At 63.5% G+C, this 461,373-nt stretch carries 405 protein-coding genes, 6 tRNA genes, 1 other RNA gene and 3 pseudogenes (1 of these 415 only partly in view); 133 read left to right on the forward strand and 282 right to left on the reverse strand.

All coding sequences use genetic code 11. The annotated features are described in order from the left end of the window. Nucleotides 1-4,790: calcium-binding protein (locus tag AC3WUF_RS06250; RefSeq protein ID WP_492423593.1), on the reverse strand; the 4,790-nt coding region annotated here is incomplete at its 3' end. Nucleotides 4,791-4,857: 67 nt separating this feature from the next. Beyond that, the gene (locus tag AC3WUF_RS06255) at nt 4,858-5,313 is read right to left on the reverse strand and encodes a hypothetical protein (protein WP_492423595.1); all 456 of its coding nucleotides are present in this window, start codon (nt 5,311-5,313) and stop codon (nt 4,858-4,860) included. A 339-nt stretch (nt 5,314-5,652) separates the two neighbouring features. Here AC3WUF_RS06255 and AC3WUF_RS06260 point away from each other — a divergent pair, with 339 nt between their 5' ends. The 6 genes from AC3WUF_RS06260 (at nt 5,653) to AC3WUF_RS06285 (ending at nt 11,694) form a co-directional block, all read left to right on the forward strand. Continuing rightward, entirely contained in the window at nt 5,653-8,118 is a 2,466-nt protein-coding gene (locus AC3WUF_RS06260; RefSeq protein ID WP_492423597.1) for a trypsin-like serine peptidase, read from the forward strand. 139 nt (nt 8,119-8,257) lie between these two features. Beyond that, on the forward strand, nt 8,258-9,418 hold the full coding sequence (gene thcB4, locus AC3WUF_RS06265) for a Thoeris type III anti-phage system protein ThcB4 (RefSeq protein ID WP_492423599.1): 1,161 nt from the start codon (nt 8,258-8,260) through the stop codon (nt 9,416-9,418). Then, a complete protein-coding gene (thcA, locus tag AC3WUF_RS06270; protein ID WP_492423601.1) occupies nt 9,415-10,023 on the forward strand; it encodes a Thoeris type III anti-phage system protein ThcA in 609 nt (202 codons plus the stop codon). The genes thcB4 and thcA overlap by 4 nt, the downstream gene beginning before the upstream one ends. Further along, nucleotides 10,020-10,520, forward strand: a complete 501-nt coding sequence (locus AC3WUF_RS06275) for a TIR domain-containing protein (RefSeq protein ID WP_492423603.1) — start codon at nt 10,020-10,022, stop codon at nt 10,518-10,520. The genes thcA and AC3WUF_RS06275 overlap by 4 nt, the downstream gene beginning before the upstream one ends. A gap of 40 nt (nt 10,521-10,560) precedes the next feature. Further along, nucleotides 10,561-11,073: a toll/interleukin-1 receptor domain-containing protein gene (locus tag AC3WUF_RS06280; RefSeq protein ID WP_492423605.1), complete on the forward strand. Its 513-nt coding sequence runs from the start codon at nt 10,561-10,563 to the stop codon at nt 11,071-11,073. A 36-nt stretch (nt 11,074-11,109) separates the two neighbouring features. Then, nucleotides 11,110-11,694, forward strand: coding sequence for a TIR domain-containing protein (locus AC3WUF_RS06285; RefSeq protein WP_492423607.1), 585 nt, complete (start codon nt 11,110-11,112; stop codon nt 11,692-11,694). 310 nt (nt 11,695-12,004) lie between these two features. On the opposite strand, the gene AC3WUF_RS06290 is transcribed toward AC3WUF_RS06285, so the two are convergent. Then, nucleotides 12,005-12,631 (reverse strand): DUF6036 family nucleotidyltransferase, encoded by a 627-nt coding sequence (locus tag AC3WUF_RS06290; RefSeq protein WP_492423609.1) that lies wholly within the window; start codon nt 12,629-12,631, stop codon nt 12,005-12,007. Between the two features lie 1,284 nt (nt 12,632-13,915). Between AC3WUF_RS06290 and AC3WUF_RS06295 the strand changes: the two genes are divergently transcribed. Continuing rightward, entirely contained in the window at nt 13,916-14,389 is a 474-nt protein-coding gene (locus AC3WUF_RS06295; protein WP_492423611.1) for a helix-turn-helix domain-containing protein, read from the forward strand. A gap of 850 nt (nt 14,390-15,239) precedes the next feature. Next, nucleotides 15,240-17,393 (forward strand): LVIVD repeat-containing protein, encoded by a 2,154-nt coding sequence (locus tag AC3WUF_RS06300; protein WP_492423613.1) that lies wholly within the window; start codon nt 15,240-15,242, stop codon nt 17,391-17,393. On the opposite strand, the gene AC3WUF_RS06305 is transcribed toward AC3WUF_RS06300, so the two are convergent. Next, nucleotides 17,366-17,812 (reverse strand): hypothetical protein, encoded by a 447-nt coding sequence (locus AC3WUF_RS06305; protein ID WP_492423615.1) that lies wholly within the window; start codon nt 17,810-17,812, stop codon nt 17,366-17,368. The genes AC3WUF_RS06300 and AC3WUF_RS06305 overlap by 28 nt on opposite strands. Nucleotides 17,813-17,900: 88 nt before the next feature. Here AC3WUF_RS06305 and AC3WUF_RS06310 point away from each other — a divergent pair, with 88 nt between their 5' ends. The 5 genes from AC3WUF_RS06310 to AC3WUF_RS06330 all read left to right on the forward strand — a co-directional run bounded on the left by AC3WUF_RS06310 (nt 17,901) and on the right by AC3WUF_RS06330 (nt 21,739). Further along, nucleotides 17,901-18,500: a hypothetical protein gene (locus AC3WUF_RS06310; protein ID WP_492423617.1), complete on the forward strand. Its 600-nt coding sequence runs from the start codon at nt 17,901-17,903 to the stop codon at nt 18,498-18,500. Between the two features lie 12 nt (nt 18,501-18,512). Beyond that, nucleotides 18,513-19,667 (forward strand): helix-turn-helix domain-containing protein, encoded by a 1,155-nt coding sequence (locus AC3WUF_RS06315; protein WP_492423619.1) that lies wholly within the window; start codon nt 18,513-18,515, stop codon nt 19,665-19,667. 594 nt (nt 19,668-20,261) lie between these two features. Continuing rightward, nucleotides 20,262-20,495, forward strand: a complete 234-nt coding sequence (locus AC3WUF_RS06320; protein WP_492423621.1) for a DUF2188 domain-containing protein — start codon at nt 20,262-20,264, stop codon at nt 20,493-20,495. A gap of 343 nt (nt 20,496-20,838) precedes the next feature. Then, nucleotides 20,839-21,027 (forward strand): hypothetical protein, encoded by a 189-nt coding sequence (locus AC3WUF_RS06325; RefSeq protein WP_492423623.1) that lies wholly within the window; start codon nt 20,839-20,841, stop codon nt 21,025-21,027. A 190-nt stretch (nt 21,028-21,217) separates the two neighbouring features. Next, nucleotides 21,218-21,739 (forward strand): hypothetical protein, encoded by a 522-nt coding sequence (locus AC3WUF_RS06330; protein ID WP_492423625.1) that lies wholly within the window; start codon nt 21,218-21,220, stop codon nt 21,737-21,739. Between the two features lie 763 nt (nt 21,740-22,502). Here AC3WUF_RS06330 and AC3WUF_RS06335 read toward each other — a convergent pair. From AC3WUF_RS06335 to AC3WUF_RS06385, 11 genes are all read right to left on the reverse strand, one after another. Beyond that, on the reverse strand, nt 22,503-23,939 hold the full coding sequence (locus tag AC3WUF_RS06335; protein WP_492423627.1) for a BNR-4 repeat-containing protein: 1,437 nt from the start codon (nt 23,937-23,939) through the stop codon (nt 22,503-22,505). A 55-nt stretch (nt 23,940-23,994) separates the two neighbouring features. Next, on the reverse strand, nt 23,995-25,410 hold the full coding sequence (locus AC3WUF_RS06340) for a BNR-4 repeat-containing protein (protein WP_492423629.1): 1,416 nt from the start codon (nt 25,408-25,410) through the stop codon (nt 23,995-23,997). A gap of 569 nt (nt 25,411-25,979) precedes the next feature. After that, nucleotides 25,980-27,425 (reverse strand): Fic family protein, encoded by a 1,446-nt coding sequence (locus AC3WUF_RS06345; protein ID WP_492423631.1) that lies wholly within the window; start codon nt 27,423-27,425, stop codon nt 25,980-25,982. 708 nt (nt 27,426-28,133) lie between these two features. Beyond that, entirely contained in the window at nt 28,134-28,412 is a 279-nt protein-coding gene (locus AC3WUF_RS06350) for a hypothetical protein (protein ID WP_492423633.1), read from the reverse strand. A gap of 409 nt (nt 28,413-28,821) precedes the next feature. Further along, on the reverse strand, nt 28,822-29,802 hold the full coding sequence (locus AC3WUF_RS06355; RefSeq protein WP_492423635.1) for an alpha/beta hydrolase: 981 nt from the start codon (nt 29,800-29,802) through the stop codon (nt 28,822-28,824). Next, nucleotides 29,717-30,799 (reverse strand): alkane 1-monooxygenase, encoded by a 1,083-nt coding sequence (locus AC3WUF_RS06360; protein ID WP_492423637.1) that lies wholly within the window; start codon nt 30,797-30,799, stop codon nt 29,717-29,719. Before AC3WUF_RS06360 ends, AC3WUF_RS06355 begins: the two co-directional genes overlap by 86 nt. After that, the gene (locus AC3WUF_RS06365) at nt 30,796-31,371 is read right to left on the reverse strand and encodes a hypothetical protein (RefSeq protein WP_492423639.1); all 576 of its coding nucleotides are present in this window, start codon (nt 31,369-31,371) and stop codon (nt 30,796-30,798) included. Before AC3WUF_RS06365 ends, AC3WUF_RS06360 begins: the two co-directional genes overlap by 4 nt. Nucleotides 31,372-31,537: 166 nt before the next feature. Continuing rightward, nucleotides 31,538-32,227, reverse strand: a complete 690-nt coding sequence (locus AC3WUF_RS06370) for an iron-containing redox enzyme family protein (RefSeq protein WP_492423641.1) — start codon at nt 32,225-32,227, stop codon at nt 31,538-31,540. A 131-nt stretch (nt 32,228-32,358) separates the two neighbouring features. Further along, a complete protein-coding gene (locus AC3WUF_RS06375; RefSeq protein ID WP_492423643.1) occupies nt 32,359-33,126 on the reverse strand; it encodes a helix-turn-helix transcriptional regulator in 768 nt (255 codons plus the stop codon). A 519-nt stretch (nt 33,127-33,645) separates the two neighbouring features. Further along, nucleotides 33,646-34,494, reverse strand: a complete 849-nt coding sequence (locus AC3WUF_RS06380; protein ID WP_492423645.1) for a metallophosphoesterase — start codon at nt 34,492-34,494, stop codon at nt 33,646-33,648. 49 nt (nt 34,495-34,543) lie between these two features. Then, nucleotides 34,544-35,362: a metallophosphoesterase gene (locus tag AC3WUF_RS06385; protein ID WP_492423647.1), complete on the reverse strand. Its 819-nt coding sequence runs from the start codon at nt 35,360-35,362 to the stop codon at nt 34,544-34,546. A gap of 740 nt (nt 35,363-36,102) precedes the next feature. On the opposite strand from AC3WUF_RS06385, the gene AC3WUF_RS06390 reads away from it, so the two are divergent. Next, nucleotides 36,103-36,378, forward strand: coding sequence for a SinR family protein (locus tag AC3WUF_RS06390; RefSeq protein ID WP_492423649.1), 276 nt, complete (start codon nt 36,103-36,105; stop codon nt 36,376-36,378). Between the two features lie 211 nt (nt 36,379-36,589). Here AC3WUF_RS06390 and AC3WUF_RS06395 read toward each other — a convergent pair whose 3' ends face one another. Continuing rightward, a complete protein-coding gene (locus AC3WUF_RS06395) occupies nt 36,590-36,862 on the reverse strand; it encodes a helix-turn-helix domain-containing protein (RefSeq protein WP_492423651.1) in 273 nt (90 codons plus the stop codon). Nucleotides 36,863-37,106: 244 nt separating this feature from the next. Here AC3WUF_RS06395 and AC3WUF_RS06400 point away from each other — a divergent pair, with 244 nt between their 5' ends. Then, the gene (locus tag AC3WUF_RS06400) at nt 37,107-37,475 is read left to right on the forward strand and encodes a hypothetical protein (RefSeq protein ID WP_492423653.1); all 369 of its coding nucleotides are present in this window, start codon (nt 37,107-37,109) and stop codon (nt 37,473-37,475) included. A 156-nt stretch (nt 37,476-37,631) separates the two neighbouring features. Further along, nucleotides 37,632-37,862: a hypothetical protein gene (locus AC3WUF_RS06405; RefSeq protein ID WP_492423655.1), complete on the forward strand. Its 231-nt coding sequence runs from the start codon at nt 37,632-37,634 to the stop codon at nt 37,860-37,862. Here AC3WUF_RS06405 and AC3WUF_RS06410 read toward each other — a convergent pair. From AC3WUF_RS06410 to AC3WUF_RS06420, 3 genes are read right to left on the reverse strand one after another with little or no spacing between them, the layout of a single operon-like run. Then, complete coding sequence (locus AC3WUF_RS06410; protein WP_492423657.1) at nt 37,859-38,932, reverse strand: TniQ family protein; 1,074 nt, start codon at nt 38,930-38,932, stop codon at nt 37,859-37,861. The two genes, AC3WUF_RS06405 and AC3WUF_RS06410, sit on opposite strands and share 4 nt — an antisense overlap. After that, nucleotides 38,929-39,807, reverse strand: a complete 879-nt coding sequence (locus AC3WUF_RS06415) for a TniB family NTP-binding protein (RefSeq protein ID WP_492423659.1) — start codon at nt 39,805-39,807, stop codon at nt 38,929-38,931. The genes AC3WUF_RS06410 and AC3WUF_RS06415 overlap by 4 nt, the downstream gene beginning before the upstream one ends. 2 nt (nt 39,808-39,809) lie before the next feature. Continuing rightward, nucleotides 39,810-41,681, reverse strand: a complete 1,872-nt coding sequence (locus AC3WUF_RS06420; protein ID WP_492423661.1) for a TnsB C-terminal domain-containing protein — start codon at nt 41,679-41,681, stop codon at nt 39,810-39,812. Between the two features lie 750 nt (nt 41,682-42,431). Between AC3WUF_RS06420 and AC3WUF_RS06425 the strand changes: the two genes are divergently transcribed. Continuing rightward, nucleotides 42,432-43,070 carry a helix-turn-helix domain-containing protein gene (locus tag AC3WUF_RS06425; RefSeq protein ID WP_492423663.1) on the forward strand — a complete coding sequence of 213 codons (639 nt, stop codon included), beginning with the start codon at nt 42,432-42,434 and terminating at the stop codon, nt 43,068-43,070. 135 nt (nt 43,071-43,205) lie between these two features. Here the strand turns inward: AC3WUF_RS06425 and AC3WUF_RS06430 are convergent, their stop codons facing one another. Continuing rightward, the gene (locus AC3WUF_RS06430; RefSeq protein WP_492423665.1) at nt 43,206-43,850 is read right to left on the reverse strand and encodes a DUF6036 family nucleotidyltransferase; all 645 of its coding nucleotides are present in this window, start codon (nt 43,848-43,850) and stop codon (nt 43,206-43,208) included. After that, nucleotides 43,831-44,169: a hypothetical protein gene (locus AC3WUF_RS06435; protein ID WP_492423667.1), complete on the reverse strand. Its 339-nt coding sequence runs from the start codon at nt 44,167-44,169 to the stop codon at nt 43,831-43,833. The genes AC3WUF_RS06430 and AC3WUF_RS06435 overlap by 20 nt, the downstream gene beginning before the upstream one ends. A gap of 1,869 nt (nt 44,170-46,038) precedes the next feature. On the opposite strand from AC3WUF_RS06435, the gene AC3WUF_RS06440 reads away from it, so the two are divergent. Further along, nucleotides 46,039-46,431 (forward strand): hypothetical protein, encoded by a 393-nt coding sequence (locus AC3WUF_RS06440; protein ID WP_492423669.1) that lies wholly within the window; start codon nt 46,039-46,041, stop codon nt 46,429-46,431. Nucleotides 46,432-46,718: 287 nt separating this feature from the next. On the opposite strand, the gene AC3WUF_RS06445 is transcribed toward AC3WUF_RS06440, so the two are convergent. From AC3WUF_RS06445 to AC3WUF_RS06470, 6 genes are all read right to left on the reverse strand, one after another. Next, the gene (locus AC3WUF_RS06445; protein ID WP_492423671.1) at nt 46,719-47,873 is read right to left on the reverse strand and encodes a HEPN-associated N-terminal domain-containing protein; all 1,155 of its coding nucleotides are present in this window, start codon (nt 47,871-47,873) and stop codon (nt 46,719-46,721) included. Nucleotides 47,874-48,340: 467 nt separating this feature from the next. Next, nucleotides 48,341-49,135, reverse strand: coding sequence for a hypothetical protein (locus AC3WUF_RS06450; protein WP_492423673.1), 795 nt, complete (start codon nt 49,133-49,135; stop codon nt 48,341-48,343). A 209-nt stretch (nt 49,136-49,344) separates the two neighbouring features. Further along, entirely contained in the window at nt 49,345-50,184 is an 840-nt protein-coding gene (locus AC3WUF_RS06455) for a hypothetical protein (RefSeq protein WP_492423675.1), read from the reverse strand. A 115-nt stretch (nt 50,185-50,299) separates the two neighbouring features. Then, entirely contained in the window at nt 50,300-53,527 is a 3,228-nt protein-coding gene (locus AC3WUF_RS06460) for a hypothetical protein (protein ID WP_492423677.1), read from the reverse strand. Nucleotides 53,528-54,063: 536 nt separating this feature from the next. After that, nucleotides 54,064-55,200 (reverse strand): esterase, encoded by a 1,137-nt coding sequence (locus tag AC3WUF_RS06465; protein WP_492423679.1) that lies wholly within the window; start codon nt 55,198-55,200, stop codon nt 54,064-54,066. 666 nt (nt 55,201-55,866) lie between these two features. Continuing rightward, nucleotides 55,867-57,303, reverse strand: a complete 1,437-nt coding sequence (locus AC3WUF_RS06470) for a P-loop ATPase, Sll1717 family (protein ID WP_492423681.1) — start codon at nt 57,301-57,303, stop codon at nt 55,867-55,869. Nucleotides 57,304-58,008: 705 nt separating this feature from the next. Between AC3WUF_RS06470 and AC3WUF_RS06475 the strand changes: the two genes are divergently transcribed. From AC3WUF_RS06475 to AC3WUF_RS06520, 10 genes are all read left to right on the forward strand, one after another. Continuing rightward, on the forward strand, nt 58,009-58,437 hold the full coding sequence (locus tag AC3WUF_RS06475) for a DUF6932 family protein (protein WP_492423683.1): 429 nt from the start codon (nt 58,009-58,011) through the stop codon (nt 58,435-58,437). Next, nucleotides 58,434-59,849 (forward strand): helix-turn-helix domain-containing protein, encoded by a 1,416-nt coding sequence (locus AC3WUF_RS06480; RefSeq protein WP_492423685.1) that lies wholly within the window; start codon nt 58,434-58,436, stop codon nt 59,847-59,849. The genes AC3WUF_RS06475 and AC3WUF_RS06480 overlap by 4 nt, the downstream gene beginning before the upstream one ends. Further along, entirely contained in the window at nt 59,827-60,453 is a 627-nt protein-coding gene (locus AC3WUF_RS06485) for a DUF4186 family protein (protein ID WP_492423687.1), read from the forward strand. The genes AC3WUF_RS06480 and AC3WUF_RS06485 overlap by 23 nt, the downstream gene beginning before the upstream one ends. A gap of 478 nt (nt 60,454-60,931) precedes the next feature. Continuing rightward, nucleotides 60,932-61,453 (forward strand): hypothetical protein, encoded by a 522-nt coding sequence (locus tag AC3WUF_RS06490; protein WP_492423689.1) that lies wholly within the window; start codon nt 60,932-60,934, stop codon nt 61,451-61,453. Next, nucleotides 61,450-62,640, forward strand: a complete 1,191-nt coding sequence (locus tag AC3WUF_RS06495; RefSeq protein WP_492423691.1) for a hypothetical protein — start codon at nt 61,450-61,452, stop codon at nt 62,638-62,640. Before AC3WUF_RS06490 ends, AC3WUF_RS06495 begins: the two co-directional genes overlap by 4 nt. Nucleotides 62,641-62,671: 31 nt before the next feature. Beyond that, the gene (locus AC3WUF_RS06500) at nt 62,672-63,253 is read left to right on the forward strand and encodes an AAA family ATPase (RefSeq protein WP_492423693.1); all 582 of its coding nucleotides are present in this window, start codon (nt 62,672-62,674) and stop codon (nt 63,251-63,253) included. 2 nt (nt 63,254-63,255) lie between these two features. Then, complete coding sequence (locus AC3WUF_RS06505; RefSeq protein ID WP_492423695.1) at nt 63,256-64,911, forward strand: patatin-like phospholipase family protein; 1,656 nt, start codon at nt 63,256-63,258, stop codon at nt 64,909-64,911. A gap of 198 nt (nt 64,912-65,109) precedes the next feature. Beyond that, nucleotides 65,110-65,712, forward strand: a complete 603-nt coding sequence (locus AC3WUF_RS06510) for a hypothetical protein (protein WP_492423697.1) — start codon at nt 65,110-65,112, stop codon at nt 65,710-65,712. Between the two features lie 342 nt (nt 65,713-66,054). Then, a complete protein-coding gene (locus AC3WUF_RS06515; RefSeq protein WP_492423699.1) occupies nt 66,055-67,056 on the forward strand; it encodes a dCTP deaminase domain-containing protein in 1,002 nt (333 codons plus the stop codon). 32 nt (nt 67,057-67,088) lie between these two features. Continuing rightward, on the forward strand, nt 67,089-67,772 hold the full coding sequence (locus AC3WUF_RS06520; RefSeq protein WP_492423701.1) for a class I SAM-dependent methyltransferase: 684 nt from the start codon (nt 67,089-67,091) through the stop codon (nt 67,770-67,772). Here the strand turns inward: AC3WUF_RS06520 and AC3WUF_RS06525 are convergent. The 3 genes from AC3WUF_RS06525 to AC3WUF_RS06535 all read right to left on the reverse strand — a co-directional run bounded on the left by AC3WUF_RS06525 (nt 67,738) and on the right by AC3WUF_RS06535 (nt 70,939). Next, complete coding sequence (locus AC3WUF_RS06525) at nt 67,738-68,433, reverse strand: AAA family ATPase (RefSeq protein WP_492423703.1); 696 nt, start codon at nt 68,431-68,433, stop codon at nt 67,738-67,740. The genes AC3WUF_RS06520 and AC3WUF_RS06525 overlap by 35 nt on opposite strands. Nucleotides 68,434-68,567: 134 nt before the next feature. Then, the gene (locus AC3WUF_RS06530) at nt 68,568-69,725 is read right to left on the reverse strand and encodes a Mu transposase C-terminal domain-containing protein (RefSeq protein WP_492423705.1); all 1,158 of its coding nucleotides are present in this window, start codon (nt 69,723-69,725) and stop codon (nt 68,568-68,570) included. A gap of 506 nt (nt 69,726-70,231) precedes the next feature. After that, nucleotides 70,232-70,939 (reverse strand): Tn7 transposase TnsA N-terminal domain-containing protein, encoded by a 708-nt coding sequence (locus AC3WUF_RS06535; protein ID WP_492423707.1) that lies wholly within the window; start codon nt 70,937-70,939, stop codon nt 70,232-70,234. A 315-nt stretch (nt 70,940-71,254) separates the two neighbouring features. Between AC3WUF_RS06535 and AC3WUF_RS06540 the strand changes: the two genes are divergently transcribed. Continuing rightward, nucleotides 71,255-72,232, forward strand: coding sequence for an NAD(P)H-quinone oxidoreductase (locus AC3WUF_RS06540; RefSeq protein WP_492423709.1), 978 nt, complete (start codon nt 71,255-71,257; stop codon nt 72,230-72,232). 549 nt (nt 72,233-72,781) lie between these two features. Here the strand turns inward: AC3WUF_RS06540 and rnk are convergent. Together rnk and AC3WUF_RS06550 are read right to left on the reverse strand one after the other, a co-directional pair. Further along, on the reverse strand, nt 72,782-73,174 hold the full coding sequence (gene rnk / locus AC3WUF_RS06545; protein ID WP_492423711.1) for a nucleoside diphosphate kinase regulator: 393 nt from the start codon (nt 73,172-73,174) through the stop codon (nt 72,782-72,784). 360 nt (nt 73,175-73,534) lie between these two features. Then, the gene (locus AC3WUF_RS06550; protein ID WP_492423713.1) at nt 73,535-74,716 is read right to left on the reverse strand and encodes a hydroxymethylglutaryl-CoA reductase; all 1,182 of its coding nucleotides are present in this window, start codon (nt 74,714-74,716) and stop codon (nt 73,535-73,537) included. 157 nt (nt 74,717-74,873) lie between these two features. On the opposite strand from AC3WUF_RS06550, the gene AC3WUF_RS06555 reads away from it, so the two are divergent. After that, the gene (locus tag AC3WUF_RS06555) at nt 74,874-75,503 is read left to right on the forward strand and encodes a glutathione S-transferase family protein (RefSeq protein WP_492423715.1); all 630 of its coding nucleotides are present in this window, start codon (nt 74,874-74,876) and stop codon (nt 75,501-75,503) included. On the opposite strand, the gene AC3WUF_RS06560 is transcribed toward AC3WUF_RS06555, so the two are convergent. Further along, on the reverse strand, nt 75,500-76,345 hold the full coding sequence (locus AC3WUF_RS06560) for an alpha/beta fold hydrolase (RefSeq protein ID WP_492423717.1): 846 nt from the start codon (nt 76,343-76,345) through the stop codon (nt 75,500-75,502). The genes AC3WUF_RS06555 and AC3WUF_RS06560 overlap by 4 nt on opposite strands. An 80-nt stretch (nt 76,346-76,425) precedes the next feature. Next, complete coding sequence (locus tag AC3WUF_RS06565; RefSeq protein ID WP_492423719.1) at nt 76,426-78,738, reverse strand: TonB-dependent receptor; 2,313 nt, start codon at nt 78,736-78,738, stop codon at nt 76,426-76,428. 158 nt (nt 78,739-78,896) lie between these two features. Here AC3WUF_RS06565 and AC3WUF_RS06570 point away from each other — a divergent pair, with 158 nt between their 5' ends. Genes AC3WUF_RS06570 through AC3WUF_RS06580 form a run of 3 tightly spaced genes read left to right on the forward strand, consistent with a single transcriptional unit; the run spans nt 78,897 to nt 82,564 of the window. Beyond that, nucleotides 78,897-79,604, forward strand: coding sequence for a TetR/AcrR family transcriptional regulator (locus AC3WUF_RS06570; RefSeq protein ID WP_492423721.1), 708 nt, complete (start codon nt 78,897-78,899; stop codon nt 79,602-79,604). Between the two features lie 5 nt (nt 79,605-79,609). Then, nucleotides 79,610-81,034 carry an amidase gene (locus AC3WUF_RS06575; RefSeq protein ID WP_492423723.1) on the forward strand — a complete coding sequence of 475 codons (1,425 nt, stop codon included), beginning with the start codon at nt 79,610-79,612 and terminating at the stop codon, nt 81,032-81,034. Between the two features lie 45 nt (nt 81,035-81,079). Continuing rightward, nucleotides 81,080-82,564 carry an MFS transporter gene (locus AC3WUF_RS06580; RefSeq protein WP_492423725.1) on the forward strand — a complete coding sequence of 495 codons (1,485 nt, stop codon included), beginning with the start codon at nt 81,080-81,082 and terminating at the stop codon, nt 82,562-82,564. Here AC3WUF_RS06580 and AC3WUF_RS06585 read toward each other — a convergent pair. From AC3WUF_RS06585 to AC3WUF_RS06635, 11 genes are all read right to left on the reverse strand, one after another. Beyond that, a complete protein-coding gene (locus tag AC3WUF_RS06585) occupies nt 82,561-84,351 on the reverse strand; it encodes a CocE/NonD family hydrolase (protein ID WP_492423727.1) in 1,791 nt (596 codons plus the stop codon). The two genes, AC3WUF_RS06580 and AC3WUF_RS06585, sit on opposite strands and share 4 nt — an antisense overlap. Before the next feature lie 25 nt (nt 84,352-84,376). Beyond that, entirely contained in the window at nt 84,377-86,815 is a 2,439-nt protein-coding gene (locus AC3WUF_RS06590) for a TonB-dependent receptor (protein ID WP_492423729.1), read from the reverse strand. Between the two features lie 62 nt (nt 86,816-86,877). Further along, the gene (locus AC3WUF_RS06595; RefSeq protein WP_492423731.1) at nt 86,878-87,705 is read right to left on the reverse strand and encodes an alpha/beta fold hydrolase; all 828 of its coding nucleotides are present in this window, start codon (nt 87,703-87,705) and stop codon (nt 86,878-86,880) included. Continuing rightward, nucleotides 87,702-88,496 (reverse strand): 5-deoxy-glucuronate isomerase, encoded by a 795-nt coding sequence (gene iolB / locus AC3WUF_RS06600; RefSeq protein ID WP_492423733.1) that lies wholly within the window; start codon nt 88,494-88,496, stop codon nt 87,702-87,704. The genes AC3WUF_RS06595 and iolB overlap by 4 nt, the downstream gene beginning before the upstream one ends. A gap of 10 nt (nt 88,497-88,506) precedes the next feature. Further along, on the reverse strand, nt 88,507-89,517 hold the full coding sequence (gene iolG, locus AC3WUF_RS06605; protein ID WP_492423735.1) for a bifunctional inositol 2-dehydrogenase/D-chiro-inositol 1-dehydrogenase: 1,011 nt from the start codon (nt 89,515-89,517) through the stop codon (nt 88,507-88,509). A gap of 15 nt (nt 89,518-89,532) precedes the next feature. Further along, nucleotides 89,533-91,488 (reverse strand): 3D-(3,5/4)-trihydroxycyclohexane-1,2-dione acylhydrolase (decyclizing), encoded by a 1,956-nt coding sequence (gene iolD, locus AC3WUF_RS06610; protein WP_492423737.1) that lies wholly within the window; start codon nt 91,486-91,488, stop codon nt 89,533-89,535. A gap of 5 nt (nt 91,489-91,493) precedes the next feature. Beyond that, nucleotides 91,494-92,414 carry a myo-inosose-2 dehydratase gene (iolE, locus tag AC3WUF_RS06615; RefSeq protein WP_492423739.1) on the reverse strand — a complete coding sequence of 307 codons (921 nt, stop codon included), beginning with the start codon at nt 92,412-92,414 and terminating at the stop codon, nt 91,494-91,496. Nucleotides 92,415-92,418: 4 nt separating this feature from the next. Next, entirely contained in the window at nt 92,419-94,356 is a 1,938-nt protein-coding gene (locus tag AC3WUF_RS06620) for a bifunctional 5-dehydro-2-deoxygluconokinase/5-dehydro-2-deoxyphosphogluconate aldolase (RefSeq protein ID WP_492423741.1), read from the reverse strand. 2 nt (nt 94,357-94,358) lie between these two features. Further along, on the reverse strand, nt 94,359-95,120 hold the full coding sequence (locus AC3WUF_RS06625) for a GntR family transcriptional regulator (RefSeq protein WP_492423743.1): 762 nt from the start codon (nt 95,118-95,120) through the stop codon (nt 94,359-94,361). A 61-nt stretch (nt 95,121-95,181) separates the two neighbouring features. Then, nucleotides 95,182-96,015 (reverse strand): alpha/beta fold hydrolase, encoded by an 834-nt coding sequence (locus tag AC3WUF_RS06630; RefSeq protein WP_492423745.1) that lies wholly within the window; start codon nt 96,013-96,015, stop codon nt 95,182-95,184. A 2-nt stretch (nt 96,016-96,017) separates the two neighbouring features. Next, entirely contained in the window at nt 96,018-97,277 is a 1,260-nt protein-coding gene (locus AC3WUF_RS06635; protein WP_492423747.1) for an MFS transporter, read from the reverse strand. Between the two features lie 175 nt (nt 97,278-97,452). Between AC3WUF_RS06635 and AC3WUF_RS06640 the strand changes: the two genes are divergently transcribed. Further along, a complete protein-coding gene (locus tag AC3WUF_RS06640; protein WP_492423749.1) occupies nt 97,453-98,697 on the forward strand; it encodes a GDSL-type esterase/lipase family protein in 1,245 nt (414 codons plus the stop codon). Here AC3WUF_RS06640 and AC3WUF_RS06645 read toward each other — a convergent pair. The 4 genes from AC3WUF_RS06645 to AC3WUF_RS06660 form a co-directional block, all read right to left on the reverse strand. Continuing rightward, complete coding sequence (locus AC3WUF_RS06645) at nt 98,694-99,239, reverse strand: dihydrofolate reductase family protein (protein WP_492423751.1); 546 nt, start codon at nt 99,237-99,239, stop codon at nt 98,694-98,696. The genes AC3WUF_RS06640 and AC3WUF_RS06645 overlap by 4 nt on opposite strands. 31 nt (nt 99,240-99,270) lie before the next feature. Beyond that, entirely contained in the window at nt 99,271-99,678 is a 408-nt protein-coding gene (locus tag AC3WUF_RS06650) for a VOC family protein (RefSeq protein ID WP_492423753.1), read from the reverse strand. A 106-nt stretch (nt 99,679-99,784) separates the two neighbouring features. Then, complete coding sequence (locus AC3WUF_RS06655; RefSeq protein ID WP_492423755.1) at nt 99,785-100,354, reverse strand: dihydrofolate reductase family protein; 570 nt, start codon at nt 100,352-100,354, stop codon at nt 99,785-99,787. Nucleotides 100,355-100,451: 97 nt separating this feature from the next. Beyond that, the gene (locus tag AC3WUF_RS06660; protein WP_492423757.1) at nt 100,452-100,784 is read right to left on the reverse strand and encodes a hypothetical protein; all 333 of its coding nucleotides are present in this window, start codon (nt 100,782-100,784) and stop codon (nt 100,452-100,454) included. A gap of 305 nt (nt 100,785-101,089) precedes the next feature. Between AC3WUF_RS06660 and AC3WUF_RS06665 the strand changes: the two genes are divergently transcribed. Beyond that, the gene (locus AC3WUF_RS06665; protein WP_492423759.1) at nt 101,090-103,321 is read left to right on the forward strand and encodes an NADP-dependent isocitrate dehydrogenase; all 2,232 of its coding nucleotides are present in this window, start codon (nt 101,090-101,092) and stop codon (nt 103,319-103,321) included. Between the two features lie 63 nt (nt 103,322-103,384). Here the strand turns inward: AC3WUF_RS06665 and AC3WUF_RS06670 are convergent, their stop codons facing one another. From AC3WUF_RS06670 to AC3WUF_RS06685, 4 genes are all read right to left on the reverse strand, one after another. Beyond that, complete coding sequence (locus AC3WUF_RS06670) at nt 103,385-104,038, reverse strand: hypothetical protein (protein WP_492423761.1); 654 nt, start codon at nt 104,036-104,038, stop codon at nt 103,385-103,387. Between the two features lie 53 nt (nt 104,039-104,091). Then, nucleotides 104,092-106,812: a TonB-dependent receptor gene (locus AC3WUF_RS06675; RefSeq protein ID WP_492423763.1), complete on the reverse strand. Its 2,721-nt coding sequence runs from the start codon at nt 106,810-106,812 to the stop codon at nt 104,092-104,094. Nucleotides 106,813-106,899: 87 nt separating this feature from the next. Beyond that, the gene (locus AC3WUF_RS06680; RefSeq protein ID WP_492423765.1) at nt 106,900-107,949 is read right to left on the reverse strand and encodes a FecR family protein; all 1,050 of its coding nucleotides are present in this window, start codon (nt 107,947-107,949) and stop codon (nt 106,900-106,902) included. Next, nucleotides 107,936-108,538 (reverse strand): RNA polymerase sigma factor, encoded by a 603-nt coding sequence (locus tag AC3WUF_RS06685; protein ID WP_492423767.1) that lies wholly within the window; start codon nt 108,536-108,538, stop codon nt 107,936-107,938. Before AC3WUF_RS06685 ends, AC3WUF_RS06680 begins: the two co-directional genes overlap by 14 nt. Nucleotides 108,539-108,947: 409 nt before the next feature. Between AC3WUF_RS06685 and AC3WUF_RS06690 the strand changes: the two genes are divergently transcribed. The 3 genes from AC3WUF_RS06690 (at nt 108,948) to AC3WUF_RS06700 (ending at nt 111,521) form a co-directional block, all read left to right on the forward strand. Further along, nucleotides 108,948-109,910, forward strand: coding sequence for a hypothetical protein (locus AC3WUF_RS06690; RefSeq protein WP_492423769.1), 963 nt, complete (start codon nt 108,948-108,950; stop codon nt 109,908-109,910). A gap of 331 nt (nt 109,911-110,241) precedes the next feature. Further along, nucleotides 110,242-110,655: a DUF4398 domain-containing protein gene (locus AC3WUF_RS06695; protein ID WP_492423771.1), complete on the forward strand. Its 414-nt coding sequence runs from the start codon at nt 110,242-110,244 to the stop codon at nt 110,653-110,655. Beyond that, complete coding sequence (locus AC3WUF_RS06700) at nt 110,655-111,521, forward strand: OmpA family protein (RefSeq protein WP_492423773.1); 867 nt, start codon at nt 110,655-110,657, stop codon at nt 111,519-111,521. The genes AC3WUF_RS06695 and AC3WUF_RS06700 overlap by 1 nt, the downstream gene beginning before the upstream one ends. Before the next feature lie 107 nt (nt 111,522-111,628). Here the strand turns inward: AC3WUF_RS06700 and AC3WUF_RS06705 are convergent, their stop codons facing one another. Continuing rightward, nucleotides 111,629-113,536 carry a PAS domain-containing hybrid sensor histidine kinase/response regulator gene (locus AC3WUF_RS06705; RefSeq protein ID WP_492423775.1) on the reverse strand — a complete coding sequence of 636 codons (1,908 nt, stop codon included), beginning with the start codon at nt 113,534-113,536 and terminating at the stop codon, nt 111,629-111,631. A gap of 18 nt (nt 113,537-113,554) precedes the next feature. Further along, a complete protein-coding gene (locus AC3WUF_RS06710) occupies nt 113,555-114,724 on the reverse strand; it encodes a YheT family hydrolase (RefSeq protein ID WP_492425589.1) in 1,170 nt (389 codons plus the stop codon). Nucleotides 114,725-115,086: 362 nt separating this feature from the next. Here AC3WUF_RS06710 and AC3WUF_RS06715 point away from each other — a divergent pair, with 362 nt between their 5' ends. Both AC3WUF_RS06715 and AC3WUF_RS06720 read left to right on the forward strand, forming a co-directional pair. Further along, nucleotides 115,087-115,326 carry a hypothetical protein gene (locus AC3WUF_RS06715; protein ID WP_492423777.1) on the forward strand — a complete coding sequence of 80 codons (240 nt, stop codon included), beginning with the start codon at nt 115,087-115,089 and terminating at the stop codon, nt 115,324-115,326. Nucleotides 115,327-115,429: 103 nt separating this feature from the next. Then, the gene (locus tag AC3WUF_RS06720; RefSeq protein ID WP_492423779.1) at nt 115,430-117,817 is read left to right on the forward strand and encodes a fatty acid cis/trans isomerase; all 2,388 of its coding nucleotides are present in this window, start codon (nt 115,430-115,432) and stop codon (nt 117,815-117,817) included. A 3-nt stretch (nt 117,818-117,820) separates the two neighbouring features. Here AC3WUF_RS06720 and AC3WUF_RS06725 read toward each other — a convergent pair whose 3' ends face one another. From AC3WUF_RS06725 to AC3WUF_RS06745, 5 genes are all read right to left on the reverse strand, one after another. Then, nucleotides 117,821-118,735 (reverse strand): hypothetical protein, encoded by a 915-nt coding sequence (locus AC3WUF_RS06725; protein ID WP_492423781.1) that lies wholly within the window; start codon nt 118,733-118,735, stop codon nt 117,821-117,823. After that, the gene (gene cls / locus AC3WUF_RS06730) at nt 118,732-120,015 is read right to left on the reverse strand and encodes a cardiolipin synthase (RefSeq protein ID WP_492423783.1); all 1,284 of its coding nucleotides are present in this window, start codon (nt 120,013-120,015) and stop codon (nt 118,732-118,734) included. Before cls ends, AC3WUF_RS06725 begins: the two co-directional genes overlap by 4 nt. A gap of 191 nt (nt 120,016-120,206) precedes the next feature. Continuing rightward, nucleotides 120,207-121,634, reverse strand: coding sequence for an alpha,alpha-trehalose-phosphate synthase (UDP-forming) (locus tag AC3WUF_RS06735; protein WP_492423785.1), 1,428 nt, complete (start codon nt 121,632-121,634; stop codon nt 120,207-120,209). Beyond that, nucleotides 121,631-122,368: a trehalose-phosphatase gene (gene otsB / locus AC3WUF_RS06740; protein ID WP_492423787.1), complete on the reverse strand. Its 738-nt coding sequence runs from the start codon at nt 122,366-122,368 to the stop codon at nt 121,631-121,633. The genes AC3WUF_RS06735 and otsB overlap by 4 nt, the downstream gene beginning before the upstream one ends. A gap of 657 nt (nt 122,369-123,025) precedes the next feature. Continuing rightward, complete coding sequence (locus tag AC3WUF_RS06745; RefSeq protein ID WP_492423789.1) at nt 123,026-124,018, reverse strand: alpha/beta hydrolase; 993 nt, start codon at nt 124,016-124,018, stop codon at nt 123,026-123,028. A 385-nt stretch (nt 124,019-124,403) separates the two neighbouring features. Between AC3WUF_RS06745 and AC3WUF_RS06750 the strand changes: the two genes are divergently transcribed. From AC3WUF_RS06750 to AC3WUF_RS06760, 3 genes are all read left to right on the forward strand, one after another. Further along, on the forward strand, nt 124,404-125,702 hold the full coding sequence (locus AC3WUF_RS06750) for an MFS transporter (protein ID WP_492423791.1): 1,299 nt from the start codon (nt 124,404-124,406) through the stop codon (nt 125,700-125,702). Between the two features lie 80 nt (nt 125,703-125,782). Further along, complete coding sequence (locus tag AC3WUF_RS06755; protein ID WP_492423793.1) at nt 125,783-126,577, forward strand: dienelactone hydrolase family protein; 795 nt, start codon at nt 125,783-125,785, stop codon at nt 126,575-126,577. 63 nt (nt 126,578-126,640) lie between these two features. Further along, nucleotides 126,641-126,985, forward strand: coding sequence for a HopJ type III effector protein (locus AC3WUF_RS06760; protein WP_492423795.1), 345 nt, complete (start codon nt 126,641-126,643; stop codon nt 126,983-126,985). Nucleotides 126,986-127,042: 57 nt separating this feature from the next. On the opposite strand, the gene AC3WUF_RS06765 is transcribed toward AC3WUF_RS06760, so the two are convergent. Continuing rightward, complete coding sequence (locus tag AC3WUF_RS06765; protein ID WP_492423797.1) at nt 127,043-128,419, reverse strand: MFS transporter; 1,377 nt, start codon at nt 128,417-128,419, stop codon at nt 127,043-127,045. Nucleotides 128,420-128,424: 5 nt separating this feature from the next. Beyond that, nucleotides 128,425-129,411, reverse strand: coding sequence for a dipeptidase (locus AC3WUF_RS06770; RefSeq protein ID WP_492423799.1), 987 nt, complete (start codon nt 129,409-129,411; stop codon nt 128,425-128,427). Between the two features lie 143 nt (nt 129,412-129,554). On the opposite strand from AC3WUF_RS06770, the gene AC3WUF_RS06775 reads away from it, so the two are divergent. From AC3WUF_RS06775 to AC3WUF_RS06790, 4 genes are all read left to right on the forward strand, one after another. Beyond that, nucleotides 129,555-131,933 (forward strand): S9 family peptidase, encoded by a 2,379-nt coding sequence (locus AC3WUF_RS06775; protein WP_492423801.1) that lies wholly within the window; start codon nt 129,555-129,557, stop codon nt 131,931-131,933. A 224-nt stretch (nt 131,934-132,157) separates the two neighbouring features. After that, complete coding sequence (locus AC3WUF_RS06780; protein WP_492423803.1) at nt 132,158-132,739, forward strand: TetR/AcrR family transcriptional regulator; 582 nt, start codon at nt 132,158-132,160, stop codon at nt 132,737-132,739. 52 nt (nt 132,740-132,791) lie between these two features. Next, entirely contained in the window at nt 132,792-134,822 is a 2,031-nt protein-coding gene (locus tag AC3WUF_RS06785) for a prolyl oligopeptidase family serine peptidase (RefSeq protein ID WP_492423805.1), read from the forward strand. A 41-nt stretch (nt 134,823-134,863) separates the two neighbouring features. Continuing rightward, nucleotides 134,864-137,260, forward strand: a complete 2,397-nt coding sequence (locus tag AC3WUF_RS06790) for a TonB-dependent receptor (RefSeq protein ID WP_492423807.1) — start codon at nt 134,864-134,866, stop codon at nt 137,258-137,260. Nucleotides 137,261-137,302: 42 nt separating this feature from the next. Here the strand turns inward: AC3WUF_RS06790 and AC3WUF_RS06795 are convergent, their stop codons facing one another. The 11 genes and pseudogenes from AC3WUF_RS06795 to AC3WUF_RS06845 all read right to left on the reverse strand — a co-directional run bounded on the left by AC3WUF_RS06795 (nt 137,303) and on the right by AC3WUF_RS06845 (nt 147,606). Next, nucleotides 137,303-139,891 carry a TonB-dependent receptor gene (locus tag AC3WUF_RS06795; RefSeq protein ID WP_492423809.1) on the reverse strand — a complete coding sequence of 863 codons (2,589 nt, stop codon included), beginning with the start codon at nt 139,889-139,891 and terminating at the stop codon, nt 137,303-137,305. Nucleotides 139,892-139,935: 44 nt separating this feature from the next. Further along, the gene (locus AC3WUF_RS06800; protein WP_492423811.1) at nt 139,936-140,232 is read right to left on the reverse strand and encodes an SCP2 sterol-binding domain-containing protein; all 297 of its coding nucleotides are present in this window, start codon (nt 140,230-140,232) and stop codon (nt 139,936-139,938) included. 54 nt (nt 140,233-140,286) lie between these two features. After that, on the reverse strand, nt 140,287-141,228 hold the full coding sequence (locus AC3WUF_RS06805) for an NAD-dependent epimerase/dehydratase family protein (protein ID WP_492423812.1): 942 nt from the start codon (nt 141,226-141,228) through the stop codon (nt 140,287-140,289). A 21-nt stretch (nt 141,229-141,249) separates the two neighbouring features. After that, the gene (locus AC3WUF_RS06810; RefSeq protein WP_492423814.1) at nt 141,250-141,759 is read right to left on the reverse strand and encodes a nuclear transport factor 2 family protein; all 510 of its coding nucleotides are present in this window, start codon (nt 141,757-141,759) and stop codon (nt 141,250-141,252) included. 60 nt (nt 141,760-141,819) lie between these two features. Next, nucleotides 141,820-142,881, reverse strand: coding sequence for an NAD-dependent epimerase/dehydratase family protein (locus AC3WUF_RS06815; protein ID WP_492423816.1), 1,062 nt, complete (start codon nt 142,879-142,881; stop codon nt 141,820-141,822). Between the two features lie 18 nt (nt 142,882-142,899). Next, entirely contained in the window at nt 142,900-143,682 is a 783-nt protein-coding gene (locus AC3WUF_RS06820) for a spirocyclase AveC family protein (protein WP_492423818.1), read from the reverse strand. A 306-nt stretch (nt 143,683-143,988) separates the two neighbouring features. Then, nucleotides 143,989-144,369 (reverse strand): annotated as a pseudogene (locus AC3WUF_RS06825) (hypothetical protein); the annotation flags it as partial. A 10-nt stretch (nt 144,370-144,379) separates the two neighbouring features. Continuing rightward, the gene (locus AC3WUF_RS06830; protein ID WP_492423820.1) at nt 144,380-145,078 is read right to left on the reverse strand and encodes a hypothetical protein; all 699 of its coding nucleotides are present in this window, start codon (nt 145,076-145,078) and stop codon (nt 144,380-144,382) included. Between the two features lie 7 nt (nt 145,079-145,085). Beyond that, complete coding sequence (locus tag AC3WUF_RS06835) at nt 145,086-145,220, reverse strand: hypothetical protein (protein ID WP_492423822.1); 135 nt, start codon at nt 145,218-145,220, stop codon at nt 145,086-145,088. Next, nucleotides 145,217-146,050, reverse strand: a complete 834-nt coding sequence (locus AC3WUF_RS06840) for a CbbQ/NirQ/NorQ/GpvN family protein (RefSeq protein ID WP_492423824.1) — start codon at nt 146,048-146,050, stop codon at nt 145,217-145,219. Before AC3WUF_RS06840 ends, AC3WUF_RS06835 begins: the two co-directional genes overlap by 4 nt. A gap of 23 nt (nt 146,051-146,073) precedes the next feature. After that, nucleotides 146,074-147,606, reverse strand: coding sequence for a nitric oxide reductase activation protein NorD (locus AC3WUF_RS06845; protein ID WP_492423826.1), 1,533 nt, complete (start codon nt 147,604-147,606; stop codon nt 146,074-146,076). Between the two features lie 347 nt (nt 147,607-147,953). Between AC3WUF_RS06845 and AC3WUF_RS06850 the strand changes: the two genes are divergently transcribed. Further along, on the forward strand, nt 147,954-148,622 hold the full coding sequence (locus AC3WUF_RS06850; RefSeq protein WP_492423828.1) for a TetR/AcrR family transcriptional regulator: 669 nt from the start codon (nt 147,954-147,956) through the stop codon (nt 148,620-148,622). Nucleotides 148,623-148,627: 5 nt separating this feature from the next. On the opposite strand, the gene AC3WUF_RS06855 is transcribed toward AC3WUF_RS06850, so the two are convergent. Next, complete coding sequence (locus AC3WUF_RS06855; RefSeq protein ID WP_492423830.1) at nt 148,628-150,304, reverse strand: cytochrome P450; 1,677 nt, start codon at nt 150,302-150,304, stop codon at nt 148,628-148,630. A gap of 144 nt (nt 150,305-150,448) precedes the next feature. Between AC3WUF_RS06855 and AC3WUF_RS06860 the strand changes: the two genes are divergently transcribed. From AC3WUF_RS06860 to AC3WUF_RS06895, 8 genes and pseudogenes are all read left to right on the forward strand, one after another. Next, nucleotides 150,449-151,153, forward strand: coding sequence for a TetR/AcrR family transcriptional regulator (locus AC3WUF_RS06860; protein WP_492423832.1), 705 nt, complete (start codon nt 150,449-150,451; stop codon nt 151,151-151,153). Next, nucleotides 151,150-152,262, forward strand: coding sequence for a spirocyclase AveC family protein (locus tag AC3WUF_RS06865; RefSeq protein WP_492423834.1), 1,113 nt, complete (start codon nt 151,150-151,152; stop codon nt 152,260-152,262). The genes AC3WUF_RS06860 and AC3WUF_RS06865 overlap by 4 nt, the downstream gene beginning before the upstream one ends. Further along, nucleotides 152,262-152,840 (forward strand): annotated as a pseudogene (locus AC3WUF_RS06870) (SDR family NAD(P)-dependent oxidoreductase); the annotation flags it as partial. The gene AC3WUF_RS06865 and the pseudogene AC3WUF_RS06870, both read left to right, overlap by 1 nt. Before the next feature lie 327 nt (nt 152,841-153,167). Further along, nucleotides 153,168-154,082, forward strand: a pseudogene (locus AC3WUF_RS06875) (SDR family NAD(P)-dependent oxidoreductase); the annotation flags it as partial. Between the two features lie 274 nt (nt 154,083-154,356). Further along, on the forward strand, nt 154,357-156,042 hold the full coding sequence (locus tag AC3WUF_RS06880) for a nitric oxide reductase activation protein NorD (protein WP_492423836.1): 1,686 nt from the start codon (nt 154,357-154,359) through the stop codon (nt 156,040-156,042). A 60-nt stretch (nt 156,043-156,102) separates the two neighbouring features. Next, entirely contained in the window at nt 156,103-158,850 is a 2,748-nt protein-coding gene (locus AC3WUF_RS06885) for a TonB-dependent receptor (RefSeq protein WP_492423838.1), read from the forward strand. A 14-nt stretch (nt 158,851-158,864) separates the two neighbouring features. Further along, nucleotides 158,865-159,671, forward strand: coding sequence for a CbbQ/NirQ/NorQ/GpvN family protein (locus AC3WUF_RS06890; protein WP_492423840.1), 807 nt, complete (start codon nt 158,865-158,867; stop codon nt 159,669-159,671). Between the two features lie 199 nt (nt 159,672-159,870). Next, the gene (locus AC3WUF_RS06895; RefSeq protein WP_492423842.1) at nt 159,871-162,288 is read left to right on the forward strand and encodes a PAS domain-containing protein; all 2,418 of its coding nucleotides are present in this window, start codon (nt 159,871-159,873) and stop codon (nt 162,286-162,288) included. Here the strand turns inward: AC3WUF_RS06895 and AC3WUF_RS06900 are convergent. After that, a complete protein-coding gene (locus AC3WUF_RS06900) occupies nt 162,285-162,845 on the reverse strand; it encodes a dihydrofolate reductase family protein (RefSeq protein ID WP_492423844.1) in 561 nt (186 codons plus the stop codon). The genes AC3WUF_RS06895 and AC3WUF_RS06900 overlap by 4 nt on opposite strands. A 31-nt stretch (nt 162,846-162,876) precedes the next feature. Then, the gene (map, locus tag AC3WUF_RS06905; protein WP_492423846.1) at nt 162,877-163,623 is read right to left on the reverse strand and encodes a type I methionyl aminopeptidase; all 747 of its coding nucleotides are present in this window, start codon (nt 163,621-163,623) and stop codon (nt 162,877-162,879) included. A 190-nt stretch (nt 163,624-163,813) separates the two neighbouring features. Between map and AC3WUF_RS06910 the strand changes: the two genes are divergently transcribed. The 3 genes from AC3WUF_RS06910 (at nt 163,814) to AC3WUF_RS06920 (ending at nt 167,784) form a co-directional block, all read left to right on the forward strand. Continuing rightward, nucleotides 163,814-165,325, forward strand: coding sequence for an ATPase domain-containing protein (locus tag AC3WUF_RS06910; protein WP_492425591.1), 1,512 nt, complete (start codon nt 163,814-163,816; stop codon nt 165,323-165,325). Further along, nucleotides 165,325-166,857 carry a hybrid sensor histidine kinase/response regulator gene (locus tag AC3WUF_RS06915; RefSeq protein WP_492423848.1) on the forward strand — a complete coding sequence of 511 codons (1,533 nt, stop codon included), beginning with the start codon at nt 165,325-165,327 and terminating at the stop codon, nt 166,855-166,857. The genes AC3WUF_RS06910 and AC3WUF_RS06915 overlap by 1 nt, the downstream gene beginning before the upstream one ends. A gap of 117 nt (nt 166,858-166,974) precedes the next feature. Then, a complete protein-coding gene (locus tag AC3WUF_RS06920) occupies nt 166,975-167,784 on the forward strand; it encodes an alpha/beta fold hydrolase (RefSeq protein ID WP_492423850.1) in 810 nt (269 codons plus the stop codon). Here the strand turns inward: AC3WUF_RS06920 and AC3WUF_RS06925 are convergent. From AC3WUF_RS06925 to AC3WUF_RS06950, 6 genes are all read right to left on the reverse strand, one after another. After that, entirely contained in the window at nt 167,781-168,413 is a 633-nt protein-coding gene (locus tag AC3WUF_RS06925; RefSeq protein WP_492423852.1) for a Crp/Fnr family transcriptional regulator, read from the reverse strand. The two genes, AC3WUF_RS06920 and AC3WUF_RS06925, sit on opposite strands and share 4 nt — an antisense overlap. A 128-nt stretch (nt 168,414-168,541) precedes the next feature. Next, nucleotides 168,542-169,642: a helix-turn-helix transcriptional regulator gene (locus AC3WUF_RS06930; RefSeq protein WP_492423854.1), complete on the reverse strand. Its 1,101-nt coding sequence runs from the start codon at nt 169,640-169,642 to the stop codon at nt 168,542-168,544. Nucleotides 169,643-169,694: 52 nt separating this feature from the next. Further along, nucleotides 169,695-170,756 carry an NAD(P)H-dependent amine dehydrogenase family protein gene (locus tag AC3WUF_RS06935; protein WP_492423856.1) on the reverse strand — a complete coding sequence of 354 codons (1,062 nt, stop codon included), beginning with the start codon at nt 170,754-170,756 and terminating at the stop codon, nt 169,695-169,697. Nucleotides 170,757-170,793: 37 nt separating this feature from the next. Beyond that, nucleotides 170,794-171,600, reverse strand: a complete 807-nt coding sequence (locus tag AC3WUF_RS06940) for an SDR family NAD(P)-dependent oxidoreductase (RefSeq protein WP_492423858.1) — start codon at nt 171,598-171,600, stop codon at nt 170,794-170,796. Between the two features lie 227 nt (nt 171,601-171,827). Further along, nucleotides 171,828-172,124 carry a CsbD family protein gene (locus AC3WUF_RS06945; RefSeq protein ID WP_492423860.1) on the reverse strand — a complete coding sequence of 99 codons (297 nt, stop codon included), beginning with the start codon at nt 172,122-172,124 and terminating at the stop codon, nt 171,828-171,830. A gap of 268 nt (nt 172,125-172,392) precedes the next feature. After that, on the reverse strand, nt 172,393-173,493 hold the full coding sequence (locus tag AC3WUF_RS06950) for a tetratricopeptide repeat protein (protein ID WP_492423862.1): 1,101 nt from the start codon (nt 173,491-173,493) through the stop codon (nt 172,393-172,395). Nucleotides 173,494-173,675: 182 nt separating this feature from the next. On the opposite strand from AC3WUF_RS06950, the gene AC3WUF_RS06955 reads away from it, so the two are divergent. Together AC3WUF_RS06955 and AC3WUF_RS06960 are read left to right on the forward strand one after the other, a co-directional pair. Then, complete coding sequence (locus AC3WUF_RS06955) at nt 173,676-174,089, forward strand: hypothetical protein (RefSeq protein ID WP_492423864.1); 414 nt, start codon at nt 173,676-173,678, stop codon at nt 174,087-174,089. Between the two features lie 9 nt (nt 174,090-174,098). Continuing rightward, nucleotides 174,099-174,902, forward strand: coding sequence for an SDR family oxidoreductase (locus tag AC3WUF_RS06960; protein WP_492423866.1), 804 nt, complete (start codon nt 174,099-174,101; stop codon nt 174,900-174,902). Here the strand turns inward: AC3WUF_RS06960 and AC3WUF_RS06965 are convergent. Further along, the gene (locus tag AC3WUF_RS06965; RefSeq protein WP_492423868.1) at nt 174,899-176,563 is read right to left on the reverse strand and encodes an ABC-F family ATP-binding cassette domain-containing protein; all 1,665 of its coding nucleotides are present in this window, start codon (nt 176,561-176,563) and stop codon (nt 174,899-174,901) included. The two genes, AC3WUF_RS06960 and AC3WUF_RS06965, sit on opposite strands and share 4 nt — an antisense overlap. Nucleotides 176,564-176,806: 243 nt before the next feature. Here AC3WUF_RS06965 and AC3WUF_RS06970 point away from each other — a divergent pair, with 243 nt between their 5' ends. The 4 genes from AC3WUF_RS06970 to AC3WUF_RS06985 all read left to right on the forward strand — a co-directional run bounded on the left by AC3WUF_RS06970 (nt 176,807) and on the right by AC3WUF_RS06985 (nt 178,939). Then, a complete protein-coding gene (locus tag AC3WUF_RS06970; protein ID WP_492423870.1) occupies nt 176,807-177,226 on the forward strand; it encodes a nuclear transport factor 2 family protein in 420 nt (139 codons plus the stop codon). Nucleotides 177,227-177,229: 3 nt separating this feature from the next. After that, a complete protein-coding gene (locus AC3WUF_RS06975) occupies nt 177,230-178,150 on the forward strand; it encodes an NAD-dependent epimerase/dehydratase family protein (RefSeq protein WP_492423872.1) in 921 nt (306 codons plus the stop codon). 84 nt (nt 178,151-178,234) lie between these two features. Then, a complete protein-coding gene (locus tag AC3WUF_RS06980; RefSeq protein ID WP_492423874.1) occupies nt 178,235-178,528 on the forward strand; it encodes a hypothetical protein in 294 nt (97 codons plus the stop codon). 45 nt (nt 178,529-178,573) lie between these two features. Next, on the forward strand, nt 178,574-178,939 hold the full coding sequence (locus AC3WUF_RS06985; RefSeq protein WP_492423876.1) for a glutaredoxin: 366 nt from the start codon (nt 178,574-178,576) through the stop codon (nt 178,937-178,939). Nucleotides 178,940-178,942: 3 nt separating this feature from the next. Here the strand turns inward: AC3WUF_RS06985 and AC3WUF_RS06990 are convergent, their stop codons facing one another. Further along, complete coding sequence (locus AC3WUF_RS06990) at nt 178,943-180,754, reverse strand: ABC transporter transmembrane domain-containing protein (RefSeq protein WP_492423878.1); 1,812 nt, start codon at nt 180,752-180,754, stop codon at nt 178,943-178,945. Between the two features lie 163 nt (nt 180,755-180,917). Between AC3WUF_RS06990 and dksA the strand changes: the two genes are divergently transcribed. Further along, nucleotides 180,918-181,841, forward strand: a complete 924-nt coding sequence (gene dksA / locus AC3WUF_RS06995; protein WP_492423880.1) for an RNA polymerase-binding protein DksA — start codon at nt 180,918-180,920, stop codon at nt 181,839-181,841. 124 nt (nt 181,842-181,965) lie between these two features. Here dksA and AC3WUF_RS07000 read toward each other — a convergent pair. The 6 genes from AC3WUF_RS07000 to uvrY form a co-directional block, all read right to left on the reverse strand. Continuing rightward, nucleotides 181,966-182,051 (reverse strand) — tRNA-Leu (locus AC3WUF_RS07000). A 122-nt stretch (nt 182,052-182,173) separates the two neighbouring features. Further along, a tRNA-Cys gene (locus AC3WUF_RS07005) sits at nt 182,174-182,247 on the reverse strand. Between the two features lie 95 nt (nt 182,248-182,342). Then, nucleotides 182,343-182,418 (reverse strand) — tRNA-Gly (locus tag AC3WUF_RS07010). A gap of 113 nt (nt 182,419-182,531) precedes the next feature. After that, a complete protein-coding gene (pgsA, locus tag AC3WUF_RS07015; RefSeq protein WP_492423882.1) occupies nt 182,532-183,098 on the reverse strand; it encodes a CDP-diacylglycerol--glycerol-3-phosphate 3-phosphatidyltransferase in 567 nt (188 codons plus the stop codon). 89 nt (nt 183,099-183,187) lie between these two features. Further along, on the reverse strand, nt 183,188-185,053 hold the full coding sequence (uvrC, locus tag AC3WUF_RS07020) for an excinuclease ABC subunit UvrC (protein ID WP_492423884.1): 1,866 nt from the start codon (nt 185,051-185,053) through the stop codon (nt 183,188-183,190). A gap of 6 nt (nt 185,054-185,059) precedes the next feature. Continuing rightward, nucleotides 185,060-185,722 (reverse strand): UvrY/SirA/GacA family response regulator transcription factor, encoded by a 663-nt coding sequence (gene uvrY, locus AC3WUF_RS07025; RefSeq protein WP_492423886.1) that lies wholly within the window; start codon nt 185,720-185,722, stop codon nt 185,060-185,062. Nucleotides 185,723-185,901: 179 nt separating this feature from the next. On the opposite strand from uvrY, the gene AC3WUF_RS07030 reads away from it, so the two are divergent. Then, complete coding sequence (locus AC3WUF_RS07030) at nt 185,902-188,055, forward strand: PhoX family protein (RefSeq protein WP_492423888.1); 2,154 nt, start codon at nt 185,902-185,904, stop codon at nt 188,053-188,055. 139 nt (nt 188,056-188,194) lie between these two features. On the opposite strand, the gene AC3WUF_RS07035 is transcribed toward AC3WUF_RS07030, so the two are convergent. After that, nucleotides 188,195-189,217, reverse strand: coding sequence for an SRPBCC family protein (locus AC3WUF_RS07035; RefSeq protein WP_492423890.1), 1,023 nt, complete (start codon nt 189,215-189,217; stop codon nt 188,195-188,197). A 159-nt stretch (nt 189,218-189,376) separates the two neighbouring features. Between AC3WUF_RS07035 and AC3WUF_RS07040 the strand changes: the two genes are divergently transcribed. Continuing rightward, entirely contained in the window at nt 189,377-191,050 is a 1,674-nt protein-coding gene (locus tag AC3WUF_RS07040) for a hypothetical protein (RefSeq protein ID WP_492423892.1), read from the forward strand. A 67-nt stretch (nt 191,051-191,117) separates the two neighbouring features. Here AC3WUF_RS07040 and aceA read toward each other — a convergent pair whose 3' ends face one another. From aceA to AC3WUF_RS07080, 8 genes are all read right to left on the reverse strand, one after another. Further along, nucleotides 191,118-192,425 carry an isocitrate lyase gene (gene aceA, locus AC3WUF_RS07045; RefSeq protein ID WP_492423894.1) on the reverse strand — a complete coding sequence of 436 codons (1,308 nt, stop codon included), beginning with the start codon at nt 192,423-192,425 and terminating at the stop codon, nt 191,118-191,120. A gap of 287 nt (nt 192,426-192,712) precedes the next feature. After that, nucleotides 192,713-194,293 carry a malate synthase A gene (gene aceB, locus AC3WUF_RS07050; RefSeq protein WP_492423896.1) on the reverse strand — a complete coding sequence of 527 codons (1,581 nt, stop codon included), beginning with the start codon at nt 194,291-194,293 and terminating at the stop codon, nt 192,713-192,715. Between the two features lie 104 nt (nt 194,294-194,397). Beyond that, the gene (locus AC3WUF_RS07055) at nt 194,398-195,762 is read right to left on the reverse strand and encodes an MATE family efflux transporter (protein ID WP_492423898.1); all 1,365 of its coding nucleotides are present in this window, start codon (nt 195,760-195,762) and stop codon (nt 194,398-194,400) included. Nucleotides 195,763-195,813: 51 nt separating this feature from the next. Further along, nucleotides 195,814-196,296 carry a ribonuclease E activity regulator RraA gene (gene rraA / locus AC3WUF_RS07060; RefSeq protein WP_492423900.1) on the reverse strand — a complete coding sequence of 161 codons (483 nt, stop codon included), beginning with the start codon at nt 196,294-196,296 and terminating at the stop codon, nt 195,814-195,816. 38 nt (nt 196,297-196,334) lie between these two features. After that, entirely contained in the window at nt 196,335-196,832 is a 498-nt protein-coding gene (locus AC3WUF_RS07065) for a disulfide bond formation protein B (protein ID WP_492423902.1), read from the reverse strand. 60 nt (nt 196,833-196,892) lie between these two features. After that, nucleotides 196,893-197,894, reverse strand: a complete 1,002-nt coding sequence (locus tag AC3WUF_RS07070) for a hypothetical protein (RefSeq protein ID WP_492423904.1) — start codon at nt 197,892-197,894, stop codon at nt 196,893-196,895. A gap of 49 nt (nt 197,895-197,943) precedes the next feature. Beyond that, on the reverse strand, nt 197,944-199,488 hold the full coding sequence (locus AC3WUF_RS07075) for a fumarate hydratase (protein ID WP_492423906.1): 1,545 nt from the start codon (nt 199,486-199,488) through the stop codon (nt 197,944-197,946). A 207-nt stretch (nt 199,489-199,695) separates the two neighbouring features. After that, nucleotides 199,696-201,135 (reverse strand): class II fumarate hydratase, encoded by a 1,440-nt coding sequence (locus AC3WUF_RS07080; protein ID WP_492423908.1) that lies wholly within the window; start codon nt 201,133-201,135, stop codon nt 199,696-199,698. Between the two features lie 98 nt (nt 201,136-201,233). On the opposite strand from AC3WUF_RS07080, the gene purB reads away from it, so the two are divergent. Beyond that, nucleotides 201,234-202,604 carry an adenylosuccinate lyase gene (gene purB, locus AC3WUF_RS07085; protein WP_492423910.1) on the forward strand — a complete coding sequence of 457 codons (1,371 nt, stop codon included), beginning with the start codon at nt 201,234-201,236 and terminating at the stop codon, nt 202,602-202,604. 27 nt (nt 202,605-202,631) lie between these two features. Continuing rightward, nucleotides 202,632-203,135, forward strand: coding sequence for a DUF7931 domain-containing protein (locus AC3WUF_RS07090; protein WP_492423912.1), 504 nt, complete (start codon nt 202,632-202,634; stop codon nt 203,133-203,135). Between the two features lie 16 nt (nt 203,136-203,151). Here AC3WUF_RS07090 and AC3WUF_RS07095 read toward each other — a convergent pair whose 3' ends face one another. From AC3WUF_RS07095 to AC3WUF_RS07115, 5 genes are all read right to left on the reverse strand, one after another. Further along, nucleotides 203,152-203,595, reverse strand: a complete 444-nt coding sequence (locus tag AC3WUF_RS07095) for an acyl-CoA thioesterase (RefSeq protein ID WP_492423914.1) — start codon at nt 203,593-203,595, stop codon at nt 203,152-203,154. Between the two features lie 93 nt (nt 203,596-203,688). Continuing rightward, entirely contained in the window at nt 203,689-204,879 is a 1,191-nt protein-coding gene (locus tag AC3WUF_RS07100) for an OmpA family protein (RefSeq protein WP_492423916.1), read from the reverse strand. A gap of 126 nt (nt 204,880-205,005) precedes the next feature. After that, nucleotides 205,006-206,016 (reverse strand): quinone-dependent dihydroorotate dehydrogenase, encoded by a 1,011-nt coding sequence (locus AC3WUF_RS07105; RefSeq protein ID WP_492423918.1) that lies wholly within the window; start codon nt 206,014-206,016, stop codon nt 205,006-205,008. A 52-nt stretch (nt 206,017-206,068) separates the two neighbouring features. Next, nucleotides 206,069-206,677, reverse strand: a complete 609-nt coding sequence (gene ribA, locus AC3WUF_RS07110; protein ID WP_492423920.1) for a GTP cyclohydrolase II — start codon at nt 206,675-206,677, stop codon at nt 206,069-206,071. A gap of 94 nt (nt 206,678-206,771) precedes the next feature. Then, on the reverse strand, nt 206,772-208,193 hold the full coding sequence (locus tag AC3WUF_RS07115; protein ID WP_492423922.1) for a 3-oxoacyl-ACP reductase: 1,422 nt from the start codon (nt 208,191-208,193) through the stop codon (nt 206,772-206,774). A 315-nt stretch (nt 208,194-208,508) separates the two neighbouring features. On the opposite strand from AC3WUF_RS07115, the gene AC3WUF_RS07120 reads away from it, so the two are divergent. Further along, a complete protein-coding gene (locus AC3WUF_RS07120) occupies nt 208,509-209,339 on the forward strand; it encodes a hypothetical protein (RefSeq protein WP_492423924.1) in 831 nt (276 codons plus the stop codon). 52 nt (nt 209,340-209,391) lie between these two features. Here the strand turns inward: AC3WUF_RS07120 and AC3WUF_RS07125 are convergent, their stop codons facing one another. Genes AC3WUF_RS07125 through AC3WUF_RS07135 form a run of 3 tightly spaced genes read right to left on the reverse strand, consistent with a single transcriptional unit; the run spans nt 209,392 to nt 213,439 of the window. Then, nucleotides 209,392-210,669 carry an adenylate/guanylate cyclase domain-containing protein gene (locus AC3WUF_RS07125; RefSeq protein WP_492423926.1) on the reverse strand — a complete coding sequence of 426 codons (1,278 nt, stop codon included), beginning with the start codon at nt 210,667-210,669 and terminating at the stop codon, nt 209,392-209,394. Between the two features lie 9 nt (nt 210,670-210,678). Then, complete coding sequence (locus tag AC3WUF_RS07130; protein WP_492423928.1) at nt 210,679-211,905, reverse strand: FAD-dependent oxidoreductase; 1,227 nt, start codon at nt 211,903-211,905, stop codon at nt 210,679-210,681. Between the two features lie 28 nt (nt 211,906-211,933). Next, nucleotides 211,934-213,439 carry a hypothetical protein gene (locus AC3WUF_RS07135; protein ID WP_492423930.1) on the reverse strand — a complete coding sequence of 502 codons (1,506 nt, stop codon included), beginning with the start codon at nt 213,437-213,439 and terminating at the stop codon, nt 211,934-211,936. Between the two features lie 107 nt (nt 213,440-213,546). Between AC3WUF_RS07135 and AC3WUF_RS07140 the strand changes: the two genes are divergently transcribed. Further along, the gene (locus AC3WUF_RS07140) at nt 213,547-215,433 is read left to right on the forward strand and encodes an ATP-binding cassette domain-containing protein (protein WP_492423932.1); all 1,887 of its coding nucleotides are present in this window, start codon (nt 213,547-213,549) and stop codon (nt 215,431-215,433) included. Between the two features lie 3 nt (nt 215,434-215,436). On the opposite strand, the gene AC3WUF_RS07145 is transcribed toward AC3WUF_RS07140, so the two are convergent. From AC3WUF_RS07145 to AC3WUF_RS07160, 4 genes are all read right to left on the reverse strand, one after another. Further along, nucleotides 215,437-216,747 (reverse strand): type II toxin-antitoxin system HipA family toxin, encoded by a 1,311-nt coding sequence (locus AC3WUF_RS07145; RefSeq protein ID WP_492423934.1) that lies wholly within the window; start codon nt 216,745-216,747, stop codon nt 215,437-215,439. A 31-nt stretch (nt 216,748-216,778) separates the two neighbouring features. Next, complete coding sequence (locus AC3WUF_RS07150) at nt 216,779-217,141, reverse strand: helix-turn-helix transcriptional regulator (protein WP_492423936.1); 363 nt, start codon at nt 217,139-217,141, stop codon at nt 216,779-216,781. A gap of 91 nt (nt 217,142-217,232) precedes the next feature. Then, nucleotides 217,233-218,069 (reverse strand): SDR family NAD(P)-dependent oxidoreductase, encoded by an 837-nt coding sequence (locus AC3WUF_RS07155; protein ID WP_492423938.1) that lies wholly within the window; start codon nt 218,067-218,069, stop codon nt 217,233-217,235. A 49-nt stretch (nt 218,070-218,118) separates the two neighbouring features. Next, nucleotides 218,119-219,663, reverse strand: a complete 1,545-nt coding sequence (locus AC3WUF_RS07160) for a flavin-containing monooxygenase (RefSeq protein ID WP_492423940.1) — start codon at nt 219,661-219,663, stop codon at nt 218,119-218,121. A gap of 100 nt (nt 219,664-219,763) precedes the next feature. Between AC3WUF_RS07160 and AC3WUF_RS07165 the strand changes: the two genes are divergently transcribed. Further along, a complete protein-coding gene (locus AC3WUF_RS07165) occupies nt 219,764-220,465 on the forward strand; it encodes a TetR/AcrR family transcriptional regulator (RefSeq protein WP_492423942.1) in 702 nt (233 codons plus the stop codon). An 18-nt stretch (nt 220,466-220,483) separates the two neighbouring features. Here the strand turns inward: AC3WUF_RS07165 and AC3WUF_RS07170 are convergent, their stop codons facing one another. After that, nucleotides 220,484-221,824, reverse strand: coding sequence for an alkaline phosphatase PhoX (locus AC3WUF_RS07170; RefSeq protein ID WP_492423944.1), 1,341 nt, complete (start codon nt 221,822-221,824; stop codon nt 220,484-220,486). A 137-nt stretch (nt 221,825-221,961) separates the two neighbouring features. Here AC3WUF_RS07170 and yjgA point away from each other — a divergent pair, with 137 nt between their 5' ends. Beyond that, nucleotides 221,962-222,525 carry a ribosome biogenesis factor YjgA gene (gene yjgA, locus AC3WUF_RS07175; protein ID WP_492423946.1) on the forward strand — a complete coding sequence of 188 codons (564 nt, stop codon included), beginning with the start codon at nt 221,962-221,964 and terminating at the stop codon, nt 222,523-222,525. Here the strand turns inward: yjgA and AC3WUF_RS07180 are convergent. Continuing rightward, nucleotides 222,509-223,438, reverse strand: a complete 930-nt coding sequence (locus AC3WUF_RS07180; RefSeq protein WP_492423948.1) for a DUF808 domain-containing protein — start codon at nt 223,436-223,438, stop codon at nt 222,509-222,511. The two genes, yjgA and AC3WUF_RS07180, sit on opposite strands and share 17 nt — an antisense overlap. Nucleotides 223,439-223,653: 215 nt before the next feature. Here AC3WUF_RS07180 and AC3WUF_RS07185 point away from each other — a divergent pair, with 215 nt between their 5' ends. From AC3WUF_RS07185 to AC3WUF_RS07200, 4 genes are all read left to right on the forward strand, one after another. Further along, nucleotides 223,654-225,783, forward strand: a complete 2,130-nt coding sequence (locus AC3WUF_RS07185; RefSeq protein WP_492423950.1) for a putative bifunctional diguanylate cyclase/phosphodiesterase — start codon at nt 223,654-223,656, stop codon at nt 225,781-225,783. 203 nt (nt 225,784-225,986) lie between these two features. Beyond that, nucleotides 225,987-227,030, forward strand: coding sequence for a tRNA dihydrouridine(20/20a) synthase DusA (dusA, locus tag AC3WUF_RS07190; RefSeq protein WP_492423952.1), 1,044 nt, complete (start codon nt 225,987-225,989; stop codon nt 227,028-227,030). Nucleotides 227,031-227,046: 16 nt separating this feature from the next. Then, nucleotides 227,047-227,607, forward strand: a complete 561-nt coding sequence (locus AC3WUF_RS07195) for a peptidylprolyl isomerase (RefSeq protein ID WP_492423954.1) — start codon at nt 227,047-227,049, stop codon at nt 227,605-227,607. Nucleotides 227,608-227,659: 52 nt separating this feature from the next. Further along, nucleotides 227,660-228,379: a UDP-2,3-diacylglucosamine diphosphatase gene (locus tag AC3WUF_RS07200; protein WP_492423956.1), complete on the forward strand. Its 720-nt coding sequence runs from the start codon at nt 227,660-227,662 to the stop codon at nt 228,377-228,379. Nucleotides 228,380-228,518: 139 nt separating this feature from the next. Here the strand turns inward: AC3WUF_RS07200 and AC3WUF_RS07205 are convergent, their stop codons facing one another. The 21 genes from AC3WUF_RS07205 to leuC form a co-directional block, all read right to left on the reverse strand. After that, the gene (locus AC3WUF_RS07205) at nt 228,519-229,283 is read right to left on the reverse strand and encodes a ferritin-like domain-containing protein (RefSeq protein WP_492423958.1); all 765 of its coding nucleotides are present in this window, start codon (nt 229,281-229,283) and stop codon (nt 228,519-228,521) included. Beyond that, nucleotides 229,280-230,464, reverse strand: coding sequence for an O-succinylhomoserine sulfhydrylase (locus tag AC3WUF_RS07210; RefSeq protein ID WP_492423960.1), 1,185 nt, complete (start codon nt 230,462-230,464; stop codon nt 229,280-229,282). Before AC3WUF_RS07210 ends, AC3WUF_RS07205 begins: the two co-directional genes overlap by 4 nt. A gap of 185 nt (nt 230,465-230,649) precedes the next feature. Continuing rightward, nucleotides 230,650-232,179 carry an amidophosphoribosyltransferase gene (gene purF, locus AC3WUF_RS07215; RefSeq protein ID WP_492423962.1) on the reverse strand — a complete coding sequence of 510 codons (1,530 nt, stop codon included), beginning with the start codon at nt 232,177-232,179 and terminating at the stop codon, nt 230,650-230,652. Between the two features lie 5 nt (nt 232,180-232,184). Then, nucleotides 232,185-232,715: a CvpA family protein gene (locus AC3WUF_RS07220; RefSeq protein ID WP_492423964.1), complete on the reverse strand. Its 531-nt coding sequence runs from the start codon at nt 232,713-232,715 to the stop codon at nt 232,185-232,187. A gap of 82 nt (nt 232,716-232,797) precedes the next feature. After that, nucleotides 232,798-233,562 carry an SPOR domain-containing protein gene (locus AC3WUF_RS07225; protein ID WP_492423966.1) on the reverse strand — a complete coding sequence of 255 codons (765 nt, stop codon included), beginning with the start codon at nt 233,560-233,562 and terminating at the stop codon, nt 232,798-232,800. A 9-nt stretch (nt 233,563-233,571) separates the two neighbouring features. Further along, entirely contained in the window at nt 233,572-234,834 is a 1,263-nt protein-coding gene (gene folC, locus AC3WUF_RS07230) for a bifunctional tetrahydrofolate synthase/dihydrofolate synthase (protein ID WP_492423968.1), read from the reverse strand. After that, the gene (accD, locus tag AC3WUF_RS07235) at nt 234,831-235,721 is read right to left on the reverse strand and encodes an acetyl-CoA carboxylase, carboxyltransferase subunit beta (RefSeq protein WP_492423970.1); all 891 of its coding nucleotides are present in this window, start codon (nt 235,719-235,721) and stop codon (nt 234,831-234,833) included. The genes folC and accD overlap by 4 nt, the downstream gene beginning before the upstream one ends. An 88-nt stretch (nt 235,722-235,809) precedes the next feature. After that, nucleotides 235,810-236,622 (reverse strand): tryptophan synthase subunit alpha, encoded by an 813-nt coding sequence (gene trpA, locus AC3WUF_RS07240; protein ID WP_492423972.1) that lies wholly within the window; start codon nt 236,620-236,622, stop codon nt 235,810-235,812. 2 nt (nt 236,623-236,624) lie between these two features. Beyond that, complete coding sequence (gene trpB / locus AC3WUF_RS07245) at nt 236,625-237,824, reverse strand: tryptophan synthase subunit beta (protein ID WP_492423974.1); 1,200 nt, start codon at nt 237,822-237,824, stop codon at nt 236,625-236,627. A 49-nt stretch (nt 237,825-237,873) separates the two neighbouring features. Next, entirely contained in the window at nt 237,874-238,506 is a 633-nt protein-coding gene (locus tag AC3WUF_RS07250; protein ID WP_492423976.1) for a phosphoribosylanthranilate isomerase, read from the reverse strand. 13 nt (nt 238,507-238,519) lie between these two features. Beyond that, nucleotides 238,520-239,305: a tRNA pseudouridine(38-40) synthase TruA gene (gene truA, locus AC3WUF_RS07255; protein ID WP_492423978.1), complete on the reverse strand. Its 786-nt coding sequence runs from the start codon at nt 239,303-239,305 to the stop codon at nt 238,520-238,522. Then, on the reverse strand, nt 239,302-239,964 hold the full coding sequence (locus tag AC3WUF_RS07260) for a CbiQ family ECF transporter T component (RefSeq protein ID WP_492423980.1): 663 nt from the start codon (nt 239,962-239,964) through the stop codon (nt 239,302-239,304). Before AC3WUF_RS07260 ends, truA begins: the two co-directional genes overlap by 4 nt. Then, the gene (locus AC3WUF_RS07265; protein ID WP_492423982.1) at nt 239,957-242,785 is read right to left on the reverse strand and encodes a motility hub landmark protein FimV; all 2,829 of its coding nucleotides are present in this window, start codon (nt 242,783-242,785) and stop codon (nt 239,957-239,959) included. The genes AC3WUF_RS07260 and AC3WUF_RS07265 overlap by 8 nt, the downstream gene beginning before the upstream one ends. A 187-nt stretch (nt 242,786-242,972) precedes the next feature. Then, a complete protein-coding gene (locus tag AC3WUF_RS07270; protein WP_492423984.1) occupies nt 242,973-243,968 on the reverse strand; it encodes an Asd/ArgC dimerization domain-containing protein in 996 nt (331 codons plus the stop codon). Between the two features lie 70 nt (nt 243,969-244,038). Beyond that, nucleotides 244,039-245,157 (reverse strand): aspartate-semialdehyde dehydrogenase, encoded by a 1,119-nt coding sequence (gene asd / locus AC3WUF_RS07275; RefSeq protein WP_492423986.1) that lies wholly within the window; start codon nt 245,155-245,157, stop codon nt 244,039-244,041. 51 nt (nt 245,158-245,208) lie between these two features. Next, entirely contained in the window at nt 245,209-245,751 is a 543-nt protein-coding gene (locus AC3WUF_RS07280; RefSeq protein WP_492423988.1) for a Pycsar system effector family protein, read from the reverse strand. A gap of 6 nt (nt 245,752-245,757) precedes the next feature. Then, complete coding sequence (gene leuB, locus AC3WUF_RS07285) at nt 245,758-246,837, reverse strand: 3-isopropylmalate dehydrogenase (RefSeq protein WP_492423990.1); 1,080 nt, start codon at nt 246,835-246,837, stop codon at nt 245,758-245,760. A gap of 3 nt (nt 246,838-246,840) precedes the next feature. Continuing rightward, on the reverse strand, nt 246,841-247,593 hold the full coding sequence (locus AC3WUF_RS07290) for a methyltransferase domain-containing protein (RefSeq protein WP_492423992.1): 753 nt from the start codon (nt 247,591-247,593) through the stop codon (nt 246,841-246,843). Then, nucleotides 247,578-248,216 (reverse strand): 3-isopropylmalate dehydratase small subunit, encoded by a 639-nt coding sequence (gene leuD / locus AC3WUF_RS07295; protein WP_492423994.1) that lies wholly within the window; start codon nt 248,214-248,216, stop codon nt 247,578-247,580. The genes AC3WUF_RS07290 and leuD overlap by 16 nt, the downstream gene beginning before the upstream one ends. Nucleotides 248,217-248,226: 10 nt before the next feature. Further along, nucleotides 248,227-248,844: a GNAT family N-acetyltransferase gene (locus tag AC3WUF_RS07300; RefSeq protein WP_492423996.1), complete on the reverse strand. Its 618-nt coding sequence runs from the start codon at nt 248,842-248,844 to the stop codon at nt 248,227-248,229. A 28-nt stretch (nt 248,845-248,872) separates the two neighbouring features. Next, entirely contained in the window at nt 248,873-250,279 is a 1,407-nt protein-coding gene (leuC, locus tag AC3WUF_RS07305; protein ID WP_492423998.1) for a 3-isopropylmalate dehydratase large subunit, read from the reverse strand. A 115-nt stretch (nt 250,280-250,394) separates the two neighbouring features. On the opposite strand from leuC, the gene AC3WUF_RS07310 reads away from it, so the two are divergent. Together AC3WUF_RS07310 and AC3WUF_RS07315 are read left to right on the forward strand one after the other, a co-directional pair. Further along, nucleotides 250,395-251,264, forward strand: coding sequence for a LysR family transcriptional regulator (locus AC3WUF_RS07310; protein ID WP_492424000.1), 870 nt, complete (start codon nt 250,395-250,397; stop codon nt 251,262-251,264). A gap of 75 nt (nt 251,265-251,339) precedes the next feature. After that, nucleotides 251,340-251,954: a ClpP family protease gene (locus AC3WUF_RS07315; protein WP_492424002.1), complete on the forward strand. Its 615-nt coding sequence runs from the start codon at nt 251,340-251,342 to the stop codon at nt 251,952-251,954. A gap of 73 nt (nt 251,955-252,027) precedes the next feature. Here AC3WUF_RS07315 and AC3WUF_RS07320 read toward each other — a convergent pair whose 3' ends face one another. Continuing rightward, nucleotides 252,028-254,265, reverse strand: a complete 2,238-nt coding sequence (locus AC3WUF_RS07320; RefSeq protein ID WP_492424004.1) for a TonB-dependent receptor family protein — start codon at nt 254,263-254,265, stop codon at nt 252,028-252,030. A gap of 176 nt (nt 254,266-254,441) precedes the next feature. On the opposite strand from AC3WUF_RS07320, the gene AC3WUF_RS07325 reads away from it, so the two are divergent. Genes AC3WUF_RS07325 through AC3WUF_RS07335 form a run of 3 tightly spaced genes read left to right on the forward strand, consistent with a single transcriptional unit; the run spans nt 254,442 to nt 256,334 of the window. Continuing rightward, nucleotides 254,442-254,843: a ketosteroid isomerase-related protein gene (locus AC3WUF_RS07325; protein ID WP_492424006.1), complete on the forward strand. Its 402-nt coding sequence runs from the start codon at nt 254,442-254,444 to the stop codon at nt 254,841-254,843. 1 nt (nt 254,844) lies between these two features. Beyond that, a complete protein-coding gene (locus AC3WUF_RS07330; RefSeq protein ID WP_492424008.1) occupies nt 254,845-255,444 on the forward strand; it encodes a GNAT family N-acetyltransferase in 600 nt (199 codons plus the stop codon). Further along, nucleotides 255,441-256,334, forward strand: a complete 894-nt coding sequence (locus tag AC3WUF_RS07335; RefSeq protein WP_492424010.1) for a carbon-nitrogen hydrolase family protein — start codon at nt 255,441-255,443, stop codon at nt 256,332-256,334. Before AC3WUF_RS07330 ends, AC3WUF_RS07335 begins: the two co-directional genes overlap by 4 nt. On the opposite strand, the gene AC3WUF_RS07340 is transcribed toward AC3WUF_RS07335, so the two are convergent. The 4 genes from AC3WUF_RS07340 to prmB are packed head-to-tail and all read right to left on the reverse strand — an operon-like array spanning nt 256,323 to nt 260,759. Then, on the reverse strand, nt 256,323-257,573 hold the full coding sequence (locus tag AC3WUF_RS07340; RefSeq protein ID WP_492424012.1) for an Hsp70 family protein: 1,251 nt from the start codon (nt 257,571-257,573) through the stop codon (nt 256,323-256,325). The genes AC3WUF_RS07335 and AC3WUF_RS07340 overlap by 12 nt on opposite strands. Before the next feature lie 2 nt (nt 257,574-257,575). Further along, a complete protein-coding gene (locus AC3WUF_RS07345; protein ID WP_492424014.1) occupies nt 257,576-258,751 on the reverse strand; it encodes an MFS transporter in 1,176 nt (391 codons plus the stop codon). A gap of 5 nt (nt 258,752-258,756) precedes the next feature. Beyond that, nucleotides 258,757-259,857, reverse strand: a complete 1,101-nt coding sequence (aroC, locus tag AC3WUF_RS07350) for a chorismate synthase (protein ID WP_492424016.1) — start codon at nt 259,855-259,857, stop codon at nt 258,757-258,759. A 5-nt stretch (nt 259,858-259,862) separates the two neighbouring features. Continuing rightward, nucleotides 259,863-260,759 (reverse strand): 50S ribosomal protein L3 N(5)-glutamine methyltransferase, encoded by an 897-nt coding sequence (prmB, locus tag AC3WUF_RS07355; RefSeq protein WP_492424018.1) that lies wholly within the window; start codon nt 260,757-260,759, stop codon nt 259,863-259,865. A 111-nt stretch (nt 260,760-260,870) separates the two neighbouring features. Between prmB and AC3WUF_RS07360 the strand changes: the two genes are divergently transcribed. The 4 genes from AC3WUF_RS07360 (at nt 260,871) to AC3WUF_RS07375 (ending at nt 264,391) form a co-directional block, all read left to right on the forward strand. After that, the gene (locus AC3WUF_RS07360) at nt 260,871-261,521 is read left to right on the forward strand and encodes an SCO family protein (protein ID WP_492424020.1); all 651 of its coding nucleotides are present in this window, start codon (nt 260,871-260,873) and stop codon (nt 261,519-261,521) included. Beyond that, nucleotides 261,518-261,952, forward strand: coding sequence for a copper chaperone PCu(A)C (locus tag AC3WUF_RS07365; protein WP_492424022.1), 435 nt, complete (start codon nt 261,518-261,520; stop codon nt 261,950-261,952). Before AC3WUF_RS07360 ends, AC3WUF_RS07365 begins: the two co-directional genes overlap by 4 nt. A gap of 10 nt (nt 261,953-261,962) precedes the next feature. Beyond that, nucleotides 261,963-262,853 carry an archaetidylserine decarboxylase gene (asd, locus tag AC3WUF_RS07370; protein WP_492424024.1) on the forward strand — a complete coding sequence of 297 codons (891 nt, stop codon included), beginning with the start codon at nt 261,963-261,965 and terminating at the stop codon, nt 262,851-262,853. 65 nt (nt 262,854-262,918) lie between these two features. Continuing rightward, nucleotides 262,919-264,391 (forward strand): M48 family metalloprotease, encoded by a 1,473-nt coding sequence (locus tag AC3WUF_RS07375; protein WP_492424026.1) that lies wholly within the window; start codon nt 262,919-262,921, stop codon nt 264,389-264,391. Between the two features lie 6 nt (nt 264,392-264,397). On the opposite strand, the gene AC3WUF_RS07380 is transcribed toward AC3WUF_RS07375, so the two are convergent. From AC3WUF_RS07380 to mtnA, 17 genes are all read right to left on the reverse strand, one after another. Further along, nucleotides 264,398-265,381 carry an NAD-dependent epimerase/dehydratase family protein gene (locus tag AC3WUF_RS07380; RefSeq protein WP_492424028.1) on the reverse strand — a complete coding sequence of 328 codons (984 nt, stop codon included), beginning with the start codon at nt 265,379-265,381 and terminating at the stop codon, nt 264,398-264,400. 83 nt (nt 265,382-265,464) lie between these two features. Then, on the reverse strand, nt 265,465-266,649 hold the full coding sequence (locus AC3WUF_RS07385) for a tetratricopeptide repeat protein (protein WP_492424030.1): 1,185 nt from the start codon (nt 266,647-266,649) through the stop codon (nt 265,465-265,467). Further along, entirely contained in the window at nt 266,642-266,995 is a 354-nt protein-coding gene (locus AC3WUF_RS07390; RefSeq protein ID WP_492424032.1) for a LapA family protein, read from the reverse strand. The genes AC3WUF_RS07385 and AC3WUF_RS07390 overlap by 8 nt, the downstream gene beginning before the upstream one ends. Nucleotides 266,996-267,010: 15 nt before the next feature. Beyond that, complete coding sequence (locus AC3WUF_RS07395; RefSeq protein ID WP_492425593.1) at nt 267,011-267,334, reverse strand: integration host factor subunit beta; 324 nt, start codon at nt 267,332-267,334, stop codon at nt 267,011-267,013. A 128-nt stretch (nt 267,335-267,462) separates the two neighbouring features. Continuing rightward, complete coding sequence (rpsA, locus tag AC3WUF_RS07400) at nt 267,463-269,142, reverse strand: 30S ribosomal protein S1 (RefSeq protein ID WP_492424034.1); 1,680 nt, start codon at nt 269,140-269,142, stop codon at nt 267,463-267,465. A 141-nt stretch (nt 269,143-269,283) separates the two neighbouring features. Beyond that, entirely contained in the window at nt 269,284-269,973 is a 690-nt protein-coding gene (cmk, locus tag AC3WUF_RS07405; protein WP_492424036.1) for a (d)CMP kinase, read from the reverse strand. Nucleotides 269,974-269,975: 2 nt separating this feature from the next. Further along, the gene (gene aroA / locus AC3WUF_RS07410; protein ID WP_492424038.1) at nt 269,976-271,295 is read right to left on the reverse strand and encodes a 3-phosphoshikimate 1-carboxyvinyltransferase; all 1,320 of its coding nucleotides are present in this window, start codon (nt 271,293-271,295) and stop codon (nt 269,976-269,978) included. A gap of 3 nt (nt 271,296-271,298) precedes the next feature. Next, nucleotides 271,299-272,168: a prephenate dehydrogenase gene (locus AC3WUF_RS07415; protein ID WP_492424040.1), complete on the reverse strand. Its 870-nt coding sequence runs from the start codon at nt 272,166-272,168 to the stop codon at nt 271,299-271,301. Beyond that, entirely contained in the window at nt 272,165-273,298 is a 1,134-nt protein-coding gene (gene hisC, locus AC3WUF_RS07420; protein ID WP_492424042.1) for a histidinol-phosphate transaminase, read from the reverse strand. The genes AC3WUF_RS07415 and hisC overlap by 4 nt, the downstream gene beginning before the upstream one ends. Before the next feature lie 13 nt (nt 273,299-273,311). Beyond that, nucleotides 273,312-274,409, reverse strand: a complete 1,098-nt coding sequence (gene pheA, locus AC3WUF_RS07425; RefSeq protein WP_492424044.1) for a prephenate dehydratase — start codon at nt 274,407-274,409, stop codon at nt 273,312-273,314. A gap of 68 nt (nt 274,410-274,477) precedes the next feature. Continuing rightward, entirely contained in the window at nt 274,478-275,653 is a 1,176-nt protein-coding gene (locus AC3WUF_RS07430) for a 3-phosphoglycerate dehydrogenase family protein (protein ID WP_492424046.1), read from the reverse strand. 60 nt (nt 275,654-275,713) lie between these two features. After that, a complete protein-coding gene (serC, locus tag AC3WUF_RS07435) occupies nt 275,714-276,796 on the reverse strand; it encodes a 3-phosphoserine/phosphohydroxythreonine transaminase (protein ID WP_492424048.1) in 1,083 nt (360 codons plus the stop codon). A 61-nt stretch (nt 276,797-276,857) separates the two neighbouring features. Then, a complete protein-coding gene (locus AC3WUF_RS07440) occupies nt 276,858-277,256 on the reverse strand; it encodes a PIN domain-containing protein (RefSeq protein WP_492424050.1) in 399 nt (132 codons plus the stop codon). Further along, nucleotides 277,253-277,504, reverse strand: a complete 252-nt coding sequence (locus tag AC3WUF_RS07445) for a ribbon-helix-helix domain-containing protein (RefSeq protein ID WP_492424052.1) — start codon at nt 277,502-277,504, stop codon at nt 277,253-277,255. The genes AC3WUF_RS07440 and AC3WUF_RS07445 overlap by 4 nt, the downstream gene beginning before the upstream one ends. Nucleotides 277,505-277,617: 113 nt before the next feature. After that, on the reverse strand, nt 277,618-278,244 hold the full coding sequence (locus AC3WUF_RS07450; RefSeq protein WP_492424054.1) for a SixA phosphatase family protein: 627 nt from the start codon (nt 278,242-278,244) through the stop codon (nt 277,618-277,620). Beyond that, on the reverse strand, nt 278,241-280,979 hold the full coding sequence (gene gyrA / locus AC3WUF_RS07455) for a DNA gyrase subunit A (RefSeq protein ID WP_492424056.1): 2,739 nt from the start codon (nt 280,977-280,979) through the stop codon (nt 278,241-278,243). The genes AC3WUF_RS07450 and gyrA overlap by 4 nt, the downstream gene beginning before the upstream one ends. A gap of 176 nt (nt 280,980-281,155) precedes the next feature. Beyond that, nucleotides 281,156-282,157 carry an S-methyl-5-thioribose-1-phosphate isomerase gene (mtnA, locus tag AC3WUF_RS07460; RefSeq protein ID WP_492424058.1) on the reverse strand — a complete coding sequence of 334 codons (1,002 nt, stop codon included), beginning with the start codon at nt 282,155-282,157 and terminating at the stop codon, nt 281,156-281,158. 64 nt (nt 282,158-282,221) lie between these two features. On the opposite strand from mtnA, the gene AC3WUF_RS07465 reads away from it, so the two are divergent. The 4 genes from AC3WUF_RS07465 to AC3WUF_RS07480 are packed head-to-tail and all read left to right on the forward strand — an operon-like array spanning nt 282,222 to nt 285,718. Further along, nucleotides 282,222-283,535, forward strand: a complete 1,314-nt coding sequence (locus AC3WUF_RS07465) for a TRZ/ATZ family hydrolase (protein WP_492424060.1) — start codon at nt 282,222-282,224, stop codon at nt 283,533-283,535. Nucleotides 283,536-283,549: 14 nt separating this feature from the next. After that, nucleotides 283,550-284,275, forward strand: coding sequence for a bifunctional 2-polyprenyl-6-hydroxyphenol methylase/3-demethylubiquinol 3-O-methyltransferase UbiG (gene ubiG, locus AC3WUF_RS07470; RefSeq protein ID WP_492424062.1), 726 nt, complete (start codon nt 283,550-283,552; stop codon nt 284,273-284,275). Next, nucleotides 284,272-284,934: an HAD family hydrolase gene (locus AC3WUF_RS07475; protein WP_492424064.1), complete on the forward strand. Its 663-nt coding sequence runs from the start codon at nt 284,272-284,274 to the stop codon at nt 284,932-284,934. The genes ubiG and AC3WUF_RS07475 overlap by 4 nt, the downstream gene beginning before the upstream one ends. Nucleotides 284,935-284,971: 37 nt before the next feature. Next, complete coding sequence (locus tag AC3WUF_RS07480; RefSeq protein ID WP_492424066.1) at nt 284,972-285,718, forward strand: SDR family NAD(P)-dependent oxidoreductase; 747 nt, start codon at nt 284,972-284,974, stop codon at nt 285,716-285,718. On the opposite strand, the gene AC3WUF_RS07485 is transcribed toward AC3WUF_RS07480, so the two are convergent. From AC3WUF_RS07485 to AC3WUF_RS07510, 6 genes are read right to left on the reverse strand one after another with little or no spacing between them, the layout of a single operon-like run. Beyond that, nucleotides 285,699-287,066, reverse strand: coding sequence for a pseudouridine synthase (locus AC3WUF_RS07485; protein ID WP_492424068.1), 1,368 nt, complete (start codon nt 287,064-287,066; stop codon nt 285,699-285,701). The two genes, AC3WUF_RS07480 and AC3WUF_RS07485, sit on opposite strands and share 20 nt — an antisense overlap. Nucleotides 287,067-287,103: 37 nt before the next feature. Continuing rightward, nucleotides 287,104-287,874, reverse strand: coding sequence for an SMC-Scp complex subunit ScpB (scpB, locus tag AC3WUF_RS07490; protein ID WP_492424070.1), 771 nt, complete (start codon nt 287,872-287,874; stop codon nt 287,104-287,106). Next, a complete protein-coding gene (locus AC3WUF_RS07495; protein ID WP_492424072.1) occupies nt 287,867-288,727 on the reverse strand; it encodes a segregation and condensation protein A in 861 nt (286 codons plus the stop codon). Before AC3WUF_RS07495 ends, scpB begins: the two co-directional genes overlap by 8 nt. Before the next feature lie 2 nt (nt 288,728-288,729). Then, a complete protein-coding gene (gene trpS, locus AC3WUF_RS07500) occupies nt 288,730-289,734 on the reverse strand; it encodes a tryptophan--tRNA ligase (RefSeq protein ID WP_492424074.1) in 1,005 nt (334 codons plus the stop codon). Between the two features lie 11 nt (nt 289,735-289,745). Continuing rightward, entirely contained in the window at nt 289,746-290,423 is a 678-nt protein-coding gene (locus AC3WUF_RS07505; protein ID WP_492424076.1) for a site-2 protease family protein, read from the reverse strand. A gap of 59 nt (nt 290,424-290,482) precedes the next feature. Then, nucleotides 290,483-291,109, reverse strand: a complete 627-nt coding sequence (locus tag AC3WUF_RS07510; protein ID WP_492424078.1) for an L-threonylcarbamoyladenylate synthase — start codon at nt 291,107-291,109, stop codon at nt 290,483-290,485. 66 nt (nt 291,110-291,175) lie between these two features. On the opposite strand from AC3WUF_RS07510, the gene ispZ reads away from it, so the two are divergent. Genes ispZ through AC3WUF_RS07525 form a run of 3 tightly spaced genes read left to right on the forward strand, consistent with a single transcriptional unit; the run spans nt 291,176 to nt 292,263 of the window. After that, a complete protein-coding gene (gene ispZ / locus AC3WUF_RS07515; protein ID WP_492424080.1) occupies nt 291,176-291,706 on the forward strand; it encodes a septation protein IspZ in 531 nt (176 codons plus the stop codon). Nucleotides 291,707-291,709: 3 nt separating this feature from the next. Further along, nucleotides 291,710-292,009, forward strand: coding sequence for a YciI family protein (locus AC3WUF_RS07520; protein ID WP_492424082.1), 300 nt, complete (start codon nt 291,710-291,712; stop codon nt 292,007-292,009). Next, nucleotides 292,006-292,263 carry a BolA family protein gene (locus tag AC3WUF_RS07525; RefSeq protein ID WP_492424084.1) on the forward strand — a complete coding sequence of 86 codons (258 nt, stop codon included), beginning with the start codon at nt 292,006-292,008 and terminating at the stop codon, nt 292,261-292,263. Before AC3WUF_RS07520 ends, AC3WUF_RS07525 begins: the two co-directional genes overlap by 4 nt. Here AC3WUF_RS07525 and AC3WUF_RS07530 read toward each other — a convergent pair. The 4 genes from AC3WUF_RS07530 to smc all read right to left on the reverse strand — a co-directional run bounded on the left by AC3WUF_RS07530 (nt 292,230) and on the right by smc (nt 299,837). Beyond that, nucleotides 292,230-293,408, reverse strand: a complete 1,179-nt coding sequence (locus tag AC3WUF_RS07530) for a mechanosensitive ion channel family protein (protein WP_492424086.1) — start codon at nt 293,406-293,408, stop codon at nt 292,230-292,232. The two genes, AC3WUF_RS07525 and AC3WUF_RS07530, sit on opposite strands and share 34 nt — an antisense overlap. A gap of 121 nt (nt 293,409-293,529) precedes the next feature. Further along, the gene (ligA, locus tag AC3WUF_RS07535; RefSeq protein ID WP_492424088.1) at nt 293,530-295,602 is read right to left on the reverse strand and encodes an NAD-dependent DNA ligase LigA; all 2,073 of its coding nucleotides are present in this window, start codon (nt 295,600-295,602) and stop codon (nt 293,530-293,532) included. An 18-nt stretch (nt 295,603-295,620) separates the two neighbouring features. Next, complete coding sequence (locus AC3WUF_RS07540) at nt 295,621-296,331, reverse strand: cell division protein ZipA (RefSeq protein ID WP_492424090.1); 711 nt, start codon at nt 296,329-296,331, stop codon at nt 295,621-295,623. Further along, the gene (gene smc, locus AC3WUF_RS07545; protein WP_492424092.1) at nt 296,328-299,837 is read right to left on the reverse strand and encodes a chromosome segregation protein SMC; all 3,510 of its coding nucleotides are present in this window, start codon (nt 299,835-299,837) and stop codon (nt 296,328-296,330) included. Before smc ends, AC3WUF_RS07540 begins: the two co-directional genes overlap by 4 nt. A gap of 127 nt (nt 299,838-299,964) precedes the next feature. On the opposite strand from smc, the gene queF reads away from it, so the two are divergent. Both queF and AC3WUF_RS07555 read left to right on the forward strand, forming a co-directional pair. After that, nucleotides 299,965-300,387 carry a preQ(1) synthase gene (gene queF / locus AC3WUF_RS07550; RefSeq protein WP_492424094.1) on the forward strand — a complete coding sequence of 141 codons (423 nt, stop codon included), beginning with the start codon at nt 299,965-299,967 and terminating at the stop codon, nt 300,385-300,387. Further along, a complete protein-coding gene (locus tag AC3WUF_RS07555; protein ID WP_492424096.1) occupies nt 300,384-300,734 on the forward strand; it encodes a terminase in 351 nt (116 codons plus the stop codon). The genes queF and AC3WUF_RS07555 overlap by 4 nt, the downstream gene beginning before the upstream one ends. Nucleotides 300,735-300,743: 9 nt before the next feature. Here the strand turns inward: AC3WUF_RS07555 and AC3WUF_RS07560 are convergent, their stop codons facing one another. The 5 genes from AC3WUF_RS07560 to AC3WUF_RS07580 all read right to left on the reverse strand — a co-directional run bounded on the left by AC3WUF_RS07560 (nt 300,744) and on the right by AC3WUF_RS07580 (nt 306,628). Next, nucleotides 300,744-302,300, reverse strand: a complete 1,557-nt coding sequence (locus AC3WUF_RS07560) for an FGGY-family carbohydrate kinase (RefSeq protein WP_492424098.1) — start codon at nt 302,298-302,300, stop codon at nt 300,744-300,746. 11 nt (nt 302,301-302,311) lie between these two features. Then, nucleotides 302,312-303,844, reverse strand: coding sequence for a glycerol-3-phosphate dehydrogenase/oxidase (locus AC3WUF_RS07565; RefSeq protein ID WP_492424100.1), 1,533 nt, complete (start codon nt 303,842-303,844; stop codon nt 302,312-302,314). Then, the gene (locus AC3WUF_RS07570; protein ID WP_492424102.1) at nt 303,828-304,181 is read right to left on the reverse strand and encodes an antibiotic biosynthesis monooxygenase; all 354 of its coding nucleotides are present in this window, start codon (nt 304,179-304,181) and stop codon (nt 303,828-303,830) included. The genes AC3WUF_RS07565 and AC3WUF_RS07570 overlap by 17 nt, the downstream gene beginning before the upstream one ends. Then, a complete protein-coding gene (locus AC3WUF_RS07575; protein ID WP_492424104.1) occupies nt 304,178-305,668 on the reverse strand; it encodes an FAD-binding oxidoreductase in 1,491 nt (496 codons plus the stop codon). The genes AC3WUF_RS07570 and AC3WUF_RS07575 overlap by 4 nt, the downstream gene beginning before the upstream one ends. Before the next feature lie 180 nt (nt 305,669-305,848). After that, nucleotides 305,849-306,628 carry an HAD-IA family hydrolase gene (locus tag AC3WUF_RS07580; RefSeq protein WP_492424106.1) on the reverse strand — a complete coding sequence of 260 codons (780 nt, stop codon included), beginning with the start codon at nt 306,626-306,628 and terminating at the stop codon, nt 305,849-305,851. 66 nt (nt 306,629-306,694) lie between these two features. Between AC3WUF_RS07580 and gluQRS the strand changes: the two genes are divergently transcribed. Beyond that, a complete protein-coding gene (gene gluQRS / locus AC3WUF_RS07585) occupies nt 306,695-307,660 on the forward strand; it encodes a tRNA glutamyl-Q(34) synthetase GluQRS (protein WP_492424108.1) in 966 nt (321 codons plus the stop codon). A gap of 58 nt (nt 307,661-307,718) precedes the next feature. After that, nucleotides 307,719-308,225, forward strand: a complete 507-nt coding sequence (gene phaR, locus AC3WUF_RS07590) for a polyhydroxyalkanoate synthesis repressor PhaR (protein ID WP_492424110.1) — start codon at nt 307,719-307,721, stop codon at nt 308,223-308,225. A gap of 397 nt (nt 308,226-308,622) precedes the next feature. Here phaR and pnp read toward each other — a convergent pair whose 3' ends face one another. The 26 genes from pnp to AC3WUF_RS07720 all read right to left on the reverse strand — a co-directional run bounded on the left by pnp (nt 308,623) and on the right by AC3WUF_RS07720 (nt 335,697). Next, a complete protein-coding gene (pnp, locus tag AC3WUF_RS07595; protein ID WP_492424112.1) occupies nt 308,623-310,722 on the reverse strand; it encodes a polyribonucleotide nucleotidyltransferase in 2,100 nt (699 codons plus the stop codon). Between the two features lie 209 nt (nt 310,723-310,931). After that, nucleotides 310,932-311,201, reverse strand: coding sequence for a 30S ribosomal protein S15 (gene rpsO / locus AC3WUF_RS07600; protein ID WP_492424114.1), 270 nt, complete (start codon nt 311,199-311,201; stop codon nt 310,932-310,934). A 109-nt stretch (nt 311,202-311,310) separates the two neighbouring features. Then, the gene (gene truB / locus AC3WUF_RS07605) at nt 311,311-312,225 is read right to left on the reverse strand and encodes a tRNA pseudouridine(55) synthase TruB (RefSeq protein WP_492424116.1); all 915 of its coding nucleotides are present in this window, start codon (nt 312,223-312,225) and stop codon (nt 311,311-311,313) included. A gap of 18 nt (nt 312,226-312,243) precedes the next feature. Further along, nucleotides 312,244-312,648, reverse strand: coding sequence for a 30S ribosome-binding factor RbfA (gene rbfA, locus AC3WUF_RS07610; RefSeq protein WP_492424118.1), 405 nt, complete (start codon nt 312,646-312,648; stop codon nt 312,244-312,246). A 5-nt stretch (nt 312,649-312,653) separates the two neighbouring features. After that, nucleotides 312,654-315,347, reverse strand: a complete 2,694-nt coding sequence (gene infB / locus AC3WUF_RS07615; protein ID WP_492424120.1) for a translation initiation factor IF-2 — start codon at nt 315,345-315,347, stop codon at nt 312,654-312,656. Between the two features lie 34 nt (nt 315,348-315,381). After that, nucleotides 315,382-316,872, reverse strand: coding sequence for a transcription termination factor NusA (nusA, locus tag AC3WUF_RS07620; RefSeq protein WP_492424122.1), 1,491 nt, complete (start codon nt 316,870-316,872; stop codon nt 315,382-315,384). Nucleotides 316,873-316,877: 5 nt separating this feature from the next. Further along, nucleotides 316,878-317,342: a ribosome maturation factor RimP gene (gene rimP / locus AC3WUF_RS07625; protein WP_492424124.1), complete on the reverse strand. Its 465-nt coding sequence runs from the start codon at nt 317,340-317,342 to the stop codon at nt 316,878-316,880. An 86-nt stretch (nt 317,343-317,428) separates the two neighbouring features. Beyond that, nucleotides 317,429-317,505: transfer RNA gene (locus tag AC3WUF_RS07630), tRNA-Met, on the reverse strand. A 126-nt stretch (nt 317,506-317,631) separates the two neighbouring features. Further along, nucleotides 317,632-317,716 (reverse strand) — tRNA-Leu (locus tag AC3WUF_RS07635). 64 nt (nt 317,717-317,780) lie between these two features. Further along, entirely contained in the window at nt 317,781-318,173 is a 393-nt protein-coding gene (gene secG, locus AC3WUF_RS07640; protein ID WP_492424126.1) for a preprotein translocase subunit SecG, read from the reverse strand. A gap of 6 nt (nt 318,174-318,179) precedes the next feature. Continuing rightward, nucleotides 318,180-318,950 carry a triose-phosphate isomerase gene (gene tpiA / locus AC3WUF_RS07645; RefSeq protein ID WP_492424128.1) on the reverse strand — a complete coding sequence of 257 codons (771 nt, stop codon included), beginning with the start codon at nt 318,948-318,950 and terminating at the stop codon, nt 318,180-318,182. Between the two features lie 52 nt (nt 318,951-319,002). Further along, nucleotides 319,003-320,355: a phosphoglucosamine mutase gene (gene glmM / locus AC3WUF_RS07650; RefSeq protein WP_492425595.1), complete on the reverse strand. Its 1,353-nt coding sequence runs from the start codon at nt 320,353-320,355 to the stop codon at nt 319,003-319,005. After that, nucleotides 320,349-321,188, reverse strand: a complete 840-nt coding sequence (folP, locus tag AC3WUF_RS07655) for a dihydropteroate synthase (RefSeq protein WP_492424130.1) — start codon at nt 321,186-321,188, stop codon at nt 320,349-320,351. The genes glmM and folP overlap by 7 nt, the downstream gene beginning before the upstream one ends. Before the next feature lie 77 nt (nt 321,189-321,265). After that, nucleotides 321,266-323,194, reverse strand: a complete 1,929-nt coding sequence (gene ftsH / locus AC3WUF_RS07660; protein WP_492424132.1) for an ATP-dependent zinc metalloprotease FtsH — start codon at nt 323,192-323,194, stop codon at nt 321,266-321,268. 100 nt (nt 323,195-323,294) lie between these two features. Next, nucleotides 323,295-323,924 carry a 23S rRNA (uridine(2552)-2'-O)-methyltransferase RlmE gene (gene rlmE / locus AC3WUF_RS07665; protein WP_492424134.1) on the reverse strand — a complete coding sequence of 210 codons (630 nt, stop codon included), beginning with the start codon at nt 323,922-323,924 and terminating at the stop codon, nt 323,295-323,297. Nucleotides 323,925-324,004: 80 nt separating this feature from the next. Then, a complete protein-coding gene (greA, locus tag AC3WUF_RS07670) occupies nt 324,005-324,481 on the reverse strand; it encodes a transcription elongation factor GreA (protein WP_492424136.1) in 477 nt (158 codons plus the stop codon). Between the two features lie 124 nt (nt 324,482-324,605). Next, a complete protein-coding gene (gene carB / locus AC3WUF_RS07675) occupies nt 324,606-327,821 on the reverse strand; it encodes a carbamoyl-phosphate synthase large subunit (RefSeq protein ID WP_492424138.1) in 3,216 nt (1,071 codons plus the stop codon). Nucleotides 327,822-327,829: 8 nt separating this feature from the next. Next, nucleotides 327,830-328,477 carry a leucine efflux protein LeuE gene (leuE, locus tag AC3WUF_RS07680; protein WP_492424139.1) on the reverse strand — a complete coding sequence of 216 codons (648 nt, stop codon included), beginning with the start codon at nt 328,475-328,477 and terminating at the stop codon, nt 327,830-327,832. A 1-nt stretch (nt 328,478) separates the two neighbouring features. After that, nucleotides 328,479-329,615, reverse strand: a complete 1,137-nt coding sequence (gene carA, locus AC3WUF_RS07685) for a glutamine-hydrolyzing carbamoyl-phosphate synthase small subunit (RefSeq protein ID WP_492424141.1) — start codon at nt 329,613-329,615, stop codon at nt 328,479-328,481. Between the two features lie 251 nt (nt 329,616-329,866). Then, nucleotides 329,867-330,937, reverse strand: coding sequence for a PA0069 family radical SAM protein (locus AC3WUF_RS07690; protein WP_492424143.1), 1,071 nt, complete (start codon nt 330,935-330,937; stop codon nt 329,867-329,869). 7 nt (nt 330,938-330,944) lie between these two features. Continuing rightward, nucleotides 330,945-332,273 carry an amidohydrolase gene (locus tag AC3WUF_RS07695; protein WP_492424145.1) on the reverse strand — a complete coding sequence of 443 codons (1,329 nt, stop codon included), beginning with the start codon at nt 332,271-332,273 and terminating at the stop codon, nt 330,945-330,947. Between the two features lie 31 nt (nt 332,274-332,304). Next, nucleotides 332,305-332,799: a GNAT family N-acetyltransferase gene (locus tag AC3WUF_RS07700; RefSeq protein WP_492424147.1), complete on the reverse strand. Its 495-nt coding sequence runs from the start codon at nt 332,797-332,799 to the stop codon at nt 332,305-332,307. Beyond that, nucleotides 332,796-333,608 carry a 4-hydroxy-tetrahydrodipicolinate reductase gene (gene dapB, locus AC3WUF_RS07705; protein ID WP_492424149.1) on the reverse strand — a complete coding sequence of 271 codons (813 nt, stop codon included), beginning with the start codon at nt 333,606-333,608 and terminating at the stop codon, nt 332,796-332,798. Before dapB ends, AC3WUF_RS07700 begins: the two co-directional genes overlap by 4 nt. 71 nt (nt 333,609-333,679) lie before the next feature. Further along, on the reverse strand, nt 333,680-334,621 hold the full coding sequence (locus AC3WUF_RS07710; protein ID WP_492424151.1) for a DegV family protein: 942 nt from the start codon (nt 334,619-334,621) through the stop codon (nt 333,680-333,682). A 79-nt stretch (nt 334,622-334,700) separates the two neighbouring features. After that, a complete protein-coding gene (locus tag AC3WUF_RS07715; protein ID WP_492424153.1) occupies nt 334,701-335,078 on the reverse strand; it encodes a MazG nucleotide pyrophosphohydrolase domain-containing protein in 378 nt (125 codons plus the stop codon). Continuing rightward, the gene (locus AC3WUF_RS07720) at nt 335,071-335,697 is read right to left on the reverse strand and encodes a CoA pyrophosphatase (RefSeq protein ID WP_492424155.1); all 627 of its coding nucleotides are present in this window, start codon (nt 335,695-335,697) and stop codon (nt 335,071-335,073) included. The genes AC3WUF_RS07715 and AC3WUF_RS07720 overlap by 8 nt, the downstream gene beginning before the upstream one ends. Nucleotides 335,698-335,831: 134 nt before the next feature. Here AC3WUF_RS07720 and AC3WUF_RS07725 point away from each other — a divergent pair, with 134 nt between their 5' ends. From AC3WUF_RS07725 to AC3WUF_RS07750, 6 genes are all read left to right on the forward strand, one after another. Continuing rightward, the gene (locus AC3WUF_RS07725; protein ID WP_492424157.1) at nt 335,832-336,290 is read left to right on the forward strand and encodes a PaaI family thioesterase; all 459 of its coding nucleotides are present in this window, start codon (nt 335,832-335,834) and stop codon (nt 336,288-336,290) included. Further along, nucleotides 336,287-336,739: a PaaI family thioesterase gene (locus AC3WUF_RS07730; RefSeq protein ID WP_492424159.1), complete on the forward strand. Its 453-nt coding sequence runs from the start codon at nt 336,287-336,289 to the stop codon at nt 336,737-336,739. Before AC3WUF_RS07725 ends, AC3WUF_RS07730 begins: the two co-directional genes overlap by 4 nt. Then, complete coding sequence (locus AC3WUF_RS07735; RefSeq protein ID WP_492424161.1) at nt 336,736-337,017, forward strand: hypothetical protein; 282 nt, start codon at nt 336,736-336,738, stop codon at nt 337,015-337,017. The genes AC3WUF_RS07730 and AC3WUF_RS07735 overlap by 4 nt, the downstream gene beginning before the upstream one ends. A gap of 85 nt (nt 337,018-337,102) precedes the next feature. Beyond that, nucleotides 337,103-337,417 carry an SCP2 sterol-binding domain-containing protein gene (locus AC3WUF_RS07740; RefSeq protein WP_492424163.1) on the forward strand — a complete coding sequence of 105 codons (315 nt, stop codon included), beginning with the start codon at nt 337,103-337,105 and terminating at the stop codon, nt 337,415-337,417. Nucleotides 337,418-337,476: 59 nt separating this feature from the next. Continuing rightward, nucleotides 337,477-338,139 carry a class I SAM-dependent methyltransferase gene (locus tag AC3WUF_RS07745; protein WP_492424165.1) on the forward strand — a complete coding sequence of 221 codons (663 nt, stop codon included), beginning with the start codon at nt 337,477-337,479 and terminating at the stop codon, nt 338,137-338,139. Between the two features lie 12 nt (nt 338,140-338,151). Next, nucleotides 338,152-338,655 (forward strand): SixA phosphatase family protein, encoded by a 504-nt coding sequence (locus AC3WUF_RS07750; RefSeq protein ID WP_492424167.1) that lies wholly within the window; start codon nt 338,152-338,154, stop codon nt 338,653-338,655. Here the strand turns inward: AC3WUF_RS07750 and AC3WUF_RS07755 are convergent. After that, nucleotides 338,639-339,160, reverse strand: a complete 522-nt coding sequence (locus tag AC3WUF_RS07755) for a gamma carbonic anhydrase family protein (protein ID WP_492424169.1) — start codon at nt 339,158-339,160, stop codon at nt 338,639-338,641. The genes AC3WUF_RS07750 and AC3WUF_RS07755 overlap by 17 nt on opposite strands. Between AC3WUF_RS07755 and AC3WUF_RS07760 the strand changes: the two genes are divergently transcribed. After that, nucleotides 339,159-339,806 carry an arylesterase gene (locus AC3WUF_RS07760; RefSeq protein WP_492424171.1) on the forward strand — a complete coding sequence of 216 codons (648 nt, stop codon included), beginning with the start codon at nt 339,159-339,161 and terminating at the stop codon, nt 339,804-339,806. The genes AC3WUF_RS07755 and AC3WUF_RS07760 overlap by 2 nt on opposite strands. A gap of 20 nt (nt 339,807-339,826) precedes the next feature. On the opposite strand, the gene AC3WUF_RS07765 is transcribed toward AC3WUF_RS07760, so the two are convergent. Further along, a complete protein-coding gene (locus AC3WUF_RS07765) occupies nt 339,827-340,315 on the reverse strand; it encodes a DUF1249 domain-containing protein (RefSeq protein WP_492424173.1) in 489 nt (162 codons plus the stop codon). Between the two features lie 59 nt (nt 340,316-340,374). Between AC3WUF_RS07765 and AC3WUF_RS07770 the strand changes: the two genes are divergently transcribed. Genes AC3WUF_RS07770 through AC3WUF_RS07790 form a run of 5 tightly spaced genes read left to right on the forward strand, consistent with a single transcriptional unit; the run spans nt 340,375 to nt 347,962 of the window. Beyond that, nucleotides 340,375-342,006 (forward strand): alpha-D-glucose phosphate-specific phosphoglucomutase, encoded by a 1,632-nt coding sequence (locus AC3WUF_RS07770; protein WP_492424175.1) that lies wholly within the window; start codon nt 340,375-340,377, stop codon nt 342,004-342,006. Between the two features lie 13 nt (nt 342,007-342,019). Next, on the forward strand, nt 342,020-345,628 hold the full coding sequence (locus AC3WUF_RS07775) for a response regulator (RefSeq protein WP_492424177.1): 3,609 nt from the start codon (nt 342,020-342,022) through the stop codon (nt 345,626-345,628). A 9-nt stretch (nt 345,629-345,637) separates the two neighbouring features. Further along, a complete protein-coding gene (locus tag AC3WUF_RS07780; protein ID WP_492424179.1) occupies nt 345,638-346,483 on the forward strand; it encodes a CheR family methyltransferase in 846 nt (281 codons plus the stop codon). Continuing rightward, nucleotides 346,464-347,039 (forward strand): chemotaxis protein CheB, encoded by a 576-nt coding sequence (locus tag AC3WUF_RS07785; RefSeq protein ID WP_492424181.1) that lies wholly within the window; start codon nt 346,464-346,466, stop codon nt 347,037-347,039. Before AC3WUF_RS07780 ends, AC3WUF_RS07785 begins: the two co-directional genes overlap by 20 nt. Further along, nucleotides 347,027-347,962 carry a response regulator gene (locus AC3WUF_RS07790; protein ID WP_492424183.1) on the forward strand — a complete coding sequence of 312 codons (936 nt, stop codon included), beginning with the start codon at nt 347,027-347,029 and terminating at the stop codon, nt 347,960-347,962. Before AC3WUF_RS07785 ends, AC3WUF_RS07790 begins: the two co-directional genes overlap by 13 nt. A gap of 27 nt (nt 347,963-347,989) precedes the next feature. Here the strand turns inward: AC3WUF_RS07790 and AC3WUF_RS07795 are convergent, their stop codons facing one another. From AC3WUF_RS07795 to mrcB, 7 genes are all read right to left on the reverse strand, one after another. Continuing rightward, on the reverse strand, nt 347,990-348,313 hold the full coding sequence (locus AC3WUF_RS07795; protein WP_492424185.1) for a YbaB/EbfC family nucleoid-associated protein: 324 nt from the start codon (nt 348,311-348,313) through the stop codon (nt 347,990-347,992). A gap of 37 nt (nt 348,314-348,350) precedes the next feature. Continuing rightward, nucleotides 348,351-349,967 carry a DNA polymerase III subunit gamma/tau gene (gene dnaX, locus AC3WUF_RS07800; protein ID WP_492424187.1) on the reverse strand — a complete coding sequence of 539 codons (1,617 nt, stop codon included), beginning with the start codon at nt 349,965-349,967 and terminating at the stop codon, nt 348,351-348,353. Between the two features lie 240 nt (nt 349,968-350,207). Then, nucleotides 350,208-350,304, reverse strand: an RNA gene (gene ffs / locus AC3WUF_RS07805) — signal recognition particle sRNA small type. 89 nt (nt 350,305-350,393) lie between these two features. Beyond that, nucleotides 350,394-351,113: a tRNA (adenosine(37)-N6)-threonylcarbamoyltransferase complex dimerization subunit type 1 TsaB gene (gene tsaB / locus AC3WUF_RS07810; protein ID WP_492424189.1), complete on the reverse strand. Its 720-nt coding sequence runs from the start codon at nt 351,111-351,113 to the stop codon at nt 350,394-350,396. Further along, nucleotides 351,110-353,101 carry a DNA repair helicase YoaA gene (gene yoaA, locus AC3WUF_RS07815; protein WP_492424191.1) on the reverse strand — a complete coding sequence of 664 codons (1,992 nt, stop codon included), beginning with the start codon at nt 353,099-353,101 and terminating at the stop codon, nt 351,110-351,112. The genes tsaB and yoaA overlap by 4 nt, the downstream gene beginning before the upstream one ends. Before the next feature lie 3 nt (nt 353,102-353,104). Further along, nucleotides 353,105-353,701, reverse strand: coding sequence for a tetratricopeptide repeat protein (locus tag AC3WUF_RS07820; protein ID WP_492424193.1), 597 nt, complete (start codon nt 353,699-353,701; stop codon nt 353,105-353,107). A gap of 66 nt (nt 353,702-353,767) precedes the next feature. Then, a complete protein-coding gene (gene mrcB, locus AC3WUF_RS07825; protein WP_492424195.1) occupies nt 353,768-356,068 on the reverse strand; it encodes a penicillin-binding protein 1B in 2,301 nt (766 codons plus the stop codon). Nucleotides 356,069-356,216: 148 nt separating this feature from the next. On the opposite strand from mrcB, the gene AC3WUF_RS07830 reads away from it, so the two are divergent. Beyond that, on the forward strand, nt 356,217-357,218 hold the full coding sequence (locus AC3WUF_RS07830) for an LLM class flavin-dependent oxidoreductase (protein ID WP_492424197.1): 1,002 nt from the start codon (nt 356,217-356,219) through the stop codon (nt 357,216-357,218). Nucleotides 357,219-357,284: 66 nt separating this feature from the next. On the opposite strand, the gene AC3WUF_RS07835 is transcribed toward AC3WUF_RS07830, so the two are convergent. From AC3WUF_RS07835 to phoU, 3 genes are all read right to left on the reverse strand, one after another. After that, nucleotides 357,285-358,382: a porin gene (locus AC3WUF_RS07835; RefSeq protein ID WP_492424199.1), complete on the reverse strand. Its 1,098-nt coding sequence runs from the start codon at nt 358,380-358,382 to the stop codon at nt 357,285-357,287. A 223-nt stretch (nt 358,383-358,605) separates the two neighbouring features. Next, a complete protein-coding gene (locus tag AC3WUF_RS07840) occupies nt 358,606-359,334 on the reverse strand; it encodes a DUF2057 domain-containing protein (RefSeq protein ID WP_492424201.1) in 729 nt (242 codons plus the stop codon). 11 nt (nt 359,335-359,345) lie between these two features. Continuing rightward, nucleotides 359,346-360,059 carry a phosphate signaling complex protein PhoU gene (phoU, locus tag AC3WUF_RS07845; RefSeq protein ID WP_492424203.1) on the reverse strand — a complete coding sequence of 238 codons (714 nt, stop codon included), beginning with the start codon at nt 360,057-360,059 and terminating at the stop codon, nt 359,346-359,348. A 322-nt stretch (nt 360,060-360,381) separates the two neighbouring features. Between phoU and pstS the strand changes: the two genes are divergently transcribed. The 4 genes from pstS (at nt 360,382) to pstB (ending at nt 364,280) form a co-directional block, all read left to right on the forward strand. Further along, nucleotides 360,382-361,443, forward strand: a complete 1,062-nt coding sequence (gene pstS, locus AC3WUF_RS07850; RefSeq protein ID WP_492424205.1) for a phosphate ABC transporter substrate-binding protein PstS — start codon at nt 360,382-360,384, stop codon at nt 361,441-361,443. A gap of 145 nt (nt 361,444-361,588) precedes the next feature. Further along, a complete protein-coding gene (gene pstC / locus AC3WUF_RS07855; protein WP_492424207.1) occupies nt 361,589-362,572 on the forward strand; it encodes a phosphate ABC transporter permease subunit PstC in 984 nt (327 codons plus the stop codon). An 11-nt stretch (nt 362,573-362,583) separates the two neighbouring features. Further along, the gene (pstA, locus tag AC3WUF_RS07860) at nt 362,584-363,429 is read left to right on the forward strand and encodes a phosphate ABC transporter permease PstA (protein WP_492424209.1); all 846 of its coding nucleotides are present in this window, start codon (nt 362,584-362,586) and stop codon (nt 363,427-363,429) included. Nucleotides 363,430-363,461: 32 nt separating this feature from the next. Continuing rightward, nucleotides 363,462-364,280 carry a phosphate ABC transporter ATP-binding protein PstB gene (pstB, locus tag AC3WUF_RS07865; protein WP_492424211.1) on the forward strand — a complete coding sequence of 273 codons (819 nt, stop codon included), beginning with the start codon at nt 363,462-363,464 and terminating at the stop codon, nt 364,278-364,280. 65 nt (nt 364,281-364,345) lie between these two features. Here pstB and queC read toward each other — a convergent pair whose 3' ends face one another. The 30 genes from queC to ccmA form a co-directional block, all read right to left on the reverse strand. Further along, entirely contained in the window at nt 364,346-365,029 is a 684-nt protein-coding gene (gene queC, locus AC3WUF_RS07870) for a 7-cyano-7-deazaguanine synthase QueC (RefSeq protein WP_492424213.1), read from the reverse strand. A gap of 7 nt (nt 365,030-365,036) precedes the next feature. Further along, nucleotides 365,037-365,699, reverse strand: coding sequence for a 7-carboxy-7-deazaguanine synthase QueE (gene queE, locus AC3WUF_RS07875; protein WP_492424215.1), 663 nt, complete (start codon nt 365,697-365,699; stop codon nt 365,037-365,039). 45 nt (nt 365,700-365,744) lie between these two features. Beyond that, entirely contained in the window at nt 365,745-366,689 is a 945-nt protein-coding gene (gene ybgF, locus AC3WUF_RS07880; protein ID WP_492424217.1) for a tol-pal system protein YbgF, read from the reverse strand. Between the two features lie 78 nt (nt 366,690-366,767). Further along, complete coding sequence (gene pal / locus AC3WUF_RS07885; protein ID WP_492424219.1) at nt 366,768-367,283, reverse strand: peptidoglycan-associated lipoprotein Pal; 516 nt, start codon at nt 367,281-367,283, stop codon at nt 366,768-366,770. Nucleotides 367,284-367,342: 59 nt separating this feature from the next. Then, nucleotides 367,343-368,632: a Tol-Pal system beta propeller repeat protein TolB gene (gene tolB, locus AC3WUF_RS07890; protein WP_492424221.1), complete on the reverse strand. Its 1,290-nt coding sequence runs from the start codon at nt 368,630-368,632 to the stop codon at nt 367,343-367,345. A gap of 125 nt (nt 368,633-368,757) precedes the next feature. After that, the gene (gene tolA, locus AC3WUF_RS07895) at nt 368,758-369,816 is read right to left on the reverse strand and encodes a cell envelope integrity protein TolA (protein ID WP_492424223.1); all 1,059 of its coding nucleotides are present in this window, start codon (nt 369,814-369,816) and stop codon (nt 368,758-368,760) included. Continuing rightward, a complete protein-coding gene (gene tolR / locus AC3WUF_RS07900) occupies nt 369,816-370,241 on the reverse strand; it encodes a protein TolR (protein ID WP_492424225.1) in 426 nt (141 codons plus the stop codon). Before tolR ends, tolA begins: the two co-directional genes overlap by 1 nt. 10 nt (nt 370,242-370,251) lie before the next feature. Next, the gene (gene tolQ, locus AC3WUF_RS07905) at nt 370,252-370,938 is read right to left on the reverse strand and encodes a protein TolQ (protein ID WP_492424227.1); all 687 of its coding nucleotides are present in this window, start codon (nt 370,936-370,938) and stop codon (nt 370,252-370,254) included. Nucleotides 370,939-371,148: 210 nt separating this feature from the next. Beyond that, nucleotides 371,149-371,583, reverse strand: a complete 435-nt coding sequence (gene ybgC, locus AC3WUF_RS07910; RefSeq protein ID WP_492424229.1) for a tol-pal system-associated acyl-CoA thioesterase — start codon at nt 371,581-371,583, stop codon at nt 371,149-371,151. Continuing rightward, entirely contained in the window at nt 371,580-372,611 is a 1,032-nt protein-coding gene (gene ruvB, locus AC3WUF_RS07915) for a Holliday junction branch migration DNA helicase RuvB (RefSeq protein ID WP_492424231.1), read from the reverse strand. The genes ybgC and ruvB overlap by 4 nt, the downstream gene beginning before the upstream one ends. Beyond that, nucleotides 372,608-373,198, reverse strand: a complete 591-nt coding sequence (gene ruvA / locus AC3WUF_RS07920; RefSeq protein ID WP_492424233.1) for a Holliday junction branch migration protein RuvA — start codon at nt 373,196-373,198, stop codon at nt 372,608-372,610. The genes ruvB and ruvA overlap by 4 nt, the downstream gene beginning before the upstream one ends. Then, nucleotides 373,195-373,710, reverse strand: a complete 516-nt coding sequence (gene ruvC, locus AC3WUF_RS07925) for a crossover junction endodeoxyribonuclease RuvC (protein WP_492424235.1) — start codon at nt 373,708-373,710, stop codon at nt 373,195-373,197. The genes ruvA and ruvC overlap by 4 nt, the downstream gene beginning before the upstream one ends. After that, nucleotides 373,707-374,420, reverse strand: a complete 714-nt coding sequence (locus tag AC3WUF_RS07930) for a YebC/PmpR family DNA-binding transcriptional regulator (RefSeq protein ID WP_492424237.1) — start codon at nt 374,418-374,420, stop codon at nt 373,707-373,709. The genes ruvC and AC3WUF_RS07930 overlap by 4 nt, the downstream gene beginning before the upstream one ends. 27 nt (nt 374,421-374,447) lie before the next feature. Further along, complete coding sequence (locus AC3WUF_RS07935) at nt 374,448-375,047, reverse strand: YfaZ family outer membrane protein (protein ID WP_492424239.1); 600 nt, start codon at nt 375,045-375,047, stop codon at nt 374,448-374,450. Nucleotides 375,048-375,098: 51 nt separating this feature from the next. Continuing rightward, on the reverse strand, nt 375,099-376,535 hold the full coding sequence (gene lpdA / locus AC3WUF_RS07940) for a dihydrolipoyl dehydrogenase (protein ID WP_492424241.1): 1,437 nt from the start codon (nt 376,533-376,535) through the stop codon (nt 375,099-375,101). Nucleotides 376,536-376,665: 130 nt separating this feature from the next. Further along, nucleotides 376,666-377,541, reverse strand: coding sequence for a metal-dependent hydrolase (locus AC3WUF_RS07945; RefSeq protein ID WP_492424243.1), 876 nt, complete (start codon nt 377,539-377,541; stop codon nt 376,666-376,668). Nucleotides 377,542-377,684: 143 nt separating this feature from the next. Beyond that, a complete protein-coding gene (locus tag AC3WUF_RS07950; protein WP_492424245.1) occupies nt 377,685-378,707 on the reverse strand; it encodes an AraC family transcriptional regulator in 1,023 nt (340 codons plus the stop codon). 132 nt (nt 378,708-378,839) lie between these two features. Next, a complete protein-coding gene (gene odhB / locus AC3WUF_RS07955) occupies nt 378,840-380,066 on the reverse strand; it encodes a 2-oxoglutarate dehydrogenase complex dihydrolipoyllysine-residue succinyltransferase (protein WP_492424247.1) in 1,227 nt (408 codons plus the stop codon). An 89-nt stretch (nt 380,067-380,155) separates the two neighbouring features. Next, complete coding sequence (locus tag AC3WUF_RS07960; protein WP_492424249.1) at nt 380,156-383,008, reverse strand: 2-oxoglutarate dehydrogenase E1 component; 2,853 nt, start codon at nt 383,006-383,008, stop codon at nt 380,156-380,158. Between the two features lie 46 nt (nt 383,009-383,054). Then, on the reverse strand, nt 383,055-383,957 hold the full coding sequence (gene galU / locus AC3WUF_RS07965) for a UTP--glucose-1-phosphate uridylyltransferase GalU (protein ID WP_492424251.1): 903 nt from the start codon (nt 383,955-383,957) through the stop codon (nt 383,055-383,057). Nucleotides 383,958-384,012: 55 nt separating this feature from the next. Continuing rightward, complete coding sequence (locus AC3WUF_RS07970; RefSeq protein WP_492424253.1) at nt 384,013-384,864, reverse strand: MaoC/PaaZ C-terminal domain-containing protein; 852 nt, start codon at nt 384,862-384,864, stop codon at nt 384,013-384,015. Nucleotides 384,865-384,890: 26 nt separating this feature from the next. Next, nucleotides 384,891-386,207, reverse strand: a complete 1,317-nt coding sequence (gene ccmI / locus AC3WUF_RS07975) for a c-type cytochrome biogenesis protein CcmI (protein WP_492424255.1) — start codon at nt 386,205-386,207, stop codon at nt 384,891-384,893. An 11-nt stretch (nt 386,208-386,218) separates the two neighbouring features. Next, on the reverse strand, nt 386,219-386,680 hold the full coding sequence (locus AC3WUF_RS07980) for a cytochrome c-type biogenesis protein (protein WP_492424257.1): 462 nt from the start codon (nt 386,678-386,680) through the stop codon (nt 386,219-386,221). Beyond that, the gene (locus tag AC3WUF_RS07985) at nt 386,677-387,201 is read right to left on the reverse strand and encodes a DsbE family thiol:disulfide interchange protein (protein ID WP_492424259.1); all 525 of its coding nucleotides are present in this window, start codon (nt 387,199-387,201) and stop codon (nt 386,677-386,679) included. The genes AC3WUF_RS07980 and AC3WUF_RS07985 overlap by 4 nt, the downstream gene beginning before the upstream one ends. Then, complete coding sequence (locus AC3WUF_RS07990) at nt 387,201-389,174, reverse strand: heme lyase CcmF/NrfE family subunit (protein WP_492424261.1); 1,974 nt, start codon at nt 389,172-389,174, stop codon at nt 387,201-387,203. Before AC3WUF_RS07990 ends, AC3WUF_RS07985 begins: the two co-directional genes overlap by 1 nt. Next, nucleotides 389,171-389,662 (reverse strand): cytochrome c maturation protein CcmE, encoded by a 492-nt coding sequence (gene ccmE / locus AC3WUF_RS07995; protein WP_492424263.1) that lies wholly within the window; start codon nt 389,660-389,662, stop codon nt 389,171-389,173. The genes AC3WUF_RS07990 and ccmE overlap by 4 nt, the downstream gene beginning before the upstream one ends. Beyond that, nucleotides 389,659-389,814, reverse strand: a complete 156-nt coding sequence (ccmD, locus tag AC3WUF_RS08000) for a heme exporter protein CcmD (protein ID WP_492424265.1) — start codon at nt 389,812-389,814, stop codon at nt 389,659-389,661. The genes ccmE and ccmD overlap by 4 nt, the downstream gene beginning before the upstream one ends. After that, the gene (locus tag AC3WUF_RS08005; protein WP_492424267.1) at nt 389,811-390,542 is read right to left on the reverse strand and encodes a heme ABC transporter permease; all 732 of its coding nucleotides are present in this window, start codon (nt 390,540-390,542) and stop codon (nt 389,811-389,813) included. The genes ccmD and AC3WUF_RS08005 overlap by 4 nt, the downstream gene beginning before the upstream one ends. Nucleotides 390,543-390,557: 15 nt before the next feature. Next, the gene (gene ccmB / locus AC3WUF_RS08010; RefSeq protein ID WP_492424269.1) at nt 390,558-391,223 is read right to left on the reverse strand and encodes a heme exporter protein CcmB; all 666 of its coding nucleotides are present in this window, start codon (nt 391,221-391,223) and stop codon (nt 390,558-390,560) included. Further along, complete coding sequence (gene ccmA / locus AC3WUF_RS08015) at nt 391,220-391,840, reverse strand: heme ABC exporter ATP-binding protein CcmA (RefSeq protein ID WP_492424271.1); 621 nt, start codon at nt 391,838-391,840, stop codon at nt 391,220-391,222. The genes ccmB and ccmA overlap by 4 nt, the downstream gene beginning before the upstream one ends. 133 nt (nt 391,841-391,973) lie before the next feature. Between ccmA and folD the strand changes: the two genes are divergently transcribed. The 3 genes from folD (at nt 391,974) to AC3WUF_RS08030 (ending at nt 396,912) form a co-directional block, all read left to right on the forward strand. Further along, the gene (folD, locus tag AC3WUF_RS08020; protein ID WP_492424273.1) at nt 391,974-392,834 is read left to right on the forward strand and encodes a bifunctional methylenetetrahydrofolate dehydrogenase/methenyltetrahydrofolate cyclohydrolase FolD; all 861 of its coding nucleotides are present in this window, start codon (nt 391,974-391,976) and stop codon (nt 392,832-392,834) included. Nucleotides 392,835-392,949: 115 nt separating this feature from the next. Then, complete coding sequence (locus tag AC3WUF_RS08025) at nt 392,950-395,589, forward strand: S8 family serine peptidase (RefSeq protein WP_492424274.1); 2,640 nt, start codon at nt 392,950-392,952, stop codon at nt 395,587-395,589. A 177-nt stretch (nt 395,590-395,766) separates the two neighbouring features. After that, on the forward strand, nt 395,767-396,912 hold the full coding sequence (locus tag AC3WUF_RS08030) for an acyl-CoA dehydrogenase family protein (RefSeq protein WP_492424276.1): 1,146 nt from the start codon (nt 395,767-395,769) through the stop codon (nt 396,910-396,912). 60 nt (nt 396,913-396,972) lie between these two features. Here the strand turns inward: AC3WUF_RS08030 and AC3WUF_RS08035 are convergent, their stop codons facing one another. Beyond that, nucleotides 396,973-398,172, reverse strand: a complete 1,200-nt coding sequence (locus tag AC3WUF_RS08035; protein WP_492424278.1) for a hypothetical protein — start codon at nt 398,170-398,172, stop codon at nt 396,973-396,975. A gap of 317 nt (nt 398,173-398,489) precedes the next feature. On the opposite strand from AC3WUF_RS08035, the gene AC3WUF_RS08040 reads away from it, so the two are divergent. Next, nucleotides 398,490-399,905 (forward strand): thrombospondin type 3 repeat-containing protein, encoded by a 1,416-nt coding sequence (locus AC3WUF_RS08040; protein ID WP_492424280.1) that lies wholly within the window; start codon nt 398,490-398,492, stop codon nt 399,903-399,905. A 268-nt stretch (nt 399,906-400,173) separates the two neighbouring features. Here AC3WUF_RS08040 and AC3WUF_RS08045 read toward each other — a convergent pair whose 3' ends face one another. Genes AC3WUF_RS08045 through AC3WUF_RS08065 form a run of 5 tightly spaced genes read right to left on the reverse strand, consistent with a single transcriptional unit; the run spans nt 400,174 to nt 406,723 of the window. Further along, on the reverse strand, nt 400,174-402,168 hold the full coding sequence (locus AC3WUF_RS08045; RefSeq protein ID WP_492424282.1) for an acetyl/propionyl/methylcrotonyl-CoA carboxylase subunit alpha: 1,995 nt from the start codon (nt 402,166-402,168) through the stop codon (nt 400,174-400,176). A 46-nt stretch (nt 402,169-402,214) separates the two neighbouring features. Beyond that, complete coding sequence (locus AC3WUF_RS08050; RefSeq protein ID WP_492425597.1) at nt 402,215-403,033, reverse strand: enoyl-CoA hydratase/isomerase family protein; 819 nt, start codon at nt 403,031-403,033, stop codon at nt 402,215-402,217. Then, nucleotides 403,033-404,199, reverse strand: a complete 1,167-nt coding sequence (locus tag AC3WUF_RS08055) for an acyl-CoA dehydrogenase family protein (RefSeq protein WP_492424284.1) — start codon at nt 404,197-404,199, stop codon at nt 403,033-403,035. Before AC3WUF_RS08055 ends, AC3WUF_RS08050 begins: the two co-directional genes overlap by 1 nt. Nucleotides 404,200-404,210: 11 nt before the next feature. After that, nucleotides 404,211-405,836: an acyl-CoA carboxylase subunit beta gene (locus AC3WUF_RS08060; protein WP_492424286.1), complete on the reverse strand. Its 1,626-nt coding sequence runs from the start codon at nt 405,834-405,836 to the stop codon at nt 404,211-404,213. A gap of 23 nt (nt 405,837-405,859) precedes the next feature. Further along, a complete protein-coding gene (locus tag AC3WUF_RS08065) occupies nt 405,860-406,723 on the reverse strand; it encodes an SDR family oxidoreductase (RefSeq protein ID WP_492424288.1) in 864 nt (287 codons plus the stop codon). 369 nt (nt 406,724-407,092) lie between these two features. Between AC3WUF_RS08065 and AC3WUF_RS08070 the strand changes: the two genes are divergently transcribed. Together AC3WUF_RS08070 and AC3WUF_RS08075 are read left to right on the forward strand one after the other, a co-directional pair. Continuing rightward, nucleotides 407,093-408,277 carry a lipid-transfer protein gene (locus AC3WUF_RS08070; protein WP_492424290.1) on the forward strand — a complete coding sequence of 395 codons (1,185 nt, stop codon included), beginning with the start codon at nt 407,093-407,095 and terminating at the stop codon, nt 408,275-408,277. 106 nt (nt 408,278-408,383) lie between these two features. Next, nucleotides 408,384-412,007 carry an SdiA-regulated domain-containing protein gene (locus AC3WUF_RS08075; RefSeq protein WP_492424292.1) on the forward strand — a complete coding sequence of 1,208 codons (3,624 nt, stop codon included), beginning with the start codon at nt 408,384-408,386 and terminating at the stop codon, nt 412,005-412,007. A 63-nt stretch (nt 412,008-412,070) separates the two neighbouring features. Here AC3WUF_RS08075 and prpF read toward each other — a convergent pair whose 3' ends face one another. The 6 genes from prpF to prpB are packed head-to-tail and all read right to left on the reverse strand — an operon-like array spanning nt 412,071 to nt 419,280. Then, nucleotides 412,071-413,264, reverse strand: coding sequence for a 2-methylaconitate cis-trans isomerase PrpF (gene prpF, locus AC3WUF_RS08080; protein WP_492424294.1), 1,194 nt, complete (start codon nt 413,262-413,264; stop codon nt 412,071-412,073). 25 nt (nt 413,265-413,289) lie between these two features. Further along, on the reverse strand, nt 413,290-413,838 hold the full coding sequence (locus tag AC3WUF_RS08085; RefSeq protein ID WP_492424296.1) for a 2'-5' RNA ligase family protein: 549 nt from the start codon (nt 413,836-413,838) through the stop codon (nt 413,290-413,292). A gap of 36 nt (nt 413,839-413,874) precedes the next feature. Next, nucleotides 413,875-416,472 carry a Fe/S-dependent 2-methylisocitrate dehydratase AcnD gene (gene acnD / locus AC3WUF_RS08090; RefSeq protein ID WP_492424298.1) on the reverse strand — a complete coding sequence of 866 codons (2,598 nt, stop codon included), beginning with the start codon at nt 416,470-416,472 and terminating at the stop codon, nt 413,875-413,877. Nucleotides 416,473-416,532: 60 nt separating this feature from the next. Continuing rightward, entirely contained in the window at nt 416,533-417,153 is a 621-nt protein-coding gene (locus AC3WUF_RS08095; RefSeq protein WP_492424300.1) for a glutathione S-transferase family protein, read from the reverse strand. A gap of 39 nt (nt 417,154-417,192) precedes the next feature. Further along, nucleotides 417,193-418,362 (reverse strand): bifunctional 2-methylcitrate synthase/citrate synthase, encoded by a 1,170-nt coding sequence (gene prpC, locus AC3WUF_RS08100; protein ID WP_492424302.1) that lies wholly within the window; start codon nt 418,360-418,362, stop codon nt 417,193-417,195. Nucleotides 418,363-418,389: 27 nt separating this feature from the next. After that, nucleotides 418,390-419,280 (reverse strand): methylisocitrate lyase, encoded by an 891-nt coding sequence (prpB, locus tag AC3WUF_RS08105; protein WP_492424304.1) that lies wholly within the window; start codon nt 419,278-419,280, stop codon nt 418,390-418,392. 137 nt (nt 419,281-419,417) lie between these two features. On the opposite strand from prpB, the gene AC3WUF_RS08110 reads away from it, so the two are divergent. Continuing rightward, entirely contained in the window at nt 419,418-420,695 is a 1,278-nt protein-coding gene (locus AC3WUF_RS08110; protein WP_492424306.1) for a citrate synthase family protein, read from the forward strand. 82 nt (nt 420,696-420,777) lie between these two features. On the opposite strand, the gene AC3WUF_RS08115 is transcribed toward AC3WUF_RS08110, so the two are convergent. Genes AC3WUF_RS08115 through phoB form a run of 3 tightly spaced genes read right to left on the reverse strand, consistent with a single transcriptional unit; the run spans nt 420,778 to nt 423,219 of the window. Further along, nucleotides 420,778-421,029: a GlsB/YeaQ/YmgE family stress response membrane protein gene (locus AC3WUF_RS08115; RefSeq protein ID WP_492424308.1), complete on the reverse strand. Its 252-nt coding sequence runs from the start codon at nt 421,027-421,029 to the stop codon at nt 420,778-420,780. Between the two features lie 51 nt (nt 421,030-421,080). Beyond that, nucleotides 421,081-422,517: a phosphate regulon sensor histidine kinase PhoR gene (gene phoR, locus AC3WUF_RS08120; RefSeq protein ID WP_492424310.1), complete on the reverse strand. Its 1,437-nt coding sequence runs from the start codon at nt 422,515-422,517 to the stop codon at nt 421,081-421,083. 3 nt (nt 422,518-422,520) lie between these two features. After that, nucleotides 422,521-423,219, reverse strand: coding sequence for a phosphate regulon transcriptional regulator PhoB (phoB, locus tag AC3WUF_RS08125; RefSeq protein WP_492424312.1), 699 nt, complete (start codon nt 423,217-423,219; stop codon nt 422,521-422,523). Nucleotides 423,220-423,518: 299 nt separating this feature from the next. Between phoB and AC3WUF_RS08130 the strand changes: the two genes are divergently transcribed. The 4 genes from AC3WUF_RS08130 to AC3WUF_RS08145 all read left to right on the forward strand — a co-directional run bounded on the left by AC3WUF_RS08130 (nt 423,519) and on the right by AC3WUF_RS08145 (nt 426,372). Further along, nucleotides 423,519-424,115 carry a peroxiredoxin gene (locus AC3WUF_RS08130; protein ID WP_492424314.1) on the forward strand — a complete coding sequence of 199 codons (597 nt, stop codon included), beginning with the start codon at nt 423,519-423,521 and terminating at the stop codon, nt 424,113-424,115. Nucleotides 424,116-424,200: 85 nt separating this feature from the next. After that, complete coding sequence (gene trxB, locus AC3WUF_RS08135) at nt 424,201-425,163, forward strand: thioredoxin-disulfide reductase (protein WP_492424316.1); 963 nt, start codon at nt 424,201-424,203, stop codon at nt 425,161-425,163. 127 nt (nt 425,164-425,290) lie between these two features. Beyond that, nucleotides 425,291-425,896, forward strand: a complete 606-nt coding sequence (locus AC3WUF_RS08140) for a glutathione S-transferase family protein (RefSeq protein ID WP_492424318.1) — start codon at nt 425,291-425,293, stop codon at nt 425,894-425,896. A 5-nt stretch (nt 425,897-425,901) separates the two neighbouring features. Continuing rightward, entirely contained in the window at nt 425,902-426,372 is a 471-nt protein-coding gene (locus AC3WUF_RS08145) for a C40 family peptidase (protein ID WP_492424320.1), read from the forward strand. A gap of 2 nt (nt 426,373-426,374) precedes the next feature. Here AC3WUF_RS08145 and AC3WUF_RS08150 read toward each other — a convergent pair whose 3' ends face one another. The 9 genes from AC3WUF_RS08150 to AC3WUF_RS08190 all read right to left on the reverse strand — a co-directional run bounded on the left by AC3WUF_RS08150 (nt 426,375) and on the right by AC3WUF_RS08190 (nt 434,604). After that, the gene (locus AC3WUF_RS08150; protein WP_492424322.1) at nt 426,375-427,628 is read right to left on the reverse strand and encodes a putative Na+/H+ antiporter; all 1,254 of its coding nucleotides are present in this window, start codon (nt 427,626-427,628) and stop codon (nt 426,375-426,377) included. 95 nt (nt 427,629-427,723) lie between these two features. Continuing rightward, nucleotides 427,724-429,613 (reverse strand): molecular chaperone HtpG, encoded by a 1,890-nt coding sequence (gene htpG, locus AC3WUF_RS08155; protein WP_492424324.1) that lies wholly within the window; start codon nt 429,611-429,613, stop codon nt 427,724-427,726. A gap of 180 nt (nt 429,614-429,793) precedes the next feature. Next, nucleotides 429,794-430,147, reverse strand: coding sequence for a 50S ribosomal protein L19 (rplS, locus tag AC3WUF_RS08160; RefSeq protein WP_492424326.1), 354 nt, complete (start codon nt 430,145-430,147; stop codon nt 429,794-429,796). Next, nucleotides 430,137-430,901: a tRNA (guanosine(37)-N1)-methyltransferase TrmD gene (trmD, locus tag AC3WUF_RS08165; RefSeq protein WP_492424328.1), complete on the reverse strand. Its 765-nt coding sequence runs from the start codon at nt 430,899-430,901 to the stop codon at nt 430,137-430,139. The genes rplS and trmD overlap by 11 nt, the downstream gene beginning before the upstream one ends. A 15-nt stretch (nt 430,902-430,916) precedes the next feature. Continuing rightward, nucleotides 430,917-431,441 (reverse strand): ribosome maturation factor RimM, encoded by a 525-nt coding sequence (rimM, locus tag AC3WUF_RS08170; RefSeq protein ID WP_492424330.1) that lies wholly within the window; start codon nt 431,439-431,441, stop codon nt 430,917-430,919. A 4-nt stretch (nt 431,442-431,445) separates the two neighbouring features. Beyond that, complete coding sequence (gene rpsP, locus AC3WUF_RS08175) at nt 431,446-431,694, reverse strand: 30S ribosomal protein S16 (protein ID WP_492424332.1); 249 nt, start codon at nt 431,692-431,694, stop codon at nt 431,446-431,448. A 66-nt stretch (nt 431,695-431,760) separates the two neighbouring features. Further along, nucleotides 431,761-432,366: a TlpA family protein disulfide reductase gene (locus AC3WUF_RS08180; protein ID WP_492424334.1), complete on the reverse strand. Its 606-nt coding sequence runs from the start codon at nt 432,364-432,366 to the stop codon at nt 431,761-431,763. A gap of 8 nt (nt 432,367-432,374) precedes the next feature. Next, a complete protein-coding gene (gene ffh, locus AC3WUF_RS08185) occupies nt 432,375-433,739 on the reverse strand; it encodes a signal recognition particle protein (RefSeq protein WP_492424336.1) in 1,365 nt (454 codons plus the stop codon). A 94-nt stretch (nt 433,740-433,833) separates the two neighbouring features. Further along, a complete protein-coding gene (locus AC3WUF_RS08190; RefSeq protein ID WP_492424338.1) occupies nt 433,834-434,604 on the reverse strand; it encodes an MBL fold metallo-hydrolase in 771 nt (256 codons plus the stop codon). Between the two features lie 140 nt (nt 434,605-434,744). On the opposite strand from AC3WUF_RS08190, the gene AC3WUF_RS08195 reads away from it, so the two are divergent. Together AC3WUF_RS08195 and AC3WUF_RS08200 are read left to right on the forward strand one after the other, a co-directional pair. Then, nucleotides 434,745-435,527, forward strand: coding sequence for a cytochrome C assembly family protein (locus AC3WUF_RS08195; protein ID WP_492424340.1), 783 nt, complete (start codon nt 434,745-434,747; stop codon nt 435,525-435,527). Between the two features lie 111 nt (nt 435,528-435,638). Continuing rightward, nucleotides 435,639-436,913 carry an HlyC/CorC family transporter gene (locus AC3WUF_RS08200; protein WP_492424342.1) on the forward strand — a complete coding sequence of 425 codons (1,275 nt, stop codon included), beginning with the start codon at nt 435,639-435,641 and terminating at the stop codon, nt 436,911-436,913. 7 nt (nt 436,914-436,920) lie between these two features. On the opposite strand, the gene radA is transcribed toward AC3WUF_RS08200, so the two are convergent. Then, entirely contained in the window at nt 436,921-438,276 is a 1,356-nt protein-coding gene (radA, locus tag AC3WUF_RS08205; RefSeq protein ID WP_492424344.1) for a DNA repair protein RadA, read from the reverse strand. Between the two features lie 94 nt (nt 438,277-438,370). Between radA and AC3WUF_RS08210 the strand changes: the two genes are divergently transcribed. The 4 genes from AC3WUF_RS08210 (at nt 438,371) to AC3WUF_RS08225 (ending at nt 442,968) form a co-directional block, all read left to right on the forward strand. Then, on the forward strand, nt 438,371-441,037 hold the full coding sequence (locus AC3WUF_RS08210) for a CHASE2 domain-containing serine/threonine-protein kinase (protein WP_492424346.1): 2,667 nt from the start codon (nt 438,371-438,373) through the stop codon (nt 441,035-441,037). Between the two features lie 7 nt (nt 441,038-441,044). Next, nucleotides 441,045-441,866, forward strand: a complete 822-nt coding sequence (locus AC3WUF_RS08215) for a Stp1/IreP family PP2C-type Ser/Thr phosphatase (protein WP_492424348.1) — start codon at nt 441,045-441,047, stop codon at nt 441,864-441,866. A 1-nt stretch (nt 441,867) separates the two neighbouring features. Then, a complete protein-coding gene (locus AC3WUF_RS08220; protein ID WP_492424350.1) occupies nt 441,868-442,572 on the forward strand; it encodes an FHA domain-containing protein in 705 nt (234 codons plus the stop codon). Nucleotides 442,573-442,683: 111 nt separating this feature from the next. Continuing rightward, nucleotides 442,684-442,968, forward strand: a complete 285-nt coding sequence (locus tag AC3WUF_RS08225; RefSeq protein WP_492424352.1) for a hypothetical protein — start codon at nt 442,684-442,686, stop codon at nt 442,966-442,968. 16 nt (nt 442,969-442,984) lie between these two features. On the opposite strand, the gene alr is transcribed toward AC3WUF_RS08225, so the two are convergent. From alr to rnr, 8 genes are all read right to left on the reverse strand, one after another. Further along, the gene (gene alr, locus AC3WUF_RS08230) at nt 442,985-444,070 is read right to left on the reverse strand and encodes an alanine racemase (protein WP_492424354.1); all 1,086 of its coding nucleotides are present in this window, start codon (nt 444,068-444,070) and stop codon (nt 442,985-442,987) included. A gap of 2 nt (nt 444,071-444,072) precedes the next feature. Next, the gene (gene dnaB, locus AC3WUF_RS08235; protein ID WP_492424356.1) at nt 444,073-445,440 is read right to left on the reverse strand and encodes a replicative DNA helicase; all 1,368 of its coding nucleotides are present in this window, start codon (nt 445,438-445,440) and stop codon (nt 444,073-444,075) included. 141 nt (nt 445,441-445,581) lie between these two features. Beyond that, nucleotides 445,582-446,040 (reverse strand): 50S ribosomal protein L9, encoded by a 459-nt coding sequence (rplI, locus tag AC3WUF_RS08240; RefSeq protein ID WP_492424358.1) that lies wholly within the window; start codon nt 446,038-446,040, stop codon nt 445,582-445,584. An 11-nt stretch (nt 446,041-446,051) separates the two neighbouring features. Next, nucleotides 446,052-446,279, reverse strand: a complete 228-nt coding sequence (gene rpsR / locus AC3WUF_RS08245; RefSeq protein ID WP_492424360.1) for a 30S ribosomal protein S18 — start codon at nt 446,277-446,279, stop codon at nt 446,052-446,054. 3 nt (nt 446,280-446,282) lie between these two features. Then, nucleotides 446,283-446,723: a 30S ribosomal protein S6 gene (gene rpsF, locus AC3WUF_RS08250; RefSeq protein ID WP_492424362.1), complete on the reverse strand. Its 441-nt coding sequence runs from the start codon at nt 446,721-446,723 to the stop codon at nt 446,283-446,285. A gap of 124 nt (nt 446,724-446,847) precedes the next feature. Beyond that, a complete protein-coding gene (gene rlmB / locus AC3WUF_RS08255; protein WP_492424364.1) occupies nt 446,848-447,654 on the reverse strand; it encodes a 23S rRNA (guanosine(2251)-2'-O)-methyltransferase RlmB in 807 nt (268 codons plus the stop codon). Nucleotides 447,655-447,744: 90 nt separating this feature from the next. Then, the gene (locus AC3WUF_RS08260) at nt 447,745-448,440 is read right to left on the reverse strand and encodes a YiaD family glycine zipper/OmpA-like lipoprotein (RefSeq protein ID WP_492424366.1); all 696 of its coding nucleotides are present in this window, start codon (nt 448,438-448,440) and stop codon (nt 447,745-447,747) included. Continuing rightward, a complete protein-coding gene (rnr, locus tag AC3WUF_RS08265) occupies nt 448,437-450,764 on the reverse strand; it encodes a ribonuclease R (protein ID WP_492424368.1) in 2,328 nt (775 codons plus the stop codon). The genes AC3WUF_RS08260 and rnr overlap by 4 nt, the downstream gene beginning before the upstream one ends. A 40-nt stretch (nt 450,765-450,804) precedes the next feature. On the opposite strand from rnr, the gene AC3WUF_RS08270 reads away from it, so the two are divergent. Further along, nucleotides 450,805-450,889, forward strand: a tRNA-Leu gene (locus AC3WUF_RS08270). Nucleotides 450,890-451,066: 177 nt separating this feature from the next. Here the strand turns inward: AC3WUF_RS08270 and AC3WUF_RS08275 are convergent. From AC3WUF_RS08275 to AC3WUF_RS08320, 10 genes are all read right to left on the reverse strand, one after another. Beyond that, nucleotides 451,067-452,359, reverse strand: coding sequence for an adenylosuccinate synthase (locus tag AC3WUF_RS08275; protein ID WP_492424370.1), 1,293 nt, complete (start codon nt 452,357-452,359; stop codon nt 451,067-451,069). A 179-nt stretch (nt 452,360-452,538) separates the two neighbouring features. After that, nucleotides 452,539-453,528 (reverse strand): ATP phosphoribosyltransferase regulatory subunit, encoded by a 990-nt coding sequence (locus tag AC3WUF_RS08280; protein WP_492424372.1) that lies wholly within the window; start codon nt 453,526-453,528, stop codon nt 452,539-452,541. A 16-nt stretch (nt 453,529-453,544) separates the two neighbouring features. After that, nucleotides 453,545-453,739, reverse strand: a complete 195-nt coding sequence (locus AC3WUF_RS08285; RefSeq protein WP_492424374.1) for a DUF2065 domain-containing protein — start codon at nt 453,737-453,739, stop codon at nt 453,545-453,547. Next, on the reverse strand, nt 453,736-454,605 hold the full coding sequence (gene hflC / locus AC3WUF_RS08290; protein WP_492424376.1) for a protease modulator HflC: 870 nt from the start codon (nt 454,603-454,605) through the stop codon (nt 453,736-453,738). The genes AC3WUF_RS08285 and hflC overlap by 4 nt, the downstream gene beginning before the upstream one ends. Then, nucleotides 454,605-455,735, reverse strand: coding sequence for an FtsH protease activity modulator HflK (gene hflK, locus AC3WUF_RS08295; protein WP_492424378.1), 1,131 nt, complete (start codon nt 455,733-455,735; stop codon nt 454,605-454,607). Before hflK ends, hflC begins: the two co-directional genes overlap by 1 nt. Before the next feature lie 154 nt (nt 455,736-455,889). Then, nucleotides 455,890-457,191: a ribosome rescue GTPase HflX gene (gene hflX, locus AC3WUF_RS08300; protein WP_492424380.1), complete on the reverse strand. Its 1,302-nt coding sequence runs from the start codon at nt 457,189-457,191 to the stop codon at nt 455,890-455,892. 137 nt (nt 457,192-457,328) lie between these two features. Continuing rightward, nucleotides 457,329-457,598, reverse strand: a complete 270-nt coding sequence (hfq, locus tag AC3WUF_RS08305; RefSeq protein WP_492424382.1) for an RNA chaperone Hfq — start codon at nt 457,596-457,598, stop codon at nt 457,329-457,331. Between the two features lie 121 nt (nt 457,599-457,719). Then, a complete protein-coding gene (miaA, locus tag AC3WUF_RS08310; RefSeq protein WP_492424384.1) occupies nt 457,720-458,613 on the reverse strand; it encodes a tRNA (adenosine(37)-N6)-dimethylallyltransferase MiaA in 894 nt (297 codons plus the stop codon). Nucleotides 458,614-458,642: 29 nt separating this feature from the next. Then, nucleotides 458,643-460,460: a DNA mismatch repair endonuclease MutL gene (gene mutL, locus AC3WUF_RS08315; protein WP_492424386.1), complete on the reverse strand. Its 1,818-nt coding sequence runs from the start codon at nt 460,458-460,460 to the stop codon at nt 458,643-458,645. Between the two features lie 96 nt (nt 460,461-460,556). Beyond that, nucleotides 460,557-461,373, reverse strand: partial view of an N-acetylmuramoyl-L-alanine amidase gene (locus tag AC3WUF_RS08320; protein ID WP_492424388.1) — the 3' portion only. It continues 551 nt past the right edge of the window; only the last 817 of its 1,368 coding nucleotides appear in the window; its start codon lies off the right edge, out of view; it ends in the stop codon at nt 460,557-460,559.

A 461,373-nucleotide genomic window follows, 5' to 3' on the forward strand; every position in this document is an offset into this window, starting at 1 on the left:
TTATCGCCACGAAGTGTGTCGTTTCCGGCGCCTCCATTCAGGGTGTCGTTCCCTTCGCCACCCTCCAGGAGGTCATCACCGTCATCGCCATAAAGCGTATCGTTGCCGCCGTAGCCGTAGATGGTGTCGTTGCCGCCCAGGCCCCTCAGCGTATCTTCAGTGCTCTCGCCATGGAGCGTATCGGCACCCGAGGTGCCTCCAACCGTCAGCACGTAGACGTCGTCGTAGACCAAAACTGTTCCATCTGCGAAACGGAACTGATCAATGCGATACGCACCAGCTCCGTCTCCAGAGAAGTGATTAGTGACGGTCAGCGTATCGGCCGTACCGGCGATAGCGACGATCAGATTGGTTCCGGAGCGACGGTACGTGACATCGGTCGACAGGACATCAGCTCCGAACTCGACAACGTCCAGGCGCCCTGCCCCAGTGTCATAGCTCGTGATCGTGTCCTGGCCTGACCCACGGCCGAACACGTACACGTCATTGCCGGTGCTGCCGTTCAGCGTGTCGTTGCCGGCGCCGCCGTCAATACGGTCGTTCCCAGACTCGCCCTCCAAACGGTCATTTCCAGCACCGCCAAAGAGCGTGTCGTTCCCGTTATCGCCACGAAGTGTGTCGTTTCCGGCGCCTCCATTCAGGGTGTCGTTCCCTTCGCCACCCTCCAGGAGGTCATCGCCGTCGTCGCCGCTCAGGGTATCGTTGCCGCCATAGCCGTAGATCGTATCGTTGCCGCCCAGGCCGCTGATCGTGTCGACTGTGCCGTACCCGTAGATCGTGTTCGCGGCCTCGGTCGGGATCTGAACGATCTCCTTGATCGCCGCAACGTCTTGAATCGTGCCATCCGCGAAGCGGAACTGGTCGATGCGGTATGCGCCCGCAGCGTCACCGTCGAAGTAATTGCTGACCGTCAGCGTATCCGTCGCACCGGCAATAGCGATGAGCAGGTTATTGCCGGAACGGCGATATGTGACGTCGGTCACCAGAACGTCAGCCCCGAACTCGACGACATCGAGACGCCCTGCCCCCGTGTCATAGCTCGTGATCGTGTCCTGACCTGCCCCACGACCGAAGACGTACACGTCATTGCCGGTGCTGCCGTTCAGCGTGTCGTTGCCGGCGCCGCCGTCAATGCGGTCATTCCCAGACTCGCCCTCCAGCCGGTCATTCCCGGCACCGCCAAAGAGCGTGTCGTTTCCATTGTCGCCGCGAATCGTGTCGTTGCCAGCGCCGCCGTTCAGGGTGTCGTTTCCGTCGCCACCCTCCAGAAGGTCATCGCCGTCGTCGCCGCTCAGGGTATCGTTGCCGGCATAACCGTAGATCGTGTCGTTACCGCCCAGGCCGCTGATCGTGTCGACGGTGCCGTACCCGTAGATCGTGTTCGCCGCTTCGGTCGGAACCTGAACAATATCCTTGATCGCCGCGACGTCTTGAATCGTGCCATCCGCGAAGCGGAACTGGTCGATGCGGTATGCGCCCGCAGCGTCACCGTCGAAATAATTGCTGATCGTCAGCGTATCCGTCGTCCCGGCGATCGCAATGAGGAGGTTATTCCCCGAGCGGCGGTACGTAACGTCGGAAACTAGAACGTCAGCCCCGAACTCGACGACATCGAGGCGCCCGGCGCCGGTGTCGTAGCTGGTGATCGTGTCCTGACCGGATCCGCGACCGAAGACGTACACGTCATTGCCGGTGCTGCCGTTGAGCGTGTCGTTGCCGGCGCCGCCGTCAATACGGTCGTTCCCAGACTCGCCCTCCAAACGGTCATTTCCAGCACCGCCAAAGAGCGTGTCGTTTCCGTTATCGCCACGAAGTGTGTCGTTTCCGGCGCCTCCATTCAGGGTGTCGTTCCCTTCGCCACCCTCCAGGAGGTCATCACCGTCGTCGCCGCTCAGGACATCGTTGCCGCCATAGCCATAGATCGTGTCGTTGCCGCCCAGGCCGCTGATCGTGTCGACGGTGCCGTACCCATAGATCGTGTTCGCCGCTTCGGTCGGGATCTGAACAATCTCCTTGATCGCCGTGACGTCTTGAATCGTGCCATCCGCGAAGCGGAACTGGTCGATGCGGTATGCGCCTGTACCGTCTCCATTGAAATAGTTGCTAATAGTCAGCGAATCGGTCGTTCCGGTAATTGCGACTATCAAGTTGTTGCCCGAACGGCGGTACGTAACGTCGGAAACCAGAACGTCAGCCCCGAACTCGACGACATCGAGGCGACCGACTCCGGTGTCATAGCTCGAAATCGTATCCTGTCCGGAATCGCGACCGAACACGTACACGTCGTTTCCGGTGCTGCCGTTCAGCGTGTCGTTGCCGGCGCCGCCGTCAATGCGGTCATTCCCAGACTCGCCCTCCAGCCGGTCATTTCCGGCACCGCCAAAGAGCGTGTCGTTTCCATTGTCGCCGCGAATCGTGTCGTTGCCAGCGCCGCCGTCCAGGGTGTCGTTGCCACCGCCGCCCTCTAGAAGGTCATTGCCTTCACCACCGTCAACGTGATCGTTACCGTCGTTGCCGTAAAGCTGATCCGCGCCTGCGCGACCAAGAAGAATGTCGTCGTTCGATGTGCCGTCTACTCTTCCGCCCGCAATAGGCGCAACTCTGAATCCATACTCTCGAAGCAAGGTCAGAAGCTCTACCGAGGGTTGTACGCCTTGCAGCAAGGTTCCAAGAAGCTGGAAGCCATCCCAGCCACCACCTGCGCTCATGCCCTCAACTGCACTAGTCAGGTCTAGGATGTCTGCTGCCCCAATGATGGGGTCAGCTGCGAACTGAGCGGTGAGTTGTGCGGTGAGCGCCGAATAATCAACTTGGGCTCTGCCCTGAGCGTCTGTCGCGATGTCGATCAACTCTACATACGGTCTCAGGCGCGTACTAAGAACCAGGCTTTGGTAAACGTAGTCAGCGAGCTGCGAGTAAGCCTGTTCAAGCAAAGCAACTTGCTCTACCGACAGAGTAATCGTTGGGCGTAGCGCTACGCCTCCTCCGCCACCACCGCCGCCTCCGCCACCACCACCGCTAGGTTGCCCTCCCGGCCCACTTGCCATCTGAGACGTCCTGAGCTCGTAGAACGACTGTCCGTTGAATAGCTCGAGAATCGATAGCTGCGCGACAAGGCGATCAAAGGTTGTACCTGCACTGTGCACAACCCCGGCGCTCTGGGTAAATGCCAGCCCCCATTGCGCCTGCTGGACGCCTTGAGCCGTGGTTTGACCGTGCCCTGTGTTGGCCCATAGGCCCAGCATCTGGTCGAGCAGCGCGTATTGCTGATCGCGAGTGGTTGCAGCTGTGTATTGAGTAAGAAGTGCTGCCAGGTCCGGGGACAGGCTTGCTGCTTCTAGAAGGTCACGAACTACGCCGGCACCGCGGATATTGGCGATGTTTAGCTCGGCAACGTCTTCGGTCAGCGGGATGGTGTCAGTGAAAATTCGATCGACATGACTCACCCGGAAGTTCACATCCGCCAAAACTCTTTCACTACCATCGGCAGTGATGTACGTTCCGTCCTCGGCAATTTGATTCCCATTGCTCAAGGTGACGACTTGGGTGTCATGAGAAAGGCCGAGGGACTGGATACCGAGCTCATCAAGAGTTAGGAGCTCGCCTGCATCACTTACACCGTCTGAATCCAGGTCGCGCCAAACACGAAGGCTGCCAAACAAGGCATCTGACGCATCAATCCGTCCATCGCTGTTGCTGTCCAGCGCTCTCAGCGCAGAAAACCCGTTTGACGCCAGCCCTCCAGAACCAACGACGGTCTGATCGCCGAAAAGCTCTCGGCCACTATCAATTTGACCGTTGCCATTGACGTCGCGAACCAATATCCCGTCGTCTGGAGATATCCAGCCTGTGGGTGTCCGGATTCCGTCGCCATCATGATCAAATCGAACCCCAGCGCTGCCCACTTCGGCGAGCGTCTCAATTCCGTCGCCATCCAGATCCAATACCAGAGGATCCACGCGTCGACGCCAAATTAGGGCGTCTGCAAAAGCATCCTGAGACAGCTCTAACGGCCGCTGGATGTAGTCCGGAATTCCGTTCTCGTCCGCGTCCCAGTCATCTATCCCATCGTTGTTGTTCGGATCAAATGAATGCTCAATTAGCTCAAGAATCGCCTCAATCTCGGCTCCGTTGATGTCACCATCGCCTTCGATTGGTTCGTTGCCACCCGTGTTTCCACCCCCACCAGTTTCGCCACCACCCGTGTTTCCACCCCCACTGGTTTCGCCGCCGGTGGAACCTTCTGAGTCTCCATCGCCTGACCCACCACCGTTATCTCCATTGCCTCCTCCGCTAATTCCGCCATTCTCTCCTTGTATCACTTCAACATATTCGTATTCCGACGGAGTGGAGTTCCCCATCAGCTCAAATAGATCGGCCGTAAGATCGACAGCTAAATCCGCGATTTCTGAGCCAAACTCCGTGTCAAAGAACACGCCTGCCAACGCGACCGCGCCTACCAACGCAGCAACCTCAGGAGCGATCGCGACCCCCACGATGCCTATGCCGACGGCTCCGACGATCGCCACAACATTTCCAGTCACCGCGAGCACGTCACCAGGCTTAACTCGCTCGCCACTTTGAATGTCGGTAATGATCACAGCGCTTGTTAGGAGGGCCGATGCCGGCGCTAGGGCAATCGTCGACCCTATCCCAATCCCAAAAGCAGAAATCAATTGGCCCGCATCGGACAGATTCCGGATGTTCGACTGATTCTGCCAATCCGTGGTGACGCCATCGCCCACGGTTAAAAATACTACGCCGATCTCCAAAGTCTGTGTGGCACTCATTATGATTTCTCGCGATTTCTCTATTGAACTGGTGAACGGGGAACCAACTTCATTCCGACCTCAATGGTTAATCGAGAACATCGATAAGCCTGAGAACAACGATCAGTATCAGCATTCCACCCAATCCGTACTTCACTAGATAGGCAGGCCAACCCGGATGCTTTTTATCGAATTCTCGAATTAAAGTTGGCATCAGTCCGATGCCCATTCTGGTACTTTTGTTCTCAGGAATATCGACTTTAAATCTCTCGAAGAAGAGCAACGTAAGAATGATGTAGGTCGGAGGAGCCACTCCAACGAGAAATACGGCTAGAGATAATTTGAAGTTTCCTTGTAGCAGGGCACTCACGGATACGACGGAGAACAATACGATGAGTGATCCCAGGAAATATCTAAGGAACGGCGTAAGCTTTGAAGTTCTTTCAGGCTTCATCTGAAAATGCTCTTCGCGTAGGTTTTGGTGTTGTGGGAACCGATAGATAGCCTTGCGCTCTGAGAGAAGCGCTCGGCTCTTGTTTGCCACGAGTTCCCCGACACAACTTAGATCAGCCGCGCGGACTGCGCGAGCCCCAGTCTCCGCACTTCAAATCAGACCATGCCGCGCGGGCAGCCCGCGTACTGGCCTAAGCACGCCCTCTATGAGAAGAGACCGGGAACTGCCCCACAGCGCCCAGCGGACTTAACTGTCCATCGCTCGCACGATCGATCATTCGGTAAAGGGAAATTTTGCATCCACTATGTCGATTTGACCTGCACTCGGAATACCCCCAGAAGTTACGGTACCCAGGTCGCAATCTACAGAACAGCTGACCATACGGACAGGTTCCAGAGGATGCTTTCTGTGGCAAATAGGCGATGCAGTTTGAAATCGAATCCGCTGACGACGAGAATTGGACACAGGCGACCGGCGGCGAAAGCGAAGGCGGAAAGTTTCGAACTTTTACTTAATGTCGGCGGCCAGGCCCGAAAAACCCGCTGGAGCGAGCTGATGCGCAAACTGCCTTTCCTTGCTGCCCTTTTTCTGCTGCCGGCTTCAGCATATGCGCTGACACCAGACCTGAGCCGGCTCGACGACCTGCCGTTGCATGTCGTCCCCGAGGCAATCACTGCCAAGGCCATCGAGCAAACGCAGGAGCACAAAGGCGCTGGACCAGCCATCTTCGCCGTGACGGCGACGCTTCCGGTAGGCCTCGACGGCGGCGTCTGGGATCAGATTGACGCAAGGACCGATCGCTGGCGCGCCCGAGTGTATTCCGCTGGTGCGCTGTCACTGCTGATGGAGTTTGGCGAATTTCACTTACCGGCAGGCGCTGAGCTGTGGATCTACGACGTCAATGGCGAAGCCGTCCAAGGTCCGTACACGAGCAGCAACCACTCAGCCGAAAGCAGTCTGTGGACTGCTTTGGTCCCCGGCGAAATGGCAGTCATCGAACTCCAGACGCCGATCGGCACGCGTGATCGGGTGCAGTTGGCGTTGGCCCGGCTGGGGCATGGATACAAGAACGCGCGCGATCTCGGTGATAGTGGCGCGTGCAACATCAACACCGCATGCAGTCTAGGAAATGACTGGCGCAACGAAATTCGGGCAACGGTCAAGTTACAGATCCCGTACGGTAACTCCGTAGGTGTCTGCTCTGGAACGTTGATCAACAATCTGAGACAGGACAACAGGCCCTACATCCTGACCGCTGATCATTGCGGCATCGGTGAGAGTGGCAGCCCAGCGTCGGGTGTAGTCGTTTACTGGAGCTTCCAAAACAGCTCATGCAATGGCATCGAAAACGCCAGCGATACTCAGAACCAGACTGGCACAATCCTGCGCGCAGATGACCGCCAGACCGACTTTACGTTGCTGGAACTATCGAACCCACCGAGTAGCGCGTTCAATGTCTACTTTGCAGGATGGGACAGCAGCGGCGCCGGCGGCTTGACGGGCATCAGTATTCATCACCCGTCAGGCGACGCTAAGAAAATCAGCGAATTCACGAGACCTCTAAGAAGAAGCACAGTTCAAATCGAAGACGGCGGCCCGGACATTCCTGCATGGCAGGTTACACAGTGGCAGCAGGGCACAACTGAGCAAGGCTCGTCAGGCTCAGGTCTGTGGAATCAGGACCACCAGATCGTCGGCACTTTGTCTGGCGGCTCCGCCGCCTGCAGTGGCACCGTCGACAATAATCGGCCCGACTTCTATGCGCGCCTCGACACCCAGTGGCTGGCGGGCTCGGCATCCAATCGACAGCTCAAGGCTTGGCTCGACCCAAACAACACCGGACTGCGCAGCGTCGACGGCAAGAATTCAGCATCAGATACCACGCCTAATGCTTTCCGCTTTACGGCGCAGACCAACGTGCCGACGAATAGCCTGCGGAAGTCGAACACGATCACCGTGAGCGGCATCAATGCCGCATCCCCGATCAGCGTCATTGGTGGCGGGACTTATTCGATTGGTTGCACGGCAACATTCACGTCGGCGGTTGGTACCATCAACAATGGTCAGACCGTCTGCGTGCGGCGCACCTCGTCTCCGAAGGCCAACACCGCCGTCGACACTACCCTTTCTATTGGCGGCATCAAGGGCGTGTTTGCGGTGACGACAGGGGCCAAAGACACCGCGCCCAACGCTTTCAGCTTTAAGGCGCAGACCAACGTGCCGATTAATAGCCCGCGGAAATCGAACACGATCACCATAAGCGGCATCAATGCCGCATCCCCGATCAGTGTCAGTAGTGGCGGAGCCTACTCGATCGGCTGCACGGCAACATTTACGACGGCGGTCGGCGCCATCAACAATGGCCAGACCGTCTGCGTGCGGCGCACTTCGTCTTCAAGTGCAAACACCACCACTAACACGACTCTCAGCATCGGCGGCGTCAAAGGCGTATTTGCAGTGACGACGTTGAGCGCCGACACAACGCCCGATGCCTTCAGCTTCACAGCGCAGAACTTCTTACCAACCAACAGCTTACGGGTTTCGAATACGATCACCGTGAGAGGCATTGATGCCGCATCGCCGATCAGTGTGAGCAGCGGTGGAGCCTATTCGATTGGCTGCACGTCGACATTCATGTCGGCGGCCAGCACCATCAATAATGGCCAGACTGTCTGCGTGCGGCGCACCTCGTCGTCGAGTAGCTATACCACGGTCGATACAACACTCACCATCGGCGGCATCAATGGCGTTTTCACGGTGACAACCGGGGGCTCAACTTCTGGTGGCGGCGGCGGATCGTCCTGTTGCCGGGTATGTTCGACTGGCAAACCCTGCGGTGATTCCTGCATTTCACGCAGCTATACCTGCCACGTAGGACCGGGGTGTGCGTGCTGATGTAGGCGTCACTCCGCGACATTTCAGCGGGCTCGCGCTGCAGGAGCGAGAAGGGTACATCGGGATGTAAATGATGCCGCCGCCCCCTGCTTAACCCGCCACTCTCCAACCGCTATCCATAAGGAGCCCTAGTAAGACAATGCCCCTGTATCACATCGGAATAATGGGCGTCCCGCCGGCATCAGTACTAGACGCTTTGAAAGTCACGGTTCTCGCAAGGATCGGTGAGTTCGGACTCGCCGAGGAATTGGCTCTGACGCCTGAAAGCGAGTCGTTTTCCCCGCCCCAAGATCATGCGGCGGTTGTAGTGTATTTCGGCGCCCCTGGAGCTCCGGATCAATCCGCCAAGCTTAAGGAGCTGATGAGGAATGGCGTTGCTGTGCTTCCAGTCGTCTCCAGTTACGCAGCAGTCGCCTCGGAGATTCCGGAGTGTCTAAGGCCAATCAATGCAATAGATTTGAGTGCTTCTGACCCTAAACAAGAGAAACTCGCTGCCGCCGTGCTGGAAGTGTTAGGTCTATTGCCGCGACAACGACGAGTCTTTCTAAGCTACCGTCGAGACGAGTCGAGGGAGGTTGCGCTGCAGCTTTTCGAGACCTTGTCAGCGAGACATTTTGACGTCTTTGTTGATACCCACGCCGTCCCGTTTGGCGTCGATTTTCAAGAGCACCTCTGGCATCGACTTAGCGACTGCGATGCGCTGGTGATGCTCGATACGCCGACCTATTTCGAAAGCAAGTGGACACGTATGGAGTTTGGAAAGGCTCTTGCTAAAGACCTTATTCCTGTTCGTTTGGCTTGGCCAGGCGTCCCTCGCCACCCGCGCAGCATCTCTGGCCTCTCGCTGGAATTCACCGACGCTGACTTCGTGAACGCCGCAAAGTCGCGGCTGGCCGACGAAGCTTTGGCACGCTGCGGGCTTCTGATTGAGCAGGCGCGTAGTAAAGGCCTAGCGCTACGGACGGTGAATATGGTGACAACACTGACCTTAAGTGCTCAACGGGTCGGGGGGCACTTTCTCGGACTGGGTCCACGACGAACCGTTGTGATCGAGGTGCCCGACAAGCATCGTGTTCTTATTTTTCCATCTGTGGGGGTCCCCACGGCGGAGCACCTCCAATTAGTGACCACTATTGAGGGTGAGTCCGATTCCAGAGCCGTCGTTTACGACGAATGCGGAATAGCGCCGGGCTGGCAAGAGCACCTAGATTGGATTGGAACACAAGTTAAGGCAGCGCGCTGGCTCAAGCTCGGAAAAGCGCGGTGGGATTTGTCGACCTGGGTGGATGACGCCGCATGAGCTCTATCTTCCTCTCCGCAGGCGTACCCGAGCCCTCAGACCCGCAATATGGAGACGCCGACCCATTGCGCATACTCGCGGCTGTTCGCGCTTTGTGCATCGTAACTCTGCGGACACAAAAGATCGTTTGGGGTGGCCACCCTGCCATTACACCGATGATCTGGGCGGCCTGCGTCAATCTCGAAGTCGATCCCCTGAAGGCTGTCCATCTTTACCAATCACTGCATTTCCCAGAGGAGATGCGGCCGCCGGAGAATAGAACCTTCGGAACTGTCACTGACGTCGACAAAAGTGATGATAGAGAAACCAGTCTGCTAAAGATGCGACAGCAGATGCTCACCGAGCACCGATTCGCGGCTGGCATCTTCATCGGCGGCAAACGGGGAATCGAAGATGAGTTCGCTCTGTTCAGAGAATTCCAACCACAGGCTTCTCCTGTCGTTCTTAGATCGACCGGAGGTGCCGCTGGTCGGCTTGGAGCGGAGTTTCCAGATTTCAGCGATCCCGGAGGCGACTTTGTCGACTACGTCGGGCTGTTTGCTAGGACGCTCGGGGAGCTGGAACCCGAGCCACATTTTTCAAAGGCAGAGAAAAGAAAGCCATGAGCGTGAAAAAGCCCAAAGTCTTCTTCAGTTTCCACTTCAACGGAGATGCCTGGCGAACGCAGACAGTTCGACAAATCGGTGTGCTCGAAGGTGACGAGCCATTGGAACCTAACGCATGGGAAACCGTCAAAAAGGGCGGCGATTCCGCCATCGAAACCTGGATTGATCGGCAATTGAAGGGTTGCGATTGCCTGATCGTATTGGTTGGCGCGGAAACCGCACAACGGCCTTGGGTGACTCGTGAGATTTGTAAAGCTTGGGACAGCGGCATCCCAGTGCTCGGCATTCGCGTGCATAAGCTACTTGATAGCAATAGGCAGCCAAGCAAGGCGGGTGACAACCCGTTCGATGGCATCAATCTAAACAACGGCGAGGTCCTAAGTCAGCATCTCAAACTACACGACCCCGGCGGTGCAAGCAGCAAGGATGTCTACGCCACGATTTCGGACAACATCGCCGGATGGATAAAGACGGCCGGCCGTCGAAAGATGACCTAAACACACGTACAACCGCTTTCCTCTACAAGTAAGGATATGCATGGCGCTTAATCAGAACGATCTTCGTGCGGCCGCTAGACGTAACATCCGCCCTCGTTTCCGCAGCTTGGTCGAGGCTTCGACTGGCGGCGCGAGGACAGCATTTTTGTGCCACAGCCACAAAGATCATGAACTCGTGCGCGGTCTCGTTCAGGCTTTTGAAGAAGCAGAACTAAAGATTTATGTCGATTGGGAGGATTCCAGCATGCCGGAAATTCCCGATCGCAACACAGCTTCTCGAATTCAGCAGAAGATCAGAACGTTGAACCTGTTTCTGTTTCTTGCCACCGCGAACTCAATGTCGTCGCGTTGGTGCCCCTGGGAAATCGGATTTGCAGATGGCGTGAAGCCAATCGACTCCTTGCTAATAGTCCCTACTTCGGACGGCTACACGACGCACGGATCTGAGTATCTGGATCTCTACCGGCGCATTGACCGAGCAAACGACGGTGCCCTAGGAGCTTGGCAACCGAAGGATTCTAATAACGGGTCACTTCTCCGAAACATTTGGTGAAGACACGGTTTGTGATTTCAGGATCCGGAATCTGCCATGGCCAAGAAAGTTTTCTTTAGCTTCGATTATCGCGATGTGGCTGACTTTCGCGCCAACGTCGTGAGACAGCATTGGGTGACCAAGGCGGATCGGCAGATTTCAGGTTACTACGATCGCTCGATCTGGGAGGCCGCACAGACTCAGGGCGAGTTGGCGCTCAAACGACTGATTAATGCCGGCTTAGACGGGACGTCGAACACCTGTGTTCTGATCGGATCTCGTACGTACGAAAGACCATGGGTTCGATACGAGATTCTTAAGAGCTTCAAGGCTGGAAAGCATCTCTTTGGCGTTCACATCAATGGCATTAAGGGTAAAGATGGCACTACGAAAATCAAAGGCCCCAACCCCTTGGAATACGTCGGTGTTTCCTTTTCCGACTCGGGATTAACCTGCACCCTATGGGAATGCGCGAGCACGCAATGGGAAGAGTACACGCGCATCGACGGGTCATCGTCGTTTCGTTCGGAGGCAGTCCCGCAGAAGTTTCGTGGGCAGTTCTTTAAGCTAGCCGAGTTCTGCAAGGTCTACGACTGGATCGGAGACAACGGATTCGAGAACTTCAGCACTTGGGTCGGATAGACCGTCGGCGCTTTGATCAGGCGCGTACGACTGCATTCGATCCCGGAGCCAAGAACCAGGAACCCCTGCCAGGATTGCTGCAACTTGCAGGAATTCTAGGGGCGCGTTCGGCGTAGGAAAGCCCCTGCCACTTTTTGACGCTCAATCTCAATACACAGGTCAATCCGCGTTCGGCGTTCCCAACCACGCCGAGTCGGCGGAATGCCATTTATGGGAAATTCGCTTTCAGCACAACGGTGAGATCGATTGGACGCGACCTGCCCTGTTTCAGTGGCCGTAGCGTATGGTGCGTTCGAGCCTGCCATGGGCGTCATCCATGCGAAGGCCCTCGCTTTAAATGGCCTGCGGGCTTCGTCGGACCGGGTGCCGGTCGGGGCTCATCTGTCGCACCGTCCGTCATTTTCAATTTTGGATCGAAGCTATATGCAATTCTCTGGCGAATTAGCAATCGCAATTCGTCGTTCACGGGCATCTCGTCGACCAAGCCTTCAAGTACCTCTCTGTCGACTATGCGATGCCGAGCCATCTCAAGGTTGAACTCAATATCCTTTTCCCGCCCCGCTGCATACTTCGCCATGGCGAGGTCGTGGGGGCTGATGCACAAGCCGCGCCCGCGGCCAGTGTTTTCGTTGGCCACGATTACGACGCGCGATCGCCAGTTGCGTGGAAGGGTTGCTGTCTTCGAATCTACGGTCTGCGCATAAATACCGTGACTATCGTGGAAGGGTGACATTTCGCCTAACACCCCTTCGATCTCTTCAGCATCCTGCGTCTTGAGATTTGCTGGGTAAATGTCCGCTTCCATTGACCTGGCCAGCACTTCGGGGGGATTCGGTATGGCTCCGAGAACCGATTGACTTCCGACAATCACGAATTCGTCGCCCTCGGCCAACTCGCCGCAGGCGCGTATCAAATGCTCAAGCTGCGAACGATTCATAGACCTGCCGCCTTTCTTCGCTCGTCAAAATTCCCGTCATCGGAGACGTCTGTCGCAGTTGTTGGCCGCGAGGAGAATTTTCGAGGCAAAGCTTGACCAGGGAAATAACTCCCTCCTCCGCGGCTGTTTCCCACTGCCTAAGTAGGGCTTCTGTTCCAGAGTCGCGATGTGTGACTCGGAATCGATGAATGTTGGGGATGACTTTGCGATCTATCCAAGCAGGGTCGTCCAGTAATTTGGAAGCGATCAGTGCATGAAGCGCCGCACTTCGAGCATCAAGTCGAGCGTGTGGGTTGGATCGTTGATTACGCGGGACGAGCCTGAGCTCGACGTCCGCGGAATCTAAGAGTCTGGCAATTGTCGCAAAATCCCCTGTCCCGCGGTTTCTAATTCGACTTACGGTTTCTGGGGCAACTTTTGCCCGTGCAGCCAAGTCCTTAGCCGTCATGCCCGAGAAAGCGTGCACCTGATTCAGTAGGTCGATGAGGCGACTCTGGGGTAGTTTGAATTCCATGAATTGATCTTAAAGTCAATTGATCTATGCGTCAATATAGCCTTCAAACCCGTCAAATCCCCAGCGCGGTCAAAACTGACGAGCCTTTACGCCCCTTTTTACCGATGCCACTTTGGATCAAATCGTCGAGCTACTGCTTCCGGCTCGTTCTAGAAGCGTGTCAAACCTCATATCGCCTCAGATGCCGAAGTCGAGGCCGTAGACCTACTCGATCGTCGGTACGCGCATATCCCCGCGCTTCTCTTAGGGACCCACTTACGTTGCGAGATCGGATGTCACACATGCCCTCACCTCGCAACACAAACTTTACGAGGCATGTTTGATGACCCAAGTCTGTGCACTTCGATTGAAACCACGATCTTTGCGCTTACAGAGAAAGCTCGGACTTCGGCTTGAACTCACCGATCGGTCCCAACGACACAGAATCTTGAGTGGGTGTTGATTTGGGAGCAGTAATTACTAATAGGTGATCTGCCGGCGTGCGTTTAGCTTTCGCCGCGAGATTGTCCTTCCACTGCTGTGGCGCCCTCATTAGGAGCTGTTCGGCGCGCTCTGAAATCTGAAAGTACGTACAGTCAGGACAATTGAAGTACTTCAGGTTTCCGTGGTCGACGCCGTAATACATGGCCTCTGTCGCGCATAACGGACACTTCTGAGGGATGGTCGTTCTCATGGCTCCTTTACTCATAGCAGACCAAGAAATCCGGTCACCGGTGTGGGCGGCACGAAGTGCGGTCATACTATGAGTCCCCGCACCGGCTTTGAATCCCATGCCCCAAATTGCTGCGTTGCTGAAGAGCGAGATTACGCGACTCTCCAAGAAAGTCATTCGCCAGCACGTTGGCCCACTTCGGACTGCCACTACAGCGCAACGTCGTCAATTGGCCCAGCTTCGGCAGCAGATCCTGGACTTGCAGCGGGACGTGGCCACCCTGCGTCGCAGTGCGAGCGTCAAAAAGTCGCCTACCAAAGCTGCCGAAGGCGAAAGCAGCCTTAGATTCGTGGCCAAAGGCTTCAAAGCCCTTCGCAGTCGCCTGGGCCTGAGTGCGGAGGACACCGGCGTGATCCTAGGGGTCAGCTCTCAATCGGTGTTCAACTGGGAGAACGGTCACACCAGACCTCGTGCGGCGCAGCTTCCGGCGATCGCGGCTCTTCGCAAAATGGGCAAACGTGAGGTTCAAGCTCGCCTCGTTGAGAAATTGGCGACATCGAAACCGGTGAAGCGCAAGAAGGCTACGGGGTAAGCTCGCTCTGCCCGCGCGAACTGATAGGTTGCCAGCCTCGGCTAACCTTGCCCTAGCAGTTGAGCCACATTTTCGCCGCCTCTCCCCACCCGTCAGCTCAATGTCCCGCGCCGCCTTGAGCTCACATCGCGTCGGTCGCCGGGATGCTAGCGCAAGCCCTAATTGGGGCAACGACAATAGCCTGCGCGCATCGTAGATTCAGACGCGCCTTTGTAGCCAGGACCAGTGTCGAGCCTCAGAAGCCTACTATCGCTTTACGGGATACGGGCGCTAGTACGGATGGATCTGAGTAAGTAATCGGATCTCGGCCCACGTACATGTATGTGTTGAAGCCGGCGCGCGCCCAATGGAGGCACTCTGCAGGTACCGTCCGGAAGAAGGACGACCAAGGCAGCGTGGCGCACAGAGATTGCATGGCTCTGAACTCACGCCCCCCAGAGCAGCGAAGGTCGCCACCGTGCTTCCGCGCCTCGGGTACTTCGAGAGCTCGCCCTTTTTTGGGGACCTGTCCAATTGGTCAGGATCGACGGAGCCAGCCCAGGTCGTAGTGGAAGAACCCGTTACGGAATATTCGATAACGGACTATTATGCGACTCTAGGCCAGCGAGTGGAGTAGCAAGCAATGTCTTTCCGTACCTGCGTTTGGGGAACCATTCTTCTACTTTGTGCCTGCGGAGGTGGCGGAGGCGAAGGGCCGCAGCCAACTCCGGACCCTGGAGTTATCAACCCGGAAGATGTGAGTCAGGTGCTTCAGAGCTTAGTCGTCAGAAGCGGCGGTTCTTTGGGGGTACTTAAGTCCACCTCCCCGCCGGGGCCCTCGACAGGAACAGACCGGCCTTCGATAGAGGTCTTGAGTACTAGAGCCTTCGCCCCGCGTGGAAGCACCATTCGAATTCCGCTGCAACTGCAATCGGATGCCTCACTTAAGCGCCTACTCGCGACGTTTGAGGGGGCCAGTGCCTACATCGAAGTCGACTTAAGCGGGACTGAAAAGTCGCGATTCTTTGGCAAAGGCTCTCTTGTCCGTACAGAGATTCTGGAGGTGACTATTCCGCCCAACCTAGCGCCGGGTGCGCTCGCGTTCTGGTTCAGCGCTGAAGACATGCAAGGCCGCATCTCTGCCCAAGCGTTCTTCCCCGTAACTGTTGTCTCAGATTCATTTTCTTCAAATAGGCTCCTCGGCCGTGTCGACACAGGTGATCAGTTCAAAGGCACGGCGAGAGACGTCTCAATCAATGGTTCAGTAGCTTACGTAGCGGACGACGTCGGAATTTCTGTTGTCGACATATCGAGTTCTGATTCTCCAACCATTCTTTCGCGAAGCGAGGTACGTGCTCCGGTAGTTCTGAACTTAAGCTCGGACACTCTCTATTCCGCAGGGCTGTTCGGCCTGCAGTTGTTCGATGTCACGTCGCCGGCTGAACCCACCCGACTATCGATGATTGAGCTCAACGAAGCCTCTGGCGGCGCACCGTTCGTAAACAGCATTTTCGTGCGGGGAACATCTGTATTTATGACATCAGCAGGCAGAGGGTTGCTCGTAGTTGACGCGGCCGATGCCCGCAGACCTGTGTTGCTCTCCAGTACGCCTGTTGATGGCCAGCCCAGCACCGTTTCAGTTGTCGGCAATCGCGCGTACCTGACTGCTTCTGACCGCAACACAGGGTTAATGATCTTTGATGTGTCTGACCCCGCGGCGCCGCGATTTCGTGGTAAAGCTGCTTTGAAAACCAGCGGCCTTTCCGCCGCCATCTCCGGCCAGACAGCCTTCGTTGGGACCACACAGGGCCTCGAGGTATTTGACGTATCCGATTCCAAAGATCCAGTACGTATAGCGTCACTTCAGACACTCGGTCTTTACGATCTGGAGAAATCCGGCTCTACACTTTGGGGCACTACTTCGGAGGGCCTAATTTCTATCGACGTCTCAGTGCCGATCGCGCCGACAATCAACGGCATCTTGGAGATGCCCGCGGCGGGGCGCTTCCAGCTCTCGACATCCAAGGCCTACATTTCGAGCGGAGTTGGGCTAAATGTGATCGACATCAGCACCCCTGGTAGCCCCAGGATACTGGGCTCGATTGATGCTACGTCTCTTTCCACGAGCGTCGCACTTCTCGGAGATCAGGCTTTGGTCTGCAGTGGGTCAGTAGAAAATGGCCTCCAGGTCTTCGATATCTCAAGGCCTAAATCTCCGCGGTTCACGAAATCAGTTGCATTCGACGAAGTAATCAGCAAAGTCGATGTCGCAAATAGCTCAGTCGTACTCCAGCTGTCGAACAAGGGTATCCGCCTACAAAACAAGGACGACCTTGAGGCAACTTTGGGAGTGATTGACACGCCATTGACATCGCCCATGGATTTCGTAATGCCGGATGGCGATACGCTAGTGATCCTGACATTAACACCGCCGGGCAACTCCCGGCCGAATCTGCTGGTAGCAGATATTTCAAATCCCTCTGCTCCTGCAATCCTTGGGGGCATGAGGCTCGATCTCTCCACGCAGCAGCCGAAGAGCTTGGCCGTTTCGGGTGGTTCAATTGCGGTGCTGGATTTTGGCGGCACGCTCCAGTTCGTTGATATCAGCAATCGACAGTTCCCGAGGACAGTCGGATTGCTGCCCCTTTCCGGAGAACCTTCTTTGGCGCCGGCGGAATCCATTAGAGCGGAGGGGCAGACCGTCTACTTAGCAGGGAATGGCTATTTGTTGACGGTTGACGCCTCAGACCCGACAGAGCCCAGGATCGTCAATCAACTCTCTTTGCTGGACTTTCAGCGTCTGCTAGAGGTCAGGAATGGAATTGCTTATTTAGTGACATCAAATGGGGACATTCGGACTTTCGACGTCTCGAGTACAGAGCAGCCAAAGCCCGCTGGAATTGTTCTCACGGACAAGGCCGGTTTGGCCTTCCCGGGTGACTTGACCATTTCCGCAGGAACTGCGTACGTCGCATCCGGATACGTGCCTCTGCAGATCTACGACGTTCGGTTGCCTGTTGAATAGGCTCGGAACCCGAAACGTTGACCGAACCTGTCGCGATACGATCTAGGGCGCGTGCGCGGGTTGACGAGCCGCGGACACTGCCAGTGACGAATGAACGCGTGCAAATCTTCGGCATCGATCATTTCGATCGCCCAGAAAGTGTCCAGACCGGTAGCGACCTGAATTTGCTTCGGACGCCATGTCGCCTGACGTTGGCGCCGCTGGTCGTCGCGGCCTTCAAAACCGAACTCGGTCGGGGATTGCTTTGCGTCAGCGGGTCTCAATCGTTTTAGAGATGGCCGACAGGGGTATTCGCAAGTGACGCGCCCCTCGGCAAGGTGTGCGCCACGCTCCGCCCACCCGCCCGTTAAATCCTCCTGTCGACGCAGCTCGCGCCCTGTTTCGCCAGAGTAGCGGCTGGCGTCCTGGATTTCGTTCAAGCGATTCCGACGCGCATTGCCGGTTGACAAAACCTCGAATTTGCAGGAATCTCTCGGTTGACAAAACCCAAAATTTGCAAGGTCGCCCATGGCACTGCCTCTTCCGGATACGTTTCACTCCGAACTCTCCAATGATCGCCTCAGTGTCATCGCTGCCGCGCTACTAAATGTGCGGTATGAGACCGAGCGCGACATGCAGTCTTCGCTCGACGATAACTACACGCGTGAGACTGCGATCTTCGGGCGCCAGCGAAACAAGCTTATTCAACTCGCCTTGTCAGGCAAATATGACTGGATGTCCATGAGGGACGCAGGTTTGGGTATTACGTTCGGGATCGGCACAATTCCCTGCCGCTTCTTCACTGATGATTCAGAAACGCCCAAAAAACGTGGATTTTTCAAGCGCTTGGGAATGGATCAGCTGTTTGCCCCTACAAAAACCCAGCCGGACATGTGGCGTTTCGTGGTCGAAAAGGCTGTAACGGAAGATGATGTAGATAAAGTCTATCTTCTTGGTTTTAATAGTGATTACGAGAAAGTCTCAGAGTGGCAGTATCGCGACCAAGCTAGCGTTCTTCATGGCGTGGGCGGCGAGCTCCCAGCCGCGGTTGAGCTGCCACCCGCAGCCGTGGGCCTTAAGCCAAAGGAAGAACTGTCCTTGGGCAAAAAAACCGGCGACCAGAACTAAGTACATGACGACATGCCCGAAAATTTCGACGGAGGAAACGTCCGGCTAGCGCGCTTGTACCATGGACTTACGCTGGATGAAATTGCACAGCGCGTTGGTAAAACGCGTCAATTCGTCCACAAGATCGAAAGTGGTCAGGCCGTTCCTGGCGGAGAATTAGCAGAGCTTTTGGCCGACACGTTGCTCGTCACTGTCGGCTTTTTCTATGCCACTCACACGGCCCCGATTGCAGAAGACGGCGTCCATTTCAGAAAGCTTGTATCGACAAAGTCGGCCATAAAACAAGCTGCGATAGCCAGAGCAGAGATGATGCGGCGCGCGGTCGACATTTTAGATCAACTGCTAACTCTGCCCCAGGTGAACTTTCCCGAGGTTCATGATGTTTCTACAGCGGGCGATATCGAGCGCGCAGCCGACATCTGTCGGTCTGCATGGGAACTTGGTAGCGGCCCGATGGCCAATATGACTAGGTTGGCCGAGCGCGCAGGAGCAATTGTTACAACCTTCGATGGTGTCTCTTCGCAATTGGACGCCCTATCGGTGCCGCTGAAGCGTCCAATAATTGTGCGCAACGAGGCGAAAGAAAGCGCATGCCGAATGCGTTTTGATGTCGCGCATGAAATTGGGCATCTCGTATTGCACACCGGAAGAACGACTGGCGATCGGCTGAGTGAGCAGCAGGCGAATCGGTTCGCTGGCGCTCTACTACTGCCCCGATCCATGATGGCGAAGTTCTTTCCGAAGCCACGTCATGGCCGGATTGACTGGTCTGGGCTCAGCGAGTTCAAGCTGACGTGGAAGGTCAGTAAGGCAGCGGCACTTTACCGCGCACATCAGCTCGATTTAATTGATGAAGTTCAGTTTCGGACCGGATTCGTCACATTAAAGCGATCTGGAGAAGCAATTCGGGAACGCGAAGATGCTCAAGTGCCGCAGGAGCACCCAGAACTCTTGCAACGCTCTATGCAGATTTTGAGAGAACAAGCTGGAATGACCGTGCGAAACTTTGCCGATAAACTTCGGATAAGCGAAGGCCTTCTCAGAGACTTATTTCAACTTCCTTTCCCCCCTGCCCCCTCCGAAGAGATTGAGCATCCCCTACGCTCGAGTAATATTCTTGATTTTTCAAGCTTCGCCCAACGCTCGTCGGGTCGAGTTAAAGGCTAGCAAAGCAGCATGAAAATTTTCGGAGCGGCTTCGCGAAGCCTTACTCGAGATTACAGCAACGTCGGCGACACTCAGCGTATTACTCGTCCACTCACGTAGAAGAGCGCTCCCCCTCCCTTCTTCGATGTGTCTCGCCCAGATGCCTCGCCCCTGCAAAGGCTGTAATGCATTCCTGATGAGGATTCTCTGTCGTTTCTCGCATAGGCGAATGCCGGAGCACGCTGACAAGGAGAGAAAACGAACTCCACGTCGAGATTGATTGAGCTTGTCGCGCCGACAATTGGCCCCCGCAACACGGAAGCGCTTCAGACACCTGCCAACCAGCAACCAGCAACCACATCAGCTGCGATTGCTCTCGCCCAGTGAATGCGCCAGATTGTCGGCCGACAAGCCGGCTGTCAGTCAATAGAGATTGAAGCACGGCTGACTGTCCAATTGGACAGCTATCAAAAAGTGCCCCAGCGATCGACCATTTCGCCGGACCCGTTAATGAGCGCCAGAAGTGGGGGGATAGCCATCGCCGGCAACGGTGCTAGCTAATTCCAAACTTCGACTTCTGCGGATACGGGCTTCAATCCATTGCGAGGTAGATAAATGGCACGCGCGCAATACTTTGTCGTCAGGCATCAAAACGAGTGGAAAATCTCTTTTGAGGACCAGCATTACGGCCCTTACAAGACACAAGCCGACGCCATTCGTGCCGCAGTGGACAGTGCGCACAAGAGTGGGAAAAAGGGGCATGACGCCCAAGTACTTGTCCAGGGAACGGATAGTAAATTTCGGACGGAGTGGACCTATGGTCACGACCCCTATCCTCCTAAAGGATAACTAATTGCATAGCTTCGACGAACTTGACGGCCGATTTCCGCGACTCAACTGCGGGTCGCAATAAGCTTTTGACTATCGCGCCCGTAGCCGCCAAATAAGCTGCGAGGTGCGACCGTTATTTTTTGTCGAAGGGATTGGATTCCAACTCGCCGCGCTACTCGACTATGGGAGCACGTCGATGCTTCTGGAGATGGCGAACTCCTTTCCTGAGACGAAGCTGTGGTGGGTAGGGCCACGAGAAGCGCCTCCATCCCTGGTTCGATTTCGAGCCGACTTACATCGGCGCATCTCCGGGCTAGGCCTCCAGCTCAGCCGAGGTCGGTTCACCCCGCACGTTACGGTCTTGAAGACCGCAGAGAAGCTCGTTCAAACAAAGATCTTGCCAATCCCTCGAAAGGCGCTGGATTTCAGCCTGATGAGAAGCCACGTAACTTCAGAAGGTTCAACCTATGAAGTCGCCGAGCGTTGGCCATTGAGTGCGAAAGGCCTCCAGGGCAATGGCGAAGAAAGCGCGCAGTTGAAGCTGCTGTGAGATTGACGCGGCAAATCGATCGCGCTGCCGGTAACGTTCTCAGCAAGCTAAGCCGGTTCAGGGCTGAACCCTGGGAATGGTTACGAAGCCCGGAAAAAAAGTATAAGCAGTGTCGGGAAGGGACCCTCTAGGCGGGTGCCGAGGTCCCCTAGTTCAATGGTCTCAATCGACGGCAGATGCCCAAACCCCTATGAACCGTAAGTACTTTGGGGATTCATACGATCTCGTTAAGCGGTTCTTCTGTTTCGAGTTATCGAAACTCGGCTATGCAGTGGTCATTGAACCGATGCTCACAGAAGATTGGGCTGGAGAAGAGCAGAGTTTCTACAAGCTTGTCGGCGCAGCCCCTCTAGAACAAGGTGTGCCTCCCGGCCGCAGCGCGTTATTCGTAGACCCCAATACGGGTGTCGGAAAAAAGCCCGGCGGGAGTCACATTTCACCAATGGAGCTCGTGAATAAAACGAAGTCTCACGAGATCGTTGCTGCGTTCGATCAGTCCTTCTCGTACCGTGCCAAGTATCCGGACTGTTTGATTGCAAAGCTCTCGGATTTTCAGCAATTGGGCGTTCCAGCGATGTACTACAACTCTCACGCCAAGTTCGTCTTAACAGCTGCATCGGAAGCTCCGCTACGAGCGCTTCGATCTCATTTGTTGAGTGTTGGCATGCCAGGTGATCGACTGGTTGCAACGTTCGATCACTCAACCTGGTGAACGCCGTGCGGTACCGCCTAAATCACCTTCCTCGACGTGCTCAACCCGCGCAGAAACAACCGGACATGCTAGGTCGGCAACTTGAGTCAACCGCAACTAGGTTGAAAGAGATGTTGCTGCGCCCAAGCCCTGTCTTCCTCACCAATTCCTATCTCCAAGGCCTCGATATGCCGGGAAAGCCGCGAACAAAGTGTTTCGCCCATCAGCCCATATAGGGGGAAGCGTCCATCCGAAAACCTGCCGCAAGCAGCCATTCGACGGGCGCAATCACTAACAAACCCTGTTGACTACATCTTGCCCGCAGCGGGTATAACCCAGATATAAGGCAAGCGCTGATTGCGTGCCGATTTGAGTGGGTGGACGAAAGTCCAGGTAGCTTCGGCGAGTCAAATTCCTATGCCGCACTTCTGCGATCTAGCTGGTGCTAGAGCTTTATTCAGGAGAGAAAATGAGTGCGCGCAATGTTCACGAGCTTTATCTCCGCGATCTCGGTGCTCTAATTTGTGAGCACGCACGCGAGGCCAAAGCAGAACTATTGAGGGCGCGCGACAGGTTAGGCGCTGCCCTCGAAGCCCATGCAAATCGAACGGCGGTGCCAGAACATACTGGACGCGATCGTCCTACTAGTATTGCCGACGCACTAGGTGTCGACCGTAGACAGACGAAGATCGGAAATGCTAAGTGCGCGCTGCTACATTAAATATCGCCGCATGGGAGAAGGCGGCGGCTGACGCCGCCGCCAATACTCGCAAGACTGACCTAACTACGGCGTAGAGTGTTCGATCAAAAAGAGGCGGCCTTTTTCGGCATTCACATAGGTCGGATTGTGAGCGTAGATTATGTCCACGTTCGCGCTCTTCGGCACTACAGAGATCGCCTTGATCTTCTCAGGACTCATAATCAGGGTGGGCGTCCAACTGGGGCTCTCTGAAACGAACAACCGCGGTTTCTTATCAATGGTGCTCGCGGGATCAGTGTACGCGGCGAAATATGCACGCACAGTCGTCCCATTGTGTGTCTGCCCTAGTGCCGCGAGGGTATCGTGGCCGGTAGTGGATACTTGTACCGGAGCCACCCACGAAGCCCCATTCCAACGAGTGCGATACGCCGAAAAGTATCCAGAGCCGCGCATCTGATACACGATGCTGGGTTTGTATAGACTATCCACGGCGAGCTTAGCCGACTGGATGCCTGGAACTCCTGTGCACGGAGCCGTGCACGGCGTGAACGTTTCTCCAGATTGCAGACCTTGATAATGCAGATTGGAGGGCAACGTGATCGCCGCGTCATAGTCGGGGTGCCCCGGCGCCAGCATCTGATACCCAACCCTCTGAGGAATGGTGGTGGATCCGGTCCCCAGTGCGGTGGAGAACGTGTTTGAAGTCGGATCGTAGTGCAGATAGCTACCGAAGTGCCGAATACCGCTGGCTGCACCGGCGGCCCATGAGAATGCGATATGAACTTTCCCTGCGCTATCAATCAGGAGATCGTCTGGATAGACAGCCGAGTTCTTCTGCCCTGCAAAGACACGCACCAATGACCAGGAGGCGGAAGTTCGGTTGTATCGCAACAGGGCGGCTCGCCGGTCATAGGTTGAGTAATGGATGTATCTAACGACCAAGTAGATGTCGCCATTCGGCGCGGTCCTCGCAATTGGATACGTCAGCCGCGGACACTGTGGGGTTCCAGGGACGCCCGGATAGCATTCGTCAATCGTTGGAAGTAGATTGTCCAATCCGCTATTGCGAACCACATTCGCCACGTCACGTGGACTGGTCGACTTGAAGTAATGCCAGCCGTCCTCATCATTGTGATGACTGGCGAACACATGCAGATAGCCATCGCCGTCGATCGCGATTGACGGCTGATTGTGTCCGGGATCGTCCTCTCGAACCCAGTCTGTCAGATCACTATTTTTAAGGAACCCCAAAGAAGGAGTGGCGACACCGATGCGTCGCGCCACTCTAACTTTGTGAGTATCGCCTGTCGGACCTGGCGCATTAAACACGAAGTAAACATTATCGATTCCGCCCGCTTGACGATAGAGCACCGGAGAGAACCAACCGGCCACATTGGAAGAGTCTGTCTCCTCAGGCCCGGATGAACTCGATACGGTGTAAACGACATCGGCGGCGCTAGACGCCGACCATGTGCAGGCGAGAAACAAAGCTACGCAAAGTTTGAATCCAGTTCGAAACACTTTCTTCTCCTTCTAGAGGGGCGGGTGTTGTGCGCGACGAAACAAGTGGGGCGTCTCAGTCTTCCACCAAGTAGAGGCGGCCCCTGTGCGCGTCGTAGCCGGTTGGGTTTTGCGCATAGACGTAATCGGTCAAGTAGTTTGGACCTCGCGGAACGACGGCGATGCGGGTGACAGGCTTCCCGATCAGCAGTTGCACCGGATTCCAGGAATTTGTGTTCTCGACAACAAAGAGGCCTTGGTAGGGCGTATTCCCTGCTTCGTTTGTTGCGTAGTAGACCCTTACATTCGTTCCGTCATGAGTATGTCCGAGGGTCGGAATGGTGCTCTGGGCTTGCCCTGCGAGATTCAATCCGGAAACCTTAACCGGCGTTACCCACGCAGATGAGCTTCTGAATGTCCTCCAGACACCGAACTCGGGCTGCCCGGGCACACGCATACGATACGCGATGCTCGGCACACCGCCAGCCGGCGTTAGAGCAAGCTTCGCAACTTGAATTCCTGCGATGACGTTGCAGTTCTTGACTGGATCGGTCGGAATATCTTGACAGTTCACGAATGGCTCGCCTGCCTGCAACCCCTGATAGAGCAGTCCAGGAGTAGTCGCGTAGCTTACCGGCGTAGTTACGGGCGACGTATTTACTGTGGCGAATGTATTGGTCGCTACGTCATAGCGAATATAGCTTCCGTAATGACGAATCTGGTCGGACCCGCCCATCGACCAAGCGAAAATCATGTGAACTCTAGGCTGCCCTAGAGGGCCAAGCGCGTCGATCTGCATGTCGTCGGGATAAATCCCCCTGCCATCGACACTCGCCACATCTGGATTAATCACACTCCAGGCACTGGTTGAGTTGTTCCATCTTAGAAGAGCAAGTGCTCGGGCATTCGCTGTCTTTTGCCAATTCACCATTAAGTAGATGTCGCCATTAGGCGCAGTCTTTGCAATCGGGTACGTTGTTCTAAGCGGGACGCCGGAGGGCGGGACCAACAGGCTGTCAAAGTCCGCTTTTCTTCGGACATTTGTGATGTCGAATGCAGGTGAATTCGGTGAGCGAAAATAGCGCCACTCGACTGATCGCATGTCGGACCATAGATGTATGCGACCGCTGCCATCGATGGCCATCGTCGGCGCGTAGTGCCCGCAGTCGTCGTGAATTAACCATTCTGTTCCATCTGCGTTCTTGATATTAGCTTTGACCGGCGTTCCGGAAAGGCCGCCAATCATTTTCGCCACCGTGACTTTATGCGTAGAAGCTGTATCGCAAGTGGCGCTACCTGCAGTGCCCGGGGAGTTAAAGGCGAAGTACAAGCCGTCGGTCGCAGGCAATTGCTCTGAGCGAGAAACTATCGGAAACCACCATGCAGCTTGATTAGAGGAGTCAGTAGGCCAGGGAACTTCGTATTCGATAGCAAAAGCATTCGAACTCACAAAGAGCAACAGTATTACTCTGCCAAGTTTGCACAGTGTCATATCGAAGTCTCCGAAGTATGTTTCCCAGCGTTAGATTGGGTGGCAATCCCACGATCAGAGTTTTACCACAGTCTTGCGTAGGGATTTCTACAGCGCTTCGACAGCACTTCGGCGTCATCCGCAACGGGATATCACGCGCTTTTTTGACATCCTGTCCATTCAGACAGGCATGCACATTCCCAGCTTGAACGAAACGGGATGGCCCGGCGGGCCTTTTCTTGCATAGCCTTCGCAGCTAACAGGATTGCCTCCATGCGGTCCGGCAGGCCGTTGACTGCGTGCGGGCGTTGAGATGTCCTGGAGCTGGCGCTCGCCGCCGACCGCTTATGGCACTTCTGCGGCGCTCACGATCGGCGCCGATCAGCCCAAAGCAGCCGCATGCCTTCGCAGATGTGTTGCTCCAAAGGCGACGTTCGTCAATGTAAAGAAGGGTTATCCTCTTTGCTTGCGAGAGAAGCTTCGCATCACATCGGGGGCTCAGCTACTACTTCGCGAACAACCACCCAACCTACGCCGCCTCGAAAATGCTGGCGGGCACTTTCGGCGACCCGGCGGCCCGCGGCCGCTGACTAGCTAGGCTGGAAGCGCAGGACCCCGTCCTTGGAAAGCGCATTGGATGCCCGCAGATCCGTGAAGCACGATTCCTCGGCATGCAAGTGAAGCCAGCGGGAAAATGCAGCGGCGCGACTGAGCATGCGCGTATACGGCACGGCGTCGTTACCCAGACTCAGCGCGCGCAGCGCCGACAGGTAGTCGTCGCGGAACACCGTAGGGATGATGATCCGCGTCAAGCCGAGTTCGGTCAGTGCCATGTTCATCGCCAGACGCGCCGTGCGCTCGTTGCCGTCAGCGAACGGGGGGATTTCCATCACGACAAAGAGCGCCATCGCCGGGCGCGCGGCGCCCGGCGGTACAGCCATAATCTCCTCGTACCCCTTCATCAGTGTGCCGACTACGCGATCCGGATCGACGAACCGCATGGCTCCAGAGCGGTTCGCCGCGACCTTGAACTCGCCCGGCCGCCTCGCAGCGCGCGTGTGAAGAATCTGCCTGTTCCAGCGCTTCAGCTGATCCTCGAAGGCGGCATAGGTGGTGGGGAGGCCGGGAGCGAGGTATGACTCCAGGATGGCCTGGTTAGTACCGATGATGTCGCGTGAATCATCGTCGCGGTATTGGACTAGCTTTCCCTCGAGCACGATCTCTCTTGCCTCTTCCAGCTCGAACTCGGTGCCTTCGATGACGTTCGAAAAATAGCTTTCGACGAAAGCGGCCAGTGAGCGATTCGTGTTCGGCTCGGCGAGCTCGACATGCGCCGGCGTCGCGACCAGCTGCTGCCTAAGCCGATCAAACAGGTGGAGGCGTGTGTCGTCGATCGGTCGACGCGCGGCAAACGCGATGGCGCGCGCACCGGGGAGTTTGAGATCGCTCGTGCCGAGCAGTGCACCGATCGAGCTGTCGAGCATGGCGAACTGGTCGCGCAGACCGAGCGGGCCCGCGCACGAACGGGCCTGATCACGCAACTGATTGATTGCTGTCTCGCCGACCGATGCTAGGCGCCGCTCGAGCAGGTCCTCGATTTCAGCGGGCGGCAGCGTCCGCCGCTCGCCACCGACGGCGCGCGATCGCTGGTAATTCTCCAGAAAGGCACGCGCCTCGTTGGACTTATAGGCGGTGCCGTGTGGCGTCGGGATCGCTAGATCCGACGGGAGCGGTCCCGGTCCCTCGTCGACCTTCAGCTCAGCGCCGTCGAGTTTGATGATCCGGCGGTAGGGGCCGGTCAGGTAGTGAACCTTGCGCGGCCCGGATTCGAGCGCTGACCGATGGCTGAGCACCGCACCCGGCGCGAGCAGCGCGCATAGGGAGTAAAGCTCCCGGCGGACGACGGCCTCGCTAGAGGAGGTAATGTCGTCTGTGTACACGCCTGAATAGATCTGGCGCAGCGCGCCGCTCGCAGCGATCCGCGTAATCTGGCGCCGCGCTGAAGCATCGAGCCCTCTCGAAACCACCAGAGTCATGTCCCAATCCTCACCGTAACGCGCGGCGTGCCGGGGATTCTGTCTTCAACGTCCCCGTAATCTTGCCGCTTTGTCTCAATTCTGCACCTTACGTCTCTAACGTCAACGTAATTCAGGCACGCGGGTGGACTGCTCGGATGCGAGCGGTGCGGCCTGGGCAATAGCTGCGCGTCAACGCTCGAAGGCCGCCGCTCTTCGCTATCTCAATCTTGTCGACAACCCATGGGCGACTCACCACGTTGCCCGCGATCCGGGCGACGTGATCCGTGAAAATAGCCCGCTGGTACCGCATTCGTGAGTTCGGTGTAACGTTACTCATCCCTGATCCTTAGCGACGATGACGCGCTGATCGGTGACGTCGTACTCGACGCCCTGTCGGTATCGCTGGCGTTCAGCTTTCATCCTGGGGGCATTGAACTAATCCGCGGCGTCCCCATCTAATCTTTCAGAGCGGCGACATCCCCGGTCCCGCCGCCCGCCTTCTCCCCCAGGCGGGTCCCGGCACTCCCAAGCCGGTGAGCGTAGCCCGGCGACTTCCCCCCGAGTCGTCGGGCTTTTTCGTGCCGCGTTACATAGCTGCCAAAACGGACTGCTCTTAGCCTGAAGCGGAAGTAGGTGTATGGGGACTTGCGGCTCGAAAGCGGCCGTTCAATCGCTCAGATTGAGCCGCGGACCCGTCTGAGGCGGGCCGTCGGATTGAAGTTCTGGCTAGCTGCTCTGGTTCCAGACAGCAGGCGCACTGTAGCCTGCCTCCGCTGCCCCTTCGTAGTTGGAAATGCCTGCATAAGTTGCGGCTCGCTTCACATCAGCTTTCGCTGTGCTGATCGCTTCTTCGGGTGTCGCTCCCTCTTCGAACCTTGCCTGCCAGGTAGTTGTGAGCTTGAGCTTTGTCCACTGCTGCTCTTTCAGCGACTCGTTGAATTTATCGCGAGCCTCTTCACTCACCCCGCGATTAAGATCGACCGTAAGCATTACGTAGACCTGCATAAATCCCCCTTGTGGTTGTACAGCTAACAGCTCATTACCGAATCGCAGAGCGAGATACGCAATCAACACTGCATGGCGGTGAGATCAAGTAACTCATTGACTATGTTGAAACGCGCTCCCGCGAGTCGACATAAGCACGAAATGCACAGCCCGACTCATGTTGCCCCACTCTGCGAACCATTTCACCCGCTTCGTCGAGGCACTGAGCCGCTCCAAAGCAGCATTCGCGAGCTTCCACTTCAGGCACCTTGCGGCCGCCGTCCCATCCGCACGGTCACGGTGACCACCTTTATCGCTGAACTGATCAAATCTGATAAGACCGGATAGTCCCCCCGACCGGAATACGCACGAAACGACTGGACGGTCCCTTTCTCCTAAACGCCTCCTGAATGAAGTCCTTTGATGTCCTTCAAGATGTAGTTAGACGCCCACCGGTCGGCGCAGTAGCGATGCAGAACCGGACCACGTCTTCGACAACCGCTCGGTCTTTCAGGATTTTTCGGTGCCCCAGCCCGCGAGTCGCATAGATCGTAGCGCCCTCGACGGAGCAGGCTACCTGCTCTCCATTCTGGAACGCCACGACCTGATCATCTCGGTCGTGTACGACATGCACCGACGCTCTCGACCCGCTTAGCGCCCTCGCTGTCGAACAACTTGCCAGCGGCTTCGCATAGTGAGACTCCATTAAGCTCTTTATTTCATTCGTGCATCGACGCGGTAGCGACAGGGAGTTCCCGACCAGATCAATTTCTCCGCATAGATCGCCCCCCGGGGCAATCGCGACCATGCGGGCGGTCAGACCTGCCCTTCGACTAAGCCACTCGGCAACCGCTGCGCACCCAATTGAGTGGGCGACAAATATGCCCGGCTCCCCTACTTCACGGCACACGGCATCGATGGTCGCAGCCATATCCAGGACGTCGGTCTGACTGCCCCCCGACTCTCCATGCGCGGGTGCATCGAAAGCAATGATGTGAAATCCGTTCAGTCGCAACGGTTCAACAAACGCGGCGAGATCGGACGCGCGCCCTTCCCAACCGTGAATTAGAAGTACAAGCGTACCGGGGGCTACCCATTCGTACCCCTGAATCGAGCGGCCTTTCGAATCGAAGCTACGCAAAGCCGGAGTTGGCCATTCAGTGGACTCCGATTTCCGAGGTCTCCTGCTGGGCGTCAACATCTTTCGCTGAACCCATCTCGCCGTCCACAGTGGTAATACCGTGCCGCAAACCAGAAATATCGCTCGAGCGAGCAAGGGGACCTGAAGGCCTGCAGGCCGTCGATCAATTGAAACGCTATGTGAGTCACTCATTGGAGGTGAACAGTTCATGAGACACCAATTTCTCGCCGTCCTCGCTTTTGCCCTGGCTGAGTTGTCGTACGCGGCCATCCATAATTGAGTGCCACAGTGGGGGGATCAGCGCGATGAAAACCATCAGAAAGAAGCTCGCAGGCAAACGCGGCGCACAAGCCTCTGGGCTCAGGTCTGCGCATGTGACACCAGGGCGGACGTGATGGGCCGAGTGTGTGCTTAAGTTAAAGACCAGCAACGTCGAAATCGGATCGTTTGAATCCCACGAGTCGGACGCCATTGGCCGAGCGATACGCCCGTTCCGGCCAACCGCTCTCCTCAGTCCGTAGTGCTGCACATAATTGACCGCCTCTAGAAGGTGAACGGCGACCAAGCTTTGAAGGAGAAAAAACACAATCCCGAGCCACCCGGCGGCGATCGCGACTGCCAAGTAGATGCCAATTTGGAGCAGCGAGTAGTGCAGCATGCGGTTGGACTGCGACCAGGGTGCGCTGTTCTGATTTTGCAGACGCTCACACTCGAGGCTCCAGGCGCTTTTGACCCCACCGATGAGTGCCCTGCCGAAGAACTTCGGGAAGCTCTCGCCGAACGCAGCGCTGGACCTATCACGGTCTGTTCCAAACCAACGATGGTGTCCAAGCACATGTTCTATTCTGAAATGGGCATATGTTGTCATCGACAACAGCCAGACCCCAAGGGCCCTATCTGATGCGCGCCGGCGGTGGATGAGTTCATGTGCGGCTGTAATTCCGGCCGTGCCTGTCATGATCCCGACCGAGGACGCCAAGCCCATGAAGACCAATACGTCGAAAGGTGATGCGGCAATTGCCTTGATCGCCACGGTGGCGGCAGCCGTCTGAGCCACTGCATAAATCCAGAAGGCAATACCGATGTAGTTCCATCGCTTCAGGAGCGCAGGAATCTCACACCCTGGGCTTATCAGCCTGATTGTGTGGTCGATCGCCGGGACTACCAGCACGTTGAAGGGGAGCAGAATCCACGCCCATGCCCAATGCTCTGAAGACATCGGAACAGCAATGAAAGCCACCAATAATGGGTATATCAAGGAGATCATTGGCGTGCTGCCTGTGCACGGCCTGCGGCCGCCGGTGAGCCGGCCCTTACTTGAACAACCTGGTCGTCTTCGGTGGGACGCACATACTTCTCCTGGATGCTGCGCATCACATACGCCTGATGGAAGTACCGCTTCGCGCGCTCATGCATGTAAATAACGGATTCTGGCGTATGCGTGTCGTAGTAGATGACGAAGTCCATGAGATGGTCTCGTCCAAGCAACCGCATTGGCGGATGATCCACGGGAACTACACCGAACTCCACGAAGTGCCTGAGCACCTGGTGGCGCGTGATTCCGATGACGCGATGAAAACCGTTGGCGTGGGATATGCGCGCGCAATGGTAGAGAAGGAAGCCCAGCAGAATCCCCGACCGGAACTCAGCAGCGATCACGACGTTATTGACCTCCAGTAAGCGGGGCATTCCGCTATAGCCGTCAACAGCAGGGATCCAGGCGCAGATCGGATTCTCTTCGTCGACCATCGGCGTCAGCCGGAAGATGGCCACGACTTTTCCTTCGTAGCGGACGATGTAGCAGAGCGACCGACTATCAGGTTTGAACTCTGAGCGCATAAACCCTAGAGGCTCATATGTCTCTTCGAGTAGCGACTCGTAAGCCCGCTGGTCACTAGGGCGCTCTATCTCCTGGAGCTCGTAGGCCTCCGGTCGTAAGCTATTTAGAGAGAGACGTTTCGAGGCCGCGTGCCTTAGGCGCTCTACTGCAGCATTCATGTCATTCTCACGCTGCGACGCTCTGCTTCTGGCCCTCAGAGTGCTTCGCGGCTACATCAGAGAACAACTGCCCGTAGCAACGGAAGGTCATTCGCCTTGCGAATACCACGTCCGAGAACGCTGAGTCCGAAGTGGCGTACTGAATGACGGCGCGCTTCGCTTCCTCAAGGTGTGCCTGGTCAAACCCTGCATGGCTTTTCAAGAACGTCACGGCGTTCTCTGGGATTCCGTGTTTCGCGACCAGAATCTGCGCGAGATTCCCTGCCAGCGACGCGCCCATCCCCTCCGTGGCGGTTGCCACGCCCAGCATCCCCACAGGGTTGCCGTAAGAAGCCATGTAATAGTTCTGGGTAAATAGCCCCCAGGCACCTGGTCCAGGGCCCTCCGCGATCTTCTGATCGGGGTCGAAGCCAAGGTGGCGGAGGTCCTTTACGCAGAATTGCTCATGTCCGTGCTCCTCGTCGGCCTGGCGAATGAACCAAGCTCGCAACCCGCGGCTCTCGTCGCCGAGCCGGCCGGCAGCCAGCGCGAGTGTTCGCGACGTATGCCGTACCAGATGGAATGTCTGCGCCAGATAGGATGCGTACTGATCCCTGCTGATCGGGCCGGACGCAAGCTGACGGAGTAGCGGGTTACCCAGGATGTGCTGGACGTAGTCATCCTTCGTTTCGGCTACAAGCTGTTCAAAGCGATCCACCTGGCAACCCTCCACAGTACCTCGATCGGGTGACGAGGTTCATTGGAGATGTTGCCCACGGTAGCTTACGCGGGCGCCTGTCCATTTGGACAGGTGCGAAAGTTGGGGGCCACGCCTATTGGGCGACTGCCCTACCCCCAGCCAATCAGGCGCTGCGAAAGAGCTACAGCGATCGCCTGCGACCGATTGGCGGCATTTAACTTGTGGATGGCATTTTCAATATGGAACTTCACCACGCGAACGCCAATGCCCATCTGCGCGGCAATATCGCCGTTAGTTTTTCCGAACTTTGCCCAGTTGAGAACTTCAATCTCACGCGGCGTCAGAACTGGCGTCTCTTTGAGAAGGCCCAGATGAACCTTGCATAATGACTCATGCAAGTGCGGCACAATCGACTCGATCACCGCGATATGGCGACTATCCCGGGTCAGGTCTTTGCCTGCGCAGGTAAAGAAGCTCGCGGATGTGGTCTGCTGGAAGCGCGCGCCAAACGAGAACCCGTCGCGCAGTCCAAACTCGCCCGCAACGCCGTAGAACTTCTGAGAGACAGAGTCCTTCGCGGCTGCGCGGACCTGTGACCAAATCAGAGGCTTGTCCGATCTGAAAAGGCGCTGAGCAACAGGATCGATTGTGATCAGCTTTTCCTGGCGATAAGCGGCTACCCAGTCCTTGGGGTAGTTAATGTTGATCTGGTGACGCGTGCTGACGATGGAGTTCTCATCGTCTAAATCGGCAACGCTGGCATGAGATCGCTCGACCGGTATGAGCTGGGCGGTCATGCTCATTAAGTTTCTGAGGTCTGACTCAGTACCTGCCGACAAAGACGCATCAATGATCTCGAGAATGCCGACCAGGTCGCCCTTTGATAGCCGATTGTATTGACCCACTTTTGTTCCCATTCGGTCCCCACCGAAACCGCCGCGAAAAGCAGCCGTCTATTGGAGAGTAACGCAAAAGCGAGGGCCCTCGAAATGTAGGGAAATTCTTACTGGGGAGGTTGTGGGTAGCCTCCGTCGCGGAGGGGCGCCGTTCGTGAGGCGCTTACAAGCGGTCTTTCAGGTAGTAGATACTAAATCTAAGGCAGCGATAGCTTTATCCGCAGCAGAGCTTGGTAGATGCCGATGCCACAACCGTTGGCATGTAATCGGTAGCGCCGCTCCGGACATCTAGCGAAGTTTCGCGCACTCACCGTGGACGCATGTAGGCGTTTTGGTGCTGCTGCTCTGGATGTACGAGACAAGTTCTGCGAGTCAAGCGCCGATTCTCATGCTTGAAAGACATCTCAGCGGGTTGCCATGCTGGGAGCAGAATCAAAGGGCGGTAATGGTCGCTTCGTGTACTTCGTCCGCTTGCCAAGATACGCAGAACTAATCCACTGCCTGACTGCAACGGCAATTGCCCGAGAGACGGTCCCCGCTTCACGCGGAGCGCAGGTGGCGTTTGCCGTGCTTCGTCTTTCTCCCAATCTGCCAGTACACATTCTCAATGAGATCAACCATTGTGAGGCGGCCACTAGGTAGAAACGCACCGGTGTCGATCCACAGTTGATTGCCACGGAAGCTCGGCTCGAAGTCGTCAGTCGGTGAATGTCCGGCAACAACGAGGTCTATGCCTTCGATCGGCGCCACGCGACTCTGTACCAAATCCCACTCCTCCTGGCCGAGATCTTCTTGAGTGGCTTCCATACGCAATGCGAAGTCAGCCATCGCCCGTCGTCGCCCCCATAGAAGGGCAGATGCCGTAGTTCCGTACTCCTGGCTGCGCGCAGGGTCCAGCAAGTTGATCGTAGCGAGCGTGCCCCAGCTCATCCCCGGCGGGACCTCGGCGTGAACGACGCCCACGCGACGTCCGTCGGTTAAGGGCACTTCGACAGCCATTGGGAAGAACTGCACCAATCGCCTTAACACGTTGAGCTCTTCCTTTGAAATGAGGTCTGCCCATCGGTTGTCCTGCCGCTGCCATAGGCTCCAGGCCACCGAATCGCCCTCGGCATCAACCAGCATTGCCTCGTGGTTCCCCATTACGCATACATGGTCTGGGTGTGTAGAGAACCATCGGACCAGCCGCGCACCATCAGGTCCCTTGTCGATTAGGTCGCCCGTGCAGATGATTCGATCAAGACCGGGCTCGTATCCACAGAGCTCGAGTAGCCGTTGGAACATTTCCCACTGCCCATGAATATCTCCTACGAAGAGATCTCGACCACCTTTCTCATAGAAAATCGGCTCTAGCGGATCCAGCTTCAGGAACGGCTCTCGGTAGATCATGTCTCTCGATTCAGGGTGATGAGCGCAGCGGACAGGACACGGAAGGCAATCAATCACGTCCAACCGCAAAGATCCTGTTTGGATCGAACCCAGGCGCGAACTCTCCAAAGCCACCTTGATGTGTCAGAACACGCACGCCGTTCACTATTTCATCGGCATTGTGGTGCGTATGGCCATGGATCCAGAGCCGCACCGGATCTCGGATCAGGTGGTCCAGATTCGAGTGATAGGCCGCAACGCTGGGTTCACCGATGAAATCGGGGTGCTGAGTTTTCAGCGTAGGCGCGTGATGCGTGACAACGATCGTCGGTCGATCTGAGCGCGCAATCTCCTGCTCCAGCCACGCGGCCGAGTGCCTGAAGCGCTCAACCGTTTGTGTCGCCAGCAGTCGACGGCCCGCCGCGTGGATGTCGAAATAATCCGGCATGTACTTCTCGGCATAGGCCTCATACCCATGCCGCGTGCCTTCGCCGAATACGGCGAAGTCCGTCCACAACGTCGCACCAAGAACTCTGAATCCCTCAAAGTCGAAGGACTGATTCTCAAGAACGTGCACGTTGCTGCCTGCCGACACCATGCGGCATTCATCGGCCAAGCGATAGAAATCGTTGCTGCCGTACTCGTGGTTGCCGAGCACGTAAACAACTGGTGTCCTCGTGAAAGTGCGACGCGCCCAGAGAACGCCGTTCACTCCTTGGTGAATATCTCCGGCTAGAATGACCAGATCTTCGCCCAGGTCTTCTGAGAAGGAGTTCCATCGTTTAGTATTGAACTCCAGATGCAGATCACTCGCAATGCGTACACGCAGCTCCGCAGGTTCACTCGAATCTGGGCGCGGCGTATCTGGTCGACCGGTTAGAGGGAACATGGAGTAGCGTAAGCCGGCGCAGCGCAGCCGGCATGCGAATGGACAGTTTGTTTGGGGTGCTGAATCAACTCTTATCCTTCTAGACATCCAGGATGGATGCTTACATGCTCGATCGAGCAAGTCCAAAAGTGAGCAGTCTCTAGCCAAAAAATGGTTTTCTGATATTCAGAAAACCATTTTCAAGACGATGCGCTGTTGCTCGCGCGCGGAAAGTACCAAATGACGAACGAGAGCAGCCCGCCAGGTTCGCCGAAGATCTTCCGGAGCTGACCGCCAACTCTGGCGGAAGTCACAAGAGAACTACACCTTGAAACTCAGAATCTACTCAGATCTTCATCTCGAATTCGGATGGCCGGATTCGATGTTCGGCGTGCGCGCCTGAGTATGAGGAAGGATCCGAGAACAGCTACATGCTCATGATGTCGATCAGCGTGCTGAACTAGCACCCCAGAGTGCGAGGACTTTGCCTTAGCCGCAATCCTCGATCTTCTCACTTTGTGCAGGCAGAGCCCGAACAATAAGCTCTGCCTACACACAGGGGCCATTCGGGTAGGGTGCCAAATTGTTAAGTATTCGACTTAGAACGCCGAGAGATCGGTCTGCTTAGCCACCGGGTCCTACGGCCTATTGTTCATGCGAGCCCTGGCTGTGAAACTCTGCGCTTTAAGAATTTGGCGGTTTTCTCGAGGTGAGGAAGCACGCAACCAATCAGGTTTCCAACCACACAGTTAGAGGAACAAATGCCTTCATATCTAATCGGCTACGACCTGAACAAGAGCGGCCAAGACTACGCCGCGTTGATCGAAGCAATCGAGGCGCTCTCGGAATATCGCTGGCACTGCCTGGACTCTACTTGGATCGTCAAACATCCGGGCACTGCTGCAGTTATTCGAGATACGCTGACGCAACATATCGACAAAAACGATGAATTGCTCGTCGTTAAGCTTTCTGGTGAAGGCGCATGGCGGGGATTCTCAGAGCAGTGCAGTGTTTGGCTTAAAAATCATCTGAAATAACTGGCTCGAGCCCTTTAGTCGGTGAGAGTGCTCGTTCAGCGGCACATCAGTGCCGCTGAAGTTCTATTCGCCACCCTTGTTTGGGAACGCAAAGGCTGTGGCTGGCATGTGCGAGCAGCGGGAAATGCCTGCCAGAGCCTTTAACTTTACGTGCACCTGTACTTCATTTGGCGGAACTGGCGCTACGCCAGAGACCATTGAATCTGAGTGGCTACTTCTTCGCCGACCGCGCGGATTTCTGCTTCCTCAAGGTCGCAAACAAGTCGCGAATGAAGGCGTTTGGTGGGGTGTCTAAGGCGTTCAGCCAGGCGAAGAGCTCCAGCAGGTCCAGACGCCGCTCGCCCCGCTCGCTCTTACTGACGTAGGCCTGAGTCACCTTAAGTCGACGAGCCAGTTCTACCTGGGTGGTGCCCTGGGCCTCACGAATGCCCCGCAAATCGGTCAGGAACTTCTTGTAGTCAGCAGAATGCAGCGATCCGCTCATGGCCTTTCCTCTTAAAGGCCATAAAGCTAGAATCCGTAACGGAATAACCTATATCGGGTTATAACCTCGAGTGGTGGGTAGCCTTGCGCTCCTATGGACTCACTATTGGCAACCGTTAATAATGGACCCGTCGGCGCGCGCGAAACCTTATGCCCGGCCCAATGCCTCCGAGCGGCCAGCCCGGAGCGAGGTACTTGGGTGTTTCGCGCCGGTCGCACAAGGTGGGCTCGCTGTGGAGGCACCCGTGTCACTTTTTTTTGTTTTCGGCGACCACGAACTTTCCGTGGAGCTGCCTTTTCCTCCGCACATCGAAGATCGGATTCGCGCGGTTCTCGCCGTAATCCCAGGCTCGCCTAGGGCCGAGCGCGCGGCCGCGGACTTTGTGCAAGGGGTTGTGACGATCATGACCGATGTGATCGAACGCGCGCCTCTGCCGCCAAGCGAAAAGCAGATCGCGTATGCCGTACAAGTCGCGAGAACGCTGAATCTGGAACTCCCTGCGAATGTTCTGCAACTTCGAGACGCAGCGGCAGCGTACCTTGAAGAGCATGCCCCAGAGTATCGGCGCAGAAAAGCCGTCGAACGCGGTGAACTCGGTTCGTTTACCGGTTGATATCCCAGGTCGCGAGGCTGTCCTATGAAGAGGAGTTGGGCGGATCGCGGCTTCGTTCCGTGCAGTCGAGCGGCTGAGCTCTCCTTCCCGTCCGTGATTACTGCGGTCCTCAGTGAGCGAGCGCCGGGCGCGGGGCACGCGCAAGGGGTCATCATCATGTGGGCGCGAAACGCCGATTCAGCGCGTCGAGCGGTTCGACAGCACTTCGGAGGGTTTTTCTCAGCTAAAGCTTTTGTGGTCAACGGCCTTGCCGTAATCGACGAGATTGCTGAGCTCATCCCTCCGGGCATGCAGACCCAGATCCGCCGATCGACGGAGTCATTCGAGGCAGCACCACTGCTGCTGGAGTACGCAGTTTTCAGCCTTCAGCACACCGACGAGAACTAATTGATAGCGTGCCTAACCCCCGCCCTGACAATCGGAGGCCAGCGATCAGAGCGCGACGCAAGGAAATCTTTTGCGGTGGATGACAGCGCGCCGAGACTATTTGTAAGCGCCGTAGCGCCGGCGTCCGTAATTCGACCTGCAGTGTCGCAAACGATATCCGCGCTGAACCCTGCGATGGTTCGCATGACCAGCGCGATCACGGATCGCCGCTGGGCCGGGTCGCTGGTGCCCCTCAGGGGCATCCCGAGGTCAATATCCTTGAATGGGACCCTGGAAGGGAGGGCAAAGAGCCAGTTCGGCCCCAACCATTGGCAATTTGCGAGCGGGTGGGATTCCCGCCAGTCCGAGGTGTACAGGGCAAGATAGGCTACACAAAGGTCATCAAATGCACGCCTGAAGGAATGTGGATCGCGACCGGCAATGACCTGGATTAGTCGGTGATGCCGCGGGGACAGCAAGACCGACTCCCATAGGACTTGCTGTTCTACCACCTCAATTAGCTCACCCTCAAGTTGTCGAGAACGGCGCAGCTCCCGGCAGATCGAGAGACGTGCACGGTATCTATCTGCCTCTTTGGCTCGGGCAAAACGAACGCCTAAAGGTCGCCCCTTACGATAATTGCCGACAATCCAGTCGGGCATACCTTTCGGATTTTCTTTAGGCCCAAGGCGCCAGGAGAACAGTGGTGTTTCGTGCTTGCCGCACATTGTTCTGAACGCTTGGGCCCACTCTGCGCGAAAGTACGGTAAGCGATTGCGCCTCAGGTCTTCGGCTGTGCACAGCGGACAGTAAGCTCGGCTTGCCAGCAATGATGACTTGGTGTCGGCTAAGGATAGCGGTGCGCACGACGACCTAAGTTCGCACTCAATCCGGTTCTTTAGACTGAGCACGTCAATCGGAGTGCCCTCAACTGTCGTCTGCCCGCCTATTTCTCTAGAGAGAACCTCCAACGCCGCGGCGGGGCTGGAGTTGAACAGGCTGGCCACGACGGCCAGCCAGTCCTCAACATATTCGTCCGAACGCAAAGCCGGCGCGGACGGAAGCACCCGAGAGAGTAAGTGGACAGTCATACAAGCAGCATCTTGAGAAGTTGATCGCGATCGATCGTCTCTCTTCCGCTCTTGACCCCATCGATTGCGCACATCCGAGTGGAGAAGACGATCGTCTCGGTATTCCCCTCTGACCTGGCGATGATTTGAGTCAGCGTTTCCCTATCAAAAATCCTCGAGGGATTCTTAAGTGGAAATCGGCCAACGAGTCCGAAAATCCACGTCAGGAAATGGTCGTTGTTCGACCACGACTTTCTTTCCACACAGGTGCGGAATCGAGCTCTCATGTGCTTGCAGTCGGAGAGCGCGGTAATCGACTCCTCTGAGCCTGAAACGCAGACGGGAAATCTCGCGTTGTGGACGAAGACCTTGACGAGCTGAATGATGTACCTGCGCACATCGGCCTTGGCCTTCATCAGGTCCTGGAATTCATCAAAAGCAGCAATCTTGCAGTGGGCCCGATTCAGGAATTGGGCGCACTCCTCGATGCGGGCCCGCGCCCCGCGCTTTTTAATGCTCGGAGGGATCCCAATTGTCTTCTCCAAATAGTCGCAGAACTCCTCCACTGATCCGAGCGCAGTCATGCAAAGGATGACGACCGGCATACTCCACATCGTCGTACCGGGAATGATCGCAGAAGGATTTCTCCTGCTGATCTCCCTCAGAATGGATGTCTTGCCGAGCCCTGGGTCGCCCAGTAAGCGAATATTACGGCGGCGCTCACCTGGACCCTGATCCAAAATCAGGTCGAAGACTTTGAAGTCATCTTGAAGATCGACTGACTCCTGGAAAGGTTTAACGCTGCGGATGTACTCGATTCTCTGCTCTGCAGGCAAAGACAAGCGCTCCCGTGCATCAGGATGCAGATGCTCAAGTGCATTCTGGGGATTCTTCATGCCTAGTTCCAGATGACATTGCGCGGAATGATGAACTCTCCATCGCACAGACCGTCAGTCACAGGGCGATTGGCATCAGGCAACTTGGATCGACGGCCAGTCCTTGCGGCTAAAGTGTTGGCCTTCGATTCCGCGGTGACTCTATTTTTGTGCTCGCGAGACGACTTTCTTTGCTTATCCGCGTCAGGGTCGGCCGCGGCTTGCAGTGTGATCGCACCACGAACAGCGCGTTCTTCGCTCAGTGAGATTGCACGCTTTGGTGGCTGTGTCGTAGCCACTTCATGAACGATCCCCAACTTGTCCCTAAATAGAACGTGGCTCAGCTTTGTCGGGCGGTAGCGAATCTCCGCGTACGACCCAACCTTAAACAACGAGAAGACGCCATTCTCATAGGGTCGGTTGTTCCAAACGACATGCCTCCCGTGGACCTTCACTCTCTTTGGCGGGAGCACATCGTACTCAAACTGCTTGAAGAATCCGTCGTCGACGAATGGCGGGGGGATATATGCGCCTTCCGCTGTCGTCAGGAGGTGCTTCCACATCTGGTAGGGAGTGCGTTTGTTGATGCCTCTGTGCCCGCTATTGTTGTAATTGACAATCTCGGCGACTAACCATGACCTCAGCTCTGATAGATCCATCGTCGCTTTGTGCTCGGCGTCATATCCGTCACGCGCTTTCGGATTGCTAAAGGTTGTCCCGGGGAGCATATGCACCTTCCCCATGAACGAGCCGATCAATCGTTCAATGCGGCCGCCCCAGTGCTTTTGGCCAAGTGACCGAAGCTTTGCGCGTATGCCTGCGTTCTCGCAGACCATGCGGAAGGCCTTACTCCGAAACTCCTGGGCCCAATCTGTTTGCAACGACTTCGGTCGACCCCATACATCCCATTTCAGGTCGCCCAGGCCGAGTTCTTTGAGCAGCTGATGCTTCGGCAGCATAGCCATAAGCAACGCACAAGCGACGCTTTCAGAGTTTGGTGCGTCAAAACTGAGATAGAACCCGAGCACCACCCGAGAGGCACAGTCGATTACCAGGGTTAACCACGGACGCCTGAGGCCCACTCGCTCTACGCTGTCCCATACCATCAGGTCGACACGTGTGTGATCAATTTCAATTTGCGATAGCGGAAGGCCCGCATCATAGGTTCCAAGGTGCGGATTCTCTTTCTCGTTTGCTTTCTTGTGCCCGTGACTTCGGTGCCGTTTCAGGCTGTACCCCTTTCTCCGAAGTCGGTCCTCGACTGTGCGTTCACAGGGCGGATCAAGAGGTGGGTTCACCGCTTTGCAAGCAACTTGGATATCGTCAACGAGCTCCGTTATTCCCCAGGCCTCTCCGGATTCTGTCCTGGCTTTGATCGCCCACGAGATGATGTTTTCGACTTTAATGTTCAGGCGCTTGCTGTCTGGCCGCGGGCCTCGGCTCCCAGGTAGCAATGAATTCAGGCGCCCATTCCAGTTTGCGAACCGACGACGCAGTGATCTTCCAGTTAGCCTGAACGCTTGGGCAATCTCATCCAGTTTCGCCGCCGTCCGTTGCCCTTTCGGCAAGCTGAAGTACAAGGTCATCGCGGAGCGCAGCCGAGCTGCGTTTTTTGCTTGACCTCGCGAAAGGTGCGCGGGGCGGCGTAGCCCCGCAACCGGCTGCGGCCTCGGCAGCGTCAATTCACCGATACGGCACTCAACTTCCCGGGCTTCAACTGGATCCCAAACTAGGCACTCCTCGCCGTCTAAGATCTTAAGCTCGACAACCCGGCCTTCGAATACGTAGTTCGTCCCTGGAATGAATGGGGTCTCGCCGTTGAGCTGCCGGTGCTTAAACGGGTCAAATGACTTCCCATTGTTCCTCCTCTGGGTGGTTTCCTCTTCTTGCGACATGAAGCCTCCTTTGGGCCAGAAGCGCCCGTCGCGCGCCTGCGCGATAAGTGATAAATGGAGGCCAAAACGGCGAGCGCCCTTGACTTCAGGGGCTAGGCGCGATAAAAAGTGCTTGAGATTTGTATGTTTAGCTACTTTTCCGCGCCCGGGGCCTGCCTCGGGCGTTTTTTGTTTTGGCGTAGCACCGCATATTGGTTACTTCACGCGCTGTCCTCCCCTTCAGTTTCAGTGCGGTCGGCTGATGCAGGCCGCCTTCGAGTTACCCGCGGTTTGAAGCAGTACCGCTCAGGCCATAGCGTAGAAGGCTCACTGCCTAATAGTTCGGCGATTCTGCTCGCGACTGTCCACGACGTGGTCCGCCCCCAAATCGTATTGGAGACGACTCCAGGACTGACTTGGAGCGACGCCGCTAGCACGCGCTGCGAATACCCCAAGGACTTCAAGCGATACTGGATCTCAACTGGATTCATCGGTTTCGCATTTGGACAATAAAGTATCTCTAAAGAGATATCAACACTCCTTAGCGTTACTTTGGCGCGGTGGCGCCTAGCTTGGCTGCGCTGGCTTGGCTCGAGGCCGCGGGAGGCCTTTACGACTGTCCCACTCATAAACCACGGAGATTGCCCGTCTAAAGCCGGCTGCGCAAGGGACCTAAGAATGCGGTTTGCGCACCCTATCGCCTAGGGGGTACTATCTCTATGGCGAATATGATGCACATTCGCCATTCACGACTGAATCGGAGATTGCAACTTGCGGGGAAGTTCAGACACTTTTGGCCAGCGCTTTTCAGAGCTTCTGGCGGAGCGCGGCCTAAAGCAGACTCAAGCTGCGCGGATCCTCGAATGCTCATCTGGCTTCATCAGCGATGTGGTGAACGATGTGAAGCGACCGGGGTTGGATTTTCTAGAGCGGGTTCAGGACAGATTCGACGTTAGCCTCGACTGGCTGGTTGGAGGTCGGGGTCTGCCGGATTCCCCTCGCCCAATCGAAATACAGCCGCATAGGCTCATCGTCGGTGCGGTCGAGATCGCCAGGGCTGGTTTGGTCGACGGAAATTCCGAAGCATTAGATGCGCTCGAGGATCTCCTTCGGCAATTTGGGCGGAGCGAATCGTTTAGTTCCGCCCAGATCGAGGCCCTTCAGCGATGGGCCGATGACGCCGAGACGGCTCTGCTCGCCGCAGGGATTCACAATACGCAACTGGGTGAGCCGTCTCTATCTCGACGCGTACACGTGGCTATTACCACTGCGCTGGCCATGTTTCAGTCACGGAGAGCTGGACTTCCAGTGCCGGCGGAAGTCGCAGGGCGAGATTCTGGGCACCCCCGCGTTCCAAGATCCCGTGTCGCGCATCCCCGGTTGACGACGAAAGGGGCTGTCGCTTCCTGATGCGCAGGTAGCGAGGTTGGCTTGCACCGTTGCGCAGATCCCGGAGGCTTCGTTTTCGGACTGACGCCCGCCAACTATGCAAAGCAGTTGGCCGCAGAGGCCGTTTCAGTGACCTCAGACTCCAGAGCAGACCGCTCAGAATTTAGCATCCGGCCTGGCTCGTCTTCTGGGCGCCGTGCGCTCGTTTCCGAGCTCAGGATTCGCCACTGAAAGACTGTCCGGACCGTACTTCGCGAAGTCGCCTGCGATGCGATCCGTTATCAGCTGCCGGCGGGCAGGATCAATGGGCATTTCCTCGAGAAGTCTGCTTAGCTGCTCAAAATCAACGAGGCGGAGCTTAATGAGTTCGCGGTTGAAGTCACGGTCTTTGTCGCGGTCTGCAAAGTACTTAGACAATGCCAAGTCGTGCGGGTCCAGACAAAGCGCACGAGCGCCCCCAGTGTTCTCGTTATGGATGGTGACCAAGCGCTCGCGCCAGGACCGGGGAAGCGTCGCGGTCTCCGGAGCTGCCGTCTGCGCATAGATTCCGTGTAGATCGTGAAAATCAGAGAGTTCCCCAAGGACAGCTTCAACGGCTTGTACAACTTCGTTGGGCTCCCGGTCTAACCGGATATCTGCTTCCATCGACATAGTCAGCTGTTCGGGTGCGTCTGGAATCCGCCCGAGTATCGACTGGCTGCCAACGACGACGATGTCCGCCTCGGGTCCGTCCGCACCGCGGGCGTCCTTGATGATGTTGCCGCACGCGCGAATCAGGTGCTCAAGCTGCAAACGATTCATAGATTTCGCGACGCTCGTCTGAGGAAAGAATTCCGGTCAACGGCGAAGTCTGCCGCAACTGCTGAGAATCCTCGCTTCGATCAAGGCACAACTTAGCCAGAGACACCGCGCCTTCTTTTGCGGCGCGCTCCCATGTCTGTAGCAACCTTTCTGTCCCCGATCCGCGATGCATTGATTTGAACTTGATGATGTTGGGAATCACCTTGCGCTCAATGAGGGATGGATCGTTCAGGAGTCGGCTGGCGATCGCTGCGTGTAGCGCTGCGCTACGCGCATCCAGCCGCTTGTGCGGATTCAAAGGCTCCGTGCGTCGTTTCAAGCGTAACTCCAAGCCTACCGAGCTAATCAGTCTGGCAACGGTCGAAAAGTCTCCCGTTCCACGATTTCGTAGCCGGCTAATGGTCTCAGGTGGAACACAGGCGATACTCGCCCACGCACGACCCGTCAGGCCGCTAAGCACACGCGCTTCGTCGAGCAGCTCTGGTAACGACACAAGATCGGTTTCGGCTTCCATAAATTGACGTTAACGTCAATTGACGTTTATGTCAATTTATTATTGACTTTCACTTGAACGGCCGTCGGCCACCGCGAGAACCGCAGAGCTATGCGCCGCGCCCCCTGGATTGGAAAATCAATGCTTCGGATCATCTAATTTTCGAGATGCCCACTCCCATTACTAGATAGACCCTTGAGCCGAGGCCGCGGGGTCAAGGCGTTCAGTCCGGCTGAAACTTCCTTGATACGCCGAATTTTCTGCAGAGATCGTCCAGTTGGGCACCGGCCCCGGAGTCTTCAATGTTCCAAGCGAGATCCGCGAGCAACGAATCATCCAGATCATCCAAAGGCTCCGCGAGTCGGCCGGCCGCAGCTTCCGTCCATCGGAGCAAGCAATTCCTAGCATCGGTACTCGCGCGCTGGCTCGAGATAGATCCAGCTACTCCAGCGGAGCGAGTGAAGTGATAGCGAGCGTTGGGCACATTGCCTCCTAGTTGCGGGCAGATGCATGGGTGAGCATGTGATGCGATCAAGATGTTGATCCGCAGCCCTATCTTAACGGCCTAACTTCAAACCAATCCTTGGCGAATCGATCGCGTACCGGCGTACCGATCACGAATTTCGCATACGCCGCCAAAGGGAAATCCAGAATCCCTCGAAATTTTGTTTGCGCAAAATCGGATCGGGCCAATCTTTGCCGTCAGTTCCAGCAAACCGTAGCGTCGGTGTCTCTTAAACTTCGGGACTAGCCAAGCATCCCTGCCGCCGCTTCGCGCTGCCAGAGCGCGAACGGAGCCAAATCGGAGAAATCATGCTGAGCGAAGAAAAGTCAGTCGAGCTAACAGCGGACTTCTACAAGAGCTACGTCACATTCCTGCTGGCATCTCTTGGCGGTGAAATTGCCTTGACGCAAACCGTTCTGCAGAACGCCCCACAACAACGGATCGCTAACTGCTCAATAGGTTTGTTGATACTAACGTGCGTCCTTCTGCTCGGAGCGCACGAAGCACTCATCCGCCGATCGAGTCCCCCTCAGGAGTTCCGAAGAATGTGGCTGGTTCGCGTTTCGGAATTTTCCTCTGTATCAATCGAAACGGAATGGGTGGTCTCGAGAGCCGCGGGCGCTCTCGTAGGAATCGGGCTTGTTCTATTTGGCTTGTTCGTAGCTCAGGCGTAACTGCCGAGACGCGTAACCATTGCCGCCTGCCGACGTAGCGAATTACCACCTTCACTAATACCGGTCGGACGATGGATTGTTCTCGCAACGAGAGCTTTATCGGGCGCTGCGTTTTCTCTGCCGATTGGCATTGTTTTATCGCCGGGGAATCGCCCTTTAATAGTCTATACAGGACACCCGTACGCCAACAGAGGTACGGGTGTACCGAGCACTTACATATCCTTTCTTCGTAGATAAGACTGCAGTTAGGAGGGCAGTCTCGTTTATGAAGATGGATGGCTGGCAAGGTGGGAATTAGGAAACGCGCTGGTAGTTGCCTTCAGCTCCGCGCCGCATGCAAAGAATGGCCTGGTCGGAGCACAGCAAAGCAGCCTGGAGGCTCGAGGGGCGCTAAGATCATTGTGATCCGGCTGCGAGATTTACCCAATGATTCCATCCCCTTTAATTGACTATGCGGTTTGGGTCAACCTGGACGATTGCTGCAGCACTGAGTTGGCGCTACTTAAGGGGCACCTGATGGTCGAGGTAATGCTCTCCGAAGCTGTCGAGACCCATACGACGTTGACCTGCGCTCAAGTTAGGGCGCTGTCTTTCAGCAGAAAATTGATGGCGCTCAGTGAAGCAAGCAGCACGGCTGCCAAGTTTCATAATGAGATCCAGGCGATGCAGCAGTTAAACCGCCTCCGGAACAGGCTGGCGCATGAGCCATTTCCCCAGGGGCTCGAATCGGACCTCTTGAGTTGGTCGGAACATGTGTTGAGCTGCTTCCTGCGGCATAAACATCAAAAATTTACGTCGCGAACGCGTGTTACGCAGGCAATTGCGGCACTGGCTCGTAGCGTCTATGACTTGGCGCATGCCCAATCTCAGAACGACGCAGCCTCGTTAACGCAGAAAATCAGCGCTTGATTGCACGGCACCCATAGAGCTGCCATAGGGACCAGATTGATCTGTAGTTGCTCCGTGCGTCGCTAGCGACACCGTGGCGCCCAGCCTTCAAGTACGACGCCAAATGCGTGATCCGTTTAAGCTGCCTAGAAAATCAGGCTGAAATTGACCAATCTCACGATAGATATCGGTCAGTTTGACCAAGTCCGACGTCCAGGTTCCTATGCGGCATGAGTTTCGACCTCAGTGGAGGTCGTCACTGAACTTCCCGGACCTGCTTGTCATCAATCTTCACAGATTCGATTGAATCACTCGTGCGCCGACACAAAGGTTACGGCATCCCCGGGGTATGTTTGATCCCGTCGCGCGGGGAACAGGACAACGTTCCTGCCGCCTGGCTGCACGGTGCTGTCGTACATGATTCCATCAAGGCGCGCACCTGCAATCGTGAAGACATGCGCAAAGTACTCCGAAACGATCTGGCTTGGTACGTAGGAGACGTGCTCAAAGCCGTCCTTTTTTATTGGTTTACTCATTGCGGCGACGAACGCGCGAAGGAAAAGAGCTTGCTCGCGCTGTTGATAACGATCGACATCGAACCGATTCGGTAACGGAATGACGCCGGTGAGGGTGATGAGTCGCAGAGGCCGCTCCACCCGGAATACACCGTATACCGGCTTGCTGGGCTGCTTAGGCGCAACCTCGGCCAATGCGGTGGACTCTTCGGCTGCGAGATAGAGGTACGGGATGCCGGCGGGGTTCAGCCTGCCGGCGCCAGCAATGCCAGGTGGCGGAGCGCCCAGACTGCCGGCATCTGCGATCCACGACTCGCCCTCTTGCCGCGCACGCACGCGATACAACAACGTACCACTGCGCAGGTCCGTGAAGAGATGCGCGGCGGCAATATGGCCGCCGAGCTTCTTAAGCAACTCTGAGGGTGTGAGCTCGTCAGGCTCGTACGGTATGGCATCAATGAGTGTGAAGAAGTAGCGCTGCTGCGTCGTGACGATGCTCGAGAAGCTATCCCAGCTCCACTTCAAAATCGTCGAGTCACTCTGTCCAAGCCAGTGACCGCCCGCCGCTTTGACCCAGTGGTCGTTGTGAATAGATCCGATGACGTCCTTGATGAAGCGCTCGTCACCGTCCAGGCCTATCACCTCTAGGACCTCTCGAGTACTTAGCGTCTCATCCTGGTAGCCACCTTCCGCGCTCTCGAACGGGACGCCGGCGCCCGCGGGCTCGGCGTATTCCTGCTGGATCACCGCGTGGATAGCCCCTGAAATGCTGTCAACGGAGGCCGCAATCGGCGCCTCGTCCGAGGCATTGCAGTAACTGCAGTCCTGTGCCTCCGCCTCTTTCGATATCCAGAGCTTGAGGTCTTCGTCGTCGACGCAGCCAGCGCAGACGAACTTGTCCTCGACCGGGCTGCGCCCTACTTCGATCTGATGCTTGCTTCTGCCCATAATTCCATTCTCCCAGTCCTTCAGTTAAGCGGTGCTTCAAAAACGAACGCCGCAAGCGACTGTATCTAGGGCTGAGAGGGGACTTTTTCCAGTGAGAACACACCGCCTCCGCGGGCAGGCGGAGGTGCCGACTATCGGGTCTTCAAGAGATAACAGGAGTGTGATTGACGTCATTTTCTTCGAAAAGCAGCAAGTTAGGCTTGCTGCTTTTCACAACTCGTCTATGCGTTGGCCGCATCGAACTGATCTAAGTCGGCCATTTCAGCAGAACGACGAATCAGATCCGGCCGAATTGGTGGGCAGTTTGGTAACTGGCCTGCAAATAAGTCTAGCCGCTGTGCTTCTAGACGAGTCCTCTCCCAAAAGGAGGCACTCTGTCGAGTCCCCGTGGGCCTCGGCATACCGAGGCCCGTTTGTATCTGCCCCAAAATTTCGGCCTTAGGACTACCCCCTCTGCGCGAACTTAATCATTCTGCCTCTTTGCGGTCTTCTTTCGCCCCAACCGAGACATAAGTCTGGTTCGACCGGGATATCGAGACGTAGCTATCCTCTGAGTCGCGAATGTAAGTGTAATCGGGCGTGAGTAACAGTAGTTTTCCAGTCTTGATGGCGCGGCCGGTATCCGCTTGATATACCGTGACCGGAACCCCGCCTCCAACTCCAAAGTTAACCAGACCGGTTCGAACGACATCCGAGGTCACGTTTGGAAAGATGATCGGCACAGCCGCGGAAACTGCGATCGAGAGCAGTGGCGCATACCAATTAGTCACGAGGCTTCGAACTGGATCTGTCATAAATCCCGCCACGGCGAATGAAAATACGGCGCCGAGTACGGAGATCCACGCCGTTCTCAGTAACTGATCTGATTCAATTCCAGCGTCGAAGATCAGGATGTGAAAGAAAATCGACACCAAAACAAAGATGAAACCTGCGATCCAAAGGCTCTTGGCTTTATCGATAGCCGCACGTCTAAAGATAATGACGAAGCCCCACAGATAGAACGAAGACACGGCAATAAGCAGTGCAACAAGCATCAGAAATGCGGACACCCCGAGCACACCGGTAGTGAAAACATCGTACGAGTAAAAGCGCTCAACCTTCATGTGAACTAGCAGAAGGTAGGACGGAAAGAATGCAATCCAAGAGGCCGTAACGGCCAAGGCAATGAGGCGCAGTACGATGGTGTATCCAGTAACTTGGACATTCGCGCCAATAGCGATCTTTTGGCTGAAGACCTTGTGAATTTGTTCCAAAATGTGCACTGAAGCCTCCTCTAAGAACGAGAAAAAGCCGCTGCAATCTGTCCAATAGCTGCTGACTAGACTGAAGATCGGCACTACCTATTTGAGTAACTCACGCTGCTCAAGCCGACGAGAGTCAACGTATCGAATGTTGCGCAAACGATTGACTGCTAGAAGGCAGCACTCTCGACCAACGACATGCACAGAAGGCTGCTTAGTGAAGATCGCGTTCAGCGACCAACTGTCTCCTCAATCTTCTTTGATGCCTTCTCGACAACAGAAGCAAGAAACGCATAGGCCTTTTCGGTAAACAAGCCCGCAATAAGGCCGGAGAAAGCACTTCCGTAAGGGTTAAAAAGCATTGGTCGTTCGTCGGCGTTAAGCATGAAAAAAAATGTCCCGCCTTTGATGGCCAGATAGACGACAAATCCAGTCGCGACTCCGAGGGCAAGGGTGCGGATCGAAATTAGCTGATTACTTCTTAGCCCTGCGATGAATGTGCCTATGGCGCTGCACGCCATAATGGCCAGTGCCAGTAGATGGTCGTTGCCCATCTCGCCGATAGAGCCACCCATTACCCTTAAAACGACATCTAAAATACCGACTGCGCCGGCGCGGCCGGAGTATGGGCTGCCCACCTCGGCGCCCAGTTGGGCATCGTCGGGCTTTGTGACGATCATCAATGCCGCGACGTGAACCTCGGCTGCGTGTCTTCGAATGGCGCGCAACGTTTCCAGTTCTGAATCAGCTCCCATCATTACCAGGTCACTGGTTCGGGCCTGAAGCTCGCGAATCATCCGGAGTTCTTGGACAAGAACGTCCCTATCCCGCGCACTTTCTCTGCTCGATGTGATCGCACTACCGTCTTCAGAGTCATGCGTCCTTGAAATAAAGTCCGCCTGCAGCCGATCTATGGCGGCCTCAAAACTCGCGTGTACGGCTTGACGCGCAGCCATCTCAGATATTGAGGAGATAGCCAGCACGACAACAATTACGAGAAGACCCAACTCCAGTAATTGGACGTAGCTTCTCGCGAGGGTCGAGGCGAATGATCGTCCATCTTCCTTCACAGATGTCTCCTTGATGCGCTACTTGGATCCCACGCGTGGCCTGAGACTTAGGCGATACCGATGGCTGGCTTGGCTATCTGAGAATGCGACCAAATCTCCGTGGCCGCTGCCAATTTCAACGCGTCGAGGACTGAGAAAGTGCCGAACACCGGGGCGGGCTCAGATTCAATCTGAGAGTGCCTGGCACGGCGACGTCAGCGGATGAACTCACCGAAATTTCCGAAGACAGCGGGCATTTCCTTTCAGCGTAGATTTTGGCGGTCCGCTCGGCCAGTTCTTTGGCAGGCGCTTGATCTGCGGCCGCGAAGTAAATCACCTCGTTACGCCGAGCTAAGCCCTCTCTCTCTGGCCTATCCAGCGCCATGAAAGTGAGGCCTTCTTGATTGCCGAGCATTAATTGATCCCTCAGTCCGTCAATTTCTTTCCTCGGTGTTCCTTCCCATTTGATGTGAATCTGGTATGTCTTCAATCCCGGTGGGTGCATCGATGCAATCGGCTTCGCTCCTGGGCGCGGAAGCCAGAGTTGAAGCACACCCTGCGTGGAATCAAATCCAGGAACTACCTCGTCGTCCAAATCTCCCAAGATGTTCGGCAAAAGGTTACGCAGCTCCTTTACGCAGGCTTCATCCTCTAAACCAGCGAGCAACATAGGCCCCCCGAACTCCACGAAGTCCAAGGCGCGATCCGCGAGGCTATCTCCACTCCCTCTAATTTGGATATCGACGTCCAATCCAGCTTCGACCGCAGCGCTGCTAAATTTTCCAGTCTGAAGGTTGTTGTCAGTCGTGTGGATTACGAGCTTTCGACGCAATCCGTCTATACGGGAGCATGCTTTCTGAGCGGAGGTCTTTGCCGGTGCGTTTAGAGAAACAGGGCTCCAGTATTGCCGATGGGTCAAGTCCCATGCCGACTTGCGCGAGCTTGCGAGGACTGCAAGCGAGATCGCACAGAACTCTTGCTGCGAGTTGCTTCGCGCAGCATTGATCGTTTTTGGCTCTGCACGACAGGCCTGATATACGGTCGAAATAATCTGATCATGCGCTTTGGTGCGTGCTCCACCGCCATGCTTCACTTCAATTCGATCCAGAGATCCGATCCAGTCGGACAGCGCGCGATCAACTGGCACGTTGACCCCCGCGCTTTGCGCATCGAGCTTAAGGCGGCCATCCTGAATCAGTCCGCTCAAAGCGCCGCTCTCACCGTCCCGAGCCTGCGCCCACGCGGAACGCGAGTCCTGCCAAACTTGCCATCCAATGACGAGCAAACTTACTGCGGCACCAGCCCCGATGGTTTTTCCGACGGGAATACTGAATCGTTCACGGCGACTGCCGGACTCGGACTCATCTACAGCGACGACTTCTGAGGCCAAATTGCGAGTTTCGGCGATTTCGCCTGCAAGGATCTTCGGAGCTAGATCGACGAGCCTCTTGGTGATGTGGAGACCTAGACGCTTCCCCAGCTCGCAGTAGCTCTCCCATTGCGCTTCATCGAAGAACTGGTCTCCCGTCGTTTGTTGGGGGAATTTTGTGTCCCGGTCTGAGTAGCCCGCCAGGTCCAGTGGTAAACGTCGAACTCGGCGTGGCTTTACGAAGATAATCGCGCCTACTTCGCCGGTTTCATACTCCACACGTGCGGCCAGAAGGAAAGTTCGCTTTGCCTCCGCTGTAATGCTATCGGGCGTCCCGAAATGGGGTAGATAGTCTTTAAGATCCGCCACTCCGCGCAGAGAGCCGGGATGAATGAACTCGATCTTCGCGTTGTAATCTATTCGCGCCTTCCGAATTAAATTCTCAACGTCTCCAAACAGATAGTCGGGATCGGCACCGCAGTCCGCCGCTATGATGATCTCAGGGCGTCGTTTGAGTAGCGCGTAAATGCCCGTGTTGTCGAAATGGCCGCCGTCAGAGAGAAATAGCGGGGAAGCTGACAATCCAGGAAATTTCCCGAACCACTCCCGGAGAGTTGCAGAGTACTTCGACAACCAAGGCCTACCGTATACCCCGCTGTCTCGGCTCCACCAGAAGCCAAGCCGGACACCCGTGAGGAAGCTGAGCGCGGACAAGCCAAAGCGACTTTCGGATCCCATACCGGGCGCCACAGCGCCACCCGATATGGCGACCCACTGAGCAAGGCTGGTGTTGCCAAGAATTCCGTCGTCGTACGGCGCACGAGTTCCAATTTCGACTCCAAGAGAACTGACGGTGAGGTTTACGCCCTTCCGATCCGCGTTAAAATTACCCGTTCTATCGTCTACCGTCTGATTGATGCAGCAATTAATCAGGTGAATTGGGCCACCGTGATCGTAGGGCCGATAATCTCTGAGTGCGACATCATCACCCAATCTGAACTCGCCTACTTTCCCCACCTCCTCGGTGTTACTGCGGTCCGCCCTGTTCAGTGGAGAGGCTTCAAAGCGTCGACTACCTTCGTCCGTATCGTGATCGGGTGAGTTGCCTAAGGAGATATACGCGCGAGCTAAGCGCGACCGATAGAAGAAGTGCAGCGAGGAACGATTTACCTGCTCCGCATTGCGTCCGGTCAGCAGGATGTAGAACGAGAGCATTGCGGCCAGGGCCATCCAGCGACCTGCGGCGGTCCCCAGAAGATCCAATGGGTTCTGTACACAGATCGCAACGTTAGGGCAGATTGCCTCGTCGGCCGCGAGCGGGAAGAAGAAGACAAACCACTGCGCGGCTACCAACCACAGCAAGACGATAAGTGCCGTCAGCAGAAGGCCAAGGGCGTTCAAGAACTGCGTCAGTCGACCTTCTTGGCCTGGCTCCGCCAGATACTTCTGAATTTTCGGCATTCCCACTCGAAGGACCAAAACAAGCCCCGCGGTCAAACCGACACCGCTCGCGTACAAGTTGGCGGTAAACCATGTCAGCTTCGAAGCTGCCATCCACGTCAGCAGATCCATGACGCCGACTATCAGGATCAAAGCCGATACAGCAATTGCGCGGCTGAGCCAAACAGTTAGGCGAAGCCGAATATGCGCTGGCGCAAGCTCACGATCCAGAAGCCGTGATCGGAGCGCGTGCAAGCAGATAGATCCAAACCGATAAAGTGCATATCCAATTCCCCCTATTGGGGCAGAAAGCAGTACCGCTGCGAAGATGATCAAGGTCCAGTAACCCGGACCTCTGTCCGCCTTTTCGAGGGCACACCAATAGAGCAACATTGAGAGGCCAAACAGAACTGAACACCACGTAAGATCTCCGATCCATTGCTTCGTATCGTCCCTGGCGATCCAGTACGAAAAAAGCAGCGCCAATCCGGCAAACGTGATGAATGGCAAAAAAATCCACCATGGGTTCCCAAGAGCGGTTCCCAGGGCGAGCATGGGCTCGGATTGGAGCATCACCAAGTGTGGAAGGATTACCACGCAAGACAGAAGAAGTGCTAAGACTCCTACTTCTATGTGGGTAGCTAAAGCGCCTCGGAGATAGCTCGCGGCAGCCTGCAGCGCATCACCAAACCCGGCCGGGAGCAAGAAGCGCCCATTACAACGTAGCCACCAAAGAAACAGGCTCCTGTCGTTGGCTATACCTTGGCTGACCCGCGCCGCATTGGCCTTTTCGGAGAACAGGCGCCCGATGGCGCTGCCGATGTAGCCTCCGCCAGATACAGTCGAAAGATAGTCAAATCGCGCAAGTAGCCCGTTCCTCGCTAGGGCTCTGGAAAGACCCAAACAGAATGTTGCCGAGCGAATACCGCCCCCGGAGAATGCTAACGCCCACGGACGACCCTCAGGACTGATGTCGGCCTTCACTCTGCGTGCTCTGATCAAATCCTCTTCAGAGCCTGCATCCAGTCCAGAGCTACTATCCGTGCAGTTGGCCGTGCCCATACATAATCCCCGTAGACGATCGCCGGAATCTACTGCGCCTGCAAAAGCTGCGAATAGGCTTGAATAGATCCTGCTGGCTGACTCTTGAGAACGATTAATCCTTTAACGAAGTCAAGCATCAGCGGATTACTGAGATCGTTGTGTCCACCGATCAGATCTTTGCTGACCTTCGCTACCAAATAGGGCGACCGAGGTGCTGCCGAAGGTTCTCTATCGAGCCTGAGTGGCCCGAAGAGCAGGTTCCCGTGACTTCCATCGTCGTCGCGCCAACCCTGTAGAAGCTGCGCCGCGGAGGTCATTAACTCCGCCGGGGGTGCAGCCTTCGAGCGAGATTCGAGCTTCCGAATTGGCCTCAGCTCATGTGTGCGATAAGGCGCGAAGTGGCCCACCGCCTGCCGGTTTGCGAGCTTCTCGCTGATCGTCTGAAAAGCGCCGTCGCCCCGGTGTCGTGTATAAGACCGCTCCTTCTCGAAAAGCGTAGAAAACCATCTGCCCAGGGCAAAAAACTTGGATGTCGCGACATCAGCCTCTGACGTCAGAATCGCAAGCACGGGCAACTGTGCTTTTGGATAGAACTTGCGCTCATAGGCCATGTCGGAAAGCGTCGAGAACTTCATCGCCTCGAAAGCGGGATTCACTAGCACGGTCAGATCGCCAAATCCACGCACGCGACCCATCTGCAATGGTCCGCAGACTGAGTTCAGGAATCGCTCCTCCAAGATATGCGCAAGGGCTGAGTACACGATCGCGCCTCCGAAACTGTGTCCGACCACCACAAGCCGGCTGCGCTCCTCGTCTCGGGACTGATCGCACTCAGATTTTTCAGACGCGGCACTGCCTTTTTGGGAAGACAGAATCGCACGACGGAGATCCTTGATGCCCTCAAGACGCAAGAGGACCTCTGCGACACCGATCTCCCCGACCTGGTGTGCCGTGCTCTTTCGGTCCCAGAAGGTCAACTCCTCCAAGACTGGCAAGCTGACAGACGATCCACGCCAGCCTAGGTAAATTCCGACGACCTTTCGAGGGGGAGTTGCGGCGAAATTAGCGACTTCCCTCTCTGTCTTCGCGAGCTGAGAAAGCACCTCCTTGAAGGTCCCAATGTTCTGGTCTTCAGGATGCCCCTTCGCGTTGTGTTTCCAGCCATGCGCGAATACGACGATCAAGAAATCTGTGCTGCTAGCCTCCGCCGTCAAAGGATCAACTACTGCGTTTAACTGTCGACGGTCAAAAAGATGCCCCTGATCGTCAAACTCGATATATCCAATTCGGTAGCCGGCACCGTCTTCAACAGCTACGTCTTGTATTGGGCGGTCCGCACATGCTGATTCCGAGGCCCGCAGACAGGGATCTAGAGTTCCTCGATATGCAGTGAGTGGTGTGCACGCGGATGCGTGGACTGCAAAAAGCGATACGCAAATCTTGAGAAGTACGCTCGATCTCATTGTGAGCCCCCACCACAAAGTCAGATCGCGCCGGAGTAAGTACATCCCCCGATGTACCCGGGCTATCAACCACATCATTGCGCTTCTCGGGAGGTGGCGAAACCTGTCCATTCGGACAGTCGCCCATTAGCTTCCTATTACTCCCTCTGCATTGCCTCATCCACCGTCATGTCGGTCAGTCGCCTCCGCCCGGCAGGAACACCCATCCACAGCGCTCCCTGAATTCTTACGCGCTGGGCTTGGCGGACAAGAATGAGTTTTTCCCGCGACTTGAGCATCGCGGGTGTGCTTCCGTTTTGATGAACCAACGACCCACGAGGCGACGCGCCAGAGGATAGGGCCCTACTTTTCGCTGTCGGGTTCAGATACTCGATGCCCTTGCGGCCTTTATAGAATTTGGAGCGATTTGAATAGCCCGCGATGTACGCAGATGTGCTCGCTCATGTTGAGTCGGGCGTCGGGATTCAGGTATCGAAAAACGGACTGATTTGCTTGGCGCGGTACGTTCCCAATCACGCTAAAGTGAAACAGAATTTCTAGTACAAACTGTCCGTTCTCTTGAGTCATTTCTCCGCGCTTCACCGCGTCGGCGTAAAGCTTCAAGAAGACGTCGATCGGCATCGTCTGCTTTCTTAGGTTCGAGAACAGGTTCAGGATCTTCTTAATATCCGGAATGATCCCATGGATCTCGTCCTCTAGCTCGCTTCTCAAATAATTTGAGAAGGATTTGTCTTCGGATTGAACGATGCGTGATGTAATAGTTTGCTGTGCTTGTTCCAATGCTTTATCTGCACAGACTTGAAGATACCTGATGTAATCACGCGGCCGACTTTGTGTGCTGCGCGTGATGTACTCAAACGCTGGCATGGAACGTTGTTTTTGGGTTCCGTATCCAATCTCACCGCCGCTATACAATCGACTCCACGCTGCCCCAAACAAGGCCGGAGCGGCTGATGGGTCCGCCGCACGCGATATACGAAATGCGAGGAGGTTCTTAATCGAATCGCGATCCCAGGATAGATCAATTTTGTAGTCACTCCATTTTGTCTTGTCAGGATCCTGAAGCACGTCATAGATGTCATCCCGAAGGAATACCACGGGGTAGAGCTTGTGCTCCTTGAACTTTGACCGGACGTCTTGGACTGCTTTGAATAGACTCGTGAGGAGCTCCGTAAACTTTCTGTGCTTCTCGGGGCTAATTACGTCCTTATAGTCTTCATCAAGCTCGTCGAAGAGAATAATGTAAGTCTGGTTGCCCAGTTTCCCTCTGATGTAGGCCTCGAGAACCTCGACTTTTTCTCCGAGCTCTAGACGCGCTCCCTCTTGATGCTTCTTCTGACCCTGAAACGCTCCTCCGGTACCGAGGACCTTCACCTCGAACTTCACATCGGTCCACTTTTCAACGGCAGACGGAAGTGCGTTTGAGATATCGATGTTAAAGAGGCGCGCGAGTTCATTTCTGGATTGCACATCCACCGTTGGATTCGTCGATAGCAGTTTGCAAACGGTGGAGTAGATCAAGTACTTCCAAAGGGTGATGTACTGATTCGGAGCGGTGAACCCGTTGTCAGTTAACTCGTAGAGGCGATTGAAGGGAAAGTTCTTGAAGGTCAGCTTCTGAGCAAAATACCCTTGGCCAGATTTCGTCGCCAAGTGCTCGCATATTGCTGTCTTCCCAGTGCCTTTTCTCCCGATAACGTATGAGCGCTGGCCTTGCGCCAGTCGATCAATCGCGCGCGTGTGATAGAAGTAGCGCTCCGTATTTTCCAGCTTTGCCTCGAGTTTCCAGTTCGAAACTTCTACGAGCAGTGGGTTCTCGTTCATCGGCTTTCTCTTAATTCTTTTGATGAGTTAAATGATGAAGATCTACGCGTTTCTAGATGCGTGGATTCTAAAATTTGAGTTCGAGATCTGCGGGGGGCGGCGCTATTGCAGGACGCTCGATTTTCTACATCGGACGCCCGCAGCTCGACCAAAGACGATTGCGACCGCGAGTCGTCGCACCTCGCGCCACAACACTGAGTGCCTAAGCTTCTCGCGCACCCCGCTCTCCCCGCCCCTGTCCATCAGGACAGGTATGTATGGCGCGTTGGCCGCTTTACATTACGTCGTGACCCTGAAAATCGTGCGTCCTGGCGAGACGCACATCTAACTCGAAGGTGGCTGGCTATCTTGTCGAATTCTACCTCCGGAGACCGTTCACCCTACGCGCGCGATACGAAGCCTCTGCGACTCGACTGGCGGTTCGCCGCCATGGTGCCGACGTGTTTCAGAGAGAGGTCCCGGTGTTCGCAGTGAGGGGTCGGCGTCGGTCAGACGCTAGCGGTCGCGAATCGGCTCAAAGGCCGCGTCTCCGCTCATCGAAGACCATCTGAATAGGCCGCTTAAGCGAACAACCGAGTTGCGGACACGACAAATACTTGATTTCTATCTAATTCATATAGATAGGACGTTCATATCGTGTTTGGGGCCCGTGTCTCCGATTGCAAATGCATCGCCAACTGTCTAAGCTACAACTCAGGAGTTGTAATGATACCACCATTTGATCCTGTGACCGGTTACCTCCCACCTGGCGAACATGTCGCCACGTGGCCGGAAGTCGTTCAGCGATTTGGCGGAACCGCGAAGCGCAAACACCTCCTTTCAGGGCTGAGGCGCATGGCAATGAATCTGCATCAGGCGGGTTGCCAGTTCTTTCTACTGGATGGCAGCTTCGTCACCGACAAAGAAGAGCCCAGTGACTACGACGCTTGTTGTGACTTCAGCAACGTTGACGTGGCAATCATTGACGATCGATTTGCCGGGACCCGCTTAGCCATGAAGCTCGAGTACTTCGGCGAGCTTTTCGCAGAACAGAATCAAGCCATCTCCGGATACACCTTCAGAGAATTCTTCCAGACGGATCGAAACGGAGTTCCGAAGGGAGTCATCATTCTTAATCTAGGTACAGTCCAATGATTTCTACTGACCACCAACGCAGGATCAGCTTAGAGCGGCTTCAAAGCTTTCGAAGTGCGTTGCGATCAGTGGAATCCGCAGCAACGGATGAAAGTCCATTCTTAAAAAAAGTAAGGCTGCGATCACTTCAGTCTCAGATCGAGCAGATCGAGCTGGAGCTGCAGGAGTACGAAAACCTCAAGAGTGGATCGATCGATGAGTTGGAAGTAGACACTGTGAGCAGCATCCCGATCGCCCTCGTTAAGGCGCGCGTAAGGAGAGGTCTGTCGCAGTCCGCTCTCGCAGACAACATGGGTGTGAAAGCTCAGCAAGTTCAGAGATGGGAGTCGGAGCTTTACAAGAAAGCAAGCTTCGATACGCTCGCTGAAGTGGCAAGGGTCTTGGATGTAAAGCTATCTGGAAAGGTCTCACTTGCACGGCCAGTGGCAGTGAATGCAAACGACCTGAAGGGGCGCTTGAATGAGCTTGGCTTGCCGCAGGCTGTCATAGAGGAACGCATATTCCCCAGGGATTCAACGGCCGTCTCTTATGCGGAAGACTTGAACTCCAGGCTAGAGCTGCTGGTCGGGACAAATGCCGTTGGCGTTCTAGCGGGCCGTGCTCACCTGCCCGCACCGGCGATGCGCTTCAAGCTGCCATCGAGTGCGGCTCAAAATCGAACAAGAGCCTACTCTGCCTACGTCAAAGCGCTCGGGGAAATCGCGGCTAAGTGCGTATCAGCACCTATTGTGGAGCTGCCGAAGACCTCTTCGAGAATGCACGACTTTCTTTTTCACGGAGAGTATCCGTCGTTCCGCTCTGCGCTGATTCGCTGTTGGCAATCTGGCATACCAGTTCTCGCTCTCCAGGACTCCGTTGCGTTTCACGGCGCGTGCCTAAGGTCGAATGGGCGCTGCGTCATTGTCTTGAAGCAGAACTCTTCGAGTTCTTGGAGATGGCTCATTGACCTTCTCCACGAGCTCTATCACGCATCGCATGAGCCTCCTGGTGACTTCACGATAATTGAAAGTGACGAGACCTCCTCTGAGGCGAGGGAAAGTCAAGATGAAAAGCGGGCCACACGATTCGCAGTGCTGTGCGCGTCCAAGGGACGGGTCGATGAGCTAACTAGCGAGATCGCGAGCCGATCGGGTAATAACATCCGAAAAATGAAAGCAGCCACCGTCGCAGTATCGGAGCAGTCGAATGTTCCTGTTGGCCTTCTCGCCAACTTGATGGCACACCGGCTTGCAGAAAGCGGGCACGACTGGTGGGGCGCCGCTCAGAATCTGCAGCCGGAAGAGGAGTCTCCATGGAAGGTCGCCAGAGACATATTTGCAGAGTTGTCCGACATGTCCCTGCTCTCGAAGCATGAGCAGGCACTATTAATTCAGGCACTGGAGACCCGCCATGAACCGCTCAACAGCCAATGACGAAGAGGACGAAAATCTGGACACGCAGGCGCCGCCACTCAGGGTGAGGTGTACGGATTCGGACTGCGAAGAGGACCTTCATTGCTTCCTAAAGAAGCGTGGAATGAAGACGGAGCCGGGCACTTGTCGCAAGTGTGGCGCCAATTTGATCGACTGGGGGCGCGTTCATCAGCGAGATCGCTCGGACGTTCGGTTTACGTTCGACGCAATGCGCCTCGAGAAAATTCGCCACCACATGTGGCATGTGAGATTTGATCCCGTGGCGCTTGGCCATGCGAAGAAGCTGGGCCTAGATCAGCTTCTCGAGAAAGTGCTACCCCGACTTCGTACATCCGTCGGTAAACCGAAAGGGGCATGGGACGGCCGGCAGACGCCAATGGAAGGCAACACTATCTTCTACGCGCAGCATGCCACTGCGACGTGCTGCAGGAAGTGTTTGAGCTACTGGCACGGCATCCCAGACAATGTGACTCTTACGGCTGAGCAACTGCAGTACTGCGAGCACCTTGTGAAGGAGTATCTCGACCAGAGGCTCGAAGGCCAGATCCCGCGCGACCCGAATCCAGCGGCGCTCAATCTGCGAAAGAAGCCCGAAAGGCGCTAGACCATCCATGGCAGAAAGGCGTCGTATAGACACCCCTTCGATGCTTCAACGGCTGCGAAGTAAATGCCTCGATGCAGACCAGGGAGCATTGCTCATCACGGATCTGGGGCGCTCAGATCAGGCCAATGATCTTTCCGTCCCACCGAACTGTCGTGGCTTGGGACGAGTTCGTCATTTCCGAGCTTCTACCGATGGCATCTGGCCTACAAATCCTTTGCCCCGAATCCCGGCCGAACGGTGGCTCAGGAAGAAGCTTCCTGAGCCACTTCGCGTCCAGGTGTTTCAGATTGCAGGGTGCGCATGGAGATGTTGGTACTGCTACGTCCCCTATGCAGACCTCAGCGCTCGACAGAGCCGAGCGAGTTGGGTTACTGCTTCGCAACTCGTCGATGAGTACTTACAGCAGTCTGAACGGCCCGATGTGCTCGATCTTTCCGGTGGCTCACCAGACCTTGTGCCCGAATGGATCGGGTGGACGATGGACGCCCTTGATGGGTCTGGTCAGGGTGATTCTGTATTCCTCTGGTCCGATGACAATTTGAGTAGCGAACTGCTCCTTGAGCAGGGCCAACGGAAAACCTTGGAACGAATCGAGCGCTACTCGGGTTACGCACGTGTGTGCTGTATCAAAGGATTTGACGAGACGTCATTCGCATTTAACACCGGCGCCCGAGAGGAGGATTTTGACCGACAGCTAAGGATCCTCTCCGCGTATGCCGCAACTGCTCTGGACTTGTACTGCTACATCACCCTGACGTCGCTCTCCTCGAGCGACCTCGGTGGACGCATTCGCAGACTCATGGACCGGATTGAGGTGATGCGGACAGGCTTGCTGTCTCGCGTAGTGCCCCTACAGATCTCTAAGTTCGGCGCGATGACGTCTAGGGTCACCGCGGAGCGACGATTGGCTCTCGATTACCAGAGCGATGTTTTGGATGCATGGAAATCGGAGCTCGCGCGCAGGAGTGTTACCGCGATATGGGAGACCGCTAACGCGTGAACGATCTTCTGCACCAGCGACTCCGCTTGCGGATTGAGAAGTATCCGGATTTTGGCGACCTCTGCGCCAACATGGACGGCGCGTCGCCTCAGAACATCGTGAAGGCTCTTCTCTCTGCAGCGGCAGGCCCAGGGTCAACGGCCCGATCCGCCGAGCAAGTTCTTCATTCGATCAACACCCCAACCAAGGATTGCCGGCCAGTTTACGACCCTCGCCTTCCGCGGCCTCATCCGATCGAATTCGAATGGCGCTTCACCGATCCGACCAACGAAAGTTTGCTCGAAGCGGCGAATGGCGAACGACGGGCAGAAAGCATCTACTTTCTGGGCGCGCCGACAACGGCTCTATTTGCGGCTGATCACAGAGCGAGTGCGCAACTTATCGTTGCCGCGAGAGATGATGATGTTGTGGCCAACGCAGTTCTCGCCGCTGCCCCCCAGATCCAGCCGTACGCAGTGTGGAATACACGGAAGCTCGTGCAGGTTGATGCTGCTATCGTGGACCCGCCTTGGTATGACTCCATTGCTTTAGCAATGCTCACCCAAGCCATTTCCCTGGTGCGGCCTGGTGGGACTGTCTGCTGGGTTGGGCCCAATATTCTTACTGCTCCATCTGCGGCCCAATGGTTTTCCGACCTCAGACCCCACGCGCGTGCTTTCGGCTTGGTGGACGTCAGGCCACTTGACTTCGCCCCCAGATACGACACTCCGTTCTTCGAACGGAGGGCCTTGGTGGAACATGGGTTGACTAACGTAGATCCTCAGTGGCGGACGGGGACAGCTTGGATTGCTCAGCGCTGCGATTCTACGGTCTACCACTGGTTAGGGTCAGAAAAGCCGGCCCAGGCATTGTCGGAGTACGAGATTGACGGCAGCCGCATCCGTTTTATCCTTGACACAACGGCCCCGTCGCGTCGAGCCGTGCTCGCGCCATTCAACGTTCTGACATCGACCAGCAGTGCCGATCCTGCCAGAAAAGGCGGCACAATTTGGACGTCGGGAAACGCCGTTAGCAAGACCGTCGACCCGATATCCGTTTGGCAACGACGGAATACGGACTTTCTGCTGAGAAAACTGAAGCGAACGGCTCGGGATGAAGCCTCGGATTTTAAGAATCAGATGCGACCGAACCCGCTTCCTCAGGCACAAAGTTCGTGCAGTGATAGCACTCAAATAGTATCCTATTGACACGGTTCTTTCTCCGAATAATGGGCATTTTATGAGCAAGGTAATGGTGGCTTTCTCCGGGGCAATTGCATCGGGAAAGAGCACAATTTCCAAGGATGTCGCGTCGAAACTCGATTGGCCTCGGGTGAGTTTCGGAGATTACATCCGGAACTTTGCTACTCAGCAGAAAAAAGATCCGAACGACAGAAATCTACTTCAACGACTCGGACAGATGTTCGTCCAGTCAAATGTCCAATCTTTTGTCGAAAAAGTCCTCGCTCAAAAACCTGAGTGGCAAAATTGCCCCGGCATAGTGGTCGATGGCTTGCGGCATGCCGAAGTGCGATTCGTGATGCAGCAGATTGCGAGGAATGCGAATTTCTCGTTCAAGCACGTTCATATAAATCTAGACGACGACTTGCGCGCGAATCGTGCATCGAGTCGCCCGGACCCGATTGAGCCTGCAATGCTCGCAAAGTACGATTCCGACCTCACTGAAGCGCAGCTCGCGAAGGTGATCCCCGCTTACGCAGACGTGATTCTCGATGGCTTCCTCCCGGCCGAACTGCTTGTAGATCTGGCTATCGAGAAGCTTGAACTTAAGCGCGATCAAGCCATCGTCGTGGAAGGGTAGGATTGCGCGCATACGGGGTCTTTGAGGGCGGCGGCGCCAAAGGTTACGCACATATTGGTGCTCTAAAGGCCGCTGAGTCCCGGGGAATCGAGTTCGAGGCAGTAGCCGGTACCTCAGCTGGCGCAATCGTTTCGGCGTTTATCGCCGCTGGATTCACAAGCGAAGAGCTGTTCCATATTGACGAATCTGGGAGTCGGAGCGGCGCCTTCGCGATTGATGCGTTTGAGCTCTTAGATCCAGGTCACTGGGACCAGTGGCGCAAACTTAGCGAATCCCTGAAAGAACCACGGAAGCGAAAGTTCGGCGCGCTGCTTCTGTCAATCGGTATAAGTGCCCTCGTTCTGAGAGTCGGAATTGCTAACAGAGCGATGGTAAACCGGTTCCTCAAAAGTTTTGGGAACACGTCTACAGACTTACTCAAAAAGTTCGTGGATGACCAACTCCGAGCGAAGCTGGGGCTACCCTCAGATTGCCGGGCGAGATTTCGAGACCTGAAGATTCCGCTTCGCGTTGTAGCAAGCAATATCGCTACCGGAAAAATGCAGATTCTCTCGAACGCGGAGTATCCCGAGATGTATGTTAGCGATGCAGTTGCCGCATCTGCTTGCTATCCAATCTTTTTCCAGCCAGTTCAGATTAATGGCCATCCTCATGTGGACGGGGGGATCGTATCAAACCATCCCGCCTGGGCCTTCGATGATCTGCGTGAACGCAGCGCTCGCCAAATTTCGACGATCGGGTTCAGATTCAACGAGGAAAGATCCGCCTCCCCTGTCTCGATCTTAGGGCTCGGAACTTACCTATCCCAGCTTCTTAAGACAGCTCTATTCGGAGCCGCCGCGCTAGAGATACGTGAGGTGCGGAACTACTACTTGTGCGGCATCGTTCCAGGAATCGACACCTTGGACTTTAACCAGCTTCACGACCTGGCACCGTCGATAGTTGAACGGGGCCGCGCAGGCGCAGATGAGTTTATTGTAAGAAATATCGGTCTTCGCGACCCGGACTTTATGGCTCGGGTCCTATCCGCAATCGGCTCGGAGTTTCGTCGCAAGCTCGGTGTTCCCTCGATTCGGTCATACATTGTCGACAAGTACAGCGACTCGCTATACCGGGTGCTCTACTCCTACGGAATGACGCTCGAGATCGAGCAGCGCACGTTAATCCACAAAGATGTTCCAGGCTTGGTTAGTGCATTTATTGAGAGAGAGCCTGTTCACATCGATGTAGAGAAGATGCCTCAGACCGAGAGGGAACGTAACGGCGTCATCGCGTCCGCCGGCGGATCGGTCTACGTAATACCAGTCTTCAAGTCGTTTTCAGAGTGGGCAAAAGAGCCGAGGCAGAGAGGCGAGCCTATGGCCGCGCTCGTGCTTGCCTCCAATGAGCCCTTTAAGAAGTTCCTCTTATCCGAAGAGATCGAGGACTATTGTGCATCTGTGAGCGGGTTTGTTGCCGAGCATTTGTCCTCTTCGGCCGATAAGGCGTATCCCAAAGTTGCACCTGAAAAACATGCCGGCTGGGAGCCCGTCGCGGGGAAGAACTACATCACGAAGTCGGGCCGGAAGCAGCGGCGAAATATGGGGAGGGATGCCGAACTGGTATCTCTTAGTGCTCTCATCGGGCGAGCTACCAGGTCCGCCACGCCCAGCGTGTAGCTCCACACGTTCTGCCTCGCCCTGCCCCAGCTTCTAGACGAAACAGCAGGAATCGAAGTCAACTTCCGCCCTCCCCCGTTTGTCGTACACAGTGAAAGCTACAGATGTGCCTCGCTGAATGTGACTGACTTGGAACCCATGCTGAGAACACTTACGTCACCCGCTCGAGCCGTCGAACCATTCGGAGCAAGATGAAAAATGAGTGCTGAGGACGAAGTCGAACACTTGAAGCGCGAGCTTCAAGAAAAAGAGGCAAAACGTCGCTCTGAGATACTCAGGTTAGCGGCCGCGACGCTTCTGACGGGAATTGTAGGGCTCTTCTTCGCATTGTCGCAGTTATTCAACCTAACCAAAGTGGAGTTCAAAAAACCTCCGCTGACTGCGACACAAGCCGCCGCGGTTCAAACTGAAGTCAATAATCTCAAACTTCAAGTAGCCGACCTGGAGAAGCTGCGTGTGCAGCTCTCGGCACCCAACGATGACGCCCCTATTGCGATTGAACACCAACGCTTGTCGTCGGGATTGGCGGCGGTCGACGAGCGGCTTCAGAGGATCGAAGCCGCGATCGTTGACAGCCCGGAGAGAGCGCTTTCAATCCCCCTCCTTCGAAAAGACATTGACGAGTCAATGAAGCGGCAAGAGGAGTACCGCGCCTCAATTCGATCGGATATCGATCGGCTCTATGAACAGCAGAAATGGATGCTGGGCGGGATTGGAACGGCTCTTCTGGCCATCATCGGTGGCGCACTCACCGCGATCTTTCGCTTCCTTCCAAAACCGAAGGGCGACGACGCCCAGTGATCGCACCCGGGTCCTGAAATTGGGCTGCCTCTCGCATAGCAAACCGCGCGGATAATGCCGGTGCGTGCAGTGCTGATTGATTTTCACGGCTGGGGGCTGCACCCATTCTGAGCGATGTTCACAGCCCCCCCCCTTAGAGGACGAGCACGAGGTGCTTTTGATCGATCGACTGGCGGAGTACGTCCAATTTATCACCCTGACTAGCGCGCCCAGTCAAAGGCAGCCCATCAGGGGTCTGTATTCTTGCGTCCGGCATTCACGAGGTTGCGAAGTATTCGATTTAGCTGCTAAGTCTGAGGCTCAAGGCAGTCGATACCCACCGCAATAACAGAGGCAATCCTGATGAGTTTGTTGAGCGATAAATCCATTCGTGAGCGAATGGAAAAGGGGCAGTTGATACTAGGCGGAAACCAGAAGAACGCAAAACACTGCGCGTACGAATTCAAAGCTGCTCGCGTCACCTTCGGGGGAATTGGCGATAACAAAGTTAGTGTTAACGTCGAAGACCTAACCGTGCCGGGCAACGCCGCTGTTATTGCTCCAAGCGCGGTGGCTTGGATAAGAAGCGCTGAGCGCGTTAGAGTTCCTGCAGATTACGTAGGGATTTGGATTCAGACTAACTCCCTCTCCCGTCAGGGCTTGTTGCTGCTCAATTCAACTCTGGTTGAACCCGGATATGAGGGATATTTGAGCGCTCATGTTGTCAACCTCAGTTCGCAAGCCGTTTCGATAAGCGCGGATATCACCATCGCGAAGTTAATCTTCGCTGGTCTCGACATGCCAGCAAAGGAACGTATCGAGTCGTCTAAATATGACAACTACGACTCGAGGATCAGCGAGTTAGCCTGCAAGGCCAACCGCTCGTTTCTGCGTATCGATGAACTAATCCCCGAATTGAACACCAAGCTCAATTCAGCTAAAGCCGCCGTCGACAAATTTGACGCCGAATCAAAGGATATCGCCGCGGAGGCGAAGAGCAAGGTCGCGTCTGCAGTTCAGGCCGAGGTGGATAAAATCTTAGCGGACGCGAAAAGCACTCTGTCCGCAGGCAAGCAAGCGTTTTTCTTGCAAGCTTTTTACGGCTACGCAGTGGGCGCAGCACTCGCCTTCGCTGGGCTCTACTTTGCTTGGCCGCTCTTAAAAGAGCGAGATGCCATCACCGATGAAAGAGTTTTGGAGATGATTGAAAAGGCAAATGCCAAGTTAATCATCGATAGGTATGGAAAAGACATCCCAACCAATCCTCCAATAGATGTGGATAGCACGACGATACCGCCTCAAGAGAAAACTCCGGTAGCGCCAGCCGCCCCGAGTCAGCCGGTTGAAAGCGGCCCGACTCAGTAGGTGCGAGTTTGGATAGTCATCCGAGAAAATCGATGTACGATCCAGCGGCGGGATACGATCTCGCAGCCGACTTTTACGACGACTGGCCGTGGCAGGAATTTTGGCGCGCGAACGAGGCGCCTCTCATTAAGGGAGTACTGAAGAAGATCGAAGGCCGTCAAACGGCGCTTGATCTCGGCTGTGGCACCGGTGCCTACCTACCAAGTTTGGCGCAGAAGTTCGCACGTGTGATCGGCGTTGATCCATCCAGCCGCATGCTTCGAATTGCTCAACGCCTGGCGCCACACGCTATAGACTTGGTTCGTGGCTACAGTAGATCGTTGCCGCTCGCCGCTGAGGCGATTGACGTCTGCCTTTCAGCTCGATCCCTTAGCCATGAGAGCGCTCAAGAATCGGCAATACGGGAGGTGGCGCGCGTACTCAAGGCGGGAGGCCTGTGGATCATTAGTGACGTCCACGCTCAACACAGGTACATCAGGACAACGATTCCCGTGCTCGATGAGAGTGTCGAGATCGAAACCCACAAAATCGAACCCAAAGATTTTCTGGAGGTCGCAACGTCGAACGGAGATTTCAGGCTCGAAAGCCTGCGTACTTTTGGCCCGAAAGAACTAACTTGGGTGCCCATCAGAGACGCAGAGTTTCAAGTTAACTTCAAAACCCTCTCTGAGCCGGTGTTCTTCATGATGGTTCTTCGCCGAGATAGAGGCGAGTAATCTCTGGTGACATATGCGAGATCACAAACCGAGTCCGAGTTTCAATCGAAATCGAAGCGGAGGAGGACATACTGGGGACTGCCTTGATCGCGACGCCCAACGCTCGATAGAGAATTTCGCAGATGGCACCAGTGGCATCCGCAAGTCTTTTGTCGTGATACCTGACTGGGTCTCCATCGTCGTCATCTGGTCGCCCCGAAAAGACGAACGCTTGGCTGAATCTGTAGCTCCCGCAGATGTCGATCAACGAATCCGTCGGCACATTGTCGATCAGTGCAAACGCGAGTACGTCCACAAGCGATCGGTCGAAGACCGTCAGCTTTCTGCGATCTGATTTTTCTGCTTGCTGCCGATTCATCGCAAAAATCTGCTCGACCGCTTCGGTCGGATTAATGCTTAGCTCTTCCCTGCCTTTCGGCAGCTTTAACGTGTTCTCAATGTAAATGCGCGCCTGCTCTGGTCGCGTCTCGAGGCCCCTCGCGGATAGCCGCGAAAGCACAGACGACTTCCCAGCCGCCGGAGCCCCGGTTAACACCACCCAGTTCGTCCGATCGTCCTGCGACGCAGGAAGGCCACTCAGCCGCTCCGCCAGCACGGAGACCCCCGCCCTCTGCGTTGCGGTAAGCACCGTGGAATTCAAAAGGGTAGCGGGGTCGTCCATCAGCTCTTTCTTATCCCCCTAAACGAAGGGCGCTGTAAGTTGTTTCGCCTTGAAATTCATGCCCAGCGCGAGGGGTTTACTCTGGCGAATGAGCATCAGTTTAGCAATCTGATGACGGCTCCGGGGATCCTGGATCATGTCACTGGTATCGCGAACTCAGTATCATCAAAGTCGGTGGGAACAACACCGTTAGGCGCCGGCTCTAGGTCCAGTTCCGGAGCCAACACTTCCCCGTTCAAAACGTACCGTCGCGGCTCAGAGCGCAACTCACCCGATCCATTTTCAATGCTTGGCGCTGAGTCGCTGGCTTTACGCGCCGCGTGAGCCGCAAACAACCCGTCCTCGTTGATCACCTCATGTCCTTTCGCCTTCGCTGAGGCCTTTGCCAGCTCTAGTTCCAATCGGCTAATTCGTGGGCGCCCTCGACGCGCGAAAGGCACCTCGATGTATTCGTCGGTTCTGGGATCGAGGAGCCAAATCGGGCTGATATGGCGGCAATCGCGCTTAATAACGTACATACCGTTACTGCCGGGCTTGATACTCTTCACGCCGACGAATGAGGACAAGTCCCCGCAGTGGTAGGCGATCCCGTCAAGTTGGATTCCGTAGTGATGTACCGATCGCTCGAACGCGGGCAGGAAGTCGCGGACGATGTGATTGAAGCCGAAGAGTCGAGGAGGTGGGCCCGCCATACAGTCCCCGCCACCTTCAATTGCCGCCTGCCAAGCTGCCAGGGGACTGCGATTGCGCAGATCATCCCGGGGACGGGCGCCGTGCACACAAATGGCCCAATGAGCGAACGCGCGGTCTACTAAGTCTACTAAGACGCCCTCACAGACCGTTGCGCGCGGTCGTGTCGCGTCGGAGTTAACTTGCCTCTCGAGCTCTGCGAGAATCTCTTCCAGCGGAGCAATGAGGCGATCGACATGCAAACCATATTCAGGATACTTTGTCGCACTCCAATGGAATCTCAGTTGGTGCCGAGCGCAGCCATGCTGGATAGAAGCCCCGCAGAACTCTCCTGAATTACTGGCATGGATAGTCCCGGGTTTTGACCATATCGGGTACTCCTGATGCACGCCAACTTGAAGGAGGTAGTCCTCCTTCGGGCAGATGGCGTGCGCCAATGCGTAGGCGATCGAAGTGGCGCTGGGAGCATGCAGGGCGATGTACCAACCCGCGAAGACCCTGGTGCCAACATCGATGACCACGGTTGCCCACAACTGTGTGATCCCTTCAGCTTCTGATGTCCTCAGAGAGATTGGAATGTGATCGATTTGCCATTGGTCCAATGGCAATCCGCATTCCGTACCCTCTACACAGGGGAGTGAGCCTGCCACGCCGCCCGGGCGCTCTTTGCGGCCCGTGCTCGAATGCAATCGGGAGAGTTGCGCCGGCCTTCCGCCTTGCCCTCTCGGAAATGGCGCGAGCCCTCCAACTTGTCCCCCGAACCGGTCGAGATTCGCCATCCATCGATAGATTGTGGCCACACTTACGGACGACGCCTTTGCTAATGCGGACACTTCGCTGCGGGTAGTTGGACTGGTAAGTAGCGGGGCAACTATTTCCCTCCTCCGCTCTGCCTCCCGCAACCGCTTTGCGGAAATGCTCTCTCTAGGAGGCTGGCATTCTCTGGCTCCAACACGTACCACAGCAGAGACAGGAAGCGACTGCTCCTCCCCTGACAGAAGTTCAGATGCGATCACGGCATCAGGCCCTTTCCAGGACCTAACAGTCCAGATGCGCCTATCGTAGGAAACAGTTGCTCCAACTGAGATTGGAAGGAGCTCAATTCGCATCAGTTGGCTATCACGGAGATGGTGGTGCCCGCACAGATCAGCGTATCAGTTGAAAAGCCGATCCTCCCTCCGGCCAACGCGGCCCAGATGATTCTTCGTAGGTCTTCCTGGCTGCGGTGACCGGCACTACTCTGAAAGAACTGCCCAATTTGAACCGATCCGGACTTCGCCAGAGACGATTTCAACCACTGGATCTCAAGATCGTTGGCTTCGTAGAAGCGATTCCGATCAAGCTGTCGCGCCAGTCTCAGCCTTTGCGGGGATATTTGGCGGCTTTGGAAGACGGTGAATCGCCAACCTCTCAACTGCGCGTATCGAGACGCTGCACGGAATCTGACCGAGTAGTCGGCTCCGGCCCCAGCGGCGAAACCTGAAGGCTTGATGTCACAAAGAATCGCCGAGCGGCCGATTGTTTCTCGGTGTTCAATAAGGAAATTGGGCGAATAGCGCTGCCTACTGCCGTCAGGATGCTCGTACCAGATCGTGACCGGCCGAAGCACTATCCGGACTATATCGGGGTCATATTGCCAAACCAGCAGCCAATCCCTTTCGTCCTGAATTTCCGGCTGGGCAGGAACGGCGCGGCCTCGTGCGCCGTTCTCCGCGTCGCTTTGCGCGCCAGAAATGAGCTTAAGCCGCGCCATCTCGTCCAAAAACAACGCACGGTGGAGGGTGATTCGCTGCCCGTCGGAATCCGAACGGGTCACAAGAGCGCTCGATTCCGTCCCTGTAAATCATGAACATCCAATTGCGCCCTCGCCCGCTTCGCGAGACTTTTCCAAGGCAGAATCCAGCAGTTCCGGGGACAGATTTAGATGTCACTATTCCGCTAGGCGTTGATATGAGACGACTTTTCATCGGAGGACATAAACCTCTGCTTACCGACATAAGTCGACCCCAGCCGTGACCATATATGCCCGGTCCTGCCCATGCGCTCAGAATCAGGCCCTGATCAGACACAGCCTGCGTCCGGCACTTTCCAACCACGCAACCGCTCCTGGCATCGTCAACCCGCACAAACAATGAAAGCCATAGAAATCGCTCGCCCCGGCAAGCCGGAAGTTCTCACGCCTTGCGAGCGCGAGATGCCGGTTCCAAAAAACGGCCAGGTATTGATCCGCGTCGCCGCCGCCGGCGTGAATCGTCCGGATGTCCTGCAGCGCGCCGGGCTGTATCGCGCGCCGCCGGGCGCCAGTGACTTACCGGGTCTCGAGATTGCCGGGACCATTGTCGACGGAGATACCGGCGGCTCGGGCTTTGCGATCGGCGATTCGGTGTGCGCGCTGGTTGAAGGCGGCGGCTACGCCGAGTTCTGCGTTGCCGAGGTCGCCCAGTGCTTGCCGATTCCCCGTGGCTGGTCCCTGCTGGAGGCTGCTTCGCTCCCGGAGACGGCCTTCACGGTCTGGAGCAATGTCATTGATCGAGCCCGGCTGGCGTCTGGCGAGTCGGTCCTCGTGCAAGGCGGCAGCAGCGGCATCGGTGTGACGGCCATCCAGATGCTCAGTGCAATGGGACATCGGGTTTTTGCCACGGCAGGCACCGAGGAAAAGCGCCTGGCCTGCGAGGCGCTGGGCGCCGAACGGGCGATCAATTACCGCGGGCAGGATTTTGCCGAAGTGATCAAGTCGCTGACGGCGGGTCGCGGCGTCGACGTGATTTTGGACATGGTCGGCGGTGACTACGTCGCCCGCGAAATCTCCTGCCTGGCGGACGACGGTCGTCTGGTCTTCATCGGCCTTCTTGGCGGCAGCACTGCTCAGGTGCCGCTTGCGCAGATTCTTCTGCGCCGTTTGACCTTGACCGGATCGACGTTGAGACCGCGCACCTCGGCTTACAAAGCGGCGGTGGCGGCCGCCCTTCGCGAACGGTTCTGGCCGTTGATTGAAGGCGGAAAAGTGCGCCCCGTGATCCATCAGACATTTCCTTTATCTGAAGCGGCATCCGCGCACAGCTTGATGGAGAGCGGATCTCACATCGGAAAAATAATGCTGGTGCCGTGATTCGCATCGACGATGCGGAGGGCCGTTGCCTTGATCTTGCCGGGAAGCCTTGAGTAACAATGAAGATGAAGTTGTATCCATATCATCATGACTTTAAAAGACAATATTGATCCTATTGTCCGGATCTGAGCCTATTCGGCCGGCATCCCATGTTCAGCGTCATGTCAGTCTTTATGCGGCAGCCTGCGGTTCCCCCCTCAGATGCGGAATGCCACCCATGAGCCGCTGCAGCCACTGCGACAACCTCGAAATGAGCCCCCTTCGTCCGATTGCTCCGGCATCGTTTGAACGGAGTTTCGCGAGCGACATCTCTTCGGGCTTTGTCCGGGCTACGTACAAATGCGGCACCTGCGGGACGTTCTGGCGCTGGTGTGCACCGGATGGCTGGGAACGCGCATTTGGCGCCGAGGAAATGGCGCCGCCGCCGCGGGTTTCCGCAGTCACCCGCGTGCGGCTTTAAACCCGCGCGCTTCGCAGGTCTGGCCGGCAACGGAAATCCTGAGACTTCCGTTGCCGGCACCAGAGAGACCGCGGCACGCGGTTCTCCAATCAGATGCCGCTCCGTGCCGGCAGCACGGGGGCATCTGACACGTTCAGAACGGTCAGCTGACGGATCAGTCCTTCGCGCAGTTGCCAGGTCATGACCTGGCCGACGGTCAGGCCGATGAGCGCGGCGCCGATGGGGCTGATGATCGAGACTCGCTGCGTTGCCGGGTCAACGTCCTCCGGCAGTACGAGCTGGATCGTGCGGATGCTGCCGCTCGCCATATCCTGATAGGTGATCCAGCTGCCGATCGTCACGGCGGTGCTTGGCATTGCCTCGGGCGACACGACCTCCGCGCGCTCCAGTTCGGCCAGCAATTGCTCGGCAACCTCGGGCTCATCGCGCATCGCCGCGAGCGCCACGCCTCGGAGGCGATCGGCCGCGGCGGATGCCAGCACCAGTGGCGGCAACGAATCGGAAGCTGAAGGTGAAGCTTTGGTGTGAATCATTGGATGTTCTCTCTTGGCACTGCGGAGCAGAATCCGTCGCGCAGGCGAATGGCTGCCGGATTGCCGGCAGAAATTGGTTGGCAGCGGTGAATGCAAAGACGCAAAGCCAACGCGACTGATCAGTCGCGGCGGCGTGTGGGTCTATGCGGGTCCCTGGACTTGGGAAATCGGGGCGCGAGTGCGCGCCCAAGTCCAGGGCTCAGGATCGTGCGAGATTGGTACCTGCGTGAAGCAGATGCCGATGGAATGTGGAAATCCTGCGCATGGACCCATGGTCGGCCGGCACCGACGCAATGTCAACGCGCAAACCTATTTTCGATTGCGCCCCAGCTTGTCGTGGCTGCTCACCCAGTCGCCGGCGAGCACGGCGCTGGCGAGAGAGGTTTCACCCGCGAGCACGACGGCAGCGCAGATCTCGGCGAACTTGTCCGCCTTCCCTGCTCCGTAACAGCCGAGCAGTTCGAGGCATTCGCGCTGGGTCGGCAGGCCGGTTCCTCCGCCGTAGGTGGCGACGATCAGCGCCGGCAGCGTCACGCTCCAGTAGTAGTCGCCGTTGTCGCGCAGATCGACGTACGACATGCCAGCGTGCGACTCCGCCACGTTGGCGGCGTCCTGTCCGGTGGCAATGAACATTGCCGCCAGGCCATTGGCCGCATGCGCGCCGCTGAATGCCGCGCCGCTCATGAATGCGCCGACCATGCTGATCTGCCGTGCCTTGAACAGGCTCTTGGTGTCGATGCCCATCAGCCGGCGGCAGACCTCGTCCTTGATCACGGCTTCAGCGACTACCCGCTTTCCCCCCGTCAGCAATGTATTGGCTTGCGAGTGCTTCTTGTCGGTGTCGAGATTGGCCGCGAGGATGTAGCGGAAAGCGCCCTGCGGCTTGTAGTGGGCCATGATCCATTCGCAGGCCGCGTACGTGGCCTTGCCGACCATGTTCTGGCCTGCCGCGTCGCCGGTCGTGTAGTTGCAGCGCAAGTAGCGGAAGTTGGCGGCCGCGAAGTGTTCGATGCTGACGAGCTTGCCGACACTCGTTGTGGTTTCCGCGGCTGCCTTGATGGCGGCGTAGTTCTCGTCAACCCACAGGCCGAACTCGCGGGCGGCCTTGGCGTCTTCGCAGATGAAGACCGGAGCGCGCTGCATCTTGTGCTCGACCACCGTCACCTTGACGCCGCCGCACTCGGTCAGCAGGCGCATGCCGCGGCTGTAGCTCGCCACCAAGGTGCCTTCCGTGGTCGCCAGCGGCGCGTAGAACATGCCCTGCGCGTGCTCGCCGTTGATCAGCAGCGGGCCGGCCAATCCGATCGGCACCTGCGCAACGCCGGTGAAGTTCTCGATGTTGCCCGGCAGCACGGACGGATCGAACGAATACGAGCCGACATGCTTGAGGTCCGTGCCCGTCTGCTGCTTGATGAAATCACGCCGCGTCTGCGCGGCCTCGTTGGTGTAGTCGTTCTCCTTGTTGCGAGGAACGGAGATGCGCTGTGTCATGGCTGGATTCTCGGACGAATGGGCTGCAAGGTTTCTGCGCGTTCGGCCGCAAACTGTCAAGCGACCGCCATCTTCGCTATGGTGCCGACATCGCGGCACCGCGGTCCCCGGATTCTTCCAGGCATTCCCAGCGACTTAACTCAAGGACGAAAGCACAGTGATCACCATCTACCATCTCGGTGTCTCGCAATCCGATCGCATTGTCTGGCTGATGGAGGAGCTGGGCCTGCCGTACAAGCTGGAGTGGTACGACCGTGCCCCGGATCGCCTCGCGCCGCCGGAGTACGTTGCGCTGCATCCGGCCGCGATGGCGCCGGTCATCCGCGACGGCGATCTGGTGCTGGCGGAGTCGACCGCCATCGTGCAGTACGTGGCGCACAAGCACGGCGGCGGCCGCCTGACCGTGGCGCCCAATACGCCGCATTACGCGGACTACCTGTACTGGCTGCAGTTCAACAACAACGTGCTGTCGGGATTCTTCGTCAAGTCCGCGCTGAAGGCCGCGGGCGGTCATGACGGCGGCATCATCGGCAAGATTGCCCAGCGGCGTTCCGATGGATTGTTTGCGCAGATGGATCGACACCTGGCGACCAACGCCTATCTCGCCGGCGACGAATTCACCCTGGCCGATCTGATGTCGGGATTCGCGGTGACGACGCTGCCAGCAGTTAGCGGCCAGAGTCTCGATGGCCTGCCGAACATTCAGCGTTACGTGCAGAAGCTGACTCAGCGGCCCGCCTGGCAGAAGGCCATGGCCCTTGCTGGGCCACAGGCCAAGCGGCCCTAGAGCGTCGAAACGAAATCCACGATGGCCGCAGCCACCTCGCCCGCGGCCTGGCGATTCGTCACCAGACTGATGTGCTGGTAGGGCAAGCGTAACCAGCGACCGGCCGCGCTGCGTGCGGCTTGCCGCTGGTGCAATTCGTAGACCGTGTCCCAGTACTTTCGCGTCTTCTCCTCGTCGAGCAGCAGCTTCTGCAGCCAGGTCGCTTCGGCCTGCTGATGAGTGCCGCTGATCACCAGACGCGGGCATTGCTGTCCGCGCGGTGAAGCTTCGATGGCACGACGGATGTCCTCGAGCGGCCGGATCTCGGCGATGGCGCCGTTCAGCGAGCGCGCCAGCCACCAGCGACTGCGCTTGACCCTTTGGAAGATTTCCGCCGGCAGTTCTTTCGGCGCGTCGAGGAACAGCGGCCGATCGATGCCGAGCAACGCGCACAGCTGCATCACGCGTGCCAGTGCCGGCAGGCTGCGCATCGGCGGATCGGTGAGTTCGTGATTGAACTCCGGTGTCGGATCGATCTGCACGATCGCCTTCACGCGCTCCGGCAACTGTGCGGCATGCAGCGCCGCGATCAGGCCGCCGTAGGAATGTCCGACGATGATCAGGGGCTGATGCACGCCGACAGCGAACAGCAGCGCGGCGAGCTGCTGCGAGCAGCCCGCCGCCGTCGGCGCCACGCCGCGGGTGCTGTCGCCGATGCCGGCACGGTCGTACGACAGCACGCGCAGCTTCGAAGCCAGCGCTTCCTCAAGCCATAACGCGTACGGATACGAACCGCTCCAGCCATTCTCGATGACGACCGCATACTCCGCCGTGGCCGGGCCGGCGAGCCGATAGCTGAGCACAGCACCATCAACAGCCGCACTGCCCTCCTGCCCGGCCGACCGGTACCGGCTGTAGCTCCACGACGTGAGTGGCTTGTCGCTCATGAGTTGAAGAGGTATTCCAGCTCCAGGCCCAGGGTTCTCGGTGTGATGACGAAGTCGCGGCGATACGGCTCGCCGCCGGTCGCCCTTGCGTAAGGTTGCACGGCGGTGATGCCACGCTCGTCGGTGAGATTCCTGCCGAACAGCGTCACGCCGATACTGCCCAATTTCACGCCGGCGCGCAGGTCGAACTGGTTGTAGCCGCCCTTGCTGATGTTGCTGTACGACAGGCTGCTGGGCGACGTGCCTTCATAGCGGTGGACCAGCGTCACGATGGGCGCGAGGTCCGCGATGAACCAGCGGCCGGTGACGGCATTGCTGATCGTCCATTCCGGCGCGCCGGGCAGCTGGTCGCCGGGTTCGACCGGCGGGCGGCCGTTCTGCGGATCGTAGGCATTGTGCAGGCTGGCCTTGTTCCAGGTGATTGCTGAGCGCAGCGTCAGGAAGTCCGCGGGTCGCGCGGCCAGGCTGGTCTCCACGCCATAGATGCGCGCGTCGCCGATGTTGTCCAGATACTTGAACAAGCCCAGGCGATCCTGCACCTGCAAGGGAATGTTCTCCCAATCGATATAGAAGCCGGTCATGTCGAGCACCAGCGCGCCCTCCAGCCAGCTGGTCTTCGCGCCGAGTTCGTAGTTGTTGACCTTGTCGGCGCCGTAGGTGGTTTCGGTCGGCGCGACCGGAGTGTCCGGTACGAGGTTGATGCCGCCCAGACGATAGCCGCGCGAGTACAGACCGTAGACCATCGCGCTGCGGCCGAACGAGTACGACAGCGACACGCGCGGATTGAAGCCGCTGGCGTCGGTCTTGCTGCTCTCGCTGAAGTTCAGGCTGCCGGTCGGCGCATACAGCACGCCTTCGCCATTGATGTCGGCGTCGACCGTGTTGCGATAGTAGCGGCCACCCGCTGCGAGCTTGAGCGCAGGCGTGATATGCCAATTGGCGTCGACAAACGCGGCGGCCTCCGGCGCGGTGAGATCGGCCTGCAGGCTGATGACCTTTGTCACACCCAGTACATCCGGCACCGGCAGGCCCAGGCTGCCGAGCAGGCCGGCGGCGACGTCGCGGCCCAGCGCGGCCAGATCGATATCGATCTGCGTATCGAGCGTTTCGTCGCGATCCGCGTACGACAGGCCCGCAAGGAAGTCGAAGCGCTCACCGGCCGGTGAAGCAAAGCGCAGTTCGGCGCTGTAGCCGTCGACGCCCTGTGTCTGCACGCCCGGAACTGGCACGCCGAGCGCCTGGATGCCGAGGAATGCCGATTGATCGCTGATGAAGTAGTTGTCCTTGCTCTGATAGCCGCCGATCAGCGACCAGGCGCCGTAGCCGGCGTCGTACTCATAGCGCAGCGAGCCGATGTCGATCTCGTTGCTCGCGCCTTCGGGAATCAAGGTGTTCTTGCGCAGATCGCCGCTGTCGTCGATGAAGGCGGTGTCGTCGATCTCGGCTTTCTGGTGCAGGCCGGTGAGTCGCAGCGTGGACGTCGACGTCGGGGTCCAGCCGAGAATCGCGCGGCCACCACCAACGGATGCCGCGTTGGCACCGTCGATGCCGGTGCCGACGTTATCGACCCAACCCGGGATATCGCTGTAGTAGCCGACGAGGCGCAGCGCCAGCTCGTCGTCGACGATCGGCAGGTTCGCCATCAACTTGCCGCTGTAACCCATGTCGGCGTTGTCGGTCTTGCTGCCGCTGGCCTGCGCCGAGAAGGAGAACGCGGACGGATCCGGCGATTGCGGAATGTAGTTGATCGCACCGCCCAGCGAGGACGAACCGAACAAGGCGCCCTGCGGCCCGCGCAGGATCTCGATGCGCTCCGCATCGTAGGCGTCGATGTCCGGCACCATGACCGGCGTGCCGGGATCGGTCAGCGGGATATCGTCGTAGTAGATGCCTACCGCGGTCTGCGCGGCGGTCGGCAGCGTGTCGGTGGAAACGCCGCGGATGGTGACGATGGTCTGGCCGGGCTGGCCGGAGTTGACGTTGACGCCGGGCGACAGCGACAGGTAGTCGGCAAAGTTTGACGAGCCCGTCTCATCGAGGCGATCGCGGCTTACCGCGGTTACGGCGCCGGCCAGGGTGCGCGTGCTTTCCTGGCGCTTGGTCGCCGTCACAACAACATCGTCCAGCTGCACCGCAGCCGCCTCGCCCGCCGGCGGCGGTTCGGTGGCCGGCGCTTCGGCGGCAACCGGCTCCGGCGCGACCGGCAGCACGGCGACCAGCATCGGCGCCTCCGCTGTCTCGATGACTGACGGGGTTTGCTGATCGGTCACGGCCTCCTCGGCAGCCGCACCCGCCGGCGCCGTCTGCATGAGCGTGATACCTGCCAAAACTACGAATGGCCCGAAGGCCCGGCGCTTGCGGTTATTCATGGCACATCCTCGGCGTGGACAGCTTTTGCTGGGACCAGTGGATATTTCGATCACTGTTCCAATAATATATTCGAGCACTGTTCTAAAAATCAAATACAATGCCCGACACCGATATCGCCGAGACCCTGCCCATGAAGAAGAAGGTCACCGCCGCGGGCGAGCCCGCGACCGGATCGCGAGGCCGCAAACCGATCTTTCGCAGCGAGGATGTGATCAAGGCCGCCCAGGAGCTGGTCGAGAACAATGGCCGCGACGCACTGTCCATGCGCGGGGTCGCCGCGCACATGGGCACCGGCGTTGCCACGCTCTATCACTACTTCGGTTCGCTGGCCGATCTGATGGATGCGCTCGCGCTGACCCTGCTCGAGGAACTGCCCGAGCGGGATACCAGCGATGCACAGGACACCCGCCGCTACTTGCGCGAGCTGGTGCTGGCCTACTCGAAGCTTGCCGCGCGGTATCCAGATTTCGAGCGCATGATCGGGCCGCTCGCCGACCACCGAATCCTGCGTCTGTTCAATTCCGCCGTGCGTTCCATGCTCAACGCCGGCGTCGACATCGAGAGAGCGGGTGCTGCCTGGTCCAATCTGCAGAGCCTCGCGGTATCGCACGCCGCGTCGAACCGCCGTCTCGATGGCGCGCGACGCGACTGGAACCGCAAGCGCATCGGCGATCTCGACGCCGTGCAGAAGCTGTTCGATGCAGGCGTGCTGAAAGCCGGCGGCGAAGAATGGTTCGGCCGGGTACTGGACCTGACACTCGACCAGATGCTGCCGGAGCTCAAGGCGAAGAGCCGGCGGCGTTGATGGCCATGAAGCTCAGCGAATATGCGGCGCACGATGCCGTGGGCCTGATGGAACTCGTCCGCCGCGGAGAAATCGCCGAGATCGAACTGCAGCAATGCGCACTGCAAGCGATCGAGATCCTCAATCCCACGCTCAACTTCATGTCCGGCCCCGCGCAGGCGAGCGCCCATGGCAACGGGCCTTTCGCCGGCCTGCCGATGCTGTTCAAGGAAAGCCATGGCTGTGCCGGACAGCCGGCGATGCAGGGTTCGCGATTGACGGCGGGGCTCAAGGCGCCAGCAGACACCGAGTTCGTCGCCCGCCTCAAGCGCGCAGGGATTGCGGCGATCGGCGCCACGACCGCGCCCGAATTCGGTCTGTACTGCACGACGGAATCTTCCCTGCATGGCGCCACCCGCAATCCCTGGAATCTCGACCATTCGGCGGGCGGCTCCAGCGGTGGGTCTTCCGCGGCGGTTGCCGCTGGCGTGGTGGCGGTTGCCAGTTCCAGCGACAGCGGCGGTTCGATCCGTGGCCCCGCGCATTGCACCGGTACTTTCGGCCTCAAGCCCAGCCGCGCGCGGACGCCCAGCGATGGACGCAGCGACGGCGGCCTCTTTCCGTTCACGCAGTTCCACGTCACCACGCGCAGCGTGCGCGACTCCGCCGCGTTTCTCGATGTGCTGGAAAGTCCGACGCCCGCATCGCGCTACTGGGTTGCGCGCCCCGCCCGGCCCTACAGCGAGGAAGTCGGCGCCGATCCCGGTCGGCTGCGCATCGGCATCCTGCGCAGCTCGCCGCTGCACACCACGCTGCACGAGGACTGTCGCGATGCCGTCGATGTGGCGGCGAAGTGGTGCGCGGACCTGGGGCATGACGTCGAAGAAGCCGCGCCCAAGCTGGACTGGACGGCGCTGACGCAGGCGTTCCTGCCGGCATTGCTGTCGATGATGCCGCATGCCATCGAAGGGCTTGAAGCCGCGACCGGATGCAAGTCCGGCGCCGACACGCTGGAGCCGATGACCTTGCGGGCCATCGAATACGCGAAGGCGCTGCGCGTCGCCGATCTGTACCGGGCCGATGCGCTGTTCCAGACGGCGCGTCAGGCCGTGGACCGCTACTTCCAGGATTTCGACGTCTGGATCACGCCCACCGGCGTCAGCCCGGCGCCGCGTATCGGGCAGTTCGATCCGGCCGCGAGCGATGAAGGCATCGTCGAGTACGGCATGCGCACCTTCGCGGACTATGCCGCTTTCACGCCGCTGTTGAATGTCACCGGCAATCCGGCCGCCTCTGTGCCCCTTCACCAAGGCATTGCGAGTAACCTGCCGGTGGGCGTGCAGATCGTCACCCGGCATGGCGACGAAGCCACCTTGCTGCGCCTGGCCGCACAACTCGAATCGGCGCTGCCGTGGCGCAACAGACATCCCCTTCATTCGGTCTTCGCCTGACCGGATGCCGATGAATCGCAGCACGCGCACTGGAAGCCGGCCCGCATGAGCATCGCTGAAGAATCCACGACGACCGCCGAAGCGGAAGCCCTCCACGCGGCGCTGCGCGCGCAGAAATTGCCGCTGCTGTCCAAGCTGGGCTATGCCAGCGGCTCCGCGCTCGACGCGGCGGTCAACACCTCGATCAACATCTTCCTGCTGTTCTACGCGACCACCGCCTGCGGCATGGAACCGGGCATGGCCGGCGCCGCGATTGCGCTGGGTCTGATCCTTGAGTCGCTGATCGATCCCTTGATCGGTCTGTACTCGGACAACTTCCGCTCGCGCTGGGGCCGGCGCCTGCCGTTCATGGCCATCGGCTTGCCGTTCCTGCTGGTGAGCTATGTCCTGCTGTTCTCGTTGCCGGACACGACGGACCAATGGCTGCTGTTCGCGCTGGTGGCGACGCTGAGCGCGGTGGTCCGGATTGCCTTGTCCATTTTCAATCTGCCGTATCTCGCGGCCGGCGCCGAACTGAGCGACGACCAGACCGATCGCGAGCGGCTAATCGGCTTGCGCTGGGCCTTGTCGATCGTCGCCGCATTCATCACGGTCGCGGTCGGATTCACGGTGTTCTTCGGCGGTGAAAACGGCCTCGCCCAGCGCCTGAACTACAGGCCATACGCGCTAACGATGGCGGCGGTCATGCTGGCGGCGGCGTTGATGGCGATGATGGTCGTGAGAAAGACCCTGAACCGGCAGCATGTGGTCGAGGTCAAGCCTTTCAGCCTGAGTTCGATCGTCGCTGAGTTCAGCGAACTGCTGCGCAGCCGCAGTTTCCGCGTGCTGTTCGGTGTCGCGCTGCTGTTCGCGGCGGCGCAGGCAGTCATTCAATCCCTCAACCTGCATGCCTTCACGTTCTTCTGGCAGCTGAACACCAACCAGACCCAGGTCATCACGCTGTCGATCACCGGCGGCATGATGTTCGGTGCCCTGATCGCCGCGCCGGTGATCGCGCGCATGGAGTACCGCTCGGCGGCGATCATGGGGCTGCTCGGCATTATCGTGATGCAGGCGGTGCCGCCGACGTTGAAGCTCGCCGGTGTGCTGACCCTGCAGGATCAGGCGCTGACGTACTTCATGGTCGGCTTCGCGCTCTTCGGCGGCATGATGACCACCATCGTCGCGATTGCCGTCATCACGATGATCACCAACGCGGCCGATGAGCATGAATATCTCTTCGGCGTCCGCCGCGAAGGATCGTATTTCGCCGGCTGGACGCTCGCCTTCAAGATCGCCGGCGGCCTGGGCACGCTGCTATCCGGTCTGGCGCTGGAGCTCATTCACTTCCCGGTGCAGCAGGTGAAGGAACAGGGCATGCAGATCCAGCTGCCTCAGGAGATGACCGACGCGCTGGGCATCTACTACGGCCCCGGCGCGGCGGTCCTATCGCTGATGTCGCTGGCGCTGCTGTTCTTCTTCCGCCTCGATCGCCAGGGGCATCGCAGGATTCTGGAAGAACTGAATGCCCGCAGGGTCAGCCCGCTCTAGGACGCATCCCGCCGCCGCCGGATGAGCTGAAGACCCAGCATTAAGGCCAGGAACAGGCGGCCAAGCGCGCCGCCGCCGCGATCCTCGCCCTGCCCTTCGTCAGTCTCAGGGGCGTTGCCGTCCAGCATCGGAATGTCGATATAGGAGCCCTCCGCTCCACCGGCAAGTACGCTGACCGTTCCCGGCAAGGCATCGGGGATGGCATCCGGCACGTCGCCGCTAGACAGCGAAACACGCAGCGTGTGCCCCGCGAGAAAACGCCAGTGCGATGGCGCGATGCGGACCGACATCGGATAGACCGTGCCCGGCACGATCGTTTCCAGATGATCGTGCCCGCGATAGTGGCTGGCCTTGAGCCAGCCCGTCGCGACCTGGACGATGCGGCCATCGGGATGCACATCCATCAGCCGCGCGACCAGATTGCCGTCGCTGGCACTGAACGCCGCCTTGAGCGTCAGCTCGCTCGCGCCAGTGAGCACGAGATCCTCGCCGAGTGGCGGCGTCGAGAAACTCAGGCGGTAGGGCATCGCCTCCGCGACACGCTGGTCGAGTTCGACGGGCAGCAGGTCGCTGGTCGGGTCGGCGCCGGTGTCGAGGCCGTTGACCGACCAATCGAGCTGGCCGGTTTCCGCGCCCATCTGCTCGGACAGCGTGCGGTCCATGTTGAAGTGCAGTCGAGTCATCCGCGACTGGGGCGGCGGCCAGTCGGCAAACTGTGTCCAGCCGTGGCTGTTTGCGTCGTCCGGCATCTCGAAACTGGTGATCTTCGCGCGTGGCAGCGGCGCATCGGGCAGTCGCTTCAGCCAATGGTCGTACCAGGCCAGCTGGTGTGCGCTCGGGTCGAGCGTGCCCAATTCACTGTCGGCTTCGTACGACGAATGGCTCCAGGGCCCCAGCAGCAGCCAGACGTTTCCCGGCCGCGCCATGTAGTTCTGCACGGTGCCGTCGCGGTAGCGATCGTTCCAGCCATCAGTGATCAGCGCCGGCACCTGGAACTGGTCCCAGCGCGGCTTCACGCTGCGTTCGCGCCAGAAGTCGTCGTATAGCGGATGCAGCCCATAGGTCAGCAAGGTCTCGGTGACGTTGCCGACGATGGCGCCGAGCAGATTGCTGCCGATGCCGGTGCCGCCAACGAGCACCGGCTGGTAGAAGATCGACAGATTGCGGATGCCGCCGTGATAGATGGTCTGTTCGTACCAGTCCGCGAACGACGAGTTCGGCACGATCGCTTTCAGATGCGGCGGGTTGTAGCTCGCCACCTTGTTCGTCGTGTGGCCGCCGTAGCTGGTGCCGTGTTGCCCGATGTTGCCGTCGGACCAGTCCTGCGCGGCGAACCATTCGATGAGGTCGTAGTTCGCCAGTGTTTCCGCTTCGGCGAACTGGTTGAGGATGCCCGGCGAGTTTCCCGCACCGGGCGGATCGCAGACCATCACGTTGTAGCCGCGCAGCGGAAAGTAGTCGAAACCGCCGCTGGCGTCGGTGATCACGTTGACGACGTGATACGCGTGATAGTCGATGACGATGCCGGGGAAGCGGCCTTCCACCGCAACGCCGTTGCGCGCCGGCCGGTACAGCGTGCAGGCGATGTGGCTGGAACCGCCGTCCGGTGTCCGCACCGGCACGTCGATGCCGCGGGTTCTTGCGACGGAATCGTATTCCGGCGCGCGCGCGTAGCTGAAGAACGGATCCGCCAACGGTGCAGGCACCGACTGCGCGGCGACGGGAAACGCAATCAGCACTGCCAGGCCGCACGACGCAAGCCGACGAACGATTTTCTGCTCGAACATGTTCTCGCTCCTCACGAACGCTGTATCAGAACGCCCCGCTGAGCCGCACGATCAAGGTGCGCGGCTGGCTGTAGTTCACATCCCGCGCCGAACCCTGCTTGATGTTGGACGTCAGGCCGCGTTCGTCGAGCACGTTGTTGACGTTGACGGTGATCTCCGGCAACCAAGCCAGCGCGGTGTTCTGCAGGCCGATCTGTGCATCGAGCTGCTGGTAGTCGAGGATCGGCAACTGGTAGGTCAGGTCGTTGACGGTCTTGCCCAGGTACGTGTGCGTCAGCGACGGCTGCAGCATCCAGTTGCCGAGCGCGATCGGATACGCCAGCGTCGTTGCGGTCTGCCAGTCCGGCGCATAGGGCCATGGGCTGCCGACGGGAGCGACACCGCCGCTGCCGGTCTGGAACGCTTCGGTGGTCTCGGTTTCAGTCCATGACACGGCCGTGCTGATCATCAGATCGATCGGCGTGATCCAGCGCAGCGCAAAGTCGATGCCCTGGCTTTTGACCGCGCCGACGTTGTCGAGATAGTTGATGTTGGTGAGGCTGTCGTACTGCAGCGTCTGCGGGTCCTTCCAGTCGAGATAGAAGGCAACGAGATCGACGTTCAGCGTGTTGTCGAGCCAAGTCGTGCGCACACCGCCTTCATAGCTCCAGATCGTGTCGGACTTGAAGACTTCCGGCGCCTGCGTGCTGGACGTGGGCAGCGTGACGCCAGGCTGCAGGCCGCCGACACGGAAACCCTTCGAGACCGTGGCATAGGACATCACGTTGTCGGTCGCATGCCAGGTCAGCGAAGCCTTCGGGCTGAAGCCGTCTTCACTGACGCCGCCTGTTTTTTCGTCTTCCGGATCCAGGTTCAAGGCGGCCAGCACCAGGCCGCGCTGCGTATTGCTGCCATAGGATTTGGTCTGGTACAGACGCCCGCCCAGACTCAGCTCCCAGGAATCGCCCAGCTTGCGCGTGAGATCGCCGAAGGCCGCCAGCTCCTCGATCAGGATATCGGCATCGAGACTGATCAGGCTCAGGTTGCCGTTGCCATTGACCAGATCGCCTAGGCCGGGGACCAGCAGATTGAGCAGCGACAGATCGATCGGCAGAAGACCGTCACCGGCGGCGAGATCGATGGTCTCCCTGATCTCCTGGCGCGAGCCGAACACGCCGGCGATCCAGCGCCAGCGCGAATCGGGATCGTCCGCCGAGACCAGGCGGATTTCCTGGCTGTAGGTGTCCGAATCGCCGCCGCCGTCGATGCCGAGCAGCGCAATCGCGCCGCCGGGCACCACATTGCGCGAGTTCTCGAGGAATGCGCGTGAGAACTTGTTGACGTACGCCGTCTCCGCGACGAGCTGGGCCCAGTCGAAGTCGTACTCGATGTTCAGGTTGGCGAGATCGTAGGTCGTCGTGCGCGGGCTGCGGCGCGGCCGGTTGTTGCTCGACAGCTGTTCGTCGAGATTGTCGGCCAGGCCGTTGTCGTTGCTCTTGGTGCTCTGCGTTGCATAGGTCAGCGAGATGTTCCAGTCCGTCGTCGGCTGCCAGGCACCGATGGCGCGGAAACCCCACTGCGAAAGATGGTTGGCGTCTTCCTCACCGACTTTCAGGTTGTCGATGTAGCCCGGTGCCTTGCGATCAAACGCGACCAGACGCAACGCGGCGGTCTCGCCGGCCGGCAGGTTCAGCGCGCCGCCGTACATCGGTTCGGCGCCGCCTTCGTGGATGCTGGTGTACTGCGCGAAATACTTCGCGGAGAACTCGCCCAGCTGCGGCGGCTCCGGCACGTAACGGATCGCGCCATTGAGCGCCGACGCACCGAACAGCGTGCCCTGCGGTCCCTTCAGCACTTCGACGCTGCTCATGTCGAACGGCTGCGGATCGAGCGTCGACACCGGCAGGTAGGAATCCGTGAACGAGACGTTGCCGAACAGCGTGCCGGTCGTCGCATTGGTGTTGTTGGCCGCGGAAATGCCGCGGATCGTGATGCGCGTCAGATCGTTCTCGGTCGCGAGATTCACGCCCGGCACCAGACGCACGATGTCCTCGAGACCTTGCGCGCCGCGCTTCTCCAGGTCGGCGCCGTCGAGCGCCGAGATGCTGGCGGGAATCTCACGCAGCGAAGACTCGCGCTTGGTCGCGGTGACGACGATTTCCTCGAGCTGCTGGACATTGCGCGGCTCGCGCGGGCCCGGTGGTGGCGGCTCGCTACGCAGTTCGGCCACCGGAATCGTGTCGACGATCTGCTCGGCGCTCGCCGGCTGTTCGTTGACCGGCGCCTCCCCTGCGGACTGCTCGTCGACCGGCTGCTGATCCGCGGCGGCCTCGTCGGCTGGCGGCTCGCCCGATTCGGCGGGCGATTCGGCAGGCGGTTCGGCGAACAGATCCGCAATATCGGCGGCGTCTACGTTATCTGCAGCATCTGTCACGGCGCTGCCGAGCAACAGCAGGGCCGCCAGGGCTCTGGTCCCCAGGGTCATAGAAATTCTCCTCGTATACGCGAGCCCTGTGTCCGGGCCGCTATTGGGTAAGGCTGTGAGCGCTAGAGCGCGGTGCCGCTTTCCACTTCGCGCACGAACTTCAGGATCTCGTCGGCCACCCGCTGCGGATGATCGAACATCGGGTTGTGGCCGCAGTCGTCGAGGATGATTCCGGACTTCAGCCCGAGGATGTCGAGCAGCGGCTGGCCGAAGCGGTCGAACGGCAGGGTCTTGTCCTGCGCGCCAAACATCATCCGCAGCGGCACCTTGCGATCGGCCGGCAGGGGCTGCACGGGCGCCATCGTTTCGTCGAGAAATTCGTCGAGGATCGTCATCCGCCGCATGCGATCGAAGCGCATGCGGGCGTCGGCGGCAGTGATGCGATCGGCGTGCTGCGCCTCCGCGGCGAGGACGATCTTGCGCAGCCAGGCCGGCCCGACGGCGAGCTTGAGCAGCGGCACCAGCAGTGGCAGCATCTTCACCATCTTCCTGCCGTCGCGCATGAACTTCTGGATGTCGGCATCGCTGCGCCAGGCACCGCCGGGGCACAGGCCCATCGCCGAACGCGCGAGCCCCTGACGCGCCATCTCGACGACCATCCAGCCGCCGAGCGACTGGCCGACGAAATGCGCCTGCGTGATGCCGCGCGCGCGCAGCTGATCGCCGAGCGCGGCGGCGATGCTCAGCGGCGAAGCACGCTGGGTCAGCGTCAGGCCGCCGACATGGCCCGGCAGCGTCGGCGCGACAATGTGGTGATGCTGCTCCAGCATCGGCAGGATCGGTCGCCAGATTCGCCAGGACACCGTGAAGCCATGCAACAGCACCAGGGTGCTGCCCTTGCCTCTGCCGCTCTCGTACCACTCAGGCAGGCTTTCGGATTCGTCGATCATTTGAGCATCCACTCGTGGTCGGGATCGTTCTTGAAATGCCATTGGCGGACCGGCCCGGCCATGACGTTGAGGTAATAGCCTTCGTAGCCATGCGGCATCACGACCGGGTGATAGCCGCGCGGCACCATCACGGTGTCGCGGTCCTCGACCGCCATCGCCTCGTCGAGCGCGCGGTCGTCGGTGTAGACGCGTTGAAACGCGAAGCCCTGCGGCGGATTCAGGCGGTGGTAGTAGGTTTCCTCAAGCACGCTTTCGATCGGGATCGCGTCCCGGTCGTGCTTGTGCGGCGGATAGCTCGACGAGTGGCCGGCGGGCGTGCGCACTTCGACGACGAGAAGACTTTCGGCCGCTTCGCCCTGCGGCAGGACGTCGCAGATGTAACGCGTGTTGCTGCCCTGCCCGCGCACCGAGCGCTGCATCGTCGCCGGCTCGATTAGGCGTGGCAGCCGCGACGCCGCACCGGCGGGCGCACTGGCCACGGCCAGCTCCGCGTCACGATGCGCGACGACGGACACCGCATGGCCTGCCGGCACATAGGCGGCGTAAGGCGCGGCGTCCTCGAAGACGCTGTCGCGCGTGCCGATCTCGCGCCACAGCGTGCCACCAGCATCGATCGTGACATTACCCTGCAGCACGACGAAGCACTGCTCGCGCCCGCTGGCGGCGAACTGCATGCGCTCGCCGGCGCCCAGGCGGAATGCCGAGAACCCCACGTAACGCCATTGCGCCGATTCAGGCGTGATCTCGACGATCGTCCGCCCTTCGCGCTTGGCCTTGACCAGCAGACTCATTGCCGGCGCCTCAGGCGTAGAACGCCGGCTGGGCCGGCAGCCCGATCGGCACGACGGCCGCCGTCTTCTGTGCCGCCAGGCAGGCATCGGCCGCGACCGCCGCCGAGTAGCCGGACCAGGCGTCGGGTCCGCGCAGCTGGCCGTCGCGCACGCCGTCGATGAAATCCTGCAACTCGACGTCGTAGGCGGCGATGAAGCGATCCTTCCAGTCGGTCAGGATCGCTTCCGAGCGCGCCGCTTCGCTGCGCAGCAGAACCGAAGAAGGCTCCGGCAGCTTGGCAATGCCCAGCTCGCCGACGACCTCGCACTGGATGTCGTAGCCGTACTGGCAATTGACGAAGACTTCGACGTCGATCCGCGTGCCCTTGGCGGTTTCGAGCAGCACGATCTGCGGATCGCGCAGGTCTTCGCGGCTCTTGCTCGACTGGCGCGGGAAGATCACCTGCGCCGAGACGTAATCGTCGCCGAGCAGCCAGCGCAGCACGTGCAGCTCGTGGATCAGCGTGTCGATGATCGCCATTTCCGTCGTGTAGTTCTTGCCGACCCGCGGATTGCGGTGCGCGCAATGCAACATCAGCGGCGTGCCGATTTTGCCGCTGTCGAGCACAGCCTTGAGGGCGCGGTAGCCCGGGTCGTAAGGACGCATGAAGCCGACCTGCACGAGACGCTTGCCGTGCTGCATTTCGGCATCGACGATGCGCCGGCAACCGTCGGCGCTGGTCGCCAGCGGCTTCTCGCAGAAGACATGTTTGCCGGCCGCAATCGACGCCAGCACGAACTCTTCATGCGAGGGCCCCCACGACGTCACCATCACCGCGTCGACGTTCGCCGAGCGGATCAGTGCCTGCGGGTCGGCGAAGACCTCGGCATCCGGCGCGTACTGCCGTACGGCGCTCGCGGCGCTGTCCGGATTGATGTCGTTGACGGCGACGACCCGCGCGCCGGACAGGGTCTGCATGCAGCGCCGGATATGGTCCTGGCCGATGGCCCCGGTGCCGATCACGCCGATTTTCAAGCTCATTGATGATTCCCCGATCTAGTAATGCCGCGCGCGCTTGAGCTGCGCCTGCATGCGTTCGTGAGCGGCCGCCGTCTTGTCGCTCGTGGATGTCTCGGCAACGCCGACACGCCACCACGACGAGTAGCCGTGGACCATGGTCTTCGGCAGGACCTTGATGTCGATCAGCGTCGACACCGTCTGCCGGGCGGCATCGGCCAGCGCGGCGACCAGTTCGTCCGCCGTCCGGACTCGGTACGTGACGCAGCCATAGGCAGCGGCGCTCATGGCGTAGTCGATCGGCACGAGGCCGCCGTCGAGTTGCCCGCTGGCGTCGTTGCGAAAGCGGAACTCGGTGGCGAAGCTGTCCATGCCATTGCCGAGCTGCAGGTTGTTGATGCAGCCGAAGGCCATGTTGTCGAACAGCACGACGTTGATCTTCCTGCGTTCCTGGATCGAGGTCACGAGCTCGGAGTGCAGCATCTGGTACGAGCCGTCGCCCACCAGCGCGTAGACCTCGCGCGATGGCTGCGCCAGCTTGACGCCGAGCGCCGCGTTGACCTCGTAGCCCATGCAGGAATAGCCGTACTCGAGGTGATAGGTCTCCGCCGCCTTGCAGCGCCAGACGCGCTGCAGGTCGCCCGGCAGGCTGCCGGCCGCCGCGACGATCACGGCATCGTCGGCGATGCGTTCGTTGAGTATTCCCAGTGCGCGGCTTTGCGTGAGGCGCGAACCCGTCAGGCGCGAGAACTCGGCGAGCACCGCCTTGTCCAGCGCGTCGTCGACCTCGGGCACGAAAGATTCGTCGGCGCATTCGATCGCATAGACGCGATCGATCTCTGTATCCAGGCGGTCGCGGGCTTCCTTGGGCGCGGTGCCCCAGCCGGCCTTGTAGCCCTCGCGAACCAGGCGGCCCTGCAGTGCCTCCAGCGCCAGCTTCGCGTCCGCGATGATCTGGATGCCGTCGAGCTTGGCCGCATCGAAGCCGCCGACGTTCAGATTGATGAAGCGCACGTCCGGGTGCTGGAACAGCCACTTCGAGCCGGTCGTGAAATCGCTGTAGCGGGTGCCGACGCCGATGACGACGTCGGCTTCCTTGGCCAATTCGTTCGCGGCGAGGCTGCCGGTCTCGCCGATGCCGCCGAGGTTCAGCGGATGCGCCGATACAACGGCGCTCTTGCCCGCCTGGGTTTCGGCAAACGGAATGTCGAAGCGCTCGGCGAAACTGTGCAGCGCCTCCGCCGCGCCGGAGTAGCGCACGCCGCCGCCGCAGATCAGCAGCGGCTTGCGCCTGCCGAGAATCAGGGCCGCGGCTTCCTCGATGGCGTCGGGCACCGGAATGCGCCGGTCGAGCCGATGAACGCGCTTGGCGAAGAAGTATTCCGGATAGTCGTAGGCCTCGGCCTGTACGTCCTGCGGCAGGCACAGCGTCACCGCGCCGGTCTCCGCCGGATCGGTGAGCACGCGCATCGCGTTGATTGCCGCGCTCATGATCTGTTCGGGCCGGCTGATGCGGTCCCAGTACTTGCTGACCGGACGGAATGCATCGTTGGTGCTGATCGTCAGGTCGTGCGCCTGTTCGATCTGCTGCAGCACCGGGTCGGGCTGGCGCGACGCATAGACGTCGCCCGGCAGCAGCAGCAACGGAATGCGATTGGCGGTGGCCGTCGCCGCCGCGGTGATCATGTTGGCCGCGCCGGGGCCGACCGAAGACGTGCAGGCGTAGATCTGGCGGCGCAGTTTCTGCTTGGCGTAGCCGATCGCCGCATGCGCCATGCCCTGCTCGCTGCGCCCCTGATGCACGAGCAGCTCGCCCGGATCCTGCAGCAGTGCCTGGCCGATGCCGAGGACATTGCCGTGGCCGAAGATCGTGAAGACGCCCTTGATGAACTTGGTCTCGACACCATCGACGGACAGGTACTGCGCGTCCATGAACTTCACCAGTGCCTGCGCCATCGTCAGTCGCACGGTCGCTGCTCTGCTTGTCGTCGTCATCGCGCTCACGCTCCCTGCCCGGCGGTCACCGCGGCCAGCATCTGCTGGATCGTGTCGAAGCCCTGCTTCGCGTAGCTGTAGCTCGGCGCCACCGCCGGATCCTGTTCCGCTTCCACGACCAGCCAGCCGCGGTAGCCGTGGCGAACCAGCACGTCTAACATCGCGGCGAAATCCAGATCGCCGTCGCCGGGAACGGTGAACGTGCCGTTGACGATGCAGTCCGGAAAGCTCCACTGCGCATTGCGCGCGAGCGCGACGACCTCGCGCCTGACGTCCTTGAAGTGAACGTGGCAGACCCTGTCGATATGCTGCTTGAGCACCGCCAGCGGATCGCCGCCGCCCATGTAGCAATGGCCGGAATCGAACAGCAGCCCGACGTCCGGCATCGTCAGCGCCATCAGACGCGCGATGTCCGAAGGCGACTCGACGTAGGCGCCCATGTGATGGTGATAGCCGAGCTTCACGCCGCGCGACGCGGTGTACCGGGCCAGCTGGTTGAGCTTGTCGGCGTAGCGCTGCCAGTCCTGGTCGGCTCGGAAGCGCGGGCGTTCCCGCAGGCGGATGCGCTTGCCCTGAATGGAGTCGGCGACTTCGCCGTAGACCAGCGTCCTCGCGCCGTTGTCCGCCATCATCCCGACGTGCGATTCGATGGCGGCGATTTCCTCGGCGGCGGAACGCGTCGCCAGTTGCCCGGAGTACCAGCCGGACACCAGCTCAAGGCCGTGCTCCGCCAGGACGCGACCGACGCCGGCGGCATCCTTGGGAAACTTGCCGTTGAGCTCGAAGCCGCGATAGCCGATCCGCGCGCCTTCGCTCAACGCCGTCGCCAGCGGCGTTTCGCCGCCGAGCGCCGGCAGATCGTCGTTGCTCCAGGAAATCGGATTGATGCCGATCCTGATGTCGCCGGGCTGAAGTGAGAGGGTCATCGGCTCAGCTCCGCGCACGTGCCTGTTGCCAGGCACCGATCAGCGATTCGAAATTCGCGCCGACGCGATCGACCAGCGTCGCGTCGTCGATCAGCCCTTGCAGCCAGTCGCGGCTCGGGGCCTGAAAGATGGTGCGGCCCACCGCAAATCCCTTGCAGCTGCGGCTGCCCCCCGCATCGGCGAATCCCTGCGCGAGTTGTTCGACGGGCGCGTTGAGCCCGAGCAGGACGATGCCGCGGCAATACGGATCGCGCTCCTCGATCAGCGCGTCGATCTGCGCCCAGACGCCAGGCGTCTGCGATTCGATCTTCCACCAGTCGGGGAAGATGCCGAGGTTGTAGAGCCGCTTCATCGAGCGCAGCAGCACGTCGGGGTGCGCTCCGGCGAGTGCCTGCGGCGGAATGATTTCCAGCAGCAGCTCGTGACCGCTGCGCTGCGCGGCGTCGTAGAGGCTGCGGATCTGGGCTTCCTGCTCGAGGCGCAGCAGCGGCTCGTCGTCGGGGTGGTACTGCACCAGGCACTTGATGATGTGTTCCTGCGGCCACTGGATCAGCGTGCTGCCGACGGAGCGGCCGGCCTCGAACAGCAGCGGCCGCGAATACTGCGTCTCCACCGGCCGGCCGATCCACCAGTTGCGGCCGGTCGCCGCATTGAGCGCGTCCTGGCCGAAACGATCATCGGCGAGGATGCCGACATCCGCCGGGCTGCCGCTGTCGACAAGCCTGCGCTGCGCCCGCTGCACGGCTTCGACGAAGAGCAGCTTCAGCGCCGGGATTCGTTCCGGCGCCGCGCCCGCCTCGTGGGCCAGATCGAGGAACTGCTGGCGGTGATCGAAGGCAAAGATGAACAGCGGCCGCCATGACCGGCGGCGGACGCTGACCTTGTGCAGGCGCTCCAGATCGCGATCGAGATCCGGCCGTGTGATCGGCGGAACGCTGTCCAGGAAATATTCGAGCTCGGCCGGCGTCGGCATCGCCGGTGCGCAGCCGTGCCGGGCAACGACCAGCGCGCCGCAGGCATTGCCCAGCTCGCAGCAGCGCGCATCGTCCGCGCCCTGCAACCAGCCGCTGAGGAAACCCGACAGGAATGCATCGCCGGCGCCGAGGACGTTGAGCACTTCGACGCGCCGTCCGCGGTGCCGCGGTACGGACTGCAGATCGGCGGGAATCTCACCGCGCAGCACCACGCAGCCTTCGGCGCCCAGTTTGACGACGAGAACGGCCGAGGTTCTGGCCCGCACGCCGCGCAGTGCCTGAGCCAGATCCGTCGATCCGCCGGCAATCGCGAATTCCTCCTCGGTGCCGACGATGAGATCGAACTGCGGAAGAATGCCCTGCAGGTGCCGCGTCACCTGGTCGTCGGCGATGAAGCGCGTCTGGCCGTCGGCCTTTGCGGTGAGCCCCCACAGCACGGGGCGGTAATCGATGTCGAGCACGCGCTGTACGCCATGCCTGGCCGCGTACTCCAGCGCGCGCATGCTCGCGGCGTAAACGCCGGCGGTGGAGAAATGCGTGCCGGTGATCAGCAAGGCGCGCGCCGACGCGACGTAATGTTCGTCGATATCGTCGGCGCACAGCGCCATGTCCGCGCAGTTGTCGCGGTAGAACACCAGCGGAAACGTCTCGCGATCCTTGATGCCGAGCAGGACCAGTGCGGTCAGGCGCTGTGGATCGATGCTGATGCCGCGCGTATCGCAGCCTTCCCGTTGCAGGGTTCCGGTCAAGAAACGCCCCATGTGGTCGTCGCCGACGCGGCTCAACATGCCGGACTTCAGCCCCAGGCGCGCGGTGCCGAACGCGATGTTCGCCGAAGAGCCGCCGAGGTACTTCGAAAAGCTGCTGGCGTCTTCGAGGCGCGCGCCGATCTGCTGCGCATAGAGATCGACCGCGAGCCTGCCCAGGCAGATCAGGTCGAGCGAACGTTCCGACAGGCTGGACGTCATGATCAGCCCTTGCCCACCAGAGTGACTTCGAAGGAATAGAGGTCGGGTCGGTAGGCATGGTGGCCGTACTCGACGGCGCGGCCGCTGCTGTCGAAGGCGACGCGGTCCATCGTCAACGCCGCCGAGCGACGATCGATGCCGAGCAGCTTCGACTCTTCCAGCGTCGCCGAGCGTGCGCCGATACGCTGCTTGGCAATGCGGATATCGATGCCGCGCGCGCTGAGCAGCTGGTACAGGCCGAACTTCTCGAGCGTGTCGCGATCGATGTCGATGAAGTCCGCCGGAAGATAATTTTCCAGGATCGCCAAGGGCACATCGTCGGCGAGACGCAGGCGGCGGATGTGCAGAACCAGCGATCCTTCGGCGACGCCGAGACGATCGGCGACGACTTCATCGGCCTTGCGGATGTCGTGCGCAAGGACGCGGGTCGACGGCGCTCTCTTGGCGGAACTCAGATCCTCATAGAGCGAGGTCAGTTCCAGCTTGCGCGTGACCTCGCCACGAACGACCTGGGTGCCGATGCCGCGGCGGCGCACCAGCAGTCCCTTGTCGACCAGATCCTGGATCGCGCGGCGGATCGTCGGCCGCGAGAGGCCGAGGCTTTCCCCCAGCGCAATCTCGTTGTCGATCCGCGCGCCGGCCGCAATGCGGCCGTCGACGATGGCGGCTTCGATGCGGCTGGCGACCTGGTGGTACAGCGGGATCGGCGCCGCCTTGTTGATGCCGACAAAGAGCGCTTTTGGAAACGCACTCTCGATGCTCACGTCGATTTCCCTGTTCTTCTGTTTTGGAGTTCTTGCGGACATGGTTCTAAGCAAAATGGGCCTACGCTGAAACTGCGGCGCCGCGCGCATTGGCGGCGAGCAGCCGGGCGATATCGTCCCACAGCGGCTGCGGCAATTCGTGGCCCATGCCGGGAAAGATTCGCAGCGTCGATCCGGGAATCAGGTCATGCAGCTCCTCGGATGCCGCGCAGGCAATCAGGCGATCGCCGTCGCCGGCGATGATGGCGGTGGGCGCCTTGATGCCGCCGACCGTGCCGTTGCGGTTCGGCTCCGCGAGCAGCGCCTGCAACTGGCGATCAATGCCCGGCTGGTCCCAGCCACGGTCCCAAATCACGCCGCCGAGCTCGCGCAGCCATTCGACGTCCTGCGCATAGCCGGGCGATGCGCAGAGCGCCTCATGCGCCACGTAGTGAGGCGCGTACTCGTCGCGGGTCTGCGGCACGGGCATGCCCAGTCGCTCCTCGATCGCCTCGCGGCCAAGGTAATGCCGATCGTTTGCGGCGGTGTAGATGAGGCCCAGGGAACGCACTCGCGCGGGATGCCGCTCGGCAAACAGCTGGGCGATCATGCCGCCCATCGATTGCCCGACGATATGCGCCGAAGCAAGACCAAGCCCGTCGAGCAGCGCGGCGGTGTCGTCGGCCAGATCGGCCAGCGAATAGCCGCCCGCCGGATAGCGCTGCGACTGCCCGACATCGCGATTGTCGAAACGGATGACGCGGAAGCCCTGGTCGGCCAGCCGCTGACAGAAGCCCGGGCGCCAGCCGACCATCTGCGCGCTGAAACCCTGGATCAGGATCATCGGCGGCATCGCCTCCTGGCCGAAGGCATCCCAGGCGATGCGCGCACCGGCCGGCGTCGTCAGCATCGGCATGATCAGCGCACCTTCCTGATGAACAGCACGACGATGCCCGAGATGAGCGCGCAGAGGCCGCCGAACACATACAGCGCGGTGTACCCGCCCGCGTAGGTGATCAGGCCGCCGGCGACCACCGACGACATGATCTGCGGCAGTCCGGTGGCGACGGCAAGAATGCCGAGGTCGCGGCCGGCGCGATCCTGGTGCGGCAGTACCAGCGACATGACCGCCAGGTCGACGGCGAAGTAGGTGCCGATGAAGGCGCCGAGCAATCCCGAATACAGCAGCATGCCGATCCAGGTCGGGCTGACGATGGGCACGATCATGGTCGCGCCCAGCCCCACCGCGGAGATGCCGACGAACAGCTTGCGCCGGTCGATCCTGTCCGCCAGCCAGCCGCAGGCCGTCGCGACAAACACCCAGACCACGACGCTGATCGACAGCAGGGTGCTGACGGCGACCGGCACATCGCCATCCGGAATGTTCTCGACGCCGATGTAGTCGCTGAGCGTGTAGAACAGGTAGCCGCTGACCGTGAAGTAAGACAGGAACAGCATGAAGCGGCTGACGAAGGCCAGCGTGAAATCGCGTTCGCGGAAGGCTTCGAAGAAGCCGAAGGCACTCTGCGCCTTGTCGTCGTCGGCCGCCTGCGAGGGCATGTCCAGCGAAGAGGGCTCCGGCGCGCCAAGCGTGAGGATGACGCTGGTCAGAACCAGGATGATCGCCAGCAGCGTGTAGGCCCATGAAGGCGCCACATGGCTCGCCACATTGACGCCGACCAGCACCCCGAGCGGGGTGCCCAGCCCCATGATCGCGGACGCGAAACCGCGCTGCTGTTCCGGCACACGGTCCGGCAGGATCGCAAGCAGCGCACCCTGGAACATGTTGGCGGTCAGCCACAGCAAGGCGTAGACGATGGCGAGCGCGACGAGACTGCCGGCGAGCCCCATGCCGATCATCAGCACGCCGGAGACCGCGGCGAGGCCGACGATCCACGGCGTGCGCTTGCCGAAACGGGAGCGCGTGCGGTCGGACAAGGCACCGCCGAGCGGGATGCCGATCATCGACGTGACGGCCGCGCAGGTGGTCAGCACGGCAAGGCTGGCGACCTTGGTATCGGGGTCGAGCGCCGCGACCTGCCCCGGAATCAGTACGCCCTGGATGCCGTTGAAGCCCGCGGCCATCGCGGCGATCGGCGGCAGCACGAACGCCAGCAGACGTGCCAGGCTGACGGCGCGAGGCTCCAGTACCGGTTGAACAACCGCGGCGACAGTCATATCTCCTCCAGCGAAGCCCCATGCGTGTGGGACGGCCGATCGTGCCCGGCGACTACCGGTTCAAGACTTTGTTAGGACATACTGACATGTCGATGTACGGCCCGCAAGGCCGCACCCATCGCGTTCCCATCCACCGCCGTTGCCCGATCCCGATCGGCAATCCACGGAGCATTTCATGCGCCACGCCGGATACCACTGGCAGAAGCCAGCCCTTCTTCTGATGGCCCTGCTGACCTCGGCCTGCGGACCCTCGGACAGCGCCGATGTGCCAGGTCAGACGAACTGGCAGACGTCCTGGTCGACGGCACACACCGGCAAGGCGCGGCGCGTTTCGGACCAGACCCTGAGACTGGTGCTGCAGCTCAGCGCCGGCGGCGACGAGGTCCGCGTGCGGCTGCGCAACAAGTTCGGCACCGAGCCTGTATCGCTTGCCTCGGCGACCGTCGGCATCATCGACAGCGGCGCGACGCTCAAGGCCGGCACTCGCAAGCCACTGACATTTTCCGGAAGCACCGCTGCGGTCGTGCCGGCCGGCATGGACCTGCTGAGCGATCCGGTCGCCTTGCAGACCCAGGCTCAGCAATATCTCGGCGTCAGTCTGCATATCACCGGCTCGGTCGCGCCGAGCGGAGACCTGCAGGCCTACGTGACGTCATACATCGCCACCGCCGGTGCCGGAGACATGACCGGCGAGGATGCCGGCGCGGCCTTCACTTCGGAAACGCCGTCGATGATTCTTGTCGAGTCGGTCGACGTCCATAACGCCGCACTCGGCGGAACCATCATCGGCGTTGGCGGCTCGACCACCGACGGCGTCGGCTCGGACGGCAAGCTCGTCAACCTTGTTCCCTCGCCCGCCGCGTTGCTGTTCCCGCAGCCTGAGTGCAACCCCTGCCGATGGACCGACTTTCTCGCCAGGCGCATCGCGGCTGAAGGTTCTCCGGCACCGATGGCTGTCGGCAATGCCGGCATCGCCGGCAACACCACGGCGGATGTTCTCGAACGCTATGACGCCGACGTTCTCGAACACGCCGGACTCAGCCACGTGATCCTGTATTCGGGCGCCAACGATCTGGGAGCCCTGATCGGCGATGACGCGGACACCATCATCGCGAACTACAAGCAGGCGATCGATCGTGCGCATGCGGTCGACGTCAAGGTGATCGTGGCGACGATCAATCCAAGGCTGCTCTTCACGCCGCTGCAGAACATTTCCCGCCGGACCGTCAACGACTGGATCCGGTCGCAAGGCAACTGCGACGGCTACTGCGATGGCTTCGTCGACTTCGACGCCGCGCTGGCGTGGCCGCTGAACCCGGACATCATGAATCCCATGTACGACAGCGGCGACAACATCCATCCGACCCCGGCAGGCTACAAGGCCATGGCCGATGCCATCGATCTGAACTTGTTCCGCTAGGTGCGCGGCACATAGCGCATCACCACCGCGCCCGAACGGAATTCCAGCCGCTCCACGAGCTTCAGGTCGATGGGCTTCGACAGCCCCGCGAACAGCGTCGGCCCGTGGCCCGCCAGGCGCGGCTGCATGATGAACTCGTACTCGTCGATCAGTCCCAGCTCCGCCAGGGCCATCGGCAGCTTCACGCCGCCGACGAACAGGCCCCTGCCGGGCATCTGCTTGAGCTGTCGGACCGCCGTTGCCAGATCGCCGCGAACCAGTTCCGCGTTCCAGTCGACCTGCTTCAAGGTGCTCGACACGACGTACTTCTTCGCCGCATCGATCGTGCGGCGGAAAGGTTCCATCCAGTCCGGCCTGTCTCCGGTCCAGGCCGGGCGAAACGCCGTTTCCATCATTTCGTAAGTCACCCGGCCGAAAAGCAGGGCGTCGGCCCGGTTGAGACTGTCGACCGCATGGCGATGCGACTGTTCGTCCGGCTCCATGCCGCGATGATCGCAGCAGCCGTCCAGACTCAGGTTGATGGAATAACGCAGGGCTTGCATCAGGGACTCCCGGTTCGTCTAAGAGGGATCATCAGGCGGACGGAATCGCCGACATGTCCATCCACATCGCACCCCAGACATGGCCGTCGAGATCGCTGAAATCGCGACCGTACATGAAGCCATGGTCCTGAACCGGATTGATGTCCGCAACCCCGCCGTTCTCACCCGCCGCCTTGTTCATCGCATCGACCTCCTCGCGCGAATCGCAGGAGATGTTGAGCGCCATCTCGCTCGAGTCCGTCGGCGCAATCGGCCGGGTCGTGAACGTGCGCCATCTGGCGTAGGTCAGCAGCATCACGCTGATCGATTCGCTCCAGCCCATCAGCGCCGCGGTTTCGTCGCTGCACTGTGGCTGGCTGACAAAACCGAGGGCCGTGTAGAAAGCCTTCGATGCCTCCAGATCGGTAACGGGCAGGCTGACGGTGATCGTGCGGGACATCGAAGGGCTCCGGTTGCAGGAATCTTGGTTGGACAAGGTGTCAGAGACGGAACAGCCGTCCGTCGATGCGCTATTCGGGCGGTATTCGGGGTGATCCGCTTGCCGGTCAGGCTTGCAGCTGGTACTCGAGCACCAACAGGCCACCCGGAAAGGTTTTCGCGGAACCCAGGGTGAGCCCGCGCAGCCCAAGGTCTGGCGGCGAAAAAGATCGGCCACGGCCCAGCAGCAACGGCAACATGCGCAGGCGCAGCACATCGACCTCGCCCGCGCGCAGCAAGGCATCGCTCAGGGTCAGGCTGCCCCAGATCATCAGGTTGCCGGTGTAGCGGCTGCGCAGCCCGCGGACCGCGGCCACGCCGTCGCCGCGCAGAATTTCGGCCGAATGGTCGGCGCCCCAGGGCGCCGATTCGAGGGTGGACGAGACGACGAACTTCGGGAGCTTGCTGATCGGGGTCGCCACCGGTTCGGCGGCCGGATCCGCGGACGGCCAGTAGTCGGCGAACATGCGATAGGTCTTCGCGCCGAAGACGATGGCCGAGACGCCGGACAGCATCTGCAGCTGCTCGGTATCGACCTCGTTGATCCAGTTCGCGTTGACGAAAAAATCAATGCTGCCATCGGCGTCTTCGGCATAGCCGTCGGCGCTGACGATCTGCTCCACAATGACTTTGGCCATCCAGGCGGCTCCGCTGGCGCCAGGAAAACGACCTGGCCTTCCCCTCTAATCGAACGGGAGGTCGCGAAATCGACAAGGCCCCGGCCTACACCGCCTTTCAGTCGGCGTCGGCCTCGCCCGCCAGCCGCTCGCGCTCGGCCACGGCGGCATAGCCGCTCTGGGCGTGCGCGACGATGTCGCGATAACGCTCCGCCAGGCTGGCCGTCAGCGGCGCCGGCGGGTCGTCCTTCAGCTCCGCGATGAGCCCGTCGGCCGCCTTGATCTGTGCATGAATCGGCGCTGCGGGCTCGGCGGCGGCGATCGCCGCCTTCAGCGTTTCGTTGAACACGTCCAGCGCGGCATGCGTCCCCTGCAGCATTCCGGACCGGCGCGGCGGCGGCGCGCCGGCCGGACTGCCGGCCGCGATGTACTCATCGAGGCGCTTCGCCATGGCGGCGGCCTTGCGGAGTCGGGCTTTGAGCGGCTGGGGTTTGACCGTGGGCATTGTCGGGGCGTGGCGGGTTCTATCGGGCCAGTGTAGCGGGACGCTCAGGCAGGCGTGAGCGTCGCCGATCTGTCATGCACCGACTGTCGAGAACGCCGGCCATCAGGCGCGCTAACATGCGTCATCCTTGGCGGTGAAGCGACCCCAAGAGCACAGGAATTCCGGGGCAAGGCGTTTTTTGTTAGCGTCGTATGTTCTTGATCTTTGCTTCTATAACCAATTTCGTGTCAGAACAGTCTGGAGCCGAACCCTTGAGCAAAAAACAGCCAGCAATCATCTACACACTGACCGATGAAGCCCCGCTGTTGGCCACGGCGTCGTTCCTGCCGATCATCGAAGCCTTCACCGCGCCGGCCGGCATCAAGGTGCAGACCAGCGACATCTCGCTGGCGGCCCGCATCCTCGGCGAGTTCGCCGAGTTTCTTCCCGAATCGCAGCGGGTGCCGGACAACCTCGCCGAGCTGGGCCGGCTGACCCTGCTGCCCGACACGAACATCATCAAGCTGCCCAACATCAGCGCGTCGGTGGCGCAGCTGCTGGCGGCCATCAAGGAACTGCGCGCCAAGGGCTACAACATCCCGGAGTATCCGGAACAGCCCGCGACCGAAGAAGAAACCGCGATCAGGAAGCGCTATTCCAAGTGCCTGGGCAGCGCCGTGAACCCGGTGCTGCGCGAAGGCAATTCCGACCGTCGCGCGCCCAAGGCGGTCAAGGACTATGCGCGCAAGAATCCGCACTCGATGGCGGAATGGAGCCAGGCTTCACGTTCGCACGTGTCGCATATGCATCACGGCGACTTCTACCACGGCGAGAAGTCGATGACGCTCGACCGCGCGCGCAACGTCAAGATGGAGCTGATCACCAAGAGCGGCAAGACCATCGTCCTCAAGCCCAAGGTGGCGCTGCAGGACAAGGAAATCATCGACAGCATGTTCATGAGCAAGAAGGCCTTGCTCGAGTTCTATGAAACGCAGATCGAGGACGCGCACAAGAGCGGCGTGATGTTCTCGCTGCACGTCAAGGCGACGATGATGAAGGTCTCGCACCCGATCGTGTTCGGCCACTGCGTGCGCATCTTCTACCGCGAGGCCTTCGAGAAGCACGGCAAGACCTTCGACGAGCTGGGCATCAACGTCAACAACGGCATGGTCGATCTGTACAACAAGATCACCAAGCTGCCGCAGAGCGAACAGGACGAGATCAAGCGCGACCTGCACGCCTGCCATGCGACTCGCCCTGAGTTGGCGATGGTCGATTCCGCCAAGGGCATCACCAACTTCCACTCGCCCAACGATGTGATCGTCGATGCCTCGATGCCGGCGATGATCCGCAACGGCGGCAAGATGTGGGGCGCCGACGGCCGCCTGAAGGATGTGAAGGCGGTGATGCCGGAATCGACCTTCGCCCGCATCTACCAAGAGATGATCAATTTCTGCAAGACGCACGGCGCCTTCGATCCCAAGACCATGGGCTCGGTGCCGAACGTCGGCCTGATGGCGCAGCAGGCCGAGGAGTACGGCTCGCACGACAAGACCTTCGAGATTTCGGAGGACGGGGTCGCCAACATCACCGATCTCGAGACCGGCGAAGTGTTGATGACGCAAAACGTCGAGACCGGCGACATCTGGCGCATGTGCCAGGTCAAGGACGCGCCGGTGCGCGACTGGGTCAAGCTCGCCGTGACGCGTGCGCGCAACTCGAAGACGCCGGCGATCTTCTGGCTCGATCCGTATCGCCCGCACGAACACGAGCTGATCCAGAAGGTCGTGAAGTACGTGCAGGAGTACGACATCAGCGGCCTGAAGATCGAGATCATGTCGCAGGTCCGCGCGATGCGTTACACGCTGGAGCGCGTGGTGCGCGGCCAGGACACCATCTCGGTGACCGGCAACATCCTGCGCGACTATCTGACCGACCTGTTCCCGATCATGGAACTGGGCACCAGCGCGAAGATGCTGTCGATCGTGCCGCTGATGGCCGGTGGCGGCATGTACGAGACCGGCGCCGGCGGCTCGGCACCGAAGCACGTGCAGCAGCTGGTCGAGGAAAACCACCTGCGCTGGGATTCGCTCGGCGAGTTCCTGGCCCTCGCCGTGGGGCTTGAGGACCTGGGCATCAAGACCGGCAATGCGCGGGCCAAGCTGCTGGCGAGCACGCTCGACGCGGCGACCGGAAAGCTGCTCGACAACAACAAGAATCCGTCGCCCAAGACCGGCCAGCTCGACAATCGCGGCAGCCAGTTCTACCTCGCGATGTACTGGGCACAGGCGCTGGCTGCGCAGACCGAGGATGCCGAGCTCGCTGCGCACTTCGCGCCGCTGGCAAAGACATTGACGGAGAAGGAGTTGATCATCGTCGCCGAGCTGGCCAGCGTGCAGGGCAAGCCGGTCGATATCGGCGGCTACTATTCGCCGGATCCCGAAAAGCTTGCCGCGGTGATGCGGCCGAGCGCGATCTTCAATTCGGCGCTCGCAGGCAAGTAAACCCATCGCTCGCGGAGCACCTGCCAGCCGCGGCCCATCGCGGCTGGCAGGTGTTGCGGACGCTCAGCGGACTGCCGCAGCGCCGGGCTCCTGCGCACGCTCGAGGGCGCGGTAAGCGTAGTACAGCGACACCGTGAGATAGGCCCAGGTCGTCAGCGCGAGCGTGAAGAAGATCATCTGATCCTGGTCGCCGGGAATCTTGTAGAAGTCATAGATGCAGGCAATCGCCTGCCCGGTGATCATCGCGACGATGACGCTGCAGGCATGGCCGCGTGCGCCGGCGCGCAGCAGCCGCCAGGCGAAATAAACCAGATAGATCGAGAACAGGCTCCACACCGCAACGTAGAAATACGGCAGTGGCTGGGCCATGAAATCCGCGTTGACCAGCACGATCGTGCTGGCGAAGCAAGCTGCGAACCACAGGACGTCGGCCAGCATCGAAGGCTGGTAGCGATGCGTCACCGCCATCAGCCCCAAGGTGGCGATCAGCGGAATGCCGAAGCCCCTGGAAAATGCATCGAGAAAAAACGAGACGTCATAGGCAAGCTGGGATCCGCTCAGAAAATACAGCAGCAGATTCGACGTCGAGACGGTCACTATCAGCAGCTCCAGCCCGAGCATGTAGTTCCTCTTCCTCAGGAAGCTCACGCCGTAGGCCAGCGACGTTGCCAGCAACAGCACATCGGCAATCAGCAACAGGACGACTTTGAGATCCATGGAGAGGTCTGGTGATGGCAGATCTCCATTCTAAGGCGGCTGACAACGCGCTTTCAGAAGCGGCCGGCGATACGCAGCGTCAGCGCGCGCGGGCGGATATAGGTCGTATCGACGGATTGCACGGCCGGCACCAGAGCGCCCGAGTAGTAGTTGTTGATGCCGCGCTCGTCGAGCACGTTGTTCAGCGTCAGCGAGAACTCCGGCATCCATTCGATCGCGAGGTCGCGCAGCCCCAGGGACAGATCCAGCTGCTGATAGCCGAAGACCCTGTAGACCGTGCTGGGATCGAGATTGTTCGGCGCATCGCTGATCGTGCTGTAGCTGACCGCCGGTGCGGCGACCCACGATCCGATCGGCAGCGCCCAGGCCAGTGAGCTTGAGGTCTGCCAGCGCGGCGCGAAGGGCCACTGCGCACCGGAGCCCACTTCCCCGCCCTGGCTCTGGAACGGCTCGGTCGTGTAGGTATCGGTCCAGGCCGCGGAGCTGTTGAACTGCAGGCCCCAGGGCAGCGCCGCCTGCACGGTTGCCTCGACACCGTAGTTCTCGACGCCGCCGGCGTTGTCGATGTACGCCGCCGTCAACGAGCTGTTCTGGAAAGTCTGCGGGTCGGTCCACACGGTGTGGAAACCGGCGACGTCGATGCGCAGCTGCTGATCCAGCCACTGCGTGCGCAGCCCCAGCTCGTAGCTCCAGAGGCTGTCGGATTTGAAGAAGTTCGGCGCCGGCGGGCCGCTTAGTGAAAAGCCCGGCTGGATGCCGCCGACGCGGAAGCCCTTGGAGATTGACGCATACGAGATCAGGTCTTCGCTCATGTGCCACAGCAGCGAGGCCTTGGGGTTGAAACCTTCCTCGTGCAAGGTGCCTTCGAAGTCGCGCACCGGATTGCCGCCCTGCACGGCGAACAGCGCACTGGCCTGATGCACCTTGCCTTGCGAACTGGTCCGGTACAGACGCCCGCCCAGGGTCAGTTCCCAGTCGTCGGCGAAGCGGCGCGTGACCTCGCCGAACAGCGCGACTTCCTGGATCTGCGCCTGGGTATCGAGAACGACGAGCAGCAGCTCGCCGCGGTCGTTGATGAGATCCGACAGCCCTCCGACATTGCCGAGCAGGGAGCCCAGCAAAGCCAGCAGGCGATCGGGCGCGCCCGGGGTCTCCAGACCGATGGGCTGTTCCAGGTGGTAGTCGATGTCCTGGCGAAAACCGGCGATGCCGGCCACCCATTGCCAGTCGCCACCGTCCGCCGGCGAGACCAGGCGCAACTCCTGGCTCCAGCTATCCGACGTCGCCTGATCTTCCTGGTTGCCGCGCAGCAGCGCGTCTGTGCTGCCGGTCAGTCGCGACGTGGCTTCGAAAAAACTGTCGGCACTCTTGCGGACGAAACCCGTGTCGGAAACCAGCTCTGCCCAATCGAGATCCAGACTCAACTTCAGGTCGGCGAAGTGATACTCGAAATCGGCGGGACTGTGGCGCGGCCGTTCGCGGGTGATCAGGTCGCCGTCGTCGTTGTCCGCGATCGCCACATCGGCGCGATGCGTGTTCTGCCAGGCGTAGGTCAGCGTGCCTTCGATGCCTTCGTCGGGCTCCACGACGAGGCTGCCGCGGGCTCCGTTCTGCCGGATCTCGTTGACGTCGGCGCCGAGGCGGCTGTTGTCGATGTAGCCGGGAGACTCGCGGGTGTAGCCGGTCAGCCGCAGCGCCGTCGTGTAATCGTCGAGCGGAATATTGACGACGGCGCCGACGACCGGCGCGCCGGCACCGTTGCTGATGGACGTGTACTCCAGCATGTAGCGCGATTCCCAGACACCGATCTTGGCGGGCTCCGGCACATAGCGGATGGCGCCGTTGAGCGCGCTGGCGCCGAACAGCGTGCCCTGCGGACCCTTCAGAACCTCGACGCTCTGCAGATCGAACGGCAGCGGATCCGGCACGACTCTCGGCAGATAGGTGTCGTTGAAAGCGATGTCGCCGTACAGGATGCCGGTCGTTGCATTGGTATTGGACTGGCCGGCGATGCCGCGGATCGTCACCCGTTGCGCGCTGTCGCCCGGCTCGGTGACATTGACGCCGGGCACCACCCGCGCAATGTCTTCCATGCCCTTGATGTTGGCGCGCTCCAGGTCTTCGCCCGACAGGCCGACGATGGACTGTGGAATCTCGCGCACGCTCTTGGCGCGCTTGGTCGCCGTGACGACAATCTCCTCCAGCCGCTGAACGCCGTCCGACGCTTCCTTCTGCTCGCTCGGTCTCGATTGCGTGGAAGCCAGCCCCGGCACTTCGATCGTCGGCAGATCGGCCACGCTCGCACGGGCGGTCTCCTCCGCGCTGGGCGGCGCTGTCGCGAGGCCCAGCGCTTCCAGTGCACTGTCGTCGCCGGCGCCGGATGACACACTGCGCCGCGGTACGTCGATGGCGATCGTTCCCGGATTCGCCTCGCGGAACGTCGCGCCGGTGCCCTGCAGCAGGCGAGTGAGCGCTTCGCGCAAGGACATCTCGCCATGCAGTTCCGGCGAAAGATCGTCATAGAACGAGCCGCCGGGCATGACCACCTGCACGCCCGCGAGCTTGGTCACCTCGATGATCGCCGCGGACAGCGATTGCGCGGCGAGGTCGACCGCCACGCGCTGGTCCAGCACGCTCGCCGGACTGGCGGCGACAGGCGGTTGCTGGTTCGCGTCCTGAGCCTGCGACGCACCGCTCCACGCAGCTGCGAGCGGGGCAAGCGCGAATACGGCGACGAGCCCGGCATTCAGCGCCTGGGCACTCTGGCGGTACATGTATGTCTTCTCCTCACGCGTGGCATTTTTGCCATCTCGGTGCTTAGACGAGCGAGTCGTCCCGTTTGGTACTTTTCGCGGCGGAATCTACTCCGGTCGATCCGAGATCAGGATGCTGCCGTCCGCTTCCTGCGCCAGGCGCACCGGAAACAGCGAAGGCAGCGCGTCGACCCAGGCTTGCACCTCCGCCGTGCGTACCGTGCCGGTGACCATGATCTCGCCCGCCGCGGCGCTGCTGAGCGCGATGCGCCGATCCGAGTAACGATTCAGATCCACGACGACGGCAGCCAGCGGTTCGTTGACGTAGTCGAGACGATCCTGCTGCCATTCCAGCGCCGCTTGCGGATTCGCCGGAGCCACCGAAGGTGCCGATGTGTTGGCGGCCCAGGCGACCTCGGTGCCGGCATGAGCACGCACGCCGTTGCCCTCGCGTCCAGGCAGGACGTCGACGGTGCCTTCGGCAACGGTGACGACCACCCGCTCGCCGGCGCTGCGAATGTTGAACGCGGTGCCGACCGCGCGGACGCGATACTTGCCGACATTGACGACGAAAGGCTTGGTCGGATCCTTCGCGACCTTGAAGTACGCGATGCCGTCCTGCATGGTCACGGTGCGCTGATGCCGGTCGATCAGCACCGACACCGAGGTCCGCGCGGCAAGCTCGACCTGCGATCCATCGGCCAGGCTGGCCGCGGTGGTCCTGTCGACGGCGGTGTAGACGGTCGACGAAGTGCCGCGATCGCGCGCGGCCTGCTGCTCGAAACCGAAGAGGCCAATGCTGGCCGCGATCACCAGCGTCGCTGCAAGTCCGGCCAATGCCGCACGCCGACGCCGTCTGTAGCGAGCCGGTCCAGTGACGGGCGCCGGCGTACGGACCGGCCCGCGCACCTCCGCCAGTTCGCCCAGCCAGTATTCGGGCGACAGCGCATTCGGCCCCTCGGTGACGCGATCCATCTGCTGCAGGAACGACTGCATGTCGTCGAACGCCGCGCGGTGGCGTGGATCGGCATCGCACCAGGCAAACCATTCGGCCAGCTCTTCCTGCGAAACCTCGTCCTGGCGCAGGCGATAAATCCACTCCCAGGCAGCGGAGAGGACGACCGGCTCGTGGTTCCTGTACGGATCAGTTTGCTTCATCGGACTCTGCCTGGGCGGCTGCCGCGCTGTAACCCTGCACCCGCAGACGACAATAGATGACTGCACGCGCGATGTAGCGGCGCACCATCCGCGGCTGGATGCCCAGGTGGTCGGCAATCTGGGTTTCGCTCCAGTCCTCGAAGCGATGCAGCAGAAACGCACGGCGACATTTGGGCGACAGCTCGAGCAATGCCCGCTTGAGCACGGCAACGTCCTCGCCACTGAGCAGATGGCGGTCCGGGCCCAGCTCGTCGATCGGCTCCTCGGTTGCCTGGATCTCGTCGATGCGACGGCGCGACTGCCGCTGCCGCGCGCGGTCGATCGCGATGTTCGAGGCAGTCTTGAACAGGTAGGCGCGCATGAAACTGACCGCGCCCGGCTCCTCGAGATTGAGCATGCGGACGTAAGCCTCCTGCGCAATCTCGCGCGCCTCGTGCTCGTCGCGTACGCGCGCCATCAGAAACGAGTGGAGCAGCCGGTCATGCTCGCGCACCAGCTCCGCAAGCGCCTGCTTGCGGCTCGCAGCGATCCCGGACCCGGAAGACTCGGGTGGCATCTCTGTTCCGTTGGTGGAGGGATCGACGGGCATGGACGAATCGTGGACTGGCTCTACGCCTAGACGGCTGACCGGCCGATTTTGGTACTGATCCCTGCCAGAGAGAAATAGCGGACAGACGCAGGGTTCAACGAAGCAGTTTTACCGACTCGGTTCGCGAATCTCCAGCGAGCCCACCGACGCGCCACAGGGCATTTCGCCCGGTCACACCGCAAGTTCCAGCATCCGGGCGGGCGAAAGCTCCGCCGCTGACAAAACTGAATTGCGCAAAGCGCGCAGCGATTTCGGGGCGAAGGACACGCCCCTTTCTCCGCCGGCTCAATCCAGACCTCCCAGGCATGCCGCTTGCTGCCTGCCCCAGGCAGAAGAGCGAGAGCCTGTGAGACGACATCCTGTCGTCGCTCCGGCAACCAGACATAAGAACGACTAAGGAGAAGCCGCAATGCCGAGCCCCAACATCACCTCCGTGAGCGATGGCTTCCCGTTCGATGCCGATCATCCGACACAAGCACCACCCAGCGCCGTGGCCTGGGGGGCGATACTCGCGGGTGGCGCGGCCGCTGCGGCGCTGTCGCTGATCCTGCTGTTCCTCGGCACAGGGCTCGGCCTCTCCGCCGCTTCGCCATGGGCCAATAGCGGAGTCAGCGCCAAGGCTTTGGGCGTTTCGACGATTGTGTGGATCGGCCTGACCCAGGTCGTCGCGTCGGGCCTGGGCGGCTATCTCGCCGGCCGCCTGCGGGTTCGCTGGCTGCAGGTTCCGGTCGACGAAGTCTATTTCCGCGACACCGCGCACGGCCTGCTGACCTGGGCCGTCGCTACGCTGGCGACAGCGGCGCTGCTGGGTTCCGTCATAGGTGCGATCCTGCAAGGCGGCGTCCAGGCCGGCGCTACGATCGCCGGCAGCGGTGCTGCTGCCGCGGTGACCGCCGCAGCGAACAAGCCCGACTCGTCGAATCCGGATGGCGATTCGCTGGACTACTTTGTCGACAGCCTGTTCCGCGAGCCTGCGCAAGCTGCCCTGGCTCCGGCGCCTGCCGCCGACAACGCCGCCGCGATGCAAACCTCCGAACGAGATTCCGCGGCGTCACGAGCAGAGGTTGCGCGGATCTTCGTTCACACCTTGCGGACTGGCGCCCTTTCGCCGGAAGACCGCGCTCATGTCGGTCAGCTGGTCGCCGCACGTACCGGGCTGACTGCGGCGCAGGCGGAGGAACGCGTCAGCGCGATGTATATGACGGCGCAGAACGAACTGCAGGCGGCGGAGGCGGCCGCGAAGTCCGCCGCAGACGACGCCCGCAAGACTTCCGCCAAGACCTCGCTGTGGATGTTCGTTTCTCTCCTGCTGGGTGCGTTCGTCGCAAGTCTGTCCGCCACGTTTGGCGGACGGCAGCGGGATCAACACTGACATGCGCCCATTCGCCAACTTGTGAGGCTGCCATGCGTTCTCTACTTCTGTGGTTTCTCGGCGTTCCCATTCCGGTCATCATCCTGATCGCTCTACTGACGTAGCGACTGACAATAGAACTGGCGACGAGCAATACGCCTGCACGCACTCAACGACAAGACGCTTCCCGACAGGGTGCGTTCATGTTGGGAGCGGCAGGCGATTTTCGATCAAGCAGAATTCAGCCGAAGGTCAGTTGAGCAAACCCATCCTGCCCTCGCAATGCCGGCCTGCTCGAGAAAGATTCGCCGTCTCGGATTGAACGCCGCGCAGACACCGAGGAGTAGCGACAATGAATCACCGCATCCCCATTACCGGCTTCACGTCTCGACGCGGCACAGCGGCTCGCCTCATCGCCCTGACTGCGTGCGCGCTCGCGTTGAGCGCCTGCGCATCGGCGCCCAAACCGCCCACCGCCGCCATGCAGGCGGCCGAGCTGGCGATCACGAATGCCGAAAACGCACGCATCGCCGACTACTCCTCGCCGGAGCTGGTCGGGGCACGCGAGAAGCTGGTTGCCGCGCGCGCCGCCGTGCAGAAGGAGAACATGGACCTGGCCCTCAAGCTGGCCGAGCAATCTCGCGCCGATGCCGAGCTCGCAACCGCCAAGGCCGAAGTGAACAAGGCCCAGGCCGTCAACGACGAGCTGAGCAAGAACACCGACACGCTGAAGCAGGAAATGCAGCGCAACCCCGGAGTGCAGTAATGAATACGACAACTTCCAAGACACCCCTACTGCTCTGCATGTTTGCGGCGGCCCTGCTGGCCAGCGCCTGCGGCTCGGCACCGATGAAGCCCGATGGCGCCGATGCCGCTCGAGCGAAGCTGACGCGCCTGCAGGCCAATCCGGATCTGGCGAGCCGCGCACCCGTGGCGATCAAGGAGGCCGAAGAAGCCGTCACGCTCGCGGAGATGCCGCGCAAGGATCAGGAAGAGGCGAAGCATCTGGTGATGCTCGCGGATCGCAAGGTGGATACCGCGACCGCACAGGCTGAAAGCCGCTTGCTCGAAGACCAGCGCAAGACGCTTGCCGAACAGCGTGAAGCTGCACGCCTGGATGCGCGGACACGCGAGGCAGACATCGCCAAGAGCCAGGCCGAGTCCGCCCGCCTTCAGGCAGAGATGGCTCGCGAGCAGGCAAACGCCGCGACACAGCAGGCCGAGGAGCTCAAGCGCCAGATTGCCGAGCTCAACGCCAAGGAAACCGAACGCGGCCTGGTCGTCACGCTGGGCGACATCCTGTTCGAGACCGGCCGCGCCGAGCTGAAAGGCGGCTCCATCAGCAATCTGGCCAAGCTGTCGGCGTTCCTGATCCAGTATCCGGATCGCACGGTCATCATCGAAGGACACACCGACAATGTCGGCAGCAATGATTACAACCTGGGCCTGTCTCAGCGCCGTGCGGACTCCGTGAAGAACTACCTGCTCGCTCAGGGCATCAACGCGGCGCGATTGCAGGCGACCGGCAAGGGAGAAGACGCGCCCGTATCCGGAAACGACAGCAGCACGGGGCGCCAGCAGAACCGCCGTGTGGAAGTCATCATTGCCAACACGGTGGCGATGACGAAGTAGCTGCACCAGCAGCTGCGCTCGAACAGCTGCGCTTCACATCTCCAGAAAGTGCCACGGATTCCCGTGGCACTTTTTTTGTTGCTCCGATCCGGAGCCCGACCGCAGCCTCAGTCGCGCGCGGACGATAGCGCGCTGATGGTGTTCAGCAGTTCGGCAATATCGACGGGCTTCGTCAGGTGTGCATGGAATCCGAAAGCGAGGCTGACATCACGGTCCTTGTCGCTGCCGTACCCTGACACCGCGATCAATGCCGGCCGGTCGGCGAGCCGCTGCACCCGCTCGGCGACCTCGATCCCGCTCAGGCCCGGCAGCCCGATGTCGAGCAGCGCGATCTCGGGCCGGACCTCGACGATCTGTGCAAGCGCGTCAATGCCGTCGTAAGCGACGAAGACCTGATGGCCGTGGGATTGCAGCAGTTCCGCCAGGGTGCTGGCCTGATCGCGCTGATCATCGACAACGAGGATTCGTCTCGAGATCATTTCCTGCCGCTCTTCAAGCGCTGGTTGCGGCACTGCGGCCTTTCTCTCGCTCAAGGGAATGCGCAGGGTGAACTCGCTGCCCTCACCCGCCACGCCGGCGCTGAATACCACGACATCTCCGTTGTGCAGCCGTGCCAGCTGACGGACGAGACTCAGGCCGAGGCCCAGACCGCCGGTCGATCGCGCATCGTCGGTTGCTCCCTGCACGAACAGGTCGAAGACTTTTGCCTGAAGGTCTGCCGCGATACCCGAACCGGTATCCCTGACGACGACCTCGGCGTGTTTGCGATTGCTGCGCAGCGTCAGCCAGATCCTTCCGTGAGCCGCCGTGAACTTGACGGCATTCGTCAGCAGGTTCTCGACGAGCTGGACCAGGCGGGCATGGTCGCCGAGTACCACCAGCGGCTCCGGGTCCACAGCGACAATCAGTTCGATCTGCTTCTTCTCCGCCAGCAGGCGGGCGCTCTCTGCCGCTTCGAGGACCGCCGAATCCATCGGCATGGCCTGCAGCTCGATGCGGATTTTTCCGTTAGTGATGCGGCCGACGTCCAGCAGATCGTCGACCAGCCGGGTCATTCGCTTCAACTGCCGGTCGACGACCTTGATGCTCGACTCGGCCATCGGCGGAAGGTCCTTCATGCGCGACATCACCGCGATCGAGTTTGCGATCGGCGCCAAAGGATTGCGCAGCTCGTGACCGAGCATCGCGAGAAACGTGTTGATGCGCTTGCCTTCCGTCTCGAGCGTCGCGATCCGACGCTCGGTCGACATGTCCTTGGTGATCTTCGCAAAACCGATGTGCTTGCCGGCCGGATCGAACAGCGGCGTCAGGATGGAATTTGCCCAGAAGCGAGTGCCGTCCTTGCGCAGGCGCCAGCCCTGATCCTCGAATCTGCCGTCTTTGAGGGCATATCGAAGCTCCTCGTTGGGCCAATCGGTCAAGCGGACCTCGTGCGGATAGAAGGTCTCAAAATGCTTGCCGATGACTTCGGCGCTGCTGTAGCCGATCGCCCTCTTCGCCCCGACGTTCCAGCTGACGATGTAACCGTCGGGGTCGAGCATGATCAATGCATAGTCCGAGATGCCGGCCACCAGCAGGCGGAACCGCTCCTCGCTCAGTCGCAGCAGGTCCTCCTGGCTGCGCTGATCGGTCAGATCCCGAGTCACCTTGCTGAAGCCGATGAATTCACCGTGTCGATCGACAAGCTTGGAGATGACGACGTTCGCCCAGAACTGGCTGCCGTCCTTGCGTAAACGCCAGCCGCGGTCCTCGAAGCGCCCCTCGGCTTCAGCGATCCGCAGCTCGGTCGCCGGCCAGTCTCTTTCGATCATCGCTTTCGGGTAGAACCGCGAAAAATGCTGACCGATGATCTCGTCGGCGCTGTAGCCCTTGAGCAGGCGGGCGCCCTGATTCCAGGTTTGAATGAAGCCGTTGCGATCGAGCGCGAAGATCGCGTAGTCGCTGACGGAGTCCAGCAGCATGGACACGTCGAACTCCGCCGGGGCTGGCATCGAATCTGGTCCGCTTGGCGGCATTGCTTTTTGTAGCTCTTTTTATGGACGGTTCAATATAGCTTGAGACGCCTCGGGCGCGGTGCTTGGTTGCGACGGCAGTGGCCCGAGGGCATTGCGCCGACGCAGTTCGCTGTCGGCGGCAATGAGATAGCCGGCCATCAGCCGGTTTGCCCACGACCGGGCGAGCCAGCCCTCGAAGAAGGCGCAATGACTGCCACGCGCCGCGCGCACCAGCAGCGCATCGGGAATGCCCTTGATGCTGTCCAGATGATCCAGGGCATTTTCGATCACGCAGACCGGATCGTCGTCGGCATTCAGAATCATCACCGGGACGCTGATGCCGGCGAACACACCCATCGGATTGGATCGCTGCAGATAGTCATCAACGCTGGTACAGCCGGCCATCTCGTAGAGGTTCTGATGAAACTCGCTGAGATCGCGTGCCGCCAGACAGGCGTCGTAGCTTCCCAGATGGGCGAACGCCGTCGAGTGCGGCTCAAGGAAATGCCGCCTGAGGCGTTTGGCCATTGCGCGGCTGTAGAACGGCTGCGCGCGCGTCCAGGCCACGCTGATGTCGTAGCCGGGGCAATACGCAACGCCCGCCTGGATCAGCGACCGCGGGCCTTCTTCGCCGAGATAGCGCACCAGCAAACCCGAGCCGGCTGAGGCGCCAACGGCATACAGCGGAGACATCGGGAACTCGTCGTGGATGCGCCGCAACTGCTCGCGCAGATCGTCGGTGCAACCCATCGTGTTGACCCGTGGCGCGGTCAGCGGCAGACCGCCATGGCCGCGGCGCGTACACAGCACGACACGCCAGCCGGTCGCCTTGCGCAAATCGCCGGCGGTGACACGCATGGTCTGCGCATCGCCGGTGACGGTGTGCAGCAGCACGAGGGTCGGCGCGTCGGCGGGAAGCCCCAGGCCCAGCCAATCCAGCGCCGTGGTACCGCCGTCGCGCATCGTCAGGATGTCGCGGCGCTCGTAGCGCAGCGGCGGCGCGATGGCCTCCTTCAGCAGCAGCCAGATCAGTTGCAAATGCTGGTTGTAGAGCCAGGGCGTCGGACGGTAGACCTGCCGCAGCTGATCGAGGCGGTCGACAACCGCGTGGTTGAACTCGGACGGCTGGAAATCGATGCGTGGCCGGCACACCGCGCGCAACCGGTAGTGCGCGAGCCACGTCGCGAGCAGCAGGCTGAAACCGATCATGACGCTCACTGGTAGCTGGATCCCTCGAATGAAGCAGCTTGGGCGCCGCAGCGCGGGCGATCCGCGGTTTGGCCATCGTGGGGCCTCAAGCAAGTAGCTTGCCCGGCAGAAGCGAACGCACGAAGCACCGCCGACCTGCAAGGCGGCAACGCTTTCGCGCGCGGCTGGTTGGTCTGGGCGTCGGTGAAGTCATCGGCCAATTTGCACGGCACCGAAAAACCACGATCTGCGGATTCCTGCGTATTGCACGATGCGGATAATTATTATCGTTTAAAAACAACCAGATAAATCTGGCCCGATAATTGATTTGTAAATGTCATCGGCGCCCGAAGGGAGCGCGCCATTGCTGAGCGAGAGTATCCATGAGCTTGAGACTGAAGATTCCGGCGCTGGCCGAGCGAGTGCTTCGCGGCCATACCGAATTCAGGGATTGCGAAGTTCCGGATCTTGCAAACGACATCCGTCGCCCCTGCCCCGACTGCGGCGCAAGGCTGCACCTCGATACCTCGGCAGGAGCGGATGAATCTCCATTGGGTGCCGCGCTGCGCTTCTATTGCTGCGGCACCTGTGGCGGAAGCTGGATTCTGACCGTTCGTCACTAACCCATTTCTCCGAGCGGCCTGCGTCCGCGACAGCGCTTAAGAACACATCAACAAAAACATCGTTGTCATTCGGCCGTCTCTGGTCGTGCCTGGGGTCCCGCTCATGAAATGCATTTCTTCGCTCCGTCGTCCGGCGGCCGGCTGCCTTGCCGCCATCCTGCTGCTGGTGTTGAGCTCCGCCTGCTCGGAGCGGCTGGTGTATCCCGATGTTTCGCCGCCGGACGAGACCTCATCGACGGAACGGACCCAGACCGTGTCCTATCGGAAAGACATCCAGCCGATCTTCGAGAACAAGTGCGTCGCCTGTCACGCCTGCAACGACGCGCCCTGCCAGCTCAAACTCGAAAGCGCGGACGGTACGCGGCGCGGCGCCTCGAAGCTGCGGGTCTACGACGGCACTCGCGCCGAGGATCTCGCACCAACCCGGCTCGGCATCGATGCCGTCTCTACGGCCGACTGGCGCAGCAAGGGCTTCTTCTCGGCTCAGTACAGCCCGGAAGAAACCGAAACCCCGCAACAGGCCTCGCTGATCAGCCGGATGGTCGAGCTGGGTCACCGGAATCCCTGGCCGCCCAACGGCAAGCTGCCGGCCAGCGTGGAACTCGGGACTGAGCGCACGAACGAATGCCCCACGCTCGACGAATTCGACCGCTATGCGAAGAAGCGCCCCGAGCAAGGCATGCCGCTGGGCGTCGCCGGACTGACCGAGCTCGAGTATTCGAAAATCCAGACCTGGGTCGATGAAGGCAGCCGCGTCGAGCCTTCCCTGCTGCAGACGACGGCGTCGGAATCGAGCGCCGTCGAGCAATGGGAGCGTTACCTCAATCGCGACGGCGCCCGCGAGAAGCTGGTCGCGCGTTACCTGTACGAGCATCTCTTCATCGCGCATGTCCACTTCGGTACCGACAAGCCGCATTTCTTCGAGCTGCTGCGCTCACGCACGCGCAGCGGGCCCATCGTGCCGGTGGCCACCGTGCGGCCCAACGACGATCCCAACGGAACGTTCTATTACAGATTCCGCCTGATCAGCGAAACCCTCGTCGAAAAGACCCACATCACGTATGCGCTGAACGATGCGCGCATGCGCCGCTTCGACAAGCTGTTCTTCGCCGGCAAGTGGGACGCCGGCACGCTGCCCGGTTACAGCGACGCCGAGAAGGCAAACGCCTTCATGACCTTCGCGGCGATCCCCGCCGGCGCGCGCTACCGGTTCATGCTCGACGAGGCCGAGTACTTCGTCCGCACCTTCATCCGCGGCCCGGTCTGCAGCGGGCAGATCGCCACCGACGTGATCCGCGATCACTTCTGGACCTTGTTCGAGAATCCGGACACCGATCGCTACGTCAACGACGCCGACTATCGCCAGAAAGCCACGCCGCTGATCGGCGTGCCCGGGCAGGATTCCGATCTCACCGGCATCGCCTCGGAGTGGAAGAAGTACAACGAACAGCGCAACCAGTACGTGGTGCTGCGCCAAGAAGAACTCGCCCGCACCCAGCCGAACGGAGCCGGCTTCGAGAACATCTGGGACGGCGACGGCTGGAACCGCGTGGCGCTGCTGAGCATCTTCCGCCACTTCAACAACGCGGCCGTCCGGCGCGGCCTGATCGGCGATGTGCCGGACACGATCTGGATGATGGACTATCCCCTGCTCGAACGCAGCTATTACCAACTGGTCGTCAACTTCAACGTCTACGGCAGTGTTTCGCATCAGCTGAAGACGCGCCTGTACTTCGATCTGATCCGCAACGAGGCCGAGTACAACTTCCTGCGCCTGCTGCCACAGTCCGCGCGCAATCCGCTGCGCGAGCAATGGTACGCAGACGGCGGCGACGAGAAGTGGTTCGCCGAATACGCCCCCGCCGACGATCGCGTGCCGACGCGCATCAAGTATCAGGGCGGAGATGCGAAGCGCGAGTTCGCCAGGCAGCTGTATCAGCGCATGAGCCCGATCATGGGGCCTGCGGACACGCTCAACCGCTGTGAAAAAGGCAATTGCGCCGCAGAAGCAGACAGTGCCGCAACGCGGACCGCGAACGCAGCCCTGCGGCGCCTGACCGCGAAGCCCGCGGCGCAGCTGCCGGTCATCAAGCTGATGCCCGAGCTGAGCTATCTGCGCGTCACGGCGCCGAACGGCGAACGACTGATTTACTCGCTGCTGCACAACCGCGCCCACAGCAACGTTGCCTTCCTGCTCAACGAAGAAGGCCGCCTGCTGCCCGAGAAGGACACGCTGACGGTGACGCCCGGCGTCATGGGCAGCTATCCGAACTTCATGTTCGACGTACCGGTTGCCGAGATGGATCGTTTCACCGAGTCACTGTCGAAGGTGACCGATGCGCGCCAGCTGGAGGCTGTGGTCCAGATCTGGGGCGTCCGCAGGACACGGCCGGACTTCTGGGAAGTCTTCCATGATCTGACGCGCTATCTGCAGGAGACGGATCCTGTGCAGGCGGCGCTGTTCGACATGAATCGCTACGAGAATCTCTGAAGACTAAGCGCTGGGCGAAGATTGGGATGAAATCCGGGCGTCGAGCACCTGCTGACGCCGGATTTCCTTGCGCTTCATCTCCAGGTATTCGTCACGCTCAAGTTCGTGCAACTGCCGCGGATAGCGCTCGGTGCCGCTGTACCAATCGTTGAGGCGCTTTTCGACCTGCTCCGACGAAGGCGCCGTCAATGCGCCGAGGTAGGCCTCGATCGCCAGGTAGTAGCGCATCGTATTCCGCTCGATCACGCCGCGTGTACCGGCAACGTAAACCGGCGATCCGTCCGCTGACGAACCGGCACGGCTGAAGCCGACCTTGTCGCGCCCGATCGTCGCAAGATATCCGCGTGTCGCCACGCGTGCCATGACGCTGCTGCGGTAGGCATACGACAAGTGCAGGAAGCTGCGCTGGGCATCCAGCGCCACGAGTTCGAGCGTGATGCGATAGTCGCTGGTGCCGAAAGGCCCCTTCGCCGAGTGCAGGCTGGTCTGCAGGTAATCGGCGCTGGCGATGCCTTCTTCGTACTGAAACTCGAACTGCTGCGCATCCGCCACGGGCTGGTCGAACTTGCGCCCGACGCTCAGCGTCAACTTGCTGTCATCACTGCCGGACGGCCGGCACTGCTTGACGTTCTGATGCAGGATCAGAATGTCGCACCATCTTTCGATGCCTTTCAGCGCAGGACCGACGGTCGCGTACGGAAGATCGATGCGCGCATAGATGTCGCCCGCGAGCCGATCCTCGCGGTCGCTGGATTCCAGGTGGACGGGTCTCTGGAACGGGTTGCTGTCGAGGCTCGCTGCGAGGACAGCATGCCGTGACTTCAAGGCCGCGGCATCCTGTGCGTGAGCTGCAGAGGCAGCGGCCAACAGCAGCGCGGTGGCGCCCCCGACAAGCATCGCCAGCGTCGAACGGATCATAGCCAGTACGCTCCTATACGTGCGAAGCGCTCCTTGAGCTTCAGGAGCAGGGAGCGCTTCCGCCACTCGTCGAGTGCTATCGCATCGGACTCCTTGAGATCGGCAGTGAACGCCGCCTCCACCTGGCTTGCGAACCCATGCCCCAGGATCACCGCGTTGACTTCGTCGTTGTGCAGAAAGCTGCGCCAGTCCAGATTGGTCGAACCGATCGTGGACCACGCGTCGTCGATGCAGATGACCTTCGCGTGCATGATGGAGCCGCGTCGTTCGTAGATCTTGACGCCGCTGCGCAGCAGTTGTGAGTAGTAGGAACGCCCAAGGTGGAAGATCTGCCCGGAGTCGGTCTTGCTCGGCAACAGGAGCTTGACGTCAACCCCGCGGCGCGCGGCATTCTTCAAGGCATCGAGCAGTTGCGGGTCGGGTGCGAAGTAGGCAATCGTCAGCAGCACTTCCCGTTCGGCATGTTCAATCGCCGACATCAACGTCAGGTAGATCAGGCTTTCCGGATCGTCTGGCGAGCTGCCGATGGCCCGCACAATCTCATTGCCCTGCGTCTTGACCTCCGGGAAGTAGTTCCGCCCGACCAGGGAATCGCCTTTCTGCTTGGTCCAGGTTTCGATGAACAGTTTCTGGAACTCGGCGACGACGGGGCCTTCGATCCGGATATGCGTGTCGCGCCAGCCCTCGTTCGCCTTGGCCGGCGTTGCGCTGCGCGAGGAACTCTTCGCGGGCGAGCTGGAATAGGTATTGCTGATATTGATGCCGCCGACGAAGGCAACCCTTCCGTCGATGACCAGCAGCTTGCGATGATCCCGGTTGTTGACCAGCCAGGTCTTCGCATTGTCGGCCAGCGGATTGACGGGATTGAACTCGACGACCTTGATGCCGGCTTCACGAAGGCGATCGAAGAAGGCTCGAGGGGTCGTCAGGCTGCCGACGCTGTCGTAGATCAGGTTGACCTGCACCCCGGCGGCCTGACGCGCAATCAAGCGCTCGGAAAACCGCGCCCCGACTTCGTCATCTTCGAAGATGTAGGTCTCGAGATTGATGTGGTCCTTGGCCGCATCGATGGCGGCGAACATGGCCTTGTAGGTTTCGGGGCCGTTCTGCAGCAACGTGAGCTTGTTGCCGAGAACGAGCGGATTGCCCGCGTTGAGCGACTGCTCGTAGGCCAGATGCCGGTCGAGAAGATCAGACGCACCGCTGCCGGCTTCGATGCGCGAGATGATCTCGGCACCCTTTCTCGCGGAGACCAGACCTTTGGAGCCCTCGAAATCCACCTGCCCCGCAGGGGCTTTGATGCTGCTTGCATCCGGAAGCGTGGCGCATCCCTGGAGCATGAACAAACCTGCTGCAATCAGGGACACCCGGCGCCCGGAAGTCATGGCCGGCGGTCATCCTTGCCGGCAACGGCTTCGCAGGGAGCGACGGCACTCGTGGCCCGCGTGCGTCGAGCCTGGCCGGCGCCTCTTCACGCGGCCATCCGTCCTGCCGGGACGTCGCCGCTCAACTCTTGCAGATAGTCGTGCTGCCAGCGATGCGAGTCGAGCTGACGAAGTCCGCGCATGAGTTCTTCATGCCGTTCGCGTCGCTCAGGCAAGGGCATGACACGGGCCCTCTCCAGGGCATCGGCAACGGCGTCGCTGTCGTAAGGATTGGTCAGCACGGCGGCGTCCATTTGCCTGGCGGCGCCGGCAAATTCCGACAGCACCAGAACACCGGGATCCTCGGGGTCCTGAGCCGCGACGTACTCCTTCGCCACAAGATTCATCCCGTCCCGTAACGGCGTGACGAAGCCGATCTTGCTGGAGCGGTACAGCGCAGCCAGCGTCGATCGCGACAGCGGGCTGTTGATATAGCGCAGCGGCGTCCAGTCGTAGCGGGAGTAGCTGCCGTTGACTCTGGCTGCTGCACGCTCCATCTGCTCACGGAAGTCGTGGTAGGCCAGCACTTCGCCGCGACTGACCGGGGAGATCTGCAGATACTCCACCCGGCCATGCGCACGCGAATACCGTTTCAGGAAACGCTCATAGGCCTCGACGCGACGGATCAGGCCCTTTGCGTAATCAAGCCGATCGACGCCGATGATCTGCGTCCGCCCGCGAAGCTCGGCCTGCATCTTTCTCACGGTCCGCAAGGCCTTGCTGGATGTGGCCATCTCGGAGAACGTATCGACGTCTATTCCGACCGGATACACGCCGGTACGCAGTGTTCTACCGGATACCGAAGCGCGCCAGACCTCGCCCGACGGCTCAAGGGCCAGTTTGAGCACTTTGTCGAAACCCTGATGAAGACGTTCGAGGTCTACCTGGGTTTGCACTCCAATCAGGTCGTAGTCGCAGAGTTGCTGCATCAAGGTGCGATGCGATGGCAAGGTCACCAGAAGATCGTGCGCCGGAAACGGAATGTGCAGGAAGAATCCGATCTTCTGCCGGCATCCTCGTGCACGAAGCATCGATGCAAGCGGGATCAGATGGAAATCGTGAACCCAGATGACGTCAGCCTCATTCAGCATCGGCGCCAGGGCATCGGCGAAACGCTCATTGATGCGCAGGTAGGCGTCGTAGTCTTCCCGATGGTAATGGACAAGGTCGGGCCGAAAGTGAAACAGCGGCCACAGGCAGCCGTTCGAGTAGCCGTTGTAGTAAGCGTTGTAATCCGCGGTGTTGAGCTCAAGCGTGGCAGTCTCGAGCCCCTCGTTGCTGTCGAACTGCAGTTCCTGGCGCGGATTGGCGGAAAGCTTGCCGCCAAACCCGAACCAAAGGCCGCCGCGCTCGCGCAGCGCGTCGACCAATGCAACCGCGAGGCCGCCGGCCTGGGGGGCATCGCGAATGGGGCCGATCCGGTTCGATACTGCAATCAGCCTTCGCGCCGACACTCGATTCGAGACCATGGTCATGATTCCTGCCGCAGCTGCATGAGCGATTCGCAGATCCACTGATGGACGGCGGCGACATCCGGCAGGCGGTAGTGCGCACTGCTGTCGCCGATACCGACCTTCACGCCGTGCCCGCCGGCGGCCTGCACTGCAAGAAAAGCCCCTTCGTCAGCGAAGTCGTCTCCGACGAATATCGGCACCCGCCCGGAAAATGCCGGAGAAGCCAAGATGGACTGGACGGCCAGACCTTTGCTGACGCCTCTGACCCGCAGCTCGATGACGCAATGTCCGTTGAACACTTCAACGTCGGAAAACATCGCGGCAACCTGCTGTATGCGTGTCATGCATTCCGCCTCCGCCGCCGGGTTGTCCCGGAAATGGGCGGCCAATGCGAAGGTCTTGTTCTCCAGCCAGACACCCGGCAAGTCCGTCAGGATGGCATCGATGGCGGCGACGAGCGGCTGCTCCAGCGGCGCCACGACCGCGGTCGTGGTCCCACCCTTGGCGACGCGCACTTCGGCACCATGCGCGCCAGCGCCCATCAGCTGCAGCGGCGCCAGGTGACTGTCCACATCGGACAGGCGACGTCCGGTCACGATGGCAAGCGCGGTTCCAAGAAACTTTTCCAGTTGATGGAGCCAGCCCGCGAGCCCGGCAGATACGGACACTGCATCAGGATGCGGTGCGAGCTCGACCAGGGTGCCGTCGAAGTCCGACATGAACGCGGTTTCGGTGCTGAGCAGCGGTGGCTTCATTGCAGTGAGGTCTGTGGGCATCGCGATCTTACTTTGCGGTAGCTGCATGAGACGCAGCTGAACGGCGCAGCGATGCAATCCCCTCAAGAACGCCGTTCGCGCGGCGTCAGACCGCCAAGGCTACCGGGAGGAAACATCTACATTTTTCCGCGCCAGGCCTGACTAGAATCGGCGCCGCATTTTGAGCTGTCGATACTCCTCTCCGAGTCGCGACCCTCGGCAACCAAACTGTCTTCATCTATTAGGCGCGCGTTAATCGAGCGCTGTCAGCATCGATTCATGGCTTTGGGAGAATGATCGTGGCGCACAGAATTTGGATACTGGGGCTTCTAGCCGCTTGGACGATCTCAGCCAATGCCGGCCATACCGTCGAACCCGCTGGCCCCGTCACGACGGATCTTCGAACGACGCTGTCCGATCCCGCACCGATGCGGACGGTCACCCGAAGAGTGCCACCGAGATCGCACGACGAATGCCTGGCGGACAACGCAGGCGTCAAGGATGTCGCCTATCAGCGCTGTAGATACGGATACACGCTGATACCGGCAACGATGACAACAACGCAATTGCCGCAGTAGCGATCGAAGCGGGCTGTCGATCGCTAGGCTCAAGCACCATCGGCGCGCGTGGCTTCAGCCGCCGACGCGCCAGACCGGATCAGGCGGCCCTCGCCCTTGATGCGATTTCTGAGATCTCTGCGGCGATCTCGCGGATCCCCTCGTCCGCGGCCTTGCAGATACGCGGCATGAAGAAGAAGCCGTGCGGCATGCCGACATAGTTGAGATAACGCACCTGCACGCCAGCCTCGGATAGACACTGGGCGTAGCGCGAGCCGTCGTCGCGCGCCGGATCCAGATCCGCGGTGATGATCAGCGCCGGCGGCAGCTGCGCGTGGTTCTCGGCGAACAGGGGCGACAGCAGCGGATCGGTCAGCGCAGCCGATCCGCGATAGTTGTCGATCAGCTGCACGAACTCCTTCTTCTGGAATCCCGGCGGGCCGTAATCCGTCGACGGCGACTGCAGTGTCGCGTCGACGCAGGGGTAGATCAGTGTCTGATGGCAGATCGCCGGTCCACCCCGACGCGCATTCAGCACGCACAGCGCGGCGGCGAGATTGGCGCCCGCGCTCTCACCGACGATGGCGACACCCGCGGCAGGCACGGCGCCCAGAGACGTATCGCTTGCCAGCCACTGCAGGGCGTCGTAGCAATCTTCCAGCCCGCCGGGGAACTTCGTCTCCGGTGCGAGCCGGTAGTCGACGGACAGCACAAGACAGCGCGCGGAGCGGCACAGGCTGGCGCAAAGATAGTCCAGCGTATCGACACCGCCGGTGAGCCAGCCGCCGCCATGCAGGAACAGGACGCGCGGCGCATCGACGTTCAGCTGCGACGGGCGATACTCCTTGAGCATCAGCGGGCCCGATTGCGATGCGATGTGCCGGTACGACGTCGCCACGTCCGGCGGCAGCGGATACGTCATCCAGCCAGCAGCCTTGTTGGCCTTGCGCTTTGCCACCGGCTGCCCGGCGATCTGTTGCAGGGTGTCGCCGAGACCGAGGCGTGCCGACCATGCGGCGAACGCCATCAGCGCCTTCAGACGCAGGCCGATCAGCCCGCGCGCCGGTTTTACATAGCCACTCGTTGCGTTCATGGCGCTTCTTCTCTCAGCCGACGCGACGCGGCGCTGCGCATCGCGCCAGTATGGTGCCCGCAGTTCGATGCGCACAAGGCATATCTGCTGCAGTCGCGGCAGCTGAGCGAGGGCGACAGCGAGCCGGTGTCGGCACCGACGCCAGCTTCGAGCGGCGACCCCGCGGCGACGCGCCTGCTGTCGATCCGCGAGCGCGAGGTGCTGGTCCGTGCGCGGGCGCCGCACATCCTGAGATGAGCGCAAGGCCCTCCCGATAAGGTAGGGGCGCGGCGCGCGCCATGCGACTAAGTTGCCGGGATGCATATCCCTCCCTTTGCGCCGCGCGTTTTGCACGCCCGCGCTGCCGAATCCATCGTTGGTGGAGCCGCCCTTGTTTGAGACATCAATGCCGCTGTCTCGGGCCCCGCTGGGATCGATCGAGCCGATCGTCCACACCCAGTGGTCGCGGATTCTCTGGCTGACCGTCGTGCTGTTTGGCGGCGGCCTGATGCGCATGGCCTTCGGGCCGCTGCAGGAAGCGGTTAAGCTCGATCTTGCGCTGAGCGATTTCCAGATCAGCCTCATCCAGGGCATCGCCATCGGTTTGCCGATCGGCCTGTTCTCGCTGCCGGTCGCCTGGATCACCGACCATGGCAACCGCATTCGCCTGCTCTCCGCGCTGATCGCGATCTGCACGATCGGCACCGTGTGGACCGGTTACGCCGAGACCATCGACACCCTGTTCGTCGCCCGCATGCTCGCGTCGCTCGGCGCCAACTGCGCGCTGACGGTGGCCATCTCGCTGGCCGCCGACCTGTGCCCCGCGCACAGTCGCGGACGGGCGCTGATCGTGCTGGCCTTCGGCGCGGTGTCCGGCATCGCGGCCGGTTATGTCGTCGGCGGCGCCCTGTTGCCGGTGTTCGAACAGAACCCCATCCAGTGGCTCGCCGGTCTGCCGGCGTGGCGCCAGATCCACATCGTCGTCGGCATCGCCGGCGCCGTGTTGCTGCTGCCCTTGCTGGCGACCCGCGAACCGCTGCGCCATGAAGTGCAGGACGCCAATCCGGCGCTGCGCGCGACCTTGCGTGCGTTGTGGAGCCGGCGCGGTTTCCTGATTCCGCTGTTCGCCGGCCATCTCGGCGTGGCGATGGCCGACACCGCCGCGACGATCTGGGCCGCGCCGGTGCTGATTCGCAATTTCCATCTCGAACCCAACCAGTTCGCCGCCTGGATGGGCGGCATCATCCTGCTCGGCGGACTGCTGGGTTCGGTGATCGGCGGCTTCGGTGCCGATTGGGGTCATCGGCTCAATCGCCGCGGCGGCATCCTGATCGCGGCGGTCGTCGCGACCGGCGTCGGCATTCCGACCGCGCTGTATCCGCTGATGCCGACCGTCGTCGGCTTCGCGGTGATGCTGTGCCTGCTGCTGATGGCCGGCTCGGTGATCAATATCGTCGCCTCGACCGCCATCGCGGTGCTGATCCCCAACGAGGAGCGCGGCTTGTGCATGGCCTCGTTCGGCATCATCAACTCGGTGATCGGCCTGAGCCTGGCGCCGACGCTCGTGACGCTCGGCAGCACCGCGATGGGCGGCGAGCATCACCTCGCCGCGTCGCTGACGATCATCGGCGTTGTCACCGGTATCCTGTCGCTGATCGGCTATCTGCTGGCGAGCAGGAATGCACCGCTGCGCGTCGTGACCTGAACGCAAGGCTGTCGCTTCAAGACGATGCTTTGCCGCAGGTACGCTTCTCCATCACCGGTTCGCCCTCGAAAGGACTCTCCATGACACTCGATCGCTATTCGAGTTTCGACTTCGAAGAGGGCGGGATTGCGCGCCAGGTCTTTGTTCGCGGTGAAGGTCCGGCCGTCATCGTCATGCATGAGGTTCCCGGCATCCATCCGCTCGTGCTGCGCTTTGCCGAACGCATCGTCGAGGCCGGGCACCGCGTCTATCTGCCGAGTCTGCTGGGCGATCCGGGCCGCGAGGTCACGCCTGGCTATGCGAGCGCGCAGATCTTCAAGGCGCTGTGCATCCGCCGCGAGTTCGGCGCCTGGGCCGTCGGCCAGTCCGGCCCGATCGTGGATTGGTTGCGGGCACTGGCGCGCAAGGCCCATCTTGAATGCGGCGGCCCCGGCGTCGGCGCGATCGGCATGTGCCTGACCGGCAATTTCGCGATGGCGATGATGACCGAGCCTGCGGTGATCGCGCCGGTGCTGTCGCAACCATCCTTGCCGGTCGCGATCGGCGCGCGTCGGCGTGCGGACATCGGCTTGTCGGCGGAAGAGATCCGCGTCGTCCAGCAACGGCTGCAGACCGAGAACCTCAGCGCGATCGGCATGCGTTTTCACGGCGATCCCATGGTGCCGGCGGAGCGCTTCGCAACCTACAAGCGCTGCTTCGGCGATCGCTTCGAAGCGATCGAGATCGACCCAGCCGACGCGCAGCCCAATCCCGGCGCCAAGCCGCATGCCGTGCTGACGATCAATCTTCGCGACGACGATCCCACCGGCCCGACCAAGAAGGCAGAAGCCCGGGTCATCGAGTTCTTCCGTCAACGCCTGCATGCCGCTGCGTAGCGTGTGCGCGCGGAGGACCGATCGAGCCATTAAACTGCGCGTCCCTACGCAATCCAGCTCGTCATGTCTCTGAACGCATTTCTCCAGCAGCTGCGCCAAACCCCCGCGCAGATCGAGTTCGCTCAAACGATCGCGGCGATCGAAGCGCACTACGAATACACGCCCACCGCCTTTCGCAATGGCGAGGTGCTGAATGCCGCCGGCCAGAACGGCGGTTCCTGCAAGATCTTTGCGTTCGCCAAGCTGCAGAACCTGGACGAGGACGAAACCCTCGCCTGCTTCGGCCGTTACTACCGCGACGACGTGCTGAAGAATCCGGACGCGAGCGACCACCAGAACATCCGCACGTTCATGCGCTCTGGCTGGAGCGGCATTGCCTTCGAGGGCGAAGCGCTCAGGCTGCGCTGAGCCGCAGCGCGGCGGCGCCCGCACTGCACTGCTGCGGCGACCGTGGGTTCGCGGCCGTCAGTCCTTCCGTGCAAGGCCGTCACGCTCGGCCAGCGCCTTCTGGACTTCCTCCGTGCGCGCACGCGTCAGCGGATAGTTCCAGATGATGATCGCCGAGCCGAACAGGCCCAGCGCGGGAATGACGGAGCTGACCAGCTTGATGCCCAGCGCGCCACCCGCGGACTGCACCGATGCGGTCGCATCGAAGCCGAACAGCCCGACCAGCGCGATGCCCGCGGCCGTCGTGACGCTCATCAGCGACTTCTGCATGAACGCAACCATTGAACCGTAGAGTCCACCGTGGTCCTGGCCGGTATGCAGCCGGCCATAGTCGACGATGTCGGCAGACATCGTGAGCACGATGACATAGCCGATCAGGCAGAACGTGCCCGTCGGATACAGGACGAAGATGAACGGCAGCGCGAATTCTCCCGGCGACAGCAAGGCCAGCGAGCCCAACGCCGTGCCGCAGCCGATCAGCGAGATCGCCCACACGCGATGCCGCTCGTAACGCGCGGCCAAGGCCGACCAGAACGGAATGCCGGCGACGGTCGCGAGCAGGGAAACCATCATGATGGCGGGAAACTGCTGGCTCAGTCCCAGGTAGGTATCGATGAAGAAATAACTGACGCCGCTGGACAGCTGGCCGAGCACGCAGAACGGCAGGAATGCCGCGAGCAGCCACAGCAAGGGCTTGTTGTCGCGGACGGCGGCAAAGACTTCCTTCGCGCCGAAGCGAGCAGTCGCGACAGGTGGTGCCGCCTGCCCCGCGTGCACCCGCAGCACCAGGATCGCGGTGGCCAGCGGCAATGCCCACAGACAGATCACGGCGGCGAAACCGAGCGTGCGGAAGTCGATCTCCGTGCTGTCCGAGTAGCCGAACTTCACGGCCAGGAACGGGGTTGCGAAGAACAGCATGGGCCCGGCGATCATGGCGAAGGCACGCCAGGCCTGCACTCTTGCGCGCTGGGCATAGTCGGTGCTGAGCCCGTAACTCCAGGCCTGCAGCGGAATCTCGATGACCTTCCAGCCCAGATACGTCACGGCGGACCAGATACCGAAATACCAGATCGTCACACCCGGCGGTGGGCGCATCAGGAACCAGATGCCGACGACCGAAATGATCGAACCCGCGATGGTCCAGCTCCTGCGCGTGCCACTGCGCGCGAAACTGCGGTCGGACAGGTAACCGATCAGCGGATACGTGACACCGTCGAACAATCGCGTCAGCAGGATGGCGACCGCCAGAGCCGACAGCGAAAGACCGGCATGCTTGGCGTAGACCGCCTGAATCTGCGCCTCCGGCCCGTGCATGATGCCGAGCACCACGCTTGGCAGTACGAAAGCCAGCAGGACGCTGCGGCGCAATGGGGTACCGCTTTGGATCTGGTTCACCGGGCTCATTTCCAGACTGCGCGGGCGACGCGCAGGTTGTTCGCGCCGAGGAATCCTTGGAGATCCACATCGCTCCAGCCGGCGGCGAGCAAGTCTTCGGCGATGGCGGGAATGCGCTCGGGCTCGATCATCTTGATGCCGGCGCCGTAGCCGAGCGCCGGCGGGAAGGTCCGCGGATTGCTGGTGACGTAGTCATCCAGTTCCTTGCTGTCGAAGACGTAGTCGAGGCCGATGCCGACGTGCTGCGGACCGACGAGGTCCGCGACATATTGCACGTGCCGTACATAGGTCTGCGTCGTGTTGTCGTTGTGGCCGAGAAAGATGCCGATGCCATTGACGTTGATGACGCCACCGGTGGCGGCGCAGGCGCGGATCATGTCGTCGGTGATGTTGCGTGGATGATCGTGGATGGCGCGCGGATTGGAGTGCGAGAAGATCACCGGGCGCTGGATGTACTCCATGGCCTCGCGCACCGTGCGTTCGCCGGTGTGCGTGCAGCACAGCAGCATGCCGGCGTTCCTCATCTCGTCGAGCACGAGCCGGCCCTGCGCGGTCAGGCCGATGTCCTCGTCCTGGCAGCCGCCGCCGAGCTTGTTGTTGCGGTTGTAGGCGAGCAGCATCCAGCGCACGCCGAGCGCATAGAGACGCGAGACGACCGCCGGATCATCCTGCACCGGGATCGCACCCTCGACGTCGAAGAACACCGCGAGCTTGCCTTCCCGCTTGGCGCGCTCGATGTCGGCAACACCGGCGCCGATGATGTACTCCGCCGGCCGCGCCGCCAGCCACGAGCGGAAGGACTCGATCATCTCGAAGGGCCGCTGCGGTTCGCAGTCGCAGCTGACATTGAGGATCACGACACTCGCGCCGGCCGCTTTGTGGCGCGCGATCTGCGGCAGGAAATCCTTGTCCTCGGGGCGCAGGGGCATGCAGGCGTGGTTGTCCCACACGATGCTGCGTTCGATGACTGCCTTGATGTTGTCCAGACCCACGAGCCTTGCCTCACAATCGAATTGAAACGAGCCGGTGGCGGGCGCCAGAGCGCCGCCCATTGCTTGACGTTGCACGAATAATACAACAATGTATATAAACAGAGGACGTTGTCCTCAGACAATCGATGGAGCCGCTTGATTCCATGAGCATGCATGAGCGGTACACCGAGGCCGAAGGCCTGCTGCCCGCCCTCGCCGCCGCCAAGATCCGCAACGCGGCGCCGGCCATTCGCTGGATCGAGGATCGTGCGGAATGCTGGTACGCGCGCGACAGCGCCGAGGGCTGCGAATGGGTCGTCATCGACGCCGCCTCCGGCCAGCGCCGCCCGGCCTTCGATCATGAACAGCTGGCGCAGGCACTGCGCGGCCTGGGGCACGAAGCGGCGGCGAACAAGCTGCCGATTTCGGTGACGCACATGGGCGCCGATTCCATCGAGTTCACACATAAAAAGCAGCGCCTGCGTTATCCGCGCACCGGCGGCGAGCCGACGGTGCTGGGCGATGTTGCGCCGGCGCACGGTCCGTCGCGATCGCCGGACGGCCGATGGCTGCTGAGTCAGCGCGACGGCAATCTGTGGCTGGCCGAGGCCGGCGGCGAGGCACGGCAGATCACCCGCGACGGATCGCCGGACGACGGCTACGCCATCTACCACGGCAACTACAAGGCCGGGCACATTCCGCGCAGCCGCATCGGCGGCAACGACCAGCCGGCGGGTGTGGTCTGGGCACCGGACAGCAGCAAGCTCATCGTCTGGCGCATCGATCAGCGGCATGTGCAGCCGTATCCGTACGTGGAGAACGCGCCGCATGACGGCAGCTTCCGGCCGAAGCTGCATCTGCCGCGGATGCCGCTGACCGGCGAAGCCGCGCCGACGATCCGCTGGCTGTGCCTCGACATCGAGACCCGCCGGCTGACGCCGCTGGCGTTGCCGGAGGACCAGCTGCATCTGCACCAGGACTGGGAAGCAGTGCGCAGCTGGGCGTGGAGCGCCGACTGCCGCCGCGTGCGCGCAGTGATGTTCGGCGTGCAGCAGCGGGCGGCCTATCTGCTCGACATCGACCTCGCCGACGGCAGCACTCGCATCGTCATCTCCGAGAAAGACGAACCGCGCGTCGAGCTCAATACCACTTCCTACAGTCAGCCCGCCGTCGCGGTTGTCGGCGATCTCGATCGTGTCATCTGGTACAGCCATCGCTCGGGCTGGGGCCACCTGTATCTGTACGACGGCAAGACCGGCGAGTTGCTGAATGCGATCACGCAGGGCGAATGGCTGGTGCGCGATCTGATCGACGTTCACCCGCAGACCGGTCGCGTCCTGTTCACCGCCCAGGGGCGTGAGGGCGGCAACCCTTACCTGCGTTCTCTGTACAGCATCAACCTCGACGGCAGCGAACTGCGCCGGCTGACGCCCGCAGGACTCGATGCGGACATCAATCCCGGTCTCTCGGCAATCTCCAAGAGCACCGAGTTCATCAGCCAGCTGTCGCCGGATCGCCAGCATCTCTTCTATACACGCTCGACGGTTTCGCGGCCGCCACAGACTTGCGTGCTCAACATCGAGAAAGGCAGCGAGCATGTCATCGAAGAGGCCGATGTCTCGGCCTTGCTGGCCGCCGGGTATGCGCCACCGGAGGAGTTCGTCACGCTCGCCGCCGATGGCAGGACCGAAATCCACGGCCTGCTGTATCGCCCCAGAAACCTCGCCGCGGACGCCAAGGCACCCCTGATGGTTTCGCAGTACGCGAGTCCGCTGATGGCGGCGTGCCCGCGCAGCTACGCCACGGCCGTCCTCGGTTTCACGCTGTGGTTTGCGCCAGCGGTATGGGCCGCGCTGGGCTGCGCGGTGATGGTCATGGATGCACGCGGCACGACCGGCCGCAACCGCGCCTTCGCCACTGCGGGCCAAGGCAAGTTGAATCTGATCGGACTCGACGACTACGCCGCGACGATCCGCCAGCTCGGCGAACGCCATGCCTGGCTCGACACCTCGCGCGTCGGAATCGCCGGCGCTTCCTACGGCGGCTACACGGCGATCCGCGCGATGATCGAGTTCCCGGACGTCTTCACCGTCGGCGTCTCCGGCGCGCCGTTGTGCTCGGTGCACAACATGTACCCGGACTATCACTGGACCGGCTGGCATGGCGATCCGGATTTCGGCAATGGCAGCGCGCTGCGGACTGACCAATGCGCGCGCCCGAAGAACTACGAATCGCTCGACGCGACGCGGCAGGTCGATAGGATCAAGAGTCCCTTGCTGATCGTCGCCGGCGAACTCGACGAGAACTGCCCGCTGCCGCCGATCATGCAGCTCTACGCGGCCGCGGTGGAGGTCGATGCGCCGGTCGAACTGATGGTCTTGCCGAATCGCAATCACCACACGATCAATCGCACGCGTTACACCGTCCGCAAGGTGATGGACTATTGCTGCCGTCATCTCCTGCATGAGGCACCGCCGCTGGATTTCCGCTTCAGCGTGCTGCCGCAGTCCGCAGAACCGGACGACAAGCCGACAGCCTGGTAACGGCCTGGCGACCGCCTTTGTAGGGGAAAGTCCCTAGAGAATCCGCGCTCATTTCTCACGAATCCGGCTTGACGTCTCCAGAAACATACAGCATTGTATCTCAATAGAGGACAGCGTCCTCAGAACGAGAGAGCAAGACGATGTCAGCCGCCGAACTGTCGGTCCCTCGCCCCGGGCCCCGCCCCAGTCGCAGCCGCGCGGAGATTGTTGGATGCGCCCTTCGCATGCTGGATCGCGATGGCCCGGACAGCTTGACGTTTCGTGCCGTCGCCCGCGAACTCGACATGACGGTCGGCGCGCTGTCGCGCTACTTCAAGAACCTCGCCGACCTCGAAGACGAAGTCGCGACGCAGGTCATGTCCGAGTTACGCCCGCTGGATGCGAAGAGCAAAAGCAGCCTGCGCGACCAGTTGCTCAGGCTGAGCCTGGACATCTTCGAGATCGCACGCGCACGCCCCTACCTCGTCAAGATTCACGGGCCGGCCAGTGCGGCGGTCGTCGGCCATATGACGCAGCAGTGCATCAAGGTCATGTTGGATGCCGGCATCGACTTCGACCGGGCAATGGCCATCTACTCGCTGATCGGCGCCATGCCGAATGCGTGGGCGATGGCCAGCCAGCGACCGGCCAATCCGCAACAGGAAGCGCTTGCCGGCAAGGCCTACATGGAAAACCTCGGCGAGCTCGCGCCGCAGATGAACAAGCTGCTCGGCGCCGCCACCGGCACGACGCTCTACCGGCGTTGGCTGACGACCTATCTCGATGCCCTGCTGACGCCGCCGGCCAGCGCCGGCAAAGCGCGTTAGGAACTTTCTTTCGCGGCACTCCCGCCATACCCCTTAAACCGATCGATCAACCATGAACTACCCCATCGCCAAGATCACGCCCGTGCCCGTCAGCTTCGGCCGCGTCAGCTACACGGACAACTACCAGTGGCTGGAAGAGGAAACGCCGGAGGCGCTGGAATGGACGGCGCAGCAGGATCGGCTCACGCAGGACTGGCTCAACAGCAACCCCGCGCGCGCCCGCGCCGAGGCATTGATGGCTGCGATGCCGGTGATCGAGAGCAATGATCCGGTGTTCAGCGGCGGACGGTGGTTCCGCAAGCGCACGCCGGCGAACCAGAACATGCACGTGATCGAAGTGGCCGAGGCCGTCGCCGGCCCCTGGCGCTGCATCCTCGATCTCAATGCAATAGCCAATGGCCGCAAGCTGACCGCCGATGGCTTCGTGCCATCGCCCGACGGTCGCAAGCTGGTCTTGAGCCTGGGCGTCAACGGCACCGAGCTCGCCGAGCTGCGCGTGTTCGACGTCGACAGCGGCCAGGTATTGATGGACAGCATTCCGCAGGTCTATGCCTTCTTCGCCGCCTGGCTGCCGGACAGCAGCGGCTTCTACGTCAACGCGCGCGATCCGAATGCGATGGCGAGCGGCTCGAAGATCTACCTGCACGTATTGGGCGCACCGCCGGTGACCCAGGCCGAAGCTTATGAAGCCAGCGCCGACATGATGTGGGTCAAGGCCTCCGCCGACGGCAGGCACATGCTGATGATTGCGGATCACCTGAGCCCGCGCATCGAATACATCCGCGACGTCAGCGCAGGAAGCGATGCTGCATGGCAGCCGTTCCTGAAAGGCGAGACCGCGCAGTTCCGCGGCGACATCATCGGCGACCGCCTGTACGCGGTGACCGACGACGGCGCGCCGTGCGGCCGTCTCGTGTCGATTCCCCTCGCCACGCCGACCGACCGCAGCACCTGGAAGGAGCTGGTTCCAGGATCGCAGAACGTACTGGCGACGCTGCTGGTCGTCGACGGGCATCTGGTCCTGGTCGACCTGGTCGACACCTGGTCACGCATGCGCGTGTTCGATACCGCAGGCAACCTCAAGGGTGAGATTGCCTTGCCGGGCAAGGGCTCCTTGAGCAGCCAGCAGTTCGCCATCTGGAGCATGCTCGACATGGTGAGCAAGGGCGCCGATGGCGACGTGATTTTTGCGTTCTCGTCGCCAGCGCGGTCGGCGGCGCTGTACAAGGCCAACGTCCACACGCTCAAGGTCGAAGCGCTGACCGAGCCGCAGGTACAGATCGACGCCCAGATCCACGATTACGCCGCGACCAGCGCGGATGGCGCGCGGGTTCCGTATCACGTCATTGCGCGCAGCGATATCGACCTGTCGAAGCCGCAGCCGACGGCAATGTACGGTTACGGCGGCTTCCAGGCTGCGGTGATCCCTGGCTGGTGCGGCACCTGGCTTGCTGCCTGGATCAAGGGCGGCGGCGTGCTGGTGCTCATGCACCTGCGCGGTGGCGGCGAACTGGGCCCCGACATGTGGCATCAGGGCCGCCTCAAGCACAAGCAGAACAGCTTCAACGACGTCTATGCGATTGCGGAAGACGTGATCGCACGCGGCATCACGACCGCCTCGCAGCTCGGCGTCGTCGGCGGCTCGAATGGCGGCGTGATGGCGACAGCCGTCGCCGTCCAGCGCCCGGACCTGTTCCGCGCCAGCATTCCGCAGGTGCCGATCACCGACGCGCTGGCCCGCGTGCGCGATCCGATCTGTGCCGCCTCGACGCTGGACTACGGCGATTCCAACGACGCCGAAATGTCGGAGGTGCTGCATGCCTGGAGTCCGTACCAGAACGTCAAGGACGGCACCGCCTATCCGGCGCTGCTGCTGGACGCCGGCAAGCAGGATGTGCGCTGTCCGCCCTGGCACGTCCGCAAGATGACCGCGCGCATGCAGCCGGCCAACGCGAGCGCGCATCCGATCCTGATGCGCGTGCGCGAAGGCGTCGGTCATGGCGCACATGATGTGGCCGGTCTCCGCGCGCAGAGTGTCGACTGGCTGACGTTCTTCATCGATCAGCTCGGCCTGAAGTCCTAAAGCCTCCCCTTCGCAGCGGCATCCCCCCCAGAGGCTGAGTCATGACTATCCCGCGCACTAGCCGTCGCTTGCTGATCGCCGTCCTGCTGGCCGGCGCCGCATGCCGCGCCGGCGCCCAGGAGCCGGCAGTCACCGAGCCCGCATCCGCCGAAACAGCGGCCAGCGAAACGCAGCTGCCGGTCGTGGGCAATGTGGAAGTCATCCCGCTGCGGACCGAGGCTGCCGATGCAGGCGTAAGCGAGGAACGCGTACCCACCCAGCTCGAGGAGATTGTCGTCACCGCGACCAAGCGCGCCGCGCCGGTACGCAACATTCCGGCGACGGTCAACGTGTTGTCCGGCGAAGATCTGGAACGCCAGGGCGTGCAGAGCATCGAGCAGATCGTCAGCCTGGTGCCGGGCGTCAATCTCACCGACGAAGGCACCGGCGGCGCGGCGAAACGCATCACGATCCGCGGCATCTCGACGGCGCTGAACGTCAACCCGACCGCCGGCACGCTGTTTGGCGACATTCCGTTCTCCGATCCGTTCTCTCCCAAGGTGCAGCTCGACCCCAATCCCTTCGACATGGCGACGGTCGAAGTATTGAAGGGTCCGCAGGGAACACTGTTCGGCGGCACCGGATTGAACGGCCTGATCCGATATGTGCCGGAGGCTGCGCAGCTCGATACCTTCCAGCTGAAGTACTTCACGCAGTACAACGCGTATCCGCAGCAAGGCGGCGATGGCTGGAGTTATGGAGCGGCGGTCAACATGCCCTTCGCCGATCACACCGCCGCAGTCCGCCTGATGGGCTTTCACCGCGACGCGCCGGGCTATATCGATGACACGAGAAACGACCGGCAGGACATCAACACCCTTGCGCAAACCGGCTTTCGCGGCAGCTTCACCTGGCTGCCGGCCGATCGCTGGAAGATTTCGCTGATGGGCGCGACGCAGCAGACCGAAGAAGACGATCTGAACTACACCGACAACTACGACGGCAATCTCGAACACGGCGATTCACCGCGACCCAGTCCGTCCGAGTCCAGCTACACGCTCGGCAGCCTGACGATCGAACGTGAGTTCGACAGTGTCGATGTGATTGCGCAGAGCTCCTACTTCAAGAAGCAGTTCGAGATCTTCCTCGACGCTTCGCGCGCCGTCGGCGGTGCATTGCCACTGCTGGCCGGCATTGACGACAACCACAGCGAGGGCATGACGCACGAACTGCGTTTGGTCTCGGCGCCCGGCGACTCGCCGTGGAAGTGGCTGGCCGGCGCGTTCTATTACGATCTCGACCTCTACGACTGCGCCAGCATCGGTGCCGGCGCAAACCTGCCGCTGTCACCGGTGCTTTCCATCCTTGGCAGCCTGCTGCCGCCATCTTTGGATCCGATCCTCGACAGCCTACTCGCACCGCCCTGCCCCGGAAAGCCCGACGCGCTCGCCGACACCCTGGGCGTCGGCACGCTGACCGCCGACATCAACCTCAAGGAACAGGCGCTGTTCGGCGAGTTGACCCGCGAACTCGGCGAGTCCTGGGAAGTCACGCTGGGCGCGCGCGGATATCGCATCGAAACCAGCGGCAGGGTCACGAGCGCCGGCGTGCTGTACAGCGCGTCGAATCGGGGCCAGGTCGTCGACCGCAATGCGCAGGCCAGCGAAGATGGCATCAGCCCCAAGGCGTCGATCGTGTTCCATCCGACCGATGAGCTGCGCGCTTACTTCACCGTCTCACGCGGCTTCCGCTTCGGCGGCCCGCAGCTCTCCGCTTCGACGCCGACCACCGATGTGCCGGCCAGCTACAAGTCCGATTCGCTGTGGAGCTACGAGCTTGGCCTGCGGTCCGACTGGTTCGATCGCTCTCTGCGCCTCGACGCATCGGCCTACCGCATCGATTGGGAGAATCCGCAGATCTACCAGATCTCCAGCGACGGCCTGACCGGCTATATCGACAATGTCGGCGGCGCCAAGGGCGAAGGCGTGGAGCTGTCGATGCGCTATCTGCCGCCGTTCGCGCCGGGTCTGTCGCTGAACACCGCGGTTGCCTGGAACCGGACGGTCACGACCGTCGTGTTCGAATCCCAGCAGGAAGGAACGGTCGCCGTCGGCTCGCCCTGGCCGCTGGCGCCGCGCTGGCAGACGTCGACGACGCTGGAGTACTCGCTGCCGCTGGAAACCTGGCAGTCCGGCATCTCGCTGCGCCACACCTACCTGGGCGAGGCCTGCAACACCATCGACTGCACGGCGCAGGTCTTCGGCTATCGCACGCTGGACCTGAATCTGTTCGCAACGCCCATCGGCGACAGCTACTGGCCGGGCATCAGCGTCAGCCTGAACAACCTGACCGACGAGCGCGGCAACAGCAATATCTCGGTCAACCCGTTCCCTGCGGGTGACACCGTGACCTACATCGCGCCGCGTGCGGTCGTGCTGCGGCTCAGCGGCTCGTTCTGATGCAGGCAAGCTTCAAGGCTCTAGAAGTGCCTTGCCTTCCCCCTACTCGCCCCAGCGATAACCCAGTCGCGCGCCGATCATGCGCGGCTCGTTGTACGTCACGGTCTGGAAGCCGAGCGTCGTCCAGACGTTCTGATTGCTGATGATGAATTCCTTGTCCTGCAGGTTGGTGCCGTAGACCTGCAGATAGTAGCTGGAGCCGAGGATGCTTTCCCAGTTGATGCTGGCGTTGAGCAGGCCCTGCGAATCGAGCCAGGCGCCCGGCTCGGCTTCCGGCAGCGTCGTCGCCGAGGTGTAGTTCCGGTCGGTCCAGGTCCAGGTCAGCGAGCCGCTGATCGATCCCAGCGTGTCGCTGACCGGCAGCTCGTAGATCGCGGTGACCGCGTACTGATGCCGCGGCGTGTACAGGAACGGCATGCACGACAGGTCGATCACCGAGCCCTGCGGATACGAGCCGCCGGTGCAGTCGAGCTGCGGCGTTGCCGAGCCGCTGATCAGGAAGTATTCCTCGTACTTGCCCTTGGTGTACGAATAGTTCGCCGCGATCGTCAGGCCTTCATACGGAATGATCGTGCCCTCGAACTCGAAACCGCCGATCGAGGCCTGGCCCGCATTGAACACCGCCGCACCCAGGCGCGGTGCGAGCGCGACGGAGCCGGGCGCCGAGTACACGTCAACGCCGTTGCGCTGCATGTTCGTGTAGTCGGTGTAGTAGATCGCCGTGTTGATGCGGACCGGTATCTCGCCGATCGAGAAATCCGTCTTCTGGCCGATCTCGTAGTTCAGAACGAACTCCGGCTTGTAAGTCAGGTAGTTCGGATTGACGGCGGTGATGGCAAAGCCGCCGGTCTTGTAGCCGCGGCTGACCTTTCCATAAACCAGATTGTTGTCGAACTGATAGTCGGCGCCGATCGTCCAGGTGAACGCTGAATCGTTCGCGCCGCCGGACTCCTCGACCGGTGCCGCGGGAATACCGAACATGGTCTGCCGGAACACCGAGCTGCCCTTGATGTCGTCCTTGCTGTAGCGCGCACCCGCGGTGATCTTCAGGCCGTCCAGAGACGCCGTCAGGTCGCCGAGGTCGTAGGTCGTCTGCGCATACGGACCGTAGGAGTTTCTTTCGAGCTTCCAGACCACGTCCAAACCGTTATACAGCGCGCCGATCTTGGTGGTCTCCGGCCCTCTCGGCTCCTGACGTTCGAAATAGCCACCGGCGGCAAACACGAGCTTGCCGTCACGGTACTTGCCCTGCAGCTGCAACTCCTCGGTCAACACGCCGAAGTCGGCCTGACGCTGGTCGTCGGGCTCGGTGAATTCGGTCCAGATCGCACGCGATCCGTCGGTGTCCCAGCGATACTGATGCTCCAGCGTCGAAAAGCTCGTGATGTTGCGCAACGTCAACTCGTCCGTCAGGCCTATGCTCAGTGCGTTGATGATGCCGCTCGTCCACAGATTGTCGGTCGGATCGCCACTGAGCTGGACGCTCCGGTTGTCGCGCTGCGCCTGCTCTTCCGCAAAAAGCGCGCCGCAGCGGGTGGCCTCCCTGGCCAACGCCGCATCCCAGACGAGACAGCCAGGTTGAAGCTCCGGTGGAACGAGCGGCAGCGCCTGCAAACCCAGGTTCGACATGATCAGCCGGTTGAGGCTGTCGGGGTTCGCGCGCTTGATGACCGTACCGGAGCCGTTGTCGTGGTTCTCCGTGTAGTAGGCGAACAGGTAGTTTTCGACATTGTCGGTCGGCAGCCAGGTCAGACCGGCCCGGACCGTCCAGTAGTGACGGTTGTCGTAGTCGGTGCCGTTCGCCACGTCCTTGGTAAAACCTTCGCGGTCGAAGTACTTGCCGCCGACGCGCAGCAGCAGCGTGTCGTCAACGAGCGGAGTGTTGAACACCGCCTCGTAGCCACTGCCGTTGTAGCTGCTGGTCTCGGCCATCACCGAGCCAGACCGATTGTTCTCGGGCTTGTGCGGCTGCAGGATCAGCGCACCACCGGTGGTATTGCGGCCGAACAAGGTGCCCTGCGAGCCCTTCAGCACCTGCATGCTCTGCAGATCGAAGAACTTGCCGGGACCGCCGACATTGTTCAGCGTCGTGTCCGCCGGCAGCGGCGCCTCCGCGAAGTACAGCAGCACGCCGGAGCCGCCGCCGTAGGTCGCACCCTGGCCGCGGATCGTCGGCGATTCCGTGCTGCGCTGCTGGCCGCCGGTGCTCATCACCAGTGACGGCACGCGACCGGCGAGGTCCATGACCGTGCCGATCGACTCGCGCCGCAGTGCTTCGGCGTCCATCGCGGTGATCGCGATCGGCACGTCCTGCTGGCTTTCCTCGGTTCGACGAGCGCTGACGACGATCTCTTCAATCGCAGCACCGCGCCGGGCCGGCGCCGCCAGCGTGTCGGCGGCAACGGCCGGCGTATCGACCGGAATGGTCTGCTCGTAGGGGGCTGCCGGCGGCGGCGGCGATGCCGCTTGCGGCTGCGCGGCGATGCCGCCTGCATCCGCTTCATCCGGAACGATCGAATCCAGAATGTCCTCGGCAGCCGCCGTGTCTTCCTGTGCGCCGGCAACCAGCGGCACCGACAAAGCCAACACCAAGGCACCGCCCACCACTACACCCACCATCGACTGCCTCATCGTTCCCCCAATCCTGCGATCCGTGCCCAGTCCTTTTGTACGGCTCAGAAAATCTGCTGCAGGGACATCGCCGCCTTGACGTCGCCCTTGATCTTGATCTTCCCCGTCGTGAACGCGGTCATCGGCTTGATCTCCTTGTTCAGCAGCTTGGAGAAGTTGTCGACGGACACGGTGATCGTCAGGTCGGCGGGGCCATCCGCCTTGGTCACCGTCGGCGGCGTCGTCGTGCCGTCGACGTGCATGATGCTGTCGTCGAGCTGGAATCTGAGCATGCGCCCGAACGCGGGCAGCACCTTGATGCGCTCCGCAAGAATGTCTACGACGTCGTCAAACGTTGCCATGTGGTTCTCCTCTATGTCGTGATCGTCGGAATGATGGCGTTCGGTCGCGGCGGCTCATGCCAGCCTCTTCAGAAACCATCTGATCGCCGGTGCCAGCGGCTTCGCGAAGGGCCGGATGAAGCGGAATGCCTTGTGGCTCTCGCGGCGGAAATCTTCGAAGCTGTGGTTCTGGAACTGCAGCAGGCGCTGCGACTCCTCGGTGTCCGCCCAGTCGGCATACAACGCCGCGTCGCCGAAATCGGCATCGGTCAGCATCACGCCCATCTCGCCCAGCGTCGCGTTCAGCACATCCTTGTGCGTGACCTGGCAGCTGCGGCCGCCGCCGATCAGATGAACCTTGTGGTGCGCATCGCCGCGCGTCAGCACGTTGACGAAGGCAGTCGCGACATCTTTCGGGTGGATGTATTCGAATCGATTGCTGCCCGCCATCGACAGGGCATACTTCGCCTGATCCAGTCCGCGGTTGTGCATACGCGAATCGGCCATCCCGCCCAGGCGCAGGATTGCCCACGGTGAACCCACGCGCCGGACCATGGCTTCACAGGCGATCTTGTGCCGCGTGTAGTGATCCGACGCGATCGGTGTCTCGTCGACCTTGCGCGGCGGCGGCCTGCCCTGCGGGCCGAACACGGCGAAGGAGGAGCAATAGGCCAGCAAGGGCTTGCGCTCCATCTGCTGAATGGCCTCGACGATGTTCTGCGTGCCGCCGACGTTGACGTCGTACGCGAGCGCGGGATGGGCTTCGGATGCGGGGACGATGATCGCGGCCAGATGGATGACGGCGTCCACTTGATGGACGAGTGCCCTGACCGTCTGCCGATCGCGAATGTCGCCCCAGTGGATGCTGATGCCCGCAACGCCGTCGAACGCTCTGGCCATGCGCGCGTTCGTTCCGTTCCTGACATCAAACGCCAGGACGGAGTGACCGGCATCGACCAGCGCAGGCAGTACGACACTGCCCAGATAGCCGAATGCACCGGTCAACAGAATGTTCATCGGCCGGGAGCGCCGCGCGCGTTATTGAATAGAGCCGAAGAACAGTGCTTCATTCCACTGTCCGTATTCCATGCTGTAGAAGGACGTGATCGCGCGCTTCCGGATCTTCCAGCCTTGCGGGGTTCTGGCGTACTCGTCGTGGTAGACGCCGCCGGCCTGCATCGGCCCGAACATCGGCACGTTGACGACGGCGGTCCAGCCCCAGCGTCCGGTCGCGCGGTCGCCGTGGACCTCGATGTGCGGCGAATGCCCGAGGTGCCACATGAAGCAGGGCACCGGCGCGATGTAATCGCTGTAGGCCTTGGCGATCGCCGCTCGGCCCCGATTGACGTTGGTGACTTCGAGGCCGACCTTGTCGAAGTGCAGCCCCTCGATGTCGAGGATGCCGTCCTCGCAGAACATGTCGGCATAGCCTTCGACGTCGCGCATGTCGGCCTTCAGCAGGTACAGCGACATCAGGTTGCGGATGGCCCATTCGGCCTCGAGGTCCGCCACCCGTTCTTCCAGGGTTCTGGTCTTAGCGTCGGTCATTGCGCTTTCTCGTTTCGATGATGGGTCGTTGAGGCCAGGCTTGCGGGAAGCATCGATGTCCTACCCGCCGGTTCTGCCGAAGTACGAAGGCGCGCCGGCACCGATCGGCGCGATCCTGTTGCGCTCGGCGAACCAGGCAATCGAATCCCGGATCGTTTCGATACTCGGGCGCGGGCTCCAGTGCAGCTCCCGGCGCGCCTTGCTGCTGTCCATCTCACCGAAGGCGATCGACAGGAACACCGCATCGGTGCTGACGAAGTAGTCCTTGCGCCGCAGCAGCTTCAGCAGGCCTTCGCCGAGCCAGGCCGCCGCATAGGCGACCGACAGCGGCAGCACGAATGGCGGCGCATGTCCGCCTTGCGCGGCGATCGATCCGAAGAAACTCCGGTAGCTCACGTACTCATTGGAGATGATGTAGCGCTCGCCGATGCGGCCATGCTGCTCGGCGAGCAGCATGGCCTGTGCCGCGTCGCGAATGTCGACGATGGGCTGCGCCGCTTTCCACACGACCTTGGTGCGGCCCTGCGAGGTATCCCACAGCATCTGGCCCTGCGGCGTCGGTTGATAGTCCTGCGGTCCGTAGGTCGTGGAGATGCACAGCGCGACGCCGGGCAGTCCTTTCTCGCGGCAATACTTGTCGAACTGGTCTTCGGCCTGCCTTCGCGAACAGATGTAAGGCGGCGCCTGGTCCATCCAGTTGAAGTCGATCTCCTCGGTGACGGGCCCGTCGGGATTCCGGCCGAGCGTGCCCATCGTGCTCGTGAAGATGAATCGCCCGACACCGCTGGCCAGCGCCGCGTCCATGCCGTTGACCAGGCCTTCGACGTTGTTGCGAAACAGCGGCGCCGGGTCGCTCAGGTAGTAACGCGGATCGACCACGCAGTAGAAGACCGTGGCGCATCCCTGCATCGCCGCGCGCAGCGATGCCGGATCGAGCGCATCGCCACGGAACACTTCGATCGGCAGATTCTTCAGCGCCTCCGTGCTGCTGGTCTTGCGCAGCAGCACGCGCACCCGGCGCCCCTGCTTCACGAGCAGGCGCGTGACATGGCTGCCGAGAAAGCCGCTCGCGCCGGTGACCAGCACCGGCGCATCCGGATCATCACTCGTGCCGATGGTCATGGAGTGTGACGGCCTGCGTCAGAGCGGTTGATTCGGAATGCCTTCGAACAGCTGTTCGGTCGGCCCCGCGGTGACCAGCCCCATCAGCTTGGTCGCGAGATGCGGCGCAAACACCGACAGGTAGACGACGTGACCGACGACGATGGCGGCGACGATCGACAGCATCGCCGAGCGGCGCGGATCGCGGGTCCTGGAGTCCGCCCATACGTCGATCAGCGATCTGCCCAGCGCGTCGGTGCGCCCCAGCAGATAGGTGAAGACCATCATCTGCACGCCCATCGCCAGCGCGTCGTAAAGCGGGTACTGATGCCGTGTCCCCTCCCACAGCGCGAGGCCGGGAATGACGCGACCGTAGGCGAACACGCCGAGCTGCGCACCGAGCCCGGCGTTGAACGCGAGCGCCCAGACGAAGCCGACCACCAAGCCGGTGAACAGCAATGCGAGCGGTGCGCGCAGAGCGAACGTTGCAATCAGCCAGCGGCCGAGGGTCACGCCGATGACGGCCGGCAGCACGAAGTACGCGATGTAGCCGGGCGGCACCGAGGCCGGCAGGCCGCCCCAGGTCATGTTCAGCGGCCACCACCCGGGCATCCGCGGAATCTCCGGCGGGAACTGCGCGTACACCGCCCAGTCGTAGGGCGCTTCGATCCAGGAAAACGAGATCGCCGAAATGCACAGCAGCAGCAGCGCATGCGGACGACCGCGGCGCCAGCTGAGATACAGGCCGGTGGCGACGAAGACGACGGCGCCGATGTAGGCGAACCAGATCGCGGACTGGATCAGCGCGGGAGAGCCGGCCATCACGCACCCCGCCTGCGGCTGGAAGGTGCACGGGCCTGCGGGTCGTAGCGCAACACCAACGCGAAAATCAGGGCGATCAGCCCAAACAGCGTGCCCAGCATGATCACTGCACCCACGGCGGAGTACTCCTCGGTTTCTGGATCGTTGCGCCTGCCGTGCGCTGAATCGTCCGATGGACCATCCGGCGCACGGTGGCGGGATGGCTTATGGAGAGGCGGCTTGTGCGGCTGGCGCTGCAGCCTCGGTTCCGCCGAGCGCGGCCCATTCCTCGGGCGATGCGTTCTTGACCTGCTCGCGCAGCTTCTCGGCCTCGGCCTCGCGCGCCAGCCGCTCGTCGCGGAATCTCACCAGATCGCGATAGCCGATCTTCTTGTAGTGCGGCCGCGGCTGGATGCCCCAGGTGTCCTGCGCGGTCGTTTGGCCATAGGCCTCCGACGGCGAGAACAGCGGATGCGGCGCCTTGCACTCGATGGTGTCGCTGGCGTAGCGGACCTTGGTCATCTCGCTGCAAATCTCGGTCATCGACAGCGTCGGCCAGCCCATCCAGACCGCGATCAGCGGCAACGACAGCGAGGCCTCGATGACGAGGACGACCAGGCAGGGCCACAGGAAGCGCTGCAGCCACTTGTGCATCGTGGCGTAGTGAGGCGTCGTGCCTAGTGGCAGATCATTTTCGGTGACTTTCATCGGATGACCCTCACTCGGAGAAGATTTCTCGATTGACCGTGTGCAGATACGGCAGCGACAGGAATGGCGTGATGTACCAGATGTCGTAGAGCCACCAACCCCAGACCGGGAACGCGATACCTGAATAGCGAATGTCGGCAAAGATCGTCATGTTGGTGTTGTAGCCGGTCCAGACGATCAGACCCATCCAGCACGTGACGATCAGCCACTGCTGGCCCCAGCGCTTCATCTGCAGCAGGCCGATCGCGGCCGCCAGGCGGGCGCAGAACAGACAGGGAATCAGCGCGATCTCCCAGGCCTTCTCGCCCGGAGCACCAGCACCGCCGATCCACAATTCGTTGTAGTGCCAGAAGTAGCCGCCATCGAACAGCGCGCCCCAACCGACGGTCAGCACGCGGTTGATCAGCGAATGGTGGGCGAACAGATCCATCATCCAGCCCATGCTGTTGAGCGCGGAGTCGATGATCACCAGGTAGCCGATCAGCGTGACGATCAGCGGCCGCACCGACAGCCCGGCGCGCGCGGCCTTCTTCTGCAGGTTCAGGCCCCAGAAGAACATCGGCAGGCCGAAGATGCCGAGCACGCCGGTGCCCATCAGGATCGTGCCCGAGATCATCCATTTGTCGGCCTGCCACTGCGCCGCCGAGCTGTCGCTCTGGTGGGCGTCGTAGGCACTGAAGCCCGAAGATTTCTGCGTGATGCTGGTCATGGCTGTCTCACCAATCGCTCTTGGAATAGAGATACATCTGCACCAGGAAAGTCCCGAAGATCCAGCTGTAGATCAGGATCTGGAAAACGATCATGGCTTTCTTGCGCCGTCGGTCCTGCTCGGAAACGCTGTGGTTGCTCATGCCTTGAGTCCTCCTGCCTTGCCGTGTGCGTTGCCCTGCGAATGGATGTCGGTCTGTCCGAGCAGACTGGCCGCCGCCAGCTCGCGCAGTCCGTCGGTGATGGCGCCGTCGTTGCTCAGCGGCGCGAGGATGCAGACCTCTGCTGCCTCAATCTCGCTGGAGCCGGAGGCGACGAGTTTTGCGGCGGTGACCAGCACGCGCGTCGACGGCGGCTCGAAGTGGAAGACTTCGTCGGCGTTGCGGATCGCCGTCGCGCAGTTGACCAGGCGCTTCGCCACCGGCAGTTCAATGCCGCCTTCGGCGACCAGCACTTCGGCTTCGCGATCCGGCGCGAGATACGTCATCGCCACGGTGACGAAGCGCTGGCGGAACGAGGGCTTCAGTTCCTTCAGCGAGCTGCGGTAGGCCGGGTTGTACGAACACACCAGCATGAAGCTGTCAGGCGCCTGCACCACTTCACCGGCGCGGTCGAGGTACAGCGTGCGGCGGTGATCGGTCAGCGAATGCAGCACCGCGAGCGAGTCGTGGCGCGCCTCGACCACTTCGTCCATGTAGCAGATCGCGCCGGCTTTCACGGCACGGGTCAGCGGGCCGTCGTTCCAGACGACGTCACCGCCGGTGACCATGAAGCGGCCGACGAGGTCAGAGCTGGTCAGGTCGTCATGGCAGCTGATCGTCATCACTTCGCGATTCAGCATCTCGCCCATGTGCTCGACGAAGCGCGTCTTGCCGCAGCCGGTCGGGCCGGTGAGCATCACCGGCACGCGCTGCTCGGCGGCACGCCGGAACAGGCTGATCTCGTTGCCGTTGCTCTGGTAGTAGTTCTTCATTAATGGTTTTATTGGTTTGTTATTCAGGCGGCGACGAGTTCGCGGTGCACCTGCGCCAGCACCCGCGGCAGTTCCTCGACACGGCGAATGCGCGTCGAGCGTCGCGGGCCGAAGACGTCCGGCAGCGGATCGACCTTGGTCTGCCCGACGCCGATGTAATAGAGCGACACGCCGGCTTCATCCGCTTCCTTGACCGCGTGCGCCGAGTCGGCCCACGCATAGCGTCCTTCGTAGCCTTCGTCGGAAATCTGGCCGTCGCCGATGACGATCAGCAGGCGCCGTTCGGAAGATTGATCCAGCAACCGGCGCGTCAGATGCCGCAGCGGCGCACCGAGCCGGGTGTAGCCACCCGTCAGCAGGCCGAGGTCGCCCGGCACCACCGTGTTGTTGTCCTTGAAGTCGCGCAGGCAGGTGACGTCGACGCGGTGCCGCGTCTTGCCGTTGAAGACGAACAGCCCATGGCGTTCGCGTGCGATGGCCATCGCATGGCAGAGCGCATCCGCACAGTCCAGTTCCAGCTTGAAGATGCGTCCGTTCTGACCACCCAGCGAAGCACTGCCGTCGAGCAGCAGCGCGGTCGTGACGTCGCGGAAGGCCGGCTTCAGGTCGCGGAACACGCGCGCTTCCGAAGCCTTGCCCGTCATGCGGTCGACATGAAATTCGATGTACTGATCGATATCGAGATCGGAGCCGTCTTCCAGTCGCTTCTGCATCACGCGATGCGTGTGCTCCTCGAACCAGCGCCTGAGATTGGCCGGCACCGGTCGCCCGGCGCCCTTCTTCGCGGCGATCTTGCGCTCCAGCACGGCGACATGATCCGGCAGGAACTTCTGCGTCCACAGATTCCATTCCGGATACGGCACGCCGGCGCGCTGGTCGGCGCGAATTTCCGGATCGTCGTCCTCGGGGCGACTGGGCGGCGGCAGGCGCGCACTCTTGATGTTGCTTTCGCCACCGACCGGAATCGTCTCGTAGCCGGGCGACAGGTAGCGCTTGGTCTTCGACCAGGGCATGCGGCCCTGGCGGCGGCGCAGCGCTTCGAGAAATCCGCCCTTGCTGCGCGCACCGAGCGGCAGCTCGCCGAGCACCGGGTGATAGCTGAGTTCCTGCTCCGACTTCGCGAGTGCCATCGCGCTTTCGAGAATCGCCGTGCCGTCGAGATCTGCGCTGCGCATTTCCAGATCCGGCAGGAAGCGACGCACCTCGGGCACCAGGCCTGGCCAGCGCGCAGCCATCCAGCCGAGCGCGACGCCGCCCTCGACCAGCGACAGCGCGGTGATCTGGCGCGGCGACAAGGCGCGCAGCGTAAATGGTGCGACGCGGCTCTTAGACGGCGCGCATTGCATCGCGATACCGCAGGTCCATGTGCGCAGGGTCCAGCCGGGCGTGATCGCCGGCCAGGGCACGCTCATCGTCGTGCGTCCGGCATTCATGCCGAACACGCGGCGCTCGCCGGACATCAGCCGCACGGTCTCGCAGCGTCCATCCGACAGCGCGGACGCGACGAGCGCGCAGCTGCGCTCGATGCCCAGCGTGTTTGCGGCACCGTTCGACATCAGAACGTGCCTACCGACTCCATGAACCAGTACCAGAACCAGATCACCAGGCCGCAGACACCAAACGCAAACAACAGGCGCAGACCATCGATCAGTATCAGTTCAAGCATGTCGACCTCCTCGTGGCAGGGCTGGTGGAACAGCCTTCATTTACTCACGAGTAAACCAGCAGTTGACTCATGAGTCAACAAGTTTCTACTCTTGAGTCGACTCGGCGCGCATCCGCATTTATCTGCGCGCGAACAGATTCAAGGCAGCCGGAGCCAGCCTGTATGCGATCATTCGGAACTCCATCGAAGAACAGGCGACACAAGGTGACGAAGAAGAAGAGCCCCCCTGAGCGTCCCGTGAAGATCAGGGCGAGTCGCGAGGCGATCCTCGAAGCGGCGGAGAAGCTGTTCGCCCGTCGCGGCTATGCGCTCGCGCGCCTGGAGGACGTCGGCGATGCGGTGGGACTCACACGACCTGCCTTGTTCTATCACTTCCCGGACAAGCAGGCGCTCTACAACGCCGTGCTTGAGGAAGCCTTCCGTGGGCTCGTGGCGGGCATCGACGCGGCGCTGTCATCGTCCAAGCCGATTCCGCAGCGCATCGAGGACGCTGCCGTGGCGTGGGTGGACGGCATCGCCGCTCGGCCGACCCTGCCGCGCCTGATCCTGCGCCATGTCGCAGACATGGAAGAGCATCCGATGCAGAGCATCTACGCCGAGTCGGACCATTTCGTGCGCACCGCGTTCGGGCTGTTTCAGCAGGGCATCGCCAGCGGCGAGCTGAAACCGCTGCACACCGATCCGATGCATATCGCCAGCACCATCATCGGCACGACGGTCTTCTACGTCACCGCACTGTCGGCGCTGCTGCCGGTCGGCAACTACGATCCGCTCGAGCCGCACCAGATCGCAGCGCACCGGCAAGAGACGATCACCGCGATCCGCCGTCTGATGGGCATTTCCAACGGCCCGGCAAAGACCAAGGCGGCGCCCGCGAAGAAGACCCGTACAAAAGCGAAACGCTAGTCGGCTCAGTGGCGGACCGCCGTGAACGGAAACGATCCCATGATCGACGCCTTGATCTTGCCGTTCATCGCGGCGCCGTCGACGGTGCCTTCGAACTTCAGCTTGAGCGGCAGCGGCTTGCTGATCTTGTTGACCCAGGCGACCTTGCCGGTGCGGCTGTCATAGGCGATCTCGTCGACCTTCTCGACCTGACCGAGCGCCGCCTGCGTGCCGCCCAGCGCACCATTGACGAGGCGCAACTCCAGCGTGGTGTCCTGCGGTCCGGTCGGACCGTAGATCGTGACAGTCCAGATCCCTTCGATGGAGGCCGGTGGGCCTGACTTGGCGCCAGCTGCCGGCGCCGCTGGTGCGGCGACGCTCGCAACCGGCACGCGGTCGGTCGCCGGCACCCCGGACGCCTGCGGCCTCGGCGTCGCGGCAGGTCTTGCCGCCGCGGAACCCCAGACCAGATGAATGCTCGTCGGACCCGCGATGATGCTGCCGTGGTAGGTCGGCGCCGACTCGGCATCGAGGCGGAACTCGGGCAGCTTCTTCAGCATCGTCTCGTACATGACCCGCAGTTCGAGCCGCGCGAGATGCATGCCCAGGCAGAAGTGCGGGCCGGAGCCGAAGGCCATGTGCGGCTGGTTCGTGCGATGCAGGTCGAACTTCAGCGGTTCCGGATAGACGCTGGCATCGACGCTCGCGCCGGGCAGGAACATCATCACGCGCTCGCCTTCCTTCATCTGGATGCCGGCGAACAGCTTGTCGCGTTTCATGATGCGGATCGGCGCGACGAACGAGTAGCGGCGCAGCAGTTCCTCGGAGGCTTTCGGGATCAGTTCCGGCTGTGCACGCAGGGTCTTCTGCAGCTCGATGTCGGATGCGAGGTGACGCACGCCGAAACCCAGCGCGTTGACCACCGTATCCAGTCCGGCGATGAACAGGATGACGCAGTAGCTCAGCATCAGGTCGAGCGCCATCGGCTCGCCTTCGATCTCCAGCCCCCACAGCAGGCTGATGATGTCGTCGCGCCGGTCGGTACGCCGCGCGACGATGGTTTCGCGCATCACCGCGGCGATGCTCTGCATCATCAGCATGTTCTCGGACAGGTCCGGCGTGATCGAGCTCAGATGGCTCTTCGCCAGATCGCGGTATTCGCGCTCCTTCTCCAGCGGCAGGCCGAACATCGCGAGGAAGATCTCGACCGGATAGACGTCGGCGACCGCCTGCTGGAACTCGCAATGGCCCTGCTGCGCGATCGAGTCGATCAGGCGCCCGGCCAGCTCGCGGACCTTGCCTTCCATCGCAGCGACGGCCTTCGGCGAGAACGTCGAGAACAGCGGTGCGCGCAGCTTGCCGTGCATTGGCGGATCGATGCAGATCGGCACCGGCGCCGGGATGCGTTCCTCCTCCGGCAGCTCCGCCATCATCGCGGCGAAGGCCTCCGGCGCGAAGTGTTCGCTGGAAAAGGTCTCGTGATCGCGCAGCGCCTCGGACACAGCAGCGTGCGACTGGAACATCCAGTGCCCGCCGTTGAACGGCGTCCAGAAGATCGGCGGCGCACGCTGGACCAGCTCCGCCGCGCGGACATGCGGGTCGCGGCAGTAGGCCGGGTCGGTGTTGTAGTCGAACTCGTAGACCAGCGCGTCCGGCACATGCGCGGGCTGCTGAACCTTGTTGGCCTTGTCGGCACTGCTCATCGATCCATCCTCTGCGGCGTCGATTCGACTTTACTTACTCGACAGTTGAATTTCAACTGACAGGTAAGTAAAGTCGAAATCAGGCATCGCCGGGAGAGCGGCATCCATGTTGTCCCCGAAAGACATCGAAGCGAGCGGTCGGCAATGAACCAGCCGACGGTCGCCGAACCAAACAGCAGCAGGGCGGAACGCACGCGCGCCGCGATACTCGCGGCCGCCGAAGACCTGTTCGCCCGCAAGGGTTTCGCCTCTGCGCGCCTCGAGGATGTGGCCGACTCAGTCAACATGACGCGCGCCGCGCTGTTCTATTACTACAAGGACAAGCAGGCGCTGTACGACGCGATGTTCGAGGACGCCTTCGGCCCGTTGCGCGACGAGTTCGAACGCATCATCGCCTCCGGCCACAGCATCACCGAGCGCATCGAGATGGCCGCCGGCGCCTGGGTCGACACCCTCGTTGCGCGGCCGACGCTGGCGCGGCTGCTGATGCGCTTCGTCGCCGACGGCCCGGAGCCGCACATCCGCGGCATCTTCTCCGATGACGACCAGATCACGATGCGCTTCCTGGCCTTGTTCGAGGAAGGCCGCAGCAGCGGCGATCTCAAACCGCTCGACGACAACTTCTTCCTCGTCGCCAGCTCCGTGATCGGCACTGCGGTTTTCTATGTCGGCGCGCTCGCGACGCTGGTGCCGCAGGAGGCGCGCTCCGCACCTCTGGAATCGGAGCAAGCCGAAGGCCTCAAGCGCGAAGTGCTGCGGTCCATGCGCCATCTGCTCGGCATCGCCGAGAAGACCAGACCCAAAGCGCAGAACAAGAAAGCGGCAACAACGAGGAGAGCAAAGAGATGAGTGGGGGCATTCAGACAGCAAGAGCATCCGAACAGGGCTCCGCCAAGGCTTGGCTGTGGGGACTGTTCGCAGCCGCGATCATTGGCGTCATCGCGTGGTTCGCACGCACCGGCGCAGTTTCGCCGCGCATCGCGAATCCCGAAGTCAGCGGCATCCCGCGTCCGGTCGAGGTGCTGTTCGGCTTCCCGTACTGGCTCGAGCTTCAGCAGTTCTTCTGCGTCGTCGCGATGATCATCCTGATCGTCATCTGCATCGGCGCCTGGCGGCGCCAGCCGGGACATCCGTACGTGCTGATGGCGATCGCCTCGACCGCGATCGTCTGGCAGGACCCGATCATGAACTGGGCGCCGTACGCGGTGTACAACCCGCAGCTCTGGCACTGGCCCGAGGACTGGCCGCTGATCAACCTGTCGCCGACCGTCGAGCCGTTCGTCGTCATCGGCTATGCGCTGTTCTACTTCGGGCCTTACTTTCCGGCCGTCGCGGTCTTGCGCCGCCTGCAGGCGAAACGACCGACGGATGCGTTTGTCTGGCGTCATCCGCTGTGGAGCCTGGCAGGGCTGATCCTGGTGATCGGCTTCGTGATGGACATGATGCTCGAGGTCACGCTGGTGCGCACCGGCATGTACATCTACTCGCAGGCGATTCCGTTCGGCACGATCTTCGCCGGCACAACCTACCAGTTCCCGCTGATCTGGGAATCGACCTTCGTCACCTTCGTGATGATCCCGGCCGGGATCCTCGTCTATCGCGACGACACCGGCCGCACCGTCGCCGAGAAGCTGGCGCTGCGCTTCCGCTTCATGCAGCACCGCCCGATCCTCGCGAGCTTCCTGATGATGTTCGGCTTCCTCAACGTCGCCTACTTCATGTACGGCGGCGCGTTCGCGCTGATCCGCGTGTCCGGACTCGCGACGTCGGTCGCCTGCCCCTACCCCTATCCCGAAGCCAAGGTCTACGACCCGCAGGGCTACTACGAACGCGAAGGCCAGCCAGGCCCGTACTTCGAGGGCTACTGGAATCGCATCACGATCGGCCAGCCGGACGGACGTCCTGCGGAGAACCCGCTGAAGGAAGGTGCTTCGTGCCTGCCGAAGGAGAAAATCTGATGCGCAGCGTCGTCATCACCGGCGCATCGCGCGGACTCGGACTGGCATCGGCGACTTATCTCTATCAACAGGGCTGGTGCGTCGTCGCGGCGATGCGCTCGGTCGACAAGGGCATGGCGACGCTGCGCGCGGCGACCGGCGCCAAGGCCGACGATCCGCGTCTGCTCGGGGTCAAGCTCGATCTCAGCGACCTCGCCTCGATTCCCGCGACCGCGAGCGCGATCGAAGCGCTGGTCGGCGCGCCCGATGTCGTCGTCCACAACGCCGGCATTGCCGCGGCGGGCGGCAGCGAAGAAACACCGATCGAAGTCTGGCAGCAGCTCTTCACGACCAATCTGTTCGGCCCCGTGGCGCTGACCCAGGCCCTGCTGCCGGCGATGCGCGCGCGCGGCAGCGGCCGCATCGTCGCAGTCTCCAGCGCCGCGGCGATCCGCGGCATGCCGGCCACCGGCACGTACTCGGCGTCAAAGGGCGCGCTGGAACGCTGGGCCGAAGCACTGGCGCAGGAGATTGCGCCGTTCGGCCTCGGCGTCAGCATTCTCGTCGTCGGTGCGTTCAACACCGACATCCTGACCGAGCAGACGCCGGACTACGGCAATCACCAGGGACCTTACGGCCCGATCTATGCCGGCGTGCACAGCACCGGCAAGGCTGCGGTCGCCAAGGCCAGTCCGCCTGAACGCTTCGCCAGAGCGCTGGCGGCGGCGATGGAAGAGCAGGCACCGATCACACGTCGCACCGTCGGCGGTGATGCCGGAGCATTTGATGTCATGTCGCGAATGCTGCCGGGCTCGCTCGTCCATCGCATCATCGGCATGGCGATGAAGATTCCGCGCCGCGGATCTCTGCACGGCAGCACCGCGATTGCGGCGAAGCCGGTGCAGCCACCGACACCGCGACCGGCGATCGACTTCAAGGATCAAGTCGTCATTGTCACCGGCGCCGGTCGCGGCCTCGGTCGCCTGTACGCACTGGAGTTCGCGAAGCGCGGCGCGGCGGTCGTCGTCAACGATCTCGGCGGTTCGATGCGCGGTGATGGCGCCGACGGCAGCGTCGCCGACCAGATCGTCGAGGAAATCCGCCGCAGCGGCGGCAAGGCTGTCGCGTCACACGACTCGGTGGCGACACCGGAAGGCGGCACTGCGATCGTCCGCACCGCGGTCGATACTTTTGGCCGGCTGGATGCCGTGATCAGCAATGCCGGCATCTTCGGCTCCGTCGATTTTGAATCGCTGACCCCGGACGAATGGCGGCGCATGCTCAGCGTCCATCTCGATGGCAGCTTCTACCTGAGCCAGCCGGCGTATCGCGTCATGAAGGCGCAGGGCTACGGCCGCTTCGTGTTCACGTCGTCGTCGGCCGGGATGTTCGGCCAAGCGCAGGAAGCGCATTACGCCGCCGCGAAGTCCGGCGTGTTCGGCTTGTCGAATGTTGTAGCCATAGAAGGCGAAGAGCACGGCGTCAGATCGAACTGCGTCATGCCATTCGGCTTCTCGCGGATGGTCACCGAGACCGTCGGCGGCGCCGATGCGGCGGCGCAGATTCCATTCCTGCAGCTCATCGATCCGAAGCTCGTCGTGCCGCTGGTCGTGTTCCTCGCGAGCCGCAGCTGCGAGCTGAGTCATCACAACTACTCGGCCGGCGCCGGACGCTACGCGCGCGTCTTCGCCGGGCTCGGTGAAGGTTGGCTGTCGCCGAAAGGCAGCGAACCGACCGCCGAGGACATCGCCGCGAACCTCGCGAAGGTTTCGTCGACGCAGCCGTTCACGGTGCCGGCGTCGATCGTCGACGAAGTGATGCAGATCAGCACGCGCCGCGGACAGCTGCAGGACAACGCGCCGGCAGCGACGCCGACATCGCGCTTCAGCGCCGACACCAAGCTCGGCGACATCCTCGATCACGCTGCCGCAAAGGCGATCATGGCGCGCCACTATCCGGAGATGGCGAGCGCCGGCCCGCTGCTGCGCATGGGCCGCGGCCTGACGCTGCAGCAGATTTCTGCATTCCCGCAGGCGAAGATGTCGCCCGAGCGGCTGCAGACGATCGTCAGCGATCTGCAGCAGCTCTAAAGCCGGACCGCCTGGACATCTCGCCATGACTCAGGCCCCCGCCGACGCAGAACAGCTCGCCCACTTCGGCATGCTGGCGTCGGCGCTCGCGGGTCGTGAGCTGAGCGTCGAGTTCACTGCGCCTGACGCACTGCCCTGGACCAACGGCAGCATCATCCACGTCGATGGCACTGCGCCGTTCCGCACCCAGCTGCAGGCGCTCTGCGTGCAGAGCGCACTGCTCGCGGCGGGCAGTCTCCATCAGGACATCGTGCGCCGTCTCGCTAAGCAGCCGGAGGTCGCGCGCCGGTATCTCGCCGTCGAAGGCCATCGCGCGCTCGCGGCGCTGGAGGCCGTGCTGCCGCCGCAGATGAAGGCGCTGATCGATCGCGGCGTCGCCGGCAGTTCGGCATCGGCCGAGGCTTCACTCGAAATTGCACTCGACAAGACGGCGCTGCGCGAACTGCCGCAAATCTTCGGTGAAATTCGTGCGCGTGAGCTGCTCGCGTCGACACGCACAGGCCAGGACTCAAACAGCGCGACCGCGCAGCACCAGCCGCGCAAGGCTCAGGACCAGCCGCTCGAAGAACTCTCCAGTGAGGCCGATGCCGGCGACGACATCGAAGACATCGCAAGCAGTCCGGTCGGCGGTGGCGGCGGCCTCGGCAAGCTGCTGCAGAAGCTGTTCGACAGCGTGCGCCAGCTCAAGGGCGGCGGTTCGCCAGGCGCCGATGCGCCGACGCATTGGTCGCGCTCCGGGCCACGCGCCGGCGTTCGTGCGCTGCAGTCGACCGCCGCGGCGGAATCGATCGCCGATGCCTTCGGCAAGGGCGCCGGACTCAAGTATCCGGAATGGGATGTGCATCGCCGCTGCTACCGGCCCGACTGGTGCATGGTGCAGGAGCTCGACACACCGGCCGACACGCATGCGTCGGTGACCTGGCTCGAAGGCCATGGACTGCGCAAGCCGTTGTCGCGGCTCGGCCTGGGTCTCGATCGCTTTCGCCGCCAGGTGCAGGGTGACGACATCGACATCGACGCGGCGATCGAAGCGCAGGTCGAGGCCGCGGCCGGCACGGCGCAGGACGAGACCATCTATATCGAGAGCCAGCGTCATCGGCGCGACCTGTCGGTGCTGATCCTGCTCGACATCTCCGGCTCGGTGACGCAGGCCAGCCCGGCCGGCGCGACCGTGCACGAACAACAGCGCAGCGCGGCGGCGGCGCTCATGACGGTGCTGTTCGAGATCGGCGACCGCGTCAGCCTCTATGCGTTCAGCTCGATGGGACGCTCGGCGGTCCAGCTCGTGCCGGTCAAGCGCTTCGACGAGACGCTCGACAGCCGGATCATGCGCCGTCTGTACGGGCTGGTGCCCGGCGCGTACTCGCGACTCGGCGCGGCGATCCGTCATGGCGCGACGCTGCTGATCGATCACGGCGGCACGGCGCGGCGCCTGCTGCTCGTTCTGTCCGACGGCCTCGCCTACGACCATGGCTATGAACCCGCCTACGGCCGCGCCGATGCGCGGCAGGCGCTCGCCGAAGCGCGCCGCGACGGCGTCGGCTGCCTGTGCCTGAGCATCGGCGCGAACACCGACACGGCGCAGCTCAAGCAGATCTTCGGCAGCGCGGCGCACGCCAACGTGCCGAGGGCCGCACAGCTCAGCGCCGTGATCGGCCCATTGATGCGGGCGGCGCTGCGCGGCGGGGAAGCGAAACGCCGGATCGCCTGAGTTCGGACGAACAGTTTTTGCACCGCGACGCGACGAGCGCGGGCAACGAGGAGAGCGAAGATGCACGGACGGACAGCGAGGTCGGCGATCTGCCTGATGGTGGCAATGGGCGTCGGCTGGTCGGCGACCGGATCGGCGCAGGACGACAAGGCATCCGAACTGGATTTCCTGCTCGACACGATGGTGCTGGAACCGCCGACGGCGACGCCGGCACCGACGGCCGGTGCAGCGCCGGCTTCAGCCGTTGCGAGCGAAGCCGCGGCATCCGCAGCCGCGACGCCGGCACCTGCACCTGCACCTTACGCAGAGACGATTCCGCTCGCCGACAAGCCCGCCGCCGCCGAGGCGGTGACCCGCGCCAAGCCGTCGCGGCAGGTCGAGGAGATCGTCGTCACCGCGCAGCGCCGCGAAGAGAGCCTGCAGGATGTTGCGATCTCGATCACGGTGTTCAACCAGGAACAGATCAGCAAGGCGAACATGACGACGTCCGCCGACATCGCGCGCTACACGCCGTCGCTGTCGGCCAACACGCGCTTCGGCACCGACAACGCCACGTTCACGATCCGCGGCTTCACGCAGGACCTGCGCACGACGGCATCGGTCGGCACCTACTTCGCCGAAGTCGTCGCGCCGCGCGGACAGAGCACGCAGACCTCCGGCGACGGCGCCGGCCCCGGCACGCTGTTCGACCTGCAGAATATCCAGGTGCTGAAAGGTCCGCAGGGCACGCTGTTCGGCCGCAACACGACCGGCGGCGCGATCCTGATCGTGCCGCAGAAGCCGACCGACCAGATCGAAGGCTATGTCGAGTACACCGGCTCGCAGATGGACGGCATGCGTGCGCAGGCGGTCGTCAACTATCCGGTCAGCGAGGATTTCCGCGTCCGTTTCGGAATCGACCACAACCAGCGCGGCGGCCTGCTCAACAACGTCAGCGGCATCGGCCCCGATGAACTCGCCGACCTCGACTACACCGCCGGCCGCCTGAGCCTGGTCTGGGACATCACCGACACGCTGGAGAACTACACGATCGTCTCGGCGATGAGCTCCGACACCAACGGCAGCACCTCGCAGCTGTACGCCTGCAACAACCTGATCGAGAACCTGGTCGGCATCGACGAGTACGACGTGCCGGCGCTGATCAACGGCCTGGTCGACCTGATCCGCAGCGGCGGCGACATCGACCTGACGAATCCGCTGCCGGGCGTGCCGCTCGGCGGCAGCCCGCTCGGCCTGCTGACGTTCCAGGCCTGCCAGAACCAGCTCGCCGACCAGGCCGCCGCCGGGCAGAACGGCCGCTACGACGTGGTCAGCGACGTCGCGACCGCGACGACCGACATGCGCGAGAAGCGCCTGATCAATACGACGACCTGGACGCTCGCCGAAGACCTGACGTTCAAGAACATCCTCGCCTACGCGCACCTGTTCACCGAGAACAGTTCGAACGTGTTCGGCAACCGCTTTGTCGATCCCACCGACCCGACCAACCGCCGCGTGCTCGGCATCGGCCACTCGATTCCGCGCACCGACATGCCGGTCACCAGCCAGGAAACCTGGGTCGAGGAAATCCAGCTGCAGGGCTCGTCGTTCGACAGCCAGCTGATCTGGCAGACCGGCATGTACTACGAGCACAGCCGGCCGGACGGCTACTCCGGCAACAGCTCGGTGGCATTGGTGTACTGCGAGATCGCGTCGATCGAGACCAACGATCCCTCGCAGTACAACTGCTTCGACCCGCTGCTCGGCATCGTCGGCGGGCCGTACCGCTACAAGGTGAAAACCGAGTACGTCAACAAGGCCGTCTACGCGCAGGGCACCTGGAACATTGCCGATCCGTTCAGCGTCACGCTCGGCCTGCGCTACACCTGGGACGACACCGAAGGCGAAGGCGTCAAGGAATTCTTCCCGTACGTGCTCGGCGTGCAGCAGGCGCCGGAGATCACCGTGCAGACGCCGTCGGTGAAGAGCACGGCGCCAACCGGCGTGCTGGAGTTCAACTTCCGGCCGTTCGAAGGCCTGATGACCTACGCGAAGTACACGCGCGGCTATCGCCAGGGCACGGTCAACATGCTCGCCGATCCCGGCCTCGACACGCACGAACCGGAGACCGTCGACACCTATGAAGTCGGCCTCAAGACCACGTTCGGCGGACCGGTGCCGGGGCGCTTCAACATCGCGCTGTTCGACAACACGCTGACCGACATGCAGCTACAGGGCGGCTACGTGTCGACGACCTCGGGCCCGACGACGGCGATCTTCAACGCCGGCGAAGGCAAGTCGCGCGGCCTGGAGATCGAATCCTACTTCCAGCCTTTCGATTCGTTGAGCCTGAGCCTGTCGTATTCCTATCTCGACACCAAGCTGATCAAGTCCGCCGACTTCTGCGCGCGCGTCGAGGAGGTCGGCTTCATCGAGGCGCTGACCTGCACGCCGATCGCCGAAGTCGGCGACGAACTGCCGTTTGCGCCGAACCACACCTACATCGCCAACATCAGCTGGACGCTGCCGCTGCCGGATCGCTGGGGCCGCATCGAACTCGGCAGCACCTATGCGTACACCGGCGAGCAGCGCGTCGCCGCGACCAACTCGTCGCCGTTCTCGGTGCTCGACGGCTTCGGCCTGCTGAATCTGAACCTTGGCTGGAGCGACATCTTCGGCGAGCGCTACGACCTCAATCTCTTCGCGACCAACGTGCTCGACGAGGAGTACATCGTGTTCACCACCGGCACCTTCCGCCCGCTGGGCATCGAATCCCGCAACCTCGGCGCGCCGCGCATGATCGGCGCACGACTGAAATACAGCTTCTGACCGGCATGAATCCCATGGACTCCACCGCACCGACAGACATCCGCATGCAACGCCCCTACTACGTCGCGACCGCCAACGAAGAGACGCTTTTCAAGGCCGCGTACCGGCAAGGCCTGTCGATCCTGCTGAAGGGACCGACCGGCTGCGGCAAGACCCGCTTCGTCGAAGCGATGGCCCACGATCTCAGCCGGCCGCTGATCACCGTCGCCTGTCACGACGACCTGACGACCGCCGATCTGGTCGGCCGCTACCTGCTCAACGCTGGAAAAACAGAGTGGGTCGACGGCCCGCTGACCCGCGCCGTGCGCGAAGGCGCGATCTGCTATCTCGACGAGGTCGTCGAGGCGCGCCAGGACACGACCGTGGTCATCCACCCGCTCGCCGATCACCGGCGCCAGCTGCCGATCGAGCGCCTCGGCGTCACGCTCGACGCCGCGCCCGGCTTCGGCCTCGTCGTGTCGTACAACCCCGGCTACCAGAGCGTGCTCAAGGATCTCAAGGACTCGACGCGCCAGCGCATGGTCGCGATCGAGTTCGGCTATCCGACCGCCGAGGTCGAGGAAAAGATCGTCGCGACCGAATCGGGCATCGATGCGCAAGGCGCCGCGAGCCTCGTCCGCCTCGCCCAGGCGATCCGCCGGCTGGAGACCGGCGGACTGCGCGAAGTGGCGTCAACGCGGGTGCTGATCGCGGCCGGCCGGCTGGTTGTCGAAGGCCTGTCACTGGTCGACGCGGCCCGGGCGGCGGTGGCAGGACCGCTGACCGACGATGTCCGCGTGTCGAGCGGGCTGCGGAAGATGATCGACGTCTATCTCGCGTAGTGCATCACAGCTGATGCGATCTGGAGCGCAACGGAGCCGGGCACGCTTTTAGCTGTTGGCGCGCGCTTCTGGACGGCCACCGGGGCGCCATGAGAAGTTGCCGTACAAACGGACAACATCCATAGACGATCAGCTCATGTCGCAGACAGCCGCGCCTCCCGTTGAACCGCTGCAATCCGGAATCTCCAGGACTGCGGGCGTGACGTTCCTTGCAGGCAGCGGTGAAATGGCCGACCGCATGAGCCGACACGACTGGAGCGCTTCCCTTGGCCATCCGCAACACTGGCCGGCGGCACTCAAGGCACTGGTTTCCACGATGCTGGGCTCGTGCCAGCCGATGTTCATGATGTGGGGGCCGCAGCAGATCTGGCTTTACAACGACGCGTTCATCGCGATCCTCGGGCTCAAGCATCCGCGGGCCCTTGGCATGCCGGCGCTCGACGTATGGTCCGAAGCGCGCGCAGAACTGGCCCCACTGTTCGAACGGGTCTACGCCGGCGAAGCGATCCAGATGTCGGACATCCAGTTGATGCTCGATCGCGATGGCCGGCCAGCGGAAGCGCATTTCGCGTTTTCCTACACACCCGCCCGCGGCGAAGACGGCACGGTGCAAGGCCTGCTCGGCACCTGCCAGGAAACCACCGATCAGGTGCTCGCCCAGCGCGGGCGCGACCATCTGCTGCAGCGTCAACAACGGATCTTCGAACAGGCGCCGGGCTTCATCGTCATCATGCGCGGGCCCGATCACGAGGTGGAGTTCGTCAACGACACACATCGCAATCTGTTCGGCAGCAGCAGCTGGATCGGCCGCCCCATTCGCGCCGCCTTTCCGAGCATCGAAGGCCAGAGCTTCTTCGAGGCCTTGGACAAGGTCTACACGACCGGCGAGACCTATGAGGCGGTCGATGCGGAAGTCCGCTACCGGAAAGATCCGGACTCTCCGAAGGAGATCCGTTACCTCAACTTCATTTATGCGCCGCTGCTCGATGAGTCCGGCAAGGTCAGCGGCGTGTTCTGCGATGGCTTCGACGTCACCACCGCCCACAGGGCTCGCAACATCCAGCGCGAACTGAGCGAGAGCCGCGCGGAAAGCGGACGCCAGCAACGCCTGTATGAAGCGATCCTGACCAATACGCCGGACCTCGCCTACGTCTTCGATCTCCAGCACCGTTTCATCTACGCGAACGACATCCTGCTCAAGATGTGGGGAGTGACGCGCGAAGAGGCTTTCGGCAAGACCTGCCTCGAGCTGGGCTACGAGCCCTGGCATGCGGAGATGCACAGCCGCGAGATCGAAGAGGTGGTGGCAACGCGCCGGCCGATCCGCGGCGAGGTGCCGTTCGCAGGTACCTTCGGCCGCCGCGTGTACGACTACATTTTCGTACCTGTGATGGACGCCGACGGCAACGTGGAAGCGGTGGCCGGCACCACCAGAGACGTTACCGAAAGCAAGCAGAACGAGCAGAAGCTGCGGCTGCTGGCCGATGAGCTCGAGGAGATCGATCGCCGCAAGACCGAGTTCCTCGCGATGCTGGCACACGAGCTGCGTAATCCGCTGGCGCCGATCGCCAATGCGCTGGGCATGATCCGCCACACCGGATCGAAGCCGGAACTGGTGGCGGCGTCCACCGCCATCATGCAACGCCAGCTGCAGCACATGGTCCGCTTGGTGAACGATCTGATGGACATCAGCCGCATCAGCCGCGGCAGCATCAGCCTGCAACGCGAACGCGTGAACCTGACGGAAGTCGTCGCCGTGGCGCTGGAAAGCTGCCGGCCGATGATCGAGGCGGCGCTACAGGATCTGAAGGTCGATATCTCCGATGAGTCGATGATCGTCGATGCCGATCCCGTGCGGCTGGCGCAGGTGATCTGCAATCTGCTCAACAACGCCTCGAAGTACAGCAAGCCCGGCTCGCGTATCGAGCTGACGGCGCAACGCACCGACGCGCAGATCCGCCTCAGCGTGCGCGACGACGGCATCGGCATTCCTGCAGACCAGCTCGCGGGAATCTTCGAGATGTTCAAGCAACTCGAGCGTGGCTCGGAACCCGGACGCAGCGGCCTGGGCGTCGGCCTCGCACTGGTCAAGAACCTGGTGGAGCTGCACGGTGGAGAAGTGATCGCGTCCAGCCCCGGCATCAATCAGGGCAGCGAGTTCACGGTGAGTCTTCCGATGGCTCAGCCCATCGTCGCGCCGCATCAGGCCGGCGAGCCGGGCTACGTCGCGGTCAGCGGCCGCCGGATTCTGGTCGTCGACGACAACCGGGACTCGGCCGAAACGCTGGCGAGCATTCTGCAGATGGACGGCAATACCGTCAGCACGGCATTCAGCGGTGAAGCCGCCGTCGAGGCCGCGAGCGACTTCAAACCCGAGATCGTACTGCTCGATATCGGCCTGCCGGGGATAGACGGCTATGAAGCTTGCCGCCGGATCATCGACCAGTCGCAGAGCAAGCCCGTGCTGATCGCGACCACCGGTTGGGGCTACGACCACGACCGGCAGAAATCCGAACAGGCGGGATTCGATGCTCATCTGGTCAAGCCGATCGACCTGCCCCAGTTGATGGACACCCTCGACGCGCAATGGAGGCTGCGGAACTCCGCTACCCGTTAGCGCTCGCCTTGATGGACGTCGTAGCGCAGCTCGGCCATTCCGGCGCCCATCTGGCGCACCGACGACAGGCGCAGGATCGGGCTTAGCACTCTGCGGGGAAAGATCGGCTTGCCCTTGCCGAGCGTGGCGGAGCCGACCTGGACGATCAGCTCATCCAGCAGGCCGGCATCGTAGAACTGACCCGCCAGCTCGCCGCCGCCGACGATCCAGATATTTCTGCCGTGCGCGGCGGCGCGCATTTCCGTGTGTACCTTCCGCACATCGCCGTTGACGAAGTGGATGCCCGCGCCATCGATCGCCGTCAGCTTGCGGCTGGAGAAGACCCAGGCCGGCTGGGTATACGGCCAGGGGGAACCCGTCTCGTCAGCGACCTTGTCGGCGTTGCGCAGCATCCATTCGTAGGTTGCCGAGCCCATCGCCAACGCTCCGACTTCGGCAATGAACTCCGGATAGCTGGAATTGTTCAGATCGCCTAGGGGGAATAGCCAATCCAGGGAATCGTCTTCTGTCGCGATAAATCCGTCGAGGCTCGTGGCCGTGTAGTACTGAGTCTTCATGAATCGATCCGCGCCGCGCGCTCGATGCTCGTCAATGACGAGTGACGACGATCGGCTCGCCCTTGGTGATGATCATCGTGTGCTCGTACTGCGCCGACAGATTGCCGCGCGCGCCGACCAGGGTCCAACCATCGGCGGCCTCGGTCACGACGCGGCTCTTGGTCGAGAGAAACGGCTCGATCGTGATCACCATCCCCTCGGTCAGAAGGCGCCGGTCGGCCGGGTCGAAGTATCCGGGAATATGTTCCGGCGCTTCATGTAGGGCGCGACCGACGCCGTGACTGCCGAGGTTTTCGATGACCTTGAAGCCGTAGGTCTTCGCGGTCTGTTCGATGGCCGCACCGATGCCACTGATGCGCCGGCCAGCGCGCGCCTGCTTCATGGCCTGCTCAAGAGCCGTGCGCGTGGCGTGGCACAGACGCGTCTTCTGCGGAGTGTCCGGAGGCACGATCCGCGTCCCTCCGGTATCGGCAAAGTAGCCTGCCAGCTCGGCGGAGACATCGATGTTCAGGACGTCTCCGGCGCGAATCACCCGATCGCCCGGGATGCCGTGCGCGGCTTCCTCATTGATGCTGATGCAGGTCGAGCCAGGGAAATTGTAAGTGAGCTTCGGGGCCGATCGCGCGCCGCGCTTCTCGAGCAGTTGCTCGCCGATGGAATCCAGCTCGCGGGTCGTCATGCCGGGTTCGGCGGCGTCGAGCATCTGCTGCAGCACATACGAGACGATCGCTCCGATGCGTTTCAGGGCGACGACGTCGTCATCGGTTTCGATGGTCATGGAATCTCCGGATTTGGAGACCTGAGATTACCCGAATGGATGCACTCGGGCCGACAGTGAAATCCCGTGTCCGATGAGCCATGACGCGTCGGACAACAAGCAGCCGCACAGGCGCAAGCCTCTAGTTATTCAGCGAAAAGTCAGTTCGCGGACTGCATTTTGCAACCGTCACTCTGACAGGACTTTTTTGATGACGACCGTTGCTCAGCCCCATACGCCCGCCCTCGTACGCACAGGCATTTCCGGCCTGGACGACGTGCTGGGTGGCGGATTCACGCCCTTTCGACTGTACCTGCTGGAGGGCACGCCGGGTTCCGGCAAAACCACGCTCGCCATGCAGTTCCTGCAGGAAGGTGTGCGTCGCGGAGAGCCGGTGCTTTATGTAACGCTGTCCGAAAGCGAGGAAGAGCTGCGCGGGGTGGCGGAATCCCACGGCTGGTCGCTCGACGGCATCGGCATCCGCGAGCTGACGCCGAGCGAAAGCAGCCTGTCGCCGGAAGATCAGTACACGATGTTCCATCCTTCGGAAGTCGAGCTGAACGAGACGACCAAGTCGATTCTCGAGCAGGTCGAGCGGATCAAACCGACTCGCGTGGTGTTCGACTCCCTCTCGGAGCTTCGTCTGCTCGCGGGTAACGCGCTGCGCTACCGGCGTCAGATTCTCGCGCTGAAGCAATTCTTCACCGGCCGCGAGTGCACGGTGCTGTTGCTCGACGACATGACGAGCACGAAGCACGATCTGCAGGTCCAAAGCATTGCCCACGGTGTCGTCCGTCTGGAGCAGCTGGCGCCCGAATATGGATCGGAGCGGCGGCGCCTGCAGGTGCTGAAGTTTCGCGGCATGGCATTCCGCGGCGGCTATCACGATTACGTGATCAGGCGCGGCGGTCTCGAGGCCTTCCCTCGCCTCGTCGCCAGCGAGAAGCCCGTCAAAGCCCGGGCGGGACGCGTCTCCAGCCGGATTCCGGCGCTCGACGCCTTGCTCGGCGGCGGCCTCGATCGAGGAACCAGCACCCTGATTGTCGGGGCACCCGGCACCGGCAAATCCACGCTCGCGGCATTCTTTGCCAAGTCGCTCGCCGACGAGGGAGAGACGGCGGCGCTGTTCATCTTCGACGAGTCCGTGTCGACCTTGAAATCCCGCGCGGCCGGCATCGGCCTGGATCTCGAACCTCACTTGCAGTCCGGCCGCATCACGATCAAGCAGGTCGATCCCGCCGAGCAATCGCCGGGCGAGTTCGCGCATGCGATCAAGCACGCGGTGGAAGTGCAGAAGGCGTCGATGGTCGTCATCGACAGCTTGAACGGCTACCTGAACGCGATGCCGGAAGAACGCTTCCTGGTCGTTCAACTGCATGAGCTGCTTTCCTATCTGGGCAATGCCGGCGTCGCAACCATCCTGATCGGCGCGCACCAGGGCCTGATCGGCAGCCAGATGAGCACGCCGGTGGATGCCAGCTACCTGGCGGACGCGATCGTCCTGATGCGCTACTTCGAATCCCGCGGCGAAGTCAGGCAGGCGGTGTCGGTGGTCAAGAAGCGCGGCGGCGAGCACGAACGCAGCATTCGCGAGATCAAGCTGAATTCGAACGGCATCACCGTAGGCCCGCCGCTGCGGGAATTCCGCGGCATCCTCACGGGAGTTCCGGTCGAGAACGACGACACGCTCAAGAGCGCGACCCCGCTCAAGAGCAGCTCTTGATGGACTCTTCGCCGGCGGGCCGCGAGCAACGCCTGCTGCTATTGGCCCCGACGCCGAGGGACGCTGCATTGTCGCTGCAGATTCTCGACCGCGCGGGGCTGGGAGCCCAGGCCTGCGACAGCCTCGAGCAGCTTTGCAGCGAGCTTGATCATGGCGCCGGCGCGGTGCTGATCTCGGAAGAATCCTTCGCGCGGCACGGCCACAAGGGCTTGACGGCCTGGCTGGGCAATCAACCGCCGTGGTCCGATCTGCCAGTGCTGCTGATCGCGCGCGCGGGGGCGGACTCGCCGGTGATTGCCGGCGCATTCGAATCGCTGCAAAACCTCACCGTCCTGGAACGACCGATCCGCGTCGCCGCGCTGGTGAGCTCGGTACGCACCGCCCTGCGCGCACGCGCACGCCAGTACGACCTGCGTGGGCATCTGGAAAGGCTGCGCGTTGCCGATCGCAGGAAGGATGAATTCCTCGCCATCCTCGCCCACGAGCTGCGTAATCCGCTGGCCCCGGTGCGGCTCGCCATCACCATCCTGCGTCAAGGCAAGGGCGATGCGCCGGCGTTGCACCAGATGATCGAGCGGCAGGTGAACACGATGGTTCGCCTGGTCGACGATCTGCTCGAAGCCTCGCGCTACAGCAGCGGCAAGATCGAGCTGCAGAAGAAAACCGTCGATATCGGCGCGGTACTGCGAAGGGCGCTGGAAACCAGCCAGCCCCTGATCTCCGCCGCCCAGCACGAACTCTCCGTGGAAATTCCACAGCAGCCGGTGATGATGGAAGGCGATGATGTCCGGCTTGCGCAGGTGTTTTCCAATCTGCTGAACAACGCCGCGAAGTACACGCCGAACGGCGGATCGATCTCGCTCGCCCTGACCGAGCAAGACGGCCAGGCCGTCATCCGCGTGCGCGACAACGGCGTCGGCCTGTCGTGCGATGCCCTGACGCAGGTCTTCGAACTCTTCGTGCAGGTGCGCGACACCCGGCATGCCCAGCAAGGCGGACTGGGCATCGGACTCACGCTGGTCAAGGCGCTCGTCGAACTGCACGGTGGAACGATCGTCGCCGCCAGCGACGGCCCCGGACACGGCAGCCTGTTTTCGGTGACGCTGCCGTTGACCGCCGTTGTCGTCGAACCTTCCAGGGCGGCCGCAGGCACCGCCACCGATCTCGGCCACCGCCGCATCCTGGTCGTCGACGACAACCGCGACGCCGCCGACAGCCTCGCCCAGTTGCTGCAGATCATCGGCGCCGATACGCACGTGGCCTATTCAGGCGACAGCGCGCTTCGTGTGACACAGGACCAGCGCTTCGACATCGCCATCGTCGACATCGGAATGCCCGGCATGGACGGCTACGAAGTGGCGCAGCGACTGCGGAAACACGAGCCCTCGTCCCACATGGCCCTGATCGCACTCACCGGCTGGGGGCAGGACGAGGATCGCGCACGCTCCCGCGAAGCCGGCTTCGATCACCACATGGTCAAGCCGGTCGAGATGTCTTCACTCGAAACCCTGCTGCTGTCGCTGACGAAGTAGCGCGTCGAGAAGCTGCGCTGCAGCCTGCGCGCGAGTGGCTTGCCGCTTAACCCAGATTAATGATGTCGCCGCCGACGCGGCGCATGCTCGAGGCCCCTGACCTCATGAGCATCTCGAATGCCGACTCTCGTTCTTCCGCACGGCAGCGTCCACTACCGCGAACTGGGCCAGGGAACTCCGCTGATTCTTCTGTCGGCGAATCCGGGCGAATCGCGGGACTATGCCGCGGTGATGCCGGCGCTTGCGCAGAGCTATCGTGTGCTGGCACTCGATTGGCCGGGCTACGGGGCGTCGGAGATTCCACCCGACGCCGAGAACTGGACCGTGCTGCATTTCGCCGAGGTGCTGCGCGCGTTCATCGACGCCCTGTTGCTGCCACCGGCCTTGATCGTCGGCAATTCGATCGGCGGCAACGCGGCGGCAAGGCTCGCGGCCGAATCGCCCGAGCGGGTCATCGGCCTGCTGCTGGTGGCGCCTGGTGGATTTACCGCTCACAACGCCCTGACACGCTTCTTCTGCCGGCTGATGGGCAGCCGATTCGCGCTTTCGCCAAGACGGTGGGCGGGCCGGTATCTGCGCAAGCACACACCCGTCACGCAGGAGATGCTGGCTCGGGCCGGCGGCTCTCAGCAAGACCCGCGGCGCCTTGCACTCAATCGCGCGCTCTGGCGGAGCTTCGGTTCCGCCGATAACGATTTGCGGCAGATCGCACAGCGCATCGTCGCGCCGACATTGCTGATGTTCGGGACTTCGGATCCCGCCATCCCGGCGCGCAAGGACGGCCGCAATGCCGCCGGCGCGATGCCGCGCGCCCAATTCGTCGAGATGCCTTGCGGGCATGCCGCGTTCGCCGAACTACCCGAACTGTTTCTCGCCGAGGCACTGCCGTTTCTCGCCAGCTGCGCAGCGCGGCCGGCCGAACGCTAGCGGTCGGCAAATTCGTCGGCATTCTGCGCGGCGAGCTTCTTGCGCAGTCTGCTGAGGTGCACCGGCGTGATGCCCACGTACGAAGCGATGTGGATCTGCTTGAAGACCTCTTCCAAGGTAGGCCATCGCTGCAGGGCCCGGAGGTAGCGCGCCGTCGCGTCCAGCGCCAGGAGTTCGTACTCCCGCTCCGACTTGCGCAGATACAGATTCTCGGCGACGGCGCGCGCAAACCGGTGCCAGCCCGGCCAGCGCTCGACGAGTGCGGCGTATGCGTCCCACGGCGTGACGCTGAGCACCGTCGGCACTTCGGCGACGACCCAGGTCCGCGCCGGAGCGCCCATCAACAGATCCGACAGCGAGCCGGCGAAATCGCCCGGCAGGTTGAAGCTCTTGGTGCGCTCGAGTCCGTTGTCGTGGATGAAGTACTCGCGCAGGCCACCTGACTGCACGGTGGCGACCTCTTTCGCGCACTGGCCGGCAAGCAGGAGGAATTCGCCAGCGGCCAGCGTGCGACGCTCCGGCACAGGCAGCGCGGCCAACTCTTCGTCGTTGAGCGGCGCCGTGGCGCGGAGCCTCCGGTGTATGGCATCCAGCTCCGCTTTTGCGACATAGGTTTTCGCGACCGTCATCAGCCTCACCCTGAAGCGGGCGGCTAAAGCCCGTTGCGCAAAAGTCTAGAGCGATTGGCTTCGATCGGCTGGCGGCCTGCAAGACTGGCAAGAAACGCCGCGGCAGCGCCTTCTTCCTGCAGCTGCCTTCAGGCAATCCGCAGCACGCTGCGATGGATGAAACGCACCAGATCGGCCTGACCGCGGGCGCCCATCTTCGCGTAGATCTTCTTTGAGTAGGTGCGCGCCGATTCTTCGGTAAGGTTCAGATACTCCGCCGCCTCGGCAATGCTCATTCCACGGCTCAGCGCCAGCGCGAGCCGGCTTTCGCTGGGCAGCAGGTCGAAAAGTTGCGCGAGCTGTTCGCAGCGATCCGCCGACAGCGTCGCATCGCCGTGGACATAGGCAATGACGGCAGGCATCGATGTCGGCGATCTGGCATTGCGATTGGCCGGCACCAGCAGCATGTCGAGCCAGGGATCGCGGCATAGGACCATGGCTCGCGGACGTGCTTCCGGCGCTTGCGCGAGCGCTTTGACGGCGGCCATCAGCTCGCGCGTCTTCTGGCGTGTCGCGGCGACGAGACATCCCTGGGCGTCCTGACGCAGCAGCGTCGATCTCTCCAGCATCAGCCGGCCCTGTGCATCGGCCTCCAGCACCCGCGCGGAAGCATCGAGCGCGAGCCAGCCATAGTTGAGCCGCTGGATCGCATCGCCGGCGAACATGGCGCTGATTCTTTCGTGCTCCAGCGCGACGAAGACGCGCAGCACGCTGCGCAGATACGGCGCCAGCCCGCGCAGCAGCGTCTCGTCCTTGCGGGTGAAATCACCCTTGGTGCGGGTGACGGTCAGCCAGGCGCTGACGCCGCTGGTCTCTTCCACGCGGATCATGCGCATCGCGTTCATGCCGCTGGGCACCATCACGGCACGCACATACGCCTCGGCATCGGGGTGGCCTGGTTGCAGCAGTTCGTCGAAGTCGTAGAGCCGGCCTTCGAGCATCGCGTGATAGGGAATCGGATCGCCCGCGTAGATGCTTTCGCGGTAAAGCTGCTGCACGTGCGGTGGCGAGCGCCTGCCGGAGAACAGATGCAGCACCGTATTCGGCTCCATCCCCGGCGGGCGGAACACCAGACTCGTGTAGTCGGCGGCGATGCGTTCGCGCAGCCCATCGAGGAACGACGTCCACCGTGGCGATTCGAACGCGCCGTCGATCAGCGTGAGCAGCAGTTCGTTCAGCGCTTTCGTCATCGGCCTTCGGCGGTGCCTCGTTGCTCGCGACCGACAACAATGCGTCGCCGCCCTAGCCTCGCACCAACCCGCGCGGTTGCACAATCCCGAGGTCGATGTGCGTGACGACACCCGGCTTCGCCTCGCAGAGTGCCGGCAGTGCCGTGGCGCCGACCAGGCCCGTCCAGGGCAAGCCGAGAAACGGGCGCACGCCGTCGGCGTCCGGCCGGCTCATCAGCCTCACCTCAAGCGGCGGATCGCCCTCGATCACCACCTGGTAGCGACTGTCGATGTCCCACTGCGGCTCGACGTGTTCGCCCATCGTCCAGTAGAAGTGGTAGGTGACCAGCGGCTTGCCTTCGCACCAGCCGGTCCACTCGTAGTGCTGGCCGGCGACCGTGCCCTTGCGAACGGTGCCGCTGATCGGCAGGCCGATGCCGAGGCTGTAGGGAATATCCTGGGTTGCGGTCGCCACTTCGAGCCTGGTGGTGACCTTCTCGATCGTCTTGCCGAGGCCTTCGGCCACCAATGCCATCGACTGCGCGAAGGCATAGGGCGCCTCCGGAGAGCGGCTCGGTTTGGCGAGCAGGGCTTCCGGATCGCGACCGAAGCCCATCATCTCGGTGTAGACCATCGGATTGCGCAGCTTGTCGATGAACTCGTAGATCTGCACGTGATCGACGCGGTTCATCAGTCTCGTCAAGGTCAGCGGCAGGATATCGCCCGAGAAGCCGGGATGAATGCCGCAACCGTGATAGGACGAGTTGCCGTCGCGACAGGCCGCTTCGATCTTCGCAAAATGCTCGGGATAGTGCTGCGGTGAAAACGGACCGGCGACGGACGCGACGTTCTTGCCCGAGCGCAGCAACCGGCAGATCGTATCGACATTGGTCACGATCGGCGCGAACAGTACGCAGTCCGCTTGCAGCGCGATGATCTTCTCGACATCGTCCGTCGCCAGGACACCCGTCTTCGGCAGACCGACGATGTCGCCGGCGTCCAGGCCGACCTTCTCCGGCTTGGTCACCAGCACGCCAGCGAGTTCAAACGCCGGGTTCTCGATGAAGTGGCGCAGCGCCGTCTTGCCGACCACGCCGGTGGCCCACTGGATGACGCGATAAGTCTTCTGAGACATATGAGCTTTTCCCTGTTCCGTTGTCTTGCGCGCCGCTTCAGAGGACCGATCGCACCTGACCGCCGTCGACCCGGTAGTTGGAACCGGTGACATAACCCAGGACCGGGCTCGCGAGCGTGCAAGCAATCATCGCGACCTCGTTGGGAGAACCCAGCCGGCCCACTGGCGGCAGCTGGAAAATCTTCTCCTCCGCCATCCGCCGCGTGACTTCCTCCAACGGCATCTGCGGATCCTTGTAGCGGGTTCGACCGAAGCGCAGCAGACCGTCGACCATGATCACGCCCGGCGTCACGGTGTTGACGGTAACCCCGGCGCCCTTGAGCGAACCGGCCAGGCTCACGGTGAAATTGTTCAGTGCGGACTTCGCCGCCGAGTAGTCCACGCCGACATTGTTCGGCTGGATCGCCACAGCGCTGGAAACGTTGACGATGCGGCCGAACTGCGCCGCCACCATGTCCGGCAGGGCGAGCAGCACCAGGCGCACGGCCGACAGCATGTTGCCGTGGTAGTTCGCGATGTAGTCTGCCGCCTTGATGTCCGCAGGCGGTTTTGAGGAATTGCCCGTCGAGCTGCCGCCCGCGTTGTTGATGAGGATCTCGATGCCGCCGCCGAGTGCGGCACGCGCATCCGCATGAACCGCGGCGGCACCTTCATCGGTGCTCAGATCGCCGATCGCGACACCCGCGGCCTTGATGTCGGCCGCGACCCGCTCCGCCCGCTCGCGGTTGCGGCCATGTACGACCACCGCGGCGCCTTCCTGCACCAGCAGCCGTGCCGTCGCTTCTCCGATACCGCTGCTGCTGCCGGTGACCAGCGCGCGCCGGCCCTTGAGCTTCAGGTCCACTGTGTGTCTCCCCGTTCATGTGGCTATGCCAGCAGCCGCCCGCGACAAACGGGCAGCGATCCTGCGGAACGGTCACACAAACATCGGAGCCGCCATATTCCCATATGGGAATGGAGAGAGCGCTTTTGCTCTCAAGCCCGACGAAGCGTCGGAGAAACCATGGGCCATCTACAACAAGGCGCCGTCGCTTCGATAGCGACGGCGCCTTTTGGTATCGCCATTCAAGCTCAGCGATTGCGGACTTCGCGAACCTTGTCCTTGACGACTTCGACGCCGGCCTTGACCTTGTCCTTGATGTCCTCGGCGGTTTCCTTGATCTCGCCCTTCAGGCGATCCTTCTTGCCCTCGGCGTTCTGAAGATGGCCCTTGCCTTCGAGCTCGCGGTCGCCGATCGCCTTGCCGACGTTGGCCTTGACCGAACCGATCACTTCCTTGACGCGACCCTTGGCCTTGTCCGCCGCGCCGCTGTGGGCGGCATCGTCGATGGCTTCATTCACGCGATCATCTTCTCTCACTGATTTCATGGTCTGCTCCTGATTTCACGGTTCGCATTGAACATGCGACTTGGGATAACCGCATATTTCCTTGGCCCATCAACAGGCCCGATATGCGATGAAGAACAGACCGCAATCAGCGTGCCTCACCCCGCCCCTTCAGGGAAAAATCCGGCAAGTACCGCAAATCATTGGCTTAGGGGGAATCTGCAGCACCGGCCGCTCAGCAAGCGCTCATCCGTTGCCGGCTGATGATCAGGCGATCCGCCCGGCCGCTGGCGAAAAGCCCGACGCCTCGTCAGGGACCGTCGAGATTGGGCTCGCGCGGCGGCACCGACTTGCCCCGTCGATCCTTGGCGAGTATTTCGAGATTGGCGAATATCAGCTGCGTGCGTCGATTGCTTCTTCCGATCGCGGCCAGATTGATGTCGAGCGCCCTTTCGTAGAGTGCCGCCGCCTGATCGAGATCGCCGAGGCGGTGATAGACCACGCCGAGATTGTTGAGGCTCTGTGCAACCAAGGTATGCGCCGGACCTAATCTCGCCTTGCGCACGTTGAGCGCGAGAAGATGTTTGGTCTCCGCATCTTCGGTATGGCCGGTCATGTAATCGACCAGACCGAGGTCATTCATCACCCTCGCGTACTCCGGATGCCCGGGCCACGGTTGGGTATGGGCAACGGCGAGCGACTTCTCCAGCAGCACCCGCGCTTCGTCGTACTTCGCTTCGTCGAACTTGACCTTGGCGACATTGCCCAACAGTACCGATGTATCAAGGCCGGACTCGATGGCCAGATCAAGTGCATGCATCGCCAGTTCGCCGCCGGCCGTTCTATCACCCGCCAGCCGCAGCACCGAAAACTCCAGGGTGTTGGCGCTGACCATGGCAAAGCCGCCAGCCTCCGCAGCGGCGGCCTGATTGGCCGTCTCCACCATCTGACGCGCCGCATCGAAGCGCCCGACGGTCGCCAGCGCCATGCCTACGGCGCTCATCGCATCCTGCGACATGGGCGCTGCGGTGCCGAATCGCTCCAGGTAATCGGATCCGCGCGTCACAGCCGCGTCGTAATCGCCGAGCTTGTTCTTCACCATCGCCAGGATCGCGATGGCGCCGCCTTCATACGGCAGCGCCAGCAAAGCGGCCCGCTCGGCAATCCGATAGTCGCCGAATCTGATCGCGCTCGACGCCAGCTCGACCAGCTGATAGGCATTCTGTTGCTGCGCGCCCGCGGTCTGGCCGATCGCATCGAAGCTCGCATTGCAGAGCCGCCCGGCATCTTCGTATTCGCCCTGCGACAACAGGTCGCGACATTCAGCCAGCTGGAAGGTCGGGACAACTCCCTTGCTGGCGCAAGCACTGAGCAAGCCAGCGAGAGTTACTGCGAATAGCCACCGGGTCATCGTCTGTCGTTCCTGTTCTCCGGCTCAATCGTACGGCATGGCGCGCCGCTTATGCAGTGTGCGCGCGGCGCTGCGGGCCGGGTCCGTCAGCCGGGGCCTGACGTCGCGCGGCTGAATGTGCGCATCCGGGATGTTGGATTATTCTGCGACCCGTCAGTTAACCAGAACCATTGGAGACACCCATGCTGCTGAAATCCGCCCTGGCTTATCTCGCCGTCGTCGGCATCGTTGTCGGCATCTGGGCCCTGGGGTTTCCGACGGACTTCTACAACGCGTTCCCGGGCTGCGGCCGCACCTGGGTTTCGCTCGACGGGCCTTACAACGAACATCTGGTGCGCGACGTCGGCGGCTTCTATATCGGCACCGGCATTCTGGCGGCGTTCGGATTCTTCAGGCCTGCCATGGTTCATCCGATGGTCGTCGGCCTGTCGACGTTTGCGTTCAATCTGCCGCACCTGATCTACCACTATTCGAAGCTGAGCCTGTTTGCGAGTCCGATCGATCAGGTCGGCAACGCGGTGGCCTTGGGGCTGGCATTGATCGCGTCGATCATGCTGATCTTCAGCTCGCGTTTCGCAGCGCCGAATGCCGCATAGACCGCAAGCATGACGAATCCCGCAACGACGCTGGTGACCGGCGCCAGCGGCCCTCTGGGCTCGGCCTTGGCCGCGCAGTTGAACTCGCGCGGAGTTCCGGCGCGCGGCATGGCGCGTGGTGCGAAGACTGGGGGTCTGGATATTGATTGGGCGCGGGCGGACCTGCTCAGCGGCGAAGGTCTGGATGCCGCCTTGCGCGGCGTCGGCACGGTCGTGCATTGCGCCTCCAACCCGCGCAGTCCGCAGGAGGATCTGGCGGCTATCGATCGGTTGATTGCGGCCATGAGGAAGAGCGGCGAAGCGCGGCTGATCTACGTCGGCATCGCCGGCATCGACCTCGCCGCGACATCGCTGCCTTATTACGCCATCAAGCTGGAAGTCGAGCGGCGCGTCATGACCAGTGGGCTGCCGTATGCGATCGTTCGCGCGACGCAGTTCCATCCCTTCATCGAATTCATCCTGTCGAAGCTGGACATGAAGCTCGCGGTGATCGCACCGAAGAAGATCGTTCTGCAGCCGGTATCTCTGGAATTCGTCGCTGAGCGTTTGGCTGTCCATGCGGCCGGCAGCGGACTGGGGCGTCTGGCGGACGTGCATGGTCCGGAGTATCTCGACTTTCGCGAACTGGCCACTCAATGGCTCAGCGCGCGCCAGCGGCAGACCCGCGTTCTGAATCTGCCGATGCCAGTCCCGCCGTTCACTGCGCTCGCGCGCCTGCAGGAAGCCGGCGGCGACGCCGGCGGCCAGCGCTGGTCCGACTGGCTGGCGATGCACGAGGCGTCAAGCAATCCGTATCTGCGGCGCGGTGCCTAGCGCTCGAAAGGTTCCAGCTGCCAGCCCTGCGGGGCAAGCGTCAGCTGCTCATCGAGGTCGAGCCTGGCCAGGAAGGTTTCGTCATGCGACACGACGACCAGAGCACTGCGGTACTGACGCAGCATGTCTTCCAGCGCGGCGATTGCCGCGAGATCGAGATGGTTGTCAGGCTCGTCGAGCAGCAGCAGCTGCGCCGGCCGCTCGGCGTACAGCACGCGCGCCAGCGCCGCCTTGATTCGCTCGCCGCCGCTGAGTGCAGCTGTCGGCAATTGCACGCGGCCGGCGTCGAGTCCCAACAGGGCCAAGCGGCTGCGCAGATGGCTCTCGTCGCTGCTGCGATTCACCGCCAGCAACTGCGCAAGGATCGATTGTTGCGCGTCCAGCACCGAAAGATGCTGATCCAGATAGGCAGCCTCGACAAACACGTCGCAGTCCCCCGCCAGCGGCTTCATCTGCCCGGCGAGCAGCTTGAGCAAGGTCGACTTGCCGCAGCCATTGGCGCCGATGAGCGCGAGCCTCGATGTCGACGACAGCCTTAGGTCCAGCGGCGGCAGACGATCGCCCACGTGCGGCAACAGCAGCTGGCGGATGTCGGCCACGCGCCGGGCCGCGGGTGAGTCCTGCGGCGCGAACAAGACCGGCGGCACAGTGCCTTCGATCTTCTGCGCAGCGTCGCGCACACCCTGGGCAAGCGTCTCGCGCGCGGCGAGGCCCCGCGCCCGCAGCTTGCCGGCACTGACTTCGCTGCGGCTTTTCTGCAGCCCGAGAAGGATCGGCGCCTGATTGGCATTGGCCGCCTGCTTCGCACCCCGCGCCTGCCGTCGTTCCTGGCGCTCGCGCTGCAGCGCCAGTTCGCGCTCGCCGCGCTTGAGCGCGTGTTGGCATCGATCGAGCAGCGCTTGTTGATTCGCGCGTTCGGCCGCCCTGGTCTGCGCATAGAACGAGTAGCCGCCGCCGTAGCTGCGCAATCCCAGCGTCGACAGCTCGACGATGCGATCCATGTTCTCCAGCAAGTGCCGATCGTGGCCGACGACGATCAGCCCGCCGCGCCACTGCCGCAGCTGCTCGGACAACCATCGCCGATGCGACCGGTCCAGATGATTGCTCGGTTCGTCGAGAATCAGCATGTCGGCGCGGGACAGCAAGGCACCGACCAGTGCCACACGCATCGCCTCGCCGCCGCTGAGCTGCGTTGCCGGCGTGTCCGCGTGCAGACCTGCAAGCCCGCACTCGGCCAAGGCTTGCCGCAGCGTTTCACGGATTTGCCAACGCTCGCCCAAGGTGTCGAAGTCGGCGACCGCGGTGCTGCCCGCTTCGATTCGCCGCAGCGCGTCGAGCGGCAGCCGGATGCCCGCCAGATCGGCGACGCTGTCGTCAGGCTTCAGGGCAATCTGCTGGGCCAGATAACGGACCGTGCCAATGCGAAGGCAGCGGCCACTGCTGGGCGCCAGCTGTCCGGCGAGGATGCGTGCAAGCACACTCTTGCCGATGCCGTTACGCCCGACCAGCCCGGTGCGGCGTTGATCGAACTGTTCGTTGAGCTGGCTGAATAGCGCGTTGCCGTCAGGCAAGCGGAACGTCAGATCCTGCAACGTCAGGGAGGCAGCACTGGGAAAACCAGCGCTGGAAAAACCGGGACCGGAAAAAACCGGATTCGTCATGCGAACTCCAACCAATGCCAAGCGTTCCGCTGCCGGTACAGGCAGCGGAAAGATCCTCAAAAAGCAGGGGCACTAGTTGCGCAACGGACGAATACCTCAGAGCAAGAAACAACGCCCCCAGTATAGATGCAGAGCGCAGCGCCATCCATCCGGCGCTAGTGCGTTCCGACGAGGCGGCTGGCGCCACAAGGGCGTTGAATCGGGCGATCAGCGCACCCGCCCGAAGCCTTGGAGATTCGACAGATGAGCAGCGAAGCGCGCAACAGGAAAGCGGTCGAGGATTTCTTCGCGGCACTCAACCGGGGAGACGTGAACGCCCTGCTCGATGCCTATGCCGATGACGGTTATTGCCTGACGATGGGGCGCACGCTGATCTCCGGCAAGTTCAGCAAGGCGCAGATCGGTGCGGCGGCGGGCGGCATCTTCGAAGTTTTTCCGAAAGGCATCCGTTTCGACATCAAGGCGATGACGGCCGAGGGCGAGCGGGTTGCGGTGGAGGCCGAATCCGAAGGCCTGCATGTGTCCGGCCAGATCTACAGCAACCAGTACCACTTCCTGTTTCGCTTCCGCGACGGCAAGGTCGTCGAGTACAAGGAATACATGGACACCGAGCGCGTGACCGACATTCTGTGCGGCGGGCAGCGACCGGCCCGGAGCACCTGAGCCATGAAGATTCTGGTCGTCGGCGGCACCGGCCTGATCGGCGGGCATGCAGCGCTGTACCTGGCGGCGCAAGGTCATGACGTCACGATCGCCGCGCGCAAAGCACCGACATCGCCCGCGCTGGCGAAGCTGCCGATGATTGCAGGCGATTACCTCTCCGCGGACTTTCCAACGCAGGCGCTGCCGGCGTTCGACGCGCTGGTCTTTGCCGCCGGGAACGATATCCGCCATCTGCCGCCGGATACCGACGAGGCAGCGCATTGGCAACGCGCCAACATCGAAGGCGTGCCGCAATTCTTTCGGCGGGCTCGCGATGCCGGCATCGGCCGCGCCGTACTGATCGGCAGTTTCTATCCGCAGGCCGCGCCGCAGCTGATCGAGACCAGCAGCTATGTCCGCGGGCGTCTGCTGGCCGACGAAGGCGCGCGTGCACTGAACAGCGCGGGCTTTCGGGTCTGCAGTCTGAATGCGCCCTTCGTGACCGGCACCGTGCCCGGACTCGCCGTGCCCGCGGTCGCGGCGCATGCGCAGTACGCGCTTGGCCTGTTTCCGCAGGTCCCGGTCTTCGCGATGCCGGGTGCGGTCAACTTCATGTCGACGACTTCGCTGTCCGAAGCCGTTCTCGGCGCGCTGCTGCGGGGCGAACCCGGGAAGGCCTATTTGGTCGGCGACGAGAACCTCAGCTTTGCCGACTACTTCTCCGAACTGTTCCGCGCCGCCGGCCACGAAGCCGCGTTGCCCGTCATCGATCAGGAACATCCGCTGCTGCCGGACATTGCGCTGTATGCCGGACGCGGCGGCTCGGTCTGCTATGAACCCGACGCTGCCGATGTGGCGCTGCTGAACTACCGACGCAACGACGTCCGGCGCACGCTCAGAGAGGTTGTCGAGTTCTATCGACCGGGCGGCGCCCAGTCGCCGTGACATTCAGCGCCGATTCCAGCCCAGGCTGTAGACTTCGCAGCCTCTGACAAATCCGGCTATCCGCCCCTTAGAGTTCCGATCTTCATGCGCCTCGCAATCACAGTTGCCGCTTCGCTGCTCGCCCTCTCCGCCGCCGCCTCAGCGGCCGTGGAGATCCCGCCGAACCCCGTACTCTTTCACTACCAAGACAACTGCAACAAGATGAAGCCGGGCAGCGCCGAGAGCCAGAAGTGCCGTGCCGAGGCCCAGGCCGAACTGGATCGGAACTGCCAGACCCTCAATGCCAAAGTGCTGACGTCGCCCGCCGAGCGGGTCGCCAACGAGAAGCGCAAGCAGGCGATGTGGTGCGACGCGGCAAATCAGTTCAAGAAAAAGTAGAACGCGCGTCGTTCGAAATCCCGACCACTACCCCGGTAAACCCGCATGCCTCGCCTGATCCTTGAAGAAGCGCGTATCCATCCCGCCATCCGCGCTGTCGTCGCCGGCCACCAGCGCGACATCGTCGAAGAGGTCATCAAGGCGACGGAGCAACATGCCATTGTCGTCGTCGGCATGGCGCAGAATCCGATGCCGAAGAAGGCGCGCAAACTGCTCGATGCAGCGGGCCTTGCCTATCACTACATGGAATACGGCAGCTACCTGAACACCTGGCGCCGGCGCAATGCGCTGAAGCTGTGGACCGGCTGGCCGACGTTTCCGATGATTTTCGTCAAGGGCACTTTCATCGGCGGTGCCACCGATCTCGAGAAGCTGATCGCCTCCGGCGAGATCAAGTCGCTGCTGAGCTAGCGCCTAACCGAGCACCTGCAGATTGGCCAGGCGGGCGTAAAGCCCGCCTTTCTGCATCAGTTCGCCCGGACTGCCGATCTCGACGATACGGCCGTGTTCCATGACGACGATACGATCGGCTTTCTGTACCGTCGCCAGGCGGTGTGCGATGACCAGCGTCGTGCGACCGCGCATCGCGGCTTCGAGGCCGCGTTGCACCAGGGCCTCGCTTTCGGCATCGAGCGCACTGGTCGCCTCGTCCAATAGCAACAACGGCGGATTGCGCAACACGGCGCGCGCAATCGCGATGCGCTGCCGCTGGCCGCCGGACAGGCGCAGCCCGCGTTCACCGAGGAAGGTGTGGTAACCCTCCGGCATGCGCATGATGAATTCATCGGCCAACGCCGTCTTGGCGGCGGCGATCACTTCGGCGTCGCTGGCATCGGCGCGCCCGTAGCGGATGTTCTCCATCGCATTGGCCGAGAACATGACGGCATCCTGCGGCACGATGCCGATATGCGCACGCAGGGCTTGCGGATCGAGCTGACGCAGGTCGACGCCGTTGAAACGCAAGCTGCCGCTGCCGACGTCATAGAAGCGCAGCAGCAGCTGGAACATCGTGGTCTTGCCCGCCCCGCTGGGGCCGACCAGCGCGACCGTCTCGCCTTCGGCAATCTCCAGAGAAATGCCGTCCAGTGCCGCTGTCAGCGGCCGCGACGGGTAATGGAAGCGCACCTGATCGAAGCTGACGCGCGCCTGCCGGGTTTCAGGCAAGGACGCCGGCCGTGCAGGCGCCTGGATCGCCGGCTCGGCGGCGAGCAGTTCCATCAGGCGCTCGGTCGCGCCCGCGGCGCGCATGACATCGCCCCAGACTTCGGCGACGACGCCGATCCCGCCGGCGGTGAACATCGCGTACAGCACAAATGAAGCCAGCTCACCCGGCGTCATGCTGCCGGCGATGACCGCCTGCGCGCCCAGCCACAGCACAAAGACGATCGCGCCGAACACGCCGGCAATCACCCCGGCGGTCATCCAGGCGCGCAGGCGCGTGCGGCGAATCGCCGCGACAAAGCTGCTCTCGACGGAATGCTCGAAGCGGCCGAGCTCCGCCTGCTGCTGGGTAAACGCCTGCACGGTCGGAATCGCGTTGAGGATCTCGCCGGCGACCGCCGAAGTATCGGCGACCCGATCCTGCGACTCGCGCGACAGGCGCTTGATGCGCCGGCCGGCCGCAACCGTCGGCACCACCACCAGCAACAGCAGTGCCAGCGTGACGGAAAACAGCTTGAGGCTGGTGACCGCCAGCATCACCAGGCCGCCCAGAAACTGGAAGAAGCTGCGCAGGCCCATGGAAATCGACGAGCCCACGACGGTCTGCACGAGCGTCGTATCGGCGGTCAGCCGTGACAGCACTTCGCCGGTCTTGGTCGTCTCGAAATAGGCCGGCGCCTGCGCCAGCATCTGCCGGTAGACCGCATTGCGCAGGTCCGCCGTCACCCGTTCGCCGATCCAGCTCACCCAGTAGAAGCGCGCCGCCACCGCCGCACCCCAGAACAGCGCGAGGCCGAACAGGCCGAGGAACTGCCAGTGCACCGATTCGCTGGCGACAAAGCCGTGATCGATCAGATCGCGCAGCGACAGCGGCACCGCCAGCATCGCCGCGGACGCCACGACCAGCATGAACAAGGCCAGCAGCACGCGGCCGCGATAAGGCCGCATGAACGGCCACAGGCCCTTGAGCGACGACAGCCGCTTGGGGGTGCGCGGACTGAGCACCTCGCTCAACTCGGCGGGTGCATCGGCTGTGGCGGTCGACTCGGGCTGCGCATCATTCATGGGGCGCGACCTTAGCAGCTGTCCGGCCTGGGCTGCCGGCGGGCTCGCCGCGCCCGCGCGGATTTCCCCGCCTCCGGTTTCATTGACCGCCCCGTGTCAGCGGTGTATAACGCCCGACCTTCGCTGGCACGCCCAGCTGGAACCAAGGGATTCGGGGCACGCTATGACCGCCAAGAAGACAGTGAAATCTGCCAAGCCGGCTCCGGCAAAATCCGCCAAGAGCAAGACTTCAGGGAGTTCGGGTCTGTTGAGCAAAATCAAAGGTGCGTTGAGCAAAAAACCGGCAAGCAAGCCGGCGCCAAAGGCTGCCGCAAAGCCGGCCGCCAAGAAGGCGCCTGCCAAGGTCGCCAAGAAGCCGGCTGCTCCGGCCAAGCCTGCAAAGGCGGCGAAGCCGGCTGCAAAACCAATCGCCAAAGCTGCGGTCAAACCCGCTACCAAGGTCGCCAAGCCTGCCGCGAAGCCGGCCCCGGCCAAGGTCGTGAAGGCCGCTGCGGCGCCGGTCAAGGCCGCCAAGCCGGTTGCGGCAGCACCGTCGAAACCAGCAGTTACCAATACCCGAAGCGAGGCGCGCCCTGTCGCCGCCAGCATCCCGCCGCCCCCGCGGCCCGTTGCCCCCCCAGTTCAAATCGTGCCCAAAGCAGTCCCCAAGAAAAAATTGCGCCCGACCGTCTATACCGGTGCATTGACCGAAGAAATCCTTCGCGAGATGAACGACGACGAATATATGAACGACGCGCAGCTGGATTTCTTCCGCCGCCGCCTGATTCAGATGCGCCAGGAAGTGCTGCAGCGCGAACTGGACGTCAAGGAGCGCCTGCACGAGCGCGAAGTGTTCGCCGATCCGGCCGACCGCGCCACCGCCGAGGAAGAGCACTGGCTCGACCTGCGTCTGCGCGAGCGTGAATCCCTGTTGCTGCGCAAGGTCGACGATGCCCTGCGCCGTATCGAAGCCCGCGAGTTCGGCTACTGCGAGAAGACCGGCGATCCGATCGGCATTCCGCGTCTGCTGGCCCGCCCGACCGCGACCGTCTGCGTCGACGTCAAAGGCCAGGACGAGCGCGTCGAGGCTCAGTACCGCGACCGCTAGACCGCCTGGCGGTCCGCAGCAAAAAGCCCCGCAGTGCGGGGCTTTTTTGTCGGCGTCGATGTTGGAGGCGTCATCTATAAATTACATTAAGTATGTAATTTATATCATTGATACTAAAAGATAATGGTGCCCGCGCCCGGAATCGAACCGGGATGACCAGAGGTCGGGGGATTTTAAGTCCCATGCGTCTACCAGTTCCGCCACGCGGGCATTGATCGGTGGCGCCCCAAAAGCGGCGCAATCTTAAACCTTAAATGCCCCTGCGACCTGATGGAAGCTCAATGCAATCCTGGGGACTTGGGCGCCGATGGCGCCCGATTCGCGTGCATGTGTGGAGGCTAGGGTCGGAATTGAACCGGCGTACGCGGATTTGCAGTCCGCTGCATGACCACTCTGCCACCTAGCCTTGAAGCATGCCGCGGTGCCGTGAGCGTTGCTCTCGCAACGAGACACCTGAGACAGAAAAACCCCGAGGATGAACCGCCGGGGTTTTAATGAATTTGGAGCGGGAAACGAGATTCGAACTCGCGACCTATACCTTGGCAAGGTATCGCTCTACCAACTGAGCTATTCCCGCGTTGAGGCGCGTATTGTAGGGACGGTGGAAATGAAGTCAAGGAATATTTCAGTGCATCGCACGATGCATCCTGCGACGCCTTGCAAGCTGCTGCGCCAAGCCTTGATCCCGGCTCAGCGCGCGCCGCTGCCACGCAGGATAGGCCACGCGGCCCGCAGGTACACCACCATGCTCCACAGCGTGAGCACGGCGGCCACCAGCAGCAGGCCGTAGCCCATCTTGTAGATCGGCAGACCGAAGGTATCGATCTTCCAGATCATCATGCCGATCGCGATCATCTGCAGCGCGGTCTTCCACTTGCCGATCCAGCTCACCGCGACACTCGTGCGCTCGCCGATCTCCGCCATCCATTCGCGCAGCGCGGAGATTGTGATCTCGCGGCCGATGATGATCGCGACGACGATCGCCAGCAGACCCGCGGGTTCGTCGCGCAGCAGCATGATCAGGCAGACCGCCACCAGCAGCTTGTCGGCAACCGGATCGAGAAAGGCACCAAAGGCGCTGGTCTGGTTCCAGCGGCGCGCGAGATAACCATCGAGCCAGTCGGTAATGCCCGCGGCGGCGTACAACACCGTCGCAATCTGACGCGCATACGGAATGTCGACGTAAAACATGGCGAGCACGACCGGGATCGCGGCCACGCGCATCAATGTCAGGAAGAGCGGAAGAGTCAGCGGCACGGGTTCCGTTCGTCAGCCAGGGGAAGGTCGTGCTGTAGAGGATAGCCGAGCGGCGCGCTCGTCACATTGCTCAAAACATTCAGCAAGGATCAATGAAAGTGCGCGTAGATGCGCTCTGCGAGCGTGCGCGATACGCCTTCGACCTGCGCCAGCTCATCGATCCCCGCCCTGCGGATCTGCGCCAGCCCGCCGAAAGTCCGCAGCAGCATGCGCCGGCGCGTGGGGCCGAGACCGTCGATCTCTTCAAGACCCGAGTTCAGCCGCGCCTTGTCGCGGCGCCCGCGATGGCCGGTGATCGCGAAGCGATGCGCCTCGTCGCGAATGCGCTGGATCAGATGCAGCGCCGGCGAATCCGCCGGCAGCCGCAGCGGCAGCTCCAGCTCGGGCAGGATCAGCTCTTCGAGACCCGGCTTGCGGGTCGGCCCCTTGGCGATCGCGACGACGCGCAGGTCGGTGATCTCCAGCGCCTCCAGCGCCTCCAGCGCCGCGTTGAGCTGGCCGAGGCCGCCGTCGATGAACAGCACGTCCGGGCTCTGCCCCTGCCCGGCCTTGACCTTCGCGAAGCGCCGGCTGACCGCCTGGTTGATCGCGGCATAGTCGTCACCGGGCGTGATGCCTTCGATGTTGAACTTGCGATACGCCGCCTTGAGCGGACCGTCGCCATCGAAGACGACACAGGAAGCGACCGCGCGCTCGCCCTGCGTGTGCGAAATATCGAAACACTCGAGCCGCTGCGGCGGCCGCTCCAGGTCCAGCGCGCGCTGCAGCTCCAGCAGCCGCTCGTCCATGCTCGCGGCGTCGACCAGGTACGCCGACAGCGCCTGATCCGCGGTCTGCTGCGCCATCTCCAGCAGCCGCAGCTTGAGACCGCGCAGCGGCTTGTGGACCTGGATGCGCCGGCCGGCGTGCTGGCTCAGTGCAGCCTCCAGCAGCTCGACGTCGTCGACCGCATGGCTGATCAGCAATTCCGGCGGGGGCTGCTGCTGCAGGTAATGCTGGCTGAGGAAGCTGTCGAGCAGTTCCGCCGGTTCCGCATGCGGCGGATGTCTGGGGAAATGGTTGCGGTGTCCCAGATTCACGCCATCGCGCACCGAGATCACGGTGACGCAGCTGCTGGCCGCATGCGGGGCGACGACGATCACGTCGATGTCGTCGGCGCCGCCGGTCATCGCCTGGTTCTCGCGCACGCGCTTGAGCGCGCCGATCTGGTCGCGCAAACGTGCCGCCAGCTCGAAGTCGAGGCGCTCGGCGGCGGCTTCCATCTCCGTCGTCAGCTCGCCGGCCAGTTCGTCGCCCTTGCCCTGCAGCAGACGCGCGGCGTTGCGCACGTCGCGGCTGTAATCCTCCGGGCTGATCAGATCGACGCAGGGCGCGCTGCAACGCTTGATCTGGTACTGCAGACAGGGCCGGTCGCGATGCGCGAAGAACGAGTCTCGGCATGGCCGCAGCTTGAACAGCTTCTGCAGGCTCTGCAGCGTCTCGCGCACGGAAGACGCGCTGGGAAACGGCCCGAAGTACTGGTCGCGCCCGATCTTCGCCCCGCGGTAATAGGCGATGCGCGGATATTCGTGCGCCGTGAAACGCACGTAGGGATAGCTCTTGTCGTCGCGGTAGTAGACGTTGTAACGCGGCTTGAGATCCTTGATCAGCGTCGCTTCGAGGATCAGCGCTTCGTCTTCGGTATGCGTCAGCGTGACTTCGATGCCGCGGATCTGCGACACCATGCTCTCGATGCGCGGATTGCCGCTGGCACGCAGGAAGTAGCTGGAGACCCGCTTGCGCAGATTGCGCGCCTTGCCGACATACAGCAGCTCGCCGCTGCCGCCCAGCATGCGGTAGACGCCGGGTGAAGAACTCAGCTGCGCCAGGAAGGCACGATGATCGAAAACGCGCTCGCCGCTTGCCTGATCGGCAGCGGGTTCGGCATCGTCTGGCGGCTGCTCGGACGAAACCATCCGAACTCAGTTCGCGGCGCGGCTCTCGCTGCGCTCGTCGAGCAGACCGTAGCGCATCGCCATGCGGGTCAGCTCGACGTCGTTGTTGACGCCCAGCTTCTCGAACAGGCGGTAGCGGTAGGTGCTGACCGTCTTGGGCGACAGATGCAGACGGTCGGAGATGTCTTGGGTCGAATGGCCCTTGGTGACCATCAGCATGACCTGGGTCTCGCGCTGCGACAGCAGATCGAACGGCGAAGCCCCGCTCGGGCCCTTGACCAGGCTGGCGGCCAGATTGCCGGCGACGTCGGCGGCGACGTAATGACCACCGCCATGGACGCGGCGGATGGCGGTCACCGCTTCATCGGCGGCGGAATCCTTGCTGATGTAGCCGGCGGCGCCAGCCGCCAGCATGCGGCTCGGGTACGGCTCCTCGAGGTGCATGGACACGACGATGACACGGGTCTGCGGGCAGCGCTGCAGCAGGCGGCGCGTTGCTTCGAGGCCGCCGATGCCCGGCATGTTGATGTCCATCAGGACGATGTCCGGCACTTCGGTGCGGACCAGCTCCAGCGCTTCTTCGCCGCTGCTCGCCTCGGCGATGACCGTCATGTCGGCAACCTCGGTCAGCACGCGCCGTAGCCCGGCCCGGACCAGACGGTGATCGTCAACCAACATGATGCGGATCATGCACTCCTCCTTGAGCGTCAGCGGCAATCTTAACAGCGATTGTGCGGCACCCGAGTCAGAGATTCACCCAACGGCCGCCGGTCGTTCATAAATCTGCCCCGAGCCGGTAACAAAACGTTCCTAGCCTAGGCCAGCTTTTCCACCCCATCACCGCCAGCCTGGCAAGGATCGCAAGCGCAATGGACCAGCAGATTTCCAATGTCTCCGGCTATGCCGAGGAAGACAACAGCAACCCCTCCTCCAACCCGCATATCGCCGAAGTGTTCGGCGCGCGCCTGACGCGTCGCCAGGCCCTCAAGGGCGGCATGGCCGTCACCTCCGCCGCCGTGTTCGGCGGCCTGGGCCTCAGCGGCTGCAACGACGACAGCGACGATGTCGAAGCGCCGAAACTGGCCTTCAATGCCGTGGCCAAGGGTCTGCAGGACTACATCACCGTGCCGGCGGGATATTCGGCCTCCGTGCTTTATGCGCTGGGCGATCCGATCAAGGCCGGCCTGGGCGCCTACAGCAACAATGGCAGCGAAACCGACCTGTCCGAGCGCGCCGGCGATCATCACGACGGCATGCACTTCTTCGGCCTGAACGCCGACGACGAACTGGACTACAGCGCGTCCGATCGCGGCCTGCTGTGCATGAACCACGAGAACATCACGCAGACCTATCTGCACACCAGCGGCCCGACGACGACCGACGGCGTGCGTCCGGAAGGTCAGGTGCGCAAGGAAATGACCGCGCACGGCGTCAGCGTCATCGAAGTGGTACGCGACGGCAGCGAGTGGTCGGTGGTACAGGATTCGGCGTTCAACCGCCGCATCACGCCGTTCACCGAGATGGAGCTGCAAGGTCCGGTGCGCGGCAGCGCTCGCGTCAAGACCAAGTTCTCGACCGACGGCACCAAGACCCGCGGCACGATCAACAACTGCTCGAACGGCTACACGCCCTGGGGCACCTACCTGACCGCCGAAGAGAACTGGGCCGGCTACTTCAAGCGTGCCGCCGGGGACGACGCCAAGCTCAACGCCTCCAACAACAAGCTGCTCAGCCGCTACGGCATCTCGCCGGGCGCTTCCGGCAGCTACGGCTGGGCGACCGTCGCCGGCGACTCCTTCAAGCGCCTCGACATCAGCGTGGGCACTGGCGAGGCGACGGCCGACTATCGCAACGAAGCGAACACCTACGGCTACATCGTCGAGATCGACCCGACCGATCCGACCTCGGTGCCGCGCAAGCGCACGGCGATCGGCCGCATGGGTCATGAAGGCTGCTGGCCGGCACGCGTGCAGGCCGGCAAGCCGGTGGTGTTCTACACCGGCGACGACTCGCGCAACGAGTACATCTACAAGTTCGTCTCGGCGGCCAACTGGGATCCGGCCGACACCTACGGCGGCCCGGATGCCGGCGACAAGTACCTGAACGAAGGCACGCTGTATGTCGCCAAGTTCAAGGAAGACGGCAGCGGCGAATGGATCGCGCTGAAGTTCGACAGCAACGGCCTGAATGCCGACAACACGACCTTCCCGTTCGCCAGCCAGGCCGACGTGCTGGTCGGAACCCGTCTGGCCGCCGATTCGGTGGGCGCGACGAAGATGGACCGTCCGGAATGGGCCGCGGTGAACCCGATCAACGGCGAGGTCTATTTCACGCTGACCAACAGCTCCAGCGGCAGCAACGGCCGCGGCCAGGGCGGCTCCGGTTCGGCCCCGACCGACCCGGCCAACCCGCGCAGCTACGACAGCGACGGTGACGGCGATCTCGACGGCAACGCCAACGGCCACATCATCCGCTGGCGCGAAGCCGGCGATAACGCCGCGGCGACGAGCTTCGAGTGGGACATCTACGCCTTCGGCGCACGTGCCGCCTACGGCCCGGACATCAACGTCTCCGGTCTGACCGCGACCAACGACTTCTCCAGCCCGGATGGTCTGTGGTTCGACGACCGCGGCATCCTGTGGATCCAGACCGACGACGGCGCCTACACCGACACGACGAACTGCATGATGCTGGCGGCGACGCCGGGCAGCGTCGGTGACGGCGGCGCCACCAACATCGGCGCCCAGGTCACGATCGTCGGTGCCAGTCCGGATGCAGAGAATCTGCGTCGCTTCCTCGTCGGTTGCGTCGAATGCGAAATCACCGGCATCACGATGACGCCCGACTACAAGACGATGTTCGTCAACATCCAGCATCCGGGTGAAGGCGGCAGCTTCGACGATCCGAGCAGCAACTGGCCGGCGGCCAGCCGCAATGCGGGCGATACCGGCGCTGCCGGTGCGCGTCCGCGCTCGGCGACGATCGTCATCACCAAGGACGATGGCGGCGAACTCGCCATCTGAAGTTTCTCGCAGCTGACAGTCTCCGCGCTGTCACCATTGGGCCTGCTCCGCAGGCCCAATTTTTTTGAGCGATGACTTTACTGGCGCCCACAAAAAACGCGGGCCTCAAGCCCGCGTTCTTGTTGCTGCTCGATTCGCCTTACTTCACGGGCCAGTAGATATGCGTCACCAGCTCGGGCTCCGGAGTGGTCGTCGGATCGGACACGTAAGCCTCCCAGGAGTTGCCGTTGTCGACAAAGCCCGCGACGTCGCGGTAAGCGACCAGCGATCCGTAGGCAGCCTGCGACGTCGAGTACGCGCCGACATGCGTCGCGCGCAGCACCAGCCCGCCGTAGGTATTGCCCGCCTGGATGCCGGAATCCGGTGCGCCGGCCGGCGCTGTGCCGTCAACCAGCAGCGCCGCATCGAAGGTCCACATCTGCGTCTCTTCGTTGTACTCGTGCGTGATCGCGATCGGCGGCTGCGTCGTCGCCATGTTGTTGGCGGCAAGATGCGTTGTGAGCTGGCTGTAGGCGGCGCCCAGAATCTTCATGGCTTCGGGGGCCGACGCGGTGCCGGACATGAACACCATCGGCTGGCTCTGCACCGTCAGCACCTCGATCTTCAGTGTCGACAGATCGACCTGCGGCAGGCCCTCCACCAGCGTCTTCAACGAAGCCAGGCCGTCTTCGTAATCCTTGCCGAGCATGCCATCGAGCATCAGGCCGAAATAGCGGTTGACGATATTGCCGTTGGCCGTGCTCTGGTAGCTCCAGACCACTTCGGTGCCGCCATCGACCGGCTTGAGCATGAACGTTGCGAGATTTTCCGAATCGAAGCCGGCGAAGATCAGCTTCATGTCGATGCGCTCGTTAGGCACCGACGCGACGATCTCCTGGCTGCCGCTGCCAACGCTGGCCTCATCGCCGGCCCAGCTCTGCTTGGCGCCGACACCGAAGGCCGGACCTTCGATCGTCGTGACCGCATTCGGGTCGTACTTCGCCCATGGCGACCACTTGTTGAACTGATGGAAGCCGTTCAGCACGGTGAACACCGTGGCCGGCTGCGACTTGATGACGATGGAGCGCTCCAGCCGCGCCGTATCCGGCAGCACGAAGCCGACACCAATCGCTGCAACCACAAGAACGACGATGCCGATTACCAACCACTTCAATACTTTCATCCCGATCTCCTGGTTTCCTGCCGCGACGCCGGATAGCCACAGTAGCTTCCGGCGCAGGCGCGCTCAAGTCTCGACCTCAGCCCGGCGAACGCGCATTCTGGCAGCACGACCGTCAGCCACATGAAGCAAGGGGTTTCTCATGTCTACCGGAAGTCGTCGATGAGTCCCGCGGCCGGGCCTGACCGCTGGATCCGCCATTTCCGCCAGATCCTGGTCTGGCCCTTGCAGCTGATGCCGCTGAAGGAGGGCGCGCAGATCCAGGACCACTGGGAAATCCTGCAGCGCCCGGGCGACGACAACCCCTGGCAGGAAGTCCAGGATGAGTTCGGCAATCCCGCCGATTTCCAGGAGCGCCACTACAACGAGTTCGTCGCCTTCCTGCCGTTCGCGCAACGGATGCTCTACGGCGAGGGCAAGGGCTGTGGATTGCCCGGCGGCGAATCGCCGATCCGCGTGTTCCGACGCAGCGACGTCGACAAGCTGCGAGTGACCTTCCCGGATGCCGAGGAAAGCCGCTACGAGCTGTCCGTCGCCCATGTCGACCTGTACTTCTTCCATGACCTCGACGTTGCGATCCTGGTCGTCGAAGTCAGCGCCAACGAACTACCGCTGGAGCGCGCGCACGAAATCCTGTTCCGCCTCGGCCGCTCCTATCCGACGCACTGGGACAACAGCGGACGTGGCGGCAACTGTTTCAGCCGGGTCGAGTGGCTCGATGGCCAAGGCAAGGTGCTCGCCACCTCCGACTACGAGCGCAAGGACAAGTACCTCGCTTATGTCTGCCGCCATCGCGCGCCGTGCGTCTCCTCGCACTGGGAGTACCTGCTGCAGCCCCTGGTGCTGCATCACTCGGATCGCAGCGGCCCGATCCGCTACCGGCTCGTCGAGTATCACCGGATGCCGGTCTGTGCGTTCCTGACGCTCGACGATCCGCCGCTGCTGACGCGCGGCGACTTCATGCGCCTCGCCCTGCTGTCACCGCCCGGCCCGGCCCATGTCGAACCGCTGCCGGATCGCCTGGGCTGGGACTTCGAACACCAGTACTGCTACGACCGCTTCTGGGGAACCAGCACCGGCGCGCCGACACGCGCGCTGTGCAACGGAGAGACTTTCATCATGGTGGCGTCGGCGACGGAAGCCTTGTATTCCAACGGCGGCCCGGACCTGAAGGAACTGTTCCGCCACCAGTATTTCCTCGTTTTCTTGCTGTCTCATCTGCACAAGGCTTCGCTGTTCATGATGGCGGACCGCCTGCTGCAGGCGTTGAACCGCCTGGCGGTCGGCGACGCCGACTCGGTGCGCGTGTTCAAGCGCGACATCCGCCAGATGAAGGAAATCTTCCTGCGCTACACGCACCGCTATTGGCACCACGAGCTGTCGGATCAACTGATGGCCAAGGCGCTGTACCGGATGTGCAACGAGCATCTGGGCACCGCGCGCCTCTACTGCGAAGTGCGCGACGAAATCGAGGAGATGAACGCCTACCTCGACAGCGACTCGGTGCGGCGCCAGGCCAACATGGTGATCCGCCTCACCGTCGTCACGATCTTCGGCCTGATCGGCACCGTCGCGACCGGCTTGCTCGGCATGAACCTGCTGGCCGAATCGGACCAGCCGGTCTGGGCGCGGGTGCTGATGTTCTTTGCCGCGCTGCTGCCGACGATCGGCCTGACCAGCTACACGATCATGAAGTCCAAGCGGCTCGCCGACTTTCTCGACGCACTGTCCGACGAGCGCCTGTCGTCGCGCGCCAAGCTCGGCGCGCTGGTCGGCGTGTGGAAAGGCCGCCGCGTCGAGAGCGCCCTGGGCATCAAGCCCGAATCGCAGCCATAAACCTCAGCGGCGGCACAAATGAATCGGGCCGCACTAGGCGGCCCGATTCTTCCAGCTCCGTTGCCGCTTAGTGGAACTGTTCTTCTTCGGTCGAACCGGTCAGCGCCTTGACCGAGGAGCTGCCGCCCTGGATCACGGTGGTGACGTCGTCGAAGTAACCGGTGCCGACTTCCTGCTGGTGCGAGACGAAGGTGTAGCCCTGTTCGCGCGCAGCGAATTCCGGCTCCTGCACCATGTTGACGTAGTGCTTCATGCCCTCGCCCTTGGCGTAAGCCTGGGCGAACTGGAACGTGTTGTACCAGTTGATGTGGATACCGGCCAGCGTGATGAACTGGTACTTGTAGCCCAGGTCCGACAGATCCTGCTGGAACTTGGCGATCTGCGTGTCGTTCAGATTCTTCTTCCAGTTGAACGACGGCGAGCAGTTGTAGCTCAGCAGCTTGCCCGGGCACTCCTTGTGCACGGCCTGCGCGAACTCGCGGGCGAAGCCGATATCCGGCACGCCGGTTTCGCACCAGACCAGATCCGCGTACGGCGCGTAGGCAACGCCACGGCTGATCGCCTGCTCCAGACCGTTCTTGACGCGGAAGAAGCCTTCCTGAGTGCGCTCGCCGGTGAGGAACGGCTTGTCGTTCGGGTGGTAGTCCGAGGTGATCAGGTTGGCCGCTTCAGCGTCGGTGCGGGCCAGGACGATCGTCGGCACGCCCAGCACGTCGGCAGCGAAGCGCGCGGCGATCAGCTTCTCGACGGCTTCCTGCGTCGGCACGAGCACCTTGCCACCCATGTGGCCGCACTTCTTGGCCGCAGCGAGCTGGTCTTCGAAGTGCACGCCGGCGGCGCCGGAGACGATCATGTTCTTCATCAGCTCGAAGGCGTTCAGCACGCCGCCGAAACCGGCTTCCGCGTCAGCAACGATCGGCAGGAAGTAGTCGATGAAGCCCTTGTCGCCGGGGCCGATGCCACGGCTCCACTGGATTTCGTCGGCGCGGGTGAAGGTGTTGTTGATGCGGCGAACCATCGTCGGCACCGAGTCGTAGGCGTACAGCGACTGGTCCGGGTACATGGTTTCGCTGGTGTTGCCGTCGGCGGCAACCTGCCAGCCCGAGAGGTAGACGGCTTCGAGGCCGGCCTTGGCCTGCTGCATCGCCTGACCGGCCGTGATCGCGCCGAAGGCGTTGACGTAGCCCTTCTTGGCTTCGCCGTTGACCAGCTTCCAGAGCTTCTCGGCGCCACGCTTGGCCAGCGTGTGATCAATCGCAACACTGCCACGCAGACGCACAACGTCGGCCGCGGAGTAACCACGCTTCACGAGCTTCCAGCGGGGATTGGTTGCCCAGTCTTTTTCCAGGGCCTTGATTTGTTCGTCGCGGGTCATGTGCAGCAGTCCTCTCGGGGTGAAAGAAAATCTTCGAAAGCCTTAACTATCAAGGCTTTGCAGCACCTTCCGAGCGCACAAAAAACCCGTTCGAAAGAAGGGTGCCGCGTTGGGGGCGCGATTATACCGGCAAAATTATTGCAGTGCACAACCTACCCGCCAGCCTACCCGGCGCTGTGGCCAAGGCAAAAATTCGGCGGCATTTCTTGACTGGCGACGCAGTGCCTGCGGCAACGAAAAAGGGCGCGTAGCAACGCGCCCTTCTCGACGTCAACAACCGCGGAATCTCAATCGAGGTAGCGATAGCCCGGCAGCGTCAGGAACGCTTCGCACTTCGGCGCCGTCGACATGCGCGCCATGATGCCGGCAGCCTCGACGAAACGGCCGGCGTAGAACTTCTCGGCGCCGAGCTGCTTCTTGTAGGCCTCGAGCTCCTCGTCGACGATCTTCAGCGTCAGCTCGCGCGTGACCTTGCGACCGTCGGACAGCTGCGCGCCGTACTTCAGCCACTGCCAGACCTGCGTGCGGCTGATCTCGGCCGTTGCGGCGTCTTCCATCAGATTGTGCAGCGGCACGCAGCCGACGCCGCGAATCCAGGCTTCGACATAGCCGATGCCGACATTGATGTTGTTGCGCAGACCGCCTTCGGTGATCTGGCCTTCCGGCTTGGCGAGCAGGTCAGCCGCCTTGATCTTGTAGTTGAACTGCTTGGCCGTCTGGTTCGGCGTCGGCATGTGTTCGTTGAACACTTCCATCGCGACCGGCACGAGGCCCGGATGCGCGACCCAGGTGCCATCGTGGCCGTTGCGCACTTCGCGCAGCTTGTCGGCGCGCACCTTGGCGAAGATTTCTTCGTTCTTCGCCGCATCCTTGGTCGGGATGAACGCGGCCATGCCGCCCATCGCGAAGGCACCGCGCTTGTGCGTGGTCTCGCACAGCAGCTTGGAGTAGCTGTCGAGGAAGTGCTTGTCCATGCCAACCTGCTGACGATCCGGCACGACCCAGTCGCCATGCGCGTTGAGCGTCTTGATGCAGGAGAAGATGTAGTCCCAACGGCCGCAGTTCAGCGCGACGATGTGGTTGCGCAGTTCATAGAGGATTTCGTCCATCTCGAACGCGGCCCACAGCGTCTCGATCAGGACGGTGACCTTGATCGTCTTCTGCGGAATCTTCAGCTCATTCTGGGCGTCGACGAAGATGCTGTTCCACAGGCGCGCTTCGAGGTGCGACTGCATCTTCGGCAGGTAGAAGTACGGACCCGTGCCGCGCTTGAGCAGCTCTTTCGCGTTGTGGAAGAAGTACAGCGCGAAGTCAACGATGCCGCCCGGCGCCGGCTTGCCGTCGACGAGGATGTGCTTCTCTTCGAGGTGCCAGCCGCGCGGACGCACGATCAGCGTCGCGATGTCCTTGTTGAGCTTGTATTCCTTGCCGGCTTCGTTGGTGTAGCTGATCTTGCGGCGCACCGCGTCGGCCAGATTGATCTGACCGGTCATCATCAGATCCCAGGTCGGCGACGCGGAATCTTCGAAGTCGGCCATGAAGCACTTCGCGCCGGAGTTCAGCGCGTTGATGACCATCTTGCGGTCGACCGGACCGGTGATCTCGACGCGGCGGTCCTGCAGGTCCGCCGGCACGCCGGCGATCTTCCACTTGCCGTCGCGGATCTTCTTCGTTTCCTTGAGGAAGCCCGGCTTCTTGCCGGCGTCGATGGTCTTCTGACGCTCTTCGCGCAGCGCGAGCAGCTTCTCGCGAACCGGCGCGTGCTTGCGGACCAGCTTGGCGACGAACTTGAGCGCCTCCGGAGTCAGAATCTTCTTGATGGCCGGCGTCATCTCGCCGGTGATCTCGACACCTTTCACTGCGCTCATCGTTCAACCCTCTTTGAAAACCAGATAGATGTGGGCGCTACCGCCCAAAAATCAGGCGCGGACTATAGCCAAGGCACCCCGATCCCGCAACGAAACTGGCCGGTTCAGACTGCCGCCTGCGTGGGCTGCACAGCACCGCCGCGCGGCCCGAGTTTCCTGTTGAATTCGCGACGCAGCAGGCTCAGCGACAGCAGCGTCTGCAACACGATCGAGATCACCGACGCAGCCCAGATCTGGGTCAGGTGGAAACCGCTCTGCCGCGACAGCCAGATCGCCGGCAGGATGTAGGTCAGCAGGCGCGAACCCGACGCGAGCAGCGACGGCCAGGCGTTACCCAGACCCTGGAACATGCCGCCGCTGACGATGACCAATGCCGAGCCGATGTAGCTGTACGACACGATCTGCAGATAATCGGCGCCGATTGAAATGACCGTCGGGTCACTCGAGAACATCCGCATCAGCGTCTCCGGCAAGAGATGGCAGATCAGCGTGAAGGCCAGCATGAAAGCGATTGCGATCTTCGCACTCTCGGCAAACGTGCGCCGCACGCGATCGATCTGCCGCGCTCCGAAATTCTGTCCGGCCACTGCCGCGGCACCGAAACTCAGCGCGACCGCCGGCATGAAACCGGCCTGCATGATGCGCATGCCGATGCCGAAACCGGCCTGGGCTTCGGGACCGAACGGGCGCAGCAAGGCATAGATGACGCCCAGGATCAGCGCCATCAGAAAGAACTCGCCGCCGGCGGGCAGCCCGATCGCTAGCAATCGCCGCCACAGCGCGAAATCCGGTGCGAGCTGCGATTTCTGCACGCGCAGATAGGTGTCGCCGCGACGCAGATACAGCAGCAGGCCGATGACCGCGGCTGCGGTCGCGATGAAGGTCGCGGCGCTCGCGCCAGCGACACCCATAGCCGGCATGCCAAGCCAGCCGAAGATGAATACCGGCGCCAGCAGCATGTTCAGCAACACCGATCCGACCTGCGCGATCATGCCCGGTCGCATGTGGCCGACCCCGCGCAGCGAAGACGCCAGGCCGACCATCGTGAACTGCAGCGCCATGGCCGGAATGAACCAGGCCAGGAACTGTTCGATCAGCGCCGTTGTTTCCGCATCGCTGCCCAGCGCCCGCGCGTAGGGGCCCTGCAGTGCCAGCGCGAGCAGCAGAAACAGCAGGCCCGCCGCAATCGAAAGTCCGTTGGACTGAGTGAACAGGCGCTGGATGTCGGCGTGGTCCTTGCGACCCGCGGCCTGCGAGACCAGGGCCACCGTGCCGACACCGAGGATCTGCGAGATCGCGATGACGACGAACATCAGGTTGCTGGCGACAGCCACTGCGGCAATCGCCTGCTTGCCGAGATGGCTGACCCAGTAGATGTCGACCAGGCTGTATGCGGTCTGCACCATCATGCCGACGAGCATGAAGCTCATCATCCGCAGCACATGGCCGCGGATCGGGCCAGTCGTCATGTCATGCATCGAAAACTTCCCGCCGGCGGCTTATCCGGCGGCAACGATGGATCAATCGTGAATGGGCTTCTCTGCAACGACGATGCCGTCGGCATCGGCGTAGAGCCAGTAGCCCGGCTTGATCGTCAGGCCGGCGAAGCTGACCGTACGATCGGCGTGACCGGAATGCAGGCCTTTTTCCGACTTGCGCGGATGCGTACCCAGTGCCTTGACGCCGATGTCCTGCTCGGCGATTTCCTCGCAGTCGCGGATATAGCCGTAGACGACAATACCCGCCCAGCCGTTGTCGACGCCGAGCTGGCCGAGGTTGCCGCCGACCAGCGCACAGCGCGTCGAACCACCGCCGTCGACGACCAGCACATGGCCGTCGCCCGGCGTCTCGAGTGCCGCGCGCACCATCGCGTTGTCCTCGAAGACCTTGAGTGTACGCACCGGACCGTGGAACGCGATGAACCCGCCGAAGTCGGCGAACATCGGTTCGGCCACCTGTGCTTCTGGATGGGCGTCGGAAAGGTCGGTCGTCGCGTAGTTCATTGCGGTTTACTCGTGAGTGGGAATCAGAATTTTGATTCTCAGAATTTTGGCTCGCGGCGCGCGACGATCGGCGTCAGCAGTGCATAGATGCCCAGCGCGACGAAGCCCATGAAGGTCCAGCCCGGCAGCGAGATGCCGAGCCAGGCCGCATCGATCTTCGCGCAGTTACCGTCGCCGTAGAGCACCATCGAAACCACTTCCGACACCGGCAGGAACTCGAGCAGGTAGTCGAGCGTCGGGCCGCAGGCCGGAACCTGATCCGGCGGCAGCGACTGCAGCCAGACATGCCGACCGGCGATGCCGGCGCCAATCGCGGCGGTCAGGATGGCGAGCACGGCGTAGACCCAGCGGCCCCAGCCGCGCGGGCCATGCAAGGCGCCGAGAATGAAGACGACACCGGTCGCCGCCATCGCGATGCGCTGGAAGATGCACATCGGGCAGGGCTCGAAACCGAGCACGTACTGGGTAAACAGTGCAAACGCCAGGCCGCCTATGCAGGCCAGCGCACCACCAATGCTCAGCAAACGGAAATTCATAAGTCCCTCGGGATCCTCAAGCCGCTAAAGTCGAAGTTTCGGGCATCGGCCGGTACAACGCTATTGCACCGGCGGCGGCGGCTCGCGTTTCGGGCGCTTGGGCAGCGGGCCGTCGGAAAAACTGTTGAACACGAAATCGGGTGAAGAGGTGTTGTGCTGCGATGGGGTCAGCCGCCCGACCCAGATATCGGTAGCGGTCGCCCGATCGAAATTCATCACGTTCTGCTCGCGCCAGCCGCGTGCATCCTTCTCGCGAACCGCGACACGCGCGGCATCGTTGTTGAACTCGGTGATGTACATCGAACGCAGCATGCCGAACGGTCCGTTCTTGATCGCGCGATCAAAGACCACGTCGAGCGCGATAAGGTTCTCGTCCAGCGTCACCAGCTTGAGCTGACCCTTGCCGCCACGCTCGAAATCCATCGTGAAACTGCGAGTTTTCGGATCGAAGCTGACCTCGCGGAATTTCACGATCGGGCGGCCCTCCACTTCGACCGGTCCGACCAGAAACGAACTGCCGTAACCGGTGACGCGCAGCGGCCGGGGCGCCAGCGGGCGGGCGCGCCAGTAGCCATCCTGCGGATACAGCACCAGCACTTCCTCGGCGCCGTCGTTGCGCAACTGCCAGAGCTGCAGCATGTGCAGGTTCTTCTCGACGCGGTCGCCGACCCTCACCGTCGCCGTGGCCGGCCGCCAGAAATGCGGGAAGGTGTAGCCGATGAGCCAGAAATCCGGCTCTTCGTAGATCGTGACCTTGCGCGGTGGCTGCGACACGGCGTGCGCCGGATCGGCCGACATGTCGCACGCGGTCCAGTCCGCTTCACGATTGTCTCGCGGCGCAGCGGTCAGGTAGACCGGGTGCGCGGCTTCGATGCGAAAGCTGCGCACGTCCGGATTCGAAAACGCGATCGCCACATTGTCCTTCTCTGCGCACAGCACCGGCTCGCTCTGGTTGACCATCTCCACCGCCAGACCGTCGAGCGAAGCCGCCTCTACTGAGAACGGCAGGACGATACCCGCGAGCGCAGCGCCCAGTCGAAGAAAACCCCCATGTCGTCTCACCCAATCATCCCCCACCCTAGACCCACTCAAAGCGCTGGCGCGATCCGCGTCAGGCGGCGACGACAGGAATCTTGCCGATGCTGCTGGCAATTTTCGCCTTCCATTCCTTCGGACCGGTGTCGTGCACGGAAGTGCCGTTGGCATCGACGGCGACCGTCACCGGCATGTCGACGACATCGAATTCGTAGATCGCTTCCATGCCCAGATCGGCGAAGCCGAGCACCTTGGCCGTCTTGATCGCCTTCGACACCAGGTACGCCGCGCCGCCGACCGCCATCAGGTAGGCCGCCTTGTGCTTCTTGATCGCCTCGATGCCAGCCGGGCCGCGCTCGGACTTGCCGATCATCGCGATCAGGCCGGTCTGCGCCAGCATCATCTCGGTGAACTTGTCCATGCGCGTCGCCGTCGTCGGGCCAGCCGGCCCCACTGCCTCATCGCGCACCGGATCCACCGGGCCAACGTAGTAGATCGCGCGGTTCTTGAAATCGACCGGCAGCTTCTCGCCCTTGGCGAGCATGTCCTGGATGCGCTTGTGGGCCGCGTCGCGTCCGGTGAGCATCTTGCCGTTCAGCAGCAAGGTATCGCCCGGCTTCCAGCTCTGCACTTCCTCCGGCGTCAGCGCATCGAGATTCACTCGCTTGGCCTTTTTCGTATCGGCCTGCCAGGTCACCTGCGGCCAGTCTTCGAGCTTCGGCGCTTCGAGCTTGGCCGGGCCGGACCCGTCGAGCTCGAAATGCACATGGCGTGTCGCCGCGCAGTTCGGAATCATCGCGACCGGCAGCGATGCCGCATGCGTCGGGTAGTCGATGATCTTGACGTCCAGCACGGTCGTGAGCCCGCCGAGACCCTGCGCGCCGATGCCCAGCGCATTGACCTTCTCGAGCAGCTCCAGACGCAGCTCCTCGGTCTTGGTCAGCGTCTCGCCGCGCGCCTTCTTCTCGCGCACGAGATGAATGTCGACCGGCGCCATGATCGCTTCCTTCGCCATCACGGTCGCCTTCTCCGGCGTGCCGCCGATGCCGATGCCGAGGATGCCCGGCGGGCACCAGCCGGCGCCCATCGTCGGCACCGTCTTGAGCACCCAATCGACGATCGAATCGGACGGATTCAGGCACACCATCTTCGACTTGTTCTCGCTACCGCCGCCCTTGGCCGCGCAGGTGATCTCGACGTGATCGCCGGGAACGATTTCGTAGTGAATGACCGCCGGCGTGTTGTCCTTGGTGTTGGTGCGCTTGCCGGCCGGATCGGCAAGCACCGAGGCGCGCAGCTTGTTTTCCGGATTCAGATAGGCGCGGCGCACCCCTTCGTTGACCATCTCCTGCACGCTCAGCGTTGCGTCCCAACGCACGTTCATGCCGACTTTCATGAACACGACGCAGATGCCGGTGTCCTGGCAGATCGGCCGCTTGCCTTCGGCGCACATCCGCGAGTTGGTCAGAATCTGTGCAATCGCATCCTTCGCCGCCGGCGATTCTTCGCGCTCATAGGCATCGCCCAGCGCCTGGATGTAGTCCAGCGGGTGGTAATAGCTGATGTACTGATACGCGTCAGCGATGCTCTGAATCAGGTCTTCCTGGCGGATCGTGGTCATTTATTTGGCCTTGGCAGTGGCTGGGCAAGGAAGCTCTGCAAAACTACTGCGCTCGGCAGCTTGGCTGCCGGCGGTGCTCGGAATGCTCATGTATTGCGGCATACACTGCGCTTCCTCCGCTCCGGCGTCAGCCAACCAGCCTTCGCTCGCTACGTTTTTCAGAGCTTCCAAAAAAACGGTGGCGCGAATCCTACTAAACCTGAGGTTTCAGCGCCCGCGCCGACCGCGCTTTCTGGCCGGATTCGTCAAGGCCGCCGGATCGAGCAGCCGCGCCAGCTCGGCGCGCGGCAGGTCCGTGTCCTCGACCGCAACATCGAGCACCGGCCGGCCTTCCTTGTACGCGCGCTTGGCAATCGCCGCACCGGCTTCATAACCGATGACGGCATTGGCCGCGGTGATCAGCACCGGGTTGCGCGCCAGCGTTTCCTTGATCTTGGCCGGGCGCACCGTGAAGCCGGCAATCGCGCGGTCCGCCAGCAGGCGGCTGCTGGTACTCAGCAGATGCAGGCTCTGCAGCAGGTTGTGCGCGATGACCGGCAGCATGACGTTGAGCTGGAAATTGCCGCTCTGCGCGGCGACGGTGATCGCCGCATCGTTGCCGATGACCTGCGCGGCGACCATCGCAACCGATTCCGGAATCACCGGATTGACCTTGCCCGGCATGATGCTCGAGCCCGGCTGCAGCGCCGGCAATTCGATCTCGCCGAGGCCGGCGAGCGGCCCGGAGTTCATCCAGCGCAGGTCGTTGGCGATCTTCATCAGCGACACGGCCAGCACCTTGAGCTGGCCCGACAGTTCGGCGGCGGTGTCCTGGCTCGACAGCGCCTCGAAGAAATTCTCCGCGGGTTTGAAGCGCACGCCCGTCTGTCGCGACAGCACCAGGGCGAAGCGCGATGCGAAACGCGGATCGGCATTGACCCCGGTGCCGACAGCGGTGCCGCCCTGGGCCAGTCTCTGCAGGCGCGGCTGCACGGCTTTCAACCGGGCAATCGACTGCGCAATCTGGGCCTCCCACCCCGACAGCTCCTGCCCCAGCGTCAGCGGCATGGCATCCATCAGGTGCGTGCGGCCGGTCTTGACGACACGCTGCAGCGAACGCGAACGCTGCGCCAGCGTGCGACGCAGGTGAGTCAGCGCCGGCAGCAGCTGCTCCTGCAGATCCAGCGCGGCGGCAACGTGGATCGCGGTCGGAATCGCATCGTTCGACGACTGGCCGTAGTTGACGTCGTCGTTGGGATGAACCGGGCGCCCGAGCTGGACGCTGGCGAGATGGGCGATCACCTCGTTGGCGTTCATGTTGCTCGACGTACCGGAACCGGTCTGGAACACATCGAGCGGAAACTGCTCGTCATGGTCGCCGGCGGCAACCGCACGCGCTGCCGCGATGATCGCGCGCGCCTTGCTCTGCGGCAGCAGCTTCAGATCGGCGTTGGCCTGCGCCGCAGCGGCCTTGACCAGCCCCAGCGCACGGATGAAGGCGCGCGGCAGGCGAATGCCCGACACCGGGAAGTTCTCGATCGCTCTCTGGGTCTGCGCACCCCACAGCGCACTGGCCGGAACCTGCAGTTCGCCGAGGCTGTCGTGCTCGATGCGCATCGCGCTGCCGGCTTGGTCTGGGTCTCTCTTGCGATTTTGTGGGCGGCGCATGAGTTTCTGGCAGTCGTTGGGGGCTGGGCTCGGATAAAATACGCCTTTCCGCTCCTTTGCAAGGCGGCCGGCAGCGCTGGCCCGCCCAGGCTGACTCCATGATCCTGAATTCCCTGACCGCGATTTCCCCTGTTGATGGCCGCTATGCCGAAAAGACCGTGCCCTTGCGCGGGATTTTCAGCGAGTACGGTCTGATGCGTTACCGCGTCCTCTCCGAAATCCGCTGGCTGGCCACCCTCGCCGCCCAGCCGGGTGTCAGCGAAGTCGCCGCGCTGTCGCCCGCCGCGCGCGAGAAGCTCGACCGCCTCGCCGACAACTTCAGCATCGAGGAAGCGCAGCGGGTGAAGGCGATCGAGGACACGACCAACCACGACGTCAAGGCCGTCGAGTACTACCTCAAGGAGCGCATCAGCTCGCATCCGGAGCTGAGCGGCATCAAGGAGTTCATCCATTTCGCCTGCACCTCGGAAGACATCAACAACCTGGCCCACGCGCTGATGCTCAAGGATGCGCGCGAGAAGGTGCTGATGCCGGCGATCGACAAGCTGATCAATGCGATTGCCGGGCTGTCGGTGGCCTATGCCGAGCAGCCGATGCTCGCGCGCACGCATGGCCAGCCGGCTTCGCCGACGACGCTCGGCAAGGAAATGGCGGTGTTCGTCCAGCGCCTGCGCCGTCAGCGCAAGCAGTTCGCCGAAGTACAGATTCTCGGCAAGATGAACGGCGCGGTCGGCAACTGGAACGCGCACTACGCCGCCTATCCGGACGTCGACTGGCCGAAGGTCGCCAGGGGCTTTCTGACCGAGCTCGGGATCGAAGAGTCGCCGGCGACGACGCAGATCGAGCCGCATGACTACATTGCCGAGTACTTCCATGTGCTCAGCCGTATCAACACGATCCTGATCGACTTCTGCCGCGACATCTGGAGCTACATCTCGGTCGGCTATTTCAAGCAGCGCACGGTGGCCGGCGAAGTCGGCAGCTCGACGATGCCGCACAAGGTCAATCCGATCGACTTCGAGAACGGCGAAGGCAACCTGGGCCTGGCGAATGCGATCCTCCAGCACCTGTCGGAAAAACTGCCGATCTCGCGCTGGCAGCGCGATCTCACCGACTCGACCGTACTGCGCAACCTCGGCGTTGGCGCCGCCCATGCGCTGATCGCCTACCAGGCCATCGGCAAGGGCATCGGCAAACTCGAAGCCGACGCATGGAAAATGGGCACGGATCTTGATAACAACTGGGAGGTGCTCGGCGAGGCAATCCAGACGGTGATGCGCCGTTATGGCCTGCCCGAGCCGTATGAGCAGCTCAAGCGATTGACCCGAGGTCAGAAGATTGGCCGCGACGCGATCCGCGATTTCATCTCCGGGCTGGATCTGCCGGAAGCGGAGAAAGCGCGACTGATGGCAATGACCCCCGGCAGCTACATCGGCAATGCCATCGAGCAGGCCAAAGCCGCCCGGTAAACATCGCCGCCCTGCTGTGGACCGATCATGGATGAAAGCCCCCCACCATCCGTCGCGACACCGGAATCACACGAAGGTCAGGCCGGCTTCACTGAGGCGCTGCGCCAGCTGATTCCGGTCGCCCGTCTGCGTCTGGCGATCCTCAGTCCGGCGCTGCCCGCCGTCTCGTACGGAGAGGCCGCCGTGGTCGAGCTGATCAAGCAGTTCCTGCTCGCCAACACACATACGCGGGTGCGGGTGCTGGTCGCGACGCCGGAGCAGACGATGAAGCAGGCGCATCGGCTCATCGAACTCGGGCGTCAGTTGAGCAGCCGCGTCGAGTTCCGCCAGCTCGCCGAAGAGCAACGCGGCATCGACGAGGAACTGGTGGTTGCCGACGAGGCGGCGTGGCTGCAGCGTACGCCGCTCCTCAACCTGCGCAGCAATCTGCATCTGCAGGCTTCGTTGAACGCGCGTCTGCAACTGCGCCGTTACAACGCGCTGTGGGATCGCTCGATACCGGCGCGCGAGTTCTACACGCTCGGCATCTGAGCCGGGCGATCGGAAACTAGCCCTCTTCCGGAGCAACGCGCTCCCGCGTCCTGATCATCTCGCGTGCGTGATCCGGAATGGCCTTCGGGCGCTGGCTCTCGTAGTCGAACCAGACAATCACACCGCGCGTCGCAGCCACCGGCTTGCCGTCGACAAACATGCCGGCGAGGCTGTTCATGGAGCTGCGTCCGAGCCGCACGATGCGAAAGCCGATCGTCACCGTGGCCGGATGGTGAACCTGCGCCAGGAAGTCGCCGGCCAGGCTCGCGAGGATGAAGCCGTCGCGCTTCCAGAAGTGCTCGTCGCCGCGCATCAGCTCGGTGAAGTAATCGAGCCGTGCGCTTTCGTCGAAGGTGAAGAAACGCGTGTTGTTGACATGACCCAGCGCGTCGAGATCCGACCAGCGCGTCTCGATCTTCATCGTATGGGCAAAGTCTTCAAGCTTGAGCGTGTCTTTCATGGGCCGGTTTCGCTGCCGCTGATGATTTGGGAACGTCCACAAAAAAACGCGGCCATCTTGCGATGACCGCGTTTCGTCAACACTTCGCTGGACTTAGTTGGCGACCAGCAGCTTGAACTCGACGCGACGGTTCTCGGCGCGACCTTCGGCCGTGTCGTTCGAGGCGACCGGCTTGGATTCGCCGTAGCCCATCGCCGTCAGGCGCGAGGCTTCGATACCGTGAGCGATCAGGTACTGACGCACCGACTCGGCGCGCTCCTGCGAGAGCATCTGGTTGTACGTGTCCGAGCCGTTGGAGTCGGTGTGACCACCGATTTCAACGCTGACGTTGGCCTGGTTCTTCATCGACGTCGAAACGTCGTCGAGGATTGCGCGGGCCGCCAGATCGAGCACGGCCTGGTCGTTCTCGAAGTTGACGCCACGCAGCACCAGCGTCTGGCCGACAACGCAGCCCTTCTCGTCGACCTTGACGCCGGACGGCGTGCCCGGGCAGAGGTCGAGGCCGTTCGCCACGCCATCGCCGTCGCTGTCGTCGGTCAGGTTCAGCGTGCAGCCCTTGGAGTCGACGGCGGTGCCAGCCGGCGTGGCCGGGCACTGGTCGAGGCTGTCGAGGACGCCATCGCGATCGAGATCCGCGCCGCAATCGGCACGACCGGTGACCGGATCCACCACGGCCAGACCGCAGGCCGGAGCAGCGCCGGCATCGCTGTGATCGCCGACATCGAAGAACGCGGTGAGCGGAACCTGCAGACCGACGCTGACGCGATAGTCGACGAGGACATCTTCATCCGGCACCGACTTGTCGTCGAGCTGGCCGAGGACGCGGCCTTCGGCGCGAACCGCGACGCCATGCCAGTTCAGCGGGAACAGCGCGCCGCCACCGACATTCAGACCGAAGTGCTCATGCTCGTCGCCGCGCACGTCGTTCTGCACGGCGCCGAGACCGGCCAGGGCAAACGGCTTGATGCTGCTGCCGCCGAAGTCATACACCAGGTCCAGCATCAGACCGCGCTGGTAGTCCGGGTTGCCGTCGATTTCGCGATCACGCTCGATCGCGTGGAAGGTCAGTTCCGCAGCCCACTTCTCGTAGCCGTAGGACGTCAGCGGCCAGCCAAAGCTGGCGCTGAAACCCTGGCCATCGTCGGAATCGCGAGCGCGGTCAGAAAATTCGTACAGGAAAGCGGCGCCGGCGTAAGGGATGTCATAGCCCTCAGTCGTAACGGCATGTGCGGAGCCCGCCCAGATCACTGCGGCAGCCGCAGCGGAGATCAGCTTCTTTTGCATATTGAACCCCCAATAACCCTACGTTTAAATTCTAGTGGGGCCGACTCTACTGAATCAGGCTCCCAGCGGCAACCGTAATTCACGACAAAATCGACCTAAGCTAAGAACCCGTCCGCCGGCCGAAAGTCAGCTCGACAGGGCCCTGACGCATTCGCGAATCAGGCTGGGTCCGCGGTAGATGAATCCGCTGTAAATCTGCAACAGATCCGCACCGGCATGTCGCCGCGCCAGCGCATCGGCACCGCTGACGATGCCGCCGACCCCGATCAGCGGGAAGTCTGCACCCACACGATGACGCAGACGTTGCATCACGGCTTCGGCCAGCGGCCGCAGCGGCCGGCCTGAAAGGCCGCCAGCCTCGGCGGCGAGCGGATCGGCTTCGACACCAGGGCGGCTGATCGTCGTGTTGGTAGCGATCAAGCCGTCCATGCCGCACTCGCGGGTGACGCTCGCGATGACGTCGATCTGCTCGTCGGTGACGTCCGGTGCGATCTTGACGAGGATCGGCCGGTGCCGGCCCTGCTGGTCCGCAAGAATCTTGCGCTCGGCATCGATCGCACCCAGCAGCGCGCGCAGGTTCGACTCGTCCTGCAGATCGCGCAGGTTCTTGGTGTTCGGCGAAGAGATATTCACGGTGATGTACGAAGCCGCGGCGTACACCTTGCGCAGACAAGCCAGGTAGTCGTCAGCGGCGCGCTCGATCGGCGTGTCGAAATTCTTGCCGATGTTGATGCCGAGCACGCCGCGGTATCCCGACTCGGCAACCTGCCGCAGCAAGTGATCGACTCCTTTGTTGTTGAAGCCGAGCCGATTGATCAGCGCCTGATGTTCCGGCAGGCGGAACATGCGCGGTCGCGGGTTGCCCGGTTGCGGGCGCGGCGTCACGGTGCCGACTTCGACGAAGCCGAAGCCGAGCGCCTCCCAGGCCCGCAGGCACTCGCCGTTCTTGTCGAGCCCGGCCGCGAGACCGACCGGATTGCGGAACTCCAGCCCCAGCAGGCGCACCGGCGTACCGGCCTCGGTGCAACGAAACGGCGCGGTGGCCAGCAGCGGCATGCGCCGGAAGACGTCGAGGGTCAGCTCGTGCGCGTGTTCGGCATCGAGCTTGAACAGCAGATTGCGCGCCAGGGAATACATGGTCGACCTCAGCCGATATCAAGAAGGGTCATGGCGGCGCGGCGGCCGCGCATCAGGGCAGCGTCAGCCAATGCCCGAGCTTGGCCGCCTTGGCGTCCAGATATTTTTCGTTATGCGGATTGCGGCCGCCCTCGAGGGCGACGCGTTCGACGATGTCGATGCCGTCGGCACGCAGCGCGTCGAGCTTGCGCGGATTGTTCGTCATCAGGCGGATGCGCTGCAGGCCCAGCTGACGCAGCAGCGTCACCGCCAGACCGTATTCACGCGCGTCGGCCGGAAAGCCCAGCTGATGATTGGCTTCGACCGTATCGGCGCCCTTGTCCTGCAATGCGTAGGCGCGGATCTTGTTGCCCAGGCCAATGCCCCGCCCTTCCTGGCGCAGATACAGCACGGCGCCTCGACCCGCTTCGGCAATGCGTTCCAGCGCCGCCTGCAGCTGCGCCCCGCAGTCGCAGCGCAACGAGAACAGCGCGTCGCCGGTCAGGCATTCGGAATGCACACGCACCAGCGGCGGTTCGGAAACCAGATCGCCGAGCGAGATCACCACATGCTCCTTGCCGTCGCTCGCGCGATAGACGCTGATGCCGAACTCCGCGAACGGCGTCGGCAGCTTCGATTCGGCGATCAATTCCAGGGCGGGAATGGGGTCTGACAACGTCAATCTCTCACTCGGCGCGCCACACGGCGGCGCGGGGACCGGGAGTTTACCGGTCCCCGCGCGGGAGCGGGCAATTACCGTGAACGGTAGCGGCGCCTCAGGCGCCGAACCAGTTCTGGCCGCACACACGCAAGGTGCGGCCGTTGACGCCACCGGCGGCCGGCGATGCGAAGAACGCCACCGCTTCGGCGATGTCCTGCGGCAGACCGCCCTGCGACAGCGAGTTGATGCGACGGCCGACTTCACGCGGGCCGAGCGGCATCGCGGCGGTCATCTGGGTCTCGATGAAGCCCGGCGCCACCGCGTTGATCGCACCGCCGCGCTTGGCCATGATCGGCGCCATCGCCTCGGCGTAGCCGATGATGCCGGCCTTGGTCGCGCCGTAGTTGGTCTGCCCGGCGTTGCCGCCGATGCCGCCGATGGACGAGATGCAGACGATGCGCGCGTCCTTGTTGAGACCCTTGTCGAGCAGGCCTTCGTTGATGCGCAGGATCGCCGCGAGGTTGATGTTGAGCACCATGTCCCAGTGCTGCTGCGTCATGTTGCGCAGCATCTTGTCGCGCGTCACGCCGGCGTTATGGACGACGACGTCGAGGCCACCGAAACGCGGCACGACTTCCTCGGCAATGCGCTGTGCGGCATTGGCCGCGGTCACGTCCAGCGCGAGACCGACGCCGCCGTACTTGGCCATCGTCTCGCCCAGCGCGCCTTCCTGCGACGGATGGTCCATGCCGACGATCGTCATGCCTTCACGGGCCAGTACTTCGGAGATCGAGGCGCCGATGCCGCGCGCGGCGCCGGTGACCAGCGCGGTCTTGCCGACCAGGCTGCCGGCCAGCGGCTTGACCGAACCCGGGCCCGGCGAGACGGTCAGCGTCTGGCCCGAGATGTACGCCGAGTGCGCGCTGAGGAAGAAGCGCAGCGGCGCATCCAGCCAGGCTTCGCCGCCGGTCGTCACTTCCAGCAGGTTGCAGGTCGTACCGTTCTTGCCGATTTCCTTGGCGAGCGAGCGGATGAAACCGCGCAGCGCGGTCGACAAGGTGCGCGTGTTGACGCTGCTGGTCGACTCCGGCGCGCGTGACAGCACGATGACGCGACCGTTCGACGGCAGGCCGCGCACCAGCGGCTGGAAGAATTCGTAGACGTCGCGGATCGCATCGACGCTGTCGAGACCGCTGGCATCGAAGACCAGCGCCTTGCTTGGCTCGGCGCCTGCGGCGGCGGCGGGCTGGCCCGTCAACGCGACATCGAGCGCGGCGGCGGCTGCCTTGATCGGCGCGAGGCCGGCGTGCTCAGGCACGATGCGCAGCTGCGCATTGCCGACGGAGAGCGCCTTGACCAGCGCTTCGGTCAGCACCGCGCGACGATCGGCACCCAGCAGCACCGGCATGCCGGCCAGCGCGTCGGCAGCCCACGGCGAATCGGCACGACGCAAGCGCGGCGGCGTCGGCAGGCCGAGCATCGCGGCAAAGCTCTTGCCGAACGGAGAATGGGTGAAATCAAGATAGCGATCGTTCATCGCTGCTCCAAAGGGTGGATCAAGGGGTGGATGAGAAGACGGAGAATGTCAGTCGTGGATTATCGCAGCCGACCATGTCAGCCGACACGGCGGAGCAACCCGCGAAGCTGGCCGTTGCTGCCATTGACGGGGGCAGATTCGTGCTGGATAGTCCGGTGTCCGACGACCGGGACCCGCGCTGCGCGCACGGTCCGGCGCATCGGCCGGAATATGCAAGGGCATGATTGAAAGCGGTTTTTTCGAAATCGAGCAGCAGGCCCGCTGACCGCAAAGCACCCGGAATTTATTGATCAGCCTTAGGGGAAGAGTCGATCCATGGTCGCTAAAGTTTTGATGATTACAGTGGCATCGGCAGCTGTCGCGGCGGCCACCTACTTCGCGCTGGATGCCAAATATCCGCAGCACAAGGCCGAACAGGCCAGCGCGGACAGCGGCGATGTCGCAGCAGTCTTCGCCGGCACGCTCGATACCAGCGCGACGGCCGACAGCGATACGGCGACGGCCGCGGTGCCTGCCGAGCCGGTAGCCACCGAAGCCGTCGAAGTCGCAGCAGCGGATGCCGACACGACCGAAGCGGCACCTGCGGAAGACACGGCCGCGCCAACGACCGAGCCGACTCCTGAGGCCAGCGCTGCACCGACTGCCGAGCCGACCGCTGAACCGACACCCGAGCCCACCGTCGCACCGACGCCAGCGCCAACCGTCGCGCCCACTCCCGCACCGACCGCGGCGCCAACCAGGGCGCCCGCCGCAACGCCGAAGCCGGCTGCCGCGGCCAGCAGCCCAGCGAAGCCCGCCAGCAAGCCGGCCGCGCCGAAGCCGGCGCTCACCCAGTGGTGGGGCACGCCGTCCGAACAGCGTCTGTCGCTGACCTATGCCGGTTCGGCCGCCTACACGCGAGCGATCGTGCTGATGTTCAACGGCGATTTCGATGATGCCGGCAAGGCAGCGTCCAGCCTCAGTGTCATCGATGCAAACGGTAAGCCGGTCGCCGGCACCTGGCAGCTCGGCAGCACGAACAAGCGCATGCTGCTGTTCCCGGTCAGCCAGAACGGTGTGTACAAGGTCAACGTCGGCGCCGCGTTGGCCGACCGCACCGGCCGTAGCCTGGGCACGCCGCTGCAGGGTCCGGTCCAGGTTCAGTAAGCGACGGAATGTTCCGAGGCCGGGTGCTGACGCATCCGGCCTTTTTTTGTGCTCAACCGCTAATGACGTAGGTCTGCACCGGCATTTCGATGCCTTTCACATAGCGCTTCTTGCGGATGGCCGGCATGACTTCGCCGCTCGCGAGCAGCGTGTCCTGGTCGATGTGTATCTCGCCGTCGGCGGCCTTGTCGCAGAGTCTCGAAGCCAGATTCACCGCCGGCCCGACCGCCATGTATTCGTAGCGCCCGCCCTCGCCGACGATGCCGACCGCGACGCTACCGCTGGCGACACCGACGCCGAGACCCAGATTGCTCGAATAGCGTTTGACAGTCGGCCGCACGCGCGACTGCAGGCGCCGCGCCAGTTTCATCGCGCGCTGTGCACGGTCTTCGTAGGCCACCGGCGCGCCGATCAGAATCAGCGCGCCGTCGCCGGCGAGATCCTTCACGGTGCCGCCGTACTCCTGCGCCACCGCGCTGACAGCGGCGTAGAACGAGCGCAGCAGGCGCATCACCTGCTCCGGCGAATGATCCTGCGCGTGCGCCGTGAAGCGGCGGATATCGCAGCAGACGATGGCGACGTCCATGCGCTTGCGCGCCATCGCATGGCGTAGCCCGCGGGTGCGCACGAGTTCGGCAACCTGCGGCGACAGGAACTGTGACATGAAGTTGCCGCGCGCGCCGAGAATCATGTGATAACGCAGCGCGCCGTACAGAAAGATGACCTCGCCGATCGCAATCACCATCGGTGCGGAGGCGGTCGGCACGAACAGCGCGCCGCCAAGAAACGGCATTGCCGCCAGTACGGCGAAGATACGGACCTGCTCGGCGCGATCGGGGCGGCTGCGGATCAGCAGCCATCCGGAAATCGAAACCAGCACGCCCGCCGCGAGCACCGGCACGACGAACAGCAGAAAGCGCGGCGGCGGCAGCTGCTCGCTGGCCAGCGCATGCGCGAGATCGCCATAGCGCGACTCCGGCAGCAGCCCCACGAGCAGCGCATAAAACACCGAGAGTCCCTGCGCGACGCGCATCACCGCCAGTCGTCGCGAGAAGGTCTGCGCGTCGTTGACGGTTGCGGCGACGCGAATACCCCATTCGGTCGCCACGATGAACGTCAGCGCATCGAGCGCACCGACAAATCGCGCCCACGGCGGCAGTTCGCCCATCCAGTACTCGGGCACCAGTGCGTTCGCATAGACCGCGATGCCGAGCAGGAACAGGAACAGACCCAGCGACCGGCTGGTGCGGCTCTTCGCGTCGGTCAGGAAGAAGATCAGCCCCATTCCGAGCGCAAATGTCGCAACGACTTCGTGCCCACTGGTGACCAAGAACCGCTCCTAGGAAGACAAGCCGCTCATGCTATCCAAAAAAGCCGGCGGCAATGCCATCGTTCCCAACCAGCCCCGGCGGGTTCCGGTCAGTACACGCAGCATCTGTCCGCGCCCGATCGGCAGACGCGACAGCGGATGAAACAGCGCATCGCGCATCGTGGCGGCCGCATCCAGCTCGGACTGGAACAGCGGCGTCAGCCAGCGGCTCCAGAAATGGTAGATGCCGACATGGCGTTGACGTTCGTGCTCGTAACAGGCCAGCGCATTGTCCATGCCGGCGTGTCGGCGCAAGGCATCGCGCAGGGCTCGCGCATCGAGCAGCGCCATGTTGACGCCCTGCCCGAGCTGCGGACTCATCGCGTGCGCGGCGTCGCCCAGCAGCACGGCACGCTCGCGATACCACTGCCGATGCACCGTGTCGCGATAGCGCGCGGCGCTGAGTCCTTCGGGAACAGCGGTGGCGTTAAGACTTTCCGCCGCTTGCGGCCAGACGCGCGCCACGTCGCTGCGCCAGGCCGCGGCATCGGCGCGCTGATCATCGAGCGCCGCAACCGGCAGGCTCCAGAAGAAGCTCAGCCGCGGCACCGGATCGTCGGGCCGCGTGCCGACCGGCAGCATGCCGATCATGCGGCGGGCGCCGACATAACGCTGCTGCAGCTCGTCGTGCCAAGGCCAGTCGCCGCGCGCCACCAGACACCATTGCGCACCCCAGGGATACGGCCGGTCCAGCTGCGCGCCGACAATCTGCCGCCGCAGTCGCGAGGCTGCGCCGTCGGCAATGATCAGCAGATCGTAGCCGGCATGCCGGCGGCCCTCCGTGTCGATCAGTGCGCCGCCGTGCGTATCGATCCGCGCGATCTCGCAGCCGCGGTGAATCCGCCGCCCTTGTTGCCAGGCCTCGTCGAGCAGCGCGAACAATGCGCCGCGCTGCAGACCGAGCCCGAACAGCCGGGTGTCGAGCTCGCGATAGCGGATATCCATGACCGCACGACCGGCCGCGGTTTGCCCATACAACCGGGAGATCGGCGCGCCATGACGCAGCACCGGCTTCAGCAGACCGAGTTCCCACAGCACCGACAATCCGACCGGCTGCAGCAGGAAGCCGGCACCGACGGGGCCGAGCACGGGTGCCCGCTCGAAGACCTCGACCTCATGACCATCGGCGGTGAGCATCAGCGCGGCGGCTTGCCCGCCGGTACCGTGGCCCACGATCGCGATGCGCTGGCGTTTCATCGGCACCTCAACGCAGTGGGCCTGAGCATCAACGGATCAGGTCGGCCCAGACCGCGGTTTCCAGATAGTCGTTTTCCAGGATATCGCGCGAGCCAGGTGCGAGCGCCGAACCGGTTGCCAGCAGTTCGTCGCGCGACGCATCCGCAGTGACCCATGGCGCCATCGCGATGAGCTCCGGCTTGGTGCCGAGATACGGCCGGTACGGTTCCAGATCGGTGCCGACGACGAATTCGGTATTGCCGACATAGTGGGCTCCGCCACCACGCGCGCCGCGTTTGGCAATGACGCTCTGCCCGTCGAACGGCAGGTCGAGCAGATTGCCGACCAGGTGCGGGCAGATGTTGTAGAGAAAGCCGGCATGCGGATCGGCGACGCTGCGCCAGGTCGAGTTCATCCATTCCAGCGGTTGCCAGCCACCGGCCACGTCGGCGGCCCAGCGTCCGGGATTGGCCTCCGCCTGCACGACGACTTTGACGCCCAGCGCGTGCATGCAGGCCATATAGCTTGTGCGCAGGTCAGCGCAGGGCTCGGCCGGCGGCGGAGCACCGAAGTCCGACCCCCACTGGAATGCCGGCAAGGAAGTGGCGAAGCCCAGACGAAACCCTTCGACCTCATGGCCCGCGGCATTGGCGAGTCCGGCCTCGCCTTCGGCCGGCCCTTCGTCGAGACCGAGCAGGTTCAGCTCGATGCTCGTCAGCGGCACCTTGTCGTTGCGGAACAGCAGATTGGTTTCGCCACGCGGCGCGTCGGGGTACAGGTCCCGCGGCCCCCACAGAATGGTCTGGTTGGTGACGACCGCCGTGGTTGCGACGTACACCTCGTCGACCGTTCCCAGATCGGGATCGGCGAACAGCGCGATGTCGACCGGATCGCGCGAGGCGCGGTAGCGCGGCTGATTGTTGCTGGCGACGACATAGACCCCGTAATCGCGGGCGATGTCCGAGAACGTCTGCGAAAACGCGCGCGCCGAGGTGTCCGTCGCGGCGACAAATACCTGCTTGCGCGGATCGATGGGCCCCAGGCGCAGCTGGTATGCCAGCGCCTGCGGTGCGAAGGCGACATTGAGCAGACCGAGACCGGCAAGAATGCCCGCCGGCAGGCTGTCGCCGAGCGGCGCGCCCAGCAGCGTGCCCGCCTGAGCGCGTACCGGTGCGCCGCGCGTGCCGGTGGCCAGCGCCATCAGGCCGATGTCCTCGTTGAACACCAGCAGCATCGGCAGGCCCGGCTTCATCAGCGGCACCGCATGGTCTTCGACCAGGCAGCGCATCTTGGTGCGGAAACTCCCGTAACTGACGACGTGGCGAACGTCCTGCTTGAACTGGAATGCCACGGTCCGCAGGCGGGCGCCTGCTTCTGCATGTCCGGTGGCCGGCAGCCAGCGCGCGGGCCGCAACTGGGCGCATTGCTCCGCGCCGGGACGCTCCGCCGGCAGGCGCGGCCCCGACGAGCCGCCGCCAGTGATCGCGGTCGATTCGCCGCAAGCCGCCAGCAACAGGCACGACAGGATGGCAACAGCGGCGACACCCGATCTCATGCAGAACCCCAGAATCCCCTGTGACAGTTCACATTCTATGGTCAGAAGCCGCCTGCCGACGGCGTCACATCGTTACACTGTGCGCCCTCGTCACGCCCCCGCCTCCCATGCTGATCGGCTTCAAGAATCTTTCGCTGCGCATTGCCAACACGGTGCTGCTGGACAATGCCGAATTCAGCATGGAAGCCCGCGAGCGCGTCTGTCTGGTCGGCCGCAACGGCACCGGCAAGTCGACGCTGCTGAAACTGCTCGCGCAGGAAATCATGCCGGACAGCGGCGAGATCGTGCGCACGCAGGGTCTCAAGCTGGCGCGTCTGCAGCAGGATGTTCCGGCGTCGATGCCAGGCACCGTGGTCGACGTCGTCGCGCAGGGCCTGGGCGACCTGGGCACGCTCGCGGCGCGCTATCACCATTTGATCCATGCCGACGAACCGGATCTCGACCAGATTGCCGATGTGCAATCCGAGATGGACGTCCGCAATGCCTGGACCGCCGAAAGCCGCGTCGAGGCGATCATCTCCAAGCTCGGCCTGCCGCCGGAGGCCGAGTTCTCGGCTCTCTCGGGCGGACAGAAGCGCCGCGTGCTGCTCGGCCAGGCCCTGGTCGTCGAGCCCGACGTGCTGCTGCTCGATGAGCCGACCAACCATCTCGACATCGAGAGCATCACGGCGCTTGAAGCGCTGCTGCAGGACTTTACCGGCGCGCTGATCTTCGTCAGCCACGACCGCGCGTTCGTGCGGCGCCTGGCGACGCGCATCTGCGATCTGGATCGCGGCAAGCTCAGCTCCTGGGACGGCGACTGGGATTTCTATCTGCGCGGCAAGGCCGAAGCGCTGCATGCGGAATCCCAGCAGAACGCGCTGTTCGACAAGCGCCTGGCCCAGGAGGAAGTCTGGATCCGCAAGGGCGTCGAGGCGCGACGTACGCGCAGCGCCGGCCGCGTCAAGGCGCTGATGCAGATGCGCGAGCAGTTCAGCCAGCGCCGCAATCGCAGCGGCGAAGTGAAGATGGCGGTGCAGGAAGCCGAACGCTCCGGCCGCCTTGTCGCCGAGCTGACCGACGTCAGCCAGTCCTACGATTCACGCACGCTGATCCGGCGCTTCTCCAGCGTCGTGCTGCGTGGCGACAAGATCGGCATCATCGGCCCCAACGGCGCCGGCAAGACCACGCTGCTGAACCTGATGCTCGGCAAACTTGAACCGAGCAGCGGCGAAGTGCGCCTGGGCACCAAGCTCGAAGTTGCCTATTTCGACCAGTTGCGCAGTCCGCTGTACAACGAGGATCAGACCGCGGTCGAGGCTGTCGGCGACGGCAAGGAGTTCGTCGAGATCGACGGCGCGCGCCGTCACGTCATCAGCTATCTGCAGGATTTTCTGTTCACGCCGGATCGCGCGCGCGTTCCGGTGCGGGTGTTCTCCGGTGGCGAACGCAGCCGCCTGATGCTCGCGCAGTTGTTCTGCAAGCCCTCGAACCTGTTGGTGCTCGACGAGCCGACCAATGACCTCGACATGGAAACCCTCGACCTGCTCGAAGAGCGCCTGATCGAGTACAAAGGCACCGTGCTGCTGGTCAGCCACGACCGCGAATTCCTCGACAATGTCGCGACACGCAGCCTGGTCTTCGAAGGCAACGGCCAGGTCGGCGACTACGTCGGCGGCTATGCCGACAGCATGCGGCAGTCGACCGCCGCGGTCAGCACGCCACCCAAGCCAGCTGCAAAGCCGGCAGCCCCCGCCGCGCCAGCGATTGCGGCAAGCCCCGCACCTGCGGCCAACAGGCTCAACACCAAGGAACGGCGCGAGCTCGAACAGATGCCGGCGCGCATCGAGAAGCTTGAAGCCGAGCAGACCGAACTCGCACAGCAGCTGGCATCGCCCGAGTTCCATCAGGGCTCGAAGGACAAGGTGCTGAAGACCCAGCAGCGTCTGAGCGCGATCGAGAAGGAACTCGCGCAGATCTACGTGCGCTGGGAAGCGCTCGAGGCGCTGAAGTAGCGCTCAGTCGGGCGGAATGTTCAGGCGGTGAGCGCGTGCGATCTGCCTGCGCTGCTCGGGCATGACGCCGGCCTGCTTCGCGAACTCCGGCCAGCGCGCGACCGCAGCGGTCACCTCCTCGAGCAGCAGCTTGTCACGTCCGCGCTTGAGCATTGCGCTCCTGGCACAGGCCCGAAAATCCGCAAGCGTGAAGTCGTCGCGCTTGCCGTTGAGCGTCATCTGATGCCTTGCCGTCCAGTCGCCGCCCGGGTTGTAGCTGTAGATCAGGTCGAATGCCGGCGCCAATGACCACCGCCCTTCACGATCCATCAGGAACGCGATGTTCTTGACGTGATCGTCCTGGTTGCGCGCGACGACGTTGAACGCCATGCGCCGGAACTGCTCCTCCAGGGACGCCATCGGCAATTCAAGCTGGCGGATCACCTGCAGCGCCTGTTCGTAGGAATAGGCACCGGCCTGGTTATAGTCGAAATGCGCCAACGCCCCCAGCGATTGCATGTGCAGCTTGCCGCCGCTGTCGCTGCGATCGAAGCGGCGCGTCATGAAATGCCGGCGTCCCCCTTCCTCGAGAAGACGGCACTCGCTCATCGTGATGCCAGCAGCCTGCGCCATCAGTGCATAGGCGTACTCGATCGCGCCATAGCCCTGTGGATCCTCGATTTCCTTGTCGCGATTGCCGCTGACGCCGTCGAACTTCAGCAGCCAATAGCCGAATCCGCTGCCGGCATCGACCTGCCCGGAGCGGACTTCATGGGTCTGCGGATTCCAGGCGATCACCGCCTTTGCGCGGGCACCGCCGGCCGAAGTGCCGACGCGCAGGATGTCGTTGAGCGCGTTGCGCCGTGCCGCGGTCTTGAAGCTTCCCTTCAAGCCATTGCGCTCGCGCAGCACATCGGATGCAAGGCTGACGAGCGCTTCGATCTCGATGCGCCGCGCGGCTTGCGGCGATGGTCCCTGCGCAGGTGCAAACTCCAGCGCGCCCATGCCGCGTGCGCCGACGTAGCACAGGCGCTCGACCGCGTTGAAACTCTCCGGCTTGCGACCCTGCGTTGCCAGCCATATATCGATCAGCGCATTGCCGAAGCGATCCGGCAGCGAATCCACGAGCAGCCCCGGCAGGCCGTGAAAAGTGCTTCGCGGCAAGCCAGAAAATCGGTAAATCTGCGTACTCAGCGGCATCGTCAGCGGTGCCAGCTGAATCCCGCTGCCGACAAATTCGGGCGCGTACTCGAAAGACGCGACGTCCGTGGATTCGTCCAGAGAAACGGCACCGATCATGCGCCCCCAGAGGCGGACTTCAGCCAACGTACTCATGACAACGGCTCATGGGACTTCGGCTTGAAGCTCATTCGGCATCGCCCCAGCGCCATTTCCTGCCCGCTTCGGCGACACCGGGCGACGCCGGTTTGCCGCTCGCCCTTTTGCGCTGGCGCCCCTGCAATTTGAGTTGCGCCAGCGGGCTCGGCGCCGGTTCGGGAACGATGCGATCGAACTGCTCGAGCAAATCGAGCACACGGCAGATACGCAGGAATGCCGACATCTGAGCGGCAACCGCGCCAGCTTCGAGGCGTTCGAGCGTGCGCTTGGAAACGCCCGCCTGTTCTGCAAGTTCGGCTTGAGTCAGGTTGCGGGACAGACGCAGCGCCGCAATCCGCGCACCCAGTTCGCGCAGCACGGCCTCGTCAGTGAGCTGCTCATTGATCTTCATAACGCGCCATTAATGGCGAATATCTGACAATTTGTCAATATATTCGCCATTAATGGCGAGTTATATAAGGCCGAAAGGCACAGCGTGCAGCTTACTTCATCCCCATCCTGCTGCGCGAAAAGCCAATCACCAGCCGCTGGTACAGCGACGGCAGCAGGCGCGCCATCAGGTCGACGACATAGGCATCGGGCCCCACCATCACGCGACGCTTGTTGGACTCGACCGCCTTGATGATGATGGTCGCGGCGCGCGCCGCGGTCGTGATGAAGTTCTTCTCGAACTCCGATGAGGCCTTCTCGTCCATGCCCAGCTTCTGGATGCTGGAGTCCATGCGTGCCGCCTTGGCGATGTTGGTCTTGATGCCGCCCGGATGGACACTGGTGGCGCTGACACCGCATTGTTCGATATCCAGCTCCATGCGCAGCGACTCGGTGAAGCCGCGCACCGCAAACTTGGCCGCGTTGTAGGCCGACTGCGACGGCACGCCGATCAAGCCGAACACGCTCGAGGTATTGATGACATGGCCTTCGCCGCTCGTCTTCAGATACGGCAGGAAAGCCTTGGTGCCATGCACCACACCCCAGAAGTTGATATTCATCAACCACTCGAAGTCACGGTAGCTCATGCCTTCAACAGTCGCGCCGAGCGCAACACCCGCATTGTTGAAGATCAGATTGACCTGGCCGTGCTCGCGCGCCGTTGCGTCGGCCCAGGCGAACATCGCTTCGCGATCGGCGACGTCGACACGCGCATGCGTCACCTTGACCTTGCTGCCGGCCAGTAGCGCGACAGTTTCGGCAAGGCCCGTCTCGTTGACGTCCGACAGCGACAGATGACAACCGCGCGCCGCCAGTTGCAGCGCCAGTTCGCGACCCATGCCCGAACCCGCACCGGTGATTGCCGCAACCTTGCCATTGAAGTTTTTCATGCCCACTCCCCGATGAATGCCGTAAACGATAAACGATCGAACGAACCGCTCAGACCTTGGCCGCTTTCGCTGCAACCGGGCGCCTGACGCCCTCGGTCGCATAGTCCGCAGCGTCGAAACGCTTCAGGGCCTGGCGGAACTTGAAAGTGAAGCCCGGCCACAGCGTCGTGTTGCGGCCTTGCTCATTGACGTACCAGCTCTTGCAGCCGCCGGAGCTCCAGATCGCCCGCTGCAGTTTCCGCTGAAGCTCGGCGTTGAACGTCGCCTGCCGCTGCGGTTTTACCTCGACCGAGCCCCAGGCATTCGCGCGCATCTGCTTGACCGCGTCGAGCACGTAGGCAACCTGCGATTCGATCATGTAGACCATCGAACTGTGGCCGAGGCCGGTATTCGGTCCGACGATCATGAAGAAGTTCGGGAAGCCGGCGACCGTCGTGCCTTTGAAAGCCTCCGGACCCTGCGACCAGGCGTCGGTGATATCGACGCCACCACGACCGAAGACGGCGCCCCTGGGCATCGGATCCTGCGCGGCGAAGCCGGTGCCATAGATGATGCAGTCGACCTCGCGCTCCTGGCCATCCACGGTGACAACGCTGTTCCCGCGGACTTCGCGGATGCCGTCGGTCACGACATCGACATTGCGCTGCGTCAACGCCGGGTAGTAATCGTTGGAGATCAGCACGCGCTTGCAGCCGAACTGGAAGTCCGGCGTCAGCTTGGCACGCAGCACAGGATCGTCGACCTGCCGGCGGATGTGCTTGCGCGCCTGCCCTTCGATCAGCTTCATGATTCCCGGGTTGATCACAAAGCCGAACACGCGGCTTTCCAGCATCAGATAGATCGCCGAACGCATTGCCTGCTGCACCAGCGGCAATTTGCGGAACAGCTTCTGCTCCATCGCACTGATCGCGCGATCCGGCTTGTGCATGATCCAGGGCGGGGTGCGCTGATACAGGTCGAGCTTGGCAACCTGCTTCTGGATCTGCGGCACGAACTGGATCGCCGAGGCGCCGGTGCCGATGACCGCGACGCGCTTGCCCTTGAGATCGTATTGGTGGTTCCACTGCGCCGAGTGGAAGCGTTCGCCCTTGAACGTCTCGATGCCCTTCAGTTCCGGGATCACCGGCGTCGACAGCCCCCCCATGCCGGAAATCAGCACGCGGGCGCTGTAGACCTTGCCGGCGCGCGTGGTGACAGACCAGCGCTGCGCGGATTCGTCATAGCGTGCCTGCACGACTTCGGCGCCGTACTCGATATGCGGCTCCAGCGCGTACTTCTGTGCGCACTTTTCGAGATAGGCCTTGATCTCCGGCTGGCGCGCGAACATGCGGCTCCAGTCCGGGTTCTGCTCGAAGGAAAACGAATACAGGTGCGACTGCACATCGCAGGCACAGCCCGGATAGTGATTGTCGCGCCAGGTGCCGCCCACCGAAGCGGCGCGTTCGAGAATGCGGAAAGACTTGATGCCGGCCTTCTGCAGGGCGATCGCCATGCCGAGGCCCGCGAAACCGGTGCCGACGATCAGCACATCCATCTCGGCCTGCGTCTGAAAATCGCCGCCCTGCTTGCCCAGCTTCCGTCCGTCGAACGCCATCCGTCTCTCTCCAGTGAGCCCGTAAGGGCTGCGCCGCACAGTTATGACAATGAACGTTGTCACTTTACGACTGACAACAGCACATGTCAATATCGGCCACATGACGGACAAGAAATCCCGCAAGAGCGTGCATCGCTTCCGTGGCGTCGCCAGCGAAGATCGGCGGGTTCAGCGACGCCGGATGCTGATCGATGCCGGCACCGAGATTTTTGGCACGCGTGGTTTTCACTCGACCACGGTCAAGGAGATCTGCGCGCAAGCCAAGCTGACCGAGCGCTACTTCTACGAGTCCTTCGCGAATCGCGAAGCGCTGTATGCCGCGGTCTACGATCAGATGACCGCGCGCCTGCGCGATGCGATGGTCACTGCACTGATCAAGCCCGAACGCGAAGTCGGCATCCTCGCCCGCTCGGCATTGACGACCCTGTTCGGCGCGATGCGCGACGACCCGCGCCTGGTGCGCATCCTGTTCGTCGACGTATTCACCGTCAGCCAGGACGTCAATCAGCTATCGATGCGCACCACGCGCAGCTTCGCGGATCTGATCAAGGCGATGATCGATGGCCTGTATCCGGATACCCGGCGCAGCGACAGCGATACTTTCCTGATGGCCAACGGCCTGCTGGGAGCGCTGCTCAACACGATCATGCACTGGGCCTACAACGGCTATCAGGAATCGCTGGAAGACGTCGTCCGCAACAATGCGACGCTGTTCGAGGCGCTGGGCACCCACCTTGAGGTGAACGCCGCCGCCGGGTCCAGGCCCAAGAGCAAGGCGGCGGACAAGCCGCGCTCGACCTGAGCCCACCCGCCCTCGCGACTACAGCGAATCCGGCAACAGCAGTTCGTAAGTGATTCCCAGGCCTGCGCCGTAACCACCGCCCGGCCGCGGACCTCCCCGGTCGCTGGTGAAGTACATGCGCCGGCCATCGGGCGAGAACGCGATGCCGGCAATTTCCGAACTGTCCTGCCCGACGATCTGCAGCAGCGGCTTGAGCGTGCGGTCCGGCAGGATGACGACGACCTGCATGTCACCGCCATCTTCGGCGACCAGCACGTCGCCTTGCGAAGTCACGGTGATGTTGTCGACACCGGACAGGATCGGGTTGTCGGCCGTGGCGAGGTCGTAGACGACTTCCAGCGTTTCGCCGTGCGTGTCGTAGACCCAGATGCGGTTGTCGCCCTTGGTCGAGAAATAGACATAGCCCTGGTAGTTCCAGAGTCCCTCGCCGCCATCGAAGACGGCGCTGTCCGGGTGCCGGTTCGCGTCCTGCGGCTGGTCCGGGTTCAAGGCGTCGATCCAGGCCACCGGCTGAGGGCCTGTCAGCGCCCCTTCCAGTCCGCCGCCCTGCACCTGCAGCACTTGCAGCTTGCCGGCCTGCAGCGCCGGGCGCGCCGCGCCGGCCGGCCAGTCCGTCGCGTCGGCCACCCAGCGATAGAAACGACCGTCCGGCATGTCCTCGGTCATGTAGATCATGCGTCGCGCCGTGTCGATCGCCGTCGCTTCGTGCGAGAAGAACCCCAGCGTCGGGCGCGCGATGGCGCTATCGCGGCCGGTCGGATCGCATTCCCAGACCTGGCCATTGGGCCATTCCTCGCAGGACAGCCAGGTGCTCCATGGCGTCACACAGCCAGCGCAGTTGAAGGTCGTGTTGCCGAGAATGCGATAGGCATCGACGATCGTGCCGTCCGCGGCAAATTCGAGGACGCCGACGCCACCCAGCCCCGGCGTGAGGATTTCGAGCGGACTGGTGACCGGCGACAGTTGCGGCACCAGAAAGCCGATCGAGCCGACACCGGGAATTTCACTGTTCGAGATGTAGTACCAGCCGCCATCGTCCTTGGGCATCACGCCGCCGCCGTCCGGGAAGATGTGCCACAGATAGTTGCTGGCAGACGTCGGACGCTGATTGGTGATGGCAACGATGCGCGTCGAGAAACCTTCCGGCACGCGGATGCCCAGTTCGTTGGGTTCGCCCAGCGGGCCGATGTCCGCGAAACGACCGCGGCCGCCGCCTGCGCCACCGCCCGGACCGCCGCTGCCGCCGCAGGCGCTCAACAGGCCCGGCCCGACGCTCAAGGCACCGGCGCTCAGGAACAGCTGCTGAAGGAATTCGCGGCGCGTCGTGCCGCGCGCGGCCGGCAGCTTGAGCGGATGCATGGGTCTCATGGGGGCACCTGGATAAAAGCTGGAATCTGGGTAGCGCGCAGTTTACTGCCTGTCCGCCGCGGACTGGCAGTGCAGGCTCAAGGCGTCCGAAGCACTACACTATGCATCTACAACCCAAGATGCCCGCAATGCCGCGCAACGACGAAGACGACTTCGACCCCGATACCTTTTACGACGGCCCCAGCAAGTCCCAGGTCAAGAAGGACATGCTGGTGCTGCAGATGCTCGGCGAATCACTGGCTGCGCTGCCGGCGGAAAACTTCGCCGCCCTGAAGATCGACGATCGCCTGCGCGATGCGCTGCGCGAACTGCAGCGGCAAACCGCGCACGGCGCGCGCAAACGGCAGATGCAATACGTCGGCAAGCTGCTGCGCGCCGAGGACTGCGAGCCGTTTCACAAGGCCGTCGCCGCGCATCGTCTGGGCAAACGCCGCGACGCGCAGACCCTGCTCGACGTCGAGCAGTGGCGCGAGCAGGTCATCGCCGGCGACGAAGGCCTGCAGCGTTGGTGGGCCGAATATCCGGCCACCGACACCAAGGCCTTCCGCGTGCTGGTTCGCGAGGCGCGCAGCGAGCGCGACATCAACATCCAGGCCGAGCGCACCGGCGGCAGTTCGCGCAATCACATCAAGGCCTTCCGTGCCCTGTTCAAGGCGATGAAGGCCGCGATGGCGGCTACGCCCGCGGCCTGAAACGCTGTACCAGCTTCATCGCGAGCACCAGCGCGGCACCGGCGGCAAGACCGATCAGGCCGTTGATCAGCATGCTCGACAATGCGCCGAGCACCACGCCGACGCTGGGCACGCTGCCGGCCAGCTGAGTGGTGTGCTCGATCGCGTGATGCAGCACCGGCACGCCATGCACGAGGATGCCGCCGCCGACCAGAAACATCGCGGCGGTTCCGACCACCGACAGGAACTTCATCAGCAGCGGCGCCAGAGCGAGCAGCGCGCGACCGAAGGCCTGCGCGGCGGCGCTGGCGCGCCGGCTGAGCGCGAGGCCCGCATCGTCGATCTTGACGATGCCGGCCACCAGGCCGTAGACGCCGACGGTCATCGCCATCGCCACGACGCAGAGCACCGCGACCCGCTTGCTGAACACGGCGTCGGCCACCGTGCCGAGCGTGATGACGACGATTTCGGCGGACAGGATGAAGTCGGTGCGGATCGCGCCCTTGATCTTCTCGCGCTCGAGCGCCACCGGATCGATGCTTTCATCGGCCAGCGCGCGTACGCGATCGGCGCGCGCGGCATCGTCCTCGTGCTCTTTGTGGAAGAACTTGTGCGCCAGCTTCTCGGCGCCTTCAAAGCACAGGAAGGCGCCACCGATCATCAGCAGCGGGATGATCGCCCAGGGAATCACCGCGCTGATGGCCAGCGCCGCGGGCACCAGGATGAGCTTGTTGATGAACGAGCCCTTGGCGACTGCCCAGACCACCGGCAACTCGCGCTCGGCGCGCACGCCGGACACCTGTTCGGCATTGAGCGCCAGGTCGTCGCCGAGCACGCCGGCGGTTTTCTTGGCGGCAACCTTGGTGAGAATCGCGACGTCGTCCAGCACCGTTGCGATGTCGTCCAACAGCATCAACAGGCTTCCAGCCGCCATACTCCGCTCCGTCGTTACAAGGGGATTGCCGCAAATGTCGCACGGCTGCGGCAGCATTGACTACATGTCCCGCGGGCCTTGGCCATCCTATCCTGATCGACGCTGCAACCGACAGCATCCGCGGATCGATCCTGAGAAATTTCCGACAGCTTTTCTCCTGGCCGTTGACGTATGCTTGCAGCACTGACCGATCCCGCCTCTAGCCACGCTCGACGATGCTCGCATCCCTGCAATCCTTAGCCTCGGCAGCCATTGAGGCACCGCCGCAGATCGAGGCATTGCAACGCGTCAACGAATTGATCCTGGACTCTCCGCTGAGTCAGGCACTGGGCGTTTCGCATTTCGCCTTCGGCATCCAGGTCGGCGCGCTGTTCACGCTGGCGCTGTTCATCGTGATGATTGCGGTGACCCGGCCGGACGAACGCGCCACGCCTTGGCTCGCAGCCAGCAGCGGCCTGTTCGGCTTCACGCTGCTCGGCTGGTATCTGGTCTCGCAGCCGGATCATGGCGGCCTGCCGCCGGTGATGGTGATTGTCCTGCGTTATCCGGGCGTACTGGTCGTCATCACGCTGGTCGAATTCGCACGCCGCTTCCTGCACCTGCGCCAGCACGCGCTGCGCTTGCTGAAGCTGGTCCGCATCTGGGAGATGCTGGCAATCCCCACCCTGCTTCTGGCGACTTTCATGCAGGAGGCGCATACCGCCGTGCTGGGCGTCTACAAGCTCGCCGGCCTGGCGCTGCTGGCAGCCATCGCGGTAGTACGCCTGCGCCAGCGCGAGTGGCTGGCGACGCCGGTGCTGCTCGCATTGCTGGTACTGGTTGCCGGCGCCATGCCGAGCATGCCCTGGTGGTTCAATCCAGCCGACAGCACGGACCCGATGATGCGTCTGGGCGCCTTCAGCGCCAGCAGCACGCTTGCCGTGATGCTGCTGGGTCTGGGAATCGCGCTGCGGCTTTACCGGCTGCGCGTGGATCGCCTCGCGGAACTGGAGCTGGCGATTGGCCATCAGCGTCTGGCGCTCAACCAGGCGCGCACCGACCGGGTCACCCGCTTGCTCGATTACGCGCAGTTCTGTGAGCAGATGCAGGCCCGGCTGCAGACCCTCGTGGGCGACAGCAATGCCTACGCGATCATCAGCATCAGCCTGCACTCGTTCCGCCCGGTCAGGCACGGCCTGAATCCGGCCAGCGCCGAAGCCGGCATGGCCGAGCTTTCCAAGCGCATGCGCCAGTCCGCGCAACCTGCGGACCTGCTCGCGCGGATCGGCCCCGAGAATTTCCTGTGGGGCACCGCGGTGCGCACCGGCCGCGAAGGCATCACCGATCTGACCGCGCGCTGCGCGGCAATGCGCTCGCACGTCAACGCGCCGCTCGCCAATGCCAACGGCGTGATGGTCACCTGCGATTTCGGTATCGCGCTGGTTCCCGAGCATGGCACCGACATCGGCCTGCTGATCCGGCGCAGCGACGAAGCCCTGCTGCGCACCGAAAAGGATGCCAAGCAGGAAATCCGCTACTTCCACGACGAGATGCAGCAGGAATCACATCACACGATGCAGCTGACCAAGGAGCTGCGTCGCGCGCTGCTGCGCAATGAGGTCGAGCTGTACTACCAGCCGCAGATTCACCTCGGCAGCGGCGAAATCGTCGGTGCGGAGGCGCTGATCCGCTGGCAGCGCAATGGCAGGCTGATGCCGCCCAGCGAGTTTGTGCCGATCGCCGAATCCAGCGATCTGATCGTGCACCTCGGCGAATGGGCACTCGACCGCGCCTGCCAGCAGATCGCCGACTGGCATCGCGCCGGCCTGATACTGCCGCACGTTTCGGTCAATGTCGCCGCGGCGCAGTTCCACCATGCCGACTTCACCGGCCAGATCACCCGCGCGCTGGACAAGGCCGGCCTGCCGGGCAACCGGCTGATCCTGGAAATCACCGAAAGCATCGCACTCGACAACCTCGATCAGACCGCTGCCCTGCTGAACAGCTTGCTCAGGCTCGGTGTGTCAGCGTCGATGGACGACTTCGGCGTCGGCTACTCGTCGCTGAGCTACCTGCGCAAATTGCCGGTCCGGGCCATCAAGATCGATCGCTCCTTCCTGCAGGGCATTCCCGGAGATCCGGAGGCCAAGGCCGTCGTCACGACGATCATTGGCCTGGGCCGCGACCTCGGCCTGGACATCGTCGCCGAAGGCATCGAAACCGTGCTGCAGCAGACCTTCCTGTCCCAGCGCGGCGTCGAAACCGGCCAGGGCTATCTGATCAGCAAGCCTCTGCGCGCCAGCGATTTCGAAACCTGGGCGCGCCATAACCAGGCCACTACTCGAAAAGCCGCCGTGCGGGTCTAGCCTGCCGCCCATCGGCCCGGTCCCTTCCGGGGCCGGGCCCGAGGCTGTAAGATGCCGTCCCAAATCGGGTTTTCGCTGTAATCGCCAGATATTGGCGGGCGCGCAGATCCTTTCGATCAGCCAGGGATTGGCACGCTGCTCCGCTCGCGGACGCGGCTGACCGGTCGGGCTTTGGTCCCGTTTCCTTCAAGCAAGGATGTTTTGTGAACGCCGACAAGGCACTGATCGCTGGCGCAGAGCCGGCTGCAGAGGCGCCCGTTAACCCCTGGCGCTTTACCGTCGCCCCGATGCTGGACTGGACGGACCGCCATTGCCGCTACTTTCTGCGGCTGATGTCCCGCCATGCGCGCCTGTACACCGAAATGGTCTGCACGCAGGCCATCATCCATGGACCGCGCCGGCGCCTGATGCGCTACGACCCGACCGAACATCCGGTCGCGCTGCAGTTGGGCGGCTCTGAAATCGACGAGCTGGTCCAGTGCACCGAGTTCGCCGAGCACTGGGGCTACGACGAGGTCAACATCAATTGCGGCTGTCCGTCGGACAAGGTCCAGGAAGGCCGCTTCGGCGCCTGCCTGATGCGCGAGCCCGATCACGTTGCCGCTGCGGTCAAGGCGATGCGCTCGGCCAGCTCGCTGCCGATCACGGTCAAGCACCGCATCGGCGTCGACGACTCGGCCGATTATCCGTTCATGCGCCACTTCGTCGAGACCATCGCGGCGGCCGGCTGCGAGGTCTTCATCGTCCACGCGCGCAAGGCCTGGCTCAGCGGCCTGTCGCCGAAGGAGAACCGCGAGATCCCGCCGCTGCAGTACGACCTCGCGTACCGCCTCAAGCAGGAATTCCCGCAGCTGACGATCGTCCTCAACGGCGGCATCAAGACGATGGACGCCAGCGTCGAGCATCTCAAATACCTCGACGGCGTCATGCTCGGCCGCGAGGTCTACGAAAATCCGTATCTGCTGACCGAAGTCGACAACCGCCTGTTCGGCGAACAGCGCACGGCACCAATGCGCCACGACGTGGTCGAAGAGCTGAAGGGCTATGTCGCGCGCGAGCTGGACGCCGGCACGCCGCTGCACCACATCACCCGCCATATTCTGGGTCTCTATCGCGGCATGCCGGGCGGACGCACGTTCCGCCGCGTGCTTTCGGAAGGCGTCCACCATGGCCACGGCGATCTGGAACTGCTCGACGATGCCCTGTCTGAAGTTGACTACGACCCACCCCAGAGTTTTGCTGCCTGACCGCACGAGCCAAACCATGAAGAAATTTCTTGCCACCCTCCTTTTGGGACTGACGATGACCACTGCGAATGCTGCTGCCCCGACCCGCGTGCTGCTGAAGACGAGCGCCGGCGACATCACCCTTGAACTCGACGCCGACAAGGCGCCGCTGAGCACTGCCAATTTCGTCCAGTACGTCAAGGACAAGCACTATGACGGCCTGGTGTTCCACCGCGTCATCAAGGGCTTCATGATCCAGGGCGGCGGCTACGACAAGACCTACGCCCAGCGCAAGACGCGCGATCCGATCAAGAACGAAGCCAAGAACGGCCTCAAGAACGATCGCGGCACGATCGCGATGGCGCGCACCAGCGACCCGCATTCGGCCTCGTCGCAGTTCTTCATCAACCACGGCGACAACGCCTTCCTGAACTACCCGGGCCAGGACGGTTGGGGCTACGCGGTGTTCGGCAAGGTCACCAGCGGCATGGACGTCGTCGACAAGATCGCCGACGGCCCGACCGCGCGCACGCCGCCGTTCGGTTCCGACGTGCCGGTCACGCAGGTCGTGATCGAATCGGCCACGATCATCGAGTAATCGCTGGCGCCGCCGCGAGCACAGCCGTTCGCGGCGGCGCCGAGATGATCTGATGCAGGCGCTCTTCATCTCCGATCTGCATCTGCCCGACGAGCCCTCGCCGCTGCGCGAGGGCTTTTTGCGTTTCCTGGGCGGCCCCGCACGCAAGGCCAACGCGGTCTATATCCTCGGCGACCTGTTCGAGTACTGGATCGGCGACGACGTCGGCATGCAGGCGTATGCCGAGGAAATCGCGGCGCTCAAGACGCTGACCGCCAGCGGCGTGGCCGTGTACTTCATGCACGGCAATCGCGACTTCCTGGTTGGGCGCCGCTTCGCCGCCGCCACCGGGGTGCAGCTACTGCGCGATCCACTGGCGGTCAACCTACACGGTCGCAAGACCCTGCTGTCGCATGGCGATCTGTGGTGCACCGACGATGTCGGTTACCAGCGCTGGCGGCGCTTCTCGCGTAACCGCTTCGCGCAGCGGATCTTCTCGATGCTCCCGCTGGCGCGGCGCCAGGCCATCGCCGGCGGTGTCCGCGGCAAGAGCGCCAGCGCCAAGCGCAACAAGGCCGAATCGATCATGGACGTCAACGCAGCCTCGGTCGGCGCAGCCTACGAGCGCTATGGCATCGACCGCATCATCCACGGCCACACCCATCGTCCGGCGACACACTGCGACTCGCTCGGCGGAAAGCCGGTCGAACGCATCGTGCTGGCCGACTGGCACGAGGACCGCATGGAGTATCTCGCGGTCGATGAAGCCAGCGTCCGCCGCGTCCCGCTTTAGACCACCGTAGCCCGGATGCAATCCGGGTTTGCGCATTCCCCACAGGCGCAGCCCCCGGGTTTCACCCGGGCTACGTGTTGCGGAAACACGATCCCGCCCTTTCGCGGACACCGCGACGATCCGAACAGCGTCAACAGGCCTACGGCTGAAACTCGGCCAGCTCGAAACCGGCGGCGAGCCGTGCTTCGCGATTGAACGGCGGACTCAGCCGCATGTTGTACTCGCGCAGCAGGCTCTGGAATGTTGTCGTCGGCTCGACCGATCTTTCGGCACAGAAGTGGTGAAACCACTGCGTACCGAGTGCAACGTGGCGAACTTCCTCGGCGAGGATCACTTCGAGAATGGCCTGGGTTTCGCCGTCGCCGATGCCGCGCAGGCGCTCGATGATGCCGGGCGAGACGTCGAGCCCGCGGGCTTCGAGCACACGCGGCACCAGCGCCATGCGCACCAGCACATCATGGGCGGTCTTCTCGGCGGCTTCCCACAGTCCGTTGTGCGCGCTGAAATCACCGTAGTCGCTGCCCAGAGCGCGCAAGCGCGTCCGCAGCATCGCGAAATGGCGCGCCTCGTCCTGGGCGACGCTGAGCCAGTCCGCATAGAACGGCGCCGGCAGTCCATCGAAGCGACACACCGCATCGAGGGCGAGGTTCATCGCGTTGAACTCGATGTGCGCAACCGCGTGGATCAGCGCGCAGCGGCCATTGGCGCTGCCGAGCGCGCGGCGCGGCACGTCGCGTGGATGAATCAGCTCCGGGCGCGGCGGCCTGCCGGGAACGCGAGACCAGTCGAACCCGCCAGCCGCGGACGACTCGCCGGCTTCCAGCAAGGCAATCGCCGCGCATTTGCGCTGCGGATCAGTCTCGACCAGTGCCGCGAACGCTGCGGCACGCCAGTCGCTGCTCACGCCAGCCCGCGCAACAGATCGGCTTGGATATCTTCGACATCTTCGAGACCGACCGAGATGCGGATCAGGCCTTCATTGATGCCGGCCGCCGCGCGGGCTTCGGGCGTGATGCGGCCATGCGTCGTGCTCGCCGGATGCGTGATCGTGCTGCGTGCATCACCCAGGTTTGCGGTGATCGACAGCAGCCGCGTGCTGTCGATCAGCTTCCAGGCGGCCTCACGACCACCGTCAACTTCGAAGCTGACGATGCCGCCGTAACCGCTCTGTTGCTTGCCGGCGAGCACATGTTGCGAGTGGCTCGCGAGTCCCGGATAGAAAACCCGCGTGACGCCGGTCTGCTGCTCCAGCCATTCGGCCAGCGCGTGCGCGTTCTGGCAGTGCGCCTTCATGCGCACCGACAGGGTTTCCAGGCCCTTGAGAAAGACCCAGGCATTGAACGGGCTCATGCACGGGCCGGCCGTGCGCATGAACCCGAACACGTCCTTGCCGACGCGCTCGGCGTCACCGACGATGGCGCCGCCGACACAACGGCCCTGACCGTCGATGTACTTGGTCGCCGAATGGATCACCAGATCGGCGCCCAGCGCGAGCGGTTTCTGCAGCACCGGCGTCAGGAAACAGTTGTCGACGACCAGCAGCACGCCGCGATCGCGCGCCAGCTGCGCCAGCGCAGCAATGTCGGCGAGCTCGACCAGCGGATTCGACGGCGTCTCGACAAACAGCATGCGCGTGTTCGGCTGGATCGCCGCCGCCCAGGCATCGAGATCGGTCATCGGCACATAGCTGGTCGACAGGCCGCAACGCGACAGCACGTTGTTGAACAGATTGATCGTCGAGCCGAACAGCCCCGCCGAAGCGACGATGTGATCGCCGGTCTTCAGCAGCGAGATGCACAGGCTCAGGATCGCCGCCATGCCGCTCGCGGTGGCGACGCAGGACGCGCCACCTTCCATCGCCGCGAGGCGTCTCTCGAAGGCCTCGACCGTCGGATTGGTGAAGCGCGAGTAGATGTAGCCCGGCGCTTCACCCTTGAACACGGCGGCGGCCTCGGCCGCGCTGCCGTAGGTGTAGCTCGAGGTCATCGACAAGGGCGCGGAATGCTCGCGGAAGTTGGACCGCGGCTCGCTGGCACGCACGCCAAGCGTCCCAGCGCCCCATTCCGGATCGAATTCTTCGTTCACAAAAAGCTCCTTTCAAAACGACAAAAGCCCGTCAGGTTCGAGCGCCGGATGAACTCCCGGACCTCGAACTGAACAGGCTTTGCCTACGTTTAGCGGTATTTGTTACGCGCCCGCAAGCTGTCAGCAAATCGGCGCGGTCGACACGGTAAGCCTAAACGCTCATCAACTCAAGCCGGGCGTTATGGCTATGCGCCGGCCCGGTTCATGTTGTTGGTCAACTCGATCACGGTCTGCACGCGCTGGCGCGCGGCCTTGGCGGAATCGGAACGGAACAGTTCGAGCTGATTCAGATACTCCGGCGTGACGTCCTGGGTGATGTACTCGCCGGTGAACACCGAGCAGTCGAAACGCTCGATCTTCTTGTTGCCGACGCGCACGGCCTCGATCAGGTCTTCCAGATCCTGGTAGATCAGGCGATCGGCGCGCAGCAGGGTTTCGAGCTGCTCGATACTGCGGCCGTGCGCGACCAGCTCGGAGCTGGTCGGCATGTCGATGCCATACACGTTCGGATAACGCACCGGCGGCGCGGCGGAAGCGAAATAGACCTTCTTGGCGCCGGCGTCGCGGGCCATCTGGATGATTTCCTGCGAGGTCGTGCCGCGGACAATGGAGTCGTCGACCAGCAGCACGTTCTTGCCGCGGAACTCGAGGTCGACCGGATTGAGCTTCTGGCGTACCGACTTCTTGCGCGCTGCCTGGCCCGGCATGATGAAGGTGCGGCCGATGTAGCGGTTCTTGATGAAGCCTTCGCGATACGACACGCCGAGACGCGATGCGAGTTCGGCACCGGCGACGCGGCTGGTGTCGGGAATCGGGATGACGACGTCGATGTCGTGGTCCGGCCATTCGCGCAGGATCTTCTCGGCCAGCTTCACGCCCATGCGCAGGCGTGCCTTGTAGACGTAGATGTCGTCCATGACCGAGTCCGGGCGCGCCAGGTAGACGTGCTCGAAGATGCAGGGCGAGTAGATCGGGTTGGCCGCGCACTGGCGCTTGTGCAGCTTGCCGTCGAGCGTGATCAGCACCGCTTCGCCCGGTGCGATATCGCCAAGCAGCTCGTAGCCGAGCGCATCGAGCGCGACCGACTCCGAGGCGATCATGTAATCGAGACCCTTCGCGGTCTCGCGCACGCCATAGACCGCCGGACGAATGCCGAACGGATCGCGGAAACCGACGACGCCGTAACCGGTGATCAGGGCGACGCAGGCATAGGCGCCGCGGCAGCGCTGATGCACGCCGGACACCGCGGAGAACACGTCTTCAGGCGCCAGGCGCAGCACACCGCGCTGCAGCAGCTCGTGGGCGAAGACGTTCAGCAGGACTTCGGAGTCCGACTCGGTGTTGAGGTGGCGGCGGTCCTGCAGGAACAGCTCCTGCTTGAGCTCTTCGGCGTTGGTCAGGTTGCCGTTGTGCGACAGCGAGATGCCGAACGGCGTATTGGTGTAGAACGGCTGCGCCTCGGCGGAGGTCGAGCACCCCGCGGTCGGGTAGCGCACGTGCGCCACGCCCATGCGGCCCCGCAGGCCCAGCATGTGATCGTCGGCGTTGAAGACGTCGCGAACCAGGCCGTTTTCCTTGCGCAGGTACAGATGGTGGCCGTCATTCGTGATGATGCCGGCTGCGTCCTGTCCGCGGTGCTGCAGCATCGTGAGTGCATCGAACAGCTCAGCGTTGACCGCTGGGCCCTGGGAAACGATGCCGGCAATTCCGCACATGGTGGTTACTGACCTGAGGGGGAGCTTGGGGAAGTAATCGGATCGACCGTCGGCTTGAGCAAAGCCAGCCAACGTTCGGGGATGATGCTCTCAAAACCGCGCGCCAGCGGCGCAAAGGCGGTAATCAACTGCGAATCGCGCCACCAGCGCTTGTCAGATGCGCCCATTTGTCCGGAAATCAAGACGAAGAGGCTGATGACGATCGCAGCACGAATCAGGCCCAGGCCACCGCCCAGCGTGCGATCCGCCGGCGAAAAACGGCTGTCACGGACTGCGACGACGATGAAATGCGTGATCAGCGCGCCGAGCACCAGGGCACCGAAAAACACCAGCGCGCTGCCGGCCGCATTGCGCAATGCCGGGTCAGTGATGTGTCCCTGTAGCCGCTCGGCCATGACGTCGCTGAACATCAGCGCGGCACCGAAGGCGACGACCCAGGTCAGCAGGCTGAAAATTTCGCGGGTAAAGCCGCGCCAGATCCCCACCAGGATCGACAGGACAAAAACGAACAGAATGCTGTAGTCGACCCAGGTCATGCGCACGCAGGCAATCGAAGGTGCGGAAGTTTATCACCTTGGCCCGCTGCCCCACTCGATCCGTGCATCCCGCGAGCAAAGCTCACGGGTGAACCAGGCGGGCGTCGGCGAAGCCGTCCTTCAACACTGCGGCCAGGGCTTTCTCGCCTTTGGCCTTGTCGCTGTACGGACCGCCGCGCACGCGATAGAGAATTCCGTTGGCGGAATCGATCGGCGCAATGAAGACCGGAATACCCAGCGCCTTGAGGCGGGTTTCGCCCTCGCGTGCGTTGGTGATATCCGAGTACGAGCCGATCTGCACCCACCAGCGATCGCCTTCGGCGGCAGCCGCCGCGGCGGCTGTCGGCAATGGCTTGGCGGTCGGCGCCAGCGTCGGGACCGGTGTTGGCGCCGGCGTCGGCTTGAGCGTCGGCAGCGGCGTCGGCGCGACGGTTGGCTTGGCGGTGGGTTTGGCCGTCGGAGCGGCTGTCGGAACGACCGTCGGCTTGGCGGTCGGCTTTGCCGTGGGAGCCGCCGTCGCCGCAGCGGTCGCTGCCGGGAGCGCGGTCGCGCCGTAATCGTCGGCATCGGGCTCCTGCGCATCGGAACTGATTTCCGGTGCGCCGCCTTCATTGCTGTAGGCCTCTTCGACCTGCGGCGCGGCAACGGTCGGATCGATGACGTCCACCGGCGTCGGCGTGACCTCGACGATCGGTGCCGGCGTTGCGTTCAGATCGACGGTGACGACCTTGAGATCCTCTTCGCCGGTGGCCTGCAGCTTGGGCTCGGGCAGCAGCGTCGCGAGGATGAATGCCGTTGCCAAGAGGATCACGGCGCCGAGCAGGCGGCGTTTCAGGGGGTTATCCATGGGCAAGCTTCATGGCAGTTCGTTCATGGCCGCGGCCACGGTCAGGAATGATCCGGTGATGACGATGCGACCGTCAGATCCGGCCAACTGGCGCGCCAACGAGAGCGCCTGCGGCATATTGTCGCAGCATCGGTGCGCGGCGTCTGCTGGGAATTTCTGACCCAGTGCCGTCGCAGTGAGTCCGCGCGAGCCTTCGGTGCCTACCAGCAACAGCTGGTTCACCTGGGAGCTCAGTGCCGCGTGAACCTCCGCATGCGGCTTGTCGGCCAGCATGCCGAGCACCATGACGGTCGGCCCGGCAATCGGATGACTGGCGAGCCACCGCGCGAGGACCTCCGCGGCTTCGCAGTTGTGCGCGACGTCGAACACGAACTGCCCGCGCTGGTCGCAGCGCCCGGGCACGCGCAACTGCGGCAAGGCGCTGCGGATGGCCGCCGGCGCTACCGGGCAACGCGGCTGCAGGGCCTCCACGGCAGCCAGCACACCGGCGGCGTTGCTCAGCTGGGCCGCGCCGCTCAAGCCGGGTAGCGGCAGATCGTCCAGCGTCCGTTCGGCGCCCCGCCAGCGCCAGCCGGAGGCAGTAGCTTCTGGCTGGAAATCACGCCCCCTCAGCAGCAGCCGCGCCCCGCACTGCCTCGCCGCCTCGATCAGGCTGGCCGGCGGCTGCGGCTCGGCGACGATCGCGGCGCGACCGGCGCGGAAAATGCCGGCCTTCTCGCGGGCAATCGCCTCGCGGCTGTCGCCCAGCCAATCCTGGTGATCGATGCCGATGCTGGTGATCAGCGCCACATCGGCGTCGAGGATATTGACCGCATCGAGCCGGCCACCGAGGCCGACTTCCAGCACCTGGATCTGCACGCCGGCTTCGCGGAACAGCCACAGCGCGGCGAGCGTGCCGAATTCGAAGTAGGTCAGCGAGACATCGCCGCGCGCCGCGTCGATCGCCGCGAAGGCACGGCACAGCGCGGCGTCGCTGGCCAATTCGCCATCGATCCGCACACGTTCGTTGTAGCGCAGCAGATGCGGCGACGTGTAGAGACCGACTCGATAGCCCGCCTGCTGATAGATCAGCGCCGCCAGGTGCGCGCTGGAACCCTTGCCGTTGGTCCCGCCGATCGTCAGCGTCGGCGGCACATCCTCGGTGAGCCGCAGCCGGCGCGCGACCTCGCCGACCCGGCCGAGGCCGAGCGCGATGTCCCGTGGGTGGAGTTTTTCCTGCCAGCTCAGCCAGTCTGCGAGGCTGCGCGATTCCGGCTCCGCTGCTGCCTTCACGTCGTGCCGGGTTCTGCCGCCGTCACGACCGTCGGAGAGAAGTGGGTCAGCATCGCGAGGATGCGATACAGGCGCTCGCGCATCTCACGGCGGTCGACGATCTGGTCGATCGCGCCTTTCTCCAGCAGGAATTCGGCGCGTTGGAAGCCTTCCGGCAGCTTCTGTCGCACGGTCTGCTCGATGACGCGCGGACCGGCAAAACCGATCAGCGCCTTGGGCTCGGCGATCTGCACGTCGCCAAGCATCGCGAAGCTCGCCGATACGCCGCCCATCGTCGGATGCGTCAGCACCGAGATATACGGCAGGCCACGCTCGGCCAGCCGCGCCAATGCGGCCGAAGTCTTCGCCATCTGCATCAGCGAGAACAGCGACTCCTGCATACGCGCCCCCCCGGAGGCGTGGAAGCAGACGAACGGCGTGCCGTATTCCAGCGCCGCGTTGACGCCACGGACGAACTTCTCGCCGACGACGCTGCCCATCGAGCCGCCCATGAAGCCGAACTCGAAGGCCGCCGCGACCAGCGGCATGCCGTTGAGCTGGCCGCGCATGACGATCAGCGCATCCTTCTCGCCGGTATCGGTCTGCGCTTCCTTGATGCGCTCGCCGTACTTGCGGCTGTCCTTGAACTTCAGCGGATCCTTGGGGCCGACTTCCATGCCGAGCTCGATGCGCGGTTCCGGATCGAGGAAATGCTCAAGCCGGTGCCGCGCGGTGATTGCGCGATGGGCGCCGCATTTCGGGCAGACCTCCAGCATGCGTTCCAGCTCGGCGCGATACAGCACCGACTGGCAGCTGTCGCACTTGGTCCACAAGCCTTCCGGGACATTGCGCTTACGCACGCCTCCGGACAGCAGCTTGGAACCGGCGATTTTGTCGAGCCAACTCATTGATTCTTCCATGACTACTGGCGTCAGTTATGCCCAATGTTAGCCTGTAGCGCGGCGCTGTGTTGCCGCTCCGCGCATAGGAATGCACTCAGACCCGCAGATCGTCCAGTGCCAGCCGCAACTCCCGCAGCTTCGCCTCCAGGATGGCCGGCAGTTCCTGAGGCCGATCCTGCAGGCGCTCGACCTCGGCCACCAGGGCGCTGCCGACGATGACGCCGTCCGCCACCGCACCCACCGCACGCGCGGTCGCGGCGTCGCGGATGCCGAACCCGACCGCCAGCGGCAGCGACGTATGGCGGCGGATATCCGCCAGCTTGGCGCTGACGCTCGCCATGTCCATGCTCGCAGCGCCGGTCACACCCTTGAGCGAGACGTAGTACAGATACCCGCTGCCCGCCTCGGCAATCGCCTTGATGCGCGCATCCGGGCTGGTCGGCGCCAGCAGGAAGATGCAATCGAGGCCCGCGGCCTTCAGCGGCGGCAGGTAGTCGGCCGATTCCTCGACCGCGAGATCGACGATCAACACGCCATCGACGCCGGCCGCCTGTGCCGCCTTCGCAAACACGTCGACACCGCGCATCTCGATCGGATTCAGGTAGCCCATCAGCACCACCGGCGTCTTCGCGTCGGTCTTGCGGAAGCTCGCGACCATGTCGAGGATGTCCATCAGGCCGGTGCCGTGCTTGAGGGCACGTTCGCAGGCGAGCTGGATCGTCGGGCCGTCGGCCATCGGATCGGAGAACGGCACACCGAGCTCGATGACATCGGCGCCGCCGCGCACCAGCGCGTGCATGAAGTCGACGGTGACGCCCGGCTGCGGATCGCCGGCGGTGATGAACGGGATCAGCGCCTTGCGGCCGCTGGTCTTGAGTGCTGCAAAGGTGGTCTGGAGGCGTGACATGTTCAAGTCAGGTTGATGCCTTCGAGCTTGGCGATCGTGAAGATGTCCTTGTCGCCGCGGCCGGACAGGTTGACGACGATGTGCTGGTCCTTGCCGAGCGTCGCGGCGAGCTTCTTGGCGTAGGCAAAGGCATGCGCCGATTCGAGCGCCGGGATGATGCCCTCGATGCGCGTCAGTTCGTGGAACGCGGCCAGGGCCTCGTCGTCGGTCGCCGACACGTAGCTCACGCGGCCGCTGTCCTTGAGCCAGGAATGCTCGGGACCGACGCCCGGGTAATCGAGACCCGCCGAGATCGAATGCGTGGGCTGAATCTGGCCGTTGGCGTCGGCCATGATGTAGGTGCGGTTGCCGTGCAGCACACCCGGCTGGCCGGCCGACAGCGGCGCGGCATGATCCGGCGTGTCGATGCCGCGACCGCCGGCCTCGACGCCGTACATCGCGACGCTCTTGTGCTCGATGAACGGATGGAACAGGCCGATCGCGTTCGAGCCGCCGCCGACGCAGGCGACCAGCGCATCCGGATAGCGGCCGAACTGCTCGGTGCTCTGCGCCATGACCTCACGGCCGATGATGGCCTGGAAGTCGCGCACCAGCGTCGGATACGGATGCGGACCGGCGACGGTGCCGATCACGTAGAAGGTGTCGTCGACATTGGTCACCCAGTCGCGCAACGCCTCGTTCATCGCGTCCTTCAGCGTGCGCGTGCCGCTCTTGACCGGAACCACTTCGGCGCCGAGCAGCTTCATGCGGAACACGTTCGGCGACTGGCGCTCGACGTCGTCGATGCCCATGTAGACGACGCATTTGAGCCCCAGGCGTGCGGCGATCGTGGCCGACGCCACGCCGTGCTGGCCGGCGCCGGTCTCGGCGATGATGCGGGTCTTGCCCAGGTGCTTGGCCAGCAGCGCCTGACCGATCGTGTTGTTGACCTTGTGCGAACCGGTGTGATTGAGGTCTTCGCGCTTGAGCCAGACCTGCGCCCCGCCCCACAGCTTGCTCAGGCGCTGCGCGTGATACAGCGGCGACGGCCGGCCGACGTAGTGCTTCAGGTCGTGATCGAGTTCCTGCTGGAACGCCGGATCCTTGCGGCGGCTCTCGTAGGCCGCCTCAAGCTGGCGCAGCGGCTCCATCAGCGTTTCGGCGACGAACTGTCCGCCATAGGGGCCGAAGTGGCCGCGGGCCTTGGTGGGGCTGTCATTCATGGAAAACTTTCATCCTGGATATGCGACGCGCTGCCGCGTCGTTCAAACGTCATGTGGCGCGCCCGTCGGCACGGCGTACCGCCTCGACGAAGGTGCGCATTTTCGCAGCATCCTTGATCCCTGGTCCGCTCTCGATGCCGCTGGAGACATCGACCGCGTACGGCCGCACCAGCCGAACCGCGCGGCCGACATTGGCCGGCGTCAATCCACCCGCCAGAATCAGCGGCAGCTTGACGCCTTGCGCCTGCGACCAGTCGAAGGTCTCGCCCTGTCCGCCCATCGCGCCGGGTGCGTTGCCGTCCAGCAGCAGGCCCAACGCCTGCTTGTAGCGGCGCGCCTCCTTCGGCAGGTTCACCGGTCCTTTCATGGCGATGGCCTTCAGGTACGGCAAGCCGAAGCTGGCGCAGAACTTGGGGGTTTCCGCGCCGTGAAACTGCAACAGATCGGGCTTGATGGTCTTGATCGCCGCGCGAACCTCGGCGGCGGATGCGTTCATGAAGAGCGCAACGGCATCAACGAACGGCGGCAGCTTGGCGCGGATCGTGGCCGCTCTTGCTGGAGCGACAAACCGCCTACTCTGCGATACCAGCACAAAACCCACCGCATCCACGCCCAGTGCCACGGCGGCTTGCGCGTCCGCCGGGCGGCGGATTCCGCAGAACTTGATTCGGGTACGTGACACTGCTTTTTTGAGCCTAAACGGGCGGAAAAACCAGCGGGGGTGGCGCCGGGAGGGCGAATTCTGCCGGATATTCGGGTCCCACGAAATACAGACCCTCCGCCGGAGCCGTCATTCCGGCCCGGGTACGGTCGAGACTGGCGAGCACGTCGGCCACCCATTCGACCTTTTCCTTGCCCAGCCCCACCAGCAGCAGCGTGCCGACGATGTTGCGCACCATATGGTGGAGAAACGCATTGCCGCAGACGTCGAAACTGATCATGTCGCCGCTGCGGCGGACACTGATCGCCTCGATCGTGCGCACCGGAGACGGCGCCTGGCATTGCGAGCCGCGCAGCGCCGAGAAATCGTGCGTGCCGACCAGCGCCTGCGCGGCGCGGTGCATCGCATCGGCATCCAGCGTCTGCGGCCACCAGCCGGTCCGGTAGCGCAGCAGCGCACTGCGCACGCGGTGGTTATGCAGCACGTAACGATAGCGCCGCCGCAGCGCACCGTAGCGCGCGTGAAAGCGCTCCGAGACCGGCATGATCCAGTGCATCGCCACGTCGTCCGGCAGCATGCTGTTGGTGCCGAGCAGCCAGGCGTGCTCGCTGCGCTGCGCATCGGTCTCGAAATGCACGACCTGCTGTACCGCATGCACGCCGGTGTCGGTGCGCCCCGCGGTGATGACCTTCACCGGCTGCGCGGAGATGCGGCTCAGCGCCTGCTCCAGCACTTCCTGCACGGTGCGCCGGCCCTCCAGGGCCTGCCAGCCGGAGAATGCGGTGCCGGCGTATTCGATGCCCGCAGCGTAACGGCTCATGGCGTCCAGCCGTGCAGCACGACCAGCACCGCCAGCGGCAGCAGCCACTGCCACCAGCGCGGCGGCGGCGCCTCGGCAAGCTCGAGTGCGGCGGCGGGCTCCGCGGCAGTGGTTTCGATGCCGACGATCACCGCCGCGGCGCGATCCAGCAGGTTCGCGTCCGGGGCGTTCGCAGCGATCTGCATGCGCAGCTTCTGGACGCTGTCCAGCGCCAGCGCCAGACGCAGGCCGATGCGCTGCGCATCGACGCCCAGCGGACGCAGCGGACTGAGCAGCATGCGGATGGCCAGCACGAGTTCGGCGATGGGGGTCACGGCGAGCAGCAGATAGACCAGGATCAGCAGGTTGACGATGACCAGCGCACGCCGCGCGCCTTCGCTGAGGCCTTCGCTGCTCAGCCCAGGCAAGGCCGCCAGCAGCGGCGTACCCGGCGTGAAGGCCCCGTAGAGCACGAAGATCGCCAGCAACAGCCAGCGCAGACGCTGCAGGCCTTGCCACAGCCGCGGCACCGCGTCGGCCGCATGCCAGCGATAGAGCCCCAGAAACAGCACTGCCTGCACGGTCAGTGCAGGCAGGCTCATCATCGGCAGCGCGGTGGCTATCGCCAGCAGCAGCAGCAGGCGAATCGCCGGGTGCAGCTCCACGTCGGTTCTATCCAAGCATCTTCAGCAGCGTCGAGGCGTCCTGCTTCTGCGCGTCGGTACCTTGCTGCAGCACTTCGCCGAGCAGCGAACGCGCCATCTCGTTGTCGCCCATGTCGACATACGCGCGCGCCAGATCGAGCTTGGTCGCTGCATCGTCGGAGCCGCTGACGGCGAAACCGCCGTCCAGATCGCCGAGATCGACATTGTCGAGTCCGACATCGTCGGCGTTGAAAGCATTGACGCTCTGCGTCGGCAGGCTGGCCGTATCCGCACTGACCTTGCCGGTCAGCACCGGAACTTCCGAGGTGCCGAGATCGAAGGCGATGCCGGCATCGACATTGCCCTTGGTATCTTCAAAATCGAGCGCGTCGATCGCCGCCTTGGCCGGCTCGCCGATCTCCAGATCGAAGTCGAGCAGGTTGTCGTCGGTTGCCGGCTTTGCCGAGGCCGGTGCGGCCGACGGCGCCGGCGCAGCCAGATCGAACTCACCGAGATCGAATTCGATCGACTCGGAGATATCCGGCGCAACCACTTCAGGTACCGATGCGGCGGCGGCCGGTTTCTTCGGTGCCTGGGCGCCGGGCTCGTCGAAGCTGTCGAGCGAGAAATCCATGCTGCCGGTATCCCGGAAGCCGAGACTGCCGGTGTCGCCGGATTTCGCCTCGACTTCCGCCGTCGAGCCAAGATCCAGGTCGACCGCACCGCTCTGCGCCGACGTATTCGCATCGTCGGTGGCGTAGAGGCTCGATCCCGGCGCCAGCTGCTGGCCCATGATCGCGACCTTCTGCCAGTCGCTGGCATTGACCAGCGGTCGCAGTGCCGTCGCAGCAGCCTCGAACTCGGCTGCCTTGCCCGCGGCAAAATAGGTTTCGGCCAGCTTGATCTGCAGATCGGCGCGGCTCGGTTCCTTCGCGATGGCCTGCTTGAGCAGCAGCGCGGCTTCATCGAACAGGCCGTAGGCCAGATGGAAATCCGCTTCCGACAGCGGATCGTTGGTATCGAGGTTGATCTGCATCGTCTGGGACTCAAACTGTCCCGTCAGATCGAAATCGAGATCGGCACCTTTGGTATCCGACAGCGTGATGTCGTTCGGCTTGGCCGTGCGTTCCAGCGGCAGGTTCGACAGCTGGATTTCCGGCGACCGCTGCGGCTGGATCTGCTGCGTCTCGGTGTGCATCGCCGGAATCCGCTGGGTCGCCAGCGCGATCTCCGCGGCCGGTGACGCAAACGCTTCGGCCTTCGGCGCGGTCGCGGGGCGCGGCGGCTCACGATCCAGATCGCGGTCGAGATCTTCGAGCTTTTGACGCGAATTGCTCGGCTTGAGGACCGGTTCAGCCGGCTTCGCGGGTGCCGCCGGGCGCGCAATGGCGCCGCTGCCAAGCTCGGAGAAACCGCCATCCGCCTTGCGCTTGGCGATCGCGCGGTACAGCAAATACAGGCCCCCTAAAACGGCCAAACCCGCTATCAAAGGTAGCAGGAGGGATTCAAGCAGGCTGGGTTCCTTCTTTCGCCGTGGCTTTGCCGTCTGGACGACGATGTCCTCGGTCGTTGGTGTCGCGTCAGGTGTGGGCGCCGCGTCGCTGGTTGCCAGTGCCGGGTCGGTCGTTGCCAGCGCCTGGGTGATCTCGGCGGAAGAAGGGTCGATGGTTGCGCTGGGGTCGGCGGATGCAATCGCCGGGGACTCCAGCGCCGCATCCGGACTGGCCTCCGCGGTGGCTTCTGCGGTCGGAATCGCGGTCAGCTCGATCGTCGGTTCGGCGGTCGGCTCAAGCGTCGGAATAGCCGTCGGGACTGCGGTCGGTTTGATCGTCGGCTTGGCGGTTGCCTTGGCCGTCGGTGCCGGGGTCGGCGTGATCTCGGCCACCGCAACTTCAGTCGATGCTGCCGGGGCAACCGGGGTCACCGGCGCACGCGCGGTCGGCAGGCCGCGCAGGCGACGGACCTCGTCCTTCGCAGCGGCCGCCGGGACCGCCATCACTGCGGCGCTGTCCGGCAGCTGCAGCACAGCCCCCTTGCGCAGACCGTTGATGCCGCCATCGAAGGCGCCCGGATTGCCGGTGTAGATCGCCAGCAGCACCTGATCCATGCTCGCGCCCTGCGGGCGGGCACGGGTCGCGATGCTCCACAGCGTCTCGCCGGCGCTGATCGGGCCATAGCTGCCTTCAGCCGGAATCGGCGCAGCGGCAGATGCCGGTGCCGCAGCTGGCGTCGCACGCGGCGCACTCGCCGCCGACTCGGTGGCTTCGCTTTCCTGGGCCGACGGTGCGTAGTAAGCCGGTTCTTCCACCGCAGCAGCCGTCGGCGTCGGGGCCGGACGCGAGGCTTCGGTGTCCATGCGGCTGACTTCGCGACTCGGCGGCGGCACCGGCGCCGGCGCTTCAACGGCGCTGGGGGCGGTTTCGCTGACGGTCTCGTAGAACGAGGAGTCGGTCGATTCAGGCGGCACGTACTCCGCCGGATCGAGGAACAGCGAATATTCGCGAATGATCTTGTTGCCGCCGTCGCGCACGTCGAGCAGCAGCATGACGAACGGCTCGCGGGCCGGTTGGTCGCTGCTGACGTCGATATACGGCACGCCGTCGTTCTTGACCTGGAACTTCAGCGACGACAGAAACGGAATCTGTTCGACGCCCGCGCGCTTGAACTCAGCGTTGCTGGCGAGCGCGACCTTGAGATCGCTGACGTTGTCGTCCGCAGCCGCGGTGATCGCGATGCGCGCCGACAGCGGCTGATTGAGCCGTGAACGAACGTCGATATCGCCGAGGCCAAGCGCAACCGCCGCCGAGGCCCACGCGATGATCGACACTATGGCCAGTCCCTGGACCGTACGACTCATCTTCTCTCCGGCATCCAACCTGCACCCCCATGTTGATACGGCAGGTTAATTAACGCGTATAACCCCTTTTATACCCTAAGAATTATTGTAGCGGCAACTTTATTTCTACTTGCCCTCTCCGACGCCCTGCCGAGTTTGGCCGTTTAAGGGCATGGAAGGCCGCCACAACAATCAGGAGACATCGGTCTCAAAGGAAGTCGCGGGCCAGTATTTCCGCGCTGACGACCGCGTTGAAGGCGGCGGCCCGGCGAATATTGTCGGTGGTCAGCCACAGCGCCAGGCTGTCCGGACCGGCACCCGGCCGCAGGCGTGCAACGCGCACGGCCGGCTCCGCCGCGGCATCGACGACCGGCGACGGAATTTCCGCCGGATCGAGGCTGTCGACCAGCACGACGCTGGGCGCACCGCGCAACGCGGTCTGCGCCGCCAGCAGATCGACCGGGCCATCGAACTGCAGTTCGGCCGTGATGCCGTAGCCGTAGAAGCTCGCCGCCTGAACCAGATGAATCCCGACGGCCAGTTCCGGCAACTGCAGCAGTTCGCGCAGATCGCTGACGATGATCGCCTCGCGCTCGGTGCGGCCTTCCGCGCCAGCCAGACCGATCTGGCCCATCACGTTGAAGGCGATCTGCTGGGGAAAATGCGTGCGCTGGTAGTGCCGGGCATTCAGCAATGCCGTGGTTTCGCGCGCCAGATCTTCCAGCGCGGCACGGCCGCCGTCCGAAGCCGGCACGAGCGCGGTCGCGGTGATCCGCCGCAGGCTGCCTAGCCCCAGCAGCGGCTGGATGGCGAGCAACAGCGGCACCAGCAGGCGATCCGGGGCCGCAACAATGCCGCGGTCGTTGAACCGGCCCAGATCGCGGGGATTGATCTCGGCGATGACCCGCGGAATCTGCGAGTCCTGCCAGTCCATGCCGCTGGCGTCGACAATGACGCAGCCGGCGTCGGCGGCGCGCTCTGCAATCGCCATCAGCCGCGGATCTTCTCCGCACAGAAAAGCCAGCTGGACCTGGTTGAACTCGAAACTCGCCGCGTCCTCGACCAGCAGGCTGCGCCCGGCAAAGTCCGCCGTCGCGTCCTCGTCCGGATCCAGTGCCAACACGCTGACCTCGTTGGCCGGAAAGCGGCGTTCCGCGAGGATTTCCATGATCGCGGAACCCACCGGGCCATCTGCACCAATCACCGCTACATCCAGACGATTCGACACTGAGCGCAGGACCCGCAAGAACTAGAGGACGCGGAGTTTAACGCCCTCAGCTCTTGCCCAGCACGATTCGCAGCATGCGACGCAACGGTTCCGCCGCGCCCCACAGCAACTGATCGCCGATCACGAAGGCCGAAACGTACTGCGGCCCGAGGTTCAGCTTGCGCACGCGGCCGACGCCGACCTGCAGCTGGCCGGTGATCGAAGCCGGGGTCAGTTCCTTGACCGTCACCGGCTTGTCGTTGGGCACCCACTTCACCCAGTCGTTGCCGCTCTTGATGATCTTCTCGATCTCGGCGAGCGGCAGGTCCTTCTTCAGCTTGATCGTCAGCGCGAGGCTGTGGCAGCGCATCGCACCGATGCGCACGCACAGGCCATCGACCGGGATAACCTGGTCGCCCGCGTTGCCGAGGATCTTGTTGACCTCGGCCTGGCCCTTCCACTCTTCCTTGGACTGGCCGTTGTCGAGTTGCGAGTCAATCCAGGGGATCAGGCCGCCGGCCAGCGGCGCGCCGAAGAACTCGGTCGGCACGTCCTTGCGAATGCCCTCGGCGACCTTGCGGTCGATCTCGAGGATCGCCGACGCGGGATCGGCGAGTTCATTGGCAACGGCGCCATGCAGCACGCCCATGCCCTTGATCAACTCGCGCATGTGGTTCGCGCCGCCACCGGACGCCGCCTGGTAGGTCATCGAGCTGACCCACTCGACGAGGTGCTCGCGGAACAGCGCGCCGACGCCCATCAGCAGGATCGAGTTCGTGCAGTTGCCGCCGATGTAGTTCTTGACGCCCTTCGCAAGCGCCGCGTCGATGACGTTGCGATTGACCGGGTCGAGGATGATGACCGCGTCGTCCTTCATGCGCAGCGCGCTGGCGGCATCGATCCAGTAGCCGTCCCAGCCGCTCGCGCGCAGCTTCGGGAAGATCTCGTTCGTGTAGTCGCCACCCTGGCAGGTGATGATGATGTCCATCGCCTTCAGCGCATCGATGCTGTTCGCATCCTTCAGCGGCGGCGTGTCCTTGCCGCCGACCTTCGGCCCCGGTCCGCCGACAGCGGAGGTGCTGAAAAAATGCGACTCAACGAGCGCAAAGTCATTCTCGTCGTTCATGCGCTGCATCAGCACCGAACCGACCATGCCGCGCCAACCCACCATACCCAGCTTCTTCATCATCTCTCTTCTTTCACTCACTGATGCCGGCACGCCAATGCGTGCCGGAAATTATGTATAGACGACGGTCGCCGCCATGAATGCGATCCACGCGACGAATGCCGCGACCGTGCACTGGATGCCAAGCCGCACGCGCGCGAACTTCACCTGCAGGATGTTCGCCTTGGCATGGATGCCGCGCAGCACCTCGCGCTTGATATCGTTGAGCTCGGCCGACAGCACGCTGCGTTCGTAGTCGCCGAACGCCATCTCGGCGACCGCCGTCGATTCGAACATCCCCTTGGCATTCTCGCTGCCACCCTGGCGCGGATAGGCCACCGACAGCGCGTAGTGCGTCGCCAGCACCGACAGCAGCGCCGCAGGCAACAGCGGCGCCAGCAGCCAGATGATGTCGATGGTGTCGGGCATCGCCCGCATGCGGGACACAACCATGTTCACCGCGACGACCAGCAGGATCGAGTTCGCCGTCAGGATCAGGTTGGCCTTGGCGTCCGCGCGCGCCAGCTGCTGCTCCTGATCCATGTAGAACATGTACAGCAACCGGGTCAGGTCGATCCGGTAGTCCGCTACACGATCCGTCGTCGGCTCGCTCATTTTTGATTACCTGCGTAGCGCTGCAACCAGCGCATCACCCATTTCGCGCGTACCGATGACCTTCTCGCCCGGCTGCGCGATATCGCCGGTCCGATGACCCTGCTGCAGCACCTTCTGCACGGCCGCGTCGATGCGGTCCGCCAGGTCGGTGCGGTTGAAGGTATAGCGGAACATCATGCCAACCGACAGGATCGTCGCCAACGGATTCGCCTTGTTCTGCCCGGCGATGTCCGGCGCGCTGCCGTGGCTGGGTTCGTACAGGCCCTTGTTGTTCACGTCGAGCGAGGCCGACGGCAGCATGCCGATCGAACCGGCGAGCATCGACGCTTCATCGGACAAGATGTCGCCGAAGATGTTGCCGGTGACCATCACGTCGAACTGCTTCGGCCACTTCACCAGCTGCATCGCCGCGTTGTCGACGTACATGTGGGTCAGCTCGACGTCCGGATACTGCTTGCCGACCTCGATCATCACCTCGCGCCACAGGCGCGACGTCTCCAGCACGTTCTCCTTGTCGACCGAGCACAGACGCTTGTTGCGCTTGCGCGCGGCCTGGAAGCCGACATGCGCGATGCGCTCGATCTCCGGCGCGCTGTAATGCATCGTGTCGTAGCCCTCGCGATGGCCGTCCGCCGTCGTGCGACGGCCGCGCGGCTGGCCGAAGTAGATGTCGCCGGTCAGCTCGCGCAGGATCAGGATGTCGAGACCCTCGATGATCTCCGGCTTGAATGACGAAGCCGCGGCGAGTTCCTTGTACGCCAGCGCCGGGCGCAGGTTCGCGAACAGGCCCAGATCCTTGCGGATGCCGAGGATGCCGCGCTCCGGGCGCAGCTCGCGCGGCAGCGCGTCGTACTTCGGGCCGCCGACCGCGCCCATCAGGATCGCATCGGCCTCGCGCGCGGCCTTCTGCGTCGACGGCGGATACGGATGGCCCTCGGCGTCATACGCCGCACCGCCGAGATGGCCGAACGACCATTCGAGCTGTTCGCCCTCGGACTTGAACACCTCCAGCACCTTCACGGCCTCGGCCATGATCTCGGTGCCGATGTAGTCGCCGGGGAGGATCAGTATCTTCTTGTTGCTCATGTTTCAGTTCTTGTGGGCAATGAATCGGAGACGGACGTAATCGGCCGTCCAGGTACCGCTGGAATCCTGCAGCTGCGAGCGCAATCGCTCGCTGACTTCATTCAACATGGCATCGCGGGCCGCTTCCGGCACGTTGACGAGGAACGGCTGCGCAAACGTGTCGAGCCAGCCGCGCACATCGGTCGGCAGCGGCGTCGGTCGCGGATAGGTTTCGATCCGCACGACCGTGAAGCCAGCCTGACGCAGGCGCTCGCCGTAGGCTTCAACACTGGGGAAATACCAGGGATCGACAGCCTGTGCGCCGATGACCGCATGCAGCGCGGCACGAATCGACTCGACGTTGCCCTCGCCGCCCATCTCGGCGACGAAGCGACCGCCCGGCTTCAGCGCACGGAAGCCGCCGGCAATCACCGTGTCCGGATCGCGCTTCATCCAGTGCAGCGCGGCGTTCGAGAACAGCGCATCGAACTCGGCATCGAAACACAGCGCATGACCGTCAACGACGCGCGCGTCGATGCCGCGCTCACGCGCCGCAGCGATCAGCGCCGGACTCGCGTCGACGCCGACGACCTCGCAACCGGCATCAACCAGCTGCTTCGTCAGCACGCCATCGCCACAGCCCAGATCGAGGATGCGCTCGCCCGGCTGCGGCTGCAGCCATTCAAGCAGCGCCGCGCCGAGCGCCGGCACGAACCCGGCGTGCCGGCCGTAACGGTCGGCATGCCAGTGATCCGCAGGGTTCAATTGAACAGCCACGGCGCCTCGACGCGACGCTTGGCCTCGTAAGCCTTGATCGAATCGGCCTGCTGCAGGGTCAAGCCGATCTCGTCGAGACCATTGACCATGTTGTGCTTGTGGTGCGGATTGATCTGGAACTTGAAGACCTTGCCATCCGCCAGCCGCACTTCCTGCGCCGGCAAGTCAATCGTGATCTGCGCCTTGGCGTCCGCACTCACCCGCTCGAAGATCGCCTGCACTTCCTCGGGCTTCAGCACAACCGGCAGCACGCCGTTCTTGAAGCAATTGGAGAAGAAGATGTCGGCATAGCTCGGCGCGATGACGGCGCGGAAGCCGTAGTCGTCGAGCGCCCAAACGGCATGCTCGCGCGAAGAACCGCAGCCGAAGTTGTCGCGCGCAACAAGGATCTGCGCGCCCTTGTGCTTGGCGTCGTTGAGCACGAAGTCGTTGTTGATGCGGCGTGTCGCCGGATCGATATCGAGCGTGCCCGGATCGAGATAACGCCAGTCGTCGAACAGGAACGGGCCGAAGCCGGTGCGGCTGATCGACTTCAGGTATTGCTTGGGGATGATCGCGTCGGTGTCCACGTTCGGACGGTCCAACGGCATCGCATGGGAAGTGACCTGCGTAAATGCCTTCATGATGGTTCCTTTACAGCTGCATTTCCAGGCGCCGGCAATCCGGCACCGGAGCGCGTTGATAATCTCCGCGAAATCTCATTTCGCGAACGAACTTGAAACCGATTCCCTCGTACAACTTCTGCGCGCGCGGATTGGTCACCGCGACATCCAGCCCATAGCGCTTGAACCCGGCCTGTCGCGCACGCACCATCTGCTGGTTCAGCATGCGCGCGCCAACGCCCTGGCCGCGACACTCGGCAGCGACGCCGAAGTTGGCCACATACAGCATGTCGCGCGTCACCGGCTTCATCATCGCAGCGACCTGCAGCGCGCGGCGGATCACAGCAAGCGCAGTCAGCAGCGGATAGAACGCCAGGATCTGCGCAACGAAGCCCAGCGACAGACGCAGTTCATCCCGACCGCTGTAGAACGCGCCAGCGCCGACGACCTGCCCATCGCGCTCGGCCACCCAGTGATTGCGGTGGCCCTGGAATCCGCGCCCGTCGGCAAAGGCGTAGCGCAGGAAATCCAAGGCGGTCTTGCCGCCGTCGCGCAAGATGTAGTCGTAGGCTTCTGGGCCCGAGCTGTAGACCAGCGGCGCCGCGGCTGCGGCGTCGTCGGCCCTCGCAGGTCGGATGTCCAGGCTCATTGCCGAAGGCGGGCCGATTTCACGCCGACTACAGCGAACGCACGTCGACGAAGTGGCCGGCAATACCCGCCGCCGCCGCCATCGCCGGAGACACCAGGTGTGTACGACCACCGGCACCCTGGCGCCCTTCGAAGTTGCGGTTGCTGGTCGATGCGCAGCGTTCGCCCGGCTCCAGACGGTCGGCATTCATCGCCAGGCACATCGAACAACCCGGCTCGCGCCATTCGAAACCGGCATCGAGGAAAATCTTGTCCAGGCCTTCCAACTCGGCCTGTTCCTTCACGAGACCCGAACCCGGCACGACCATCGCCAGCTTGACGTTGGCGGCCTTCTTCCTGCCCTTGACGATGGCAGCGGCGGCGCGGATGTCCTCGATGCGCGAGTTCGTGCAGGAACCGATGAAGACCTTGTCGATCGTGATCTGCTCGATCGGCATGTTCGCGGTCAGGCCCATGTAGGCCAGCGCCTTTTCCATGCCGCTGCGCTTGACGACATCGCTCTCGCGCGCCGGATCCGGCACGCTCGCCGACACTGGCCCGACCATCTCCGGCGAAGTGCCCCAGGTGACCTGCGGCTCGATGTCGCGCGCGTCGATCTCGACGACGGCGTCGAACTTCGCACCGGGATCGCTCTTCAGCTGCTTCCAGTTCGCGACTGCGGCATCCCACTGCGCCGGCGTCGGCGAATACGGGCGGCCTTTCACGTAGGCAATCGTCTTGTCGTCCACCGCAACCAGACCGGCGCGTGCGCCGCCCTCGATCGCCATGTTGCACAAGGTCATGCGGCCTTCCATCGTCAGGTCTTCGATCGCCTCACCGGCGTATTCGATGACAAACCCCGTGCCGCCGGCAGTACCGATGCGGCCGATGATCGCCAGCGTGATGTCCTTGGCAGTGACGCCGGGGCCGACGTGGCCCTTGACGCGGATCAGCATCGCCTTGGACTTCTTCAGCACCAAGGTCTGCGTCGCCAGCGCGTGCTCGACTTCGGAGGTGCCGATGCCGAACGCCAGTGCGCCGAACGCGCCGTGCGTCGAAGTGTGCGAGTCGCCGCAGACCACGGTCATGCCCGGCAGGGTCGCGCCCTGCTCCGGGCCGATGACGTGGACGATGCCCTGCCGCACATCCATCAGGTCGAACTTGGTGATGCCGAACTCGGCGCAGTTGCTGTCCAGCGCGGCGAGCTGCGCGCGCGAGATCGGATCGGCAATGCCCAGGCGTCGGTCGACGGTCGGCACGTTGTGGTCCGGCACGGCCAGGTTGGCGGCCAGGCGCCAGGGCTTGCGGTCGTTGAGGCGCAGGCCGTCGAAGGCCTGCGGGCTGGTCACTTCATGGACCAGATGGCGGTCGATGTAGATCAGCGAAGCACCGTCGCCGGCGGGGCTGACGACGTGCGCGTCCCAGATCTTGTCGTAGAGGGTCTTGGCGTGGCTCATGGCTGGAACCCGGTGTTGGCAGTGGAAACGGGGCGCATCTTAGGTCCGGATGATCAATAACTCCAATGAATCGTTTTTATATACTTCATTCCTGTTTGGAATTTATGGATGCGCCATGGACACCCAGTTTCTGGCTGCTTTCGTCGAAGTCGCCGAAAGCGCCTCGTTCACCCAGGCCGGCGAGCGCCTGCACCTGTCGCAGCCGGCGATCAGCAAGCGCATCACGGCGCTGGAGCAGCAGATCGGCCAGTCGCTGTTCGACCGCGTCGGCCGCACCGTCAGCCTGACCGATGCCGGCCGCACCTTGCTGCCCTACGCACGCAAGACCCTGCAGGACATCGAAGACGCACGCCGTGCGCTGTCGCAGCTCGACGGCAGCGTCAGCGGCCGGCTGTCGATCGGCACCAGCCATCACATCGGCCTGCACCGCCTGCCGCCGGTGCTCGGCCAGTTCACCCGCGAATACCCGCAGGTCGACCTCGACATCCACTTCATGGATTCGGAAGTCGCTTGCCAGGCCGTGCTCGCCGGCAAGCTCGAACTCGGCATCGTCACCCTGCCGACGCAGCCGCTGCCGCAGCTGATGACACGCAAGGTCTGGCCGGACCCGCTGATTGTCGTCAGCGCACCGGACCACCCGCTGGCCGGCAAGCGTCAGGTTTCGCTGATCCAGCTCGCCGAACATCCGGCCGTCATGCCCGACGAGGCGACCTATACCCATCGCATCGTCACCGCGGCACTGGAGGCCGAGGGCGTCAAGCCGCATGTGCGCCTGGCGACGAATTATCTGGAGACGCTGAAGATGCTCGTCGTCATCGGCCTGGGCTGGAGCGTGCTGCCGGAATCGATGCTCGACGACAGCCTCGCCCGCCTCAACGTGCCGCGCCTGCGCCTGCGCCGCGAGCTGGGCATGGTCTGGCATCAGAAGCGCACGCTGTCCGGCGCCGCGCAGGCGCTGATGCGCCTGCTGCCGGCGACGCGATGAGCAGCTTCAACGCCGCGGCGATAGCCCGGCTATCCTAGTGCCCCCGAGTACAGCCGAACACAGAACATGCCTGTCATGAGCGACGAAAAAACCAGCCCCGCACCGAATTCCAACACCTCCCCGTTCACGCCGATCGACCAGCACCTGTTCGAATCGCGCACGGTCTTCGTCAGTGGCGAAGTCGACTCGGACCTGGCGCAGAAGGTCAATCGCCAGCTGATGGCGATGGAACGCGCCAATCCGACGGCGCCGATCGTGCTGTGGATCGACTGCCCGGGTGGCGAGGTTTATTCCGGCTTCTCGATCTACGACACGATTCGCTTCATCCAGCCGCGGGTCATCACGGTCGCTTCGGGCATCGTCGCGTCGATGGGTTCGGTGATCGCGCTCGCGGCCGAGAAGGAAAACCGCCTGAGTCTGCCGAACGCCAAGTTCCTGATTCACCAGCCGCTGATCGGCGGCGTGCTGCGCGGCCAGGCGTCGGATATCGACATCCACGCCAAGGACATCATCGCGCTCAAGAAGAAGATGCATCAGCTGTACGCCGAACGCACCGGCGGCAGCGTCGAGAAGTTCGTCGAGCTGATGGAGCGCGACCGCTGGGTCGAGCCGATCGAGGCGATCGAGCTGGGACTCATCTCGAAGATCATCGACCAGCGCAAGGCGCTGGACGCGATCGTCAAGGGCTAAAGACTCTCCGCAGAACGAAACAGCCCGGGAACCCCGCAAGGGATTCCCGGGCTGGCGTTGTAGCCGCGTCCAATCAGAACTTGGCGCGGATTCCCGCCGTGAGCTGCTGCGGCAGACCCGGACGCGCACCCGCCGGGCGACGTGACGCGATCCACTCCTCGTCGGTCAGGTTATCGACCCGGGTGTAGAGCTCGACCAGCCGGCTCAGCTGATACCCGGCCATCAGATCCACGATAAACGCCGACTCGGTGCGCCGCGAGGTGTTCGCCGCGTTCGTGCTCATGTCATCGAGATAATTGCCGGCCAGGTTCAGGCGCCACTTCGCGTGTTCCACGCCGAGTTGGACGTTGACGACCTGCTCGGGCAGGTACGGCAGTTTGTCGCCGCGCTGCACATTGCCCCACTCGTCGAAGTCGCTTTCGAAGCTGGTCGAGAACTCGGCGTTGGTCCAGGTGTAGCCGACGCGCGCCGGCACCCGAACCGCCCAGCCGTTGGCCTGACCGATGTCGTACGCCAGGCTGGCCTCGACACCGCGCACCTGCGCTTCGCCGCCGTCGTACTGGTCGCCGATCGTGCAGCCACCGCCGGACGAGGCCGTGCAGGTACCGACCAGATTGCTGTAGTCGTTCCAGAAGCCGATCAGTTCGGACTGCAGCGCACCGTGCGACCAACGCGCGCCGGTCTCGATGTTGATGCTCTTTTCCGGATCCGTGTCGGAGCCCGGTCCGGGCGGATTGAAGCCGCTGTGCCCGCTGGCGAACAGCGTCAGCGCGTCGGTCGCCAGCCAGCTGACGCCCAGACCCGGCATCCAGGCCGACACCGATGACTTGCGTACACCGGTCGGCGGCTGGCTGCGCCCATCGGGCTGCTTGAGGTAATCGGTGCGGGTCAGGTCGATGTTCTCGTAACGCACGCCCGGCGTGATGATCCAGCGGCCGAGGCGCATCTCGTCCTGCAGATACACCGCGAGCGCCTCGGCCTCGCCGATCCGGTTGTCCTGCGAGCCGGCCGCGCCGGTGCTGGAAAGCACCATATCGCCGTTGACCATGCTGTAGCGGTCATCCGACTGGAAGCGATCCTCGTTGTCCTCGTGGTACCGCACGCCGAGCTCGAGGCCGTGCATCATGCCAGCGCTACCCAGATTCCAGCCCAACACGCTCTGCACGCCGCGCGAGTCGTAGCTGCGGTTGTTGTTGCGCAGACGCAGCGCGCCGTCCGGGCTGCTGGCGCCAGTCAGCCACTGGTACTGGTCGGCATTGGTCTCGGGGTCGACGACGATGTCGTCAATCGAAATCCAACCGCTGTCGTCGCTGCTGCGCACGTCGTTGAGCTTGTACCAGTTGCGCTTGAATTGATTGCGGTAGGCGACGGTCGTCACCTCGACCGCGTCGGAGAAGCGGACGTTGTGGCGCAGTTCGATCTGCTCGTTCTCGGCACGGATGTTGTCCTCCTGCGAGCCGGCGTAACGGCGATTCGACATGGCGGCGAAATCAGCATCGGTCAGACCCAGATAGGTTTCATTGCTGTCCTGCCGCAGCCTGCCCAGCTTGATCTCCAGCGACTGCGGCACGCTGGCGCCGGCCGCCGTGTTGACCCGGAACTTGCCCAGGTAATCTTCTAGCGTGTAGCCGGTGCCGCCGCCATTGTCGAGGCGCTTGAAGCCATCGCTGCTCTGCTGCGCGGTTTCGAACAGCCAGCCGTAGTGCTCGGCGCTGGAACCGGCCCATGCATGGGTCTTCAACGTTGTATCGCTGCCGAACGAGAAGTCGACCAAGCCCGCGGTACGATCAGGAATCGGAGTGGAGATCAGGTTGATAACACCGCCCGTCGTGCGCGGACCGCTGCGAATCGTCGAAGAACCCTTGAGCACCTCGACCGCACTGATGCGCGCCATCGTCGGAAAGAAGTACGCCGACGGTGCCGAATAGATCGCCGGTGCGGCCGGCACGCCGTCCTCCAGCACCGTGATGCGACCGTTGCGGTCGGTGCCAGAGCCGCGGATACCGATGTTCGGACGCAGGCCGTAGCCCTCTTCTTCGATCGCGTATACACCGTTGACCTGGCGCAGCACGCGCTGCACGTCGCTGTAACCCATCGTCTCGAGCGCTTCGGTGTTGAGGTACGTGGCGGAACCGGCTGTCTGCGCGGCGCGCTCCGGACTGCCGACCACGGTCAGCTGCTCGAGCACGACCGGCTCGTTCTTGGCCTTGTCCTTCGTGGCATCGGCTGCCTTCTGCGCGTTGGCCGGCGTGGCGATACAGAACAGCAGCGCAGCCATCGCTGGCACGCGCTTCAGCGTGAACACTTGCATGAGGTCCCTCCCTAAGGGATTGATTTTTTGATGTTTGCAGAAAGCAGCAGGCTCTAAGCCGGCCAAAGCTATATGAGACTTGTTCTTATCTGCAAGGGACTAAACAGTAACTTTTGCGGATGAGACAACGTCCACTGCACGTACACTGCGTACCCCTGAAACCACGCTCATTCCGCATGTCCTCCGCCGATCTGCTCCGCCGTTATTACGCCGCCTTCAATGCCCGCGACTGGGAGGGTTTCTTCGCCCTGCTGACCGACGACGTCGTCCACGACCTGAACCAGGGCGCACGCGAGCACGGCAAGGCCGCGTTCCGCACGTTCATCGACCGCATGAACGCGAGCTACAGCGAGCAGATCGTCGACATCGCGATCAGCGTCAGCGCCGACGGCCAGCGCGCGGCGGCCGAATACGTCGTGATCGGCACCTACCTGAAGACCGACGAGGGCCTGCCGCCGGCGACTGGCCAGACCTATCGCCTGCCCGGCGGCGCGTTCTTCGAGATTCGCGACGGCCTAGTCTCGCGCGTCACGAACTACTACAACCTGCAGGATTGGCTGCGTCAGGTCGGAGCCTGAGTTGGCAACGTTGCGCATCGAGTCGCTGTACGGCGCCGACATCGCGCGCGATCTCGATGCGCTCGCCGACATGCGCTGCGCCGTGTTCCGCGACTGGCCGTATCTGTACGAAGGCTCACGCGCCTACGAGGCGAAATACCTGCAGGTCTACATCGACTGCCCGCGTGCGCTGTGCGTGCTGGTCTGGGACGGCGAGCGCTGCGTCGGCGCGTCGACCGTGATCCCGCTCGCCGATGCGCCGCGCGACATGCAGCAGCCGTTCATCGACGCCGGCCTGGATCTGTCGCGCATCGACTACTTCGGCGAATCGGTGTTGCTGCGCGAGTATCGCGGCAGGGGCCTGGGCGTGAAGTTCTTCGAGTTGCGCGAGGCGCATGCGCGCGCATTGCAGCTGCCGGTCTGCGCGTTCTGCGCGGTGCAGCGGCCGGACGATCATCCGCTCAAGCCGGCGGACTACGTGCCGAACGACGCGTTCTGGCAGCGCCGTGGGTATCGCAAGGCGTCGGAGCTGCAGACCACACTGGACTGGCCGGATATCGGCGCAGCACAGTCGACACGCAAGCCGATGACGTTCTGGCTGCGCGAACTGGAATCCGCATGAGTGCCTTCAAGCTGGCGGCCGCGCAATTCCCGGTGTCGGAGCCCGCCGACTGGGCAACATTCGAACGGCAGATTGCGGACTGGGTCGCCGAAGCCGCCGAGGCCGGCGCACGGCTGCTCGTGTTTCCCGAATACGCAGCGATGAGTCTGCCTGCGCTGTTCGAGGCCGCGGTGCGCAACGATCTCGCCCGCCAAGTGCAGGCCGTGCAGGCGCTGCGCGAGCGCTACGTTGAACTGCATCGGCAGCTCGCGCAGACGCATCGCGTCTACCTGCTCGCCGGCAGTTTTCCGTGGACGCTGGCGGACGGCCGCAGCGTCAACCGCGCGTGGTTCTTCGCCGCCGACGGCAGCGCGGAGTTCCAGGACAAGCAGATCATGACCCGCTTCGAGCGCGAGAGCTGGAACATCGCGGGCGATGCGGCGCTGAAAGTCTTCGACACCGCACTCGGCCGCATCGCGGTCAACATCTGCTACGACAGCGAGTTCCCGCTGCTCGCGCGTGCGCAAGTCGAAGCCGGTGCCGAACTGATCCTGGTGCCGAGCTGCACCGACACCCTCGCCGGCTACCACCGCGTCCGCGTCGGTTGCCAGGCGCGCGCGCTGGAGAACCAGTGCATCGTCGTGCAGGCGCCGCTGGTCGGCGAAGCGCCGTGGTCGGCGGCCGTCGACGTCAACGTCGGCGCGGCTGGCGTGTTCGGTCCGCCCGATCGTGGCTTTCCGGACGACGGCGTGCTCGCCTTGGGAGAAATGAATCGGGCGCAGTGGCTATACGCCGATATCGATCTCGCCGCTGTCGCTGCGGTACGCCGCGACGGTCAGGTCTTCAACCATCGCCATTGGGCCGAGCAGTCGTCGGCACACGCCGCGCAGCGGGTCGCCCTAGGTAAATAACTTCGCCGCGTGCAGTCCGAGGCCACTGGCGACGCTGGAGAACTTGTCGCCGAGAACCACCTGACTGTCGGTGAAGGCAGCGGCGATGGTCTGCCGCAGGTGGCTCAACCCGGTTGAACCGCCCGTGAAGTACAGAGCGTCGATCTGCGCCGGCTTGATGCCGGCCGCACGGACGGTCTCGACGGCCGTATCGGCAACGCGCGACAAGGGCCGGTCCAATGCCCGCATGACCAGCGCTTCGCCGACTGCGGCGGTCAATCCACGCTCGATGAAATCGAGATTGATCTGCGCGGCGCCGCCCTCAGCCGTCGCGACCTTGGCCTCTTCGACCAGCCCGGCAATACGGTGCCCCTCGCGGTCACGCAATACCTGCATCAGACGCGCATGCAGCCGCGGCTCCGCGAAAAACGGCCGCAGCGTCTCCGCATCGGCCAGCGCGCGCGGCGAATACAGGAAATTGATGCGATGCCAGGTCGCCAGCTCGAAGTAGGTCTGGATCGGCACCGGCTTGCCGGTTTCGCCGAGCGAGCCCATGCCCAGATGCGGCATCACCGCCGCCAGGCTCAGCTGCTGGTCGAAGTCGGTCCCGGCGATGTGGATGCCGGCGTTGGCGAGCACGTCGGCGCTGCGATCGAGACGTTGCCGGCGCTGCGGGCCGAGGCGGATCAGCGAGAAGTCCGACGTACCGCCGCCGATGTCGACGACCAGCACCAGGGTTTCGCGCTGCAGGCGTGTTTCAAAATCGAGTGCCGCGGCAATCGGCTCGAACTGGAACTGCACGTCGCTGAAGCCGGCGTCTTTCGCGATCTGCTCCAGCGTGACCTGCGCCTGCCCGTCGCGCTCGTCGCTGTCGTCGACGAAATGCACGGGCCGGCCGAGCACGACGCGCTCGAGGCGCTGGCCGCTGTTGGCTTCCGCGACCGCCTTCAGGTGCTCGACGTAGTGACCGATGATGCTGCGATAGGCCAGCGACTTGCCGTTGATCAATGTCGTCTCATCGATCAGTTCGCTGCCGAGCAGGCTTTTCAGCGAGCGCATCAGGCGACCGCTGAAGCCGGTCTGGTATTCGGAAATCGCCTGGCGGCCGAAGACAATCGTCCGCTCGTCGGCATTGAAGAACACCGCAGTCGGCATCGTGTCGCGATCGCGCTCCAGCGGCGTCAGGCTGCCTTGCGCGCCGACGCCGACATATACGGCGGAATTCGAGGTTCCAAAATCGATGGCTGCGTAAGCGTTCATGGTTACAGCGCGGTTCCACGGGGGTTCGGCAGATAGCGCCAGGCGACCGCGGTGCCGATCGCCGCGACCAGACCGGCCGCATAGAACGCCGCTTCCGGCGCCACGCCCTGCCACAGATAACCGGCACCGATGCTGCCGATCGAACCGCCGATGCCGTAGGCAGCGGCGTTGTAGACCGCCTGGCCGCGCCCATGCAGCGCCGGCGGGAACAAGCGTGTGACGTAATGCATCGCGACCGAATGATAGACGCCGAAAGTGATCGCATGCGCCAGCTGCACGCAGATCAGCACCGGCAGGGAGTCGACCATGCTCGCGGTCAGCAGCCAGCGCAGCGTCGTCGCCACCAGGGCGATGAGCATCATGCGCCGCGCGCCCAGCTGCGCAATCCAGCGGCCGACGATCAGGAACACGCCGATCTCGGCGACGACGCCGATCGTCCACAGCACGCCGGCGAAACTGCGGCTGTAGCCATGGCGCTCGAGAAACAGCGTGAAGAAGTTGTAGTACGGCGAAAAGCTCAGCTGCGAGCACAGGCAGACGACGAGCAGGGCGATCACTTCCGGCCGTCGGAGCACGCTCCAGATGCTGCTGTGCGGCGCGTCCTTCGCGTGCAGCACCGGCGACTCCGGCACCAGCCAGGTCGAGGCCGCCATGCCAACCCAGAAGGCGCCGACCAGCCAGGGCAGCCAGATCACACCTGTCACATCAAGCGCGGCGCCGATGCCGAGCACGGTGGCGATGAAACCGACCGAACCCCACAGGCGCACGCGGCTGTAGTCGCCGCCGCTCTTGTACAGATGATTGATCGTGACGACTTCGAACTGCGGCAGCAGCGCGTGCCAGAACAGCGTGTAGGCCAGCATCAGCCCGCCGATCCACAGGATGTTGTCGACGAAGGGAATCGCCATGAACGTGATCAATGCGGCGATGCTCGCCCAGCGGATCAGCGCGACGCGCTTGCCGGTGTGGTCCGCGTACCAGCCCCACAGGATCGGCACGATCGAGCGCGTGACGCCCATCAACGCGAACGCAATGCCCATCTGCAGCGGCGTGAAGCCGCGCGCCTGCAGATACGGCGCCCAGTACGGCATGAACGCGCCGACGGTCGCGTAGTAGAAAAAGTAGAACGATGCCAAGCGCCAGTGCAGGCGCTCAACGCCTGCGGATGGCGCGAGCATGAGGCTTAGGATGCCTCGCCCGGAATGCGCGGCGTCGCCGGCTTGACGTCGGCGTTCTGTGCGCGTTGACGCAGATAATGATCCATCAGCACCAGCGCCATCATCGCCTCGCCGATCGGCGTCGCGCGCAGGCCGACGCAGGGATCGTGACGGCCAGTGGTGCGCATGTCGGTCGCCGCGCCGGTCTCGTCGATGCTCTTGCCCGGCGTCGTGATGCTCGACGTCGGCTTGATCGCGTAGCGTGCGTAGATCGTCTGCCCGGTCGAGATGCCACCGGCAATGCCGCCGGAGTGATTGCCGAGGAAACCTTCGGGCGACATCTCGTCGCGATGCTCGGTGCCGAGCATCGTCGCGACGCGCATGCCGTCGCCGATCTCGACGCCCTTGACCGCGTTGATCGACATCAGCGCATAGGCCAGTTCCGCATCGAGGCGATCGAAGACCGGCTCGCCGAGGCCCGGCGGCACGTTGCGCGCTTCGACATACAGCAGCGCACCGACCGAGTCGCCGTCGGAGCGCAGCGCGTCGATGCGCGCTTCGAGTTCGGGAACTCGCCCGGGGTCGGCGCAGAAGAAGGGATTGCCGTTGACCGCCGACCAGTCGTTGCGTGCGCAGACGATATTGCCCATCTGCTCCAGGCAACCGCGAATCTCGACGCCGAGACGCTCGCGCAGATACTTGCGCGCGATTGCACCGGCGGCGACGCGCACCGCCGTCTCGCGTGCGGACGAACGGCCGCCGCCGCGATGGTCGCGCACGCCGTACTTCTGCACATAGGCGTAATCGGCATGGTTCGGCCGGAACACCTGCTTGATCTTCTCGTAGTCGTAGCTGCGCTGGTCGGTGTTGCGGATCAGCAGCGCGATCGGCGTACCGGTGGTCTTGCCTTCGAAGACGCCGGACAGGATCTCGACCTGATCGGCTTCCTTGCGCTGCGTGACGTACTTCGACGTGCCCGGCTTGCGGCGGTCCAGATCGATCTGGATATCGGCCTCGGTCAGCGCCAGACCCGGCGGACAGCCGTCGACGACACAGCCGATCGCCGCGCCGTGACTTTCGCCAAAGCTGGTCACCGTGAACAGGGTGCCGAGGGTGTTGCCGGACATCGTCGTTAGGCTCCAGGCAGGGCTTCGCGGGCGATGACGAACACGCCATCGCCGCCATGCTCGAAATCGATCCAGGTCACCGGCAACCGCGGCCAGCGCGCTTCAAACTCGTCGACATAACCGCCGACTTCACAGATCAGCAGGCCGCCCGGATTGAGCCGCGCCGCGGCCTCGTCGAGGATGCGCGCGACGACATCCATGCCGTCGCCGCCCGCCTCAAGCGCCATTTTCGGCTCGTGCAGGTATTCGGGCTGCAGCCCCTTCCACTCCGCGGTCGGCACATAGGGCGGATTGGCGACGATCAGGTCGTAGCGCGCATCGCCGAGGCCGGAGAACACGTCGGACTTGCAGGCGCGGACCCGCTCGCCGACCGCATGCCGCTTGATGTTCCTGCGGCAGACCGCCAGCGCCCCGGCACTCAGCTCAGCGAGATCGACCTGTGCTTGCGGGAATGCCAGCGCGGTCGCGATGCCGATGCAACCGCTGCCGGCACACAGATCGAGGACGTGTTCCGGTGCCTGCTGCAGCCAAGGCTGGAATTCGCGGCCGATCAACTCGCCGATCGGCGAACGCGGCACCAGAACGCGCTCGTCGACCTCGAACGCCAATCCGGCAAATTGCGCGATGCCCAGCAGGTATGCGGCCGGCTTGCGTGTCGTCACGCGCGCCTTGAGCAGCTTGACAACCGCGGCACGCTCGGACGCGGTCACGTTCGCTTCGAGATACAAGGTCGGCAGATCGAACGGCAGATGCAAGGTCTGCAGCACGATGTAGTAGGCATCGTCGAGTGCGTTCTCGGTGCCGTGCCCGAAAGTCAGGCCTGCTTCACGAAAACGGCTCGCGCCCCAGCGCACGAGATCGCGCACCGTCGCCAGCGTTTGCGTGTCGTCGAGCCTGCTCATGCGGCGTCTGTCCGGTCAGCCTATGAAATAATGGGCGCGCATTATGCGGTGCGGCCGGTGGCCGCGCCAAACCCACAGGCCTCCGCCGAGGCTTTCCGAGACCTGAAAACCGTGGCGACGACAAATCCTGCGAACAAGTCCGCGCTGTTGGTGATCCTGGGCGCCCTGGCACTGATCGGCGGCGTGTTCGCCGCGATCTACCTGGGCCCCAGCGGCACGGCCGGCGGCAAGAGCATCAATTCCGGCACCCTGCTGCAGACGCCGCGCACGCTGCCGGAGTTCACCTTGACCGACGAGCTCGGCCAGCCGTTCGGCGTCGAGCAGCTGCGCGGCCGCTGGACGCTGCTGTTTCCCGGCTTCACCTATTGCCCCGATGTCTGCCCGACGACGCTGGCCCTGCTGAAAGTCGTACAGACGCAGCTCGGCGAGGCCGCCGCGGCACAGCTGCAGATCGCACTGTTCTCGATCGACCCCGAACGCGACACGCCGGAAACCCTCAAGCGCTACGTGCAGTTCTTCAGCCCGAGCTTCAAGGGCGTGACGACTGCCGAACCGGGCCTGCAGAAAGTCGCCGCCGCGCTGGGGGTTGCCTACATCAAGGTGCCCGGCGAAGGCGAAGGTCCGGAAGGAAAGAGCTACACGATGGACCACTCGGCGGCGTTGGTGCTGATTAATCCGCAGGGTCAGCTCGCTGGCTATTTCACGCCGCCGTTCCAGGTCGACGCGCTGGTCAAGGATCTGCAGACACTGCTCGTACCATGAAATCAATCGGATCGTTCACTGCCCTGCTCGCCCTGCTGCTGGCCGCCTGCAAGCCAGCCCCCGAGGGCCCCGCGCTGTCCGCCAGAGATGCCTGGGTCCGCGCCGCACCCCCTGGCGTCAGCGTGATGGCTGGCTACGCGACGCTGACCAATCGCGGCGATCAGCCGATCCACTGCGATGGCGTGTCCGGCAAGGATTTCGGCGCCGCCGAGATTCATCGCACCGTCATCGAGAATGGCGACTCGCGCATGCTGCGCGATCAGGTTCTCGAAGTGCCGCCCGGCAAGGAGGCGGCGTTCGCGCCGGGCAGCTTTCACCTCATGCTGTTTCGCCCCCAGCGTCTGTTCGCCGTCGGCGACACTACCCATCTGGTTCTCCGCTGCGGCGAGCAACAGCTCGGCGTCGACTTCCAGATCCGCAATCCCTCATAGAGATTCGTTCATGGCTCAGGAAATCACCGACGCCAGCACTTCGGACCGCTTGTTCGCCGGCCTGCAGCGCATCCTGCCGACGCGCTGGCTGTCGATGCAGGTCTATCGCATCACGCAGATCCGCCATGTCGGCTTCAAGAACGCGCTGATCAAGCTGTTCATGCGCGGATTCACGATCGATCTCAGCGAAGCCCAGTACAGCGCCCCGGAGTTCTACGACAGCTTCAATCACTTCTTCACGCGCGCGCTCAAGCCCGGCATGCGCCCCCTGCCCGCCGATCCGCATGCGCTGGCGAGCCCGGTCGACGGCACGATCAGCCAGTTCGGCGAAATCCGCGACGGCCAGATCTTCCAGGCCAAGGGGCATACGTATTCGGTCGTCGAACTGCTCGGCGGCGATGTCGAAGCCGCACAGGCGTTCGTGAACGGCCGCTTCTGCACCATCTACCTGGCGCCGTACAACTATCACCGTATCCACATGCCGCTGACCGGCAACCTGCGCGGCTGGTCGTATGTGCCCGGCCGCCTGTTCAGCGTCAATGCCGCCACGGCGCGCGCGATGCCGAACCTGTTTGCGCGCAACGAACGCGTCAACACCCTGTTCGACACCGAGGCCGGCATCTTCGGCCTGACCATGATCGGCGCGCTGTTCGTCGGCTCGATGGAAACCGTCTGGACCGGCCAGATCTCGCCGCCGCACGAGCGCGGCGAGCCCGGCTTCTACGCGCCGATGCAGCCGCGTCAGCTGGTCCGCGGCGAGGAAATGGGGCGCTTCAACATGGGTTCGACGGTCATCCTGCTGACGCAGCCCGGCGCTGTCGACTGGGATGCCGCCCTGCAGCCCGGCCAGGCAGTACGCATGGGCCAGTCGCTGGGCACCTGGCACCCGCAGGCGCGCTAGCGAACCTTTGGACAAAGCACTGCTCTAAGCTACAGCTGTTTTCCCTCGCACCATCAAACCGATCCATGTCCAGAATTGCCATCGCTGCCGCAGTTGCACTGAGTGTCATGGGCGCTGCGATGGCTTCGAATCCGAGCACGCTCGATCTGCCGCAGATCGGCGAGCCGGCCGACAACACGCTGTCGCCGATGCAGGAAAAGCAGCTCGGCCAGCGCGTCATGTCGCAGCTATACGGTGCCGGCTATCTGCTCGAGGATCCCGAGCTCACTGATTACATCTCGACGCTGGGCTGGCGTCTCGCCGCCAACAGCGCGACGCAGCCGCCGCAGCTGACCTTCTTCGTCGTCGGCGATCCGCGCATCAACGCCTTCGCGCTGCCTGGCGGTTATATCGGCTTCAACGCGGGTTTGCTGCTCGCTTCGGATAACGAGAGCGAAGTCGCCGGCGTCATGGGCCACGAACTTGCGCACGTCACCCAGCGCCACATCGCGCGCAGCGGCGAGGACTCGGAGATTGCCAATGTCGCGACCTGGCTGGCCGTGATCGCGGCGATCATCGCCGGCTCCGCGGATCCCGACGTCATCATGGGCGCCCTGTCGGTCGGCCAGGCGATGAGCTACCAGCGCCAGGTCAATTACACGCGTGCACACGAGCAGGAGGCCGACCGCATCGGCATCCAGACGATGGAGAAGGCCGGCTTCGATCCGAAGGCGATGGCGACCTTCTTCCAGAAGCTTGAACAGCAGTCGCGCCTCTACGGCAGCGGCCTGCCGGAAATCCTCCGCACCCATCCGCTGAGCACCAATCGTGTCGCCGAGGCTGCAGCCCGCGCTGCGGAAATGCCGCCGGTCGTCCACAAGGATCCGCCGGAATTCAACTTCATGCGCGCCCGCGCCCGCGTGCTGTCGGCCGAGCGGCCGAGCATGGCCGTCGAGCAATACACCGGCAACCTAAAAGCCGACCGCGATGTCGACGAGAGCCAGTACGGACTCGCATTCGCCCTGTATGAGCTCGGCCAGTATCCGCGTGCGATGGAAGCGCTCAAGCCGCTCAGCGAGCGCATGCCCAACCAGGTCAACGTCAATCTGCTGGCGGGCCGCCTGCAGATGCGTAACGGAGACGAGGATAAAGGTCTCGCCACCTTGCAGCAGATGCTTCGCCGCAACCCGCGCTATGCGCCGGCGATTCTGAGCTATGCCGAAGGCCTGATGATGGCCGGCAAACCCGACGAAGCGCGACAGATCCTGCTGACGCACGAGCAGACGCTTGGCACGCAGATCCAGACCTATAACCTGCTGGCTCAGGCCGCGCGCGAGAGCGGCAACCTGGTCGAGGCTTCGTATCAGATGGCGAGCTTCCTGTATCTGCGCGGCGATGCCGGCAATGCGCTCGCCCAGCTCGACGCGGGTCTGCGCCTGCCGAATCTCGACGACAAGCATCGCGCGCGTCTGCTCGCCAAGCGCAAGGAAGTGCGCGACAGCCTGCCCGACAACTGGCGACCGCGCGATGATCGCAATCGGGTCAGCGCGCTGCGCTGAGCGCGTTCAGAGTAGCCCCGCGCCACGCATCCAGGTCGCGCAGTCGCGCACCATTTCCTCAAGCGCGACCGGCTGATAACCCAGCTCCTGTTCGGCCTTGCGGCTGCTGCAGTAAAAACTCTTCGACAGCAGATCGACAGCCCCGCGGGTGACGTCCGGTTCACGACCGAACAGCGGCGCGATCCACTCCTCCAGGCCGGCATAGGCGGAAAGCATCGTCGGATTCACCGCCGAAAAGCGTCGCTTGAGGCCAAGTTCATTGGCGACGGCCTGCGCCAGACCGACATAGCTGGCCTGCGCCCCGCCGAGCAGATAGTTGTGCCCCAGCTGGCCGCGCTCCGCCGCTGCCACCATCGCCTGCGCCGCATTGCGCGCATGGCAGAAGCTGCCGCCGCCCGGCGGCAGCAGCGGCAGACGACCCTGCTTGATCAAACGGAAGAATCGCGCCCAGCTGTGCGTGTCGTAGCGCCCGATCAAGTTGGAAGGGTTGACGATGACGGCGGGCAAGCCGCTGCTCATCACCCGCCGCACTTCGCGCTCGGCCATCGCCTTGCTGCGGATGTGAGTGATCTCGACCGCGCTGCCGCGCGTCGGGGTTTCCTCGGTGATGACGCCGCTGTGAACGCCATAAGCGACGATGCTGGAGGTGTGCACCATGCGTCTGGCGCCATTGTCGAGCGCGGCGCGGGCGACATTACGGGTGCCACGCGCATTGACCTTGATCTGCTCGATCTGGTCGCGGATCCACAGGCTGGTATTGCCGGCCGTATGAAACACGCAATCGATATTGCGCGGCATCGCGTCCTTGATCGAACGCGCGTCGGTGATGTCGCCGATGACGGTCTTCACCTGACGGAAACGCTGCAAACCGCTGATGTCGGAGCTCGCGCGATGGAAGGCGATCACGTCCCAGCCATGCCCCAACAGGGCATCAACCAGATTGAGGCCGACGAAACCGGTCGCACCCGTGACGAACGCCGTCCTAGCCAAAGCTGCCTCCTGTGGTGATCCGCACTTTTTGCCGGATCGTTTTGGCCGAGTGTACCCAAAAGCCCCGGCGGCACTTCAAGGACTCAGGTGCGCATCAGGTCGTCAGCCGGCGCCGTCGTCCCCCAGTGCTTGCAACCCGGGCATTGCCAGAACAGCTGGCGCGGACTGAAGCCGCAGTTGCTGCATTGGTAGCGCGGCGTGGTTTCCATCAGTCGCAGCAGCGCCTTGCGCAGGCTCGCCGCCGGCTTGTCGAGACCGGCCGCAATGACTTCCGGCTGACGTTCAAGCACTTCGAGAAATTCGGCGAGCACGGATCGGCTGGGCCGTGCCTCAAGGCCCTGGGCCAGATGATCCATCGGATCCACGCCGCTCTCGGCCAGCAGGCGTGCTTCGGCCACATACGGCAGGCTGCTCGGCGAGATTTCCTTCGCATCCTTGAGGAACAGCAGGAAACCGTCGTGATCGCGCAGCGCCTCGAAGCAGCGGCGCAGCGGCTCGATGACATCGGCAAGAAAGCGCGGATCCTGTTCGAAGGCCTTCAGATAGGAGCGCGCGGCGTCGTTGAAATCGCCGCGCGTTTCGTAAAGGTCGCCGAGCATCAGATAGGCGCGCGTACAGGCCTTGTTCTCGGCCTGCGCCTGCTGCGCAAACCCCAGCGCGCCGTCGAAGTCTTTCGCGCGCCGCGCCTCGTCGGCAAGCTCGCAGAGATATTGGGCGATGGCTGTGCTCTGCGACTCGCCCTTTGCCGCCTGCAGCCGGCGCGCCGCATCGATGGCCGGTTGCCACTCGCGGCCCTGCTCGTGAATCGTGCGGATCGCCTCCAGCGATTCGATCGCATGAGCGCCCTGTTCGGCGAGCCCGGCGAACAGCGTCTCGGCGCGATCCATCACGCCGGCGGTCATGTAGTCGAGCGCTAGCTCGAAGCGCGCCTGCGACTGCAGCGCAGGCGTCAGTCCGGGCCGGGCGCTGAGCGCCTCATGGACGCGCAACGCGCGATCGACCTCGCCGCGCTTGCGGAACATGCGGCCGAGAGTCAGATGCAGCTCGACGGTCGACGGATCGAGTTCGGTGGCCGTCATCAGCGCGGCAATCGCGTGATCCGGATCGTCCGAAGCGAGTTGCGTCAGCAGGCTGCCGAGCTGTTCGCCGCTGAAGCTCTGCCCGCGCTGCTGAGGCTGTGCATCCGCTTGCGGGTTCTTGCGCGCCAGCGCCCAGCCCAGCACCACGCCCAGCGGCAGCAGCAGCCAGGTAAACAGCGGATCAAGCACCGGGGGTGAATCCGCTCGCCGTCACTGCAGGCAGCGTCGTGGGGGCCGGCTTTGCCGGCTCGGTGGATATCGACAGGTTACGCAGATTGCGCAGTTCGATCTCGTGATCGCGCACGCGGGCGCGCAGGCGCCCAAGCTCCATGCGCTGCGTCAGCAGGCGCGTACCGATCACCAGCAGGGTCAGCAGCACGCCAAGTGCAAATGCTCCGACCAGCAAACCGATCAGCGGAATTTCCCAGCTACCGAACAGATAGTCGAAAGTCACCATCTGCGCATTGAAGTAGCCGATCGAAGCGCCCATCACGAGCACTGCGACCAGCACCAACATCACAAAAATACGCCACATGGCGAGGTACTCGGATTACGGCGTGCCCTTCGCAGCCGCTGCGGCGGCTTCTTCTTCGGCTGCAAGGTTGACGCGCTCGCGCATCTCCTTGCCGGGTTTGAAATGAGGCACACGCTTGGGGGGGATGTGCACCGGCTCGCCCGTTTTCGGGTTACGGCCGACACGCGCCGGGCGGTGATGCAGCGCAAAGCTGCCAAAACCGCGGATTTCGACCCTGTCGTCGCGCGCCAATGCGTTACTGACCTGATCCAGCACGGATTTGACGGCGAGCTCGACGTCCTTGTGCATGAGATGGGTCTGCCGCGCGGAAAGGCGTTCGATCAGTTCTGATTTGGTCATAGTTACGCCACACAGGGCCACGAATGTTCTGTATCAGCTTGAACATTAAAGAAAAAAAAGGGGCCGCGCAAGCGCGGCCCCTTTTATGACATTACCGATCCGGCAAGCCGGATCGATACACGAGTGGATTACTCGTTGTTGTTGCCGCCCATCTGTTCCTTGAGCAGGTCGCCCAGACTGGTCTTGCCGGTCGTCGCGTTGCGGCTGTATTCCGCCACGACTTCCTGCTCTTCCTGGATTTCCTTCTCGCGGACCGACAGCTGGATCGTGCGGTTCTTGCGATCGACGCCGATGAAACGGGCTTCCAGCGTGCCGCCCACCGACAAGATCTTCGTGGCGTCTTCAACGCGCTCACGCGACAGGTCGTTGGCACGGATGTAGCCTTCGACGCCATTACCGAGGTCGATGATCGCGCCGCGGGCGTCGACTTCACGCACCGTACCGGAGACGATTTCGCCCTTGGTGTTCTTGGCGATGAACTCGGTCAGCGGATCGGAAGAGACCTGCTTGACGCCCAGCGAGATGCGCTCGCGCGCACCGTCGATGGCGAGCACGACGGCGTCGATTTCCTGGCCCTTCTGGTAACGGCGCACGGCGTTCTCGCCGGTTTCGTTCCAATCCAGATCGGACAGGTGAACCAGACCGTCGATGCCACCGTCGAGGCCGATGAAGATGCCGAAATCGGTGATCGACTTGATCGCACCGCGGACCTTGTCGCCCTTCTGGTGGTTCTGCGCGAACTCTTCCCAGGGGTTGGCCTTGCACTGCTTCATGCCCAGCGAGATACGGCGGCGCTCGCCGTCGATGTCGAGGATCATGACTTCGACTTCGTCGCCGACCTGGACAACCTTGCCCGGGTTGACGTTCTTGTTGGTCCAGTCCATTTCCGACACGTGGACCAGGCCTTCGACGCCCGGCTCGATTTCCACGAAGGAACCGTAGTCGGTGATGTTGGTGACCTTGCCGAACAGGCGGGTGCGATCCGGATAGCGACGCTCGATGTCGACCCAAGGATCGGCGCCGAGCTGCTTGAGGCCCAGCGACACGCGGCGACGCTCGCGATCGTACTTGAGGACCTTGACTTCGATTTCCTGGCCGACGGTGACGACTTCCGCCGGATCCTTGACGCGCTTCCAGGTCATGTCGGTGATGTGCAGCAGGCCGTCGATGCCGCCGAGGTCGACGAACGCGCCGTACTCGACCAGGTTCTTGACGACGCCGCGCAGGACCACGCCTTCCTGGAGGTTCGCGAGGAGGGTGTCGCGCTCGGCGCTGTACTCGGCTTCGAGCACTTCGCGACGCGAGACCACAACGTTGTTACGCAGCTTGTCGAGCTTGATGACCTTGAACTCGAGCGGCTTGCCTTCGAGGTACGAGGTATCGCGGACCGGACGGACGTCGACCAGCGAGCCCGGCAGGAACGCGCGGACCGAACCGATATCGACGGTGAAACCGCCCTTGACCTTGCCGGTGATCGTGCCGATGACCGTTTCCTTCTCCTCGAACGCCTTGGCGAGGCGGTCCCAGGTCTTGATGCGTTCGGCCTTCTCTTTCGAGAACTTGGTTTCGCCGAAGCCGTCTTCAACAGTTTCCAGTGCCACTTCAACGTCGTCGCCTACGGCAACGCGCAGCTCGCCGTCGACCATGAATTCCGCGACGGGGATGACACCCTCGGATTTCAGGCCCGCGTCTACGATGACAACGTCGGTTTTGATTTCCAGCACGCGTGCATTGACGATCGTGCCGGACTGCATGGACTGGCCACTCTTGAGGCTGGCCTCAAACAACTCTGCGAAAGTTTCGGTCATTAGTGATGTCTCGGAAAGATACTGGGTTAGTGGAACATCCCTTCGCGTAATCGCTCAGGGTCCGGTCAGGGAAATGGAAATCCGCCCGCTGACCGCACGGGTGGCTGGTTTTTTTGCGCTGGGATTCGCCTCGTTCGGGCGTCAGATCAGGCCGTGTCGCTGCAGCAGGGCTTCTACCTTGGAGAGAACTTCAGAAGGCAAAAGACCCGTTGTATCAACAACTTCCGCATCATCGGCCGGTCTTAGCGGCGCGATGCTGCGGTTTCGATCGCGCTCATCTCGGGCGCGAATCTCCTCGCAAAGGGGGCGGAGTTTAGCCGGTATTCCCTTTGCGCTCAACTGTTTGAGCCTGCGCTCCGCACGCTCCTCCGGGCTCGCGTCCATGAACAGCTTGAGCACCGCATCCGGGAACACGATCGTGCCCATGTCGCGGCCATCCCCAATCAGTCCCGGCGCCCGGCGAAAATCCTTCTGACGCTGGAGCAAAGCGGCGCGGACTTCGGGGATTACCGCGATCTTCGACGCCAGCGCGCCGGTCGATTCGCGGCGCACATCCTGGGTCCAGTCCGCACCGTCGACGAGGATGGCTTCGTCCTCCTCGGTCGTGCCGACGAAACGGATGTCGAGCCGCGGCGCCAAAGCGGCGACCGCAGCGGCATCGTCGAGGCTGGTCTGCCGGCGCTCGGCTGCCAGCGCCAGGATGCGATACAGCGCCCCGCTGTCGAGCCGGTGCCAGCCACGCATGCGCTCAGCCAGCCAGCGCGTGACGAGTCCCTTGCCGACGCCGCTGGGGCCGTCAACCGCAATCACCGGAATGGGGGACGAGGCCATGCTCAGACCAAAGTCAGTGCGGCAAGCTGCGTGAAATAGTCCGGGAAGGTCTTGGCGACGCAGCCCGGATCGTTGATGCGCACAGGCACGCCGCCGCAGGCGGCCAGCGAGAAACTCATCGCAATGCGGTGATCGTCATAGGTGTCGATGGTCGCCGCGCGCAGCGCCTTCGGCGGCGCGATGCGCAGAAAATCGGCACCGGCCTCGACCTCCGCGCCGAGCTTGACCAGCTCCGCGGCCATCGCCGCGATGCGGTCGGTTTCCTTGACGCGCCAGCTGCCGATATTGCGCAGCACGCTGGGGCCGTCGGCAAACAACGCAACGACCGCCACCGTCATCGCGGCATCCGGAATATGGTTGAAGTCGGCGTCGATCGCTTTCGGCCTGAAGCCCGCGGCCAGGCCCGGCGAGCGGACTTCAGTCCAGTCCTCGCCCTGCGTGACCTCGGCGCCCATCGCCGTCATGACTTCGGCAAAGCGCACATCGCCCTGCAGGCTGGCGCTGCCCATGCCCTGCACGCGCAGCGGCCCGCCAGCCAGCGCACCGAGTGCCAGAAAATAGGAGGCCGACGAAGCATCGCCCTCGACGGCAAACGTTCCGGGTGCCCGGTAACGCGCGCCCTTGGCAATCGTGAAGCGCGGCGTACCCGCTGTCGTGGCGCCACGCTCGACGTCAACACCAAAGCGCTTCATCAAGGCGATGCTCAGTTCGATGTAAGGCTTGGAAATCAGCTCGCCTTCGACTTCGACGACCAGGTCGCGCTCGCGCGCCAGCAACGGCGCGGACTGCAGGATGCCGGTCAGGAACTGGCTGGACGCATCGCCGCGCACGCGCACCGGCAAGTCCGCCCGCGCCTGCGCCGCTTCGATCAGCAGCGGCGGAAAGCCATGCTGTCGCTGATAGCCGATGCGCGCCCCGAGCGGCCGCAATGCATCGACCAGATCGCCGATCGGCCGCTCATGCATGCGCGGCACGCCGGACAGGCGATAGCGACCGTCCATGAAGGCCAGCACAGCGACGAGGGTACGGATCGACAGCCCGGAATTGCCGACGAAGATGTCCGCTTCACGTTGCGGGAATTGCGCCGCGCCCTGCACTTTCCAGCCCGCCGCAGCTTCGTCCTTGAGCGGCACCCCGCAGGACTTCAGGGCCTCGCGCATGACGCGGGTGTCGTCGGAATCGAGCAAGCCGGTCAGCCGGGTCTCGCCTTCCGCCAGTGCTGACAGCAACAGCGCACGGATCGAGACGCTCTTGGAGCCCGGCAGCTGCAGTTCACCGCGTGCCGCGCGGATCGGCGCCAGATCGAGGAAGGCCGACGTCATGCCTTATTCGATCTGTGCAAGGTAACGCTCGCGCGCCTGGCGCGAACGCTCGAACAGCTGCAGCAGCTCACTCCAGCGCTCGGCGCGGATCATGTCGCGAATCTGGCACAGCTCGTTGATCTGCTGATCGAGCAGGCCGGCGACTGACTCGGCGTTGGCGCGCACAATGTCGTGCCACATCTGCGGCGAGCTGGAGGCGATGCGCGTGAAGTCGCGAAAGCCGCCGCCGGCGTTGGAGAAAATCTGGTCCTTCTCATCCAGCCGCGCGAGCATGTCGACAAAGCTGTAAGCCAGGATGTGCGGCAGATGCGAGGTCGCGGCAAAGATCGCGTCGTGGCGTCGGGCATCCATTTCAACGACGCGCGCGCCGGCGGCCTGCCACAGCTTGGTCACCGTGGCGACCGCCGCGGGGTCTTGCCCCTCGTGCGGCGTGATGATGACGCGGTGCTTCTTGAACAGATCGATCACCGAGTTCGCGATGCCGCTCTTCTCGGTACCGGCAATCGGATGCGCGGCGACGAACCAGGCCGGCAGCCGGCCGCAGACGCGGTTGACGTCCGCCAGCACCGATTGCTTGGTGCTGCCGACATCGGTGACAACCGCCTGCCGCTTGAGCGCAGGCAGTACCTCGCGCAAAGCATCGGCGGTGTGCAGCACTGGCACTGCGAGCACCACCACGTCGGCTTCGCGCACGGCGGCAGCCGTGTTGTCTTCGACGCGGTCGATGATGGCGAGACGCGTGGCCGCCTCACGTTGCGCCGGGTCCGGATCGTAACCGCTGATCTGCGCCACCTCGCCGGCATTGCGCAGCGCGCGCGCCAGCGAGCCGCCGATCAGGCCCAGGCCGATGATCGCGAGACGCTGTGCGATCACGCCTTGACAGCCTCGTCCAGCGCGGCAAGGAAGCGATCGTTCTCGGACGCCGTGCCGACGGTGACTCGCAGGTAGGTTGGCATCTGATAGGAGCCCATCGGCCGCACGATGACGCCGCGTTCGAGCAAGCCCTGATGAATGGGCTTGGCATCGCGGCTGAAGTCGATCGTGATGAAGTTCGCCTGCGACGGCAGCACGGCCAGGCCGCGCTTCTTCATCGCCTCAACCAGGCGCGCGCGTTCGTGCGTATTGAGTTCGACAGACGCTTCGACGTGCGCCTGGTCGTCCAGCGCGACTTCGGCTGCGAGCAGCGCCAGGCTGTTGTTGTTGAACGGCTGACGCACGCGGTTAAGCAGATCGGCAACCGTCGGGTTCGACATCGCATAGCCGACACGCAGGCCGGCCAGGCCGTAGACCTTGGAGAAGGTGCGCGCCACCAGCAGATTCGGGAACCGATCCAGCCAGCGCCGGGTGTCCGGCCGCAGCGAAGGTGCCTGGTACTCGAAGTAAGCCTCGTCGAGGGCGACGATGACGTGCTCCGGCACCTGCTCGAGGAAAGCCTCGATCTCGGCCGGCGGCAGCCAGGTGCCGGTCGGATTGTTCGGATTGGCGATGAAGACCAGCGACACGTCCGGACGCTCGCGCAGCGCCCGCGTAAAAGCCGCCATGTCGTGGCCGTACGGCATCGCATCGGTGGCCGGGCGTGCCGGCACGACGACACTGTCCGCGCTCTGGGCCTGCGCCGCGAGCGCATAGACCGCGAAGGCATAGGCCGAAAACATCACCGCGCGACCCGGGCCGGCATAGGTGCGGGCTAGGAACTCGAGAATGTCGTTCGAACCGTTGCCGAGCGTGATGCATTCCGGCGCGATGCCATGGATCGCCGCCAGCTTCTGCTTCAGGCGATGACCGCCGCCGTCCGGATAGAATGCCAGGTTCTGATGGGCCACCGCATCGGCGACCGCGGCCTTGACCTTCGGACTCATGCCCAGCGGATTTTCGTTCGACGCCAGCTTGATCGCATTGCTGATGCCAAGGCGACGCTGCAGCTCTTCCAGCGGCATGCCGGGCGTGTACGGCTCAAGAGCCAGGATGCCCGGCGCCGCGCCCTTGGTGAGATTCTGTGTCATTGGATTTTTCAGTTCAGACCACGGCGCGCGGATATGAGCCGAGCACCTTGAAGAAGGCGGCTGCCGCACTGACCTCATCGAGCGCCTTGCGCACTTCCGGCGTTGCCGATGAACCGGCGAAATCGATGAAGAAATAATAGTCGTAGATCGCCGAGCCCTTGACCGGCCGCGATTCGATGCGCGTCATGTCCAGCCCCGCGTCCGACAGCGGCTTGAGCAGGCGCAGCAGCGAACCCGGCTGGTTGCGATGACCGGTCAGCACGATGGACGTGATGTCCTGGCCGGTCGCGCTCGGATCCTGCTTGCCGATGACGAGGAAGCGCGTCGTGTTGCTCGGATCGTCCTCGATGTTCGAGGCGAGAATCTCCAGGCCATGGATGCGCCCGGCCTGCAGGCTGGCGATCGCCGCCACACCCTCGCCTTCCGCGCGCACCTGCGCGGCGCCCTGGCCGTTGCTCGACACGGTCTCGCGGATCGCCTTGGGTACTTTGGCGTCGAGCCACTTGCGGCACTGCGCAAACGACTGCGGATGCGCGTAGATCTTCGTCACCTTGGACAGATCGGCGCTGGTCGCCAGCAGGTGGTGGTGCACCGGCAGGGTCACTTCGCCGCAGATGCGCAGCTTGGTGTGGACCAGCTCATCAAGCGTATGGCTGACGACGCCGCCGATCGAGTTCTCGACCGGCACGACGCCGTAGTCGGCCGCGCCGCTCTCGACATCGCGGAAGATTTCGTCGATCGCGCTGTTGGCGCGCGCACGCACGCTGTCGCCGAACTGCTTGAGCACGGCGGCCTGCGTGTAGGTGCCTTCCGGGCCGAGATAGGCCACGGTCAACGGCGACTCGAGCGACAGACAGGCCGACATGATCTCGCGCATCAGACGCGCGATCGCCTCGTCGGTCAGCGGTCCGCCGTTGGCCTGGTTGCGGGCGATAACGGCGCGCAGCACCTCCGCCTCGCGGGCCGGACGGTAGTGGTCGCCGGTGTCGCCCATGCCCTGCTTGATATGGGCAATCGCCTGCGCGATCCGCGCGCGCTGGGAAATCAGCGTCTGGATCTGCTGGTCCAGCGCGTCGATCTGCTGGCGCGCGGTACTAAGGTCATCGGTCATGGAGGTTCATCAGGGGTTGCGGCCGGGGATCATCGACGCCCTAACCGGCCCCTGATGTCCCAAGACCGCTATTTTGCCGGAATCACGCGCGTTGCGAGTACGCCCTTGATCGCGGCGATCTCGGCGACGGCTTCGGCCGGGATTGCGGTGTCGATGTCGACAATCGTGTACGCGAGGTCGCCACGCGACTTGTTCAGCAGGTCGGCGATGTTCAGCGAGCGGTTGGCCAGCGCGGTCGAGATCTGGCCGACCATGTTCGGCACGTTCTCGTTGACCACGCACAGGCGCCACTTGCCCGGCGCCAGCGGCAGCACCGCTTCCGGGAAGTTGACCGAGTTGCGGACGTTGCCGGCTTCGAGGAATTCGCGCAGCTGGTCGGCCACCATCACCGCGCAGTTGTCTTCGGCTTCTTCGGTCGAGGCGCCCAGATGCGGGGTCGCGATGACTTTCGGGTTGCCCTTCAGCGCGTTCGACGGGAAGTCGCAGGCGTAGGCATGCAGCGTGCCGGCGGCCAGGGCGTCGACAATCGCCTGCTCGTCAACGATTGCGTCGCGCGCGAAGTTCAGCACCACGCCCTGCTTCTTCATCAGCTTGAGGCGGTCGGCGTTGATCAGCTTGCGCGTCGCGTCGAGCAAGGGGACATGTACCGAGACGAACTGCGACTTCGCCAGCAGGTCATCGACCGACAGTGCCTGACGCACACCGGAGTTGAGCTGCCAGGCGTTGGTCACGGTCATTGCCGGGTCGAAGCCCCAGACCGTCATGCCCAACTCGAGCGCGGCATTGGCGACCTTGACGCCGATCGCCCCCAGGCCGATGACGCCCAGCGTGCGGCCCGGCAGCTCGAAGCCGACGAACTTCTTCTTGCCGGCCTCGACCGCCTCATGCATCGCCTTGTCGTCGCCATCGAGCTTGCGCACGAAATCCAGCGACTGCGGGATGTTGCGGGCGGCGAGAAACATCGACGCCAGCACCAGCTCCTTGACCGCGTTGGCGTTGGCGCCCGGCGCGTTGAACACCGGCACGCCGCGCTTGGACATGGCAGCAACCGGGATGTTGTTGGTGCCGGCACCGGCGCGGCCGATGGCCTTCACGGAAGCCGGGATGTCCAGCTTGTGCATGTCGGCCGAGCGCACCAGCACGGCATCCGGCTGGGTCAGCTCGGAAGCAATCTCGTAGCGATCGCGCGGCAGGCGCTCGAGGCCGTTGACGGAGATGTTGTTGAGGGTCTGAATCTTGAACATGTCTGGAAATCCGTCTAGTTGTGCGGGTTTGATTCGTTGAATGTCTGGTGCGGTCGCGGCTCAGCCCTTGGTGCGGGCGAATTCCTTCATGTAGTCGACCAGCTGCTGCACGCCATCGAGCGTCATCGCGTTGTAGATCGACGCGCGCATGCCGCCGACCGAACGATGGCCCTTGAGGCCGGACAGGCTGGCGGCCTTGGCACCCTTGAGGAAGTCGGCATCGAGTTCGGCATTCGCCAGCGTGAACGGGATGTTCATCCGCGAGCGGTCCTGCTTCTGCACCGGATTGCGGTAGAAGTCCTGCGAGTCGATGTAGTTGTAGAGCAGCGCCGCCTTGTCGGCATTGATCTTCTCGACCGCCTTGAGGCCGCCCTGCGCCTTGATGTGCTTGAACACCAGGCCGGCGACATACCAGGAGAAGCACGGCGGCGTGTTGAGCATCGAGTCGTTGTCGGCCATCGCCTTGTAGTCGAACACGCCCGGCGTGACCGGCAGCGCCTGGCCGAGCAGGTCTTCGCGGACGACGACGATCGTGATGCCCGACGGGCCGATGTTCTTCTGCGCGCCGGCATAGATCAGGCCGTACTTCGAGACATCGACCGGACGCGACAGGATGTTCGACGACATGTCGGCCACCAGCGGCACGCCGGCGGTCTCCGGCTCGGCGTGGAACTCGACGCCGTGGATCGTCTCGTTCGGCGTGATGTGCACGTACGCAGCGTTCGGATCCAGCTTCCAGCCGGCGCGCGCCGGGATGTGCGTGTACTTGTCGGCTTCGCTCGACGCGGCGATGTTGACCTTGGCATAGCGGCCGGCTTCCTTGGCCGCCTTCTTGCCCCAGTCGCCGGTCACGATGTAGTCGACACCGGTCTTGTCGCGCAGCAGGTTGAGCGGCACCGCGCTGAACTGCGCGGTCGCGCCGCCCTGCAGGAACAGCACCTTGTAGTTCTGCGGTATGCCCATGACCTCGCGCAGGTCGGCCTCGGCCGCCGCGGCGATCGACATGAATTCCTTGTCGCGGTGCGACATCTCCATCACCGACATGCCGGAACCCTGCCAGTCGAGCAGCTCGGCCTGGACCTGCTGCAGGACCGTGACGGGGAGCGTAGCCGGACCAGCGCTGAAGTTCACAATTCTCGACATTTCAGTTCCTTATGATGATTACTTAAAGTAACGGTTGAGATGAAAAACAAGCCGCGAAGCGCTACACCCAGCGCTCCACATCCAGATTCGGCACGCCGGCAAAGGCGGTACCGCGATCGGTGACCAAAGTCAGCTGATGGCTCAGCGCCGTCGCCGCCTGGAGCAGATCCAGCGTCGGCAGCGAGTCGCCGGCAGCCTGCAGATAGGCGCTGACATTGACCGCGTGCTGGGCCTCGGCCGGGCCGAAATCGAGCACGTTCACGGTCGCCAGAAAGTCCTTCAGCAGACGGCCATAACGGGCTTGCGCGCGCGGCTGCAGGCGCAGCGCCGTCTCCGCTTCCATGCGCGCCAGCACCGAGACCGCGATGTCGCTGGGCTTGAGCTGAGCCAGCTTGAGTACGACCGGCAGGCGGCCACGCACGACGGACGCGAGCGCATCGGAATCGAGCAGGTATCTCACCAGCGGACTCCGGCATCGCTGCCGACGGCGGAGCGCCAGGCCTGGAAATCGAGGGTTTCTTCGATGAGTTCAGGCGCCGGATTGCGGAAATGCGCCTTCAAGGTCGCCGGCCAATCCTTTTCCTCGTTGCGCTCCAGCCATTCCTGCACCGCGGTGACGATGATGCGATTGCGGGTCAGCCCGACGCGCTCGACGGCCTGGTTCAGGCGCTCGAGCGTGGCCTCATCGAAATGGACACTGAAGTTCATGGGCGCGGATTCTCACCTAACAGGTCATGTTAGTCAACTGAAAATTAGAAAATCCCCATTCATAATGTTTTAATTCAGGAGCTTAAGGCACTAACTTAAAGTAATGCAGGGCGTTACTTTACAGCCGCCTCACAGGCCGAGATAGCCCCGTATCGACCCCGAATCAAGCCCGGAACGCCGGCTGCGCCGCGCAGATCGAGCAGCCACAGCGCATCGAATTCGCATTCGGCGAGATTGTCGAGTTCGGCGCCGCCCAAGGCTTTGACGAGCGCCGGCAAGGTGTTGCTGTGGCCGACGACGAGCACCGCACCCTGCCCCGACAGCTCATGGATACGCTGGGAAACATCGGCGATATGGGCCGGCAGGCCGGACACGGTCTTCGCCACGATGGGGGTCAGCTGATGCAGCTGCGCGGTCGGCTCCGCCGTCTGCGCCGTCCGGCGGGTATCGGAAACGACGATGCCGGCGAGCGAGAATCCAGCGAGTGCGTCGCGCAGTGCGATGGCGCGCGCCGCTCCGTCGGCACTCAAGGCGGGATCTTCGGCCTGCGCAGCTTTCTCGGCGTGACGGACGAGAATGACGAGGCCGCTGCCGGCGGCTGCAACCGGCGCGGCAGGCTGAACATCCGCCGCGGCGGAGGCCCGCTGGGCCAGCACGACAGCCAACAGGCCGAGCAGCGCGGCCCGGCAGAAACCGGGGCTTACGCGCCCCGCAAATGCAGCGGGGCGCGCGAGGCTCATTCGGTCGGCGCCTCGTCGGCGCCGGCGTCCGCGGCGGGCGCATCCAGGGCAGAACCCGGGAGCGCGTCGAGGTCGGCGTTCTCTGCATCTTCCCCGTCGATGCGGTCGACACCGACGAGCTTGTCGCCATCGTCCGGCCGCATCAGACGCACGCCCTGGGTGTTGCGGCCCATGCTGCGCACGTCGCTGGTCTTGAAGCGGATCAGGATGCCCGCCTCGGAGATCAGCATGACCTCGTCGTTGCTGGTCACCGCGACCGCGCCGATCAGGCGACCGGTCTTCTCGCTCAGCGACTGGGCGATGACGCCCTGGCCGCCACGACCGCGACGCGGGAACTGCTCGACCGGCGTGCGCTTGCCGTAACCCAGCTCGGAAACCGTCAGGATGTCGCCACCGTCGGCGACGATGAGCGCGATGACCTGCGCCCCATCGGAATTGCTCTCGACGGTTTCGTCGTCGACCGCATCGGCTGTCGCGCCGTCTTCGGTCTCGTCTTCGCTGCCGGCGAAGGTCTTGATCAGACGCATGCCGCGCACGCCCGTGGCGCCGCGACCCATGCTGCGCACATCGGATTCACGGAAGCGGATCGCGCGGCCGGAGTCCGAGATCATGATGATCTCATGGCTGCCGCCGGTCAGCGCGACACCGACCAGTTCGTCGTCGACGCGCAGGTCGACCGCGATGATGCCGTTGGCACGCACGTTCTGGAACGAGATCAGCTCGGTCTTCTTGACCGTGCCGCGGCGCGTCGCCATGAACACGAAGGCCTTGTCGTCCGGCGTCGTCGCGCCTGGCGCGGCCTGATCGAAGGACTTGATCGGCAGCACCGCATTAATCTTCTCGTTCTGCTCCAGCGGCAGCAGATTGTTGAACGGCTTGCCGCGCGAACCACGCGAGCCGGACGGCAGCTCGAACACGCGCAGCTTGTAGCACTTGCCGAGGCTGGAGAAGCACAGCAGCGTGTCGTGCGAATGCGCGACCCACAGGCGATCGACGAAGTCGGCTTCCTTGGTCGTCTGCGCAACGCGGCCGCGGCCGCCGCGCTTCTGCGCCTGGTACTCGTCGAGCGCAACCGCCTTGACGTAGCCCTCGTGCGACAGCGTCACGACCATGTCCTGCGGCGCGATCAGGTCTTCGTGGGCGATGTTCAACGCCGCGTTGGTGATCTCCGAGCGGCGCTCGTCGCCGTAGGCTTCCTTGATCTCGAGCAGCTCGCCGCGGATCACCGACAACAGGCGCGCTTCCGAGCCGAGGATGTCGAGGTAGTCGAGGATCGCTTCGAGCAGCTGCTTGAACTCCTCGTGGATCTTGTCCTGCTCAAGACCGGTCAGGCGATGCAGACGCAGGTCGAGAATCGCCTGGGCCTGGGCCTCGGACAGACGGTAGCTGCCGTCGACGATGCCGTACTCGAGGCTGAGGTCGTCAGGCCGCGACGCGCCGCTGCCCGAGCGTTCGAGCATCGCCAGCACCGGACCCGGATCCCAGTGGCGCGCGATCAACGCGGCCTTGGCCTCAGCCGGGTTGGCGCTGTTCTTGATCAGCGCGATGACTTCGTCGATGTTGGCGATCGCGACCGACAGGCCTTCCAAAACATGGGCACGCTCGCGCGCCTTGCGCAGCAGGTAGCGTGTACGACGGGTGACGACTTCGCGGCGATGGCGGACGAAGATGTCCAGCATCTGCTTGAGCGACATCAGCTTCGGCTGGCCGCCGTCGAGCGCGACCATGTTCAGGCTGAACACGATCTGCAGCTGGGTCTGCTGGTACAGGTTGTTGAGCACGACGTCGGCGTTCTCGCCGCGGCGCAGCTCGATGACCATGCGCGTGCCGTCCTTGTCGGACTCGTCGCGCAGCTCGGTGATACCTTCGATCTTCTTGTCCTTGACCAGCTCGGCGATCTTCTCGAGCAAACGCGCCTTGTTGACCTGGTACGGCAGCTCGGTGACGACGATCGCCTGCTTGTCGCTGCTGCCCTTGGGGCCAATGTCCTCGAAGTGCGTGCGCGAGCGGATCACGACACGGCCACGGCCGGTCGCATAGGCCTCGGCGAGGCCGTGGACGTCGAGCAGCAGACCGGCGGTCGGGAAATCCGGCGCCGGGATATGCCGCATCAGCTCGGCAATGGAAATGTCCGGCTGGTCGATCAACGCGATGCAGCCGTCGATGACCTCGGACAGATTGTGCGGCGGGATGTTGGTCGCCATGCCGACCGCGATGCCCGAGCTGCCGTTGACGAGCAGCTGCGGCACCCGCGTCGGCATCACCGTGGGTTCTTCTTCGGAGCCGTCGTAGTTCGGCTGGAAGTCGACGGTTTCCTTGTCGAGATCGGCAATCAGCTCATGCGCGAGGCGCGACATGCGCACCTCGGTGTAACGCATCGCGGCCGGCGAATCGCCATCGACCGAACCGAAGTTGCCCTGACCGTCGACGAGCAGATAGCGCATCGAGAACGGCTGCGCCATGCGCACCATCGTGTCGTACACCGCGGTGTCGCCATGCGGGTGGTACTTACCGATGACGTCGCCGACGATACGCGCCGATTTCTTGTATGGCTTGTTGTAATCGTTGCCGAGCTCCTTCATCGCGTACAGCACGCGGCGGTGCACCGGCTTGAGGCCGTCGCGGGCGTCCGGCAGGGCGCGACCGACGATGACGCTCATGGCGTAATCCAGATAGCTGCGGCGCATCTCGTCCTCGAGATTGACGCTCAGCACTTCCTTGGCAAACTCACTCATGTAGGGCACCTGCAACCGGCCGAAGCGCGGCTGCTTTTTTATTCAGGATTTCAGCTACTTGCCTAGGGGGCGCGAAGCCCTCTTTTAGTCAACAAATTTTAACACGCCAAGCGTATTGGCGCAGGCTTTTTTAGCGTCGTTTACCCTGAATTCGGCGGTGCCGGAAATGCCCCCGCTCAGGCCAGCAATTTGGCGATTTTTTCAGCAGTCGGCTGCAGGATCGTGCCGCGCTCGCAGACCAGCGCGTCGATCAGTTCGGCCGGTGTCACGTCGAAGACCGGATTGAAGGCGTCATAGCCCTGCGGCGAGATCGCCTGGCCGCGGAATTCGGTCAGTTCAGTGGCGGTGCGCTCCTCGATCGGGATCGCTGCGCCGTCCGGGCAACGCAGGTCGAAGGTGCCGCTCGGCGCCACGACCATGAACTTGACCCCGTGGCGCTTGGCGGCGACCGCCAGCGCATAGGTGCCGATCTTGTTCGCGGTGTCGCCGTTGGCGGCGATGCGGTCCGCGCCGACGATGACCCAGTCGATCTTCTCGCGCGTCATCAGATGCGCCGCCGCGCCATCGGCAATCAGCTTGGCGGGGATGCCTTCCTGCTGCAGTTCCCAGGCCGTCAGTCGCGCACCCTGCAGCCACGGTCGGGTCTCGGTGTTGTAGACGCGTGCCACCTTGCCCATCGCATGCGCGCTGCGGATCACCCCCAGCGCCGTCCCGTGGCCGCCGGTCGCCAGCGCACCGGTATTGCAGTGGGTCATCAGCTGCGCGTTGTGCCCGATCAGCGCCGCGCCGAGCTCGCCCATCTTGAGGTTCTGCGCGAGGTCTTCCTCGTGGATCGCAATCGCCTCGCGCTCCAGGGCATTCACGTCCGGGCCGGTCATCCACAGCGCCCGCATGCGTTCCAAGGCCCAGCGCAGGTTCACCGCCGTCGGCCGCGACGACGCCAGCACGTCGAAAGCCTGGTCGAATCCCGCCGGATTGCTGCGTACGGCAAGCACCAGGCCATAAGCCGCCGCGATGCCGATGGCCGGTGCACCGCGCACCGCCATCGCGTGGATGCCCTCGGCGACGTCTTCCGCTGTGCGGCAGTCCAGGTAGCTGACTTCGCGCGGCAGCACCCGCTGATCGAGCATCTGCAGATGCGTGGAGTGCCAGATCAGCGGCTGGACAGCAGAAGTCATCGCAGAAGTCATCAGGACGCTCGGATAGAATGTGCAGCCATTTTACCGGGCCGCGAACTTCCCCATGATGACTGTCGACCTGCTCGTCGCACCGCGCTGGCTGGTTCCCATCGAGCCGACCGCTGTCGCGTTGACCGCGCACGCGCTGGTCGTCGACGGCGGCCGGATCAGGGACGTGCTGCCGCTGGCGGAGGCCGAACAGAAGTACGCGCCGCGCGAACGCCTCGACCTCGACCGGCACGCCGTGATGCCGGGCCTGGTCAACACGCACACGCATGCGGCGATGAGCCTGCTGCGCGGCATTGCCGACGATCTGCCATTGATGGACTGGCTGCAGAACCACATCTGGCCGGCCGAGGGCGCCCATGTCGGCCGCCGTTACTGCGAAGACGGCGCGCGTCTCGCCTTTGCCGAAATGATTCGCGGCGGCACGACCTGCGTCAACGACATGTACTTCTTCCCGGACGCGACGGCGACCGTGGCCGGGGAAGTCGGCCTGCGCGTGACGATCGGCCTGATCGTGCTCGACTTCCCGACCGCCTGGGCGGCGAACGCCGACGAGTACATCCACAAGGGCCTGGAACTCAACGACGCGCTCAAGCACAACTCGCTGCTGCGCACGATCTTCGCGCCGCATGCGCCCTACACCGTCTCCGACGCGCCGCTGACGAAAATCCGCCAGTACGCCAACGAGCTTGGCATCGGCATCCACATGCATGTGCACGAGACGGCCGGCGAAGTCGCGATGGCGGTCGAGGCCACCGGCAAGCGGCCGCTGCAGCGCCTGCATGAACTCGACCTTCTGGGGCCGGACTTCGTCGCCGTGCACATGACGCAGCTGACCGACGAGGAAATCGCGCTCGTCGCACAGACCGGCGTGCACATCGCGCACTGCCCGGAATCCAATCTCAAGCTCGCCAGCGGCTTCGCGCCGATCGGCAAGCTGCTCGCGGCCGGTGTCAATGTCGGCCTTGGCACTGATGGCGCTGCAAGCAACAACGACCTCGACCTGCTCGGCGAAATGCGCACTGCCGCACTGCTCGCCAAGGCGGTCGCCGGCGACGCCAAGACGCTCAATGCCGCGCAGGCGCTGCAGATGGCGACGCTGGGCGGCGCCCGTGCGCTCGGCCTCGATGGCGAGATCGGCTCGCTGCGCAGCGGCAAGTCGGCCGACTTCATCGCGATCGATCTCAGCGCCGCGGCGACGCAGCCGGTCCACAACGTCCTGTCTCAGCTCGCCTATGCGGCCGGCCGCGATCAGGTCACCGACGTCTTCGTCGCCGGCCGCGCGCTGATGCGCTCGCGCCGGCTGCTGACGATCGACGAACCCGAAACCCTCGCGCAGGCCGATGCCTGGCGGCAGAAGATGCAGTCCTGAAGATCCCAGAAACCGTGACCACTACCAGCTCCAACGTCGACCCGCGCGAGATCGCCAACTTCGATCGCCTCGCCACGCAATGGTGGGATCCGCGCGGCGAGATGCGCGCGCTGCATGCGATCAATGCACCACGCGTGCGCTACATCGCCGATTGCCTCGGCGGCGCGAGCCGCCTCAAGGGCATCAAGGCGCTTGACGTCGGTTGCGGCGGCGGCCTGCTGACCGAAGCGCTGGCCAGTGCCGGTGCCGATGCGCTCGGCATCGATCTGGCCGCCGATGCGCTGGCGGTCGCCGAAGGCCATGCGCAGAAGACCGGCAACGCGGCGCGTTACCGGCAGATTGCCGCCGAAGCGCTCGCCGAAGCACAGCCGCAGAGCTTCGATCTGGTCTGCTGCATGGAAATGCTCGAGCACGTGCCGGAGCCGGCCGCGATCGTCGCCGCCTGCGCGCAGCTGCTCAAGCCGGGCGGCACGCTGGTGCTGTCGACGATCAATCGCAACCCCAAATCCTTCGCGCTGATGATCGTCGGCGCCGAGTACGTGATGAACCTCGTGCCGCGCGGCACGCATACCTACGAGAAGTTCATCAAGCCGTCGGAGCTGGATGCCTGGTCGCGCGCCGCGGGCCTCGATGTCGTCGGCCTGCGTGGTCTGCAATACAACCCGCTGCTGCAATCGGCCTCGCTGAGCGCCGATGTCGACATCAACTACCTGATGCATTGCACGCGGCCGGCACGATGAGCCCGCTCGCCAACGCCAGCGTCGTGCTATTCGATCTCGACGGCACGCTGATCGACACCGCGCCCGACCTCGGCGCCGCCGCGAACTACGTGCGCCAGCAGGCCGGCCTGCCGCCGCTGCCGCTGATCGACTACCGGCCGATGGCGTCCGCCGGCGCGCGCGGACTGATCGGTCATGCGCTCGGCCTAACGCCGGACCACGCCGATTTTCCCGAGCAGCGTGATCGCTTCCTGAGCTACTACCGCGAAAACATCGCGAGCGGATCAAGACTGTTCGACGGCGTCGGCGAGCTGCTCGACGCCTTGCGCGCGCAGGGCAAGCGCTGGGGTGTGGTCACCAACAAGCCGTCGTGGCTGACCGTACCCTTGCTCGCCGAGTTCGCCGAAATGAGCGACAGCGCCTGCACTGTCAGCGCCGATCAGGTCGCGAAGCCCAAGCCGGCACCGGACAGTCTGTTTCACGCTTGCACGCAGATCGGCGCGGCGCCGGCGGATTGCCTCTATGTCGGCGACGATCTGCGTGACATCGAAGCCGGCAGCGCCGCCGGCATGCGCACTGTCGCCGCCGCCTGGGGCTACATCGGCGCCACGCCGCTCGCGCAGTGGAAAGCCGACATCGTCGTACAGACCCCGATGGAACTCGCGCAACTCTGGCGCTGAGTCTCTAGCAACAATTGATCGATCCTCGCCGACCCGCATGTCCGATTTTCCGAACACCCTCGACACCCTGCCGACCGACCTGCTGCGTGGCCGGCGCATCCTGATCACCGGCGCCGGCGATGGCCTTGGCGCCGCCGCGGCAAAAGCCTGCGCCGCGCATGGCGCGACCGTCGTGCTGCTCGGCAAGACCGTCAAGAAACTCGAAACCGTCTACGACGCCATCGATGCGACCGGCGGACCAACGCCCGCGATCTATCCGCTGCATCTGGCCGGCGCGAGCTGGAAGGACTACGCCGATCTCGCCGATGTCATCGCCCGCGAGTTCGGCGGCCTCGACGGCATCCTTCACTGCGCCGCACAGTTCGGCGGCTACATGCCGATGGACACGCTGGAGGTGAAGGACTGGGTCGAGACGCTGCAGGTCAATCTGACCGCGCCGTTCGCGCTGACCCGCACGCTGCTGCCGCTGCTGGAACAGGCCGCCGATGCTTCAGTGGTATTCGTGTCGGATCGCCACGGTCGCGAGGCGCATGCCTACGATCACGTCTACGGCATCAGCAAGGCAGCTGTCGAGCAGATGATGCGCATCTGGTCGGCCGAGCTGAAGTCGCGGCCGAACCTGCGCATGAACAGCTTCGATCCGGGACCGATGCGCACCGGCCTGCGCCTCAAGGGTTATCCGGGTGCCAAGATCGAAGAATCGCCGCCACCGGAAACCGTCACGCCAAAGCTGCTGTGGCTGCTCGGCCCCGGCAGCGCCGGCATCAACGGCCGCGCGCTTTAGGCGGACGCGAACCGCTGCGACCCTGCCCGCCGCCCGATCCGGCACGCGGTGCGGAGGAAGCTGGCCGCGCACGCGGCTGGCCGCCGCGGTCATCGCCACCGAAGCGACTCGAGCGCTGGCGGTCGGCAGGACGATCCACCGATGAGCTGAAGCGCACATCCGGCTTGTTCATCGCGCGCTGCTCGTTGCGGTGCAGCTTGGAGTCGGCGGAGAACTCCTTGCCGCCACGCGCTTCGTTCTTGTCGCCACGTCGCGAAGTGCGCGCCGCGGCGGCCGGCTTGCTCGGCCGCTCTTCGCCAAAACGCGCACCGCCCCGCTTGCTGGTCGGGCGCACCGCGGTGCCGCTATAGCGTGCGGGTTTCTCGGGTTTGGGCTTGGCGGCACGCCGCGGTTCGCCGCTCTCGCCAGCGGTCTTCGACGCACGCGCCGGAGCCACGCCTTGCGGACGTGCCGCCTTGCGGAAATCGTCGCCGAAGGACTTGCCGCGCTTGCGCGGCGCCTCGTCGTCATCGTCGTCGCTGAAGCGCTCGCGGCGCTTGGCTTCGATGGCGCGCGATGTCGTGTCGCTGGCCTTGCGCTTCGGCCCCTTGGGTTTCGCCTTGGCCTCGGCCATGCCGACCGCCATCAGCACGGCCTCGAGTTCTTCCGGCGTCGCGTCGCGATGGCCGCTGGAACGGATGCCGCGGCCGAGCACGATCGGCCCGTAGCTGACGCGGATCAGGCGGCTGACTTCCAGACCCTGCGATTCGATCAGGCGCCGTACTTCGCGGTTGCGGCCTTCGCGCAGACGCACTTCGAACCACTGGTTGGACGCTTCACCATCCTCGTTGGCGCCGGGACGCATGGACTCGAAGCGCGCCGGGCCGTCCTCCAGTTCCACCCCCTTGACGAGGCGCTGGATCATCTCCGGCTCGATCGTGCCGTGAATGCGCACCGCGTACTCGCGCGGAATCTCGAAACTCGGATGGGTCAGGCGTCGCGCCAGTTCGCCGTTGTTGGTCAGCAGCAGCAGGCCCGAGGTATTGATGTCGAGGCGACCGACCGCGATCCAGCGTCCGCTGCTCAGTTTCGGCAGCTTGCGGAACACCGTGCGCCGGCCTTCGGGGTCGTCGCGCGTCACCAGTTCGCCGACGCGCTTCTTGTAGATCAGCAGCCGCGTCGGCTCCGCCTTGCGCGACAGATAGACCGGCTTGTTATCGACGTGAATCTTGTCGTGCGCCTCGATCATCTGACCGAGCGTCGCCGGCTGCCCATTGACGGTGATGCTGCCCTCGCCGATCAGGCGCTCGATTTCGCGGCGCGACGCGACGCCGGCCGTGGCCAATGCTTTCTGGATGCGTTCGCCCACGGCGGTTCTTGGCTCTGGTTGGTGTCAGTGCAGCTGCTTAGTGCAGCGTCGGTTCGGACGGCTTTGCATCGTCTTCGGCAGCGGATTCCGGTGCAGCTTCGGCGTCGCCGTCAGGCGAAGCAGGGGCTTCATCCTCGGCGTCATCGTCGGCCGCTTCACCGACATGCGACACCTCATGCAGCTTCTCGCCCAGGCGCTCCAGCGCCGCTTCGAGGAGTTGCGGATCCTTGATTTCCGGCAGGCTCGGCAGCTGGTCCAGCGAACTGAGGCCGAGATCGTCGAGCAGCTGATGCGTGGTGCCGAACAGCGACGGCCGGCCCGGCACTTCCTTGACGCCGACTTCGCGGATCCAGCCACGCTCAAGCAGCGTGCGGATGATGTTCGGCGACAACGCAACACCGCGGACTTCTTCGATCTCGCCGCGCGTCATCGGCTGGCGATAGCAGATCAGCGCCAGCGTTTCGAGCAGCGCGCGCGACAGACGCGGCGGCTTTTCCTGCCACAGCTTGCTGACCCATTCGGCGTAATCGCTGCGCACCTGGATGCGATAACCGCTGGCCACCTCGCGCACTTCGGCGGCACGGCCTTCCAGCGACGCATGCAGGCGCTCAAGCCCTTCGCGCAGATCCTTCTTGCTGACGCCGAGCTCGTTGCCGAGCATGCGCTGCAGATGATCCAGCGACAGCGGCTGGTCGGAAGCGAGCAGCAGCGCTTCGAGCACACGCTCCAGCAGGCCGCTGCGTTCTTCACCGAGCTGGCTGTCGGCCACCTCGGGTTCCGGGATCAGGCTCTGGGTTTCGTCATTCATCGTCTTGCTCCACGGCAGGCGGCGCAGCGCGCGCCGGTGCCAGAAATATCGGTGCTAGCGGGGCTTCCTGGCGGACGTCGAGCATGAAGGACTTGGCCAGCTCGAGTACGGCGAGGAAGCAGACAACCACGCCGGCGCGGCCCTCGGCGGGGTCGAGCAGATCGGAGAAGCGCGCCGGCGCCTTGCTGATCCGCGACAGGATGTGCGACATGCGTTCGCGCACCGACAGCGGCTCGCGCGAAACCTCGTGATGACGGAACAGCGCCGAGCGCTGCATGGCGTCCTGGAAAGCCAGCACCAGTTCGCGCAGCGACGGCATCGGCACCTGCGCGATCGTCGGGATCACTTCCGGGCGTGCCTGGGCGATGAACACGTCGCGACCGACGCGCGGCATCTTCTCGATGGCTTCGCCCGCGGTCTTGAAGCGCTCGTACTCCTGCAGGCGGCGCACCAGTTCCATGCGCGGATCGCCTTGTTCCACCGCCTCGTCCGGCGGCGGACGCGGCAGCAGGATGCTCGACTTGATCTCGGCCAGCAGCGCCGCCATCACCAGATACTCGGCGGCGAGTTCGAGCTTCAGCTCGCGCATCAGCTCGATGTATTGAATGTACTGCTGGGTGATCTTCAGAACCGGGATATCGAGGATGTTGAGGTTCTGCCGGCGGATCAGATACAGCAACAGATCGAGCGGGCCCTCGAAAGCCTCGAGAAAGACCTCCAACGCATCCGGCGGGATGTACAGATCCTCCGGCAGCTTCTCCATCGTCTGCCCGTGCAGCTTGGGCGCGCGCAGCGCCGCCTCCGAGGGGACGGCGGGCGCTTCGACGGACGTGCTGTCTGTGGTCTCGTTCACGCTTATTCCTGGATGAAACCAAGCACGTCGTGCACGCGCTTGAGCGTCGCATCGGCACGCGTGCTAGCCGCTTCGGCACCGGCGCGCAACACGCGCTGCAGACCCGCGGTGTCATTGCGCACTTCGCGATAGCGCGCCTGCATCGGCTCCAGCGTGGCCAGTACCGCATCGGCCACGGCCTGCTTGAACTTGCCGTAGCCCTGGCCGTTGTACTGCTCGGCGAGGTTCTGCACGGATTCGCCGGTCGTCGCCGACAGGATCGAAAGCAGGTTCGATACACCGGGCTTCTCGGCGATGTCGAAGCGGACTTCGTTGCCCAGATCGGTCACCGCGCGCTTGATCTTGCGGACGATGACATCGGGCTCGTCGAGCAGATACAGGGCGTTGGTCGCCGCGTCGTCCGACTTCGACATTTTCTTGGTCGGTTCCTGCAAGCCCATGATGCGCGCGCCGACCGGCGGAATCATCGGCTCCGGCACCTTGAAGACATCGCCATAGAGATTGTTGAAGCGGATCGCGATATCGCGCGTCAGCTCCAGATGCTGCTTCTGGTCGTCGCCAACCGGCACCTGCGCGGCCTGGTACAGCAGGATATCGGCCGCCATCAGCACCGGGTAGCCGAACAGGCCGGCGTTGATGTTGTCGGCATTCTTGGCCGACTTGTCCTTGAACTGCGTCATCCGCGACAGCTCACCCATCTGCGTATAGCAGTTGAGGATCCACGACAGGCGCGCGTGAGCCGGCACATGCGACTGCACGAACAACACGTTCTTCGCCGGATCGAGACCGCAGGCGATGTACAGCGCGAGAAATTCGTAGCAACGCTCGCGCAGCACCGCCGGATCCTGGCGCACGGTGATGGCGTGCAGGTCGACCAGCATGTAGTAGCAGTCGTACTGCTCGTGCAGCGGCAGCCAATTCTTGATCGCGCCGAGGTAGTTGCCCAGGGTCAGGCGCCCGGAAGGCTGGATACCGGAGAGGACGACGGATTTGCTGTTGGCGCTCACGAGACGATCGATCAGTTGAAGACAGCGGAAGCGGTAGGAAGATTCAGCACGCGAAACACGGCGTACTCGACGTAAGCCAGCGGCCAGTGAAGGATCTGCCCCAGCACGCCGGTGAACATCAGGGCGAGCAGGATAACCAGACCATAGCGCTCGAAGCGATCGAGCTGCCGCGCCATGGACTCCGGCACCAGGCCGGTCAATACACGGCCGCCGTCCAGCGGCGGCAACGGCAGCAGATTGAGCACCATCAGCAGCAGATTGATCACGATGCCGGCGACGGCCATCGCCCGCAGGCCGAGCCAGACTCCTTCAGCCGGACCGCTGGCCACTGCGAACTTCAGCAGCAGACCCCACAGCAGCGCCATCAGCAGATTCGACAGCGGACCGGCCACCGCAACCAGCGCCATGTCACGGCGCGGACGGTGCAGGTTGCGCATGTTGACCGGCACCGGCTTGGCCCAGCCGAACAGGAAACCGCCGATCGCCAGCAGCACCGCCGGCACGATGATCGTGCCGACCAGATCGATGTGCCGCAGGGGATTCAGGCTGAGCCGGCCCAGCTTGGACGCCGTGTCATCGCCCAGCGCGCGCGCCGCGTAGCCATGGCTGGCTTCGTGAACGGTGATCGCCAGCAATACCGGCAGGGCCCAGACGGCAATCTTCTGGACCAGGGTCATTTCGATAGGCATGGCCCATTATACCGGGCCGGACCTCGCTACAGGCCCGTCGGGGGCGTCCGGAGCGGACGCTAGAGACCAATCCGGGACAGGTCGCCCTTGCCTTCGCGGACGACCTGCACGGCCCCCGCATTGCTGATGTCGAGCACGGTCGTCGGCTCGATCCCGCAGCTGCCGCCGTTGACCACGATGTCGACCTCGCGGTCGAGGCGCTCGCGCCAGTCTTCCGGATCGCCGACCGGTTGGTCCTCGCCCGGGAACTGCAGGGTGCAGGAAATCAGCGGCTCGCCCAGGGTGTCCAGCAGGGCCTGCGCAGTGATGTGCTCGGGGACGCGGATACCGATGGTCTTGCGCTTCTCGTGGGCGATACGCCGCGGCAATTCCTTGGTCGCTTCCAGTACGAAGGTGTAAGGCCCCGGTGTCAGGGTCTTGAGCAGGCGGAACTGGGTGTTGTCGACCCGTGCGTAGGTCGCGATCTCCGACAAATCCCGGCAGACCAGCGTGAACTGGTGGTTCTTGTCGAAATTGCGGATGCGGCGCAGGCGTTCGGCCGCCTCGCGGTCATCGAGGTGGCAGCCCAGGGCGTAGCAGGAATCGGTCGGATAGGCGATCACCGCGCCCTGCCGCACGCGCACGGCGATCTGCGCGAGCAGGCGCTGCTGCGGATTCTGCGGGTGGAGTTCGAACCAATCGGCCATTCGCGCATTCTAACCGCCAGACCCTGAATCGCGGCGGACTTTCGAGCCTCGCCTTACAATACCGCCATGAACATGTTGCTCGACTTTGCCCCCGCCCTGCTGTTCTTCGGCGCCTACTATTTCTTCGGCATCTATACGGCGACCGCGACGCTGATCGTCGCGATGTTCGCGCTGGTGGCGATTTACTGGCTGCGCGAGCGGCGCATCCACAAGCCGCACCTGATCACCGCGATCGTCGCCGGTGCACTCGGTGGCCTGACGCTATGGGTCCACGACCCGGCTTTCATCATGTACAAGCCGACGGTGATCTACTCGGTGTTCGCCGCCGCGCTGCTGCTCAGCCACGTCATCGGCGACAAGGTGCTGCTCGCCCGCCTGCCGCAGAAGTCCATCGTGCTGCCGGACCCGGTCTGGCGTCGCGTCAATCTGGCCTGGGCCGGATTCTTCATCCTGTGCGCCGTGCTCAACCTCTACGTGGCGTACACGTTCAGCGAGAAGACCTGGGTGCAGTTCAAGACCTTCGGCTTCACCGCGCTGATGTTCGCGTTCCTGCTCGCGCACCTTCCGTTCCTGAAGAACTACCTGCCGCAGGAATAAGCCGTGCTCTACATGATCCTGGGACACGACCGCGCGGATGCCCTGGCCCAGCGCCGGGCGACGCGCCCCGCGCACGTCGCCTACCTGAAGGAGCTGCTCACCGAAGGCCGTCTCGTCATCGCCGGCCCGCGACCGAAGATCGATGCCGCCGACCCGGGCGAAGCCGGCTTTCACGGCAGCCTGATCATTGCCGAGTTCGCCAGCCTCGAAGCCGCCCGCGCCTGGGCGGACCAGGACCCGTACCGGCTCGCCGGCGTGTTCGAGCGCGTCGACGTCCAGCCTTACGTCAAGGCACTGCCGTGAACCGCATCGAACGCATCCGCGAACTGCTGACGCGGGCGTTCCAGCCGCAGGAACTGAACGTCATCGACGACAGCCATCTGCACGCCGGTCATGCCGGTGCGCGCGGCGGTGCCGGCCACTACCGGGTTGAAATCGTCAGTGGCGCATTCGCCGGCATGACGCCGATCCAGTGCCACCGTGCGATCTATGCGGCACTGGACGAGCTGATGAAAGCCGAGATTCACGCACTGTCCATCGGCGCCCGCGCCGCCTGACCGGCCGCGGCACCCGGCACGGCATTGCGAAACCAGACGTCCTGCTGCGGAAACGGAATCTGGATGCCCGCGGCGCGGAACGCCGCATCCACCGCCAGACGCAACTGGCTGGCGACCACGAAGCGCTCGTCGACATTGCGGACATAGGTCCGTAACTCGAAATCCAGCGAACTGGCGCCAAAGTTGGTGAACAGCACGCGTGGGCCGGCGATCCCTTCGACATCGCCTTCCCGCAGCACGTCCGGATGCGCAAGCGCGACCGACTGCAGCGTGCGCTGCACCAGCGCCGTGTCCGAGCCGTACGCGACGCCGATCTGCACCGTCACGCGACCATGCAGGTCGCGCAGGTGGAAATTCTTCAGGTGGTTCGAGAGCAGATCCGAGTTCGGCACGATGATCGTCTCCCGATGGTAGGTCTCGATCTCGGTCGAACGGATGCGGATGCGCCTGACGAAACCCTCGGTCTGGCCGACGACGATGTAGTCGCCGGTGCGGACCGGCCGCTCGAACAGGATGATCAGACCCGAGACGAAGTTGTTGACGACATTCTGCAGGCCGAAACCGATACCCACCGACAAGGCGCCCGCGATGATCGTCAGCTTGGTGAAATCGAAACCGCCGGCGGACAGTCCGACGATGACGGCCAGCGCAAAGCTCGCATAGCCGAACAGCATCGCCACCGACTCGCGGGTGCTGGGTTCCATGCCGGCACGCAGCAGCCAGTCGTCCTGCAGGCGCGTCTTGAGCCAGCGGCTCAGCGTCCACAGCATCAGGCAGTAGACGACGGCCAGCAGCAGACGACCGGGGACGATGTGCATGCCCGCGATCTCGAAGCCCGCCGAGACGAGCCCTCGGATCAGTTCACTGCCGAGCTCGTGCTTTCCCCATAGCCACAGGGTCAGCCAGACCAGGCACGGCCAGACCACCAGATGGACGGAAACGAGCAGCCAGCGCAACTCGGTAATCGGTTTGCCGGGCTTGACGCCCAGACGCCTGCGGATGCGTTCGCTCAAGGCACCGCGCCCTGTATTGAGCGTGCCTACGGCAACATGTAACAGCAGCAGGCTGAACAAGCTGATCAGCAACAGCAGCAATGAGGATTCAAGCGGGCGCGATTGCGCCTGCGCGAGCAGTGCGTAAATCATGAAAACTCCCTTGGTTGCCGGCCTTCTTCGAGGCCGATCGGTGCACTGTACCAAGTCGAGGACACCGCGGAGCTCTCGCCGCCGCAAGCGGCGCGATGCAAACCAGGCTTAAGGCCGCAGCTCAGGCATCGAGCAGCGCATGCAGACCCGCCAGGTCGATGATCGTCACGCCGAGCTTCTCGGCCTTTGCCAGCTTGGAGCCGGCGGACTCACCCGCCAGCAGATAATCGGTGTTCTTCGACACGCTGCCCGAGACCTTGCCCCCGCCCGCCTCGATCAGGGCCGCCGCCTCGTCGCGCGAAATGCCCGGCAAGGTTCCGGTGATGACCAGCGTCTTGCCAGTCAGCGCGCCCTGCACTGCGGCCTTGGGCGCCGGCCACTGGATCTCCGCCGCAATCAGCGCATCGATGACACTGCGATTGCGCGGCTCGGTAAAGAAATGCGCGACATGCGCCGCGACCGTCGGGCCGACATCCGGCACCGCGCGCAATTGCGGAAACCGATCCTTCTCCTTGATGGATTCGTCACGCTCGGTCGGCAGGTCGGCTTCGGCGGCCGCGTACAGAGCATCCAGCGTGCCGAAGTGGCGCGCCAGATCGCGCGCCGTCGTCTCGCCGAGCTGCGGGCACCCGAGCGCGAACAGGAAGCGCTGGAAACTGCTGTCGCGACTGCGATTGATCGCCTCGACAACGTTGGCCGCCGACTTCTCGCCCATGCGCTCCATGCCGGCGAGTTCCTCGGCGGTCAGCGTGTAGATATCGGCCGGCGACTTCACTCGGCCGATGTCGATCAGCTGCGCGAGCAGCTTCTCGCCGAGGCCTTCGATATCCATCGCCTTGCGCGACACGAAGTGGATCAATGCACCATGCAGCTGCGCGCGGCACGACAGACCGTTGGTGCAACGCGCGACGACCTCGCCTTCGACCCGCTCGACCTTGCCGCCGCAGACCGGGCAACTCGCCGCCAGTTCGACCTTCGGCCGCGCCTCATGTGCCAGCCGCGCCGCTTCATCGGCCAGGTGCACACCGAGTACTTCGGGAATCACGTCGCCGGCACGCCGGACGATGACGGTGTCGCCGATGCGCACGTCCTTGCGCTCGACTTCATCCATGTTGTGCAGCGTCGCATTCGAGACGTTGGCGCCACCGACAAAAACCGGTTTCAGGCGCGCCACCGGCGTCAGCGCGCCGGTACGCCCCACCTGAAACTCGACATTCTCCAGCAGCGTCTCGGCTTCCTCGGCGGCGAACTTGTAGGCGCAGGCCCAGCGCGGCTCGCGCGTCACCGAGCCCAGCTCCTCGCGGCCGGCCAGATCGTCGAGCTTGAAGACGACGCCGTCGATGTCGAAGCCGAGCTTGCTGCGCTGCGCGCCGATCTTCTCGAAGTACGCCTGGCAGGCCTCCACGCCGACCACCCGCTCGATCAGCGGCGACACCGGGAAACCCCAGGCGCGCAACTGTTCGAGCGCCTCCGAATGCAGGCGCGGAATCTTCCAGCCTTCGCTGCTGCCGACCGCGTAAGCCGTGAACGCCAGCGGACGCCGCGCGGTGATGCGCGGATCCAGCTGACGCAGGCTGCCGGCGGCGGCATTGCGCGGATTGACCGGCGCCTTGTCGCCGCGCGCATTGGCATCCTCGACCATGCGACGGAAACCGTCCCAGGGCAGATAAACCTCGCCGCGCACTTCCACCAGCGGCGGCGCGTCGCCGCGCAGGCGCAAGGGAATCGGTTTGATCGTGCGCAGGTTCTCGGTGATGTCTTCGCCGGTTTCACCATCGCCGCGGGTCGCGCCGCGCACGAAGACGCCGTTTTCGTAGATCAGCGAAACCGCAAGACCGTCGAGCTTGGGCTCGCCGGTATACGCGGCTTGTTCGGCCAACAGGGTTTCGCGGACGCGACGATCGAAATCGCGCAGTTCGTCTTCGGTATTGCACTTGCGCAGCGACTGCATCGGCAGGCGATGCTTCACCGCTGCGAACTCGCGTGCCGGCGCACCGCCGACGCGTTGCGTCGGCGAATCTGGCGTCAGCAGTTCGGGATGCGCCGCTTCAAGCGCCTGCAGCTCGCTGAACAGGCGGTCGTACTCGGCGTCCGAAACCTGCGGATCGTCGAGCACGTAATAGCGATGATTGTGCTCATGCAGCAGCTGCGACAGCTCAGCGGCACGCTGCCTTGCGGACTCGGACGTGCTCACGGACAGCCCATCACGCGATCAGAGCTTGTGCTTTTTCGCCCAGGCCGCGACGTCTGCCGTCAGCGCCTGTTCGGTCGACGGGGTCAGCGGCGCGCGGTTGCTGTCGAAGACGTCGGCATTCAGCTGCAGGGCCAGCGAACGGGCCGCGGTGAGCATATTGGCGACCGCCTTGTTCGGCGCTTCCGGTCCCGGCAACAGCATGAACATCGACAGACCCGGCGTCGAGAAACCGCGCTGCTCGGCGGGATCGAGCGTACCCGGCTTGACCAGACTCGCGACCGAGAACACCGGACGGCGATCCTGCATGTAGTGATAAATCTTCTTGTCGCCGTAGACCAGGCCGTGGTCGCGCAGCGCGGTGTGGATCTTCGGCCCGAAGATCGCGGTGCCTTCACGCTCGGCAATCAGCAGCACGACCAGCTTGTCCTCGACCGCACCCGGCGCGGCCACCGCTTCAACGACCGGGGCATCGAACGTGTTTTCCATGCCCGGCTGCACGCGCTTGCGCGGCTTGCCGACGCCGAACTCGTCGAACTCGCCGAGGCGCGAGAACATGTCGAGCTGATCCTTGGTCTGAGCTTCCGCCACGGCTGGTGTCACAGCCGACGGCGCGGAGGCCGGCGCACGGCGCTGCTGTCGCGGCGGCGGCGCTTTGCGGCGGCTCATGACATAGACCGCAATGGCGCCAATCGCGCCGATCAACAGCAATGCCCACTGCATAGGACTCATTCTGGCGTTCCGGACTCAGTGACCAAATCGACTGCTTGCTCAATATCCACGCTGACCAGACGCGACACGCCGGGCTCCTGCATGGTGACACCGTGCAGCTGCTGCGCCAGCTCCATCGTGATCTTGTTGTGGGTAATGATAATGAATTGAACGTTCTGTGACATTTCGCGGACGATCTCGCAGAAACGACCCACGTTCGCATCATCCAGCGGGGCATCGACCTCGTCCATCAGGCAGAACGGCGCCGGATTGAGCTGGAACAGCGCCAGCAGCAGAGCCACCGCCGTCATCGCCTTCTCACCGCCGGACAGCAGGTGGATCGTCGAGTTGCGCTTGCCGGGCGGCCGGGCCATGACGCGCACGCCGGTATCCAGCAGGTTGTCGCCGGTCAGTTCCAGGTAGGCCTCGCCGCCGCCGAACAGCTTCGGGAAGCGGTCGCGGAATACCGTGTCGACCTTGTCGAAGGTCTGCTTGAACAGCTCGCGGGTCTCGGTGTCGATCTTGCGGATCGCTTCCTCGAGCATTTCCAGCGCACCGTGCAGATCGTCGTGCTGCTCGCCCAGGTACTTCTCGCGGCCCTGGGCTTCCTCCAGTTCCTCGATTGCCGCCAGGTTGATCGCCCCGAGGCGCTCGACGCGGCGGATCACCGTCGACAGGCGCTCCTCCCAGTTCGGCAGCGTCGCGTCTTCGGCCAGGCCGGCGAACAATGCCTCGCGCTCGAAACCGGTTTCGCCGATCTGCTGATCCAGACTTTCGCGGTGGGCACGCAAATTCTCGAACTCCAGTCGCGCCTGCTGCACGCGTTCGAGCGCCGAGTCCTTGTCCATCTCGGCGCTGCGCGCGGCCTGCACCGCCGCCTCGAGCACGGCCACCGTCGCCTCGACCTGCTCGCGCATCTGCCGCAGCGCATCGCGCGCCGCCTGCACGCTGGCACGCGCGGTCTCGACTTCGGCGGCGTGATCCGCCAGCGGCGCATCGAGATCGGCAGCGTGCTGCTCCTCGTCCTGCTTGCGCGCCAACAGTACTTCGCGCCCGCTTTCGTTGTCCTTCAGCGCCTGCTCGAGCGCCGTCAGGGCACTGCGCCGGCCCGCCAGCTGGACCTGCAGCTCGTTGCGCTGCTGCTGGCTCTGCTGCAGCACCATGCGCGCCCGGCCGACGCCATCGCGCTTGCGCTGCAGGTTCTGCTGCATGCCGGCGCGACGATCGCGCAGCTCCTGCGCAACCTGTTCCAGCGAGATCAGGCGCGCCTTGGATTCTTCCAGCTCTTCTTGCTGCTGGGTCCGCGCCTGATCGAGCGCGGCAATTTCCTGGCTCAGCGCGTTGGCGCGGCCCTGCGCCTGCTCCAGGCGTACGGCCTGGGCCTGGCGGAAGGCCATCTTCTGCGATTGCCGGTGACGAACCTGATCGAACTTCGACGACAGGTCGCGGCGCTCCTGCTCCATCGCGTGCGTGCGGCCGCGCAGCTCGCCGAGCACCTTCTCGCGGTCGATCACCAGCTGCTGCTGCGATTCGACCTGGATCTTCAGCTGCTTGAGCAGCTGGCTGCGCGCAATGACGCCGCCCTGGTTGTCGCCCGAGCGCGGATAACGGCGGAAGTGCTGGCCAAGCCAGATGCCGTCGCGGGTGATGATCGACTCGCCGGGCGCAAGGCCCGCAAGCTGGCTTTCGGCGTCCGCAAGCGTTTCAGCCGTACGGATGCCTTCGAGCAGATCGACTGCGGCGCGCGGGCCGCTGACCTGGGCGCCGAGACCGCGGCTGCCGCGCAGGCTGTCGTCCGACAGCAGCGCGATGCCGGACTTCGGCGCTGCACCGATGCCGCTCGCGCGCTGGGCGAAGTTGCCGAGCAGCGGCGCCTGCAGCAGATCGCCAAGCACCTGCTCGACGGCGGTTTCCCAGCCCTCGTCGACCTGCAGCGCACTGGCGAGGCGCGGCGCCTGAGTCAGTTCGCGCTGACGCAACCATTGGTTGAGCTCAACATCGTCCTCGCGCAACGCCGCCTGCTGCAGCGTCTCCAGCGAGGCCATGCGACCGCGGGCGTCCTGCAGCGATTGGCGGGTTTCATGCAGCGCGGTTTCCGCCGCCGTGCGCTCGTCGCGCACGCGCTGCAGTTCGCCATCCAGATCCAGCAGGCGCTGTTCGGCGCCGGCCAGGTCTTCGCTTAGCAGCGCCAGTTCGGCGTCCGCGTCGTTGAGGCTGTTGCGGATCGGCTCGATATTCAGCGCACCGAGTTCACCTTCGAGGCGACGGTGACGTTCTTCGCTCTGGAACCGCGCGCGCTCGAGCTGCTGGACGCGGACGCGTTCCGCCTCGGTCTGCGACAGCGGCGTTTCGGCATCCTGGACAAAGCCGTCCCAGCGGCGCTGTTCTTCCTGCGCTTCCTCTTCGGCGAGGATCAGTCCGCCCTGCGCTTCTTCCTCGGCGGCGAGCGCGTCGCGGACCTGCAATTCCAGCGCGGTGAGCTGCTGACCGGCTTCTTCCAGGCGCTGCTGCTCGCGCGTCTGGCGCGCTTCGAGTTCGGCGATCTGGCGCAGGATCTGATCGAGTTCGCGCGCCTTGATCTGCTTGAGTTCGCGGGCGTGCTGCAGGCTCTGCTCGCGGCGCGCAAGACCGGCTTCGACTTCGTAGACCTTGCTCTGCTCTTCGTTGAGCCGATTGCTGTGTACGCGGCCTTCGATCTCGGCGGCCACCCGCGCCTCGGTGGTCTGCGCAACGCGCGTGCGCGCCTGTTCCAGCGCGGCGTCGAGCTGGGCGATCGATGCCTCATGACCGCTGCATTGCTGGTCGAGCTGGCGCATGCGCAGTGCGAGCAACTCGGCGCGCACCTGGCGCTCCTGCGCCTTGTACTCCTTGTACTTCTCGGCGTTGGCAGCCTGCTTGCCGAGCACTTCGACGCGCTGGGTGATTTCCGAACGCAGATCGTTCAGACGCGCCAGGTTCTCGCGCGTCTGCTTGATGCGCGACTCGGTCTCGCGACGGCGATCCTTGTACTTCGAGATACCGGCGGCCTCTTCGAGCCACTGGCGGAGTTCTTCCGGCTTGGCCTCGATCATCCGCGAGACCATGCCCTGCTCGATGATCGCGTACTGGTTCTTGCCGCCCAGACCGGTACCGAGGAACAGATCCGTCACGTCGCGCTTGAGGCACTTGGCGCCGTTCAGGTAGTACTGCGAGGCGCCGTCGCGGACCAGCTCGCGGCGCACCGAAATCTCCGCGTAGGCCGCATAGGCGCCGGAAATCGTACCGTCGCTGTTGTCGAAGATCAGCTCGACCGACGCGCGGCCGACCGGCTTGCGCGTCTTCGAGCCGTTGAAGATCACGTCGTCGGAGTCCGACGAGCGCAGGTTCTTCATGCTGGTCTCGCCCAGTACCCAGCGCACCGCGTCGATGATGTTCGACTTGCCGCAGCCGTTGGGCCCGACGACGCCGGTGAGATCGGCGGTCAGGGGAAGCTGGGTCGAGTCGACAAAAGACTTGAATCCAGCGAGTTTGATGCCAGAAAGTCGCATGCGCTTGGTTATTGCGCACCCGTTTGGGGGTGCGTTGGCTGTCCTTGGAGCCGCGTAGTGTAAATTATGAGGGGCGGTCGTCCAGCGTTCCGCGATCCCCCTTTTTCAGCCTGGAAGTGCCCCGCTGATGTCAAGCCAACCGAGCAAGACGCTCGAAACCTTTCCCAACCCGGCTCCGGCGCGCGATTTTGCGATCCGCATGCGCCTGCCCGAGTTCACCTGCCTGTGCCCGAAGACCGGCCAGCCGGACTTCGGCACGTTCTACCTCGAATACGTGGCCGACCAGGCCTGCGTCGAGCTGAAGTCGCTGAAGATGTACCTGTGGAGCTTCCGCAACGAAGGCGCCTTCCACGAGGCGGTGACCAACAGCATCCTCGACGACCTGGTGGCCGCGACCCAGCCGCGCTTCATGCGCCTGACCGCCGTGTTCAACGTCCGCGGCGGCATCTACACCCATGTCAGCGCCGAGCACCGCAAGCCGGGCTGGAACGGCACCCTGCCGCCCTCGGCCTGGCATGTCGACCCGACCGGCCAGGGTCAGACGCCGTGACCTTCGAGCAGCTCGTCAAGGCACAGTGGAAGGACTACAGCGTCCGTCACCGCGACAAGGTCAACCTGCTGATCCACATCGTGGCCGTCCCGCTGTTCTGGATCGGCACCGTCAGCGCCGTCAGCAACCTGCTGTTTTCCGGCCTGCTGGACGCCCTGTTCGGCGTGCTGCTGATCGCCGGTGCGGTGATCGCCCAGGGCCTCGGGCACGAACGCGAGGCCATCCAGCCGCTGCCCTATACGCACTTCTGGGACTTCATCCGCCGCATCGCGGCCGAGCAGTTCATCAACTTCCCGCGCTTCGTGTTTTCCGGCGAATGGTGGGAGCGGTATTCGAGCGCGCGCTGACGCTGCGCGCTACGGCGGATAGCCGGTGATCGCGCGGATCTTCTCGTACAGCGGCTTGAGCCGCGCATACATCGGTGAGTAGACCTGCCGGTACAACTCGTCGTAGGTCCGCACCGCGGCCGGATCGGGCGTGAAGCTCCGCTCGCTGCGCGTCATCGCGCGCAGCGCCGTAGGATAGTCGGGATGAATGCCGAGGCCGACCGCCGCATTGATGGCGGCGCCCAGCGCCGAAGTCTCGTAGACCGCCGGACGTTCGGCGCTGAGGTTGAAGATGTCCGCGGTGATCTGCATCGCCTGGTCCGACTGCGAACCTCCGCCGGACACGCACAGCCTCCGCAGGGGCTGGCCGGTTTTGCGCTCGATCTGCTCGCGGCCGCTGCGCAGGCCGTAGATCAGACCTTCGAGAATCGCGCGATACAGGTGCGCGCGCGTATGCACGTCGCCAAAGCCGATGATCGCGCCCTTGGCCTCCGGCCCCGGATCGCGCACGCCGGGCGACCAGTACGGTTGCAAGGTCAGGCCCATGGAACCGGCCGGCACTTCGCGCAGCAATTCATCGAACAGCTTTTCCACCGCGACGCCACGCTCGGCGGCAAGCGCCTGCTCGCGATGCGCGAACTCGCGCTTGAACCAGGACACCATCCAGAAGCCGCGGTAGATCTGGATCTCGGTGTTGTAGGCGCCGGGAACTGCGGCCGGATACGGCGGCAACATGCGCTGCACCTCCAGATACCGCGTCTGCGTCGTATTGATCGTCGCGGTGGTACCGAAGCTGAGTTGACCGACGTCAGGCTCCAGCGCGCCGCTGCCGAGCACCTCGCAGGCCTTGTCGGCGGCGGCGGCGATCATCTTCAGTCCTGCCGGCAGGCCCAGCGCGTCGGCCGCCGCGCCGGTCAGAGCGCCGAGCGATTCTCCGGGGCGCACCAGGCGTGGCAACTGCTCGCGCCGCACGGCGACGGCCTGCCACTTGAAGTCCTTGGGCTGCGCCCAGTCGAGACGCTTGAAATCGAAAGGCACGAAACCGACCTGGCAGCCGACCGAATCGACGAACTCGCCAACCATGCGATGCGTGATCCAGCCGGACAGGAACAGGAAGCGCTCGGTGCTGCGCCACAGTTCCGGCTCGTTCTGCGCCAGCCAGTTGGCGTCGGCCTCGCGCTGCATGTGTTCGATCAGTGGCGTCGCGCCGACCAGCGAGAAAGCCGTGCGCCACAGCGCCGACATCCGCGGCGGTGCCGTGCAACGGCGCTGATCGAGCCAGACGATCGCGGGGCGCAGCGGTTTGCCCTGCCCGTCGGTGCAGATCATCGTCGCGCGCTGTGTGGTCAGCGTCAGCGCGGTGATCTGCTGTGGACGGATATCGGATTCAGCCCACAGGCGCCGGCAGCACTGGACGACCGCTTTCCAGTACAGCTCCGGATCCTGCTCGGCCCAGCCAGGCTGCGGCGACAGGTACGTCGGGTTGAAAGTCTCCTGCGCCTTGGCGAGCAGCTGGCCCTGTGCGTCGAAGACGATCGCGCGCGCGCTCTGGGTCCCGATGTCGATGCTGAGTATGCGCACGCTCATCGGCGGTGCCCTCAAAACGACGGCGGCGCGTGCTGCGTGCGCCAGTATTCAAGATAGGCGTTGCGCTCGCGCGCGCAGCGGACTTCGTCCCAGCCGAGTTCCTGGCGGCAGATGCCGAGGATGCGCGGCAGCGCCTCGGCGCCGCCCTTGGCGGCGACTAGGCCAAGACGCGTGCGCCGCATCATCAGATCCTGCAGGCTGTGCACCCATTCATGGCGCGCCGACCAGCGCAGCTCGGCCCAGCTGTACGGCGTGCCGACCACCGCTTCGCGCTCGTCGGCACTCGCGGCGGCGAGCATCTGCAAGGCCACCGGCGCACCGAAACGACCGGCAAGGCGCAGCGGCGCAGAGGCCGTCGTGTCGACGCAGAACACGGCAGCGTCCGGACCCGGCTGCAAGGCCGGCACTTCCTTCGCCGCGGCACTCAGCGCTTCGCGCGCCGTCGTGCGGAATGTCGTCAGCTTGCCGCCGGTGACGTTGACCAGGCCCGGACTCGCCCACAACGCGGACTCGCGCGATTCCGCCGAAGGATTTTGCTTGCCGCTGTCGACGACAGGGCGGATGCCGGCATAAGTGCTGAGCACGTCCTGCAAGGTCAGATTCAGGCGCGGAAACTGCTGGTGCAGCGCATCGAGCAGATAGCTGGTTTCCTCGTCGCTGATCCGCGGCTTGTCGAGCGCGCCGGCGTGATCGAGATCGGTCGTGCCGAACACGACGGCGCCTTCCCAGGGATGGGCGAAGATCGGCCGCTGATCGCGCGGATGCAGCCAGGAAATCGCGTTGCGCAGCGGCAGCCGCGTCTGCGCAATCAGCAGGTGGCTGCCGCGCAGTGGCCGCAGGCGTGGCGCGCTTGCCGGTGCGCCCGGCAGCTGCGCGGCCCAGACGCCGGTGGCGTTGATGACGACGCCGGCGTCGATGTCGCGCTGCGCGCCATGGGCAATATCGCGCAGGCGCACGCCGACGCAGCGGCCGTTGTTTTCGCGCACCGAGGCTTCGCAGTAATTGCGCAGCGTCGCGCCGGCACGCTCGGCTTCGCCGAGCAGGCGCAGCACCAGACGCGCATCGTCGGTGCTGGCATCCTCGAACTGCATGGCGCCGCTGAGATGGTCTTCGCACAGATCCGGCTCGATGCCGAGCACCGCCGCCCTGGACAGCCACCGCGAGCGCCGCACGCCGGCCATCCAGTCGTAGACCTGCAGGCCGATCTGCATCAGCCAGCGCCCCGGCTTGCGGTTCGCGTAGATCGGCATGATGAAAGTCTGTGCGTCGACCAGGCCCGGGGCTTCGCGCAGCAATCGCTGGCGTTCGCGCACCGACTCCAGCGTCAGCCGCCACTGGCCGTTCTTCAGATAGCGCAGTCCGCCGTGGACCAGCTTGGAAGACCACGATGAGGTGCCGGCGGCAAAGTCGCGCGCATCGACCAGCAGCACGCTGACGCCGCTGCGCACCGCCTCGCGGGCAATGCCCGCGCCGGTGATGCCGCCGCCGATGACGATCAGGTCGTAACGGGCGGCGAGCGCGGCAAGATCAGTGCGGGGTGACATCGGTTTGCAGGAGCTGGCCTTCCGGAATCAGCAGATCGCTGGCCGTCGTCATGAACATCGGCGGCCAGACATCCTGGACTGTCTCCAGCATGCGCAGGCTCAGGTCCGAGTCGTTGGTCTCCTGCATGCAGGCCTTTTCCCAGGCGGCCCGGTCGGGCCACTGCGCATAGCCGACGAAGTTGCCGTTCTCGAGGCGATGCAGCCGCGAACCGCGCGCTCCCTCATTGCGCATCATTTCCCAGGTCAGCGCCGTCCAGCATTCGACGAACTGCGCTTCCATGCCCGGCTTGACCCGCCACTGGTAGATCGCCGCGAAGCCGGACGTGCGTCCGCTCATGCGAAGAGCTTTCCGGGATTCATCAAACCATCCGGATCCAGCTCACGCGCCGTCGCGCGAATCATGTCCATGCCGAGCGCGCCCTTCTCCGCCGGCAGATACGGCGCATGGTCGACGCCGACGCCATGCTGGTGGCTGATCGTGCCGCCGTGCGCGACGATGGCCTTCGACATCGCCGTCTTCAGGCGCAGCCAGCGGTCATAGTCGGCGTCGTGATCGCCGATCAGGCGGAAAGCCAGCGTCGTGTAGATGCTGCAGCCCTGGCGATACATATGCGACAGATGGGTGAATACGTGAACACGCTCGTCCTCGGCGGCGAGCACATCGCGCGTCGCCTGCTCGATCGCCCGCATCAGGCCGGTGACCTTCGGCCAGTTGACCGACGTCTCGGCGGTGTCGGCGCCGTAACCGATCTCCCACAGCGAGTTGCGCAGCAGCGGTCCGCGGAAGCGGCTCTTGGCCCAGCCGTTGCCGATCGCCTTGCCGACGTGCACGCCGCGATGCCGCTTCGCCAGCGCCAGCGCTTCGCGCTTGATGCGGCGGATCTGCGCCGGAGTGCCGGTGATGCCGAGCATCAACATGCATTGGCCGTGACCAATGCCGCGCATACCCAGATACCGCTGCAGCCAGCGAATCAGATCCGGATGACCGGCCAGGCGCAGCTGGGTCTCGGTTTCGGTTTCGTTCGACAGGCGCATCATCGACAGCGGGATATCGGCCTGCACCATCTCGCGCACGGCGTTGACCGCCGTGTCCCAGTCCGGGAAGAACACGCCGTGGAAGAACTCGGCTTCCGGCAATTTGCGAATCCGTGCGGTGACTTCGGTCAGCAGGCCAAGGCGGCCTTCGGAACCCATCACCGCTTCGCGAAGATCCGGGCCTGCTGACGAAGCCGGCATGCCCCCGACGCTGAGCTCGCCGCGTGGCGTGATCAGCCGGCCACCGGCAAACATCTGCTCGATGCGCCCGTAGCGCAGCGACTGCTGGCCCGACGAGCGCGTGACGACCCAGCCGCCGAGCGTCGAGTATTCGTAGGACTGCGGAAAATGGCCGAGCAGAAAGCCGTGGCTGCGCAGCTGTGCCTCGACCTGCGGGCCCGGCGTGCCGGCGCCGAAGGTGGCGAGCCAGGATTTGTCGTCGACATCCTGCAGGCGATTCATCCGCTCCAGCGAGATGTTGACCACTGGCCGATCGCTGACCGGGACGTTCAGATGGCCGACGACGCTGGTCCCGCCGCCATACGGCACGACGATCGCACCGAGCCGGCGCGCCGCCGCCAGGGCCTGCGCGGCCTCGTCGTGATTGGTCGGCAGGGCCACGCCGTCGGCGCAGGCCCCGATGCGGCCGTAGCGGGTCGCCAATAGATCCGGAAAGCTCTGGCCGCGCGCGCGCAGCAGGCGGATGCTCGGGTCGGTCTGAAACGGCGTCGACACTGCGAGCCGGCTCGCGCCGACAGTTTCGACGACCTGCTCCAGCGTCGCATCCACGCGCGGTGTTCCCGGTCCGAGGCGTTCGGCAAGGAATGCCCGCGCATCGTCGCTTATCGGATACTGATCTGCGTCATCGCCCCAACCATTCCAGCGTCGCATGGAAACCCCTGAGTGTCAGGCGCGGAAGTATATCCAGCGGAAGAGGCTATCGCCCCCTTGAACGACGCGCCTTGAGCGCTAAGCCGACCGCGCGGCGATCTTCTGCAAGTCGGCGATCGTCACCCAGCTGGCGCCGACCAGTTCGCCGCGCAGAACCTGCGCCGGCGCGCCGGGTTCACCGAGGCTGGACATCACCAGCGCCGCGGCACTGAAATCCTGTTCGACGGTGTCGCTGTTGACGGTCACGACCGCGGCGACTTTGGCGGCGGTCGCCGCCGCCAAACCCATCTGCGAGTCTTCCAGCGTCACGCACTCGGCAGCGTCGACACCGAGACGCTGCAGGGCCAGGCGATACAGATCAGGTGCCGGCTTCTTGCGCAGCACTTCCTCGCCGCTGGCGATCACGTCGATCTCCGCAGCCAGCTCCGGCCCCATGCAGTAGCGCAGCACCGGCTTGAGCGTCTTCAGGCTGGCGTTGGTGACGATGCCGAGCTTGAGGCCGTTCGCGCGCGCCTCGCGCATCAGACGCGCGATCCCCGGCCGCAACGGCACGCTGCCGCTGCGCATGCGCTTCTTGAAATATTTCGACTTGAGTTCGTGGACCTTCGACACCCAGGCGTCGAGGTCCGCACCTGCTTCGGCCTGCTGGTCGCCGAGATCGGGATGGTAATGCTCGACGTAGTGCTTGAGCCGTTCGCGGCCGCCGGGCTGCTTGAGCAGCTTGCGATATAGCTTGGGCCCCCAGCGCAGCGCCAGACCCAACTTGCGGAAGGCGCGGTTGTAAGCAGGACGGTGTCCAAGCGCTTCGGTATCGGCCAGCGTTCCATCGACGTCGAACAGCACCGCACGTAGCGCCATGGCTAGGGGTCCTGGGACTGCGGGGTATGCGGTGCGTCGGGGTCCATCCAGCGAGTCTTCAGCGGGTTGCGAGCTGAAGTTAATGTAGCATGCGGCTGCCCCAAAACGGACCCGCGATTTGTGATTGTTGGCACCCCGCAAAGTTACCGCGGACGCTTCGCACCGACCCCGAGCGGACCGCTGCATCTGGGCTCGTTGCTCACCGCCTTGGCCAGCTGGCTTGAAGCCCGCAGCCGCGGCGGAACGTGGTCGTTGCGCATCGACGATCTGGATCAGCCGCGCTGCGTCCCAGGCGCCGACCGGCAGATCCTGCAGCAATTGTCGGCGCATGGCCTGCACTGGGAGGGCGTGCCGCGCTATCAGTCGCAGCACCTTGCCGAGTACGCGAGCGCCCGCGAGCAACTGCAACGGGACGGTCTGCTTTACGCCTGCGACTGCACACGTGCGCGCCTGCAGGAGGAATCGCTTGCCGGCATCGCAGGACGGATTTACAGCGGTCGTTGCCGCGATCGCGGACTGGCGCTCGACCACCATGCTCAGCGGCTGCGCGTCGACACCGATCCGGTGACCATGGACGACCGCTGGCAGGGTCTTCAGCGGCGCGACCCGCAACGCGATCTCGGCGACTTCGTGATCTGGCGTCGCGACGGCATTCCCGGTTATGCGCTGGCCTGCGTCGTCGACGATCTGGCGATGCAGATCAGCGACGTCGTCCGCGGCGCGGACCTGCTGGATGCATCACTGCAGCAAAAGCTGCTGATGCGCCAGTTCGGCGCGACCGCCCCGGACTACGCGCATCTGCCGGTTCTCGGCGACAGCGACGGCCGCAAGCTGTCGAAGCAGAATCATGCGCACCCGCTGAACGCGGAAACAGCCGTCAACAACCTGCGGCAGTGCCTGCACTGGCTGGGACAGGAGCCAGCCGCAGCAACCGCGGCATCAGTCGCCGACATCCTGCAGCATGCCGTGCGCCACTGGAGCGCCGCACGGGTTCCCCGCCTCCGCAGCATCGTGGTGGAGCAAAGCCTTTGAGTCTGGCATGATGCTCTGCAACAAACGCAGTGCAACATTTCATACGAATTAGCATCTTATGTCGGACCCACGCGTCATCAAGAAGTACCCGAACCGGCGGCTCTACGACACGCACATCAGCCGTTACATCACGCTCGAAGAAATTCGCCAGCTGGTGCTGAACAACATTCCGTTCCGGGTCGAGGACAAGCGTTCGGAAGAAGACATCACGCGCAGCATCCTGCTGCAGGTCATCGCCGAGCAGGAAGAAGGCGGCGATCCGATCTTCACGACGGACCTGCTGGAATTCATGATTCGCTATTACGGCGATCCGATGCAGAACAGCATCGGCCGCTATCTGGAGTTGTCTGCGCGCCTGTTCCAGGAGCAGCAGCACCACTTCACCGATCAACTTCGCGACCTGCTCGGTCAGGCCCAGCAGCCGATCCAGATCCTCAAGGAACTGGCCGACCGGCAGATGCCGATCTGGCGCTCGGTCCGTGCGGAGTTCCTGAAGAACCTGTCGACCCGCGCCAAGTCGATCAAGCGCCGCGCGGGTGACGGCGAAGGTCCTGACGCAGGCTGAACTCAGAGCTGCCCTGCGCTGCAGGAATCTTCAGAAGAATTTTAAGTTAGTTCATTAATAGCCTGTTTTTACAGGCTATTTTTATTATGTGAACTATATTTGAAAAGATTGACATTGCTGCAGGTCAGTTTTATACTGCACTGCAACAAAACACGGTCAAGAAAAAACCCGGCGAGACCGGAGTCTGCCGGGTTTCTTAAGTCTCCTCCAGAAAGGCAATGCGCCTTTCTCGCACTTCGCCCCCGTCCCCCGGGGGCTTCTTTTTGCCCGAAACCGGGCTCAAGAATTCAGTTCAACGCTTCAATACGGTGCTGCTCGCTCGCTGCTTTTTTGTGCGCGATGCGATGGGGCCGGATTCTGCCGCAGAATCCGGCCCCAGACAAGCTACTTCTGAGTGTTAACCCTCAAGATCCACAGCCTTCATCGACAGGCGGATCTTGCCGTCACGGCTGACCTCGAGCACCTTGACGCGCACGCTCTGGCCTTCCTTGACGACTTCATCGACCTTCTCGACGCGCTTGTCGGCGAGCTGCGAGATGTGCACCAGACCATCCTTGCCCGGCGCGATCGTGACGAACGCACCGAAGTCCATGATCTTGGCCACCTTGCCTTCGTAGATCGCACCGACTTCAACATCGCGGGTCAGCGCGTTGATGCGCGCGACTGCTGCTGCTGCTGCATCGCCGTCGGTCGCCGCAATCTTGATCGTGCCGTCGTCGGCGATGTCGATCGAAGTGCCGGTTTCGCGGGTGATCGCCTGGATGGTCGAACCGCCCTTGCCGATGACTTCGCGAATCTTGTCCGGATGAATCTTGATCGTCGTAATGCGCGGCGCATGCTGCGACAGCTCGGTACGCGCGGTCGACAGCACCTGGTTCATCTGCTCGAGGATCGTCAGACGCGCGGCCTTCGCCTGCGTCAGGGCCTGCGCCATGATCTCGCCGGTGATGCCCGCGACCTTGATGTCCATCTGCAGCGCGGTCACGCCGTTCTCGGTACCGGCGACCTTGAAGTCCATGTCACCGAGATGGTCTTCGTCACCGAGGATGTCGGTGAGCACCGCCCAGCGGCCTTCTTCGAGGATCAGGCCCATCGCGACGCCGGCGACCGGCGCCTTGAGCGGCACGCCGGCGTCCATCATCGACAAGCAGGCGCCGCAGACCGAAGCCATCGACGACGAACCGTTCGACTCGGTGACTTCCGAGACGACGCGGACGATGTACGGGAATTCCTTCTCGAGATCCGGCATCACCGCGGCGACGCCGCGCTTGGCCAGACGGCCGTGGCCGATTTCGCGGCGCTTCGGCGCGTTCAGACGGCCCGTTTCGCCAACGCAGTACGGAGGGAAGTTGTAGTGGAACATGAAGTGCTCATGCCACTCGCCTTCGACGGCGTCGATGATCTGGTAGTCCTTGCCGGTGCCCAGCGTCGTCACGGCAACAACCTGGGTCTCACCGCGGGTGAACACGGCCGAACCATGCGCGCGCGGCAGGATGCCGGTCGTCATTGCGAGCGGACGCACGGTGACCTTGTCGCGGCCGTCGATGCGCGGCTGACCATCGAGGATGCGGTTGCGGACGACCTTGGCCTTCAGTTCTTCGAGCTCGGCCTTGAGCTGATTCTCGCTGTACGGCGCGTCGACGGCGCGTGCAGCCTTGGCCTTCTTCGACACTTCATCGAGCTTGGCGTAACGCGCCTGCTTCTCGGTGATGCCGTAAGCCGCGGCGATATCGTTTTCAAACGGAGCCGCGGCAGCCTTGACGACGCTGCGGTCGGCGGCCTTCCAATCCAGCTTGGCCTTGCCGGCAGCGGCGGCGAAATCGTTGATCGCGCCGATCGCAGCCTGCATCTGCTCGTGGCCGTACATGACGGCGCCGAGCATGACCGCTTCCGACAGCATCTTGGCTTCCGATTCGACCATCAGCACGGCGTCCTTGGTGCCGGCGACGACGAGGTCGAGATCCGAGGTCTTCAGCTCGCTGACCGTCGGGTTGAGGATGTAGTTGCCGTCCTTGTAACCGACGCGCGCGGCGCCGATCGGGCCCTGGAACGGCAGGCCGGACAGTGCCAGCGCGGCCGAAGCGCCGAGCAGTGCGGCGATGTCGCCGTCGATGTCCGGATTGCGCGACATCACCATCGCGACGATCTGGACTTCGTTGTAATAGCCTTCCGGGAACAGCGGACGCAGCGGACGGTCGATCAGACGCGAAGTCAGGGTTTCCTTTTCGGTCGGACGGCCTTCACGCTTGAAGAAGCCACCGGGAATGCGGCCGCCGGCGTAGAAGCGCTCCATGTAGTCGACGGTCAGTGGGAAGAAATCCTGATCCGGCTTGGCGTCCTTCTTGCCAACGACAGTGACGAGCAGAATGGTGTCTTCGATGCTGACCTTCACCGCAACGGCCTGACGCGCAATCGCGCCGGTTTCGAGCGTGACGGCGTGCTTGCCGTACTGGAAGGTCTTGGTGATCGGCGCTGCTGGATAGGCTGGGATGGCCATGGGCTCTCTCAATGGTCGATGATTGTCGATGTTCTTGGAGGCATTCCCGCGCTAGCCCTTTTCTGCTGCGCAAAAATTGCCGAATCTGCCGAAGCTGCGATCAAACCCGCGTCATGCGCAAGCTTGGCCGCCAAATGAAAAGACCCCAGTGATTCCGTACGGATTCACTGAGGGTCTTGGATGACAGGCGCTGTGCGCGTGTCGATCGCTTAGCGGCGCAGGCCCAGCTCGGCGATGAGCTTGGTGTAGCGCGCTTCGTCGCGGCTCTTCAGATAGTCCAGCATCTGACGACGCTGGTTGACCATCTTGAGCAAGCCACGGCGCGAGTGGTTGTCCTTCTTGTTCACTTCGAAATGCGGAGCGAGCGTGTTGATGCGCTCGGTCAGCAGGGCCACCTGCACTTCCGGGGAACCCGTATCGCTGCCACCGCGGGCGAATTTCTTGACCACTTCCGCCTTACGTTCTGCCGTCACGCTCATTGCTGCCAACTCCAAATCTTGGATGCCATTTGAATGGCAATAGTCTTAACAAAGTCCAATATGATAACTTTTCCATGGACTTACCACAAGGCTTCGCACCATGATGGTGCTAGCCGCAAAACCAGCGTTTGGGCGCCACCATGCCGCCCGCACCCGCCTCGGCCAGGCCCAATAAGCGACCCGATTCGTCCAGAACAGCCAGCCTTTCGCTGGCTTCCAGCCCGGCAACCCTGACCGCCTGACCTTGAGCCAGATAGCGCGCGCGGGTCTCGTCGATCCGCAGCTGCGGCCAATGGCTCAGCGCCTTGGCCGGCTCGAGCAGCAGGCGGTCCAGCGCCGCCAGGCCGCCGCTTTCCAGCGCAGCATCGAGCTGCTCCATCGTCACCAGCGGCAGATTCTCGAACGGCGACACCGCGGTCCGGCGCAGCGCCGAAAGATGGGCGCAATGGCCGGTCGCGCGGGCGATGTCCTCGACCAGGGTGCGGATATAGGTTCCCTTCGAGCAACGCACCTCGGCGCGGATCGCGTCAGACGCCTGCATTTCCAGCGCCAGATCGTAGATCCGGACAGCCCGCGGCGACCGCTCGATTTCCTCGCCGCGCCGGGCGAGCTCATACAGACGTTCGCCGTCGCGCTTGAGTGCCGAGTACATCGGCGGAATCTGGTTGATATCGCCAAGAAACTGCGGCCTGACCTTATCCAGCAGCGCCTGGCTCATCGCGACCGGCGAGGTTTCGACGACCCCGCCCTCGGCGTCACCGGTGCTGGTTCTGGAACCGAGCTGACCGATCGCCGTATAGGACTTGTCGGCGTCGAGCAGCACGCCGGACAGCTTGGTTGCCTCGCCGAGGCAGATCGGCAGCACGCCGGTCGCCAAGGGATCGAGGCTGCCCGTATGTCCGGCCTTGTCGGCCTGATAGAGAATTTTGACGCGCTGCAGAGCGGCGTTGGAGCTGATGCCCAGCGGCTTGTCGAGCAGCAGAATGCCGGTGACGGCGCGGCGCGGGCGACGCGGCTTGCTCATGACGGCCCCACCAACAACTCAGCCGTCCTGCCCGTCGTTTTCTTTGGCACCCTTGGCGTAATCCGGGTGCGCCTCGTCCTCGCGGATGGCAACCTTGAGCAAGGCATTGACGCGGTCGGCGTCGCGCAACTGGGTATCCGCCACGAAGCGCAGCTCAGGCGCGTGGCGCAGCCCCATGCGTCGGGCCAGCGAGCCGCGCAGTTTGCCGGCCGCGTGATTGAGGCCCTTGACCGCCTGCTTGAGCTGATCGTCGTCGCCGATCAGGCTGACCAGCACCTTGGCATTGCGCAGATCCGGCGCGCAGTCGACCGAAGTCACCGTGACGCCGGCCACGCGCGGATCGGACAGTTCCCCGCGGATGAGCATCGACAGATCGCCCTGCATCTGGGCGTTGATGCGCAGCTTGCGTGGAAACTCTCTCACTGAACCTAGGCCGTGCCGACCGTGCGCTGGACCTGGATGCGCTGGAAGCACTCGATCTGGTCGCCGGCCTTGATGTCGTTGTAGTCCTTGACGCCGATACCGCACTCGGTACCCGCCTCGACCTTGCCCACGTCATCCTTGAAGCGACGCAGCGATTCCAGCACGCCTTCGTAGATGACCGTGTTGTTGCGCAGTACGCGGATCGGCAGGTTGCGCTGCACCGAGCCTTCGATGACCAGGCAGCCGGCGATGTTGCCGAGCTTGGAGCTGCGGAACACGTCGCGGACCTGCGCGATGCCGACGATCTGCTCGCGTGTCTCGGTGCCGAGCAAACCGGCAACCGCATCACGGATGTCGTCCATGATGTCGTAGATGATCGAGTAGTAGCGCACGTCGACGCCGGTGTCCTGGATGCGCTTGCGCGCACCGGCGTCGGCACGGACGTTGAAGCCGATGATCGTCGCCTTCGAGGCCAGCGCCAGATCGACGTCGGACTCGTTGATGCCGCCGATGACCGACGACAGCACGTTGACGCGCACTTCGGCGCTGGGAATCTTGCGCAGCGAATCCGCAATCGCTTCGGCCGAACCCTGCACGTCCGACTTGACCATCAGGTTGAGCTGCTTGACCTCGCCTTCGCCCATGCGGGCAAAGACCTGATCCATGCGCATCGCCTGCGACTGCGCCAGCTTCTGTTCGCGCTGCTTCGACTCGCGCAGCTGGGCGAGTTCACGCGCGCTGCGCTCGTCGGCAACGACGACGACGTCGTCGCCGGCATCCGGCGCACCGGACAGACCGAGAATCTGCACCGGAATCGACGGACCGGCTTCCTTCACCGGCTGGCCGTTCTCGTCGAACATCGCACGCACACGGCCGAAATGCGGGCCGGACAGCACGACGTCGCCCTGCTTGAGCGTACCGGCGCGAACCAGCACGGTCGCAACCGGACCACGACCCTTTTCGATCGAGGCCTCGAGAATGTTGCCGCGCGCCAGCGCTTCGACCGGCGCGGTCAGCTCGAGGATTTCGGCCTGGACCAGAATTGCCTCAAGCAGCTCGTCGATGCCCTGACCGGTGACCGCGGACACGCCGACGCACTGGACATCGCCGCCCCAGTCTTCCGGCACCACCGATTCCTTGGTCAGGTCGTTCTTGACCTTGTCGATATCGGCGTCCGGCTTGTCGATCTTGGTGATCGCGACCACCATCGGAGCGCCCGCAGCCTTGGCGTGCTGGATCGCTTCGCGGGTCTGCGGCATGACGCTGTCGTCCGATGCGGCGACGAGCACGACGATGTCGGTGACCTGCGCACCGCGTGCACGCATGCGGGTGAACGCGGCGTGGCCCGGCGTGTCGAGGAAGGTGATGATGCCCTTCGAGGTCTCGACGTGATATGCACCGATGTGCTGCGTAATGCCGCCCGCTTCGCCCGCGGCAACGCGGGTCTTGCGGATGTAATCGAGCAAGGACGTCTTGCCGTGGTCGACATGGCCCATGATCGTGACGACCGGCGGACGCGGCACCTTTTCGATGCCCGACTGATCGCCGGAGACGGCTTCGTTGAGGCTGTCTTCATGGTCGCTGGCCTTGACGGCGCGCGCCTTGTGACCCATTTCCTCGACCATCAGTACCGCGGTGTCCTGGTCGATCGGCTGGTTGATCGTGGCCATGACGCCGTTCTTCATCATGATCTTGATCAGCTCGGTCGCCTTGACCGCCATGCGGTTGGCGAGCTCACCGACGGTGATGATTTCCGGCACTTCGACCTCACGCACCACCGGTGCGATCGGCTTTTCGAACATGTGCTGATTGTCGACGCGCACGCGACCCGAAGGCTTCTTGGTCTTCTTCTCGCGGCGGCCACCCTTGCCTTCGGCAAGGTGCAATTCGGTGCGATGCTGGCGTCCACCCGGACCGTTGCGATCGCCGCGTGCATTGGCATCGCGCGCAGGCGCTTCGTTGCCGCGCGGCGGCGTGGCCGCGGCGGCGGCAACCGGCTTTTTCGCAACTGGCGCCACAACGGGCGCCGGCGGCGGCTGGCTGGCCGCAATCTTGTTGGCAGCGGCGGCGCGGCGGACGTTCTCGGCGGCACGCGCACGCGCCTGCTCGGCTTCCCACTTGGCGCGGTACAGCGGATCTTCGGCGAGCGACTTGACGTGCTGGTCCTTGGCGCGCTGCTCGGCGGCAGCGGCTTCGGCGCGCGCCTGCGCGGCATTCGCCTCGAGCTGCTGCTTTTCGTGTTCCTCTTGTTCCTTGAGCGCCTTGGCGGCGGCTGCAGCCTCGGCGGCGGCCTGACGTGCCTCGGCGTCGCGCGCGGCGGCTTCCTCGGCCAGACGCAGCGCTTCCGGATCTTCCGGCAGCTGCGGCGGCGTCGGCTGTTCGTCTTCGCGCTTGACGTAAGTCCGCTTCTTGCGGACTTCGATGCTGACCGTCTTGGCCGGTGCGCCGCGGCTGCCGCCGAGCTTGATCTCGGTGGTTTCGCGACGCTTCAGCGTGATCCGCCGCGGGTCGGCAGCGGTCGTTGTCGTAGTGCCGCGCGTCTTCTGCTGCAGGTAGCTCAGCAGCGCAACCTTGTCTTCAGCGGTGACCTCGCCATCGGCCTTGGCCACGGTCACACCGGCCTCCTTGAACTGCGACAGCAGTTCGTCGACCGGTCTTCCCAGTTCTTTCGCAAAGTCCTGTACGGTTACCGTTGACATTGAGGTCCTATCCAATTGCGATCGCGTGCGGCGCTCAGGCGTAAGCCTTGGCGCGCGCGGTCATGATCAGTGCTGATGCGCGATCTGCATCCAGATCCGGCAGCAGTTCAGTCAGTTCGTCCGTCGCCAGATCGGCGAGGCTCTCGCAGGTGCTGATGCCTGCTTCGGCAAGCTGGAATGCCGTGTCTTCGTCGAGCCCTTCCAGCGCCAGCAAATCTTCCGCCGGCTGTGCATGGGCGCGCTGCTCGGCCTTGGCAATCGCCTTGGTCAGCAGCACATCGCGTGCGCGGTTGCGCAGCTCTTCGATGATGGTCTCGTCGAATTCTTCGATCTCCGACAATTCCTGAGTCGGCACATAGGCGATTTCTTCGAGCGTCGTGAAACCTTCCTGAACCAGGATGCCGGCGACCTCCGCGTCGACGTCCAGCGCTTCCATGAAGACGCTGAGCACCGACTGGTTCTCTTCTTCCTTCTTCGACTCGGCGTCGGACGTGGTCATGACATTGAGCACCCAACCGGTCAGCTCGGATGCCAGGCGCACGTTCTGACCGCCGCGGCCGATGGCCTGGGCGAGCTTCTCTTCGGAGACGCCGATCGTCATCGAATGCGACTCTTCGTCGACGATGATGGTCTCGACTTCAGCCGGCGCCATCGCATTGATGACGAACTGGGCGATGTTCTCGTCCCACGGCACGATATCGACGCGCTCGCCAGCGAGTTCGTTGGACACGCTCTGCACGCGCGAACCGCGCATGCCGACGCAGGCGCCGACCGGGTCGATGCGCTTGTCCTTGGCCTGCACCGCAATCTTGGCGCGCAGGCCCGGATCGCGAGCGGCACCCTTGAGTTCGATGAGGCCCTGGGCAATCTCGGGCACTTCGAGATTGAACAGCTCCATCAGGTACTGCGGCGACGTGCGCGACAGGAACAGCTGCGGGCCGCGCAGCTGCGGGCTCACTTCATAGAGATAGCCGCGGATGCGGTCGCCCGGACGGATCGGTTCGCGCGGGATCAGCTGGTCGCGCAGGATCACCGCCTCGGCATTGCCGCCCAGATCGACGATGACGCTGCCGCGCTCGATGCGCTTGACCTGGCCGGTGATCAGCTCGCCGACGCGATCGCTGAAAGCCTCGACGACCTGGGCGCGCTCGGCTTCGCGCACCTTCTGCACGATGACCTGCTTGGCCTTCTGGGCGCCGATGCGGCCGAAGTCGACCGAGTCGACCTTCTGCTCGATGACATCGCCGGCCTTGACCTCGGAACGCTCCTTGAGCGCGTAGGTCAGCTTGATCTGACGTTCCGGGAACTCGAACTCTTCGCTGTCGTCCTCGAGCACCGTCCAGCGGCGGAAGGTCTCGTAATCGCCGGTATCGCGGTCGATCGTGACGCGCAGTTCCGACTCGTCGCCGTACTGTTCCTTGCCGGCCGAGGCCAGCGCGGCTTCCAGCGCTTCAAAGATCAACGCTTTGTCGACGCCCTTCTCGTTGGAGACGACGTCCACCATCACAAGGATGTTCTTGTTCATGACGTTTATTCCCGATCGTACTCAGGCACCAGCCGCGCCCGCTCGATATCGTCTAAAGCGATATCGACCAGACCCTCGGCCGTTTCCAAATTCACTGCGCCATTGGCAAAACCGCGGATCCAGCCGACGAAACGCCGGCGACCATTGCGGGGGGCGATCAACTGGATACGCGACTGCTCGCCGATAAAGCGCTCGAAATGCGAAGGCTTGACCAGCGGCCGATCCAGACCCGGAGACGAAATCTCCAGCCGGTACGGGGTGCTGATGGGGTCTTCGACATCGAGTGCCGCCGCCACTTCACGACTGACGCGCTCGCAGTCTTCGACGACAATGCCTTCGGCCTTGTCGATGAACAGGCGCAACATGCCGCCCTTGGTACTGGGACTGAACTCGAGCAATACGAGCTCATAGCCGAGGGACTCGACCAGAGGCTCAAGCATCTGCTGCAGGCGTTCGCGCAGTACCGTCATTCGTTAAACCGTGCATCTCCGACGCATATGGCGCCAAAAAAACAAAAAAAAAGGACCCTCAACGGGGCCCTCCTCAAGCCTAATATTGGTAGCGGGGGCAGGATTTGAACCTGCGACCTTCGGGTTATGAGCCCGACGAGCTGCCAGACTGCTCCACCCCGCACCAGAGCCCGAAATTATAGCTTCTAAAACAAATAGAAGCAAACATTTTCGAACATTCCAACAACCGCCATTACGACATCAAACCGGCCCCGCCTGAATGATGTTACGCAACAGCTTTCCCTTCGATTGGTGCCCACGGAGAGACTCGAACTCCCACGACTTTCGCCACTACCACCTCAAGGTAGCGTGTCTACCAATTCCACCACGTGGGCATCACGAAGGGGCGCGAAGTTTAGCGCCCGAAACTGCAAAAGTCTCGGATTTTTTCTTCGCGTGTTACTCGGGAACGACCGGAGCCTGCTCTGGCGCCTGTTCCGGTGCCGCTTCAGCCGGCTGAGCACCGGTCTGGGCTGCCGCCGGCGCATCGCCGGTCGCCGCCGGCACGCTGACTTCGGACTGACCCTGGACGCGCTCGACCAAAGACTTCGACGATTCGCTGGAGTCATGGACCAGATACGCGATCGCCAGACTCACCGCGAAGAACACCGTGGCCAGCCAGCCCGTCGCACGCGACAAGAAGTTGGCCGAACCGCGCGAGCCGAACACCGTGCCCGAGGCGCCGCTGCCGAAAGCCGCACCGGCATCCGCACCCTTGCCGTGCTGCAACAGAATCAGACCAATCAGGCCGATGGCGACCAGGACCTGCACAATTACCAATACCGTATACATATCGACTCACTGGCTCCGCGACTGCGCCGCTGCGCAGATCGCCAAAAATTCACCGGACTTCAATGACGCGCCACCAATCAGGCCGCCATCGACATCCGGACAGTTGAACAGGGACACCGCATTGTCGGCCTTGACGCTGCCGCCATACAGAATGCGGATGGAACTCCCGATTTTAGCATCCAGCGCGGCCAGCTGACCACGGACAAAAGCATGGACGGCCTGCGCCTGCTCCGGACTCGCGGTGCGGCCGGTACCGATGGCCCAGACCGGTTCATAGGCAATGACGGCCTGCTTGAACGCCGAGATGCCGACGCGGTCGATGACCGCCTTGAGCTGGCGCTCCAGCACGGCTTCGGTCGACCCAGCCTCGCGCTCCTGCAGCGACTCGCCGATACACAGGATCGGCATCAGGCCACAGGTTTGCGCCGTAGCGAAGCGCTCGGCGACCGCCTGGTCCGACTCCCCATACAGGGCGCGGCGCTCCGAATGGCCGACGATCACGTACGAGCAACCGACCTCGCGCAGCATGCCGCCGTGGGTCTCGCCGGTGTATGCACCCTGCTTTTCCTGCTCGCTGAGGGTCTGCGCGCCGAGCAGAACTGCGCTGCCATCGATCTGGCGCGCCGCCGCTTCGAGATAGATCGCCGGCGGACAGACCAGCACATCGATGTCCGGCACCTTGCGCACTTCGAACAGGATGTCGTGCAGCAGGCTCGCGTTGCTGTCGCGCGACCCGTTCATCTTCCAGTTACCGGCCACCATCGCCCGTCGCTTCATACCCAGTTCCTCGGAGATTTCGCTGTGTTGATTGTGTTGCTGCTGATGTTGCTCATGCGTGACTGGCCTCGCGCACGCAGGCGGCCAGGTCATCCGCTGCCTTGCGAGTGATCGTAGCGTCTTCGGCCTCGACCATGACGCGGATCAAAGGCTCGGTACCGGAAGCGCGCAGCAGAATGCGGCCCCTGCTACCCAATTGCCGCTCGATCTCGGTCTTGGCCGCGACGACTGCTGCCGCCTGCATCACGCTGGCGGCCGAGCCCTGAACCGCGACATTGATCAGCACCTGCGGAAACTTGTGCATGCCCTGCGTCAGCTGCTGAAGACTGCGCTGCTGACGCACCATCGCGTTGAGTACCTGCAGCGCCGTGACAATGCCATCGCCCGTCGTCGTCTTGTCGAGGCAGATCGTGTGGCCGGAAGACTCGCCGCCGAGCACGCCCTGATTGTCCTTGAGCATCTCCATGACATAACGATCGCCGACGGCGGCGCGCATGAAGCGCAGGCCGAGCGCCGTCAGCGACTGCTCAAGCCCGAGGTTCGACATCAGGGTGCCGACGACCGGCCCCGCGATACCGCCGTTCGCATGCCGCTGCTGCGCGATGACATACAGAATCTGATCGCCGTCGACTTCGTTGCCCTGCGCGTCGATCATCAGGCAACGATCGGCATCGCCGTCCAGCGCAATGCCGACGTCGGCACCGCCTGCCAGCACCGCTTCGCGCAAGGGCTGCAGATGCGTGGAGCCGCAATCGCGATTGATGTTCAGGCCATTGGGCTGATTGCCGATGACCGTCACGCTCGCGCCGAGCTCCTCGAGCACCGACGGCCCCACGCGATACGCCGCACCGTTGGCGCAATCGAGGACGATGCGCAGGCCGTTGAGATTGCGCTCGCCGAACGTTCCCTTGCAGAACTCGATGTAGCGGCCGCCGCCATCGTCGAGGCGCTTCGCTCGGCCGAGCTGCTCGGGCGCTACGCACTGCAGCGGCTCGTCGAGCATCGCCTCGATGCGCGCCTCGACGGCATCGCTGAGCTTGGCGCCGTCGGGGCCGAAAAACTTCACGCCGTTGTCGTGATGCGGATTGTGCGAAGCCGAGATCACGACTCCGGCCTGGGCACGGAACGCACGCGTCAGGTAGGCGACGGCGGGCGTCGGTAACGGCCCAAGAAGATCGGATTCGACACCGGCGGCGGCGAAGCCCGCCTCAAGCGCGGATTCGAACATGTAGCCCGAACGCCGCGTGTCCTTGCCGATCAGCACCCGCGCCTGGTGGTGCTGGCTATGGTCGGCAAGCACGCGACCCGCAGCCCAGCCCAGCTTCAGGGCGAAATCCGGCGTCATCGGCGATTGGCCGACGCGTCCACGAATGCCGTCCGTTCCGAAATATCTGCGACTCATGATCCCGCCCTCCTCTCCCGCAAGGCGTGCGCTGTGCGCACTGCATCGACGCTTGCTGCGACGTCGTGGGCGCGAACTATAGCGGCCCCCTGCCAAACCGCAACTGCGGCGGCGGCGAGACCGCCGGCCAGGCGTTCTTCCGTGCCGCGCCCGAGCAGGGCACCGAACATCGACTTGCGCGACACGCCCACCAGCAATGGCCGCTGCAGCCCGGGCCAGGCCTGCAGATTGGCGAGCAGCCGAAGATTGTGTTCCAGGGTCTTGCCGAAACCGATACCGGGATCGAGCGCAATGGCGTCAACATCGATCCCGGCCGCCACGCAGGCGGCGATGCGCGCCGCGAGGAATTCGCCGACCTCGAGGACGACGTCCTGATACTGCGGCGCCTGCTGCATCGTCCGCGGCTCGCCTTGCATGTGCATCAGACAGACCGCCGCACGGGCATCGCGCACGGCCTCGACCGCGCCGGGCGCACGCAGCGCATTGACGTCATTGACCAGCTCGGCGCCGGCGGCGCAGGCCGCGCGGATCACTGCCGGCTTGGTGGTATCGATCGAGATCACGATCTCACTGCGCTGCCGCAGTGCCTCGATGAGCGGAATCACCCGATCCAGCTCGGCCTGCTCGGAAACAGCCTCCGCGCCAGGGCGCGTCGACTCGCCGCCGACATCGATGATCGCCGCACCGTCGTCGACCATCTGCAACGCACGTTCGAGAGCGGCTTCGAGCTGCACAAAGCGTCCGCCGTCGGAGAACGAATCCGGCGTGACGTTGAGCACGCCCATGACGCAAGGAGCGCTCAGGTCGAGGACACGATGGGCAAGCTTGAGGTGCATGCAGGTCTGGAAGACGCCCCATTGAAAAGGCCGGCGTGCAGCCGGCCTTCAAGTATGGCACCCGTACCGCCAGCCGATCAGGTCTGGCTGGCCGGTTTGGTGGTTGCCGTGCTGCCGCCACTGCCGGCTTCCGCACGCGCGCTGCCGCCGCCCGGGCGACCGGACGAATCGTCGTTGTTCCAGCTTTCCGGCAGACCCGGCTCCTGGCCCGCCATGATGCGGCGGATCTGTTCGGAGTCGATCGTCTCGTACTTGAGCAGCGCGTCCGACATCTTGTGCAGCTTGTCGAGGTTGTCTTCGATGATGCGCTTGGCGCGGCCGTAGTTGTGCTCGATCAGCTTGCGCACTTCCTGGTCGATCGCATGCGCGGTGTCATCGGACACATGCTTGGTCTGCGTCACCGACTTGCCGAGGAAGACCTCGCCATTGTCTTCCGAGTACGACAGCGGACCGAGGCGATCCGACAGGCCCCACTTGGTGACCATGTTGCGGGCGATCTCGGTCGCACGCTCGATATCGTTCGAAGCACCGGTCGTGACCTTCTCCGGTCCGAAGATCACCTCTTCGGCGATACGACCGCCGAACAGCGAGCAGATCGACGAGTTGAGACGCTGCTTCGTGTAGCTGTAGCGATCTTCCTCGGGCAGGAACATCGTCACGCCCAGCGCACGGCCACGCGGGATGATCGTGACCTTGTAGACCGGATCGTGCTCGGGCACCGACAGGCCGACGATCGCGTGACCGGCTTCGTGATATGCGGTGAGCTTCTTCTCTTCCTCGGACATGACCATCGAGCGGCGCTCGGCACCCATCATGATCTTGTCCTTGGCACGCTCGAAATCGTCGTGATCGACGAGGCGCTTGTTGGCACGCGCGGCGAACAGCGCCGCTTCGTTGACGAGATTGGCCAGGTCCGCACCGGAGAAGCCCGGCGTCGCGCGCGCAATGATGTCCGGCTTGACGTTGTCGGCCAGCGGCACGGCGCGGATATGAACCTTGAGAATCTGCTCGCGGCCGCGCACATCGGGCAGCGGCACGACGACCTGGCGATCGAAACGACCCGGACGCAGCAGCGCCGGATCGAGCACGTCCGGACGGTTGGTCGCGGCGATGACGATGACGCCTTCATTGCCTTCGAAACCGTCCATCTCGACCAGCAGCTGATTCAGCGTCTGCTCGCGCTCGTCATGACCGCCGCCGAGGCCGGCGCCACGATGACGGCCGACCGCGTCGATTTCGTCGATGAAGATAATGCACGGCGCGTGCTTCTTGGCCTGCTCGAACATGTCGCGCACGCGCGAGGCGCCGACGCCGACGAACATCTCGACGAAGTCAGAACCGGAAATCGTGAAGAACGGCACGCCCGCTTCGCCGGCGATCGCCTTGGCGAGCAGCGTCTTGCCGGTACCCGGCGAGCCGCACATCAGCACGCCGCGCGGAATCTTGCCGCCGAGTTTCTGGAACTTGCCCGGATCCTTGAGGAAGTCGACCAGTTCGGACACTTCCTGCTTGGCTTCCTCGCAACCGGCGACGTCGTTGAACGTGATCTTGACCTGGTCGGCGTTGAGCATGCGCGCGCGGCTCTTGCCGAACGACAGCGCACCGCGGCCGCCGCCACCGCCCTGCATCTGGCGCATGAAGTAGACCCACACCGCGATCAGCAGCAGGATCGGGAAGGCGTTGAACAGCAGCTGCAGGATCCAGGGGGTTTCCTTGGGCAGCTCGCCGCTGAACTTGACGTCGTGCTCGAGCAGCGTGCCGACCATCGAACGGTTGTCGGTTTCCGGGCTGATCGTGACGAAGCGCGAACCGCCCTTCAGCTCACCGCGGATCGCCTGACCGGTGATCGCGACTTCCGCGACATTGCCCTGCTCGACCTGGCTGATGAAATCGGAATACGCCAGTTCCGGCTGGCCGCGTGAACGCGACGAGAAGCTCTGGAAGACGCTCATCAGTACGACGAGGATCACCACCCAGAGCAGCAGATTCTTGGCCAGATCGTTCAAAAGTCATTCCTCAAAATCGGCATCGTTTCGCAGCCGGACCGCTTCACATCACTACTCGTCCGGCATTCCCTGACTGGGAGAACCGGTGTTCTTCAGCACACTACACCGCGCGAAAGTTGCGCGCCAGCAGATACACCTCGCTGCTGCGTTGACGCGAAGCCTTGGGCTTGCGGATTGCAACGGTCTCGAAGGCTTCGCGCAGCGATTTCAGATACACCTCGAAGCCCTCGCCCTGGAATGCCTTGACCAGCAAGGTGCCGCGCGGCTTCAAGTGCGCCTTGGCGAATTCGAAGGCCAGTTCGCACAGATACATGCTCGACACTTGGTCCGCGGTGTCGATACCACTGATATTGGGCGCCATGTCGCTCAATACAAGGTCGACCATCTGATCGCCGACGCGCTGCTCCAGCTGCAGCAGAACGCTGTCCTCGCGGAAGTCGCCAAGAATGAATTCAACGCCGGGCAGCGGCTCCATCGGCAGGATATCGAGAGCAAAAAGCTGGCCACGTCCGCCCAGCATCGGTCGCGCGACCTGGCTCCAGCCGCCCGGAGCGGCGCCCAGATCGACGACGATCTGGCCCGGCTTGATGATGCGGTCGCGTTCCTGGATTTCGGTCAGCTTGAACGCAGCCCGCGAGCGCAGGCCCAGGCGCCGCGCTTCACGCACGTACGGGTCGTTTTCATGCTCAGCCAGCCATTGCGCGGAGCTGGGACGGCGTTTTGTACTCATTGTCGAACAGCCCGTTGCGCCTCAGTGACCCGGGCGCGGCACAGACCCACCCCCGTTGCAGGCGAATTTACCTGAACGGCCTATATGTAGTGCACTTTGACGATTTCAAGCTCGCGAGCACCGGCCGGCGTCACAACCTGGGCGATATCGCCCTCGCCGCGCCCGATCAGCGCGCGGGCGATCGGTGAATTGATCGAAATCAGGCCCTGCTTGGCGTCAGCCTCGTCTTCGCCGACCAGCTGATAGCGCAGCTCCTCGCCCGTATCGGCATCAGCGAGGTCAACGGTCACGCCGAAGATCACCTTGCCTGTTTGCGGAAGCTTCGTAACATCAATGACTTGGGCGTTGCTGAGCTTGCCCTCGATTTCACTGATCCGGCCTTCGTTGAAGCCGTGCTGCTCGCGCGCGGCGGCGTACTCGGCGTTTTCCTTGAGATCGCCTTGCTTGCGGGCCTCGTCGATGGCTTCGATGATCTGCGGCCGCAGGTCGCTCTTGCGATGGCGCAGTTCTTCACGCAGCTGGTCGGCACCACGTGCCGTCATCGGGACTTTGCTCATAAAGGTTTTCTTCAAACAAAAAAGCATCCCACCGCAAAACTGCGGCAGGGGCCATTGGGGACAAAAACACCATACAGAACCGCCGCTTAGCTGACAAGCCTAAGCGGCGGCGAATGGCACCAAACTAGAGGGAGGCGTGCAGACTCTGCAGGCGATTGACGTCCAGACGATCCAGGTGATCCATCGCCACCGCCGCCGCCAGCGCACCGGCGATCGTCGTGAAGTAGCAGATCTTGTTCTGGATTGCCGAGGCGCGGATCGAACGCGACTCCTCGATCGAGATCTTGCCTTCCGTCGTATTGACGATGAAGTGGATCTCGCCGTTCTTGATCATGTCGACACAGTGCGGGCGGCCTTCCTTGACCTTGTTGACGCCCTCGCTGACCCCGCCCGCCGCGTTGATCGACGCCGCCGTGCCATGGGTGGCGACGACCCGGAAGCCCTTCTCGACGAGAATCTTCGCCAACTGCTGCGCCTTGCGCTTGTCGCTGTCGCGCACCGAAATGAACGCAGTGCCGCTGCGCGGAATGTTCATGCCCTGCGCGAGCATCGCCTTGTGGAAGGCCTCGCCGAAATGGGCGCCGACACCCATCACTTCGCCGGTCGAGCGCATTTCCGGTCCGAGCAGCGGATCGACGGACGGGAACTTGTTGAACGGGAATACCGATTCCTTGACCGAGTAGTACTTCGGCAGAATCTCGTGCGTCACGCCCTGCGACTTCAGGCTCTGTCCCGCCATGCAGCGCGCGGCAATCTTCGCCAGCGGCCGGCCGGTGGCCTTCGACACGAACGGTGACGTGCGCGAAGCGCGCGGATTGACCTCGAGCAGATAGACCTTGTCGCCCTGCACCGCGAACTGCGTGTTCATCAGGCCGACGACGTTGAGCGCCTTGGCCAGCTTGACGATCTGCTTGCGGATATCGTCCTGGACCTTCTTCGACAGCGAATGCGCCGGTAGCGAGCAGGCCGAGTCGCCGCTGTGCACGCCGGCTTCCTCAATGTGCTCCATGATGCCGCCGATGACGACGTCGGTGCCGTCGCACAGCGCGTCGACGTCGACCTCAATCGCGTCATTCAGGAAGCGGTCGAGCAGCACCGGAGAATCGTTCGACACCGTCACCGCCTCGCGCATGTAGCGCTGCAGATCTTCGTCGTCGTAGACGATTTCCATCGCGCGGCCGCCAAGCACGTAGGACGGTCGCACAACCAGCGGATAGCCGACCTTCTTCGCGACGGCGAGCGCCTGCTTGTCCGACTTCGCCGTGCCATTGGGCGGCTGCAGCAGACCGAGCTTCTCGACCAGCTTCTGGAAGCGCTCGCGATCCTCGGCAAGATCGATCGCATCCGGCGTCGTGCCGATGATCGGTGCACCGGCAGCTTCGAGCGCCCGCGCCAGCTTCAGCGGCGTCTGGCCGCCGAACTGCACGATGACGCCCTTCGGTTTTTCGAGATCGATGATCTCCATGACATCTTCGAACGTCAGCGGTTCGAAGTACAGGCGATCCGAAGTGTCGTAGTCAGTCGACACGGTTTCCGGATTGCAGTTGATCATGATGGTCTCGTAACCATCTTCACGCAGCGCCAGCGCCGCGTGCACGCAGCAGTAGTCAAACTCGATGCCCTGCCCGATGCGGTTCGGGCCGCCGCCGAGAATGACGATCTTGTCGCGCTGCGTCGGCTGCGCCTCGCACTCGTCGTCGTACGAGGAATACAGATACGCGGTCGAGGTCGGGAATTCCGCGGCGCAGGTATCGACGCGCTTGTAGACCGGACGCACGCCGAGCTTGTAGCGCGCGCGGCGGATCGAATCCTCCTTGACGCCCATCAGCAGCGCGAGACGGCGGTCCGAGAAACCGAGCCGCTTGTAGCGGCGCAGGTCTTCGGCCTCGATCTTGCTGACCTTCTGTTCGGCAATCTCGTCCTCGGTCGCAATCAGCTCCTCGATCTGGTCGAGGAACCAGCGGTCGATCTTCGACGCCTGGAACACGTCCTCGACGCTCATGCCGGCGCGGAACGCATCGCCCACGTACCACAGGCGTTTGGCGCGCGGGATCGCCAGTTCAGCGCGGATGCGCGCCACCGACTCAGCGGAGTGATCCGGGACCTGCGGCTCGAAACCATCGGAGCTGACTTCCAGGCCGCGCATCGCCTTGTGCAGCGACTCCTGGAAATTGCGCCCGATCGCCATGACCTCGCCGACCGACTTCATCTGCGTCGTCAGGCGCGAATCGGCCTGCGGGAATTTCTCGAACGTGAAGCGCGGAATCTTGGTGACGACGTAGTCGATGCTTGGCTCGAAGCTCGCCGGCGTTGCGCCGCCGGTGATGTCGTTCTGCAGTTCGTCGAGCGTGTAGCCGACCGCGAGCTTGGCGGCGATCTTGGCGATCGGGAAGCCGGTCGCCTTCGATGCCAGGGCCGACGAACGCGACACGCGCGGGTTCATCTCGATGACGATCATGCGGCCGTCGTCGGGGTTGATCGCGAACTGCACGTTGGAGCCGCCGGTGTCGACGCCGATCTTGCGCAGCACCGCGAGACTCGCGTTGCGCATGATCTGGTATTCCTTGTCGGTCAAGGTCTGCGCCGGTGCGACGGTGATCGAGTCGCCGGTGTGCACGCCCATCGGATCGAAGTTCTCGATCGAGCAGACGATGATGCAGTTGTCCTTGGTGTCACGGACCACTTCCATCTCGTATTCCTTCCAGCCGAGCAGGGATTCCTCGATGAGGACTTCCTTGGTCGGCGAGAGGTCGAGACCGCGCGTGACGATCTCCTCGAATTCCTCGACGTTGTAAGCCACGCCGCCACCGGTGCCGCCCAGCGTGAAGCTCGGGCGGATGATGACCGGGTAGCCGATCGTCGTCTGGATCGTGCGCGCTTCGTCCATCGAGTGGGCGACGCCGGAGCGGGCGGAACCCAGACCGATCTCGGTCATCGCGTCGCGGAATTTCTGACGGTCCTCGGCGACATCGATCGCGCGTTCCTTGGCGCCGATCAGCTCCACGCCGTACTTCTCGAGCACGCCGTTGGCGGCGAGTTCCAGCGCGCAGTTCAGCGCGGTCTGGCCGCCCATCGTCGGCAGCAGCGCGTCGGGGCGCTCCTTCTCGATGATCTTCTTGACCGCCTGCCAGCGGATCGGCTCGATGTAGGTCGCATCGGCCATTTCCGGGTCGGTCATGATCGTCGCCGGATTCGAGTTGACGAGGATCACGCGATAGCCTTCCTGGCGCAGCGCCTTGCAGGCTTGCGCACCGGAATAGTCGAACTCGCAGGCCTGACCGATCACGATCGGACCGGCGCCGATAATCAGAATGCTCTTGATGTCACTACGCTTTGGCATCGCTCAAATCATCCCGCTGTGGCTGTTGCCAGCCTTGCACTGAAACTTAGAAACAGGGCACCGACTCCACCCGTGGCACCCGCCGCCAGACGGCGCCGCGCACGAAACGCGGCAGCCAGGCGGTGACCCACGAAGATCAGCGAACTCAGATACAGAAAACTGGCGATCTGCACGATCGCGCCCAGGATCGCGAACGACAGCGCCGGATAGGCGTAAGCCGGATCGACGAACTGAATGAAGAACGACACGAAGAACAGGATCGCCTTCGGATTCAGCAGGCTGATCGCCAGCGCCCGCGTGAACGGCCGCGCCGTGCCAGGGATCGGCTTCTCCGCCAGCACGATCTCGACATCGCGGCGCCAATCGGCCAGGGCCGCACGCAGCATGCCCACGCCCAGCCAGGCCAGATACGCGGCGCCGATGAACTTCACCACGCTGAACAGGCCCGGCTGGCTGCGCAGCAGCGAGGCCATGCCGACGGCGGTCAGCACCATCAGGACCAGATCACCGACAAACACGCCGCAGGCGGCGCGATAACCGGTCGCAACGCCCTGGCGGCTTGCGACGCTGAGCACGAACAGCGAATTCGGACCGGGCACCAGCACGACGATCACCACGCCGATGATGTACGTGGTGATGTCCGTGATACCGAACATCTCAGCCCCGGTCCGCCATCAGGCGGACAAACTTGTCGAACAGCGCGGCGACATCGTGCGGACCAGGGCTCGCCTCAGGGTGACCCTGGAAGCTGAAGGCCGGTGCATCGGTCAGGCGCAGACCCTGGTTGGAGCCGTCAAACAGCGAGCGATGCGTGACCTTGACGTTGGCCGGCAGCGTCGCTTCATCGACCGCGAAGCCGTGGTTCTGGCTGGTGATCATGACCATGCCGCTTTCCAGATCCTGGACCGGATGGTTGGCGCCGTGATGGCCGAACTTCATCTTCAGCGTCTTCGCGCCCGCGGCGAGGCCGAGGATCTGATGGCCGAGGCAGATACCGAACAGCGGCAGCTTCTTGGCGATGAACGTCCGCGACGCGGCAATCGCGTAATCGCAGGGTTCTGGATCGCCAGGCCCATTCGACAGCAGCACGCCGTCCGGCTTGAGCTTGAGCACGTCCGCGGCGCTGGTCTTGGCCGGCACGACGGTCACGCGGCAATCGCGATCGACCAGCATGCGCAGGATGTTGTACTTGACGCCGAAGTCGTAGACGACGACGTGGTGCTTGCCGTCCTTGCGCTCGGTCTCGCGATTGGTCTCCAGCGTCCAGGAGCCGCGCGTCCAGGCATGCGTCTTCTGCGTCGTCACGACCTGCGCGAGATCGAGGCCCTTGAGGCCGCCGAAAGCGCGCGCCGCGGCCAGCGCCTTGGCTTCGGAGATGCGACCGCCGGCGACGATGCAGCCGTTTTGCGCGCCGGTATCACGCAGGCGCCGCGTCAGGCGCCGCGTGTCGATGCCGGCAATCGCCACCGTCTTGTTGGCTTTGAGGTAGGCACGGAAGTCCTGCGTGCTGCGGAAATTGCTCGCCGCGCGCGGCACTTCGCGGATCACCAGACCGGCGATGTGTACCTGATCGGATTCCGCATCTTCGGGATTGGTGCCGACATTGCCGATGTGCGGGTAGGTCAGCGTGACGATCTGCTGGCGGTACGAGGGATCCGTGAGGATTTCCTGATAGCCGGTCATGGCGGTGTTGAAAACCACCTCGCCGACGGTCTGGCCATCGGCGCCAACGGATACACCCTTGAAAATTGAGCCGTCTGCGAGGACTAGCAGGGCCGGTTTGAGGTCTGGCATGGGTGTCTTTCTAATCCGGTATTTGCACACTATTGATCCGGTTCGAGCGGGATCAATCACAAGCTTTTAAGCAAACTCCAGCTCCGTTGTTCTGCCGAAATGGACGAAGTCCGCTCAGCAAAACGGGGGCTCGCGCCCCCGGTTCAGGATTAGCTGCGCATTATATTGGTGCGCTGCGCCATCGTCCACGAATATTTGTACATTTATTCACTGGAAACGCGCCTCAAACAGCTTGCATTTCGCGGAGAAAGCTAGAAATCCAGGCCCATCTGGTCGCCGGCACGCGGCGGCACCCGAAAATGTGCGGAACTGGTCACCGGCCGCTCGTTGGCATTCATGCCCAGGCGCTTGCAGGCGAGCTTGAAGCGTTGGCGCAAGACCTCGGCGTATTCGCCCCGCCCGCGCATGCGGCTGCCAAAGTTAGGGTCGTTGTCGCGGCCACCACGCATCTGCTGAACCAGGCTCATCACGTGCTCTGCCTTCAAGGGCAGATGGGTCTGGAGCCAGTCGCGGAACAGATCCTTGACCTCGTAGGGCAGACGCAGCGGCGTATAGCTCGCCTGGCGCGCGCCGGCCTCATGCGCCGCGGCAAGCACCGCTTCCATCTCGGCGTCGTTGACGAAGGGAATGGTTGGCGAGAAAAACACCATGGTCGGGATGCCGGCGTCGCTGACGGCGCGCATCGCGCGCAGTCGCGCCTGAGGTGAGGGGACGCGCGGCTCCAGCGTGCGTTTGAGTTCCGGCTTCAAGGTCACGATCGACATCGCGACATGGACAAGGTTGTCGCGCGCCAGATCCCTCAGCAGATCAATGTCGCGTTCAAGCAACGATGCCCCCTTCGTCACGATGCCGACCGGATGACGAAAGCGCACCATGACTTCCAGCAGACTGCGGGTGATCCGCAGGTCCTTTTCAATCGGCTGATACGGATCCGTGTTCGCACCCAGGGAAATCATCGACGGCTTGTAGCCGGGGTGGCGCAGCTCGGCCTCCAGCAGTTCCGCGGCGTTCGGCTTGTAGAACAGCCGGGTTTCGAAATCGAGTCCGGGCGACAGATCGAGATAGGCGTGGCTGGGGCGGGCAAAGCAGTAGATGCAGCCGTGCTCACACCCTCGATAGGGATTGATCGATTGATCGAACACCAGATCGGGGGATTCGTTGCGCGCGATGATCGTCCGCGCCTTGTCGACCTGAACTGTCGTCTTCAGGCGAGGCGGAATCTCGTCGTCGAGCAGCCACCCATCATCGACAGCAACGCGCCTGTCCTTGGCAAAGCGTCCTTCCGGGTTGATCCCGGCGCCGCGACCCTTGATGGCAGTCATCGCCGCCTCATGGCCTGGCTGCCGCGGCTCCGTTCAGGTAGTCCCAGGTCAGGCCGGTCAGCAGCTTCACGCCCGTCTCCAGAGCCGCTTCGTCCATCATGAACAACGGCGAATGGTTGGCCGCGAAGCCTGCGGCCGCGACCCCCGCGGTGCGGATGCCAACGAACAGGTAGAGGCCTGGAATCTGCTGCTGGAAGAACGAGAAATCTTCCGAGCCAAGGATCGGCTGGGCAACGAACAACTTGCTGCCGAAACGCTGCTGCAGCGACGGCAGCATCTGCTCCATCAGCTTCGGATCGTTGTAGGTCACCGGATAGGCGATGCGCTCGCTGATGATCACTTCGGCCTTCGCGCCCGAAGCCTCGGCGATGCTTTCCGCGGTGCGCTTGACGCGATCGTGCAGCTGCTGACGCATGTCCTTGTCGAGCGCGCGCAGCGTGCCGTGCATCTCGACCTTGTCCGGAATGATGTTGTCGCGCACGCCGCCGTCGATGCGGCCGATCGTGACGATCACCGGCGCCAGCGTCGTGTCCATCTGCCGGCTCGCAATCGTCTGCAGGCCCAGCACGATCTGGCTCGCGACGACGATCGGATCGATGCCCAGCCAGGGCGCGGCACCATGCGTCTGCTTGCCGGTGACGACGATGCGCATGTCGTCCGCGCTGGCCATGATGCCGCCCGAGCGATAGCCGACGGTGCCGACCTCGTAGCCGGACAGCAGGTGCATGCCGAAGATCACGTCCGGCTTCGGCGTCTTGCTCAGCACGCCTTCCTTGACCATCAGCGAGGCGCCGCCTTCCTCGCCCAAGGGCGGACTTTCCTCCGCCGGTTGAAAGATGAACTTGACCGTGCCCTGCAGTTCGGCACGCTGCGCGGCCAGCACCTCGGCAACCCCGAGCAGGACCGCCATATGGCCGTCGTGGCCGCAGGCATGCATCACGCCGACGTCCTGGCCATCGAACTTGGCGCGCACCTTGGAACGGAACGGCAGTTCGTTCTGCTCGGTGACCGGCAGCGCATCCATGTCGGCACGCAGCGCGACGACCGGCCCGGGCTTGGCGCCCTTGAGCAGCGCGACGACGCCGGTGTGGGCAATCCCGGTTTCGACCTCCAGGCCCAGCTTGCGCAACTGCTTCTCGAGGTACTTGGCCGTTTCGAACTCGCGGTTCGACAGTTCGGGATGCTCGTGCAGATAGCGGCGATGGGCGATGACCTTCGGCGCAACCTCGGCGACCGAGGCCGACAGCTCGGGCGCCGGCGCCGCCTGAGCACCGCCGAGAACCAGCATGGAGACCGCCATCCAAGCCATGCGTACCGCTTTGCGCCGTGCGTCCATGCCGATCTCCTCGTTGTGGTTCTTTATGTTGCTAACCGGTCTGACCTGCCTGAGCCGCGAGGCGATCCAGCGCTTCGCCGGTGACCCGGTTGATAGTCCATTCGTCCATCGATCGCGCGCCGAGGCTGCGATAGAAGCGGATCGCCGGTTCGTTCCAGTCGAGCACCGACCATTCGAGGCGGCCGCAGTCGCGCTGTTTGGCGATCTGCGCGACTTTCGCGAGCAGCGCCTTGCCGACACCCTGCCCGCGCAGCGCCGGCCGCACGAACAGGTCTTCGAGATAGATGCCCGGCTTGGCGAGGAAGGTCGAGTAGTTGTGGAAGAACAGGGCGAATCCGACGGCCGCCTCGCCCTGCCAGGCGATCAAGGCTTCAGCGTAAGGCCGCGCACCGAACAGGCTTTCACGCAGCGCCGTCTCGGTCGCACTGACCTCGTCGAGCAGTTTCTCGTATTCGGCCAGCGCGCGGATCAGTTCGAGGATCACCCCGACATCCTGCGGCCGCGCGGGGACGATGTTCGACGTCACAGCCCGAGCACGTCCCGCATGTCGTAGAGACCCGGCGCCTTGTCCTTGAGCCAGGCCGCGGCGCGCACCGCACCGCCGGCGAAATTCTGCCGGCTCGTCGCCTTGTGCGTGATCTCGATGCGCTCGCCGTTGCCGAGGAACATGACGGTGTGATCGCCGACGACATCGCCGCCGCGCACGGTCGCGAAACCGATGGCGCCCGCCGGGCGCGGACCGGTATTGCCTTCGCGCGCGTAGACCGCGACCTCGTCAAGATTGCGTCCGGCGCCCTTGGCAACCGCCTGGCCCATCGCCAGCGCAGTACCGGAGGGGGCGTCGACCTTGTGCTTGTGATGCGCCTCGACGATCTCGATGTCGAAGTCGTCGCCGAGCACGCGGGCGGCCTGCTCCAGCAGCTTGAGCGCGACGTTGACGCCGATGCTGTAGTTGGCCGCCAGGCAGACCGGGATGACGCGTGCGGCCTCGGCGATCTGCGCCTTCTGCTCCGCGGTGAAGCCGGTGGTGCCGATGACCATGCCCTTGCCGGCGGCGACACAGTGCGGCAACGCCGCGAGCGTGCCGTCGGGACGGGTGAAGTCGATCAGAACATCGAAGTGCTTGGTCGCGGCGGCGACATCGCTGCTGATCAACACGCCGCTGGCGTCGAGGCCGGCCAGCACGCTGGCGTCGCGACCCAGCAGCTCGGGCTGTCCGCTGCGCTCGAAAGCCGCGCCCAGGGCGAGCGGCGGAGTTGCCGTCGCGGCCGCCTGCATCACGGCGCGGCCCATGCGTCCGGCGGCACCGAGGATGGCAATTCGGGTCTGACTCATGGCTGCGTTCCGGCCCTGGCCGGCCTGGTGATCTGGAGGCCGCGTAGCTTAACGGATGTGCCCGCGGAGCCCTACAGGTTTGCCTCGTGCGGCTCCGATGCGAACGCGACGGCCAGCGCACCCTCGCCGACATTGACGCCGCCGGTCACGCTCATGACGCTCTCAGTGATTTCGACACCCAGGCGGCTGCAGACCAGGCGCAATTCGGCATAGCCCGGCAGCGCGCGCATGCGTGCCAGTTCGCCGCCGAAACACAGGGAGACGACCGGTGCGAGCAGGCCTTTCTCGACCCGCGCCGCGGTGAACGACATCAGCCGCGCAGCAGCGGCATCGAAGCCCTTGATCTTGGCGATCGGCCCGGTGTCGTTCTGGTAGGCACGCAGCACCGGCTTGATGTCGAGTGCAGTGCCCAGTGTCGCGCCGAGCCAGCCGACACTGCGATCGCCCTTGCTCTGGGCGCGTTCGCGCAGATATTTCAGATCGCGCGGAATCATGTAGCCGTAGGTATTCGGCACCAGCTGGTCGAGGCGTTCGCGAATCTGATTCGGATGCGCGCCGGCGTTGATCATGCGCACGGTCTCGTAGGCGGTGATCGCCTGGCCGGCGAACAGGTTCTGCGTATCGATGACGCGCAGCTTGAATGGCGTCGTGATGCCCGCACGCGCACGGATCGGCTTGTACTCGTTGAGGATCGCGAACGAGGCCTTGACGGCATTCTCGTGGATCAGGCTGCGCCGGCTGGCGATCGTCAGGCAAAACACGAAATCGAAATCGAGAACCAGCCGCTCGAGGACAAACGCGGTGATCTGCTCCGCGCTGAACGCGGATGTACCGGCGCCGGCCGAGCTGGCGCGATGATTCTTGTAGAAATCCAGGGCCACGGCCGGATCGCGCCGGTCGACCAGATCCTTGCCGTCGAGGTGAATCGTGATCGGCAGAATGCCGATCTTGTGCTCCTCGATGAAATCCGGCGGCAAGTCGCAACCCGAATCAACCACTAAACCAATACGCATCCCCGTCCCCCCGCTACACCCTCGCACACCAAGCTGACTGCGCACCGATCCTCGCGTCGGCATCACAAGCGCGCTGCTTTCATTTTCTCTCGAAACGCTTGGCCTCCAGCCAGCGCGCTTCCATCGCATCGAGTCGCAGCGGATCCCCCGGCGGCGGCAGTTCGGCAAGCCCCGCTGTCACATGCGCAAAGCGCCGGCTGAACTTCGCGTTGGCGCGATGCAGCGCCGCCACCGGCTCAACGCCGAGATGCCGCGCCAGATTGACGGCCATGAATAGCAGGTCACCCAACTCGTCTTCCGCCGCATCACGACTTTGCTTGGCCGCCTGCTGCAATTCAAGCGTTTCTTCGGCGAGCTTGTCCCACAGCTCGTCGAGGTGGCGCCAGTCGAAGCCCAGCACCGCCGCCTCGCGCTGCAGCCGCAGCGCCGTTTCCAGCGCGTCTGTCGCCTCAGGCATAGTGCTGGACCCGCTGGCAGAGGTTCCACAACATGCCGGCGGTCGCACCCCAGATCCGGTACTGGCCCCAGTTGAGCTCGAAGAACGGCACGTTGAGCCCCTCGCGCGTCAGGATCTTCTTTTCGTAGCTGGCCGGGTCGAGCACGAAACCGAGTGGCACTTCGAACGCCTCCGCGACTTCGTTGGCATCCACTTTCAGGGCCGGCGCGCCGTCAATGACCCCGACGACCGGCGTCACCATGTACTTGGTCAGCGTCGGATAGTCGTCGAGAAAGCCGACCACCTCGACCTGCATCGGGTCCAGGCCGATCTCTTCCTGCGCCTCGCGTAACGCCGTGCTCGTCGCGTCGAGATCGCCCGGATCTCGGCCGCCGCCGGGAAAGCTGATCTGACCCTTGTGCGAGCGCAGATGATCGGCGCGCACCGTCAGCAGCAGGTTCAGCGAATCCTTGCGGCGGATCACCGGGGCCAGAACGGCGGCCGGGCGCAGGCCCTGCAGCATCTTCGGCGTCAGCAGTTTTTCGACCTTGAACGGCAGTTCCAGGGCGCACAGCGGCCGCGGCGTCTGCAGGCTGGTTCCGGCCAGTGCGCCGCGCAGGCGCGCTTCCAGATCCGTCATGGCCGTTTCATTAGCCGCTTGAACTTCACTGCAGTCATTGTGATTACCGTCGCCCCTGCGTCGCCGATCCGAAGTGTAGCGGATGACCGGCCCCAATCCTCCTACAATCCATTCTCAACCAGACCTCCAGAGCCATGGCCGAACCCAGCTTTCTGTCGATGCTGCAAAGCTACTTTGTCAGCTATACCCGGCACGTCGCGCATTGCGGAATGACGATTACCGAGCTGACGCCCGACAGCGCCACCGTCGAGCTGCCGTTCCGCGAAGACTGGCTGGTCGATATCGAGCGCGGCCTGATTCATCCCGGCATCGTCACGACGCTGGTCGACTCCGCCTGCGGCGCCGCGGTGCTGGCGCGCATCGGCGGCCTCGAACCGATCGCGACGCTCGATCTGCGCATGGACTATCTGCGCGTCGGCCGCCGCGATCTGGCGGTGTATTGCCGCGCCGAATGCCATCGCCTGACACCGAGCATTGCGTTCGCCCGCGCCACCGTCTGGCAGGACGATCCGGCGCAACCGATCGCCCAGTCGCAGGGCGCGTTCATGCGCACCAAGCGTCCGGCCGGCGCCAAGACCGGAGCCTCGGTATGAGCCAGGCCCTGATCGCCGCCCGCACGCTCGCCCTGGAGACCGGCGAGTTCGATGCGCTGCTCGGTCTGCTGCCCTACGCGCGCTTTCTCGGCGTCAGCGTCGAGATGCATGAAGGCCAGCTCCGCTCGGTGCTCGCCCCCAGCGAACATCTGATCGGCAGCCCGCGCCTGCCCGCGCTGCACGGCGGCGTGACCGCGGGCTTCATGGAGAACGCCGCGCTGCTGCATCTGCTGCTGTTGCCGGACCTGATCCGCATCCCCAAGAGCATCGACTTCTCGCTCGACTACCTGCGGCCGGCGCGGCTGCAGACCAGTTATGCGCAATGCGAAGTCACCCGGGCCGGCGCGCGGGCGGCGCAGGTCCAGGTCCGTTGCTGGCAGTCCAGCGCCGGCGAGCCGATCGCGATCGGCCGCGGCCATTTCCTGCTGCTGTCCAGCAAGACGGAATGAGCGCTTACCGGGACTGGCTGAGCCTGCGCGAGATCGACGCTCGTTCCGGCAGCGTCAAAGGCACCGCCTTCCGCGCGTTCAAGCGCCTCGAAGCTGCATTGCAGGAGGGCCGCGACTACGTCGTGCTCGATCGCGAGCAGGCCGCACAAGCCATTGCCGAACTTAAGAATCAGCAGCGCGCCTATCAGAGTTCGGTGAATCTGCTGCTGCTGCATCCGGCGATCGCCGAGCGTCTCTGCAAGACGCTCGACAGCGGTCCCGCGGGCATCGGTAACTGACGTTTCCACTACGTCGTTTGCGGGTTGCCGCGCTGGCGGCCCATGGGTACGATGCGGCTCCTCTTATCCATTTTGGGAGTTGCACATGTCCGCCACCGAACTGCTCAGCAAGCTGCCGGCTGCTTTCAACGCCAGCGAAGCCTCGGGCACCAACTGCACCATCCAGTTCGTCTGCTCGACGCCGATGAATGCCGTGATCAAGGACGGCACCTGCGCCGTCAACGCCGGCCAGGCCGCCAGCCCGGATGTCACCATCACCATGGAAGACGCCGACCTGGTCGCGCTGATGAAGGGCGAACTTAACGGCATGACCGCGTTCATGACCGGCAAGCTGCAGATCGACGGCGATCTGATGCTCGCCCAGCGCATGGCGAGCTTCTTCGACGCCTCCAAGCTGTAAAGCGGTTGGCAGCTTCAGCCGAATCGACCCCGGGCAGCGATGCCCGGGGTTTTGTTTATGTGGTCGAGCCCGGCGCCGATGCGCTGCAGTTGCGCGCGGTGCACCGGCCCGATCTGGCGCCGCTGCAGCTCGACTGGAACGGCCCCGACGTACGCCGCCGCATCGCGGGCGGTCGGCAGCAACTGCTCGCCAAGGCGATCGGCCTGCACAAGAAGCGTGACCTCAGCGTGCTGGATGCCACTGCCGGCCTCGGCCGCGATGCCTGCACGCTCGCCGCGCTGGGCGCCAGCGTCACCCTCGTCGAGCGCCAGCCGCTGCTGAGTCAGCTGCTGCACGATGCCCTTGCGCGCTTGAACAACAGCGCTGAAGCACAGGCGACCGCGCAGCGCATGCAGATCGTCGACGGCGACGCCGCCACGGTACTCACCAGCGGCGCGCGCTGGGACGTCGTGCATTTCGACCCGATGTACCCGCACCGCAACAAGCAGGCCCTGCCGCAGAAGGAAATGCAGATGCTGCGCGAGTTGTGCGGCGCCGACGAAGATACCGACGCATTACTGGAACCCGCGCTCGCCGCCTGCCGCCTGCGCGTCGTCGTCAAACGCCCGAGCCATGCGCCGTTCCTGGCCGGCCGCAAACCGAACTTCCAGCTCAGCGGCACCCAGGCGCGTTACGACATCTATGTTCCGGCGCCGTCCCCGACGTCATCCGCGGCGTCGTAGAATCGGCACACGATGCGCCTGCTCACACTGGTTCGCCACGCCAAGTCTTCCTGGGATCAGCCCGGGCAGCGCGATTTCGATCGTCCGCTCAACGAGCGCGGCGTGCACGATGCGCCGCGGATGGCGGCTCACGTCAAGCGCATGGCCGGCACACCCGACCGCATCGTCAGCAGCCCGGCGGTACGGGCGCTGACGACGGCCAGGGTTTTTGCCGAAGTAATGGGCATCAAGCCCGATCAGCTGGTCGAGCAGAAGCGCATCTATGAGGCGTCGGCGAACACGCTGCTCGATCTCGTGCAGCACTTCGACGACGAGTGCCGCCACATCATGATGTTCGGCCACAACCCGGGCTTCAGCGAGTTTGCGCACCTGTTGGCGCCAGTGAGCTTCGACGACCTGTCGACCTGCTCCGCGGTGCAGATCGGCTTCGAGACCCAGCGATGGTCAGAGATCGACAAAGGCCGCGGCGTCCAACGCTTCTACGCCTACCCCAAGCAGTTCAAGCAACAGACTTGAAGCTCTTGCGGTAACGCTCGGCGTTCTGCACGTAATGCTGGGCCAGCACGCCGAGCATCTGAACTTCCGCGGCGCTGAGCTCGCGTACGACCTTGGCCGGCGAACCCATGATCAGCACGCCATCGGGAAACTGCTTGCCTTCGGTGACCAGCGAGCGAGCGCCGACCATGCTGTTGGCACCGATGCGCGCGTTGTTGAGCACCACCGAACCGATGCCGACGAGGCTGTTGTCGCCGATCTCGCAGCCGTGCAGCATCACCATGTGGCCGATCGTGCAGCCGCGGCCGACGCGCAGCTTGATGCCGGCATCCGTGTGCAGCACCGAGCCGTCCTGGATGTTGCTATCGTCGCCGATCAGCAGCTGGTCGGTATCGCCGCGCAGCACGCAGTTGAACCAGACGCTGGCCCGCTCGCCGAGCTCGACCGAGCCGATGACGCTGGCGCTGTCGGCAACCCAGGCGCTGGCGGCCAGTTGCGGCACGCGCTGTTCAAGTTGATAAAGCATGAGTGAGTCCGCGATGAAGATGACCCGCAGTGTGACGACAGCCCTGTTGCTGCTGCAAGTGCTGCTGGCCACCCTCCTGTCCGCTTGCGGCGGCTCGACGCCGAAGCTGGCCGCGCTGCCGGCCGATGCGTTGATCCTCGCCTTCGGCGACAGTCTGACCTTCGGCACCGGCGCGACGCGCGAGCAGGCCTACCCGGAACAGCTGGCGACGCTGATCCAGCGCGAAGTCATCAATGCCGGCATCCCGGGCGAAACCACGCCACAGGGCCTGGAACGGCTGTCGGACACGCTCGATGAGCACGAGCCGGCGCTGGTGATTCTGTGTCTCGGCGGCAATGACATGCTGCGCCAGATGGATCGCGCGGCGATGAAGGACAACCTCGCAAGCATGATTCGCGAAATCCGCGGCCGCGGCATTGCCGTCGTGCTGATGGGGGTTCCGGAACCCAAGCTGCTCGGCCTCAAGTCGGACCCCAGCTACGCCGCGCTGGCGCAGGAGTTCCAGCTGCCGCTGGAGGATTCGATCGTTGCCGAAGTGCTCGGCGAGCGCGATCTCAAGTCCGACCAGATTCACCCGAACGCGAAGGGCTACGCGCTGATGGCCGAAGCCCTGGCGAAGCTGCTCAAGAAGGCCGGCGCCGTCTAGCGGCTGTCGAAGAAACTTCCCTAGGCGACGGCTTCGTCGGCAGGCAGCCGCGGCCGCGCGGCCAGGCTGAAACCGTGACCGTGCTCGAGCAGATATTCGAGCCACTTGTTGAGCATGCTGTTGCGCCGCCACTGCTCCGACAGGAAGGCGTGCGCCTCCGGATCGGCATCGTCGGCGGCCAGCCACGGCGGCCGCTGGCTGCACTTCAGGGCCTCGGCGACCCGCGCGTCCAGATAGGCCCGCACCCACAGATCCGGCTGGCGGCGGGCACCGTCCTCGTCGGTGAACTCGTAGGTCAGGCGCAGGGTCACCGTGTAGCGATCGCGCTCGACCAGCTCCAGGTGCAGCGGGCAGTCGCTCTGGCTGCGCGAAACCGCGCGCTGGAACGGCGCGTCCAGTTCAGGCACCAGACGCTCGAGCAGGCGAAAATTGCGCTCATGCAGCTCCAGCAGATGCGCGATGCTTCGCGGCTTTCCGCAGCAGGGACAGAGATTCGTGGAGGCTTGCATCGTCCGACTATAAGATGGAGACCTGCGGGCCACAATGACAACGAGAAAAGGACATCAGCATGCCCATCCGTGAAAATACCACCAAGGCCTATCTCGACCAGAAGCCGGGTACTGCGGGCCTGCGCAAAAAAGTCGCAGTTTTCCAGCAACCGCACTATCTGGAGAATTTTCTGCAGTCGATCTACGACTGCGTTCCCGAGCTGCGCCAGCAGACGATCGTGATTGGGGGCGACGGCCGCTATTTCAATCGGGAGGCGATCCGTACCGCCATCGCGATGGCGGCCGCCAACGGCGTCAGCCGCGTCATCGTCGGCCAGGGCGGCCTGCTGTCGACGCCGGCCGCTTCGAATCTGATCCGCGAATCCGATGCGGCTGGCGGCTTCCTGTTCACCGCCAGCCACAATCCGGCCGGTCCGGATGGCGATTTCGGCATCAAGTTCAATATCCGCGGCGGCGGCCAGGCCGGCGAAGGCCTGACCGACCGCATCTACGCGCACAGCAAGACGATCGCCCGCTACCGGACGATCGAGGATGCCGACATCGATCTCGACCGCATCGGCGTGCAGCAGCTCGAAGGCCTGCGCATCGAGATCGTCGACTGCGTCGACAGCTACGCCGCGCTGATGCAGTCGCTGTTCGACTTCGACCGCATGCGCGACTGGCTCAAGCGCGGCAAGAGCCTGCGCTTCGACGCGATGCACGCCGTCACCGGCCCTTACGCGCGGCGCATTCTCGTCGAGCAACTCGGCGCACCGGACGCGGCGATCCTGCATGCGACGCCGCTGGAGGATTTCGGCGGCGGCCATCCCGACCCGAACCTCGTCTACGGCAAGCACCTGGCCGACATGGCCTTCGGCGAGAACGCGCCGGAACTGATCGCCGCGAGCGACGGCGACGGCGACCGCAACATGATTCTCGGCCGCGGCATCTTCATTTCGCCGGGCGATTCGCTGGCGATGCTCGCCGCCCATCTGCCGAAGCTGCCGGGCTACAAGACCGGCCTCGCCGGCATCGCCCGTTCGATGCCGACCTCGCGCGCCGCCGATCAGGTGGCGCGGGCGCTGCATGTGCCGCTGCACGAAACGCCGACCGGCTGGAAGTTCTTCTGCAACCTGCTCGACCATGGCCAGGCAACGATCTGCGGCGAAGAAAGCTTCGGCACCAGCTCTTCGCACACGCGCGAGAAGGATGGCCTCTGGGCAGTCCTCGCCTGGCTCAATGTGCTCGCCCTGAGCGGCAAATCGGTGCAGGAGATCGCCACCGAACACTGGCAGACCTACGGCCGTCACTACTACGCGCGTCACGATTACGATGGCCTGCCGGCACCGGCCGCGGAGGCGGTGATGCAGACCTTTGCCGGTGAACTGGCGAACCTGCCCGGCCAGACCCTCGGCGATTACAAGGTGACGCTCGCCGACGAGTTCAGCTACCACGACAAGCTCGATGGCAGCATCGCCACCGGCCAGGGCCTGCGCCTGGTCTGCGGCGAGCAGGCACGGATCATCCTGCGCCTATCCGGCACCGGCACCAGCGGCGCGACGCTGCGTGTCTACCTGGAACGCTACGAGCACGATCCCAGCGCGCTGGGCTGGCGCACCAACGAAGCGCTCGCGCCGCTGGCCGGTGTTGCCGAACGCGTCGCCCGCATCGCCGAACTGACCGGGCGCCGCGCGCCCACGCTGATCACCTGATTCACTTCCATCCATGAGCGAAAAACTGTGGCGCTCCACCTGGCTCAACGACCTGAAGCTGCGCTTCAAGTCGGCCCTGGCGATCGGTGGCCTTGCTTCGCTGTTCGGCATCACCGGCCTCGCCTTCCTGCTCACGCAACGCGAGATGGTCGACGCGCGGCGCTGGACCGAACACACCGACGATGTCGTCACCCGCGTCCACGAACTGCAGGTCATGGTGCTGCGCCAACAGATGGACGTGCGCAGCTTCCTGCTGACCCGCGAGTCCACCTATCTCAACGACTATGCACGTGATGCCGCCAAGGTCGACACATCGCTCAATGGCCTGATCGAGCTGACCGGCGACAACGCCGAGCAACAGATCCGCCTGAAGAAGCTCGGCCCATCCATCGAGCAGTGGCGCGAGAGCTTCGGCTTCGCATCGAGCCGCACCGCGGGGCCGCAGCTTCCGCTGCCGGCCCAGGCGACGCCGGAGCTGATCGAATCGACGAACAAGCAGATGGAGGGCATTCTCAATACGACAGAAGATGTGCTGGCGGTCGAACTGACGCTGCTTAAGACACGCAGCGAGCGGCTCGACGACAGCCTCAGCCGGATCAAGATCCTGACGATCGCGATGCTGCTGTCCGCCCTCGCGCTGGTGATCCTGCTGCTGCGCGGCATCACGCTGACGCTGGCGGCGCCGCTCGCCGAAATCACGCGGCTGATCGATCGCCTGACGGCCGGCGATCTGCGACTCGAAGTCCCGCGTGCCACGCGCCGCGACGAGATCGGCTCGATCATGCGCGCGCTGGAGGGCTTCCGGCAGACGGCACGCGAGGTCCAGCACCGCGAATGGGTGAAGTCGCACGCCTCCGCAGTCGCGGAACTGCTGTCGCGACAGTCCGAGTTCGCCGGCTTCTCCAGTGCGCTGCTCAACTATCTCGCGCCGGTGCTCGGCGCGGGTCATGCCGCGCTGTTTCGCAGCGATCCCGACGGCATGGCGCCGCTGCTCGTCGGCGGTTACGGCCTGCGCGCGCGAAGCGTCGATGCGCGCAACGGCTTCGAAGGCCTGGTCAGGCAATGCCTGCGCATCGGCCAGGCGATCGAGCTGAATCCGTTGCCGGAAGATTACGTCCACATCAGCAGCGGCACCGGCGAAGCCCGCGCGGCGGCGCTGTACCTGTGGCCGCTGCGCGGCACCAGCGACGCCGCCGGCGCGATCGAGTTCGCCACGTTCAAGCCGCTCGGCACCGAGGAACGCGATCTGATTGCCGCGATCCTGCCGGCGATCGGCCTGTCGCTCGAAGCCCTGGGCCACGCGATCCGCACGGCGGAGCTGCTCGAGGAAACCCGCGTGCAGCAGGAGGAACTGCTGGCATCGGAAGAATCGTTGCGCGTGCAGCAGGAAGAGCTGCGCACCACCAACGAATCGATCAGCGCCAAGAACCAGGAGCTCGAGGAACAGAGCTCGCGGCTGCGGGCGTCGGAGGAGGAACTGCGCGTCCAGGCCGAGGAGCTGCGCAACACCTACGACGCGATGGCCGAGAAGAGCCAGGCGCTGGACGACCGCAACCGGCGCCTGATGCAGATCCAGACCGAGCTCGAACAGAAGAACCGCGACATCGGCCAGGCCAGCACCTACAAGTCGGAGTTCCTCGCCAACATGTCGCACGAGCTGCGCACGCCGCTCAACAGCGTGCTGATCCTGGCCAAGGATCTCAGCGAGAACGTGACGGGGAATCTGAACAGCGAGCAGGTCGAGTCCGCGCAGATCATCCACGACAGCGGCCACAACCTGCTGAACCTGATCAACGACATCCTCGACCTGTCGAAGATCGAGGCCGGTCGCATGGACGTCCACTGGGAGCCGGTCCAGCTGGCCGACGTGCTGTCCAGCGTCGAGCGCAGCTTCCGCGCCGTCGCCCGCGACCGCAGCCTCGCGCTGGACGTGCGGTTCGATCCCGGCGTACCGCAGAACATCCGCTCGGATGCGAGCAAGATCGGCCAGATCCTCAACAACCTGGTCGGCAACGCGCTCAAGTTCACGCATGCCGGCGGCGTGACGATCCAGCTGTCCGCGGCGGCCGCCAACGACAGCGGGCACGTGATGGTCGCCTTGAGCGTCAGCGACACCGGCATCGGCATCGCCGCCGACAAGCTGCAGCGCCTGTTCAAGGCTTTCGAGCAGGGCGACGGCACGATCAGCCGGCGTTACGGCGGCACCGGCCTGGGGCTGTCGATCTCGCTCGCGCTGGCGCGCATCCTCGGCGGCGATATCCAGGTCAGCAGCGCACCCGGCGAAGGCTCGCGCTTCACGCTGTTGCTGCCGACCGAAATACGCAGCGAGGCCGTCAAGCCGGCGGTCGCCAAAGCTGCCGAAACCTCAGCGGCGTTGGCTGCGCCGGCACCGGTCGTGGCCAGCGAAAACCCAGCGCCAGTTGCACGCATCGTGCCGGACGACGACCGCGCCAGCATCGGCAAGGGCGACACCGTGATGCTGGTGATCGAGGACGATCCGGTGTTCTCGCGCATCCTCGCCGACATGGCGCGGCAGAAGGGCTACCGCATCCTGCGCGCGATCGACGGCGAATCCGGACTCGCGCTGGCGCTGCAGTTCCGGCCCTCGGGCATCCTGCTCGACGTCGGCCTGCCCGGCATGGACGGTTGGGCCGTCCTCGAAAGGCTCAAGTCGCAGGCGGCGACGCGCAACATCCCCGTGCATTTCATCAGCGCGTCGGACGACAGCGAGCGCGGTCTCGCGCTCGGCGCCGTCGGCTTCCTGACCAAGCCGGCGACGCGCGGCGCGCTTGAGACCGTCTTCGATCAGGTGCTGGGTGCAGCGGACTCGCGGCAGCGCCGCATCCTGGTCGTCGACGACGATCCGATCGCGCGTCATGCGATCGTCAAGCTGCTGGCCGAAACGCAGGCCGAAGTCGTCGAGGCGGACACACAGTCCGCGGCGCTGCTCGCGCTCGGGTCGCAGTCCTTCGACTGCATCGTGCTCGACCTGCTGCTGCCGGATGGCAACGGCCTGGAACTGCTCGACAAGCTGTCGCGGTCCGGATCGGTACCGCCGGTCGTCGTTCATTCGGCGCGGGATCTGTCGCACGACGAACTGCTCAAGCTGCGCGAGTACACCGACAGCATCGTCATCAAGGGCACGCAGGCGCCGGGCCGCCTGATGGATGAGGTGTCGCTGTTCCTGCACGCGGTGCGCAAGCCCGGCCTTGCCGAGAAGCCGACTGCCGAACGGCCGGCGGACTTCACCGGCCGCCACGTGCTCGTCGTCGACGACGACATGCGCAATGTCTTCGCGCTGTCCAAGGCGCTGCGCTCGCAGGGCCTCAATGTCATTGTCGCGCAGGACGGCCAGAAGGCCATCGAACAGCTTGCCGAGAATCCGCAGACGGACTGGGTGCTGATGGACATCATGATGCCGGTGATGGACGGCTACACCGCGATGCGCAAGATCCGCGAGCGGCCGGAATGGGCGCAGCTTCCGGTCATTGCACTGACTGCCAAGGCGATGAAGGGCGACCGCGAGGCCTGCCTGCAGGCCGGTGCGAACGACTACCTGACCAAGCCCATCGACATGACCAAGCTGCTGTCGATGATGCGCGCCTGGACCCGCCCGCGCTGAGCGCGCCCCATGCAGCCGCCCGACACGGAAATGGCCCAGCTGGTCGACGTGCTGAAGACGCGGCATGGCTACGACTTTTCCGAGTACGCGCCGGCTTCCCTGCGGCGGCGGGCAATCAGCCTGGTCACCCATCTCGGCCTGCCCGACCTCGCCGCGCTGAGCGAACGGATCAGCAACGACGCCGAGCTGATCGACGAAGTCATCGGCCGCCTGTCGGTTCCGGTATCGGAATTCTTCCGCGATCCCGAAGTCTTCGCGACGCTGCGCAGCGAGGTGCTGCCGGTACTGTCGAGCTACCCGCGCATCAACATCTGGCAGGCCGGCTGCGCGCATGGCGAAGAGGTGTATTCGCTGGCGATCCTGCTGACCGAAGCCGGGCTGTACGAGCGCTCGCGCATCTACGCAACCGACATCAGCGAGAAGGCGCTCGCCGCTGCGCGCGAGGGCATCTATCCGGCGCGCGAACTCAACCACTACGCCAGCGGCTATCTCAAGTCCGGCGGCAGCGCCACGCTGTCCGACTACTTCCACGCGCGCTACGGACATATCAAGCTCGACGACGAGCTCAAGCGCAACGTCGTCTTCGCCCAGCACAACCTGGTTTCCGATGCGGCTTTCTGCGAGGCGCAGCTGGTGCTGTGTCGCAATGTGCTGATCTATTTCCAGCCCGCGCTGCAACAACGCGCGATCCATGTGTTCGGCGACGCGCTGGTGCGTGGTGGCTATCTTTGCCTGGGCACCAAGGAATCGATGCTGCGCAACACGGCCTCCGCGCGTTTCGAACTCCTCAACCGTCCGGCTTCGCTGTATCGCCGCAGGCTCGATGCGCGTTCCTATGGCCCGCCAGCGACCTGAGCTGATCGCGATCGGCGCATCGGCCGGCGGCGTGACCGCGCTGTCGGTGTTGCTCGGCGGTCTGTCGAGACATCTGGAAACACCCATCGTCATTGTGCTGCACACCCAGGGCCAAGACATGCAACCGATGCTGAGCATTCTCGGCAAGCGCAGCGGCCGCAACATCGTCGAGGCGACACCTGGCCTGGCCATCGAGCGCGGCAAGACCTATCTGGCGCCGGGCGGTTACCATGTCCTCGTCGAGCGCGATGGCAGCCTGTCGCTGTCGGTCGACGAGCGGGTCTGCCACGCCAGGCCGTCCATTGACGTCCTGTTCGAGTCAGTGGCGGACGCCTATGCAAGCGCGGCGGTCGGCGTGGTGCTGACCGGCTCGAATGCGGATGGCGCCAGCGGCCTGGCGCAGATCCGTGCAGTCGGCGGCCTGGCGCTGATCCAGGACCCCGCGAGCGCCGAATATCCGGCGATGCCGCAAGCCGCACTTGCAAAGGCCGGCGCGGACCGCGTCCTGCCTCTCGATCAACTTGCTGAAGAACTGAACACGCTATGCATGCTCTGAACTCCGACATCGAAATCCCGCGCGGCAAGGTGCTGGTCGTCGACGATACGCCGGCCAACCTGGTGGCGATGCGCCGGCTGCTGGGACGGATGGACTGCACCATCGTCGAGGCCGACTCGGGCAATGCCGCGCTAGCGGCCTGCCTGGACCAGGAGTTCGCCCTGATCCTGCTCGATGTACAGATGCCGGACATGGACGGTTTCGAGGTCGCCAGCCTGCTGTCCGGCGAGCCGCAGACGCGCGATGTGCCGATCATCTTCGTCACGGCCGCATTCAACAGCGACCGCAATCGCATCCAGGGCTATGAAGTCGGCGCCGTCGACTACATCGCGAAGCCGATCGACGAATTCATCCTGCTCTCTAAGGTCAAGGTCTTCCTCGAGCTGTATCGCAGCCGTCACGCGCTGCGCGCGGCGGAGGCGCGTGCGCGTCATCAGGCGACGCACGACATGCTGACCGGGCTCGCCAATCGCCTGCTGTTCAACGATCGCCTCGAGCAGGGCCTTGCGCGCGCCCGGCGCGAAGGCACGCTGGTGGCGCTGATCTATATCGACATCGATCACTTCAAGCCGGTCAATGATCGCCACGGCCATCAGGCCGGCGACGCGCTGCTCAAGGCGATCGCGCAGCGCATGCTGCCCTTGTTCCGTGCCAGCGACACCGTCGCCAGGCTCGGCGGCGATGAGTTCGCGGTGATCCTCGACGGCTTCGACCAGCGCGCGGATATCGATACGCGCTGCGCGCAATTGCTCGCTGAACTGACGCGCCCGTTCACGCTGCAGCTGACGACGAGCATCGAAGCCCAGATCGGCGCCAGCCTCGGCGTTGCGGTGTTCCCGGATGATGCGACGGAGGCCGAAGCACTGATCCGTCAGGCCGATGCTCGCATGTACAGCACCAAGCTCAGCCGCAAGAGCGGCTGAGCGCGGCCATCCGCCGGAGTATCCGCCTTACAGGCCGAGATTCATGCCGGGCGGCAATTGCATGCCGGCCGTGGCCTTGGCCATGCGCGTGCGCGTTTCCTCTTCGACTTTCTGCGCCGCGTCGTTGATCGCGGCAGCGATCAAATCTTCGAGAAATTCCTTGTCTTCCTGCATCGCCTCGGCTGCGATGCTGACCTTGCGTGCCTGATGGCTGCCGGTTAGCGTGACCTTGACCATGCCGGCGCCGGATTCGCCGGTGACTTCCAGCTGCGCGATCTCGTTCTGCGCACGCTTGATGTTCTCCTGCATCTGCTGGGCCTGACGCATCATCTGGCCGATTGCACCTTTCATCGCTGCTCCTCGATTCGTCGAATGTGTGGAATGTCGATCAGCTGTCGAGCGGGTGGATCGAACCCGGCCGCACCCGCGCACCGAAGTGCTCGCGGAACGCGCGCACGACCGGATCGGCATTGATCGACGCCTCGGCATTGCGCTGACGATCGATCTCATGCTGCTCCGACAAGCGCGCCGGCGAAGCGAGCGTCGCTTCCTCGGCCACTTCGATCTGCAGCTGCACGGGCTCGGCCAGCTGCAGCGACAGCGCCTGCTCCAGGGCCACGCGGCGTTCTTCCATCAACAGGTGTTTCGCCTTCGGGTCCAGCGTCAGCAACACGCGATTGCCGTCGCGACCGCCCCAGGCGCAATGGCGCGCCAGCTGTCTGACAAAGGCCTCGATCTGCAACACGGCAACGCGCTGCGGCCAGGATGCGTCTGCCGGCAGCGCGGGCTGCGGCTTTGCGATCGGCGCGGGCGCGGCAGCTGCCTCCGATGTCGCGCTCGCACTTGCACTCGCACCGGAGACTGACGGTGCGCCTCGCCCTGCGGCACCGCCGCCCGCGGCCGGCGCCGCGGCGCCGGAATCCGCCGCTGGCTGGAATGCCAGCATGCGCAACAGCGTCATCTCGAAACCCAAGCGTGGGTCGGGCGCCCACGGCAGATCGCGTCGACCGTTGACCGCGATCTGATAGCAGAGCTGGACGTCTTCCGGCGTGTAGCCGGTCTTCAGCGCAACCAGTTCCGCATCGTCCTCGTCGGTCTGCGCGTTCGGCAGCATCTGCAGGATCGCGAGGCGCTGCAAAGCGGTCGCCAGTTCGGCAAGCAGCGCCGCGTAGTCCGGCGCCTGCGCCTCCAGGCGCTGCAGGCAGGCCAGCAAGGCATCGCCGTTGCGCTGCGCCAACGCCTGCAAGATCTCGAACAGCGCGTGGCGGCCGCCGGTGCCGAGCATCGTCTCGACCGCCTCGCGCTGCAGACCCGTGCCGCCGGAGAACGCGATCGCCTGATCGACGAGCGACAGCGCATCGCGCATCGAGCCATCGGCGCCTCGCGCGATCTCCGTCACCGCACCCGCCTCGTAGCTCACCGCTTCGGCGTCGAGCACCTTGTTGATCTGGTCGCGCAGCACCGATATCGGCAGGCGCTTGAGATTGAACTGCAGGCAGCGCGACAGCACCGTCGCCAGCAGCTTCTGCGGGTCGGTCGTCGCCAGAATGAACTTCACATGCGGCGGCGGCTCCTCGAGCGTCTTCAGCAGCGCGTTGAACGCACTCTTCGACAGCATGTGGACTTCGTCGATCAGATAGACCTTGTAGCGCCCGCGTGCCGGCGAATACTGCGCGTTCTCGATCACCTGCCGCACATCGTCGACACCGGTATTGCTCGCGGCGTCAATCTCCAGCAGATCGACAAAGCGCCCCTGGTCCACCTCGTTGCAGGCCGAGCACTGACCGCAGGGATTCGCGCTGACACCCGTCTCGCAGTTCAAACACTTCGCGATGATGCGTGCCAGCGTGGTCTTGCCGACGCCGCGCGTGCCGGTCAGCAGGATCGCCGGATGCAGGCGATCGCCGTTGAGCGCATGCGACAAGGCCTTGACCACATGGTCCTGGCCCATCACGTCTTCAAAGCGACGCGGACGATACTTGCGTGCGAGGGCGAGATAGCTCATGGGCTGAGTCGATGCAGGAAATGAGCGGGGATTGTCGCGGATTGAGTCCAGCCTAGCCAGCGTTGCAGTCACGCGCTGGTACGCACTTTTGGCGTTGTGGCGCGTCGGCGAGCGCCGGCAGGTCGCGCGACGCCGGAGCGCAGCAAGCGGAGTTGCCTCCAGGCAATGAGCATCGCGAGCACCGCCGACGCGCGAGATGCCAAGCGCAGCAGCGCCACAACGCCAAAAGGAGGGTGGCGGCCCGTACCAGCTGACTCCGGCACCCAGCGTCACCGCTGCCGTTGCTCCCTTCCGGGCCTGGCGGGATTCACGGTTTGCTGTCGCGGAGGGCCGGCACGGGCCACCATAGACTCGACGGCCGGATCGATGCTGCAGGCCGCGAAGGACGCGCAGTGTGCCTGAATCGGCCTCGCATCTCCAGCCCGTTCAGCCTGCCCGGCTGGCGCGTTTGGCCTGCTGTTCGACGAGCGTCAGCGCGACCTTGTTGCGCAGGTAAACCGGCTGCAGATCGTCGGCGCTGATACCGGCACCGGCATGCAGCAGCGGCTCGGCAATCTGCAATGCGGACGCCGCCAGCGGCAGCGCCTGATCGTCGATCTGCAGCGGCGCCGCGCCGAGTGCGCGTTCCAGCTCGGCGCGATAGCGCTGCCAGCCGCTGCCGGCGCCGATCGCCGCGCCCTCCACACCGGCCAGCACCGCCTGTGCCGGTGGGCACACCCGCTCCGCACCGCTCAATTGCGGCAGGCCCGCGGCATCGGCGCGGTATTGCGCGAGATAGATCTCATCCATGCGCGCATCGATCGCGGTGATCACCTGCGCATCCGGCTGCGCGCGCAGCGGCGGCAGTGCGAGCATCGCCAGCGAGGACACACCCACCACCGGGCGGTCGACCGCCAGCGCGAGCCCCTTGACGTAACCGACACCGATGCGCACGCCGGCAAAGCTGCCTGGCCCGACACCGCAGACATACGCATCGAGCTGTGAAAACCCGATGCCGGCCTCGGCCATCAGGCCGAGCACCATCGGCATCAGTTGCTCGGTGTGCGTGCGGCCGGCGCGGTCGTAGCGCGTCAGCACGCTGCCCTCGACCATCAGCGCGACCGAGCAGGCCTCGGTGGCGGTATCGATCGCGAGCAGGCGCTTCATGGACCCACGGCCTCTTCGTCGGCCGGCAAGGCGCTCATCTGGATCTCGCGCATCCAGTTGCAGGCTGCGGCTGGGTCCTTGAGCACCGGCATCGCCGGCAGCGCCGACAGCACGCGGCGGCCGTAGGCCTTGGTCGTCAGGCGCGGATCGCAAAGCATCAGCAGGCCGCGGTCGCTCGGATCGCGGATCAGGCGACCGACGCCCTGCCGCAGCGTGACGATGGCCTCGGGCAACTGCAGGTCGAAGAACGGCGTGCCGCCGCGCGCACGAATCGCCTCGAGCTTGGCCTCGAACACCGGATCGCCCGGTGCGGTGAACGGCAGGCGATCGATGATGACGACGCGCAGCGCCTGGCCGCGTACATCGATGCCTTCCCAGAAACTGCTGGTGCCGACCAGCACGGCATTGCCGTCTGCAGTGAAGGCATCGAGCAGCGCGGAACGGCCCTCGTCGCCCTGCGCGAGCACCTTCAGCTCCGGCAGCTGCGCGCGCAGGATCGGCGCGATCAGGCGCAGCGCGCGATGGCTGGTGCAGAGCACGAAGGCGCCGCCGCCGGACGCGCGGATCACCGGCAAGGCCGCCGCAGCGACCGCCTCGGCATAGCCGGGCGCGTTGGGTTCCGGCATGCGCGGCGGCAGATACAGCCGCGCCTGGCGCGTGTAGTCGAACGGGCTGTCGAGCTTGAGCGTCGTCGCATCCTCGAGGCCCAGCTCACGCACGAAATGAGTGAAGTCCGCGCCGGCGGCGAGTGTTGCCGACGTCATGATCCAGGCGCCCGGGTAGGTCTGGCGCATGCGTCGGAAGCCATCGGCCAGTTCGATCGGCGTGGCGTTGAGACTGCCGCCGCGCTGCATCGCTTCAACCCAGCGGACTTCGTTTGCGGCTTCCGGCTTTTCGCTGCCGCTCGCAGGCGCCGACAGCACGTGACGCCAGCGGTCGCGCAGCTGCAGCGTGCGCTCCAGCGCCGACGCCATCTCGGCGTTGCGCTCTTCGAGCGGTCGCAGCATGTCGAACATTTCCTCGAGCGATTCCTGTACGCGCTCGGTCGCGATCTGGGTCGACACATTGTCGACGAAGCGTTGCAGCGGCAGACGTTGCTGGCCGGGTACGAAGCACTGCTCCAGCTGCGTGACATCCGCCGACAGGCGCTGCGTGCATTCGGCGAGACGCGGCAGATCGCCGCTGTTCTGCGCCTCGAGCAGCACATCGCGCGCCAGCTCCTGCAGCTGCCGCGTAGAGATGCGGGTACCGAAGAACTGCGCGGCCAGCTCGGGCAGCTGATGCGCCTCGTCGACGATGACCGCGTCGGCGCCGGACAGGATCTGGCCGAAGCCCTGCTCCTTCAGGCTGAAATCGGCGAACAGCAGATGATGGTTGATGATGACCAGATCGGCGGCCTGCGCGTTGCGCCGCGCCTGCGCGACGAAGCATTGCTCGAAGTCGTCGCAGCGGCTGCCGAGGCAGTTGTCGGTGGTCGACGTGATCTGCCGCGCCAGCGGCGACTCCTCGCGAAACTCGGCGAGTTCCGAGATCTCGCCGGTGCCGGTACGGCGCGCCCATTCCTCGACGCTGCGCAACAGGTCGTACGAAGGCCGCAGCGCCGGCTGGCTGCGTGCGCGCTTCATCCGGTACAGGCACAGGTAGTTCGAGCGGCCCTTGAGCAGCGCCAGACGCGCGCGCGCCGACAGCGCATCGCGCACGCGCGGCAGGTCGCGATGGAACAGCTGGTCCTGCAGTGTGCGCGTGCCGGTCGAGATCACCGTGCGCTGGCCCGACAACAATGCGGGTGCGAGATAGGCGAAGGTCTTGCCGGTGCCGGTGCCGGCCTCGACGATCAGGGTCTGCCGCTGGCCGAGCGCCTGCTCGACGGCGGCCGCCATCTGCTGTTGCGCCTCGCGCGGCGCGAAGCCTTCGATGCTGTCGGCGAGTTGCCCACCAGGACCCAGCAGATCGGCGGCGGCAGACGCGGTGCCGCGGCTAGCGCTCATGACTCACCGCGGCGTGGCGCCGCTCAGCCGCTGCTGCAGCGCTTCGAGACGCTGCTGGGCCACATCGGCGCCGGCCTGATCGCCCATCGCGTCGCGCGCCGTCGCGATCGTCTTCCAGTTTTCGATTTCGACGTAGATGTTGCCGCGCGCCAGCGCGTTCGACTTGCCGGCGACGCTGTCCGCCTGGCTGAAATTCTGCTGCGCGAGATACGACTTGCCGAGCAGCGACCAGACGAAATAATTGCGCGGCTCGATCCGCAGCGCGCGTTCCAGTGCTGCGGCGGCCTGCGCCGGCTGACCGGCATCGAGCGCGGTGCGCGCCTGGCGCATCAGCGAAGTCACCGCCGCGCCGCTGACTTCCTCGGCGCTGCGCGGATAGGCCGGCAAGGCGCTGCCGGTACTGCCCTCGCCGGCCGCCGGCGTCGGTTCCGGTTGAGCGGCTCTGGGCGGCGGTGTGGAGCCCGGCGGCACAACCAGCACGCCGGGGTCGTCGTCGCCCCAGACGCGGCGCTGGCCTTCGCTGCCGGCGCAGGCCGCCAAGCTGGAGACAAGGCCAATGACGGCAAGGCGCCGGGCCAGGATCAACAACGGGAAATTCATGGGCTGGTTCACGCCGCTAGTGTAACGATTCGGCCCGCGGCGCGGCCCGCCGCAGGGGCTCGGATATCAGTTGCCGAAGATATCGCGCAGCCATTGCAGCGGCGCCGGCGTCGAGCCGCTGGCGCAGGGCGCCCATTCGACCGGCCCCCAGCCCAGCATGTACGGCAGCTCGACCGCACCTGGGCACGCCTCGTCGGCACGCAGGCCGCTGGCCGGATCGACCATCACCAGCTCGACATCGGACGGTTGCAGCTGCAGCAGGCTGCGCACCTTGAGATCGCGCATGATCCGCGCCCACACCGGCAAGGCACCGCTGGCACCGGACAGGCCGGTCGGCTGGTTGTCGTCGCGCCCGACCCAGATCACCGTCACGCGGTCGGCGCTGAAGCCGGCGAACCAGCTGTCGCGATAGTCGTCGGTCGTACCGGTCTTGCCAGCCACCGCGACATCCGCCGGCAGCGACTGGTAGGCCGCGCGGGCGGTGCCTTCGGTCATGACCTTCTGCATCGCCCAGTCGACCAGGTAGACCGGGCCGTCGGCGAGCGTCTGCTTGACCTGGATCGGGTAACGCGACAGCGGCGCGCCTTCCTTGGTCTGCACTTCGCGGATCGCCGACAGCGGCGCCTGGAAACCGCTGGCCGCCAGCGTCGCGTACATCTGCGCGACCTCGACGGGCGCCATGCCGATCGCGCCGAGGAACATCGACGGCAGTGCCTGTGCGTCGCCCGAGTATCCGGCGCGGCGCAGCGTCGACAGCACCTGTTCCGGGCCGACCCGCAGGCCCAGGTGCACGGTCGGCAGGTTCAGCGACTGCGCCAGCGCGCGGTACAGCGCCTGCGGGCCGTGCAGCTGCTTGTCGTAGTTGCGCGGCTTCCAGATCGAGCGGTTCGGCATCTTCAGGTCGATCGGCTCGTCCGGCAGCATCGTGCCCAGGCCGAACTCGTTCGGCCGTTCCAGCGCCGTCAGATAGACGAAGGGCTTGATCAGCGAGCCGATCGGCCGCCGCGAATCGAGTGCGCGGTTGAAGCCGGAATACCGCACGTCGCGGCCACCGACCATGCCCAGCACTTCGCCGCCTTCGGCGCTGGTGACGACACCCGCGGCCTCCAGCGTGCCGGGCTTCATCTTGCGGCCCTGCTCCAGCTCCGGCAGCGTGCCGCGGATGTGCTGTTCGAGCACTTCCTGCACGCGCGGGTTAAGCGTCGTGAAGACGCGCAGGCCTTCGTCGGTCAGGTCTTCGTCGCGGTACTGGCCGCGCATCTGCCGCTTGACCATCTCGACGAAGGCCGGATAGCGCTCGGCACCGCCGCTGCGGCCGCTGTCGATGCCCAGCGGCTGCGCCATCGCCCGCTCGTATGCGGCATCGTCGATCAGTCTGCTGTCGCGGAACACGCCGAGCACCACGTTGCGGCGCTCCAGCGCACGCTGGGGATTGCGCCGCGGGTTGTAGTACGAAGCGCCCTTGACCAGGCCGACCAGCAGCGCAATTTCCTGCGGCTGCAGCTCGACCAGCGGCTTGTTGAAATAGAACTGCGCACCCAGGCCGAAACCGTGCACGGCGCGGCTGCCGTCCTGGCCGATGTGCACCTCGTTGATATAGGCCTCAAGGATCTCGTCCTTGTTGTGGTGGCGCTCGATCAGCACCGCCATGAAGGCTTCGTTGGCCTTGCGCGCCCAGGTCTGGCTGCTGCTGAGGAACAGGTTCTTGATCAGCTGCTGGGTGATCGTGCTGCCGCCCTGCACGACGCGACCGGCGCGCAGATTGGCGAACATCGCGCGCGTGATCGCGCGCGGGCTGACGCCGGCATGCTGGTAGAAATTGCGATCCTCGACCGCCACCAGACCCGCCGGCAGCAACGACGGCACTTCGGCCAGCTTGACCAGCACGCGGTCTTCGCCATGGCGCGGATACATGCTGCCGATCAGCATCGGATCGAGGCGGGCGATATCGAGCTGGGCGCCGGTGTCGCTACGCTCGATGGCCGTGATGCCGCCGCCGCTGAACTTGACCGACAGAGTCATCTCCTCCTGGTAACCGTCCCAGAACTGGAACGGCCGCAGGTGGATGTCGACCTGGCTGCGCGAGGGCTGATAAGTCCCGGTGCCGGCGAGATGCGGGTCTTCGCGATAGCCGAGGCGGCCCAGTTCGTGAACCAGATCGCTGGCGCTCAGGTCGATGCCGGCATACAGCTCCTGCGGTGCGGCGTAGACCTGCGCGGGCAGCGTCCAGCGGGCCCCGGCGAAACGCTCGCGGATTTCGGCGTCGAGCTTGACCAGATAGCCGAACAGCAGCACCAGCCCCACGCTGAGTGCGAGCACCAGCGCAGAGGAAAGCACAACCAGGAAGCGGCGACGTGTGGACGGCATCGGGCGCGCAGTGTAGTCGATCAGGGCATCCGGGTCTGTGGTTACGATGCCCGGATTGATGGTCTCTGCAGTCTTGAATATCCGCCAACTGTCGTCACCTTGAAACAACGGCGTCCGCCGATTGCCCCGCCGACTTCCTGGAGTGCCGATGTCCCTTCCCCTGCCGCTGTCGGTTCTCGATCTGGCCCCGGTCCCCGAGGGCAGCAGCCCGGCCGAGGCGCTGCGGCGCACCGTCGATCTGGCGCGTCTGGCGGAGCGCCTCGGCTTTGTCCGCTACTGGTTTGCCGAGCATCACGGCATGCCGAGCGTCGCGAGTTCGGCACCGGAAATCCTGATCGGCCACGTCGCCGCCGCAACCCAGACCATCCGGGTCGGCGCCGGCGGCATCATGCTGCCGAACCACACGGCGCTGAAGGTTGCCGAGACCTTCCGCACCCTGGCGGCGCTGCATCCCGAGCGCATCGACCTCGGCCTGGGCCGCGCGCCAGGTTCCGACCAGGCCGCCAGCCGCGCGCTGCGGGCCTCCGACGGCCAGGACTTCACCGCCCAGCTCGCCGAGCTGCAGGCGTTCTGCGGCGCCCGCGAATTCCCGGCCGGCCACCTGTTCCGGCAGGTCGTCGCGGTGCCGGCCGATGCGCCGCTCCCGCCGATCTGGCTGCTCGGGTCGAGCGGCGCCAGCGCGCAGTGGGCCGGCAATCTGGGCATGGGATATAGCTTTGCCAGTCATTTCAGCCCCGCACCGGCGGCACCGGCGTTCCGCGCCTACCGGGACAGCTTCAGGCGCTCCGAACAGTTCCAGAAGCCGAGCGCCGTGCTTGGCGTTGCCGCGGTGTGCGCGGAAACCATGGAAGAGGCCGATCATCTGGCGACGACGATGGACCTGGCCTGGCTGCGCATCCGCCGCGGCGAATTCCTGCCGCTGCCAAGCCCCGAAACCGCGCGCGCCTACAACTACAGCGCCTTCGAGCGCGAAGCGGTGCGTGAGTACCGCGCCCGCACGGTGATCGGCACGCCGGCGCAGGTCCGCGCAGCGATCGAGAAACTGGCGGCCGACAGCGGTGCCGATGAGGTCATGGTCGTCAGCAATCTGTACGGCCATGCCGAGCGCCTGCGCAGTTACGAGCTGCTTGCCGACGCGTTCCAGGCCTGAGGCCCAGGCTGCCGCACCAATAAAAATGCCCGGCCGAAGCCGGGCATTTTCGGTGCAACGGACTGCTTAGAAGCTGTAAACGAGCTGCGTACCGAAGGTGTCGGTCGACAGCGATTCGCTGCCGTCCTTCTCGTCTTCGAACGTGACGTAGTACGCCGAGACGTAGGTCGACTTGTTCAGCTTGTAGTCGACGCCGAGCGCGATCTCGCTGCGATCCTTCTCGCTCTTGTCGCCGCTGGTCATGCCGTACATCGCCTTCAGCTTGAGCGCGTCGAGCGTGTAGCCGACCGACAGCAGGTAGCTGCTGTCCGACAGATCGCCGGCGTTGGCGGCCGGGCCCGGAACGGCCGGCGTCGCCGGATCGTTGTCGGCGTCCACCAGGCCAGCCTGGTCGATACCGTCGGCGATCTGGTACAGCGCGCCGATTTCGAGATCGGTGATCGGCTTGACCGACACCGAAGCGCGGAGGATGTCGGAAGCGACGGTGCCCTTGTCGAGCTTGGTCAGACCGTCCGAGGTGTACTGGTTGCCCGCGTAGGCGAGCATCGCGGTGATCATCTCGGTCTCGAACTTCGCCGAGGCGTAGATCGTGTCGGCAACGCCGTCATCGACGTCGTTCAGATTGTCGCCGGCGACGCGGCCTTCACCTGGCTGCACCGCGACCGCCAGCTCGAGCGCATCGGCGATTTTCGGCGTGGTGTAGGTGATCAGGCTGCGGTCGCGCGATTCGCCGGCCATCAGCAGTTTGATATCGGCCGGGGTGTCGTTGAAGATGTCGACGAACGCGCCGGCATCCTTGATCATCGTGTCGTGGAAGCCGACCTTCAGCGCACCGAAGACGCCGCGGACGCCGACGAAGATGTTACGGCGCGAGAAGATATCGGACTCGTTGCCGGTGGGATCGACGCCCCATTCCATCTGATAGAAACCTTCAAGGCCGGCGACACCCAGATCGTCCTTGCCCTTGACGCCGAAACGCGAACCGTTGTTGCCGTCGCGGAGCTTCCAGCTCGTCTCGCCGCCATTCTTGAGATCCAGACCGATCTCATCCTTCTGGCTGTCCAGAGAAACGATGAACCGGCCGTATACCTTCGCTTCAGCCAATGCGACGCCCGGCGTAACGAGGGCGGCCCCCACGGCGATCGCAATCAGATTCTTCTTCACGAATACATCTCCTAAATAAGAGGACAAACGTTTGTGTTCGTGATCACCGCCCTCACAGCGAAACCGAGGACTTCAATTGCCGGTATCGCTGAAACCCAACGCCAAGCGTATGAACACGCGCTGCAGCCGGCGTGGATTATCGAAGCGCTGTGTGACGCAAGATTGGCAGAACCGTGACAGTTGAATGACAGTCAGACGGTCGATTGCGGTGCAGATGACAAACTCAGCGCGGAGCGGCGATCCATTCGAGGAAAGCCCGGCGCTGTTCGGCAGACGCCTGATTCCACCAGCCTTTGACCAGCAGCAGCTGATCGTCGGCCGGCAAGGCCTTGGCCGATTCCGGGGCACTTGCTGCCACCGGCGCGGGTACCGTGCCCGCAACTGGTGCGGGCGTTTGTGACAACGGAGCGACAACCTGCTGCCCCGCTTCGCGGGTCACCGCCGGCACCAAAGTGCGGTCTCCCTGCACCTGTGCCAGCAGGCCGCCGCGAAACGCCAGACCGCTGATTTCCGATTCGGTCCGCTGGCCGCCTGCCTGATTGGCGATGCTGGCCTTGAACGAGCGGGCCAGCGCGGTGGCCTCACTGAGGCTGGCCGGGCGCTGGTAGTCGATCTGATAGCGCTGACCGGCAGCGGCCTCGAATACAAGCCGGACCGGATCGGAACGCAGCACTTCGTGATTGTCGCCCTGGCTCCAGATCTCGCGATAGAAGACCAGGAGGTCGTAACGGCCCGGTGCCAGCTCCAGGATCTTGTCGCCCTTGCTGCCCATGCCGTTGGCGGCGGGAACATCGACGCCATTGAGCTGGGCAACCTCCAGCTGCTCCGGCAAGTTGATGGTCGAGACCGCAGATGCATCGCGGGCCGGCCCGGCATACAGCCGGATCGGTGCCTGCGTACAGGCGGTCAGCAGCAGCGCTGCCGGCAACAGCAGATGGAACCAGGAGCGCATTGTTGCAATCTTCAGGTGCGGACTTCGCTTTCCAGCGATTCCAGAGGCATGTGACGGACGTCCTTGCCCTTGACGAAGTAGATCACGTACTCGGCGATGTTCTTGGCATGGTCGCCGATACGCTCCAGCGAGCGCACGCACCAGATGATGTCCATCACGCGGCGGATCGTGCGCGGATCTTCCATCATGAACGTGATGCACTGGCGCAGCAGGGATTCGTACTCGCGGTCCACTTCGCGATCCTGGCGGGCCACCGACAGCGCGGCATCGGCATCCATGCGGGCGAAGGCGTCGAGCGCGCCATGCACCATGCCGCTGACCTGACGCGACATGTGCTGCACTTCGTGGACGCGGTCGCTGAGGCGTTCCTGGGTCGCGAGGTCGCCGGCCATGCGGGCGATCTTGCCGGCCTCGTCGCCGATGCGCTCAAGATCGGTGATCGTCTTGATCACGGCGTAAACCAGGCGCAGGTCGCTGGCGGCCGGCTGGCGGCGCGCCAGGATCAGCGAGCATTCGCGGTCGATGACCACTTCCAGCTGGTTGATGCGCGAGTCGGCGGCATTGACCTGCGCAGCCAGTTCGACGTCGCGATTCACGAGGGCTTCGATCGCATCGAGAATCTGCTGCTCGACCAGCCCGCCCATGGTCATGACTTTCTGGCGGACGTCTTCCAGGTCGGAGTTGAACTGGCTAGAAATATGTTGGCGCAGATTGGTCGTTTCCATGATGCTCAGCGGGTCCGGTAAAGAGTTATGGTGCGATCTGTGGCGCCACATAGTGCGCCTGCAAACCGCGTAGCGACAAGATTGGCCTGCGGCACGCAAAAGCGCCGCACCGCGCAATCGGCGGGCAAAAACCACGCGCGAACTCTGCGCGGCGCATGTGACCACCGGATGATTGCGTAATGACAGTTTTATGACAATCCGGGCCGCTGCCTGCGTAGGCGACCGGGCCGGCGGCCTGCCACTGACACAGAAAAACAAGCGGACTGCAACGAAACTGTCATCTGCGCTGGCTACTCTCGCGTCGTTTTCCCAACGGACCCAAATGGAGACCGCCGTGACCGTGTTTCGTAAATCCCTCGCGTCGACCGTACTCGCCGCTGTTGGCGCTGTGCTGTCGTGCAACGTGTTTGCCGCCGACATTTCCGGTGCGGGCGCCACCTTCCCGTACCCGATCTACGCCAAATGGGCGGACGCGTATAAAACCGAGACCAACATCGGCCTCAATTACCAGTCGATCGGTTCGGGCGGCGGCATCAAGCAGATCAAGGCCAAGACCGTGACCTTCGGCGCCAGCGACAAGCCGCTGAAGATGTCGGAGCTCGAAGAATCCGGCCTGACCCAGTTCCCGATGGTGATGGGCGCGATTGTGCCGGTCATCAATGTCGATGGTATTGCAGCCGATCAGCTCGTTCTCGACGGCACGACCCTCGCCGATATCTTCTACGGCAAGATCAACAAGTGGAACGATCCGGCGATCGCCAAGCTCAACCCGGGCCTGACGCTGCCGAAGACCGCCATCGCCGTCGTCCATCGCTCGGACGGCTCGGGCACCACGTATAACTTCACCTACTACCTCGGCGGCGTCAGCAACAACTGGCGCGTCAACGTCGGCGTCGAAGCCTCGGTCGAATGGCCGGTCGGTATCGGCGGCAAGGGCAACGAAGGCGTCGCCAACATGGTCACGCAGACCAAGGGCGCGATCGGCTACGTCGAGTACGCCTACGCCAAGCAGAACAAGATGACCTACACCAAGATGATCAACAAGGACGGCAAGACGGTCAGCCCGTCGATGGCGAGCTTCCAGGCCGCCGCCGCCAATGCGGATTGGTCGAAGGCGCCGGGTTATGCGCTGATCCTCGCCAACCAGCCGGGCGCCGAAAGCTGGCCGATGACCGCCGCGACGTTCATCCTGGTCCATCGCAAGCCGCAGAGCGATGCCGACCTGCTGGCCGCGCTGAAGTTCTTCGACTGGGCCTACAAGAAGGGCGACGCGATGGCCGAAGAACTGGTCTACATCCCGATGCCGGATTCGGTCACCGAAATGGTCTACAAGACCTGGAAGACCGAGCTGAAGGACGCCTCCGGCGCCCCGCTCTGGAAGTAAGCTGGCGCAAGCCTGAGCTGTAGAACTCTGTATCAACCGGGAAGCGGACTGCGGTTCGCTTCCCGGCTTTTCAGCTGAGCCGCCCGCGCGCAATACTGCTGCGCGCAGCCGCTCTCCCAAACTGATTCTCTAGTGGGGATTTCGCTTGAACGCAGTCGACGCTCTTGCCGCCGGCACACCAGGTCCTTCAGCGACCATCCGGCGCAATCAGATTCTGGACGTCATCGCCCGCTCCTTGACGCGCGCCGCCGCGATCCTGGTGCTGGTCATGCTTGGCGGCGTCATCGTCGCGCTGATCGACGGTTCGCTACCGGCCATCCGCGCCTTCGGTCTGGGCTTCATCACGACCGAGAAGTGGAATCCCGTCACCGAAGTATTTGGAGCCGCGGCGCCGATCTACGGCACGCTGGTGACCTCATTCATTGCCCTGCTGATCGGCGTTCCGCTCAGCATCGGCATCGCCATCTTCCTGACCGAGCTGTGCCCGCGTCAGCTGAAGCGCCCGCTCGGCACCGCCATTGAGCTGCTGGCCGGCATTCCCAGCATCATCTACGGCATCTGGGGCCTGTTCGTGCTGGCGCCGCTGCTGCAGGAGTACGTGCAGCCGGCGCTGATCGCGATCTTCGAACCGATCCCGGTCCTGTCCGGTCTGTTCGCCGGTCCGCCGTACGGCATCGGCGTGCTCACCGCCGGCCTGATCCTCAGCATCATGATCCTGCCGTTCGTGACCTCGATCACCCGCGACGTGTTCGACACGGTGCCGCCGATGCTCAAGGAATCCGCCTACGGCCTGGGCTGCACGACCTGGGAAGTGGTCTGGAACGTCGTGCTGCCGTACACCCGCACCGGCGTCATCGGCGGCATCATGCTCGGCCTCGGCCGTGCGCTGGGCGAAACGATGGCGGTGACCTTCGTCATCGGCAACGCACATCGCATCGCCGAATCGCTGCTCGCGCCGGGCACCACGATCTCGGCAAGCATCGCCAACGAATTCACCGAAGCGGACGGCGAGCTGTACACCTCGTCGCTGGTCACGCTCGGCCTGATCCTGTTCATCATCACCTTCATCGTGCTGGCCGCCGCCCGCCTGATGCTGCTGCGCATGAAGCGCGCCGAGGGCAAGAAGTAATGGACGCCGCCATGACCAAGCTGTACGCGCGCCGCAAGCGCTCGAACCAGATCGCAATGGTGCTGTCGGTCGTCGCCACCAGCCTCGGCCTGATCGCGCTGGCCTGGATCCTCGCGACCTTGTTCGTGAAGGGCATTGGCGGCGTCAACTGGGCGGTGTTCTCCGAGATGACGCCGCCGCCGGGCTCGGAAAAGGGCGGCCTGCTCAATCCGATCTTCGGCAGCATCGTGCAGACCGTGATCGCAACGCTGATCGGCACGCCGATCGGCATGCTCGCCGGCACGTTCATGGCCGAGTACGGTCGCAACAGCAAGCTGACAATGGTCGTGCGCTTCATCAACGACGTGCTGCTGTCGGCGCCGTCGATCGTCATCGGCCTGTTCGTCTACGAGATCATGGTCCGCCCGATGGGCCACTTCTCGGCCTGGGCCGGCTCGGTCGCGCTGGCGATCCTGGTGATCCCGGTCGTGGTCCGCACCACCGAAGACATGCTGCTGCTGGTGCCGGACAGCCTGCGCGAAGCGGCCTCCGCACTCGGCGCGCCGCGCTGGATGGTCATCCAGCAGATCTGCTATCGCGCCGCCCGCGCGGGTCTGGTCACCGGCATCCTGCTGGCGATCGCACGCATCAGCGGCGAAACCGCACCGCTGCTGTTCACGTCGCTGAACAACCAGTTCTGGAGTACCGACATGAACGCGCCGATGGCCAACCTGCCGGTGGTCATCTTCCAGTTCGCGCTGTCGCCGTATGAAGACTGGCAGCGTCTGGCCTGGGTCGGCGCCCTGCTGATCACGCTGGCCGTGCTGTCGCTGAACATCCTCGCCCGCTCGTTGTCTGGCCAACGGACATCCGGCTAATGAACGATCTAGAATCCAAACAGAATCCGACCATGCAAACGCGCCCTAACGTGGACCTGAGCACGACTTCAATCGTTTCGCCCGACGCGGCTGAACTGCCGGAAAAGCTGTCAGTACGGAACCTGAGCTTCTATTACGGCGCCAGCCGTGCGCTGAACTCGATCTCGCTGCCGCTGTACGACAAGAAGGTCACCGCCTTCATCGGGCCGTCGGGCTGCGGCAAATCGACCCTGCTGCGCGTGCTCAACCGCATGTACGAGCTGTATCCCGGACAGCGCGCCGAAGGCGAAGTCCTGCTCGACGGCAAGAACATCATCGCGCCGGGCACCGACCTCAACATGCTGCGCGCGAAGATCGGCATGGTGTTCCAGAAGCCGACGCCGTTCCCGATGTCGATCTACGACAACATCGCTTACGGCATCCGCCTCTACGAGAAGCTGCCGAAGTCGGAAATGAACGACCGCGTCGAGGATGCGCTGAAGCGCACCGCGCTGTGGGACGAGGTCAAGAACAAGCTCGACGCCAGCGGCCTGGGCCTGTCCGGCGGTCAGCAGCAGCGTCTGTGCATCGCGCGTTCGATCGCCGTGCGGCCTTCGGTCCTGCTGCTCGACGAACCGACTTCGGCGCTCGATCCGATCTCGACGGCGAAGATCGAAGAACTGGTTTATCAGCTGAAGACCGATTACACGATCGCGATCGTCACGCACAACATGCAGCAGGCTGCGCGTGCGTCGGATTTCTCGGCGTTCATGTATCTCGGCGACCTGGTCGAGTTCGGCCCGACCGACCGTCTGTTCACCAAGCCGCGCGAAACGCGCACCGAGGAATACATCACCGGTCGCTTCGGCTAAGCGTCTTCTGCCAACAAAAAAGGGCACCGCTGGCGCCCTTTTTTGTGGGTCTGATCCTGGTGGAGCTAAGCGTAATGCGTCGGATCGGCGACGCCGGCGGCGATGAAGCCATCGCGACGCAGGCGACAGGAATCGCAGCGGCCGCAGGCACGGCCGTCGACATCAGCCTGGTAGCAGGACACCGTGATGCCGTAATCGACTCCGAGGCGCGCGCCCTCGCGAATGATGTCGGCCTTGCTCATCGTCAGCAGCGGCGCGTGGATGCGGAAATGCCCGCCTTCGACGCCGACCTTGGTCGCGATATCCGCCAGCTTCTCGAAAGCCTCGATGAACGCCGGCCGGCAATCCGGATAGCCCGAATAGTCGACCGCGTTGACGCCGATGAACAGGTCGCGCGCGCCGACCACCTCAGCCCAGCCCAGGGCCAGAGACAGAAACAGCGTGTTGCGCGCCGGCACGTAGGTCGACGGAATGCCCGTCGTCGGCGTCTCCGGCACTGCGATGTTCAGGTCGGTCAGCGACGAGCCGCCCATCGCATCGAGATTGATCGAGATCAGCTGATGCTGACGCACCTTGGCCACCGCGGCGACACGATTCGCCGCCGCCAGTTCGGCCTGATGCCGCTGGCCGTAGGACACGCTCAGTGCGTAGATCTCGAAGCCCTGTTCCTGGGCCATCGCGATCACGGTCGACGAGTCGAGTCCGCCGGAGAGCAGGACAACAGCCTTGGGTTTCTCGGTGGAAGTCATACGAAGCTCAACGTCCGGCGACATTGCCCCACAGGAGTTTGTGCAGCTGCATCTGGAAACGGACAGGCAGGCGATCCTCCAGCATCCAATCGGCCAGCGTCGCGGCTTCAATCTGGCCCTGGCTCGGCGAGAACAGCACCGCGCAGCGCCGGTCGAGCTGGCGATCCAGCAGCAGCGCTCGCGCCCATTCGTAGTCCGCACGGCTGCAGATGACGAGCTTGAGTTCGTCGCGAGCGGTCAGCAGCTCGAGGTTCTCCCAGCGATTGCGCTCGACCTCACCGGAGTCCGGCGTCTTGATGTCGACGATGCGGGCGACGCGGGCATCGACGGCGCCGATGTCCATCGCACCGCTGGTCTCGAGAGAAACCTGGTAGCCGGCATCGCACAGGGCCGTCAGCAGCGGCAGGCAGGAACGCTGCGCCAAGGGTTCGCCGCCGGTCACGCAGACGTGACGGACGCTGAGCCCTTTGACAGTGTCGAGAATTTCGCTGAGCTGGGCCCATTGACCGCCGTGGAAGGCGTAGGCCGTATCACAGTAATGGCAGCGCAGCGGACAGCCGGTGAGGCGCACAAAGGCCGTCGGCCAGCCCACAAAAGAACTTTCGCCCTGTAGCGAGCGAAAGATCTCCGTGAGTTTTACCCGGGGTTCTGCGACAACGGCCGTGTTCAACGTCTTTCCATCCGTAACGCACGGCCCGCCGCGCAACCGCGAAGCTTACTGGGCGGCGAGCTGCTGCTGTGCCAGCCGTGCGGCGTTCGACTGCGGGTAGGTCTGCACCAGCTTCTGCAGCGTCGCCTTGCCGGCGGCGGTCTGCTTCAGCTCGAGCTGGGTCAGGCCGGCCTTGAGCATGGAATCCGGGCCCTTGGGGCTGCTCGGGAAACGCTGCAGCACCGCCTGGAACGCGGTCAGCGCGGAGTTGTAGTCCCGCTTGACGTAGTAGGCCTCGCCGCTCCAGTACAACGCGTTGTCGGCGTAGCGGCCCTGCGGCCAGCGGCTCAGCAGCGAGCGGAAACCGGTGATGGCATCGTCATACTTGCCGTTCTTCAGCGAATCGAAGGCCGTCAGGTAGGCGCCCTCTTCCTCCGGCGAAGCACCACCGCCGTTGGAAATGGTCACCGGCGCCGGCTGACCGCCCGGCGGCACCTGCTGGGCATGGGTATAGGCCGGCGGCGTATAGGTCGGCGTCGCCGGAGCCTGCGGCGTCGACAGCGTGCCGCCCGGCTGGACCGTCGCAACCGGCGCCTGGGCGCCATACTGCGGCGCAGCGCCATATTGCTGACCACCACCGTACTGGCCGCCGCCGTAGCTGGCACCAGCGGCGGCAGCAGGAGCAGCGCCCTGCAAACGACGATCGAGATCGAGGTACTGTTCCTTCGAAGCGCGCTGAGCCTGGTCGAACTCGTAGCGCAGGCGTTCCATCTCGCCGCGGACCTGGCGCAGATCGTCGCGCAGACGCAGGTTTTCCTGATCCATGCCGGTCAGGTTGACGGCATCCAGACGACGCGAGAGTTCAGCCACGCGCGACTCGGCGGCCTGCAGACGTCGCTCGGTGGGGGACAGATTGTCGGAACCGCCGGAGATCGGGCCGCCGTAGCCACCCGCACAACCGACCAAGATAGTGCTCGCGCAGCCCAGGGCTGCCAGTCGCAATCCGTTCATTGACGCCACCTGTCCTCTCTATCCGCTTATAGGTATATCCGCTGGCGGTGGTCCGCCAGCGGATCGTTGACCGCTATCTTACTGGCGAATCAGCTGCACGCGGCGATTCTGCGCCCAGGCGCTTTCGTCGTGGCCAGCAGCAGCCGGACGCTCTTCGCCGTAGCTCAGCAGCTGCAGCTGTTCCGGGCTGACGCCCTTGGCCTGCAGAGCGGACTGCACGGCCATCGCGCGGCGCTCACCGAGGCCGACGTTGTATTCGCGCGTACCGCGCTCGTCGGCATGGCCTTCGAGGCGAACCTTGGCGGCCGGATTGGCGGTCAGGTAGCTGGCGAAGGTGTCGACAACGCTCAGCGACTCGGACTTGATCGACGTCTCGTCGTAGCCGAAGTAGACGATGTTGGTCGTCAGTGCGCGCTCGTTGGCAGCGGTCGTGTCGAAGCTGCTGCCACCGGAGACCGGGGCCATCTGATCGCTGTAACCGCCGCTCAGCTGCTGGGGAGCACCATCGGCATCGGTGCGCTTCTTGTTGGAGCCGCACGCGGTCACGAACAGCGCGGCGACGAGGAGAACCGGCAGAAACTTTTTGGCGTTCATGGGAAGCATCCTACAAATGTTAAGTCTTATGGGAGAAGTGAACTACGTAATCGGCAACGTTACTTGAGCAGCGGAGACCAGGCCGGTTCGCGGACATCGCCACCGGACTGACGCAGGCTCTGACGGACCTTGCCGTCGACGGATACCGTCGCCAGCTCGGCGCCGCGCGAAGTCTGCGTGGCATAAATGATGACTGCACCGCCCGGAGCAAAGCTCGGACTCTCGTCCATCGGGCCGTCGCTCAGGACCTGCATGTCGCTGGACGCCAGATCGAGCAGGCCGATGCGATAGCGCCCGCCGTCGAGGTTCACCATCGCCAGCTTGGTGCCGTCCGGCGAATACGCGGCGCGCAGGTTCTGGCGGCCACCGAAAGTCAGACGGCGCGGATCGCCGCCTTCAATACCCACCTCGTAGATATGCGGCTGACCGCCGCGGTCCGAGGTAAATGCAATTCGCGAGCCATCCGGCGACCAGGTCGGCTCGGTATCGATGCCGTAATGGTCGGTCAGGCGCCGGCGCGTGCCATTGCGGACGTCGAGGATGTAGATGTCCGGGTTCTTCTCGAACGACAGGGTCATCGCCAGATATTTGCCGTCCGGCGAAAACGCCGGCGAGCCGTTGATGCCCTTCTCGGAGATCAGGCGCTTGACCTCGCCCGTCGCCAGAGTGTGCAGATAGATCGCCGAGCGGCCCTTTTCGTAACCGACATAGGCCAGCTGCTTGCGATCCGGCGACCAAGCCGGCGACATCAGGGTCTCGCGCGACGTCGCGACGATGCGCGGGCTCTCGCCGTCGGAATCGGAAATGACCAGCTCGAACGACCGCTGGTAGCCGATGCCCTTGGCGGTGACGTAGGCGATCTTGGTGTTGAAATAACCCGGCAGGCCGAGCAGCTTCTCGTAGATCAGGTCGGAAATCTGATGCGCGACATAGCGCATCTGGTCGAGGCTGCGGGCCGGGATGTCGAAGCCGATCATCTGCTGGCCGCTGACGGCGTCCACCAGGAAGAAACGGGCGAAATAGCCACCGGAGTCCGACTTGGCGACCTGACCGACGACCACATAGTCGACACCCTGCGAACGCCAAGCGTTCGAATCGATCTGCGCCGGCGTGATCGGCTTCTGCAGCATGTCGGCGCGCGCCAGGGTCTTGAATCGACCGCTGCGGTAGAGATCGTTATGAATGACCTGGGCCACATCGGTCGTGACTTCGGGAATCTGCCCGAACGGCACGATGCCGATCGGCAGCGCGTTCTCGACGCCGCCGATGACGGAAATCTCCAGAGCCGCCTGCGCAGGGATTGCGGCACCGAGCGTCAGGAACAATGTTACCCAGCGTATCAATTTCATAGTAAGGCGTTCTACGTCAGCAGCATGAAGGTGGGCTGAATCCCGTTACGGTACAGCAGCATAGTGACAAAGCCTGACTTGGAACATGGTTCAGGCAAAAAATTCTGCGCCCGTGCCGAAATCGGTCAGCAAAGCCCCTCGCCCGGGCAGAACATCGAGTCGATTTCGCGTTCGAACAGCGACGGATCCGGCGGTGGCGGCAGCGGGCTGGCCTTGATGACCGCCTGCTCGACCGAGCGATCCAGCATCTCGCTGCCGCAGCTGCGCGTGACCTTGGCGCTGATGACCTGCCCGCCCGGAATCTGGACGATGTGCACCATGCAGTTGAACCGCGGCGGCGAAGCCGGCGGGCGGATCCAGCGGCTGCGAATCTTGGCCGCGATCACCGCGCCCCAAGGCGCCTGCGCCGCTGAGCGGGCGGCGGCGGCACGGGCAGCCGCTTCTTCACGCATCGCGCCTTCCAGCGCGTCGCGTCGGGCCTTCTCTTCTGCGGCGCGTTTGGCTTTCAGGCGCTCCATTTCCTGGCGCTCGGCTTCGAGCTCGCGATCGCGCGCGGCCTGGATTTCGCGTTCACGCTCCTCGGCCTCGGCGCGCTTGCGCGCCTCTTCGATGCGCTTCTGCTCTTCTTCCTGGCGCTTCTTTTCTTCTTCGATGCGCTTCTGCTCTTCAGCCTTGCGCTTCTCTTCGTCCTGAATGCGCTTGAGCTCGGCCTGACGCTCCTGCTCCTGCTTCTGCTTGATCTTTTCCTCTTCGACGCGCTTGCGCTCGGCTTCGGCCTTGAGCTCTGCTTCTTCCTGCTTCTTCTTCTTTTCCTCGAGCAGCTTGGCCGCCGCGACGGCGTCCTTTTCCTTCTTTTCTTCGGCCTTCTTCTGCTGTTCGATCTTCTTCTGCGCGTCGGCGACCTTCTGCTCTTCGGCCTTCTTCTGGGTCTCGCGCTTGCGCTCGACTTCGCGCTGTACCTCAACTTCCTTGAGGCGCTGCTCTTCGACCGCCTGCTGCTTCTTCTGCTCGGCGATCTGCTTGGCGATTTCCGCGGCCTGCTCCGCCGAGTTGTCGACGATCAAGACGGCTTCCATCGGCGGCGGGACGACCAGATCGCGCGTGAAGAAGGCGCTGGCGAACAGCAGCACGAACAGCAGCACATGCAGCGCCGCCGCGAGATAGAGATGACGACGTTCAACCATTAGCGCGTAGTCGTGTCGTCTAGCGGTTGGGTGATGAAGCCGATCTTGCGGGCTCCGGCGCTCTGCAGCAGCGACATGCCGTGAGCGATACGCTCATAGGCAACCGCCTGGTCGCCTTCGACCATGATCAGCTTGGCCGGATTGGCCTGAACGAGCTTGCTGACCGCGTCGACGACTTCTTCATCGGTCAGCGGCTGGCTCGATTTGCCTTCGGCCTTGTTGAACATGAACTCGCCCTTGGCCGTGACCGAAAACTTGGCGTCTTCTTCCTGATTGGTCAGCGACTGGGCGTTGGTGTCCGGCAGATCGACCTCGATGCCCTGCACCATCAGCGGTGCGGTCACCATGAAGATGATCAGCAGAACGAGCATCACGTCGATATACGGCACGACGTTGATCTCGGATGACATCTTGCGCTTGGCCATGACCGGCGCCTCAGCCCTTCTTCTGACCGTGGCGGAGGCCGCGGTCCATGATGCCGATCATCTCTTCGGCGAAGGTGTGGAAGCGCGATTCAAGGCTCTCGACCTTGCGCGTGAAGAAGTTGTAAGCAATGACCGCGGGGATGGCCGCGAACAGGCCCATTGCGGTCGCGATCAGCGCCTCGGCGATACCGGGGGCGACCACGGCGAGCGAAGCCTGCTTGACCGCGCCGATGCCGATGAACGCGTTCATGATGCCCCACACCGTGCCGAACAGGCCGATGTACGGACTGGTCGAACCGATCGTCGCCAGCACGGCCAGGCCGCCTTCGAGACGCTCGACCTCGCGGACCTGGCTGACGCGCATCTGGCGCTGAACCGCGGCGATGACGTCGTCGCTATCGGCATAGCCGCCGGTCTGCTGGCGGGTGTATTCCTCGTAGCCGGCGACGAAAATCGCCGCGGGACCCTGGTTTTCACCGTTGCGGCGCTGCTGTTCGTACAGATCGGACAGGTTGCCGCCGCTCCAGAACTTGTCCTCGAAGCGCTCGGCGTCTTCCGTTGCCTTGCCCAGCAGCTTGCGCTTGGAGAGGATCACCGCCCACGAAAACACCGAAGCGGCTACCAGGATGAGAAGCACCACCTGCGCCAGCACACTGGCTGACATGATGAGGTGCGCATAGGACATTTCTGCGTTCATGAGTTCGCGATCGGACCTGGTTCGCGCGGCGGGCGCGCTTCAAGAAATCGTAAAAATCTTGCTGAAAGGTAAGGTTACCAACAACTTGCAGCTGCACTTGCTGCAGCGCGGAACGATATCACAATGGCGCCAAAACACAGCATGAATTGATGATAAAAGTAGCGAAATGGGTTGCCGCCAGACGAGCGGTAACATTCGCGGGTTGAACGGTCAGGTCGGGCTGCCCTGTCGCCATTGGTCTATCGCGGCCTGCATTGGCGCCGGAATGGCGGTCGGCCTGAAGTCCGCGTAGCTGACGCAGCCGATCTTGACCGCCACCGTTGCCAGCAACTCACCATTGCTGCTGCGTAACAGGCTCTGTTCGAAGATCAGGCTGGCACGCTTGATCGATGTTACGCGTGTCTGGACCTGCAGCAGGTCATCGAGCCGCGCCGGCCGCCGGTAGACGATCTCCATGCTGGCGACCGTGAACACGGCACCCAACTCCTCGCGCAGGCGCTCCTGGCCGAGCTGCAGCGTGCGCAGCCACTCGGTGCGGGCACGCTCGAACCAGCGCAGATAATTGGCGTGATAGACGACGCCGCTGGCGTCGGTGTCCTCGTAATAGACCCGGACCGGGAACTCGAAGACCGCGGCGCCCGTCACTGGAACAGATCCGGCGTGGCCAGCCGCTCCGGCACCTTCAGCCCGTAGTGCTCATAAGCCCGCTTGCCGGCGATGCGGCCGCGCGGTGTGCGCATCAGATAACCCTGCTGGATCAGATAGGGCTCCAGCACGTCCTCGATGGTGTCGCGCGACTCGCCGATCGCGGCAGCCAGGTTGTCGATGCCGGCCGGACCGCCGTCGAAACGCTCGATCAACGCCATGATCAGGCGCCGGTCCATCAGGTCGAAACCATTGCTGTCGACGCTGAGCAGGCGCATCGCCTCGGCCGCCGATTCGACGGTGATGACACCGTCGCCGCGCACTTCGGCGTAGTCGCGCGCGCGCCGCAGCAGGCGGTTGGCGATGCGCGGCGTGCCGCGCGAACGGCGGGCAATCTCGGCGGCACCGGCCGGCGCGATCGGCGCCTTGAGAATGCCGGCACTGCGCAGGATGATCTGCGTCAGGTCGGTCTCGGAATAGAACTCCAGGCGCTGGACCAGGCCAAAGCGGTCGCGCAGCGGGCTGGTCAATGCGCCGGCGCGGGTCGTCGCGCCGACCAGCGTGAACGGCGGCAGGTCGATGCGGATCGAACGGGCGGCCGGGCCCTCGCCGATGACGATATCGAGCTGATAGTCCTCCATCGCCGGGTACAGGACTTCTTCGACGATCGGCGACAGGCGATGGATTTCATCGACGAACAGCAGGTCGCGCGGCTCCAGATTGGTCAGCAGCGCCGCGAGGTCGCCGGGGCGCTCGAGCACCGGCCCCGAGGTCTGGCGCAGATTGACGCCCATTTCGCTGGCCAGGATGTTCGCCAGCGTGGTCTTGCCCAGACCCGGCGGACCGAAGATCAGCACGTGATCGAGCGCCTCGCCGCGCTTCGTCGCGGCCTCGATCGCAATGCTCATCTGCTCGCGCACGGCGGCCTGACCGATGTAGTCGGCGAGACGCTGCGGACGGATCGCCCGCTCGATGCGCTCTTCGTCGCTGCCCGCGACGGAAGAAATCAGGCGCTCGGCATCGCTCATCGCACGGCGCGCTTGAGCGCCTCCTGGATGATCTGCTCGGTATTCATGCCGTCCTTATACACGGCTTCGGTGAAGCGCTGAATCTCGATCGGCTTGTAGCCGAGCGCAGCGAGCGCGGAACGCGCCTCCTGCAGCGGCGTGGACTCGGCACTGCTTGTACCCGGCAACACCGGCGTCAGATCCGTACGATCGGCGCGATCGCGCATTTCGACGATCAGGCGATCCGCGGTCTTGCGCCCGACACCGGGCAGCTTGGTCAGCCGCACCGCATCGCCGGCGCGCACCGTGATCCAGAATTCATCGACGCCCATGCCGGACAGAATCGCCAGCGCGAGCTTGGGGCCGACACCGGAAATCCGGATCAGCTCACGGAACAGCGCCTTCTCGGTCGCGGTCGCAAAGCCGAACAGCAGATGGGCGTCTTCACGCACGGTCAGGTGCGTATGCAGCGAGACTGTTTCGCCGACCGCCGGCAGCTTGTAGAACGTCGACATCGGCGCTTCGATTTCGTAGCCGACGCCGCCCACGTCCACCAGCAGCTGCGGCGGCTGCTTGAGCAGCAGACGTCCCTTGATCGAACCGATCATGCACGCCCCCAGCGGCCGGTCAACGCCAACCCGGTCGCGGCGCGCGTCGAGCGCACCTGCGCATGCGTCAGCGCAACCGCCAGCGCGTCCGATGCGTCGGCGACCAGCTTGCCCTGGAGATTGAGCAGTATCCGCACCATGTGCTGCACCTGTTCCTTTTCTGCCCTGCCGGTTCCGGTCAGCGCGAGCTTGACCTGGGTTGCCGCGTACTCGGCAACCGGCAAGGTCGCACGAGCGGCGGCGCACAAGGCGACGCCGCGGGCTTGCCCGAGGATCAGCGCACTGCGCAGATTCTTGCTGACGAAGACTTCTTCGAACGCGGCTTCCTGCGGCGAGAACTCGGCAATCAGCGCCGTCAGTTCGGCATCGATCTGCGCCAGTCGCGGCGCCATGTCGCCATTGCCGGTCGCGATGCGGCCGCTGGCCACGATCCGGCATTTTCCGCGTTCGCTATCGATGATGCCGTAGCCGGTAAACCGTGAACCCGGATCAATGCCAAGGATGCGGGTCACGCGATGTTCGTATAAACCTTTTGAACGTCGTCGAGATCTTCAAGCATGTCGATCAGCTTCTGCGCCGTTTCGGCCTGCTCGCCAGCCAGCGTCACCGTGTTCGCCGGACGCAGCGTGACGTCGGCCTGCAGCAGCGCGAAACCCTTGGTCTCAAGGGCCTGCTTGACCTCGACCAGCGCCGCGCGCGACGTCAGGATTTCGGTGTAGCCGTCTTCGTTGAGAACGTCGTCGGCACCGCTCTCCAGCGCCACTTCGAGTGCCTGCTCTTCCTTCGCGCCGTCGCCGGCGGTTTCGATGAAGATCTGGCCGACTTCGGCAAACATGTACGACACCGCTCCGCTGGTGCCCATGTTGCCGCCGTTCTTGCTGAAAGCATGGCGCACGTCGGCAACCGTGCGCGTCGGGTTGTCGGTCATGCAGTCGACGATGATCGCGACACCGCCCGGGCCGTAACCCTCGTAGCGAATCTCCTCGAACTGGTCCGCACCGCCTTCGCCGGTGCCGCGCTTGATCGCGCGCTCGGCGGTGTCCTTCGGCATGTTGGCGTCGAAGGCCTTGTCGAGCACCAGACGCAGGCGCGAGTTGCTGCGCGGATCACCGCCGCCGGTACGCGCGGCGACGGTGATTTCGCGGATGAACTTGGTGAACAGCTTGCCGCGCTTGGCGTCTTCAACGCCCTTGCGGCCAGCGATACTTGGACCTCTACCCATGGTTTGCCGGAACTCGGTAGTCAGCGATCAGAAGAAGTTGAGGCGCAGGCCGGCGTGCAGGCCGTTGTCGGCGGTGACATCGCCATCCAGCGGCTCCAGCTCGATGTTGACGTTGCGATAGCCGACGTAGACCGACGCATCCTTCAACACCTGGTAATCGAGCGCAACGCCAATCTCGTAGTACTGCTCGACATCACCCAGGCCCAGCACGTCCGGCGCGTAGTAACCGTAGACCGACAGGCCCAAGCGATCGAAGCCGGGATAACGCGCTTCAAGCTGGCCGCCGACGGCAATCGCACCGCCGCTGTCATGGTCGCGGCCGACATAGACGCCACGCAGGCCAAGGCCGGCAGCCAGCTCGAAATCGCGCGCGCCGGCATCGCCGGTCAGCAGGGCGCCGACGTGTCCGACCAGCAGATCGTCGTTGCGCTCCGGGCGCACGATGGCGCCGACGTCGTATTGACCTTTCTTGTCGGTGCCAAGACGCGACAGCGGACCGTACAGCGCCGCGCGGTAGCTGTTGTCGCCGATCGACAGATCAAAGATTTCCGCCCGCGCTGCGGTGCTCGCCAGCATCAAGCCCACCATCAGAAAGCCAGCCCCACCCAGCTTCTTGAGCATGTTCATCAAATCGTTCCCCGAAAAAATTGAACCAGTTTTACTTCCCAAGCCCTTCGTTTACTTCTTGACCTTGTTGACCGCATGAACCGCGCGACCGTCCGCCAGCAGCACCGCCTCATGTAGATTCTCGGACAGCGACGGATGGCCGTGCATGGTCAGCGCGATGTCTTCGCAGGTCGCCGCGAACTCCAGCGCCAGCACCGCTTCTGCGAGCAACTCTGACACATACGGACCGACCATGTGGAAGCCGAGGATGCGGTCGGTCTTGACGTCGGCAATGACCTTGATCGAACCCGCCGCCTGCTCCATCGCCTTGGCGCGGCCGTTGGCGGCGAACGGTCCCAGGCCGATCTTGATCTCGTGACCCTTGGCCTTGGCCTGCTCTTCGCTGAGGCCAACCCAGGCGACTTCCGGCGCGGTGTAGATCACGCTCGGCACCGCGTTGTAATTGACCTGCGTGTGATGACCGGCGAGCTGCTCGGCGAGCGCCACACCTTCCTCGATGCCCTTGTGCGCGAGCATCGCGCCGCCGATGACATCGCCGACGGCGTAGATGCCCGGCGCCGAAGTCTTGTAATGCGCGTCGACCTTGACGAAGCCGCGCTCGTCGAGCGCGACCTTGGCGACATCGGCACCCAGGCCGTCGGTGTACGGCTTGCGGCCGACCGCGACGATCAGCTTGTCGAAGGTCTCGGTCTTGACCTCGCCGTTCAGTTCATACGACACCGCGACGCCCTTGGCGCCGGCCTTCGCCGACTGCACCTTGGCGCCGAGACGGATGTCCAGGCCCTGCTTGGTGAAATGACGCAGCGCTTCCTTGGCGATCTGCTGGTCGACCATCGGCAGGAAGGTCGGCAGCGCTTCGAGGATCACGGTCTGCGCGCCGAGGCGGTTCCAGACGCTGCCGAGTTCGACGCCGATGACGCCGGCGCCGATCACGCCGAGCTTCTTCGGCACTTCAGTGAAATCCAGCGCGCCCCAGGAATCAACGATGTCCTTGCCGTCGAACGCGGCGATCTTAAGATTCACCGGCGCCGAGCCGGTCGCGATGACGATGTGCTTGGCGGTCAGCACTTCGACCTTGCCGTCGTGCGACTTGAATTCGACCTTGCCGTCGCCGAGCAGCTTGCCGCTGCCCTGCAGGCCGGTGACCTTGTTCGCGGTGAACAGGGTCTTGATGCCGCCGGTGAGCTGGCCGGAGATCGTCTGCTTGCGCGCCTGCATCTTCGCCAGGTCCAGCGTCAGCTTGCCGCTGCCGATGCCATGGGCCGCCGCTTCATGCGACATGCGGTGATACAGCTCGGAGGATTCGAGCAGCGCCTTGGACGGAATGCAGCCGGCGTTGAGGCAGGTGCCGCCGAAGGCCGGCGTGTTGTCCTTGTTGACCCAGGCGTCGATGCAGGCGGTCTTGAAGCCCAGCTGCGCGGCGCGGATGGCGCAGGGATAACCGGCAGGGCCGCCGCCGATCACGACAACATCAAATTCAGTGCTCATGGTGCTCCTCGATGGTCGAGGGCATTCTAACCACGCAGCACAGGCATCGCTACGGAAACTACCCGCGCAGGACAACAAAAAGCCGACGCTGGGGCAAACCCGGCGCCGGCTGAGGGAAACTCCGCAGTCGTCAGGCGGGCAGCGGCGTCGCGTCCATCACCGCATCGGCCGCGCGGATCGCGTTGCCGCCGCTGCGCTGATAGGCATCGACCCATTCCTGATACGGCGCCATATCGCCGTGCTTCCAGGGATGGAAGCCCGGCTTGAAGTACATCAGGAAGTGCGGCAGCAGGCGCGGATACAGACCGCCCGGCCCATACAGCCACCACAGACCGCGCAGCCAGACTGTCGGTCGGTTCTTGACGCCGTCCACCGCGAACATGTGGCGCATGATCATGAACACATGCAGCGGGAAGGTCAGCGCGACCTGCAGCATCGACAGCACGCGCGTGAAGTATCCGCCGCCGGCGACTTTCTTGAACACGTCGTAAGCAACCGCCTTGTGCTCGATCTCCTCGACCGCATGCCAGGCGTACATCGCGCGAATGCGCGGATCGGCGTCGGCGAACATGCCGTTCTTGAAGAAGCCATGCGCCATCAGCGCCGTCATGTGCTCGGCAGCGGCGGTCTGGCCCAGCGTGTAGGTCGGCGAGAAACGCTTACGGAAGAAGTTGAACATGATGTCCTTCTGCTTCTCGAGGATCGTGTCGACCGCAATGCCCTGCGCCTTCAGACGATTGTTGAAGCGCGTATGCACCATGCCGTGCTGGCCTTCCTGATAGATGAAGTCCTTGACCTGCGCCTGCAGTTCCGGGTCCTTGATCTGGTCGCGGAAGTCGCGCACGCAGCAGATAAAGAACTTCTCGCCTTCCGGGAACAGCAGCGACATCGCGTCGAAGAAACGCGTCTTGAAGGCGTCGCCGCCGAACCAGTACTTCGGGATATCGCCGTCCAGGTCGAGGTCCGGTCCCTGTCGCGGAACGATGTGCATCCGATCTCCGTCCATGTGCCCTACTCCATTGCCAAGCCTGAGGTCTGGAATTCAATGTAGGCCTCATCGCGGCAGCCGGCTATGACCGCCGGCGACCCGAGGGAACAATTCGCGACAGCCTTTCAAGTCTCTGCCGGGACGGGGATTTTTCTGCCGCTTCAGGGGTCGCGGCGATGCCGGAAGGCACTCGGCGACACCCCGGACCAGCGCGTGAACGCGCGTGTGAAACTGCGCCGGTCGGAGAAGCCAAGCTGCTCGCTGATCGTTTCCAGATCCAGCTCGGCCTGCTGCAGCGCCTTGATCGCGAGGCGGTAGCGCACGCGGTCGATGACGCCGCCAAACGCCTCGCCTTCCGCATGCAAGCGCCGCTGCAGGGTTCGCGGATGAATGTCGAGGACTCGCGACATGCCGTCGATGCCTTCGGCGAACAGCGTGGTGTTCTGCTCCAGCGCGGCTTCCATCGCCGCCACCAGACCGGTTCGTCGCGGCATCTGCGCGAGCATCGCGCCGACACGTCGCTCGGCCTGTTCGTGCAGGCGCGCGAAGCCGCCCTCAAGACGCTTGTCGAGGCGCTCGCGCGGCAGCTCGATGGCGTTGCTGGGCTGGCCGAACGCGACCGGAATCCGGAAGTACGGCATATAAGCGTCCGCGTAATCCGGCGCCGGATAGCGGAAACGCAGCTGCGAGAACTGCTCGAGATCGCCGGCCAGCATGCGGCCGAATTTGGTCACCGAAGCAAAGATCGACTCGATGAAGTAGCAGTCCTGCGCCGTGAGCTGTCCATCGCCGAGCAGAACCAGCGCAGCGGTCTCGCTGGTTTCGTCGAGGCGGAAGCGGATCATCGGATTGATCAGCTCGCGCACCCACTCGAACACCTTCATCGCATCGCGCAGTGTCGGGCTGGTCGCCAGAAAAGTACCGATGTCCGGCAGGTACTCGAACGCGAATGTCTCGCCGAGCATGAACGGAAAATGATGCTGTCGCGAGGCGGCGACACAGGCCTCCATCACCTGCCCCAGCTGCGGCACCGTGATCGTCGCATCTTCCAGGTGCAGCAGATCGGTCTGCACGCCGTAGCGCGCAAAGATCGGTTCGATATTGAAACCACAGACCGTCGCCGCCTTGACCCAGTTGGGCAGCGTGATGAAGGGAATCGGATCGTTGTGCAGCGGAGTGGCCATTGCCCGAGAGTATGCCGCAGCGCTGCGCATGCAACAGTGCCCCAGCGCCAACGAAAAACGGCGGCAGAGCCGCGGGCACAAACGTAAAAAGGGCGGCCGAGGCCGCCCTTCTTCAGATCCTCAGACCCTGCCTTACAGCTGCAGCAGAATCTTGGCCGGATCCTCGAGGCATTCCTTGATCGTGCGCAGACCGAGCACGGCTTCCTTGCCGTCGATGATGCGGTGGTCATAAGACATGGCGAGATACATCATCGGGCGGATTTCGATCTTGCCGTCGATGACAACCGGACGCTCGGTGATGCCGTGCATGCCGAGGATCGCCGACTGCGGCGGGTTGAGGATCGGCGTCGACATCATCGAGCCGAACACGCCGCCGTTGGTGATCGAGAACGTGCCGCCGGTGAGATCTTCCATCGTCAGCTTGTTGGCCTTGGCGCGGGCGCCGTACTCGCCGATCGCCTTCTCGATACCGGCCAGCGACAGCTGGTCGACATCGCGCAGGATCGGCACCACCAGGCCACGCTCCGACGACACCGCGATGCCGATGTCGTAATAGCCGTGATAGACGATGTCGCTGCCGTCGACCGATGCGTTGAGCACCGGATACTTCTTCAGCGCCTCGACCGCGGCGCGGACGAAGAAGCTCATGAAGCCGAGCTTGACGCCATGCGCCTTCTCGAACTCGGCTTTGTAGCGCGCGCGCAGATCGGACACCGCCTTGAGGTCAACCTCGTTGAAGGTCGTCAGCATCGCGGTGTTGTTCTTGGCGTCGAGCAGACGCTCGGCGATGCGTGCGCGGATGCGCGTCATCGGCACACGCTGCTCTTCACGCGCACCGGCCGGCGCGCTGACCGCCGGTGCCTTCGAAGCGCTGGCCGTCGAGGCCGCCGCGGCCTTGGGCTGTGCCGCATATGACTTGACGTCTTCCGGCGTCAGGCGACCGCCCTTGCCGGTGCCGGTGATCTGCGCGGCGTTGAGGCCCAGCTCCGACAGCAGCTTGCGCACGGCCGGGCTCTGACCTTCGTTGTCGGCAGCTGCCGTCGGCGCCGCAGCCGCCTTCTCGGCGGGCTGGGTGCTGGCGGTGGCCTTGTCCGCCGGCTGGCTCGCGGCAGCCGCCTGCGCACCGACTTCAATGACGCCGAGGATGTCGCCCGACTTCACCGTATCGCCCGCCTTGACGCGGATTTCCTTGAGCACGCCACCATCCGGCGCCGGCACTTCGAGCACGACCTTGTCGGTCTCGAGATCAGCCAGATTCTGCTCGCGACTGACGGCATCGCCCGCCTTGACGTGCCAGGCGGCAACCGTCGCCGAGGACACCGATTCCGGCAGTTGAGGGACTTTGATTTCGATCGCCATGGGTGCTCCGTATTTCGCTCGTTCTGATTATTGCGTGTCGATCGGAGCGCGCCAGCGGCGCGACTCCGGCTTCGTGATTCTCTGCCGCGTTACTTGAGCCTGCCGCCGGTCAGCGCCTCGCGCATCAGCTCTTCCTGCTGCGCCTGATGCACCTTGAGATAACCGACCGCCGTCGTCGCCGAACCCTTGCGCGTGGCATACATCATCTGCTGCTTGGGGCGCAGATACGCCTCGAGGCGATGCTTGATCTGATACCAGGCGCCCTGGTTCTCAGGTTCTTCCTGGCACCACAGCACTTCCTTCGCATTCGGATAGGCATCCAGCGCCGCCTCGTAGCCCTCGCGGGGGAACGGATACAGCTGTTCGATGCGCACCAGCGCGACGTCGTCGATCTTGGCCGCCTGGCGCGCCTGATACAGATCGAAGTAGACCTTGCCGGCGCAGAACACGATGCGCTTGACCTTGTTCGCGTCCAGCGCGTCGATCTCCGGCAGCACCGGATGGAAGGCACCGTTGGTCAGATCGCCGAGGCTCGACACCGACAGCGGATGACGCAGCAGCGACTTTGGCGTCATGACGATCAGCGGCAGGCGCAGCGCACGCTTCATCTGGCGGCGCAGCATGTGGAACATCTGCGCCGGCGTCGACGGCATGCAGACCTGCTGGTTGTTCTCGGCGCACAGCTGCAGATAGCGCTCGGGGCGCGCCGAGGAATGCTCCGGACCTTGGCCTTCGTAGCCATGCGGCAGGAAGGTGACGAGGCCGCAGAGACGGCCCCACTTCGCGTAACCGGAGGCGATGAACTGGTCGAACATGACCTGCGCGCCGTTGGCGAAATCGCCGAACTGCGCTTCCCAGATCACCAGGGTTTCCGGGTCGGTCGTCGAATAGCCGTACTCGAAGCCGAGCACGCCGACTTCCGACAGCAGCGTGTCGTTGACGACGAAGCGCGAGCGCTCGGCGACCAGATGCCGCAGCGGCGTGTGACGCGCGCCGGTCTGGTAGTCGTGCACCGTCGCGTGACGGTGAAAGAACGTACCGCGACGCGCATCCTGGCCGGACAGGCGCACCGTGAATCCTTCGTTGACGAGGCTGCCGTAGGCCATCGTCTCGGCAAAACCCCAATCGAGCGGCAGCTCGCCGGCTGCCATCTTGGTGCGGTCTTCGTAGATCTTCTGCACGCGCGGATGCAGCGTGAAGCCATCGGGCAACGCCAGCAGTTTGCCGGCGAGCGTCTTCAGCGCATCGGCGCTGACCGTCGTGTCGATGACGCTGTCCCAGGTGCCGGTGCTGTACTTGCGCCAGTCCACCGTGTGCTTGTTGCCGACCAGGCCCAGCGTGTTGCGGACGATGTTCTCGCCCTGGTCGAGACCGTCGCGATAACGCTGCGTCAGGTTGTCGACTTCACCCTTGGCGAGCGCGCCTTCTTCTTCAAGCTTGCGCGCATAGACCGTCAGCGGCGTCGGATGCGCCTTGATCGCCTCGTACATCTTCGGCGACGTCACCGACGGCTCGTCGGCCTCGTTGTGGCCCCAGCGGCGATAGCAGCAGATATCGACGATGACGTCCTTGTGGAATTCGTTGCGGAAATCCATCGCCAGGTGCGTGACGAACGCGACCGCTTCCGGATCGTCGCCGTTGACGTGGAACACCGGCGATTCGAGCATCTTCGCCAGATCGGTGCAGTAACGCGACGTGCGCGCTTCCTTGCCGCTCTGCGCCTCGATCGGATTCGGCGTCGTGAAACCGATCTGGTTGTTGACGATGATGTGGACCGTGCCGCCGGTGCTGTAGCCCTTGGCTTCCGACAGCTGCAGCGTCTCCATGACCACGCCCTGGCCGGCAAACGCGGCATCGCCGTGAATGATCAGCGGCACGATCTTCTGGCCGACGTCATCGTTGCGCATGACCTGGCGCGCCTTGACCGAACCTTCGACAACCGGGTTGACGATTTCCAGATGCGAGGGATTGAAGGCCAGCACCAGATGCAGACGCTTGCCGGCGACTTCGACGTCGGTCGACACGCCCATGTGGTACTTGACGTCGCCGGCCTTCTTCAAGGTCTCCTCGGCGTACTTGCCTTCGAACTCGGCGAACAGCGCCTTCGGCGATTTGCCGAGAATGTTGACCAGCACGTTAAGGCGGCCGCGGTGGGCCATGCCGATGACGATTTCCTCGACGCCGCGCGCGGCGCAGGCGTGCAGGACTTCGTCCATCGCCGGGATCAGCGCATCGCCGCCTTCCAGCGAGAAGCGCTTCTGGCCGACGTACTTCTTGTGCAGGTAACGCTCGAGCCCTTCGGCGGCCACCAGCTGGCGCAGCACTTCGAGCTTGCGTTCGACCGACAGCTTGGGCTGGAACGCCATTGGTTCGAGGCGCTTCTGGATCCAGCGCTTCTCGTTGGTCTCGGTCAGGTACATGTACTCGACACCGATGGTGTCGGTGTACACCGCGCGCATGATGCGGATGATTTCGCGCAGCGGCAGGCGGTCGGCGGCGGATGCCAACGAGCCGACGTTGAACACCGTGTCCATGTCCTCGGGACCGAGGCCGTGGAAAGCCGGGTCGAGATCCGGCACCTGCGCCGCCGGCGCGAGGCCGAGCGGATCGAGCTTCGCGGCCTGGTGGCCACGCACGCGGTAATAGTTGATCAGCCGCAGTACCGCGGCCTGCTTCTCAGCGGCGCGGGCATCGAAGCCGGCTTCGGCCGCCACCACACGGCGCGGTTCGCGGGCCAGACGTTCGAAGCGCGCGACGACTTCGCTGTGCGCCGTCTCACGCGGCGCGTTCTGATCCTGGATCAGGCGGAAATACGCGCGCCAGCTCGGATCGACCGATTCCGGATCTTCGAGAAACTGCTCGTAGAAGGCTTCGACGTACGGCGCGTTGGCGCCCTGGATCGAAGAAGACTCGATGAAACTCTGGTACTTGCTGTTCGTCATTTCCGTCTCTGCTTCGTCCCGCTCGCCGCTCCGTGCTCTGCCGTGACTATGCCTTGGGCTTCTTCGCGCCCGGCTTCCAGTCGGCGGTCAGACCTTCGAGATAGCTGCGGAACTCGCCGGCCAACTCGGGATGCTTGAGGCCGTATTCAACATTGGCACGCAGATAACCGAGCTTGGAGCCGCAGTCATAGCGCGTACCCTCGAATTCATATGCCAGCACAGTCTGCTCCTGCAGCATTGCACTGATGGCGTCGGTCAGCTGGATTTCACCGCCGGCGCCACGCTGGGTGCGCTCCAGCAGCTTGAAGATGCGCGGCGTCAGGATGTAGCGGCCGACGACGGCCAGATCGCTGGCGGCTTCTTCCGGCTTCGGCTTTTCCACCATGCGGCGGATTTCCGACAGACCCGGGCCGACCGGCTGGGTCTCGACGATGCCGTAGCTGCCGGTTTCTTCCTTCGGCACGCGCTGCACCGCGAGCACGCTGGTGCCGTACTGCTGGTAGACGCGATGCATCTGCGCCAGCGCCGGCTGCAGGCGGCCGTCGATGAGGTCGTCCGCGAGGATGACGTAGAAATCCTCGTCGCCGACCGCCGGCCAGGCGCACAGCACGGCGTGGCCCAGGCCCAGGGCTTCGGCCTGGCGGATGAAGATGCAGGTCACGCCGGGTGGGACGATGTCCTGCACCAGCTCGAGCAGCTTGGTTTTCTGCCGCGCGGCAAGCTCGGCTTCAAGCTCATAGGCCTTGTCGAAGTGATCCATGATGGAATTCTTCGAACGGCCGGTGATGAAGATCAGTTCCTGGGCTCCCGCGCTGATCGCCTCCTGCACCGCATATTGGATCAGCGGCTTGTCGACGATCGGCAGCATCTCCTTGGCGCTGGCCTTGGTTGCCGGCAGAAACCGGGTACCCAATCCCGCGACCGGGAAAACTGCTTTGCGGATGCGCATAGGTTCTTCGCTCAGTTTTTGTGGTCGTCTAGTCTAGCTCGTGACGCCGTCCGGGTCAGCTCAGCTCGCCGCTCAGGTGGGTCTTGCTCGAACTGGTCGACAGCAGCGCGAAGCGCTGAGTCTTGCCGGTCTGCTCGAACTTCAGCGCCACCCGTCCGGGCAGGAACAGCGGCTGCTTGAACTGGACCTTGAGCGAAGTGGGTGCAGCGCCCAGTTCCGGCTCCAGCAGGGCCGCGCAGCGCGCCATCGACCACATGCCGTGGGCGATGTGGCGCTTGAAGCCGAACAGCTTGGCCGGGATCGGCGACAGATGAATCGGGTTGTAGTCGAAGCCGACCTTGGCGTAGCGGCGACCAATATCGCTGGGCGCATTGAACTGGCGATAGTCGGCCAGCGCCGCCGGCTCCGGCGCCGGGCGCGGCGCAGGGCCGCCCTTCGGGCCCGGCATGCGGTGCAGGATCGTGCTGGTCTCGCTCCAGATCGCCGCCTCGCCGATCCGCGCCTCGGTCTGGATATCGAACTCGATGCCCTGCCGGACATCGCGCGACTCGCCGATCCGCACGTGCAGGTCGAAACGCTCGCCGGCACCCAGCGGGCGCTGCTGGCGGATGTCGTTGCGGATGTGCACCAGGCCAAGCATCGGGAACGGGAAGCTCTTCTGCGTCATCAGGTGCAGATGCAGGGCGCCGGCCATCACGTGCGGGAAGGTGATCGGCAACTGTTCGGTCTGCTGGAAACCGCAAACTTCGGCATAGGCCGCGAGATGGCCGGCGTCGACCGCCACATCGCGGACCTCCACCGCCAGCTCCGGCAGCGCCGGCCGGCCCTTCGGCCGCCGCATCAGCGTGCCGGCCGCCTTGAGCATCAGCTTTTGCGCATCGGGAATCTGATTCAGAACCTGGGTCATGGCGACAATCTCAAAGAAAAATTTAGTTACGGCACGCGCTTGGAGATGACGAGCTTGATCGGCCCCTGCTGGGCCTGATCGCGGGTCACCTGCAGGCGGCCCTCAAGATCGCCAGACTGCGCCTGCGCGGTGCCGGAACGGCTGACGCGGGCGATGACGTCCCAGCGGTCCGACGACGACAACTTGAAGTTCGGCGCCATCGCATTGCTGTCGTCGAGCGTGACCTGCGCCGGCAGCGACCGCGCACCCAGGCGCTGCACGGCCAGCGGCGGCCCCGGTGCGTCGGGCCGACGGGCAACGACAAAAAGAGTGTCGCTGGCGCCGACCGAGCCCGCCAGGGCGGGATCGATGCTGACATCGAGCACCAGGCCCGCGCCGGCCGGCGCCTCTGCAGCAGCATCAGCAGCAGCGGGTTTCGCCGCCTCCGCGGCTTCAGCCGCAGCGACGAGCGCGGCATGGTCCACCGGCGCCGCCGGCGCGACCGGGTCGAGCTGCACCTCACGACCGGCGAGCTGGGCCAGTTCCTTCAGGCGCTCATCGAGCGAGGCACGGAAATTGTCCGGCAGGTCGCCCTTGCGCAGGATCAGCCAGCGATCGACCGCGAGGCTGTAATTGCCGGCCTGTGCCGCGGCGAGACCGCCGTACCACAAGGCCTTCGGATTGCCCGGATCGATCGCCAGCGCGCGCTCGAACAGCTCTTTGGGCAACCCGCGCAGGTCGTGTTCCTGCAGCAGCACGCGCACCTCGCCTTCATCGGCGAGCAGATCGGGATCGGGCGATGCGCTGTTCAAGCGGTTGGCACGCTCATACGCGCCGGCCGAATCGGCCAGGCGACCGGTGACGTAGTACGAACGGCCGAGCATCGCCCAGCCTTCGGCATCGTTGGGCTCGGCGGAAAGGCGCGTCTCAAGGCGCTGCACCATGCTGTCGATCGCGAGTTTCTGCGCGGCCTGCGGATCGCTGGCCGCCTGTGCGATCCAGTCGGCCTGCTGGCGGCTGCCGCTGAGCAGATAGCCGCTGACGCTGACCGCGACGATCAGCACCGCGCCGACCGCAAAGACGGCCCAGGACCGCGGCGCCTCCGCGACCGGCTTGCCGTCTTCCGTCGCAGCTTCCGCATCGGCCAGCAGACGGGCCGCGGCTTCCTCGCGCAAGGGTTCGGCGGCTTCGGCGGTGATCGTGCCAACCTGCTGCTCGATCTCCAGCTCCTGCAGCCGCGTGCGATAACCCACGACATTCAGCGTGCGGCGCTGCAGGCCCTGCTTCGGCGCTCGTGCCCACAGCGGCCACAGCGCAAGCCCTATCGCCAGCACGGCAATGCCGGCCATCAAAAATACCGTCATCACCCCACCCATCAAGATTCCTCGTCCAGCAGTTTGCGCAGGCGATCGCCATCGACTTTCTTCGCGGCAGACCCGGCAGCGGCGCGACGGCGCGCCATCAATACGGCGAGCAGCAGGCCGAAGGCGAGCAGCACGAAAGGACCGAACCACAGCAGCCAGGTCGACGCCCGCAGCGGCGGGCGATACAGCACGAAATCGCCAAAGCGCTCGGTCACGTAATCGTGGATCTCGGAATTCGTGCGACCGGCAGCGAGTTGCTCGCGCACCTTGGTGCGCAGATCGGCGGCGAGCGGCGCGTTCGAATCGGCAATCGACTGGTTCTGGCAGACCAGGCAGCGCAGTTCGTTGACCAGCCCTTGGTAGCGCTCGGTCTGCTCCGGCGTCAGCGGCAGCTCGGGCTCGACGGTCTGCTGCTGGGCAACCGCCGGCGCCGCCAGCAACCCCAGCAGCAACATCAGGATCGGCGCTCTCATGGTGCGGCCCTCGCCTGCATCAACGGCGCGATCTTGGCTTCCCAGGTCTTGGGATCGAGCGGACCGATGTGCTTGTAGATGATGTTGCCCTGCGCATCGAGCAGATAGGTCTCGGGCACGCCGTAGACACCCCAGTCAAGACCGGCGGTGCCCTGGTTGTCGGCCACCAGACTGCGGTAGGGATTGCCGTGCTGCTGCAGCCAGGCCATGCCGTCGGCGTCGGTGTCCTTGTAGTCCATGCCGACGATCTCGATGCCGCGGCGCGACAGCTCCATCAGGAACGGATGCTCGATGCGGCAGCCCGCGCACCAGCTCGCCCAGAAATTCACCAGCAGCGGCCGTCCGAGCAGATCAGCGCGCCGGTATGGCACTTCGCTGCCGACGGCGCGCAGTTCGAAGTCGGGCGCCGGCTTGCCGATCAGCGGCGAGGGAATCGTCCGCGGATCGTGCTGCAGGCCGAACAGAAACAGCACGACGAGCGCGCCCAGCACAACGATCGGCAAAACGAAGCGCAGACGCATCAGGCGACCGCCCCGGCCTTGCCTTCGGCAATCGCACGCTGCTCGACAACGCGGGCCAGACGGTAACGGCGATCGCTCGCGGCGAGAATGCCGCCGAGCGCCATCAGCACGCCGCCGAACCAGACCAGCCGCATCATCGGCTTGACGTAGAGGCGCAGCGACCACTCGCCGTTTTCCAGCGGCTCGGCGAGCGCGACATAGAGATCGCGCAGCGGGTTGTGGTCGACCGCGGACTCGGTCATGACGCTGCCCTGCGCGCGATACAGGCGCTTCTCCGGCTCCAGCTCGGCGACAGTCTTGCCATTGCGCGTGATGCCGACGAAAGCGCGATCGGCGTCGTAGTTCGGACCGGACACCGGATCGACCTTGTGCAGCTCGAAGCGATACTCGAACAGATCCGCGCTCTGGCCCGGGCCGAGGCGCACGTCGCGCTCGATGCTGTACAGGCTGACGAAGGTCACGCCGAGCACCCAGATGCCGAGACCGGCATGCGCCAGGGTCATGCCCCAGACGCCGCGCGGAATCTGCGCGAGACCTGCGGCGCGCCGCGCACGCCAGCGCCGCCAGACTTCCTCGAACGCCATGATCAGCGTCCACACACCGAGGAACGCGCCGGCAACCGCGGCGAGATGGGTTTTCTGATGCAGCAACCAAGGCATCGACAGGCCGGCAAGCAGCGCGATCAGCAAGGGCCAGCGCGCGCGCTGCACGACCTGCGAGAACTTCGCCTGCTTCCAGCCGACCAGCGCGGCGAGACCGACGATGAATCCGAGCGGCGCCGTCAGCGGCAGGAACACGGCGTTGAAGTACGGCGGACCGACCGAGATCTTGCCGCCGCCGAACGCATCGATGACCAGCGGGTACAGCGTGCCGATCATCACCGCCACCGCGGCGATGACCAGAAATACATTGTTCAGCAGCAACAGGCCTTCACGCGAGAACAGCTGCAGCTCGCCGTCGGCGACGAACTTCGGCGCGCGCCAAGCGTAAAGCAGAAAGGCCAAGCCCAGTACGATGCCGAGGAAAGTCAGAATGAACACGCCGCGCGCCGGATCCGTCGCGAAGGCATGCACCGACACCAGGATGCCGGAGCGGACGAGGAAGGTGCCGAGCAGCGACAGCGAGAACGCAATGATCGCCAGCAGCACGGTCCATGACTTCAGCAGCCCCCGCTTCTCGGTGACCGCGAGCGAATGGATCAGCGCGGTGCCGACCAGCCAGGGCATGAACGAGGCGTTCTCGACCGGATCCCAGAACCACCAGCCGCCCCAACCCAGTTCGTGATACGCCCACCAGGAACCCAGCGTGATGCCCATCGTCAGGCACAGCCAGGCCGCCGTCGTCCAAGGCCGCGTCCAGCGCGCCCACGCGGCGTCAAGCCGGCCGCTGAGCAGCGCGGTGATCGCGAACGCGAAGGCCACCGAGAAGCCGACATAGCCCATGTAGAGCAGCGGCGGATGAATGATCAGACCCGGATCCTGCAGCAGCGGATTGAGATCCTTGCCGTCGAGCGGCACCGGGAAATGACGGTCGAAAGGATTCGAGGTCGCAAGAATGAACAGCAGGAATCCGATGCACAGTCCACCGAGCACCGCGAGCGCCTGCGCCTGCACGTCGCGCGGCAGGCTGCGGCTGAACACCGATACCGCGGCAGCCCAGCCGGTCAGCATCAGCATCCACAGCAGCATCGAGCCTTCATGCGCGCCCCAGACCGCACTGATGCGGTACATCAGCGGCAGCTGCGAATGCGAGTTGGCGGCAACGTAGGCCACCGACCAATCCATCTCGATGAAGGACCAGGTCAGGCAGATATAAGCAAGCAGCACGAGCACGAACTGCGCCTGTGCCGCCGAGGCACCGACCGCCATCCAGCGCGGCTGCGCGCGCCAGACGCCGAGCATCGGCACGACGAACTGGATCAGGGAAACCGCGAGCGCGGCGAGCAGCGCGAAATGGCCGAGTTCGGGGATCATGGATTTCTCGCGAGGTCATTCGCGACCGAGTTGCTCGCAACCGCCTTGAACGGCGCGCAGCTGTGCTTGCCGTCGGGCATGGTGATTTTTTCCTTCAGCTCCGGCGGCATGTAGTTCTCGTCGTGCTTGGCCAGCACTTCATCGGCGGTGAACACACCGGCGGAATCGACGTGACCGCTGGCGACGATGCCCTGCCCTTCTCGGAACAGGTCCGGCAGGATGCCGCTGTACTTCACCGGAATCGACTGCTCGCAGTCGGCAACCGTAAAGCGCACGTTGAGACCGTCGCCGCGCTGCACGCTGCCGGCCACCACGAGCCCGCCGAGGCGGATCTTGGCGTCTGCCGGCAGTGCCTGCGCGGTCAGATCGCTCGGCGTGTAGAAATACATCATGTTCTTGTTGAAGGCGGTGAAGGCCAGCGTGGCGGCGAGGCCGACACCGACGATCAGGCCTGCAATGGCCACCATGCGTTGCTGACGTTTGTTCATTCGTCTTGACTCGATTCGATGATCTGACGCCGGCGCTGGCGCGGCGCCCAGAGATTCCACAGCACGATGACCGCCGTGCAGGCGAAGCTGCCCCACACGTAGACCGCGTAACCGCTCATGTTCCAGAACTCGGCAGTGAGCACGGCACTCATTGCAGCAGCTCCCGGACCCAGCTGGCGCGCCGCTCGCGCACCAGCACTTCGTTCTGCATCCGACGCACGATCACGTAGCCGCAGAACAGCAGCGAGCCGACCAGCGCCGCGTACAGCGGAATCGCCATATCGGCCGACATCGTCGGCTTGCCCATCTGCAGGATCGTCGAGGTCTGGTGCAGCGAGTTCCACCACTCCACCGAATACTTGACGATCGGTACGTTGATCGCGCCGACAATCGCCAGCAATGCGCAGGCACGCGCACCCGCGCGCGGATCGTCAAACGACTGATACAGGCCGATGACGCCGAGATAGAGGAACAGCTGGACGAGTTCGGAAGTCAGGCGCGCGTCCCAGACCCAGTACGTGCCCCACATCGGCTTGCCCCACAGCATGCCGGTGACCAGCGCGATGATCGTCATGCTCGCACCGACCGGCGCGATGGCGACAAGCGCGATCTCGGCCAGCTTCATGCGCCAGATCACCGCGATGACACCGGCGATCGCCATGCCGACATACAGCGACAGCGACAGCGCCGCGGCCGGCACATGGACATAGATGATGCGGAAGGCGTCCTTCTGCTGGTAATCCGGCGGCGCGAAGACCAGACCGCCGATCCAGCCCCAGGCCATCAGGGTCGCGGCCAGCAGGCCGACCCACGGCGCATAGCGCTCGGCGAGTCGGTAGAAAGTCGGCGGCGAAGCCAGACGATGGAACCAGGTCCACATAGATACGGCGCCAGATCAGTCGAATGCGTTGCGTAAGGCTGCGCTGCTGACCCAGGGAAACAGGGTCAGACACAGAACCAGAATGGCCGCCAGAAAGTATAGCGGAGCGGCCGCGTCGAGACCCTGCTGCGCGCTGTGGACGGCACCGGCGCCGAAGATCACGACCGGCACCAGCAGCGGCAGCACCAGCACCGGCAGCAACAGGCCGGCGCGCTGCATGCCGACCGTCAGCGCCGAAACGAAACCGCCGATGACGCTGATGCAGGGCGTCCCCAGCGCCAGCCCGATCAGCAGTGCCGGAATGGCCGCGGTCGCCAGGCCCAGCGCGCCGGCCAGCGGCGCGGCCAGCAGCACCAGCGGCAGGCCGGTCATCAGCCAGTGCGCGAGCATCTTGGCCAGCACGGTCTGGTACAGCGGCGCCGGCGCCAGGCAGAGCTGCTCCAGCGTGCCGTCCTCGTGATCGCCGCGGAACATGCGCTCCAGCGTCAGCAAAGCGGCAAGCAGGGCGCCAACCCACAGGATCGCCGGTGACAGCGCGGCCAGGCGCGGATCGTTGGCCTCTGCACCAAAACTGAACAGCGTCACCACGATGACCATGAAGAACGGCGGCATCAGCCAGTCGATCTTGTTGCGCGAGGCGAGCAGCAGTTCGCGGCGCAGCACGGCAATCAGCGCACTCATGATCTGCCCGCCGCCTGCAGTTCCAGCTCGCGGATCGGCGCGCGCAGCGCCGGCAATGGCTGATGGCTGGTCATCACGACCATGCCGCCCTGCGCCAGATGCTCATCGAGCAGGCCGGCAAACAGGGCAATGCCGTCGCGGTCCAGGCCATCCAGCGGCTCGTCGAGCAACCACAGCGGCCGCTGGGCGAGCAGCAGCCGGGCCAGCGAGGCACGCCGCTTCTGTCCGGCCGAGAGGCTGCGCGCAACCCGGCGCCGCGCACCGGCAGCCAGCTGCAGTCGATCGAGCACGGCCGGAACGGCGCGCGGATCGACCTCATTGATGCCGCACCAGAACTCGAGATTCTCGATCGCGCTGAGCTGGGGCGTCAGCGCATTGCGATGACTGATCCAGTGCAGCGCGGTGGACTCGGCAAGCCCCCGCACCGAACCGGCCGCGGGCTGGCGCAGGCCGGCGATGGTTTCCAGCAGGCTGGTCTTGCCGCAACCGTTGGGCCCGCGCAGGTGCAGCAGCTCGCCGGCGGACAACTGCAGATCCAGTTCAGAAATCAACACGCGCTGCGCGCGTGCGACGCTGAGCTGGGCAAGCTGCAGGCTGGGCGGATTCGGGCTTGGCAAGGCGCGACGGCTGGCGGGGCAAAGGCCGCGTAGTTTACGGGAAGGTCTCGCCGGTCAGAGCGTTTCAGATCACAAAGTGCACCGTACAATAGCGCCGCTCGCGGACACCCCAGACCCACCGGATCTAGCCACCTTGACTGCCCAACTGATCGACGGCAAAGCCGTTGCTGCCTCTGTACAGGAACGCGTTCGTCTCGAGGTGGAACAGCGCCTGCAGTCCGGTCTGCGTGCGCCGGCGCTCGCAACGGTGCTGGTCGGCGCCGACCCGGCCTCCGAGGTCTACGTCCGCAACAAGCGTCTGGCTTGCGAGAAGATCGGCATCCGCTCCCTGCCCCTGCACTTCGAGGCGACGATCAGCGAGGCCGCGCTGCTCGCCGAGGTCGATCGTCTGAATGCCGACCCGGGCATCGACGGCATCCTCGTCCAGCTGCCGCTGCCCTCGCACATCAATGCGATTGCGGTCACCGAACGGATCGCCGCGCACAAGGACGTCGACGGCTTTCATCCGTACAACCTCGGCCGCCTGGCCCAGCGTCTGCCGACCTTGCGCCCCTGCACGCCCTACGGCGTCATCGAGCTGCTGAAGTCGGTCGGCGAGCCGTTCAAGCGGCGCACCGCTGTCGTCGTCGGCGCCAGCAACCATGTCGGCCGGCCGATGATGCTGGAGCTGATGCTGGCCGGCGCCACCGCAACCTGCTGCCACCGCTTCACCGCCGATGTGCCGGGTGAGGTCGCACGCGCCGACATCCTGGTTGTCGCAGTCGGCAAGCCTGAGATGGTCCGCGGTGAATGGATCAAGCCGGGCGCAACCGTCATCGATGTCGGCATCAACCGCCTGGCCAGCGGCAAGCTGGCCGGCGACTGTCATTTCGAATCGGCGCGCGAACGCGCGGCGTTCATTACGCCGGTGCCCGGCGGCGTCGGTCCGATGACGGTCGCGATGCTGATGCAGAACACGCTGACGGCGGCAGCACTCAGCGCATCGGCTTCATAACCCTTCATGAGCACTGGGTAGTAAATCCGCTGACTGAGTGAAAATACCCTGCTGCCTGTAGGAAATCGCTGCCAGAGTGTAGGCATTCTTCTTGCCCTCTCTCTGGAGCTTCATCATGTTTCCCCTTGCGCGCTGGCGGCCGGTGGCCGCAGTCCTCGTACTGGCCATTTCCCTGACCGGCTGCGGCAGCAGCGATCCGGTCGACGTCGCTGGCGGCGGCGGCACGGGAGGCAGCAACGGCATCACGCCAACACCGCCGCCCGTCGCTGAACCCGGCAAGACCTGCAGCACCGAAGCCGCCGCGACGACCGAAGCCGGCATCCGTGCACTCGCCGCCGACGCCGTCGGCCAGTACATCGTCAGCTTTCACGACGACGCGTCGGCCAAGGCGGAAGGCTCGCTTGCCGTCAGCAAGGTACAGCGGCTCGCACTCGAACAACTCGGCGTGCGCGGCATCTATCTGAACCGCCTGCCGATCGCCGGCGTGCTCGCAACCCAAGCGCAGGCGCTGCAACTCGCCAGCCTGCCCGGCGTGCGTTCGGTACGCCCCAACAGCCTGCTGCACTACGAGGACGAGCAGGCACGGGTGCTGACATCCGCGACCCAGGCGGCCGCGGCGCCGGAGATCGTCAACGCCGGCGGCGAGCCGATCACCGGCAAGGGCATCACGATCCTCGTCAACGATTCGGGCATCGACGCGACCCACCCGGACCTGCTGTTCGGCCGCAAGACCGTCGTCAATACGCTCGGCCACACCAACCTGCCCGGTGTCGTCGGCGGCGAGCTCGGCGAGGACAATCCACTCGGCGAAATGCTGCCGTCCGCGCCGATCGAAAACGTGCCGAACACCGATGTCGCCGGCTCGCACGGCACGCATGTCGCCGGCATCGCCGCCGGTGACGGCACGATTTCCGGCGGCCAGTTCCTCGGCTCCGCGCCGGGCGCGACGCTCGCCGGTTACGGTTCCGGCGCGGTGCTGTTCGTGCTCGATACGCTGGGCGGCTTCGACTATGCAATGAAGCTGCTCGACGAGCGCCCCGAGCTGAACCTACGCATCGTCACCAACTCGTTCGGCAACACCGGCGATGTCGGCACCTGCTTCGATCCGGACGACCCGACCAACATCGCGACCAAGGCGCTCGCCGATCGCAACGTCATCGTCGTCTTCTCGGCCGGCAACAGCGGCTCCGGACCGGACACGATCACCGGCAACTTCAAGAAGGCCCCGTGGGTGATGACCACGGCGAACGCGGAGAAGACCGGCCTGCTCGCGCCAAGTTCGTCGCGCGGCTCGCTCGCGCATCCGGCGTATGAAGTGCAGATGGACGGCGAGACCTTCATCGTCGAGGACCGCCCGACCGTCACCGCACCGGGCACCACGATCGTCTCGGCGCGCGCGATCGCGGTCGATCCGCTGACGCCGCTGTCGCTGCCGGACGAGATCGGCAACGGCTACATCCCGCTACCGCTGCTGCCGTTCTACACCGAGAAGACCGGCACCAGCATGGCCGCGCCGCATCTCGCCGGCCTGATCGCCTTGCTGCTCGAGGCCAATCCGGCGTTGACCTGGCGCGAGATCAAGCCGCTGCTGAAGCGGACCGCGACGAACATGCCCGGCTACGCGCCCTGGGAAGTCGGCTCCGGCATGGCCAACATCGAGGCGGCGCTCGCTCAGGCACTGGCACTGCGCAGCGACTACGGTCTGACCAACAACACGCAGCGCGGCTTCTACGCGTCGATCGGCCTCGGCGAGGCGGTGGTCGCGCAGGAGGAAATCAGCTTCACGCCGGTCGGCGAGACCGAGTCGGTCATCTTCGAAGTCGGCGACGACATTTCGCTGGTGATCGCGCAATGGAATCAGCCGACCGGCAATCCCTGCACCTGCGCGATCGTGCTCGTCGATCCGAACGGCAACAGCTACGGCTCCAGCATCGCCCTGCCGGTGCTCGGTTCCAACGTCGCTGCCAGCGCGCCCGGCATGCCCGGCACCTGGACGTTGACGGCGGGGGGCATCGGCTCGGTGTCCGGCGTACCGGTCGATCCGCTGGGCCTGACCAACGGCGTCGGCGGCCCGGCGACGCTCGCCGTCACGCTGCAACAGTTCACCGCCGGCACCGCAGTCGGCCTTGGTGACATCCAGGGCCATCCGGCGCAGGCGAGCATCGAACTCGCGGTGTCGAAGCGCCTCGTCGACGGCCTGCCCGGCGGCTTCGCGCCGGACCGCGCGCTGACGCGCGAACAGATGGCCGAATACCTGATGGCCTGGGGCGTGCGCCAGACCCGCGCGCATGCGCCGGGCAAGACCTACGCTGACACGAATGGCGTCTTCGCCGCAGCGGCCGATGCCGTGACCCGCCCCGGCAGCCTGCTGATGGACCTGTCGCTGACGGCCTCACCGCTGATGAGCGCGAGCGGCAGCCAGTTCAATCCGGGCGGCGGTGTTACGGTCGAGCAGATGGCCTACGCGCTGGTCCAGGCGATCGGTCGCGAGTCCGGCGTCGCTGCCTATGAAGGCAAGGACATGTATGCGATTGCCGACGACGGCACGCAGGTTCCGGTGATCGACGCCGACGAGGTCAGCCCGGCGCTGCGCAATCACGTGCAGGACGCGTTGGTGCTGAAGATTCTCGAGGTCGAGATCGTCGACACCGCCGGCACGCGTCAGGCACGCATCCATCCGCAGGCCGCGGTGACGCGCGCCGCCTACGCGCGCGCCGCGGCGCAGACCTATCTCGCGGTACCGTTCCCCAACTGACGATTGGCGATCGTCACTGCAAAGCCCGCGGCGCCTGTCGCGGGCTTTTTTTTTGTGGGCGACGCTCAGCAACGCGGGCGGTACGTACAGTTACCCTAGACACGCGAAATGGCGGGGCTTCTGCAAAGCGTCTATTGTCCACACAGGCGATCAAGACCCACTGCAACGGTAATTTGTATGACCCAACCCAACCCTTTCAGCACCGCGGACCACGAGACTTTTCGCCAGCAGGCCCGGCGCTTCGTCGACCTGGAAATCGCGCCGAACGTCGAGCGCTGGGAGGCCGCGCGTGAATTGCCGCGCGAACTGCATCGCAAGGCCGCCGATGCCGGCCTGCTGCAGATCGGCTTTCCCGAAGCCTACGGCGGTGTCGAAGTGCCGGACTCGCAGTTCGGCATCATCCTCACCGAGGAACTCGCACGCGCCGGCAGCGGCGGCGTCATCGCCAGTCTGATGTCGCATGGCATCGGCACGCCGCCGATCGCCCACGTCGGCAGCCATGAACAGAAGCAGCGCTTTGTCGCGCCGGTGCTAAGCGGCGAAAAGATCGCCGCACTGGCGATCACCGAGCCGCGCGGCGGTTCCGATGTTGCGAATCTTGCAACGCGTGCCGAGCGCGATGGCGATCACTACATCGTCAACGGCTCGAAGACCTTCATCACTTCCGGCATGCGCGCGGATTTCATCACGACGGCCGTGCGCACTGGTGGGCCCGGCATGGGCGGCGTCTCGCTGCTGGTGATCGAGGCCGGCACGCCGGGCTTCACCCGATCGCCGCTGGAGAAGATGGGCTGGCGCTGTTCCGACACCGCGACGCTGTACTTCGACGGCTGCCGTGTGCCGGTCGCGAACCGGATCGGGCCGGAGAACGCCGGCTTCATGGCGATCATGCTCAACTTCAACCAGGAGCGCTTGATGCTTGCCGCGCAAGCCTGGGCGCTGGCGCAGGTCTGCTACGACGAATCGCTGAGCTACGCGCGCGAGCGCGAGACCTTCGGCAAACCGCTGATCCGCAATCAGGTGATCCGCCACAAACTGATCGACATGCGCATGCGCATCGAGGCAATGAAGGCCAACCTCGACGTGCTCGCCTGGCGCATCGATCACAAGCAGTTGCCGGTCGCTGAAGTCTGCATGCTGAAGAACTTCGCAACGACCAGCCTGGAGTGGATCGCCAACGAAGCGATGCAGGTTCTCGGCGGCGCCGGTTATCTGCAGGGCTCCAAGGTCGAGCGCATCTACCGCGAGACCAAGGTGCTGACGATCGGCGGCGGCTCGCAGGAAATCATGAAAGACCTGGCCGGACGTCAGCTCGGTTATTGATGCGGCCAAGGGCAACAAAAAAGGGCGCCGAAGCGCCCTTTTTTGTTGCGTGACTACTGCTTACTCGGCAACCGGCGCCGTTTCCGAGCAGGCCGCATTGACGTTCAGCACCGCGAGCGCCGACAGCAGGCCGCCGTCGAACTCGATGCGCATGCCGTTGGCGTTCGCCGTCAGCGCCGGGGTCTGCACCAGCGCAGCCGGTTCGCCACCGATCAGGCCGAGCAGCGACACATACAGCGGGGTCGGCGAACCGACGCCGGAGAAAGACTCGACGTCGGCGCACTCGACCTCACCCTCGACCGTCGCGCAATTCAGCGTGACGACCCGGATGTCCTGCAGCAGCTGCGCAACGAGCAGATCCATCGGCTTGCTGACCACGAAGCCAACCTGCTGGCCGGCGAGCAGACGCGTGGTGCCGACATCGAAGACTTCGGCGGAGACGCTGGACTGCAGCAGCAGGCCCACCGGAATGCTCAGCGCCGCCGAGGTGGTCTCGTCGCCATCGATCATGTTGTCGGTGTCGTTGGCCGAGCAACCGAGGCACAGCGGCGTCACCGGACCCGCGCGGGTTGCAGCCTGGGGAGCGAGGAATTCCGACAGGCAGAGTTCGCTGAGCTGACGCACATTGACCGTGGCCGTTGCGGAATCAGGGGTGATGCCGGTGGCCGGCGTCGTGACTTCGCCGGTGACGCCCGCGGTGCCGATCGACACGCCGTCGAACACTTCATCGCCGACCGGATTGTTGATGACGCCCGGATTGCTGCTGCTCCAGGCGACCACATAGTTGGCGCCGGTCAGCTCGCGAACCTGGTTGTCGGAGAAGCGGCCGTAGATCTCGAACGGCGTGGAGCCGGTGACGGCGACCGTGTAGGTGTTGTTCGCGCTGCGCGGAATGCCTTCCGGCTTGACGTACTCGACGCCCTCGACGATGGCGCTGGTCACGGTGACCTGCACCGAATCAGTGCGATCTTCGAAAGCCGCCGAGATGGTCACCGGCGATGCGCTGGCAACCAGACCTTCGACCACGCCGTCTTCAACACTGGCAACCGTGCTGGCGGAGCTGGTCCAGTCGGCCAGATTGCTGACGTCTTCCTGAGTTTCGATTCTCGAAATCGTGTTGCCGGCACCGTCCTTAGTGCCGGGCGGTACGGTCTGCGTATACGTCGCCAGCGCGCGGAAGCGCAGGCTGGTGCCGGCCGGAATTTCAGTGCCCTGGCCTACGACGGCCGGCACGATTTCCAGCGACTCGAACGTATTCACCGGCCTGAAGTCCGGACTCCTGAGCCCATCACCGCACGCAGAAAGCGCCACGACCATTGCCATGACACAAGGACGAAACAGTTTCATTTCCCAACTCCCGGAAGACAGACGACCCATCAAATCTTGCAACGCCGTAGATATTCGCAAATTCGTATTTACGGCGTCCGTTGCGCGCATCATAATGCATCCACCGGCGCATGGAATCGGTTGACGCAAAACATTTTTCGAAATGTTACCTGCCCGATCTCCGGCACCTGCATACTCTGGCTGTATTTTTCTTTCTTTGGGCAACGCGAATGGGATGGGGAGAAACACAGATGTCTAAGTTCGGATGGCTATCGGCCGTCGCGTTGTTGGTGGGTTCAGTCGCTTCCGTGGCGCAGGCCAAGGAGTTCGACGATCGCTTTTATCTGTCGCCGATGATCGGCGGCGTGTATGCCGACGGTGACGTCGGCCCGGCTGGAGCCCTGAGCTTCGGTAAGGGTGTTTCGCCCTTCTTCGGCATTGAAGGCGAGCTGAGCTACAGCGCGCTGGATGTCAGCGACCTGTCGGAAGGCAACAAGTACGAGCGCGCCGCACTGGGCGTGAACTTCATCCGCTACTTGGCGCGCGATACGGCGGACATCCGTCCCTACCTGCTCGTCAACGGCAACTTCCACAGCATCGACTTCCTGACCGTCGGCCTCGACGGCGCGGGCGTCGGTCTGGGCGGCGGCGCGTTCTTCAAGATGAACACCAATTGGGACGCGCGCCTTGATGTCCGCTACAACATGGACTTCATCAGCGAGACCGAAGAAAACAACGTCATCGTCCCCGAGGACACCTTCTATCTGTGGGGCGCCACTTTCGGCGTGGCCTACAAGTTCGGCGCCGACCCGTACGACGCGGATGGCGACGGCGTGCCCGATTCGCTCGACAAGTGCCCGGATACGCCTAAGGGCGTGGCCGTGTACTCGAACGGCTGCCCGGTCGACATGGACGGCGACGGCGTGCCCGACTACCTCGACAAGTGCCCGAACACGCCGAAGGGCACCCAGGTCGGCCCTGACGGTTGCGAACTCGACAGCGACGGCGACGGCGTGCCCGACAGCCGCGACCAGTGCCCGAACACGCCGCGCGGCGCGATCGTCAACGCGGCCGGCTGCCCGACGGACTCCGACGGCGACGGCATCCCCGACGGCCTCGACCGCTGCCCGGATACGCCGAAGGGCGTCGCCGTGGGGCCGGATGGCTGCCCGCTCGACTCCGACGGCGACGGCATCCCCGACTACCTCGACGAGTGCCCGAAGTCGCCTCCGGGTGCGAAGGTCCTGCCGAACGGTTGCGCGCTGACCGGTGACTGCCGCCGTCCGCGTCCGGGCGAACAGGTCGACGCCAACGGTTGCGCCGTCGACAAGAACTTCATCCTCAAGGGCGTGAAGTTCGAGTTCGACTCCGATCGCCTGACCGCGCAGGCCAAGCTGATCCTCAACGATGTCGCCGAGACGCTGAAGGCGTACCCGAACATCAACGTGGAACTCGAAGGCCACACCGACGGCATCGGCTCCGACGCCTACAACCTCGGCCTGTCCGAGCGCCGCGCCAACTCGGTGAAGGTCTACCTTGAAGGCCGCAGCGTCGTCGGCGCCCGCATGACGCCGGTCGGCTACGGCGAGAGCCGTCCGATCGCGACCAACGACACTGAAGAAGGTCGCGAGGAAAACCGCCGCGTGGAATTGAAGGTCGTCGAATAAGCGACTGAGCGGTAACCGAAAACCCGCAGCCCAGGCTGCGGGTTTTTTTGTTTACTCGCTCACATTCGCGCAAAGAAATCTGCGAACGGGATACTCGAAGTAACCTTTCGATCACTTCAAAGAACGCCAACGAGAACGAGTGACTCCACAAGGACTTGGGATCGTCCGAGAGCACACGGCAACCCCACAACCCTTGGAGCAAAAAAAGAGCCCTGGCGCTGACCGCCAAGGCTCCGCTGAAGCACTGAGTTCTGATTGGAGCGCGGGATCAGGAGCCCGGCTTGACCTGCACCAGCAGCTGACGATTCTTGACCTGCTGGCCGGCTGCAACGCTGACCGCCTCAACGACGCCGTCGACAGGCAGCGTCAGCTGGAACTCCATCTTCATGGCTTCGAGCACGGCAAGCGTCGTGCCCTTCTTGATCTGCTGGCCCACCTCGACATGCACCGCCACGATCTTGCCGTCCGAGTGCGCCAGGAGGCGCCCATCGGAGCCCGCGGCTTCTGCCTGGGCCGGCAGTAACGTAATGTCCTCCAGGCGCCAGCAGCCGCCCTCTGCGTCGATCCACACGGCATCGCCGTGATGGGCGATGCGAGCGCGACCGACGACACCATCGACCAGATAGTGCATGTCGGCATGGCTGCTGCGCACGACTTCGACCGTCAACTGCGTATCGCCGACATGAATCTTGAACTGGCGTCCCGCATGAGCGAGCAGCTCGACATCGAACTCCGTCTCGCGCCAGCGCATCTTGTACTCGGCCGGCGATTCGTGCGAGCTGTGCCAGCCGAGAAACTCTGGCGACAGGCCATGCTCTTCAGCAAGCGTGTTCGCATCGTCGACGTACAGCGCCACTGCGGCGAGGGCGACCTGACGCGCAGTCGGCTTGGCAGCCGCCACCGCCGCCTGCGGAAAATGCTCGGCGATGAAGCCGGTTGAAAAATCGCCGCCGGCAAACACCGGGTGACCAACCAGCTGACTGAGGTATGACTTGTTGCTGACGACACCAAGCAGGCTCGTTTCGTCGAGCGCCTTGAGCAGACGCATGCGCGCAGACTCGCGATCGTCGCCATAGGCAATGATCTTCGCCTGCATCGAATCGTAGAACGGGCTGATCGCCTGGCCTTTGCGCAAATAGGTATCGACACGCACGCCGGTGCCGTTCGGCGCCTGCCAGTCCAGAACGTCGCCGGTCTGCGGCAGATAGTTCTGCAGCGGATCCTCCGCACACAGGCGCACTTCGATCGCCCAGCCCTTGCGCCGCGCCAGCACTTCATCCTGGGTCAGCGGCAACTTCTCGCCTTGCGCTACTCGCAGCTGCCATTCGACGAGATCGAGGTCGTAGACCAGCTCGGTCACCGGATGCTCGACCTGAAGACGCGTGTTCATCTCCAGGAAGTAGAACGCACCGTCCGCGGCCAGCATGAACTCGACCGTACCGGCGCCCACGTAGTTGACCGCCTTCGCAGCGGCAACCGCGGCCGCACCCATGCGCGCGCGCAGCTCGTCGCTGACCGCCGGCGATGGCGCCTCTTCGATCACCTTCTGGTTGCGCCGCTGCACCGAGCAATCGCGCTCGCCGATGTGCACGACATTGCCGTGACGATCGCCGAAGATCTGAATCTCGACATGGCGTGCATTCATCACCGCCTTTTCGATCAGCAGCTGACCGGAGCCGAAAGCGTTCTGCGCCTCGCTGCGCGCCGAGCGGACGTTTTCCAGCAGCGCTGCTTCGTCGTGAACCAGACGCATACCGCGACCGCCGCCGCCGGCAGCCGCCTTGACCATGACCGGCAAGCCGGCCTTCTTGGCCTCGGCAACCAGCGTCTCGTCGGACTGATCGTCGCCCTGATAACCCGGCACGCAAGGCACGCCGGCCGCGATCATGCGGATCTTCGAGGCGGACTTGTTGCCCATCGCCTCGATCGAATGCGGATCGGGACCGATGAAGATCAGGCCAGCGTCCTGGATCGCCTTGGCGAAGGCCTCGCGCTCCGACAGGAAGCCATACCCCGGGTGGATCGCCTGCGCGCCCGAGCGTTTCGCGGCTTCGAGAATCCTGTCGATGCGCAGATAGGATTCCGCTGCCGGCGCCGGTCCGATGCAGACCGCTTCGTCCGCCTCGAGCACGTGCATCGCATCGCGATCGGCCTCGCTGTACACCGCGACCGTTTGATAACCCTGCTTGCGCGCACCACGGATGACACGCAACGCAATCTCGCCACGGTTGGCGACCAATACCTTGTTGAAACGTGTGTTCATACGATTCTCAGAATTGCGGCTTGTATGAGTACGAATGTCTGTTTGCTTACTGGGCCTGCGCCCAGCGTGGCTTGCGCTTCTGCATGAATGCAGCGATGCCTTCTGGCGCCTCGCTGCCTCGCACACAGTCGGCAAAATCCTGCGCCGCGTGGTCAAGCACTGTGTCCATGTCCTGACGCTGTACAGCAAGAATGATGCGCTTGGTCACTGCATTGGCCTTCGGCGCGCAGTTGCGCACCTGCTCAAGCGTGTGCGTGAGCAAGGCCTGCAAGCTGGCTTCGTCGCCGAAGGTTTCGTGGACCAGGCCCAGCTCCAGCGCGCGAGTACCGTTGAACTGCGCGCCGGTCAGACATAGGCGACGTGCCTGCGTCAGGCCAATGCGCTCGACAACAAACGGCGCAATCTGCGCCGGCGGCAGGCCGCGAGTCGTTTCCGGCAGGCCGAACTTCGCATCGACATGCGCCAGCGCGATGTCGGACACGCAGGCGAATCCAAAACCGCCGCCAAGCACCGCGCCTTCACACACGGCGATCACGACGCACGGCAAGGCGCCCGCCTTACGCAGCATCGTGCCGAAGGCACGGGAGAATGCGACGACCGGATCAACCTCTCCCGCCGCGGGTGTCTTCAGGCCACCGGCCATCATCGACTTGAGATCCGCACCCGCGCAGAAGTGTCCGCCCGCGCCGCGCAGAACGACAGCACGCGGCGCATCGCCCGCGTTGATCGCATCGAACACCGTATTGAGCTCGGACACCATCTCAATGCTCAAGGCATTGCGCGATTCCGGCCGGTTCAGCGTCACCGACAGGACGCCGTCATCTAGGCTCAGCAGCAACGTCGATGTCCGCGGCAGCTGCATGATCAGGCGCGCTTCTTGCCGCCGAAGCCAAGGCGCTTGCTGATGATGCCGAGCATCACTTCGTCCGCACCGCCACCGATCGAATGCAGGCGCAGGTCACGATAGAACTGGCTGACCGGGTTGTCCCACATGTAGCCCTGACCGCCCCAGAACTGCAGGCAACCGTCGGCGACTTCGCGAGCGACGCGGGCCGTCTTGAGCTTGGTCATCGACGCGGTGAGCGTGACGTCGCGGCCGGCGATCAGGTCATCGGTCGCGCTGTTGAGCAGCGCGCGGCAGGCTTGCACTTCAGTCGCCATTTCCGCGAGGCGGAACTGCACGTACTGGTTGTCGATGATGGTCTGGCCGAAAGCGTTGCGCTGGCGCGTGTAGTCGGCCGTCGTGTCGATGCAGGCCTGCATCGAAGCCAGGATGCTCGCCGACAGGAACAGGCGCTCATGCTGGAACTGCTGCATCTGGTAGATGAAGCCCTTGCCTTCTTCGCCGATCAGGTGCTTGCGCGGAATGCGTACGTTATCGAAGAAGATGATCGCGGTATCCGACGAACGCTGACCGAGCTTGTCGAGCTTGGTCTTGCGGTCGATGCCTTTCGCATCAAGCGGCACGACGATCAGCGACTTGTTGCCATGGCGATTGCCCGCCACCGCTTCACCGGTGTTGACCAGCAGGCAAACCCAATCGCCCTGCGTGCCGTTGGTGATCCACATCTTCTGGCCGTTGATGACGTAGTCGTCGCCATCGCGCACGGCCGTGGTCTTGATGCCGGCGACGTCGGAACCGGCGCCCGGTTCGCTGACACCGATGCAAGCGACCATCTCGCCGGCAACGGCCGGCTTGAGATAGTTTTCCTTCAGAAAATCGCTGCCGAAGTTCGCCAGCGCCGGCGTCGCCATGTCGGTCTGCACGCCGATCGCCATCGGCACACCGCCGTTCTTGCAGTGGCCCAGCGCTTCGGAGAACGCGATCTGGTAGCTGTAATCGAGGCCCAAGCCGCCGACCGATTCCGGCTTGTTGATGCCGAGCAAACCAAGGTCGCCCATCTTCTTCAGTACTTCGCGCGCAGGCCAGATGCCGGCCTTCTCCCACTCCTCGGAGTGCGGGTTGATCTCGTTCTCGACGAAGGCCTTCGTCGTGTCGAACAGCTGCTGGTGCTCGTGTGTGTAATTCATCGTTGTAATCCTTAGAGGCGCGCGACGCCGAAGCTGTTCGGGAAGACCTGACGCGCCTTGGCTTCCTTCGTCACGGACAGGCACAGACCCAGCACTTTGCGCGTGTCGCGCGGATCGATCAGGCCGTCGTCGAACAGACGCGCAGTGGCGGCGAAGGAATGGCTTTCCTTGTCGAACTGCGCAACGACCTGGTCGTACAGCGCCTTGAGCATCTTCTCGTCGGCTTCGGACATCTGCTTGCCCTGCTTCAGCCACTTCTCGCGCGTGATGATCTCCATCACGCCGGCGGCCTGCTCGCCGCCCATCACCGAGGTGCGCGAGTTCGGCCAGGCGAAGATGAAGTGCGGGCCGAAGCCGCGACCGCACATGCCGTAGTTGCCGGCACCGAACGAGCCGCCCATCACGATCGTGATCTGCGGCACCGTTGCATTGGCCACCGCCTGGATCATCTTCGAGCCGTGCTTGACGATGCCGCCCTGCTCGCTCTCGGTGCCAACCATGTAGCCGGTCGTGTTCATCAGATAGATGATCGGGATGTTGGCCTGGCAGCACAGCTGGATGAACTGGCCGGCCTTGGTCGCGCCCTTGGTCGTGATCGGACCGTTGTTGGAGATGATGCCGACCTGATGGCCGTGCAGCACCGCGCGGCCGCAGATGGTCTGCTGGTCGTACTCGGTCTTGAAGTCGAGGAATTCCGAGCCGTCGACGAGGCGCGCGATGACTTCGCGGCAGTCGAAAGGCTTGCGGTAGTCCGGGGGCACCACGCCGCACAGCTCCTCGATGTCGTACAGCGGCGCACGCACCGGCAGCAGCTCCAGACGCGGACGCTGAGCGTTCCAGTTCAGGTTCTTGACGATCTCGCGCGCGATGCGCACGCCGTCGGTGTCGTTCTCGGCGATGAACTCGCAGGTACCGGCAACCTGACCATGCATGTCGGCGCCGCCCAAGTCCTCATCGATCGCGATTTCACCGGTCGCGGCCTTCAGCAGCGGCGGACCGGCAAGGAAGACCTTGGCGTTCTTGCGAATCATGACGACGTAATCGGACAGACCCGGCATGTACGCGCCGCCGGCCGTCGACGAACCGTGCACGACGGTGACCTGCGGAATGCCGGCTGCAGACAGGCGACACTGGTTTGCGAAAGTCTTGCCGCCGGGGATGAACACTTCGGCCTGATACAACAGATTCGCGCCACCGGATTCGATCATCGAAACGACCGGCAGCTTCTGCTGCAGCGCGATCTCCTGGATGCGCAGACCTTTCTGCACGCCCCACGGCGTCATCGTGCCGCCCTTGATCGCCGAGTTGCTCGCACTGACCATGCAGCGCACACCGGAGACATAGCCGATGCCGGTGATGTTGTTGCCACCAGCGAGCGAGCCGTCCTTGTCGTCGTGCATCTTGTAGCCGGCAAGCGTCGACAGCTCCAGCCACGGCGAGCCGCGATCGAGCATCAGGTGCACGCGCTCGCGCGGCAGGATCTGGCCACGCTCGTGATAGCGCGCGCGCTTGGTTTCTTCTTCGGCGCGGCCCTTGTCCTCGACGGCGCGCCACTGACCGATCAGGTCAAGCATGCCCTCGCGATACTGCTGGAACTGGGCGCCACCGGTGTCGACTTTCGACTCGATAACAGGCATCTGTTCGTCCTCTCAGAAATTCTTTAGCCAACCGCCTTGGGTTTGAATGCACGATGGAAGCCCTGATACGGCTTCGCATTGTTGTGATCGAGCAACGGAAACGGACCGACGCCGAGGCTCGCGCCCCCATCGATCTTGATGCAGCTGCCGGTGATGAACGCTGCGGCTTCCGACAGCAGGTAGACGATCGCCGAACTGACTTCGGCTTCCTCGGCCATGCGCTTGAGCGGAGCGAGTCCGGACAGCTTCGGAATCACTTCCTTGGCAAAGCTCGGGTCGTAGTGGTCCATGCCGCTGGATGCCACGTAGCCGGGCGCCACGGCGTTGACGCGCACGCCCGACACACCCCACTCGATCGCCGCCGTCTCGGTGAAATTGAGCATGCCCGCGCGCGCGGCACCGCTGTGACCCATGCCCGGCATGCCGCCCCACATGTCGGCAATCATGTTGACGATGGCGCCGCCGTTCTTGCGCATGCATTGCGTGTACAGCTCGCGCGCCATCAGGAAGCCGCCGGTCAGATTGCTGGCAACGACGGCGTCCCAACCTTTCTTAGAGATCGTCGCCAGGGGCATCGGATACTGGCCGCCGGCGTTGTTGACGAGCCCGTGAATCTGACCGTGCTCTTCGAGCATCTGGCGAATGTGCGCCTTCACCGCATCTTCATCACGGATATCGAAGGCATAGCTGGCGACAACACCGCCGTCTTCGCGAATCTCGGCTTCCACCGCCGCGAGTTTTTCGGACTTGCGCCCGGTGATCAGCACCTTTGCGCCGAGCGCAGCCAGCTCATGTGCCGTGCAACGGCCAATGCCCGAGCCGCCGCCGGTGACGATCACCGTCTGCCCGGCAAACAGGTCTGAGCGAAAAGCGGACTGATACGGCATCGCGCGGCTCCTCGGCATCGATGCTGCGCGGCAGCGATGCGGAAATAATTATTACCATAACTGAAGAACTCGGACTGAGTCCGATCTTCAGCGCCTCGAGTCATTGTCGACTCACCGTAGGCATTCTATGCCTACTCCGCGGTGAAGCGAGTCTTGAAAAATGAGGATATGCAGATTACCTGCATTGCTTTGTGAGTCTAACTCACCAAGCCAATAGGCGTACCATACAGCAATCCACGCGAATCGGCATCTGGTCAAACCACTGTACGGGTCAGACCCAAAAACTATCTGTTTGGGCGGGGAGTTTCGGCGCCCGAGCGGCTATCTTCGCTGCCGACATAACAACGAACCCTGAATGAGGAGAACCCCATGAGCCTGCCCGTCTGCGTCGCCGGCGTCGGCATGATTCCATTTGCCAAGCCGGGCGCCTCGGAGCACTACGCGACGATGGGCGCGTTGGCCACTCAGCTCGCGCTGCGCGATGCCGGCGTTGACTACTCGCGCATCCAGCAGGCTTACGTCGGTTATGTCTACGGAGACTCCACCAGCGGTCAGCGCGCGCTGTATGAAGTCGGCATGAGCGGTATTCCGGTCGTCAACGTCAACAACAACTGCTCGACCGGCTCGTCCGCGTTGTTCCTCGCCCGCCAGGCCGTCGCCAGCGGTGCGGTCGACTGCGTATTGGCGCTGGGCTTCGAGCAGATGCAGCCCGGCGCACTAGCGGCTCAGTATCCGGACCGCCCCAGCCCCTTCGATCGCTTCTCGGCAACCACCGACGAGCTGGTCGGCGCCGCGGAGATTCCGCTGGCGATCCGCTACTTCGGCGGCGCCGGTCTGGCGCATATGCAGGAGTTCGGCACCGAGCTCGCCACGTTCGCAAAGATTCGCGCCAAGGCAAGCCGTCATGCCGAGCACAATCCCAAAGCGATTTTCCGCAAGGTCGTCAGCGCCGACGACGTACTCACCTCCCCCGCCATCTGGCCCGGTGTCATGACACGCCTGATGGCCTGCCCGCCCACCTGCGGCGCCGCCGCTGCCGTGCTGTGCAGCGAAGACTTCGCGCGCCGCCACGGCCTGCGTCACGATGTGCGCATCACGGCGCAAGCCATGACGACCGACACCGCCGCGAGCTTCGAGGCCCGCGACATGCGCGAAGTCGTCGGCTACTCGATGGCGCGCAGCGCCGCCGAACAGGTCTATGCCACCGCCGGCATCGGCCCACAGGATATTGATGTCGTCGAGCTGCACGACTGCTTCGCGCAGAACGAACTGCTCACTTACGAAGCGCTGGGCCTGTGCAAGCGCGGCGAAGGTGAACGCTTTGTCTGCGATGGCGACAACACCTATGGGGGCAAGGTTGTCACCAATCCGTCCGGCGGCCTGCTATCGAAAGGCCACCCGCTCGGCGCCACGGGTCTCGCGCAATGCGCCGAACTCGTCGAGCAACTGCGCGGCCTCGGCGGGCAACGACAGGTTGAAGGCGCACGCACCGCGCTGCAACACAATCTGGGCATCGGCGGTGCCTGCGTGGTCACGCTGTATCAGCGCGGCTGAGGTCCGGCATCTCAATACCGGCGTCATCGGAATGACACGGCGCTGACATCCAGCGCCATTAACGTCCCGCGAGTTTTCTCCTCATAAAACTCGACGGGTGGGTCAAATGCTGGATTTCGCGCTGGGTTCCGGACGTGCGCTGCGGGTGGCCGTTGTCTCCTTGATGCTGTCGACGGGCCTTGCCGCCTGCAACACCGGCGACGGTGAAGACGGCGAACCGACGCCGAGCGCCACTGCCACGCCAACCCTCGGCGCGACGCCGAGCAGCGAACCGACCGCGACGCCAACCGTGGCACCAACGGCAACACCGAGCAACGGCGTCACGCCGACGCCAGGGCCGACGGCCACGCCGACGCCGAGCAGCCAGCCGACGGCAACGCCGAGCGCGACACCCAGCAGCAGTCCCACCGCGCCCCCCACCGCCACACCGACGGCCGCGCCGACGAGCACACCGACATCCGCGCCGACGGCGACACCGCTGCCGGCACCGGCGCTGTCGTTTGTCCCGCCCGGCCAGTCTCTGGATCTGCCGAACTACACGCTCACCGCGCAGTACGATTTGCCGGTGGGCACCGGCGCCAACAAGCTCGCCGCCGAGACCTCGGCCGTCACCTACAACCGCGACAACGGCAATCTCTTCATCATCGGCGACGAAGGCACGGCAGTGGTCGAAGTCACGAAAACCGGCACCTTGGTCGGCAGCATGCAGTTCGCCACGGCACTCGACGATCCTGAAGGCATTGCCTGGGTCGACGGCAACCAGTTCGTGGTCGCCGAGGAGCGCATTCGCACAATCAAGCGCTTTGCCTACACGGACGGCACGATCATTTCCGCCGGCGCGATCAACTCGGTCACGATCGGCACGACGATCGACAACATCGGCCTCGAAGGTGTCAGCTATGACCCGCTCACCGAGGGCTATGCGCTGGTCAAGGAAAAAGACCCCCTTGGCCTGTTCCTGACCGACATCGATTTCGGCGCCGGCACCGCGAGCAATGGCTCGCCGGGGACAGTCAACTCGACGAACCTGTTCGACCCGGCACTGGCCGGCGTCACCGATTTCTCCGATATCTATGTCCTCGCCAACACTTTGCCGCCGCTTGCGCAAGATATTGAAGACCTGCTGGTTGTCGGCCAGGAGAACGGCGTGCTGTTGAAGATGGATCGCAGCGGCAATATTCGCAGCCGCTTGAATATCGGCATCCCGGCTCAGCATGAGGGCGTTGCCGCCGACGAGAACAACGTCATCTATCTGTCCAACGAACTCGGCGGCGGCAACGGCAAGCCGCAACTCTGGGTTTACGAACCGACCACCAGCGCGACCGCGGTCGGCATCGGCAGCCGCCTGTTCCTCACTTTCCCGGTCAACGTTGTCGCCGGCACCGGCAGCATCACGCTGAGCAACGGCGCTGGCGACACGCGCACGATCCCGGTCGGCGACACGACGCAGATCACTTTCGGCGGCCGCACCGTGACCGTCGACCTGGCGACGGATCTTGTGCCGGGCGCGACGTATACCGTCAACGGCCCGGCCGGGCTTATCCGCGCAGCGACTGGCAGCGCCCGCTCCAACGCAATCAGCGCCGGCTTCCAGACGCGTGGCGACAGCCTCGCGCCGAAACTGCTTTCGACCGTGCCGGCCGACAATGCCGGCGGCATCGTCAGCAGCCGCATCGCGCTGACGTTCAATGAGAACGTGCGCGCCGGCACCGGCAACATCGTCATCTCCGACGGCACGTCGGACACGCGGACGATTCCGGTTGGCGACACGACGCAGGTGACCATCACCGGCGCGACGGTCGAGATCAATCCGACGCTCGCGCTCAATTCCCTGACGGCCTACAACGTGCAGATGGTGGCTGGCGTCATCGAAGATCTCGCCGGCAACGACTACGCCGGCCTGACGACCGCAACGGCGTTCAACTTCACGACCGCGACCATCGGCGGCGCGCCGCCGACAACGCTGAACGCCGGCGACCTGCTGTTCATGGGTATCAACGGCGATCCGACCGACGCGATCGCCTTCGTGCTGCTCGTCGATATCACCGCAGGCACGCAGATCCACTTCACCGACAAGGACTACAGCGCGACCGCGCCGAACTGGCCGACGAACGAATCCGCCTATACCTGGACCGCCGATGTCGACTATGACGCCGGCACGATCGTGACGATCCAGACCGATCCGCTGGTCAGCGATCTTGGTTCCGTGAACGGCGTAGCCGGCGGTGTCGGGACCGGCTCGGAAACCTACTACGCCTTCCAGGGCACGATCACCAACGCCGGCACGGGCGACATCACTGTCGATCGCTTCCTGGCGCTGATCTACATCGGCACCGGACTGTCCGGCGCTTATCCTCAGGAAATCATCGACGCCGATGCCGATATCTACCTGGGGACCGAAGACAACTGGAAGTACGGCGGCTCTCTGGACCGCACGAACCTCAACGCGTTTGCCGCACTCGTGCGTGACACCGCGAACTGGGGCAGCAACGACACAACGGCCTATCCGCTGCCGGGCGGCAGCATGTTCGGCACCGCGCCACCGGTGACCGGAACGGTGCTCGACGCCGGCGACATTTTGTTCATGGGCCTCAACTCCTCCGGCTCCACGACAGAAGCCTTTGCCTTCGTGCTGCTCAAGGACATCGAGGCGACGACGAAGATTCAGTTCACCGACAAGAACTACACGAACGGCGCGACGACGTTCCCGACGAACGAAGGTGCATTCACCTGGACCGCGGACGTCGACTATCCGGCCGGCACGATCGTGACGATCCAGCCGAGCGTGACGCCGATCGCCACCGATCTCGGCACGGTCGGCGGCACCGGCGGTGGTGTCGGCGGTTCCGAGACCTACTATGCCTTCCAGGGCACGATCACCAACGCGGCGACCGGCGACATCACCGTCGACCGCTTCCTTGCGAGCATCAGCATCAACGGCGGCGAAAGCGATATTCCGGCCACGCTGACGACGGCCACTGCCGCACTGAGCCTCACCGGCAACAACGTCAGGTATGCGGGCAGTCTGGATCGACACAATCCGGCGGCCCTTGCCAACCTCACGTCCGCCGTCCGCGTCACCAGCAACTGGCAGAGCAGCAGCAGTGCCCTGCCGTTCTTTGCCGGCCATCTGTTCGGCGGCAGCGATCTGAGCGAAGGCGGTGTTCTGTTCATGGCGGCGAACTCCGACAACAATGCGCCGAACAACGATGCATTTGCCTTCGTGCTGACCCAAGCGGTCGTTGCCGGCACCGAGATCGGCTTCACCGACAAGGACTACATCATCGGCGCGGCCTTCCCGCTCAACGAAGCCGGCTTCATCTGGACGGCGGACGTCGCCTATCCGGCTGGCACGATCGTCACCGTCCGCGCGGACGCGTTTGCGGTCGACAAGGGCACGCTTTACGGCGTCGGCGGCGGCCTGGGCAACGGCGAGACCTACTACGCCTTCAAGGGTCAGGTCATCAACCCCGATACCGGCGGTCTGATCGTGTACCGCTTCCTCGCCGCGATCCACATCGCGAGCGCCACCGCAAACGGCGATATCCCGCCCGCCTTAACCTCGGTCGGTGCATCGATTTCGTTCGCGCTCGACAATGCGAAGTACAACGGCTCACTTGATCAGAATACTGACTTCGCCGCGTTTATCGCCCGCGTCAAGGATCCGGCGCAGTGGGCTTCTGACGATACCGCGCTCTATCCGCTCACCGGCGGCAGCTTCTTCCCCTGAGACTGAACATCGCCCAAGAAAAAGCCCGGCATCTGCCGGGCTTTTTCATTCGCGGGATCGACGCTAGAACGCGTCGCCCGGCACGCGCACCCAGCCTTCCATCAGCACGCGCGCGGAGCGCGACATGATGGCTTTCTTGACGACCCACTGACCGTTCTCCTGCACCGCGGCCGCACCGACGCGCAGCGTGCCGGACGGATGGCCGAAGCGCACCGCTTCGCGCGCACTGCCACCGGCGGCGATATTCACCAGCGTGCCGGGAATCGCCGCGGCAGTACCGATCGCAACTGCCGCGGTTCCCATCATCGCGTGATGCAGCTTGCCCATCGACAAGGCGCGCACGTTGAGGTCGATCTCGCTGGCCTTGATCTGCTTGCCGCTGGACGAGATGTAGTCGGTCGGCGGCGCCACGAACGCCACCTTCGGCGTGTGCTGGCGCTTGGCCGCTTCGCCGACATCCTTGATCAGCCCCATGCGCAGCGCACCGTAGGCGCGGATCGTCTCGAACCTTGCCAGCGCCTCAGGCTGGGTATTGATCGCCTCGCGCAGCTCGGTGCCGCTGTAACCGATCTCGGCCGCATTGATGAACACGGTCGGGATGCCGGCGTTGATCATCGTCGCCTTCAGCGTGCCGATGCCCGGCACTTCGAGATCGTCGACCAGATTGCCGGTCGGGAACATCGAACCGCCCCCATCGCCATCGCCCTCGTCGGCCGGATCGAGAAACTCGATCTGCACTTCGGCGGCCGGGAACGTTACGCCATCCAGTTCAAAGTCGCCGGTTTCCTGCACCGCGCCGTTGGTGATCGGCACGTGGGCGATGATGGTCTTGTTGATCTGCGTCTGCCAGATGCGCACGGTGCAGATGCCGTTCTGCGGAATGCGCGCGGCATCGACGAGGCCGTTGCTGATTGCGAACGAGCCGACGGCCGCGGTCAGGTTGCCGCAATTGCCGGACCAATCGACGAAGGCCTTGTCGATCGAAACCTGACCGAACATGTAGTCGACGTCGTGATCCGCCTTCTTGCTCTTGGCGAGAATTACCGTCTTCGACGTCGACGACGTCGCGCCGCCCATGCCGTCAATCTGCGCGCCATACGGATCCGGCGAACCGATCACGCGCAGCAGCAACTTGTCGCGCGCTTCGCCGGCGACCTGGCAGCGCTCGGGCAGATCGGTGAGCTTGAAGAACACACCCTTGCTGGTACCGCCGCGGACGTAGGTCGCCGGAATCTTGATCTGGGGTTGATGGCTCATGAAGATTTACTCTCGATCGTTCGGTTCAGTGCAGCAGATTCAATTGGACGGCAGCGGCTGGCGGTAGCGCCAGCGACCAGCGCTGCAGCACTTCGTATCGGTAAGGGCGGCCGCCGCCGCGGACGAGCATGAACTCGTCGATCTTCCATTCGATCGGTTCGATGAACAGAGACGACAACGGCTCGGGCGCCTGGTAAGACACCGTCACATGCGGACTGTGCCCGACGACGTCGCTGCAACCCTCGGACTCGAGCGCCGCGCGAATCGCCGTCAGCAGCTCGACAAACCCCTTGGGCTTGCCGCGTGCCAGAAAAGCCCAGTGGATACCGAGCGGTCCGCCGCCGCTGCCGTTTATGCGGTTCAGCGTCATCGTGAACGCGGTTGCGCTCGCCGCAACTCTTTCGCCCACACGCAGCAAGGCTTGCCGGGTATCGCTGCAATCCGTGTAGCGTCCCGACAGCGATTGATGCCAATTTTCCGATGCGAACTTGCGGTCACCCAATCGCTGCTGAAGACCGCTGCTGACAAGCGCCTGCTCCATCTTCCCGCGCACCGGCGATGAAGCCAGTGCCATCAGAATGAGTCCGCCCGCCGTCATCGCCGCATCGCCTCAAGCCGCCTTGTTCGACGCCAGGAAATCCATCGCAAAGCGCTGCAGCACGCCTCCGGCCTGATAGACGAGCACTTCCTCGTCGGAATCCAGGCGGCAGGTCATCGGCACTTCGAGCTTCTCGCCGTTCTTGCGGGTGATCACCAGCGTCAGCGTCGTGCGCGGCGCGAGCTTGCCGGTCACATCAAAGGTCTCCGTGCCGTCGATACCGAGCGTCAGTCGCGTCGTGCCCGGCTTGAACTCCAGCGGCAGCACGCCCATGCCGATCAGGTTGGTGCGGTGAATGCGCTCGAAACCCTCGGCCGCGATCACTTCGACACCGGCGAGGCGCACGCCCTTCGCCGCCCAGTCGCGCGACGAACCCTGACCGTAGTCGGCACCCGCGACGATGATCAGCGGCTGCTTGCGCTCCATGTAGGTTTCGATCGCTTCCCACATGCGCGTGATCTTGCCTTCCGGCTCGATGCGGGCGAGCGAACCCTTCTTGACCTTGCCGTCGACGACGACCATCTCGTTGATCAGCTGCGGGTTCGCAAACGTCGCGCGCTGCGCGGTCAGGTGATCGCCGCGGTGCGTCGCGTAGGAATTGAAGTCCTCTTCCGGCAGACCCATCTTGTGCAGGTACTCACCGGCCGCGGAATCCATCAGGATCGCATTCGACGGCGACAGGTGATCGGTCGTGATGTTGTCCGGCAGCACCGCGAGCGGACGCAGGCCCTTGAGCGTGCGCTCGCCAGCCAGCGCGCCTTCCCAGTACGGTGGACGGCGGATGTAGGTACTCTGGCCGCGCCAGTCGTACAGCGGGCTGATCTTCTCCCCGTTGTCGGCTTCCTTGCGGAACATCGGCTCGTAGACCGCGCGGAACTGCGTCGGGTTGACGCTGCTCGCGACGACGGCGTCGATCTCTTCGTCGGTCGGCCAGATGTCCTTCAGCGTCACTGGCTTGCCGCTCTTGTCGAGGCCCAGCACGTCCTTCTCGATGTCGAAACGCACGGTGCCGGCAATCGCGTAGGCGACGACCAGCGGCGGCGATGCGAGAAACGCCTGCTTCGCATACGGATGGATACGGCCGTCGAAGTTGCGGTTGCCGGACAGCACGGCCGTCGCGTACAGGTCTCTATCAATGATTTCCTGCTGGATCTTCGGATCGAGCGCGCCGGACATGCCGTTGCAGGTCGTGCAGGCGAAGGCAACGACGCCGAAGCCGAGTGCTTCGAGATCGCCGAGCAGCTTCGCTTCCTTCAGATAGCTCTCGACGACCTTCGATCCCGGCGCGAGCGAGGACTTCACCCAGGGCTTGCGCGTCAGACCGGCGCGGTTCGCATTGCGTGCGAGCAGGCCGGCGGCGATGACGTTGCGCGGATTGGAAGTGTTTGTGCAGCTGGTGATCGCGGCGATGATCACCGCGCCATCCGGCATCTTGCCGTCAGCCGGCAATTCCCAAGGCGCTGCGATGCCACGCTCGGCGAGCGCCGAGGTCGGCAGACGCTTGTGCGGATTCGACGGGCCGGCCATGTTGCGCACGACGGTCGACAGATCGAACTTCAGCGTGCGCTCGTACTCGGCGGTCTTCAGATCGTTAGCCCACAGGCCGGCGTGCTTCGCGTAGGTCTCGACCAGCTTGACCTGCTCGTCGCTGCGGCCGGTCAGCTTCAGGTAGTCGATCGTGTTCTTGTCGATGAAGAACATCGCCGCCGTCGCGCCGTACTCCGGCGCCATGTTGGAAATCGTCGCGCGGTCGCCCAAGGTGAGCGCCGCAGCACCTTCGCCGCGGAATTCGAGATAGTGGCCGACAACCTTTTCCTTGCGCAGGAACTCGGTCAGCGCGAGCACGACGTCCGTTGCGGTGATGCCCGGCTGCGGCTTGCCGCTCAATTCAACGCCAGTAATGTCCGGCAGGCGCATCCACGACGCGCGACCGAGCATGACGTTCTCGGCTTCGAGACCACCGACGCCGATCGCGATCACGCCGAGCGCATCGACGTGCGGCGTGTGCGAGTCGGTGCCGACGCAGGTATCCGGGAACGCAACGCCGTCCTGCGTGTACACCACCGGCGACATCCGCTCCAGATTGATCTGGTGCATGATGCCGTTGCCCGGCGGAATGACCTCCATGTTCTCGAAGGCCTTCTTCGTCCAGTTGATGAAGTGGAAGCGATCATCGTTGCGGCGGTCTTCGACCGCACGATTCTTCGCGAATGCATCTTTCTCGAAACCGCCGTGCTCGACCGCCAGCGAGTGATCGACGATCAGCTGCACCGGCACCACCGGATTCACTTTCGCCGGATCGCCGCCCATGTCGGCAATCGCGTCACGCAGACCGGCGAGATCGACGAGCGCGGTCTGGCCGAGGATGTCGTGGCACACCACACGCACCGGGAACCACGGGAAGTCTAGATCGCGCTTGCGCTCGATCAGCTGGCCCAGATAGGCCTTGACCTTCGCCGGCTCGCCCTTGCGTACGAGATTCTCGGCGTGGACGCGTGCGGTATACGACAACTTGGCGTAGGCGCCGGGCTGGATCGCGTCGACGGCTTCACGCGCGTCGAAATAATCGAGTTTGGTGCCGGGAAGGTTCTTGCGGTGTGCGGTGTTCATGGGTTCTCTTCGTGGTTCCGGGGCTTGACGCCCTTCACTGCGTAGCGGACGCGGCGCGTCTCAGGATTTCTTGGGGATCAATGCGTCGTCGATCTGTCGCGCACGCACGGCTGCGGGGCGATCCTTGATGCCGTTCCAGTAGGTTTCGAAGGCCGGGCGCTTTTCGATGCTGCCGAACTGCAGGCCCCAGCCGATCTGCGAGCCGAAATACACATCGGCCGCCGTGAAGTGTTCGCCGGCGACATAGCGCTTGCCGCTCACTGCGACTTCCAGCGCATCCATCACAGCCTCGTAGCTGCCATAGCCGACCATGCCGCGCTTCTCCGGCGGCACCGCGACGCTCAGCGAGCGATTGGTGACCGCCGCTTCGACCGGGCCAGCGGCGAAGAACATCCAGCGGTAGTAGTCGCCGCGCGCCTCGGGCGCCGGCAGCAGGCCGGCCTGCGGAAACGTCTCTGCGAGATACGCGCAGATCGCCGCGCACTCCGTCACCACCGTCTTGCCGTGTCGGATCGTCGGCACCTTGCCCATCGGGTTGATGGCAAGAAACTCCGGCGACTTGGCACTGGTGGAAAAATCGAGCAGCGTGGTCTGGTACGGCTGGCCGACCTCCTCCAGCATCCAGCGAACGATACGACCGCGCGACATGGGGTTGCTGTAGAAGTGGAGGTCGGCCGTCATGGTCTCTTCCGGTGGTTCAGTACTGGAACTTGAGGGCGCTTACTTGCGATCCTTGATCGGCACAAACTTCAGATCTTCCGGACCGACGTAGTTGGCGCTCGGGCGGATGATCTTGCCGTCGATGCGCTGCTCGATGATGTGCGCGCTCCAGCCGGAGGTGCGGGCGATCACGAACAGCGGCGTGAACATGTCGGTCGGCACGCCCATCACGTTGTAGCTGACGGCGCTGAACCAATCGAGGTTCGGGAACATCTTCTTGATGTCCCACATCACCGTCTCGAGGCGCTCGGCGATATCGAACATCTTCGTGCTGCCGGCTTCCTTCGACAGATCCTTGGCGACCTGCTTGATGACCTTGTTGCGCGGATCGCTGACCGTATAAACCGGGTGGCCGAAGCCGATGACGACTTCCTTCTTCTCGACGCGGGCCTTGATGTCGGCTTCCGCTTCATCCGGCGTGTCGTAGCGCTGCTGGATCTCGAACGCGACTTCGTTGGCGCCGCCGTGCTTCGGGCCGCGCAGCGCGCCGATGCCGCCGCAGATTGCCGAGTACATGTCGGAGCCGGTGCCGGCAACGACGCGCGTCGTGAACGTCGAGGCATTGAACTCATGCTCGGCGTACAGCACCAGCGAGGTGTGCATCGCCTTGACCCACGAGGCCTTCGGCTTTTCGCCATGCAGCAGGTGCAGGAAGTGGCCGCCGATCGAATCTTCATCCGACTCGTCGACTTCGATGACCTTGCCGTTGTAGGCGAAGTGATACCAGTACAGCAGCATCGAACCGAGCGAGGCCATCAGCTTGTCGGCGATGTCGCGCGCGCCGGCATGGTTGTGGTCGTCCTTCTCCGGCTTGACGCAGCCGAGCACCGAGACGCCGGTGCGCATGACGTCCATCGGATGCGCCGACGGCGGCAGCTGTTCGAGCGCGGTCTTGACCGCGGCCGGCAGGCCGCGCAGCGACTTGAGCTTGATCTTGTAGGCCTTCAGCTCGGCGACGGTCGGCAGCTTGCCGTGCACGAGCAAGTGCGCGATTTCCTCGAACTCGCAGGCCGCGGCGACATCGAGAATGTCGTAGCCGCGATAGTGCAGGTCGTTGCCGGTGCGGCCGACCGTGCACAGCGCCGTGTTGCCGGCGGCGGTGCCGGACAGGGCAACGGACTTCTTGGGCTTGAACGCGCCAGCCGGAGCTGCGGGGGTTGCTTCAGACATGTGCTCTCCTGAGGTCTCTGATTTGGCTTACTGCTTCTTGGCCGCGAACAGTGCGTCGAGCTTCTGCTCGAACGCGTGATAGCCGATGGCGTCGTACAGCTCCATGCGGGTCTGCATCGTATCGATCACGCTCTTCTGCGTGCCTTCGTTGCGGATCGCAGTGTAGACGTTCAGCGCTGCCTTGTTCGCGGCACGGAAGGCCGACAGCGGGAACAACTGGATGGCGGCGCCCACCGAGGCCAGCTCGTCGCGGGTGAACAGCGGCGTCGCACCGAATTCGGTGATGTTCGCCAGCACCGGCACCTTGACGGCCTCGACGAAGCGCTTGTACGTCGGCAGATCGTAGGCGGCCTCGGCGAAGATGCCGTCGGCACCGGCTTCGACGCAGGCGATCGCACGCTCGATCGCCGCATCGACACCCTCGACCTGGATCGCATCGGTGCGGGCGATGATGAAGAAGTCTGGATCGGTCTTGGCGTTGGCGGCGGCCTTGACGCGGTCGACCATCTCGCCCTGCGTGACGATCTCCTTGCCCGGGCGGTGACCGCAGCGCTTCGCGCCAACCTGATCCTCGATGTGGCAAGCGGCCGCGCCGGCCTTGATCAGCGACTTGACGGTGCGTTCGATGTTGAACGCGCTGGGGCCGAAGCCGGTGTCGATGTCGACCAGCAGCGGCAGGTCGCAGACGTCGGTGATGCGCCGCGTGTCGGTCAACACATCGTCCATCGTGTTGATGCCCAGGTCCGGCAGACCGAGCGAGCCAGCGGCGACACCGCCACCCGACAGGTAGATCGCCTTGAAGCCGGCGCGCTTGGCGAGCAGCGCATGGTTGGCGTTGATCGCGCCGATGACCTGCAGGGGCTTTTCGGTGGCCAGCGCGGCACGGAAGCGGGCGCCGGCGGAAGAGGAACTGCTCATCGGAACTCTCCTGGAAACTGGCCCATGCTCATGCAGCGCCATGGGAACAGTGTGATCTTGGTGCGACACTGTGGCAGCAAGCTATCTATTGATCAATCTTGATTGAAAGACTCAATATATTCGCGCAATATATCCCCATGACCTCTCCGACCCGAGCTGGCGACTACATCAGCGCCAAGGAAGCCGCCAACCGGCTCGGCGTCAGCATGGCCACGCTCTATGCCTACGTCAGCCGCGGCCTCGTGCACTCGCGGCCGGGTGACGATCCGCGCCGCCGGCTCTACCGCGCGCAGGACATCGAGCGCCTGATCGAGCGACGCGACGTCGGCCGCAGTGCCGCCCAAGGCGCCGCGCACAGCCTCGCCTGGGGCTTGCCGGTGCTGGAGACGCGGGTATCGCTGATCCGCGCCGAAGGCCATTACTACCGCGGCCGCGCCGTCGCCGACCTGGTGGCCGCCGGCTACGGCCTCGAGGACGCCGCGCGCCTGCTATGGGACTGCGGAGATCGCGATCCGTTCGCGACACCGCCCGCGACGACCTGGCCCGCGGCGGTGCGCCGCCTGGCCGCCGACGCGAGCCTGCCCGTGCTCGAACGCACCGCCGCGGCGCTGCCGCTGCTGGCCTTGAGCTCGCTGCGCGATCTGTCCGCCGACCCGGCGCGGCGCCGCGACAGCGCCGCCAACCTGCTGCGCCAGACCGTCGCACTGCTCGCCGGCATCACGCCGGATGCGCGGCCCGCGCACGTCGTGCTCGCCCAGGCCTGGCGTCCGCAGGACAACACCCTGCCCGACCTGATCCGCACCGCGCTGGTGCTGTGCGCGGATCACGAACTCAATGCCTCGGCCTTCGCCGCCCGCGTCGTCGCCTCGACCGGCGCGAGCCTGCATGGCGCCGTTGCCGCCGGACTCGCCGCCCTGTCCGGCCCCGCGCACGGCGGTGCGACCGGGCGCGCCTACGAATTCATCCAGGACGCGTTGCGTGCGGAAAGTCCGCAGCGTCATGTGCTGGCCTGCCTGCAACGCGGCGAACAGCTGCCGACCTTCGGCCACCCGCTCTATCCCGCCGGCGATCCGCGCGCGACGCTGCTGCTGCGCCAGCTCGAAGCGGTGCGGCCACGCCCGCCGCGGTTGACGCGCGTGCGCCAGCTGCTCGACGCCGCGGGCGAGGCCACCGGACAAGCACCGAGCACCGACTTCGCGCTCGCCGCGCTCGCCGATGTCTACGAGTTGGGGGCAGAAGCCGGCCTGATCCTGTTCGCCGCCGGGCGCGCCGCCGGCTGGCTGGCGCATGCGCTTGAACAACAAGCCGACGGCGGACTGATCCGCCCGCGCGCGAGCTATGTCGGCATCGCACCGGCGGATCCGGCACCCGAGCATCCGCCGCGCCGGCGCGCGCCCCGATCGACCAGCCCCTGATTCAACGCAGAGATTCAGCGCAGAATTGCAGCGGCAAAGAAAAAAAGGCAGCCGAAGCTGCCTTCCTGCATCGTTGGAACGCCTAGGTCTTCCTGATCAGGCGATACAGAACCAGTACGACCATCGCGCCGCCGGTGGCAACGAGAATGCCCTGGACGGTGAAGCCGTTGAAGCTGGCAATGCCCAGCTTGGTCCCGATCCAGCCGCCGACAAAGGCGCCGGCAATGCCCAGAACGATCGTGATGATGAATCCGCCCGGATCACGGCCCGGCATGATCATCTTCGCGAACACGCCCGCAATCAGGCCCAGCACTATCCATGAAATGATGCCCATCGATTTCTCCCTTTGGTCGCTGCTTCCTGCAGCGGTTTTACCCTACCCGATTCAGGCCGGGCTTGTCGCCGCTACCAAGGTCACGCGATGGGGCGGGAAGATGCAACGGAAGGTCGTGCCGACACCGATCTCGCTTTCGATTTCCATCCGCGCGTCGAAGGACTCGATCGCATGCTTGACGATCGACAACCCCAGACCGGTGCCGCCGCTGGCACGTGAACGGCCCACGTCGACGCGATAGAAGCGCTCTGTGAGGCGCGGAATGTCTTTCTGCGCAATGCCGATGCCGGTATCGGCAACGCTGAAGCAGGCCCCGTCGATGACCTTTTCCCAGGTCACGCGGATCGTGCCGCCCGGCGGCGTATAGCGCACCGCGTTGGTGACGAGATTGGCGAAGATGCTGTGCAGTTCCGTTTCGCCGCCGAGCAAGCTCAGCGTCGGATCGACCTTGGTCTCGATGCGGTGCTGGGCCTTCGACAACTGCCGCGCATCTTCCGCAACGCGCTGCATCAGACCCGGCACATCCAGCGGCTCGTCGCGCATCTGCGTACGGCTGGATTCCAGGCGTGCAAGCTTGAGCATGTCGTTGACCAGCGCTTCCATGCGCAGCGTCTGATTGCGCATCTCCATCAGCGGCGACTGCCAGGGTGCGAGCGGACCGGTGAGGCCCTGCGTGGACTGCGCGTCCATTTCCATCAGATCCAGATAGCCGCGCAAAACCGTCAGCGGCGTACGCAGTTCATGCGAAGCATTGGCGACGAAGTCCCGCCGCGCCGCATCGAGCATCAGGCGATCGGACACATCGCGGACAATCAGCAGCAGCTGACCGCGGCCGTAACGAATGGCGCGCAATGAAAGCGTCTTGGCGCCGTTGACCGGCGACGTCACCTCGACCTCGCCATCGAACTGACCGCGTTCGAAGTACTCGGTGAAAGCCGGGCTGCGGACCAGATTGGGCACCCGGATGCCGATGTCCTGCGCCTGGCGCAAGCCGAGCAGCTGCCGTGCGGCGCTGTTGAACCATGCGATCTCGCCGCGCGGCTCAAGAACGACGGCGCCATCGGGCAGTGCCGCCGTCGAGGCCTGGAATTCGGCCAGCATCGCGGTCAGCTTCTTTTTCTTTTTGCGATTCTTGCGCTGCAGGTCGATCAGGCCGTCGAACACGGCACCCCACAGGCCTTCCGATTCAGGCAGCTGATAGTTTTTCGGCCGATACAGCCATAGCCGCAGATGAATCAGGTGGCGCAGGTTGAGCAGCAGACACAACAGCAGCGCCACGCCGATTCCGACCTGCGGATATTCGAGCATCCAGCCGATACCGCCACCGACGAGCGCATACAGCGCAATCTTCAGCAGCTCGACACGCCACAGCCGCCAGCGCGTGCCGCTCGGAATCGTGTCGTTATCGGCATCGGCGCCCTGCGCCGCCGACGGCAGCTTGCCGTCGCCTTCCGCCAGCGACTGCATGACCTCCGGCGGATTGCTCATCCTTTAATGCTTGTCGGAAAAGCGATACCCGGACCCGCGAACGGTCTGGATCATCTCGTCGTAGCCGAAGGGTTCCAGCGCCTTGCGCAGACGGCGGATATGCACGTCGACCGTGCGTTCCTCTACATAGACGTTCTGACCCCAGACGCGGTCCAGCACCTGTTCGCGGCTGTAGACGCGTTCCGGATGGCTGACGAAGAAATGCAGCAGACGGTATTCGGTCGGGCCGAGCTTGACCGCCTTGCCCTGCGCGGTGACGCGCTGGCTGGCGGAGTCGACCTCCAGGCCGCTGACCGACACCCGCTCCTCAACGCCGCCCGGCAGCGAACGGCGCAGGACCGCCTGGATGCGCGCGATCAGTTCAGGATAGGAAAACGGCTTGGACACGTAATCGTCACAGCCGACATTCAGGCCGCGGACCTTGTCCTCTTCCTCGGCGCGGGCGGTGACCATGATCACCGGGATATCCTTGGTCGTGGGCTGGGCCTTCAGCTCGCGCGTCAGTTCGACGCCGGACATGCCGGGCATCATCCAGTCCATCAGGATCAGGTCTGGCCGTTCGTCAGCGATGCGCAGACGGGCGGCTTGGGCAGATTCGGCATCCATGACGCGGAACTCGGCGCGCGTGAGCGCAAACCGCAGCAGTTCGCGGATCGGAGCTTCATCTTCGACAACGAGGATCAATTTCCCCTGCATGCTCATACTCTCATTAGAAATCACGCGAAGGATATGAACAACCGATGACAGCTCTGTGACAATGTTCAGCGTCAAATTCAGGTCAGATTGCAGACCGCGGCATGGCCGATGACGCTGTCATCATCGCTGAAACCTGAACCTGCCACGATGAACAGCCATATTGGCAAAGCCTATTGCCCCTATCAATAAATATGCTTTGACCTATCGGCCTTCGCTTCGTAGGATGGCCGCCGTTCCTGGAGCGATCGACCGGTCGCCCAGATGCCCTCAGAAAGCTTTGTACACGCAACCCAAAGGACTTAGACATGAGCTCACTGGTCAACCGCCCCGCCCCGGATTTCAAGGCCACCGCCGTGCTTGGCGATGGCACGTTCAAGGACATCAAGCTGTCCGATTACAAGGGCAAGTACGTCATCCTGTTCTTCTACCCGCTCGACTTCACGTTCGTCTGCCCGTCGGAAATCATTGCCCACGACCATCGCGTCAAGGAATTTGAAGCCCGCGGCGTACAGGTGCTCGGCGTGTCGATCGACAGCCACTTCTCGCACTTCGCCTGGCGCAACACGCCGGTCGACAAGGGCGGCATCGGCCAGATCAAGTTCCCGCTGGTCGCCGACGTCAACCACGAGATCACCCGCGCCTACGGTGTCGAGCACCAGGACAGCGTTGCGTTCCGCGCCACGTTCCTGATCGACAAGGCCGGCATCGTGCAGAGCGCCACGGTCAACAACCTGCCGCTCGGCCGCAACGTCGACGAAGCGCTGCGCCTGGTCGACGCCCTGCAGTTCACCGAAGCCCACGGCGAAGTCTGCCCGGCTGGTTGGAAGAAGGGCGACTCCGGCATGAAGGCAACTGCCGAAGGCGTGGCCGACTACCTCGCGAAGAACGCCGCCAAGCTGTAATTCATCGGTACCAAGTGGCAACTCTGGGGCCGGGCAACCGGCCCCAGACGTCTCTACCTCAGGAAACTCAGAGAAGAATCCGAAAATGAGCACCCAGCACCTGCCCCTCATCATTCTCGGCTCCGGTCCGGCCGGCTACACCGCAGCGGTCTACGCGGCGCGCGCCAACCTCAAGCCGACGATGATCACCGGCCTGGAAGTCGGCGGTCAGCTGATGACGACGACCGAGGTCGACAACTGGCCGGGCGACGTCGAAGGCCTGATGGGCCCCGATCTGATGACGCGCATGCAGAAGCATGCCGAACGCTTTGACACCAAGCTGATCTACGACCACATCCAGTCGGTCAACCTCCAGCAGAAGCCTTTCCTGCTCAAGGGCGACCAGGGTGAATACACCTGCGATGCGCTGATCATCACCACCGGCGCCAGTGCACGGTATCTGGGCCTCGATAGCGAAACCGCGTTCCGCGGCAAGGGCGTGTCGGCCTGCGCGACCTGCGACGGCTTCTTCTACAAAGGCCAGGAAGTGGCGGTCATCGGCGGCGGCAACACCGCGGTCGAGGAAGCGCTGTATCTGTCGAACATCGCCAGCAAGGTGACGCTGGTGCATCGCCGCAACTCGCTCAAGGGCGAGAAGATCCTGCACGACAAGCTGTTCAAGCGTCAGGCCGAAGGCAAGGTCGAGATCATCTGGGACAGCACGCTCGACGAAGTGCTCGGCGACCCGATGGGCGTCACCGGCATGCGCGTCAAGAACGTCAAGAACGGCGAGACCCGTGAGATTGCACTCAAGGGCGTGTTCATCGCGATCGGCCACACGCCGAACACCGGCATCTTCGAAGGTCAGCTCGACATGAAGGGCGGCTACATCAAGGTGAAGTCCGGCTCCGACGGCGATGCGACGGCGACCAGCATCCCCGGCGTGTTTGCCGCCGGCGATGTCATGGATCATGTCTATCGTCAGGCGATCACCTCGGCCGGCACCGGCTGCCAGGCGGCGCTCGACGCAGAGCGTTATCTGGACAAGCTGGCCGAAAGCGCCAAGTAAACGCCAAGCTGTCATTCGAAAGCCCCTGCCGGTTGCCGTCAGGGGCTTTTTTGTAGCCACCGTGCAATACACGCCGGGCCGAATTCCGGCGACAATCCGTCATCGGTCAGATTTGATGGAATCCTGCATGCGTCTCTACATGAGCAAGACTTCGCCGTACTCGCGCAAGGTGCGCGTGGCGGTCCTCGAGTTGAATCTTGCCGAGCAGATTGAAGAGATCATTGCCGATCCGTTCGCCGCACCGACCGAGCTGCTCGCGGCGAATCCGATGTCGAAGATTCCCACGCTGATCACCGATCGCGGCGAAGCCCTGCCCGACTCGAATCTGATTCTCGAGTACTTGCAGACACGCGCCGCTGGCCTCGCCCATCTGCCGCGCGGCAGCCGCCGCTGGGCGATGCTGCGCATCCAGCGCGTCGCCGAAGGCGCCATCGATGCCGCGGTCGCCACCGTGTTCGAGAAGCGCAGGCCGGAAGGCATCGTCTACACGCCCTTCCTCGATCGCCAGGCAGCGGCGATCACGCGCAGCCTCGATCTGCTGAATCTGGAAGTGGGCGCGCTCAACGGCGAAGCACCGGGCATTCCGGAGATCACTGTCGGCGTTGCCTTGGAATATCTCGACTTCCGACTGCCCTACCTTGAGTGGCGCAAGTCGCATCCAGCGCTGGTCGAGTGGCTCGCCGTGTTTTCGCAGCGGCCGTCGATGCAGCAGACCGTTCCAAGCCTCGCCTGAGCACCATGCAGCGAACCTGGCTTGTCGGACTGCTGGCAGCATTGCTGATGACCGTCGGCCTGACGGGCTGCGGCAGCAGCCGCACGCTGATCAAGGTCGAACCGGAAATCCGCCATCGCATCGTGCTCGATGCGCTCGGTCAGGTCGGGCGCCCCTATCGTTACGGCGGCGCAACACCCGACGGCTTCGATTGCAGTGGCCTGATCCAGTACATCTTCGCGCAGTCCGGCATCAAGATTCCGCGCACGACCCTGGAGCAGCGCGCGATCGGCGTCGAGATCGACGAAGACGACATCCTGCCGGGCGATCTGCTGTTCTATCGCTTCGGCAGCGGCCGCGTCGATCACGTCGCGCTATATCTCGGCGACGGCCAGGCAATCCATGCCCCGGCCAGCGGACGCAGCATCATCGTCGCCAGCGTCGACATGAAGTACTGGCGCCAGCGTTTCGTCGAAGCCGTGCGGATCGTCGAGTAGCGCTACAGCAGCCGGAATGCCGCGATCGCCACCAGCGTCGGTGGAATCGCCGCGGCGAGCAGTCCGAGCGGACTGATCGCTTCATCCTGGAAACGCACCTTGAGGATCGAGAAGCCCGCCGGGTTCGGCGCGTTCGCGATCACGGTCAAGCCACCGCCGGTCACGGCACCGGCGACCAGCATGTACTTGAACTCATCCGTCAGGCCTTCGACCAGCGAGCCCAGGTAAGTCAGTGCGGCGTTGTCGGTGATCGCCGTCAGCGCGGTCGCGCCGTAGTACACGGCGTTCGGACTCATCGACAGCAGCACCGGCTGCAACCACCACTGCTGCAGACCGCCGAGCACGACCAGGCCGGCGAGGAAGAACGCGACCAGCAAGGCTTCACGGATGATGAGGCCGCCCTGATGGCGTTCGTAAGCCGTCGCGAAGCCCATGAAGAACAGCAGCAGGCCCATGAACAATGCGGTGTGGTGGGCGAACATCACGATGCCGAACAGGATGATCACGTTCACCGCGATGATCAGTGCCGGCGCCGCCTTCGCGCTCGCGGCGATGGCGATCCCGCTCAGTTCCCTGCGGAACAGCAGGGTCACGACCATCGCGTTGACGGTGACAGCGATCGCGGCTTTCCACCCAAAGTGGGTCAACATGAATGCCGTATCCCAGCCCCACTTGCCGGCCACCATCAGCACCGGCGGCGCCGCGAACGGCGTGAGCACGCCGCCGATCGAGACGTTGACGAACAGCACGCCGAGCGTCGCGTACTTGAAACGCGTCGACAGCGTCGGCTTGGCAAGGAACTGATCGCGCAGGATCAGTGCGCCGAGCGTCATCGCCGCCGGCTCGGTGATGAAGGAACCGAGCAAGGGCACGAGCGACATGATCGTGAAGTAGGTGGCGATGCTCTTCGGCATCGGCAACATCCGCGAGACCACGCGCACGAACAGCGATGCCAGATCGAGAATCGGCCGGCTGCCGGCGACGATCATGATCGCGAACACGAACATCGGCTCGGTGAAATTGCGCGTGTCGATGTAGGCCACCGCGCTGTCCTTGCCGTCCAGCGCAAACATCAGGATCACCAGCACCATCGCCCAGAAGCCGAAAACGACCTCGACCTCACCGAGCAGATGGAAGATGCCTTCGTGGCGCGGATATCGATGCGCCAGACGTTCGAAGATCTTGGTCGAGAACGTGTGCAACAGGGCCACAGCGAAGATCACTGCAGCAATGGTCTGTATCAGCGTCGGGCTCATGGGCTGCGATTGTCGGCCGGATATGTGCCGACAACGGTACCATAGGAATCCCCGCACCCAGCCACCCATAGCGGCAGCTGGGCACAGGACCCGGTTTACAGAATGATGCGCGGCTTGTCGCCGCCGGCGCCCAGCACCAGCGCGTTGACGCGCTTGACGAAGCCCGCGGGATCTTCGAGTTGACCGCCTTCGGCGAGCACCGCCTGCGCGTAGAGCAGTTCGACGATGTCATCGAAGGACTGTGCGGCATCAGCCGCGTTGAGGCGCGTCACCAGCGGATGACCGCCATTGAGTTCGAGGATCGGCAGACTGCCCGGCAGCTTCTCTCCGGCCTGCTTGAGGATTTCCTCCAGGCGCCGCGACAGGCCTTGCTCGCTGGCCACCAGACAGCAGGGCGACTCCGTCAAGCGCGACGAGAGGCGCACATCGGCGACGCGCGTCGCCAGCAAAGTCCTGGCGCGCTCCAGCACGTCCTTCAGTTCGCCCTCGAGACGCGCCTTGTCCGGCGTCTCGATCTTGCTCTCGAGATCCTTCGAAGCCCGCGCAACGGATTCCAGCGGCTTGCCGGCGTACTCGTGCAGATGACCGACGAACCATTCGTCGATCCGGTCGGTCAGCAGCAGCACTTCGAAGCCGCGCGCGCGGAAACCTTCGAGATGCGGGCTGTTGCGCGCGGCGGCGTCGGTTTCGGCGGTCAGGTAATAGATCTTGTCCTGGCCTTCGGCCATGCGCGCGATGTACGCATCAAGCGTCACATCCTTCGCAGCATCGGTCGATTGCGTTGAACCGAAACGACACAGCTTGGCGATACGCTCGCGATTCGCCACATCTTCGACCACGCCTTCCTTGAAGACCGGACCGAATGCGGCCCAGAACTTCGCGTAATCCTCGGCGCGCTTGTCGGCCATGTCATCGAGCAGATCGAGCACGCGCTTGACCAGCGCGCCACGGATCTTGTCGACGGTGCGATTGCCCTGGAGGATTTCACGCGAGACATTCAACGGCAGATCGGCGCTGTCGACCAGACCGCGAACAAATCGCAGATAGGCCGGCAGCAGCTCCGCCGCCTTGTCCATGATGAAGACGCGCTTCACGTAGAGCTGCACGCCGCGGCTCTGCTCGCGATCCCAGAGATCGAACGGCGCCTTGGCCGGGATGTACAGCAGCGAGGTGTATTCGAGCGTGCCTTCAACGCGGTGATGCGCCCAAGCCAGCGGATTCTCGCTGTCGTGCGCGACGTGTTGGTAGAACTGCTGGTAGTCCTCATCCTTGAGTTCGGACTTCGGCCGCGTCCACAGCGCGCGCGCCTGATTGAGCATCTGCGCTTCGCCCTGCTCCTTGTGCAGGCGGATCGGCAGACCGACATGATCGGAATATCGCCGCACGATCGTGCTGATGCGGTAGTCCTCGAGGAACTCCTTGGCGTCGTCACGCATGTGGAGGATCACTTCCGAGCCGCGGTCGAGCTTGTAGGACGGCTCGATCGTGAACTCACCCTCGCCGGTCGATTCCCAGCGCACGGCTTCATCGCTGTCGGCGCGCTTGCTCAGCACCGCGACCTTGTCGGCGACGATGAAGGCCGAATAGAAACCGACGCCGAACTGGCCGATCAGGTTCGCATCCTTCTTCTGGTCGCCCGACATCGACTCCATGAAGCGCTTGGTACCGGAGCGCGCGATCGTGCCGAGGTTGTCGATCGCCTCCTCGCGCGACATGCCGATGCCGTTGTCCTTGATCGTCAGCGTACCGGCCGCCGGATCGGCGATCAGCGTGATCGCGAGCTCGTCGCCGCCGAGCAGCGCCGGATTCTCGATCGCCAGATAGCGCAGCTTGTCGCAGGCGTCGGAAGCGTTGGAGATCAGTTCGCGCAGGAAGATTTCCCGGTTCGAGTACAGCGAGTGAATCATCAGGTGCAGCATCTGCCGCACTTCTGCCTGGAACTCGCGCTTCTCCGTCTGCTTTTCTGACTGACCTGCGTTGCTCATGATTCGAACGTCTCCTGTCGATCGATGATGATGGTGCGCGCTATCGCGCCAAGGCCCGTTTTCTGGGGCCGGACGCAGCCTATTTCAAGCCAGATGACGCGCACAAAAAACCCCGCCGCCCTGGAGGGAGACGGGGTTTTTGAAGATTCCCGGCTGCGCGCCGTAGCGCGCGGCTGAATCTTAGCCCAGCTTTTCGGCGATACGTGCCGCGCGGCCCGAGAGCTTGCGCAGGAAGTACAGCTTGGCACGACGCACGTCGCCGCGACGCTTGACGGCGATCTCGGCAACCTGCGGGCTGAACGTCTGGAACACGCGCTCGACGCCTTCGCCGTGCGAAACCTTGCGCACGGTGAACGCGGAGTGCATGCCGCGGTTGCGCTTGGCAATCACGATACCTTCGAAGGCCTGCAGACGCTCGCGGTCGCCTTCCTTGACCTTGACCTTCACTTCAACGGTATCGCCGGCACGAAACTCCGGGACCTGCTTGTTCATCTGTTCCGCTTCAATTGCGGAAATGATCTTGTTAGCGCGCATCGTGTTCACCTTTCGTCATCAAATGCTGCTCGGCGATGAATTGCCGCAACAGCGTCCGTACTTCGTCATTCATGTCGATCCCCTCAAGGAGATCGGGCCGCTTCAACCATGTCTGCCCCAGAGCCTGCTGCAGGCGCCAGCGCGCGATCCGCGCATGGTCACCCGACAACAACACCTCCGGCACCGGTTGCCCGCGCCAGGTTTCGGGACGCGTGTAGTGCGGATGGTCCAGCAGACCGGCGGAGAACGAATCGTTCGCCGCTGAAGCTGCATGGCCCAGCACACCGGGCAACAACCGTGCAATGGCATCGACAACGACCATTGCTGCCAACTCGCCGCCGGACAACACGAAGTCTCCCAGCGACAACTCGAAATCGACTTCGGCCTGCACAAAGCGCTCATCGAGCCCTTCATACCGACCGCACACCAGCACCAGGGCCGGCTCCTGCGCCAGGCGTTCCGCCCAGCGCTGGTCGAAGCGCGCGCCTTGCGGCGACAGCAGCACGACCTTGGCCTGCCCTGCCGGGGCCTTCGCGTCGGCAACCGCCGCTGCGACCGGACCGGCTTCCATCACCATTCCCGGGCCACCGCCGTAAGGCCGATCATCGACGCGACGCCAGCGGTTCTCGCTGTAGTTGCGCAGATCGTGTGCCTTCAACTGCAAGGCTCCGGTCTCGACGGCAATGCGCGGCATACCCTGCCGCACCACCTGCTCGACCATCTCCGGAAACACGCTGACGACATCAATCTGCATCGTCAGTCCGCTTCCTCAATAATCCAGTTCCCACTCGCAGACCATGCTGCCGCCGGCGAGATCGACTTCCTTGACGATGTGGTCGCGGACGAACGGGATCAGCCGTTGTACGCCCGCCGCATCGACAATCACCAGTACATCCTGGGCGCCGTTGGAGGTCATGTCCTTCACCGTGCCCAATGCGGTCCCGGCGGAATTCACGACCTTCAGACCGATCAGATCAACCCAGTAGAACTGCCCCGACGGTAGCGGCGGCAAATCCTCCCGGCTGACCTCGACCGTTGCGCCGATCAGCTTCGCAGCGACATCACGGTCTTCGATGGCCTGACCCTGCGGGTCGCAAACCTGGACGACGACACCCTGTCCTTGGACACGGCCGTCGATCCTCTGAACCTGATACACCTGCTCACCTTGCCGGAACCACCAGTTCCGGTAGGTCAGAATCTTCTCGACAGGGCGGGTCTGCGAATCGATCCGCAGCCAACCCCGTACGCCATACACCCCGGCTACGCGGCCCAGGGTTACCCGGGTCGCTGCCACGGAATCAGGCGGCCTTCGGTGCCGACTTGATCAGGAAGGCGACGCGCTCGGAAACCTGAGCGCCCTTCTTCTTCCAGCTTTCAACCTTCTCGAGATTGAGCACCAGCTTCTGCTCGGCGCCCTTGGCGTTCGGGTTGTAAGAGCCCAGACGCTCGATGAAGCTGCCATCACGCGGGCTGCTCTTTTCAGTCGCCACGACGTGATAGAAGGGCCGCTTCTTTGCGCCGGCGCGTGCCAAACGAATCGTTACCATGCTTGCGATATCCAATGACAAAAGCGGCACAAGGCCGCTGAAAGGGGGCGAATTATAGCGACTTTGTCACGGATTTCCAGCACTTTCCGATGCTTGTGCGGATTTGATCGCGGCCTTGGCCTTCGGCAGATTGCGCAGCATCGCAAATACCCGGACCCGCAGGTCCGGACCAAAGGTTTCGCCGTAGCCGTGATAGATCTGGTTGACCTGCCCGGACGGCTCGATCAGGAAGGTCGCCGGCAGACGCCAGACCCCGTAACCCAGCGAGGCGATCCCCAGGGTATCGACCACCACCGGATACGACACCGGATGGATGCCGAGAAAACGCTTGGCGTCGGCCAGATTCTTGTCCAGACCGACCGCAAGCACTTCAAACTGGTCGGTATAACCGGCGGCCTGGACCTCCTTGCGCAAGGCATCCAGACGCGGCATCGACTCGATGCAGGGACCGCACCAGGACGCCCAGAACTCGACGACCAGCACCCGCCCACGCAGGGTGCTGACCTTGGAGTTGGCCGGCCCGTTGAGGACGATACCGGCCGCTTCCGGCGCGATGATGCCGGGCCCAACACCACCGGCCTTGCCGTTCGGGCCAATCTGGCCGTCCGCCATCGCCGACCAGGGCAGCACTGCCATCAGGCCAGCCAGCAACTGGCGCTGTAATCCATTCATTGACGTTCTCAGCGCCGCGGGATCATGCCGGGCGGCATCCGGCCACCCAGAGCACGCATCATCTTTGCCATGCCGCCACTGGCGACCTTCTTCATCATGTCGCGGGTCTGATCGAACTGCTTGAGCAGGCGATTGACCTCCTGCACTTCAACGCCACTACCGGCTGCGATGCGGCGCTTGCGCGAGGCCTTGATGACATCCGGGAAACGGCGCTCCTGACGCGTCATCGAATTGATGATCGCGATCGTGCGGCGGATCTGCTTGCCGGTGTCGACGTTCTTCAGCTGGGCCTGCATCTGCGCGCCGCCCGGCAGCTTTTCGAGCAGCGAACTCATGTCGCCCATGTTTTCCATCTGCAGCATCTGCTCGCGGAAATCTTCCAGATCGAAGCTCTTGTTCTTCTTGAGCTTGTCGGCGAGCTTCTGGGCCTTCTCGTGATCGACCCTGCGGACCGTGTCCTCGATCAGGCCGAGCATGTCGCCCTGGCCGAGAATGCGCGAGGCGATGCGATCCGGATGGAAGACTTCGAGCTTGTCGGATTTCTCGCCGACGCCGAGGAACTTGATCGGCTTGCCGGTGACTTCGCGCACCGACAGCGCGGCACCGCCGCGCGAGTCGCCATCGACCTTGGTCAGCACCACACCGGTTAGCGGCAGCACGTCGGCGAATGCGCGCGCGGTCTTGGCGGCGTCCTGGCCGGTCATGCTGTCGACAACGAAGAGGGTCTCGACCGGATTGAGCGCGCCGTGCAGCGCGGCGATCTCGGCCATCATGTCCTGGTCGATCGACGTACGGCCGGCGGTGTCGACGATCAGCACATCGGCGAACTGAGCCTTGGCGTGGGCCAGCGCGCTGGTCGCGATGGCAACCGGATCCTGGCCGACCGCCGACGGGAACCACTCGACGCCGACATTACCGGCGACGATGCGCAACTGCTCGATGGCCGCCGGGCGATAGACGTCGCAGGACACGACAATGACGTTCTTCTTTTCCTGCTCCTTGAGCAGGCGCGCGAGTTTGCCGGTCGTCGTCGTCTTGCCGGAGCCCTGCAGGCCCGCCATCAGGATGATCGCCGGCGGCTGCTGGCGCAGGTTCAGCGGCTCGGCCGTGCCGCCGAGGGTTTCGGTCAGCTGGCGCTGGACGACGCGCAGGAATTCCTGGCCCGGCGTCAGCGACTGGGTGATCTCGACGCCGAGCGCCTTCTCGCGGATCTGGTCGACAAAAGTCTTGACCACCGGCAGCGCGACGTCCGCCTCGAGCAGCGCCATGCGCAGCTCGCGCGCGGCGGCACTGATCTGATCTTCCGTCAGGCGACCCTGCCCGCGAATGGAGTCGAGGACACGGGACAGCCGGGAAGTCAGATTTTCAAACATGGGCAGAGCAACGTCGAGGCGACAAGGGTCGCTATTCTAGGGCCTGTTCAAGCTTGTGTGGCGCCGGCAACGGGCCGCCGGTCGGCTGGCGCGATCACTCCAGCGTGATGCTGTCGCCGCGCTGCAGATGGCTGTATTCCCAACCGCGCAATGCCACCCGGCATTGCTTATGGATCAGGCCTTCGCTGCCCGGCTTGTGATGGGTCAGAAACAGCTTCGGGCGGTGCCGCAGCTTCTGCAGCTCCGAGCCCAGCAGCGCCGGCGTGAAATGCTTGGACGCGTAGCCTAGGGCCTGCTGCTCGTCGGCAAAGGCAATTTCGATCATCAGCTTGTCGAGCCGCGGCAGGCTGTTGAGAAATCCCCACATGCCATCGTCGGCGTAGGTGTCGCCGGTGAAGGCGAAAGTACCGCGCCGACCCTCGATCGCGTAACCGACCGCCGGCACCGTATGCAGGACCTTGAACGCGGTCAGCCGGCGCTCGGCGTCGAGTTCGAAAGGCTCGCCGACGTGGATTTCGTTCCAGCGCAACAACGGCTTTTCCTCGTCCGGCAACTTCGAGAAGTCCGGCCAGATCTTCCAGTTGAAGATGTGCTCGCGCAGCGCCGTCAGGGTCTCCTTCGAACCATGAACCTTGATCGGCTGATCGATCAGGTCGAACAGATTGTCGGCCAGAAAGGCCAGACCGCAGACATGATCGAGATGGCAATGCGTCAGAAAAGCGTGACGGATGCGGCGCTGCTGGGCCAGGGTCAGGTCGCCAACGCCGGTGCCGGCGTCGATCAGAAACTCGTCGTCGACGAGCAGGCTTGTCGTGCGCAGGCCAGGGCCGATGCCACCGCTACAGCCCAGGACTTTGATCCGCATGCGCCGTTCGAGTTTGGAGCTTGGCCGATCCTAGCATAGGGATATCGCGCCCCCGCGAGCGAACTGAGAGCCACTTCGCAAAGCGGCGCGCGCCCGTCGGTGAGTCATGCGGGACTTTCCAGGTGATAAGCTCGCCGGCCATGATTCTCAGTCTCATTGCCCTGCTGTTCTATTTCGGCGCCGCACTGGCGATCCGGACCAACCGGCCGCTGTGGCTTGAGCGCTGCCTGCCGGTACCGGCGCTGGTCCTGCATCTCCTCGCGCTGAGCCAGCATGTCTTTCAGGGCGACGCCGTCACGATCGGCATCGACGAGGCGCTGTCGCTGTTCGTCTGGCAGTCCGCCGGCCTGCTGTGGGTTTTCTGCTTCCGCGAACCGCTGCGCTCGATGGGCACGGTCGTCTATCCGCTGGCCGGCATCATCGCGGTGCTTGCCGCCGCATGGCCGACGCCCGTCAGCGAACTGAGCATTGCCGGCTGGAAGGCGCGCACGCATATCGTGCTTTCGCTGTTCTCCGCGGGCTTGCTGACGCTGGCTGCGGTGCAGGCCCTGCTGCTGGCTTCGCAGGACCGCCTGCTGCATGCGCGCCAGCTGTCCGGCATCGCCAATGCCCTGCCGCCTCTGCAGACCATGGAACGCCTGCTGTTCCAGCTGATCGGCATCGGCTTTGTCCTGCTGTCGCTGACCCTGCTGTCGGGCCTGTGGTTCATCCGCGACTGGCTTGCCCAGCATCTGGCGCACAAGACGGTGCTGTCGATCACGGCCTGGCTGATTTTTGGCGTGCTGCTGTGGGGCCGGTTGCGTCATGGCTGGCGCGGCCGGACGGCCATCCGCTGGACCCTGGCGGGCTATCTGATGCTGGTGCTCGCGTATTTCGGAAGCAAGCTTGTACTCGAACTTTTACTAGGCCGGCATTGGAGTTAGCGCGTTTACTTCGCGTGAAGCCGCTTGACAGCCTGGCAGTCAGTTCGATAACAAGCTCATCCGACACGGCCACTCACGACCGCGCTTTTGGACGATATCCCCCTAGCTGTAATGATTGGCCTGCTGGTCCTGTGCCTGCTCGCCTCCGGCTTTTTCTCCGGCTCGGAAACCGGGCTGATGGTGATGAACCGCTATCGGCTCAAGCACCGGGCCCAGCGCGGCGATCGGGCAGCCAAGATGGCCACCGAGCTGCTGACCCGTCCGGATCGGCTGATCGGCCTGATCCTGATGCTGAACAATATCGTCCAGGCGCTGATTCCGATGCTGCTGCTGGGCATCGCGACCCGATTGGTCCAGGACGCCGAAACCGCCATGCTGCTGGCGACCATCGGCACCGCGCTGTTGATCTTCGTGTTTGCCGAGTCGATGCCCAAGACGCTCGGCGCAATCCATCCCGAACGCCTCGGCCTGCCGGCCGCGTTCCTGTACTGGCCGATCACCAAGCTGTTCGGCTGGCTCATCGATCTCGTCAATCTGATCGGCAATCGCATCCTGCGCCTGTTCGGCGTCGCGGCCGAGGACGCCGCGCAGCACAGCCTCAGCGTTGAAGAACTGCGGACGGTCGTCGCCGAGGCCGGGGCGATGATCCCGCGCCGTCACCAGAAGATGCTGCTGTCGATCCTCGACCTCGAAAAGGTCACGGTCGAGGACATCATGGTGCCGCGCAACGAGATCGTCGGCATCGACATCTCCGAGCCCTGGGATGTCGTCCGTGAAGAGATCATCACCAGCCAGCACACGCGCATTCCGGTCTTCGACGGCTCGATCGACAACCTCAAGGGCGTCATCCATCTGCGCCGCGTCGTCCGCCTGGCGGCCGAGGACAATCTCGATGTGCAGGGCCTGCTGTCGCTAGCGCGCGAGCCCTACTTCGTGCCGGAAGGCACGCCGCTGAACCAGCAGCTGCTGAACTTCCAGAACCAGAAGCGCCGCATCGGATTTGTCGTCGACGAGTACGGCGACATCCAGGGCCTGGTGACGATCGAGGACATTCTCGAAGAGGTCATCGGCGAATTCACGTCCGATCCGGCAACCCGGATCAAGAACGTCTATGCCGATGCCGACGGCAGCTACCGGGTCAACGGTTCGGTGACGATCCGCAGCCTCAACAAGAGCCTCGGCTGGCGTCTGCCGACCAGCGGACCGAAGACCATCAACGGCCTGCTGCTCGAGAAGCTCGAGCATCTGCCGCAGCCGGGCGCCAAGGTCGAGCTGGGCGACTACCAGTTCGAGATCATCGAGATGCGCGCCAACGCGGTGAAGGCGACCCGCGTCGTCCCGCCGCAGAGTCAGACCAAGGCCAAGCCGAAGAAAGCGGCGGCCTGAGCCGCGCTTAGAACTGCTCCAGTGCCTGTTGCAGGCGCAGCACCGGAATCACTTCGATATCCAGCTTGGCGCCGCGTCGCGGCTTGTTGCCTTCCGGCACGATCGCCCGCTTGAAGCCGTGCTTGGCTGCCTCGAGCAGTCGCTCTTCGCCAGCCGCGACCGGACGCACTTCGCCGGCCAGCCCCACTTCGCCGAAGACAACGCAATCGCCCGGCCAGGGCCTGGTACGGAAACTCGACAGGGTCGCCAGCAGCAGCGGCAGATCGACCGCCGTTTCCTGCAGCCGCAGGCCACCGACCACATTCGCGAACACATCCTGATCGCCGAGGCTGATCCCGCCATGGCGATGCAATACGGCCAGCAGCATGTTGAGGCGGTTGCCTTCCAGGCCGAGCGTGACGCGGCGCGGATTGCCGACCATCGAGCGATCGACGAGCGCCTGTATCTCGACCAGCAGCGGCCTGCTGCCTTGGCGGGTCACGGTGACGACGCTGCCGGGCACCGGCTCGTCGTGCCGCGACAGGAACAGCGCGGACGGATTGCTGACTTCGCGCAGGCCGGCATCGGTCATCGCGAAGACGCCGAGCTCGTTGACGGCACCGAAGCGATTCTTGATGGCACGGATGACCCGGTAGCGCGAACCCGGGTCGTGCTCGAAGTACAGCACCGTATCGACCATATGCTCGAGTACCCGCGGGCCGGCGATGGTGCCTTCCTTGGTCACGTGACCGACCAGCACGATGGCGGTCTGCGAGGCCTTGGCGAAGCGCACCAGCCGCGCCGCCGATTCGCGCAGCTGCGACACCGAACCCGGCGCAGAGTCCAGCGCCTCGGTGAACAGCGTCTGGATCGAGTCGATGACGACGAAGGCCGGCTTGTGGTGCTGCATCTGCGCGAGAATCTGCTCGACTTCGGTTTCGGCCAGTACCGGCACGTCGAGATTGGTCAGGCCCAGGCGCTGCGCGCGCAGGTGGACCTGCGCCAGCGATTCTTCGCCGGTCACGTAGAGCGTCGGCATGCGCGCCTGCACTGCCGACAGCACCTGCAGCAGCAAGGTCGACTTGCCGATGCCCGGATCGCCGCCGATCAGAACGACCGCGCCGCCCACGATGCCGCCGCCGAGCACGCGATCAACTTCCGGCATGCCGGTCGAGGCGCGGGGCGTTTCCTGGACACTGACTTCACCGAGCCGCTGTACGCCGCCCAGCGCGGTCCCGCTGATCCCGCCGCGGCGCGCCGGCTTGGCTTGGGCAAGCGTTTCAACCAGGGTGTTCCAGGCGCCGCAATCCGCGCACTGGCCCGCCCACTTGGGGCTGGTCATTCCGCAGCTTTGACATACATACTCGGTACGCTGCTTGGCCATGTCGTGCACTAATTCTCGTTGTATTGCAGTCGAATACAGCTACTATTGAAGCAGCTACATCAAGCTTAGCCTAACGAAGTCGGGGGACCTCGCGGTGACTACGAAAATCTGGAGCCGGGACTGGTTCGCCGCATTGGCTTTCACGCTGCTTTTTGCGGGGCTTGCCTTCGCGGTGTTCAGCGACAGTTTCCAGTCGCTGGAGCGTTATACCTACGACCTCGGCGTACGCGCCCGCGAACGGGTGCCGTCGGACCGCATCGCCATCGTCGCGATCGACGACGAGTCGATCCGCAACCTGGGCCGCTGGCCGTGGCCGCGCAAGCAGCAAGCGCAGCTGATCGACGTCTTGCGCAAAGGCGGCGCCAAGGTCATCGGCAATTCCGCGCTGTTCCTCGAAGGCGAACAGAACAGCGGCGCCGAAACGATCAACGCCCTCGTTCGCTCCCTCAAGGACTCGGCGCTGACCCAGCAGATCCCGGCTGAAATCGAATCCTTCGGCCTCATGCTGGAAGACACCGCGCGGACGACACCGGCGGTGCGCGGCGTTGCCGAGGCCTACGCGGCTTCGGCGCTGTCGCGACAGTACAAGAAGGACATGGCGGCGTTGCTGCGCGAAATCGACAATGCCGCGGCCGCCGGTTCGGGCGGCGACGTCGCGCTGGCCAAGGCGATCCAGGACCAAGGCCGACTGATCCTGCCGATGGTCTTCACGATCGGCCGCCCGCAGGGCCGGCCGGATGCCGAGCTGCCGGACTACGTGCTGCGCAACGCGCTGACCAAGATCGAAGACCGCATCGGCGCGCGCGCCGCCGGGGCGCTGCCGCTGCCGACGGTATCCGCGCAGAGCCCGATCGTCAGCCTCGGCAGCGCGGCCGCCGGCATCGGCCATCTGAATGTCACGCCGGACGTCGACGGCGCCGTCCGCTTCGAGCCGCTGGTGCTGCAGTATTTCGACAGCTTCTATCCGTCGATGTCCTTGATGGTTGCCGCCGCCGCGCTGAACCTGTCGCCGGCCGATATCGAGGTCGATCTGGGTGAAGGCATCCAGCTCGGCGGCACTGCGATCGGCACCAGCCCGGCCCTGCGGATGTACAGCCATTTCTATACCGACGATGGTGACCAGCCGGCATTCCCGGTCGATTCCGCCTACGACGTGCTGAGCGGCAAGCTGCCGGCCTCGCGCTACAAGGATAAGATTGTCCTGATCGGCACGACGGCGGTCGGCACCGGCGACACCTTCGCGACGCCGGTCTCGGCCTCGACCGCGCCGGTCACGACGCTTGCGCACACCGTCTCGAGCCTGCTGCAGGGCGACTTCTATACGCGCCCGGGCTGGGCCGTCTGGGCGGAGCTGGGCGTGTTCACCCTGCTCGCACTGTACATCGCGCTGCTATTGCCGCGCCTGGCGGCGACCACGGCTGCGATCGTCACGCTGATACTGGCCGTCGGCCTGATCGTCACCCAGGTCGCGCTGATGGTGTCGATGGCGATGTGGTTGAAGCTGACCGTCGCCGCGGTGTTCCTGCTCGCCGGCCATGCGTTCATGACGGTGAAGCGGTTCAACATCACCGAGCGGCTCAAGGAAACCAGCGAGACCGAAGGCGCCGAATCGAACAAGATGCTCGGCCTCGCCTTCCAAGGCCAGGGCCAGCTCGACATGGCCTTCGACAAGTTCCGCCGCGTCAAACCGGTCGACGACCGCCTGCTCGACCTGCTCTACAACCTCGCGCTGGACTTCGAGCGCAAGCGCCAGTTCAACAAGGCCGAGTCGGTCTACCAGTACATCGCCGATTTCAATGCGAACTTCCGCGACATCCAGCAGAAGCTCAACCGCGCCAAGAAGCTGTCGGAAACGGTCATCCTCGGTGGCGGCGGCGGACACTCGCATCCCGGCGGCACGATGCTGCTCGACGACGACGGCACGCAGAAGATCGAAAAGCCGATGCTCGGCCGTTACCAGGTCGAAAAGGAACTCGGCAAGGGCGCGATGGGCGTCGTCTACATGGGCAAGGATCCGAAGATCGGCCGCCTCGTCGCCATCAAGACCATGGCGCTGTCGCAGGAGTTCGAACCGGATGAACTCGCCGGCGTGAAGGAGCGCTTCTTCCGCGAGGCGGAAACGGCAGGGCGGCTGACGCATCCGAACATCGTCTCGATCTTCGATGCCGGCGAGGAGCACGATCTCGCCTACATCGCGATGGAATACATCCGCGGCAAGGACCTCACCAGCAACATCAAGCCGAACACACTGTTGCCGGTGGGCGATGTCGTGCGGCTGATCGCCGAGGCTGCCGACGCGCTCAACTACGCGCACAGCAACAGCGTCGTCCATCGCGACATCAAACCGGCCAACATGATGGTGGTCGAGTCGAGCGGCACGCTGAAGCTGATGGACTTCGGCATCGCGCGCATCACCGACTCCAGCAAGACCAAGACCGGCATGGTGCTCGGCACCCCAAGCTACATGTCGCCCGAACAGCTCGCCGGGCGCCGTGTCGATGGCCGCTCCGACCTGTTCTCGCTGGGCGTGACGCTGTATCAGCTGTTGACCGGAACGCTGCCGTTCCAGGCCGAGTCCATGGTGAACCTGATGCTCAAGATCACCAACGAAGCGCATGCGCCGGCGAAGATGCTGCGGCCGGATCTGCCGCCGGCACTGAGCGCGATCGTCGATCGCCTGCTCAGCAAGAAGGCCGACGACCGCTACGCCAATGGCGCCGAGCTGGCGCGCGACCTGCGCGCCCTGGCCCTGAACTCCTGAACAGTCGATGGCTCTAAAAGGCAAAGTTCGCACCGCACTGCTGACCGACACCGGTCGGGTGCGCGGCAATAACGAGGACGCCATCGGCGAGGACCAGGACATCGGCCTGCTGGTGCTGGCGGACGGCATGGGCGGCTACAACGCCGGCGAGATTGCCAGCGGGATCTCGGTCAGCACCGTGCTCGATCTCGCGCGCCGGCAATGGCCGAGCCTGCAGCATGGCGAGATCGATGCGGTCAGCGGCCATAGCACCGAGGCGATGCTGCTGAAGACCGCCGTCGAGGAGGCGCACAAGACGATCTGCGCCGTCGCCGCGAGCCAGCCGCAGTGCGCCGGCATGGGCACGACCATCGTCGCCTGCATTCTGCACGACGATCGCATGGCGATCGCCTACGTCGGCGATTCCCGCCTGTATCGTTTCCGCGCCAACAAACTGGAGCCGATCACCCGCGATCATTCGCTGGTCGAGGAGCTGATCGCCCGCGGGCACTACAGCCGCGAAGAAGCGCAGACGCTGGTGCGCAAGAACATCGTGACCCGCGCACTGGGCGCCGAACCCGAAGTACTGGTCGATCTGGTCGAAGATACCGTCGATGTCGGCGACATCATCCTGCTCTGCTCGGATGGCCTGACCGACATGATCAGCGACCACGAAATCGCCACGATTCTGGAGCACCATGCCGCCGACCTGGACCAGGCCGCGAAGGAACTGGTCGCTCTGGCAAATCAGAACGGCGGCAACGACAATATCTCTGTAGTCCTCGCCAGCGTGAAACACTCGTTCGCACGCGGTCGGCGCTGGTACGAACGCTTAATGGAATGGTTCTAACATGGGTAAATTGATTGTCAGCGACAGCAACGGCCAGACCAAGGAGTACGCGCTCGACAAGGAACGCGTGACCATCGGTCGGCACCAGGACAACGATATTCCCCTCAACGACAAGGCGGTTTCCGGACACCACGCCGTCGTCATCACGATCCTGCAGGACTCCTTCCTCGAGGATCTCGATTCGACCAACGGCACACAGGTCAACGGCCGCCAGATCGCCAAGCACCCGCTGTCGCATGGCGATGTGATTTCGGTCGGCCGCAACACGCTGCGCTATGAAGGCGAAGCCGCCGGCACCGACGATTTCGAGCGCACGATGATCCTCAAGCCGGGCCAGTTCGGCGCTGCGTTCGATGCCCAGGTCAACAAGGCCACCGCGCCGACACCCGCTGCGGCTGCGGCCCCGGCTCCGGTCGCCGCGGCGCGTGCGCCGCTGATGGCGAAGCTGCGCGTGGCCAGCGGTCCGAATGCCGGCAAGGAACTCGAGCTGTCGAAGGCGTTGACGACGATCGGTAAACCCGGCGTCCAGGTCGCAGCCATCACGCGGCGCGCCGATGGCTACTACATCGTGCATGTCGGCGGCGAGAGCGGCGGCCCGCGACCGCTGGTCAACGGCCAGCAGATCGACGCCCAGGCGCGCAAGCTGATCAACAACGACGCCATCGAACTGGCCGGCACCAAGATGCTGTTCCTGCTGACCAGCTAAAGGCGCAGAATCGGCAGCGAGCGACCATGGAACGACCGCGCTCAGGCGCGGTCTTTTCATTTAGGGCTGGCACCCACAGGCCAGCCGTCTTGTGCACTCTGGAGATGGGCCATGACATTCAAGACGATTGCCGCTGCGGCGGCGCTTCTGGCTGTTTCCCTGGCGGCCAATGCTGCCGAACCGGTTGCCGCAGAGGCCGCCAATGCGTCCGCGGAAAAAGCACCGACCGCCAGCGAACCGAATTGCCTGCAGGAGACCGGCAGCCGCATCAAGCGCGACGCCGATCAGCCCTGCATCGGCGCAGCCGGTCAGGTCATCACCCGCGAGCAGCTTGATCGCAGCGGCGCGGTGACGACGGCCGACGCGCTGCGCAGGTCGTCGCCCTCGGTCCACTGACCCGGGCGGCGTCGACTCAGGCGCCGACGTAGTTGAAGCGGACGCGGCCAGTGAGGCCGCAGAACAGCTCGTAGGCGATGGTATCCGCGCGGCCGGCCACTTCCTCGGCCGGCAGGCCGGGGCCCCACAGCAGTACGGCATCGCCAACCTGGGCGTCCGCGACTTCGCGCAGGTCAACCATGATCATGTCCATCGACACGCGACCGGCCAGATAGGCGCGGCGCCCGCGAATCAGCACCGGCGTGCCGTCGACGAACGCGCGATGCATGCCGTCGGCATAGCCGACCGAGACCACCGCGATCCGCGCCGGTGCAGGATTGCGATACCGTAGGCCGTAGCCGATTCCCTCACCCGCCGCATATTCGCGGATCGCGATGATACGGGCCTCCAGACGCATCGCCGGACGCAGCCCCAGCGAAGCGGCGTCGAACTGCGGCAGCGGCGAACATCCGTACAGCGCGAGCCCCGGACGCACCCAGTCGACCCGCGCCTGCGGCCAGCCGAACAGGCCCGCCGAATTGGCAATCGACCGCAACCCCGGCACACCCTTGAGCGCGGTCTCGAAGCGAGCCAGCTGCAGCGGCGTAAACGGATTGTCCGGCTCGTCGGCACAGGCCAGGTGGGTGATCCAGCCGGCAAAGCTCCAGCCCGGGTGCCGCTTCAAAGTTTCCCGAAGGCGCGGCACATCATCGACCGGAAACCCCAAACGGTGCATGCCGGTATCGATCTTGAACCACACCGTCAGGCGCGCGCTGTCCGGCAGACGCTCCAGCAGCTCGATCTGCCAGTGATCGTGAACGACGATCTGCAAGCGCTCATAGACCGCCAGCGCTGCTTCTTCGGCGGAAATGATGCCTTCGAGCAAGGCGATTGGCGTCTGGATATGCGCCTGTCGCAGCGTCATCGCCTCTTCGAGGCAGGCCACCGCGAGCGCATCGACACCGGCGGCTTCCAGCGCACGCGAAACCGGCACCGCGCCGTGGCCATACGCGTCGGCCTTGACGGCCGCCATCACGCGCGAGCGCGGCGCGAGCTTGCGGATCGTGCGCAGGTTATCGGTGAGCGCCGTCAGGTCGACGGTCGCGGTAACGCGCGGGATCATGCTCAGTAATCGTGTTCCGGCCCATGCGCCAGATTGTCGAAGCGCGTGAACTCGCCGAAGAACGCCGTCTTCACCGTGCCGAGCGGACCGTTACGTTGCTTGGTGATGATGATCTCGGCCGTGCCCTTGTCGGGTGAGTCCTTGTTATAGACCTCGTCGCGATAGATGAAGATCACGAGGTCGGCGTCCTGCTCGATACCGCCGGATTCGCGCAGATCCGCCATGCGCGGACGCTTGTTGTCGCGCTGCTCGACGCCGCGATTGAGCTGCGACAGCGCGATCACCGGCACTTCCAGCTCCTTGGCCAGTGCCTTGAGGCTGCGCGAAATCTCGGAGATTTCGTTGGTGCGGTTTTCCTTGGTGCCGGAAACCTGCATGAGCTGGATGTAATCCACGACGATCAGGCCCAGGCCGTGTCGCTGCTTGATGCGTCGCGCACGCGAGCGCAGGTCCAGCGGCGACAGCGCACCGGTTTCGTCGATGTACAGCGGCGCCTCGCGGATCAAGCCGCCCTGGGAAGTCAGGCGATCCATGAAACGATCTTCGATATCGCCGCTGCGCAGCTGCCCCATCGGAATGCGCGCGAAGGACGACAACATACGCAAGGCCAGCTGTTCGGCGGGCATTTCCATGCTGAACACGACGGCCGACTTTTTCTGGTACAGCGCAACGTGCTCGGCGATATTCAACGCAAAGCTGGTCTTACCCATCGAGGGGCGGCCTGCGAGGATCACCAGGTCGCCCGGATGGAAGCCGGTTGTCATCGCATCCAGATCGGTGAAGCCGGTCGGCAACCCGGCCAGGCCGCCCGGATTCTGGCGCAGGTACTCCATCTTCTTTTCGAGCTGATCCATCAGCTCCGGCATCGAGTGATAGTTCGACTTCGCCTTCTCGGAGCGTGTTCGCAAAGCGAACACCTTCTGTTCAGCAATGTCGATCAGCTCGGCGTAGCTGCGGCCCTCCGCGCGAAAGCCCAGTTCGGCGATATCGCCGCCGGCGCTGATCAGGCTGCGCAGGACCGAACGCTCGCGCACGATCTCGGCATACGCCATGACGTTTGCGGCGCTCGGCGTATCGTTGGCCAGCGTTCCGAGATAGGCAATGCCACCGGCCGCCTCGAGCTGGTTATGGGACTTCAGATGCTCTGATAGCGTCAGGAAATCGCAGGGCCGGTTCGCGCCGACCAGATCGCAGATGCCGCGATAGATCAGCTGGTGATCTTCGCGGTAGAAATCTTCCGGCGACAGCCGGCCCGCCAGGTCGTTCCAGCTGCGGTTGTCGAGCATCAGGCCGCCCAGCACCGAAGCCTCAGCTTCCGGCGAGTACGGTGGCGCTTTGACCTGACCCTGCAGCTTGGCGACGACATTCATAAGACGTGGATTGTCCGCCTATGCTGGGCGTGGCGAAAGTGGAAAACCACTGGATAAGTCAGTGGATAAGCTGCGCAAAAGCGGCCCGCAAAAAGAAACGGCCCGCTGAAAGCGGGCCGTTCGTACAGAGGGCCGACGAGCTTAGCCGACAGCTTTCTGCGCTTCGACGACAACCGTGACGGTTGCGGCAACTTCCGAGTGCAGCGCGATGGACACCGTGTAGGTGCCGACGGCGCGGATCGGACCGCTGACCATGTCGATCTCGTTCTTGTGAATCTCGACGCCCTTGGCTGCAGCGGCGTTGACGATTTCGGCCGGACCGACCGAACCGTACAGACGACCTTCTTCAGCGGCGAGCACCGGAATCGTCAGGCTCAGGCCATTGAGCTTCTCGGCACGCAGCTTGGCGGCGTTGAGGCTGTCCTGCGACTTCTTCAGCAGGTCGGCCTTGCGCTCTTCGAACACCTTGCGGTTGTTCTCGGTCGCCGGCAGCGCCTTGCCCTGCGGCAGCAGGAAGTTGCGGCCGAAGCCGGACTTCACCTTGACGGTATCGCCGAGGTCGCCGAGCTTCTTGATCTTCTCAAGCAGAATCACTTCCATGTCGGGTCTCCTTACAGGTGGCCGTCGGTGTACGGCAGCAGCGACAGGAAGCGCGCACGCTTGATCGCCAGGGCCAGTTCACGCTGATAGCGCGACTTGGTGCCGGTGATGCGGGCCGGAACGATCTTGCCGTTCTCGCCGATGTACTGCTTGAGTACGTTGAGATCCTTGTAATCGATCTCCGGAGCGCCTTCGGCGCTGAACTTGCAAGACTTCTTGCGACGGAAAAACTGTGCCATGACTTAGGCTCCTGCTTCGGCGCTGCGCGCGTTTTCGTTGTCGGAATCCGATTCGCCGTCTTCATCGCCATCGGCGTCGGCATCATCGCGGCGCGAGCGGTACTCGCCCGGCTTCTTCTCTTCGTCCGGCACCTTGAACAGCGGCGACTGCGCGGTCACGGCGTCATCCTTCTTGACGATCAGGCGGCGGATCACGGCGTCGTTGAACTTGAACGCGTTCTCCAGCTCGGCCAACGTCTCGCCGGTGATTTCCAGATTCATCAACACGTAGTGCGCCTTGTGCGCCTTGTTGATGGGATAGGCCAGCTGACGACGGCCCCAGTCTTCCAGGCGGTGGACCTTGCCGGCACCGGCTTCGACCATGCCCTTGTAACGCTCAAGCATCGCCGGAACCTGTTCGCTCTGGTCCGGGTGCACCATGACTACGATTTCGTAGTGACGCATTGCAACTCCTTGTGAACACGCGATTTCATCGCGCGGCCCCCGTGCGGTTCAGGTCGAACCGGGCGTGGAGCAAGTGGCTAAAACCCCTTCCGGGGTCCGGAAAGGGGCGCGAATAGTAGGCGAATCAGCGCTTTGAAGCAACCTTGCCGGGGTTCGCCTTGCCCGCCGGGCCCGCCGGTTTCGGCTTCTTGGCCGCCGTGCGCTGGCGCATCGCCTCATACAGGCAGACCGCCGTCGCAACCGACACGTTCAGGCTCTCGACCTTGCCCTGCATCGGAATCCGCACCAGACGGTCGCAGCCCTCGCGGGTCAGGCGGCGCATGCCCTCGCCCTCGCCACCCATGACCAGCACGGTCGGGCCGGTCAGGTCGACGTCGAAGACCGATTCCGTGCCCTCGCCGGCCAGGCCGGTCACCCAATAGCCCAGATCCTTGAGCTGGGTGAGCGTCCGCGACAGGTTGGTCACGGTGACGATCGGCACCCGCTCGGCGGCGCCCGCGGCGGCTTTGCGGGCGACCGCGGTCAGGCTGGCGCTGCGGTCCTTGGGCAGGATCACCGCAGTCACGCCGGCGGCCTCGGCGGTGCGCAGGCAGGCGCCGAGATTGTGCGGATCCTGAACCCCGTCCAGCGCGAGCAGCAGGTACTCGGGATCGGCGGCGCGATAGAGCATGTCCTCGCTGTCGAAGGCCTTCTCCGGCACGTAGGCCAGCACGCCTTGGTGGCGCAGGCCGGGCGCCTTGATGTCCAGTTCGGACTTCGGCACGACGCGGTAGCGCACCTGCAGGGTCTTCGCCAGCTCCAGCACCCGGCGGATGCGCTCGTCCTGCCGCGAATCGGCAACCAGCACCTCGAAAGGCTTGTCGTGGGCGTCTTCCAACGCGGCGGTCACCGCATGGATACCGCCGATCAAGGTCATCTTTGCCAAGCGCATCCCCTGCCTAATTTCGTACAACGCATAGTTTGCCACTCAAACGACGACGCCCCCGCATGCGGGGGCGTCGCTGGACTGCGGTTGGAACGCTTAGCCGCCGAGATACGGCGGCGGCGTCCAGGCCTGCTGCTCCTGGCCCTGCACCACCGGCTTGATGACGATATCGACGCGACGGTTGCGCGATTCCTTGACGCCGTCACCGGTACGCACCAGCAACTCACGTTCGCCACGGCCTTCCTGGCGGACGCGGCTGCCCGGCAGACCCTGGCCCTGCATATAGCTGGCGACCGAAGCCGCGCGGCGCTCCGACAGACCCTGGTTGTGCTCGGCACTGCCGCTGGAATCGGTATGGCCGACGACATGCACGACGGTCTTGTCGTAGGTCTTGAGGATGTTGGCGATCTTGGCGTAGGTATTCAGCGCATCCGGGCGGATCTGCGCGCTGTCGATGTCGAAGCTGACATCGCTGGCGATACCGATCTTCAGCGAGCCGTCCGGCAGCTGCGTGATCGCCAGTTCGTCGCGGGCAGCCTCGGCGGCGAGCTGACGGTTCAGTTCGGCCTTCTGCTTGTCCATGTAATTGCCGACCGCACCGCCGGCGATGGCGCCAACGACCGCGCCGACAATCGGTGCGCCGCGCGCGCCGCTGACCTGGTTACCGAGCACCGCGCCAGCCAGCGCACCGATCGCCGCGCCGGTCTTGGCGCGCTTGTTCGGATCGTCCGTGGCGCAGGCAGCAAGACTGGCCGTGAGCACTGCAACGAGTGCGACCTTATGGATTTTCATCGCTTTTTCCCTCTCCGATTACGGGTTTGTTTCTTTGCGGTGGATTCTGGGGCCGGGCCCTTAATCCGGGATGAACTGGTCAATACCTGGACGGGCTCCAGATCAATTTTGCGCTCATCGAGATTGACGCGCACTACCTTGACCTTCAGTCGATCACCGAGACCATAGGAAGTTCCGCTGCGGGTACCGACCAGGCGGTGGGCGGCGGGATTGTGCTCGTAGTAGTCGTTGCGCAGGGTGCTGACGTGGATCAGGCCCTCTACATAAAGGTTGTCCAGTTCGACGAACAGGCCGAACGGCGCAACGCTGGCGATCGTCCCTTCGAATTCCTCGCCGAGCCGGTGCTGCATGTACTCGCACTTGAGCCAGGTCGTGACGTCGCGCGTCGCCTCGTCGGCGCGGCGCTCGGTCATCGAGCAATGGGTGCCGAGCGCGCTCATGCGGTCGGTGTCGTAGATGAAGTCCTTCGGCTTGCCCTTGGCCAGCGCATGCTTGATCGCGCGATGCAGCAGCAGGTCGGGATAGCGGCGGATCGGCGATGTGAAGTGCGCGTAGTGGGTCAACGCCAGACCGAAATGGCCGACATTTTCCGGGCTGTAACGCGCCTGCATCATCGAGCGCAGCATGACCGTCTGCACCATCGACGCGTCGGGACGCTCGCGAACCTTGTCGAGCGTGCGGGCGTAATCCTTGGCCGTCGGCTTGTCGCCGCCGCCCAGAGAAAGACCGCGCAGGGCAAGAAACTCCCGCAGCGGCCGCAGCTTGATGGCGTCCGGCAACTCGTGCACGCGATACAGATTCGGCATCTTGTGCTTGTCGACAAACTTCGCCGACTGCACGTTCGCCGCGACCATGCACTCCTCGATCAGCCGATGCGCGCGATTGCGCTTGATCGGCACGATGCGGTCGATCTTGCGATCGTCGGAGAACACGATGCGCGTTTCGGTGGACTCGAACTCGATCGCGCCACGCTTGGAACGTGCCGCGAACAGGGCATCGAACAGCTTGTCGAGGTCCTGCAGGTTCTGCACCAGCGCGCCGCGCTTCTGCGCCGCTTCGCCGTCGGGCTTTTCCAGAATCTCGGCGACTTCGTCGTAGGTGAATCGCGCCTGCGAACGCATGACGGCCGTGTAGAACTTCGACTTGGCGACCTCGCCGTCCGGCAGCACGCGCATCTCGCAGACCATGCACAGGCGGTCGACATTCGGATTCAGCGAGCACAGGCCGTTCGACAGCTTTTCCGGCAGCATCGGGATCACCCGCTGCGGGAAATACACCGAGTTGCCGCGCTCCAGGCCTTCCTTGTCGAGCGGTGTGTTCGGCAGCACGTAAGCGGACACGTCGGCGATCGCAACCCACAGCGTCCAGCCGCCTTTTGACAGCATCGTCGCCTTGTGTGGCTTGGCGTAGACGGCGTCGTCGAAGTCGCGCGCATCGGCGCCGTCGATCGTTACCAGCGGCAGCTTGCGCAGGTCTTCGCGACCGGCCAGATGCTCGGCGGTGACTTCGTTGGGAATGCGCGCAGCTTCGGCCTCGACTGCGGCCGGCCACTCATTCGGCAGGTTGTGCGCGCGGATCGCCGCTTCGATCTCCATACCCGGCGCCAGATGATCGCCAAGGATTTCGTCGACGCGGCCAACCGGCAGCGTGCGGTTGCCCGGCGGCGTGACGATTTCGGCGACGACCATCTGACCGTGGCGAGCGCCCTTCAGGTGTTCGGGCGGAATCAGCAGGTCGTGATGGACCTTGGGATTTTCCGGAATGACGTAGCTGACGCCCTGATCGACATGCAAGCGACCGACAACGCTGCGACTGACGCGCTCGATGACTTCGGCTACCACGCCCTCGGGCCGGCCCTTGAAATCCTTGCCGACCACGCGCACCAGCACGCGGTCGCCGTTCATCAGCGCCCGCATCTGGCGCGGCGGCAGGAAGACGTCGTCGCCGCCGGCGTCCGGAATCAGGAAGCCGAAGCCGTCGCGGTGCGCCTGCACGCTGCCGGCGACCAGACTCATCTGCGTCACCGGGCCGTAGGCGCCGCGGCGGTTATGCGCAAGCTGGCCATCGCGGACCATCGCGCCCAGACGCTTGGACAGCGCCTCCTGTTGCGGAATGCGCCGCAGGTCGAAGCGGCCGACCAGATCGTCGAGCGTCATCGGCCCGGATTCGGCGGCCAGGGTTTCAAGAATCAGGGTCCGGCTGGGGACCGGCTCGGCGTACTGGGTCGACTGGTTGTTGAAGTCGGGATCAGCGTCCTGCCAGCGCTTGGCGCCGGCTTTCTTGTTGTTCTTTTCGTGATGCTTTGGGGGTGTTTTATTTTTCATTGACAAAGGTTCAGTGCGTCAGCACAATTCGCGCCCTCAAGCCGAGATGGCGGAATTGGTAGACGCACTAGTTTCAGGTACTAGCGGGTAACACCGTGGAGGTTCGAGTCCTCTTCTCGGCACCAAACAAGACAAACGAGCCGGCTCTGCCGGCTTTTTTGTTGCCTGTTCGCCGCCCGAAATCGCTCGGCTTGGGCTCCACAGTGGCATAAAAACGGCAAAAGCGCCCCAAAAGGAGCGCCTGGCCTTGGCAAGGCTGGACAACAGCGCCGGGGCGGCAAGCCGCCCCGAAAGTCCGGCCTTCAATCAAACGGATTCCGCAGCACGATGGTGTGCTCGCGATCCGGACCGGTCGAGATCAGCGCGACTTCGGTCGCCGTCACCTCTTCCAGCCGCTTCAGATAGAACTTCGCCTGCGCCGGCAGCGCGTCATAGCTGGTCACGCCGTAGGTGCTGGTTTTCCAGCCCGGCACGTCCTCGTAGATCGCCTCGATCCGGGCGAAACCTTCGGCGCCGATCGGCGGGGTTTCCACCGCGACACCATTGACCTTGTAACCGACGCACAGGCGGATGACGTCGAGTTCGTCGAGCACGTCCAGCTTGGTCACGCACAGGCCGGACACGCTGTTGTTGAAGATCGAACGGCGCGCGGCCACCGCGTCGAACCAGCCGCAGCGGCGCGGACGCTTGGTGACCGTGCCGTACTCGGCGCCCTTGTCGCGGATGTGCTGGCCGATGTCGTTTTCCTGCTCGGTCGGGAACGGCCCCGAACCGACGCGCGTCGCGTAGGCCTTGACGATGCCGAGCACGTAGTTGAGCTCGCGCGGGCCGACACCGGTGCCGGTCGCGGCGCCGCCGGCCGTCGTGTTGCTCGAGGTCACGTACGGATAGGTGCCGTGGTCGACGTCGAGCAGCGCGCCCTGCGCACCTTCGAACAAGACGTTGTCGCCACGCTGCAGCTGGATACGCAGCAGCTCGGTGACGTCGGCCACCATCGGCCGGATGATCTCGGCGTAGCCGAGCAGATCGTCCAGCGTGCGCTGGAAGTCGACCGGCTCTTCCTTGTAGTAATTCTGCAGCACGAAGTTGTGGTAGCCGAGCAGCTCGCCGAGCTTGGCCGCCAGCTGTTCGCGATGGAACAGATCGCCGATGCGGATCGCACGGCGCGCAACCTTGTCTTCGTAAGCGGGGCCGATGCCCTTGCCGGTCGTGCCGATCTTGGCGTCGCCACGCGCACGCTCGCGCGCCTGGTCGAGCTGGGCATGCACCGGCAGCACCAGCGGGCAGGCTTCGGAGATGCGCAGGCGGTCGCGCACCGAGGCGCCCGTTGCTTCGACCTTCTCGATCTCGGCGATCAGGTGCGGCGGCGAGATGACGACGCCATTGCCGATCAGGCAGGCGACGCCGGGGCGCATGATGCCGGACGGAATCAGGTTCAGCGCGGTCTTCACGCCATTGATGACCAGCGTGTGGCCGGCGTTGTGGCCGCCCTGGAAACGCACCACCGCCTGGACGCTGGGCGTCAACAGATCAACGACCTTGCCCTTGCCTTCGTCACCCCATTGCGCGCCGATAACTACGACCGACTTACCCATGAACTACCCCTTTTGATTCCGCGCCAAATATTCCATTGCTAAGCCTGCGCACAATGGGGCAAAGCCCCACTTGTGTTGCAGCCGCGTCGAGACGCGGCCTGGGCGCGCCGATGACTACGACCGACTTACCCATGAACTACCCCCTTGATCACTGCATCAATGCCTGAAAACAACCAAACCTACTTTGCCTTGCCGAGCCGCAACAGCTCGTTCATGTCGGCCGAGAAACCGGTGGCCGGCCGCGCCGGTCCGAACTCGGCACCGACGCCGTCATAGCGTCCGCCGCGGGCGATTTCACGGCCATGACCGGGCGCAAACGCCGCGAACACGATACCCGTGTGATAGCGGTACCCACGCAGCTCGGCGAGATCAATATGGATCGCTGTCTTCGGCGCGCTCAGTCGCAGCGCCTTGACGATCTTCTCCAGCGTCGCCAGCGCCTCGGCGACCGGCTCGCCGGCGGCCTTGAGAATGTCACGCGCGCGCTTGATCACGCCGGCGTCGCCATTGAGATCCATCAGCTGCGAAATCGGCTCGACGGCACGCGCCTTGAGCTTGCGGTTCTGCGAGAACTCGGCGAGGTCGGGATGCGACTTGCGCTGCAGGATCGCGAACAGCGCGGCTTCGTCCGCGGCATCCAGATTCATCTTCGCGGTCAGCGCCCGGTAGATGCCGACATGGCCAAGATCGAGATGCGCATTGCGCACGCCGGCCAGGCTCAGGGTCTTGAGCATCAGCTGCAGCACTTCGAGATCCGCCTTGGTATCGGCCGAGCCAAACAACTCGCAACCGACCTGGCGCGGCGAGCGCGAGCCGCCAAGCGCATCGGCCTGGGTGCGCAGCACGGTGCCCAGATAGCAGAGGCGCACGACGTCCTGGTCGGCATAGCGCCGCGCGGCGATGCGCGCCGCCTGCGGCGTCATGTCCGAGCGCAGACCGAGCAGACGGCCGCTGGCCGGATCGGTGAGCTTGAAGGTCTGCTGCTCAAGACCCTGCGCGGTACCGGTCAGCAGCGTATCGAGATGCTCGATCAGCGGCGGCAGCACCAGCTCATAACCCTGCTTGCGGTAATGATCGAGCAGCTTGCGGCGCAGCGCTTCCATCTGCCACGACAGCGGCGGCAGCGATTCCTCGACGCCTTCCGGCAGCATCCATTTCTTGTTCAGCATGGCCAGATTCGACTCATCAACCCATCAGCTGCAACAGCAGCGCACCACAACACAGACTCAGCAGACCGATGACGCGCACATTCCGGCTCGACAGCTGCGACATCGACACCAGCATGCGCCGCCATTGTGTCGGCACCGCGAACGGCAGCAAGCCCTCGATCACCATCACCAGTCCGAGCGCTTTGACGAGCTCGGTCCAGTCCAGACTCATTGCGTGCCGCCGCGGAAATACTTGAAGAACGGGCCGTTCGGTTCCAGCACCAGCAGGTCGGAGCCGCTGCTGAAGCTGTCGCGATAGACGTTCAGTGAACGATAGAAGCTGTAGAACTCCGGATCCTGGCCAAAAGCCTTGGCGTAGATTTCGGAAGCCTTGCCATCGCCTTCGCCGCGCACTGTTTCGGCCTGCTTGTAGGCGTTGGCCAGCGTGACCTGGGCCTGGCGATCGGCATCGGCGCGGATGCGCTCGGCTTCTTCGGCACCGCGCGCGCGCAGGTCCGAAGCCACACGGGCACGTTCGGCGCGCATGCGGTCGTAGACCGATTCGCTGACCGTCTGCGGCAGATTGATCGATTGCAGGCGGATGTCGACGATCTCGACGCCCAGATCGGCCATGTTCGGCACGACCTTGCGCTCGACTTCCTGCATCATCGTGTCGCGGTCGTCGGAGACGACCTGCTGGATCGTGCGCGAACCGAATTCGTCGCGCAGGCCGCGATTGATGATCGCCGACAGACGATCCATCGCCACCAGCTCCTGGCCACCGGTCGCGCGGTAGTACGTCGCTGCGTCGGCAATGCGCCATTTGACGTAGAACGACACTTCGACGTTCTTCTTCTCGCCGGTCAGGAAGTTCTCGGTCTGGTTGTCGAGCGTCAGCAGACGCGCGTCGAACTTGCGCACCGACTGATAGAACGGAACCTTCCAGTGCAGGCCCGGGGCATAGGTCGCGTTCTTCAGCTCACCGACCTGGAACAGCACCGCGCGTTCACGCTGATCGACGATGAAGAAGGTATTGACGATGACCATCAGCAACGCGAAGAACGCGATCGCGATCGTCGTTGGATTGAGCGTACGCATTAGCGGGTCCTCGAGCGCGAACGCGCGCTGTTGTCCGGGGTCGGCGCGCCGCCGTGCGACGCCGGCGGGGTCGTCACGTAATCGGACGCACCATCAGTTCTGGCACCGCCGCGCATCAACTGCTCCAGCGGCAGGTACAGCAACGGCGAGCCCTTGTCGACATCGACCAGCACCTTGCTGTTGCTGCCGTAAACCGCGCTCATTGCATCCAGATACATGCGCTCGCGCGTGACCTTCGGCGCCTTGCGGTACTCAGCCAGCAACTGGTCGAAGCGCGCTGCATCACCCTCGGCTTTCGCCACGACCTGATCGCGATAGCCGTTGGCCTCCTCGATCTGGCGCGCCGCTGCGCCGCGTGCACGCGGCAGACGCTCGTTGGCGTAGGCCTCGGCCTCGTTCTTCAGACGCTGCTGGTCTTCGCGCGACTTGATCGCGTCGGCAAACGCGGCCTGCACCGGCTCGGGCGGCTGCGCCTGCTGCAGGTTGACTTCGGTCACGAACAGGCCGGTCTTGTACTCGTTCATGCGCTCCTGCAGGAGCACCTTCGTCCGGTCGGCGATTTCCTGGCGGCCGTCGGTCAGGATGAAATCCATCTTCGACTGGCCGACGATCTCGCGCACCGAGGACTTGGTCGCCTGACGCATCGTCAGTTCGGGGTCCGAGGTGTTGAACACGTAATCCTTGATCTCCGACACGCGGTACTGCACGGTCAGCTCAAGGTCGACGATGTTCTCGTCCTGCGTCAGCATCGTCGCGCGGTCGCGCGTCGCGCGGATCCCGGTGACGTTGACGATCTCGTGGCTGTTGATCGGCCACGGCACACGCCAGCGCAGGCCGGGCTCGGTCGTCCCGACGTACTGGCCGAAGCGCAGCACCACGGCGCGCTCCTGCTCGTCGACGACATAGAAGCCGGAGCCGACCCACAGCAGGCCGATCGCCAGCAGGACCAGACCGATCAGGCCGCCGGGCAGCGGACCGCTGGACTTGCTGCCATCGCCGGGATTCTTGCGGCCGCCACCAAAGCGCGACTTCAGGCGCTTGAGCACCTCGTCGACATCCGGCGGACCGTCGCCACGCTTCGGCCCCTGATTCCATGGGTCGCGACCCGGGCCGGGCTCATTCCAAGCCATTGAACACTCCGAGAAACTGGTGATTTACTGGTGAATTGTATTGATGCGGACGCCGCTGCCGACCGCTGCCGCGGCGGATGGCGCCGCACGATGCCCCACGGGCATTTCTATGGGGCTGAATTCTAGCAGTCCAAGGCCGCCCGCTGCTCCGGCGTCATTCGAGCGGGCTCGCATTTGCAAGGGCGGCGGGCAGCGGCAGCCCGGCAGCACGGTACAGGCGCTGCAACTGGCTGGTCGGCATCGAGACCTTCAGGCGGTAATTGCCCTCTTCGTCCAGGGCTTCGGTAAGAACGGCGCGGCGCTCGAACAGCTGGGAACGCAGGCGCCCTCCTTGCGGCGGCAGCACCAGATCATGTTCCTGCGGGCTCAGGTCGAGGCGTTCGGCGACGGCGTCGCGCAGCAGTTCCAGACCGGCGCCGGATTGGGCGGACACGAACACGCGCAGGCTGTGGTTTTCGCCGTCGAGATCGACATGCGGCTGCAGCTCCGGGCGCAGGTCGATCTTGTTGAAGACCTCCATGCGCGGCACGTCCGCAGCGCCGATCTCCTCAAGCACGGCCTCGACCTGGGCGATCCGCGTGCTGCGCTCGGGGTCGGCGCTGTCGACGACATGCAGCAGCAGCGACGCATCGCGCGCTTCCTCGAGCGTCGCGCGAAACGCCGCGACCAGATCGTGCGGCAGATCGCGGATAAAGCCGACCGTGTCGGCCACCACAACATGCTCGCCCGAACGCAGCGGCATGCGGCGAACCGTCGTGTCCAGCGTCGCGAACAGCTGGCTCGATGCAAAGGTGTTGTTGCCGGTCAGCGCATTGAACAGGGTCGACTTGCCGGCATTGGTGTAACCGACCAGCGACACCGTCGGCACTTCGTTCTTGCCGCGCGCCGCACGGCTGCGCGCGCGCCGGTTGCGCACATCCTCGAGTTGCTTCTTCAGCGCGCCGATGCGCCCGCGGATCAGGCGGCGATCGGTTTCAAGCTGGGTTTCGCCCGGGCCGCGCAAACCGATACCGCCACGCTGACGCTCAAGATGGGTCCAGCCGCGGACCAACCGCGTCGCAATGTGGTTGAGCTGGGCCAGCTCGACCTGCAATTTGCCTTCGTGTGAGCGCGCCCGCGTCGCGAAGATGTCGAGAATCAGGCCGGACCGATCCAGCACGCGCGCCTTGAACTCGCGCTCGAGATTGCGTTCCTGGCTGGGGCTCAGCGTGTGATTGAAAATGACCAGCTCGGCGCATTCCGAGGCGACCAGCGCGGCGATTTCCTCAGCCTTGCCGGTGCCGACGAACAAGCCCGGGTCCGGTAGACGCCGGCTGCCGCCAACCACTTCGAGGACTTCGGCACCTGCCGAACGCGCCAGTTCGATGAACTCCGCACGGTCCGACTCGAAGTCGACACCGGGGAACTCCAGATGCACCAGAATGGCCTTCTGGCCGGCCTTGGGCCGCTCAAACATAGGCTGCGGAATCGCTCAAGGGCGAATTGTCACCAACGCCAACAGCCAGGGTCATCGCGACCCCAGCCGGACTAAAGCGTTTGCAGAAAAACTTGCGACAAACCGCCGGAATGCCGACACCGCTCCCAACAATGCGATTACTCGGCCTCTGTGTTTGCAGCCGGCGCTTCATCACCATCTTCGGCATTCGGTTCGTAGATGCGGACGGCGCGCGCCGGAACGACGGTCGAGATGGCGTGCTTGTAGACCATCTGGCTGACGCTGTTGCGCAAGAGCACAACGAATGAATCAAAGGACTCGATCTGGCCTTGCAGCTTGATGCCGTTCACCAGATAGATGGAGACCGGGATGCGCTCTTTGCGCAGGGCGTTGAGAAACGGTTCTTGTAGTGTGTGACCTTTGGACATCGGACGGACCTTTCTAGTTGTTGCCGACACGGCTGGGCGGCTTCGAGACCTTTTTTTGCGCACCGAGTCTATCACGCAGCCTCGGCGCACCCCGGGGCGAACCTGTGGTGCTCTGCTGACGTTATGACAGCAAAGACCGTACCTGATCAAGCAGATTCGGTGCCAATGGGTCGAGCGGTCGGATTTCCGGCTCGGAACGCATCCAGGTGAGCTGACGTTTGGCGTACTGCCGGGTCGCCGCCTTGCCTCGCTCGATAGCCTCATCCAGCGGGCACTCGCCATCCAGATACGCCCAGATCTGCCGGTAACCGACCGCGCGCACCGACGGCAGCGCGGGATGCAGATCGCCGCGCTGACGCAGACGCGCGACCTCATCGACGAAGCCGGCCCCGATCATGTCGTCGAAGCGCCGATCGATGCGCGCATGCAGCAGCGACCGCGGCAACTCGATCAGACCGAGCCGGACGACCGGGCCCAAGGTCGAGGCCGGACGCTCGCGCCGGTAGAACTCGCTGGGCGGCACGCCGGTGATCGCATGAATTTCCAGCGCGCGCTGGATGCGCTGCTGATCGTTGGGATGCAGGCGCTCCGCGGTTTCCGGATCGAGGCGGCGCAGCTCCGCATGCAGCGCGGCAACGCCCTCACCCGCCGCGCGCGCTTCCAGCGCCGCGCGGATCGCGGGATCGGCGCTGGGCAAGGCACTCAGCCCATCGAGCAATGCGCGGTAGTACAACATCGTGCCGCCGACCAGCAGCGGCGTGCGTCCGCGTGCGCGGATCTGCGCAATCAGCGCTTCGGCATCGGCGGCGAAGCGTGCTGCCGAGTAGGGCTCGCCAGGATCGAGAATATCGATCAGGTGATGCGGCACCAGCGCCTGCTGCTCGGCGGTGACCTTGGCGGTACCGATGTCCATACCGCGATAGATCTGCGCCGAATCGACGCTGATGATCTCGACGGGATATTGCGCAGCCAGCGCCAGCGCCAGGCCGGTCTTGCCGGAGGCCGTCGGGCCCATCAACGCAATCAGCGGAAGCTGCGGCATCCTCAGCGACCGCGCAGAAACAGGCGATCCAGATCCTGCATGCCGAACTGCACCCAGGTCGGCCTGCCGTGGTTGCACTGCCCTGCCAATTCGGTGCGCTCCATGTCGCGCAACAGCGCATCCATCTCGGCCAGCGTCAGCCGCCGGTTGGCCTTGATCGCCGCCTTGCAGGCGACATCGGCCAGCACGCGGAATTGCGCATCGAGCGCCTCGCCAAAATGGCTTTGGCTCAGACGGCGCTCATCGTCGCGCACCAGGCCGCGAATCAGATCCTCGACATCGGCCGTCGACAGCAAAGGCGGCACCGCGCGCACGCGCACCGACGCCGGTCCGGCGCGATCGAGGTCGATGCCCATCCGATACAGCTCGTCGCGTCGCAGCTCCAGCGCATCGGCCTCGTCTTCGTGCAGGTTGATCGCCAGCGGCATCAGCAGCGCCTGCGCCGGAATGCCGCCCTTTTCCAGCTGCGTCTTCATGCGCTCGTACAGCACGCGTTCGTGCGCCGCATGCGCATCGACGAGCACCAGGCCTTCGCGGTTCTGCGCCAGCACGAAAACACCGTGCAGCTGCGCCAGCGCGTGCCCCAGCGGCGCTGCCGCCATCACGTCGTCCTCGACGGCTGGCTCGACGATCGGCAGCGCACTGTCCGGCAGCGCATGGCCGACGCGGACCTCGGCAACACCCCACGACGGAGACGAGGCGGCGCGCGGCGCATAGGTCGATCCGGCGCGCTCGTAACGCAGCGGCGATTGCACCGTCAGTCCGGCGTCGCTGACAAACGGCTGCGGATCCATCCGATGCGTCTGCGCTTCGGGCCGGATGCGCCGCAGGCACTGGTGCACGGCGCCGAACAGCAGATCGTGAACGCTGCCGCCGTCGCGAAAACGTACTTCGGTCTTCTGCGGATGGACATTGACGTCGACGCTCGCCGGATCGAGTTCCAGATACAGCAGATACGCCGGGTAGTTCGTCGAATGCATGACGTCGGCGAACGCACGGCGCAGTGCGAAGCTCGGCAGCCGGTCGCGGACCAGACGGCCGTTGACGTAGAAGAACTGCAGATCGCCCTGCTGGCGCGCAAAGCTCGGCAAGCCGATGCGGCCTTGCAGGCGCATGCCCAGACGCGATTCGTCGAGCGTCACCGATTGGGCGACGAAATCATCGCCGCACAGCGTCGCGATCCGCGCTTCGCGCGCATGTTCGCTGTCGGCCGCCGGCAGGTCCCAGACCTTGCGCTGGTTATGCTTCAGCGAAAAACCGACATCGAAACGCGACAGCGCAATCCGCTCCAGCGCCTGTTGCGCATGGCGGAACTCGGTCGACTCCGCCTTGAGAAACTTGCGCCGCGCGGGCGTGTTGAAGAACAGGTCGGCGACCTCGACGCAGGTGCCCGGCGGCAAGGCGCAGGGCGCCGGCGTCGGCAGCTCCAGGCGGCCTTCGCCGGCCAGCATCCAGCCGTGATCGCTGTCGGCCGGCCGCGCGCTCAGGCGCATGCGCGACACCGACAGAATGCTCGGCAGCGCCTCGCCGCGAAAACCCAGGGTGCCGACGCGTTCGAGATCGTCGAAGCTAGCAATCTTGCTCGTCGCGTGGCGCTGCAACGCCGTCGCCAGTTCGTCGCGGGCAATGCCGCGGCCATCGTCGCGGATGCGGATCAAGCCCGTACCGCCGCGCTCCAGCTCGACCTCGATGCGCCGCGCGCCGGCATCCAGCGCATTCTCGACCAGTTCCTTGACGACAGCCGCCGGCCGCTCGACGACTTCGCCGGCGGCAATCTGATTGATGAGCTGATCGGGGAGAACACGGATCACGGAGGTCATCCGCGCAGTTTAGTGCCTGCACCCGGTGCCTGGATTATCGCGATCAAAAAAATGCCGGACGAGCTGGGCTCGCCCGGCCTAATAGCTTCTCCCTTTCTACTGGGAAACGCCTTGGGTGATCGCTGCACCGGAGCGGCTGCGCTCGGTGGACACGCTGCTGACGTATTGCAGGCCCGGCTCGGCCTCGACCAGCTGCTGCTTCGGCCGATAGCTCTGGAAGTAGCCGCTGATGCCTTCGAAGATCTGCTTGGCCAGATTGTTCTGGAATTCCGTGGAGGCCAGCAGCTTTTCCTCGGCGGCATTCGTGATGAACGCGGTCTCGACCAGCACCGACGGGATGTCCGGCGCCTTGAGCACCGCGAAACCGGCCTGCTGGATGTCGTCCTTCTGCAGACGGTTGATCTTGCCCATCGACGACAGGATGCGGCTGCCGACGTCGAAGCTGGCTTCCATCGTCGCGCCCTGCGACAGGTCGATCAGCACCGCGGCGAGTTCGTTGTCCTTGCCGTGCAACCCGACGCCGCCGACCAGATCCGCCGAGTTTTCCTTGTGCGCCAGCCAGCGCGCATGCTCGTTGGTCGCGCCGCGATCCGACAGCACGTAGACCGCCGTGCCGCGCAGGTGGCTCTTGGTGAACGCGTTGCAATGCACCGAAACGAACAGATCGGCCTGATGCTTGCGCGCAACATTCACGCGCTCGCGCAGGCCGAGGTAATAGTCGCCGTCGCGGGTCAGCACCGCTTTCATGTTCGGCGTGCTGTTGATGAGTTTCGCCAGCTTGCGTGCGACGCTGAGCGCCACATCCTTTTCGCGCAGGCCGCTCTTGCCCTTGGCGCCCGGATCTTCGCCACCGTGACCGGCGTCGATCGTGATGACGATCGGCTTGTCGCGCAGCGCCGAGTTCGTCGGACTT

It is taken from the genome of Fontimonas sp. FW305-C-3, from assembly GCF_058783185.1.

Bases quoted from the DNA above. Each gene is read 5' to 3' on its own strand.
- thcB4 (WP_492423599.1), top strand. From the start codon at position 8,258: ATGCCCCTGTATCACATCGGAATAATGGGCGTCCCGCCGGCATCAGTA.
- thcA (WP_492423601.1), top strand. From the start codon at position 9,415: ATGAGCTCTATCTTCCTCTCCGCAGGCGTACCCGAGCCCTCAGACCCG.
- AC3WUF_RS06275 (WP_492423603.1), top strand. From the start codon at position 10,020: ATGAGCGTGAAAAAGCCCAAAGTCTTCTTCAGTTTCCACTTCAACGGA.
- AC3WUF_RS06280 (WP_492423605.1), top strand. From the start codon at position 10,561: ATGGCGCTTAATCAGAACGATCTTCGTGCGGCCGCTAGACGTAACATC.
- AC3WUF_RS06285 (WP_492423607.1), top strand. From the start codon at position 11,110: ATGGCCAAGAAAGTTTTCTTTAGCTTCGATTATCGCGATGTGGCTGAC.
- AC3WUF_RS06290 (WP_492423609.1), bottom strand. From the start codon at position 12,631: ATGAATCGTTCGCAGCTTGAGCATTTGATACGCGCCTGCGGCGAGTTG.
- AC3WUF_RS06295 (WP_492423611.1), top strand. From the start codon at position 13,916: ATGCCCCAAATTGCTGCGTTGCTGAAGAGCGAGATTACGCGACTCTCC.
- AC3WUF_RS06310 (WP_492423617.1), top strand. From the start codon at position 17,901: ATGGCACTGCCTCTTCCGGATACGTTTCACTCCGAACTCTCCAATGAT.
- AC3WUF_RS06315 (WP_492423619.1), top strand. From the start codon at position 18,513: ATGCCCGAAAATTTCGACGGAGGAAACGTCCGGCTAGCGCGCTTGTAC.
- AC3WUF_RS06320 (WP_492423621.1), top strand. From the start codon at position 20,262: ATGGCACGCGCGCAATACTTTGTCGTCAGGCATCAAAACGAGTGGAAA.
- AC3WUF_RS06330 (WP_492423625.1), top strand. From the start codon at position 21,218: ATGAACCGTAAGTACTTTGGGGATTCATACGATCTCGTTAAGCGGTTC.
- AC3WUF_RS06340 (WP_492423629.1), bottom strand. From the start codon at position 25,410: ATGACACTGTGCAAACTTGGCAGAGTAATACTGTTGCTCTTTGTGAGT.
- AC3WUF_RS06345 (WP_492423631.1), bottom strand. From the start codon at position 27,425: ATGACTCTGGTGGTTTCGAGAGGGCTCGATGCTTCAGCGCGGCGCCAG.
- AC3WUF_RS06350 (WP_492423633.1), bottom strand. From the start codon at position 28,412: ATGCAGGTCTACGTAATGCTTACGGTCGATCTTAATCGCGGGGTGAGT.
- AC3WUF_RS06355 (WP_492423635.1), bottom strand. From the start codon at position 29,802: ATGGCCGCGTACGACAACTCAGCCAGGGCAAAAGCGAGGACGGCGAGA.
- AC3WUF_RS06360 (WP_492423637.1), bottom strand. From the start codon at position 30,799: ATGATCTCCTTGATATACCCATTATTGGTGGCTTTCATTGCTGTTCCG.
- AC3WUF_RS06365 (WP_492423639.1), bottom strand. From the start codon at position 31,371: ATGCGCTCAGAGTTCAAACCTGATAGTCGGTCGCTCTGCTACATCGTC.
- AC3WUF_RS06375 (WP_492423643.1), bottom strand. From the start codon at position 33,126: ATGGGAACAAAAGTGGGTCAATACAATCGGCTATCAAAGGGCGACCTG.
- AC3WUF_RS06380 (WP_492423645.1), bottom strand. From the start codon at position 34,494: ATGATCTACCGAGAGCCGTTCCTGAAGCTGGATCCGCTAGAGCCGATT.
- AC3WUF_RS06385 (WP_492423647.1), bottom strand. From the start codon at position 35,362: ATGTTCCCTCTAACCGGTCGACCAGATACGCCGCGCCCAGATTCGAGT.
- AC3WUF_RS06390 (WP_492423649.1), top strand. From the start codon at position 36,103: ATGCCTTCATATCTAATCGGCTACGACCTGAACAAGAGCGGCCAAGAC.
- AC3WUF_RS06395 (WP_492423651.1), bottom strand. From the start codon at position 36,862: ATGAGCGGATCGCTGCATTCTGCTGACTACAAGAAGTTCCTGACCGAT.
- AC3WUF_RS06405 (WP_492423655.1), top strand. From the start codon at position 37,632: ATGTGGGCGCGAAACGCCGATTCAGCGCGTCGAGCGGTTCGACAGCAC.
- AC3WUF_RS06410 (WP_492423657.1), bottom strand. From the start codon at position 38,932: ATGACTGTCCACTTACTCTCTCGGGTGCTTCCGTCCGCGCCGGCTTTG.
- AC3WUF_RS06415 (WP_492423659.1), bottom strand. From the start codon at position 39,807: ATGAAGAATCCCCAGAATGCACTTGAGCATCTGCATCCTGATGCACGG.
- AC3WUF_RS06420 (WP_492423661.1), bottom strand. From the start codon at position 41,681: ATGTCGCAAGAAGAGGAAACCACCCAGAGGAGGAACAATGGGAAGTCA.
- AC3WUF_RS06430 (WP_492423665.1), bottom strand. From the start codon at position 43,850: ATGAATCGTTTGCAGCTTGAGCACCTGATTCGCGCGTGCGGCAACATC.
- AC3WUF_RS06440 (WP_492423669.1), top strand. From the start codon at position 46,039: ATGGTCGAGGTAATGCTCTCCGAAGCTGTCGAGACCCATACGACGTTG.
- AC3WUF_RS06445 (WP_492423671.1), bottom strand. From the start codon at position 47,873: ATGGGCAGAAGCAAGCATCAGATCGAAGTAGGGCGCAGCCCGGTCGAG.
- AC3WUF_RS06460 (WP_492423677.1), bottom strand. From the start codon at position 53,527: ATGCTCGCCCTGGGAACCGCTCTTGGGAACCCATGGTGGATTTTTTTG.
- AC3WUF_RS06470 (WP_492423681.1), bottom strand. From the start codon at position 57,303: ATGAACGAGAACCCACTGCTCGTAGAAGTTTCGAACTGGAAACTCGAG.
- AC3WUF_RS06475 (WP_492423683.1), top strand. From the start codon at position 58,009: ATGATACCACCATTTGATCCTGTGACCGGTTACCTCCCACCTGGCGAA.
- AC3WUF_RS06480 (WP_492423685.1), top strand. From the start codon at position 58,434: ATGATTTCTACTGACCACCAACGCAGGATCAGCTTAGAGCGGCTTCAA.
- AC3WUF_RS06485 (WP_492423687.1), top strand. From the start codon at position 59,827: ATGAACCGCTCAACAGCCAATGACGAAGAGGACGAAAATCTGGACACG.
- AC3WUF_RS06490 (WP_492423689.1), top strand. From the start codon at position 60,932: ATGGACGCCCTTGATGGGTCTGGTCAGGGTGATTCTGTATTCCTCTGG.
- AC3WUF_RS06500 (WP_492423693.1), top strand. From the start codon at position 62,672: ATGAGCAAGGTAATGGTGGCTTTCTCCGGGGCAATTGCATCGGGAAAG.
- AC3WUF_RS06510 (WP_492423697.1), top strand. From the start codon at position 65,110: ATGAGTGCTGAGGACGAAGTCGAACACTTGAAGCGCGAGCTTCAAGAA.
- AC3WUF_RS06515 (WP_492423699.1), top strand. From the start codon at position 66,055: ATGAGTTTGTTGAGCGATAAATCCATTCGTGAGCGAATGGAAAAGGGG.
- AC3WUF_RS06520 (WP_492423701.1), top strand. From the start codon at position 67,089: ATGTACGATCCAGCGGCGGGATACGATCTCGCAGCCGACTTTTACGAC.
- AC3WUF_RS06525 (WP_492423703.1), bottom strand. From the start codon at position 68,433: ATGGACGACCCCGCTACCCTTTTGAATTCCACGGTGCTTACCGCAACG.
- AC3WUF_RS06540 (WP_492423709.1), top strand. From the start codon at position 71,255: ATGAAAGCCATAGAAATCGCTCGCCCCGGCAAGCCGGAAGTTCTCACG.
- AC3WUF_RS06550 (WP_492423713.1), bottom strand. From the start codon at position 74,716: ATGACACAGCGCATCTCCGTTCCTCGCAACAAGGAGAACGACTACACC.
- AC3WUF_RS06565 (WP_492423719.1), bottom strand. From the start codon at position 78,738: ATGCAGACGGCGCCGGCGGGTGCGGCTGCCGAGGAGGCCGTGACCGAT.
- AC3WUF_RS06570 (WP_492423721.1), top strand. From the start codon at position 78,897: ATGCCCGACACCGATATCGCCGAGACCCTGCCCATGAAGAAGAAGGTC.
- AC3WUF_RS06575 (WP_492423723.1), top strand. From the start codon at position 79,610: ATGAAGCTCAGCGAATATGCGGCGCACGATGCCGTGGGCCTGATGGAA.
- AC3WUF_RS06580 (WP_492423725.1), top strand. From the start codon at position 81,080: ATGAGCATCGCTGAAGAATCCACGACGACCGCCGAAGCGGAAGCCCTC.
- AC3WUF_RS06585 (WP_492423727.1), bottom strand. From the start codon at position 84,351: ATGTTCGAGCAGAAAATCGTTCGTCGGCTTGCGTCGTGCGGCCTGGCA.
- AC3WUF_RS06590 (WP_492423729.1), bottom strand. From the start codon at position 86,815: ATGACCCTGGGGACCAGAGCCCTGGCGGCCCTGCTGTTGCTCGGCAGC.
- AC3WUF_RS06595 (WP_492423731.1), bottom strand. From the start codon at position 87,705: ATGATCGACGAATCCGAAAGCCTGCCTGAGTGGTACGAGAGCGGCAGA.
- iolB (WP_492423733.1), bottom strand. From the start codon at position 88,496: ATGAGTCTGCTGGTCAAGGCCAAGCGCGAAGGGCGGACGATCGTCGAG.
- iolG (WP_492423735.1), bottom strand. From the start codon at position 89,517: ATGAGCTTGAAAATCGGCGTGATCGGCACCGGGGCCATCGGCCAGGAC.
- iolD (WP_492423737.1), bottom strand. From the start codon at position 91,488: ATGACGACGACAAGCAGAGCAGCGACCGTGCGACTGACGATGGCGCAG.
- iolE (WP_492423739.1), bottom strand. From the start codon at position 92,414: ATGACCCTCTCACTTCAGCCCGGCGACATCAGGATCGGCATCAATCCG.
- AC3WUF_RS06620 (WP_492423741.1), bottom strand. From the start codon at position 94,356: ATGACGTCCAGCCTGTCGGAACGTTCGCTCGACCTGATCTGCCTGGGC.
- AC3WUF_RS06630 (WP_492423745.1), bottom strand. From the start codon at position 96,015: ATGCCGATGCTGACGACGCCGGCCGGTGCGCGCATCGCCTGGGATGCC.
- AC3WUF_RS06635 (WP_492423747.1), bottom strand. From the start codon at position 97,277: ATGACTGTCGCCGCGGTTGTTCAACCGGTACTGGAGCCTCGCGCCGTC.
- AC3WUF_RS06640 (WP_492423749.1), top strand. From the start codon at position 97,453: ATGCGCCACGCCGGATACCACTGGCAGAAGCCAGCCCTTCTTCTGATG.
- AC3WUF_RS06645 (WP_492423751.1), bottom strand. From the start codon at position 99,239: ATGCAAGCCCTGCGTTATTCCATCAACCTGAGTCTGGACGGCTGCTGC.
- AC3WUF_RS06650 (WP_492423753.1), bottom strand. From the start codon at position 99,678: ATGTCCCGCACGATCACCGTCAGCCTGCCCGTTACCGATCTGGAGGCA.
- AC3WUF_RS06655 (WP_492423755.1), bottom strand. From the start codon at position 100,354: ATGGCCAAAGTCATTGTGGAGCAGATCGTCAGCGCCGACGGCTATGCC.
- AC3WUF_RS06660 (WP_492423757.1), bottom strand. From the start codon at position 100,784: ATGGCGAAGCGCCTCGATGAGTACATCGCGGCCGGCAGTCCGGCCGGC.
- AC3WUF_RS06670 (WP_492423761.1), bottom strand. From the start codon at position 104,038: ATGGATCTCAAAGTCGTCCTGTTGCTGATTGCCGATGTGCTGTTGCTG.
- AC3WUF_RS06675 (WP_492423763.1), bottom strand. From the start codon at position 106,812: ATGTACCGCCAGAGTGCCCAGGCGCTGAATGCCGGGCTCGTCGCCGTA.
- AC3WUF_RS06680 (WP_492423765.1), bottom strand. From the start codon at position 107,949: ATGAAGCAAACTGATCCGTACAGGAACCACGAGCCGGTCGTCCTCTCC.
- AC3WUF_RS06685 (WP_492423767.1), bottom strand. From the start codon at position 108,538: ATGCCCGTCGATCCCTCCACCAACGGAACAGAGATGCCACCCGAGTCT.
- AC3WUF_RS06690 (WP_492423769.1), top strand. From the start codon at position 108,948: ATGCCGAGCCCCAACATCACCTCCGTGAGCGATGGCTTCCCGTTCGAT.
- AC3WUF_RS06695 (WP_492423771.1), top strand. From the start codon at position 110,242: ATGAATCACCGCATCCCCATTACCGGCTTCACGTCTCGACGCGGCACA.
- AC3WUF_RS06700 (WP_492423773.1), top strand. From the start codon at position 110,655: ATGAATACGACAACTTCCAAGACACCCCTACTGCTCTGCATGTTTGCG.
- AC3WUF_RS06705 (WP_492423775.1), bottom strand. From the start codon at position 113,536: ATGCCGCCAAGCGGACCAGATTCGATGCCAGCCCCGGCGGAGTTCGAC.
- AC3WUF_RS06710 (WP_492425589.1), bottom strand. From the start codon at position 114,724: ATGATCGGTTTCAGCCTGCTGCTCGCGACGTGGCTCGCGCACTACCGG.
- AC3WUF_RS06715 (WP_492423777.1), top strand. From the start codon at position 115,087: ATGAGCTTGAGACTGAAGATTCCGGCGCTGGCCGAGCGAGTGCTTCGC.
- AC3WUF_RS06720 (WP_492423779.1), top strand. From the start codon at position 115,430: ATGAAATGCATTTCTTCGCTCCGTCGTCCGGCGGCCGGCTGCCTTGCC.
- AC3WUF_RS06725 (WP_492423781.1), bottom strand. From the start codon at position 118,735: ATGATCCGTTCGACGCTGGCGATGCTTGTCGGGGGCGCCACCGCGCTG.
- AC3WUF_RS06735 (WP_492423785.1), bottom strand. From the start codon at position 121,634: ATGACCATGGTCTCGAATCGAGTGTCGGCGCGAAGGCTGATTGCAGTA.
- otsB (WP_492423787.1), bottom strand. From the start codon at position 122,368: ATGAAGCCACCGCTGCTCAGCACCGAAACCGCGTTCATGTCGGACTTC.
- AC3WUF_RS06745 (WP_492423789.1), bottom strand. From the start codon at position 124,018: ATGAACGCAACGAGTGGCTATGTAAAACCGGCGCGCGGGCTGATCGGC.
- AC3WUF_RS06750 (WP_492423791.1), top strand. From the start codon at position 124,404: ATGCCGCTGTCTCGGGCCCCGCTGGGATCGATCGAGCCGATCGTCCAC.
- AC3WUF_RS06755 (WP_492423793.1), top strand. From the start codon at position 125,783: ATGACACTCGATCGCTATTCGAGTTTCGACTTCGAAGAGGGCGGGATT.
- AC3WUF_RS06760 (WP_492423795.1), top strand. From the start codon at position 126,641: ATGTCTCTGAACGCATTTCTCCAGCAGCTGCGCCAAACCCCCGCGCAG.
- AC3WUF_RS06775 (WP_492423801.1), top strand. From the start codon at position 129,555: ATGAGCATGCATGAGCGGTACACCGAGGCCGAAGGCCTGCTGCCCGCC.
- AC3WUF_RS06780 (WP_492423803.1), top strand. From the start codon at position 132,158: ATGCTGGATCGCGATGGCCCGGACAGCTTGACGTTTCGTGCCGTCGCC.
- AC3WUF_RS06785 (WP_492423805.1), top strand. From the start codon at position 132,792: ATGAACTACCCCATCGCCAAGATCACGCCCGTGCCCGTCAGCTTCGGC.
- AC3WUF_RS06790 (WP_492423807.1), top strand. From the start codon at position 134,864: ATGACTATCCCGCGCACTAGCCGTCGCTTGCTGATCGCCGTCCTGCTG.
- AC3WUF_RS06795 (WP_492423809.1), bottom strand. From the start codon at position 139,891: ATGAGGCAGTCGATGGTGGGTGTAGTGGTGGGCGGTGCCTTGGTGTTG.
- AC3WUF_RS06800 (WP_492423811.1), bottom strand. From the start codon at position 140,232: ATGGCAACGTTTGACGACGTCGTAGACATTCTTGCGGAGCGCATCAAG.
- AC3WUF_RS06805 (WP_492423812.1), bottom strand. From the start codon at position 141,228: ATGAACATTCTGTTGACCGGTGCATTCGGCTATCTGGGCAGTGTCGTA.
- AC3WUF_RS06810 (WP_492423814.1), bottom strand. From the start codon at position 141,759: ATGACCGACGCTAAGACCAGAACCCTGGAAGAACGGGTGGCGGACCTC.
- AC3WUF_RS06815 (WP_492423816.1), bottom strand. From the start codon at position 142,881: ATGACCATCGGCACGAGTGATGATCCGGATGCGCCGGTGCTGGTCACC.
- AC3WUF_RS06820 (WP_492423818.1), bottom strand. From the start codon at position 143,682: ATGGCCGGCTCTCCCGCGCTGATCCAGTCCGCGATCTGGTTCGCCTAC.
- AC3WUF_RS06830 (WP_492423820.1), bottom strand. From the start codon at position 145,078: ATGACCAGCATCACGCAGAAATCTTCGGGCTTCAGTGCCTACGACGCC.
- AC3WUF_RS06835 (WP_492423822.1), bottom strand. From the start codon at position 145,220: ATGAGCAACCACAGCGTTTCCGAGCAGGACCGACGGCGCAAGAAAGCC.
- AC3WUF_RS06840 (WP_492423824.1), bottom strand. From the start codon at position 146,050: ATGAAGAACTACTACCAGAGCAACGGCAACGAGATCAGCCTGTTCCGG.
- AC3WUF_RS06845 (WP_492423826.1), bottom strand. From the start codon at position 147,606: ATGTCGAACGGTGCCGCAAACACGCTGGGCATCGAGCGCAGCTGCGCG.
- AC3WUF_RS06855 (WP_492423830.1), bottom strand. From the start codon at position 150,304: ATGAGCAGTGCCGACAAGGCCAACAAGGTTCAGCAGCCCGCGCATGTG.
- AC3WUF_RS06860 (WP_492423832.1), top strand. From the start codon at position 150,449: ATGAACCAGCCGACGGTCGCCGAACCAAACAGCAGCAGGGCGGAACGC.
- AC3WUF_RS06865 (WP_492423834.1), top strand. From the start codon at position 151,150: ATGAGTGGGGGCATTCAGACAGCAAGAGCATCCGAACAGGGCTCCGCC.
- AC3WUF_RS06880 (WP_492423836.1), top strand. From the start codon at position 154,357: ATGACTCAGGCCCCCGCCGACGCAGAACAGCTCGCCCACTTCGGCATG.
- AC3WUF_RS06885 (WP_492423838.1), top strand. From the start codon at position 156,103: ATGCACGGACGGACAGCGAGGTCGGCGATCTGCCTGATGGTGGCAATG.
- AC3WUF_RS06890 (WP_492423840.1), top strand. From the start codon at position 158,865: ATGGACTCCACCGCACCGACAGACATCCGCATGCAACGCCCCTACTAC.
- AC3WUF_RS06900 (WP_492423844.1), bottom strand. From the start codon at position 162,845: ATGAAGACTCAGTACTACACGGCCACGAGCCTCGACGGATTTATCGCG.
- map (WP_492423846.1), bottom strand. From the start codon at position 163,623: ATGACCATCGAAACCGATGACGACGTCGTCGCCCTGAAACGCATCGGA.
- AC3WUF_RS06910 (WP_492425591.1), top strand. From the start codon at position 163,814: ATGACGACCGTTGCTCAGCCCCATACGCCCGCCCTCGTACGCACAGGC.
- AC3WUF_RS06915 (WP_492423848.1), top strand. From the start codon at position 165,325: ATGGACTCTTCGCCGGCGGGCCGCGAGCAACGCCTGCTGCTATTGGCC.
- AC3WUF_RS06920 (WP_492423850.1), top strand. From the start codon at position 166,975: ATGCCGACTCTCGTTCTTCCGCACGGCAGCGTCCACTACCGCGAACTG.
- AC3WUF_RS06925 (WP_492423852.1), bottom strand. From the start codon at position 168,413: ATGACGGTCGCGAAAACCTATGTCGCAAAAGCGGAGCTGGATGCCATA.
- AC3WUF_RS06930 (WP_492423854.1), bottom strand. From the start codon at position 169,642: ATGACGAAAGCGCTGAACGAACTGCTGCTCACGCTGATCGACGGCGCG.
- AC3WUF_RS06935 (WP_492423856.1), bottom strand. From the start codon at position 170,756: ATGTCTCAGAAGACTTATCGCGTCATCCAGTGGGCCACCGGCGTGGTC.
- AC3WUF_RS06945 (WP_492423860.1), bottom strand. From the start codon at position 172,124: ATGAAATCAGTGAGAGAAGATGATCGCGTGAATGAAGCCATCGACGAT.
- AC3WUF_RS06950 (WP_492423862.1), bottom strand. From the start codon at position 173,493: ATGACCCGGTGGCTATTCGCAGTAACTCTCGCTGGCTTGCTCAGTGCT.
- AC3WUF_RS06955 (WP_492423864.1), top strand. From the start codon at position 173,676: ATGCTGCTGAAATCCGCCCTGGCTTATCTCGCCGTCGTCGGCATCGTT.
- AC3WUF_RS06960 (WP_492423866.1), top strand. From the start codon at position 174,099: ATGACGAATCCCGCAACGACGCTGGTGACCGGCGCCAGCGGCCCTCTG.
- AC3WUF_RS06965 (WP_492423868.1), bottom strand. From the start codon at position 176,563: ATGACGAATCCGGTTTTTTCCGGTCCCGGTTTTTCCAGCGCTGGTTTT.
- AC3WUF_RS06970 (WP_492423870.1), top strand. From the start codon at position 176,807: ATGAGCAGCGAAGCGCGCAACAGGAAAGCGGTCGAGGATTTCTTCGCG.
- AC3WUF_RS06975 (WP_492423872.1), top strand. From the start codon at position 177,230: ATGAAGATTCTGGTCGTCGGCGGCACCGGCCTGATCGGCGGGCATGCA.
- AC3WUF_RS06980 (WP_492423874.1), top strand. From the start codon at position 178,235: ATGCGCCTCGCAATCACAGTTGCCGCTTCGCTGCTCGCCCTCTCCGCC.
- AC3WUF_RS06985 (WP_492423876.1), top strand. From the start codon at position 178,574: ATGCCTCGCCTGATCCTTGAAGAAGCGCGTATCCATCCCGCCATCCGC.
- AC3WUF_RS06990 (WP_492423878.1), bottom strand. From the start codon at position 180,754: ATGAATGATGCGCAGCCCGAGTCGACCGCCACAGCCGATGCACCCGCC.
- dksA (WP_492423880.1), top strand. From the start codon at position 180,918: ATGACCGCCAAGAAGACAGTGAAATCTGCCAAGCCGGCTCCGGCAAAA.
- uvrC (WP_492423884.1), bottom strand. From the start codon at position 185,053: ATGGTTTCGTCCGAGCAGCCGCCAGACGATGCCGAACCCGCTGCCGAT.
- uvrY (WP_492423886.1), bottom strand. From the start codon at position 185,722: ATGATCCGCATCATGTTGGTTGACGATCACCGTCTGGTCCGGGCCGGG.
- AC3WUF_RS07030 (WP_492423888.1), top strand. From the start codon at position 185,902: ATGGACCAGCAGATTTCCAATGTCTCCGGCTATGCCGAGGAAGACAAC.
- AC3WUF_RS07035 (WP_492423890.1), bottom strand. From the start codon at position 189,217: ATGAAAGTATTGAAGTGGTTGGTAATCGGCATCGTCGTTCTTGTGGTT.
- AC3WUF_RS07040 (WP_492423892.1), top strand. From the start codon at position 189,377: ATGAGTCCCGCGGCCGGGCCTGACCGCTGGATCCGCCATTTCCGCCAG.
- aceA (WP_492423894.1), bottom strand. From the start codon at position 192,425: ATGACCCGCGACGAACAAATCAAGGCCCTGGAAAAAGACTGGGCAACC.
- aceB (WP_492423896.1), bottom strand. From the start codon at position 194,293: ATGAGCGCAGTGAAAGGTGTCGAGATCACCGGCGAGATGACGCCGGCC.
- AC3WUF_RS07055 (WP_492423898.1), bottom strand. From the start codon at position 195,762: ATGACGACTGGCCCGATCCGCGGCCATGTGCTGCGGATGATGAGCTTC.
- rraA (WP_492423900.1), bottom strand. From the start codon at position 196,296: ATGAACTACGCGACGACCGACCTTTCCGACGCCCATCCAGAAGCACAG.
- AC3WUF_RS07065 (WP_492423902.1), bottom strand. From the start codon at position 196,832: ATGAATTTCCGTTTGCTGAGCATTGGTGGTGCGCTGGCCTGCATAGGC.
- AC3WUF_RS07075 (WP_492423906.1), bottom strand. From the start codon at position 199,488: ATGACCACGATCCGCCAGGAAGACCTGATTCAGAGCATCGCTGACGCG.
- AC3WUF_RS07080 (WP_492423908.1), bottom strand. From the start codon at position 201,135: ATGCGCCGCCCACAAAATCGCAAGAGAGACCCAGACCAAGCCGGCAGC.
- purB (WP_492423910.1), top strand. From the start codon at position 201,234: ATGATCCTGAATTCCCTGACCGCGATTTCCCCTGTTGATGGCCGCTAT.
- AC3WUF_RS07090 (WP_492423912.1), top strand. From the start codon at position 202,632: ATGGATGAAAGCCCCCCACCATCCGTCGCGACACCGGAATCACACGAA.
- AC3WUF_RS07095 (WP_492423914.1), bottom strand. From the start codon at position 203,595: ATGAAAGACACGCTCAAGCTTGAAGACTTTGCCCATACGATGAAGATC.
- AC3WUF_RS07100 (WP_492423916.1), bottom strand. From the start codon at position 204,879: ATGCAAAAGAAGCTGATCTCCGCTGCGGCTGCCGCAGTGATCTGGGCG.
- AC3WUF_RS07105 (WP_492423918.1), bottom strand. From the start codon at position 206,016: ATGTATTCCCTGGCGCGCAATCTGCTGTTCAAGCTCGATGCCGAACAC.
- AC3WUF_RS07115 (WP_492423922.1), bottom strand. From the start codon at position 208,193: ATGAACGATCGCTATCTTGATTTCACCCATTCTCCGTTCGGCAAGAGC.
- AC3WUF_RS07120 (WP_492423924.1), top strand. From the start codon at position 208,509: ATGGTCGCTAAAGTTTTGATGATTACAGTGGCATCGGCAGCTGTCGCG.
- AC3WUF_RS07130 (WP_492423928.1), bottom strand. From the start codon at position 211,905: ATGAAACGCCAGCGCATCGCGATCGTGGGCCACGGTACCGGCGGGCAA.
- AC3WUF_RS07135 (WP_492423930.1), bottom strand. From the start codon at position 213,439: ATGAGATCGGGTGTCGCCGCTGTTGCCATCCTGTCGTGCCTGTTGCTG.
- AC3WUF_RS07140 (WP_492423932.1), top strand. From the start codon at position 213,547: ATGCTGATCGGCTTCAAGAATCTTTCGCTGCGCATTGCCAACACGGTG.
- AC3WUF_RS07145 (WP_492423934.1), bottom strand. From the start codon at position 216,747: ATGAGTACGTTGGCTGAAGTCCGCCTCTGGGGGCGCATGATCGGTGCC.
- AC3WUF_RS07150 (WP_492423936.1), bottom strand. From the start codon at position 217,141: ATGAAGATCAATGAGCAGCTCACTGACGAGGCCGTGCTGCGCGAACTG.
- AC3WUF_RS07155 (WP_492423938.1), bottom strand. From the start codon at position 218,069: ATGAAAAACTTCAATGGCAAGGTTGCGGCAATCACCGGTGCGGGTTCG.
- AC3WUF_RS07160 (WP_492423940.1), bottom strand. From the start codon at position 219,663: ATGGCGTTCGACGGACGGAAGCTGGGCAAGCAGGGCGGCGATTTTCAG.
- AC3WUF_RS07165 (WP_492423942.1), top strand. From the start codon at position 219,764: ATGACGGACAAGAAATCCCGCAAGAGCGTGCATCGCTTCCGTGGCGTC.
- AC3WUF_RS07170 (WP_492423944.1), bottom strand. From the start codon at position 221,824: ATGCATCCGCTCAAGCTGCCGGCCGCGCGCGGCACGACGCGCCGCGAA.
- yjgA (WP_492423946.1), top strand. From the start codon at position 221,962: ATGCCGCGCAACGACGAAGACGACTTCGACCCCGATACCTTTTACGAC.
- AC3WUF_RS07180 (WP_492423948.1), bottom strand. From the start codon at position 223,438: ATGGCGGCTGGAAGCCTGTTGATGCTGTTGGACGACATCGCAACGGTG.
- AC3WUF_RS07185 (WP_492423950.1), top strand. From the start codon at position 223,654: ATGCTCGCATCCCTGCAATCCTTAGCCTCGGCAGCCATTGAGGCACCG.
- AC3WUF_RS07195 (WP_492423954.1), top strand. From the start codon at position 227,047: ATGAAGAAATTTCTTGCCACCCTCCTTTTGGGACTGACGATGACCACT.
- AC3WUF_RS07200 (WP_492423956.1), top strand. From the start codon at position 227,660: ATGCAGGCGCTCTTCATCTCCGATCTGCATCTGCCCGACGAGCCCTCG.
- purF (WP_492423962.1), bottom strand. From the start codon at position 232,179: ATGTGCGGAATTGCCGGCATCGTTTCCCAGGGCCCAGCGGTCAACGCT.
- AC3WUF_RS07220 (WP_492423964.1), bottom strand. From the start codon at position 232,715: ATGACCTGGGTCGACTACAGCATTCTGTTCGTTTTTGTCCTGTCGATC.
- AC3WUF_RS07225 (WP_492423966.1), bottom strand. From the start codon at position 233,562: ATGGATAACCCCCTGAAACGCCGCCTGCTCGGCGCCGTGATCCTCTTG.
- accD (WP_492423970.1), bottom strand. From the start codon at position 235,721: ATGAGTTGGCTCGACAAAATCGCCGGTTCCAAGCTGCTGTCCGGAGGC.
- trpA (WP_492423972.1), bottom strand. From the start codon at position 236,622: ATGTCACGCCTCCAGACCACCTTTGCAGCACTCAAGACCAGCGGCCGC.
- trpB (WP_492423974.1), bottom strand. From the start codon at position 237,824: ATGAATGACAGCCCCACCAAGGCCCGCGGCCACTTCGGCCCCTATGGC.
- truA (WP_492423978.1), bottom strand. From the start codon at position 239,305: ATGAGCCGTTACGCTGCGGGCATCGAATACGCCGGCACCGCATTCTCC.
- AC3WUF_RS07265 (WP_492423982.1), bottom strand. From the start codon at position 242,785: ATGAGTCGTACGGTCCAGGGACTGGCCATAGTGTCGATCATCGCGTGG.
- asd (WP_492423986.1), bottom strand. From the start codon at position 245,157: ATGAAGAAGCTGGGTATGGTGGGTTGGCGCGGCATGGTCGGTTCGGTG.
- AC3WUF_RS07280 (WP_492423988.1), bottom strand. From the start codon at position 245,751: ATGAGCGAGCCGACGACGGATCGTGTAGCGGACTACCGGATCGACCTG.
- leuB (WP_492423990.1), bottom strand. From the start codon at position 246,837: ATGAGCAACAAGAAGATACTGATCCTCCCCGGCGACTACATCGGCACC.
- leuD (WP_492423994.1), bottom strand. From the start codon at position 248,216: ATGAAGGCATTTACGCAGGTCACTTCCCATGCGATGCCGTTGGACCGT.
- AC3WUF_RS07300 (WP_492423996.1), bottom strand. From the start codon at position 248,844: ATGAGCCTGGACATCCGACCTGCGAGGGCCGACGACGCCGCAGCCGCG.
- leuC (WP_492423998.1), bottom strand. From the start codon at position 250,279: ATGAGCCACGCCAAGACCCTCTACGACAAGATCTGGGACGCGCACGTC.
- AC3WUF_RS07310 (WP_492424000.1), top strand. From the start codon at position 250,395: ATGGACACCCAGTTTCTGGCTGCTTTCGTCGAAGTCGCCGAAAGCGCC.
- AC3WUF_RS07315 (WP_492424002.1), top strand. From the start codon at position 251,340: ATGAGCGACGAAAAAACCAGCCCCGCACCGAATTCCAACACCTCCCCG.
- AC3WUF_RS07320 (WP_492424004.1), bottom strand. From the start codon at position 254,265: ATGCAAGTGTTCACGCTGAAGCGCGTGCCAGCGATGGCTGCGCTGCTG.
- AC3WUF_RS07325 (WP_492424006.1), top strand. From the start codon at position 254,442: ATGTCCTCCGCCGATCTGCTCCGCCGTTATTACGCCGCCTTCAATGCC.
- AC3WUF_RS07335 (WP_492424010.1), top strand. From the start codon at position 255,441: ATGAGTGCCTTCAAGCTGGCGGCCGCGCAATTCCCGGTGTCGGAGCCC.
- AC3WUF_RS07340 (WP_492424012.1), bottom strand. From the start codon at position 257,573: ATGAACGCTTACGCAGCCATCGATTTTGGAACCTCGAATTCCGCCGTA.
- AC3WUF_RS07345 (WP_492424014.1), bottom strand. From the start codon at position 258,751: ATGCTCGCGCCATCCGCAGGCGTTGAGCGCCTGCACTGGCGCTTGGCA.
- aroC (WP_492424016.1), bottom strand. From the start codon at position 259,857: ATGTCCGGCAACACCCTCGGCACCCTGTTCACGGTGACCAGCTTTGGC.
- prmB (WP_492424018.1), bottom strand. From the start codon at position 260,759: ATGAGCAGGCTCGACGACACGCAAACGCTGGCGACGGTGCGCGATCTC.
- AC3WUF_RS07365 (WP_492424022.1), top strand. From the start codon at position 261,518: ATGAAATCAATCGGATCGTTCACTGCCCTGCTCGCCCTGCTGCTGGCC.
- asd (WP_492424024.1), top strand. From the start codon at position 261,963: ATGGCTCAGGAAATCACCGACGCCAGCACTTCGGACCGCTTGTTCGCC.
- AC3WUF_RS07375 (WP_492424026.1), top strand. From the start codon at position 262,919: ATGTCCAGAATTGCCATCGCTGCCGCAGTTGCACTGAGTGTCATGGGC.
- AC3WUF_RS07390 (WP_492424032.1), bottom strand. From the start codon at position 266,995: ATGTGGCGTATTTTTGTGATGTTGGTGCTGGTCGCAGTGCTCGTGATG.
- AC3WUF_RS07395 (WP_492425593.1), bottom strand. From the start codon at position 267,334: ATGACCAAATCAGAACTGATCGAACGCCTTTCCGCGCGGCAGACCCAT.
- rpsA (WP_492424034.1), bottom strand. From the start codon at position 269,142: ATGACCGAAACTTTCGCAGAGTTGTTTGAGGCCAGCCTCAAGAGTGGC.
- cmk (WP_492424036.1), bottom strand. From the start codon at position 269,973: ATGGCCTCGTCCCCCATTCCGGTGATTGCGGTTGACGGCCCCAGCGGC.
- aroA (WP_492424038.1), bottom strand. From the start codon at position 271,295: ATGACGTCGGCCTTCCTCGATCTGGCGCCGATCCGCGCGGCACGCGGT.
- hisC (WP_492424042.1), bottom strand. From the start codon at position 273,298: ATGACACAGAATCTCACCAAGGGCGCGGCGCCGGGCATCCTGGCTCTT.
- pheA (WP_492424044.1), bottom strand. From the start codon at position 274,409: ATGACCGATGACCTTAGTACCGCGCGCCAGCAGATCGACGCGCTGGAC.
- AC3WUF_RS07430 (WP_492424046.1), bottom strand. From the start codon at position 275,653: ATGTTCAAGATTCAGACCCTCAACAACATCTCCGTCAACGGCCTCGAG.
- serC (WP_492424048.1), bottom strand. From the start codon at position 276,796: ATGTCGAGAATTGTGAACTTCAGCGCTGGTCCGGCTACGCTCCCCGTC.
- AC3WUF_RS07445 (WP_492424052.1), bottom strand. From the start codon at position 277,504: ATGAACTTCAGTGTCCATTTCGATGAGGCCACGCTCGAGCGCCTGAAC.
- AC3WUF_RS07450 (WP_492424054.1), bottom strand. From the start codon at position 278,244: ATGAGCCTCGCGCGCCCCGCTGCATTTGCGGGGCGCGTAAGCCCCGGT.
- gyrA (WP_492424056.1), bottom strand. From the start codon at position 280,979: ATGAGTGAGTTTGCCAAGGAAGTGCTGAGCGTCAATCTCGAGGACGAG.
- mtnA (WP_492424058.1), bottom strand. From the start codon at position 282,157: ATGACTTCTGCTGTCCAGCCGCTGATCTGGCACTCCACGCATCTGCAG.
- AC3WUF_RS07465 (WP_492424060.1), top strand. From the start codon at position 282,222: ATGATGACTGTCGACCTGCTCGTCGCACCGCGCTGGCTGGTTCCCATC.
- AC3WUF_RS07475 (WP_492424064.1), top strand. From the start codon at position 284,272: ATGAGCCCGCTCGCCAACGCCAGCGTCGTGCTATTCGATCTCGACGGC.
- AC3WUF_RS07480 (WP_492424066.1), top strand. From the start codon at position 284,972: ATGTCCGATTTTCCGAACACCCTCGACACCCTGCCGACCGACCTGCTG.
- scpB (WP_492424070.1), bottom strand. From the start codon at position 287,874: ATGAATGACGAAACCCAGAGCCTGATCCCGGAACCCGAGGTGGCCGAC.
- AC3WUF_RS07505 (WP_492424076.1), bottom strand. From the start codon at position 290,423: ATGCCTATCGAAATGACCCTGGTCCAGAAGATTGCCGTCTGGGCCCTG.
- AC3WUF_RS07510 (WP_492424078.1), bottom strand. From the start codon at position 291,109: ATGGCCGATTGGTTCGAACTCCACCCGCAGAATCCGCAGCAGCGCCTG.
- ispZ (WP_492424080.1), top strand. From the start codon at position 291,176: ATGAACATGTTGCTCGACTTTGCCCCCGCCCTGCTGTTCTTCGGCGCC.
- AC3WUF_RS07530 (WP_492424086.1), bottom strand. From the start codon at position 293,408: ATGATTTACGCACTGCTCGCGCAGGCGCAATCGCGCCCGCTTGAATCC.
- AC3WUF_RS07540 (WP_492424090.1), bottom strand. From the start codon at position 296,331: ATGAGTCCTATGCAGTGGGCATTGCTGTTGATCGGCGCGATTGGCGCC.
- smc (WP_492424092.1), bottom strand. From the start codon at position 299,837: ATGCGACTTTCTGGCATCAAACTCGCTGGATTCAAGTCTTTTGTCGAC.
- queF (WP_492424094.1), top strand. From the start codon at position 299,965: ATGTCAAGCCAACCGAGCAAGACGCTCGAAACCTTTCCCAACCCGGCT.
- AC3WUF_RS07560 (WP_492424098.1), bottom strand. From the start codon at position 302,300: ATGAGCGTGCGCATACTCAGCATCGACATCGGGACCCAGAGCGCGCGC.
- AC3WUF_RS07565 (WP_492424100.1), bottom strand. From the start codon at position 303,844: ATGTCACCCCGCACTGATCTTGCCGCGCTCGCCGCCCGTTACGACCTG.
- AC3WUF_RS07570 (WP_492424102.1), bottom strand. From the start codon at position 304,181: ATGAGCGGACGCACGTCCGGCTTCGCGGCGATCTACCAGTGGCGGGTC.
- AC3WUF_RS07580 (WP_492424106.1), bottom strand. From the start codon at position 306,628: ATGGCGCTACGTGCGGTGCTGTTCGACGTCGATGGAACGCTGGCCGAT.
- phaR (WP_492424110.1), top strand. From the start codon at position 307,719: ATGTCGGACCCACGCGTCATCAAGAAGTACCCGAACCGGCGGCTCTAC.
- pnp (WP_492424112.1), bottom strand. From the start codon at position 310,722: ATGGCCATCCCAGCCTATCCAGCAGCGCCGATCACCAAGACCTTCCAG.
- rpsO (WP_492424114.1), bottom strand. From the start codon at position 311,201: ATGAGCGTGACGGCAGAACGTAAGGCGGAAGTGGTCAAGAAATTCGCC.
- truB (WP_492424116.1), bottom strand. From the start codon at position 312,225: ATGAGCAAGCCGCGTCGCCCGCGCCGCGCCGTCACCGGCATTCTGCTG.
- infB (WP_492424120.1), bottom strand. From the start codon at position 315,347: ATGTCAACGGTAACCGTACAGGACTTTGCGAAAGAACTGGGAAGACCG.
- nusA (WP_492424122.1), bottom strand. From the start codon at position 316,872: ATGAACAAGAACATCCTTGTGATGGTGGACGTCGTCTCCAACGAGAAG.
- rimP (WP_492424124.1), bottom strand. From the start codon at position 317,342: ATGACGGTACTGCGCGAACGCCTGCAGCAGATGCTTGAGCCTCTGGTC.
- secG (WP_492424126.1), bottom strand. From the start codon at position 318,173: ATGTATACGGTATTGGTAATTGTGCAGGTCCTGGTCGCCATCGGCCTG.
- tpiA (WP_492424128.1), bottom strand. From the start codon at position 318,950: ATGAAGCGACGGGCGATGGTGGCCGGTAACTGGAAGATGAACGGGTCG.
- folP (WP_492424130.1), bottom strand. From the start codon at position 321,188: ATGCACCTCAAGCTTGCCCATCGTGTCCTCGACCTGAGCGCTCCTTGC.
- rlmE (WP_492424134.1), bottom strand. From the start codon at position 323,924: ATGAGTACAAAACGCCGTCCCAGCTCCGCGCAATGGCTGGCTGAGCAT.
- greA (WP_492424136.1), bottom strand. From the start codon at position 324,481: ATGAGCAAAGTCCCGATGACGGCACGTGGTGCCGACCAGCTGCGTGAA.
- carB (WP_492424138.1), bottom strand. From the start codon at position 327,821: ATGCCAAAGCGTAGTGACATCAAGAGCATTCTGATTATCGGCGCCGGT.
- leuE (WP_492424139.1), bottom strand. From the start codon at position 328,477: ATGTTCGGTATCACGGACATCACCACGTACATCATCGGCGTGGTGATC.
- carA (WP_492424141.1), bottom strand. From the start codon at position 329,615: ATGCCAGACCTCAAACCGGCCCTGCTAGTCCTCGCAGACGGCTCAATT.
- AC3WUF_RS07690 (WP_492424143.1), bottom strand. From the start codon at position 330,937: ATGACTGCCATCAAGGGTCGCGGCGCCGGGATCAACCCGGAAGGACGC.
- AC3WUF_RS07695 (WP_492424145.1), bottom strand. From the start codon at position 332,273: ATGGACGCACGGCGCAAAGCGGTACGCATGGCTTGGATGGCGGTCTCC.
- dapB (WP_492424149.1), bottom strand. From the start codon at position 333,608: ATGAGTCAGACCCGAATTGCCATCCTCGGTGCCGCCGGACGCATGGGC.
- AC3WUF_RS07710 (WP_492424151.1), bottom strand. From the start codon at position 334,621: ATGCGTATTGGTTTAGTGGTTGATTCGGGTTGCGACTTGCCGCCGGAT.
- AC3WUF_RS07715 (WP_492424153.1), bottom strand. From the start codon at position 335,078: ATGCCTGAGGCGACAGACGCGCTGGAAACGGCGCTGCGGCTGCAGCGC.
- AC3WUF_RS07720 (WP_492424155.1), bottom strand. From the start codon at position 335,697: ATGACGGATCTGGAAGCGCGCCTGCGCGGCGCACTGGCCGGAACCAGC.
- AC3WUF_RS07725 (WP_492424157.1), top strand. From the start codon at position 335,832: ATGGCCGAACCCAGCTTTCTGTCGATGCTGCAAAGCTACTTTGTCAGC.
- AC3WUF_RS07730 (WP_492424159.1), top strand. From the start codon at position 336,287: ATGAGCCAGGCCCTGATCGCCGCCCGCACGCTCGCCCTGGAGACCGGC.
- AC3WUF_RS07735 (WP_492424161.1), top strand. From the start codon at position 336,736: ATGAGCGCTTACCGGGACTGGCTGAGCCTGCGCGAGATCGACGCTCGT.
- AC3WUF_RS07740 (WP_492424163.1), top strand. From the start codon at position 337,103: ATGTCCGCCACCGAACTGCTCAGCAAGCTGCCGGCTGCTTTCAACGCC.
- AC3WUF_RS07750 (WP_492424167.1), top strand. From the start codon at position 338,152: ATGCGCCTGCTCACACTGGTTCGCCACGCCAAGTCTTCCTGGGATCAG.
- AC3WUF_RS07760 (WP_492424171.1), top strand. From the start codon at position 339,159: ATGAGTGAGTCCGCGATGAAGATGACCCGCAGTGTGACGACAGCCCTG.
- AC3WUF_RS07755 (WP_492424169.1), bottom strand. From the start codon at position 339,160: ATGCTTTATCAACTTGAACAGCGCGTGCCGCAACTGGCCGCCAGCGCC.
- AC3WUF_RS07765 (WP_492424173.1), bottom strand. From the start codon at position 340,315: ATGCAAGCCTCCACGAATCTCTGTCCCTGCTGCGGAAAGCCGCGAAGC.
- AC3WUF_RS07770 (WP_492424175.1), top strand. From the start codon at position 340,375: ATGCCCATCCGTGAAAATACCACCAAGGCCTATCTCGACCAGAAGCCG.
- AC3WUF_RS07775 (WP_492424177.1), top strand. From the start codon at position 342,020: ATGAGCGAAAAACTGTGGCGCTCCACCTGGCTCAACGACCTGAAGCTG.
- AC3WUF_RS07780 (WP_492424179.1), top strand. From the start codon at position 345,638: ATGCAGCCGCCCGACACGGAAATGGCCCAGCTGGTCGACGTGCTGAAG.
- AC3WUF_RS07785 (WP_492424181.1), top strand. From the start codon at position 346,464: ATGGCCCGCCAGCGACCTGAGCTGATCGCGATCGGCGCATCGGCCGGC.
- AC3WUF_RS07790 (WP_492424183.1), top strand. From the start codon at position 347,027: ATGCATGCTCTGAACTCCGACATCGAAATCCCGCGCGGCAAGGTGCTG.
- AC3WUF_RS07795 (WP_492424185.1), bottom strand. From the start codon at position 348,313: ATGAAAGGTGCAATCGGCCAGATGATGCGTCAGGCCCAGCAGATGCAG.
- dnaX (WP_492424187.1), bottom strand. From the start codon at position 349,967: ATGAGCTATCTCGCCCTCGCACGCAAGTATCGTCCGCGTCGCTTTGAA.
- tsaB (WP_492424189.1), bottom strand. From the start codon at position 351,113: ATGAAGCGCCTGCTCGCGATCGATACCGCCACCGAGGCCTGCTCGGTC.
- yoaA (WP_492424191.1), bottom strand. From the start codon at position 353,101: ATGAGCGCTAGCCGCGGCACCGCGTCTGCCGCCGCCGATCTGCTGGGT.
- AC3WUF_RS07820 (WP_492424193.1), bottom strand. From the start codon at position 353,701: ATGAATTTCCCGTTGTTGATCCTGGCCCGGCGCCTTGCCGTCATTGGC.
- mrcB (WP_492424195.1), bottom strand. From the start codon at position 356,068: ATGCCGTCCACACGTCGCCGCTTCCTGGTTGTGCTTTCCTCTGCGCTG.
- AC3WUF_RS07830 (WP_492424197.1), top strand. From the start codon at position 356,217: ATGTCCCTTCCCCTGCCGCTGTCGGTTCTCGATCTGGCCCCGGTCCCC.
- AC3WUF_RS07840 (WP_492424201.1), bottom strand. From the start codon at position 359,334: ATGCGCTCCTGGTTCCATCTGCTGTTGCCGGCAGCGCTGCTGCTGACC.
- phoU (WP_492424203.1), bottom strand. From the start codon at position 360,059: ATGGAAACGACCAATCTGCGCCAACATATTTCTAGCCAGTTCAACTCC.
- pstS (WP_492424205.1), top strand. From the start codon at position 360,382: ATGGAGACCGCCGTGACCGTGTTTCGTAAATCCCTCGCGTCGACCGTA.
- pstA (WP_492424209.1), top strand. From the start codon at position 362,584: ATGACCAAGCTGTACGCGCGCCGCAAGCGCTCGAACCAGATCGCAATG.
- pstB (WP_492424211.1), top strand. From the start codon at position 363,462: ATGCAAACGCGCCCTAACGTGGACCTGAGCACGACTTCAATCGTTTCG.
- queC (WP_492424213.1), bottom strand. From the start codon at position 365,029: ATGACTTCCACCGAGAAACCCAAGGCTGTTGTCCTGCTCTCCGGCGGA.
- ybgF (WP_492424217.1), bottom strand. From the start codon at position 366,689: ATGAACGGATTGCGACTGGCAGCCCTGGGCTGCGCGAGCACTATCTTG.
- pal (WP_492424219.1), bottom strand. From the start codon at position 367,283: ATGAACGCCAAAAAGTTTCTGCCGGTTCTCCTCGTCGCCGCGCTGTTC.
- tolB (WP_492424221.1), bottom strand. From the start codon at position 368,632: ATGAAATTGATACGCTGGGTAACATTGTTCCTGACGCTCGGTGCCGCA.
- tolA (WP_492424223.1), bottom strand. From the start codon at position 369,816: ATGGTTGAACGTCGTCATCTCTATCTCGCGGCGGCGCTGCATGTGCTG.
- tolR (WP_492424225.1), bottom strand. From the start codon at position 370,241: ATGGCCAAGCGCAAGATGTCATCCGAGATCAACGTCGTGCCGTATATC.
- tolQ (WP_492424227.1), bottom strand. From the start codon at position 370,938: ATGAACGCAGAAATGTCCTATGCGCACCTCATCATGTCAGCCAGTGTG.
- ruvB (WP_492424231.1), bottom strand. From the start codon at position 372,611: ATGAGCGATGCCGAGCGCCTGATTTCTTCCGTCGCGGGCAGCGACGAA.
- ruvA (WP_492424233.1), bottom strand. From the start codon at position 373,198: ATGATCGGTTCGATCAAGGGACGTCTGCTGCTCAAGCAGCCGCCGCAG.
- AC3WUF_RS07930 (WP_492424237.1), bottom strand. From the start codon at position 374,420: ATGGGTAGAGGTCCAAGTATCGCTGGCCGCAAGGGCGTTGAAGACGCC.
- AC3WUF_RS07935 (WP_492424239.1), bottom strand. From the start codon at position 375,047: ATGAACATGCTCAAGAAGCTGGGTGGGGCTGGCTTTCTGATGGTGGGC.
- lpdA (WP_492424241.1), bottom strand. From the start codon at position 376,535: ATGAGCACTGAATTTGATGTTGTCGTGATCGGCGGCGGCCCTGCCGGT.
- AC3WUF_RS07945 (WP_492424243.1), bottom strand. From the start codon at position 377,541: ATGGACGGAGATCGGATGCACATCGTTCCGCGACAGGGACCGGACCTC.
- AC3WUF_RS07950 (WP_492424245.1), bottom strand. From the start codon at position 378,707: ATGGCCACTCCGCTGCACAACGATCCGATTCCCTTCATCACGCTGCCC.
- odhB (WP_492424247.1), bottom strand. From the start codon at position 380,066: ATGGCGATCGAAATCAAAGTCCCTCAACTGCCGGAATCGGTGTCCTCG.
- AC3WUF_RS07960 (WP_492424249.1), bottom strand. From the start codon at position 383,008: ATGACGAACAGCAAGTACCAGAGTTTCATCGAGTCTTCTTCGATCCAG.
- galU (WP_492424251.1), bottom strand. From the start codon at position 383,957: ATGCGCATCCGCAAAGCAGTTTTCCCGGTCGCGGGATTGGGTACCCGG.
- AC3WUF_RS07970 (WP_492424253.1), bottom strand. From the start codon at position 384,864: ATGACCCAGGTTCTGAATCAGATTCCCGATGCGCAAAAGCTGATGCTC.
- ccmI (WP_492424255.1), bottom strand. From the start codon at position 386,207: ATGACGGTATTTTTGATGGCCGGCATTGCCGTGCTGGCGATAGGGCTT.
- AC3WUF_RS07980 (WP_492424257.1), bottom strand. From the start codon at position 386,680: ATGAGAGCGCCGATCCTGATGTTGCTGCTGGGGTTGCTGGCGGCGCCG.
- AC3WUF_RS07985 (WP_492424259.1), bottom strand. From the start codon at position 387,201: ATGCGTCTGCGCTTCGTTTTGCCGATCGTTGTGCTGGGCGCGCTCGTC.
- AC3WUF_RS07990 (WP_492424261.1), bottom strand. From the start codon at position 389,174: ATGATCCCCGAACTCGGCCATTTCGCGCTGCTCGCCGCGCTCGCGGTT.
- ccmE (WP_492424263.1), bottom strand. From the start codon at position 389,662: ATGAACAAACGTCAGCAACGCATGGTGGCCATTGCAGGCCTGATCGTC.
- ccmD (WP_492424265.1), bottom strand. From the start codon at position 389,814: ATGAGTGCCGTGCTCACTGCCGAGTTCTGGAACATGAGCGGTTACGCG.
- AC3WUF_RS08005 (WP_492424267.1), bottom strand. From the start codon at position 390,542: ATGTGGACCTGGTTCCATCGTCTGGCTTCGCCGCCGACTTTCTACCGA.
- ccmB (WP_492424269.1), bottom strand. From the start codon at position 391,223: ATGAGTGCGCTGATTGCCGTGCTGCGCCGCGAACTGCTGCTCGCCTCG.
- AC3WUF_RS08025 (WP_492424274.1), top strand. From the start codon at position 392,950: ATGTTTCCCCTTGCGCGCTGGCGGCCGGTGGCCGCAGTCCTCGTACTG.
- AC3WUF_RS08030 (WP_492424276.1), top strand. From the start codon at position 395,767: ATGACCCAACCCAACCCTTTCAGCACCGCGGACCACGAGACTTTTCGC.
- AC3WUF_RS08040 (WP_492424280.1), top strand. From the start codon at position 398,490: ATGTCTAAGTTCGGATGGCTATCGGCCGTCGCGTTGTTGGTGGGTTCA.
- AC3WUF_RS08045 (WP_492424282.1), bottom strand. From the start codon at position 402,168: ATGAACACACGTTTCAACAAGGTATTGGTCGCCAACCGTGGCGAGATT.
- AC3WUF_RS08055 (WP_492424284.1), bottom strand. From the start codon at position 404,199: ATGAATTACACACACGAGCACCAGCAGCTGTTCGACACGACGAAGGCC.
- AC3WUF_RS08060 (WP_492424286.1), bottom strand. From the start codon at position 405,836: ATGCCTGTTATCGAGTCGAAAGTCGACACCGGTGGCGCCCAGTTCCAG.
- AC3WUF_RS08065 (WP_492424288.1), bottom strand. From the start codon at position 406,723: ATGCCGTATCAGTCCGCTTTTCGCTCAGACCTGTTTGCCGGGCAGACG.
- AC3WUF_RS08070 (WP_492424290.1), top strand. From the start codon at position 407,093: ATGAGCCTGCCCGTCTGCGTCGCCGGCGTCGGCATGATTCCATTTGCC.
- AC3WUF_RS08075 (WP_492424292.1), top strand. From the start codon at position 408,384: ATGCTGGATTTCGCGCTGGGTTCCGGACGTGCGCTGCGGGTGGCCGTT.
- prpF (WP_492424294.1), bottom strand. From the start codon at position 413,264: ATGAGCCATCAACCCCAGATCAAGATTCCGGCGACCTACGTCCGCGGC.
- AC3WUF_RS08085 (WP_492424296.1), bottom strand. From the start codon at position 413,838: ATGGCACTGGCTTCATCGCCGGTGCGCGGGAAGATGGAGCAGGCGCTT.
- acnD (WP_492424298.1), bottom strand. From the start codon at position 416,472: ATGAACACCGCACACCGCAAGAACCTTCCCGGCACCAAACTCGATTAT.
- AC3WUF_RS08095 (WP_492424300.1), bottom strand. From the start codon at position 417,153: ATGACGGCCGACCTCCACTTCTACAGCAACCCCATGTCGCGCGGTCGT.
- prpC (WP_492424302.1), bottom strand. From the start codon at position 418,362: ATGTCTGAAGCAACCCCCGCAGCTCCGGCTGGCGCGTTCAAGCCCAAG.
- prpB (WP_492424304.1), bottom strand. From the start codon at position 419,280: ATGAGCAGTTCCTCTTCCGCCGGCGCCCGCTTCCGTGCCGCGCTGGCC.
- AC3WUF_RS08110 (WP_492424306.1), top strand. From the start codon at position 419,418: ATGACCTCTCCGACCCGAGCTGGCGACTACATCAGCGCCAAGGAAGCC.
- AC3WUF_RS08115 (WP_492424308.1), bottom strand. From the start codon at position 421,029: ATGGGCATCATTTCATGGATAGTGCTGGGCCTGATTGCGGGCGTGTTC.
- phoR (WP_492424310.1), bottom strand. From the start codon at position 422,517: ATGAGCAATCCGCCGGAGGTCATGCAGTCGCTGGCGGAAGGCGACGGC.
- phoB (WP_492424312.1), bottom strand. From the start codon at position 423,219: ATGAGCATGCAGGGGAAATTGATCCTCGTTGTCGAAGATGAAGCTCCG.
- AC3WUF_RS08130 (WP_492424314.1), top strand. From the start codon at position 423,519: ATGAGCTCACTGGTCAACCGCCCCGCCCCGGATTTCAAGGCCACCGCC.
- trxB (WP_492424316.1), top strand. From the start codon at position 424,201: ATGAGCACCCAGCACCTGCCCCTCATCATTCTCGGCTCCGGTCCGGCC.
- AC3WUF_RS08140 (WP_492424318.1), top strand. From the start codon at position 425,291: ATGCGTCTCTACATGAGCAAGACTTCGCCGTACTCGCGCAAGGTGCGC.
- AC3WUF_RS08145 (WP_492424320.1), top strand. From the start codon at position 425,902: ATGCAGCGAACCTGGCTTGTCGGACTGCTGGCAGCATTGCTGATGACC.
- AC3WUF_RS08150 (WP_492424322.1), bottom strand. From the start codon at position 427,628: ATGAGCCCGACGCTGATACAGACCATTGCTGCAGTGATCTTCGCTGTG.
- htpG (WP_492424324.1), bottom strand. From the start codon at position 429,613: ATGAGCAACGCAGGTCAGTCAGAAAAGCAGACGGAGAAGCGCGAGTTC.
- rplS (WP_492424326.1), bottom strand. From the start codon at position 430,147: ATGCGCGCTAACAAGATCATTTCCGCAATTGAAGCGGAACAGATGAAC.
- trmD (WP_492424328.1), bottom strand. From the start codon at position 430,901: ATGCAGATTGATGTCGTCAGCGTGTTTCCGGAGATGGTCGAGCAGGTG.
- rpsP (WP_492424332.1), bottom strand. From the start codon at position 431,694: ATGGTAACGATTCGTTTGGCACGCGCCGGCGCAAAGAAGCGGCCCTTC.
- AC3WUF_RS08180 (WP_492424334.1), bottom strand. From the start codon at position 432,366: ATGAATGGATTACAGCGCCAGTTGCTGGCTGGCCTGATGGCAGTGCTG.
- ffh (WP_492424336.1), bottom strand. From the start codon at position 433,739: ATGTTTGAAAATCTGACTTCCCGGCTGTCCCGTGTCCTCGACTCCATT.
- AC3WUF_RS08190 (WP_492424338.1), bottom strand. From the start codon at position 434,604: ATGCGGATCAAAGTCCTGGGCTGTAGCGGTGGCATCGGCCCTGGCCTG.
- AC3WUF_RS08195 (WP_492424340.1), top strand. From the start codon at position 434,745: ATGATTCTCAGTCTCATTGCCCTGCTGTTCTATTTCGGCGCCGCACTG.
- AC3WUF_RS08200 (WP_492424342.1), top strand. From the start codon at position 435,639: ATGATTGGCCTGCTGGTCCTGTGCCTGCTCGCCTCCGGCTTTTTCTCC.
- radA (WP_492424344.1), bottom strand. From the start codon at position 438,276: ATGGCCAAGCAGCGTACCGAGTATGTATGTCAAAGCTGCGGAATGACC.
- AC3WUF_RS08215 (WP_492424348.1), top strand. From the start codon at position 441,045: ATGGCTCTAAAAGGCAAAGTTCGCACCGCACTGCTGACCGACACCGGT.
- AC3WUF_RS08220 (WP_492424350.1), top strand. From the start codon at position 441,868: ATGGGTAAATTGATTGTCAGCGACAGCAACGGCCAGACCAAGGAGTAC.
- AC3WUF_RS08225 (WP_492424352.1), top strand. From the start codon at position 442,684: ATGACATTCAAGACGATTGCCGCTGCGGCGGCGCTTCTGGCTGTTTCC.
- alr (WP_492424354.1), bottom strand. From the start codon at position 444,070: ATGATCCCGCGCGTTACCGCGACCGTCGACCTGACGGCGCTCACCGAT.
- dnaB (WP_492424356.1), bottom strand. From the start codon at position 445,440: ATGAATGTCGTCGCCAAGCTGCAGGGTCAGGTCAAAGCGCCACCGTAC.
- rplI (WP_492424358.1), bottom strand. From the start codon at position 446,040: ATGGAAGTGATTCTGCTTGAGAAGATCAAGAAGCTCGGCGACCTCGGC.
- rpsR (WP_492424360.1), bottom strand. From the start codon at position 446,279: ATGGCACAGTTTTTCCGTCGCAAGAAGTCTTGCAAGTTCAGCGCCGAA.
- rpsF (WP_492424362.1), bottom strand. From the start codon at position 446,723: ATGCGTCACTACGAAATCGTAGTCATGGTGCACCCGGACCAGAGCGAA.
- rlmB (WP_492424364.1), bottom strand. From the start codon at position 447,654: ATGCGCTTGGCAAAGATGACCTTGATCGGCGGTATCCATGCGGTGACC.
- AC3WUF_RS08260 (WP_492424366.1), bottom strand. From the start codon at position 448,440: ATGAAAATCCATAAGGTCGCACTCGTTGCAGTGCTCACGGCCAGTCTT.
- rnr (WP_492424368.1), bottom strand. From the start codon at position 450,764: ATGAAAAATAAAACACCCCCAAAGCATCACGAAAAGAACAACAAGAAA.
- AC3WUF_RS08275 (WP_492424370.1), bottom strand. From the start codon at position 452,359: ATGGGTAAGTCGGTCGTAGTTATCGGCGCGCAATGGGGTGACGAAGGC.
- AC3WUF_RS08280 (WP_492424372.1), bottom strand. From the start codon at position 453,528: ATGCTGAACAAGAAATGGATGCTGCCGGAAGGCGTCGAGGAATCGCTG.
- AC3WUF_RS08285 (WP_492424374.1), bottom strand. From the start codon at position 453,739: ATGAGTCTGGACTGGACCGAGCTCGTCAAAGCGCTCGGACTGGTGATG.
- hflC (WP_492424376.1), bottom strand. From the start codon at position 454,605: ATGCGTACGCTCAATCCAACGACGATCGCGATCGCGTTCTTCGCGTTG.
- hflK (WP_492424378.1), bottom strand. From the start codon at position 455,735: ATGGCTTGGAATGAGCCCGGCCCGGGTCGCGACCCATGGAATCAGGGG.
- hflX (WP_492424380.1), bottom strand. From the start codon at position 457,191: ATGTTTGAGCGGCCCAAGGCCGGCCAGAAGGCCATTCTGGTGCATCTG.
- hfq (WP_492424382.1), bottom strand. From the start codon at position 457,598: ATGTCCAAAGGTCACACACTACAAGAACCGTTTCTCAACGCCCTGCGC.
- miaA (WP_492424384.1), bottom strand. From the start codon at position 458,613: ATGGGCCCGACGGCCTCCGGCAAGACCGGCCTGGCGCTGGCGCTGGCT.
- mutL (WP_492424386.1), bottom strand. From the start codon at position 460,460: ATGACCTCCGTGATCCGTGTTCTCCCCGATCAGCTCATCAATCAGATT.